This window comes from Streptomyces sp. CA-251247, assembly GCF_050952975.1.
Classification (GTDB): Bacteria; Actinomycetota; Actinomycetes; order Streptomycetales; family Streptomycetaceae; genus Streptomyces; species Streptomyces achmelvichensis.
This window is the reverse complement of the sequence record NZ_CP191861.1, coordinates 7612461-8071081: the sequence shown is the minus strand read 5'-3', so window position 1 is coordinate 8071081 and position 458621 is coordinate 7612461. Positions and strand designations below refer to the sequence as shown.

The 458621-nt window shown below is 69.2% G+C and carries 406 protein-coding genes, 1 tRNA gene and 25 pseudogenes (1 of these 432 only partly in view); 223 read left to right on the top strand and 209 right to left on the bottom strand.

Annotation, left to right across the window (positions count from 1 at the left end; translation table 11 throughout):
• On the bottom strand, positions 1-39 hold the start of the coding sequence (locus tag ACQPWZ_RS36090) for a VOC family protein (protein WP_433573656.1). The gene continues 345 nt to the left of window position 1, outside the view; the window shows 39 of its 384 coding nt (coding positions 1-39); the start codon lies at positions 37-39; its stop codon lies beyond the left edge, outside the window.
• A 206-nt stretch (positions 40-245) separates the two neighbouring features.
• Here ACQPWZ_RS36090 and ACQPWZ_RS36085 point away from each other — a divergent pair, with 206 nt between their 5' ends.
• The 3 genes from ACQPWZ_RS36085 (at position 246) to ACQPWZ_RS36075 (ending at position 4973) form a co-directional block, all read left to right on the top strand.
• Positions 246-2861 (top strand): Helicase associated domain protein, encoded by a 2616-nt coding sequence (locus ACQPWZ_RS36085; protein ID WP_433573655.1) that lies wholly within the window; start codon positions 246-248, stop codon positions 2859-2861.
• Positions 2862-3060: 199 nt separating this feature from the next.
• Positions 3061-3372, top strand: coding sequence for a hypothetical protein (locus ACQPWZ_RS36080; RefSeq protein WP_433573654.1), 312 nt, complete (start codon positions 3061-3063; stop codon positions 3370-3372).
• Between the two features lie 434 nt (positions 3373-3806).
• Positions 3807-4973, top strand: a complete 1167-nt coding sequence (locus ACQPWZ_RS36075; protein WP_433573653.1) for a DNA gyrase subunit B — start codon at positions 3807-3809, stop codon at positions 4971-4973.
• Between the two features lie 41 nt (positions 4974-5014).
• Here ACQPWZ_RS36075 and ACQPWZ_RS36070 read toward each other — a convergent pair.
• A pseudogene (locus tag ACQPWZ_RS36070) lies at positions 5015-5720 on the bottom strand (IS5 family transposase); the annotation flags it as partial.
• A gap of 658 nt (positions 5721-6378) precedes the next feature.
• Here ACQPWZ_RS36070 and ACQPWZ_RS36065 point away from each other — a divergent pair.
• The gene (locus ACQPWZ_RS36065; protein ID WP_433573652.1) at positions 6379-7206 is read left to right on the top strand and encodes a hypothetical protein; all 828 of its coding nucleotides are present in this window, start codon (positions 6379-6381) and stop codon (positions 7204-7206) included.
• A gap of 3206 nt (positions 7207-10412) precedes the next feature.
• Here the strand turns inward: ACQPWZ_RS36065 and ACQPWZ_RS36060 are convergent.
• The 7 genes from ACQPWZ_RS36060 to ACQPWZ_RS36030 form a co-directional block, all read right to left on the bottom strand.
• Entirely contained in the window at positions 10413-10976 is a 564-nt protein-coding gene (locus tag ACQPWZ_RS36060) for an SUKH-4 family immunity protein (RefSeq protein ID WP_433573651.1), read from the bottom strand.
• Positions 10977-10993: 17 nt separating this feature from the next.
• Entirely contained in the window at positions 10994-12520 is a 1527-nt protein-coding gene (locus ACQPWZ_RS36055) for a nucleic acid/nucleotide deaminase domain-containing protein (protein ID WP_433573650.1), read from the bottom strand.
• Between the two features lie 100 nt (positions 12521-12620).
• A complete protein-coding gene (locus ACQPWZ_RS36050) occupies positions 12621-14204 on the bottom strand; it encodes a hypothetical protein (protein WP_433573649.1) in 1584 nt (527 codons plus the stop codon).
• A gap of 92 nt (positions 14205-14296) precedes the next feature.
• Positions 14297-15187: a nucleic acid/nucleotide deaminase domain-containing protein gene (locus tag ACQPWZ_RS36045; protein ID WP_433573648.1), complete on the bottom strand. Its 891-nt coding sequence runs from the start codon at positions 15185-15187 to the stop codon at positions 14297-14299.
• Between the two features lie 208 nt (positions 15188-15395).
• A complete protein-coding gene (locus ACQPWZ_RS36040; protein WP_433573647.1) occupies positions 15396-15686 on the bottom strand; it encodes a winged helix-turn-helix domain-containing protein in 291 nt (96 codons plus the stop codon).
• Entirely contained in the window at positions 15683-16216 is a 534-nt protein-coding gene (locus tag ACQPWZ_RS36035) for a hypothetical protein (RefSeq protein WP_433573646.1), read from the bottom strand. Before ACQPWZ_RS36035 ends, ACQPWZ_RS36040 begins: the two co-directional genes overlap by 4 nt.
• A 128-nt stretch (positions 16217-16344) precedes the next feature.
• Positions 16345-17058, bottom strand: coding sequence for a hypothetical protein (locus tag ACQPWZ_RS36030; protein ID WP_433573645.1), 714 nt, complete (start codon positions 17056-17058; stop codon positions 16345-16347).
• A gap of 503 nt (positions 17059-17561) precedes the next feature.
• Here ACQPWZ_RS36030 and ACQPWZ_RS36025 point away from each other — a divergent pair.
• From ACQPWZ_RS36025 to ACQPWZ_RS36015, 3 genes and pseudogenes are all read left to right on the top strand, one after another.
• A pseudogene (locus ACQPWZ_RS36025) lies at positions 17562-17837 on the top strand (class I SAM-dependent methyltransferase); the annotation flags it as partial.
• Positions 17838-18271: 434 nt separating this feature from the next.
• Positions 18272-18688, top strand: a pseudogene (locus ACQPWZ_RS36020) (arsenate reductase ArsC).
• Positions 18689-19559: 871 nt separating this feature from the next.
• Positions 19560-19700, top strand: a complete 141-nt coding sequence (locus tag ACQPWZ_RS36015) for a sigma factor-like helix-turn-helix DNA-binding protein (RefSeq protein WP_433573644.1) — start codon at positions 19560-19562, stop codon at positions 19698-19700.
• A gap of 49 nt (positions 19701-19749) precedes the next feature.
• Here the strand turns inward: ACQPWZ_RS36015 and ACQPWZ_RS36010 are convergent, their stop codons facing one another.
• Positions 19750-20118 carry a DUF4440 domain-containing protein gene (locus ACQPWZ_RS36010; protein WP_433573643.1) on the bottom strand — a complete coding sequence of 123 codons (369 nt, stop codon included), beginning with the start codon at positions 20116-20118 and terminating at the stop codon, positions 19750-19752.
• A gap of 1483 nt (positions 20119-21601) precedes the next feature.
• Between ACQPWZ_RS36010 and ACQPWZ_RS36005 the strand changes: the two genes are divergently transcribed.
• The 6 genes from ACQPWZ_RS36005 to ACQPWZ_RS35980 are packed head-to-tail and all read left to right on the top strand — an operon-like array spanning position 21602 to position 30384.
• The gene (locus ACQPWZ_RS36005) at positions 21602-22801 is read left to right on the top strand and encodes an isochorismate synthase (RefSeq protein WP_433573642.1); all 1200 of its coding nucleotides are present in this window, start codon (positions 21602-21604) and stop codon (positions 22799-22801) included.
• Positions 22798-24423, top strand: a complete 1626-nt coding sequence (locus tag ACQPWZ_RS36000; protein ID WP_433573641.1) for a (2,3-dihydroxybenzoyl)adenylate synthase — start codon at positions 22798-22800, stop codon at positions 24421-24423. Before ACQPWZ_RS36005 ends, ACQPWZ_RS36000 begins: the two co-directional genes overlap by 4 nt.
• Positions 24424-24436: 13 nt before the next feature.
• Positions 24437-25072, top strand: a complete 636-nt coding sequence (locus tag ACQPWZ_RS35995; protein ID WP_433573640.1) for an isochorismatase family protein — start codon at positions 24437-24439, stop codon at positions 25070-25072.
• Positions 25073-25075: 3 nt separating this feature from the next.
• Positions 25076-25306: a phosphopantetheine-binding protein gene (locus tag ACQPWZ_RS35990; protein WP_433573639.1), complete on the top strand. Its 231-nt coding sequence runs from the start codon at positions 25076-25078 to the stop codon at positions 25304-25306.
• A gap of 50 nt (positions 25307-25356) precedes the next feature.
• Complete coding sequence (locus tag ACQPWZ_RS35985; RefSeq protein ID WP_433573935.1) at positions 25357-29253, top strand: amino acid adenylation domain-containing protein; 3897 nt, start codon at positions 25357-25359, stop codon at positions 29251-29253.
• A 60-nt stretch (positions 29254-29313) separates the two neighbouring features.
• Positions 29314-30384, top strand: coding sequence for a YncE family protein (locus ACQPWZ_RS35980; protein WP_433573638.1), 1071 nt, complete (start codon positions 29314-29316; stop codon positions 30382-30384).
• Between the two features lie 254 nt (positions 30385-30638).
• Here ACQPWZ_RS35980 and ACQPWZ_RS35975 read toward each other — a convergent pair whose 3' ends face one another.
• Together ACQPWZ_RS35975 and ACQPWZ_RS35970 are read right to left on the bottom strand one after the other, a co-directional pair.
• On the bottom strand, positions 30639-30920 hold the full coding sequence (locus ACQPWZ_RS35975; RefSeq protein ID WP_433573934.1) for a MerR family transcriptional regulator: 282 nt from the start codon (positions 30918-30920) through the stop codon (positions 30639-30641).
• A 185-nt stretch (positions 30921-31105) separates the two neighbouring features.
• Complete coding sequence (locus tag ACQPWZ_RS35970; protein ID WP_433573637.1) at positions 31106-32179, bottom strand: hypothetical protein; 1074 nt, start codon at positions 32177-32179, stop codon at positions 31106-31108.
• Between the two features lie 104 nt (positions 32180-32283).
• On the opposite strand from ACQPWZ_RS35970, the pseudogene ACQPWZ_RS35965 reads away from it, so the two are divergent.
• Positions 32284-32646: pseudogene (locus ACQPWZ_RS35965) on the top strand (sigma-70 family RNA polymerase sigma factor); the annotation flags it as partial.
• 131 nt (positions 32647-32777) lie between these two features.
• On the opposite strand, the gene ACQPWZ_RS35960 reads toward ACQPWZ_RS35965, so the two are convergent.
• The 4 genes from ACQPWZ_RS35960 to ACQPWZ_RS35945 form a co-directional block, all read right to left on the bottom strand.
• Complete coding sequence (locus ACQPWZ_RS35960; protein ID WP_433573636.1) at positions 32778-33245, bottom strand: DUF3662 domain-containing protein; 468 nt, start codon at positions 33243-33245, stop codon at positions 32778-32780.
• A 405-nt stretch (positions 33246-33650) separates the two neighbouring features.
• Positions 33651-34127, bottom strand: coding sequence for a lamin tail domain-containing protein (locus ACQPWZ_RS35955; RefSeq protein ID WP_433573635.1), 477 nt, complete (start codon positions 34125-34127; stop codon positions 33651-33653).
• Between the two features lie 627 nt (positions 34128-34754).
• Complete coding sequence (locus ACQPWZ_RS35950; protein WP_433573634.1) at positions 34755-36518, bottom strand: hypothetical protein; 1764 nt, start codon at positions 36516-36518, stop codon at positions 34755-34757.
• Between the two features lie 756 nt (positions 36519-37274).
• On the bottom strand, positions 37275-37505 hold the full coding sequence (locus tag ACQPWZ_RS35945) for a hypothetical protein (protein ID WP_433573633.1): 231 nt from the start codon (positions 37503-37505) through the stop codon (positions 37275-37277).
• Between the two features lie 178 nt (positions 37506-37683).
• Here ACQPWZ_RS35945 and ACQPWZ_RS35940 point away from each other — a divergent pair, with 178 nt between their 5' ends.
• The 13 genes from ACQPWZ_RS35940 (at position 37684) to ACQPWZ_RS35880 (ending at position 50986) form a co-directional block, all read left to right on the top strand.
• Complete coding sequence (locus ACQPWZ_RS35940; protein ID WP_433573632.1) at positions 37684-38754, top strand: lytic murein transglycosylase; 1071 nt, start codon at positions 37684-37686, stop codon at positions 38752-38754.
• 54 nt (positions 38755-38808) lie between these two features.
• On the top strand, positions 38809-39858 hold the full coding sequence (locus ACQPWZ_RS35935; RefSeq protein ID WP_433573631.1) for an RNA polymerase sigma factor: 1050 nt from the start codon (positions 38809-38811) through the stop codon (positions 39856-39858).
• 193 nt (positions 39859-40051) lie between these two features.
• Positions 40052-41011: an ABC transporter ATP-binding protein gene (locus ACQPWZ_RS35930; RefSeq protein WP_340471010.1), complete on the top strand. Its 960-nt coding sequence runs from the start codon at positions 40052-40054 to the stop codon at positions 41009-41011.
• Positions 41008-41778 (top strand): MlaE family ABC transporter permease, encoded by a 771-nt coding sequence (locus ACQPWZ_RS35925; RefSeq protein WP_159685103.1) that lies wholly within the window; start codon positions 41008-41010, stop codon positions 41776-41778. The genes ACQPWZ_RS35930 and ACQPWZ_RS35925 overlap by 4 nt, the downstream gene beginning before the upstream one ends.
• A gap of 3 nt (positions 41779-41781) precedes the next feature.
• Positions 41782-42600 (top strand): MlaE family ABC transporter permease, encoded by an 819-nt coding sequence (locus ACQPWZ_RS35920; RefSeq protein ID WP_340471011.1) that lies wholly within the window; start codon positions 41782-41784, stop codon positions 42598-42600.
• 6 nt (positions 42601-42606) lie between these two features.
• On the top strand, positions 42607-43875 hold the full coding sequence (locus ACQPWZ_RS35915; protein WP_433573630.1) for an MCE family protein: 1269 nt from the start codon (positions 42607-42609) through the stop codon (positions 43873-43875).
• Positions 43872-44909 (top strand): MCE family protein, encoded by a 1038-nt coding sequence (locus ACQPWZ_RS35910; RefSeq protein ID WP_433573629.1) that lies wholly within the window; start codon positions 43872-43874, stop codon positions 44907-44909. Before ACQPWZ_RS35915 ends, ACQPWZ_RS35910 begins: the two co-directional genes overlap by 4 nt.
• Positions 44906-45907 carry an MCE family protein gene (locus ACQPWZ_RS35905; RefSeq protein WP_433573628.1) on the top strand — a complete coding sequence of 334 codons (1002 nt, stop codon included), beginning with the start codon at positions 44906-44908 and terminating at the stop codon, positions 45905-45907. The genes ACQPWZ_RS35910 and ACQPWZ_RS35905 overlap by 4 nt, the downstream gene beginning before the upstream one ends.
• On the top strand, positions 45904-47061 hold the full coding sequence (locus ACQPWZ_RS35900; protein ID WP_433573627.1) for an MCE family protein: 1158 nt from the start codon (positions 45904-45906) through the stop codon (positions 47059-47061). Before ACQPWZ_RS35905 ends, ACQPWZ_RS35900 begins: the two co-directional genes overlap by 4 nt.
• Entirely contained in the window at positions 47058-48341 is a 1284-nt protein-coding gene (locus ACQPWZ_RS35895) for an MCE family protein (protein ID WP_433573626.1), read from the top strand. Before ACQPWZ_RS35900 ends, ACQPWZ_RS35895 begins: the two co-directional genes overlap by 4 nt.
• Positions 48338-49609, top strand: coding sequence for an MCE family protein (locus ACQPWZ_RS35890; protein ID WP_433573625.1), 1272 nt, complete (start codon positions 48338-48340; stop codon positions 49607-49609). The genes ACQPWZ_RS35895 and ACQPWZ_RS35890 overlap by 4 nt, the downstream gene beginning before the upstream one ends.
• The gene (locus ACQPWZ_RS35885) at positions 49606-50160 is read left to right on the top strand and encodes a hypothetical protein (protein WP_433573624.1); all 555 of its coding nucleotides are present in this window, start codon (positions 49606-49608) and stop codon (positions 50158-50160) included. The genes ACQPWZ_RS35890 and ACQPWZ_RS35885 overlap by 4 nt, the downstream gene beginning before the upstream one ends.
• Positions 50161-50218: 58 nt before the next feature.
• Positions 50219-50986: a hypothetical protein gene (locus tag ACQPWZ_RS35880; protein WP_433573623.1), complete on the top strand. Its 768-nt coding sequence runs from the start codon at positions 50219-50221 to the stop codon at positions 50984-50986.
• 352 nt (positions 50987-51338) lie between these two features.
• Here ACQPWZ_RS35880 and ACQPWZ_RS35875 read toward each other — a convergent pair.
• A pseudogene (locus ACQPWZ_RS35875) lies at positions 51339-51969 on the bottom strand (IS5 family transposase); the annotation flags it as partial.
• Positions 51970-52170: 201 nt separating this feature from the next.
• Entirely contained in the window at positions 52171-52716 is a 546-nt protein-coding gene (locus tag ACQPWZ_RS35870; RefSeq protein WP_433573622.1) for an SUKH-4 family immunity protein, read from the bottom strand.
• Positions 52717-53076: 360 nt separating this feature from the next.
• Between ACQPWZ_RS35870 and ACQPWZ_RS35865 the strand changes: the two genes are divergently transcribed.
• On the top strand, positions 53077-53418 hold the full coding sequence (locus ACQPWZ_RS35865) for a transposase (protein WP_433573621.1): 342 nt from the start codon (positions 53077-53079) through the stop codon (positions 53416-53418).
• Between the two features lie 85 nt (positions 53419-53503).
• A complete protein-coding gene (locus ACQPWZ_RS35860) occupies positions 53504-54064 on the top strand; it encodes a dihydrofolate reductase family protein (protein WP_433573620.1) in 561 nt (186 codons plus the stop codon).
• Positions 54065-54109: 45 nt separating this feature from the next.
• On the opposite strand, the gene ACQPWZ_RS35855 is transcribed toward ACQPWZ_RS35860, so the two are convergent.
• Complete coding sequence (locus ACQPWZ_RS35855; protein WP_433573619.1) at positions 54110-55018, bottom strand: hypothetical protein; 909 nt, start codon at positions 55016-55018, stop codon at positions 54110-54112.
• A 64-nt stretch (positions 55019-55082) separates the two neighbouring features.
• Positions 55083-55508 (bottom strand): hypothetical protein, encoded by a 426-nt coding sequence (locus ACQPWZ_RS35850; protein WP_266389832.1) that lies wholly within the window; start codon positions 55506-55508, stop codon positions 55083-55085.
• A 580-nt stretch (positions 55509-56088) separates the two neighbouring features.
• Between ACQPWZ_RS35850 and ACQPWZ_RS35845 the strand changes: the two genes are divergently transcribed.
• From ACQPWZ_RS35845 to ACQPWZ_RS35805, 9 genes and pseudogenes are all read left to right on the top strand, one after another.
• Positions 56089-60177 (top strand): BTAD domain-containing putative transcriptional regulator, encoded by a 4089-nt coding sequence (locus tag ACQPWZ_RS35845; RefSeq protein WP_433573618.1) that lies wholly within the window; start codon positions 56089-56091, stop codon positions 60175-60177.
• Between the two features lie 534 nt (positions 60178-60711).
• A pseudogene (locus ACQPWZ_RS35840) lies at positions 60712-60972 on the top strand (M23 family metallopeptidase); the annotation flags it as partial.
• Between the two features lie 141 nt (positions 60973-61113).
• Positions 61114-61581 (top strand): annotated as a pseudogene (locus tag ACQPWZ_RS35835) (peptidoglycan-binding domain-containing protein); the annotation flags it as partial.
• A gap of 261 nt (positions 61582-61842) precedes the next feature.
• Positions 61843-62016, top strand: a pseudogene (locus ACQPWZ_RS35830) (transposase family protein); the annotation flags it as partial.
• A 126-nt stretch (positions 62017-62142) separates the two neighbouring features.
• Positions 62143-62337, top strand: a pseudogene (locus tag ACQPWZ_RS35825) (NF041680 family putative transposase); the annotation flags it as partial.
• A 153-nt stretch (positions 62338-62490) separates the two neighbouring features.
• Complete coding sequence (locus tag ACQPWZ_RS35820) at positions 62491-63753, top strand: cation:proton antiporter (RefSeq protein WP_433573617.1); 1263 nt, start codon at positions 62491-62493, stop codon at positions 63751-63753.
• Positions 63754-63759: 6 nt separating this feature from the next.
• Positions 63760-63948 carry a DUF6192 family protein gene (locus ACQPWZ_RS35815; protein WP_433573933.1) on the top strand — a complete coding sequence of 63 codons (189 nt, stop codon included), beginning with the start codon at positions 63760-63762 and terminating at the stop codon, positions 63946-63948.
• Between the two features lie 11 nt (positions 63949-63959).
• Positions 63960-64145 (top strand): hypothetical protein, encoded by a 186-nt coding sequence (locus ACQPWZ_RS35810; protein WP_433573616.1) that lies wholly within the window; start codon positions 63960-63962, stop codon positions 64143-64145.
• 529 nt (positions 64146-64674) lie between these two features.
• Complete coding sequence (locus ACQPWZ_RS35805) at positions 64675-64926, top strand: hypothetical protein (RefSeq protein WP_433573615.1); 252 nt, start codon at positions 64675-64677, stop codon at positions 64924-64926.
• A gap of 143 nt (positions 64927-65069) precedes the next feature.
• Here ACQPWZ_RS35805 and ACQPWZ_RS35800 read toward each other — a convergent pair whose 3' ends face one another.
• The 5 genes from ACQPWZ_RS35800 to ACQPWZ_RS35780 all read right to left on the bottom strand — a co-directional run bounded on the left by ACQPWZ_RS35800 (position 65070) and on the right by ACQPWZ_RS35780 (position 69004).
• Positions 65070-65744: a DUF6766 family protein gene (locus ACQPWZ_RS35800; RefSeq protein ID WP_433573614.1), complete on the bottom strand. Its 675-nt coding sequence runs from the start codon at positions 65742-65744 to the stop codon at positions 65070-65072.
• 137 nt (positions 65745-65881) lie between these two features.
• A complete protein-coding gene (locus ACQPWZ_RS35795) occupies positions 65882-66334 on the bottom strand; it encodes a hypothetical protein (RefSeq protein WP_433573613.1) in 453 nt (150 codons plus the stop codon).
• A gap of 354 nt (positions 66335-66688) precedes the next feature.
• Positions 66689-67114 (bottom strand): ANTAR domain-containing protein, encoded by a 426-nt coding sequence (locus ACQPWZ_RS35790; protein WP_433573612.1) that lies wholly within the window; start codon positions 67112-67114, stop codon positions 66689-66691.
• Between the two features lie 204 nt (positions 67115-67318).
• Complete coding sequence (locus tag ACQPWZ_RS35785; RefSeq protein WP_433573611.1) at positions 67319-68206, bottom strand: SigB/SigF/SigG family RNA polymerase sigma factor; 888 nt, start codon at positions 68204-68206, stop codon at positions 67319-67321.
• 567 nt (positions 68207-68773) lie between these two features.
• Positions 68774-69004, bottom strand: a complete 231-nt coding sequence (locus tag ACQPWZ_RS35780; protein ID WP_328863055.1) for a DUF5133 domain-containing protein — start codon at positions 69002-69004, stop codon at positions 68774-68776.
• Between the two features lie 213 nt (positions 69005-69217).
• Here ACQPWZ_RS35780 and ACQPWZ_RS35775 point away from each other — a divergent pair, with 213 nt between their 5' ends.
• Positions 69218-69430, top strand: a complete 213-nt coding sequence (locus ACQPWZ_RS35775; protein WP_433573932.1) for a LexA family protein — start codon at positions 69218-69220, stop codon at positions 69428-69430.
• Between the two features lie 19 nt (positions 69431-69449).
• Positions 69450-69794 carry a DUF6233 domain-containing protein gene (locus tag ACQPWZ_RS35770; RefSeq protein ID WP_433573610.1) on the top strand — a complete coding sequence of 115 codons (345 nt, stop codon included), beginning with the start codon at positions 69450-69452 and terminating at the stop codon, positions 69792-69794.
• A gap of 24 nt (positions 69795-69818) precedes the next feature.
• Here ACQPWZ_RS35770 and ACQPWZ_RS35765 read toward each other — a convergent pair whose 3' ends face one another.
• Both ACQPWZ_RS35765 and ACQPWZ_RS35760 read right to left on the bottom strand, forming a co-directional pair.
• Positions 69819-70043 (bottom strand): hypothetical protein, encoded by a 225-nt coding sequence (locus ACQPWZ_RS35765; protein WP_433573609.1) that lies wholly within the window; start codon positions 70041-70043, stop codon positions 69819-69821.
• A 20-nt stretch (positions 70044-70063) separates the two neighbouring features.
• On the bottom strand, positions 70064-71005 hold the full coding sequence (locus ACQPWZ_RS35760) for a Ku protein (protein WP_433573608.1): 942 nt from the start codon (positions 71003-71005) through the stop codon (positions 70064-70066).
• A 614-nt stretch (positions 71006-71619) separates the two neighbouring features.
• On the opposite strand from ACQPWZ_RS35760, the gene ACQPWZ_RS35755 reads away from it, so the two are divergent.
• Positions 71620-71693: transfer RNA gene (locus ACQPWZ_RS35755), tRNA-Met, on the top strand.
• A 44-nt stretch (positions 71694-71737) separates the two neighbouring features.
• Here the strand turns inward: ACQPWZ_RS35755 and ACQPWZ_RS35750 are convergent.
• A complete protein-coding gene (locus ACQPWZ_RS35750) occupies positions 71738-71872 on the bottom strand; it encodes a hypothetical protein (RefSeq protein WP_433573607.1) in 135 nt (44 codons plus the stop codon).
• 95 nt (positions 71873-71967) lie between these two features.
• Between ACQPWZ_RS35750 and ACQPWZ_RS35745 the strand changes: the two genes are divergently transcribed.
• The 3 genes and pseudogenes from ACQPWZ_RS35745 to ACQPWZ_RS35735 all read left to right on the top strand — a co-directional run bounded on the left by ACQPWZ_RS35745 (position 71968) and on the right by ACQPWZ_RS35735 (position 73996).
• Positions 71968-72252 (top strand): hypothetical protein, encoded by a 285-nt coding sequence (locus ACQPWZ_RS35745; RefSeq protein ID WP_433573606.1) that lies wholly within the window; start codon positions 71968-71970, stop codon positions 72250-72252.
• 752 nt (positions 72253-73004) lie between these two features.
• Positions 73005-73603 (top strand): annotated as a pseudogene (gene aztA, locus ACQPWZ_RS35740) (zinc ABC transporter ATP-binding protein AztA).
• Positions 73604-73678: 75 nt separating this feature from the next.
• Positions 73679-73996, top strand: coding sequence for a dihydrofolate reductase family protein (locus ACQPWZ_RS35735; protein WP_433573605.1), 318 nt, complete (start codon positions 73679-73681; stop codon positions 73994-73996).
• Here the strand turns inward: ACQPWZ_RS35735 and ACQPWZ_RS35730 are convergent.
• On the bottom strand, positions 73993-74616 hold the full coding sequence (locus tag ACQPWZ_RS35730) for a LysE family translocator (protein WP_433573604.1): 624 nt from the start codon (positions 74614-74616) through the stop codon (positions 73993-73995). The genes ACQPWZ_RS35735 and ACQPWZ_RS35730 overlap by 4 nt on opposite strands.
• Positions 74617-74644: 28 nt before the next feature.
• Complete coding sequence (locus tag ACQPWZ_RS35725) at positions 74645-75385, bottom strand: metallophosphoesterase (protein WP_433573603.1); 741 nt, start codon at positions 75383-75385, stop codon at positions 74645-74647.
• A 169-nt stretch (positions 75386-75554) separates the two neighbouring features.
• On the opposite strand from ACQPWZ_RS35725, the gene ACQPWZ_RS35720 reads away from it, so the two are divergent.
• Complete coding sequence (locus ACQPWZ_RS35720) at positions 75555-76172, top strand: ABATE domain-containing protein (RefSeq protein WP_433573602.1); 618 nt, start codon at positions 75555-75557, stop codon at positions 76170-76172.
• Positions 76173-76464: 292 nt separating this feature from the next.
• Here the strand turns inward: ACQPWZ_RS35720 and ACQPWZ_RS35715 are convergent, their stop codons facing one another.
• The gene (locus ACQPWZ_RS35715) at positions 76465-77652 is read right to left on the bottom strand and encodes an MFS transporter (RefSeq protein WP_433573601.1); all 1188 of its coding nucleotides are present in this window, start codon (positions 77650-77652) and stop codon (positions 76465-76467) included.
• A gap of 55 nt (positions 77653-77707) precedes the next feature.
• On the opposite strand from ACQPWZ_RS35715, the gene ACQPWZ_RS35710 reads away from it, so the two are divergent.
• From ACQPWZ_RS35710 to ACQPWZ_RS35685, 6 genes and pseudogenes are all read left to right on the top strand, one after another.
• Complete coding sequence (locus ACQPWZ_RS35710) at positions 77708-78451, top strand: AraC family transcriptional regulator (RefSeq protein ID WP_433573931.1); 744 nt, start codon at positions 77708-77710, stop codon at positions 78449-78451.
• Between the two features lie 639 nt (positions 78452-79090).
• Positions 79091-79720, top strand: coding sequence for a hypothetical protein (locus ACQPWZ_RS35705; protein WP_433573600.1), 630 nt, complete (start codon positions 79091-79093; stop codon positions 79718-79720).
• 11 nt (positions 79721-79731) lie between these two features.
• Positions 79732-79989, top strand: coding sequence for a hypothetical protein (locus ACQPWZ_RS35700; protein ID WP_433573599.1), 258 nt, complete (start codon positions 79732-79734; stop codon positions 79987-79989).
• Positions 79990-80022: 33 nt separating this feature from the next.
• Positions 80023-80502 carry a hypothetical protein gene (locus tag ACQPWZ_RS35695; protein ID WP_433573598.1) on the top strand — a complete coding sequence of 160 codons (480 nt, stop codon included), beginning with the start codon at positions 80023-80025 and terminating at the stop codon, positions 80500-80502.
• Positions 80503-81214: 712 nt separating this feature from the next.
• Positions 81215-84946, top strand: coding sequence for a S8 family peptidase (locus ACQPWZ_RS35690; protein WP_433573597.1), 3732 nt, complete (start codon positions 81215-81217; stop codon positions 84944-84946).
• Between the two features lie 553 nt (positions 84947-85499).
• Positions 85500-85712: pseudogene (locus tag ACQPWZ_RS35685) on the top strand (PIG-L family deacetylase); the annotation flags it as partial.
• Positions 85713-86453: 741 nt separating this feature from the next.
• On the opposite strand, the gene ACQPWZ_RS35680 reads toward ACQPWZ_RS35685, so the two are convergent.
• Positions 86454-87098: a LysE family translocator gene (locus ACQPWZ_RS35680; RefSeq protein ID WP_433573596.1), complete on the bottom strand. Its 645-nt coding sequence runs from the start codon at positions 87096-87098 to the stop codon at positions 86454-86456.
• 549 nt (positions 87099-87647) lie between these two features.
• Here ACQPWZ_RS35680 and ACQPWZ_RS35675 point away from each other — a divergent pair.
• Complete coding sequence (locus ACQPWZ_RS35675; RefSeq protein ID WP_340477630.1) at positions 87648-88088, top strand: hypothetical protein; 441 nt, start codon at positions 87648-87650, stop codon at positions 88086-88088.
• Positions 88089-88519: 431 nt separating this feature from the next.
• Here the strand turns inward: ACQPWZ_RS35675 and ACQPWZ_RS35670 are convergent, their stop codons facing one another.
• The 4 genes from ACQPWZ_RS35670 to ACQPWZ_RS35655 all read right to left on the bottom strand — a co-directional run bounded on the left by ACQPWZ_RS35670 (position 88520) and on the right by ACQPWZ_RS35655 (position 92573).
• Positions 88520-89110, bottom strand: a complete 591-nt coding sequence (locus ACQPWZ_RS35670; RefSeq protein WP_433573595.1) for a hypothetical protein — start codon at positions 89108-89110, stop codon at positions 88520-88522.
• Positions 89111-89533: 423 nt separating this feature from the next.
• Positions 89534-90970: an MFS transporter gene (locus ACQPWZ_RS35665; protein ID WP_433573594.1), complete on the bottom strand. Its 1437-nt coding sequence runs from the start codon at positions 90968-90970 to the stop codon at positions 89534-89536.
• Positions 90967-91557, bottom strand: a complete 591-nt coding sequence (locus tag ACQPWZ_RS35660; RefSeq protein ID WP_433573593.1) for a TetR/AcrR family transcriptional regulator — start codon at positions 91555-91557, stop codon at positions 90967-90969. Before ACQPWZ_RS35660 ends, ACQPWZ_RS35665 begins: the two co-directional genes overlap by 4 nt.
• 311 nt (positions 91558-91868) lie before the next feature.
• Positions 91869-92573, bottom strand: coding sequence for a class I SAM-dependent methyltransferase (locus ACQPWZ_RS35655; protein ID WP_433573592.1), 705 nt, complete (start codon positions 92571-92573; stop codon positions 91869-91871).
• Positions 92574-92798: 225 nt separating this feature from the next.
• On the opposite strand from ACQPWZ_RS35655, the gene ACQPWZ_RS35650 reads away from it, so the two are divergent.
• Positions 92799-93275 carry a GNAT family N-acetyltransferase gene (locus ACQPWZ_RS35650; RefSeq protein WP_433573591.1) on the top strand — a complete coding sequence of 159 codons (477 nt, stop codon included), beginning with the start codon at positions 92799-92801 and terminating at the stop codon, positions 93273-93275.
• Between the two features lie 524 nt (positions 93276-93799).
• On the opposite strand, the gene ACQPWZ_RS35645 is transcribed toward ACQPWZ_RS35650, so the two are convergent.
• Positions 93800-95332, bottom strand: a complete 1533-nt coding sequence (locus tag ACQPWZ_RS35645; protein WP_433573590.1) for a monooxygenase — start codon at positions 95330-95332, stop codon at positions 93800-93802.
• A 61-nt stretch (positions 95333-95393) separates the two neighbouring features.
• Here ACQPWZ_RS35645 and ACQPWZ_RS35640 point away from each other — a divergent pair, with 61 nt between their 5' ends.
• The 3 genes from ACQPWZ_RS35640 to ACQPWZ_RS35630 all read left to right on the top strand — a co-directional run bounded on the left by ACQPWZ_RS35640 (position 95394) and on the right by ACQPWZ_RS35630 (position 97800).
• Complete coding sequence (locus ACQPWZ_RS35640; RefSeq protein ID WP_433573589.1) at positions 95394-96065, top strand: TetR/AcrR family transcriptional regulator; 672 nt, start codon at positions 95394-95396, stop codon at positions 96063-96065.
• Between the two features lie 371 nt (positions 96066-96436).
• The gene (locus ACQPWZ_RS35635) at positions 96437-97117 is read left to right on the top strand and encodes an adenosylcobinamide amidohydrolase (RefSeq protein WP_433573588.1); all 681 of its coding nucleotides are present in this window, start codon (positions 96437-96439) and stop codon (positions 97115-97117) included.
• 248 nt (positions 97118-97365) lie between these two features.
• Positions 97366-97800 carry a hypothetical protein gene (locus ACQPWZ_RS35630; protein ID WP_433573587.1) on the top strand — a complete coding sequence of 145 codons (435 nt, stop codon included), beginning with the start codon at positions 97366-97368 and terminating at the stop codon, positions 97798-97800.
• Positions 97801-98091: 291 nt separating this feature from the next.
• Here ACQPWZ_RS35630 and ACQPWZ_RS35625 read toward each other — a convergent pair whose 3' ends face one another.
• The gene (locus ACQPWZ_RS35625) at positions 98092-98694 is read right to left on the bottom strand and encodes a TetR/AcrR family transcriptional regulator (protein WP_433573586.1); all 603 of its coding nucleotides are present in this window, start codon (positions 98692-98694) and stop codon (positions 98092-98094) included.
• 88 nt (positions 98695-98782) lie between these two features.
• Between ACQPWZ_RS35625 and ACQPWZ_RS35620 the strand changes: the two genes are divergently transcribed.
• The 3 genes from ACQPWZ_RS35620 (at position 98783) to ACQPWZ_RS35610 (ending at position 101317) form a co-directional block, all read left to right on the top strand.
• Positions 98783-99415 carry an NAD(P)-dependent oxidoreductase gene (locus ACQPWZ_RS35620; protein WP_433573585.1) on the top strand — a complete coding sequence of 211 codons (633 nt, stop codon included), beginning with the start codon at positions 98783-98785 and terminating at the stop codon, positions 99413-99415.
• Positions 99416-100213: 798 nt separating this feature from the next.
• On the top strand, positions 100214-100681 hold the full coding sequence (locus tag ACQPWZ_RS35615) for a hypothetical protein (protein ID WP_405575456.1): 468 nt from the start codon (positions 100214-100216) through the stop codon (positions 100679-100681).
• Positions 100682-100972: 291 nt separating this feature from the next.
• The gene (locus tag ACQPWZ_RS35610) at positions 100973-101317 is read left to right on the top strand and encodes a hypothetical protein (protein WP_405575454.1); all 345 of its coding nucleotides are present in this window, start codon (positions 100973-100975) and stop codon (positions 101315-101317) included.
• 440 nt (positions 101318-101757) lie between these two features.
• On the opposite strand, the pseudogene ACQPWZ_RS35605 reads toward ACQPWZ_RS35610, so the two are convergent.
• The 5 genes and pseudogenes from ACQPWZ_RS35605 to ACQPWZ_RS35585 form a co-directional block, all read right to left on the bottom strand.
• Positions 101758-102282: pseudogene (locus ACQPWZ_RS35605) on the bottom strand (IS256 family transposase); the annotation flags it as partial.
• A 16-nt stretch (positions 102283-102298) separates the two neighbouring features.
• Positions 102299-103390, bottom strand: coding sequence for an IS110 family transposase (locus tag ACQPWZ_RS35600; protein WP_433573584.1), 1092 nt, complete (start codon positions 103388-103390; stop codon positions 102299-102301).
• Between the two features lie 224 nt (positions 103391-103614).
• Positions 103615-104382 (bottom strand): annotated as a pseudogene (locus ACQPWZ_RS35595) (IS256 family transposase); the annotation flags it as partial.
• 109 nt (positions 104383-104491) lie between these two features.
• Positions 104492-104818, bottom strand: coding sequence for a HalD/BesD family halogenase (locus ACQPWZ_RS35590; protein ID WP_433573583.1), 327 nt, complete (start codon positions 104816-104818; stop codon positions 104492-104494).
• 1090 nt (positions 104819-105908) lie between these two features.
• On the bottom strand, positions 105909-106562 hold the full coding sequence (locus ACQPWZ_RS35585; protein ID WP_433573582.1) for a hypothetical protein: 654 nt from the start codon (positions 106560-106562) through the stop codon (positions 105909-105911).
• A 1560-nt stretch (positions 106563-108122) separates the two neighbouring features.
• Between ACQPWZ_RS35585 and ACQPWZ_RS35580 the strand changes: the two genes are divergently transcribed.
• Positions 108123-108956, top strand: a complete 834-nt coding sequence (locus tag ACQPWZ_RS35580; RefSeq protein WP_405575448.1) for a PIG-L family deacetylase — start codon at positions 108123-108125, stop codon at positions 108954-108956.
• A gap of 304 nt (positions 108957-109260) precedes the next feature.
• Here the strand turns inward: ACQPWZ_RS35580 and ACQPWZ_RS35575 are convergent, their stop codons facing one another.
• From ACQPWZ_RS35575 to ACQPWZ_RS35540, 8 genes are all read right to left on the bottom strand, one after another.
• Positions 109261-110763, bottom strand: a complete 1503-nt coding sequence (locus ACQPWZ_RS35575) for an alpha/beta hydrolase (RefSeq protein ID WP_433573581.1) — start codon at positions 110761-110763, stop codon at positions 109261-109263.
• 599 nt (positions 110764-111362) lie between these two features.
• Complete coding sequence (locus ACQPWZ_RS35570; RefSeq protein ID WP_433573930.1) at positions 111363-111623, bottom strand: GNAT family N-acetyltransferase; 261 nt, start codon at positions 111621-111623, stop codon at positions 111363-111365.
• Positions 111624-111704: 81 nt separating this feature from the next.
• On the bottom strand, positions 111705-114173 hold the full coding sequence (gene uvrA / locus ACQPWZ_RS35565; protein WP_433573580.1) for an excinuclease ABC subunit UvrA: 2469 nt from the start codon (positions 114171-114173) through the stop codon (positions 111705-111707).
• 731 nt (positions 114174-114904) lie between these two features.
• On the bottom strand, positions 114905-115099 hold the full coding sequence (locus ACQPWZ_RS35560) for a hypothetical protein (protein ID WP_433573579.1): 195 nt from the start codon (positions 115097-115099) through the stop codon (positions 114905-114907).
• A 198-nt stretch (positions 115100-115297) separates the two neighbouring features.
• Positions 115298-116029, bottom strand: a complete 732-nt coding sequence (locus ACQPWZ_RS35555; RefSeq protein ID WP_433573578.1) for a hypothetical protein — start codon at positions 116027-116029, stop codon at positions 115298-115300.
• 1206 nt (positions 116030-117235) lie between these two features.
• A complete protein-coding gene (locus tag ACQPWZ_RS35550; protein WP_433573577.1) occupies positions 117236-118351 on the bottom strand; it encodes a hypothetical protein in 1116 nt (371 codons plus the stop codon).
• A gap of 536 nt (positions 118352-118887) precedes the next feature.
• Positions 118888-119634: a hypothetical protein gene (locus ACQPWZ_RS35545; RefSeq protein WP_433573576.1), complete on the bottom strand. Its 747-nt coding sequence runs from the start codon at positions 119632-119634 to the stop codon at positions 118888-118890.
• 38 nt (positions 119635-119672) lie between these two features.
• Positions 119673-120020: a hypothetical protein gene (locus ACQPWZ_RS35540; RefSeq protein ID WP_433573575.1), complete on the bottom strand. Its 348-nt coding sequence runs from the start codon at positions 120018-120020 to the stop codon at positions 119673-119675.
• Between the two features lie 343 nt (positions 120021-120363).
• Here ACQPWZ_RS35540 and ACQPWZ_RS35535 point away from each other — a divergent pair, with 343 nt between their 5' ends.
• Positions 120364-120630: a hypothetical protein gene (locus tag ACQPWZ_RS35535; protein ID WP_340477561.1), complete on the top strand. Its 267-nt coding sequence runs from the start codon at positions 120364-120366 to the stop codon at positions 120628-120630.
• A 373-nt stretch (positions 120631-121003) separates the two neighbouring features.
• Here ACQPWZ_RS35535 and ACQPWZ_RS35530 read toward each other — a convergent pair whose 3' ends face one another.
• The 4 genes and pseudogenes from ACQPWZ_RS35530 to ACQPWZ_RS35515 form a co-directional block, all read right to left on the bottom strand.
• Positions 121004-121432: a DUF2267 domain-containing protein gene (locus tag ACQPWZ_RS35530; RefSeq protein ID WP_433573574.1), complete on the bottom strand. Its 429-nt coding sequence runs from the start codon at positions 121430-121432 to the stop codon at positions 121004-121006.
• Positions 121433-121506: 74 nt separating this feature from the next.
• Positions 121507-121953: an Hsp20/alpha crystallin family protein gene (locus ACQPWZ_RS35525; protein WP_433573573.1), complete on the bottom strand. Its 447-nt coding sequence runs from the start codon at positions 121951-121953 to the stop codon at positions 121507-121509.
• 38 nt (positions 121954-121991) lie between these two features.
• The gene (locus tag ACQPWZ_RS35520) at positions 121992-123947 is read right to left on the bottom strand and encodes an MFS transporter (RefSeq protein ID WP_433573572.1); all 1956 of its coding nucleotides are present in this window, start codon (positions 123945-123947) and stop codon (positions 121992-121994) included.
• A 325-nt stretch (positions 123948-124272) separates the two neighbouring features.
• Positions 124273-124492: pseudogene (locus tag ACQPWZ_RS35515) on the bottom strand (cyclic nucleotide-binding protein); the annotation flags it as partial.
• A gap of 73 nt (positions 124493-124565) precedes the next feature.
• Between ACQPWZ_RS35515 and ACQPWZ_RS35510 the strand changes: the two are divergent.
• A pseudogene (locus ACQPWZ_RS35510) lies at positions 124566-124886 on the top strand (DUF2267 domain-containing protein); the annotation flags it as partial.
• Between the two features lie 111 nt (positions 124887-124997).
• On the opposite strand, the gene ACQPWZ_RS35505 reads toward ACQPWZ_RS35510, so the two are convergent.
• Genes ACQPWZ_RS35505 through ACQPWZ_RS35465 form a run of 9 tightly spaced genes read right to left on the bottom strand, consistent with a single transcriptional unit; the run spans position 124998 to position 134565 of the window.
• Complete coding sequence (locus tag ACQPWZ_RS35505; protein ID WP_433573571.1) at positions 124998-126764, bottom strand: FAD-dependent oxidoreductase; 1767 nt, start codon at positions 126762-126764, stop codon at positions 124998-125000.
• Positions 126764-127024, bottom strand: a complete 261-nt coding sequence (locus ACQPWZ_RS35500) for a UBP-type zinc finger domain-containing protein (RefSeq protein WP_340477555.1) — start codon at positions 127022-127024, stop codon at positions 126764-126766. Before ACQPWZ_RS35500 ends, ACQPWZ_RS35505 begins: the two co-directional genes overlap by 1 nt.
• Positions 127025-127080: 56 nt before the next feature.
• Positions 127081-127536, bottom strand: a complete 456-nt coding sequence (gene trxA, locus ACQPWZ_RS35495) for a thioredoxin (protein WP_433573929.1) — start codon at positions 127534-127536, stop codon at positions 127081-127083.
• A gap of 5 nt (positions 127537-127541) precedes the next feature.
• Complete coding sequence (gene clpB / locus ACQPWZ_RS35490) at positions 127542-130184, bottom strand: ATP-dependent chaperone ClpB (RefSeq protein WP_433573570.1); 2643 nt, start codon at positions 130182-130184, stop codon at positions 127542-127544.
• The gene (locus ACQPWZ_RS35485; RefSeq protein WP_433573569.1) at positions 130175-130582 is read right to left on the bottom strand and encodes a chaperone modulator CbpM; all 408 of its coding nucleotides are present in this window, start codon (positions 130580-130582) and stop codon (positions 130175-130177) included. Before ACQPWZ_RS35485 ends, clpB begins: the two co-directional genes overlap by 10 nt.
• A complete protein-coding gene (locus ACQPWZ_RS35480; RefSeq protein ID WP_433573568.1) occupies positions 130579-131532 on the bottom strand; it encodes a DnaJ C-terminal domain-containing protein in 954 nt (317 codons plus the stop codon). The genes ACQPWZ_RS35485 and ACQPWZ_RS35480 overlap by 4 nt, the downstream gene beginning before the upstream one ends.
• 6 nt (positions 131533-131538) lie before the next feature.
• The gene (locus ACQPWZ_RS35475) at positions 131539-132114 is read right to left on the bottom strand and encodes a nucleotide exchange factor GrpE (RefSeq protein WP_433573567.1); all 576 of its coding nucleotides are present in this window, start codon (positions 132112-132114) and stop codon (positions 131539-131541) included.
• A 9-nt stretch (positions 132115-132123) separates the two neighbouring features.
• Complete coding sequence (gene dnaK, locus ACQPWZ_RS35470) at positions 132124-134025, bottom strand: molecular chaperone DnaK (RefSeq protein ID WP_433573566.1); 1902 nt, start codon at positions 134023-134025, stop codon at positions 132124-132126.
• Between the two features lie 57 nt (positions 134026-134082).
• Positions 134083-134565, bottom strand: a complete 483-nt coding sequence (locus tag ACQPWZ_RS35465; protein ID WP_433573565.1) for a general stress protein — start codon at positions 134563-134565, stop codon at positions 134083-134085.
• Positions 134566-134794: 229 nt separating this feature from the next.
• Between ACQPWZ_RS35465 and ACQPWZ_RS35460 the strand changes: the two genes are divergently transcribed.
• The 4 genes from ACQPWZ_RS35460 to ACQPWZ_RS35445 all read left to right on the top strand — a co-directional run bounded on the left by ACQPWZ_RS35460 (position 134795) and on the right by ACQPWZ_RS35445 (position 139172).
• The gene (locus ACQPWZ_RS35460; RefSeq protein WP_433573564.1) at positions 134795-136498 is read left to right on the top strand and encodes a PucR family transcriptional regulator; all 1704 of its coding nucleotides are present in this window, start codon (positions 134795-134797) and stop codon (positions 136496-136498) included.
• Positions 136499-136560: 62 nt separating this feature from the next.
• Entirely contained in the window at positions 136561-137130 is a 570-nt protein-coding gene (locus ACQPWZ_RS35455; protein ID WP_433573563.1) for an MEDS domain-containing protein, read from the top strand.
• 54 nt (positions 137131-137184) lie between these two features.
• On the top strand, positions 137185-138336 hold the full coding sequence (locus ACQPWZ_RS35450; protein ID WP_433573562.1) for an acetate/propionate family kinase: 1152 nt from the start codon (positions 137185-137187) through the stop codon (positions 138334-138336).
• A gap of 386 nt (positions 138337-138722) precedes the next feature.
• On the top strand, positions 138723-139172 hold the full coding sequence (locus ACQPWZ_RS35445; protein WP_340477544.1) for a DUF1931 family protein: 450 nt from the start codon (positions 138723-138725) through the stop codon (positions 139170-139172).
• 354 nt (positions 139173-139526) lie between these two features.
• Here the strand turns inward: ACQPWZ_RS35445 and ACQPWZ_RS35440 are convergent.
• A pseudogene (locus ACQPWZ_RS35440) lies at positions 139527-139759 on the bottom strand (phosphotyrosine protein phosphatase); the annotation flags it as partial.
• A 304-nt stretch (positions 139760-140063) separates the two neighbouring features.
• On the opposite strand from ACQPWZ_RS35440, the gene ACQPWZ_RS35435 reads away from it, so the two are divergent.
• From ACQPWZ_RS35435 to ACQPWZ_RS35420, 4 genes are all read left to right on the top strand, one after another.
• Entirely contained in the window at positions 140064-140993 is a 930-nt protein-coding gene (locus tag ACQPWZ_RS35435; RefSeq protein WP_433573561.1) for an AraC family transcriptional regulator, read from the top strand.
• A gap of 509 nt (positions 140994-141502) precedes the next feature.
• Positions 141503-141841, top strand: coding sequence for a PucR family transcriptional regulator (locus tag ACQPWZ_RS35430; RefSeq protein ID WP_433573560.1), 339 nt, complete (start codon positions 141503-141505; stop codon positions 141839-141841).
• A gap of 118 nt (positions 141842-141959) precedes the next feature.
• Positions 141960-142412 carry a phosphate-starvation-inducible PsiE family protein gene (locus ACQPWZ_RS35425; RefSeq protein WP_433573559.1) on the top strand — a complete coding sequence of 151 codons (453 nt, stop codon included), beginning with the start codon at positions 141960-141962 and terminating at the stop codon, positions 142410-142412.
• A 255-nt stretch (positions 142413-142667) separates the two neighbouring features.
• Positions 142668-143093, top strand: coding sequence for a PPOX class F420-dependent oxidoreductase (locus ACQPWZ_RS35420; protein WP_433573558.1), 426 nt, complete (start codon positions 142668-142670; stop codon positions 143091-143093).
• Between the two features lie 913 nt (positions 143094-144006).
• On the opposite strand, the gene ACQPWZ_RS35415 is transcribed toward ACQPWZ_RS35420, so the two are convergent.
• From ACQPWZ_RS35415 to ACQPWZ_RS35405, 3 genes are all read right to left on the bottom strand, one after another.
• Positions 144007-145707 carry a SpoIIE family protein phosphatase gene (locus tag ACQPWZ_RS35415; protein ID WP_433573557.1) on the bottom strand — a complete coding sequence of 567 codons (1701 nt, stop codon included), beginning with the start codon at positions 145705-145707 and terminating at the stop codon, positions 144007-144009.
• Between the two features lie 455 nt (positions 145708-146162).
• Positions 146163-146501 (bottom strand): MerR family transcriptional regulator, encoded by a 339-nt coding sequence (locus ACQPWZ_RS35410; protein ID WP_433573556.1) that lies wholly within the window; start codon positions 146499-146501, stop codon positions 146163-146165.
• Between the two features lie 1002 nt (positions 146502-147503).
• The gene (locus ACQPWZ_RS35405; RefSeq protein ID WP_433573555.1) at positions 147504-148187 is read right to left on the bottom strand and encodes a TetR/AcrR family transcriptional regulator C-terminal domain-containing protein; all 684 of its coding nucleotides are present in this window, start codon (positions 148185-148187) and stop codon (positions 147504-147506) included.
• 114 nt (positions 148188-148301) lie between these two features.
• On the opposite strand from ACQPWZ_RS35405, the gene ACQPWZ_RS35400 reads away from it, so the two are divergent.
• Positions 148302-149006: a DUF4386 domain-containing protein gene (locus tag ACQPWZ_RS35400; protein WP_433573554.1), complete on the top strand. Its 705-nt coding sequence runs from the start codon at positions 148302-148304 to the stop codon at positions 149004-149006.
• Positions 148981-149499 carry an STAS domain-containing protein gene (locus ACQPWZ_RS35395; RefSeq protein WP_433573928.1) on the top strand — a complete coding sequence of 173 codons (519 nt, stop codon included), beginning with the start codon at positions 148981-148983 and terminating at the stop codon, positions 149497-149499. Before ACQPWZ_RS35400 ends, ACQPWZ_RS35395 begins: the two co-directional genes overlap by 26 nt.
• Positions 149500-149528: 29 nt before the next feature.
• Here the strand turns inward: ACQPWZ_RS35395 and ACQPWZ_RS35390 are convergent, their stop codons facing one another.
• On the bottom strand, positions 149529-150197 hold the full coding sequence (locus tag ACQPWZ_RS35390; protein ID WP_433573553.1) for a type III effector protein: 669 nt from the start codon (positions 150195-150197) through the stop codon (positions 149529-149531).
• A gap of 129 nt (positions 150198-150326) precedes the next feature.
• Here ACQPWZ_RS35390 and ACQPWZ_RS35385 point away from each other — a divergent pair, with 129 nt between their 5' ends.
• From ACQPWZ_RS35385 to ACQPWZ_RS35375, 3 genes are all read left to right on the top strand, one after another.
• The gene (locus tag ACQPWZ_RS35385; RefSeq protein WP_356703244.1) at positions 150327-150758 is read left to right on the top strand and encodes an Hsp20/alpha crystallin family protein; all 432 of its coding nucleotides are present in this window, start codon (positions 150327-150329) and stop codon (positions 150756-150758) included.
• Between the two features lie 111 nt (positions 150759-150869).
• Positions 150870-151259: a DUF2267 domain-containing protein gene (locus tag ACQPWZ_RS35380; RefSeq protein ID WP_328862946.1), complete on the top strand. Its 390-nt coding sequence runs from the start codon at positions 150870-150872 to the stop codon at positions 151257-151259.
• Between the two features lie 37 nt (positions 151260-151296).
• Positions 151297-151731 carry a DUF2267 domain-containing protein gene (locus tag ACQPWZ_RS35375; protein WP_433573552.1) on the top strand — a complete coding sequence of 145 codons (435 nt, stop codon included), beginning with the start codon at positions 151297-151299 and terminating at the stop codon, positions 151729-151731.
• 120 nt (positions 151732-151851) lie between these two features.
• Here the strand turns inward: ACQPWZ_RS35375 and ACQPWZ_RS35370 are convergent.
• From ACQPWZ_RS35370 to ACQPWZ_RS35355, 4 genes and pseudogenes are all read right to left on the bottom strand, one after another.
• Positions 151852-152082, bottom strand: a pseudogene (locus tag ACQPWZ_RS35370) (hypothetical protein); the annotation flags it as partial.
• A gap of 81 nt (positions 152083-152163) precedes the next feature.
• Positions 152164-152907, bottom strand: coding sequence for an SDR family oxidoreductase (locus ACQPWZ_RS35365; protein ID WP_433573551.1), 744 nt, complete (start codon positions 152905-152907; stop codon positions 152164-152166).
• Positions 152908-153256: 349 nt separating this feature from the next.
• Entirely contained in the window at positions 153257-153505 is a 249-nt protein-coding gene (locus ACQPWZ_RS35360; RefSeq protein ID WP_405575381.1) for a helix-turn-helix domain-containing protein, read from the bottom strand.
• The gene (locus ACQPWZ_RS35355; RefSeq protein ID WP_340477525.1) at positions 153505-153990 is read right to left on the bottom strand and encodes a DUF2975 domain-containing protein; all 486 of its coding nucleotides are present in this window, start codon (positions 153988-153990) and stop codon (positions 153505-153507) included. Before ACQPWZ_RS35355 ends, ACQPWZ_RS35360 begins: the two co-directional genes overlap by 1 nt.
• 604 nt (positions 153991-154594) lie before the next feature.
• Here ACQPWZ_RS35355 and ACQPWZ_RS35350 point away from each other — a divergent pair.
• Together ACQPWZ_RS35350 and ACQPWZ_RS35345 are read left to right on the top strand one after the other, a co-directional pair.
• On the top strand, positions 154595-155554 hold the full coding sequence (locus ACQPWZ_RS35350) for an amidohydrolase family protein (protein WP_433573550.1): 960 nt from the start codon (positions 154595-154597) through the stop codon (positions 155552-155554).
• A 561-nt stretch (positions 155555-156115) separates the two neighbouring features.
• Positions 156116-157738, top strand: a complete 1623-nt coding sequence (locus tag ACQPWZ_RS35345) for an MFS transporter (RefSeq protein ID WP_433573549.1) — start codon at positions 156116-156118, stop codon at positions 157736-157738.
• 317 nt (positions 157739-158055) lie between these two features.
• Here the strand turns inward: ACQPWZ_RS35345 and ACQPWZ_RS35340 are convergent, their stop codons facing one another.
• Both ACQPWZ_RS35340 and ACQPWZ_RS35335 read right to left on the bottom strand, forming a co-directional pair.
• Positions 158056-159291 carry an alpha/beta hydrolase family protein gene (locus ACQPWZ_RS35340; protein WP_433573548.1) on the bottom strand — a complete coding sequence of 412 codons (1236 nt, stop codon included), beginning with the start codon at positions 159289-159291 and terminating at the stop codon, positions 158056-158058.
• Between the two features lie 324 nt (positions 159292-159615).
• Positions 159616-160218, bottom strand: a complete 603-nt coding sequence (locus ACQPWZ_RS35335) for a 3'-5' exonuclease (RefSeq protein ID WP_433573547.1) — start codon at positions 160216-160218, stop codon at positions 159616-159618.
• Between the two features lie 558 nt (positions 160219-160776).
• On the opposite strand from ACQPWZ_RS35335, the gene ACQPWZ_RS35330 reads away from it, so the two are divergent.
• The 9 genes and pseudogenes from ACQPWZ_RS35330 to ACQPWZ_RS35290 all read left to right on the top strand — a co-directional run bounded on the left by ACQPWZ_RS35330 (position 160777) and on the right by ACQPWZ_RS35290 (position 169026).
• Positions 160777-161181, top strand: a complete 405-nt coding sequence (locus ACQPWZ_RS35330; RefSeq protein WP_433573546.1) for an FKBP-type peptidyl-prolyl cis-trans isomerase — start codon at positions 160777-160779, stop codon at positions 161179-161181.
• A gap of 745 nt (positions 161182-161926) precedes the next feature.
• Positions 161927-162673: an IPT/TIG domain-containing protein gene (locus ACQPWZ_RS35325; RefSeq protein ID WP_433573545.1), complete on the top strand. Its 747-nt coding sequence runs from the start codon at positions 161927-161929 to the stop codon at positions 162671-162673.
• 176 nt (positions 162674-162849) lie between these two features.
• Positions 162850-163557: an IPT/TIG domain-containing protein gene (locus ACQPWZ_RS35320; protein WP_433573544.1), complete on the top strand. Its 708-nt coding sequence runs from the start codon at positions 162850-162852 to the stop codon at positions 163555-163557.
• Entirely contained in the window at positions 163554-163865 is a 312-nt protein-coding gene (locus tag ACQPWZ_RS35315) for an IPT/TIG domain-containing protein (protein ID WP_433573543.1), read from the top strand. Before ACQPWZ_RS35320 ends, ACQPWZ_RS35315 begins: the two co-directional genes overlap by 4 nt.
• 217 nt (positions 163866-164082) lie before the next feature.
• Positions 164083-164565, top strand: coding sequence for an Ig-like domain-containing protein (locus tag ACQPWZ_RS35310; RefSeq protein ID WP_340477511.1), 483 nt, complete (start codon positions 164083-164085; stop codon positions 164563-164565).
• A 201-nt stretch (positions 164566-164766) separates the two neighbouring features.
• Positions 164767-164964 (top strand): annotated as a pseudogene (locus ACQPWZ_RS35305) (IS5/IS1182 family transposase); the annotation flags it as partial.
• A gap of 995 nt (positions 164965-165959) precedes the next feature.
• On the top strand, positions 165960-166502 hold the full coding sequence (locus tag ACQPWZ_RS35300; protein WP_340477510.1) for a hypothetical protein: 543 nt from the start codon (positions 165960-165962) through the stop codon (positions 166500-166502).
• Positions 166503-166982: 480 nt separating this feature from the next.
• Complete coding sequence (locus ACQPWZ_RS35295) at positions 166983-168026, top strand: PP2C family protein-serine/threonine phosphatase (RefSeq protein ID WP_433573542.1); 1044 nt, start codon at positions 166983-166985, stop codon at positions 168024-168026.
• A gap of 151 nt (positions 168027-168177) precedes the next feature.
• Positions 168178-169026, top strand: coding sequence for a hypothetical protein (locus ACQPWZ_RS35290; protein ID WP_433573541.1), 849 nt, complete (start codon positions 168178-168180; stop codon positions 169024-169026).
• A 128-nt stretch (positions 169027-169154) separates the two neighbouring features.
• Here ACQPWZ_RS35290 and ACQPWZ_RS35285 read toward each other — a convergent pair whose 3' ends face one another.
• From ACQPWZ_RS35285 to ACQPWZ_RS35270, 4 genes are read right to left on the bottom strand one after another with little or no spacing between them, the layout of a single operon-like run.
• Entirely contained in the window at positions 169155-171554 is a 2400-nt protein-coding gene (locus ACQPWZ_RS35285; protein WP_433573927.1) for a beta-glucosidase, read from the bottom strand.
• Positions 171555-171604: 50 nt separating this feature from the next.
• The gene (locus ACQPWZ_RS35280) at positions 171605-172423 is read right to left on the bottom strand and encodes a carbohydrate ABC transporter permease (protein WP_433573540.1); all 819 of its coding nucleotides are present in this window, start codon (positions 172421-172423) and stop codon (positions 171605-171607) included.
• Complete coding sequence (locus ACQPWZ_RS35275) at positions 172423-173412, bottom strand: carbohydrate ABC transporter permease (RefSeq protein ID WP_433573539.1); 990 nt, start codon at positions 173410-173412, stop codon at positions 172423-172425. Before ACQPWZ_RS35275 ends, ACQPWZ_RS35280 begins: the two co-directional genes overlap by 1 nt.
• 28 nt (positions 173413-173440) lie before the next feature.
• Positions 173441-174748: an ABC transporter substrate-binding protein gene (locus ACQPWZ_RS35270; protein WP_433573538.1), complete on the bottom strand. Its 1308-nt coding sequence runs from the start codon at positions 174746-174748 to the stop codon at positions 173441-173443.
• Positions 174749-174887: 139 nt separating this feature from the next.
• Between ACQPWZ_RS35270 and ACQPWZ_RS35265 the strand changes: the two genes are divergently transcribed.
• Positions 174888-175919 carry a LacI family DNA-binding transcriptional regulator gene (locus ACQPWZ_RS35265; protein WP_340477502.1) on the top strand — a complete coding sequence of 344 codons (1032 nt, stop codon included), beginning with the start codon at positions 174888-174890 and terminating at the stop codon, positions 175917-175919.
• Between the two features lie 481 nt (positions 175920-176400).
• On the opposite strand, the gene aceE is transcribed toward ACQPWZ_RS35265, so the two are convergent.
• Positions 176401-179091, bottom strand: coding sequence for a pyruvate dehydrogenase (acetyl-transferring), homodimeric type (aceE, locus tag ACQPWZ_RS35260; protein ID WP_433573537.1), 2691 nt, complete (start codon positions 179089-179091; stop codon positions 176401-176403).
• A gap of 480 nt (positions 179092-179571) precedes the next feature.
• On the opposite strand from aceE, the gene ACQPWZ_RS35255 reads away from it, so the two are divergent.
• Both ACQPWZ_RS35255 and ACQPWZ_RS35250 read left to right on the top strand, forming a co-directional pair.
• Positions 179572-180558, top strand: a complete 987-nt coding sequence (locus ACQPWZ_RS35255) for an aldo/keto reductase (RefSeq protein WP_433573536.1) — start codon at positions 179572-179574, stop codon at positions 180556-180558.
• Positions 180559-180839: 281 nt separating this feature from the next.
• On the top strand, positions 180840-181271 hold the full coding sequence (locus ACQPWZ_RS35250) for an OsmC family protein (RefSeq protein ID WP_340477497.1): 432 nt from the start codon (positions 180840-180842) through the stop codon (positions 181269-181271).
• Between the two features lie 22 nt (positions 181272-181293).
• Here ACQPWZ_RS35250 and ACQPWZ_RS35245 read toward each other — a convergent pair whose 3' ends face one another.
• Entirely contained in the window at positions 181294-181836 is a 543-nt protein-coding gene (locus ACQPWZ_RS35245; RefSeq protein WP_356703222.1) for a GNAT family N-acetyltransferase, read from the bottom strand.
• Positions 181837-182611: 775 nt separating this feature from the next.
• Between ACQPWZ_RS35245 and ACQPWZ_RS35240 the strand changes: the two genes are divergently transcribed.
• On the top strand, positions 182612-183256 hold the full coding sequence (locus ACQPWZ_RS35240; RefSeq protein ID WP_433573535.1) for a dihydrofolate reductase family protein: 645 nt from the start codon (positions 182612-182614) through the stop codon (positions 183254-183256).
• A gap of 414 nt (positions 183257-183670) precedes the next feature.
• Here the strand turns inward: ACQPWZ_RS35240 and ACQPWZ_RS35235 are convergent, their stop codons facing one another.
• A complete protein-coding gene (locus ACQPWZ_RS35235; RefSeq protein ID WP_433573534.1) occupies positions 183671-183829 on the bottom strand; it encodes a hypothetical protein in 159 nt (52 codons plus the stop codon).
• Between the two features lie 490 nt (positions 183830-184319).
• Between ACQPWZ_RS35235 and ACQPWZ_RS35230 the strand changes: the two genes are divergently transcribed.
• Both ACQPWZ_RS35230 and ACQPWZ_RS35225 read left to right on the top strand, forming a co-directional pair.
• Positions 184320-184808, top strand: coding sequence for a sortase (locus ACQPWZ_RS35230; protein WP_433573533.1), 489 nt, complete (start codon positions 184320-184322; stop codon positions 184806-184808).
• A 216-nt stretch (positions 184809-185024) separates the two neighbouring features.
• On the top strand, positions 185025-185585 hold the full coding sequence (locus ACQPWZ_RS35225; RefSeq protein WP_423247743.1) for a class F sortase: 561 nt from the start codon (positions 185025-185027) through the stop codon (positions 185583-185585).
• A gap of 385 nt (positions 185586-185970) precedes the next feature.
• Here ACQPWZ_RS35225 and ACQPWZ_RS35220 read toward each other — a convergent pair whose 3' ends face one another.
• Positions 185971-186633, bottom strand: a complete 663-nt coding sequence (locus tag ACQPWZ_RS35220) for a phosphotransferase (RefSeq protein ID WP_433573532.1) — start codon at positions 186631-186633, stop codon at positions 185971-185973.
• Positions 186634-186696: 63 nt separating this feature from the next.
• Positions 186697-187203, bottom strand: a complete 507-nt coding sequence (locus ACQPWZ_RS35215) for a DinB family protein (protein WP_340477483.1) — start codon at positions 187201-187203, stop codon at positions 186697-186699.
• A 357-nt stretch (positions 187204-187560) separates the two neighbouring features.
• Between ACQPWZ_RS35215 and ACQPWZ_RS35210 the strand changes: the two genes are divergently transcribed.
• Positions 187561-187845 carry a hypothetical protein gene (locus tag ACQPWZ_RS35210; protein ID WP_356703206.1) on the top strand — a complete coding sequence of 95 codons (285 nt, stop codon included), beginning with the start codon at positions 187561-187563 and terminating at the stop codon, positions 187843-187845.
• A gap of 291 nt (positions 187846-188136) precedes the next feature.
• On the opposite strand, the gene ACQPWZ_RS35205 is transcribed toward ACQPWZ_RS35210, so the two are convergent.
• Positions 188137-188838, bottom strand: a complete 702-nt coding sequence (locus tag ACQPWZ_RS35205) for a FadR/GntR family transcriptional regulator (RefSeq protein WP_340477479.1) — start codon at positions 188836-188838, stop codon at positions 188137-188139.
• Positions 188839-189064: 226 nt separating this feature from the next.
• Here ACQPWZ_RS35205 and ACQPWZ_RS35200 point away from each other — a divergent pair, with 226 nt between their 5' ends.
• From ACQPWZ_RS35200 to ACQPWZ_RS35185, 4 genes are read left to right on the top strand one after another with little or no spacing between them, the layout of a single operon-like run.
• On the top strand, positions 189065-190306 hold the full coding sequence (locus tag ACQPWZ_RS35200) for an aminotransferase class V-fold PLP-dependent enzyme (protein WP_433573531.1): 1242 nt from the start codon (positions 189065-189067) through the stop codon (positions 190304-190306).
• Positions 190307-190350: 44 nt separating this feature from the next.
• Complete coding sequence (locus tag ACQPWZ_RS35195) at positions 190351-191649, top strand: extracellular solute-binding protein (RefSeq protein WP_433573530.1); 1299 nt, start codon at positions 190351-190353, stop codon at positions 191647-191649.
• Positions 191646-192626: a carbohydrate ABC transporter permease gene (locus tag ACQPWZ_RS35190; RefSeq protein WP_433573529.1), complete on the top strand. Its 981-nt coding sequence runs from the start codon at positions 191646-191648 to the stop codon at positions 192624-192626. The genes ACQPWZ_RS35195 and ACQPWZ_RS35190 overlap by 4 nt, the downstream gene beginning before the upstream one ends.
• A complete protein-coding gene (locus ACQPWZ_RS35185; protein ID WP_340477476.1) occupies positions 192623-193459 on the top strand; it encodes a carbohydrate ABC transporter permease in 837 nt (278 codons plus the stop codon). Before ACQPWZ_RS35190 ends, ACQPWZ_RS35185 begins: the two co-directional genes overlap by 4 nt.
• A gap of 200 nt (positions 193460-193659) precedes the next feature.
• Here ACQPWZ_RS35185 and ACQPWZ_RS35180 read toward each other — a convergent pair whose 3' ends face one another.
• Positions 193660-194640: a winged helix-turn-helix domain-containing protein gene (locus tag ACQPWZ_RS35180; RefSeq protein WP_433573528.1), complete on the bottom strand. Its 981-nt coding sequence runs from the start codon at positions 194638-194640 to the stop codon at positions 193660-193662.
• 89 nt (positions 194641-194729) lie between these two features.
• On the opposite strand from ACQPWZ_RS35180, the gene ACQPWZ_RS35175 reads away from it, so the two are divergent.
• The gene (locus tag ACQPWZ_RS35175; RefSeq protein ID WP_433573527.1) at positions 194730-196046 is read left to right on the top strand and encodes an MFS transporter; all 1317 of its coding nucleotides are present in this window, start codon (positions 194730-194732) and stop codon (positions 196044-196046) included.
• Positions 196047-196241: 195 nt separating this feature from the next.
• Positions 196242-196826 (top strand): DinB family protein, encoded by a 585-nt coding sequence (locus ACQPWZ_RS35170; RefSeq protein ID WP_433573926.1) that lies wholly within the window; start codon positions 196242-196244, stop codon positions 196824-196826.
• A 430-nt stretch (positions 196827-197256) separates the two neighbouring features.
• Here the strand turns inward: ACQPWZ_RS35170 and ACQPWZ_RS35165 are convergent, their stop codons facing one another.
• Complete coding sequence (locus tag ACQPWZ_RS35165; RefSeq protein ID WP_340477471.1) at positions 197257-197871, bottom strand: ParA family protein; 615 nt, start codon at positions 197869-197871, stop codon at positions 197257-197259.
• Positions 197872-197937: 66 nt separating this feature from the next.
• On the opposite strand from ACQPWZ_RS35165, the gene ACQPWZ_RS35160 reads away from it, so the two are divergent.
• Both ACQPWZ_RS35160 and ACQPWZ_RS35155 read left to right on the top strand, forming a co-directional pair.
• The gene (locus ACQPWZ_RS35160; protein WP_433573526.1) at positions 197938-198288 is read left to right on the top strand and encodes a hypothetical protein; all 351 of its coding nucleotides are present in this window, start codon (positions 197938-197940) and stop codon (positions 198286-198288) included.
• A gap of 158 nt (positions 198289-198446) precedes the next feature.
• The gene (locus ACQPWZ_RS35155; protein ID WP_433573925.1) at positions 198447-198938 is read left to right on the top strand and encodes a nucleotidyltransferase domain-containing protein; all 492 of its coding nucleotides are present in this window, start codon (positions 198447-198449) and stop codon (positions 198936-198938) included.
• A 77-nt stretch (positions 198939-199015) separates the two neighbouring features.
• Here the strand turns inward: ACQPWZ_RS35155 and ACQPWZ_RS35150 are convergent, their stop codons facing one another.
• Positions 199016-199765 (bottom strand): crotonase/enoyl-CoA hydratase family protein, encoded by a 750-nt coding sequence (locus ACQPWZ_RS35150; RefSeq protein WP_433573525.1) that lies wholly within the window; start codon positions 199763-199765, stop codon positions 199016-199018.
• A gap of 72 nt (positions 199766-199837) precedes the next feature.
• On the bottom strand, positions 199838-201043 hold the full coding sequence (locus tag ACQPWZ_RS35145; protein WP_433573524.1) for a cytochrome P450 family protein: 1206 nt from the start codon (positions 201041-201043) through the stop codon (positions 199838-199840).
• A gap of 526 nt (positions 201044-201569) precedes the next feature.
• Between ACQPWZ_RS35145 and ACQPWZ_RS35140 the strand changes: the two genes are divergently transcribed.
• Positions 201570-202763, top strand: a complete 1194-nt coding sequence (locus ACQPWZ_RS35140; RefSeq protein ID WP_433573523.1) for a PP2C family protein-serine/threonine phosphatase — start codon at positions 201570-201572, stop codon at positions 202761-202763.
• A gap of 58 nt (positions 202764-202821) precedes the next feature.
• Here the strand turns inward: ACQPWZ_RS35140 and ACQPWZ_RS35135 are convergent, their stop codons facing one another.
• Positions 202822-203292 carry a GNAT family N-acetyltransferase gene (locus ACQPWZ_RS35135; RefSeq protein ID WP_433573522.1) on the bottom strand — a complete coding sequence of 157 codons (471 nt, stop codon included), beginning with the start codon at positions 203290-203292 and terminating at the stop codon, positions 202822-202824.
• 250 nt (positions 203293-203542) lie between these two features.
• Between ACQPWZ_RS35135 and ACQPWZ_RS35130 the strand changes: the two genes are divergently transcribed.
• The 5 genes from ACQPWZ_RS35130 to ACQPWZ_RS35110 all read left to right on the top strand — a co-directional run bounded on the left by ACQPWZ_RS35130 (position 203543) and on the right by ACQPWZ_RS35110 (position 208338).
• The gene (locus tag ACQPWZ_RS35130; RefSeq protein WP_433573521.1) at positions 203543-204094 is read left to right on the top strand and encodes an AAA family ATPase; all 552 of its coding nucleotides are present in this window, start codon (positions 203543-203545) and stop codon (positions 204092-204094) included.
• Between the two features lie 302 nt (positions 204095-204396).
• Positions 204397-205038, top strand: a complete 642-nt coding sequence (locus ACQPWZ_RS35125; RefSeq protein WP_433573520.1) for an RDD family protein — start codon at positions 204397-204399, stop codon at positions 205036-205038.
• Positions 205039-205591: 553 nt separating this feature from the next.
• Positions 205592-206497, top strand: coding sequence for a DMT family transporter (locus ACQPWZ_RS35120; protein ID WP_433573519.1), 906 nt, complete (start codon positions 205592-205594; stop codon positions 206495-206497).
• 439 nt (positions 206498-206936) lie between these two features.
• Positions 206937-207506 (top strand): PadR family transcriptional regulator, encoded by a 570-nt coding sequence (locus ACQPWZ_RS35115; RefSeq protein WP_433573518.1) that lies wholly within the window; start codon positions 206937-206939, stop codon positions 207504-207506.
• Positions 207493-208338, top strand: a complete 846-nt coding sequence (locus ACQPWZ_RS35110; protein ID WP_433573517.1) for an SGNH/GDSL hydrolase family protein — start codon at positions 207493-207495, stop codon at positions 208336-208338. The genes ACQPWZ_RS35115 and ACQPWZ_RS35110 overlap by 14 nt, the downstream gene beginning before the upstream one ends.
• Positions 208339-208543: 205 nt before the next feature.
• Here the strand turns inward: ACQPWZ_RS35110 and ACQPWZ_RS35105 are convergent, their stop codons facing one another.
• Positions 208544-209137, bottom strand: a complete 594-nt coding sequence (locus tag ACQPWZ_RS35105; protein ID WP_405575300.1) for an MBL fold metallo-hydrolase — start codon at positions 209135-209137, stop codon at positions 208544-208546.
• A 129-nt stretch (positions 209138-209266) separates the two neighbouring features.
• On the opposite strand from ACQPWZ_RS35105, the gene ACQPWZ_RS35100 reads away from it, so the two are divergent.
• Complete coding sequence (locus tag ACQPWZ_RS35100; RefSeq protein WP_433573924.1) at positions 209267-210175, top strand: GlxA family transcriptional regulator; 909 nt, start codon at positions 209267-209269, stop codon at positions 210173-210175.
• Between the two features lie 147 nt (positions 210176-210322).
• Positions 210323-210817 (top strand): hypothetical protein, encoded by a 495-nt coding sequence (locus tag ACQPWZ_RS35095; protein ID WP_433573516.1) that lies wholly within the window; start codon positions 210323-210325, stop codon positions 210815-210817.
• 194 nt (positions 210818-211011) lie between these two features.
• Here ACQPWZ_RS35095 and ACQPWZ_RS35090 read toward each other — a convergent pair whose 3' ends face one another.
• A complete protein-coding gene (locus tag ACQPWZ_RS35090; protein ID WP_433573515.1) occupies positions 211012-211908 on the bottom strand; it encodes a sucrase ferredoxin in 897 nt (298 codons plus the stop codon).
• A gap of 10 nt (positions 211909-211918) precedes the next feature.
• Positions 211919-213124, bottom strand: a complete 1206-nt coding sequence (locus ACQPWZ_RS35085; protein WP_405575294.1) for a cupin domain-containing protein — start codon at positions 213122-213124, stop codon at positions 211919-211921.
• Between the two features lie 900 nt (positions 213125-214024).
• Here ACQPWZ_RS35085 and ACQPWZ_RS35080 point away from each other — a divergent pair.
• Entirely contained in the window at positions 214025-214540 is a 516-nt protein-coding gene (locus ACQPWZ_RS35080) for a hypothetical protein (RefSeq protein ID WP_433573514.1), read from the top strand.
• Between the two features lie 102 nt (positions 214541-214642).
• Here ACQPWZ_RS35080 and ACQPWZ_RS35075 read toward each other — a convergent pair whose 3' ends face one another.
• The 8 genes from ACQPWZ_RS35075 to ACQPWZ_RS35040 form a co-directional block, all read right to left on the bottom strand.
• Positions 214643-215359 (bottom strand): GntR family transcriptional regulator, encoded by a 717-nt coding sequence (locus tag ACQPWZ_RS35075; protein WP_433573513.1) that lies wholly within the window; start codon positions 215357-215359, stop codon positions 214643-214645.
• 43 nt (positions 215360-215402) lie between these two features.
• Complete coding sequence (locus ACQPWZ_RS35070; RefSeq protein WP_433573512.1) at positions 215403-216461, bottom strand: proline racemase family protein; 1059 nt, start codon at positions 216459-216461, stop codon at positions 215403-215405.
• 46 nt (positions 216462-216507) lie between these two features.
• The gene (locus ACQPWZ_RS35065; protein WP_433573511.1) at positions 216508-217422 is read right to left on the bottom strand and encodes a dihydrodipicolinate synthase family protein; all 915 of its coding nucleotides are present in this window, start codon (positions 217420-217422) and stop codon (positions 216508-216510) included.
• Between the two features lie 71 nt (positions 217423-217493).
• Positions 217494-218978 carry an FAD-dependent oxidoreductase gene (locus ACQPWZ_RS35060; protein WP_433573510.1) on the bottom strand — a complete coding sequence of 495 codons (1485 nt, stop codon included), beginning with the start codon at positions 218976-218978 and terminating at the stop codon, positions 217494-217496.
• Positions 218959-219273, bottom strand: a complete 315-nt coding sequence (locus ACQPWZ_RS35055) for a (2Fe-2S)-binding protein (RefSeq protein ID WP_433573509.1) — start codon at positions 219271-219273, stop codon at positions 218959-218961. The genes ACQPWZ_RS35060 and ACQPWZ_RS35055 overlap by 20 nt, the downstream gene beginning before the upstream one ends.
• Positions 219270-220442, bottom strand: coding sequence for an NAD(P)/FAD-dependent oxidoreductase (locus ACQPWZ_RS35050; RefSeq protein ID WP_433573508.1), 1173 nt, complete (start codon positions 220440-220442; stop codon positions 219270-219272). Before ACQPWZ_RS35050 ends, ACQPWZ_RS35055 begins: the two co-directional genes overlap by 4 nt.
• An 82-nt stretch (positions 220443-220524) precedes the next feature.
• Positions 220525-222831, bottom strand: coding sequence for a collagenase (locus tag ACQPWZ_RS35045; protein WP_433573507.1), 2307 nt, complete (start codon positions 222829-222831; stop codon positions 220525-220527).
• A 437-nt stretch (positions 222832-223268) separates the two neighbouring features.
• Positions 223269-223679 carry a CU044_2847 family protein gene (locus ACQPWZ_RS35040; protein ID WP_433573506.1) on the bottom strand — a complete coding sequence of 137 codons (411 nt, stop codon included), beginning with the start codon at positions 223677-223679 and terminating at the stop codon, positions 223269-223271.
• 118 nt (positions 223680-223797) lie between these two features.
• On the opposite strand from ACQPWZ_RS35040, the gene ACQPWZ_RS35035 reads away from it, so the two are divergent.
• Complete coding sequence (locus ACQPWZ_RS35035) at positions 223798-225054, top strand: hypothetical protein (RefSeq protein ID WP_433573505.1); 1257 nt, start codon at positions 223798-223800, stop codon at positions 225052-225054.
• Here the strand turns inward: ACQPWZ_RS35035 and ACQPWZ_RS35030 are convergent.
• Both ACQPWZ_RS35030 and ACQPWZ_RS35025 read right to left on the bottom strand, forming a co-directional pair.
• Positions 225040-225630 carry an NUDIX domain-containing protein gene (locus tag ACQPWZ_RS35030; RefSeq protein ID WP_340477443.1) on the bottom strand — a complete coding sequence of 197 codons (591 nt, stop codon included), beginning with the start codon at positions 225628-225630 and terminating at the stop codon, positions 225040-225042. The two genes, ACQPWZ_RS35035 and ACQPWZ_RS35030, sit on opposite strands and share 15 nt — an antisense overlap.
• A gap of 17 nt (positions 225631-225647) precedes the next feature.
• Complete coding sequence (locus ACQPWZ_RS35025; RefSeq protein WP_433573504.1) at positions 225648-228668, bottom strand: trypsin-like peptidase domain-containing protein; 3021 nt, start codon at positions 228666-228668, stop codon at positions 225648-225650.
• A 349-nt stretch (positions 228669-229017) separates the two neighbouring features.
• Between ACQPWZ_RS35025 and ACQPWZ_RS35020 the strand changes: the two genes are divergently transcribed.
• The 3 genes and pseudogenes from ACQPWZ_RS35020 (at position 229018) to ACQPWZ_RS35010 (ending at position 231597) form a co-directional block, all read left to right on the top strand.
• A complete protein-coding gene (locus ACQPWZ_RS35020; RefSeq protein WP_433573503.1) occupies positions 229018-229551 on the top strand; it encodes a PadR family transcriptional regulator in 534 nt (177 codons plus the stop codon).
• Positions 229548-230242: pseudogene (locus ACQPWZ_RS35015) on the top strand (ABC transporter ATP-binding protein). The gene ACQPWZ_RS35020 and the pseudogene ACQPWZ_RS35015 overlap by 4 nt, the downstream one beginning before the upstream one ends.
• Positions 230239-231597: an ABC transporter permease gene (locus tag ACQPWZ_RS35010; protein WP_433573502.1), complete on the top strand. Its 1359-nt coding sequence runs from the start codon at positions 230239-230241 to the stop codon at positions 231595-231597. Before ACQPWZ_RS35015 ends, ACQPWZ_RS35010 begins: the two are co-directional and overlap by 4 nt.
• 150 nt (positions 231598-231747) lie before the next feature.
• Here the strand turns inward: ACQPWZ_RS35010 and ACQPWZ_RS35005 are convergent, their stop codons facing one another.
• From ACQPWZ_RS35005 to mscL, 3 genes are all read right to left on the bottom strand, one after another.
• Positions 231748-232350, bottom strand: coding sequence for a YcxB family protein (locus ACQPWZ_RS35005; protein WP_433573501.1), 603 nt, complete (start codon positions 232348-232350; stop codon positions 231748-231750).
• Between the two features lie 284 nt (positions 232351-232634).
• Positions 232635-234539, bottom strand: coding sequence for a LamG domain-containing protein (locus tag ACQPWZ_RS35000; protein ID WP_405575261.1), 1905 nt, complete (start codon positions 234537-234539; stop codon positions 232635-232637).
• 204 nt (positions 234540-234743) lie between these two features.
• Positions 234744-235187, bottom strand: coding sequence for a large conductance mechanosensitive channel protein MscL (mscL, locus tag ACQPWZ_RS34995; RefSeq protein WP_340477436.1), 444 nt, complete (start codon positions 235185-235187; stop codon positions 234744-234746).
• A 395-nt stretch (positions 235188-235582) separates the two neighbouring features.
• Between mscL and ACQPWZ_RS34990 the strand changes: the two genes are divergently transcribed.
• Complete coding sequence (locus ACQPWZ_RS34990) at positions 235583-238129, top strand: discoidin domain-containing protein (RefSeq protein WP_433573500.1); 2547 nt, start codon at positions 235583-235585, stop codon at positions 238127-238129.
• A 104-nt stretch (positions 238130-238233) separates the two neighbouring features.
• Here the strand turns inward: ACQPWZ_RS34990 and ACQPWZ_RS34985 are convergent, their stop codons facing one another.
• A complete protein-coding gene (locus ACQPWZ_RS34985; protein WP_433573499.1) occupies positions 238234-239541 on the bottom strand; it encodes an MFS transporter in 1308 nt (435 codons plus the stop codon).
• A 252-nt stretch (positions 239542-239793) separates the two neighbouring features.
• On the opposite strand from ACQPWZ_RS34985, the gene ACQPWZ_RS34980 reads away from it, so the two are divergent.
• A complete protein-coding gene (locus ACQPWZ_RS34980) occupies positions 239794-240192 on the top strand; it encodes a DUF6221 family protein (RefSeq protein ID WP_340477430.1) in 399 nt (132 codons plus the stop codon).
• 84 nt (positions 240193-240276) lie between these two features.
• Here ACQPWZ_RS34980 and ACQPWZ_RS34975 read toward each other — a convergent pair whose 3' ends face one another.
• The 4 genes from ACQPWZ_RS34975 to ACQPWZ_RS34960 form a co-directional block, all read right to left on the bottom strand.
• Positions 240277-240693, bottom strand: a complete 417-nt coding sequence (locus ACQPWZ_RS34975) for a VOC family protein (protein ID WP_340477429.1) — start codon at positions 240691-240693, stop codon at positions 240277-240279.
• A 149-nt stretch (positions 240694-240842) separates the two neighbouring features.
• Positions 240843-241592 (bottom strand): MBL fold metallo-hydrolase, encoded by a 750-nt coding sequence (locus tag ACQPWZ_RS34970; protein ID WP_433573498.1) that lies wholly within the window; start codon positions 241590-241592, stop codon positions 240843-240845.
• Positions 241593-241641: 49 nt separating this feature from the next.
• Positions 241642-242559, bottom strand: coding sequence for a hypothetical protein (locus tag ACQPWZ_RS34965; RefSeq protein WP_433573497.1), 918 nt, complete (start codon positions 242557-242559; stop codon positions 241642-241644).
• 9 nt (positions 242560-242568) lie between these two features.
• The gene (locus ACQPWZ_RS34960; protein ID WP_433573496.1) at positions 242569-243789 is read right to left on the bottom strand and encodes a serine hydrolase domain-containing protein; all 1221 of its coding nucleotides are present in this window, start codon (positions 243787-243789) and stop codon (positions 242569-242571) included.
• Between the two features lie 253 nt (positions 243790-244042).
• Here ACQPWZ_RS34960 and ACQPWZ_RS34955 point away from each other — a divergent pair, with 253 nt between their 5' ends.
• On the top strand, positions 244043-244840 hold the full coding sequence (locus ACQPWZ_RS34955) for a restriction endonuclease (RefSeq protein WP_433573495.1): 798 nt from the start codon (positions 244043-244045) through the stop codon (positions 244838-244840).
• Between the two features lie 97 nt (positions 244841-244937).
• Here the strand turns inward: ACQPWZ_RS34955 and ACQPWZ_RS34950 are convergent, their stop codons facing one another.
• Both ACQPWZ_RS34950 and ACQPWZ_RS34945 read right to left on the bottom strand, forming a co-directional pair.
• A complete protein-coding gene (locus ACQPWZ_RS34950) occupies positions 244938-246407 on the bottom strand; it encodes a HEAT repeat domain-containing protein (RefSeq protein ID WP_433573494.1) in 1470 nt (489 codons plus the stop codon).
• A gap of 85 nt (positions 246408-246492) precedes the next feature.
• Positions 246493-247002: a hypothetical protein gene (locus tag ACQPWZ_RS34945; RefSeq protein ID WP_433573493.1), complete on the bottom strand. Its 510-nt coding sequence runs from the start codon at positions 247000-247002 to the stop codon at positions 246493-246495.
• 199 nt (positions 247003-247201) lie between these two features.
• On the opposite strand from ACQPWZ_RS34945, the gene ACQPWZ_RS34940 reads away from it, so the two are divergent.
• Together ACQPWZ_RS34940 and ACQPWZ_RS34935 are read left to right on the top strand one after the other, a co-directional pair.
• Positions 247202-247987, top strand: a complete 786-nt coding sequence (locus tag ACQPWZ_RS34940; RefSeq protein ID WP_433573492.1) for a DUF72 domain-containing protein — start codon at positions 247202-247204, stop codon at positions 247985-247987.
• A 10-nt stretch (positions 247988-247997) separates the two neighbouring features.
• The gene (locus tag ACQPWZ_RS34935; protein WP_433573491.1) at positions 247998-248531 is read left to right on the top strand and encodes an STAS domain-containing protein; all 534 of its coding nucleotides are present in this window, start codon (positions 247998-248000) and stop codon (positions 248529-248531) included.
• A 67-nt stretch (positions 248532-248598) separates the two neighbouring features.
• Here ACQPWZ_RS34935 and ACQPWZ_RS34930 read toward each other — a convergent pair whose 3' ends face one another.
• The 5 genes from ACQPWZ_RS34930 to ACQPWZ_RS34910 all read right to left on the bottom strand — a co-directional run bounded on the left by ACQPWZ_RS34930 (position 248599) and on the right by ACQPWZ_RS34910 (position 252946).
• Entirely contained in the window at positions 248599-249246 is a 648-nt protein-coding gene (locus ACQPWZ_RS34930; protein ID WP_433573490.1) for a class I SAM-dependent methyltransferase, read from the bottom strand.
• Between the two features lie 144 nt (positions 249247-249390).
• On the bottom strand, positions 249391-250137 hold the full coding sequence (locus tag ACQPWZ_RS34925; protein ID WP_433573489.1) for an SDR family oxidoreductase: 747 nt from the start codon (positions 250135-250137) through the stop codon (positions 249391-249393).
• A 226-nt stretch (positions 250138-250363) separates the two neighbouring features.
• The gene (locus ACQPWZ_RS34920) at positions 250364-251527 is read right to left on the bottom strand and encodes an oxygenase MpaB family protein (protein WP_433573488.1); all 1164 of its coding nucleotides are present in this window, start codon (positions 251525-251527) and stop codon (positions 250364-250366) included.
• A 95-nt stretch (positions 251528-251622) separates the two neighbouring features.
• Positions 251623-252678 (bottom strand): polyprenyl synthetase family protein, encoded by a 1056-nt coding sequence (locus ACQPWZ_RS34915; RefSeq protein ID WP_433573487.1) that lies wholly within the window; start codon positions 252676-252678, stop codon positions 251623-251625.
• A complete protein-coding gene (locus ACQPWZ_RS34910; RefSeq protein WP_433573486.1) occupies positions 252668-252946 on the bottom strand; it encodes a polyprenyl synthetase in 279 nt (92 codons plus the stop codon). Before ACQPWZ_RS34910 ends, ACQPWZ_RS34915 begins: the two co-directional genes overlap by 11 nt.
• 311 nt (positions 252947-253257) lie before the next feature.
• Between ACQPWZ_RS34910 and ACQPWZ_RS34905 the strand changes: the two genes are divergently transcribed.
• On the top strand, positions 253258-253704 hold the full coding sequence (locus tag ACQPWZ_RS34905) for a hypothetical protein (RefSeq protein WP_340477416.1): 447 nt from the start codon (positions 253258-253260) through the stop codon (positions 253702-253704).
• Positions 253705-253794: 90 nt separating this feature from the next.
• On the opposite strand, the gene ACQPWZ_RS34900 is transcribed toward ACQPWZ_RS34905, so the two are convergent.
• Both ACQPWZ_RS34900 and ACQPWZ_RS34895 read right to left on the bottom strand, forming a co-directional pair.
• Positions 253795-254022 carry a hypothetical protein gene (locus ACQPWZ_RS34900; RefSeq protein WP_340477414.1) on the bottom strand — a complete coding sequence of 76 codons (228 nt, stop codon included), beginning with the start codon at positions 254020-254022 and terminating at the stop codon, positions 253795-253797.
• A 170-nt stretch (positions 254023-254192) separates the two neighbouring features.
• On the bottom strand, positions 254193-255167 hold the full coding sequence (locus tag ACQPWZ_RS34895) for a helix-turn-helix transcriptional regulator (protein WP_433573485.1): 975 nt from the start codon (positions 255165-255167) through the stop codon (positions 254193-254195).
• A 135-nt stretch (positions 255168-255302) separates the two neighbouring features.
• On the opposite strand from ACQPWZ_RS34895, the gene ACQPWZ_RS34890 reads away from it, so the two are divergent.
• Positions 255303-255698, top strand: coding sequence for a RidA family protein (locus tag ACQPWZ_RS34890; RefSeq protein WP_433573923.1), 396 nt, complete (start codon positions 255303-255305; stop codon positions 255696-255698).
• A 127-nt stretch (positions 255699-255825) separates the two neighbouring features.
• Here the strand turns inward: ACQPWZ_RS34890 and ACQPWZ_RS34885 are convergent, their stop codons facing one another.
• A complete protein-coding gene (locus ACQPWZ_RS34885; protein ID WP_433573484.1) occupies positions 255826-256350 on the bottom strand; it encodes a hypothetical protein in 525 nt (174 codons plus the stop codon).
• A gap of 318 nt (positions 256351-256668) precedes the next feature.
• On the opposite strand from ACQPWZ_RS34885, the gene ACQPWZ_RS34880 reads away from it, so the two are divergent.
• Together ACQPWZ_RS34880 and ACQPWZ_RS34875 are read left to right on the top strand one after the other, a co-directional pair.
• Positions 256669-257187 (top strand): hypothetical protein, encoded by a 519-nt coding sequence (locus ACQPWZ_RS34880; RefSeq protein ID WP_433573483.1) that lies wholly within the window; start codon positions 256669-256671, stop codon positions 257185-257187.
• Between the two features lie 303 nt (positions 257188-257490).
• Positions 257491-258489, top strand: coding sequence for a linear amide C-N hydrolase (locus ACQPWZ_RS34875; protein WP_433573482.1), 999 nt, complete (start codon positions 257491-257493; stop codon positions 258487-258489).
• Between the two features lie 123 nt (positions 258490-258612).
• Here ACQPWZ_RS34875 and ACQPWZ_RS34870 read toward each other — a convergent pair whose 3' ends face one another.
• Together ACQPWZ_RS34870 and ACQPWZ_RS34865 are read right to left on the bottom strand one after the other, a co-directional pair.
• The gene (locus ACQPWZ_RS34870) at positions 258613-259485 is read right to left on the bottom strand and encodes a universal stress protein (protein WP_433573481.1); all 873 of its coding nucleotides are present in this window, start codon (positions 259483-259485) and stop codon (positions 258613-258615) included.
• Positions 259486-259924: 439 nt separating this feature from the next.
• Positions 259925-261391, bottom strand: coding sequence for a dihydrolipoyl dehydrogenase family protein (locus ACQPWZ_RS34865; RefSeq protein WP_433573480.1), 1467 nt, complete (start codon positions 261389-261391; stop codon positions 259925-259927).
• A 314-nt stretch (positions 261392-261705) separates the two neighbouring features.
• Here ACQPWZ_RS34865 and ACQPWZ_RS34860 point away from each other — a divergent pair, with 314 nt between their 5' ends.
• Positions 261706-262074, top strand: coding sequence for a VOC family protein (locus ACQPWZ_RS34860; protein WP_340477406.1), 369 nt, complete (start codon positions 261706-261708; stop codon positions 262072-262074).
• 116 nt (positions 262075-262190) lie between these two features.
• On the opposite strand, the gene ACQPWZ_RS34855 is transcribed toward ACQPWZ_RS34860, so the two are convergent.
• Positions 262191-263222 (bottom strand): hypothetical protein, encoded by a 1032-nt coding sequence (locus ACQPWZ_RS34855; protein WP_433573479.1) that lies wholly within the window; start codon positions 263220-263222, stop codon positions 262191-262193.
• Between the two features lie 90 nt (positions 263223-263312).
• Complete coding sequence (locus tag ACQPWZ_RS34850) at positions 263313-263981, bottom strand: glyoxalase (protein WP_433573478.1); 669 nt, start codon at positions 263979-263981, stop codon at positions 263313-263315.
• A gap of 170 nt (positions 263982-264151) precedes the next feature.
• On the opposite strand from ACQPWZ_RS34850, the gene ACQPWZ_RS34845 reads away from it, so the two are divergent.
• Entirely contained in the window at positions 264152-264640 is a 489-nt protein-coding gene (locus ACQPWZ_RS34845; RefSeq protein WP_340477404.1) for a VOC family protein, read from the top strand.
• Positions 264641-264767: 127 nt separating this feature from the next.
• Here ACQPWZ_RS34845 and ACQPWZ_RS34840 read toward each other — a convergent pair.
• Both ACQPWZ_RS34840 and rph read right to left on the bottom strand, forming a co-directional pair.
• Positions 264768-265136: pseudogene (locus ACQPWZ_RS34840) on the bottom strand (VOC family protein); the annotation flags it as partial.
• A gap of 156 nt (positions 265137-265292) precedes the next feature.
• On the bottom strand, positions 265293-267911 hold the full coding sequence (rph, locus tag ACQPWZ_RS34835; RefSeq protein WP_433573922.1) for a rifamycin-inactivating phosphotransferase: 2619 nt from the start codon (positions 267909-267911) through the stop codon (positions 265293-265295).
• Positions 267912-268622: 711 nt separating this feature from the next.
• Between rph and ACQPWZ_RS34830 the strand changes: the two genes are divergently transcribed.
• The 4 genes from ACQPWZ_RS34830 (at position 268623) to ACQPWZ_RS34815 (ending at position 274577) form a co-directional block, all read left to right on the top strand.
• The gene (locus ACQPWZ_RS34830; RefSeq protein WP_433573477.1) at positions 268623-270377 is read left to right on the top strand and encodes an Imm49 family immunity protein; all 1755 of its coding nucleotides are present in this window, start codon (positions 268623-268625) and stop codon (positions 270375-270377) included.
• Between the two features lie 250 nt (positions 270378-270627).
• On the top strand, positions 270628-271092 hold the full coding sequence (locus ACQPWZ_RS34825) for a hypothetical protein (RefSeq protein ID WP_433573476.1): 465 nt from the start codon (positions 270628-270630) through the stop codon (positions 271090-271092).
• Between the two features lie 519 nt (positions 271093-271611).
• Positions 271612-272412, top strand: coding sequence for a class I SAM-dependent methyltransferase (locus tag ACQPWZ_RS34820; protein WP_383238583.1), 801 nt, complete (start codon positions 271612-271614; stop codon positions 272410-272412).
• A gap of 476 nt (positions 272413-272888) precedes the next feature.
• Positions 272889-274577, top strand: a complete 1689-nt coding sequence (locus ACQPWZ_RS34815; RefSeq protein ID WP_433573475.1) for a multicopper oxidase family protein — start codon at positions 272889-272891, stop codon at positions 274575-274577.
• 360 nt (positions 274578-274937) lie between these two features.
• Here the strand turns inward: ACQPWZ_RS34815 and ACQPWZ_RS34810 are convergent, their stop codons facing one another.
• Together ACQPWZ_RS34810 and ACQPWZ_RS34805 are read right to left on the bottom strand one after the other, a co-directional pair.
• Positions 274938-275156: a hypothetical protein gene (locus ACQPWZ_RS34810; RefSeq protein ID WP_340477399.1), complete on the bottom strand. Its 219-nt coding sequence runs from the start codon at positions 275154-275156 to the stop codon at positions 274938-274940.
• Between the two features lie 258 nt (positions 275157-275414).
• Positions 275415-277327 (bottom strand): annotated as a pseudogene (locus ACQPWZ_RS34805) (CASTOR/POLLUX-related putative ion channel).
• Positions 277328-277690: 363 nt separating this feature from the next.
• Between ACQPWZ_RS34805 and ACQPWZ_RS34800 the strand changes: the two are divergent.
• The 3 genes from ACQPWZ_RS34800 (at position 277691) to ACQPWZ_RS34790 (ending at position 279824) form a co-directional block, all read left to right on the top strand.
• Entirely contained in the window at positions 277691-278137 is a 447-nt protein-coding gene (locus ACQPWZ_RS34800; RefSeq protein ID WP_433573474.1) for a PaaI family thioesterase, read from the top strand.
• Between the two features lie 87 nt (positions 278138-278224).
• Positions 278225-278845 (top strand): helix-turn-helix domain-containing protein, encoded by a 621-nt coding sequence (locus ACQPWZ_RS34795; RefSeq protein ID WP_340477396.1) that lies wholly within the window; start codon positions 278225-278227, stop codon positions 278843-278845.
• A 103-nt stretch (positions 278846-278948) separates the two neighbouring features.
• Positions 278949-279824, top strand: coding sequence for a class I SAM-dependent methyltransferase (locus ACQPWZ_RS34790; protein ID WP_433573473.1), 876 nt, complete (start codon positions 278949-278951; stop codon positions 279822-279824).
• A 115-nt stretch (positions 279825-279939) separates the two neighbouring features.
• Here ACQPWZ_RS34790 and ACQPWZ_RS34785 read toward each other — a convergent pair whose 3' ends face one another.
• The 3 genes from ACQPWZ_RS34785 to ACQPWZ_RS34775 are packed head-to-tail and all read right to left on the bottom strand — an operon-like array spanning position 279940 to position 281425.
• Positions 279940-280335, bottom strand: a complete 396-nt coding sequence (locus ACQPWZ_RS34785; RefSeq protein WP_356703123.1) for a VOC family protein — start codon at positions 280333-280335, stop codon at positions 279940-279942.
• 44 nt (positions 280336-280379) lie between these two features.
• A complete protein-coding gene (locus ACQPWZ_RS34780) occupies positions 280380-280796 on the bottom strand; it encodes an SgcJ/EcaC family oxidoreductase (RefSeq protein WP_433573472.1) in 417 nt (138 codons plus the stop codon).
• A complete protein-coding gene (locus ACQPWZ_RS34775; RefSeq protein WP_433573471.1) occupies positions 280793-281425 on the bottom strand; it encodes a hypothetical protein in 633 nt (210 codons plus the stop codon). The genes ACQPWZ_RS34780 and ACQPWZ_RS34775 overlap by 4 nt, the downstream gene beginning before the upstream one ends.
• 457 nt (positions 281426-281882) lie before the next feature.
• Between ACQPWZ_RS34775 and ACQPWZ_RS34770 the strand changes: the two genes are divergently transcribed.
• Positions 281883-285254, top strand: a complete 3372-nt coding sequence (locus tag ACQPWZ_RS34770) for a CARDB domain-containing protein (RefSeq protein WP_433573470.1) — start codon at positions 281883-281885, stop codon at positions 285252-285254.
• A gap of 83 nt (positions 285255-285337) precedes the next feature.
• Here ACQPWZ_RS34770 and ACQPWZ_RS34765 read toward each other — a convergent pair whose 3' ends face one another.
• The gene (locus ACQPWZ_RS34765; protein WP_433573469.1) at positions 285338-285907 is read right to left on the bottom strand and encodes an RICIN domain-containing protein; all 570 of its coding nucleotides are present in this window, start codon (positions 285905-285907) and stop codon (positions 285338-285340) included.
• 200 nt (positions 285908-286107) lie between these two features.
• Between ACQPWZ_RS34765 and ACQPWZ_RS34760 the strand changes: the two genes are divergently transcribed.
• From ACQPWZ_RS34760 to ACQPWZ_RS34750, 3 genes are all read left to right on the top strand, one after another.
• Positions 286108-287199 carry a sensor histidine kinase gene (locus ACQPWZ_RS34760; RefSeq protein ID WP_433573468.1) on the top strand — a complete coding sequence of 364 codons (1092 nt, stop codon included), beginning with the start codon at positions 286108-286110 and terminating at the stop codon, positions 287197-287199.
• Positions 287187-287837 (top strand): response regulator, encoded by a 651-nt coding sequence (locus ACQPWZ_RS34755; protein ID WP_433573467.1) that lies wholly within the window; start codon positions 287187-287189, stop codon positions 287835-287837. Before ACQPWZ_RS34760 ends, ACQPWZ_RS34755 begins: the two co-directional genes overlap by 13 nt.
• A gap of 141 nt (positions 287838-287978) precedes the next feature.
• Entirely contained in the window at positions 287979-288170 is a 192-nt protein-coding gene (locus tag ACQPWZ_RS34750) for a hypothetical protein (RefSeq protein ID WP_340477389.1), read from the top strand.
• Positions 288171-288302: 132 nt separating this feature from the next.
• Here ACQPWZ_RS34750 and ACQPWZ_RS34745 read toward each other — a convergent pair whose 3' ends face one another.
• Entirely contained in the window at positions 288303-288476 is a 174-nt protein-coding gene (locus ACQPWZ_RS34745) for a hypothetical protein (protein WP_356703106.1), read from the bottom strand.
• A 266-nt stretch (positions 288477-288742) separates the two neighbouring features.
• On the opposite strand from ACQPWZ_RS34745, the gene ACQPWZ_RS34740 reads away from it, so the two are divergent.
• Positions 288743-289240 (top strand): pyridoxamine 5'-phosphate oxidase family protein, encoded by a 498-nt coding sequence (locus ACQPWZ_RS34740; RefSeq protein ID WP_433573466.1) that lies wholly within the window; start codon positions 288743-288745, stop codon positions 289238-289240.
• A 231-nt stretch (positions 289241-289471) separates the two neighbouring features.
• The gene (locus ACQPWZ_RS34735) at positions 289472-290920 is read left to right on the top strand and encodes an alpha/beta hydrolase family protein (RefSeq protein WP_433573465.1); all 1449 of its coding nucleotides are present in this window, start codon (positions 289472-289474) and stop codon (positions 290918-290920) included.
• An 80-nt stretch (positions 290921-291000) separates the two neighbouring features.
• Here ACQPWZ_RS34735 and ACQPWZ_RS34730 read toward each other — a convergent pair whose 3' ends face one another.
• Together ACQPWZ_RS34730 and ACQPWZ_RS34725 are read right to left on the bottom strand one after the other, a co-directional pair.
• On the bottom strand, positions 291001-291618 hold the full coding sequence (locus ACQPWZ_RS34730; protein WP_356703100.1) for a class F sortase: 618 nt from the start codon (positions 291616-291618) through the stop codon (positions 291001-291003).
• A gap of 55 nt (positions 291619-291673) precedes the next feature.
• Positions 291674-292381, bottom strand: a complete 708-nt coding sequence (locus ACQPWZ_RS34725) for a hypothetical protein (RefSeq protein WP_340477384.1) — start codon at positions 292379-292381, stop codon at positions 291674-291676.
• A gap of 482 nt (positions 292382-292863) precedes the next feature.
• Between ACQPWZ_RS34725 and map the strand changes: the two genes are divergently transcribed.
• Positions 292864-293631, top strand: a complete 768-nt coding sequence (map, locus tag ACQPWZ_RS34720) for a type I methionyl aminopeptidase (protein ID WP_433573464.1) — start codon at positions 292864-292866, stop codon at positions 293629-293631.
• Between the two features lie 149 nt (positions 293632-293780).
• Here map and ACQPWZ_RS34715 read toward each other — a convergent pair whose 3' ends face one another.
• Together ACQPWZ_RS34715 and ACQPWZ_RS34710 are read right to left on the bottom strand one after the other, a co-directional pair.
• Positions 293781-294146, bottom strand: coding sequence for an iron chaperone (locus tag ACQPWZ_RS34715; RefSeq protein WP_433573463.1), 366 nt, complete (start codon positions 294144-294146; stop codon positions 293781-293783).
• A 68-nt stretch (positions 294147-294214) separates the two neighbouring features.
• Entirely contained in the window at positions 294215-295120 is a 906-nt protein-coding gene (locus ACQPWZ_RS34710; protein ID WP_433573462.1) for an ADP-ribosylglycohydrolase family protein, read from the bottom strand.
• Between the two features lie 319 nt (positions 295121-295439).
• Between ACQPWZ_RS34710 and ACQPWZ_RS34705 the strand changes: the two genes are divergently transcribed.
• Positions 295440-296039: a hypothetical protein gene (locus ACQPWZ_RS34705; RefSeq protein WP_433573461.1), complete on the top strand. Its 600-nt coding sequence runs from the start codon at positions 295440-295442 to the stop codon at positions 296037-296039.
• 225 nt (positions 296040-296264) lie between these two features.
• Positions 296265-297290 carry a hypothetical protein gene (locus ACQPWZ_RS34700; RefSeq protein ID WP_433573460.1) on the top strand — a complete coding sequence of 342 codons (1026 nt, stop codon included), beginning with the start codon at positions 296265-296267 and terminating at the stop codon, positions 297288-297290.
• Positions 297291-297334: 44 nt separating this feature from the next.
• On the opposite strand, the pseudogene rpsR reads toward ACQPWZ_RS34700, so the two are convergent.
• A pseudogene (gene rpsR, locus ACQPWZ_RS34695) lies at positions 297335-297445 on the bottom strand (30S ribosomal protein S18); the annotation flags it as partial.
• 112 nt (positions 297446-297557) lie between these two features.
• Between rpsR and ACQPWZ_RS34690 the strand changes: the two are divergent.
• Positions 297558-298370 carry an integrase gene (locus ACQPWZ_RS34690; RefSeq protein ID WP_433573459.1) on the top strand — a complete coding sequence of 271 codons (813 nt, stop codon included), beginning with the start codon at positions 297558-297560 and terminating at the stop codon, positions 298368-298370.
• A 48-nt stretch (positions 298371-298418) separates the two neighbouring features.
• On the opposite strand, the gene ACQPWZ_RS34685 is transcribed toward ACQPWZ_RS34690, so the two are convergent.
• On the bottom strand, positions 298419-298652 hold the full coding sequence (locus ACQPWZ_RS34685; RefSeq protein WP_433573458.1) for a hypothetical protein: 234 nt from the start codon (positions 298650-298652) through the stop codon (positions 298419-298421).
• A 126-nt stretch (positions 298653-298778) separates the two neighbouring features.
• On the opposite strand from ACQPWZ_RS34685, the gene ACQPWZ_RS34680 reads away from it, so the two are divergent.
• From ACQPWZ_RS34680 to ACQPWZ_RS34665, 4 genes are all read left to right on the top strand, one after another.
• A complete protein-coding gene (locus ACQPWZ_RS34680; protein WP_433573457.1) occupies positions 298779-299156 on the top strand; it encodes a hypothetical protein in 378 nt (125 codons plus the stop codon).
• Positions 299157-299254: 98 nt separating this feature from the next.
• The gene (locus ACQPWZ_RS34675) at positions 299255-300481 is read left to right on the top strand and encodes an SUKH-4 family immunity protein (RefSeq protein ID WP_433573456.1); all 1227 of its coding nucleotides are present in this window, start codon (positions 299255-299257) and stop codon (positions 300479-300481) included.
• Between the two features lie 389 nt (positions 300482-300870).
• Complete coding sequence (locus tag ACQPWZ_RS34670) at positions 300871-301638, top strand: GNAT family N-acetyltransferase (protein ID WP_433573455.1); 768 nt, start codon at positions 300871-300873, stop codon at positions 301636-301638.
• A 291-nt stretch (positions 301639-301929) separates the two neighbouring features.
• Positions 301930-303327, top strand: a complete 1398-nt coding sequence (locus tag ACQPWZ_RS34665; RefSeq protein WP_433573454.1) for a DUF1996 domain-containing protein — start codon at positions 301930-301932, stop codon at positions 303325-303327.
• Positions 303328-303448: 121 nt separating this feature from the next.
• Here the strand turns inward: ACQPWZ_RS34665 and ACQPWZ_RS34660 are convergent, their stop codons facing one another.
• Positions 303449-304042 carry a helix-turn-helix domain-containing protein gene (locus ACQPWZ_RS34660; RefSeq protein WP_433573453.1) on the bottom strand — a complete coding sequence of 198 codons (594 nt, stop codon included), beginning with the start codon at positions 304040-304042 and terminating at the stop codon, positions 303449-303451.
• Positions 304043-304140: 98 nt separating this feature from the next.
• Between ACQPWZ_RS34660 and ACQPWZ_RS34655 the strand changes: the two genes are divergently transcribed.
• Both ACQPWZ_RS34655 and ACQPWZ_RS34650 read left to right on the top strand, forming a co-directional pair.
• The gene (locus tag ACQPWZ_RS34655) at positions 304141-304767 is read left to right on the top strand and encodes a class I SAM-dependent methyltransferase (RefSeq protein WP_433573452.1); all 627 of its coding nucleotides are present in this window, start codon (positions 304141-304143) and stop codon (positions 304765-304767) included.
• 36 nt (positions 304768-304803) lie between these two features.
• Positions 304804-305304: a DinB family protein gene (locus ACQPWZ_RS34650; protein ID WP_405575164.1), complete on the top strand. Its 501-nt coding sequence runs from the start codon at positions 304804-304806 to the stop codon at positions 305302-305304.
• 153 nt (positions 305305-305457) lie between these two features.
• On the opposite strand, the gene ACQPWZ_RS34645 is transcribed toward ACQPWZ_RS34650, so the two are convergent.
• Both ACQPWZ_RS34645 and ACQPWZ_RS34640 read right to left on the bottom strand, forming a co-directional pair.
• Positions 305458-306036, bottom strand: a complete 579-nt coding sequence (locus ACQPWZ_RS34645; protein ID WP_405575162.1) for a hypothetical protein — start codon at positions 306034-306036, stop codon at positions 305458-305460.
• A gap of 230 nt (positions 306037-306266) precedes the next feature.
• Complete coding sequence (locus tag ACQPWZ_RS34640) at positions 306267-306893, bottom strand: NADPH-dependent F420 reductase (protein ID WP_433573451.1); 627 nt, start codon at positions 306891-306893, stop codon at positions 306267-306269.
• A gap of 276 nt (positions 306894-307169) precedes the next feature.
• Here ACQPWZ_RS34640 and ACQPWZ_RS34635 point away from each other — a divergent pair, with 276 nt between their 5' ends.
• Positions 307170-308357 carry an NAD(P)/FAD-dependent oxidoreductase gene (locus ACQPWZ_RS34635; RefSeq protein ID WP_433573450.1) on the top strand — a complete coding sequence of 396 codons (1188 nt, stop codon included), beginning with the start codon at positions 307170-307172 and terminating at the stop codon, positions 308355-308357.
• A gap of 257 nt (positions 308358-308614) precedes the next feature.
• The gene (locus ACQPWZ_RS34630) at positions 308615-309511 is read left to right on the top strand and encodes an RNA polymerase sigma-70 factor (RefSeq protein ID WP_433573449.1); all 897 of its coding nucleotides are present in this window, start codon (positions 308615-308617) and stop codon (positions 309509-309511) included.
• A gap of 200 nt (positions 309512-309711) precedes the next feature.
• On the opposite strand, the gene ACQPWZ_RS34625 is transcribed toward ACQPWZ_RS34630, so the two are convergent.
• The gene (locus ACQPWZ_RS34625) at positions 309712-311343 is read right to left on the bottom strand and encodes an FAD-binding oxidoreductase (RefSeq protein WP_433573448.1); all 1632 of its coding nucleotides are present in this window, start codon (positions 311341-311343) and stop codon (positions 309712-309714) included.
• Between the two features lie 67 nt (positions 311344-311410).
• Between ACQPWZ_RS34625 and ACQPWZ_RS34620 the strand changes: the two genes are divergently transcribed.
• The 3 genes from ACQPWZ_RS34620 (at position 311411) to ACQPWZ_RS34610 (ending at position 313267) form a co-directional block, all read left to right on the top strand.
• Positions 311411-312052 (top strand): TetR/AcrR family transcriptional regulator, encoded by a 642-nt coding sequence (locus ACQPWZ_RS34620; protein WP_433573447.1) that lies wholly within the window; start codon positions 311411-311413, stop codon positions 312050-312052.
• Between the two features lie 81 nt (positions 312053-312133).
• Entirely contained in the window at positions 312134-312496 is a 363-nt protein-coding gene (locus ACQPWZ_RS34615; RefSeq protein WP_340477358.1) for a hypothetical protein, read from the top strand.
• Positions 312497-312613: 117 nt separating this feature from the next.
• Positions 312614-313267: a class I SAM-dependent methyltransferase gene (locus ACQPWZ_RS34610; RefSeq protein ID WP_433573446.1), complete on the top strand. Its 654-nt coding sequence runs from the start codon at positions 312614-312616 to the stop codon at positions 313265-313267.
• 70 nt (positions 313268-313337) lie between these two features.
• On the opposite strand, the gene ACQPWZ_RS34605 is transcribed toward ACQPWZ_RS34610, so the two are convergent.
• Both ACQPWZ_RS34605 and ACQPWZ_RS34600 read right to left on the bottom strand, forming a co-directional pair.
• Positions 313338-314135, bottom strand: coding sequence for a hypothetical protein (locus ACQPWZ_RS34605; protein WP_433573445.1), 798 nt, complete (start codon positions 314133-314135; stop codon positions 313338-313340).
• Positions 314136-314348: 213 nt separating this feature from the next.
• A complete protein-coding gene (locus ACQPWZ_RS34600; RefSeq protein WP_433573444.1) occupies positions 314349-317192 on the bottom strand; it encodes a Pls/PosA family non-ribosomal peptide synthetase in 2844 nt (947 codons plus the stop codon).
• Between the two features lie 638 nt (positions 317193-317830).
• Here ACQPWZ_RS34600 and ACQPWZ_RS34595 point away from each other — a divergent pair.
• From ACQPWZ_RS34595 to ACQPWZ_RS34565, 7 genes are all read left to right on the top strand, one after another.
• Complete coding sequence (locus ACQPWZ_RS34595) at positions 317831-318985, top strand: DUF418 domain-containing protein (protein ID WP_433573443.1); 1155 nt, start codon at positions 317831-317833, stop codon at positions 318983-318985.
• A gap of 233 nt (positions 318986-319218) precedes the next feature.
• Positions 319219-319884 carry a response regulator gene (locus ACQPWZ_RS34590; protein WP_433573442.1) on the top strand — a complete coding sequence of 222 codons (666 nt, stop codon included), beginning with the start codon at positions 319219-319221 and terminating at the stop codon, positions 319882-319884.
• Positions 319881-320984, top strand: a complete 1104-nt coding sequence (locus ACQPWZ_RS34585; RefSeq protein WP_433573441.1) for a sensor histidine kinase — start codon at positions 319881-319883, stop codon at positions 320982-320984. The genes ACQPWZ_RS34590 and ACQPWZ_RS34585 overlap by 4 nt, the downstream gene beginning before the upstream one ends.
• A gap of 165 nt (positions 320985-321149) precedes the next feature.
• Entirely contained in the window at positions 321150-321425 is a 276-nt protein-coding gene (locus ACQPWZ_RS34580; protein ID WP_433573440.1) for a hypothetical protein, read from the top strand.
• A 51-nt stretch (positions 321426-321476) separates the two neighbouring features.
• Positions 321477-322118 carry a histidine phosphatase family protein gene (locus ACQPWZ_RS34575; protein ID WP_433573439.1) on the top strand — a complete coding sequence of 214 codons (642 nt, stop codon included), beginning with the start codon at positions 321477-321479 and terminating at the stop codon, positions 322116-322118.
• A 188-nt stretch (positions 322119-322306) separates the two neighbouring features.
• Complete coding sequence (locus ACQPWZ_RS34570) at positions 322307-323209, top strand: aminoglycoside phosphotransferase family protein (RefSeq protein WP_433573438.1); 903 nt, start codon at positions 322307-322309, stop codon at positions 323207-323209.
• Between the two features lie 203 nt (positions 323210-323412).
• Positions 323413-324489 carry a mechanosensitive ion channel family protein gene (locus ACQPWZ_RS34565; protein WP_405575141.1) on the top strand — a complete coding sequence of 359 codons (1077 nt, stop codon included), beginning with the start codon at positions 323413-323415 and terminating at the stop codon, positions 324487-324489.
• 183 nt (positions 324490-324672) lie between these two features.
• Here the strand turns inward: ACQPWZ_RS34565 and ACQPWZ_RS34560 are convergent, their stop codons facing one another.
• The 3 genes from ACQPWZ_RS34560 to ACQPWZ_RS34550 form a co-directional block, all read right to left on the bottom strand.
• Positions 324673-326088: a phosphoesterase gene (locus ACQPWZ_RS34560; protein ID WP_433573437.1), complete on the bottom strand. Its 1416-nt coding sequence runs from the start codon at positions 326086-326088 to the stop codon at positions 324673-324675.
• A gap of 285 nt (positions 326089-326373) precedes the next feature.
• The gene (gene nadE, locus ACQPWZ_RS34555) at positions 326374-327153 is read right to left on the bottom strand and encodes an ammonia-dependent NAD(+) synthetase (RefSeq protein WP_433573921.1); all 780 of its coding nucleotides are present in this window, start codon (positions 327151-327153) and stop codon (positions 326374-326376) included.
• A gap of 209 nt (positions 327154-327362) precedes the next feature.
• Complete coding sequence (locus tag ACQPWZ_RS34550) at positions 327363-327914, bottom strand: DUF1707 SHOCT-like domain-containing protein (RefSeq protein ID WP_433573436.1); 552 nt, start codon at positions 327912-327914, stop codon at positions 327363-327365.
• 94 nt (positions 327915-328008) lie between these two features.
• On the opposite strand from ACQPWZ_RS34550, the gene ACQPWZ_RS34545 reads away from it, so the two are divergent.
• Entirely contained in the window at positions 328009-328839 is an 831-nt protein-coding gene (locus tag ACQPWZ_RS34545; RefSeq protein ID WP_433573435.1) for an alpha/beta fold hydrolase, read from the top strand.
• Positions 328840-328985: 146 nt separating this feature from the next.
• Here the strand turns inward: ACQPWZ_RS34545 and ACQPWZ_RS34540 are convergent, their stop codons facing one another.
• Entirely contained in the window at positions 328986-329981 is a 996-nt protein-coding gene (locus ACQPWZ_RS34540) for a GlxA family transcriptional regulator (protein WP_433573434.1), read from the bottom strand.
• A 146-nt stretch (positions 329982-330127) separates the two neighbouring features.
• Here ACQPWZ_RS34540 and ACQPWZ_RS34535 point away from each other — a divergent pair, with 146 nt between their 5' ends.
• The 8 genes from ACQPWZ_RS34535 to ACQPWZ_RS34500 all read left to right on the top strand — a co-directional run bounded on the left by ACQPWZ_RS34535 (position 330128) and on the right by ACQPWZ_RS34500 (position 341265).
• The gene (locus tag ACQPWZ_RS34535; RefSeq protein ID WP_433573433.1) at positions 330128-330718 is read left to right on the top strand and encodes an isochorismatase family protein; all 591 of its coding nucleotides are present in this window, start codon (positions 330128-330130) and stop codon (positions 330716-330718) included.
• 98 nt (positions 330719-330816) lie between these two features.
• Positions 330817-331497, top strand: coding sequence for a cysteine hydrolase family protein (locus ACQPWZ_RS34530; RefSeq protein ID WP_433573920.1), 681 nt, complete (start codon positions 330817-330819; stop codon positions 331495-331497).
• 140 nt (positions 331498-331637) lie between these two features.
• Complete coding sequence (locus ACQPWZ_RS34525) at positions 331638-332774, top strand: hypothetical protein (RefSeq protein ID WP_356703024.1); 1137 nt, start codon at positions 331638-331640, stop codon at positions 332772-332774.
• A 162-nt stretch (positions 332775-332936) separates the two neighbouring features.
• On the top strand, positions 332937-334238 hold the full coding sequence (locus tag ACQPWZ_RS34520) for a CynX/NimT family MFS transporter (RefSeq protein WP_433573432.1): 1302 nt from the start codon (positions 332937-332939) through the stop codon (positions 334236-334238).
• A 289-nt stretch (positions 334239-334527) separates the two neighbouring features.
• Complete coding sequence (locus ACQPWZ_RS34515; protein WP_433573431.1) at positions 334528-335106, top strand: snapalysin family zinc-dependent metalloprotease; 579 nt, start codon at positions 334528-334530, stop codon at positions 335104-335106.
• Between the two features lie 389 nt (positions 335107-335495).
• Positions 335496-338537, top strand: coding sequence for a family 16 glycoside hydrolase (locus ACQPWZ_RS34510; RefSeq protein ID WP_433573430.1), 3042 nt, complete (start codon positions 335496-335498; stop codon positions 338535-338537).
• Between the two features lie 168 nt (positions 338538-338705).
• Entirely contained in the window at positions 338706-339881 is a 1176-nt protein-coding gene (locus ACQPWZ_RS34505; RefSeq protein WP_433573429.1) for an epoxide hydrolase family protein, read from the top strand.
• Between the two features lie 142 nt (positions 339882-340023).
• Positions 340024-341265 (top strand): cation:proton antiporter, encoded by a 1242-nt coding sequence (locus ACQPWZ_RS34500; RefSeq protein ID WP_433573428.1) that lies wholly within the window; start codon positions 340024-340026, stop codon positions 341263-341265.
• A 25-nt stretch (positions 341266-341290) separates the two neighbouring features.
• On the opposite strand, the gene ACQPWZ_RS34495 is transcribed toward ACQPWZ_RS34500, so the two are convergent.
• Positions 341291-342253, bottom strand: a complete 963-nt coding sequence (locus ACQPWZ_RS34495) for a hypothetical protein (RefSeq protein WP_433573427.1) — start codon at positions 342251-342253, stop codon at positions 341291-341293.
• 283 nt (positions 342254-342536) lie between these two features.
• On the opposite strand from ACQPWZ_RS34495, the gene ACQPWZ_RS34490 reads away from it, so the two are divergent.
• Positions 342537-344822 carry a SpoIIE family protein phosphatase gene (locus tag ACQPWZ_RS34490; RefSeq protein ID WP_433573426.1) on the top strand — a complete coding sequence of 762 codons (2286 nt, stop codon included), beginning with the start codon at positions 342537-342539 and terminating at the stop codon, positions 344820-344822.
• Between the two features lie 81 nt (positions 344823-344903).
• Here ACQPWZ_RS34490 and ACQPWZ_RS34485 read toward each other — a convergent pair whose 3' ends face one another.
• Both ACQPWZ_RS34485 and ACQPWZ_RS34480 read right to left on the bottom strand, forming a co-directional pair.
• Positions 344904-345665, bottom strand: coding sequence for a TIGR03943 family putative permease subunit (locus tag ACQPWZ_RS34485; RefSeq protein WP_433573425.1), 762 nt, complete (start codon positions 345663-345665; stop codon positions 344904-344906).
• Positions 345662-346618 carry a permease gene (locus ACQPWZ_RS34480; RefSeq protein WP_433573919.1) on the bottom strand — a complete coding sequence of 319 codons (957 nt, stop codon included), beginning with the start codon at positions 346616-346618 and terminating at the stop codon, positions 345662-345664. The genes ACQPWZ_RS34485 and ACQPWZ_RS34480 overlap by 4 nt, the downstream gene beginning before the upstream one ends.
• Before the next feature lie 464 nt (positions 346619-347082).
• Here ACQPWZ_RS34480 and ACQPWZ_RS34475 point away from each other — a divergent pair, with 464 nt between their 5' ends.
• Positions 347083-348138: a PP2C family protein-serine/threonine phosphatase gene (locus ACQPWZ_RS34475; RefSeq protein WP_433573424.1), complete on the top strand. Its 1056-nt coding sequence runs from the start codon at positions 347083-347085 to the stop codon at positions 348136-348138.
• Positions 348139-348234: 96 nt separating this feature from the next.
• On the opposite strand, the gene ACQPWZ_RS34470 is transcribed toward ACQPWZ_RS34475, so the two are convergent.
• Positions 348235-348585, bottom strand: coding sequence for a hypothetical protein (locus ACQPWZ_RS34470; RefSeq protein WP_433573423.1), 351 nt, complete (start codon positions 348583-348585; stop codon positions 348235-348237).
• Here ACQPWZ_RS34470 and ACQPWZ_RS34465 point away from each other — a divergent pair.
• The 3 genes from ACQPWZ_RS34465 to ACQPWZ_RS34455 all read left to right on the top strand — a co-directional run bounded on the left by ACQPWZ_RS34465 (position 348580) and on the right by ACQPWZ_RS34455 (position 350086).
• Complete coding sequence (locus tag ACQPWZ_RS34465; protein ID WP_433573422.1) at positions 348580-348993, top strand: AraC family transcriptional regulator; 414 nt, start codon at positions 348580-348582, stop codon at positions 348991-348993. The two genes, ACQPWZ_RS34470 and ACQPWZ_RS34465, sit on opposite strands and share 6 nt — an antisense overlap.
• A 9-nt stretch (positions 348994-349002) precedes the next feature.
• Positions 349003-349551 (top strand): GNAT family N-acetyltransferase, encoded by a 549-nt coding sequence (locus ACQPWZ_RS34460; RefSeq protein ID WP_433573421.1) that lies wholly within the window; start codon positions 349003-349005, stop codon positions 349549-349551.
• A gap of 292 nt (positions 349552-349843) precedes the next feature.
• Positions 349844-350086, top strand: coding sequence for a hypothetical protein (locus ACQPWZ_RS34455; RefSeq protein ID WP_433573420.1), 243 nt, complete (start codon positions 349844-349846; stop codon positions 350084-350086).
• Here ACQPWZ_RS34455 and ACQPWZ_RS34450 read toward each other — a convergent pair.
• From ACQPWZ_RS34450 to ACQPWZ_RS34430, 5 genes are all read right to left on the bottom strand, one after another.
• Positions 350071-351522, bottom strand: coding sequence for a dihydrolipoyl dehydrogenase family protein (locus ACQPWZ_RS34450; RefSeq protein WP_433573419.1), 1452 nt, complete (start codon positions 351520-351522; stop codon positions 350071-350073). The genes ACQPWZ_RS34455 and ACQPWZ_RS34450 overlap by 16 nt on opposite strands.
• Before the next feature lie 257 nt (positions 351523-351779).
• Positions 351780-353519 carry an MOSC domain-containing protein gene (locus ACQPWZ_RS34445; RefSeq protein WP_433573418.1) on the bottom strand — a complete coding sequence of 580 codons (1740 nt, stop codon included), beginning with the start codon at positions 353517-353519 and terminating at the stop codon, positions 351780-351782.
• A gap of 52 nt (positions 353520-353571) precedes the next feature.
• Complete coding sequence (locus ACQPWZ_RS34440; RefSeq protein WP_433573417.1) at positions 353572-354441, bottom strand: DUF427 domain-containing protein; 870 nt, start codon at positions 354439-354441, stop codon at positions 353572-353574.
• A gap of 48 nt (positions 354442-354489) precedes the next feature.
• On the bottom strand, positions 354490-355215 hold the full coding sequence (locus ACQPWZ_RS34435) for an SDR family oxidoreductase (RefSeq protein ID WP_433573416.1): 726 nt from the start codon (positions 355213-355215) through the stop codon (positions 354490-354492).
• Positions 355212-356078, bottom strand: coding sequence for an alpha/beta fold hydrolase (locus tag ACQPWZ_RS34430; protein WP_433573415.1), 867 nt, complete (start codon positions 356076-356078; stop codon positions 355212-355214). Before ACQPWZ_RS34430 ends, ACQPWZ_RS34435 begins: the two co-directional genes overlap by 4 nt.
• A 120-nt stretch (positions 356079-356198) precedes the next feature.
• Here ACQPWZ_RS34430 and ACQPWZ_RS34425 point away from each other — a divergent pair, with 120 nt between their 5' ends.
• Positions 356199-358991 carry a helix-turn-helix transcriptional regulator gene (locus tag ACQPWZ_RS34425; RefSeq protein WP_433573414.1) on the top strand — a complete coding sequence of 931 codons (2793 nt, stop codon included), beginning with the start codon at positions 356199-356201 and terminating at the stop codon, positions 358989-358991.
• A gap of 60 nt (positions 358992-359051) precedes the next feature.
• Here the strand turns inward: ACQPWZ_RS34425 and ACQPWZ_RS34420 are convergent, their stop codons facing one another.
• A complete protein-coding gene (locus ACQPWZ_RS34420; RefSeq protein WP_433573413.1) occupies positions 359052-359933 on the bottom strand; it encodes a serine hydrolase in 882 nt (293 codons plus the stop codon).
• Positions 359934-360516: 583 nt separating this feature from the next.
• On the opposite strand from ACQPWZ_RS34420, the gene ACQPWZ_RS34415 reads away from it, so the two are divergent.
• A complete protein-coding gene (locus tag ACQPWZ_RS34415; protein WP_433573412.1) occupies positions 360517-360879 on the top strand; it encodes a hypothetical protein in 363 nt (120 codons plus the stop codon).
• A 63-nt stretch (positions 360880-360942) separates the two neighbouring features.
• Here ACQPWZ_RS34415 and ACQPWZ_RS34410 read toward each other — a convergent pair whose 3' ends face one another.
• Positions 360943-361167, bottom strand: a complete 225-nt coding sequence (locus tag ACQPWZ_RS34410) for a hypothetical protein (protein WP_340477318.1) — start codon at positions 361165-361167, stop codon at positions 360943-360945.
• A gap of 286 nt (positions 361168-361453) precedes the next feature.
• Here ACQPWZ_RS34410 and ACQPWZ_RS34405 point away from each other — a divergent pair, with 286 nt between their 5' ends.
• Positions 361454-361999, top strand: a complete 546-nt coding sequence (locus ACQPWZ_RS34405) for an EF-hand domain-containing protein (RefSeq protein ID WP_340477317.1) — start codon at positions 361454-361456, stop codon at positions 361997-361999.
• A gap of 222 nt (positions 362000-362221) precedes the next feature.
• Positions 362222-362587, top strand: a complete 366-nt coding sequence (locus tag ACQPWZ_RS34400; RefSeq protein ID WP_433573411.1) for a transglycosylase family protein — start codon at positions 362222-362224, stop codon at positions 362585-362587.
• A gap of 80 nt (positions 362588-362667) precedes the next feature.
• Here ACQPWZ_RS34400 and ACQPWZ_RS34395 read toward each other — a convergent pair whose 3' ends face one another.
• On the bottom strand, positions 362668-363315 hold the full coding sequence (locus tag ACQPWZ_RS34395) for a dihydrofolate reductase family protein (RefSeq protein ID WP_433573410.1): 648 nt from the start codon (positions 363313-363315) through the stop codon (positions 362668-362670).
• 129 nt (positions 363316-363444) lie between these two features.
• On the opposite strand from ACQPWZ_RS34395, the gene ACQPWZ_RS34390 reads away from it, so the two are divergent.
• On the top strand, positions 363445-364356 hold the full coding sequence (locus ACQPWZ_RS34390) for a LysR family transcriptional regulator (RefSeq protein WP_356702970.1): 912 nt from the start codon (positions 363445-363447) through the stop codon (positions 364354-364356).
• A gap of 203 nt (positions 364357-364559) precedes the next feature.
• On the opposite strand, the gene ACQPWZ_RS34385 is transcribed toward ACQPWZ_RS34390, so the two are convergent.
• Positions 364560-368417 (bottom strand): CHAT domain-containing protein, encoded by a 3858-nt coding sequence (locus tag ACQPWZ_RS34385; RefSeq protein WP_433573409.1) that lies wholly within the window; start codon positions 368415-368417, stop codon positions 364560-364562.
• Positions 368418-368452: 35 nt separating this feature from the next.
• On the opposite strand from ACQPWZ_RS34385, the gene ACQPWZ_RS34380 reads away from it, so the two are divergent.
• Both ACQPWZ_RS34380 and ACQPWZ_RS34375 read left to right on the top strand, forming a co-directional pair.
• Positions 368453-368848: a hypothetical protein gene (locus ACQPWZ_RS34380; protein WP_433573408.1), complete on the top strand. Its 396-nt coding sequence runs from the start codon at positions 368453-368455 to the stop codon at positions 368846-368848.
• A gap of 22 nt (positions 368849-368870) precedes the next feature.
• Complete coding sequence (locus ACQPWZ_RS34375) at positions 368871-369797, top strand: hypothetical protein (protein ID WP_433573407.1); 927 nt, start codon at positions 368871-368873, stop codon at positions 369795-369797.
• A 114-nt stretch (positions 369798-369911) separates the two neighbouring features.
• Here the strand turns inward: ACQPWZ_RS34375 and ACQPWZ_RS34370 are convergent, their stop codons facing one another.
• The 3 genes from ACQPWZ_RS34370 to ACQPWZ_RS34360 form a co-directional block, all read right to left on the bottom strand.
• Entirely contained in the window at positions 369912-372308 is a 2397-nt protein-coding gene (locus ACQPWZ_RS34370) for an excinuclease ABC subunit UvrA (protein ID WP_340477311.1), read from the bottom strand.
• A 441-nt stretch (positions 372309-372749) separates the two neighbouring features.
• Complete coding sequence (locus ACQPWZ_RS34365; RefSeq protein WP_433573406.1) at positions 372750-373160, bottom strand: VOC family protein; 411 nt, start codon at positions 373158-373160, stop codon at positions 372750-372752.
• A 10-nt stretch (positions 373161-373170) separates the two neighbouring features.
• A complete protein-coding gene (locus ACQPWZ_RS34360; protein WP_340477310.1) occupies positions 373171-373614 on the bottom strand; it encodes a helix-turn-helix transcriptional regulator in 444 nt (147 codons plus the stop codon).
• A gap of 257 nt (positions 373615-373871) precedes the next feature.
• Between ACQPWZ_RS34360 and ACQPWZ_RS34355 the strand changes: the two genes are divergently transcribed.
• From ACQPWZ_RS34355 to ACQPWZ_RS34340, 4 genes are all read left to right on the top strand, one after another.
• Entirely contained in the window at positions 373872-375755 is a 1884-nt protein-coding gene (locus ACQPWZ_RS34355; protein WP_433573405.1) for a hypothetical protein, read from the top strand.
• A 67-nt stretch (positions 375756-375822) separates the two neighbouring features.
• Positions 375823-376683 carry an ABC transporter ATP-binding protein gene (locus ACQPWZ_RS34350; protein ID WP_433573404.1) on the top strand — a complete coding sequence of 287 codons (861 nt, stop codon included), beginning with the start codon at positions 375823-375825 and terminating at the stop codon, positions 376681-376683.
• On the top strand, positions 376680-377660 hold the full coding sequence (locus ACQPWZ_RS34345) for an ABC transporter substrate-binding protein (RefSeq protein WP_433573403.1): 981 nt from the start codon (positions 376680-376682) through the stop codon (positions 377658-377660). The genes ACQPWZ_RS34350 and ACQPWZ_RS34345 overlap by 4 nt, the downstream gene beginning before the upstream one ends.
• Positions 377661-377664: 4 nt before the next feature.
• The gene (locus ACQPWZ_RS34340; RefSeq protein WP_433573402.1) at positions 377665-379731 is read left to right on the top strand and encodes an iron ABC transporter permease; all 2067 of its coding nucleotides are present in this window, start codon (positions 377665-377667) and stop codon (positions 379729-379731) included.
• 61 nt (positions 379732-379792) lie between these two features.
• Here ACQPWZ_RS34340 and ACQPWZ_RS34335 read toward each other — a convergent pair whose 3' ends face one another.
• Positions 379793-380431, bottom strand: a complete 639-nt coding sequence (locus tag ACQPWZ_RS34335) for a TMEM175 family protein (protein WP_433573401.1) — start codon at positions 380429-380431, stop codon at positions 379793-379795.
• A 245-nt stretch (positions 380432-380676) separates the two neighbouring features.
• Here ACQPWZ_RS34335 and ACQPWZ_RS34330 point away from each other — a divergent pair, with 245 nt between their 5' ends.
• Entirely contained in the window at positions 380677-381855 is a 1179-nt protein-coding gene (locus tag ACQPWZ_RS34330; RefSeq protein WP_433573400.1) for an aminotransferase class V-fold PLP-dependent enzyme, read from the top strand.
• 94 nt (positions 381856-381949) lie between these two features.
• Here ACQPWZ_RS34330 and ACQPWZ_RS34325 read toward each other — a convergent pair whose 3' ends face one another.
• Positions 381950-382906 carry an aldo/keto reductase gene (locus tag ACQPWZ_RS34325; protein ID WP_433573399.1) on the bottom strand — a complete coding sequence of 319 codons (957 nt, stop codon included), beginning with the start codon at positions 382904-382906 and terminating at the stop codon, positions 381950-381952.
• Between the two features lie 280 nt (positions 382907-383186).
• Between ACQPWZ_RS34325 and ACQPWZ_RS34320 the strand changes: the two genes are divergently transcribed.
• On the top strand, positions 383187-383444 hold the full coding sequence (locus ACQPWZ_RS34320) for a hypothetical protein (RefSeq protein ID WP_340477302.1): 258 nt from the start codon (positions 383187-383189) through the stop codon (positions 383442-383444).
• An 84-nt stretch (positions 383445-383528) separates the two neighbouring features.
• On the opposite strand, the gene ACQPWZ_RS34315 is transcribed toward ACQPWZ_RS34320, so the two are convergent.
• The 4 genes from ACQPWZ_RS34315 to ACQPWZ_RS34300 form a co-directional block, all read right to left on the bottom strand.
• A complete protein-coding gene (locus ACQPWZ_RS34315) occupies positions 383529-384452 on the bottom strand; it encodes an RNA polymerase sigma-70 factor (RefSeq protein WP_433573398.1) in 924 nt (307 codons plus the stop codon).
• Between the two features lie 35 nt (positions 384453-384487).
• Positions 384488-384961, bottom strand: coding sequence for a carboxymuconolactone decarboxylase family protein (locus tag ACQPWZ_RS34310; protein ID WP_433573397.1), 474 nt, complete (start codon positions 384959-384961; stop codon positions 384488-384490).
• Positions 384962-385078: 117 nt separating this feature from the next.
• The gene (locus tag ACQPWZ_RS34305) at positions 385079-385516 is read right to left on the bottom strand and encodes a hypothetical protein (protein ID WP_433573396.1); all 438 of its coding nucleotides are present in this window, start codon (positions 385514-385516) and stop codon (positions 385079-385081) included.
• A gap of 110 nt (positions 385517-385626) precedes the next feature.
• Positions 385627-387090, bottom strand: a complete 1464-nt coding sequence (locus ACQPWZ_RS34300; RefSeq protein ID WP_433573395.1) for an MFS transporter — start codon at positions 387088-387090, stop codon at positions 385627-385629.
• 288 nt (positions 387091-387378) lie between these two features.
• On the opposite strand from ACQPWZ_RS34300, the gene ACQPWZ_RS34295 reads away from it, so the two are divergent.
• The gene (locus ACQPWZ_RS34295) at positions 387379-388023 is read left to right on the top strand and encodes a maleylpyruvate isomerase N-terminal domain-containing protein (RefSeq protein ID WP_433573394.1); all 645 of its coding nucleotides are present in this window, start codon (positions 387379-387381) and stop codon (positions 388021-388023) included.
• Between the two features lie 18 nt (positions 388024-388041).
• On the opposite strand, the gene ACQPWZ_RS34290 is transcribed toward ACQPWZ_RS34295, so the two are convergent.
• From ACQPWZ_RS34290 to ACQPWZ_RS34280, 3 genes are all read right to left on the bottom strand, one after another.
• Positions 388042-388368 carry a GYD domain-containing protein gene (locus ACQPWZ_RS34290; protein WP_433573393.1) on the bottom strand — a complete coding sequence of 109 codons (327 nt, stop codon included), beginning with the start codon at positions 388366-388368 and terminating at the stop codon, positions 388042-388044.
• Between the two features lie 224 nt (positions 388369-388592).
• Positions 388593-388964 carry a VOC family protein gene (locus ACQPWZ_RS34285; protein ID WP_433573392.1) on the bottom strand — a complete coding sequence of 124 codons (372 nt, stop codon included), beginning with the start codon at positions 388962-388964 and terminating at the stop codon, positions 388593-388595.
• A gap of 111 nt (positions 388965-389075) precedes the next feature.
• Entirely contained in the window at positions 389076-389540 is a 465-nt protein-coding gene (locus tag ACQPWZ_RS34280; RefSeq protein ID WP_433573391.1) for a GNAT family N-acetyltransferase, read from the bottom strand.
• Between the two features lie 53 nt (positions 389541-389593).
• Between ACQPWZ_RS34280 and ACQPWZ_RS34275 the strand changes: the two are divergent.
• Positions 389594-390367 (top strand): annotated as a pseudogene (locus tag ACQPWZ_RS34275) (IS5 family transposase); the annotation flags it as partial.
• 41 nt (positions 390368-390408) lie between these two features.
• Here the strand turns inward: ACQPWZ_RS34275 and ACQPWZ_RS34270 are convergent.
• From ACQPWZ_RS34270 to ACQPWZ_RS34260, 3 genes are all read right to left on the bottom strand, one after another.
• Positions 390409-390747: a hypothetical protein gene (locus tag ACQPWZ_RS34270; protein ID WP_433573390.1), complete on the bottom strand. Its 339-nt coding sequence runs from the start codon at positions 390745-390747 to the stop codon at positions 390409-390411.
• A 98-nt stretch (positions 390748-390845) separates the two neighbouring features.
• Positions 390846-391724: a GNAT family N-acetyltransferase gene (locus tag ACQPWZ_RS34265; protein WP_433573389.1), complete on the bottom strand. Its 879-nt coding sequence runs from the start codon at positions 391722-391724 to the stop codon at positions 390846-390848.
• Between the two features lie 96 nt (positions 391725-391820).
• Positions 391821-392231, bottom strand: a complete 411-nt coding sequence (locus ACQPWZ_RS34260; RefSeq protein ID WP_433573388.1) for a Fur family transcriptional regulator — start codon at positions 392229-392231, stop codon at positions 391821-391823.
• 324 nt (positions 392232-392555) lie between these two features.
• On the opposite strand from ACQPWZ_RS34260, the gene ACQPWZ_RS34255 reads away from it, so the two are divergent.
• The 7 genes from ACQPWZ_RS34255 to ACQPWZ_RS34225 all read left to right on the top strand — a co-directional run bounded on the left by ACQPWZ_RS34255 (position 392556) and on the right by ACQPWZ_RS34225 (position 398556).
• Entirely contained in the window at positions 392556-392816 is a 261-nt protein-coding gene (locus tag ACQPWZ_RS34255) for a hypothetical protein (RefSeq protein WP_433573387.1), read from the top strand.
• 33 nt (positions 392817-392849) lie between these two features.
• Positions 392850-395066, top strand: coding sequence for a catalase/peroxidase HPI (gene katG / locus ACQPWZ_RS34250; protein WP_433573386.1), 2217 nt, complete (start codon positions 392850-392852; stop codon positions 395064-395066).
• A gap of 244 nt (positions 395067-395310) precedes the next feature.
• The gene (locus ACQPWZ_RS34245) at positions 395311-395808 is read left to right on the top strand and encodes a DUF2975 domain-containing protein (protein ID WP_340477290.1); all 498 of its coding nucleotides are present in this window, start codon (positions 395311-395313) and stop codon (positions 395806-395808) included.
• Entirely contained in the window at positions 395808-396029 is a 222-nt protein-coding gene (locus ACQPWZ_RS34240) for a helix-turn-helix domain-containing protein (RefSeq protein ID WP_313942292.1), read from the top strand. The genes ACQPWZ_RS34245 and ACQPWZ_RS34240 overlap by 1 nt, the downstream gene beginning before the upstream one ends.
• Before the next feature lie 100 nt (positions 396030-396129).
• The gene (locus ACQPWZ_RS34235; protein ID WP_340477289.1) at positions 396130-396588 is read left to right on the top strand and encodes an RrF2 family transcriptional regulator; all 459 of its coding nucleotides are present in this window, start codon (positions 396130-396132) and stop codon (positions 396586-396588) included.
• Positions 396589-396765: 177 nt separating this feature from the next.
• Positions 396766-398016, top strand: a complete 1251-nt coding sequence (locus ACQPWZ_RS34230) for an acyl-CoA dehydrogenase family protein (protein WP_433573385.1) — start codon at positions 396766-396768, stop codon at positions 398014-398016.
• Positions 398017-398118: 102 nt separating this feature from the next.
• Positions 398119-398556: a glutaredoxin domain-containing protein gene (locus ACQPWZ_RS34225; protein WP_433573384.1), complete on the top strand. Its 438-nt coding sequence runs from the start codon at positions 398119-398121 to the stop codon at positions 398554-398556.
• A gap of 49 nt (positions 398557-398605) precedes the next feature.
• Here ACQPWZ_RS34225 and ACQPWZ_RS34220 read toward each other — a convergent pair whose 3' ends face one another.
• The 3 genes from ACQPWZ_RS34220 to ACQPWZ_RS34210 all read right to left on the bottom strand — a co-directional run bounded on the left by ACQPWZ_RS34220 (position 398606) and on the right by ACQPWZ_RS34210 (position 400669).
• Positions 398606-399151 carry a winged helix-turn-helix transcriptional regulator gene (locus tag ACQPWZ_RS34220; RefSeq protein ID WP_433573918.1) on the bottom strand — a complete coding sequence of 182 codons (546 nt, stop codon included), beginning with the start codon at positions 399149-399151 and terminating at the stop codon, positions 398606-398608.
• A gap of 65 nt (positions 399152-399216) precedes the next feature.
• Complete coding sequence (locus ACQPWZ_RS34215; RefSeq protein ID WP_383245272.1) at positions 399217-399639, bottom strand: ester cyclase; 423 nt, start codon at positions 399637-399639, stop codon at positions 399217-399219.
• A gap of 190 nt (positions 399640-399829) precedes the next feature.
• Positions 399830-400669, bottom strand: a complete 840-nt coding sequence (locus ACQPWZ_RS34210) for an oxidoreductase (RefSeq protein ID WP_433573383.1) — start codon at positions 400667-400669, stop codon at positions 399830-399832.
• A gap of 101 nt (positions 400670-400770) precedes the next feature.
• Here ACQPWZ_RS34210 and ACQPWZ_RS34205 point away from each other — a divergent pair, with 101 nt between their 5' ends.
• From ACQPWZ_RS34205 to ACQPWZ_RS34170, 8 genes are all read left to right on the top strand, one after another.
• Positions 400771-401673 carry a LysR substrate-binding domain-containing protein gene (locus ACQPWZ_RS34205; RefSeq protein WP_433573382.1) on the top strand — a complete coding sequence of 301 codons (903 nt, stop codon included), beginning with the start codon at positions 400771-400773 and terminating at the stop codon, positions 401671-401673.
• Positions 401674-401818: 145 nt separating this feature from the next.
• Positions 401819-402205 (top strand): hypothetical protein, encoded by a 387-nt coding sequence (locus ACQPWZ_RS34200; protein ID WP_383234723.1) that lies wholly within the window; start codon positions 401819-401821, stop codon positions 402203-402205.
• A 317-nt stretch (positions 402206-402522) separates the two neighbouring features.
• On the top strand, positions 402523-403929 hold the full coding sequence (locus tag ACQPWZ_RS34195; protein WP_433573381.1) for an amidase: 1407 nt from the start codon (positions 402523-402525) through the stop codon (positions 403927-403929).
• 240 nt (positions 403930-404169) lie between these two features.
• On the top strand, positions 404170-405108 hold the full coding sequence (locus tag ACQPWZ_RS34190; protein ID WP_433573380.1) for an NADP-dependent oxidoreductase: 939 nt from the start codon (positions 404170-404172) through the stop codon (positions 405106-405108).
• A gap of 105 nt (positions 405109-405213) precedes the next feature.
• Positions 405214-406245, top strand: coding sequence for an aldo/keto reductase (locus tag ACQPWZ_RS34185; protein ID WP_433573379.1), 1032 nt, complete (start codon positions 405214-405216; stop codon positions 406243-406245).
• A gap of 67 nt (positions 406246-406312) precedes the next feature.
• Entirely contained in the window at positions 406313-407248 is a 936-nt protein-coding gene (locus ACQPWZ_RS34180; RefSeq protein WP_433573378.1) for a DUF5996 family protein, read from the top strand.
• Between the two features lie 156 nt (positions 407249-407404).
• A complete protein-coding gene (locus ACQPWZ_RS34175) occupies positions 407405-407743 on the top strand; it encodes a hypothetical protein (protein WP_433573377.1) in 339 nt (112 codons plus the stop codon).
• 51 nt (positions 407744-407794) lie between these two features.
• Positions 407795-408328 (top strand): GNAT family N-acetyltransferase, encoded by a 534-nt coding sequence (locus ACQPWZ_RS34170; RefSeq protein ID WP_340477277.1) that lies wholly within the window; start codon positions 407795-407797, stop codon positions 408326-408328.
• A gap of 64 nt (positions 408329-408392) precedes the next feature.
• On the opposite strand, the gene ACQPWZ_RS34165 is transcribed toward ACQPWZ_RS34170, so the two are convergent.
• Positions 408393-409001 carry a GOLPH3/VPS74 family protein gene (locus tag ACQPWZ_RS34165; protein ID WP_433573376.1) on the bottom strand — a complete coding sequence of 203 codons (609 nt, stop codon included), beginning with the start codon at positions 408999-409001 and terminating at the stop codon, positions 408393-408395.
• Positions 409002-409261: 260 nt separating this feature from the next.
• Between ACQPWZ_RS34165 and ACQPWZ_RS34160 the strand changes: the two genes are divergently transcribed.
• The 4 genes from ACQPWZ_RS34160 to ACQPWZ_RS34145 all read left to right on the top strand — a co-directional run bounded on the left by ACQPWZ_RS34160 (position 409262) and on the right by ACQPWZ_RS34145 (position 411891).
• A complete protein-coding gene (locus ACQPWZ_RS34160; protein ID WP_433573375.1) occupies positions 409262-410524 on the top strand; it encodes a serine hydrolase domain-containing protein in 1263 nt (420 codons plus the stop codon).
• 101 nt (positions 410525-410625) lie between these two features.
• Positions 410626-410922, top strand: coding sequence for a hypothetical protein (locus ACQPWZ_RS34155; protein ID WP_433573374.1), 297 nt, complete (start codon positions 410626-410628; stop codon positions 410920-410922).
• Complete coding sequence (locus tag ACQPWZ_RS34150) at positions 410919-411488, top strand: hypothetical protein (RefSeq protein ID WP_433573373.1); 570 nt, start codon at positions 410919-410921, stop codon at positions 411486-411488. The genes ACQPWZ_RS34155 and ACQPWZ_RS34150 overlap by 4 nt, the downstream gene beginning before the upstream one ends.
• Before the next feature lie 190 nt (positions 411489-411678).
• Complete coding sequence (locus ACQPWZ_RS34145) at positions 411679-411891, top strand: hypothetical protein (RefSeq protein WP_313942308.1); 213 nt, start codon at positions 411679-411681, stop codon at positions 411889-411891.
• A 177-nt stretch (positions 411892-412068) separates the two neighbouring features.
• Here the strand turns inward: ACQPWZ_RS34145 and lexA are convergent, their stop codons facing one another.
• The 4 genes from lexA to ACQPWZ_RS34125 form a co-directional block, all read right to left on the bottom strand.
• Positions 412069-412758: a transcriptional repressor LexA gene (lexA, locus tag ACQPWZ_RS34140; RefSeq protein ID WP_433573372.1), complete on the bottom strand. Its 690-nt coding sequence runs from the start codon at positions 412756-412758 to the stop codon at positions 412069-412071.
• A gap of 245 nt (positions 412759-413003) precedes the next feature.
• The gene (locus ACQPWZ_RS34135; RefSeq protein WP_433573371.1) at positions 413004-413690 is read right to left on the bottom strand and encodes a DNA alkylation repair protein; all 687 of its coding nucleotides are present in this window, start codon (positions 413688-413690) and stop codon (positions 413004-413006) included.
• Between the two features lie 113 nt (positions 413691-413803).
• On the bottom strand, positions 413804-414982 hold the full coding sequence (locus ACQPWZ_RS34130) for an MFS transporter (protein ID WP_433573370.1): 1179 nt from the start codon (positions 414980-414982) through the stop codon (positions 413804-413806).
• Positions 414983-415250: 268 nt separating this feature from the next.
• Positions 415251-416426, bottom strand: coding sequence for a Cmx/CmrA family chloramphenicol efflux MFS transporter (locus tag ACQPWZ_RS34125; protein WP_433573369.1), 1176 nt, complete (start codon positions 416424-416426; stop codon positions 415251-415253).
• A gap of 327 nt (positions 416427-416753) precedes the next feature.
• Here ACQPWZ_RS34125 and ACQPWZ_RS34120 point away from each other — a divergent pair, with 327 nt between their 5' ends.
• Together ACQPWZ_RS34120 and ACQPWZ_RS34115 are read left to right on the top strand one after the other, a co-directional pair.
• On the top strand, positions 416754-417272 hold the full coding sequence (locus tag ACQPWZ_RS34120; protein ID WP_340477268.1) for an SRPBCC family protein: 519 nt from the start codon (positions 416754-416756) through the stop codon (positions 417270-417272).
• A gap of 48 nt (positions 417273-417320) precedes the next feature.
• Positions 417321-419621, top strand: coding sequence for an FdhF/YdeP family oxidoreductase (locus ACQPWZ_RS34115; RefSeq protein ID WP_433573368.1), 2301 nt, complete (start codon positions 417321-417323; stop codon positions 419619-419621).
• A gap of 73 nt (positions 419622-419694) precedes the next feature.
• Here ACQPWZ_RS34115 and ACQPWZ_RS34110 read toward each other — a convergent pair whose 3' ends face one another.
• Together ACQPWZ_RS34110 and ACQPWZ_RS34105 are read right to left on the bottom strand one after the other, a co-directional pair.
• The gene (locus ACQPWZ_RS34110) at positions 419695-420330 is read right to left on the bottom strand and encodes a DUF1345 domain-containing protein (protein ID WP_340477266.1); all 636 of its coding nucleotides are present in this window, start codon (positions 420328-420330) and stop codon (positions 419695-419697) included.
• A gap of 100 nt (positions 420331-420430) precedes the next feature.
• A complete protein-coding gene (locus tag ACQPWZ_RS34105; protein WP_433573367.1) occupies positions 420431-420916 on the bottom strand; it encodes a pyridoxamine 5'-phosphate oxidase family protein in 486 nt (161 codons plus the stop codon).
• A gap of 214 nt (positions 420917-421130) precedes the next feature.
• Here ACQPWZ_RS34105 and ACQPWZ_RS34100 point away from each other — a divergent pair, with 214 nt between their 5' ends.
• Complete coding sequence (locus ACQPWZ_RS34100) at positions 421131-422498, top strand: pyridoxal phosphate-dependent decarboxylase family protein (RefSeq protein ID WP_433573366.1); 1368 nt, start codon at positions 421131-421133, stop codon at positions 422496-422498.
• 115 nt (positions 422499-422613) lie between these two features.
• Here the strand turns inward: ACQPWZ_RS34100 and ACQPWZ_RS34095 are convergent, their stop codons facing one another.
• From ACQPWZ_RS34095 to ACQPWZ_RS34080, 4 genes are all read right to left on the bottom strand, one after another.
• Positions 422614-423360 (bottom strand): DUF1775 domain-containing protein, encoded by a 747-nt coding sequence (locus ACQPWZ_RS34095; RefSeq protein ID WP_433573365.1) that lies wholly within the window; start codon positions 423358-423360, stop codon positions 422614-422616.
• 56 nt (positions 423361-423416) lie between these two features.
• On the bottom strand, positions 423417-424067 hold the full coding sequence (locus ACQPWZ_RS34090) for a hypothetical protein (protein WP_433573364.1): 651 nt from the start codon (positions 424065-424067) through the stop codon (positions 423417-423419).
• Between the two features lie 84 nt (positions 424068-424151).
• Complete coding sequence (locus ACQPWZ_RS34085) at positions 424152-424907, bottom strand: SDR family NAD(P)-dependent oxidoreductase (RefSeq protein WP_433573363.1); 756 nt, start codon at positions 424905-424907, stop codon at positions 424152-424154.
• 167 nt (positions 424908-425074) lie between these two features.
• Positions 425075-425977, bottom strand: coding sequence for an AraC family transcriptional regulator N-terminal domain-containing protein (locus tag ACQPWZ_RS34080; protein WP_433573362.1), 903 nt, complete (start codon positions 425975-425977; stop codon positions 425075-425077).
• Positions 425978-426169: 192 nt separating this feature from the next.
• On the opposite strand from ACQPWZ_RS34080, the gene ACQPWZ_RS34075 reads away from it, so the two are divergent.
• The 4 genes and pseudogenes from ACQPWZ_RS34075 (at position 426170) to ACQPWZ_RS34060 (ending at position 431287) form a co-directional block, all read left to right on the top strand.
• Positions 426170-426487 carry a putative quinol monooxygenase gene (locus ACQPWZ_RS34075; RefSeq protein ID WP_433573361.1) on the top strand — a complete coding sequence of 106 codons (318 nt, stop codon included), beginning with the start codon at positions 426170-426172 and terminating at the stop codon, positions 426485-426487.
• An 86-nt stretch (positions 426488-426573) separates the two neighbouring features.
• On the top strand, positions 426574-427536 hold the full coding sequence (locus tag ACQPWZ_RS34070) for an alpha/beta hydrolase (protein ID WP_433573360.1): 963 nt from the start codon (positions 426574-426576) through the stop codon (positions 427534-427536).
• 170 nt (positions 427537-427706) lie between these two features.
• Positions 427707-428318 (top strand): DUF402 domain-containing protein, encoded by a 612-nt coding sequence (locus ACQPWZ_RS34065; RefSeq protein ID WP_433573359.1) that lies wholly within the window; start codon positions 427707-427709, stop codon positions 428316-428318.
• Between the two features lie 342 nt (positions 428319-428660).
• A pseudogene (locus tag ACQPWZ_RS34060) lies at positions 428661-431287 on the top strand (SpoIIE family protein phosphatase).
• Between the two features lie 99 nt (positions 431288-431386).
• Here the strand turns inward: ACQPWZ_RS34060 and ACQPWZ_RS34055 are convergent.
• Both ACQPWZ_RS34055 and ACQPWZ_RS34050 read right to left on the bottom strand, forming a co-directional pair.
• Positions 431387-431581, bottom strand: a complete 195-nt coding sequence (locus ACQPWZ_RS34055) for a hypothetical protein (RefSeq protein WP_340477255.1) — start codon at positions 431579-431581, stop codon at positions 431387-431389.
• A gap of 165 nt (positions 431582-431746) precedes the next feature.
• The gene (locus ACQPWZ_RS34050) at positions 431747-432322 is read right to left on the bottom strand and encodes an AMIN-like domain-containing (lipo)protein (protein ID WP_433573358.1); all 576 of its coding nucleotides are present in this window, start codon (positions 432320-432322) and stop codon (positions 431747-431749) included.
• A 248-nt stretch (positions 432323-432570) separates the two neighbouring features.
• Here ACQPWZ_RS34050 and ACQPWZ_RS34045 point away from each other — a divergent pair, with 248 nt between their 5' ends.
• Entirely contained in the window at positions 432571-433677 is a 1107-nt protein-coding gene (locus ACQPWZ_RS34045) for an AI-2E family transporter (RefSeq protein ID WP_433573357.1), read from the top strand.
• A gap of 24 nt (positions 433678-433701) precedes the next feature.
• Here the strand turns inward: ACQPWZ_RS34045 and ACQPWZ_RS34040 are convergent, their stop codons facing one another.
• Complete coding sequence (locus ACQPWZ_RS34040; protein ID WP_433573356.1) at positions 433702-435711, bottom strand: BTAD domain-containing putative transcriptional regulator; 2010 nt, start codon at positions 435709-435711, stop codon at positions 433702-433704.
• Positions 435712-435824: 113 nt separating this feature from the next.
• Between ACQPWZ_RS34040 and ACQPWZ_RS34035 the strand changes: the two genes are divergently transcribed.
• Positions 435825-436703, top strand: a complete 879-nt coding sequence (locus ACQPWZ_RS34035; protein ID WP_405575022.1) for an alpha/beta fold hydrolase — start codon at positions 435825-435827, stop codon at positions 436701-436703.
• Between the two features lie 13 nt (positions 436704-436716).
• Here the strand turns inward: ACQPWZ_RS34035 and ACQPWZ_RS34030 are convergent, their stop codons facing one another.
• The 6 genes from ACQPWZ_RS34030 to ACQPWZ_RS34005 form a co-directional block, all read right to left on the bottom strand.
• A complete protein-coding gene (locus ACQPWZ_RS34030) occupies positions 436717-438231 on the bottom strand; it encodes a SpoIIE family protein phosphatase (RefSeq protein ID WP_433573355.1) in 1515 nt (504 codons plus the stop codon).
• A 242-nt stretch (positions 438232-438473) separates the two neighbouring features.
• Positions 438474-438758 carry a hypothetical protein gene (locus ACQPWZ_RS34025; RefSeq protein WP_340477250.1) on the bottom strand — a complete coding sequence of 95 codons (285 nt, stop codon included), beginning with the start codon at positions 438756-438758 and terminating at the stop codon, positions 438474-438476.
• Positions 438759-438805: 47 nt separating this feature from the next.
• A complete protein-coding gene (locus ACQPWZ_RS34020) occupies positions 438806-439123 on the bottom strand; it encodes a hypothetical protein (protein ID WP_340477249.1) in 318 nt (105 codons plus the stop codon).
• A gap of 66 nt (positions 439124-439189) precedes the next feature.
• Positions 439190-439927 carry a D-Ala-D-Ala carboxypeptidase family metallohydrolase gene (locus ACQPWZ_RS34015; RefSeq protein ID WP_433573354.1) on the bottom strand — a complete coding sequence of 246 codons (738 nt, stop codon included), beginning with the start codon at positions 439925-439927 and terminating at the stop codon, positions 439190-439192.
• A gap of 41 nt (positions 439928-439968) precedes the next feature.
• Positions 439969-440967, bottom strand: a complete 999-nt coding sequence (locus tag ACQPWZ_RS34010; RefSeq protein WP_433573353.1) for a penicillin-insensitive murein endopeptidase — start codon at positions 440965-440967, stop codon at positions 439969-439971.
• Positions 440968-441003: 36 nt separating this feature from the next.
• A complete protein-coding gene (locus tag ACQPWZ_RS34005) occupies positions 441004-442707 on the bottom strand; it encodes a glycoside hydrolase domain-containing protein (RefSeq protein ID WP_433573352.1) in 1704 nt (567 codons plus the stop codon).
• Between the two features lie 201 nt (positions 442708-442908).
• Between ACQPWZ_RS34005 and ACQPWZ_RS34000 the strand changes: the two genes are divergently transcribed.
• On the top strand, positions 442909-445911 hold the full coding sequence (locus ACQPWZ_RS34000; protein ID WP_433573351.1) for a BTAD domain-containing putative transcriptional regulator: 3003 nt from the start codon (positions 442909-442911) through the stop codon (positions 445909-445911).
• Positions 445912-445983: 72 nt separating this feature from the next.
• Here ACQPWZ_RS34000 and ACQPWZ_RS33995 read toward each other — a convergent pair whose 3' ends face one another.
• Positions 445984-446730 (bottom strand): DUF1838 family protein, encoded by a 747-nt coding sequence (locus ACQPWZ_RS33995; RefSeq protein WP_433573350.1) that lies wholly within the window; start codon positions 446728-446730, stop codon positions 445984-445986.
• Positions 446731-447115: 385 nt separating this feature from the next.
• Here ACQPWZ_RS33995 and ACQPWZ_RS33990 point away from each other — a divergent pair, with 385 nt between their 5' ends.
• Entirely contained in the window at positions 447116-447664 is a 549-nt protein-coding gene (locus tag ACQPWZ_RS33990; protein WP_433573349.1) for a DUF1062 domain-containing protein, read from the top strand.
• 109 nt (positions 447665-447773) lie between these two features.
• Here ACQPWZ_RS33990 and ACQPWZ_RS33985 read toward each other — a convergent pair.
• Positions 447774-448019, bottom strand: a pseudogene (locus ACQPWZ_RS33985) (VOC family protein); the annotation flags it as partial.
• Positions 448020-448242: 223 nt separating this feature from the next.
• On the opposite strand from ACQPWZ_RS33985, the gene ACQPWZ_RS33980 reads away from it, so the two are divergent.
• The 3 genes from ACQPWZ_RS33980 (at position 448243) to ACQPWZ_RS33970 (ending at position 450822) form a co-directional block, all read left to right on the top strand.
• Complete coding sequence (locus tag ACQPWZ_RS33980; RefSeq protein WP_433573348.1) at positions 448243-448947, top strand: VanZ family protein; 705 nt, start codon at positions 448243-448245, stop codon at positions 448945-448947.
• A gap of 98 nt (positions 448948-449045) precedes the next feature.
• Complete coding sequence (locus ACQPWZ_RS33975) at positions 449046-449750, top strand: response regulator transcription factor (RefSeq protein ID WP_433573347.1); 705 nt, start codon at positions 449046-449048, stop codon at positions 449748-449750.
• On the top strand, positions 449743-450822 hold the full coding sequence (locus tag ACQPWZ_RS33970; protein WP_433573346.1) for a sensor histidine kinase: 1080 nt from the start codon (positions 449743-449745) through the stop codon (positions 450820-450822). Before ACQPWZ_RS33975 ends, ACQPWZ_RS33970 begins: the two co-directional genes overlap by 8 nt.
• Before the next feature lie 96 nt (positions 450823-450918).
• Here ACQPWZ_RS33970 and ACQPWZ_RS33965 read toward each other — a convergent pair whose 3' ends face one another.
• The 5 genes from ACQPWZ_RS33965 to ACQPWZ_RS33945 form a co-directional block, all read right to left on the bottom strand.
• Entirely contained in the window at positions 450919-451521 is a 603-nt protein-coding gene (locus ACQPWZ_RS33965; RefSeq protein WP_433573345.1) for an HD domain-containing protein, read from the bottom strand.
• Positions 451522-451628: 107 nt separating this feature from the next.
• Positions 451629-452081: a VOC family protein gene (locus ACQPWZ_RS33960; protein ID WP_356699780.1), complete on the bottom strand. Its 453-nt coding sequence runs from the start codon at positions 452079-452081 to the stop codon at positions 451629-451631.
• 58 nt (positions 452082-452139) lie between these two features.
• Positions 452140-452757 (bottom strand): CE1759 family FMN reductase, encoded by a 618-nt coding sequence (locus ACQPWZ_RS33955; protein WP_433573344.1) that lies wholly within the window; start codon positions 452755-452757, stop codon positions 452140-452142.
• The gene (locus ACQPWZ_RS33950; protein WP_433573917.1) at positions 452754-453911 is read right to left on the bottom strand and encodes an LLM class flavin-dependent oxidoreductase; all 1158 of its coding nucleotides are present in this window, start codon (positions 453909-453911) and stop codon (positions 452754-452756) included. Before ACQPWZ_RS33950 ends, ACQPWZ_RS33955 begins: the two co-directional genes overlap by 4 nt.
• 189 nt (positions 453912-454100) lie before the next feature.
• Positions 454101-455837, bottom strand: a complete 1737-nt coding sequence (locus ACQPWZ_RS33945; RefSeq protein WP_383238833.1) for a D-glucuronyl C5-epimerase family protein — start codon at positions 455835-455837, stop codon at positions 454101-454103.
• 262 nt (positions 455838-456099) lie between these two features.
• Here ACQPWZ_RS33945 and ACQPWZ_RS33940 point away from each other — a divergent pair, with 262 nt between their 5' ends.
• Positions 456100-457275, top strand: coding sequence for a serine hydrolase domain-containing protein (locus tag ACQPWZ_RS33940; protein WP_433573343.1), 1176 nt, complete (start codon positions 456100-456102; stop codon positions 457273-457275).
• Between the two features lie 38 nt (positions 457276-457313).
• On the opposite strand, the gene ACQPWZ_RS33935 is transcribed toward ACQPWZ_RS33940, so the two are convergent.
• Positions 457314-458537 carry a PP2C family protein-serine/threonine phosphatase gene (locus ACQPWZ_RS33935; protein ID WP_405574997.1) on the bottom strand — a complete coding sequence of 408 codons (1224 nt, stop codon included), beginning with the start codon at positions 458535-458537 and terminating at the stop codon, positions 457314-457316.
• Between the last annotated feature and the right edge of the window lie 84 nt (positions 458538-458621).

The following is a 458621-nucleotide window of genomic DNA, read 5'->3' as shown; positions in this document are numbered from 1 at the left end:
GGGGCAGTCGATGACGGTGGTGCAGAGGTGGCCGATCATCTCGCCGATTATGCCGCGTGATGCCGAGGAGCGACCACGTCCGCCGTCCGTACAGCCGCCCCGCGCATCCACGTCCCGTACCCTTCGGTGATCATGAGCCGTTCGCGGCAGAGTGCTGTACTGACCTGCTGCTTTGTGTCCCTCTCGGGATCGTGTCCGCCCCTGTCGATAGCCTGGGAGTCTGATTCAGGGAGGAAGCCGGCGTCGTGATCGAGCTCCGTGAGCACCAGGTGGAAGCGAAGCGGCGGATTGTCCGAGCCTGCGTGGTGTCTGCGCGTACCGCGCCGGCTGGGCGCGGCGCTCGGGCGACCGTTGTGTCGGCGACGGGTTCCGGGAAGACGTACACCGCTGCCTCCGCCGCGCTGGACCTCTATCGGCATGGCCGGATCCTGGTGATGGTGCCGACGCTGGAACTGCTGGTACAGACGGCCGAGTCGTGGCGTCGGGTCGGGCACACGGCGTCGATTGTGGCGGTGTGCTCGATCGAGAAGGACGAGGTCCTTGACCGGCTTGGGGTACGGACGACGACGAACCCGATCCAGCTCGCTCTGTGGGCCGGGACCGGGCCGGTCGTCGTGCTTGCCACGTACGCCTCCCTCGTCGACCGGGAAGACCCGAGCGAGCCGTCGGGCCGGGTCCGTGGGCCGCTGGAGACGGCGCTCGCCGGCGGACCGGCGATGTACGGGCAACACCTCGCCCCGTTCGACCTCGTCGTCATCGATGAGGCTCACGGAACCGCGGGTGACCTGGGAAAGCCGTGGGCAGCCATCCACGACAACGCACGCATCCCGGCCGATTTCCGCCTCTATCTGACCGCCACACCGCGGATCCTGGCACCGGCCCGGCCGGCACGTGGGCGGGACGGCGAGGAGGTGGCGCTGGCCACGATGGCTTCGGATCCCGACGGCGTCTACGGCGAACGCATCTACGAGCTCGGCCTGTCGGAGGCAGTGGAGCGCGGCGTCCTCGCCCCCTTCGAGATCGACGTGCTGGAGATCGAAGACCCGGACTTCTCCGTCGGCCTGTCCGAGGAGGCCATGCGAGGGCGGCGTCTCGCGCTGCTCCAGGCAGCCCTCCTGGAGCATGCCGCACTGCTCAACCTGCGCACGGTGCTCACCTTCCACCAGCAGGTCGAGGAGGCGAAGGCGTTCGCCGCGAACCTGCCCGACACCGCATCCGACCTCCACGACACCCAGGTGTCCGAGCGGGCGCTGGCCGAAGCCGATGCCCGGCCCGCATCCTCGATCCGCGCCGAACCCGCCGGGCTGGAGGACCTGGAGGCGGGGCGGCATGTGCCGGCGGACCGGGTGTGGGCCGACTGGCTGTGCGGTGACCACCCCATCGCCCACCGCCGCGAGGTCCTGCGCCAGTTCGCGAACGGCATCGACGCCGCCGGCCATCGCGTGCACCGCGCATTCCTCGCCTCGGTGAAAGTGCTCGGCGAAGGGGTCGACATCGTCGGCGAGCGGGGCGTGGAGGCCGTGTGCATCGTCGGCGCCCGCGGGTCGATGGTGCAGATCGTGCAGAACATCGGCCGGGGCCTGCGCCCCAACCCGGACGGGACGGCCAAGACCTGCCGCATCATCGTGCCCGTCTTCCTCACCCCCGGCGAGGACCCCACGAACATGGTCGCCTCCGCCAGCTTCCAGCCCCTCGTCGACATCCTCCAAGGCCTGCGCTCGCACGACGAACGCATCGTCGAACAGCTCGCCTCTCGTGCCCTGACCAGCCGGCCCCGGGAGAAGAAGCACCACGTCACCAGCACCGGCGCATCCGGCGGCGAGGACGAGACCGCGGAGCCCGGACCGGTGAGCGTGATGATGAACTTCGCGTCCCCCCGCGACCCGTCCACCATCGCTGCGTTCGTGCGCACCCGCGTCATCCGGCCCGACGCCACCGTCTGGCTGGAAGGCTGGCAGGCTCTGCGCACCTGGCGCGCGGCACAGGGGATCACCGACCGCCATGCCGTGCCCTACGAGACGACCGTGACCGTCAACGGCAGTGCGTTCAATCTCGGGTCGTGGATCCACGAGCAGCGCCGCAGCTACAGGACCGGTCTCCTCGACGAGCACCGCCGCGAGCTGTTGGACGAGGCCGGCATGGTGTGGGAACCGGGTGATGAGGCCTGGGAAAAGAAGCTGTCCGCGCTGCGCTCCTTCCACCGGGCCCACGGACACCTCGCGCCCCGGCAGGACGCCGTATGGAAAGACACCGAGAGCGGCGAGAGTGAACTGGTGCCGGTCGGACAGCACATGGCCAACCTCCGCCGCACAGGCGGCCTCGGCAAATCCACCGACCGCGCCGAGCAGCGCGCGGCACAGCTCGCATCGATCGACCCCGAATGGAACTGTCCCTGGCCGCTGGACTGGCAGCGTCACTACAAAGTGCTTGCCGACCTCGTCGACGCCGATGGCATGCTGCCGGTCATCGAGCCCGGTGTCCTCTTCGAGGGCGACGATCTCGGCACGTGGATCGCCCGGCAGTCCCGCGACTGGGCCCTCCTCTCCGAAGAACAGCAGCGGCGCGTGGAACGGCTGGGCATCGAGCCGGCCCCGAAGCCCTCCCCCACGCCGGCTGCCAGGGCTGCAACGAAGCGGCCGGTGACGGCGGCCTTCCAGCGCGGTCTGTCCGCCCTCGCGCAGTACATCGCACGCGAGGGCACCACAACGGTTCGGCGGCCCCACCGCGAGACGATCGTCATCGACGGCCGGGAGCACGAACTCGCCCTGGGCATCTGGTTCGCCAACCAGAAGCAACGACGGGACAAGCTGACCGAACCGCAGCGGGACGCGCTTGCGGAGCTGGGTGTGGAATGGGCGTGATCCACCGTCCGGACGGCTGGTGAACGAGGGGGATACACGAGAGCGCCGGAGTTCACGCCACTCCGCAGCCGGCCGGCCGCTGTAACGCGGCATGGTGGCCCGGTGAGGAAGATGGGACACCGGAGGGCTCGGGGTGGATCTCCTGGCGGGGAAGGCGATGACGCCCGTGTTGTCGGGGCGGCACGCTACCCTCCGTCGGGTGACGAGCGTCGGCACACGTGATACCCAACTGAACCGGCTGTGGGGAGCGGTGTGCGCCTTCGCCGGGATCTTCTTCCTGCTGTGGGCACTGTCCTGGCTCCATGCGAGCGTGCTCCATGAGGACCTGCAGAATCACTGCGCCGATCTGCACACGGCCCGCTTCCCCTTCGAAAAGTCGTGCACGCATGAGGACGGCACCGTTGAGGGCGCGAACAGCGTGCTCTTCGACGTGATCTTCTTCGGCTCGATGACTGCCGGAGTCGTATGCCTGGGAGCCGCGTTCACGGTCGAGGCCGGCCGGAGGACGTAGTCCAGAGACCGCCCAGGGCACGACTGCTGTCGTGCGAGTCCGCTGGTCACCCATCAGAGCGGTGACGGCCGTACGCGCTGCCTGACCGCGCTACCAAGTGCCCGCAGCCGGCGCCGGCATGGCTGCGTACGTGGACAGTGATGTGGACGCTCGGGACGTCTCCACGTCATCACTGCGGTGACGGACCTGTCTGTCTCCGCAAGGCGTTGACACATACCGAAACCGAGGGCTCCAGGACTGCCGGGAAGGGGCTCTACGCGGCCTCGGCGTGCCGCCGGCCGTGGTGCGGCCGAGCTTTACGCTCCCTGGTCCGCCCGTCTCCTGGCAGACGCTCACCTGCCCGTCCACGCCCTCGCCGAAAGGCCTTTGACCTGGCATTTTCTTCCTATCCAACTAGGCTGACAGCGCTGCCGAGCTTCGCCGAAGGGGGCCTCATGAGTGACACCGCCGACAGGTACGACGCCACCCACATCCAGGTGCTGGAAGGGTTGGAAGCCATGCGGAAGCGCCCCGGGATGTACATCGGCTCGACCGGCGAACGCGGGCTGTATCAGATGGTGTTCGAGGTCGCGGACCGGGCCGTGAACGAGGCCCTGGCCGGCCGCGCCAACTCCGTTGAGATTACCCTCACACCCGACGGCCGCGTGTGTGTCGCCGACGACGGACCGGGCCTCCCCATGGAGCCCACCGCGGACGACGGCGACCTCATCCTCGAAGCCCTGCTGACCCAGATGCACGCCAGAGAGGAACCCGGGGGCCGCCACGTGGTGAACGTGACCCGCTTCGGCATCGGGCCCTGTGTCGCCAATGCCCTGTCGAGCCGCCTGACAGCCGAGGTACGGCGGGACGGAGTGCGGTGGATCCAGGAGTACGCTCACGGCGTCGCGATCGCCCCACCCGGCGCCACGGGACCGGCTACCGGAAGCCGAACCGCCATCTCCTTCCTTCCCGACCCAGCCATCTTCGGAACGGCGGAATGCTCGTTCACCGTGCTGGCGGCCCGGTTCAGGGAACTGGCTTTCCTGAACCGGGGCCTGGACATCTCGCTGACCGACGAACGCCCCCGTGAAGCATCCCGGTCCGAGCGGTTCCGGTTTCCGTCTGGGGCGCGGGACTTCGTCACCTTCCTCGACGCGCAGGCCGGCGATCCCGTTCATCAGGACGTCATCGGCTTCGAGCGGGAGGTCCCGCATATGGCGGGGACTGTAGAGATAGCCCTGCGGTGGTGCGACTCCCGCACGGAGCGGGTCCGGACCTTCGCCAACAGCCGTCCCACCCCCGAGGGCGGAACGCACGCGGTGGGCTTTCGCGACGGGCTGGCGGCCGCGGTCAACGCGTACGCACGGGAGCGGGGGCTCCTGACGGCGGCCGACCCTGACCTCGGCACCGACCGGATCGGCGAGGGCCTGACGGCGGTCGTATCGGTGAAGCTGGACCGTCCCGAGTTCCACGGTGCCACGCACGGGGCGCTGAGCGGCACCACGGTTCGCGCCTGCGTCGCGGAGGCCGTCCGGGAACACCTCGGCGGCTGGATGAAGGGGCACCCGGAGCAGGCCGCAGCCGTCGTCGGCCGGATAATACGGAGCACTCGCCAGGCCTGAGCAGCACTGAGCTTCCGGCGCTGAGCCGCGGAAGGCCAGTCTCATCGGATGAATCGGCGGAAGCAGATGAGGGCGCTGGCAATGCCGACGAAGGCTAGGAAGTGCTCAGCCTTGCGCTCACAGAGGCGGTGCATGCGACGAAGCCGTATCGTCCGCTCGACCACCCAGCGGTGCCGGCCGAGGCGGCCGGAGGCTTCGATGCCTCGGCGGGCGATGCGGCACGATCTGCCGACGCCGCAGCTATCCGCGTAGGTGGTGGAAGTCGTATCCCCTGTCCGCATGGAGCCTGGCCGGGCGGCGGCGCCGGGGCCCGAAGCGGGAGCGGATCGTCGGGATACCGCGCATCAGCGGGATCAGCGCCTGGCTGTCGTGGAGGTTGCACCCGAAATGCCCACCGAGATCGGCACAGGCCGTTGCGGTCACAGATGACGTGCACCTTCGACCCGAGCTTGCCGCGATCGGTCGGGTTCGGTCCGGTCAGGGCCCCCTTTTGATCGCCCGGCCGCTGACCGAGGCGATCGCGCAGCGCGACCAGTCCAAGCCGCCGTCGGCGCGGAGCCGGTCCAGCATCACCCGCTGCAGCTCGGCCCACACCCGGACCGCGGACCAGTCGGTGAGACGCCGGTGCACCATCTGCCAGGAGGCGCCAAAGACCGGCGGCAGCTGCCGCCAGGTGCAGCCCGAAGTGGCGACGAAGATGACCGCGGCTAACACCGCACAGTCATCACACCGCCTTGGGCTCGTACCGGCGGCTCCGGCACCAGGCTCTGAACTACGCCCATGCCAGGAGCAACGACCCAGCGCCAATCGAGACACCGTCCTATTCGAGCCTCCCGGACACAGGCGGTCGGTGATCGCCACGATGAAATCCTCCAACACATCCACGCGACGACCGGCACGCGCTCGAATCCTGAACGTCCGCATAGCGTGAATGCACTGCCTGAAGCCTGAACGACTGCACGGTGCCGATGTCCGCGTGCACTTCAGCCACGGCCAATCCGCCGTGCCGCGGCCACCGCCAGGGCGAAGTAGCTCTGTGGACCGCGACAGCTGGCCAGGGTGACGAACCAGTTGGCGACGATGCCCTGGCTGCTTCGCTCCCCGGCGCCAGGCTCTCGCCGACGGGAGTTTGCGCCTGTGGCTGCGGGTCACTCACAGGTAACGGCGCTGTGCCGTGGTACGGTCCGAGCGCCGGTCTGCGAAGGACTGGACCGTGTGGAAGAGCTGTCCCGGACGCTCTATGACACCGACAGAGGGTGTTGGGCACCCACTTCGCGCTCGAATGTCATCCCTGACACGCATCGCGTGGTGATCCAGTCGGCCGGGCGACGACGAAGGACTCACCGTGCCCTCCTCACCCCGCCGCCAGGCCGCACATCTCCGTGCCTCCTACACCCGGGAGACTGTGGCACTCGCCGCCCCCGGGATCGCTCGTCGTGACAGGAACAGCCTTGCGCGCCAAAGCGGTCTGGGCCTCGATGTCTGCACAGCGCCGCAGCGGCGACTGCGTGCACTGCTGGCCCTTGGCATGTTCAACCACGGCCCCACCAGTCGGTGGCCGCGCCCCGTCAGTCTCGCCGATGTGACCCGCTACACCGTTGTCATCTCCCCTCGCTACAACGATCTGGTGATCACCACCCGATCCCCCTACAACGTGACCTGCTGGCTGGTCGGCCGCGACACATTCCCTCAGATCGGGCTGCCGGGCCTGCGCGTGGAGAGCTGTTACGACGAAGGATGGCGCCTGCGTCACCTGTCTACCGGCGCCACCATGACCGTGACCAATGACCGCCAGGGCCGCTTGCAAGGCCCACCGGACAAAGAAAGCAACCACGCCCGCCTATGGACCACCGACACCCCCGTCAGCGACGAAGAGTTCGCCGTACTGAACGAACTCCCGCACCTCAGCCCCGACACCGAAACCCTGCTCGCCGCGCTGACCGTACGCCTCTGCTCCCACGCCCCGGACGGCAACTGGGACATCGGCATGTGGTTCTGCGACCTCACTGACCGGCCCGACCGCGGACACGCGCATCACCGCCGGCTGTCCGTCGAAGGCGACCGATGCACCCTCCACTGGGATTCCGACCCACACCCCGAAGACCTCCGCGCCGCCCTCACCGACCCAATCGTCGGACTAGCCGACGCCAGCACCTATCCGACACACGATGGATGTCTCCTCCACTACGGACGGGCTTGCCTCACCACTCATCCCGTGGCATTCATGTTCTGAAGGCGGCAGGGATCTCCAGTCTCCCCACATGCTGCTGCAACGATGCAGCCCGTGGCTCAGCTGCGCGGTCGCTTCGTCTGCTGCCTGATATCGACCACGAGGAAGCCGGGCTCACTGACGTGCACAACGTCGATGTCGTCCATGTCAACGAGCCCATGGGCAGATCGGTTTCGGCGGCATCAGTTGGGATGCGTTCGGTCCCGCCCCTTCCCGTCCTCAGCGGGCCGCCGCGGCACTGATCCGCCGACGTGATCAGTCGAGAATGGTGCAGGCGCTGCACTGGCCATGGCCGGTCGGGTCGGCTCGCCGCGGGGTTGGCCCGGTACACGAGCGGCAGGCCGGCCAGTCCAGGCACAGTGGGCACAGGCTGCTGCCGGCCACCGTGCCCGGACGACCACAGCTACCGCACTCCACCAACACGCGAGAGACAGTAGGAGACGCCGAGTCGCCAGCCGGCAGCGAGCCGGAACCGTTGGCCCGGCGCGGGGAGACGGACGATTCAGCCGGGGTGTCGCAGGCAGCGTCAGCGCATCCCGCGCCGGGGTAGGCGGCGTCGGGGCCGGGTGGTATGCCTAGGGCACGGACCCGGGCCGCGATCACGGCCGCCACGCTGGTCCGCACCGGTCGGGGCAACGGCCGTGCAGCGATGGCATGTTCCACCCGCTGCACGCTCCAGCCCTGCTGCAGCAGACCTTCCACCAAGGCCCCTATTGCATGAAGATCCGTCCCGGTCAGACGTAGCGGCGGGTTAGCGGCACCGATCCGCTCCAGCAGCTGCACCCCAGGCGACAATGCGGCGGGCGCTGGCTCGGCGGAGGACGGTGCGGTGTCGTGGAGGCGGGCCGTCGGCGCGGGGTTGCCGTGACCGGTCGCCCATTCTGGTCGAGCGGGGCCGGGGGGGAAGGGGGGCCTTCTTCTCTTCCTCGTTTTCGTCTTCTGGTCACTGATGTTCTTACCCCCCGTGCCGGCCAACGCTGGATCAGCCAACGTCGGATAATCCGACACAGGAGAATCCTGGACGGGCGCATCCAGCACAGGCCGACCCGGCAACTCCCCCGGCTGATCCGGCACGAGCAACTCGGACGACAGTGACAGCGCCGCAGGACGTAAAGACGCGGACGCCGCGGTCACAGCCGAAGACTCGAGCGAGAGCGCAGATGAAGCCTGAGGCGCGTCTGCGGGTGCAGGGTTGGGTTTGTGGTCGCCGGGCAGGGATGCAGACCACGGCTGGGGCAAGGCAGGAGGCGGTAGCGTCGGGGAAGCCGCGCTCCCGACACCGCCGGGTTGGTCCGTGATCACGTACACCACTGGCCCCAGCGTGCCATCCCTCCGTCGCACCCGCTCACGACGCAGATACCCGAAGTGCTCCAACTCCCCCAACCCGGCCCGCACCGCATCCCGGCCCTCGCTGCCGCAACCGGCCAACGCGGCAACCGAAACCCGCCACCCTGACCTGTGCGACGCGATCAACCCGAACAAGCCTTTCGCCTTGAAACTGATCCGCCCATCCCGGAACAACGCATTCGACACCTGCGTAAACGGAACCGACCCGAGTACCCCACGCTGCACCCCCACACTCGAACTCACCACACCACACCCCATACAAAGATCACGAACATCAACACCTCCCACCCCCGAACCCCAACCGGCACGCGAATAGGGGCAAAGAAGACTACCGAGGGACGCGCCAGTAGCAGAGTCGAGGACGTCGTCCTTCGCGAACTGCACTCTGTCCGCGGGACTATGACTCACCGGTAGCGCCCGGCACCATGGCAAACATGCACACCCGTCGCCCAGTGGATATGCACACATGCACAACCAACGCTTGCGGCCGACTGCAGGTACAGCAGGGAGCCTCCCGATTGAGAGGATGCTCGCAGCGTCTCCTTCATGGGTTGATCAGTTGACCGGAGGCAGCTAGTCAGTGATCACTAATGCGATGGGCGCTGGTTCAAGCCGTTGATGCCGCCTCAGCTGGCCCGTGGGCGACGGTCTGGAGCTCCAGGCGCGGACGCCGCCCGACGGCGACGTCGGCGCCAGGGCTTCCACTGCCACCGCGACACAGAGAGCCGGACACCTGCGCAGGAGCAGCAGGTCGACCACGCTGTTGCCGCCGGGGTCAAGTGTCGTCGGTCCGGGCATCAATCAGACGCCTCAGGCCCGTGGATATTGTCGCCGAAGACGACGTAGTGCGCAGTTCAGGAAAGCATCGAGTTAGGGTCTGGGTACCCGTCTGCTGAGAGTGCGGCCCGCATTGACGCCTCAGGCTTTGAAAGTGCGTAGCACTTCCCATTGTGTCAGCCTGGCTATGAACGTTCGTTTCCATCGGGCATGCAAGGAGCGCTATGAGCAGGAATGCCCCAATGCCGGACGAGTCGGGCCGGAGCCGTCAGGACAAGGCTCAGGACGCGGATGAAAGGCAAAAGCACCGGAGCGAGCCCAAGGGCAAGAAGCAGCCGTCCAAGCGGCCCCCGGACCCACGTCCGACGGCAGGCCTCGAACTCGACACGGGTGAAGACAACGATCGGGAAGGCATCCCCCAAGAGCGGGAAGTCTAGACAGCCACCTCGGTGCGGGTCACATCCGTGTGATCCTGAGCGCACCGGTCGAACTCTCAGGGGGGGCGTCCCCCCTGGGCCCCAACTGGGTTCGGCGGCGAGGACCTATTCGGCAGCGGCACGATCAGAGCCTCAGCGCACCACCGAGGAGGCGGCTATGGGGCAACACGGCGGACACGTGGTCATCTTTCCGAGCTGGGTTCCCCAAAAGACCATCATCGACATCATGTGGGACGATGGCAAACTCTCGACTCCCCGACCAAGAGACAGGTGGGATGGAGAACTCGCCTTGCTCGCAGGAACGTTCAGCACCAGGGGAGAATGGGAGTGGGACGCAGCAGGGCAGAAACTGGGCTTGTGGGTGCCCGTCCCAGGCGGCGATGGCCACCGGCGTTTGGTCGCAACACTCGACCAATTCACGTTCCCGCCCAGAGGGATGACGGGAACGGGCAACCTGATGCCTGGTCTTGCACCGGTTGCCGGCGACCTAGCTATGGCTTGGCAAGGTGACCCACCCTAGTAGAGGAATGTCGGCACACTCACGTGATCGCCGCGCGAGCGTTTGAGCCCGCCAACGCCGGCAGCGGCTGCGGAAAGAGTCAGAGGCTTCCCAAGCATGGGGACCATCAGCGGCGAATCAAGCGGACCTCACCACATCCCGTGTTCCAGTTCCTCCAGCGACAGATTCCATTGCGATTCCTCGTCAGCGAACGGAATGGGGTCGAAGGCGCCCACGACCTGCTTGAAGCGTGCCGCCAGTTCCTCGGGGTCAGCATCATTGTCGTGCTCGACTTCAAGCTTGCGGAATTCGATGAGCGCGTACACCAAGGACTCAACGTCCCGGTGGAGTTCGACATAGCCGGAGCTCCCTTCCGGGAAGGCATACACCTTTGCCGACTTCGGGTCCACAGCCACGAGAGAAGTGAACAGGTAGCCGAGCATCCACCAAGAACGGCTCTCCCGAGGACAGGTCATGCCGTAATGGTCGAAACGGCTCCCCAACGTGATCGCATCCAGATCTGTGGGGTAAGGGTCCGCAACGTCTTCTCGGGAGGTGAAAGCCTCCGAATGCGGAAGTCCCACAGTGCTCAGAAAGTTGGCCGAACGCTCATCGAAATCGACTACCGCACTCTGCGGAAAGTACACGATGTTCTGGAGTCCATAGGCCTGCATCAACTGTATGGGAGTCACAGAGAAGTTCACGCGGGTCATCCTACCTTACTGTGCCGCTACTTACCGTGAAGCGTCTTCAAGTGGTCGACATATTTGCCATGTTCAACGTTCGTCGTCTTACCGTCCGCCTTATAGTAGTCGGCGACGTGGGTCACCTTCACGTCGTCCCCGAAATAGTAGTCCAGCCAGCGTGCACACTCGGGAGACTTCCTGCAGGGCTCCCGCTCGGTGAAGACCTCGGTCAGCCCATCCTGTTTCCCATTGTGCAGGAGCGGCCGTCCGATCATGCGCTCCGAGTGCCCGTTCTTGTTGCTGTATCCGACGAGAATGGACTCTTCTCCGTCAGGGGCAACATAGCGGCCCGCAGCATAGTTGGTCCCCTTGTAGTCGTCCCGCGCGATCCTGGCCGACTGCGTCGCCCGGACGAGATCGTCGTTACTGTCGAAGTCGATCTTCGTCGAATCAGCCCTGCCCGGATGTTTCGCATCGGCGTAGAACTCACTCTTTTCTTTCGGAGTGCCGGGGATCCACGCCTTACCGTCGTTCAGCACAACACCGTTGAGCCGGGTCTTGTCAGCGTCGTCGAGTGTTTCCGTCCGCCCGTCTTCATACAGGCGTTGCACCGATCCGTCAGCATTGAGTAGGTAGGTGCGAACATCGCCGCCGTCGACGTCCTCGCAGCCGTCAATATCCTTCTTCTTTTGGCCGTCGGTACCCTTGTGGTCCTTCTTGCTCTTGTCGATCTTGCCGCCGTGGTCTTCGAGGGTCTTGACCATCTCGTCGGCCTTCTTGTCGACGGCGTCCTCGGCCTTGTCCATGACGGTGGACAACTTGTGGAACCGGCTGTCCTTCTTCACCGACGTCTTACGCCCGGCGCCGCCGGCCTTGAACTCGCCCTTCTTCTTGTCGAAGTTGGTGGCGGTCTCCTGGTAGCCGCCGGCCGCCTTCTCGAACTCGTCGAACTCGATGACGAGGTCCTGTGCCATGTCCGCGCTACCCGTGGGCATGACGTCATACGTGCTGCCGCCGCCGAGCTTGTCGGAGAACAACTTTTCGATCTCCGCAAGGACCTTGGCTTCGATCTTGTCGGTCACGATCGACGTGATCTGCTCGATGGCGTAGTCGATGGCTTCCTGAATGACGAGCCGCCCGGCGGCGATGGCGGCCGCAGAGAGCAGACCGCTGAGGCCCACGGTGAAGAACATGCCCACGACGCCGGCTGTGGCAGTGGCAGCCGTTGCAGTCAGCTTGCCGATGATCGCGACCTTGCAGGTGACGATGAGGCCTGCGCATTCGTCGAGGGCGCCGGCCAAGTCGTCGCAGCCCTTGGCGAAGGTCGCCAGATCTCTCGTGGTGAGCTTGCCCCAGCGTCGGTCGATAGCCTTGACCGTCTCGCCCTTGCTCTTGCCGGCGACGATGTGAGAGCAGGCGTTGTTGCCTTCCTTGACCGCGTCGCGGATGCCTTCGGCAAGGTGCCGGTAGTCCTTCGCCGAGGCTCTGACTTCGTCCTCGTCGATCTGTGGCCAGTCGATGCCGATGAGGTCCATCACCTCTACCAGGTCATCGGGCAGCGTCATCCCCATGCAGTACCCCCCGTTGGATCAACGCCTCTACTTTTACGGCCGATTGAGTGCCCGTCAACTTGTCGCAGGTGAGAGCGCTGTGAATCAGTCGGCCGCCCAGTCAGACCGTCGAGGGATCGCTGCCTGTGGACGCCTGCCGTGGGATGAGACAGGTCAAGGCCTCATCCATCCCTATGAAGACCCGACCGTCCCTGTCGAGGGCTACGGCCCGGACGGGGGGTCCAGGTCGGAGCGTTTGCTGCGTACCGGTCTCCCACTGGATCCACTGCACCACGCCGTCGTCCCAAGCCACCACGAGGGAAGGTCCGCTGGCCGTGAGCGCGGCATCGAGGCACACCACGGGGCAGGACCGCTGCACGACGGGAGCGGACATGGGGGCGTGGCCAGCGCCCCATGCCCGCACGACGCCGTCCGCACCCCCGCTGTACACGACAGGCATCGATGCTTCGCTGTCAGCGGGGACGCTGAGGACGGCCAGAGCGGTCACTGGCCCGCGGTGCAACGGCTCCGACCCGGCAACGTCTCCGATAGTTCGCACCGTGCCGGTGCTGTCGCCGACTGCCACGATCCCGAGGTCGGGTCCCGCCGCAGAAGCAAGCGCCGTGCCTGCGCACTCCTGCACGGCCGACAGCAGACGCTGCACATCCGTGGGACCGTCGTCGAGCAGCCTCGCGATACCTGACCCCGCCGGCCGGACGGCCCAACTGCTCTCGGCGTGGACGTGACCGGACTCGTCGAGCAGCAGCACTGTGCCGTCAGCCATGACCGTCATGTCCACCGGTTCACGGCGGCCGTGCGGCAAGCGTCCACAAGAGGAAGCGTCCGCCACGCTCAAGGCCTTCACGAGGCCGCCCGGACCCGTCATCAACAGGCGGCCTGCGAGGGGCCCCGCACCCCGGGCCAGGGAGGTGACAGCACCGGGCCACGGAGGGGCCATGTCCCCGCGGACGCGACTCCATTCCACGCTCCAATCCGCTTCCGCCGCGACCTGGGCCAGCGCCGGCGCAAGCCTCGGGTCGGCAGAATCGCCCAGCACGCACAGAAGGCTCACAGCGCGGGACGCGGATGACTGTTCCCTGCACAGGGACTGCCCTGCTCTCAACCAGGCAGCGCGAAGCCCTCCATGGTCAGAGTCGCTGTCGCCCTCGTACGCGGCGGTGACCTGCCACGGATCGGCTGCACAGACTGCCACCGGATCGGAAAGGTCCACCACCGGGTCCGCACCCCTTGGCACCGTGCTGCCTTCGGCTTCGGGCAGGGACGTCTGCCACTGCTCGAAGCGCGCCTGGTCCCTCCACACCTCCAGGTCCAAGTCCAACTCCGCGCACCCGCTGAGGGCCAGACGCCGATGTGCGAGGCTACCGGATCGGGATTCGACGATAATCCGGAGGTGCGGCAGGCGCGCCAGGTCGAGCACCAACTGGGCGCTTTCCCCCTCATGGAGGTCGGGCAGAACGATCACTGTGCGGCGCTGGTCACGACTCAGCATGGCCACGAGATCTTCCGGATCACGTGCCACGACGCCGAGCTGTTCGGCCAGCGACCAGACCGTGCCGCGCAGGCTCCGCCCCGCGCCGGGCGTGACGGCGTGGACGGCGCGTTCAGCCGCAGTCTCGCGCTGGCTGCCGTGGTGCACCAGCCAGGCGAGCAGCCCCGATTTCCCCGATCCCTCGGATCCGGACACGAGGCACAGGCGAGGGGCCTGTGGGTCGGCAAGCCAGCCCAGGAGAGCAGCAGCCGCCGGTTCACGGCCGGCAGCAGGACGTTCCCACCGCATCAGCCACGCCTCGCCCGCTCAGCGGCGTGCGTGATCAGCTCTTTGAGTCCATGTTCGCGGGACTCAGCTGTCGCCCCGTAGTCGAAGCTGTGCGTGAACTGCGCCTGCGGAAAAGTCTCGTGCAACCACACGGCACAGTAGTGGCCGGGCATGAGACATGGCTCGAGCTCACAGTAGATACGACGCACCTGGCCCGGCTGCACGCCCTCCCCGGAAAGACGGCGCCAGATCAGCTCTTCCGGATGCGGCCGACCCGACCCCGTCGCCTCGGTGACCACCTGCTTGGCACCGGCGGCATCGACATACTCGAACGCCGCAGAGAACGGGAAGTTCAAGGTGTGCCGGATGTCATCCAGAACACGAGGCCACCACGACTCCCTCTCCTCGAAAGCAGCCGCATCAATCCGCCGCAGCTCCCTGGACAGATCACGGAAAACGGCCGCAGCCTCCTCCAGCCTTGAGCCCGCTGCCGCAATGAGCGGCTGCGCGCGGTCCAGCGCGAGGAGTGAAGCACTCAGAGTCGAAGCATCCGTGTTGACGAACATGTCATCCGCGACCTCTTCGAGCAGGACTGCCTGAACCGCCCCGTCGGGCCGCACACACAGGTGAGCTAGACCGTCGGACCCAATGCGCGGCCAACTCTCCATCTCCGGATGCGGGCGCGGCCCCGACGAACGGGCAGCAACGGCGCCTAGAGCTACAGCGTCATCAGCCAGCGGAGCGTGGAAGTAGGGAGCAACAGCCACCGGTACGCCGCTGACTTCGAGGAAGACAGTCGCGGCCTCAGGCATGCGGGCACCCGACACGCTCGCCCGCCCAAATCGCCGCAGTCCCTCACGGCCGAAGTGCTGAACCAGCTCGTCGTGGCTCTCCGGAACGGGGGATGGCATTGGGGGGACCTCGCAATACGGGCAGGCGGCCGGTGGTCAGGCACGACTTTAGCCGGGGGCATGGACGGAGGTGTCCTGCGGCCTCGCGCCTCCAGCGACCTTCCTTTCACCCTCAGACGGCCCAGCCCACAGGCCGAGACGCCAGGTCCGGGGCAATGCACCCGGGCAGCCCGTATCGAGACCAACCAGAAGCCGACCCCGTAGTCGATCAACGGTCCAGGCCGTGTCGGATGTAGTCCGGCTGGGCCGGGGCGGTCTCGATACGGTTCGTGTGGACCAGCCCCTCTTCCTCGAGGACCCGCACCGCGGAGCGAGCCGTCATGTCGGCGACCTGGTGATAGTCACGTAGGAAGCGCATTGAGGGAATCTGCTCGCCCGGCTTGAACTGCCCGGAGCGGATCTGCTCGCGCAGGTCGTCCGCGATCAGCTGGTAGAGGCATCTCCGGCGGCCGCCCCTCGCGACCAGATGGGGCAGGGATCCCCCGGATGTGGGGGTCACGGCTGCTGCCCCCCTTCAACATCGGTGGTGGCGCGGATGGGTGGCCGCTTGATCCGATCGGCGACCTGAGTGATCTCCTTGTCACCGTAGGCGGTGCGCACGCTCGAGAACTTGTATCCCGAAGCCTGGGCCAACTCCTCAAGCTTGTAGCGGCGCGGAGGGTAGAACTCCCTCGCGTAGGCCAGGTATTGGCGGATCCGTGCATCCGCCTGCTGCTTCTTCCCCCGCTCCTCCCGCAGGGCCAGGATGAGCGGATCCTCCTCCATGCCGTGACTGGCGGCTTCGAGGTCTTCGGCGTACTCCCGGCGATCCCGCTCGATCTGGTCGCAGATCTCGACGAAGTGATCGTCATCGTCATCCGGGTGGGGGAGGACGCTCTCGTCCGGCTGGCACGAGTCGTGGATGTGCTGGTTGGCGTCTTCCGCGTCGCCTTCCGGGCCGCCCTGCTGGCGGGTCGCGACCGGACCGGTCACAGGAGCGGGCACGGGCAACGGGTGCGCAATGGCAGCGAGTTCACTCAGCTGATGCATATTGCGATGGTCGCAATGAATTGCGAAATTCGCAAGAGTTGGGTGCGGTCGAACTGCCCCCCAGCCCCCGGGGTTGATCCCGCAGCCGAGGGCCGAGGCGACGTCCGGGCCGGGCCGGACCGGTGGCTCTAGTTGAGGTCCTGGATGTCGCCGGCGGGCGGCGTCACGTCGACTGGCTGGTTGTGCGCGGAGATCTCGCTCCAGTTGGGTTTGTCGCTCCGGGTCATTTTGAGGATGTAGGGGGCGCCCTTCGCGGCGATGTACCAGGTGTTGGTCCAGTCCTTCTGCGGGACAGACAGCGTCACGACCTCTTGGCCGCCCAGCACCGTCGGCTGTCCGGTGAGGGCCAAGGGGCTGCTGGTCAAAGCGGCGAGGAGGGCGTTCATGTTGCAAAAGCCCTCCATGCCCGTGGCGCTGGGATCGTTCCTCTTGAGCTGGTTCCACCGACCGGCCATCCGGGCGACGATGGCATCGGCCTGCCCGGTAGGCCGGCCCTTGGCCCACGTACTCCGCACGAAGGCCGCGTCGGGCCTGAAGAACATGGTGTCGGTGGTCCGGATGAACGTGACAGTTTCGCCATCCAGGTCCATGGAACCCCGGCACTGCCCTCTCCGGTCCACAGAAATGTCGATCTCGACACCGTTCTCGACCTCGTGGACGCGCCACCGCAGCGAGCTGGTGGCGTGCATCGCGGCCAGCGCCTTGTCCTGCAACTCCGGACCGCCCAACTCCGACAGCGGGATCACTGGTGTCGTCCGCTGCGGCGGAGCCGTCGCCCCTGCGGCCTTCCCGTCCGCCGATTTGTCTCCTGTCGGCCCGCATGCCGCAAGGATGCTGCCCATCGCAAGGACGACAGCGGCCGAAGCCAAAGTAGTGGTACGTGTGGAACCCACGAAGCCCCCCCGGGCGTTGACGTGCAAGTCCGCTGAGACTAGCTGCCTGCTCGGACAGTGATCACCACGGATACCCGCCGCCGGGGAACACGCACCCCGTCCATTCGCTACGCCGGGCCCCCGGGGCTTCGTCACCGGGGGCTCCACACACGGGGGTATCCCGTTCAACGACGCCGCCCGCACGACGTCACGGCCCGACGGATATCCCTGTACGCCCTCGCCAAGGACCGCTGACCGGCGGCCGCCAGCCGAGGTCACCGCGGGGCCGCGCAACCCGGCGCGGCCCCGCCACTCCCCCCGTCACCAAGGAGCGCTATGCACAGGCCGGAGCCCGAAGCAGTCAACGCCCGAGCCTGGTCCACGTACGGGAATCACCATCTCCAAGGCGGCACCAAGGTCCCGGAAGTGGAGCGCATCTCCTGGGGTTCTGGCCGACTGGCCCCGGCGCCGACGTGCTCGGCGACCTGACCGGCCTGCGTGTCCTGGACCTGGCTTCCGGCCTGGGCAAGCACGCCGCCCACCTGGTGCGTGAGCACGGCGCCACGGTCGACGCGGTGGAGGCATCCGCCAGCCAGCACGCACGGGCCACCGCCCGGTACGACGACCTGCCGGGCCTCACCCTCATCCACGCCGACGCCGTCGAATATCTGCAGCGCGCGGAACCCTACGACGTCATCTACTCCATCCACGGCTTCGGCTACATCAACCCCCACCGCCTGCTACCCGCCGTCCGCCAGGGCCTCAAGGCCGGCGGACTCCTCGCCTTCTCCGTGCTGCACACCAACTCCCACGGCCGTGGCCCCTCATCGAGCGTAGCCCCGCACACGGAGATCCTCCCCCTCGCCGACGGAGAGGACCAGACCGTCGAGATGTGGCTGCTCACGCCGAAACTATGGGAAGACCTCTGCGTCGACAACGGCCTGCTCCTCGACGGGATCGACGAACTCGACGCGCCCGAAGACGACAACCCGGTCTCCGTCCGCCTCTACCGTGCACACAGTCGCACCTCCTCCAGCAGCCGGCCGCGCACCACACGCGCGCCGGAGCCCAACACGGCCCTCGGCGTCGGCCAATCGACGCCCACATCACCGAACTCCTCACCCAGCTCGCCCGCTGAGCCGCCACATCCCCACCGCAGTTGCCTCACCCCTAGGAAGAACTCATGTCCTCCGCTCCTGCCGCCTCAGTTCTCTTCGTCTGTGTCCACAACGCGGGCCGCTCCCAGATGGCGGCAGGGTTCCTGCGCCACCTCGCCGGCGACCGGTCGAGGTCCGATCCGCCGGCTCCCTGCCCGGGGACCAGGTCAACCCCGCTGCCGTCGCCGCCATGGCCGAACTGGGCATCGACATCTCCAACCATAAGCCGAAGGTGCTGACCACCGAGGCCGTCCAGGCATCCGACTACGTCATCACCATGGGCTGCGGCGACGCCTGCCCCTACTTCCGGCAAAAGGTACCTGGACTGGGTCCTGGAGGACCCGGCCGGCCAAGGCGTCGAAGCCGTCCGCCCCATCCCGGACGAGATCAAGGGACTCATCGAGAACCTCATCGCCGAAATCGACGCGCAGCCGGAAGAGTGACCCAGCGACCGACACGACCGCCGCCTCCGGCGACGACATCCGCAACGTCATCGTCAGAGAGGACCTTCGAGCGCTCTGTGTGGACGCGCCGTCTGGGAGCGGGATCTACATCGTCGATCCGGCACGGCGACAATCCGCGGTCTCGCCGACCTCCCGCAGACCGGGGCCGTCCTGGCAGGTCTGGGTGAGCAGCCGTGATGGCCGGCTCCTGAGGCATGAAGGTGTCTAGAGCCGATGGCGTGAGTGGGGGCGATGGGGAACGTACCCGTGCTGGGCTAGGTGGTTCGGGCCCAGAGTGACAAGTTGGTGCACTTCACTGGCAAAAGACGGAGCTCCCGAGCGGCGATGCCCGGCGTAATCCAGCGCCCGACAGCTTCATCAACGCCTATGTCTTCGGCCAGGGTTCGACCAGGACCGTGGCCACCGACCACGCCGCCAACCGCGCGGCCGCCCCGGCCAGTTACCTCGGCCGTCCTCGGCCCCCGTCATCGTGCTCCAGGGCGACATCGACCACATCATCTCGCTCAGCCAGTCACTGATCCTGCTCGACGCCCTCAGGGCAAAGCGGGTGGAGGGTACGCGCTACGTCGTCAAGGGCCCGACCACGGGGACCTGGCCTTCCTCGACGACCCCGAGTCCGGCAAGAAATGGACCACCCGCACGGTGATGCGCACGATCACAGGATTCCTGGACAAGAAGCTCCGCTGACGGACGCCCCCAGCGGCGCTCGTTCGGGCAAGCGCATGTTCGACCTCGCGAGCAGTCATGACCGGAGGAGGCGCCCTTCCCCACCCCGGTCTTCTTCCAAGGTGCACTGGAGCGACTCCTCGTCCCCGCTGTCCTGCACGGCCTTCCAGAAACACAACAGCAGATGCTCGCCCTCGCCTTCCTGCACGACCACGCCCACCAGCAGATCGCCACCCACACCGGCACGCCCTTGGACACCGTCAAAACCCACATTCGGCGCGGCATCACGACCCTCCGCACTCATATTTCCACCGAGAGCCCCTGACCATTTGGCTTTGGAGTGCTCCCCGACAGGGCCGATCGCGGCCCGGGCGTCAGGTGCCCTCGGAGAGGGTGCCCTGGTGGAAATAGCGGCGCCAGCCGGCCGGTGTGCGACGCCACAGCGAACTCCGGAGGGCACAACCGTCGTTGCTGCCGGACCGGTACGTCACATGGACAAGTCCCGGCGCGAGCAGAGCCGCAGCCATGTCCGACACGGTCAGCGTCTCATCAAGCGGGACGGCGCCGCGATATGCGGCGACAACCGACGCCTGGTCGCACCGCTTCCCCGACGTGTCGAACTCGACGAACTCGGCATCCAGCAGTTCGCCCACCGTCTCCGCCGACGCCCGCACCGGCACACCGAGCAGCCGCAGCTCGCCTTCAAGCACCGCCCGCACCGCCTGCTCGTCCACGTCGTACATACCGCCAGGATAGGCAGCAAGGCCCGTGCAACAAAGACCGCTTCGGACCGATCACCACATCAGCGTTCGGAGCAGCAGCGCCGCAGGCAACGGGCTCCCGCGGCGCGTTCGCTCCTACGACGCCTTCGGATCCCGTTCGTCCACGCCAGGCTGTCTGCGCCTGCTCGCACGCCCGGAGCCGATGTCGCCGGCCACTCCGGACGGGCCGTAGCAGGGGGCTGCGACTGAGGCCGCTGGAGAGGGTCACGGGGCGCGGCCGACGCTATGGACGCAAGCCAGCCACTGCCTCATGGGCCATCACGCTCCCGCCACGCGGATCCGGCGGAGGCTGGCCCAGATGGCTGCGCTGATCGGCGGGGTCGTCGCGGTGCGACCGAACTGGGGCGACAAGCACAAGGCTCCACTCCCTCGCGACGAAAGAGTACTGCTGTGATCGTCAGGAAGCTGCACGACTCCGGATCCCTTCCGAACACGCCTACGCGGCCGGATTCATCTCCATCGGCATGACCGTCGTCTCCTGGAGCGCGTCGGGGTGCTTAAGTTGGGCCGCGACCAGCTGCGCCAGCTACGTCTGAGCTGGGCGGGCAGAGACGGTCAGCAAGCCGGCGTGCCAGGTGGACTGCGTTGATGGCGACCGTGTGCGTCGTCTCCTTCACGCTTTCGGGACTCATGTCCAAATCCTGGTAGTCGGTGCCTTGCTGGGCCTCGCGGACCCGGCTGGTGACATAGGCAGTGCCGCGGAGCAACACGACGTGGTTCGTGTTCGTTCCGGTCAGCAGGCCCGCGTGTACCGTGCCCTTGAACGGGTCGACCACGGTGGTTGTGCCGGATCCCTCCTTCAACACCCACCCTGCCGCTCTATCCGCTGTTCGGCGGCTCTGAGCACCGGTACGTTCCCCACCCCCTCACCGAGGTCTGCGCCTTCGTAGGGGAGGACGACACCGGCTTCAACGAGGATGACATCCTCGCCGGCGGCTGCGCGCCCTACACCGGCCCCGGCGCGTACACCATCAGCGGCGAAGGCGGATTCGCGACCGTCACCGTGTACAACTTCGGCCAACGACCAGCGCATCGATGGCGTGTAGCGCCCCGGGAGACGCGTCCCTCGCCAAAGAAGCCTCCCCGCCATGAGGCCAACTCTACGACTTCGGACAGGCACCCTCGGCGGATGCTCCAAAGCTGCGCAACGCCACGCAGTTCTTGCGGGTTGACTGCTTTGCGTTCCCTTGACCTGCGCTTCAGGCCAGAACACCCCACGTCAGGGCCTGTCAACTAGCGGGCCACGGATACCTGGTCGCCACTAATGTGCGCAGTCGGGCGTCGCTCCATCACGCCCACAGAAGCCGATTCGGCCGGGCGGAGAGCAAAACTGCCACCAGAAACAGTAGGTGAGCCTTGCCTCACTTTCAAGACTTGACGCCCGCCCGATCGCGCATTCCCCCTCAACCCCCCACCGGGGCCGGAGAAACTGGGAGAACTCAAGGTGACCACGGTCCACGACTCGCTCCTCGCCGAGGAGTCCGGAGCCGACGTCGTCGGTACGGCGACGGCCCTGCTCGATGCCTATCGACCCGACACGGACCGCTTTTTCGCCTCGCCAACCCGAACGCTCCTCGCCCGCGGAGACGGTCTTCCCGTACCTCACGACGCGCGGCCGCTCACCGAGCGGGTCGAGGACGTCCTCGCACAGGCCTGTGCCGACGGACTGCCCGAGCCCGTGGTGATGGGAGCGATCCCCTTCGACCCCTCCGCGCCGGCCGCCCTCGCCGTCCTTGGCCAGGTACGACGAGGGCCGGCACTCGGCCGGGACCCCCTGATCGCGTTACCGGCCCCCGCGCCGGAGGACATCACCTGGGACATAAGGCCCGTGCCGGGGCCGGACGCGTACGCGACAGCGGTTGCCGCCGCCGTACGCCGTATGACGGCAGGCGAGTTCAGGAAGGTCGTCCTCGCCCGCGCGCTGGATCTGCACGGCGACAGTGCTCCCGACGTGCCGGGCATGCTGCAGCGGCTCGCCCGGCGCGACCCGCGCGGCTACACCTTCGCAGTACCGACGGGCGCAGGCCGCACCCTCCTGGGGGCCAGCCCCGAACTGCTCGTCTCCCGGCGTGGCCACAGCCTGCTCGCGAATCCGCTGGCCGGCTCGGCACCCCGGAGCAGCGACCTCGCCGAAGATGTGCGCAGGGCTGCCGCGCTGCTCGAGTCGCCCAAGGACCTGCTTGAGCACGCGGTCGTCGTCAGCGCCATCGGTGAGGCGCTCGCCCCCTACTGCGTGGATCTCGTCGTCCCCGACCGACCCACGCTGGTGAAGACGGCCGCCATGTGGCATCTGTCGACAACCATCACCGGCACGCTCGGCCCCGAGCCGGCCTCGGCACTCGAACTCGCCTGCGCGCTGCACCCCACACCCGCCGTCTGCGGCGACCCGACCGACCTGGCCCGCGACGTCATCAGCGAACTGGAGCCCTTCGACCGGGGCCTGTACTCGGGTGTCGTCGGCTGGGGCGATGCCGCGGGTGACGGCGAGTGGGTGGTGACCATCCGCTGTGCGGAGGCGGGCGCCGACAGTCTGCGCCTGTTCGCCGGCGCGGGCGTGGTGGCGTCGTCGGACCCGGTGGCCGAGACCGCCGAGACGACCGCCAAGTTCCGCACCTTCCTCGAAGCGGTCGGGGCCCGGCTGTGAGCGCCGACGCGCCGACCTGGCCGGCCGCCTTCGCCGAGCGCTACCGTGCCGCAGGCTACTGGCAGGGGGAGACCTTCGGGCAGATGCTGGCCGCCAGGGCACAGGAGTTCCCCGATCGTGTCGCCGTCGTCGACCCCGCCGGTGAAGGGCGACGGTGGACGTACGGCGAACTCGACCGCCGCGCCGACCGGCTCGCCGCCGGGTTCCTCGCCGCCGGGATCGGCCGCGGCGACCGGGTGGTGGTGCAGCTCCCGAACATCGCCGAGTTCTTCGAGGTCGTCTTCGCGTTGTTCCGGATCGGTGCGCTGCCCGTGTTCGCGCTGCCCGCCCACAGGGAGACGGAGATCCGGTACTTCTGCGAGTTCTCCGAGGCCGTGGCCTATGTGATCGCGGACCGGCACGAGGGCTTCGACCACCGTGAGCTCGCCGCGCGTGTCAAGGCGCAGGCCCGCGCGCTGCGTCATGTGTTCGTGGTGGGAGACCCGGGTGGACACACCGCACTCGCATCGGTTCCGCGGGAACCCGACCGGCCCTACTCCCACAGCGGCCCGCAGGCCTCGGACGTGGCCTTCCTCCAGTTGTCCGGCGGCAGCACCGGCGTGCCGAAGCTGATTCCCCGCACCCACGACGACTATCTGTACTCGGTGCGCGGATCGAACGAGATATGCGCGGTCGACGAGAACAGCGTCCATCTCGTCGTCCTGCCCGCTGCGCACAACTTCCCGCTCAGCTCCCCCGGTTCGCTAGGGGCTCTGTGTGCCGGCGCACGCGTCGTCCTGTGCCCCGCCCCCTCTCCCGACACCGCCTTCCAGCTCATCGAGCGCGAAGGTGTCACCATCACCGGGCTCGTCCCCCCGCTCGCCCTGCTGTGGATGGAGGCCGCTCCGCACACCAGCCATGACCTCGGCAGTCTCGAGGTTCTGCTGGTGGGAGGCGCCAAACTGAGCGAGGAGGCGGCCCGGCGAATACGGCCCGCGCTCGGCTGCGCCCTCCAGCAGGTCTTCGGGATGGCCGAAGGTCTCGTCAACTACACCCGGCTCGACGACGACGAGGAAACCGTTGTCACCACCCAGGGCCGGCCGATATCGCCCGACGACGAAGTCCGCATCGTCGACGAGGAGGACCGGGACGTTCCGCCCGGCGAGGCCGGCCATCTGCTCACTCGCGGCCCCTATACCATCCGCGGTTACTGGAGGGCGCCCGAGCACAACGCCCGCTCCTTCACACCGGACGGGTTCTACCGCACCGGCGACATCGCCCGGGCGACACCGAGCGGACACCTCGTCGTGGAGGGGCGCGCAAAGGACCAGATCAACCGCGGCGGGGAGAAGATCGCCGCGGAAGAGGTCGAGAACGTCATCCTCGGACATCCCGCCGTCCACGACGTATCCGTCGTCTCCGTCCCCGACGACTACCTCGGCGAGCGTTCCTGCGCCTACGTCATCCTCCGCCCCGGCGCCGAGCTGCGCCCCGCCGCCCTCCGGCGGTTCGTCAGAGACCGCGGGCTGGCTGCCTACAAGGTCCCCGACCGGGTGGAGTTCGTCGAAGCGTTCCCCTCCACCGCCATCGGCAAGGTCAGCAAGACGGACCTGCGCACCACTTCAGCCCGCCCTCCTCGCTGAAAGGCACTGTTCCATGGCGCTGCCCGTCATCGCCCCGTACCCCATGCCCGACGCCACCGCCCTGCCCGAGAACCGAGCCAACTGGGCGGTTGACCCAGCCCGGGCGGTTCTACTCGTCCACGACCTGCAGAACCACTTCTTATCGGCCTTCGGGAACCACACCTCGCCGGTGAGTGAACTCCTCGGCAACACCGCCCGGTTGACACACCACGCCAGGAACCGGGGCATCCCCGTTGTCTACTCCGCCCAGCCCGGCGGCCAGAGCCCTCAGGAGCGTGGACTCCAGCAGGACTTCTGGGGCCCCGGCCTGCCCGACGACCCACAAACCTCGGCCATTGCGGACGCCGTGGCGCCGGAGGCCGGCGACACGGTCCTCACCAAATGGAAGTACAGCGCCTTCGTGCGCTCATCCCTCGCAGCTCTCCTCGAACGCCACGACCGCGACCAACTGGTGATCACGGGCGTGTACGCCCACATCGGTGTGATCGCGACGGCGTGCGACGCCTGGATGCGCGACATCGAGGCATTCGTCGTCGCCGACGCCGTCGCCGACTTCGGCGAACGGGAGCACCACTCGGCGCTGCGCTGGGCCGCGGGCCGGTGCGCCGTCGTCACCACCACCGACTCGATCCTCACCCAGGGGAAATGAACCATGGCGCTCACCGTGCAGAAAATACGTCAGGACGTCGCGGACGTCCTCGGCGAGGACCCCGCCGACATCCCTGACGACGAGAACCTCGGCGACCACGGACTCGACTCGGTCCGGCTGATGAGTCTGGTCGAGCGGTGGCGGCGGGAACACGCGGCCGAAATCTCGTTCGTGGACCTCGCCGATCGCCCGGCCATCGAAGCGTGGGCCACCCTGCTGGGAGCTCACGAGTGACGGCCGCGCGCACCACCGAACCCTCCCCCGTGCACCCGGCACGGGCAGCCATGCCCGGTCTACCGCTCACGGCCGCGCAACAGGGCATGTGGTTCGCTCAGGCGATCGACCCCCGCAGCCCGGCACTCAACACGGCCGAGTACGTGGTCCTCGACGGGGATCTGCGACCCGAGCTCCTGGTGCAGGCACTGCGGCAGACCGCGGCCGAGGCGGAGACCCTCAGCGTGCGGATCGTGGAAACCCCCGACGGGCCACGGCAGTTCCCCATCGATCCGGCCGCATCCGGTACCGGATTCCCCCTGCACTCGGCCGATCTGCGCACGGAAGCCGACGCACAGGCAGCGGCCCGTGCCTGGATGGACCATGACGTTGCCCGGCCCTTCGACCTTGCCGCGGGCCCACCCTTCCGCCACGGCCTGCTCAGGGTCGGGGACCGTCAGTGGCTCTGGTACCAGTGTGTGCACCACATGGTGCTGGACGGCTTCGGCTACTCACTGCTCGCCCGCCGCGTTGCGGAGGTGTACGCGGCCTTGGCTGCCGGGACGGAGCCGGCGGAGCGCACCTTCGGCCGACTCACCGACCTGATCGAGGACGATGTCGCCTACCGCGCCTCCGACCGGTTCACCGCCGACCGGAAGCACTGGACCGAGACACTCGCGGACCGCCCGCAGGCGCCCGTGCTTGCCGGACGCAGCATGCTCGCCTCCCACACATTCCTGCGGCGCGGCACGACGGTGCCCTCGACCCTCACTGCCCGATTGCGCGAGCTCGCCGAGGACTTGCGGGCGACCTGGCCCGAGGTACTGATCGCGGTCAAAGCCCTGTACGTCTCCCGGGTCACCGGCACGCCGGATGTGGTGCTGGGGATGCCGATGATGGGGCGCCTCGGCTCGGTCGCCCTGCGGATCCCCGGCATGGTGATGAATGTGCTGCCGCTGCGGCTGACGGTCACCCCGGACACGACCCTGGCCGGGCTGACCCGCCAGGCCGTGCTCGCCGTCCGCAGCGCGCGCCGCCACCAGCGCTACCGCATCGAGGACATCAGACGTGACCACGGCCTGCTCGGCGAGGGACGCGCGCCGGTCGGCCCGCTGATCAACATCATGCCCTTCGACCATCCGCTGTCCTTCGGGGACGTCACCGCCACCTCGTACAACCTCTCCGCCGGCCCCGTCGACGACCTCACACTGAACGTCTACGACCGCGGCGACGGGCGGGGCCTGCGGATCGACCACGACGCCAACCCAGCCCTCTACACGACCGACGCGCTCGCGTCGCATCAGGAACGCTTCCTGGACCTCCTGGCCCGTGCCCTCGAAACCGACCCGGCGGCGCCCCTCGCGGCGCTGGGTATCGCGACAGCCGAGGAACGCCGGCGGGTGCTCGTCGACTTCAACGACACAGAGCGCCTCCTGCCCACCACGACCCTTGCCGCACCGATCGAGGAGCAGGCGCGCCGTACCCCGACGACACCGGCTCTCATCTTCGCCGAACGGACTCTGACCTACGCCCAACTCGACGCGCAGGCCGGCCAACTCGCCTCCCGGCTGGTCTCCAGGGGAGTCCGGCCCGGGGCACTGGTGGCGGTCGCCCTGCCGCGCTCCGCCGAACTCGTCGTCGCCCTCCTCGCGGTGCTCAAGGCCGGCGGTGCCTACCTGCCACTCGACCCGGGTCATCCCCCGGGGCGGATCGGCGCGATGCTCGAAGATGCGGCGCCCGTCTGTATCCTCACCGATGCGGCGACCCTCCCGCACCTGCCCGGCACCAATGCCGCGACCCTCGTCGTCGATCACACGGACGACCCGGCGCCCCCACCGTCGGACACACCCCCTGGGTTGACACCACGGCATCCCGCCTACGTCATCTACACCTCGGGCTCGACCGGCCGTCCTAAGGGCGTGGTGGTGTCCCACGCGGCCATCGACAACCGATTGCGATGGATGCAGCACACCTACCCGCTCGCCCCGGGCGACCGTGTTCTGCAGAAGACGCCGTCCGGTTTCGACGTCTCCGTCTGGGAGTTCTTCTGGGCGCTGCGCGAGGGTGCCACGCTCGTCGTCGCCGCACCCGACGGACACAGGGACCCGCTGTACCTGGCCCGCACAGTCCAGGAACGGGGAGTCACCGTCTGCCACTTCGTACCGTCCATGCTCCAGCTATTCCTCGCCGAACCGGAAGCCGCACGCTGCACGTCACTGCGGGACGTCTTCGCCAGCGGCGAAGCTCTGCCCCAGGACGTCGTGCGCGAGTTCCACCGCACGATGCCCACAGCGCGGCTGCACAACCTGTACGGCCCGACCGAAGCCGCGGTGGACGTCACCCACCACACCTGCGAGCTCGGGCGAAGCGGACCAATCCCCATCGGCCGGCCCGTGTGGAACACCCGGCTCTACGTCCTGGACGCCGCGCGACAGCTCTGCCCGCCCGGCGTCACCGGAGAGCTCCACCTTGCCGGCGCGCAGCTCGCCGACGGGTACCTCAACCGCCCGGAACTGACGGCAGAGCGCTTCGTCGACGACCCATACGGACCCGCCGGCTCCCGCATGTACCGCACGGGCGACCTGGCGCAATGGAGGACCGACGGGGAGGTTGTCTACCTCGGACGCACCGACCATCAGGTCAAACTGCGCGGGCAGCGCCTCGAACCCGGCGAGATCGAGGCGCACCTGGCGGCGGTGGACGGCGTGACGGGCGCGTGCGTCATCGTCCGCGAGGACCGGCCCGGTGATCAGCGTCTTGTCGCCTATGTCACCGGGAGGGCCGCGCCCGACCAGGAGAGCATTCGGGCACATCTGGGCACCGTCCTCCCCGACTACATGGTTCCCTCGGCCGTCGTCCCGCTCGACGCCTTCCCCCTCACCCCGAACGGCAAGCTCGACCGCAAGGCGCTGCCCGCGCCGGTCACCGACACCACCGTCGGCCGTGCTCCCCGCAATCCGACCGAGGAGACACTCACGCGCCTCTTCGCCGAAGTGCTCGGTGTCGAAAAGGTCGGCACGGACACCGCGTTCTTCGACCTCGGGGGCACCTCGCTGCTCGCCGCACGCCTCATGTCCCGCATCCGCGACACCCTCGGTCACCGGGCGCCGATCGGCACCCTCTTCCGTGCTCCGACACCGGCTGCACTGGCCGAACGACTCACCGGCAACGACGGCACCGACACCGCACTGGAAGTCCTGCTTCCCTTGCGGGCAAGCGGAGAGCGTGTCCCTCTGTTCGTGTTCCACCCCGCGGGTGGGCTCAGCTGGTGCTATTCGGGACTGCTGCCGCGCCTCGGCGCCGGGCAGCCCGTACACGGACTGCAGGCCCGCGGACTGAAGCACGACGAACCACTGCCCGCGACGATGGACGAGATGGCCGCCGACTACGCGGCGCAGATCCGCACCGTCCAGGCGCACGGACCCTACCGGCTGCTCGGCTGGTCCGTCGGAGGAGTCATTGCCCACACCGTGGCCTGCCATCTGCAGCGGGCCGGCGAACAGGTCGACCTCCTCGCCCTCATGGACGCCTACCCCTCCGACCAGTGGCGCGACCTCGCCGGCCCCACCGAGGCCGACGCACTCAACGCCCTGCTGCGCATGGCCGGCTACGAGGGCGTCGCAGGAACCCTCACCCGGGACGGAGTCCTGGCCACCCTCCGCAACGAGGGCAGCGCCCTGGCCGCGCTACCCGAACGGGTACTCACCGCCGTCCTCGGAGTGGTGACCAACAACGCCCGACTGATGCGCACCCATCGACACCAGATCTTCGACGGGGACCTGCTGTTCTTCACGGCGGCCGCACCCCGGGTCGAGGAGTGGCTCACCCCCCTCGCCTGGCTGCCCTATCTGACCGGGCGGCTGACCGAGCACCCGCTGAACTGTCTACACCCCGAGATGACACAGCCGCCGCAGCTGGACACAGTCGCAGACGTTCTCACATCCCGGCTCATCGCACTCGGGACCTGACGTGCCGGATGTACCCGGCCCCACCCCCCACCCTCAACACTCCTACAGGAGGCACCTGCCATGTCCCCCACCCGCTCTCTCATCCGGCGCCGCGTCCTGCTCGCCGCTGCCGTCTCCGCGACCTGCGCGCTCGGCCCGTTCAACACGGCAACGGCCGCACCTCTGGCCTCTGCCCACACCCGCCAGGCGCATCACATGGTGGACTCGGCAGAACTGGCCCAGGGGCTCTACCAGTCCGCCTACTCGACGCGGAACAACACTTTGTGGGTCACCAGTTCGGTGGGATTCCCGCCCGTGACCCAGTCACAGCTCCTCAAGGTGGATCCCAGCAGCCTGAACGTGACCGCAGCCTTCACCCCTCCCGTCACGGACGCGGCCACCGGTGCGCGCGAAGCCATTTACGGAGTGGCCGTGGACGACGAGCACAACACCGTGTGGACCACCAACACGGTGGACAACTCCCTCGCCGTCTACAGCCAGCGCACCGGCCGTCACCTCGCCACGCTACCGGGGGTGAAGCACCCGCGGGACGTCGTCGTCGACGCCCGTCGCAACCTGGCTTGGACAGCCGGGCTGGAGGACGGCAGCCTCGTCGGCTTCGACACTCGCACCTACCAGGAAAAGGAGCGCATCGCTGTCCCCGGTGCCACCCCCGCGGGCCTGGCCGTCGACACACGGACGGGCACCGTCGTCGCCGCCGACCTGACGAACAGCCGCCTGATCGTCGTCCGGCCCGCGTCGGGAACGCCCACGTTCATCACCGTCGGCCAGGGCGCCATAGACGTGGCGCTGTCCACCGACGGCGCCATCGCCTACACCGCCAACCAGGGTGCCGGATCGATGTCCGTGGTCGACCTGCGAGCGGGCGTCGTCCGAAAGGAGATCCCGACAGGCGCGGGGAGTCTCGCGGTCGCGACCGACGATCGGACCGGCCACGTGTACGTGGCCAACCGGGGATCCGGCACAACCACCGTGGTCGACCCGTGCAAGAGCACGGTACTCGCGGACCTGCCGACCGGAACGAACACCAACCACGTCGTGCTGCACCGCGGCACCGCCTACGTCGTGGACAAGGCCGCCGCCGGAGCGGCCGCTCTGGACAGCGTCCACCGCGTCCGCACGACCGGCTGACGAATCGGCCGCACCGCCAGGCGGACCTGGACCGAAGGGCCGAATAGGCGGCGGTGGGCGCAGACACGCCGAGTCCGAGCTGGAAAGTCAAAGAACAGGGCCGGTGAGTGCCTGCTGACCTCGCACAATGCAGACCCACGAAACGTGCATTACCGCGAGTCAGCGCAACGGCAGTCGCAACTATACGTAAGGGCAACCGCAACCCTTGCCTGACGGCCGCAAGGCTGCCGGGAGAGCCGCAAGTCCAAGCGGTCTCAGGCGGCGTTCGTCGGGTGCGCCGTTTCGGTGGTGCGGCGGTGTTCGGCGTTGATGCGTTGGGCTTCTTCGAGTTGGTCTTCGAGGATGATGATGCGGCAGGCGGCCTCGATGGGCGTGCCCTGGTCGACGAGTTCACCCACGCGGGAGGCGATGCGCAGCTGGTAGCGGTAGTAGCGGCGGTGGCCACCCTCGGAGCGCAGCGGGGTGATGAGGCGGGCTTCGCCGATCGCGCGGAGGAAGGACTGGGTTGTCCCGATCATCTCGGCGGCCCGGCCCATGGTGTAAGCGGGGTAGTCGTCGATCCCCTTCAGGCATGTCCGCGTCAACAAGGCGCAGCAAGAGTGCCACTACCCTGCCCAGGGCCCGCAAGAAGCCCGCCTCATCACAATTGAGGGGAGGTCAGCCGCGGCAGGTGGTGCGGCGGTCGGGAGCATGCGGATACGTCCACACACTCGTTCCTACGCTATCCGCGTTGCTGGTAGCGTCGCCACTCGCGTCCGGCGTCGCGAGAGATCCACAGACCCTCGCCCTTCACCAGGTCGTATGTCGCCGTCGTCGCATCCGCGATGCCGTAGATCGTGGTGCCGTCGACGGTGAGCGACGTGAATTTCGCCGGCGTCTTCAGCTCGTAGAAGCGGCTGTTGGTGCGGTCGTCGGCGACCCAGTACCGGCCGCCCTCCTCGCCGACGAGCAGCCGTCCGTCCGTAAACACCTGCATGACGAGCCATTCCGGGCCACGCTTCAGGGCGCTGAAGGGGATTCCACCGTCGAGAACTGTCTTCCAGTGCCCGCCGCCGTCCGTCGTCACCAACAGGCCGCGCGTGCTGTGGCCCTGAGTGAGGGACAACGCTGCAGTGCCACCCCGCGCAGTGAGGGCGCCTCCCCTGTACGGCTTCGGCACGACCGTGCGGCCGAGCGTACGACCACCGCGCTGCCATACGACGCTGAAGGGTTCTTCGGCGACGGGCTGGCCCAGGCTCCAGACCGTGCCCCGCTCGTCGGCGGCGAGCCGGATGGCGTTTTCCCAGACTCCGGCCGGTGGCGCCACGGTGCGCGTGGCGGGGCGGTAAATGAGGATCGGCTCCGGCGCGACGAGCAGGATGTCGCCGGGGCGGGTCCGCAACGCGGCTTCCGTGACGACGACCTTGCGCCGCTTGCCGTGTACGTCGAGGACTGATCCTTCACCCGCTCCCGCCCCGGGCGGCACCTGTAGGAAGCCACCGCGTATTCCCTTGAACGCGGCCTGCCCCGCCTCCGCGTCCGTGTGTTCCGCGTGCTCGGCGACCGTGCGGCCGTCGGAGTCCACGATGCGCCAGGCGGAGGCGGCCGGTCCTTCGTCGTCCTCGACGTTGCTGATGTAGTACGTCAGGAGCAGCGAGCCGTCGTCTGCGCGGACCACGCCACTGGGTGCGCCGGCCGCCTCAATGACGTCGGCCGGACCCGGGTGAGGGTCCTCGACGACGCGTTTATACTCCGCCTCGCGACTGCCGGAGCGCTCATCGTCGGAGCCGTTGCAGGCGGTCAGTGCAAGCGCCACACTTGCCGCCGCCACGAGCCTGACCGGCCGCCTCCCGCATTCCCTCAGCCACGTCATGATCACATCATCACATGGAGTGACTGCCGTACCTCAGCGCCGAGCTGCTCGACCTGAGCGAGGACGAGATCATCGAGGGCCTGATCGCCGCCAACGGCTACACCGCCGGCTCCCTCGACACCCCGAACGCCGACAGCGACGACGCGCCCACCGGCACCGGCGGCCGCGCCATCGCCCACACGCTCGGCGACATCGACCCCGCGATGGAACCGACGGAGAACCTGCACGCCCTCGCGCCGCTGCTCGCACAGCTCGACGACCGCGAGCGCCGCATCCTGCAGATGCGCTTCGGCCAGGAAATGACGCAGGCCGACATCGGCGAGGAGCTCGGCATCTCCCAGATGCACGTGTCCCGCCTCCTCAACCGCACCCTCGGCAAACTCCGGGCCGGCATGCTCACCGACCACTGACCCCGGACCAAACGGCAGTCGCAGTCTCAGAGCCCCCCTCACTGCACCGAAACGCTGCCGGCCCACGGAAGGTGCGGCGCCGAACGTTGCCGTTGGCATTCGGCAGCCGGTCGTCGCCGATCGTCTGCTGTTCACGTCCAAGTGGCCAGCCGGGGAGTCTGGGGTTCGGCGGGCGCGATGCGGCTATGAGTACGGAACCGAGGCGTCGCGCCTGCTGCAGGACGCAGGACTACGGTCACAGGGCCTGCGAACGTGTAGCCCTGTTCAGCGGCATGCCGGCGCACCTGGTTCACCAGATGCAGCTCGAGTGGACTTGCGCTGACCGCGAGTTGGCGGTGGATCTCGGGTAACAGTTCGACGATGTAGGCGTTGGGTGCCAGGATGCGCTGCCGCCCAAGGATCAATGCATTGTCGTCGCACTGCCGGTGAAGTATGGCCACGACCTCCAACTGCTGCCGTTTCGTCGGAAACTGCAGCCGCCACACGTTCGTCGTCCACCGCTCCAGGGCGCGTTCAGTGGTTCCAAAGAATCCCATCACCTGCACATGCCCCCCTCCCCACACGGCAGGCTCACCCTTACGAGTGTCGTAGCCGTCCACCGGCTGATTCGCGCACGCATCACTGGCGGTTCAAACGAGAAGCCTCCGGTCAGTACTTGCACAGTCGCGCGACACGCGGCCCACGGTCACCAGTCCAACTCCGGTCTGACCTCAGACTGGACCGTGTTAACTCCTAAGCGCTCCCACTTCGGAGTGGCTGGGCCAAGCCCTGGACGGCCGTCACATCTGTCCAGGGCTTCGTCTTTGCCTCAAGACCACTCGAAGATCCGAAGTCCGCCCCGCGGCACAGCTTGATCAGGGATTGTCAGGGCGCCCCCCACTGATCGCGACGGGCGTTCACACTGCGCAGGCCCGAGTGTCGGTCCCGGGCGGACACACAAATGGGGCGGCGTGCCGATGGCACGCCGCCCTGGAGTGGCCCGCGGTCAGGTGCGGGCTGCCGCGTCAGCGGCGGTGGTGGTGGCGGCCCCAGGACTCGGTGTCGACAGTACGGCCGCGGTCGTCACGCAGGGTGGCGGTGTCGGAGTGGTTGTCCCAGACGTAGTGGCGGCGGTCCTGGAAGAGGTCGGTGCGGGTGTCGCGGCCGACGCCGGTGTGGATGCGGACGCTTGAGCGGCCCCGGAGTCGGACGTCATCGAAGCGGTAGCGGTTGCCGTCGCGGTCGCGCAGCGTCCAGCCGTCCAGGTTCACCGCACGCCGGGTGTGGTTGGTGATCTCGACCCACTCGGCATTCAGCGACCGGTTGGAGCCGTTGTCACGGCCGGGGCTGTCGGCCTGCACGCGGCTGATCTCGACCCGCGGCTGACGATGACGGTCACGATCGCCGTCGTGGGCGGAGGCCGGCAAGGCAACAGCCGAGACGAGGGCGCCGGCGGTCAGAACGGTCGCGGCAACGCGGCGGGCGGTCGACGAAGCAGACATGATGTCCCCTCAAGAACACTGCCCCACCAGCAGACACAGCCGGTGGCGGCAGTTGCGGTCCCCGACCCCTATCGGCCGAGGACCCCACTCTGCAGCGCCGACACCACCTGCGGCGGCACGACCGGACCTCGTTTCCATTTGCGGACATACCGGTAACTGTCGCCTGCACGGGACACGGAAGCGCGTCTAGCGTGGCCCTGACATTCACTGACCGCTACAACCACCCCGTAGAACCCTCAACGAAAGGCCCTGCGAGCTCCGGCGCACCACCGGCCGCGCCACCCGGCACATCACCCGGCCGGCCGCGCCGACGGCGGTAACAGCCGTTCGCCACATTTCTTCGCACACCCGCGCGAACTCAGCCCAGTCATGCGGGAACCACCCGGACACGCGCGCCGTCACCTTCCAACAGCGATGCACTGATACAGATGACCGGGCGTCCCGAGCAATGACTGGCCGCATGGGCCAGCCTTAGGAAGAGCAGATGAACGAAGTCAGCCACAAAGGGTTCCGGCGACGAGCAGGGCCGAGGAAGCCCAGCCGGAGCACTCACCCGGGCCAGCCGGAAGGACGCCCGCCTGCCTGGTCGTCACTGACAGCGATGCCGCCGTGCGATGTCGTGGTCACTCAGTAGGTGCGTGCGGCTGCGAGGGTCAGGCCCGGACGGAGTTGCCCACAGGTCTCGTTGGGGTTCGTCTTGTACTGGCTCAGCAGCTTCGACACTTCTCGGGCAGCCCATGACCTGGTGGCGGCGAGCTTCTGTGGGTCAGATACAGCGTCTGCTCGCACCCAGTCGCCGCCGGTGCCCTCGGGATAGAGGCGGATGTAGCCCGCGGCCTTCAGCCGCGGAACCGTCAGGCCGGGAGTGGTGACCCAGACGCCGTGGGCGTGGATGAAGGTGGGCTGGAGGGTTTTGAGGACGTGGCGCCGCAGGGCGGGCATGTCTCGTTGGGCGTAGGCGTCTGCGATGGTGGGCTCGGTCAGACCCGCGAGGTCGCTGACGGCGAGGTTGCTCGTGAGGAGTGTGCCACCGAGGTCCGGGGCGAGGAGAGTGGCGTTGGTCAGTTTCAGGCGCTGCGCGTACTCGTTGAATACGGCGCCGTAGCGGTAGGCCACGTGGCATACGGGCAGGGTGGGGTGGGCTTGGAACGAGGCGGCGCGTTCCCGCTGGCCACCCCATGCCACGAGCATCGCTGTGCAGACGGTGATCCCGACCACGGTCTTGACGCGCAGCGATCCTCGTTCCACCTGGGCCGTCAGAGCGATGCCGATGGTGAGGGATGCCAGCGCCCACACCGGCGTCGCGAACCGGAACATGCGCATCCAGTCCGGGTTGAGCACACCGAAGGCAGCGAGCGTGAGGGCAAGGGGCACGAGGACACCTGGCAGTGCCGTCCGCACAGGTCCAGAGCGCCCCAGGGCCGCTCCCGTCACCAGAGCGCCGACCAGCACAGCCGTCCACCCCGCGAACGACAGGAGTGAGCCCGTCCCGGAGAACGACTCCCAGGTCGGCGTGTCCTGGGCCTTTGCCAGCGCGGTGTTCGGTACGAGGCGGGCGAAGACGGCATAGCGCAATCCGAGGAAAGCGGCATACGGAACGGCGAAGGCAGCGACGGCACAAGCCGCTGCTCGCGCGGATGCGCACAGCGTCACACGCTGTACCCGCAGCAGCGCCACCACAGGGTAGGCGGCTGCCAGGACCGCCCCGTCCGGACGGGTCACGGCCGCCATCAATGCCAGTAGACCCGTCACCACAGCGGGCCCTGTCGCGGTGAGCTGGTTTTCCAGCAGAGCACGTGCGAGAACGGCGGCGATCAGCGTGGCCAGCAGGGCGTACAGAGGATTCTCCAGACCGGAGAACATCCAGGCCACAAACGACATGTTGCCGGCCAGGATCACGCCGCAGAACAGCACCACGACCCAGGAGTTGGTGACCGACCGCCGCGCTACGCGGGAAATGGCGATCAGGATCCCCAGCGTGCACAGGACACCGAGGCCCTTCGGGTACAGGACCTGATCCGGCACACCGAAATAGGTACGGTGATCGAACAGACTCAAACGCCTGCCCAGAACAAGCAGAGCGAGCCAAGCCGGGTTGGAGTAGCCCTCGACCGGAGGCGACCCGGCCTGCTGCACTGGCCCGAGACCCTCGTCAATGCTGCGGGCGTACGCAAAAGTGATCGCGGCATCGTCGACCACCCAGCGGCCGAGCTGCGAGCCACGCATCGCGATCAGGGCCGTACCCAGCAGGGCGGCTGCCATATCGTAAAACGAGCGGTGCAGGAAGCCGGTGCCTCTCGCAGACCACGACCACGCGACCTTCTGCTCGGCAGGATGGACTGTGCGGACACTGAACTGAGGCACGGCACACCCATCGCTCAATCCGGGCATATGGGAGAACAACGGCCGACCGCGCCTGTCGGTTACGCCGGGCACCGCATTAGGGCGAGCCGAGCCAATGCGAGAACTCGGTCACCTCACCACAACACCAGAACCTGGGGCGCGTGCGGATGACGACGAACACCTACCGATCGAGACCGCCACAGCCGCCTATCGCCCACAAGCGGGAAACGCGCAGCGCACCACGTCACCCAGGGCGGCGACTGCGCGTACTGCATCGGCATCGACCGCTCAATGGCCGGCCTCAGCAAACGCCACCGCGGCTCGCGGTGGCTGGACGGCGCGTAGAGCGGGCGGCGCGGCGGTGTCGGGCTCTCGCTCATGCCATGAGTAGCGGCGGGTCGCGACCGAAGTTGCTGCGCGGCAGTGCGTCCGCGCCATGGCCTTCAGGCCGACGGCGTGCATCCGTCCTGACATTGAGGTCCGCACGAGCACGCCCTTCCACCTCGAGCTGAGCGAGCTCGTTCAACCGCGCCATCTTGGTGTCCATCGAATCCGGGCGAAATCGATCGGGTCGGTGAGGAATACGAACTGCTCCTTGGGCGGTGAGGCCGGCCGGACGGCCGAGGGAGCATGAGCCGGGCAGGGGGCCAGCCGGGCAAGCAGGCTGCATCGCGTCGTGAGCCCAGGTCCTGTTACCGGCCGGGGATGCGCGGGGCAGTGGCCGCCCGAGTGTCGAGGCGGGCAAGGAAACGGGCCAAATGAGGGGCGAGCGCCTGGTCCAGCGCCGTAGATCCCGGCCCTCCATCACGCTGCCCCGGAGAGACGCCCAGGGCGCGCCGTCTCCAGCGCCGCGCGCAGCAACGCGTCGACGGCGCCGAGCACCTGCTCCGCGCCGCCCTCCGCGGTGTTGCCGAACGGTCCGACGTCCACCGAGTCCGGATCCGCGCGCTGCACGACCCAGCGCGCCGCCACGGTGTGCGGTGGCGGCTCGTCCAGATCGAACGGCTCCGTCGTGAATTCCACGCTCCGTCGCACCGTGCCTCCGTGTCAGGGCCTGCCCGTTGGGCCTCGACCCGCTCCCCCTCCACCGGCGCTGGCCGAGAACACGCATCGCGGCGCGACGGACCGGCGGCGGTCCCGCGTAGAGCAGACGACGACAGCCACGCCGGCCCCGATTGCGTCCGGACCGGCGCCACAGGGAGGGGTCTGCATGATGACAGGACGCGTAGGCAGAGGTGTCAGGGCGACGGCGGCCGCCGCCACGGCGGTCGCGGCGCTCACCACCTCGCAAGGGCCCGGTACCGCCGTCCCGGCCGGGCAGCGGCAGCCGCTGCCTACGGGAGGGACCGTCTCCGGCGACAGCGCATACCGCACCGAGCTGCCGCCGCTGCGTACACCCGGGTCAGCGGACGTCCGGACGCCGGGGGTCCTTGCCGCCCCGGCGGCCGGGGCGCTCCCGGCGACGGTCTTCGCCGCCTACCGGGCCGCCGAGGCCTCGCTCGCGCGCAGCGCTCCGGGCTGCGGCCTGCGGCTGCAACTGCTCGCCGCGATCGGCCAGGTGGAGTCCGGGCAGGCGCGCGGCGGACGTGTCTTTCCCGACGGCACTGGGCTCTCGCCGATCCTCGGCCCGCGGCTGGACGGGAACGGCTTCGCGCTCATCAAGGACAGCGACGGCGGGGCGTACGACGGGGACTCGGTGTACGACCGTGCCGTTGGGCCCATGCAGTTCATCCCCTCCACCTGGGCGCACTGGGGCGTCGACGGCAACGGCGACGGCCGTGCCGACCCGGGGAACATCTTCGACGCGGCGCTCGCGGCCGGGCGGTACCTGTGTGCCGGAGGGCGGGACCTGTCGGAGCGGGCGGGCCTGGAGCGCGCCGTCCTCGGCTACAACCACTCCGTTGCGTACCTGCGGACGGTGCTGGCCTGGTACACGTACTACCTCGGCGGCCACCGGGTGGTGCCGGACGACCGCGGCCCGTCCGCCGGGCCCGCCCGGCCCGTCCCGGCCGCTCCGGAGCCGCGGCGCACCGGCGGGCCGCGCCCTGCGGCGGCCCCGTCGCCCACCAAGGCACCAGCCGCCACCCGCCCGACCGCCCCTTCCGCGCGCCCGCGCGCCACCGCACCGGCCGACGGTCATGAACCGGCGCAGCCGTTGCTGCCGCTCCCGGACGTGCTGCCGCCCGGCGACGGGCTGCTGCCGGGCGGGTCCAGCGGATTGGCCAGCAACGGAACAAACTCGATGGCCGCAGGCCCCTCCACAATTCCGGATACCGGGCGGTAATGTCGCCTCCCGCCGGGCCGGGACGCGACCGGCGGTGTGAGCGAAGGGGCCCTCATGGCTACAGACGTGCAGCCTGCCCAGCCCGACGGACCGGGCCGGGAGTCCGACGAACGCTGGCAGCGTGCCTGGAGCCACCGTGAGGACCTGCTCAAAGTTGCCCGCCGCCGGTCGATGAGCGCCGAGGACGCCGAGGACGCCGTGCACGAGGCGATGCTGCGTGCCGCGGAGCACCCGGACCTCGACGACGAACGGCTGGGCGCCTGGCTGACGACGGTGACCATGCGGCTGTGCGTGGACCGCCACCGCCAAATCCACCGAGAGGCGCAGGTACACAACAGCCCGAGGCTGCACGCCCCGGGCCCGGTCCCCGTCGAGGAAGCGGTCTGCGACCGGGCGGAGGCGAACTGGCTCGCGGTACGCAGCTCGGAACTGCCGGCCCGGCAGGCCGAGGCCCTGTGGCTGAAGGCGGAGGACCTGGACGTCGGGCAGGTCGCCACGAAGATGGGCCTGAGCTACCGCACCGTCGAGTCCCTGCTGGCACGCGCCCGCCGCACCCTGCGCCACTCCTTGGCGGCGACGCTCGGGCTGGTGCTGTGGTTGTGCGGCCGGGGCAGGCCCGCCAGTGGGGGCAACGCCCAGGCGGTGGCGCTCGCCTCGACGGCGGTGACGCTCGCGGTCGCCGCCCTGGTCCTGCCGTACGTCCATGACGGCGACGCCCCCCGGCCGAGCCCCGTGCGGCCGGCGGTGACGGAGGCGGCCGGGTCCGGGGCGCCGGAACCCGGCCGTACGGCTGCGCCGGGGAATGCCGCCTCGTCGGCCGCCCCGACCCAGGGGGCAACGGGCAGTGCCCGCCCGGCGGGCGAGCGGGGACTGCCGCTGCCGGAAGTGCCCGGCGTGCCGCTGCCGGCGCTGCCCCTGTCGTCGCCGGTGTCGGGGCTGCCGGTGCTGGAGTCGGCGGAGGATCTGGCGTCTTCGCTGCCACCGGTTCCTAGGGTGCCGGTGGTAGCGAAGACGCTGCCGGTTCCGACCGTGCCGATCCCCTCGGCGTCGGTCCCGACCGTGCCGTCCCCGCCGGCGGTGCCGCCTCTCCCGACGCATCCGTAACCACTGCGCGGGCGCCTCCCCTACCCGCCCCTCCGACACGGCGGCAGTGGGGGGACCCACTTGCCGAACCGGTTCCGCCACCGCCGAAACCCCCACGAAACTCCGCCGAAAAAACTTCGCCTCGCCGCGACGGACGCCCCTCCCCTCCCCGTAGAGCAGTTGTCGGACCGCTTACGGCTGAAGGGTGTACGGGATGGGTGTCGAGATCTGCGTGGAAGGGCTCACCAAGTCCTTCGGGCGCCAGGTCATCTGGCAGGACGTCTCCCTGACGCTGCCCGCCGGGGAGGTCTCCGTCATGCTGGGGCCCTCCGGGACCGGCAAGTCCGTGTTCCTGAAGACGCTCGTGGGACTGCTGCGGCCGGAGCGCGGGTCGATCCGAATCGCCGGGCAGGACATCACCACGCTGCGCGAGCACGAGCTCTACGAGGTCCGCAAGCTGTTCGGTGTGCTGTTCCAGGACGGCGCGCTGTTCGGTTCGATGAACCTCTACGACAACATCGCCTTCCCGCTGCGCGAGCACACCCGCAAGCCGGAGGGCGAGATCCGCCGGATCGTTCTCGAGAAGATGGACATGGTCGGTCTGATCGGCGCCGAGGACAAACTGCCCGGCGAGATATCCGGCGGCATGCGCAAGCGGGCGGGACTGGCACGGGCCCTGGTGCTCGACCCGGAGATCATCCTGTTCGACGAGCCAGACTCGGGCCTCGATCCGGTGCGCGTGGCATATCTCAACCAGCTGATCGTCGATCTCAACGCGCAGATCGACGCCACGTTCCTCATCGTCACCCACGACATCGCCTCCGCCCGCCAGGTCCCGGACAACATCGGGCTGCTGTTCCGCCGCGAGCTGGTGATGTTCGGCCCCCGGGAGCGGCTGCTGACCAGCGAGGAGCCCGTGGTACGGCAGTTCCTCAACGGGCGGATGCAGGGGCCGATCGGCATGGCGGAGGAGAAGGACGCCGCCCAGGTCGAGCAGGAACTCGCGCAGCTCGGTGAGGCCGCTGACGCCGCCGTGCCGGGCGTACTCGAGCTGACGCCGCGGCTGCTGCCGACCGAAGGCATCGAACGGCCGCCCCGCTGGACGGAGATCGCGGACCGTGAGGCACTGCGGCAGGTGCGGGCGTCGGTGCGCGGAGGGGTGGGTGACGCATGAGTCTGTCACCCGTCGGGGCGCTGCGGCAGTCGGGCAGCCTGTTCGCCATGGGGCTGGACGTGCTGCGCACGATCCCCAAGCGGCCGTTCCAGGTCAGGGAGTTCATCCAGCAGGCGTGGTTCGTCGCCAGTGTGACGATCCTGCCGACTGCGCTGGTGTCGATCCCGTTCGGAGCGGTGATCGCGTTGCAGATCGGCTCTCTGACGAGGCAACTGGGCGCGCAGTCGTTCTCCGGTGCGGCGTCGGTCCTCGCCGTGCTGCGAGAGGCGTCGCCGATCGTGACCGCGCTGCTGATCGCGGGCGCGGGCGGCACGGCGATCTGCGCGGATCTCGGCGCGCGGAAGATCCGCGAGGAGATCGATGCGATGCAGGTGCTGGGCATCGACCCCATCCACCGGCTGGTCGTGCCGCGGGTGCTGGCCACGATGCTGGTAGCAGTGCTGCTCAACGGCCTCGTCTCGGTGGTCGGGGTGGCCGGCGGCTACTTCTTCAACGTGGTGCTGCAGAACGGCACCCCGGGCGCCTATCTCGCCTCGTTCACCACGCTCGCCCAGCTCTCCGACCTGTGGGCGGCCGAACTCAAGGCCCTGGTGTTCGGGGCGATCGCGGCGATCGTCGCCTCGTACAAGGGGCTGACCGCGAAGGGAGGCCCGAAGGGGGTCGGCGACGCGGTGAACCAGTCGGTGGTCATCACCTTCATGTTGCTGTTCGTGACGAACTTCGTGATGACCGCCGTGTACTTCCAGATCGTTCCGCAGAGGGGCTGAGCGATGCCGCTGATGAATCGTCTGCTGCCGCCGCAGCTCGAGGAGCTGGGCAGGCAGTTGGTCTTCTACGGCCGTTCGCTGGCCTGGACCGGCCGGACGCTGCGCCGCTACAAGAAGGAGACCCTGCGGCTGCTCGCGGAGGTGAGCTTCGGGCGCGGCGCGCTCGCCGTCGTCGGCGGGACCGTCGGGGTGATCGCGTTCCTGTCGTTCTTCACCGGTACCGAGGTCGGCCTCCAGGGCTACGCGGCGCTCAACCAGCTCGGCACGTCGAACTTCGTGGCGTTCCTGTCCGCGTACTTCAACACCCGGGAGATCGCGCCGCTGGTGGCGGGTCTGGCGCTGTCCGCGACGGTCGGCGCCGGGTTCACCGCGCAGCTGGGCGCGATGCGGATCAGCGAGGAGACCGACGCGCTGGAGGTCATGGGCGTCCCGTCGCTGCCGTTCCTGGTGACGACACGGATGATCGCCGGCTTCGTCGCGGTGATCCCGCTGTACGTGGTGGGGCTGCTGTCCTCGTACTTCGCGGCCCGCACGATCACCACCGGCTACTACGGGCAGTCGGCCGGCACCTACGACCACTACTTCCAGCAGTACCTGCCGCCGGTCGACGTCCTGTGGTCGTTCGGCAAGGTGATCGTCTTCGCCGTCGTGATCATCCTGGTGCACTGCTACTACGGCTACTACGCGAGCGGCGGCCCGGCCGGCGTCGGGGTCGCCGTGGGCCGCGCGGTGCGCACCTCGATCGTGGCGATCAACATTCTCGACTTCTTCCTCAGCCTGGCGATCTGGGGCGCCAACACGACCGTACGGATAGCGGGGTAGGGGCCGATGAACACGAAGGGAAGCGCCGCGGCGAACACCAGCCGGCTGCGGCTGTACGGGCTGGTGTTCCTCGCCGTCATCGCGCTGCTGCTGTCGTTGTCGGTGACCGTGTACCAGCAGGTGTTCACCTCGGTCGTACGCGTCACGCTCGAGGCGGACACCCTGGGCAACCAACTCGACCCGCGGGCCGACGTCAAACTGCGCGGACTGCTCGTCGGCGAGGTGCGCGAGGTGCGGGCCGACGGGGAGAAGGCCACGCTCGACATCGCGCTGAAGCCGGAGCATGTGTCGCGCATCCCGGCCGATGTGCACGCCCGGCTGCTGCCGAAGACGCTGTTCGGCGAGAAGTTCGTCGACCTCGTGGTACCCGGCGGCTCCTCGGGCCGGCACATCCGGGCCGGGGACGTCATCACCCAGGACCGCACCCGGGCAGGCATCGAGGTGCAGCATCTGATGAACGACCTGCTGCCGCTGCTGCGCACGGTGCGGCCCGCCGATCTCAACGCCACGCTGCACGCGTTCTCCACCGCGCTGGAGGGCCGTGGCGACCGCATCGGCGGCAACCTCGTACGGCTGGAGCGCTATCTGCGTGAGCTCAACCCCCATATGCCCTCCCTTCAGGAGGACATCTCCCGCTTCGCCGATGTCGCAGAGGTCTACGGCGACGCGGCACCGGACCTGATGAACATCCTGCACGACTCGGTCACCACGAGCCGCACCATCGTGGAAAAGCGCGAGCAGCTGGCCGCTGGCCTGACGGGAACGGCGAAGGCCGCCGGCACGGCGGAGAGGTTCTTCGACGACAACGGCGAGCGGCTGATCACCCTGGGCCGTGTCTCCCGCCCGACCCTCGACCTGTTCACCCGCTACTCGCCCGAGTACCCGTGTCTGCTGGAAGGCCTCGAGCGCCAGAGCAGGGAGTCCGAGAAGGCGTTCGCGGGCGGCGAGATGCGCATCACCCTCGAATTCGTCCACCCGCGACCCGCGTACCGACCCGGTGAGGAACCGCGCTATGCCGAGCGCTCCGGCCCGAACTGCAGAGGCATCCCCGGCCCTTCCGTACCGGCGGGACACACCAAGCTCGACGACGGTACGAAGGACGTCGTTGCCGGCGGCCCGCCCGGAGCCGGCCCGGTCTCTGCGACGGCGGCCGAGCAGCGGGCCGTGGGGTCGCTGGTCGCGCCGGTCCTCGGGGTGCCCGCCGACCGGGTTCCCGCGGTGGCGACGCTGCTGTTCGGGCCCATGGCACGCGGGACGGCGGTGAGTGTGGCATGAAGGCATCAGGGGCCACCGCGACCGCGGCACCGCTGGTGAAGTTCCTTCTCTTCGCCGTGGTGACGATCCTGGCGACGACGCTGCTCGCGGCGACGATCGTCAACATCTCCTTCGCCCCGGAGCACACCTACCGAGCGGTGTTCAGCGATGTCACGAGCCTGGAGGAGGGTGACGACATCCGCGTCGCGGGAGTGCGCGTCGGCGAGGTCGAAGCCATCCGTATCAAGGACCGCACGCTGGCCGAGGTGACGTTCACCGTCACCCGCGACCGGCCGCTGCTGACCAGCACCGGAGCGGTCATCCGCTACCGGAGCCTGGTCGGCCAGCGCTACGTGGCGCTGACCGAGGGCGCGGGCGACGGGACGCGGCTGAAGCCCGGCGCCACGATCCCGCTGGCCCTGACCCAGCCGGCGCTCGACCTGAACGCCCTGCTCGGCGGCTTCAAGCCGCTGTTCGCCGCCCTCAGCCCGAAGGACGTCAACCAGCTCGCCACCGAGATCGTCAAGACGCTGCAGGGCGAGGGCGGAACGGTCAACAGCCTGCTCGCACACACCGCGTCCCTGACCACGACCCTCGCCGACCGGGACGAGCTGATCGGGTCGGTGATCGACAACCTCAACACCACGCTGCAGACCCTCGACAAGCGCGGCGCCCGGTTCTCCGGGCTGCTCAAACAGCTCCAGCGGCTGATCTCCGGCCTGTCGGCCGACCGCAAGCCGATCGGCTCCTCGCTGGAGAACATCGGCGCGCTGACCGAGGCGACTTCCGGTCTGCTCGAGGACGCCCGGCCGCCCCTGAAGGGCGACATCGCGGAGCTGAGGGACCTGACCAGGACTCTGAACGACAACGAGAAGACCGTGGAGGGCGTGCTGAAGCGGCTGCCGAACAAGCTCGACAAGCTGACGGGGACCGCCTCGTACGGTTCCTGGTTCAACTTCTATCTCTGTGACTTCGACGGCCGGATCGTGCTGCCGAAGACCCGAGAGGTGATCACTCCGGAGCTGCACGTGGCACGGGCGAGGTGCGGCGGATGAAGATGCGTCTCCTTCCCCGCACACCCTTCCGTGACCGCAACCCTGTGGTGATCGGCGCTGTCGGCATCACCACGCTCGCGCTGCTGACGACCGCCGCGTTCAACGCGGACAGCCTGCCGGTGATCGGCAACGGCGAGACCTACAGCGCGGCGTTCTCCGAGGCCGGCGGGCTCAAACCGGGCGACGAGGTGCGCATCGCAGGGGTCAAGGTCGGCAAGGTCGACGAGGTCGACCTCGACGGCGACCATGTGAAGGTCACCTTCAAGATCAAGGGCGAGCCGAAGTTCGGCACCAGGACCGGCGCGGCCATCCGGATCAAGACGATCCTGGGCGCGAAGTACCTGGCCCTGCAGCCGAAGGGGTCCGGACAGCTGCGGCCCGGCAGCGAGATCCCGCTGGAGCGCACCACCCCGGCGTACGACGTCGTCCAGGCCTTCAGCGATCTGACGACCACCAGCGAAAAGGTCGACACGGAGCAGTTGGCGAAGGCACTGGACACCCTCTCGGCGACCTTCGAGGACTCGCCGGAGGAGGTACGCGCCTCGATCAAGGGCCTGTCGAAGATCTCGAAGACGGTGGCCTCGCGTGACGAGGACCTTAGGGAGCTGCTGAAGCACGCCAACTCCGTCACCAGGATCCTCTCCGAGCGCTCCGGCGAGTTCACCACCCTGGTCAAGGACGGCGACGCGCTGTTCAAGGAGATCACGCGGCGCCGGGCGGCGATCCACGCGCTGCTCAAGAGCTCGGCCGCACTGGGCATCCAGCTCTCCGGCCTGGTCGAGGACAACGAGCAGGAGATCGGCCCGGCACTGAGAGGGCTGAACCAGGTGGTGCGAATGCTGGAGCGCAACCAGGCGAGCCTCGACCGCAGCGTCGCGCTGCTCGCCCCCTATGTGCGCGTCTTCACCAACACCCTCGGCAACGGCCGCTGGTTCGACAGCTACATCCAGAACCTGGTCGCCGCTCCGGTGGTCCCCCGAAAAGGAGACTCGCGATGAAAGGCCGCATCCGCTTCGATCCAAAGGGCCGTACGGCCCGGCTGACAGCCGCCGCCGTGGTCACGGCGCTGCTGGTCTGCGTCGCGGTCGTGCTGTGGCCGCGCGAGCAACCGGTCCGCGTCACCGCGTACTTCCCGCGCACCGTGGGCATCTACCCGGGCTCCGACGTGCGGGTGCTCGGCGTACGCGTCGGCGAGGTCACGGGGATCGTCCCGGAGGGCGGCCGGGTGCGTGTGGAGCTCGAGTACGAGCCCGGGCGCAAGATCCCCGCCGACGCCCAGGCCGCCATCATCAACTCCTCGGTGGTCAGCGACCGTTACGTACAGATGCTGCCGGTGTACCGGGGCGGGGCCGTGATGCGCGACGGTGCGGTGATCCCTCAAAGCCGCACGGCCGTGCCGGTGGAGCTGGACCGGGTCTTCGACAGTCTGCACACGACGGCCGAGGCGCTCGGTCCGAAGGGCGCCAACAAGGACGGCTCCCTCGCGCGGCTGCTGGGGGTGAGCGCCGCCAACCTCGACGGCCAGGGCGAACAGATGCACCGGACGGTGGAGGACCTGTCCCTCGCGGTCACCACGCTGTCCGACGGCCGGGACGACCTGTTCGGCACCGTGCGCAATCTTCAGGTGTTCAACGCGGCGCTCGCCGCCGACGACAAGAGCGTGCGGTCGTTCAACGACAGTCTCGCCGCGGTCGCCGGCCAACTCGCCGGGGAGCGCAAAGACCTCGCGGCGGCGCTCAAGCATCTGGGGGTGGCGCTCGGCGACGTCTCGAGGTTCGTGAAGAACAACAAGAAGGCGCTGACCGAGGACGTGGAGGGACTCAGCAAGGTCACCCAGGTGCTGGCCACCCAGCGAGCGGCGCTGGCGGAGCTGCTGGAGGTCGCACCCACTGGCCTCTCCAACCTCCAGAACGCCTACAACCCCTCGTCCGGCACCCTCGACACCCGCAACAACCCCGACCAACCGCAGGACCCGGCGGCACTGCTGTGCTCGCTGCTGAGGACCACCGGTGACGCGGGGGGCGAGAACCCCGACTGCACGGAGCTGGAGAAGCTTTTCGACTCGCTGCCCGAGGTCCCGCACGCCGGCGCGGTGCCGGGCACCGGCCAGGTCGACCGGACCCTCGGCGGAATACTGGAGGCACGCGCATGAGCGCACCCCGCAGGCACCGGGCCGTGGCCCTGGCCACCGCCATGGGCTCCGTGCTGCTCACCGGCTGCGACTTCAACGGCCTGTACGACATGGACCTGCCCGGCGGCGCGGCCCCCGACGGCAACGCCTACCACGTGACGGCCGACTTCAGGGACGTTCTCGACCTGGTCCCGCAGTCGGCGGTGAAGGTCAACAACGTCACCGTGGGCGCGGTCGAGAAGGTGGAGCTGGTCGGCTGGCACGCCCGGGTACGCCTGCGCATCGCGGACGACGTGAAGTTGCCCGGCAACGCCATGGCTGAGCTGCGGCAGACCAGCATGCTCGGTGAGAAGTATGTGGCCCTTTCCCCGCCGGTCGGCATCGGGGCCAGTGGGCGGCTCACCGACGGCGCGCGCATCCCGTTGTCGCGCACCGGACGCAACCCGGAGATCGAAGAGGTGCTCTCCGCCCTTTCCGCGCTGCTGAACGGCGGCGGTGTGGCGCAGCTCAAGACGATCACCGTGGAGCTGAACAAGGCGCTGGAGGGCCGGGAGAACCGGGTCAAGGACCTGCTGGGCGAGCTCGACACGTTCATCGGCGGGCTCGACAAGCAGCGCAAGGAGATCGTCCGGGCGCTCAAGGGCATCGACCGGCTGGCGAAGCGGCTGGCCGCGGAGAAGAAGACGATCGCGCAGGCCGTGGACACGGTGCCCGGCGCGCTGAAGGTCCTGGCCGACCAGCGCAGCGATCTGACGGCGATGCTGACCTCGCTCTCCGAGCTAGGGAAGACGGGCACCAAGGTGATCAACACCTCCCGCGCGGACACGGTGGCCAACCTCAAGAGCCTGCAGCCGATCCTGCAACAGCTGAACAAGGCCGGCAGCGATCTCCCCAACTCGCTGGAGATTCTGACGACCTATCCGTTCCCCCGGAACGTGACCGGCGCCATCAAGGGTGACTACGTCAACCTCAAGATCACCGCGGACCTGGACCTCGCGAGCGTCTACGGCAACCTCGCGGAGGAACCGCCCGGGCCTGGTCCTGAGAAGCCCGAGCTGCCGGAGGTTCCCCGCACGCCCGACCTGCCCGACCTGCCGAAGGTGCCTCTGCCGACCGCGCCCCCGGAGATTCCCGGCGCACCGACGCCGGGCGCTCCCCCGCCCCCCGGAAGCGACGGGTTGCTGTGTCCGCCGGTGTGCACCGGCAGCCAGGTGGCTCACAGGGACGGCGACGGACGCCGGCTGCCCGCGGGGATCGACCTGGCACTGGCCGAACTGATGCTGAAGGGGATGCAGCCGTGATCACTCGTACGGTCAGGGCCCAGTTGATCGCCTTCGCCGCCGTCACCGCGGTGGGGTGCTCGTACGTCGGCGCCCGCTACACCGGCCTGATGGACATCCTGCTGGACCGCGGATACACCGTGCGGGCCGACTTCGCCGACTCCGGCGGCATCTTCCAGGGCGCCGAGGTCACCTACCGGGGCGTTCCCGTGGGCCGGGTCGCGGAGCTGCGGCTCGCCGGCACGGACGGCGTCTCCGTCGCGCTGGACATCGAGGACGGGACCCGGATACCGGCGGACACGCTGGCCGTGGTGGCGAACCGTTCCGCGGTCGGCGAGCAGTACGTCGACCTCCAGCCGCGCCGCCCCGGCGGCCCGTTCCTGGACGAGGGCAGCGAGATCCCGCGCGCCGACACCAGGGTTCCACTGCCCACGACGGCGCTCGTCCTCAGCCTGGACCAGCTGGTCAACTCGGTCGCCAAGGACGATCTGCGGGTCACGGTCGACGAACTCGGCAAGGCGTTCGCCGGCACCGGGCCGCATCTGAGCAGGCTGGTGGACTCCGGAAACCTGCTGGTCGAGTCGGCCTCGAAGAACCTGCCGGAGACGACCTCGCTCATCGAGGACTCGCGGGTGGTGCTGAAGACCCAGAGCGACAAGGGGTCGGCGATCAAGTCCTTCTCCCGCGACCTGGCCGCGCTGACCGCAGAGCTGAAGGCACGCGACGGCGATCTGAGGCGGCTGGTCGGCAACACCGCCCCGGCGGCGCAGGAGGTCGACTCGCTGCTCAAGTCCAACGAGACCCATCTGCCGGTGCTGCTGTCCAACCTGATCAGCGGCGGCCAGGTCACCGTGGCGCGCCTGCCCGGTGTGGAACAGGCGCTGGTGACGTTCCCGGTGATCGTCGCCGGCAGCTACACCGTGATCCCCGGCGACGGCACCACCCACTTCGGCATGGTCGTGAACGCCGACGACCCGCCGCCGTGCCGCCAGGGCTACGGCACCCAGCGGCGCGACCCGGCGGACACCTCGCAGCGGCCCGCCAACCGTGAGGCGCGCTGCACCGAACCGCGTGGCAGCGGTACCTCCGTGCGCGGCGCCCAGAACGCGCTGGGCCCCTCGACGTCCGGCGGCGCGCGGCAGGCGGCACACGTCACCCCATACGACCCGGAGACCGGCACCCTCGCCGGGCCGGGAGGCACGCTCCTCGAGATCGGCTCGACGGGCGGAGAACAGAGCACGTTCGGAAAGGACTCGTGGCAATGGCTGCTCGTGGGACGAATGGCATGAGCGCGGGCGGTGTCCTCTCGCGGCGGGTGACTTCGCTGCGGCGGCTCGGCGGCAGGCTCGCCACCGCGGCGGGGCGCGGCAGGGCGACGGCGGTGACGCTGGCCGTGGCGACCATCGCCGTGACGGCGCTCGGCAGCTGGCTGTATCTCCAGGTGTACGACCAGCGGGCGGAGGTCCGCCGGCACCAGGACATCCTGGCCGCCGCCCGCCAGTCCGCACTGAACTTCACATCGCTGGACTACCGGCACTACGACCGGGACAGCGCCAACGTGATGAAGGGCGCGACCGGCGACTTCAAGGAACAGTTCGCCGCGCAGACCGGCGAGTTGACGAAGTTGGTCGCCGCCAACAGGTCCGTCTCGGAGGGCCAGGTGCTCGAGGCGGGGATAGCGCGGGCCGACAAGCGCTCGGCACGGGTGCTGGTCGTCGCCGACAGCAAGGTGACGAACAAGGCCGCGCCGGAAGGGCAGTCCCGTACCTACCGGCTGCAACTCGACCTCGTGCTGGAGAAGGGCCGCTGGCTGACGTCCGATGTCGAGTTCGTCGGCTGACCCGGCGGGCGGCACACCCGAGCGCACACCCGTACCAGCAACAGTGAGGAGCAAGACCGTGGCGAACCCGACCGCCCGGGGCCGTGGCTCCACCTCCCCCGGCCGTCGCGCCATCTCAGCGGCAGCGCGTGCGGCCGCCAAGCGATCGGACCGCGTCCGGCCGAGCACAGGCAGTACCACCGTGGTCGACACCCCGCGCACCCCGGTTCCCCTGCGGCTCGAGGCCCCCGACGACGCGTCGCAGGCCCGGCGGGACGAGACCCAGCATGTGGGGCCGGTCGTACTGGCGGAGGAGGCCGCGGCGCTCCGTCCGGCGCGCCGCCGCCGGCCGGTGCGGCTCTGCGCCCTGCTGTCCGTCCTGGTGGCCCTCGGACTGACCGCGGTGGGCGTGCTGGGGTGGGAGTACGCCGAGGGGCGGCGTACCAACGCGGCCCGGACCGAGGCGGTCGCGGCGGCGCGGGAGGCTGCGCCGGTGGTGCTGTCGTACGACCACCGCAGGCTGGAGGCGGACTTCGCCGCGGCGCGCGCCCATCTGACCGGCGCCTTCACGGAGGAGTACGGCAGGACCACGAGCAAGGTCGTGGGGCCCACGGCGCAAAAGTACCGCGGGGTCGTCAAGGCGAGCGTGGTCGCGCCCCCGGACGGCGGCGCGCCCGCCGCCTCCGTGGTGTCCGTGTCCCCCGACCGGGCCGTGGTGCTGCTGTTCGTCAACCAGGTCACCACCAGTACGCAGGTCACCGGTTCACGGGTCGATCTGAACCGGGTCCGGATGACGATGACCCATACGTCCGGCGGCTGGAAGGTGAGTGCCGTCGACGCGCTCTGAGGACCACCCCGACGCGGGGCGCCCCCGACCTCCTGCACGCCTCCCGAGCAGGGACAGAAGAAGGCCCCACCCGCCTATCGACGGCCCGCTCGGGAAGGGCTTCGCGGGGGTCGTGTTCACGGTCGTGATCGCTGCGGCGATCGTCCTGATGCACATAGCCCCGCCCGGGACGGCCTCACCGTGGACTCGGCGCAGTGCAGTGCTGTCCAGACGGCACTGGCCTCTGCTCCCTGCTGCTGCGCTTCGAGCCGCCGGACAGCTGGTGCAGCAGCGCACCACGCCTCCGACATCGAGGTCCGCGGCGTCACCGTCCCAGTGAGGGTTTGGTTCTTGCTTGTCCGTTTCATGCGGTTTAACTGTCACGCCAGTTCGGGGTGGACTCATGGGTGAGGCGGCGGGTCATGAGGTTGATGGCGGCGAGTTGGATCATTGCGGTTGAGCGGTGGGGGTGGGTTTCGTAGTCGCGGGCCAGGCGGCGGCGGTGCATGAGCCAGCCGAGGGTGCGTTCGATGACCCAGCGGCGGGGCTGGCCTTGGAAGCCGCGGGTTGTGGGGTCGCGCTGGACTATCTGGAGGTCGATGCCGCGCTGGGCCACGGTTTTGGTCTTGTAGCCGTTGTCGGCCCAGGCTTTGATGACGGTGGGGTGGTGCTCGGCGACTTTGGTGAGGAGTTGGGTGCCGGCGGCGGAGTCGTGGAAGCCGGCGACGGCGACGGCGACGGCGAGCATCGAGTGTGTCAGTGACGATGTGTCGTTTGCAGCCGATGAACTTCTTGGCTGGGTCGATGCCTTGGCTGGTCAGGGGGACGGCGGCGGAGGTTTCGGTGCTCTGGCTGTCGATCAGGCAGGCGCTTGGCTCGCTGGTGCGGCCTTCGGCCTGGCGGACTTTGCGGCGTAGGAGCCCGGTGAGTTGGCCGAAGATGCCGTCGGCTTCCCAGCGGGCGAAGTAGCTGTAGACGGTCTGGTGGGGCGGGAGGTCGTGAGGACGCGACCATCCTTCCTCTATGTCGACCGCACCGGTATCCCTGGCGCTACTTGCGGCTACGAGGGATTTCTCTGGCCAGGGCTTTTCGACCGCTGGCTCTACTGACCTCGGCCGGCAGATCCAGGGCCCTCGGCTCCCTCCGCACTTTCGGGCCCAAAGACGAAAGGGCAGACATACTCGCCGCTCTGGGCAGCAGCTGCGCTATCGCCACATGTTGAGTCGGATCCGGTCGAAGAGGGTTTCCCACTCGCCCTCATCGTCTACGAAGGGTGTCGTGTCAACGGTGGCGATTTCCTGCGTCATGCGGTCTACGATGTGTGCGCGCTGCTCGTCGTCCGGTCCCAGCTTCAAGTATTCCGTCCGCCCCCTGTTCACGACGATGAGCGCGTTCACGAAGCTCGAAATGTCCTTGTGCATGGCCTGGTAGTCGCTCTCCCCTTCGGGAAAAGCGTAGATCTGCCCGTCCCGCGGGTTGAGCGCGACGGTGGCGTAGACGAAGTCGCCGAGTTTCTCCCATGTCTCCGCTTCTGGCGGCAGTTCGGATCCCGCGCGCTCTAAGGACGCCTTCAAGCTCGAGCCGAATTGCAGTCTGCGGGCACTGTCGTCCTCCAGGTCCATCCGGTGGCCGAAAAGCTTGCTCTCCGGGAGTCCGACAGATGCCAGGAAGGTGGCCGTCGATCCATGCAGGCGCCCAAACGCTACCTGCGGAAAGTGTGATAGAGGCGAGACCGAATTCCTCGACCACAACTTCTGGAGTGATGTAGGTAAGAACTTTAGACCTGCCTTTATAGGTAACCCTCAACTCTGGTGATGCTTTGTCAAGTCCCTCAGGCAGTCCCTGTGTTCTCGCACTCGGTTAGAATCTGTTGATGAACCGTGCGGGGCGACTGCGGTTCGAACGGCATCCCGAGGATGGGTGATCGCGTCGGTGGCGGCGCATAGAGACAGGGCACTTTGGTAGCTCGGTAGCTGTCGAAGGCAAACCGAGGTGCAGGAGGCCCTGTTGCCGTTGTTGTACGCGGAACCGGCGGTGGAGTCCAACTCCTTTGCGCGCTCGTTTGACTGTCTCGCGCACCGTTCGGCAATGCCGCCGACCATCCGGTGCGGGTGCGCCGGTATCCGTCGGATCTGACGGACGCCGAGTGGGCGGTGGTGCGCACGGCTCTGCCGGTGCCGGCCTGTCTGGAAGGCCGCGGTGGCCGCCCGGAAGGGTACTGCCACCGGGAGATGCTGGATGCGGTGTTCTATCTGGTCGACAACGGCATCAAGTGGCGGGCGATGCCCGCAGATTTCCCGGCGTGGGACCAGGTGTATGCCTTCTTCCGCCGTTGGCGCGACGGCGCGTTGGTCACCGAGCTGCACCACCGGCTGCGCGGCCGGGTCCGCGAACGGGCCGGGCGGAACCGCCGGAGCCGCGGCAGTCCCAGACGCAGCCCTTCGCAGCGATGACCGTGCCGTTCGCCGGGCATTGTCACAGGCGCGAGCTAGTGTGCTGCGGGACACACACGTAGCCCCGACCTGGGATAAGGCTCGCATGGCCAAGTTGATCTACATGTTCAATGTGTCTCTGGACGGCTACATCGCCGACGCGGACGGCAATTTCGACTGGGCGGTACCGGACGAGAAGTACTACTCCTTCATCAACGACGTGCTGCGGCCGGTCGGGACCTACCTGTACGGGCGCCAGCTGTACGACATGATGGCTGTCTGGGAGACCGACCCGTCCGTCGCGGGCCAGTCGCCCGGGGCGCGGGAGTTCGCGGAGATCTGGCAGGCGGCCGAGAAGGTCGTGTACTCCAGGACGCTGGAGTCGGCCTGCACCACCCGGACCCGGATCGAACGGGACTTCGACCTCGAGGCGGTTCGGCGGCTGAAGGCATCTTCCGAACGTGACCTCACCGTCGGCGGGGCCGCCCTCGGCGCCCACGCGATCGCCGCAGGGCTGGTGGACGAGTACCACCTCTTCGTCGGCCCCGCCGTGCTGGGCGGCGGCAAGCCCTTCCTCCCCGAAGGGGCCCGGCTCCGCTTCGAGCTCCTGGACGAACGCCGGCTCACCAGCGGCGTGGTCTACCTCCGCTACCACACCCAGCCGTGAGACCCGGTGCCGCCGGGCCGGGGCAGATCGGGTGCGCCGGGGTGCTCAGCCGGTCTGCCCCTGGAGGACCTGGCGGGTGATTCTCAGCTGCCTGTCCCGCAGCGCGGTGCGGTCCTTGAGCACGTCGGGGTGATCGTCGAGCCAGCGCTGCTGCATCACGGCGAGTCTGGCGTAGGCGGTGCGCAGGTATCCGGTGTCCTGCTTGCAGTGGACGTCCGCCTTGGTTGCGGGGTGGGTGCGGATGTCCGCGTCGGGCGGCAAGGCTCTGATCAGGTCGAGGGGGTCTTTGGCCTGGACGCGGTTGGTGAGCATGCACTGCCGCCAGCTCTCGTTCGCCTTGCGGAAGAGGGAGTCGTGCTTGAGCCACTTGAACGCTGTCTGCTCCCCTTCGTTGAGCTGCATCCGCAGTTCCGTCCACCGCACCCGGCCGTCGCCCAGCATGTGCTTCTCCGCCTCGGCCTGGCAGCCGCTCGCCGGCATGGTCACCTTGAGCAGCTTGCCCTTGACGGAGATCTCGTTTCCGGGTTTGCCGTAGAGGGCGCGGTTGAAGGCCTCTTCTTGCGGCTGCTCCGTTGGCGCTTGCGTCTGGCTGTCCGCCCCGATTTCTTCGAGGCTCTCGAGACCGAACGGAGTCGGGCGGGACACCGCCGCGTCACCCGCCTTCGCCACGGGAGCGGGCTTGAGGGTGAATCCGCGCTCGGCCATGCAGGCGACGAGGACCTGTTGCTGGGCGGTCGCGATCTGTTCGCCGCTCTGGGTCCAGGCGTAGAGCTGGGTGTAGATCGGCGGACGCAAGCCTTGTTCGGCCAGTGCGGCCGGGGACAGCGGACGATGGGGCCGGGGTTCGGGGTTTTGTGCCCTCGCGTCGGCCAACGCCCAGATCGTTGCGCCCACAGTGGCGGTCAGGACGCAGGCGGCGATGTGCCGGCGAGTGCCGTGGAAGCTCAGTGCCATGTGAATCCTGTCGAGGTCCGGAACGTGCGGGCCCGGATTGCGCCGGGCCCGCGGTTCACCGAGGTCAGAAGCAGTCGGTCGACGTCCGGCCCGGGAGCGTCAGCCGGCTGGCCCGGTCCCGGAGGCCGGAGGGCAGCGGATCGCCGCTCTGCGTGCCCGCCTGGTCGACGGTGGAGGCGGAGTTGACGTAGTGACCGGGGTTCAGGCAGAACAGGAAGCCCGTTCCGTTGGTGTTGTCCCAGTAGTGGCTCTCGTAGTTCCCGGTGCTTGAATTGCTGGCCGAGTAGACGTTGTTGTTGACCGGGCTGTTGTAACCGGTCCCGCTCACGTTGTATTCGTCGAAGGTGTCGTTGGAGAAGTCCGGATCGGAGTTGAAGAAGGACTGCCGTGCGGAGCTGATGTCGGTGTAGAAGACGCAGTGGTAGCCGGAGGCGCAGTTGGGGCCGGCTGCCGAGGGGGACGCGCCGACCAGTCCGAGCGTGGCGGTCATGGCAGCCACTCCTGCGACTGCCGCGAGCCTTGTACGCATGTGCTGTCCTGCCTTCCCAGTGGTCCGCTGATGGGTGTTCTGATCGCTTCCCGAGCTGAACCCGAGCTTCACGCTGTGTCCTTTCGCGTTCTCTACGACTCCGACGTCATCTCCACGGCGGGGGGTGCCTGTTGGACTGGTCGGCGTCGTTCTGGATGGGCGCACCCGTTCCTTCCTTGATCGGAGGGCCCAGGAGCCGGTGGGCCCGGTACGGGAAGCGATCGTTGTGAGACGCGGTATAGGACCCGTATAAGTCCTGATGGGGATGCGTGCGGCAGGTGATCGGGCGTGGCTTCGGCCGGCTGCGCATCGCGGATCTTTGGGGTATGCGGCCAGGGGGTGCCGGTGCGGGAGGCCGCACCAGGCGGCAGTCCGCTGATCCACGTCAGTGCGGCGTCATGCGTGGGTCGGGCGGGCCAGCGCGGGTCTGCGTCGGAGGGCTGGTGTACCTTCGGGCCGCCAGCGTTGATCCGTGCAGCCTTGGGGGGGCGGCCGAGTGGAGTTGGGGATTCTGGGGGATCTGGCGGTCCGTCGCGGGGGCTTGCCGGTCGACATCGGATCGCCCAAGGTGCGTCTGCTGCTCGCGGTCCTGCTGAGCAGGCCCGACCGGCCCGTGCCTTCGGAGCTCCTGATGACCGCACTGTGGGGCGAGCGACCGCCGCGCTCGGCGCGTAAGAATCTGCAGCTGTACGTCCATCTACTGCGCAAGGCCCTGGGCCCGGAGCGCATCGAACGGCAGGGCGACGGCTATCGCGTGGTGGCGGGTGATGCGCTGGACGCCACGCGGTTCGAACGGCTGGCTCTCCAGGCGGAGGAGGCCCTGCGACAGGGTGAGACAGCGGGCGCGCAGGAGTTGCACGGTGAGGCGCTGCGGTGCTGGAACGGGCCTGCGTTCGCGGAGTTCCTGGATACCGAAGCCGTCGCGACCCGGGCGGCCCGACTGGAGGAGCTGCGTCTTGCCGTGCATGAGCGGTGGGCCGATTGCGGTCTGGCCCTCGGCAGGCATGCCGAGGTGGTCGTGGAGCTGACGGAGCTGCTGCCCCGGCATCCCTTTCGGGAGTCGCTCCGCGGCCAGCTCATGACGGCCCTGTATCGCTCGGGCAGGCAGGCCGAGGCGTTCGAGCTCTACCGGCGGACCCATGCGCTGTACGGGACCGAACTGGGCGTCGAGCCCGGCCCGGGTCTGCAGCGCCTGCACCAGGCGATGCTCCGCGGCGATGAGGGCCTCATGCCCTCTCCGGTCCCCGTCGCGGCACTGGTGCCGGTCGGGGCCAACCCCTACCGGGGCCTGCCGGCGTTCACCTCCTCGGATCACGACCGGTTCTTCGGCCGCGACCGGCTGTGCGGGCTGCTGTGGGAGCGCGTGGAACGCTTCCCCGTGGTCGTCGTGTTCGGCGCGTCGGGATCGGGGAAGACCTCGCTGCTGGCGGCGGGCCTACTGGGCCGGATCCGGCGGGATACGACCGCTCGGTGGCGGCCGGTCATGATGACGCCGACCGACCAGCCGGTGAAACAGCTCGCGGCCGCGCTCGCCGAGCACGACCGGCCCGCCGGTCAGGTGCTGCTGGTGGTCGATCAGTTCGAGGAATTGTTCACCCTGTGCTCCGATCCCACGCTACGGGAGGAATTCGTCGCCGGGCTGTTAGCGGCGTCCCATGCCGGAACGAAGATCGTGCTCAGTGTCCGTGCGGACTTCTTCGTCCAGATGACCGGGCTGAGCGAGCTGGCGCCGGCGCTGATGAGCGAGGCGCAGCTGCTGGTCGGTCCGCCGTCGGCCGCGGAACTGCGAGAGCTGATCGTCCGGCCGGCGGATCTTGAGGGCTGCTCGGTCGACGCCGATCTGCTGGCCACCGTGGTGGCGGAGGCCTCCGGCGCTGCCGCCGCACTCCCGTTGGTGTCCCACGCGCTGCGGGAGACCTGGCGCAACCGGGCCGGCCGCACCCTGACTCTCGCGGCGTACCAGGCAGGGGGCGGGATGCACGGTGCGATCGCCCAGACCGCCGAGCACGTCTACGCCGAGCTCGAACCCGCCGAGCAGGACCTGGTGCGCCGGCTCATGCAGCGGGTGATCAGCCTGGACGAGGACGGGGTGCGGGACAGTCGGCGGCGGGTCCCGCAAACCGAACTCGACGGGATGGGCCCGGTCGCGGCGGTCGCGGATGTGGTCGACGAGCTGGTGGCGGCACGCCTGGTGGTCGTGGACGAGGATCGGGTGGAGATCGCCCATGAGGCGCTCATCGTGGCGTGGCCCAGGCTGCGGGCCTGGCTGAGCGAGGACCGCCGGCGCCTGGTCGTACGGCAGCGGCTCACCGCCGCGGCCCGAGTCTGGCAGCAGTCGGGGCGGGACGCCGGAGGGCTCTATCGGGGCTCCGGGCTGGCCGAGGCGCGCCCGCACCGCTCGGAGCTGAACCTTCTGGAGCGTGAGTTCCTCGACGCCAGCGAGGAACTGGCCGAGTCCGAACTCGCTGCGGCGCGGCGCCGGGTCCGCCGGCTGAGGGTCCTGGCGATGGTGCTGGCGGTGCTGCTGGCGGCGACCGTGACCGGGGGCGGTGCCGCCTGGCAGCAGCGGCAGGTGGCACAGCGCGAGCACCTGACCGTCCTGGCCCATCAGGCCGCGCTCACGTCGCGCTCGCTGGTCGCCACCGACCCGGACGTCGCCCGGTCCCTCGCCCTGGCCGCCTATCGGCTGCATCCCGACGCCGACACCCTGGGCGCGGTGATCAGTACGTCGGCGTCCGCGCAGCCCAGCGTCGTACTCAACACGAACGGGCCCGCGTCGTTCGGCCTGGCCCTGTCCCCTCACGGCTCGTTGGTGGCCGCGGCCACCAGCGACGGCACCGTGGAGCTGTGGGATCCGAACCGACGCAGGAGGCTGGCCTCCTTCACCGAGCATGTCGTCAAGCCGCTCCCCCAGGGGTTCTTCGCGCTGAGGGTGGCCTTCAACGCTGACGGTACCCGGCTGGCGTCCCTGGCCCGGTTCAACAATCCGAAGCAGCCGACCGGAGGCTCGGTCGTCGTGCGGGAGGTCCGGTCGAGGAAGGTGCTGTTCAAGCAGGTCGTGTCCGGCGACCTCAGCAACGGTCTGGCCTTCAGCGCCGACGGCACGGTCGTGGCCTACGGCACGGGCGAGGGCACACGGGTGTCCACGCTGGGCATTGGCAAGGCCGTGTTCCTGCCCACCGGAATGCCCGCGGCACTCAGCCTGGCCGGCGATCAGCGCTCGCTCGCCGTCACCCGTACCGATGGGACGGTGGCTGTCTGGGACATCGAAACCGGTCGCCGTCGCTTCGAGCTGAACACAGAAGGCGCCCAGGTGGCCCGGTTCGGCTCCACATCCGATGTCCTGGCCACGGCCTCCGAAGAACATGGCATCAGGTTCTGGCGGCTGACCGGCCGCTCGGCCCGCCAGTTCGCCGACCTCCCGGTGCAGACGGCCTTCCCCTGGATGATCTCCGCGCCGGTCGGTGATCGGATCGCGATCGCCGACGAAGAGGGCATGATCTCGATCTGGGACTACCGGCGCCGCGAGCAGATCGCCCGCCACGCCGACCGCTACCGCTCGGAGACCATGGCTCTGGACCTGGCACCGGATGCGAGCACGGTGGTCTCGGGCGGCCTGGGACGCACCATCGTGGTGCGCCGGACGGCCCTTCCCTTCAGCGGTCACGGCGGCGCCGTGAACGACGTGGACGTCAGCCCCGACGGCCGGCTCGTCGCCTCCGCCGGCGACGACAGGTCCGTACGGATCTGGAATGCCTCCGGTGCTGCCGAACGGCTGCTGGGCGGACACTCCGACCATGTCAAGGCAGTCGCGTTCAACCCGGACGCCACGGTGCTGGCGGCCGTGACGCGCGACCACACCCTGACTCTGTGGAACCCGTCGACCGGGCGGCGCTACACCACCATCGCCTTCACCGGCATAGGCACCGGCACGGACGTCGCCTTCAGCCCGGACGGCAGCACGGTCACCGTGATGTCCCTGGGAGGAACGCTCCGCTGGAGGGTCAGCGACCCGGCACACCCCCGTCCACTGCCGGCGCCGGCCGGCCCGCGCACCTCGACCGCCATGGCCTACCCCGCTCGGGGCGGCCTCCTCGTCGCGAGCACACCGGCCGGCGGCATCGCCGTGTGGAGCACCGCCGACGACCGACTGGTGAAGGCCTTCCCGGCCACGCAGGGGTCCACGCAGGACATCGCGGCCACTCCGGCGGGCGATCTGATCGCCACCGCCGGCTCGGACCACACGGTGCGCCTGTGGTCGACCCAGACATGGAAAAGCCGGGGCACCCTGACCGGCCACACCGCAGCGGTCGGCACGCTCGCCTTCAGCAGGGACGGACGCCTCCTCGCCTCGGCAGGTGAGGATCACACCATCGTCGTCTGGGATGTACGAACCCACCGGCGCATCGCCACCCTCACCGGCCACTCGGCAGACGTGCAGGGCTTGGCGTTCACCCCAGACGGAACCCTGCTGTCCGCGGGAGCCGACCAGCGCATCATCCACTGGCCGCTGACCGCGACCGAAGCCATCCGGCGCATCTGCCGAGCCACCGCCCCAACGCCGAACGCGGCGCAACTCGACCGCCACCTCCCCGGCCAGGACACCGGCGCGCTCTGCCCGCAGCCCTGACCCGGGCACGCCACCGGCGCGGCGTGCTCCCCTGTAAGCGGTCCGTGCCTGGCACCACCGCCCAGGGCGGCCGGGTGACCTTCGGAAATACCCGGGCTATACCGACGCAGGGCACGCTCAGCGCACCGGTCGCTCCCCCGCCGGCGAGCTCACGACGAGGGCCGTACATGGCTGCCCCCACCTCGGCCCTCATCGCGACCGCCATGAGGGCGACACACCGCGACCGAACGCGGCCGTCCCGCAGCGCCCAGCCACATCGGAAGGGCACCTGCCGTCCCATCGCCGCCCGCACACCCCGCCCCAGACACGCATGAACTTGGCGCCAAAGAAGGAGACACGTTGCTATCCCTCATCCGCACGCTCAGCCCAGGGCTGCTCGGCAGACTACTCGTGGCTGTTGCCGCCCTCGTCGTCCTGCCCTGGCAGGCCGCGGCGCCGGCCGCCGCGGCGGCCCCGCCCATCGCCTTCCAACTGCCCTTCACCTGCGGCCAGCAGTGGCGACTCGACAGCTGGGCACACGCACCCGCGCTCGACATGGTCCGCGAGCCCAACCAGGTCGGCACCGAAGGAGCACCGCTGCTGGCTCCGGCCTCCGGCACGGTCCGGCAGTCCTTCTACCACTCCAACGCCGGCAACGTGATCCAGATCAACCACGGGCAGCGCTACTTCACCACATACCTGCACCTGCAGAGCCGCGATGTCAGCGTCGGCCAGACGGTGCAGCGCGGCCAGCTGATCGGCCGGGTCGGCAGGACGGGGCCTACCTCGAACAACCACCCGCACCTGCACTTCGAGCTCGCCTACGACGCCGACAACAACGGATCCGCCACCTGGGGCAACGCCACCTCCGAACGGATCCGCCCCTGGTTCAACGGCGTCGAGTACGGCCAGGCCAACGGCCAGACCTGGCGGAACGTCACCAGCAACAACTGCGGCGGCACACCAGCGCCCACCTGCAGCGGCGTCAACCTCGACTTCACTGCGTACCCACTCATCCAGCAGGGATCCACCGGCAGTCTGGTCAAGGCGGCGCAATGCCGGCTGATCGCTGCCGGACACAATCCGGGAGAACCGGACGGCGACTTCGGGCCCAACACCGAAACGGCGACGAAGGCCTTCCAGTCCGCCCGGGACCTCACGGCCGACGGTGAGATCGGCCCCAGGACCTGGACGGCCCTGCTGTCGCACGGCTCGACACCGGCGCTGCAGAACGGGTCGACCGGCGCGGACGTCAGCCGACTGCAGCAAGCACTGACCGCGGCACTCGGCCGCACCGTCGGCATCGACGGTGACTTCGGCCCCAACACCGAACAAGCCGTGCGCGACTACCAGACCACCCGCAGCCTCGGCGTCGACGGCGACGTCGGCCCGCAGACCTGGGCAGCCTTGCAGGCCGGACGATAACCACCCTCGTGGGCGGGGAAGCACGGCAACTCCGCCCACGACCGGCGTCGGATCGGCCGCGAGGACATCCGGTGCTTGAGAGAATCGAGGCCAGCGTCGCGGTGGTCCTGGAGGGGATCTTGCACGAGGCCATGCCGCAGAACCAAAGCCGGGGCGATCGTGCGGGCGCCGCGTCGCGCGGGGACGGTGGTCGGGACCTGCCGCATATCGGAGTGCGGTGGCAGGACCGGGCGCATCTCGCATGCCGTCATTCCATTCGGTGTCTCCGGCATGAAGATGAGAACGACGATGAAGGCCACCGTCGTCGCCGACGGGCAACGCCGCACGTTGTGGACCGATGCCCTGTGGCCCGGACAGATGCACGACACCACGGCCGCCCGCGACGAAGGCATCGCCATCTGCTTCCAGCACTTCCTCGACGTCGAGGTACTCCTAGCTTGACGTTTAACGTCGCAGGTCACTCGACCTGCTGATCTGCGGTTCTTCCCGGGACAGCGGAGACGGCCGTTCTCCACCCTTCGAGATGTTGAGTCACGAAGTACAAGAGAACGGCCGCTGCGTATGAGGCTGTCTGCCGATTCGCCCGCAGGCGAGGCGTTGGACGTGTTGTCCCGCTTTCGGGTTGAGTTCTATGAATGCCTCTACGCCCGCCAGGACGCGCTCTTCGAACGCACGGACGCGGTGTTGTGCGCGGACGGGCCGGTGAAGACCCTGGTCGAGCTGTCGCTGGCGGTCGAGCACCGGCGCGGGCACGGCGCGCGATGATGTCTTCGATGCGGTACTCATCAAGACGCCGACGCTGCCGCGCGCTTGTGGGTTCACGTGCTGACCAACGGACTGCGGGCCCTCGTCTGCTGCGAGCCGAGCTGAACGAAGGCAGTGACGCACGGATCTGCCAGGATCTTGCAGATGACGTTCTCTGACGCCGTGTACGCCGCTTTGGGCGCAGGTGCTCTGGCTGCGGCCATGCTGCCGCGGCTGGTCTTCCGCCGTCCTTTGTCGATGCCAATGGTGTTCCTGGCCGTCGGCGTGGCCGTAGCCCTCCTGCCACTGCCGCTTCCCGTGGTGGATCCGGTGCAAGACCGTCTGTGGGTGGAGCACGCGACGGAAGTCTGCGTGATTGTTTCGCTCATGGGCGCCGGCCTGGCACTCAACCGTCCTTTCGGCCTGCGCCGGTGGGCGGGGCCGTGGCGTCTGCTGGGCCTGGCGATGCCGCTCACGATCGCCACGACCGGGCTGCTCGCCGTCGTCTTCCTGGACTGGCCCCCGGCTGCCGCGCTGCTGGTTGCGGCCGTGCTCGCTCCCACCGACCCGGTCCTCGCCGCGGAGGTACGTGTCGGGGAACCCGCTGATTCCGAGCGCGACGACGATGAAGTGCGCTTCACCCTGACCGCAGAGGCGGGGCTCAACGACGGCCTGGCGTTCCCCTTCGTCCTGGCCGCCATCGCCCTCGCCGCTGCATCCGGCGGGGCCTGGTCCGCCGGATGGATCGGCCCGTGGGTCCTGGGCGACCTGCTCGCCAAGACCGCTATCGGCATCGGCACCGGCCTGGTGACCGGCCGTCTGCTGGGATTGATGTTCTTTCGCGCCAAGCCTTCCGCCGTCCGGCTCTCCGAACACCTGGAAGGATTCGTGGCACTGGGAGCAACCTTCCTCTCCTACGGGATCGCCGAAATCGCGCACGGGTACGGCTTCTTGGCAGTGTTCGTCACCGCCTGCACCGTACGGGCCGTCGAACGAAACCACGGCTACCACAAAGTCCTGCACGAGTTCACCGAGCAGATCGAGCGGCTGCTCACCGCCTTCTTCCTCTTCCTGCTGGGCGCCTACCTCGCCAAGACAGGCTTCGACACCCTCACGTGGCCCGCCGCCCTCCTCGGCCTTCTCCTGGTGGTGGCCGTCCGTCCGGTCACCGCATGGGTGTCACAGATCGGCATGTCGACCGGGCCGCGGGAGAAGATCGTCACCTCGGCGTTCGGCATCCGCGGCATCGGTTCGCTGTTCTACCTCGCCTACGCCCTGGGACACAACGACTTCAGCGGCCTCGCCAAACAGATGTGGTCGCTCATCGCCTTCACCGTCCTCGTGTCGGTCATCCTGCACGGAATCACAGCGACGCCTGTCATCACCCACCTTGACCGGCTGCGCCGCACGTCGAGAAGGGCACCTTGAGGTGGTCTGGCTAACACCCCGACCGCCTCAGCGGCTTCCTTCACCGCAGCCTTGCGAGACCGGCAACTGTCGGACGACAAGTGGGTGATCGTCCACGAGAACGCCGCCCGGGTTTGGGCCAGGTTCGACTGGATCGAGACCGCCGTCGTCCCCGGCAAGGTCGACATGGACGAGAAGCTCGCCCGCCTGCTGTAAGGCGAGGAGCCGTGACCCGCGCGTCACAGCGGCGGGGAGACGCCGTCCGGCGGCCCGCGCACACCATCCGCTTGCAGTTCGGAGCGCGTCCGGCTGGCCTGGAGTTCCACCAACTCCCCCGGGCCGGCGACCTGTCACCCAGCCAGGTCCGCTCGCGGCTCGCCGCGCTGAAGGACGAGGCGGCCTCCAGGGGCTGACCGCCGCTGATCTGGACCAGGGCGAACGGCTACCTGCTCGGCGCCGAACGGGCCGCGCTGGAGGCATACGAACGGGCTGTGGTCTTACAAGAAGCTGACCGAGCTCCGCCGGTTCATCAGCGGGCACCGTCGCCCCGCAAGCCGCCGCCCACTCGAGAAGTGGGCATGGCACATCGTCGGCCAGATCCGCGACGACCTCGCCGGACGAATCCGTCGCGCGATAGGCAAAGGCCCTCGGGCGCTCGCGACCATCGTCGACTCTGAGTCCGTGAACGGGGTTGAGGCTGCGCAAGCACGGCTCGGCGTGCGCAGCCTCAACGACGACAAGCAGGGAGTGGATACGGGGGCACGCACGGAACGTGAGCTTGCTGTTGAACTGCCAGCCTCATCCCAGGCTACGTAGTCGGGCATTTGCACAGAGATAGAAGAGTTCGGGATCGCCTTCGTCCAGTCCGTGGAGCAGGCCGACCGGGCTCCAGCCCTGCGCTGCAGCAGGTGCTGCATGGGCTGGTTGGACACATTGGTCGAGGTGAACAGCTTCGAGGTAGTGGACGCGGCCTGGGTGGCCTTGAGGAGATGTGTGCCCACGCCTCGTCGGCGGGCGGTGGGCGCGCAGTCTGCCGACAGTGCTGTCATCGATCTGCTGCTGGCGCTGCAGAAAGAAGCGACGCTGGTCGTCGCAGCGCCCTCCCGGCCACTGCAGAATCTTCTCGCCACAGCCCCCAGTCCGGTGCTCTCTTCCCTGTCCCTCGGTGAAGCGCTGGACCTCGTCGGCACCTGACGGCAACCGGTCAGGACGTGCGCAAGTTCAGCCTCCGACCCGTGCGTGCTGGCTCGTCGGGCACTATCCCTGCTCCGCTAGGAGGGACAGCCTGCGGACGCAGACCGGCTCCCCTCTCATGGAGCATCTGCCACGGCCCCGCTTCAGCCTTCAATCCCCGTGGAGTGGTGCGGGGCACCGACCGGCTTGGACTCGGGCGATCCCCGCTGGCGGAGGTAGACCGACAGGATCGCCATCGATGCGACAGCGAGCAGCTCGGACTGCCAGTTCTGCAGGCTGCGGCTCCAGAAATCCGCGGAGACCAGGTACTCGCTCCAGGAGACCGGCGCCTGTAGCTGCCGCAGACGCTGCCCGTTGTAGGCCGCTGTGCCAGCGATGGACTGCGCCAGCCACGACAGCAGGAATATCGAGGCCATCACCAGACCGAGGGACCGTGAGTACAAGGTGCGTCGCCAGCCCTCGGCCGCCGCCCAGCGGGGTGACTGTTCGGTGGCGTGCTCCCCCACCCGCTGTTCCTGATCGGACTCGATTCCGGCCTTGTCCAGCTCCTTCGACTCCGGCGACCCGCGCTGGAGCAGGTACACGGTGCCGAAGATGTAGAGGAAGAACTGCAGATACTCCGACTGCCAGTTCTCCGTGACGTCGACGGCGAAGTCGGACGTCGTCAGGTACGGGACGAAGCCGATCTGCTGCAAGCCATCGACGGCGAGCTGCTGGTTGAACTCGGCGCGTCCGGCGATCGCTTGACCGGCGAGTGTCAGAACAAACGCGAGGCCGAAGGCGAGGCCCAGGCTGTTGTCACGTAGCCAGCGGCGCACGGCCTACCTCCCTCCCCGCGGGCGGGCAGTCTTTTTGCCGAACCGGATCATCGCTGCATCAGCCCCACCGCAATGAAATAGGCCAGGCCGCCATAGACCACAGCGAGACAGAGCACGAACATGACGCGCAACGCCACTCACCCGCCCTTGACCGCGCACTGATACGGCTGTCCGGGCTCGGGCCGACAGCCGGCCGCAACGACCTTCCACCCGCCGGTGAACCGCGACAGGAACAACGTGTCCCCCGCCGCGACCACCCGGGCCTCCTGGCCGTAGACATCCATCCCGTCGACAGCACCAGCCGGCGGCAACCCCAAACCGGCGGCTGCCTCGGCGCACGGCTGATGCTCCGAATCCTCCAGCTCACTGCGCGTACCCGGCGCCAATGCCGCACAGAGCGAGGCACCATCTTTCGCGGCCACCGCGGCGTCGAACCGCTCCACTGCAGATCTGATCGCCGCCTCGCGCTCATCGACCGCGCCGCACCCCGTCAGCACCCCGAATAGGGCAACGGCGCACACCCCGCCACACAGACGGACCCGGCTCGGCCGTCCGGCCTTCCTCGCTTCAGGCCGCGGTGAATCGATCATGCAATTCTGCTGCCCGCTGCACGTCGACATCAAGCCCTCTGCCCTCGGGCGTGAGGCGAACGCAGCAGCCCGCGGGGGCGAGACCTGATGGGGCCGGGAGCCGCGCGGTCAGTCCTCGCCCAGCACGATCGTGGTGCTCTCAGAGTCTGTATCTGGTTGCTCCGGTACGGCAGGGACGTCCTCGGCCAGGAGCGCCGGCTCGCAGGTGCGGACGGGGTCCCCACTCAGTTGCTGACTGGATATCAGGCCGCTGTCTGTAGTTGACCCGTTCACGGTCCAACGCCTTCTTCCGTCATCTCACCGGCACTCCGAAGTACCGGCCCCACCCCTTGCGGGTACCCCGCACGGCTCACCTCAGCCAGCGCAGAGCGGACCCGGACGCCCCTCCCGGGCTTCCCTCCCCCGGACGGCTTCCTCCAAGGCGATACGGAGCCCGAGATGCAGCTCACCGCTCTCGGCCCAAGCCGTGAGGAGTTGAGCAACCAGGTGCAGCTTGCTGTTGGTGCGCTGCGTGACTTCGCGCAGCACGTTCCATGCCTCGTCCGCAGGCAGACGGCCCAGGGCCATCACGATGCCCATCGCCTGATCGATCACCGCCCCACGGGAGGCGAGCGCCTGCCGCAACTGGTCCACTTCCTCCCGCAGCGCCGCCGCCTCAGCAGCATCAACGGGGGAATCGCCTGCAGGGGGCGGGTCCTCGAGCCAGATCTCGGTATTGGCTGCGGGCCGTGGGGTGGCAGCTGCATGCCGGTTAGATCGCACGGTCAGCGGGTTGCCCATCGCACCGTTCCTCTCATGCACTGGGGTCGCCAGCGTTGACGCTGACCAACCCCCGACTCGCAACGCGATTACCCCCGCCCACGCCACCCACCCGTACAGGCTGGCTGGCGAGTAACTCCGGGCTGGGCAAGAAGCCGTCCCAGTCCCCCGCCGGTGGTGGCGGATGTCGGGCCGCAGTGTCCTCCCCTGGGCCCGAAGTGGCCACTAGCCGGGGAGAAGGCCGGTGCGGAGCTTTGTCAGGGCGCGTGCCAGAAGGCGGGAGACGTGCATCTGGGAGATGCCGAGTTCCTCGCCGATGCGGACCTGGGTCAGGTCCTGCCAGAAGCGCATTTCGATGATCTTCCGCTCGCGGTCGTCCAGCTCGTGCAGCAGGGGCGCCAGGGTGTGCACGTTCTCGAACAGCTCCATCGCGGGGTCCGGTTCACCGGCGGTGTCCGCGTGACTGCGCCCTGTCTCCCGGGGGCCCTCGTCGTCTCCAGGGGCGGGCATGTCGAGAGGGTCGGCGATATAGGCGTTGGCGGCGACCAGGCCCTCCTCGACTTCCTGTTCGGAAAGATTGAGGTGGGCGGCGAGCTCCCTGATGTTCGGGTCGCGATCCAGCTCGTTGGACAGGTGCTCCTTCGCTTTGGCCAGCTCGGTCCGCAGCTCCTGCAGGCGCCGGGGGACGTGGACAGCCCAGGTGGAGTCGCGGAAGTAGCGCTTGATCTCGCCCTCGATGCAGGGAATCGCATAGGAGGAGAAGACGACTCCGCGGGTCAGGTCGAACCGGTCGATGGCCTTGATCAGACCGATCATGCCGACCTGGGTGATGTCCTCCCTCTCGCCGTCGCCGCGGTTGCGGAACCGGCGGACTACGAAATCCACCAGCGACAGGTTCATCTCGATAAGGGTGCTGCGGACGTACTGATACTCGCCGGTGCCCTCCTCGAGGGCCTGGAGACGGTCGAAGAAGACCATGGACAGATCGCGTGCGTCGAGCGGCGCGATCTTGCCCGCGTCCTCCACGCGCGGCAGCGCTCCTCCTGCTTCCGTCGCACGCGCAGAATCCGCCGGGTCAGCAGAAGGAGATCCGGTCAGCTGCAGGGCGGTCATCGCGGTTCACCTCGCCGTCGGTGGACTTATGCCTACCAGGGCCCCTGCCCGGCTCCCGGCGCCGCACACCGATCGAAGCCGCCGCGGTGGGGCTTTCCAGCATGCGACGGCCCATGGCGTGGCGCATCATCGAAGTGTCTTCGGCAAACTCTCCCGAGGCCGCCGGAGCCGTGGGGTAGCGCCCGGGATGCGGCCGGTCACCGTGTCCTGGGCCTCGCCACGTCGGAGGGCACCGGAGGTCTGCACCAGGCAACGGCCCCTGGAATTCGCCCACACGGCAGGTTAGCGATCAACGCCTCTCCCGCTGCGGAGGCACGGCTGGGGCTCGCTCGGCTGCATCCACCCGCCTGGCGCGTAACGCGCAGGAGGAAGCCCGCGTTAGAGAGCACGCCGGAGCGGCCCACCTACCCGGGTACGCCGCTCCGGCTCCACACACTGCGCTGGGAGTCGTGCCGCCCAGCTTTTGGCCGCACGCGCTGCGCTGCCGTCGGGACGGTGCCAGGGCGTATGTCCGCCTCCGGAGCCGATGAACGTATGTCTACTTCCGAAGCGGACGGCTGCCAGTGGTCAGCCAGCGGCCACCAGGGAATCGTCCTCGGGACGTGCCCCGGGCAGCCGGTGACGGGCGGCGATCAGAGCCGCATCCACATCCCGAGTGCCGGTAGAGACGCACAGGGTGTACGCGACGTCTTCCATCCGCTGCCGCACCGCGGGACTGCCCTTTTCGGCGTGCAGCGCACGCAACGTCTCGTACTGCTCCACCAGATCCTTCAACACCGCAGGGTGAGCAAGAAGCACGATCTGCCTCCATCCGCGCGAGCCGATACCGCGAAGCGAATACCCCCAACAGCATCGCCCATTCACCCGCCCGCCGCTTCTTGCGCGGAGGGCCGAGAGCCTGCCGCGGCCAGCAGTTTTCACTTCTCGTCGCAGGGGCCACTCGCCTCAATATTCGAACAGGTGTTGTAATTGATCCAGTGAGCCCCGCAGGCGGAGAGGAGAGGCATCGTGATGGATCACCTGAGCGCCCGGCAGGAGCGGATCCTCGGCTGCATCCGCGAGCGGATCGCCGAGACCGGCGAAGGACCGAGCATCCGCCAGATCGGGCAGCTTGTCGGCCTGTCGTCCACGTCGTCCGTGGCCTACCAGCTCGGAAGGCTCGAAGAGGGCGGGCTGATCAGCCGCAGCACCAGCAGCTGGCGCTCGGTACGCCTCGGCACCTGACCCAACTCAGAAGGCCAGCGTGTCCGAACCACTTCCGCCCCCGCCGCCCTCGCCGCTGGAACTGCTCTACTTCCTGCGCCGCGTCCAGGTCCAGCAGCTCGCCACGACCGATCGGTGGATCAAAGAAGCCGAGAAGCGGCAGGCTGCCCTCGCCGCCCGCCGGCCTCCACCCCCGCCGCCGGACTGGGTGCTCAAACACAGCGGCAAGGACAAGACTCCGATGTACGTCCACGCCGGGCCGTGCAACACCCGTATGCGCACCCGCCAGGTCATCACCGCCCAGGAAGCCCGGCGTTTGATCACCGACGGCGTCCGCGCCTGCGTCCTGTGCCGCCCCGACACCGAACTCGGCATCATCGGCTAGCGGCCAGAATGCAGAGATGGTCGGTCAGGCTGCGTCCCAGTGATGTGCCCGGCCGCCCCGCCACTCCACCCAGCGCGGATCGTCCAGCACCTGCTCCGGATCCATGACACCAGCCGCTTCCAGGAAGACGACCAGGTCGTGATCGGAGTGGGCGAGACCGAGAATCTCATCCCGCCCGTGCCGGTGTACCGTCACCCGCCGGCCGCCACCCGCCGACAGCGGATGCACAACGATCGGCGCGCTGCTCATCCCTTCTATCCCCATGGTGCTCAGGCTCGCTTCCGGGGCCGGGCCGCCGTCTTCTTCGCCGACGCCTGCTTCTTTGCCGCGGTCTTCTTCGCTGCGGTCTTCTTGGCAGCCGCTGTCTTCTTCGCGGCACGCTTCTTCGGCATGTCATGCACGGTCGCGTGCTCACCGCCCTCGCTGGCCTCGCCGCGGGATTCCTTGGCGGCCTGCACCGAGGCGTTGAGCGCGGCCATGAGGTCGACGACTTCCCCGGCCGGCGGCGCCTTCTCACCGGCCGGTTGCGGCTGCTTGCCCGCAGCTTTCGCGGCAATGACTTCCTCGAGGGCCTCGCGGTAGTGATCGGTGTAGCCGGAGATGTCGTCCTGCCCCATGGACTCCATCAGCGTGATCGCACCCTCGACCTCGGAGTCGTCAATCTCGACGGGCTTCGGAACGAGACTCTCCGGTGAGCGGATCTCATCCGGCCACCGCATCGCATGCAGCACCAGCGCGTCGTCCTTCACCCGCAGCAGCCCGAGCCGCTCCCGGCCGTGCCACGCGAACTTCGCCACCGCCACCTTGCTGGAGCGCCCGAGCGCCTGGCGCAGCAGCTTGTAGGGCTTGGCGGACACCTGCCCGTCGGCGGACAGGTAGTAGCCGCTGGAGATCCGGATCGGGTCGATCGACTCGGACGGCACGAACGCGACGATCTCGATCGCCTTCGCCGTCGGCAACGGCATGTTCGCCAGGTCCTCGTCAGTGATCTCGATCAGCGTGTCCTTCGAGACCTCGTAGCCCTTGCCGATCTCGTCGTCCCGCAACTGCTTGCCGTCCAGCTCGCAGACCTTCCGGTAGCGGATCCGCCCCATGTCTTCGAGGTGGTACTGGTGGAAGCTGATGTTGTGGCTCTCGGTCGCCGCCAGCACCTTGATGGGGATGGTGACCAGGCCGAACGAGATCGCGCCGGACCAGACGGGGCGGGGCATGACGAACCTCCGTATACAGCCCCGAGACCGCCAGCGTACGACCGTCATTCCGTCGCGGCGCGCTGTCCTGCGCCAGATTCCCCAGGTCACGTACCGCGCGCCGCAGCCCGCAGCAACCCGCACCCACCGCGACACAGGTGCTGCGGGAGGCGCATGCTGGGAGGGAAGGGCTTGCCCTGGCCACTGGGCGGCAAGCCCGCCGGGTGTGGGCCAGTTCTGAGCGGTCCTGGCCCACACCCGGGACACATCCTTCAGTCACCAGCGTCGGTCATGTAGCACCGGGCGTTGCCCCCCTCGGTCACCCGTCAGTCAGCGCCCCGTGACCGATGCCCGCGCCGCTGATCAGTCACCGATCAGGCCGGGCTTGCCCAGGCTCCCCTTACGCTTGCCCCACCCAGCGCGGACGCGGCAACGAGCGCTCATGGGCGGCCTGACAGGAGATGCCGAGAGCAGCCCCGTTCTGGGCCCAGGTGTCACCAGCACTGCGGTACAACGGTGAGCGCCGCCCGAGGATGAAAGCCAGATCCTCGAGGGCCGTCAGGAGGTGCGCGAGGTGTTCTGTAGCGGGGCCAGCAGCGGCGGCCCGACAGTGCCGTAGGGGTGAGGTCTACCGACGCGGGGTGGAGCAGCTCGGTAGCTCGCTGGGCTCATAACCCAGAGGTCGCAGGTTCAAATCCTGTCCCCGCCACTGCCCAAAAGGGCCCGGATCCCTGGCGGATCCGGGCCCTTCTGTCATGCAGTCATGTTGTGGCGGAGTGCCGCCAGTCCCGAACCGTCGCCCCGCACGCCGCCGCCCGTGACGTCGACCTCGTGCGCGTACGCTTCCCGCGCGATCGCCTCGACCTGGTCGAGGGTGAGATCAGGCATACACATGACCCTACGCGCAGGTCGCCGGACGGCCCATTGTCGGCACCGAGTGGGAAACTCATTCCGGGAGTTACTCCCTCGAGGAGGTAGAACGCTTGGCCATCGAGTGGGACCGCATAGGTCAGCCGAAGTTCGACCGGATCATCGAGGCACTCATCCAGCGCCTCTACGACGCCACTGCCGAAGTGGTCCCGGTCAACGGCCGCGGCGGGGACCGCGGGAAAGACATCGAGGTCCGCCAGCGCGGTCGGCTGCGGATCTACCAGCTGAAGTACTACCCCGACGGGCTGACGGGCCGGGGCCGCAGAACATCAGTCAAGAAGTCATTCAATCGTGCCATGGCCCACGACCCGTACGAGTGGGTCCTGGTAGTGCCCTGACCGCTCCGGAGCTCGAATTCGTCCACAGACTCGCCGCGGGGCGCGACGTGAAAGTGCGCATCATGCACCGGGCTGACCTGGACGGCAGTTTCGCGGCACACCGGGACTTGGAGATCTCCTTCATCGACAGGGACGTGCTGGAGGACCGGGCGCGGGTCTTCCGGGCGGAGCAGGCCATTGTCATGGGCAGCCTCACGGACGTGACCGCCCGCGTCAGAGGGCTCGCGCAGACGATGGACGACCGCCTGGACCCTGACTGGACCATGGACTTCACCCGTCGGGGCAACACGGTGGTCCACACGCTGCGGGCCAAGCACCCCCGGGCGCACGAGATCAGTCCCATCACCATCAGGCTCACCGGCCGGGGCACTGCGATGAGCCCCGACCTCGCGGCCGCGGTCCGGCGCTCCATAGGGTTCGGCATCCGGGAAGAGGTCGTGCTGTCGCCTGAAATGGTGGAGCGGCTCACGGTGGACGGTCCGGCCTGGCTGGCACAGGACCTCACCGACGTCACTGTCAGCTGGCATCCCGTAGGTCCCGCGCTGCTCGGCGACGTCACCGCTGTCGAGGGCAGCGAGGGACAAAGCAGCCCTCCCCGTGCCCAGGTGCCAAGGGCTCGTATCGCAAGTGAGTGCCTCACGGCACCTGCCAGCGAACTAAGGAACGAGCGCGTCCGGTTCAGCCACCTGGACGCGGGTTACCCCGGCCGTCCGGTACTCCGCCAACTCAGCGCGCACATACCGGCCTTGGCCATGACGGCGCTCGTCGGACCGAATGGCAGCGGGAAGTCCACGCTGCTCGGCGTACTCGCCGGCGTGCTCGATGCCACATCCGGGCATCTCCAGTACGCAGAAGGCCGCCCACCGGCCTTCGTCCCGCAGCGCGGCGCCGTCGGGGACACACTCCCCCTCACAGCGCGGCAGACCGTGGAGTTGGGTCGCTGGGACGACGGGGGCTATGGCGGCGGCTGACCCGACAGGACCGGACCGTGGTCGACTCCGCCATGGAACGACTGGGCGTCGCCGGCCTCGGCGCCCGCCAGCTCGGCGAATTGTCCGGTGGGCAACGTCAGCGCGTCCTGATCGCCCAGGGCCTCGCCCAGGAGACCGACCTTCTGCTCCTGGACGAGCCGACCACCGGGCTCGACCCCGAAGCCAGGGAGCGAATCACGACCCTGCTGACGGATCTGGTCGCCGACGGCACGACCGTCGTCCAGGCGACGCACGACCCGGAGGCCGCCCGCTCGGCCGACGCCTGCCTGCTCCTCAGCGACGGACGGCTGGTCGGGCTGGGCACGCCCGAGCAGGCACTCAGTCCGACCGCCCTGTCCCGGATCTGGCAGCCGGCGTGAACGCCGGACCGACCGGTGTCGCCCGGCGCGCTTGCCCCACCACCGTGTGTGCCGTGGCACGTCGGCGGGATTCACGTGCCGCTGCTGGCGGTCGTAGGCGGCCCGTATCCATGCGGTGAGTTCACCCCGAAGAGGCGGGTGTTCCGCGCAATTAGTCGCTGGCGGACCGGGCGAACCAAGGCCGCGTGCGACCGCGACATCCGCATCGCCGGCGGCGCCGAGACGATCCAGGAGTACCTGGACAGAGTCCTGATCGACGAGTTCTCGATCACCCTCGCACCCATGCTGCTCGGCACCGGCATCCGCCTGTCCGACCGCGTGGACCCGGCCCGCCTCGGGCGCCTCGACCCCCTGTCGGCAAACGATCGTTTGACGACAGGCCGGAGGTGCTAGGTTGCGGCGCTCTGCATGCCGAGGGCGACGAGTACCACTGATGTGGTCCTGGCGGTCGTGCGCTTGAATCGGGGTTTCTGCAGGGTGCGTGAAGCGCGCCGGATGAGGAGGGTCCAGGCGGCGAGCCAGAGCGTGATCAGCAGCGCGTGGGCGGTGGCCAGTGTCAGGATCTGGCCACCGAAGGACTGGTGGGGTGCGATGAACTGGGGGACTAGGGTCAGGTAGATAGCGGCCGCTTTCGGGTTGAGGACGTTGGCGAGGAAGGCTTGGGTGTAGACGGAGTCAGCGCGCTTCGGTAGGCGTTGCCGGTGGAGGGTGGGTGTCGCGTTCGGTGTGGCGGAACGCCATGTCCATACGCCCAGGCCGATGAGGTAGACGGCACCGATGAGCTTGACGGCGGTGAAGGCCAGGCTGGAGCGCATGACCAGGGCTGACAGGCCCGCTATGGCGAGAGCGGCGTGGATGTACAGGCCGGTGATCGTGCCGAGGATGACGGGAAGGGCCTGACGGCGGCCGCTGTCGGTGACGTGTCGGACCAGCAGTGCCAGGCTGGCTCCGGGGGTGGCGATCAGAGGGAGGAGCGCCACCAGGAACCCGGCGACTGCGTAGGGATGGACCACGAGGCCTCCGGATCGTGCGAGCGGGGGATCAGAGCACGACGCGGTAGTGGGTGGTCAGGCGCCGGTCGTCGGACAGGACGTGGAACGCGAGCCCGGGTGGCTGGTCGCGGTCTGCGGCCTTGTCGCCCTCCCAGGGCATGCGCAGGGTCCAGGTGATGGCCGGTCCGACGATCAGTGGACGCGCGGCGAAGGTCGAGGCGGCCGCGGTGTGGGCGTGGCCCGTGAGGACGGCGGCGACCTGTGGGTGCGCGTCGAGCAAGTCGGCCAGTTGTCCGGGCTCTTCGAGCATGCCGGAGTCGGGCAGGGGGTGATGGAGTTCGACCGGCGGCTGGTGGAAGGCGATCAGTGCCGCGGTGTCCTGCGGCAGCGCGGCGAGGGTGGTGTCGATCCAGGCGAGCGTTTGGGCGTCGAGGCGTCCCTCGTCGCGGCCCGGGATGGTGGAGTCGCACATCAGGATGGTGGTGCCGGCGATGTGGTGGGCCTGATTGATGGGGCTGTGGTCGGGCGCCCTTCCGAGCAGGGCCTTGCGGTAGGCGGGTCGTACGTCGTGGTTGCCGGGGCAGGTGAGCACGGGGAAGGGGGCGGCCAGGATCCGAGCTGCTTCCTCGTACTCGGCCTCCTCGCCGTGATCGGCGATGTCCCCGGTGACCAAGAGCGCGTCAACCGGGTGGGGCAGGGCTCGCAAGTAGTCCATGACGCGGGTAGCTCGTCGGGTTGCCCTCTCGCTGCCGTCCAGGTGCAGGTCGCTGATCTGTGCAAGCAGCGTCATTTCGCAGTCTCCTTCGCCGGCGGGCCCAGCCGTCGTTCTATGCCAGGGCAGGTGTCCCCACCCACCCCACCTAACGGAAGATTTCGTTTTTCCGTTAGGATCATAAGGTGTGTGCAGGGATGTGATCAAGTGGTTGGCGACCGGGCACCGAGAGGGAAGGGCATGTCTTGTGGAGCGCTGGCTGGCATTGGAACTGGTGAGCACGATTCGTCACGACGGGGACGGCGGCGTCGCCGATGGCCTCGCTACGGTCCCGGGAACAGCGCACTGGATCCAAGAGCAGGGAGATCTGCTGGCCGGCCACATTCCGGTGGGGGAACTCGCCGTGGATGAAGACCTCAGGCTCGCGATCGTCGAGCTTCGGCAGGCAGTCCGCACCCTGTTCGCCCGAGTGGTCAGACCCGCTCCCCCGAGCCCGGCGGACGCTCATCGTCTGATGACTGTCGACCAGGCAACGGCCCACCTCAATGCGGCTGCCGCGCGGGAACTGGTCGCCCCTCAAATCGAATGGACCGTCGAAGGAGTTCCTACCGCCCGATTGCTGTCTGCGGAGAACGAGCCGTACGTTCGGCTGGTCGCGGCCCTGGCCCGAGCAGCCATCGACTTTCTCAGCGGCCCACAGCGCACGCAGTTGCGATCCTGTTCCGCGCCCCGCTGCGTGCGCTACTTCGTCAAGAGCCACGGACGGCAGGAGTGGTGCAAGCCGTCGTGCGGAAACCGTGCGCGCGCAGCACGCCACTACAGGCGTCAGCGCATGGCAACCGATGGCGGTTCCGCTCCGCCGTAACCGCCCCGAGGTCACCAGGGTGACCTCGGGGCTGTGCAGGCACCGGCCCGTCGGCACGGGGGGTGGTCATCGCCTCGCCGCTCGCTCCGGCTGCGCCCGGCACCAGGCGGCTCGGCCGAGGCCGGCGGCGCTCAGGGGCTCACCTCGGCGATACCCGTGGGAGGCTGCGGGTCGCGTCTGGGTTGATCCCGGACAAGCTCACCGAACCAGCCGGTGAAGGAAGCGATCTGGAGTTTGGGCACGCCCTCGTCCGCCGTGCGGGCCTTGTGCATGCACATTGGGCCGTGCAGCTCTACGCGTCCTGCCGTGCGGATGCGGGCGCAGGTGCGGCGGCCTGGGACTTGGGGGCGGCGGGTTCGGGCAGGGCGTGGAAGAGGAGCCAACTCAGGGCGGGCATGGCGATCAGTGGGGTGAGGGCTGTCGTCAGGGAGGTGGAATCGGCCAGGTGACCCAGCAGGGGGCTGACGAGGCCGCCGATGCTGACGGTGAGGCCGAGGGTGACGCCGCTGGCTGTGCCGATACGGGAAGGCAGGTAGTCCTGGCCGAGGGTGACCTGGAGGGAGAAGGGGACGTACAGGCCGGCGGAGGTGAGGGCCACGAAGAGGAACATGGCCGGTCCGGGTGCGTAGATCACTCCGGTGACGGCGGCGACGGAGAGCAGGTAGGACCAGCGGGAGACACGGACGCGGTCGTAGCGGTTGGCCAGGAACCCTCCCAGCACCGAGCCGACCGCGCCGCCCAGGAACAGCAGGAACAGGGCGATGGTGCCCGCGGTGGTGCTGTCTTGCATGCGCTGCTGGGCGTAGAGGGAAATGAAGGTGCTCAGGCCGGTGAAGACGATGGAGCGGAAGACGACCGCCAGGGACAGCTTCACGAACGAGGCCACGTCATCGGCGCCCCGCGGCGCCTCCGTCTTGGACGCGCCGCCCTCGGGCCGGGCGAGCATCCGGAGCACAGGCACACACAGGGCGGTGCCGGCGAGGGCGGGCAGGACCAGGACAGGCGTCCAGCGCAGGGAGCCGTGTCCGATCGCGGCCGACACCATGAGCGGGGCGAGCGCGAAGCCGATGTTGCCGCCCAGGGAGAACCAGCCCATCGCGCTATGACTGCCTTGGCTGGCGAGCCGGGCCACGCGGGCGGATTCCGGGTGGTAGGCGGCCACGCCGAGGCCGGAGACGGCGACGAAGAACAGGGTGAGTCCGTAGGAGCCGCTCAGACCGCTGAGCGCGATCCCCACCCCGCCCAGCAGGGTGCTGACAGGCAGCAGCCAAGGCATCGCCCACCGGTCGGTGAGTGCGCCGAACACCGGCTGGGCCACCGAGGACAGCATGGACGCGGCCAGCACAATGCCGGAGGCGATCGCGTAGGTGTAGTCCCGTTCGGCCACGAAGAACGGGATCAGCGCCGCGACGGCGCCCTGGTAGATGTCGACGCAGGCGTGTCCCACGGCCAGCAGGGAGATCGATGTATTCCTTCGCACCCCTCTCATGCTGGGAGAAGCACTCGGTGTCGCGCTTTCGCTAGATTGACAGATGATGCAGAAAATCCGCCACGAATCCGTTGCGCCGACCCGGACCCAGCGTCTGGAGTCCGGCGGCGAGATCGATGCGCACCGCCATGACGATCACCAGATCGTCTACGCCGGCCGGGGCACCATCGCGGTGACCACCGACGCCGGTTCCTGGATCGCCCCCGCCACCCGCGCGCTCTGGATCCCCGCAGGCACCGTTCACCAGCATCAGGCCCACGGCGAACTCGACCTCCACCTCGTCGGCCTGCCCACCACCGAGAACCCCCTCGGCCTCGACGAACCGGCCGTCCTTACCATCAGCCCCCTTCTGCGCGAACTCATCGTCGCCTACACCCACGCCCCCGACAACGACAGCCCACCCCACCTGCGCCTGCGCGCGGTCATGCTCGACCAGCTCGCCCTCTCCCCCGAACAGCCCCTGCACCTGCCGGTCCCCACCGACCCCCTGCTCCGCGAACTGCACGGCATCCTGCGCGCCGACGCGGCCGAAAACCGCTCCCTCGACGACCTCGGACGCCAGATCGGCGCCAGCGCCCGCACCCTCTCCCGCCGCCTCCGCGGCGACCTCGGCCTCACCTATCCCCAGTGGCGCACCCAGATCAGGCTCCACCACGCCCTGATCCTCCTGGCCGACGGCATCCCCGTCACCACGGTCGCCCACCGCTGCGGCTGGTCCTCCGCCAGCACCTTCATCGACGTCTTCCGCCGCACCTTCGGACACACCCCCGGCACCCGCCCCGTCACCTGACACACGCCCCGGCCTCCTAGTCCTGCACGCCTCCGTCATCGTCCTCGCCCAGCTCTGGCACGTCCGGGTCGCACAGCGGGCGCAGGGCGCCGGCGGCTGGGACGCTGGCGGTGAAGCTGTAGCGGCCGAGCAGGTTCAGGTTGCGGTGCTTGAGCGGAGAGAGCCGGGCACGAGCCGGTCTGGATCGCGTGCCGCCGCAGCCGACTTTTGGGCGGCACGCCGGGAACCGTCGGCGCGGGCGGTCCCGGCGGGCGGGGCGGTGAAGGCGGCGACTGACGCAGACCGCTGGGGAGGGAGGTGGCGTTCACCACCTCCTGGACGGCCAGTTCGATCCGCTCGCGGAACGCCGCGGCCAAAGTGATCAAAGTTCCGGTCGTCGGGGGTGTGGATGGTCCGGGTGACGGGCCGAGATCCGGTTTCGCCGGTGGTGGGGTCCGTGGCGGTGACGAGGTCGCCGTTCTTGACCTGCTCGATGGGACGGCTGATGCCGTCGGCCATGAGGACCTGAGTGCCGGCGGGAAGCTGGGCCCAGTGGCTCCGGTCAGGCAGGCGACGCCTCGGCCGCTTGACGAAGGAGATAGGGCCCCCGCTCCACCATCCCCCCCTTAGGGCTTCCCCGGCGTGGGCATGATTCAAGCTGTGGACATTGGCGACACACGGGGGCGGCTCATGTTCGACGGCGTCAGAATCAAGCGCAGACTGAGAGAAATCACCCAGGTCTGGTTCTGGGAAGACATGTTCGACGCGGTGTCCGACTACATACGGTCCCGCTCAGTGTGGGTGGTAGTGGGCAACGCGGCCACATTCCTCAGCGCCATCGCCGGGTTGGCGTACTACTGGTCGCGCCCGTTCTCGTTCACGGGCTATGCCGTCGTCCAACTCGCCTGCCTGGCCTGCCAGGCGGTCGCCCTGATCCCGGTCGTATGGCCGGGAGGGGCGGCGACGCATCGAGACGCCTGCGACTTTTCCGATCTCCACCAATCCCTGACGGTGGCTACCGTCTGCGGTTCGTGGGTCTTCGGCGCGTACCCGGCCGCGGCCCTGCTCGTCTTCTTCGACGTGGACGCGAACAGCCCGCCGTGGGCCGCCGTGTTCTTCTCAGCCACAGCCCTCACCATCGCCTGTGTAGCAAGCCTGATCACCGCGACGGCCGTCTCCGACAAGGTGAACCAACACCACGGCGAAGCATCCGGGCTGCCGAGCGTGTCCGACCGGGTGGACGAGGAAGACAGCGCCGTCACAGACACAGGCGGCTTCGACAGCGACTGAGACACCGCGCCGTGCGCCGCGGCAGGCTCGGCGCGGTCAGCGGGGCGCGCCGCGAGGCGACCGACGCCGTTGAGTCCCGAGGCTTCGGCGACTCCGACAGGGCCGGCCCTGTGATGGGCTCGCACGGGCAACTTCATCGAGGAATTCCCTGGCTTGCGGCCCCGCCGAATTACACCGCTGCCTCCGCCGCGCTGGACCTCTATCGGCATGGCCGGATCCTGGTGATGGTGCCGACGCTGGAGCTGCTGATGCAGACGGCCGAGTGGTGACGTCGGGGTCAGGCACACGGCGTCGATGTGGCGGTGTGCTCGATCGAGAGCGACGAGATCCTCGACGCTCTGGGGGTGCGGCCGACGAGGAACCCGATCCAGCTCGCCCTGTGGGCCGGGACCGGACCGGTCGTCGTGATTGCCACCTACGCCCTCCCTCGTCGGAGTCGCCCCAGCCTGACCGTCGCGTATCTTGACCGCGTGAACGAAGAGCCGGTGGTCATCAAACTGACGCACGATCAAGCGTTCGTGCTTTCTGACTGGCTCTACGAAGTGATGATGCAGTCCGACAAGCTCGATGCGATTATCCCGGATCGCGCCGTCTGGTCAGCGGTCTACGCGATCTCCGGCACCCTGGAGAAGTCGCTGGTTGAGATCTTCATGCCGGACTACGCCGGTCGCCTGGAGCAGGCGCGACAGCGTTTGCTCGACGCCATGGGCGACGAGGACGAGACAGCAGAGGCGAGCCGGGACGAGTCAAGCGTGCCGCCTGTCGATGACATCAGCGGCTGACACCAACGCGGCCAATCGTAGGCAAATCCCGTTGGACTCACGCGGCAGGTGGGCGCGGCAGGGGCCGCATTGACCATGGTGCGCGGCGCCCATGGACCGACGTGACACGGATGACGCCGACGACAGAACACGTGTCGTCCAGGCGCTCCAAGCCAGGGCCGGCACCCTTTCGACGCGCTACGGCTACTTTCGCTCCAGGCCGTAGGTAGTACGGGAGTCGGGGTCGCCGAAGAAGAAGTACAACATCAACTGCTTCTTGTCGTCGCGCTGCAACTCGAAGGTCCACCTGTAGGTCTCAGGTGCTGGCCCACGCTCTGACGACGGGTCGAGACGCTCAGCGGGATCCTGAGTGCGCGTGGCCGATGACATGCGCGAGGTGAGAGTCAGCTGGCCGCGGTCGACGACCGCGGACGTCAGAAGCTGCTCGGGGAAGGAACGGGGTGATGAGCTCGGCGGCGTCGGTGTGGATGGCGCGTCTGTGCCATGTCCAACTTGCGCCAAGATTCATGATGGCTGACGACGAGTCGAGGTAAGAGGATGCTCCGGTACCTGACTTTTCATAAAACGGAGAAGATTCAGATTGCCTTTTATATCCTCTCATAGAGCGAGGCTGGCGGCGCTCGGCGTCACAGTGCTCATGCTGCCCATCTCGGCCACGACATCTGCAGGTGCGCAGCCCACGCCGCCGGTCGGAAGCAAGGCGTCGACCAGTGTGTTCAGCCCGGCTGGCGAGGCAGCGGCGCAGTCCGGCCCCCGTACCGTCACCCTGATCACCGGTGACAAGGCTGTGGTCACCCCCGCCGCCGGAGGCGCCGGCACCGTGTCGGTGTCCGGCCCGCATGGTGAGCCGATCGCGGCGAAGACCGCCAGAGTCGGCGAAGACGTGTACGTGTATCCCGAGTCAGCCGCTCCGTATGTCTCCGCCGGGCTCCTCGACAAGGAGCTTTTCAACGTTACCCAGTTGGTGACCGACGGATACGACGACGCTCGGGTGGACCGGCTGCCGCTCATCGTCACCTACGCCAGCGCTGTTGCTGCCCGCAAGCAGGGCGCGCCGAAGGGATCGACGAGGATTCGCTCCCTTTCCAGCATCGACGGTGCCGCCATCGCCGAGGACCGCGACAAGGCGACCGAATTCTGGTCGGCGATCACCTCTGGCGTGAAGGTATCCGCGCTGCCCCCCGGTGGCAGCCGCCTCGTCTCCCCCGCACCCGAGCCCACCCTGGCCGGCGGTATCTCCAAGATCTGGCTGGACGGCAAGGTCGAGGCGACCCTCGCCGACTCGACCGCGCAGATCGGTGCACCCGAGGCATGGGCCGGCGGTAACACCGGCAAGGGCGTGGACGTCGCCGTGCTGGACAGCGGTATCGACGACGGTCACCCCGACCTGGTCGGCCAGGTCGCCGAGGCGACCAGCTTCGTACAGGACCCAGACCCCGGCGGCGGTGATGGTCCCCAGGGACAGGCGACCGCCGAAACGGATGCCGTGGATCGCCAAGGACACGGCACCCACGTGGCTTCCACCATTGCAAGTACCGGCGCGGCCTCCGGCGGCAAGGAGAAGGGTGTCGCCCCTGGCGTTCGGCTGCACGTGGGCAAGGTTCTCAACGACCAAGGCCAGGGATACCAATCGTGGATCCTGGCCGGCATGGAGTGGGCCGCCCGGGACGCGGGCGCCAAGGTCATCAGCATGAGTCTGGGTGGGGGCGCATCCGACGGGTCCGACCCGCTGAGCCAGGCCGTCAACCAGCTCAGCGCCGAGACCGGCGCGCTGTTCACCATCGCCGCGGGCAACTCGGGCCCGGAGGCGAAGACGGTCGCTACGCCCGGCGCCGCGGACGCGGCGCTGACCGTCGGTGCCGTGGACGGCGACGACAAGCTGGCCGGCTTCTCCAGCCGCGGCCCGCGCTGGGGTGACAGCGCGGTCAAGCCCGAGATCACCGCTCCCGGTGTCGGCATTCTCGCCGCCCTCTCGCGGCACGCCGGCGGAGGCGGTGACTATATGAAGATGAGCGGCACCTCGATGGCGACTCCGCATGTCGCTGGAGCTGCCGCGCTGCTGGCCGCCGAACACCCCGAGTGGACCGGGCAGCAGCTGAAGGACGCCCTGGTCAGCACCTCCAAGCCGACCCCGGACTACACCGTCTTCCAGGCAGGGGCCGGCCGGGTCGACGTCGCGGCGGCAACCAAGGCCGCGCTGTTCGCCACTGGCACAGTCTCTCTGGGCGAGCACGCCTGGCCCGCCGAGCCCGGCGCGAAAGTCAACAAGACGGTGACGTACACCAACACCGGCAATGCCCCGGTGGCATTGGACCTCGCGGTCTCGTCGTTGAAGGCCCCGGCCGGCCTGTTCACCCTGTCGCAGGACAAGGTCACCGTCCCGGCGCACGGCACCAGCACGGTGACCGTGACCGCGAACGTCGACAAGTCAGCCGCCGGAAAGGGTTACGACGCACGTATCGACGCCTCGGCGGCGGGCACCCGCCTCGCCCACACTGCCGTCGGCTTCGCCACCGCCAACCAGACCTTCAAGCTCACGGTCGTACCCAAGGACCGGGCGGGCGAGATCTACAAGAACGTCGGAACCCTGACCGGGGTCTCCGACCAGGAATCCCACCCCTACCTGAGCAATTGGAATATCGACTTCGAGGACTGGAACAACCCCGGCGTCTTCACCCTTGAACTGCCGTCCGGCACCTGGTCGCTGGCCTACTGGATGCAGGTCCAGGGCGCTCAGGGTCCGCAGTCCCGCGGACGCGCCCTGCTCACGGCGCCGCAGATCGAACTCGACCGTGACATGACCGTCGAGTTCGATGCCACCAAGGCTCGCCAGATCAAGCTGTTGACGCCCCGGGAGTCCGAGACGACCGCGCTCAGGGTCGACTACAAGCGGACCTTCTCCGGCGTGAGCGAACAGTACTGGTCCTTCCTCCCGTCGCGCACGGAGAACAGCATCTGGGCGGTGCCGACGCCGAAGGTGACCGATGGAACCTTCGAAGTCCGCACCCGTTGGCGCAATGAGCAGCCCGCGCTGAAGGTCTCCGCGGGTGGCGAGACCTACCGCGACCTGCTGGTGCGGCGCGGGACGAAGCCCCTGTCCAAGGGGTCGCACCGAATGGCAGCCGTGCACGTGGGACAGGGCGCCGAAGCGGACTATGAGGGGCGTGACGTCCGTGGCAAGGCCGTCGTGGTCGACCGCAACGACACGGTTCCGCTGTCCTCCCAGGCCGCGACCGCAGCTGCAGCCGGTGCCGGGCTGCTGCTCGTCGTCAACGACGGCCCCGGCCGCGTGGAGCCGCTGACCTTCGACAGTGTCGCGCCGCTGACCATCGCGACGCTGAACTACGAGGAAGGCCGCCGCCTGATCTCCCAGGTCGCCAAGGCCGGGAAGTCACTGCAGGTGTATTCCAACCCGACCACCGAGTACCTGTACGACGTGGTAGGGAAGTACCACAACAAGATCCCGACGGATCTCGCCTACCGCCCGCGTACCAGTGACCTCGCCCAGGTCGACATGTCCTTCCGCAACTACCGCCCAGCCCAGGCGACGGGCTTCCGCTACGACGTGTGGGCGGAAAACGACTGGTGGGCCGTCGGGTGGCCGGAGCTTCCGGGGCAGGGCCAAGGCAATCGCACCGACTACGTGTCCCCCGATGTGCAGTACCGGGAGAGCGCGACGGTCATCGGCGAGACCCGGGTCGTCGCCGCGGACAAGCACTACAGTGCGGGAAGCCGCACAGCGCAGAACTGGTTCTCCCCGGTCCAGCGGCCGCGCATCTCATACGGCAGCTCGATGCTCGGCCGCTTCAGCAACTTCATGACTGCGTGGGTCAGCGCCGGATGGGGCGACGCGGGCGCCGACCGCGAGGGATACACGAACCACCCGGGCGTCCGAGCGAGCACCTCGATCTACCAGGGCGACACCCTGCTCGAGCAGGCGCCCACCTATTGGGCCACTGCGGTGGGATTGAAGCCCCAGCGACTTCCGTACCGGATCGTCTCGGAACAGTCCCGGGGCGCCTGGGCAAGCCCCTACTCCACCAGCACCCGGACGGTCTGGGACTTCACCTCGGCGGCGGGTGCGCCGCACGACATGGAGCCCCTGCCGCTGGTCCAGCTGGACTACGACGTCGACACGGACCTCTCGGGCCAGGCGCACCGCGGTGCAAGGCTCACCGTCAAGCCTGCCATGCCGGGCCAGTGGCCGACCGCGTACACGGAGCTGTCCCCGGTCGCCTTCCAGAACGTGACCCTGCAGTTGTCCTACGACGACGGCGCCACTTGGCATCAAACGTCCTTGAAGCGGACCTCCGACGGCCGCGGCTGGCGGACGGAGCTGGACGCCCCAAAGGGCGCCAAGTTTGTCACCCTGAAGGCAGGCGCTCGTGACTCCGACGGCAATGCCGTGGAGCAAACCATCACCCGGGCCTTCGGCCTGAAGTAACGTCAGCGCACCTCCGCTGAGAGCGGAACGAAGTCGGGGTCGGGATCATGCCACGGTCCCGCCCCCGTTCGATGGGCCGGCACGACCGGCTGCCATGGTGTCGCTCCCGGGACTGGGCGACGATGATGGCGAGCGACCAGGTCACGGTGCCGACGCAGGACCGTGTCCGGCCGATGTCATAGACCTTTCATCCGCCAGTTTCGGGTCGCCGAGGGCACGTACCCCAGGTCGAACAGGTAGCCGACACCGCGTGATCCCAGCGGTTGTCGTCGGCATCGACGCCGGCCGTCGGGCGCTGAAGGGACGCGGAGTCAGGAGACGCGGCAGAGGCGGTGCCCCCCGAGCCGAGAACGACCGCGACCACCATGGAGGAGGCGACACCTGGTTCGCGTTGAACGCCGACGACTGGAAGGCCAAGCGGCCGCGGCGGGAACATCCGGTACGGCCGGCACGGTTACATCGATCGAGGGACGGTGCCGCACGGCCGGGGAACACGGAGACCGCGAGGTCGTCGGCCCCACCAGGTTCTGGCCCCAGGATCGCGGTCCGCCCGCCGCGGCACGATCCGGCGGCGGTCGCCTTGATGCGCCGTCGAGAACTCGAGATGAGCTGTGACGTCCTGAAGGTCAGCTATCTGGAGATGCTGGATTATGCCGACTCCGGGATGACAGGCTGGCCGAGCAACGACGCCCCCGGATCCTTCTGGCAGACCCCCGTGCAGGAAGGCGCGGCCCGACTCGCAAAACTCATGCAGCACTACCGACCTGCCAACCGCGTAGTAACACTCTCCGCATCCACCAACAGGCGTTTCACACGCGTCAGTCTCCCCTCGCGCAATGTTTGTCCACCGCTTTACCACCACTCGCCGTGAACGCGAGCCGACGCGAATCGGACCAGAGCAGTCACCCAAGTCCTTGGCGAAAATCGCTCAGCCTTCGGTCAGTCAGATCACTTGAACACGCCCCTGCCTTTCGTCACCCGCAGCGCCACATTTCGTCGGTTCCCCCAACGTGGGACCGTCCCCGCCCCTGAGGGGAGCAGACGGCATCGGTCTTCTTCTTCCGCTCGCTCAGAGACCGTCCCCGTGCGTGCGAGGACCAGACCACGATGGCGTACGTCTTCACGAAACTGCGGCGGAGCAACTCGGCCGCCCCACTGTCGACCGGCACGGGCTGACTGTCCCTTCGGGCCGTCGATCTGCCCGTGGTCGGCGGTACGGGCCTCGGGTCCGGGCTCACCCTTTCGTGGCGCTCGATGACAAGGAACGCGGGCTTCTTCCCGCCGATCGGCACATGAGCCGTGGGACAGCCTGGGAGCAGGCGGTCGTGCCGAGGTGTTCTCGTCGATGGCTGCGTGTGAGTACTGCCCCGTCGAACTCTCCACCGGCCGTACGCCGGGCCGTACCTGGACCGTGCGCCTGAGACGGGCATGCGAACCGACGGGTGCTGTCGACGTCCCCGTATCGGCGCTCACGGCCCGACTGGTGTGACGGGCACGCGGGTTCGGCTCAGGGGGAGACAGGAGTCGGGGACAGGGCGGTGCGCAGCGCGAAGGCGCCGAGCAGGCCGCCTGCCGTGAACCGCTGGGCGGTCATGGCGCGGGGCCGGGCGGTCAGAAACCCCGACACCCGTGCTGCGCCCAGCATGATCACAGCGTTCACGGAGATCCCCACGATGATCTGCACACCACCGAGTTGGAGCAGTTGTCCCCAGGCCGCGCCTGCCTGCGGGTCCAGGAACTGGGGCAGTAGGGCGGCATACATCAGAGCGATCTTGGGGTTGAGCAGGTTGGTCAGCAACCCCATCGAGAACAGGCGGGCGTCGGAGACCGGAGGGAAATCCTGGGCCGGGGCGAAGGGCGAGCGGCCGCCGGGCTTGAGCATGTCCCAGGCGAGGTAGGCCAGGTAGGCGGCGCCGGCGAGCTTGACCACCGTGAAGGCCAGCGGCACGGCGGCGAACAGCGCGGACAGGCCCGCGGCCGCGGCGAAGAGGTAGCACACGAATCCCACGGCGGTCCCGCTCAGGCTGACCAGGCCCGCCCTGCGGCCTTGGGTGATCGCGCGGGAGACGAGGTGGATCATGTTCGGTCCCGGGGTCAGGGCCATGCCCAGTTCGACCAGGGCCACTCCTACCACGGCGGTCAGAGTGATCACCGGTCAACCTCCTGGTCGTTCATCGGGCACCTGATACGGCATTGGGGTCGCCCAGTTGCGACGGACGGCTGCGACGCGCCAGCCGCGCCTGTCTCGCCGTGTGCAGAATACGGCCTTGCCGTTCGGTGTCTTCATGGGCCCTCGCCCGGTTCGTAGCCCGCTGACGACATCAACGACCGCCGACAACTCCGTCTCGTTTCAATCTACTTCAGCGACGTGCCGGAGAAGAGGTGCTGAGCCCGCGTCCGAAGCGACGCCGGGGTCTGGGTGCCGGCGACGCCGCCTGAGGCGGCCGAACAGAGCCGCAACGCCCAGGGCCAACTCCCGCCGGAGAGCGCGGCTGGCGAGCACCTGTGCTTTCCTGCGTGCCCGACGGAGCGGCCGGCCCGGATCGGGCACAACGGGGAGTCTCAGTGAGCGTCCCGAGAACGCGGAGGTCAGCGCCTGCCCTGCATCAGGCCGGGTACGCGTACGCGATCGTTCGAACCAGTGCTCCGGTACTCCGACGGCGCTTGACTCGGTCATTCAGGTCAGCCGTAAGGTCAGCACGTGCCATACGAGCGTGAAGACACGGGCTCTTCTGACTGGGCCTACAACTGGGCGGATGGCACAGGCCTGCTCGGGATGGACCAGCCGGAGGCAATAGACGCGGCTTTTGAGCGCCAGGAGGCTCTTGTCGGAGTGGCAGTGATCGGCCTTGCCCTCCATCACTCCGACCCCGGGGTCATCCTTCCCCGGATCGCCCGCGCCCTGCGCTCCGACTCGGAAGAGCTGCGCCGGCAGGGCACGATCGCGCTCGCGCACGTCGCACGTCTTCACCACACGGTCGATGCCGAGTGCCTGGCCCTTTTGCGGACCCGGCCCAGGGGGAACGAAGCCGACGACGACCTTTGGTCATTCGTCCCGCACCGGCGCTTGCCTCTCTGGCTCTGGTGCCATCACCTGCCGCAGCACGCGACATGGTTGCTCTGGCACCGCTGGCGGACGTGACAGACCCGTGATTGGCGGCCCCGCTGCACAGCAGCGGGGCCGCAACCGCAGTGACCGCAGTCGACCAACAACGCCTGTACAGAGCCGAACGGCCGGCGCTCAGCAGACCAACGCGACCGCCACGCCCATAGATTGCTTCGAGAGACGCCGTCGACGGGTGCCAGGTGACCAGCAGCGGCGCTCGAACGTAGGCACCCTCCAGCGGTGGGGCTCGTTGAGTCAGGCCGGAAGGAGTGGTGAGCGGCGTGGAGGACTGGGCGGAGATCCGCGGCTGCCTCGGGCCGAGGGGGATGCCAATGCGGGCGATCGCGAGGAAGCGGGGAATCGCGAGGAACCACCGTCCGCAGAGCGATCGCGGAATGAGGCCCCGCCGAAGTACCAGGGGGCTGCGACGGGTCGATCGTCGATGCGGTGGAGCCGCGGGACCGGTCTCACCACCCGCAGTCGATGTCGGCCGATCCGCCACGGACGACCGGATCGGTGCTCGTACCGCTGATCCGCAGATATCCGCTGCCCCGCCCCCAGTCCAACGCGTACGTGCCTGCCTCGACGGGTCGGTAGCCATCGTCCACCGTCCAGGACGCCGACTCGCCCAGGGCCAGGCCGATGCGCCCCACCGCGTACGCCTCGCCGTTGCCGATCACGAGAAAGGATGTCTCCCGCACCACGGCCGTGCAGCCCTCCGGCCCCGCAGGTCGCAGAACGTGGTACTCCGCGTTCGAGACCAGGTCGGCCATCGCACCCCATGCGATACCCAGCACCGCCGTGACGATCAGCAGCCTGCACGCCCGCCGTGCCGACGAGGCTCGCTTCCGCGGGAGGCTCGAAGCATCCGCCGGGCGGTCCACCCGGGTAAGGGCCCACCGCAGAGCGAGCGCCAAGACAAGGAGAACCGTGCTCACTCCCCAGCCGGGCACCACCCGCCCCTGCACGACCAGCAGGAGGCTGCTCCAGCTCGCCACTGCGGCCAGGGCCAGACTCCCGATCCCGGCTGCTGTGGAGACGGCGGGCGACAACATCACCCTGTGCTGCGTACGTGTTTCGATCACGGCGAGTACGACACTCTGAACACGCCGACCGTTGCCCTCAAAGGCCGAAACACTCCGAAAACCCCGGGCCCAATAGCGACCCGCAGATCCCAGGCTCTCGTAAGACCGGGGCAGGGCAGCCTCCCTCCTCCAGCACCTGGGCCTCGGCGGAGATCCTGGCGACCCGCGTTCTTACAGCTCGCAGCGCCGGCCGCGACCGTCTGAATGGCCGTCATGGGCACTGCTGGACCAACATCGCGTAGACAGATCAGCTCCCGGCCGCGGCACTCCCCCGCTGATGCACCGTCCGCCTCAGCACGTGAGACAGAGATCCACCACTGGCAGCAGAGTTCCGGCGGCATCCCGGCCTCCGATCGTGATCCGCTTCGCCGGACAACTGATGTGCCGGGCACGGCATCACGTACCGGCCCCGGCACGGGTGGCTCGCCGGCCGGACCGTGCGGGATGGCTGTCGCGGCCCGGAAGGCCGACAGCCACGAGGGCGCCGGCCAGCGCCAGGGCGGCAAGGGCCACGAGAGTGGGACCCATGGCCTCAACGAAGGTGACACCGGTCCGGCCGGCCCCGGCGGCCCCGGGCGTCGCGAGCCCCATCAGCATCGTCGTCGCCGCGACACCCAGCGCCGGACCGATGTTCATCGCGGTCTGCTGGAGCCCTCCGGACACCCCCGCCGTGTCCACGGACGCCTGATGCACGATCACGGCGGTCGCGGTGACCATCACCGGGGCGAATCCCGCGCCCATGACGAGAAAGCACAGACTGACCGGCGCGAAGCCGGAGGCTCCGTCGAGCCTGGACGCCAGCAGGATGCCGAGGGTGAGGAGCAGCATCCCCGCCGCGGTCGTCGTGCGGTGTCCCAACCGCCGCTGCAGTACGGCGGAGGCGGGGGCGCCCAGCACCATCATCACGGCCATGGGCAGCATGCGCAGGGCGCTCGCGAACGGGTCGAGACCGAGGACGTCCTGGAGCAGGTAGGTGCCGAGGAACAGGACCCCGAACAGTGATGCCGACGCCGACACCAGGACGGTCAGCGCCGAGGTGACGGGCACCGAGCGCAGCACGGCGGGCGGGATGAGCGGGCTCGCGGTGCGCCGCTCGTGCAGGACGAAGGCGCTGCCGGCCGTCACGGCGGCGGCGGCCACGAGACCCGACACCTGCGTCCAGCCGGTGTCCGGCAGTCCCACCAGGGCGTGGACCAGGCACCCGAGGGTCATGGCGAGAAGGCATGCGCCCGGCAGGTCGAGTCCCCGGCGCCCCTGGTCCGCACGCCGGGGCTCGGGTATCGGCATGCACAGGGCCAGTACACCCACGGCGATTGCAGGCACCACGCTGAGGAAGAAGACCGACCGCCAGCCCATGTGCGCGGCGAGCGCGCCACCGAGGACTGGGCCCGCCGCGACCGCGATACCGATGGCACTGGTGCGCAGCGCGATGGGCATCGCGAGCCGGCCGGGCGGGTAGGCGGCGCGCAGCATCCCGAGGGTGGCCGGCTGGAGCAGTGCTCCGAAGACTCCCTGGGCGATGCGCAGTCCGATCACCGTGCCGATGCTCTGCGCCAGGCCGATGGCCGCTGACGTGGTGGCGAACCCCAGTACGCCGGTGGCGAAGATCCGCTTGTGGCCGTAGCGGTCGCCCAGCCGTCCGGCGAACACGAGGAGGCTCGCCACCGCGATCAGATAGCCGGTGCTGGTCCATTGGACCTGGGTGATCGAGGCATGCAGTTCACGCTGCAGGACGGGCTGTACGACGGTGAGCACGGAGCCGTCCAGGGCGACGACCACGGCGCCGGTGATGCTGCCGGCGAGCGTGAGGCGCTGGCGGCGTACGGGGTTCATCGGGCCTGCGGGCCGAGGTGGGCGTCCATGACTGCGCGCAGCAGAGGTTCGACGTCGTCGACGCCCGCCGCGATCTGGAGGCTGCCCCACCCCCACAGTTGGGCAATGCCGTGCAGATTCGCCCACAACGCGGCCGCGACGACCGCGGGTTCTGCACCCGACCGGGACCGTGCCCGGGTGACCAGGTCGACCAGTGCGGCGAACAGCGGCAGACTCGTCTCGCGCAGGCCCAGCTCGTTGCTCTGCAACAGGTCATGACGGAACATCAGCTCGTACATGCCGCGGTCGGTACGCGCGAAGTCGAGGTAGACCCGCCCGAACACCATGAGCTGGGCCCGTGCGTCCGCGTCCGGCCGGCCGGCGGCGACGGCCTCTCTCGCCCGCGCCGCCAGATCCTCGAAGCCGTGGCGCGCGATCGCGGAGAGCAGGGCCAGATGCGTCGGAAAGTAACGGCGCGGCGCGCCGTGCGAGACACCCGCCCGACGGGCGATCTCCCGCAGGGACAGGGCCTGCAAGCCCTCCCTGGTCACGAGGCCGACGCCGACATCGACCAGGCGGGCACGCAGACTCACTTCCGGTTCACTCATAGACACTGTCTACACGACATGGGTAGACAGTGTCTACGCCGGGCGGCCTGTGCCGGGCGGCAGGTCCACGGCGGCACCGCTGAGCGTTCTTCCTGTCCGAGTGCGCGGACAGGAAGAACAGGCTCATCCACCCCGCTCTGCTGATCACTCGACAGGGGCGAGCGGTCGTCAGACTCGCGGAGGGTCAGCCCCTTTGAGGCCGAACCGGGTGCCCTCGATCGCGTGGATCCACGTCGTCCCGGAGAAGGGGACCGGCGCATGCCCGGCCCGGGTCCGGTCCGGCGGGGCGGATCGTCCCGGCTGCGCCATCGCTATCGCCGGGCGTACTGCCACAGCACTCCATCACTGCTCTGGAAGTGGAAGCCGTACCGCTCCAGCAGCTGGTCAGCCGTCTTCATGGGAAAGAGCCGGAACCGGAGGCGCTGATGAGCGAGCACCGTCTCCTGGCGGCTGATGTAGTAGTCCTTGGTGTACCGGCCCTCCGAGTCGACATCGACGTGCTGCGTGTAGACCAGGCCTCCCGGCAGGGGCCGTTCGTGAGGCCGGTGCGGCCCCTGGACACAGAGCAGCAGCGAGCCACCGGGACGGACGGCGGCGGCGAGGTTCGCCAGAGCGGCCGCGTTGTCCTCCTCCTCCATGAGGTGACTGCTCAGCCAGGACTCTTCCCCATCCTGGACGATGTACCAGACACCACCGACCGAGTACGCGACGTCGAAGGCCGACGGAAAGGACATGTCCAGCACGTCTTCGCGCAGCAGCCGCGCACGGCCGCCCAGCCTGCCGCGGGCCTGGACCAGCATGCTGTCCGTGTGATCAATGCCGGTGAGCCGCAGATCCGCCGGCCCCAGGGCCAGCAGCCGGTCACAGACCAGCCCGGTGCCCACGCCCAGCTCTAGCAGGCCCCTCCCCGTACCGATACGGTCCAACAACGCCTGCGCATAGGCGTCGTAGTCGTAATAGCCCGAGGTCATCACCAGGTCGTAGAAGCGCGACAGGTCAGCATAGGAGTCAGGCATCCGCCGGACGGTAGCGGCGCGCATCGCACAGCGACAAGAGCGCCGTTTCGGACCGCGCACCCGCCCGTCACCCTCACAAGCCCGTACGGCAACCGCCCGTGCGGCGCGCCGGCGCCTGCCCGCACTCCCCCTGCCCGGCCGGGATGCCGGTCAGCACCGCCTGTTGTCAGACCTGGGTGGGAGAGTCGGGCCACGGCTCAGAACCAGAAGGCCATGGAGGCTGTCATGAATGTATCGCTGCGAGAGGTGCAGGACGGCGACCTCAGCGCCTTCTACGCACACTCGAACGATCCGCACGGAATCCGGATGGCGGCGTTCACCCCTGACGACCCGTCGGACCGCGCACGCTTCGACGCCCACTGGGCCCGGATACGCCAGGACCCGGCCATCGTTGTCCGCACCATCACGGAGAGAAGCAGCGAAACAGTCGGACACGTGTCCGTGTTCGGCCCACCCGGGAAACGCGAAGTCACCTACTGGATCGGGCAGAAGCACTGGGGCCGAGGCGTGGCCACCGATGCGCTGCGGCAACTCCTCGAGGCCGTACCGGAGCGACCGCTCCATGCACGTGCCGCCACGGACAACCTCGCGTCGATCCGCGTACTGGAAAAGTGCGGATTCGTCGTGACCGGCCACGAACGCGGATACGCCAACGCACGCGGCAAGGAAATTGATGAAGTCGTCCTCACCCTCCCCCACTGACCCACACCGAGGCCGCCGACGCACGTGAACCCCGCTCGCTGCCAGCTCCGACAGCCGGCGCACGCCGGCGCAGACGGCGACCTGCTCACGCTCAGGACCGGGCTTTGCTTACGGGCCAGTGGCTTGCGGGGCAAAGGAGCGCGTTCCCGTGAGGCAGCAGCTCGCCTCGGACTCCTGCGGCGGTCGCGGACAACCAGGCGCCGCCCAGGCCGGCCGAACAGCGACTACAGGCGGCAGACCCGCACCGGCTCGGGCCGCCCGATACGAACCGCGTCGCCAACAGGCGCGGCACACCATCGCCATCGAGCAGCCCGGCGCAGAGCAGCGGGTGGCGTTCGTCGAGGAACCACAGGCACGGCGCAGGCCGCCCGCGCGCCGGCCACCAGCCACCAGCCACCAGCCACCAGCCACCAGGACGGTGAACTACCGACACACGGAATGGTCATCGACCATCACAAGGCCGAAAAACCCATCCCGCGCCACCCAGCCGAGCAGTTCACGGACGGGGGTTGAGGGGGTCACGCTCATGGCGCATCGCCTCCCGCAGGTGCGCCTGCCCAAGCCGCCAGGGCGGCGGTCCGCTCTGAGCTGCGGATGTCAGCATCGGTGGCACGGGTGCACCAGGCGATGTGCCCGTCGGGGCGAACGAGCACTTCGGTCACGCCGTGGAGGACCGCACGCTCGTCGTACTTCGTGACGGCATGAGCAGTGACCCGTGAGTGCCATCCGGGCGCGAGGGCCCGCGGCGGATGCGCATCCCCCGTAAGGTCGAGGAGGACGAAGCAGCCCCGCGGCAGCAGTTCGTAAAGGCGCATCGCCTCCGAACCCACGGCGGCCAGACCGATGTCGGGCATCCGCTGTCCCACCAGCGGGTCCGTGTCAGCGGTCGCAGGCGGGTAAGAGGTGCTCAGCGCGGAAATCCGTCCCGCGAGCAGACGGTTGACGTCCTTCAGCGACAGGAGTTCGTCGAGGAGCCTGCGCAGGGCGGCTGCGGGCAGCTGGTACTGCGGCAGGAGGGGCAACTCGGCGAGCAGGGTCTGGACTTCGGTGTTCTCGGTGACCGCCCGTCCCACGGGGCGGCGTTCGGCGTCGTACGTGTCGAGGAGCCCGGGAGGAGCCCAGCCGTTGACCGTCGCAGCGAGCTTCCAGCCCAGATTCATGGCGTCCTGCAGGCCTGTGTTCAGTCCCTGGCCGGCTGCGGGGAAGTGAATGTGAGCGGCGTCCCCGGCGAGCAGGATGCGGCCGGACCGATAGGAGGCGGCGAGGCGGGTGGCATTGCCGAAGCGCGAAAGCCAGCGCGGCTGCGCGACCCCGCAGTCGGAGCCACAGATCCGCGTCAGCGAGGTACGGAACTCCTCCAGAGTCACCGGCTGCCCCGACGGAACCCGCATCCGCTCCGGATCGATGCAGACGAACCGGGTGAGCCCACCCTCCAGCGGCACGGCCAGCACGCCGCGGGCCCGTAGAGCAGCAAGAACCGCAGGATCTGCGTCGACCTCCGCGAAGTCCCCGAGCATGCCGGTCAGTGTCTCGTCGGTGCCCGGGAAGGCGATGCCGGCAGCCTCCCGCACCAGACTGCGCCCGCCGTCGCAGCCGACCGCGTACTGCGCCCGTACGGTGTCGACGGCCCCGTCAGGCCCGCACACCTCCAGTTCGACGCCGGCGGCGTCCTGGCGCAGCCCGGTGGTCTCGTGTCCACGGCTGATGCGGACGCCCAGCTCTCCCGCCCGCTCCTCCAGCAACGCCTCGGTACGGGCCTGGGCCAGGAAGAGGGTGTAGCCGTGGCGGGAGTCGAGCGCGGCGAAGTCCAGCCGGGTGTCCAGAGCGGCGAAGTGCCAGCCCGGCACTGGGTTTCCGAGCGCGAGGAAGCGGGGCGCGAGGCCCCTCATGTCCATCAGTTCCACACTGCGCGGATGCAGGGTCAGCGCCCGTGAATCACGCTGCGGCGCGGTACGCCGCTCCACGATCCGGGTCCGTACACCCGCCAGCGCCAGCTCGCAGGCAAGCGCCAATCCGGTGGGGCCAGCGCCCACGACCAGCACGTCGGTGTCCGTCAATGTGACCTCCACTATTTAGTGAACATCGTTCACGTGAACGATGTTCACTATAGTGGCGACCATGAGCAACCCGTCAACCCGCACACGCGGGCGCCCCCCACGGCTGGACCAGGCGCGCACCGTCGAAACAGCCCTGGATCTGCTGGACGAAGCCGGGCTCGACGCGCTGACCATGCGCCGCCTGGCTGATGCCATGGGCGTCCAAGCCGGCGCGCTGTACCGCTACTTCGCCACCAAGCAGGAACTGCTGACCGCCATGGCGGAGCGGATACTGTCCGACGTCGGCGCATCCGCGATTCCGGCCGGCGAAGAGTGGAGCGAGCGGCTCAGCGGCCTGGCCAGAGCGTTGCGCACTGCGCTGCTCGCCCACCGCGACGGCGCCCGCGTCTTCGCCGGCACCCACTCGACCGGGACGCACACCCTGCACTTCGCCGACACCGTGATCGGCGTTCTGCGCGAGGCCGGCTTCGACGATGCCGACGCGGCGCGCGCCCTGATGGCGGTGGCCAACTTCACCGTCGGCCACACCCTGGAAGAGCAAGCCGCCGCTCGGGAACCGGGCACAGAAGCCCCCGCAGACCCGGGCCGCCTGGCTGACGCCGTAACAGCCGGGTCGTACCCCCACCTCACGGCCACCCTGCCCGTGCTCAGCAGCACAGACTTCACCGCCCACTTCGAGTTCGGCCTGCGCCTGCTCATCAACGGGCTGCGCACCCTGCCACCACAGCACTGACGAAGTCCCCCCTACTCGACGAGGAAGACGGCCATACGACTCTCCGTACCGGCAACAGGCCGAGACCGCGGCCGCCACGAAGCAGCAACTTCGGCGTACGTGGGAGCACGCGGGATGACGTTCTCAACCAGGCCGACCCTTCGGAACCACGATTGGCCGCGACGTGGCACCAGTGTCGGCCGGTCGGAGACGTGCGGCTTGCCGCCTGCGCCCATTTGAGTTGGACGGAACCCTCCAGCGCAGGCTGAGCAGGGCTCGGTTCCGCTGAACGGCAGGGCTCAACGGGTGTCAGCCCGCGCCACCGTGTGAGGAGAAGAGGTCGGAGGAAACGTACGATCAGCGGGATCCCGATCTGCGAGGAGTTTCGCCCGGTGACCGCCGTCGTTCCGCCCGCCCGTACAGTCGTCGCCCTGCTGCCCGTTCAGCGGCTGACTCGATTCGAGGACGGCCGGGAACTCCACGCCGTGCTGTGGCGAGCAGGTCAGGGGTGGCGGATGATCAGCAGCGCGGTCCTCGGCGGGGGCATCGGGGAGCGGAACTGGATCCTCAACGCCCAGGTCGCGCACGGCTATCAGCGGACAGATCCGGACCGACACCTCGCCGACCTTGCCCGTGCCGCAGGACTGCAGGGCACGGGTGTCGGGCTGATGACCGCCGCAGACGTCTCCCGTCCGGGCCTCGCACGGGACGGTGGCGTCGAGGCCGTTGCGACCTCCGGCATCTCGGTGCGGGGCTGGGCCGCCTCGCCGGACGACGGCGCGAGGACACCGGCGGGGCCGGGGACGATCAACATCGTCACCGTCCTACCCGTGGCGCTGTCCGACGCAGCGCTGGTCAATGCCGTGGCCACCGCAACCGAGGCAAAGGTGCAGGCGTTGCTCGACCTGGGCCACGACTGTTCCGGCACCCCGACGGACGCTGTGTGCGTCGCCGCCCGGGCCCCGCAGCCCGGCGACGAGGTCCACGCCTTCGCCGGGCCGCGTTCCCCGTGGGGAGCCCGCCTGGCCCGCGCCGTCCACACAGCCGTACGGGAAGCCACCCCCGCGCCTTGAAAGAGCTTCTCTGATCCGTAGCGCGAGCCGGGTTCGGTCAGGAACGTCGTACAGGCTGCTAAGAGGGTCCTGCGGGCCGGAGTTGACTCTGACGGTTGCCGGTGTTGCTGTACTGGCGAGTGACGGCGTGGATCGGTACGGCGAGGTCCAGGTACGGCAGCCGTCGCGTGAGTGTGGTGATGGCGGTCTGCACCGTTCCCGCGGGAATGCGATTGCCGACAGCCCCCGGGCTGCGCTGTAGTGCGAGCATGAGCAGAATCGCGCAGGTCATCGTGTTGGCTCCGTACGCGGACGAAGTGATGGACCCACTGACCCGACCGGATCCCTCACGCACCTGGCAGGGCCACTTCACGCCGCTCGACACATTCGTGGGGGGATGGATGATCGAATTCGACCGGATGCGCCCACGGGAAGGGCTGCTTCGGCACCTGGAGACCCTGGCCTGGCCGAACCCGGGAAGCGTGCAGGTGCTGATCCACGACGAGGAGGACGACTGCTTCGGACTGTGGATGATGCAGGCCGGCGTTCTGAGCGAGGTCCCGCTCCCCGGCCACAGACGCCTGCACCCTCCGGAACCTGCTACCCATGAATACCCGCCCGACCCGGGACTGTTGTGGCGCGCGGAGTCGACCATCCCAACCAACTACTCGGCCGAACGCACCGACCCCCGCCCCGCCTGGTAACACCCACACGAATGCCGCAGGCTGCACAGCAGCACTGCAACCCGCCGCCCGGACGGAGACAACCGCGGAACCATGACACGCCTACCCTGCGGCCGTCGGGACGGCGCCAGCAGCGCCGTCTACCAGGAGATCGGCCTCGCCAAGGAGGCGCCCGAGGCCATTAGCGGCGTCCACCTGGTGTCGGTCCTGCAGGGCAGCGGGGGCGCACAGCGCAACGAACCCTCCGCATCGCGCTGGAAGACGTCCGACGGCCACCAGGGGTCGCGCAGACCGGCCGCGAAGAGGACGAAGTCAGCCGGCCGGCTGCGGGCGCAGGCCCGCGAAGACCGTGCGGGCCACGGCCGTTGCGAACTCGTCGAGGGGACGGACCGGCTCGCTGCCCGGGAACGCCTTGAGAAACGCGCGCTGCAGACAGGCGCCCATCAGCAGCGCCGCAGCCGCGTCGGTGTCCGAGCCCGGCGCGATCCGGCCGGCCTCACGCTCCGCGCGCAGATAGCGGGAGAGCGCGTCGATCGGGTGGTGCGGACCACTGCCCAGCGCGTGTACGCCCTCGGCATGGCGGCGCAGCAGCGCGGGCTCGGCGAAGAGGGAGGCGCCGATCGCGAAGGTGGACTCGTAGAAGCTGGCGGCCTGCCGGACGACCGTGACGAGGTTCTCCTCGACGACGTGGCCGGCGGGTTCGTCGGTCAGCTCGACAAGCAGCGGACCGAGCTTCGGGAGGCGTTCCTGGAGGACGTGGAGGAACAGGTCCTCCTTGCTCGCGAAGTGCTTGTAGAGCGCGGCCTCGGAGCAGCCGGCTTCCCGGGCGATCTCCTTGGTTGTGGCACGGGCGAGCCCGATGGTGCGCATGAGCTGGTCTGCGGCGTCGAGGATGCGGGCCCGTGCAGGTTTCACGTGTGCGCTCCGGAAGGGCTTGACGAAGGGGTGGGTGAACACTCACCATAGCGGTAAGTGAATACTCACCCACCAAGGGGGCGTAGCAATGAAGCTGACCGTTTTCGGAGCGACCGGGGGCGTCGGGCACGAGATCGTCCGGCAAGCGCTGGCATCGGGCCATCAAGTGACCGCAGTGGTCCGCGACCCCGCTCGACTCACCGTCGACGACCCGGCCCTGCAGGTCGTCACCGCCGGGCTGAAGGACCCGGAGGCCCTGCGGCCGGCCGTGGCGGGCCGCGACGCGGTGCTCTCAGGCGTGGGCGCGCGCGCCATCAAACACGCAGGCGTCGCCACCACATGCACCCGGACGATCCTGCGGGCACTGGAGGCAGAGGGGGTGCGCCGCTTCCTGGCGGTGAGCGCGGCTCCCATCGGCCCGGTGCCGCCCGACGAAACGCTCCTGCTGCGCGCGGTGACCCCTCTGATCTCGCGCGTGTACCGCGACGTGTACGCGGACCTGACGGCGATGGAAGACGAAATCCGCCGCAGCACCACCGAGTGGACGGTCGTACGGCCGCCCAAGCTCACCAACAAGCCCATGACCGGCCGCTACCGGACCGCGCTCGGCGCCAACCTCCGCGGCGGCAACGCGATCGGCCGGGCGGACGTGGCCCACGCGATGCTGCGCATGACGGACGACGCCTCGACCCTCAAGCAGGCAGTGGGCGTCGCGTACTAGCCGCCGGGCTGGGGACGGCCCTCACCCTTGCCAACCTCCTCCAGGCAGTGGGCAAGGCCGGCACAGCACATTCACCGAGAAACGCGAACACTCACCAGCCGCCACGTGAAACAGGCGCCAAACGGCTGCCGTCTTCATCCTCGACAGCAGTCGATGTCCCCACGGCGACAAACGCTCACGTCACCTCTGACTGACGTATGAGGCGGCTCAGTCTGTTTCGATAAGTGCCCCGCCAACTAGACCAGCGGTAGGCACGAGATCAAGTCGCCCACGGCCCAGATCTGTTCCGCAGATCGTCCGTAGAGGCGAAGACCATGGTCGGGTTCACGCCGCGCAGTAGGCGCGGAATCGGATGGACACGGCTCGGTGCTACGCCGACCGCCCGAGGCGGTCTGACGCGCCGATCTCGGCCCCGTCCCCAACGACGAACTGTCGGTGTACGCAACGGGCGGACGTGGGAACTCAAGACACACGCCTCGTGCTGCGCCAGCTGCCGACCCTTCGCGGTCCCGACCGCTTCCTCCTCGCAGCGCTCGCGTCGGCACGGGGCCGGACCTACCGGCATGGGCGGTGGTCGTGGTCTCGGCCGCCGCCCCGGCGCCCTGAGCCAGTCTTCAGACACCACCGCAAGCGGGCTTGCCCGGGGCGGGCCTCGTGGGGTGTCCCTCGCAGCCGGCGCTGAACTCGAGGAGGCCGCCGTCCTGTGGGCCGGTGGTGCCTCGAGCAAGAGGACCAGGGCGAGGGATCAGAACGGGGATACTCCATCCCAACGAGAGCACCAGGTGACAGGCTCGCTCCATGGCAGATGACATCGTGGGGAGTCAGGTAGCTGACCTTCGGGCCGAGTGCGAAGAACAAGCCCGGAAGAACCGCTTCCGTCGGCAGTTCTGGCGGTCCACCCACGCCGCGCTTGGACTGCCGGCTGCCGTGTTGGCGGGTATCTCGGGCGCAGCTGGGCTCTCTTCAGCAGATGCCCGTATCCCTGCTGCCGTACTGGCGCTCGTCAGCGCAGGGCTTGGAGCTGCTATCGCCTTCCTGAAGCCGGAAGTGCATCAGCAAGCAGCTCACGCCCGCCGCAGGGCCTACCTGGCCTTGGAGGTCGATGCCCGCTTCGCGCTGACGCAGGCGGCATCCAGTGGCGAGCCCGTACCTCTGATCGCCTACAGGAATTTGCTGGAGCGCCGAAGGATGATCATCGCAGGTCAGCTAGACGAAGTGGTGCAGCGGATTGCTGTCGAGGGCACACCTACCGGGGCCGGCGAATGATCGGCGGGAGCGAGGCGGCAACCCTGAATCCGACGGGGAAACGCTTCGGGCACCGGTTTTCTGCGACTCCGAGCAGACTCCGTGGAGCGCGGCCCGCCGCGAAGCCTATGCGAACGACCAGTACAGCCCGGACACACTGATCGCGGGGTCACGGCTGCCTCCAATCGCTCCGATGGGTGTACGCAAGAACGATTCGTCTTACGGCACACGGGTCACATCCGGCACTCCTCACGCAACGAGCCGCGACAGTTGGACGAGCCCAACTCCGCACAACCTTCCGGGAGTCTTCTGATGCGTCTTCGTCACACGGCCGTGGCTGCCATCGGCGCCCTCGCGCTCACCCTCACGCTGTCCACCTCCGCATACGCGGCCGTCGGCGACTTCGTGTACTCCTACACGGGCCCGGACGGCAGCATCCAAACCTCCAGGCTGGTCGATCCGGCCAGCCAGGTCTGCCACACCCTGCCCGAAGCCGCCGACGAAGACACCTCGACCCCCGCTCACTCACCAAGCAACCTGACCGACGCCACCGTCACCGTCTTCACCGGAGCCGAGTGCGACGGCGAATCCTTCACCCTCCAGCCCGGAGCACAAGCATCCGAACGCCTGAAGCTCCGCTCAGCATTCTTCTCCTGACACTGCTAACACCCTGACACCAGGCCCCGGCGACCAGGCTCGAGAGCGGCGACGGCCAACCTCACCCCCGACCGACACACTGCCCTCACCGACCTCGGCAACGACGGCGCGTGACGATTCGTTCAGGGGATCGTTGGACCAGCCCGCCCCGGGTGCGCAGCTTCCCCGGCCGCTTGCCCTTCCTGCGGCCGGCTAGGCGGAGCCGAAAGGGACGTTGCGGGTGGGCTGCCCGACTGGTCCCAGGTGCCTCCCACATCGACGAGGTCTCACCCGCACCGAGACGCCCCCTCACCGGCTACCGGCACTACATCCCCGACGGCCCCTCCGGCCCCGTTTCCCCGTCATCCTGACCAGCACGTAGCACCCGGGCACCCGAATGGCGAGGCCATGGCCGCCCGCCCGGGTCTGTCAAATGAGCGGTGTAACTGGGTTAGTTGAGGTTACTGACGGGCTGCGGAGAGGCGGCCGTCGAAGGTGATGTCGAAGGCGTTCAGCGCGGTCTTCCAGCGCATGGTCCAGCGGGCCTGGCCCTTGCCGGTGGGATCGAGAGACATGATCGCCATGTAGACGCACTTCAGCGCGGCCTGCTCGTTCGGGAAGTGGCCGCGGGCCTTGACCGCTCGGCGGATGCGGGCGTTGACCGACTCGATCGCATTGGTCGTGCAGACGATGCGACGGATCTCGGTGTCGAACCGTAGGAACGGGGTGAACTCCTCCCAGGCGTTTTCCCACAGTTTCACGATCGCCGGATACTTCCTGCCCCAGGCGTCGGCGAACTCGGCGAACCGGTCCAGGGCGGCCTCCTCGGTCGGTGCGGTATAGACGGGCTTGAGGAGACGCGCGATCTTGTCCCAGTCCTGGCGGGCGGCATAGCGGAAGGAGTTCCGCAGCAGGTGCACCACACAGGTCTGCACGATCGTGCGGGGCCAGACCGTCTCGACCGCCTCGGGCAGGCCCTTGAGCCCGATGCCCCTATGGATGTCAAGCCGCGAGGCTGTCGGGAACAGGTAGGGGAGCGGAGGCGATAACTCGGTGGATCTCGCGGGCGATGTACCGCTTCAGGCAGCGGATGACCTCCCGCTTCGTCTTGCCCTCTGCAGTGCGCCGCAGGAGGTAGGCGCGGGAGCGTTCCTCCCAGCGCAGACGGGAGAGCGCGATGCGGTAGAGGGCGGCGTTGGCCTGACGGTTCCCGCCGCGGTTGAGCCGTCGGCGTTGGCTCTTGCCGGAGGAGCGTTCGACCGGGCTGACACCGCACAGAGCGGCGAAGGACGCCTCATCGCGGAGGCGGTCGTGGTTGTCGCCGGCGGCTATGAGCAGGATGGCCGCGCTGTCCGGGCCGACACCGGTGAGTTCGAGCAACTGCGGGTTGTGGGCCTGGATGATCGCCGCGATCCGACGGGTGAGCGAGGTGGCCTCGGCGGAGAGCTGCTTGATGCGGTGGGCCAGCAGGCTCAGGGCCTGGTTCACTGCGCTCGTCTGCGGGTCCAGGGCAGCGCACGCCTTGAACAGCGCCGGGTTCGAAAGCCCGGTGAGGGACTCGCGCAGCTGGGCCGGTGCGCTGACCAGGAGGGCTTTGAGCTGGTTTATGGCTTGGGTGCGGTTGCGGACTGCGGAGTCTTTGACGACCTTCAGGACGCGCAGTTCCTCCACCGGGCCGTCTTTGCTCTTCGGAGCCCCGGTGGCCCGTCCGCCCAGCACGGCCCGGGCGGCGGCCTCGGCATCGACCGCGTCGGTCTTGCCCGAGCGGCGCCGGGCCGCCCGGTCGGGCCGGTTGACCTCGGTGACTTCAATGCCTTCGGCGGCCAGGTGCCGGGCCAGTCCGGCGCCGTAGGAGCCGGTTCCTTCCACGCCAGCCTTCTCGACGACTCCCAACGAACGTGCCCATTCGACGAGTTGCTTGTATCCGGATGCCGTGGCGGGGAATGACTGGGTGCCTAGCAGGGCACCGAGAACGCTCACGACAGCGGCGACGTGCACGTCCTTGTGAGTGTCCACGCCGAGCACAGCGGTGGCGGAGTCGGCGGGCGGCTGCTGCGGCGTGTCGCTGTGGTGAGGCATGCTGAGGATGGTCATGTGCCTGTCTCGATTGGTTCGCGGGCGGATGGCCGCCACCGGACCGGTCGGGCGGTCAGGACTGTGAGGGTGCCTGTCGCGAGGCCCCTATCGGGACACGCCCACCGGGCCGGCGGCAGCAAGCCCCGCACGGGACCGGGCCGACAGATCGGCGCTCAGGACACCTTGGTCAGTCGCAGACCGAGTCAAGCCGCGACCCCGTGCGGAGCACGATCATCCTCACAGTCGCAGACCAACATCAGCACGTCGTTGACGCCACGGTTCTTGATCTCGGTGAGGATGTGCAGCCAGTGCTTGGCACCCTCACCGCCGTCCCCGGCCCACAGGCCCAGGATCTCCCGCCGGCCCTCGACAGTGACCGCCAGGGCCACGTAGATGGGCCGGTTGGCGACCGCACCGTCACGGATCTTCACGTGGATGGCGTCGATGAAGACCACCGGATAGACGACGTCGAGAGGGCGGTTCTGCCACTCAGCCATGCCCTCGAGGACCTTGTCGGTGATGGTGGAGATGGTCTGCCGGGACACCTCGGCCCCGTAGACCTCCGCCAGGTGGGCCTGGACTTCGCCTGTCGTCAGGCCCTTCGCGGACAGCGAGATGACCATCTCGTCGACGCCGGTCAGGCGCTTCTGCCGCTTCTTGACGATCTTCGGTTCGAAGGAGCCGTCCCGGTCACGAGGCACGGTTATCTCCACCGGTCCCACGTCGGTCAACACGGTCTTGGAACGTTTGCCGTTGCGGGAGTTGCCGCCGTCCTTGCCCGCCGGATCGTGCTTGTCATAGCCGAGGTGATCGGTGATTTCACCCTCAAGGGCGGACTCCAGCAACCGCTTCGTCAACTGCTGCAGCAGCCCGCCCTCACCCGTCAGCTGCAGGCCCTCGGCCTGGGCACGGCTCACCAACTCGTCGATCAACCGGTCGTCCACGGCCTTCGCCGACACAGCCGCAGCCGACTCGACAGCCTCGTGCTCGGTCACGTTCTCACTGGTCATCGATGCATCTTCCATGATCGGGAGTTACACCGAACGATTTACAGTCCCGCCCGCCCCAACTCCGGACCAGGTTCGCGGCATGCCAGGTGCCGGGATCACAACGGCGGCCTCAGTACAGCTCGGATGCCGAGGGTGTGGTGGGCTGCTGCCGGTCCGGTGTGGTGTAGGCGAGGTTGAGAACCGTGCGGCGTACCCCCGGGTGTTTCAGTGGGGATTCCTGGGCGATGACGTGGCCGCCCAGCGTGGTCATGTGACGGGGTGAATCGTCCATGCACTCCATGGCGAAGTCCCGCCGCACAGCGAGTTTCTCCAGCCTGCGGACTTCGCCATCGAGGACCTGCAACGCGTCGGGCGGCACCAGGCCGGGCAGCGGCAGGTAGCCGTCGACCGTAAAACGGTCGCGCAGGACAGGGGTGAAGTCGGGCAAGGAGAGCATGTGCAGGCCATACCCGACCGCTAGCAGGACCAAGCGACGCAAACGGGCGACCCCATATCCCCACCCGGAGCACCCCCGCCGGCCGCCGCGGTCACGAGAGCCGACGACAGGCCAGCCCTCCATCCAGGACGCATCTGGTACGAGGGCAGGGAAGATGCCCGGGAAACCGTCACCAGCCTTCCAACAAGGACTGCAAGCCTCACCCAGCACATGGCACGGGGGGCCGCAGCCGTGCGGCGACCGCACCGCGAGACGACCGTTGCAGACAGCGAAGAACACGAACTCGCCCTGAGTGTCTGGTCGACAACCAGAAGCAACGACTGGACAACCTCACCGAGCCGCAGCGTGGACGGCCTCTCGGAGCTGGGACTCGACTGGGCGTAACAATGCCCCCGGCGGATCGTTGAACAGAGCGGTCAACGAAGTGCACACAGGCCCCGGGCCCCACGGCCCGGGGTCTCGCGCTGTCTTCCCACGGCAGGTCGGCCTGAGACACTACCTGAGCCAACGGACTCGCCGCGGCGCAGACCTACACGAAGCCGATGCTCAGCTGCTCGCGGCATCGAGCGCGAAACTCGGCGCCAGCAATTCGTCCGTCCGTAGACCGGCACCCGGGTGACACAGGGAACCCAGGCAGGCAAGACGAAAGTGCGTCATCAACGCCGCAGTGCCCGCGCCCACCCGCCGCTGCCGCGCCCCCGCCAGCCACCCATCCACATCCCGAGGCCCCACACCGCGCACCTCGCAAACGCCAGCAACTCCCACAGCCATACGTCCTGCTGAGCCACCCACCGATCCGTCGCCCCCGCGCCGCCAACGCCAGCACAAACTCATCCACCCACGCCTCAGGCACCCACCCACACTGGCCCCGCTCCGTCAGCAATCCCGAATGAGTTCAAACAGGCTGAACACTTAATCACCCCGACTACCACGAGCCCACCACGCGCGAACAGCAACGACCCCACACCCACCGAATCTGACCTTTCAGTCAAGCCCGGGGACGCATGCGCTGACCTGCGGCCCCACTGCCCGCCTGCGCGCCTGACCTCAAAGATCGCAGCGCCTGCCGCCGGGCCATCCGGGCCACGGCTCAGTGGGTGAGGAGCATGTAGGTGTTCTCCAATTCGTCCTGCACGACGTGGGCATCTCCCGCAACAGTCCGCACGACAAGGTCGTCTTGGGGGGTATGAACCCGATACTGCCAGCCTTGCGGGAGTCGCAGCCGCTGGCCGAGCGTGGCCAGGGAGGCCATCGTCTGGCTGTCGTCCACGGTGTAGGAGTACGCCTGCAGGACATATGTGCGGTCGCCCGGGGCGAGCAGCGCGTGCACCGGTTTGCCGCTGGACAGGACGTACTCGGTGTCCCGTTTCACCGTGGAGTCGACGTAGAACTTCTTGGCCGTCGCCCCGGTGAGGTCGATCTCGGCGGGGATGTGGACTTCGGCCACCCAGCGGGCCTCCAGGCCGTCGAACATCGCGGTGTCCCCCCACTCGAATGCCGTGACCTCGTCGATCGTCCAGAAGCGGGGTCCGTTCAGGAACACCATCGGCACCTTGAACTGCTCGGCCAGCGCACGGGGATCGAGCGCGTTCCATCGTTCCGGCGGACAGTCGTTGAGACCGAAGGTGGTGTAGACGGCTGCCTTGAGACGACCGTCCTCGCTCGGCGAGATGAGAAGGACCTCGCCGTAGCGAGCGTTCCGCAGGCCGCTCAGGTGCCTTGCCGATTTCGTCGTGTCGGACATGGCTCCTCCTTGTCACAGCCCGCCTTCGCTCATGCGCGAGACCGCCTGTGGGGAAAGGCCCGCTAAGGGGCGGGCACAGGTAGTACCTCGGGTTGTCCACTCCATCAAGCGCATCACAAGCGTGGTGAAGCCGCACGTCGTCCCCGGTGGCGTCGAGCGGCAGGCCGAGCGGGGTTGCGTGCCGGGTCTCGGAGTCCCGCACCACAGCCGCCTCGCCCACGCCGGGACGGCCCGCGCCCGCCCGTCGCCGCCGGCACATGCACCTCCCCCGAGCCGCGGGCCGGGCCTCCGGCTAGGGCTTGACGTTTGCCGCTGTGGGTCGGACGTCGACGGGCGTCGCGTCCTCCTTCGCAGGACGCTGGGAACGTGGAGTTTCCCGTGCCGTGGCCCCTGCCCAGCTGCAGTCCGCCGCCGGCGCGGGTGCCAACGCGGCAGCTACGGCGGCCTCTGCCGCTGACGCTGGGCGCTGGGCCGACGAAGCCGGGTCCAAGAGCAGGAGGCGCAGGCAACTGCGGCGCGTGCCAAGCGGCTCGCCGATCAGGCCACGCGTGCGGCAGGGCGCGGCACAGACCAACGCTCACCAGGCCGCCACAGCCGCCCGGCGATCGCGCAATCACGCCAATGACGCCGCCGCCCTCGACAGCCGGGCCGCCGGCCTTTCCTGACCTCATGCTGCTGGGCATCCCACACACCCGAAGACGGTGCGCTCCAGGAGCAGCCGAAACGGCGGTGGGCAGGCGGCTGCGCTCAACCCCATGGGCACGCTCCCCCTTTCCCTGCCGGGCAGGACTGCGCCGGTCGCGGCGGGCGCCACCTGCAGAGCGGCCACGCCACTGGCCAGTCTCGCCCCGGCGACGCCCATGATCTCGTCGATACCCAAGGGTGATGGCCTCGCCTGCCGCCCAATGACTCCAGCACGTACGACTCCGAGGGCGCTTGGCTGTCTCTGGCCGCTGGCACTAGGGTCCCTCTTCACAGATCATCAGGTTGGTGGATCATGGTCGGGTGATACGCCGTCATGAACTCACCGACCTGGAGTGCGAGTTACCCGCTCCGCTCCTACCGCGTGCGGCAACGGGGCGACCGCGAGTGCTGGACCGACAGGTCATCAACGGGATGGTCTACAAGATCCGGACCGGAGTCTGGTGCCCCAACTTCCTAGGCGCCCGACGGGTGACGTCCATCCGAACGGACTACAGCCGAGGTGTTCCTCCTTCGGGGTAGGCCCCGGCGGAGTGGCCGGCGAAACTCACCTACTGCATCGCGAGCTCGGTCGACGTCGGGCGGTCTCAACCACGACCGTGGCTATGCCCCGCCACGTGATCTGCCGGTTCCTCTTCATGCCAGGTTCGCCGCTGCAGGGCATCACTGGAAGGCCAAGCGGCCACAGCGGGAACATCCGGTACGGCCGGCACGGTTGCATCGATCGAGGGACCGGCTCCGTACGGGCGGGGAACACGGAGACCACAAGGTCGTCCGCCCCCCAGGATCCGGGCCCAGGGTCGCGGTCCGCCCGCCGCGTACTCGGACCAAGTCGTACTTCTGCAGGAGGACCTTTTCATGACTGACCGGCCCTTGACGCTCATGGCAGTACACGCTCACCCCGACGACGAGGCCACTGGAACCGGAGGGGTCCTCGCTCGATACGCGGCGGAAGGCATCCGCACCGTTCTCGTGACCTGTACCGACGGCGGTTGTGGTGACGGACCGGGGGGCGTCAAGCCGGGCGATCCCGGGCACGATCCGGCGGCGGTCGCCTTGATGCGCCGTCAAGAACTCGAGATGAGCTGTGACGTCCTGAAGATCAGCGATCTGGAGATGCTGGATTATGCCGACTCCGGGATGACGGGCTGGCCGAGCAACGACGCCCCCGGATCCTTCTGGCAGACCCCCGTGCAGGAAGGTGCGGCCCGACTCGCAAAACTCATGCAGCACTACCGACCTGATGTGGTCGTCACCTACGACGAGAACGGCTTCTACGGACACCCCGACCACATCCAGGCCCACCGCATCACCATGGCGGCGCTGGAGATGACCGCGCTGACACCGAAGGTGTACTGGACCACCATGCCCCGTTCGATGATGCAGCGCTTCGGCGAGATCATGCGCGAGTTTCATGAGGACATGCCGGAGCCGGATCCCGCCGAAGCCGCCGCGATGGCCGAGATCGGCCTCCCCGACGATGAGATCACCACGTGGGTGGATGCCACCGCGTTCAGCGGTCAGAAGTTCGACGCGTTGGCCGCGCACGCCAGTCAGGGCGAGAACATCTTCTTCCTCAAGATGGGCAAGGAGAGGTTCGGCGAGTTGATGGGCATGGAGACCTTCGTACGTGTCCAGGACGCCACCGGCGCGGCCGTACCCGAGAACGATCTCTTCGCCGGACTGCGCTGACCCGCCCATCCGACCCGGCCGGGGGAAAAGCGTCGACCGCACGGCGGGATCGAGCGGGTCACACAGCCAGAGGCTTGTCCACGCGAATTCCGCTCCGGCAGAGAGACCTCACGCTGGGCCGCCCGCCTTAGATGTCGTCAACCCAACTGATGGCTTCCGACTCTAGGTGGGCCGCCTTCGACGCCGCTCCTGGCATCCTGCACATCCCGACGGACGCCAGAGCGAGTTCATGGCCACCAGCGGCCCTCGCGAAACGGCTGCTCAGGAATCGGCCCCGCCCCGTTCGGCCAGGCCGCGTGTCGCCCTACTGCGCAGCGATGGCCAACCCGCCCCCACCGGTGTCCACACTGCCGCGCGGCTTGGGCGCGGCGAAGGGAGGCGCGTCCTGGCGGCACATTGCTCCGGTCGGCGGAAGGGCGCCGTCGATGAGGTAGCGGCTTGCATAAGCGTTGACGCAGCTGCTGGGGTTGAACAGTGCCGTGTGCCCGACTGCATCGTGGGTCAGCAGGCGGGCGTTGGCCAGCTCCTTCGCCATGGCCTGCGCAGCCGACAGGGGCGTGGAGGGGTCGTAGGTGTTCCCGACCACCAGGATGGGGTTCGCCGTTGCCTTGTTCCACGGGCCGCGGTAGCGGTCCTCGGCGACCGCCGGCCACGAGGCACAGCCCGCGGAGGCCCAAATCCAGTAGCGTCCGGCGTCCCCCGCACGGGCGGCCGCGGCCTCAGCGAGGGTGCCGTACACACCAGGGTCCCGCGGGTTGGGGCTATCGCCGCAGAAGACCGCGGTGCTCTGTTCCTCGCCCAGGTACGGGTTCGGGTTGGGGACCGGTGGCGGGGGCGGGAGGGGGGACGGCTCCGGGACGCGGCCCTGCCACAGGTCCTGCAGCCTGCCGGCGAGTTCCGTCCCCCCGAGCTGGACGTCGTAGAGGCTGTGCACCACGTCAGCCACTGTGCCGGCGTAGGTCCACGGGCCCACGGGTTCCTTTCGGAGCCGCTGCAGCAGCTGGTCGTACTTGTCCTGGGTCGCCTTCGGGTTGCCGGCGGAGAACGCGCAGCGGGCGGTCGTCGTGGATCCGCACAACGCGAGGAACCGGTTCACGGTCTCCGCGGCGCTGCGGCCGGAGCCCAGGCGCTGGAACGACGTGGTCTGGGCGGCCTCGTCGGAGGCGTTGTTCGTCCAGGCCCGCGGGTCCCAGTTGGCGTCGAAGACCATGGCGCGGACCCTGCCGGGGAAGAGGTTCGCGTAGGTCGCGCCCAGGTACGTGCCGTAAGAGATCCCGTAGTAGGTGAGCTGCTGCTCACCCACCGCCTTGCGAAGCTGGTCGAGGTCGCGAGCGTTCTCAGCGGTCGACACATGGCGCAGGAGTTCGGGGTCACGCTGCTCACAGCGCCGGCCCAGTTCCGCGTACGCGGCGGCGAAGGCCGCCCGCTCCTTCTCTCCCACCGGAAAGCCTGCCGCTTTGCTCGCAGCCCAGTCTGCGGCTTCCTCGGGACTCGCGAAGCAGTTCACCGCGGTGCTGTTGCCGATGCCGCGGGGGTCCCAGCTGACGATGTCGAACCGCTCCCGCACCTCGCGCGGGAAGGACTCGTAGTTCTGTGGCATCTGGACTGTTCCGGGGCCGCCGGGGCCGCCGGGATTGAAGAACAAGGTGCCGATGCGCTGTCCGGAACCGGTGGCCTTCCGTTTGACGACGGCGAGTTCGATGGTGCGGCCACCTGCGTCGTCGTAGTCGAGCGGAACCTTCGCGGTCGCGCAGTCGAACGGACTGCCCTGGACGCAGGGTTTCCAGTCCAGCTGCGGGGCGGGCACGGAAGGGGACGGCGCGCCCCCGGCCGGAGCGTGAACCGGTCCGGTAAATGCCGTCGAGCAGATCACCACCGCGGCGAGGGCCGCGGCATGACACCGACGGCTCGCTATCGGTCGAGATATGTGCATGTCATGTCCTTCCCCGGTTGAGGGCCCGACGCCGTACATGCGCTGGACCTCGGCACGCATGCGGTCAACAACACCTCGGTCCGGCGAGGCGCGCGAGCGAACCGGGGCCGAATGGCGCAGCTACTGCCCACACCGTCGTGGCCGGTATTGCGCCGCGACGTACCTGGTCCGGGCTCGAAACTGCTGGCGCCGTGTCGCGTCGGGTGGCGTGAGCACGGGCTCCAGCGAGTAGGGCCGGCCGCCTTGCGGCGAGGAGGCCGGTGCGGAGCTTCGGCAGAACGGGGCACTCCCCCGCGACAGCCGAGGGGCCAATGGCTGCACCATTCCGCGGCACCGACAGATGCTCGTGCTCGCGATACAGGCCGTCCCGGCGGTATCCAGACCATCGGCTCCTGCGGCTGAGGCAGGTGCGAAGGTCAACTGCGCGGGGCGACGGTCGTTTGGGGAGAGATCCGCAGGCGCAGCAGAGGGGGTCAGTCCCAGACCAGGTTGAGGGAGCGTTCGAAGTTGACGTATCCGGCACGGTCGAAGGCTTTTGCCATGGGGACGTTGCCGAGGTCCGTGGATGCCCTGATCCGGTCGACGCCCTCGGCGGCCAGGATGCGGGTGCCCTCGGCAAGGATCTCGTCGATGTAGCCGTTGCCGCGGTGTGCGGGCAGGACGCCGATGTACGCGATGATCGGGTGGTAGCTGTGGGGGCGGACCGCCATGGCGATGCGTTCGACGACGTCCACCATGGCGGCCTCCCTTCTACCGACGCGCGCGACCCTGCGCCCCGAACCCGGCTGACCGGTGCTCAGCCCCTCGCGCCTTCGTCAGGAGCGCGCGAGCCGGGCCGCGAGATAGGGGGCGGTGGCGCTGCGGCGGGCCCTCGCCACCTTGGCCGGCGGGCCCACCGCGACAACCCGCCCGCCCGCGTCGCCACCGCCCGGCCCGAGGTCGATGACCCAGTCTGCGGTGGTGATCGTGTCCAGGTCGTGCTCGACGAGGACGACCGTGTTGCCGGCGTCGACGAGCCGGTGCAGCTGTCTCAGCAGCAGCGCGATGTCCGAGGGGTGCAGCCCCGCCGTCGGCTCGTCGAGCAGGTAGAGCGCGTGCCCGCGGCGGGCTCGCTGCAGTTCGGTGGCCAGTTTGATGCGTTGCGCCTCACCACCGCTGAGTTCCGTCGCGGGCTGGCCCAGCCGCAGGTACCCCAGTCCCACCTCGCGCAACGTCTCCAGACTGCGGGAGGCGGCCGGGACGGCGGACAGGAACTTGGCGGCGGCGTCGACGGACAGCGCCAGCACTTCCGCGATGTTCTTGCCGCGGTAGGTGACTTCCAGCGTCTCGGCGTTGTACCGGGCGCCCTGGCAGGTCGGGCACGGCGCGTAGGTGCCGGGAAGGAACAGCAGTTCCACCGCGACGAATCCTTCGCCCTGGCAGGTCTCGCACCGCCCTTCGGGCACGTTGAAGGAGAACCGCCCGGCCGAGTAGCCGCGCGCCCTGGCCTCGTCCGTCGCCGCGTACAGCTTGCGCACCGCATCGAACATCCCCGTGTACGTGGCCAGGTTGGACCGGGGAGTCCGGCCGATGGGCCGTTGGTCGACCCGGACCAGCCGGTCGAACGACTCGACCCCCGACGCGTCCTGGACGTCGACCTCCAGCTGCGCCTCGTCGGGATCCTCGGGTACGAGTCCGAGGTGGCCGCGGACGACCTCGGCGAGCACCTGCGTCACCAGCGTCGACTTTCCTGAACCGGAAACTCCCGTCACCGCCGTCAGTACGCAGAGCGGTACGTCGACGGACACGTCGTGCAGATTGTGGCGGGAGACGCCGCGCAGGTGCAGCCAGCCGTGCGGTGTGCGCGGGCGGTGATCGAGCGGCTGGGCGCGCCCGAACAGGTACTGGCTCGTGGCCGACTCCCCGACCCGCTCAAGACCGGAGACCGGGCCGCTGTACAGCACGCGTCCGCCGCCCTCGCCCGCGCCGGGGCCGATGTCGACCACCCAGTCCGCCCGCCGTACGACGTCCATGTCGTGCTCCACGACGAACAGCGAGTTGCCCGCCGCCTTGAGACGGTCCAGCACGTCCAGCAGCGGTTCCGCGTCAGCCGGGTGCAGGCCCGCAGAGGGTTCGTCGAGGACGTAGACGACGCCGAACAGCCCCGAGCGCAGCTGGGTGGCGATCCGCAGGCGCTGCGCCTCGCCCGGCGACAGGGTCGTCGAGCGGCGCCCGAGGCTGAGATATCCGAGGCCCAGGTCGAGCAGTACGTCGACCCGCGCGACCAGATCACCGCAGATCCGGACCGCGACCTCGGTCGTCTCCCCGGACCGGGCGGTCGACGTGGTGGCGTCGGCCTTGGACCGCCCCGCGACGGGCCGCAGCAGCGCCACGACCTCGGTGAGCGGCATCGCGTTGATCTCGGCGATGGAACGTCCGGCGAAGGTCACGGCGAGCGCCTCGGGCCGCAGTCCGCTGCCGTGACACTCGGGGCAGGGCACACTCCTGACGAACCGGAGCGCCCGTTCGCGCATCTTCTCGCTCTTGGAGTCGGCGAGGACGTGCCTGACGTGCTTGCGGGCGCTCCAGAACTTGCCCTGGTAGCCGTAGTCGACGCGGTCCTCCTCCGGCTCGATGTACACGGAGGGCTGCTCGTCCGTGTACAGCAGCCAGTCCCGGTCCTTCTTCCTGAGCCTGCGCCACGGTCGGTCGATGTCGATCCCCAGGCCGCTCACGACACTGCGCAGGTTGGCGCCCTGCCAGGCGCCCGGCCAGGCGGCGATCGCCCCCTCGCGGATGCTCAGCGAGGGGTCCGGGACGAGCAGGTCCTCGGCAACGTCGTGCACGACGCCCAGTCCGTGGCACTCCGGGCAGGCGCCGGCCGCGGTGTTGGGTGAGAACGACTCGGCTTCCAGCCGTGCTGCCCGGGGCGGATAGGTGCCGGCGCGGGAGTACAGGATGCGCAGCAGATTGGACAGCGTGGTGATGGTGCCGACCGTCGAGCGTGAGCTGGGCGACCCGCGTCGCTGCTGCAGGGCCACGGCGGGTGGCAGTCCGGTGATTTCCTGCACGTGCGGTGCGCCGACCTGTTGCAACAGCCTTCGGGCGTACGGTGCTACGGACTCGAAGTAGCGCCGCTGGGCCTCCGCGTAGAGCGTGCCGAACGCGAGCGAGGACTTGCCCGAACCGGAGACGCCGGTGAAGGCGACCATCGCGTCCCGCGGAACGTCGACATCGATGTTCCGCAGGTTGTTCTCACTGGCACCCCGGACATGCACGAAGGGGTCGCTCGCGTCCTTGTTCACCGTTCCTGATTACCTGATCGCGCGGGGACCCGCGCGACAGGCGCCATCCCCGGGCCCCGCTCACACGAGCATCCGAAGAGTCCCGGTATGAGCTGCTCCCAGGGAACATTCGAGGGTGCTTCACGGTTGATCCGTATGTGGGCGTGAAGGGAACTGTGTCCCCGGGCCTCACCCTTTGCCCATGAGGACGATCGTTCGGCTGAAGCCTTATGGAGCCCCCGCCGCGAGGCGACCGCCCTTGGCGCCCACTCTCGATCGGCCCCGGCTGGGGATCCCCCGAACCAGTCGGGGCCTTCGTCTGCCCCCTGCCGACGCCCTTCGGCCAACGCGGTGGTCAGCCTCCCGGTGGCGCACTCGCCCAGGCAGCTCAGCCCCAGGTCGCGAGCATGGGCCCCATGGCGGCCGACCGAGGGCTCGACCCGGTCGCAGACCCACGTGCCGCGCCGCTCGGAGGTGAGCAGCCCGTTGCTCAGAGATCGCACGGACAAGTCCTCACGCTTCATGGCAACGACCCCGACACGACTGGTGTCGGGGTCGCAGGGGCACAGGCATGAAAGGAGCGCCGCCAGGCACTCGCGCAGTGTTTTTGCAGCCGTCCGTGCAAGGAAGCGAGGCCCGTCCGTGTCGCAGGTAGATCGGGCGCACAAGTCCTAGCGCCACTGGACGATCTGTCACCAGGGACCGGGTAAGCAGGGACCGGGTAAGGGTGCACCCCACCCTTTTCGGCGCTGTCACCGGTTCCCGGCCTGCCTGCCGTCCAGCAGTCCGTGCAGGTGCGCGGTGGCGTTTTGGATGTCCGCGTATTTCTGCTGTCCGGCGCGTACCTCGGCAGCGAGCACACCGCAGCGGTGGACGCGCTCGAAGTCGCCGTAGGGGAACTTGTACCGGCCCTTGGTCTCCTCTCCCATCTCGTCGTCGATGCCCAAGTACCACCGGGCGTACTCGTTGAATCCGTGCTCCTCGAGGTAGGCATTCTCGTCCGCTGCCGAAGGCCGGTGCTCGCTCCACTCGTCCCGGTCGTCCAGGACGATCCGGCCCTCTTCGGTCAGCTTCTTTGCGTGGTCGAAACGCCATCGCGTTCAGTTTCACTGTCATGCCGTTTACCGCCGCCTCGACTGTCGTGTTCAGATGTCGGCTGCTGCCGCCCGGATGTCCTGCCGCGCCTGCCCCATCAGCTCGTCCAAGTCGCCGACCTCAGGGGTGAGTTCCTGCGCGCGCGGCGCGATCTGCTGCAGCCATGCCGCAGTGGCCATGGCCAGTTCGACGGCCTCCTCGGTTCGCTCCTCACCGAGCAGTTTCTCGACCTTGAAAGCAATGCTCGCGAGTGTGGCGTCATCGGTGGCAGGCACCAAGTAGGGCTTCAGGCCCGGCGGATACGGAGTCCGCTCCCGGTACTCACGCATCGCGGTCACGACCGCGGGCGCCGCACTGTACCAGTCGAGGAGGCCCATGAAGACGTACAGGCGTGCCACCAGCCGTGGCCGACCAGGGTGCCGATCCAACCAGGCCATCAGCTCACGCTGATCACCGAAGTGGTCCATGATCTGCGACATCGCTTCCGCGACCCGGGTGGGCCAGGTCCAGTGGAAGGGCAGCAGCCGCGCCACCTGATGGGCGAGCGCCGCCTCGGCCTCCGCGTCCAGCGTGCCGACCACGAATTCGGCGACCTGCCTGTGGTCCAGGCCGTAGTCGGCCGGCGCCGCCCGGTCCTGTGAGCTGTGTGACGAGTCGTGACGCAAACGCAACAGCTGTGTGCCGATCTTGCTCAGTGTTCGGTTCCGCATTGTTCCTCCCAGCTCGCGAGGTGTTCTTGGTCGTCCGGAACGGCCGAACGACCAGCTCCTGCTCAGATCCATGCGACCGCCCCACCGCCCGCAGTTCGCCGGACCGCAGCGAACGCGGCCGACGAAGAATCCATACGGTGCCGAGGCCGATGACGATCCGCCAGTGGAACCGGGACCACCGCAGCCGGTCGAGGCGGGCCGGGGACCTTCGTGGTGATGGCACGGAGTCCGGAGGTGGTGGTCATGCTGCCGTCCCTTCCGCCTCGGGACACGGCCGATCCGCCGTACGGGCGAGGGACCGGGCTCGCTTGCCGTATCCGGCGTAACGTCTCACCCTGTGCCGCGCTGCCGTCTTGTCGGACACCGGTTCCGCTTCCAGAGCGAGGGCGCCACCGTGCGCCGGCGCTGCGAGTGCGGTTGCGGTTGCGGTTGCGGTTGCGGTTGCGGGGCGCACGGCAAAAGCGGTATCCGAGCGCCGAGGACGCGGAGCGTTATGCGCGGGCGTTCGACCACGAGGACGCCGAGGACCTCGGGCGACGGGCACCGTTGGTGGGGCTCTTCCCTGTGCGCCTGTTGCGTGCCGTGCGGCTGGCACGAGCCAGGAGGGCAAGTGCGGCACCCGATGACAGTCCCTGTCACCTAGAGGCGTTGCCCTGTGCAACGGCATTCATGGCCTCATCTCGAGCTCTGGTCAAACGTGCACGGGGTGACGGCACATACCATTTTACGGCCTTTTTGTGCAGCTCAGTGGATATTCCGCCGCCTACATCTCCCTTCGTCCGTCCAGTACCAGAGGCGGAGTCGCCATTTGATCCGGCAGGCGGAAGCGCCCGGACGAAATGCTCGACATCGTGAACACACAACACAACACGCTTCCGCTGCTTCCGGCACGTCGTCGGCACGTGACGGCGAGCGGTGCGTGCCCTGACGCACGGACCAACCGCCGACGACCGAAGGAATGCGCACGGGACCCGAGCCGCGCCACGGCACTCGGCGCCTTTCTGGACAGTGGCGGTCGCGTCCACGGAGGTGGTGTACGCCTTCGACCTGACCCGGGGGGTTGACGGAGATCCGGTACTTCTGCGAGTTCTGCGAGGCCGTGGCCTGGTGAGACTGGCCTGTGGCGGATCAGGACCGACACGTACGGATCCCCACGCAGAGGGCTCCACCTGGGGGTGTCGGCGCAACCCGTCCAGCCGCTTCATCGTCCGTATGGCTGCAGAAGAACGCCCAACTGGCCACGGCGGGGCGCGAGGTGCAACGTCATGGCTCTGCGCTCTACGTCTCCCCCGGCTGCCCTTCCTGCACCTTCTTCTTCTCTCGCAGGTTCTGCCACCGCTGGCGCTGACGCTCGCCGTAGGCGGCGTTGCGGACAGTGCCGTCGTCTTCGAGTCCGGATCCGAACGCACCCCCGACCATGCCCATGGAGCTGACGAACCAGGCGAGCACGGCGTAGTCGTGCATTGTTGCGTCTTGCTCTACAACCTTGCCCAAGACCGCAAGGTTCAGGATGAGCATGGTGACACCGAAGAGGACGAGGAACAGGACCAGATACAGGGAGAGCACACCGAGGGTGATAGTCACGCAGGTGACTGTGTTGTAGAGGCGGGAGAAGGGACGGGAGAGTGAATCGTGAGGGCGTTCCCAGAGCTCGTGATCGATGATGATCCATGCCGTGAGGGCGAGGAACGACGCAACAGCGACCCCGATCAGGCGTCCCACGTCCATGCCCGAGGAGATGATCCAGGCCGAGGTGTTGACCAGGCCGAAGGCGGCGGTGGCGAAGACACCGGCCAGTGCCCGGGAGAGGGTGGCAAAGAGCCGCCAGGGCCGATTGGCCCGCACCATGCCGGTGACGAGACGCAGATGGCCGCGCAGGCCGGGCACGATGAAGCGTTCCAGGCCATCCTCGCTGGTCCCCGAAGCTTTGAGCCGGCCGGCTTCCTCCGGCGCCGGAGCGAGATCGGCCCGCTCCCGGGTGAGCCTGCCGACGGCATCCGCGACGACATGCCTGGCGCGCCGTCGCATCCGCCAGGAGCCGAGCGCGGGCAGGGACACCAGAGCGATCCGGTCCGCCGGGCTCACCTCGACGCTGACCGGGCTCAGGCCGGCTCGTCGAGGCAGATCGGTGAGGAAGACTACGGCGTCCCAGTCTCCCTCAGGGAGAAAGGGACGTACGACGTCGACCGCGGAGGAGACGTCCAGTTGCTCGTCCGCGACCAGGGGCGCCGTGCGCGCCGTCACCCGCCAATCGATGTCCGCGCGGACCCGCCGCCTCAGCAGCCGCGGCAGCTTATCGGCCAGTTCCTGGGCGACCTCCGCCGCCACTCCGGGGTCGGCGACCAGCACGATCCGCACCGCGTGCGCCGCAGTGGCAGGCAGGAGATCTGTCACGGTCTCAATCCGGTTGGGGTAGGCTTGAGGGCTTTTCGGCCCGAGGTTCCGTTGTAACGCCCTACCATGTGGCGGTCGAGCGCGACTGGCACATCGACGCCAGACGTCCCCCGTTCAGCCCGGCACCGGGTAAGCAGGTCGTCAGAGGGAGGAAAGCGGCGACGGTAGCTGTTGTTGACCGCGCTCAACAACCTGCGACGATCAGATGCTGACGGATGTCAGGGGCGGAGTGGAGGGCCGGCGTCGCCGTCTACGCGTTCAGCCCGGCCTCATGTCCGCCGACGTGCCCGACGAGCCACGACTGGTACGCGGCAGCCTCTCCGTGTCCTGCCACTGCGCAGGCGCCCTCACACCCCGTAGGACTGGTCTCACGGCGACAAGCCGCCTCTGGACCAAGAACCCGAGGATCCGGAACGCGGCCTGGTTCAGTGGGCGCGGGCTGGTCCAAAGGACCGCCGCGTGTCGCCCGGACTCCCGGCCTGCGGCCAGCGGCTATGCCAACGCACCGCGTCCGGGAACCAATTGCGCAAGTCGGTTCATTGCGAGGGTTCTTCGCTGTAGCCGTTTTGGAGCATGGTGCGACGTTCCTGTTCGCGCTTCGAGTAGGCCGCTGCCCGGATCGCTTCGTCGCTCTCCAAGCCAGATCCCAGCGCACCGCCCACTGTGGCAATCGAAGCGACGAACCATGACAGCGTCAGGTATTCCGTGGCGTGCAGCGGGGTTCGTGTCGTGGCAGCGAACACTTGGTCGTTCAGGATGAACAGTGCCCACAGCAAGTTGATGACGATCAAGCCCCCGTAGCAGACGAGCACTCCGATACCCACGGTCATGACCGTAGAGGCGTTGTAGAGCCTTGCCCTCTGCCTGGCCTCCCGCGAGAGCTCTGTTGATCGGTGCCACAGCTCCCCGTCTACGATCAGCCACCCGATCATGATCCCGAGTGACCCGACCATGGCGATCACGAGGCGCGGCGCGCTCAGGGCCCCGGCCAGACTCCAGACGGTGGAGTCCAGGGTGGCGATGGCCCCCGTGGCAAGTGCGGCCGCCAGGGCTTTCGACAGGCCTGGCACCAAACGCCACGGACGGTTGGCGCGGACCATGCCGAAGAGCACTCTCAGGTAACCGCGCAGCCCGCTGACGACATATCGCAGATCGGCGGTCTCCTCCTCACCGACCGGGCTCGGGTGGATTGGCGTGAGACGACCGGCAAAGGGTGCCAGAAGCGGCGGACTTGGCGCAGGTCCTTCAGCCTGTGTGGCCTGCGGACCTACCAAGCCCAGCACGGCTGCCTCCACGACCCGCCCAGCTCTCGTCTGCAACCTCAAGCCCCCAGCGGAGGCAGAGACAGCAGCGCCAGGCCGTGTTCGTGACTCAGGTCCACAACGAGCTTGCGCCCGTGTGAGAGCAGCGGAAGGTCGGTGAGGGCGATGACGATGTCCCAATTCTCTGCACGTCCGCGATCCATGATCCGGCGCATCAAGGTGGGCAGGTCCTCGGCCCCAGAGGTGAATGGCTCGCTGACCACCTCGACATCGAACCGTCGCCCCTGGCCCGACTTGTCGGCGAGCCGGGCAGGAAGTATCCGGGCAATGCGTTGCGCGATGTCCGTGGGCGCATCGGGATCCGCCAGGAGAGCTACGACCGTGACGCCCTGAGATGACACCCGCATGTTGGACCCTTCACTCCGGCCACCCCCACGATCGCAAGTGCCCACAGGATGCCCCGGAGGTAACGTCGGCGCGGCGTGACACGCTGGCCCCCGCCAGCAGGTGGGTAGGAGAACACCCAGCCCTCAGGGCGCTCGCCGCTCATCCTGCGCCAGGCACTGTCCCGTCGCCCGAAGCGTGTCGTGGCAGTCGCCCCTCTGGTCGCGCCGACCGGCATGCGAAACGGGGTGGGGTCGCACACTGGAGCAACCAAGCAAAGAATGGCTCTATACGGCCCCATCGGTCGCGAGCGGCGAACCCGGGCGTTCCCGCGGGGGCCTCAGGGCGCGGTCAGGAGGAGGTGTCATGCTCCGCTGCCAGATACTCGGGCATCGCTTCCGCTTCTACGGCGAGGGCGAGACGATGCGCTGGCGCTGCGTGCGGGGCTGCGGCGCGGAAGGCGCCAAGCGGTATCCGTCCGAGGCGGACGCCCAGCGCTACGCTCGCGCTTTCGACCGGGAGGACCTGGAAGACCTGGGCCGTCGTGCCCCGCTCGTCGGTCTGTTTCCGTTGCGCCTGCTGCGGGCCCTGCGACGGCGGGGACGGAAGTCGGCGGGGACCCGGACGACCTGAGTCGGGCGCCGGCGCACCGGCCTGGGACCTGCCCCTCACCAAGGGCCTGCAGGAGAGCAACCACCCCTTCCGGAAGATCGACCGTTCTCGAGAGGCTCGCCACTCACCCGCCTCTGGACCGCGAACCCGACGAGGAGACCGAGGCAGCATGTCCGGAGACATCGGTGGTCTCAACCTGGTCCTCACTCACACGTTCAAGATCGTCTGTCCCCACCCTCAAAAACTCGCAGAGTCACCACTGGGAGCAGGTCCGGTCCGTTTTCGATCTCCTGCTCGGAGTCAGGCCACCAGTGACCAGCGGCTGGCGAGGCCGCCCGCACCCACGCCGCGCCGTCGGACACCAGTCTCGGCCCGCTAGCGGCAAACAGAACTCCTACGGCAGGACTCCGGCCAGCGATCCGGGGAGGCTGGATTTGATGTCCTCCCACTCACCCGGGCTGATGTGGTTCTTGAGCGTGCCCAGGACCGTGTGCACCAGCCGGCCCGTGCCACCGTCAATGGCATAAGGGAAGTCACCCTGTACGCGCTCGAGGAACTCCTCGGTGCCCAGCTTCACGGGCGTCTTCGAAGGCTTCCAGCCGTCGTAGTAGACACCGCGTACCAGGGTAGGGAGCTGTGCACCGAACTGCACGGCCTCGTCGACCGGCAAGCGGTCCCGCAGGGCATGCAGGACGGCGCGCAAGGCGGCGTACGACTGGTTCCGGCGTTCCTTGGGCCATCCGAAGGCTTCCTCGATCTCCTTCAGAAGACGGTTGGCCTTGTCCACCATGGTGTTGAACGGGGTGAATCCTGTCTCAACCATCTCGCATTCCTTCCTCCGTCGGTGGCGGCCCCGGGCCTGGGGCCCGGGGCCGCCACCGACGGGCTGTGCAGGGCTCATTCGGTGCGCTCTGTGATCTCGACGTGACGGGGCTTCGCCACGTCTGCCTTGGGAACGGTGACCGTGAGGACGCCCTCCGACATGTCGGCCTTGACACCTTCGGTGTTCACTTCGGACGGAAGCACGACCCGGTACTCGAAGCGGCCCGTGCGGCGAGCGTTCCGGCGCAAGACGCCTTTGCGCTCGCGGTCCTTGATCTCGCCGGTGACGATCAGGTCCTGACCGCTGACCTCGACGTCGATGTCCTTGCTCTTGACCCCAGGGAGTTCGATTTCGACGTAGTACGCGTCGTCCGCCTCCGTCACGTCCGCGGACGGCGTCCATGGGGCCATGCCGGCCGCCTGCGGCGTTCCGACGGTGGACTCCAGCAACCCGCCCATCTGGCTGATCAGCTCGTCGAACTCGGCCAGGGGGTTGCGGGTCCAACCGAGCGGGCGCTCCATCGCTCCCGGGCTCCGGTGTCGTCGAACGGGAGTGGCCATCATCCATCACCTCTCTGGTGTCGGTCGTTGTCGGACTGCCTGCGCTCACTGCCCGGTTCGGCAGGCCGGTCGGGCGCAGCGAAGGCGTCGTCGGGCAGGCTCTTCGCGCGCGACTCACGTACCGCTTGCCGCAGAGCCCTGTCGAAGCGGCCGGGGCCCCACGTGCGCCCGCCGACGGCCCTTTCGAGTTCGTTGCGGCGGGTCGGGCCGCGCGTGGCCAGTGCTTGGGACATCTGCTCGATCTCGTCGTCGAGGGCGTGGTCGGCCGCAGCTGCGTACCTGCTCGCCGTGGACGCGGTGCCGACCATGCCGGGCGAGGGAAACGCACTGCCGGAGCCGGGGCCGGGCCGGTACCTGCGCGCTCCGGCGCGGTCGTGTTCCCTGCGCCGGGCACTGCGGTCGGCGATCCGCTGCTCCCGCTCCCGTACGGCTCGGCGGACTTCCGGTGACCGGGCGCGGTCGCGTATCGCTTGTGGCGAGGGCTCGTTGCGCCAGTCCGCCTCCGCCTCCTCCGCGGTGAGGGGCCTGGCGATGTTCTCGAGCGACTGCTGCTCGGCGCGGACACCGAAGGCGATCTCGGCGAGGCCGCCGAGAAGCATCGCGCCGGCCCCGATGAAGAACCCCAGGGCCACCAGGTCGGCGTTGCCGCTGTGGATGAACTGCCCGAACAGCATGGGCCCGGTGATTCCGCCCACGGCCGTGCCGACGGCGAAGAAGAGCGAGATGGACAGTGCGCGGGTCTCCATGGGGAAGACCTCGCTGACCGTGAGATAGGCCGAGCTCGCTCCCGCAGAGGCGATGAAGAACGTCACGGAAACCAGCAGGAAGAACCACCAGGCCGTGAGTGAGCCGCTCAGCAGCAGCCCGGCGAGGAGGGCGGCGACGATCGCCGAACCGACGTAGGTGGCCGTGATCATCGGTTTCCTGCCGACAGTGTCGAAGAGCCGGCCCAGAAGAAGTGGACCGAGGAAGTTCGCGGCGGCGAACACGGCCATGAAGTACGGGACCTCGCCCGATTCGATCCCGAAGAAGCCGTTCAGAAGCGTCCCGAGATCGAAGACGATCGCGTTGTACAGGAAAGCCTGGCCGACGAAGAGCGCCAGCCCGAGGACCGCCCGGCGCGGATAGCGATGCAGCGCCACCCTGGCGATCTCGGTGAAGGGGATATCGTCACGCTGCCGGATGGTGATGGCCTCGCCCGGTTCAGGCAGCTCTTGGCCCGTCTCCTCCCGGACTTCGGCCTCGATACGGTCGACGATGCGTTCCGCCTCCTCCTCGCGCCCGTGAATGAACAGCCAGCGTGGACTCTCCGGGACGGACCGGCGCACCAGCATGATCGCGAAACCGAGGACGCCGCCAATGGCGAACGCCAGCCGCCAGCCGAGATCGGCCTCGAAGAGCGTCGTGCTGAGGAAGGCCAGTGCGGCCAGGCTGCCGATCGCGGCGCCAACCCAGTAGCTACCGTTGATGGCAAGGTCCACCTGGCCGCGGTTTCGGGCGGGAATCAGTTCGTCGATGGCCGAGTTGATGGCCGCGTATTCGCCGCCGATGCCCATGCCTGTGATGAAGCGTGCGAGGAAGAAGTACCAGGCGTCCATGGAGAACGCCGTCGCGACGGTGGCGAGAATGTAAATGCCCAGGGTGACCATGAACAGCTTCTTGCGCCCGAACCGGTCCGTGAGACGCCCGAAGAGCAGAGCGCCGAGACAGGCCCCCGCCACGTAGATCGCAGCGCCGGTCCCGATGTCGGCGCTGGTGACGTCGATCCCACTGCCCGGCTCGGTCATCCTGGAGGCGACGGCCCCGACGATGGTCACTTCGAGGCCGTCCAGGACCCATACCGTCCCGAGGCCGATCACGATGCGCCAGTGGAAGCGGGACCACGGCAGCCGGTCGAGCCTGGCGGGCACGCGCGTGGTCACCGTACCCGGTTCGGAGCCTGCCACGGTTGTCATTGCGTTTCACCCCAGGTGGCTCGGGGGACGAAGTCCCGGCCGTGTCCGGACGTTCGGTGGCCGCACTCCGCTGCGATGGTGCTTCCACCCTGGCAAGAGGGCGGGCGACGCACCTGCTCCTGCGGGGACGAAAGCCCCTGCTGCCAGTGGCCCTCCGAGCGCAGTCGCGGGGTCGACGCCGAGCACATGCGTGCGGTACGGGGACCCGCATCTCATCTGGATTCCGCCCAGTCCTGCGATCATCGAGCCAGGGGTCCCCCGTCCCGGCCGCCCCGGAACCCTGCGTTCCCGTCACCCCGGGCGCTTCAAGTCCAGCCCTGGCCCCTCACCGCGTACCGGCAGTGGTCGTATGGCCGAGGTGTTCGTGGACGAGTTGGACGGCCATCGCCCCCTCCCCCACCGCTGAGGCCACGCGTTTCACCGAGCCGCTGCGGATGTCGCCCGCTGCGAAGACGCCCGGCAAGCTGGTCTCCAGGAGCAGGCAGTTTCCGGCCGCGGCTCTCCCAGACGGCGGGGGCTGTATCGGCCTGCGCCGAAGCACCCGTCGGACCGGTTCCTTCGAATACCGGCTGCGGCTGCCCGGAGAGATCCAACGAGTGGCCCAAGGAACGTCGGAAGCAGTCGTACGCCGCGCTGCGTGCCGTCCTGCACGGGCTTCGGGACCGGCTCCCCGTCGAGGGGACGGCACACTTCGGCGCGCAGCTTCCCATCCTGATCCGAGGCGTCTACTACGACGGATGGAAACCGTCCACGCCGGTGAAACTCAGCGTCGAGGAGTTTTTCCAAAGGGTGCGGGATGACTTTCCCTACGCGGTCGACGGCGGCATCGAACGCGTCGTGCACACCGTTCTGGAAGCTCTTGAAGGCCACATCAGCGAAGGCGAGTGGAACCACCTCAAGTCCGGACTGCCGAACTCGCTGGCCTCCGTACTGCCGTAACCAATGGGACTCGGAGGCCGCCGTGGCCCACGGGTCAGCGGTGGAGGCGATAATCGGCGTCCGCGGCGCCTTCAGTACCGTCGCTGTCGGGCCGTTGCTGTCGGGTGGATGTCATTGGCTTGACGGGCCCGCGCCCGGCTGCTGCCCGGGGACGAGCCGGTATTCGACGCCGGACACCGTGCGGACCAGGTTGCCCTCCTGGGCCTGGTGCTCGTGCACCAGTCTGACCGCGATCGCCCCTTCGCCGGCCGCCGACGCCACCCTCTTCACCGAGCCGCTGCGGACGTCACCCACCGCGAAGACTCCGGGCCGCGTCGTCTCGAGCAACATCGGCGCTCGGCCGAGCGGCGCCCACTCGCCTGCCTCGGCGCGGGCCTGGGCATCCGGGCCGGTGAGGACGAAGCCCTCGTCGTCGAGGGCGATCACGTCCTTGACCCAATCAGTGGGCGGCGCCGCCCCGATGAAGACGAACAGCGCGCGCCCTTGGATCTCGTGGACCTCGCCGGACACGTTGTTCCGCACCACCAGCGTCTCCAGGACTCCGTCGCCACGGGTCTCCATCACCTCGCTGTTCACCAGGACAGTGATCTTCGGATTGCGCTCCACCTGATCGACCAGGTAGCGCGACATGTCCTGATTGAGGTCCCCGCCGCGGACGATCAGGTGGGTGTGCGGCGCGTACCGGGAGAGGAACAGCACGCCCTGTCCGGCAGAATTGCCGCCGCCGACCACGGCGATCGGGTCCGTCCGGCACATGTGGGCCTCGTGCAGCGTGGCCGCGTAGTAGACGCTGGACCCTTCGAAGCGTTCGATGCCCGGGACGCGCAGCTGACGGAAGCGCGCACCCAACGCCAGCACGACCGTGCTGGTCTCGATCGTGGTGCCGTCGGCAAAGGCGACGACGTAGTGGCCGTCGCACGCCTCCAGGCCGGTAGCCTCGGCGGGGATCGTGAGCCGCGCGCCGAACTTGTGCGCCTGGAGGACCGAGCGTTCGATGAGCTCGGCGCCGGAGATGCCGGAGGGGAAGCCGAGATAGTTCTCAATGCGCGACGAGGTCCCGGCCTGGCCGCCGGCGGCGACGCCGTCCACGGTGACAGTCACCAGGCCGTCGGAGGCGCCGTAGACGGAGGTGGCCAGTCCGGCCGGTCCAGCGCCGATCACCAGCACGTCGCACTGGGTGACCTCGGGCGAGGGCGCGGGGAGGCCAATGACCCGTGCGAGTTCGGCGTTGCCGGGGTTGCGCAGCACCTCGCCCTTCCATATGACGACCGGAGTCTCCTCGGGGCGGACACCGAAGCGGCGCAGCAGTTCTTCGGCGTCCTTGTCCCGCTCCAAGTCGATCCACCGGTGCGGAAGCCGGTTCCGGGCGGCGAACTCGCGCAGTCGCCGAGTATCCGGCGAGTAGCAGGAGCCGAGGATCCGGAAGCCGGCGCCGAGGCCGATGAGCAGCGCGCGCCGGCCGAGGTAGGCACGAAGGATCAGGTCACCGACGACCGGATCACCCGCCACGATGGCGCGCAGCCGGTCCACGGGAACGGCGAGCACTTCGCCCGGCTCACGGACGATGGCCGAGTAGAACGCGGCCTGCCCCTCCAACAGGCCCAGTTCGCCGAGGAAACGTCCCGGTCCGTGCACGGCGACGGTACGTTCGTCGGGGCCCTCGTGGTCGTGGACGACCTCGACCAGTCCGGCGAGCACGACGAGGAACTCGCCGAAGGGCTCACCCTCCCGGAACAGCACCGCGCCCTCGCTCGTGGGCCGTTTCCTGCCGTGCGGTTTCAGAACCTCGATCTGCTCGGGCGTCAGCTTGGGATACGCCCCGAACTGATCGGGGGTCTCGGTCAGCAGCCCATCCCGGCTTTCTGCGGCGGCGTTCATCAGACCATCGCTTCGTCTACGTAGCACCAGCGCCAGTCCTCGCCCGGTTCGAATGACTGGACGATGGGGTGACCGTCAGATGCGGCGTGCTGGCGGGCGTGCTTGAGCGGCGAGGAGTCGCAGCACCCGACGTGCCCGCAGGTCAGGCACAGTCGGAGGTGCACCCAGGGGGAGCCGAGAGCTAGGCAGTCCTCACAGCCTCGTGGCGTGCGTGGGGTGACGGGGCGCACGAGTGCCAAGTGGGGATCGTTGGCCAACATGGCGGGTCCTCTTCCGTTGGGGTCTGCTTCGATCGATGGCGGTACGCCCCCGGCCGTCAGCGGCGGCCGGCGATGGTTTCCTCGACCCATGTGCGCAGGGTCGCGGCGGGCGCTGCGCCCGCTTGGCGGGCGATCACCTCTCCGTTGTCGAGCAGGAGCAGGGTCGGTACGGCTTGGACCTGGAACCGCTGGGCGATGCGGGGGGCCTGGTCGACGTCAACTTTGACGAGTTTGATCCGGCCGGCGAGTTCGTGGGCGATCTGCTCCAGAGCGGGGCTGACCATGCGGCAGGGGCCGCACCAGGTGGCCCACAGGTCCACGAGTACGAAGGGCGTGGCCTTCTCCGCGATGTCCGCGAAGTCGTCGTCGCCGGCGTCGGTGATCCACGGGAGCGGCGAGCGGCAGTTGCCGCAGCGGGGGTTTCCCTGCGCCGCTGCCGGCAGCCGGTTCTTGTGGCCGCATTCGGTGCAGTTGACCGTCACGGTCCTGGTCGCGGTCCCTTGGCCGGCCATCGGAGTCACGCGGCCTTCTGCACGTCGGCCGGGTCGGACGCGCCGTAGGTGACGATCAGTTCGCCGTTCTGGGCGTCGACCCGGATCACCGATCCGTCCTGCACGTCACCGCGGATCAGGGCCCGGCCGATGAGCGTCTCGACCTCGTGGGAGATGTACCGGCGCAGCGGCCGGGCTCCGTAGACGGGGTCGAAGCCCTGTTGGGCGATGAGTTCGCGGGCTGGCTCGGTCAGTTCGACGGTGATCTGCCGCTCGGCCAGGCGCCGGCGCAGATCCTCGAACTGGAGCTCCACGATGTGCTTGATCTGGTCCATGCCCAGGGGCTTGAACAGCACGACGTCGTCGATGCGGTTGAGGAACTCGGGGCGGAAGTGGCTCTGCAGTTCGCCCATCACCAGGGCGCGTGCTTCGGGTTTGATCTCGCCGTCGGCGCTCACCCCGTCCAGCAGATGGGTCGATCCGAGGTTGGACGTCATGATGACGACCGTGTTGCGGAAGTCGACGGTGCGGCCCTGGGCGTCGGTGATGCGGCCGTCGTCGAGTACCTGGAGCAGGGTGTTGAACACATCGGCGTGCGCCTTCTCCACCTCGTCGAACAGGACCACGGAGTACGGCTTGCGGCGCACCGCTTCGGTGAGCTGGCCGCCTTCCTCGTAGCCGACGTATCCGGGCGGCGCTCCGACCAGCCGGCTCACGGTGTGCCGTTCCTGGTACTCGCTCATGTCGAGGCGGATCAGGCTCTCCTCGCTGTCGAACAGGGCGGCGGCGAGTGTTTTGGCCAGCTCGGTCTTCCCGACGCCGGTGGGGCCGAGGAAGACGAACGAGCCGATGGGCCGCCGCGGGTCGCGGATGCCGGCGCGGGCCCGGATGATGGCGTCGGTGACGAGCTTGACCGCCTCGTCCTGGCCCACCACCCGCTCGCCGAGGATCTCGTCCAGTCGCAGCAGCTTCTCGCGCTCGCCCTCCTGGAGGCGGGTGACGGGGATACCGGTCCAGGCGGCGACGATCTCGGCGATCTCGTCCTCGGTGACGACCTCGCGCAGCAGCCGGCTCTCGCCCTGCTTGGCCGCGAGTGCCTCCTCCTCGGCCGCCAGCCGCCGTTCCAGTTCGGTGAGCTGGCCGTAGCGCAGCTCGGCCGCGCGGTTGAGGTCGTAGGTCCGTTCGGCCTCCTCGGCGTCCTGGCGGACCTGTTCCAGTTCCTGCCGCAGTTCCTGCACACGCCGGATGGCCTGGCGTTCGGCCTCCCACTGGGCGTGCATCGCGTCGGACTCGGAGCGCAGGTCGGACAGTTCACGGCGCAGTTCGTCCAGGCGCTTGGCGCTCGCGGCATCGCTCTCCTTCTCCAGCGCCGCCGCCTCGATCTCCAGCCGGGTCACCCGGCGGGTGATCCCGTCGAGTTCGGCCGGCATGGAGTCGATCTCGGTCCGCAGCCGGGCGCAGGCCTCGTCGACCAGGTCGATGGCCTTGTCCGGCAGGAAGCGGTCGGAGATGTAGCGGTGGCTGAGCATCGCCGCGGCGACCAGCGCGGTGTCCTGGATCTTCACGCCGTGGAAGACCTCCAGGCGTTCCCGCAGTCCGCGCAGGATGGAGACGGTGTCCTCGACGCTCGGCTCGTCCACCACAACCTGCTGGAAGCGGCGTTCGAGCGCCGCGTCGGACTCCACGTACTTGCGGTACTCCTCCAGGGTGGTGGCGCCGATCATGTGCAGCTCACCGCGGGCCAGCATGGGCTTGAGCATGTTGCCCGCGTCCATGGCACCCTCGGCGCCGCCTCCCGCACCGACGACGGTGTGGAGTTCGTCGATGAACAGCAGGATCCGCCCCTCGCCGCCCTTGACCTCGCCAAGCACCGCCTGGAGGCGTTCCTCGAACTCACCGCGATACTTCGCGCCGGCCACCAGCGAACTCATGTCGAGAGCGAAAATCGTCCTGTCACGCAGCCCGTCGGGCACATCACCACGGACGATCCGCTGCGCCAGGCCCTCGACGATCGCCGTCTTGCCCACCCCCGGATCACCGATCAGGACAGGGTTGTTCTTCGTCTTACGGCTGAGGATCTGGATCACACGCCGGATCTCCTCGTCACGGCCGATCACCGGATCCATCCGGCCCGTCCGCGCCTCCGCGACGAGATCACGACCGTACTTCTCCAACGCCTCGTAAGACCCCTCGGGCGTCGCCGACGTGACGCGCTGGTTACCGCGGATACGGGTCAGGGCGGACAGGAACCCGTCCTTCGTCACACCGTTCTCGGCGAGCAGACGTCCCGCAGCCGTCGCGGACCCCTCATCCCCCAGCGCCAGGACGAGGTGTTCGACCGACACATACTCATCCTTCAGCCGCTTCGCCTCCTCCCCGGCCGCGTCCAGCAGCTTCGCCAGCCGCTGGGTGATGAACACCTGCCCCGGCGTGGCGCCGGGGCCGGTCACCTTCGGCCGGCGCGCCAACTCCGCGGACAGGGCTGAGCGCAACGCCTCGGTATCCGCGCCCGCCTGGTCGAACAGTCGCGGAATCAGCCCGTCCGGCTGGTCGAGAAGGGCAAGCAGCAGATGCTCACCATCGACCTCGGTCTGATTCAACCGGCCGGCGATCGTCTGCGCCTCCTGCAAAGCCTCCTGCGACTTCTGCGTGAGCCGGTTCATATCCACGATTCATCCCTCCTCGAACTGGTGTTACTGCGCCGCAACGCGTCCTCCAGTTCGGTAATCCGGTCGAGCAGATCCAGAACCAGGCCGATGGACGCGTAGTTGAGGGGAAGCCCGGCCCGCAACCGCTGGATACGGGCCAGGGTCGCCGGAGCGGTCGGCGGGAACCGGAGCTCTCCGCGGTCGTCACGGGTCGCCTCGACGAGGCCGAGGCTGACGAACCGCCGTACGAGGTCGGGGTGGAGACCCGAGCGCCGGGCGACGGTGTCCAGGCTGAGCCGGCGCACCGGCACCATCGCGTAGCTGCGGACCCGCACATCGAGGTGCTGTCGCGGGGCTGCCTCCGTGCGGCTCGCTCCCCCGGGTCCCGGGGCGGCTGCGGATCGCGGATCGTTGCTCATCCTGGCTTCCTCGGGTCGAAGGTGGACACGGCCGCCAGCTTCTCGAAGAGCTCGCGCTCCTCGCCGTCGAGCTCAGGCGGCACCATGATGCGGATCTCCGCGTAGAGGTCTCCGTCGGGGCCGCGCGGATTGGGCATGCCCTCACCCCGCAGCCGCAGCCGCCGACCGCTGGAGGAACCGGCGGGCACCGCGACCCTGGCCGATCCGGTGGGGGTAGGGACCGGCACCGTCGCGCCCAGCGCCGCCTCCCAGGGGGTCACCGGTACCGCGACGTGGATGTCCCGGCCCTCCAGCCGGAACTGCGAGTCCGGCTTGATCCGGACCCGCAGGAGCAGGTCGCCCGCCGGTCCGTCCCCACTCCCCCGCCCGCCTTCCCCGGCCAGCCGGATGCGCTGACCGTCGACCACTCCGCGCGGGATGTTCACGTCATAGGTCCGCTGCCCGTCCGGACCGGCCAGGGTGATACTCCGGTGACCGCCCCGGTACGCCTCCACCACGCCGAGCTCGATCTCCGCCTCCTGATCCGCCCCCGGGACCGGCCCAAAGCCCCCACCGCCGGCACCGCGCCCGAACATCCCGCCGAACAGGTCCTCGAAGTTGATGCCCGCGTCGTCGAACCCCTGCCCGCCGCCGGTGCTGTAGCGGACCCGGCCGCCTCCACCCGGCCGGCCGTAGGGGCCGCCACGCGCGCCCGCGCCCGCCGCCACCCGCTCGTCGTAATCCTCCGGAATCTGCCGGAAGTTCTCACCGAAACGGTCGTAGCGCTGCCGCATCTTGGGATCGGAGAGCACGCTGTACGCCTCGTTGATCTCCTTGAAGCGCTCCTCGGACTGCGGGTCCTTGCTGATGTCGGGGTGATGCTTGCGCGCCAGTTTGCGGAACGCCTGCTGGATCTCCTCGGAGTCCGCGTCGCGCCGCACCCCGAGCACGTCGTAGAAGTCCCGTGCCATGGGGTGTCACTCCTGACGCTTGCTGACCACGACGGATGCCGGCCTGAGCTGCCTTTCGTCCTCTCCGTAGCCGGGGCGCACTACCTGCACGACGGTGTTCGGCTCTGCAGCGGGGTCCTCGACGACGCCGACGACCTCGTGCTCGGCCGGGTCGAACGGCACTCCGGTGTCCTCGTAGCGGGCGTATCCGAGGCTGCGGAGTACCTCCACGGCCTGATCGCGTACGGCTTTGACACCCTCCAGCACAGGGGTCGGGTCGGACACCGCGTGGGCGAGGGCCAGTTCCAGATTGTCGAGAACGGGCAGCCAGGCCGCCGCGGTGCGGGCGCGCTCGGTGCCGCGTTCGCGTTCCAGCTCCTTGGCGTGACGCTTCCGGAGATTGTCCAGATCGGCGAGGGCCCGGTGCCAGCGGTCCCGGACTTCCTCGAGCTCCGCAGCGTGCTCGTCCACAGTGCTCTGCTCCGGAGCCCCCTGGTCCTGCGGCGCCCCAGTCTGAGGCCCCTGGTCGTGAGGCCCCTCCTCCCGGGGCGAAGTCCCGGGAGGCTCTTCCTCGGTACTCACAGGATCCGGTTCGGTGGACATGGCCGTACCTCAGCCCTTGTCGAATTCGGCGTCGATGACGTCGTCGTCCCCTCCGCCGGTGCCGGCGGTGGCGCCTGCCGTCTCGGTTCCAGGGGCCGGTCCCTCCCCGGCCGCGCCCGCCGGCTGCGACGCCAGCGAGGCGTAGATCTGCTGGAGTTCGGAGGTCAGCGGCCTGACCTTGTCCACCGGCGCTGCCTGCTGCACGGCCTCGCGGGCCTCGGTGACGAGCATCTCGGCCCGTGCCTTCTCGTGGGCCGGTGCGGCGTCGCCCATCTCACCGAGGCGTCGTTCGACCTGGTACGCCACGGCGTCCAGCTCGTTGCGGGCGTCCACGGCCTCGCGCAGCGCCTGGTCCTCCCCGCGGTGCCGCTCGGCCTCCTGGATCATCCGCTCGACCTCGCTCTGGTCGAGGTTGGAGGCCTCGCTGATGGTGATGCTCTGTTCCCTGCCGGTGTCCTTGTCGCGCGCGGTGACGTTCAGGATGCCGTTGGCATCGACGTCGAAGATGACCTCGATCTGCGGCTCACCGCGCGGCGCGGGGCGGATGTCGGTGAGCTGGAAACGGCCCAGGACCCGGTTCTCCGAGGCGAGTTCGCGCTCGCCCTGCAGGACGACGATGTCGACCGCGGCCTGATTGTCCTCCGCGGTGGAAAAGGTCTCCGTGCGGCGGACGGGGATCGTGGTGTTCCGCTCGATGATCTTGGTCATGACGCCGCCGCGGGTCTCCACACCCAAAGACAGCGGGATGACGTCGAGCAGCAGGACGTCCTGGACCTCGCCCTTGAGCACACCGGCCTGGATCGCGGCACCGAGAGCCACGACCTCGTCCGGGTTGACGCTCATGTTCGGGTCCTTGCCGCCGGTGAGGCGGCGGACCAGCTTCTGCACCGCCGGGATACGCGTCGATCCGCCGACCAGGATGACCTCGTCGATGTCGTTCTCACCGATCTTGGCGTCGGCCATCGCCTGCTTGACGGGTTCCAGGGTCCGCTCGACCAGGTCCGCCGTGATCTGCTCGAACGTCGAGCGCATGACCGTCTCGGTGAGGTGCTTGGGGCCCTCGGCGTCCGCCGTGATGAACGGCAGGTTGACCTGGGTCTGGGTCACCGAGCTCAGTTCCGTCTTGGCCTTCTCCGCGGCCTCGAAGAGCCGCTGGAGCGCCTGCGGGTCCTTGCGCAGGTCGATGCCGTTCTCGTTCTGGAACTTGTCCGCGAGGTCGTCCACCAGACGCCGGTCGAAGTCGTCGCCGCCCAGGTGGCTGTCGCCCGCGGTGGAGCGCACTTCCACCACACCGTCACCGACATCCAGGATGCTCACGTCGAAGGTACCGCCGCCGAGGTCGAAGACCAGCACGGTCTCATGCCCCTTCTTGTCCATCCCGTAGGCGAGGGCGGCCGCGGTCGGCTCGTTGATGATCCTCAGCACTTCCAGGCCGGCGATCTTTCCAGCGTCCTTCGTAGCCTGCCGCTGCGCGTCGTTGAAGTAGGCGGGCACGGTGATGACGGCCTCCGTCACCCGCTCCCCCAACTGCTTGCCGGCGTCGTCGGCGAGTTTGCGCAGCACCAAGGCGCTGATCTCCTCCGGCGCGTACAACTTGTCGCGCACCTTGAAACGCGCGTTGCCGTGTTCATCGGGGACGACGTCGAAGCCGACTGCCTTGGCCTCGTCGGAGATCTCGTCGTGGCGGCGGCCGATGAACCGCTTGGCCGAGTAGATCGTGCCCTTGGGATTGAGAATCGCCTGACGGCGGGCCAGCTGGCCGACGAGTCGTTCACCGGTGTCGGTGAACGCGACGACCGAGGGGGTCGTGCGGCTGCCCTCGGAGTTGGGTATGACCGTCGCCTCTCCGCCCTCCCACGCGGCGATCACCGAGTTGGTGGTCCCGAGGTCGATTCCGACTGCCTTAGCCATGAGGTGTTACTCCTTGTAGAAGCTCGAGGAGGGGTGCGCGTCGCCTGCCCGGAGCCGTCACCCCTCGGTCGCGGTGCCGGCAGCCGGGCTTCCCAGCCGTTCCAGCAGCGCGGTAGCCCGCTGTGCCACGTCGGCGTCGGCCACCACCTCGTATCGGGTGGGCCGCATGCTCTGGACAGAGCTGAAGTCGCGGCGGCCGCGCTGCATGGCGTACATGATCAATCCGATGACCGCGCCGACCACGGCGCCGAACACGAGCCCGTAGAGGGCCAGGAGCAGGGCCGACAGCACCGGGTCGAGCCAGTTCAGAAGCCCGAAGAGCCAACCGATCAGAGCGCCCGGGAGCGCTCCCGAAGCAGCTCCGCTCAGCGCGGCCCTGCCGTAGGTGAGGCGGCCGACCACTTGCTCGACGAGTTGCAGGTCCTGCCCGATGATGGCCACCCGTTCGACAGGGAAACCCTGGTCCGACAGGTAGTCGACCGCGCGTTCCGCCTCGGAGTAGGTGCGGTACGAAGCGATGCTTCGACGGTGCTCGTCCATGGTCGCCCTCTCCGGACGGCACGCAGCACCGTCCGTTTCACGATGACGACTCCAGGGTCACGGCGCAGAGGAGCAGCAGCCTGCTCCTGAGGTGACCAAATCAGGATGGACTCTCGCCCTGGTAGTGCAAAAGATTCAAATCATTACCAATAGATCTTGCCGAATTGCTTGGATCACCCGTTTTGTGATGATGTAGAGGGGTCCTCGCCAGAGATGGGGCCCGTTTGCCATGACCGCGGCAGCAGACTGGACCCATCAGATCCGCCCCGAAGCCTGGAGCAGGGAGCACGTGGCGAATCTGTTCAGCCTGTTCGTTCTCTCCATGATCATGAACGACGGGCGGGACGAGGCCGACATCCTGCACCTGGCACTGACCTCCGTTGCGCCGCTCGGGCCCTGCCGTCCGGAGGCCGGCTACCTGCCCTCGAGCGACGGATTGGTCCGCACCCCGGCGCAGACCGCACCGGACACGCCTGGGCTCGGCGGCCGGCTCCCCTACCTGCGCGGCACCGAGGGACCGGTCCCGGTGCCCGACCGCGCATGGGGCTGGGCCTACCCACTCAACACCGGCGCCGGAGTCGGCTACCTCGTCGTGGGCGCACCGTCGCGGCCTGCCAGAGACGAGCATTTCCTTCTGCAGGTACTCGCCCAGGAGACCTCTGTCGCCCTCGCCAACGCGGCGGCTCGCCGCAGGGCTCGGGAGCACGCCGGAGAGCTGCGGCGACTCAACCAGGACCGGGAGGCCGCGAATGCCCGCCTGACAACGTCCGTCGCCGCACTCGAGCACCAGCGGACCGTTCATGAGGTGCTCAGCGAAGCCGTGGCCAGCGACGGCGGCGTTCCAGGCATCGCCAGGGCCGTCCACGGGCTCACGGGCTCCTCCGTCGCCGTCGAGGACCGATTCGGCAATCTGCTCGCCTGGACGGGGCCGGGACAGCCCGACCCGTACCCCAAGCCGGATGCGGCGCGACACGAGCAGTTCTTGCAGGACGTAGCCCGGCGGCTGAGTCCTGTGCACGCCGGTGGCCGCCTCGTCGCGCTGGCCCAGCACCGCGGCGAAGTCCTCGGTTCCATGGCCCTGATCGCCGGTGACGGGCACACCGCCGAGGAGGTGAATTTCGTCCTCGACCACGCATGCAGCGCCCTCGCCCTTGAGCTCGCCCATCTGAGGAACCTCGCTGAAGTCGAGCTGCGGCTCCGCCGTGAGCTGGTGGACGACCTGATCGACGGCACCGACGACGAGAGCGCATACGCCCGTGCGGCCGCCGTCGGACACGACCTGCACGGGCCTCATCGCATGGCCGTCGTGCAGTGGGAGGGCAGGGCGGACGACACCTTCATCCAGGCGGTCGGCCGAGCAGCCGCGGGCCTGCGGATACGGTCTCTGCTCGCCAGACGTTCGGGTATGGCCGTCCTCGTCCTGGAGGGCCAGCCGCGTTCCGATGCACTGCACCTGGCGGTGGCCCGCGAGCTCGGCTCGGGCATTGGATCCATCGGGCTCGGCGGTCGCTGCGACGCCCCCGCGAAGATCCCGAGGTCGTACAAGGAGGCGCTCCGGGCCCTGGAAGTCCGCCGGCTCTCCCGTGAACCGTACGGCGCTACCAGCTACGAGGAACTCGGGCTGTTCCGCATGCTCGGGGCGGGGGGCGACTACGAGGAGGTGGAGATATTCGTTCACGAATGGCTCGGTCCTCTCATCGACTACGACGCCGCCCACCGTTCAGATCTGGTCCAGACCCTGTTCCAGTATTTCGAGTGCGGTGGCAACTACGACGGCACGGCCGCTGCACTCTCCATCCACCGCAGCACACTGCGGTACCGCCTGCAGCGCATCCGTGAGGTCAGCGACAACGACCTCAAGGACGTCGACAGCCGGCTGAACCTGCACGTCGCCACCCGGGCCTGGAAGATCCTGGGCGGCCCACCCCGATGAACGGAAAGCCGATGTACGACCGGAGCGCGGAATCCCGCCCACCCGTCACCTCGGTGGGGGGCATGTCACTTGCCCCGGGCGATCACATCTGCGCCCTGTACCGGGGACAGGAAGAACGCGACCAGCTCATCACGCCGTTCTTCGCGGACGGTCTGCACGAGGGCCAGGCCTGCGTCTTCCTGGCGCCCGAAAGAGAGGGAATGGCCTTCCGCGACCGGCTCGCCATGTCGATGCCCGAAGCCCGTCTCGCGTGTGCGGAACTTCAGGTCAAGCCCCCGGAGGAGAGCTACCTGCAGAATGGCACTTTCGACGGCGACAGCATGCTGGATCTGTTGTACAGCTGGTCCCACGGCACATTCGCCGAGGGCAACAGCAACCTCGCCCGGCTGGCCGCCGACATGAGCTGGGCGCAGTCCCTGGTCCGTCCGGCCTTCACGGACGAGCTGATCCGGTACGAGGCGAGGGCGACGCGGTGGCTGCGGGCCTATCCACAGATCGGCATATGCATGTACGACCTGGACAAGTTCGGCGGCGACGTGATTATCCCGCTGGTCAAGGCACATCCCCGGGTCTGGCTCAACGGCATGGTGGTGGAGAACCCCTACTACATGGGGCCGGACGAGGTGGCCTGAGTACTCGGCCGGTGGGCCGCCCACATGCATCGCACGGCGGAGAAGGAGACCGCGATGAGCCCCGCCAGGGTCAACGATCCTTCCCGGCGGAGCGTCCTGGTTCTCGACGCAGGATCCTCCAGCCTGCACATCACACTCTTTTCGGCCGACGGCGCCCGGATCGCGGCCAGGCACTCGGCGCAACCGCCCGGTCCCGAGTCCGCCGCGGATCTGCGGGACTTCCTGACCACCGTCCCCCGGCCCACCGCCGTGGGACACCGCCTCGTTCACGGCGGGCCGCGCCTGACCCACCACATGGTGATCGACGGACGTGTCCGCAAACTGCTGGACGAGGTCAGGAACCTGGCCCCGCTGCACCTTCCGCCCGCTCTCGCCGTGGTGGACACGGCTGGGGAGCTGCTGCCGGACGTACCCCACGTGGGGTGTTTCGACACCGTCTTCCATCGTGATCTGCCGGCCGCCGCCCGTGAGTACGCCGTGCCTGAGCAGTGGCGTACCGAGCACGGGATGCGGCGCTACGGCTTCCACGGACTGTCCTACGCATGGTGCCTGGAACGGACCGCCGAAGTGCTGGAACGGCCTGCCGACGATCTCCAGGCCGTGCTCGTCCATCTGGGCGGCGGCTGCTCTGCGTGCGCAGTTCGCGATGGCCGCAGCGTGGACACGACGATGGGCCTTACCCCGCTGGAGGGACTCGTGATGAGCCGCCGCAGCGGCAGTATCGATCCCGGAGCCCTGTTGTGGTTGCAGCGCTGCCACGGCCTGACCACTCACGAGTTGGAGGAGGAACTCCACCGTCGGTCCGGTCTGCTCGGCCTCTCCGGCACCTCCGGGGACACCCGGGACCTGGTGCGCGCTCGCGATCGGGGAGACACCGCCGCCGAAACGGCGCTGGCCGTGTTCGTGCACAGCTGCCGACACGGCATCGCCGCCATGTCGGCCTCGCTCGATCGTCTCGACGCGCTCGTCTTCACCGGCGAGATCGGCGAGGACCAGCCCGAGGTACGCGAGGAGGTGTGCGCGGGGCTCCGAATCCTCGGCGTGCGGAACGGTCTGGCCGTTCCCCCGCTGGAGGAGCTGTACCAAGAGGGCGTACGCAGGATCGACGGGCCGGGCTCAAGGGTACCCGTGGCCGTCGTCGCAACCGGTGAGACGCAGCAGATCGCGGTCGAGACCCGGGGCGTCCTCATGGCGTCTGACGCTTAGTCAGACGGCACCGCACGGCTGGGCAGTTTGTGAGAGGCCCCGTCCTGAGGTGTCCGTCAAGGAGTAACCTGGCCAGGCGGACACGGCGTGCGTGCCGCCGGCTGACGCCCTCCCCACCGTCGCCTCGGTGTTCTTCCAGTTCTCCCAGGACGCCCGGTCTCTCTGGCTCGCTGTCCACCACTGGCGGCACCGGCGGGGAGCGGCGCATCGCCCCGTCCCGTATCCCTCCGCCGGCTACGGAGGGAAGATTTCCATGACTACCGGCAGTTCTGTCCTGGCAGGTCACATACCCCACACCTCATTCGTCCTGACATGCGCAGGCGGACCATGGCGCACTCTGCGAGTCTTGATCGCCTCACCACCCGTCGACGAGGAGGGCGAGAGGCATGACCGTCATCGGGGTGTCCACATTCGAACGATTCTTCCGCGCGGCCGCGAGCCTCGACGTGGACAAGGACGACCTGAAGCGTTACAGCGAATTCGTGGACGACAAGCTCTACGATCTCCTGACCGTCGCGCAGGCCGTGGCCAAGGCGAACGGCCGGGACACCGTCGAACCGTGGGACCTGCCGATCACCAAAGGGCTCCAGGAGAGCATCCACCGGTTCCGGCGGCTGGACCAGGAAGTCGAACTCAAGCCCATCCTCGAGCAGCTGGCCAAGCATCCGCCGCTCGACCGGCCCCCGACCGAGCAGACCGAGGAGCGGTACCCGGAAATCCTCGGCGGGTTGTCTGTGGCTTTGGCCGAGACGTTCAAGGTTGTCTTCCCGGAGCTCAAGAATCCTCAGACGAAGCACTGGGAGACCGTGACGAAGGTCTTCGATCTGCTGCTGTAGCCAGGCAATCCGTCCGGTGCGCGAAGGACATCGCCAACGCCGAGTTCTCCCCGCTCGGCGGTTTCGATCCGCACCAGTCCCGGACCCTCTCCCGACGTCGCCGACCGGCTCGTCACCTCCGGCGAGCAGCTGGCGTCGACCCGGCGCGTCAATACCAGTGGCAGCAGCACGACCCCGCCTTGCTCGCGGCCCGGTTCGGGCGGCATTGCCTGTGAACGCCGCCAACTGTGCACCCAGCAGGCGTACTGCCGGATCTGCGGCCGGCACGGTCCTCGCCGAACTCCCGCAGCAGCTGTCCGCGAATCGGCCCCGGACCAGGGAGTCCATCTTGTCACGGATGGGGCGTACAGCTTAGATTCGTCAACTCACGGGATCGTCGAGCTTCCTGCCAAGATGACGCTCGCCGGGGAAGACAGGGCAGATGTCACCGCAGCCCATGCTGATGCAGACGCCCGACTCGCCTACAGCGTCGACTGTGAGATCTTCAGCGTCTTGGCCGAGATGCCGATGCTGACCTCGGCCATGGCCTCGACGGCGGCCGGGTTCACAGCGGCGCCGGCGTCGGAGCCGGTCGAGCCGACTTCGACGCCGCCGCACCGACGCAGCCGCCGAGCTCAGGTCGGGCCTTCAGCGGGCCCACTGCGCGTACTACGCGTCATGGCTTGAGCGGAAAGCGCCTCTCTCAGCCGGGAAGACCGATGCGAAATACGTACATGCGTCCCGTTCCACCCCAATCCGCCTGTAGATCCATGCATATGGCCGCTACCACTGGCCCCGGTAGATGATGATGTACACCATGATCCATCGCACCGGTCCGCAGGAGCAGGAGGTTGCGGCATGCAGCAGTCGTCTCTCCGGAGTCAAGATCCACTGAAGTTCCGGACTACGGACGTGGACGAGGCCCGGCAGGTCATCGGAGAACGGTTCTACTCCAACTTCATCGACGTACTCGGTGCAAACACGGAGTTCACGGCCCAGTACGGTATCGCCGCATTCGGTCCGCTCACCTTGGGCCGGCTCGATTTCGGCGCGGATGTGCGTATACGGTTCGGCGAACTGGGCTCGTATCACGTGGACATCCCGCTGGGCGGCCACATGGCGTGGCGCCAGGGCCCGCACACCGAGTCCGTGGCGACGCCCGCACGTGCAGCCGTCTTTCAGCCCTCTGGCCATACGACTCTCGACCGCGTGAGCGGCGACTGTCCGCTGGTGGCTGTGAAAGTGGACTCCAAGGCTCTTCATGGCCAGTTGGAGCAGTTGCTCGGCCGAACTGTGCGCGCCCCCGTGGTCCTCGCACCCGAGTTGGACATCGCGCAGGGCACCGGCCTGAGCTGGGTACGAATGATCAGCACGGTGTCTGACGAGATGCAGGCCGGCGGGCTGCCCGCCCGGCCGATCGTGGCCCGCCCGCTCCAGGAGGCCCTGCTCACCGGCCTACTTCTCACGGCCGGACACCGCTACCGCGACGAACTCGACCGCCCCGTCCCCGCCCTGCGGCCAGGCCCCGTCAAACGAGCGCTCGAAGCCATGCACAGCATGCCGCAACACCCCTTCACCACTGCAGAGTTGGCGGTCGTCGCCAGGGTGAGCGTGCGGCGCCTGCAAGAGGCATTCCAGCAATACGTCGGCATGGCCCCGCTCGCCTATCTCACCGACGTCCGACTCACCTGCATCCACGACGAGTTGCGCCGCGGTGCGCCGGGCGAGGTGAGCGTGAGCGAGGCGGCACATCGCTGGGGGTTCACCCACCTGGGCCGGTTCTCGGCCCGATATCGGGCGCGCTTCGGCGAGCTGCCCTCGCAGACACTGCGTTCCGGGTGAGCTCAGCCCGCGCCACCGTCCCGCGCTGCGCGGACAATGCCCGCGCAAGATGGATCGTGCACCGCGGCCACCGCGTTCTAGTGTCCTGATGTTCGCGCGAGAGCCCGTCGACGCGCGAACACCGGCCGGCCCGGCACCACCCAGCCGGGCCGGTCACCGCCCGCAGGCGCCCAGTAGAACTCGCGGGCGGACAGCAGCACGTATGCGGTCTGGACACGGCCGTGATGTGCTGCTTTCGCGGGAGAGGGTCCGGGCCGGAGTCGGTGCCGGCCCGGACCTTGACCGCGCCGAAGACCGTCCGCCAGAGGGAGGGCACCCCGTGCCCGCTCACTACCAACTGACGGGCACCCAGGTGGGCTTCGGCATCACAGCGCACACTCGAACCGGCGCACGCTCGCCCGCGACGTGCATGCCGGACTCCTGCGCGAATTCCGGCCCTGCCCGGCGCCGGGACCTACTCCCTTCATCAGCAAACGATCGACATTGGCTACTTTTACGCCGCATGCCCTATGACCTTCTTCGACGACCTGGGCCTGTACCGGCTGCTCGGGCCGCGGAACGGCTCTGAGGAGGTCGAGGCGTTCGCCCGCGAATGGCTCGTGCCGCTCCGTGACTGCAACGCTCGGCACCGCACTGACCTGGTCGAAACCCTGTCCCGCTCCTTCGAGTGCGGCGGAAACTATGACACGACCCCCCGCGGTACTCGCCATCCACCGCAGCACACTCGCTACCGGCTCCAGCGGATCCGCAAGATCGGCGGCGTGGACCGCGCGGACGTGGACAGCAGGCTCAACCTGCATGTCGCGACACGAGCGTGGAAGGTCCTCAACGGCGCGATGGAGGCCTGAGAAGCCCGCCTTGCGCACGGCTGCCACCCGACCGGCCGATCATTGCGGCCCTCTCCCGGCGGCGCGGCCATAGATTGCTGTGTGAGCCGCCCCTTCTCGCAGATTCGAGGAACACGCTGTGCAGCGTCTCCTGCAGACGGTTGAGGACGCCATCCATCTCATCGTCGCGGTGCTCCTGGTCTTGCTCGCCGGACTGCTGACCATCGGGGTGGTCGATGATGTCGTGGACGCGATCCAGGGGCCGTACCACGAGGAGACGATCGTGCTGTCCGCGCTGGACAACAGCCTGGTGCTGTTCATCGTGGCCGAGCTTCTCCACACCGTCCGTCTCACCATCAGGAACCAAACACTTGACGCAGAGCCGTTCCTGGTAGTGGGGCTGATCGCTGGAATTCGCAAGGTACTCATTGTGACTGCCGAGGCGGACAAGTCCTTCCGGTGGAGCGTGCAGGGGATCGAGTTGCTCGTGTTGATGGGGCTGATCCTCGTGATGGCAACTTCCGTCTATGTGTGGCGGCGCTCGACACATCCAGACAACTTTCTCCCCGTGCAGAGCTCACGGACCGCCTGATCGAGGGCAATGGCGGGGACCCCAGTGGCCGAGGGACCGCGGACCTCCCAGCCAGCTGCGCCGGCATCCGCTCGCCCACTGAGCAGCCCGAGACAATTGCAGGGCGCGGGCATAGTGGGTGGGTTGCGTGCACCGGAGCGCTCACGAACACCGACGGCGAACAGATCTTCGGCACATGCGGCCTGGACGACCGAGGCGGCGCGATGGCGCCTCTTTGCGTGGCATGGCGACAGTTCGCCCCTTAGCGTGATCATCATGTCCGAGAAAATGAGTGAAGAGGCGTGGAGGGCTTTCATCCTGGAAGGCACCCGCACCGGAAAATTGGCCACCGTGGGGGAGGACGGCAGCCCGCACATCGCACCCATGTGGTTTCTTCTGGAGGGCGATGATCTGGTCTTCACGACAGAGAAGGAGACGGTGAAGGGGCACAACCTCCTGCGGGACGAACGGGCCGTGCTGTGTGTCGATGACGAGCGGCCGCCGTATTCCTTCGCGACGCTGCGGGGACGGGTCGAGATCTCGGAAGATCCGAGCCTATTGCTCCATTGGGCAACCAGGATCGCCGCGCGGTACATGGGCGAAGACCGCGCGCGGGAGTTCGGGGAGCGCAACAGCGTTCCGGGCATGTTGCTGGTGCGGATGCGAATCGAGCACGTCACAGCGCGTGCGGACATTGCTTGATTGCCCTAGGCAGTAGCGGCGCAATCGTGCCCCGCGTGGTGGAGGACCAGCGCCCCGCAACCAGCGTCAGCCGACCGGGGCGTGTGCGGATACCTTCTCGCACCCCATCCCGTGCGACGGCACAGACAGCCGCTGCGCACAGCATGCCGAACGACAGGCATCTGGGCTAGGACCTGATGCCCTTTCCCAAGCCCGAGTGCGGCCGTCATCGAGTGACCTCACGGCTCGTCGGGCGCCCTTACGCTGGCGCCACGGACTACAGCTCCAGCCGCGCGCGCCCGGCCTAGCCAACGCCTTTCACTTCGTTCCAGCCGGAAGGGACAGCCCCTGCCAGGGCTGTCCGGCTGAACAACCGTGACCCGGCCCAGGTGGGCTTCGTTGTTCGGGCGACGCGTGCTCATCCGCCCCTCGCGGAAGCGCGCTGAGGGCCCCTGCCCCGCCCGGCCAGGGGCCCTCATCCCATGAAAGGCGGGTGCGGAGCGTCAGGCGCAGGGGCGCCCGTCGGCGCAGACCAGCCGCTGCGCACCCCGTAGCGGATCTGATTCGCAAGGCTGCGGGCCTGCGCCAACGACCCAATGCCGGCAAGTGCGGGGCGACCAGGGTGCTCTCGGTGGCGCTTCCTGCAAGATCTTCATTGATGGCCAGCGCCTGATCCCTGCCGCTTGCCCTGCGCGACGAGATCAGCCCGCTGCTGACTCCGGCCGGGGCCGCAGTACCCGTGGTGGAACATGCGCCTGACCGTCACCTGGGGCACCCGCGAACCCCGCAGACGATCGAGATCCTGAAATGCGACGGCCTTCTTCGTGAAGGAGAACGACCGATGAGCGAGCTGCATGCTGGTCGGACTGCTACAGGCGCGCCGTCCGGCGGCGGCTCACCCCTTCGTCCGCGATACGTCCGCGGAGCACTCGCATCACTGCTCCCCTGTGGCAGGGGGCGTGCGCAGTGCGATCATGGCGACGTCGTCGTCATTGTCGCTGGGGCGGACCTGATTCAGCAGTGAGTCGCAGAAGGAGTCCAGAGGGCGGTGGGCCAGGGACGCCGCGTGTCGGCGCAGCCGGTCCAGCCCATGATCGATGGAGTGGTGCGGGGATTCGACCAGTCCGTCGGTGTAGAGCACAAGCGTGGCCCGAGGTGGAAGGACAGTGACGGCGTCGGGGCGAGGTCTGGTGACTCCCGTGCCGAGCAGCATGCCGTGAGCCTCGTCGAGGTAGCGGGCCTGACCGTCATGGGTGATGAGCAGGGGCGGCGGGTGGCCGGCGGTCGTCCAGCTGAGGCGCCACAGTGCGTCATCGCCGAGTGTGAGCATGGCGAGGATCATGGTCGCCATGGGTACCTCGGCTATGTGCATCACAGCCTCGTCGAGCCGTGTGACGACGGCGCTGGGCGCGGCGTCGGGGTGGGACCAGGCGAAGGCACGCAGCATGTTGCGGACCTGCGCCATGCCGGCTGCGGCGTCGAGATCATGCCCGACGACATCGCCGATGACGAGTGCGTGAGTATGGGCGGCCAGAGCGAATGCGTCGTACCAGTCACCGCCGACGGCGGAGGCGTCCGGAGAGGGTACGTACCGCGCGGTCATCTCCAGCCCGGGCAGGACGGGCAACTGAGGCAACAGGTGGCGTTGCATGGTCTCCGCGACCTTGCGCTGACGCTGGTACAGACGCGCATTGTCCAGCGCCAGGCCCGCCCGGCGGGTGAGGTCCTCCAGCAGCGGCAGGTCGGCGGGGGTGAAAGCGTCATGACGCTGTGCGCGGCCCAGGGTCAGGGCGCCGAGTACGTCGCGCAGACCGCGAATAGGGGCAATGACAGCGGAGTGCATGCCCGTCTCAGTGAACAAGCGCTGCTGCTCGACCGCGATGCCCGAATCCGGCGGGCCCTGGTAGGTGGCGGGACCGGCGAGAGAGGAGGCGGCACCGCGCAGAGCCCGCGACAGGGGCATCGGCGACTCCGTCGGCACGGGAGGCATCGGACCTTGGAGGTCTTCCCGTTCGACGAGATTGCCGTCTTTGTGTTCCATCACGAGAACGCGTCGTACTTCATCACGTTCAGTGAGCACGTCGAACACAGCCCAGTCCGCCAGCCGGGGCACGGTCAGGGCAGCCAGTCGGTGCAGTGCCTCGTCCACGTCCAGAGTGGACGTGAGTTGCGTGGTCGTCTCCGCGAGCAGGGCCAGGCGGTCCAGTTCCGTCAGCGGCGCGGAGGGCCCGGCGTCGCTGTGGTGCGAGTCCTCCTGCTTCGACTCGTACAGCAACACCAGCGCACCTATCCCGCCCGGGCCGGGTTTGCAGGGCGTGACCAGCCAGGACAACTGGACGAGAGTGCCGTCCCCACGGGCGAACCACTCGGCATCGCCATGCCGGGTGTCCCCCGTGAGAAGCGCCTTCCGCATCCGGCAGCGAGTGCGCGGCATCAAGTGCCCGTATCCGTCCCGGTGCAGCAAATCGTGGAAGTCCTGGCCAACGAGTTCCCAGGCGGCCCAGCCCAGCAAACTCAAGGCAGCGTTGTTGGCCGCGACGATGAGACCATCGTCATCGACCGCGATGGCAGCCGCCTGCAGGTTCCCCAGCTTGCCGTCGACCACGGCGCCAGACCGCGTCTGATGCCCGTACATGGGAACACCTTCCCTGCCAATAGCGCCGACGTCGTCCACGTCCCTCCTCCATTCAGACACGAAAGCGTCCGGTTACCCAGTCCCGGACCCTGCATGCAACAAGGCACACGTTCCGACTCAGCTCGCCGGGGACGGCGGCGTGCGGGGCCGTTGATGGTGCAGCCCAAACAGCTTCAGGCACTCGCCGGGCTGCTCAGCCTCGAGCGAACCACCGACGTGACGAAGACGACGTGAGCCGCCAACGCTGCGGACCCCCGCTCTCTGCCCTGTTTGCGCATCGGGGCAGGGCGACGTCAACGACGTCAGTCGTCAACCCTGGGTTGTCCTCAACAGTCCGTAGGGGGGCCGCCGGCGGAGATGCGGACCCGCCCGTACGCGGGCCGCTGAAGCCTTCCGGGCAACGTCCACGACGGCCGGCGACACGGCTGCCGGGAAACCCGCCGGGTCGAGCCGTGTCAGGCGGTGGCTGTTGGATTCGATGGTTCGGCGGCGCGGCGGTGTTCGGCGTTGATGCGTTGGGCTTCTTCGAGCTGGTCTTCGAGGATGATGATGCGGCAGGCGGCCTCGATGGGCGTGCCCTGGTCGACGAGTTCCCGGGCGCGGGCGGCGACGCGCAGCTGGTAGCGGGAGTAGCGGCGGTGGCCACCCGGGGAGCGCAGCGGGGTGATGAGGCGGGCGTCGCCGATGGCGCGGAGGAACGACTGGGTGGTACCGATCATCTCGGCGGCCCGGCCCATGGTGTAGGCGGGGTAGTCGTCGTCATCGAGACGGCCGTACGAGTCGTCTGCTGTCATTGCACCTCTCTGTGGAACGCGTGGAGGGGCCCTGGTGCCATTGGCACCAGGGCCCCGAAGGAACTGCTACACCATCTGCCGGCCCTGGTACTGCGCCGGCCCTGTGTGTCCGCACGTCCACCCGGGAGAGGGCGGCAAATGCGGGGATCGCGGTTGCTCGACCGGAGACCACCTCACTATCGATGTCCTGCGGTACCCGGACTCAACACTCTGCCCGGGCGATCCTGATGGCGCCTGGCTCCTCCGTTCTTCCCTCGGTGACCACTTACCTACTACGGGTACTGCTCTACTGCGTACTGCTGGTGATGCGAACTACTAGTGGCCTGCCATAGCGCCACCTTCGGCAGCCAGCCCCGTCGCCCGTCCTGCATCTGCTCTGGCTTAGAACCCCACTGCCGAACCTCCCGGTGCGCGCGCCCGCAGCCGACGCCTTCACCGAGGTACTGCTCACTGACTTCACTGCTGGGTACTGCGAACTGCACCTACAGGTACTGCCACTGCGCTACTGCTGACGGCGGCCCCTGATCACTGCGGGCCACCCGGTCCGGCCGTCAGTCCCGTCGCCACCTGCAACCGCTCCGGCTTCGGAACTCCACCACCGCACCGTCCTGCAACTACGTACCACTGCCCGGCAGTTCGTGTCTGCCGGGCCCTGCTGTCCTTCTGGCTACGAGAGAAACCATAACCACGCCACGGCCCAATGTCTACTCCAGCCGAAACAGATTTCCGCGTGTTCGGCGGTGAGGTAATCGAGCCCTGCCGGGTTAGGGAGTCGCAAGGCGGGGCACAACCGGCGGGTAGATCCGCTCCCCGACCACCGTCGCCGACGCGCGCGAGCCCACCCAGGCCTCCCTGGAAGCCCTCTGACAGAGGGCCGTCGACCTGAACCGGCCGACACCGCAGTCCTGGCCATGGTCAATCGCCTCAGCCGCGGCAGCAGCGGCGCAAGCGGCCGGGTTGCCTCCCCCTTCGGCGCTGGATCAGCCTCTCCCCCGGCACCCGCTACGCCTTCCGCGCGGACGTCCAGCCCTGGCGGCGGAGACCTTCGAAGCCGTCCAGGAGGAGGTCCAGGGCGAATTCGAACTCGAACTGGTCGTCGCAGCCGCCACCGACCGAGGAGCCCCCGTCATGTGCGGCTGTCGCAGCCATTTCCGCGATGTGTGGGTAGCGCGCCGTCAGCCCGGGGTCCGGCGGGCCGGAGGGGCCCGAGGTGTCGAACAGTTCCTGGCTGAAGCCGAGCAGGCGGCTGCCCGTCGCATGCATGACGTGGTGCGTGAGGTCAGCGGAGAGGCCGCCGTTCCGGAAGGCCCCGGCCATCGAGTCCAGGTACGCCAGCACGGCCGGGGTGGGGCCGGTCCGCGACTCGATGACCCGAGCCGCCCAGGGGTGGCGCAGCAGGGCCCGCCGGGCCGAGAGGATCCGCCCGCGGACCACGCGCTGCCAGTCGGGGCCCGCGGCAGGCGGGTCGATCTCGCCGACGACGGCGTCGACCATGCCGTCGAGCAGCTCCTCCTTGTTGGCCACGTGCTTGTAGAGGGCCATGGGTACGACGTCCAGTTCTTGCGCGAGCCTGCGCATGCTGAGTGCGTCGATGCCGATGGTGTCGGCGAGCGCGACGGCGGCGCGCAGGACGCGGTCCTTGTTCAGGGGGCTCCGTTGCGTGTGCGTCGCTTCCTGTGGGGTCATTCCGGCTCCGTCCCCTCTCTGCTCGACAGTCCTCCCTTGACGAGTGTACGCCGTACACCTATGGTCCGTTCAGGTGTACGACGTACACCACCATCGACCGAGGGGTACCAACAGATGAGTCCGGACCGGAGAACCGCGGTGGCAGCCGGGGCGCTGTTCCTGCTGACCGAGGCAGCCGCTATAGCCGGGGCGGTTCTGTACCGCCCCTTGCTGGGCACGGCGGACGGTCGGCTCGCGCAGGGCGCCGACACGCGGGCGCTGCTCGGAGTGCTCTGCGAAGTGGTGCTGGTGGCGGCGGTGGCCGGTACCGGGGCGACACTGTTCCCTGTCCTGCGGCGCCACGGCGAGGGGCTCGCGCTCGGTTACGCCTTCGGGCGGCTACTGGAGGCGGCCATCATCGCCCTCGGGATCGTCGCCGTCCTGGCGCTCATCACCCTGCGGCGGGACGCCGGCGCGGCGGACGGCGCCGACGTCGCGCTGGCGGCCTTCCACGACTGGGCGTTCCTGCTCGGGCCCAACATCGCCCTCGGCCTGAACACCGTCCTGCTTGCGTACCTGGCCTATCACGCACGGCTCGTGCCGCGCTTCATCGCCGTGCTCGGGCTGGTCGGCGGGCCGTTGATCTGCGCCTCGGCCGTCGCCGTGATGTTCGGGGCTTACGCACAGCTCTCCGTGCCTGGGTCGGCCGCCGCGCTCCCCGTGTTCGCCTGGGAGCTGGGACTGGCCGGGTGGCTGATCGTCAGGGGCTTGGGGCCCGGCTCAGGCGCCGCGCCCCGGGCAGACCGAGAAGTGGCTGATCCCGCCGACGTCCGCCCCTGAGGCCGCCCCGCGCCGACTGCGCGGACTGCGCGGACTGACGATCACCGCCCCAGACGCCGGCGCCGGTCCCGTAGGGGAAATCGCCGGCGACCTGGACTACGACACGGCCCCTCGCCTGCGTCAGGCCGTTGAAGGCCTCACCCTCGAAGCCGGCGCGTTGCTCGTGCTGGACCTGGTGCGGCTGGGGTTCTGCGACTCCAGTGGCATCACCGCCTTCATCGTGGCCCGCAATCGAGCGATTGCTGCCGAGACAGAAGTGGCCTGGCCGCGGTCCCGGCCCACACGGCGCGGATCCTGCGCATCGTCTGCCTCGACCAGATTCTCCCCCTGCACTCCGACGCAGATTCCGCCGCCCTGCCGTCTGCGGTTCAGCCCCACCTACTACAAACACCCGCTAGCGCTCAGGCCGTTCGGTGTGATGAGAACACCCTTGCCGGGGCACCACGCCCGGCTCACCTCAGCAAGGCCGGTTCAGTCAGCCCGAACCGCCTGAGGTCGCTGCCAGAGTGTTTCTCGAGCGTCTCAACTCCTCGGCCGTTCGGACGTCGTCGGTGCGTTGCGGAGTTCGTCGGTGTGGCGCGTGACGCTGTCGACGCGGCCGGCCAGGTCGGGGTGGCCGGCGGTCAGGTGGGTGTGGGTGTCGGCCAGGGGTGCGATGAGGTTGGCAGCGTCGTTGTCCGCGAGGGCGTCGGCGAGCCTGGCCAGGGGAGCGCCGGCCCGGGCCGGGAGATCCGTGAGGGCGGTGATCTGGCCGGCGAGCCGGCGCAGATCGGCAGCGTTGCCGCGGGCCCAGGCGGTGACGGTGCGGCCCGCGGCGCGGCGGTCGCGGGTGGCCTGTACACGCTCTTCGCCGGTGCTGCCGGGGGTCCCGGGGCGTACGCGCAGGTAGCGGCGTTCGGCGGCCTGGCGGCTGGCGACGCCGAGGGGGTGGGCGAGGTCGGCCCAGCTGGCACCGGCCGCGCGGGCGGCTTCGATCAGTCCGGGTTCCCATCCCGCGAGTTGGTCCCGCAGTTCGCGCAGCAGGAGCAGGGTGGCCAGCGCCTGTTCGGGGCCGGCGGCCGGTGCGGGTTCGGGGTGCTGTCCGGTCTGCGGGGCAGCCTGGGCGGTGCGTACGGCCTCGTCGATGGCGCTCAGCGCCGCAGCGGCGGCGGGCAGGGATGTGGGGTCTTTTGCCTGGCCAGCAGTGGTCATGGGGGCCCTTTCCGTCCGTGTCACCCTTCTGACGACATCGCGCTTGTCATCGTTTCGATGACATGTTACAACGGTGTCAGGTGAAGCGCATTGGCAGTTACTGCCTGAACCAACTGGAGGTGTTTCGCGATGTTGATGCGCACCGATCCGTTCCGCGAGCTCGACCGGCTCACCCAGCAGCTCCTGGGCACACCCGGCACTTGGTCCCGGCCCTCGACCGTGCCGATGGACGCCTACCGCGAAGGCGATGAGTATGTGATCGCCCTCGACCTCCCCGGTGTCAGGAAGGACGCGATCGACATCGACGTCGAGCGCAACATGCTGACCGTCAGGGCCGAGCGCCGGCCGGTCGCCAAGGCCGACGATGTGCAGATGGAGCTCTCCGAGCGGCCTCTCGGTGTCTTCTCCCGCCAGCTCGTGCTGGCCGACACCCTCGACACCGAGCGCATCACGGCCGACTACGACGCGGGCGTCCTGACGCTGCGGATCCCGATCGCCGAGCGCGCAAAGCCCCGCAAGATCACCATCGGCGAGGAATCGCCCCGGCAGATCAGCGGCTGAGCCGCCGTCCCACCCCACGAGCCGCGGAGGACGGGAACCCGATCTCCCCCTTCCCTCCCGTCCTCCGCGCGCCGTGAAGAACAACCGGCTCATGGCAGAGGGGGCAGTGTCATGCGATGGGAAGCATTCCTCGAAAAGGTTCAGGACCGAGGTGAATACGGTACTCGCGAGGAAGCCGAACGAGCGGCCCGCACAGTTCTCGCGCTGTTGGGGGCACACCTCGTCGGTGAGGTCCGGGCCGAGCTGGCCTCCCGGCTACCGGAGACCTTCGCCCTGATCCTGCTCAATCCACTGCAAGCCGCCGAACCGCTTCCACCGGACCGGTTCGTACGAGCCACCTCGGCCTGGATCGAGGGAGCCACCGAACAGACAGCGACCTGGGACGTCAGCGCGGTGCTGAGTGTGACCGCAGATGCCGCCGGCGAGGACCTCACGCGCCGCGTCCTGCTCCAGCTCCCCCCGGGATACGACCTGCTCTTCGGCCGCCCCGAGCCCACATAACCGCACCTCACTCAGGATCAGAAAGGCAGCAATTCCGATGTTCGTCCAGCCTGCACCGGCCTCCCGCTCCCTGGACATGACGTTCGACCAGATGCTCGAAAGGATCCGTTACGCAGGCGCGTACCCGACACGCGAGCGAGCCGCGGAAGCCGTACACGCCGTGATGACCGGCCTCGGCCGACAGCTCACCGGCGACGAACGGGTCGAACTCGCCGCCCGCCTCCCCATCGAGGCCGCGATCACCTTCACCGCCCAGATTCCCGACGCCGAACCCCTTACCGGCTTCGGCTTCGTCAAGGAGATCGCCGCCCGCACCGGCGGAACCCCCGCAACCGCACGCTGGGACACCGGCGCCGTCCTCGACACCGTCGCCGACCTGGCCGGCCCCGACCTCCTCGACCGCATCCTCGCCCAACTCGCCCCGGGCTACGCCCTCCTGTTCGGCCGCGCCGAACTCACCCAGGCCGCCTGACGGATGTGTCAGCCGGCGGAACACCGTGGCCCCGGCCGCCGGTGATCGACGGGCACGAACTGGACGGCGTGGTCATCCTGGCCGACGCACCCGAGCGCTGTCTCGACCCGATCATCGGCGGTCGAGCAGCTGCTGCTGGACGCCGGGCAGGGACAGCGACTCGGCGTCGCAGCCCTCACCGCTGGTGCCGCGGCCGAAGAGTGCGGCACGGTCACCGAGGGCCGCGATGACGATGTCGGCGCCCCGGGCGAGTTCGGCGGCCACCGCGAACCCGGTGGTGTCCGTACCATCCACGCTCGCGCCCGGAGCAACGACAATCTCGCTGTCGGGAAACTCCGCCGCCAACGCCTGGCTCGATGGTCTTGGGGCTGACGAACGCCTGCCGCCTGGGCGCCCCCTCTCGGTCACTGATCATGCGCGCCACCGTGGCATTCAGGGATGGGACGAGCCGCCGTCCACCGCGATGACCTGGCCGGTGATGTAGGACGATTGCGCCGAGCCGAGGAAGGCGACCACCGCGGCGATCTCCGCGGGTTGCGCGAGTCGGCGCAGCGGGATCTGTTCGAGCCAGCCGTTCACCACCTCTTCGGGCACGGCGGCGAGCATGGGTGTGTCCACGGGGCCGGGTGCGACGGCGTTCGCTCGGACGTCGTGACGGGCCTGTTCGAGGGCGATGGTGCGGGTGAGGCCGACCACGCCCGCCTTCGCCGCACTGTAGTTGGCCTGCCCGAACGAGCCGTGGCGTCCCTCGGAGGAGAGGTTCACGATCGCGCCGCCCGACTCGCGCAGGAGCGGCAGGGCCGCCTGACAGCCCAGCCACGTGCCGGTGAGATGCACGTCGATGACCTGGTGCCAGTCCGCGTCCGTGAGTTTCTCGACCGTCCGGTCCCGGGTGATGCCGGCGTTGTTGACGAGGAGGTCGAGCCGGGCCTCCCGGTCGCGGATGTCCTGGACGGCTCTGCCGCAGTCGTCGCGCCGAGACACGTCGAGCGCCAGTGGACGGGAGGCGGTCTCGGGGTCCCCCGCACTCGCGCTCGCGGCCTCGGCGGCGGTCACGTCCCGGTCGGCGAAGAGGACGGTCCACCCGTCCGACACGAGCCGTTGGGCGATGGCCAGGCCGATGCCCGATCCCGCGCCCGTCACGAGGGCCACTCGCCCCTGGGTCTGCGTCGTCATCGCGTTTCGACCTGCTGCGCATGTTCGGACCCGAGGGGCACCCGACTCCGCTGGGTGCGGTGTTCGCGGACCACACTAGCCACCCTGCGCTCCTACCGGCGCGCCACCGGCCACCTCGCACCCCGGCAGAACGCCCTCTGGGACGACCACGCAGTCGAAAGCGGCAGCGCGTCAGTTCCGGTCGGGCAACTCATGGCCAACCTCCGCCGAACAGGCGGCCTCGGCAAACAGCCACAGCAACGGCCCGGTTGGGACGGACGGGGTCGATCAAGGGCCGCGGAAGCGGTCCGGACGCGGGTGAGCCCGTCGCGGAGCCGACGGCCGGCGTCCGAGTCGTCGTTGGAACGTCTCACGACGGCGCCGGCTCTTGACGTAGGTCATCCGCCCGCGCGTCCTCGGCCACCCAGCGCAGCAGGTCGCCCGGCTGGCACTCGAGCACCTCGCAGAGCGCGGCGAGTGTCGCGAAGCGCACCGCCTTGGCGCGGCCGTTCTTGAGTACCGCCAGGTTGGCCGGCGTGATCCCGACGCGGTCCGCGAGCTCGCCCACGGACATCTTCCGCTTGGCCAGCATCACGTCGATGTCGACGGCGATCGGCATCAGATCACCTCGTCCAACTCTGCCTGCATCTGCGACGCTTCGACGTCGCGCGCGACGGCCTGCGCGAGGAGCATCCGCAGTACGAGCACGAAGAGCGCGACCCCCAGGATGGCCACGCCAATCCCGCCCATGATGGCGGTGACGCCCGGGTCGTCCCGCTGGCCCGGCGCGTTGAGGGCCGTGACCGCGAACCACACGAGGGCAGCCGCCACGATCGCGCCGATCACGATGTCCACGTACCGGAAGGCCGCGTGGGAGAACACCGTTCCGCGTCGGACCATCGTCACCAGCTGCCATACGCAGACCAGGGCGACCTGGGCCGACACCATGCCCAGGATGGTGATCACGCGCAGCGGGGTCAGCGGGAGCGACCCGTCTTCCGGGTCGTTGGCCAACGCCCACACCATCGATGCCTGCACGAACACGGTGCCGGCGAGCACCACCACGAGCACGGCGTGCAGCGCACTCACCATCAGCTTTCCCATGACCCAACCCTCCATCGACTCGCGATGGAAATCTATCGAATGTCGATGGATGCAGCAACAGCTGATGCGGAGGATGGGCGCCGGATTCGCACCCTGTCGGGACGCCGCCGCCCCTCCCATGCTCCCTCTCCGCGGACCGTCACCTCATGAGGGCTAGGCGGGCAGCCACAGTTTGCGGGTCGGCGAAGGGCATGAGGGGCGGCCAGGACCTGGGAGCCACGGCCATCCGAACGAACCGGGCCCGATGCCTTCCGCTCTGCGCATGATTTGGCAGACTGGCTCGACGCACACCCGGTCGCCCAGCGAGCGGCAGCTGCGGAATGGTCCCGTACGGCGGACGGACGTTCAACTGGGTACTCATGAGCCTCGCTGTGCGCCATGCCCCTGCCGTCGCGCGACGCCGGAGTCGCCGCCGCGGGCACCGTGACCGCCATCGCCCCACGACCTGTTCCGGGCGTCACCCGGGTCGCCGGAGTTGCCCGTGCTATCGGGGTTGCCGGAGTCGGTCCAGGCACGCTACTTGCTGTCGTAGTGCTTCCAGCCGTGGGGCCGCCCCGACTGCCGCCGACTGGCCCCGACCGTGCGGGAGGCGTCTCATCGAAGGGTGACCCCACCGCGTATCGATGTGCACGCTCACCTGTGGACTACCGGGTACCTGGACCGTCTCGAACGGCTGGGGAAGACCGATACCGGCACCCAGCGCGGGATCGGGGCCGACGCGACCGAGGCCGATCTGGACCGGCGTTTCGCACTGATGGACCGGGCAGGTATCGACCTTCAGGTGCTCTCCGTGGCACCGCAGTCCCCACACCTGATGCGGGAGCCCGACGCCGTGGCCCTGGCGCGCGCGGCGAACGAGTCGTACGCGGAGTTGGTGGCCCGATTCCCCGCTCGCTTCCGGGCCTTCGCAGCCCTGCCCCTCCCCCATGTCGACGCGGCCCTGCATGAGGTTGCCCACGCCCTGGACGACCTCGGTGCCGTCGGTGTCGGCGTAACCACGACCGTACTGGGCCGCACACTCGCCGATCCGCCTTTCGCCCCCCTCTACGAGGAACTCGATCGGCGCGGCACCGTCCTGTACATCCACCCGGCCGGCGAAGGGGCCGCCAGCCCACTGATCACGGAACATGACATGACGTGGATGGTCGGGGCGCCGGTCGAGGACACGGTGGCAATCATGCACCTGATCCTCGCGGGCATTCCCGCGCGCTATCCGCGGATGCGCATCCTGGCCTCACACCTGGGCGGGGCACTGCCATTGCTGCCGCGCCGACTCGACGACCACCTGGCCTTCGAGTCCCCACAGACGTCCGAGCTGCCTTCGGTGGCCGTCGGCCGCCTCTGGTACGACACGGTCAGCCACGTGCATGCGCCGGCACTGGTCGCCGCCGCGGCGTCATTCGGAGCGGACCGCCTCGTACTCGGCACCGACTTTCCCTACGAGGACGGAGAGGTCTTCCTGCGAGCCGTGGACTACATCGCCGACTCGGGCCTCCCCCCGGAGGACGTCACGATGATCCTCGACACCAATGCGGCAGACCTACTCGGCCTGTCCGGGCCATGACCCTCCACCCACCACATGGCGAGCGGTGATTCAGCCCGGTTACCGGCTTCACCTGTCGACGCGGGACCAACGCACCGCGTGGCCCGGCGCGCGGTCAGACGACCATACGGCGGTGGCAGACGAGGGCCGAGCCCAACCGGCCTGCGCCTACGGCGCCGCGGCGGACGTATGCGCTGGTGACAGTACGTGCGATGTCGAGCAATCCCGCCTGTGCGTACCTTTCCGCCCACCGGCTCAGGGCTTGCGCAGCGGCTCACCGAGTCTCCTCGTCGGGGCCTCCCGGCGACCTTGAGGACGGTGGGCGGCACGATGTCCTCTGTAGAAGGGCGCGCCACAGCGTCGCGCCGAGCCTCTGCGCCGCGGCTAGTTGCAGGTCCCCGGCTACGGGCATGGCCGTCATACGAAGCAACTGCTTGCGCACCTCCGGACCCGTAGCCTGCCCGCGGGGCAGAGCAGGAGGACCACGTCAGCAACGGCGGGCGTGTCATCCCAATGGGGCGATGTGCGGCACGGTGGATCAGGCAAGACTCTCGTGAAGCCCAACTTCGCCCCGGAGGTTCCATGTCGAAAAGCGGCGCGCCTCGCATCGACGTTCCGCGTGAGGCTCCGGCGCGGGCGTCGCTCGTTCTGGCGTCCCTGATCATCGTTGCCGCGGTGGCCAACTTGAACCTGTCGGTGGCCAACGTGGCGCTGCCCGCGATCGGGAAGGCCTACGACTCCTCCCAGACCGCGCTGAACCTGATCGCCGTGGGCTACTCCCTCGGCCTGGCCGCATCGGTGCTCTATCTGGGTGCGGTCGGGGACCGCCACGGGCGCAAGCTGCTGCTGCTCCTCGGCATCGCTCTGTCCATCCCCGCCTGCCTGCTCGCCGCGTACGCGCCGAACGACACCGTCCTCGTGCTGGCCCGGATCCTCGGCGGGCTCTCGGCCGGCATGGCCTACCCGACCACCCTGGCGCTGATCACCGCCCTGTGGGCGGGGCCGGGGCGGACGAAGGCGATCGCGTTGTGGTCGGCCCTGGGCGGCGGCATCTCCATGCTCGGGCCGGTGATCGCGGGCGCGCTGCTCGAACGCTTCTACTGGGGGTCGGTGTTCCTGGTCACCCTGCCCCTCGCCGTGGTCGCGCTGGTCATGGCCCTGCTGTTCGTCCCCGCGCACGCCAACGAGTCGGCCGAACCGGTGGACGACCTCGGCGGCATCCTGTCCGTCCTCCTGGTCGCAGGACTGGTGCTGGCGATCAATTTCGCCGCCGTCCCCGACCAGGGCGCACTGGTCGTCGGCCTCGTCGTGATCGCCCTGGCTGCCGGAGCGGCGTTCTTCTGGCGTCAGCGCCGGGCGCCCAACCCGTTGTACGACCTCCACATCGCCGGCCGGCGCACGTTCTGGGTCGCCGCATGCGCGGGCATCATCGTATGGGGCTCCATGATGGGGTCGGCGTTCATCAGCCAGCAGTACCTGCAGAACGTGCTCGAGTACAACCCCGTCGAAGCCGGCGCCGCCATCCTCCCCCTCGCCGTGATGATGGTGCTCGTGGCACCACGGTCCGCGAAGCTGGTCGAGACACGCGGCGCCCGTACGACCCTGCTGATCGGTTACGCGTTCCTCTTCCTCGCCTTCGCCTGGATGCTGCTGTTCTGGGGCGAGGACAGCAGCTACTGGCAGATCGGCCTGGCCTACGTGCTCATCGGTATCGGCGCCGGCTTGGCCGGGACGCCCTCATCCCACTCACTGACCGGATCGGTGCCCGTGCGACGGGCCGGCATGGCCTCAGGCACCGCCGACCTGCAACGGGACCTCGGCGGGGCCATCATGCAGTCCGTCATGGGCGTTCTCCTCACCGCCGGCTATGCCTCGGCCTTCAGCGCGGCGATCGCCGATTCCCCCGAGAGCAAGGACGTGTCGAGTCAGGTCCAGAGCGAGCTGACGAAGTCGTTCGCCTCCGCCGGGCAGGTCGCCCAGCAACACCCCCACTACGCCGACCAGATCGTCGCGGCAGCACGCCACTCGTTCCTTCACGGCGACGACTGGGCGTACACCGTCAGCCTGGCCGCGATCGCGCTGGGTGCGCTGCTGATCTTCTTCATGTTCCCGCACCGGGACGCCGAGCGGGAACTCCTACGGCGCTACTACACCGAGGACTCCGCCTCCACGGCCACCGAGGGACCGAACGGACCGGGAGCCTGAGAGGTCGGCCGGTCAGCCGGTCGCCAACCGTGTCGTGCGCGGCCTTGCTCCATGGCCGTCGAAAGCAGAACTGAGGACCGGATTGACGCGGGCGAGGATGCGGGAGTGGCCTGCTTGACCAGCCGCGCCGCCACATGCGCTCAACATCCCCGACAACACCACCAGCTCCTGCGCGGCCGTCGACTACGACGGCCGCCACACCGACCGGTTCACCGTCACCGAACGCGGCCCCCGGAACCTGTGGGACGAGATCAGCACCGCCCACGCCCACTGGGAGCAACTCGGCCGCCCACGGTTGTGAGGCGTCGCCTGCGTACTCAATCGATGAATCGCACCTCCGGGTGGGCGGAGGAAGAGCCGTTCAACAAGTCCTGGGGCCGGTCACGCAGGTGCTGTTCGAAGAACGCAGTAATGAAGGCGCGCTGGGCGGCGGTACTGCGCTCGGGGTCCACCGTGCCGATGTACTGCTCGCGAAGGTGCGCCGGGACGTCCAGGCGCTCGTCCAGGGCTGGCACAAACGACTGAGCATCGGTGTAACTGAAGTGACTGCCCTGTTCCAGACTCAGATCGCGCTTCCATCCCGTTGAGCGGTCCCAGAAGGACCGCCAGGACGAGCTGTTGAGGTGCGTCTGACTTGCCTTGCCCATGAGCATGAACGGACGGTCCAGGCCCTTTTGGGCCACGGGAAGGTATTCGCTGTCGTTGAACTGAAGCGTGCCGTCCATGTTGATACCCGCATCGATACGGCGGTCCACGCGCATGGTCTCAGCCGCAGTGGCGCCCCCACCTGAATGCCCGTACATCCCGACCCGCTCCAGGTCCAGTGCCTGCCCCAGCCCTTTCGGCAGTCGGCGCCCCTCTGCGTCCGGGTTCCGGCCGCGATGCAGCGCGGCGAGCTGATCGAGAACAAAGCGTGTGTCGCGCACCCGGGTGTCCACGGCCTTCTTCAATCCTTCGGTTCCGGACATCGGTTTCTGCAGCTCGACCCGGCCCCGGGGAAACTCCACCGCAGGGGCCTCATACGTGTGGTCCACGGTCACGACGACATAGCCATGGCTCGCCAGCTCCACCGCTGTCGAGGTGCCGAGCGTCCGCGAGACCTGCAAGCCCGGTGAGTACAGCACCACAGGCCGGACCTCACGGTCGTCGACCGGGGCGACCGCGGCCGCCTCCGTGCGGACGCCGGCCCAGTCCACCTGGCCGGGCCCGGCAAGATTGAAGGAGCCGGATTCGTCCACGGAACGCGCGACGCCGGCAGGCATGTACGGCTGACGCGGATACCCCTTCGCCCGACGGGCCGGGTACCAGATGCTGACCATCAACTCCCGGGCCCTGTCGGTAGCCCAAGGGTCTCGCCGAGCACTGTCGACGAGATGGAGCTCGGTGCTCCCGACCGGCTGCCGTCCCGTCGACACCGGCAACTCGAACCGCACACCCGCTTCAGCAAGGGGCGGAGACGGAGCAGCGGGCGCGGCAGAGGCGGCAGCCCCCGCCGCGATGACCAGGCAAAGGACGAGAGGCACGCTGGTGTTCACGACCGATTGAATTCTCATGGCGCCCAATCTGCGTTCGGGCAGGTGCTCAGGGCATCCGTCGCCCGACGGACGCGCCCCTGACATCTCCCGAGGAGACTTCTCATCAACTCGTCAGGGTCGGCCCTGCGTCGGGAATCGTGAGGCAACCACGATTCCCAGCGCCCGGTGGCCCGCATCGGCACCAGCCGGGCCCGGTCCTCAGGTCACCCACTTCTTCGCACAGCGATCACGCAAAGACACTTCCTGCGGCGTCGGTGCACTCAGGCAGAGTCCGAGATGTCGATCAGGAGCTCGCCGAACTTGGTGACGGCGAGCCGGAGATCGACGCTGCTTCTGTCGAGGTCACCACTGAGAGGGCTCCTGTTCCGGTTCGGGTGCTCCGGGCAGGCCAGGCGGGACGGCGGCAGCGACGAGGTGCTCCCAGGTCTCGTAGCGGTCGGCCATGGCAATGAGGAGCTGGGCGGTCGCGTAGGCGTCGAAAGTAGCGCGGTGGCGTTGTGCGGGGGCCTCACGCAGGTCCGGGGCTACGTGCTCGATCAGGGCGTCCAGGCTGTGCTTGGGCAGATCGGGATAGGTGGCCTTGGCCAGCCGGAGCGTGTCAATGACTCCGGCCGGCTGCCACTTGGGGAGGTGTGCGGACAGGACTCGGTAGTCCACGTGGGCGTTGTGGGCTGCGATCCACGCCGTGCCGAGCATGGTGTGGACCTCGTCCCGGATCTCCTCCCAGCCCGGTTTGCCTTCGAGGACTTGGTTGGTCAGGCCGTGCACCCGAGCGGCGAAGGGCGTGACGGGGCGGTTCGGCTTGGTCCGCCATGCGCCGGCCGTAGTCTTGTCGGCTTGTCCGTCGCGTACGGGGAACACCGCGACCTCGACCAGGTCGGGCGGGTTGTTGCCGTTGCCCTCGATATCGGCAACGAGCAGCGTGGGCCAGGAGGAGAAGTTCATGCGGCTGGTGTTCCGTCCTCCGCCAGGCAGCCGATGTCAGCTCGACCCTGCTGGCGGTAGTGCTGGGGGCTTTGCTCGGTCGTGGCACTGGTAGCCAAAGCCGTGCTGGAGGGAGTGGCGCAACGGTTCGTCCAGTCCCTTAACGACGATGCACGGTCATTGACCTCGATCGGGCCACTCGCGCCGAGTCCCAAGCCACCCGATACTCGGGGGTGACCCAGACCTGCTCAGTGGATCTCCCCACCAATCCGGCGCCTGACCTGCGGCTGGAGGCAGTCATCGGTGACTCATCGACGCAGGATCCTGGCGGCAACACCGCATATGACTTGCTCGCCCGGATGGCGGCGCAGGTAGGCGGTGACCGCGCCGTGGAAGCGTGGTTCGGGAAGGACCACGCCGCGCTTCGGTCCATCTCCCGGACGCGAGAGCCATGTTCCGTGGCACGTGGTGTACCACGGAGCATGAGCATTGCCGGTAGCGTGATCGCCTGCCGCATGGAATGTCCATGTGTCCGGCCGGCCCGTGCGAGGGATTCCGGTGGCGAGCGATGGGACCGTGATGAGCGAACCGACGAAGCCCAGAATCGAGGTTCCCGAGGGTGATGCGCCCACCGAACTGACGATCCGGGACCTCGTGGTCGGGGACGGACCCGAGGCGCGGCCGGGCAGGGTCGTCCAGGTTCACTATGTAGGGGTCACGTTCGCATCCGGAAGGGAGTTCGACTCCTCCTGGGAGCGGGACCGACCGTTCAAGTTCGCCGTGGGTGGTGGCAGGGTCATCAAGGGCTGGGACCGGGGAGTGAGGGGAATGAAGGTCGGCGGCCGGCGCCAGATCATCGTTCCGCCGCGTCTGGGTTACGGCAGGCAGTCACCCTCTCCATTGATCCCGCCGGACTCAACACTGATCTTCGTCGTGGACCTGCTCACAGTCGTAGGCGGCCTCCCGGAGCGAGCCCCGGCTTGACCGGCTCGGCCTGATGAGCGACCTGCAACCATCGGGACCCACATCGGCATCGGGCTATTGAGGGCAGGGCCAGAGAATGTCCGACTCGCAGCCAGCGCATGGGTCCCGATCTCTCGCCCACGGCAACTCCCGCCCACAGCCATTCCGCCGAGTGCGAGTCAAGGCGTGGAAATGGGGTGACAGCCGTGACCGCTCTCCCCATGTGCCCATTCTGCGAACAGGACTGGGGCCATTGGTACTGCTTCATGAGCACAGACCCAGGTTCTCACTGTGCACTGAGTGCGATTCTTTCTGGTGGCCGGATGCTCTCCTGGATCGTGCCCACTCTCTGTTCCTGGGTCATGCAGGAGCCGAGAGACTCGGGGAAGAGGGGAATCGCTTACGCGGAGCCGACTGGCTTGCCTTTTCGCCGGCCAGGCGGAGATCGACGCGTACGCCGGTGGTACACAGGCGCCCGCCGTAGCGCAGTCGACCATCCAAGCGCCTTGATTGACGCCTTGTCAGAGCGGGTTTCTCGTGGCGTACTTGAAACAGCGAACCGGTGGGCCGCCCATCCCATAGCCGGGGAAATTGGTTAAGGGCGGTATCCGCCGGTTCTTCCTTTGTGCATCTACGAGGGAACTCCGAAACCCGGTCGGTACGGTTCAGCCGTCTGCCCCCTGTGAGGGTCTTCCGCGAAGGTCGGCCCGGTGGTCCCCGGTTCCGCTGCGTCCTCTGTCCCTGTCCCGTCAGCGAGGAGTTCTCCATGCCTATCTCTCCGAACCAGGGATCGACCGGCGGTGGCACGTTGGTGACCATCACCGGTACGAACCTGTCCGGCACCACCGCCGTGAAGTTCGGCACCAAGCCGGCCACCAGCGTCACCAACGTCTCTCCGACCCAGGTCACGGCCGTGTCGCCCTCGGGCACCGGCAGCGTGGGGGTGACCGTGACCACCGGGGGTGGCACGAGCAACCCGATACCGTTCTTCTACGTAGGAGCCCCGTTCAAGTCCTCGCTCGATCCGACCTCCGGCCCCCTGGCGGGCGCCAACACGGTCACGATCAACGGTGTTGGGCTGGCAACTGCCACCACTGTGTCTTTCGGCGCCAACACCGCCACGCCCACGGTCGTCTCCGACACCCAGCTCACCGTCACCGTGCCTGCGGGCGCAGGGGCGGGCCCCGTCGGAGTGAGCGTGACCACGGCAGGCGGGACGAACAACGGTCTGTCCTACACCTACGTGGACGTCCCCACGGTGACCACCGTTACGCCGACCTCCGGGCCGACGTCCGGCGGTACCGGTGTGACCATCATCGGCACCAACCTCGGCACCACCGATTCGGTCACCTTCGACGGCAACCCGGCTCCGTTCTCCGTGGTGAACTCCACCACGGTCTCGGCGGTCACCCCGCCCGGCACCGCCGGCGCGGTTGACGTGGAGGTGACCAACCCGGCCGGCTCCGACACGGCCGTCGGCGCGTTCACCTACGTCACGCCTCCCGGCATCTGACCGTCTCAACCACGCTGCCGCCCGGTCTCCACCGGGCGGCAGCTTGCCTTGACTACCGCTTCCCGAGCGGTAGTTCTCGCCATACCCGCCGACGCCGCCGACACGGCGGTTCTCCCCTGCCCGGAGCGGCATCCACGTCACCCCGGGCCTCGCCCAGGCTGCCATAGGAGCACCTCATGCCGCCCACGATCAGTACCATCAATCCCTCGCAAGGGCCCACCACCGGGGGTACTACCGTCACCCTCACCGGCACCGGGATGACGGGATCCACCGCCGTACGGTTCGGCACCACCAACGCCACTTCCTTCACCGTAGTGTCGGCGACGCAGATATCAGCTGTGAGCCCGCCCCGCGCCGCTGGGGCGGCGGCGGTGATCGTCGTCCATCCGACCGGCAACAGCAACTCGGTGACGTTCACCTATGTCGTGGCGCAGGTGCCGGTGGTCACCGGTGTGGCGCCCAGCAACGGTCCGGCATCCGGCGGCACCAGTGTCACCCTCACGGGAACCGGGTTCACCGGGGCAACAACGGTCACCTTCGCCGGGGTGCCGGCGACGTCATTCACGGTGAACTCGGCCACCCAGATCACCGCCGTAACACCCGCCGGAAGTGCCGGGGCCGCCGTGGTGACCGTCACGACACCGGGGGGCGTCAGCACCCCGGACGCCTTCTTCTTCTACGCCGCGCCTCCCGTCCTCAACAGTGCCAGCCCCGTCCTTGGCCCGACGGCCGGAGGCGTGGTGGTCACGCTGACCGGGAGTAGCCTGCTCAACGCCAGTGCCGTACGGTTCGGCAGCACCAACGCCACCTCCTTCACCGTGGTGTCGGCGACGCAGATCACGGCCACCGCCCCCCGGGGACGGGCAGTTCACCGATCACGGTGATCACCCCGGGCGGCACGAGCAACCCCGTCGCCTTCACCTATGTCGCCGCACCCACCCTGACGGCGCTGGTGCCCAGTAGCGGTCCGACGTCCGCCGGCACCGTGGTCACTATCACCGGCACGAACCTGGCCACCGCCACGGCCGTTACCTTCGGGGGTACTGCTGTCTCGTTCACCGTCGTGTCGGACACACAGATCACGGCGGTAGCGGCCGCGGGCCCCGCAGGTCCGGTCACGGTGATTGTCACCACGGCGGGCGGCACCAGCCCGGGGCTGACTTACACCAGGGTTGCCGCGCCCGGAATCTGACCCACGGGCGTCGGGGAGAGGAGCCGCCGCACACACTTCCTACACAGCACCTTGTGCCGCTCCGCCACTTGACTGCCCGACGACCGGTGCAGGCTGATGATCCAACCAGGTTACTTTTGGGCGCCGCCTCCCTGGAAGGCAACTGAGATCGCCATAGCGTGAAGCTGCACGGCGCCCGCAATCAGCGGGCCCGGCGCCGGAACAAGGAGCCGAACTGGTGAGGATCACACCGCGCAGAGGGAGACTGGTCGTCGCGACAGCCCTGGCAGCCGTGCTGGGGTTGGCCTCGCCCGCCTGGGCCGTACCCTCCGACACAACGGTGGTGGCGGCTCCTCAGTCCGCCGAAGTGGGCACTCAGGTGCAACTGACAGCCACGGTCGACTGTCCCGCCACCGCCACTGGCGGGCTCGGCGTGACGTTCTTCGACGGCGACGTCCTCCTCGACACCGTGCCGGTGAATGCCAACGGCCAGGCCAGCCACACCGTCACGTTCACCACCGCCGGCTCGCACGAAATCACTGCCGCGTACAACGGCACCGCTGAGTGCGACGCCTCCAACGACACCACGATCGTCCAGGTCACGTCCGCCCCGACACCGCCCGGCCCGCCCCCCGGCTTCTGTCTCCTCGCCTGCGGCGGACTGATCAACTTCTCCGTCGGTGACATCAATAACACCGTCACCATCTCCAAGGACAAGTAGAGGACAGGGAATCCGCGGTACCTGCGCCAGGCAGGTTGTTCAGGAACCTTGTTGGCAGTTGCCGGCTTCTTCCCACAGGCGAGGACCTCCGGTGCGGTGGACGCCTAAGGCTTCACCACACCGGAGGTCTTCGTGTCCCATCGCAATGCCGACTGATCATCCGTGGCCGGCATCCGCTGGCCGATGGTGTGCATGGCGGTCGGCGGCACCTGCACCCGGCTCGCCGCTTCCCTCGGTATCGCCACGTCTTCCGCTACGTCCGCGAGGCTGTGAACCTGTTGGCCGCGCTGGCTCCCACCCTCCGGCCGGCCAGCCGTCGAGCGCGCGACGACCAAGGCGTTCGTCATCCTGGACGGCACCCTGCTGCCCATCGACCGGATTGCCGCCGACCGGCCCTTCCAACTCTCGCCCCCACCCGAAGATGCGGCGGTCCCGCGCGCGGAAATGGCACTGCGGTGTCCCGTCCGCCAGGTGAGCCTGCCATGAGCAACCGTCGCCCGCCCGGGGCATGGTTGCCGTGCGCGGTGTTCGTCGCGTCAGGCGCGACGAACGTCACTTCTCGGCATGCGGGTGAAGCGGTGCGTCATCGACGCCGACGTGGGGAGTCTCGGCATGTGTCCGCCGGAATCGAGCCGACCCGGCGGTGCTGAACTGGCATTCATCGGTCGTACGGCTCCTCGGAGTGAACGTGCCCCTGCCCAACCGCCCAGCCGATGCCTGGAAGATGGCACCGGCTGGGGGATCCACTCCCTCTCAGGAAGTGCCCATCGCGACATCAAGCTGGACGCTGGGCTGCCCCGCGCGCAAGACAGACAGCGGCCATACCGGAGGCCGCGCTCCCCCGGAGAGGGATGGGCTGCCCACCGGTTGGATACTTACAGTGACGCAGGTCGTGGAATATGCCGCAAGGGGATGCGATCTTTCGTCACCCGATCGGCGGGGCGCACGAGGGGGCGTATGCCTGGACGAGCCCGTGGGAAATGGCCGGAACGCTCGCATGCCCCCTGCTCGGCGGGGGTACGCCTGCCTCTCAGCCGCTCGCCTCGCGGCTCTCGGACCCAGCGAGAAGGCGATGCAACGATCAGGCCGCCGCTGTTCACCATGCGTGTTTCAGCCACAGTTGACTGGAGCGACGGCCCGGTCCGGCTGCGGTGCGCAGAAGGTTCCGTGGCGGAGATCTCGTAATTCACCTGGTTGGCGCGTTTGAATGGCCGCCACGACCGGCGCGGGCTTCCCTGTATCTGGACCGCAATAGCGTTCGAGTGGGAGGTGGCCGATGTACAACATGTGCGCCGAACACGTAGCGACAGAGACCGGCACCGGCCTGCTGTGGCATGCAGTCGACGGCCATGCCTCGTGCGCCCGAAGTACGCCGGGTGTAGGGGGCGACCCCCATGGTTGCTGACACCTCCCCCCAGTTGAACCGGCAGCGGCCGCGGCTGGTCGCCCGATGGCGCGAATCGGCAACTCAGCACCTCACCCCCACGAAGCGGTCGCTGATCGTGACGTGGATCGCGTTCGGCGTCACTTGGGGGACCGTGCGAACCATCACCCATGGCATCCGCGGCGGATGGCTTCCCTGGGGGAACATCTCCGCCGGCGGCCAGCACCTGCACCACTACAACATCGGCATCGGCACCCTGGCCGGCGTCGGCATCATCGCCGTACGCGGCGATGAACGCGCCGTCGGTCACCCCGCCGTCGCCGCCGCCTACGGCGCAGGAACCGCACTCATCGCCGACGAATTCGCCCTGCTCCTCGACCTGCAAGACGTCTACTGGACCCAGCAAGGACGCCTCAGCGTGGACGTCTCCCTCGGCATCCTGTCCGCACTCGGCGCATACCTGACGGCCCAACCGTTCTGGCACGAGTGCGCCCGAGTGACCAGCCACCACATAGCCTCCGCGACCAAGCGAAACCTGATACCCACCGGCTAACGCGTACGCGCTCCTGCGGCGCGGGACGAAGCCGGCGCCTCCCCTTCTCCACATCGCAGCAGGGCTGAACCACGCCACACACCAGCGCACAGCCGGCGTCGAGCAGACGGCACTCTTCGTTGCCTTCGACCTGCTGGAGCATCAGGGCGCCGGCACCAACCTCGACCGCCACCACGACGACATCGACTCCGGGCATCGCCCTTCCGCTGTGCCGAGCACAGAACGCCTTCGTCACGTGGCGTTGAGGGGCGCGGATGCGGCGGGGGTGATCCATGCCTGGCATGGACGAGGACTCGGACGGCTCCTGCCGACCGATTCGCCAGGAACCGCATCGCCGACGTCGAAGTCCAACCGCTCAGACCTCGGAGTACATAGAGGATCGCTCGCCCCGATATGATGCATTTTGTGATCACGCCCGGGCGGCTGCGGCGCCGTCGTCCTACCGACAGCGGCCGGTGGGAAGCTGCCCTGCTGTCACCGGTGATCCTTACCGTCCTCATCGTCGGCCTGGCGTTCTCCACACCGAGGGAGATCGCCTTCAGCCGCCTCCTGCCCGCCGCACCCGCCCTCGCCGCCGCGATGTGGCCAGTGCTCCCCACGCTCCTGCTGGGCGCGTTCTGCCTGCTGGTCATGATCGGACTCAGCTTCGTCTACACCGACCTCGGGACGCCGTACACGGTGGCTGCGATCGTCGCGGTCACCTTGGCGGCCGCGTACGCGAGCCATGTCCGACTCCAGCGGGAGGAGACCCTCTTCCACGTCCGACTCGTCGCCGACGCAGCCCAGAGGGTGCTGCTACGCCCCCTGCCGCGCCTTGTCGCGGACATGGAGATCGAATCGCTGTACCTGGCGGCCCAGGAGCAGGCCCGGATCGGCGGGGACTTTTACGAGGTGGCCGACACACCGTACGGGGTCCGGCTGCTCATCGGCGATGTACGGGGCAAGGGCCTGCCCGCGGTCGGAGCGGCCGCGGCGGTGGTCAGCAGCTTCAGGGAGGCCGCGTACGACGAGGCAGACCTGAGGGGCCTCATCCATCGCCTGGAGACCAGCATCACCCGCCACAGCGCCACGTTCCCCACCCAGGACCTGCCGGAGCGCTTTGCCACCGCCCTTCTCGTCGAGATCCCCCACGGCAGCGGCCACGTCAGAGTCCTCAACTGCGGACACCCCCCGCCGCTGCTCGTGCACAGCGGGGAGATCCGCGTCGTGGAGCCCACCGCCGCCTCACCGCCCCTCAACCTCGCGACGCTCATCGGAGACCGCTACTACGTCGACACCGTCGCCTTCGCCCCGGGCGACCAGCTCCTGCTCTACACCGATGGCGTCACGGAGACCCGGGACGGCACCGGCGAGTTCTTCCCCCTGCCGGACTGGATGCGGCGGCAGGGCCCGCTGCCGCCTCGTGAACTGCTCGACCGACTTCATCGGGACCTGCTCCACTACAGCGGCGGAAGGCTCGACGACGACATCGCGGCCCTCGCCGTGCGAAGCCCGGACACCGGGGCCCAGGAGCACCCCGCGTAGGTGGCCCATTTCCGGGCTGGTGGGGCACTTGTGGATCCCAGGCATCACCGCATGGCGTGGCGTACGGGGCAGGCGTAGCGTCGATGGGGGGGCGAGATGGGGGGCACGCAGGCTCCTGCGTGCACCGACCGACTTGCCGGGAGGTTGCGGCATGGTACGGGGTATCCGCAACACTGTTGGGCTGATCTTGGCAGTCATCGGCGCTGCCGCGGCGCTCTGGGCGCCATTTCGCAGTTGGTACAACGGCCGTCTCGGCCACGACTTCCGGGTCTGGGAACTCTTCACGGGAGCCGGCGTGACGAACTCGGGCGCGGGGCTGTTCGCGTCCATGTTCCTGCCCCTCCTCGTCGGCGCGATCGTCACTCTCCTCGGCGTGGTGTTTCGATCTCGACTGCTGGTCCTCGTCGCCGGAATCATCACCCTCGGGTTCGCCATCCTGTGGATGGTCCGCCAGGGGCAGGCACAGGGCAGTCTGACGGTCACGGGAGACAGCAACGGGCTTGGCAGCGGAGTGGCCCTCGCCCTGCTCGGCGGTCTCCTCATGCTGATCGGGTCGGCCATCATGGGTGGACGCGAGCGCCGGGCCGTGCGCGACGCCCGCCTCGAGCAGCAACAGCAGGAGCGGGACGCGGTCCACGCCGAGGACCAGGATCGCCTCGGCGCTGAGACCGGCCGTCCGTATGGCATGGCCGCCCGAGACCAGGACACAGGGGACGCGGCCGGCCGAAACAGCGCCGCGCAGGTGCGGCCCGCGGCAGGCACCGGTTCTGCCCGAGAAACCGCACCGGGAGGCGGCACGACGCAACGGTTTGCACGGCAGCCACAGCCGGCATCGCCACCGCGTGGCCAGCCGGTCCCTGCCAGGGAGACGGACAGCCCCGACCGCGGGCGCGGCGAAGCCGACCGTACGCAATACGAGCAGAACGACGAGGCCGGCGACTCCCACGCGTCGGACGAAGACCGCTCGGGCCGCGGCAGGCACCGCCGTGAGCGTCCCTGAGCAGTGCCGTCCAGGACGAAAGACCAGTGGCTCTCCGAAGAACTGACCGGAGTCACATTCCCTCTGCAGTCTCACTGGCGCCCCGCCCCAGGGTCAGGTTCGTCCGGTAACCCCTTCCGCAACGCGCTTCAGGCAGTCGGCTCCGTGCTGAACTCGGCGTGCAGGAGGCGAAGGTGATCCACTTCCCGTACAGGGCCGGTGAGCGTGACCCGTGAGGTGAGCCGTGGCTCCGTACTCGACGCGCCGAACCTCAGCTCCAGCTCCCCCGGTTCCACGATGCGGAGCCCGTCCCTTCCGCTGAAGGCGGCCAGGTCCGCAGGGACCGTCGCGTGAACGCGTACGCTCTGGCCCGGGGTGAGTTCCAGCCGGACGTAGCCGATGAGGCGCTGAACGGGCTGGACCACGGAGGCGACCGGGTCGTGCAGATACAGCTGCACCAGCTCGGTGCCCTCGCGCATGCCCGTGTTGCGGACGGTGAACGCCATCCCGAACGCGCCGTCCGTGGCTGCCTCGTCGCGCTCCACAGTCAGGTCCGTCCACGCGAAAGTGGTGTACGTCAGGCCGTGCCCGAAGCCGAAGGCCGGTGTCGGGTCGATGTTGGAGACCTCGCTGGAGTGGCCGAGGCGTGCCGCCAGATAGGTGGAGGGCTGGGCCCCCGGGTGACGCGGGACGCTGACCGGGAGCCGGCCGGCCGGAGCGGTCCGCCCGCCGATGACCGAGGCGATCGCTCGTGTGCCCTCCTCACCGGGGAAGAAGGACTGAACGACGGCGGCCGATTCGGTCGCCGCCCGGCCCAGCGCGTAAGGCCGGCCGGCCACCAGTGTCACCACGACCGGGGCCCCGGTGTCGAGAAGCGTGTCGAGCAGCTGCTGCTGGACGCCGGGCAGGGCCAGCGACTCGGCGTCGCAGCCCTCACCGCTGGTGCCGCGGCCGAAGAGTCCGGCACGGTCACCGAGGGCCGCGATGACGATGTCGGCGCCCCGGGCGAGTTCGGCGGCCACCGCGAACCCGGTGGTGTCGGTACCGTCCACGTTCGCGCCCGGAGCAACCACAATCTCGCTGTCGGGAAACTCCGCCGCCAACGCCTCGTGCAGCGTGGGCAGTTCAATGCCGACCGGGACCTCGGGGTACTGGACACCGACGTGGACCGGGAAGGCGTAGCAGCCCAGCACGGCCGTCGGCGCCTCTGCGTTGGGGCCGATGAGCGCGATCCTGGCCGGCGGTGCACTCCGCTCCGGTGCGTGGGCGGGGGACAACGGCAGGGTGCCGTCATTGCGGAGGAGTACGACGGCCTGTTCGGCGACCCGGCGGGCGAGGGCCCGGTTGTCGTCGGAGTCCAGGCGCACCGAGCCGCGTTCGGTCCCGGCGTCCGGGTCGGCACCGTTCATCGGGTCCGCTCCGGCGAGTGCCGGCGGCACAGCGCTCCAGTCCCGGTCGAGCAGACCGAGTTCGGCCTTCTGCACGAGGACGCGGCGCACGGCGCGGTCCACCAGCGTCTCGGGAACGCGTCCCTCGGCGACCGCTTCCAGCAGGGGTTCGCCGAACGTCTTGACCGTGGGCAGCTCCACGTCGACGCCCGCGGCGAGTGCAGCGCCGGCCGCCTCGCCGAAGGTCCCGGCGACTCCGTGCAGGGTCTTGAGGAACGCGATGCCGAAGTAGTCGGCCACGACGGTCCCGGTGAAGCCCCAGGTGTCCCGGAGCAACCCGGTCAGCAGCCGCTCGTCGGCGGCGGAGGGGATGCCGTCGGTGTCGGTGTAGGCGTGCATGACCGACCGCACGCCGCCCTCCCTCACAGCCATCTCGAACGGCGGCAGGATCACGTCGGCGCGCTCGCGGGCTCCCATGCCGACCGGAGCCAGATTGCGCCCGGCCCGGGAAGCGGAGTATCCGGCGAAGTGCTTGAGCGTGGCGACGATGCCGGCCGACTCCAGGCCCTGTACATAGGCGGTGGCGACGGTGCCCACGAGATAGGGGTCCTCGCCGATGGTCTCCTCGACCCGGCCCCAGCGTGCGTCGCGCACGACATCGAGGACCGGGGCGAGGCCTTGGTGGATGCCGACGGAGCGCATGTCGCGGCCGATGGCGACGGCCATCTCACGGATCAGCCCGGGGTTGAAAGTGGCGCCCCACGACAGTGGCACGGGGTAGGCGGTGGCGCCCCAGGTGGCAAAGCCCGCGAGGCACTCCTCATGAGCCAGCGCCGGGATGCCGAAGCGGTTCGCGCGGGCGATCCGCCGCTGGGTGCGGGCCAACGAGAGCGCGCCGGCCGCCGGGTCGACCGGTGCCGTGCCGAACGGCCGGGTCAGCTGGCCGAGACCGTACGGCAGCAGCTCGTCGAGGTCGACCGCCTCTTCCATGTCGTGCTGGTGGGGGGCGACTTCGCCGCCCTCGTCGGATGCCCCGACCCAGACCCCGTAGAGCTGGGCGATCTTCTCCTGGAGGGTCATCTCGGCGATCAGGGCGTCGGCGCGGCTGCCGGCGTCGAGGGAAGGATCGCTCCACAGGGGGGCGCTGGAGTCGGTCTTCACGGCCACGTTGTCCTCTACAGCCACGATGTTCTCTGCAGCCACGTTGTCGGTCACTTTCCTCCGACCCCCATCAGCCCTTGGACCAGGGCACGACGGGCGAACAGGTACACCAGCAGGATGGGAAGCATGGACAGGACCACGGCGGCGAGCAGGCCGGGGATGTCGACCCCGTGTTCCGTCTGGAAGTCGTACAGCCCCATGGTGATCACCTTGGTCTCGGCGGACTGGGTGAGCACCAGCGGGAAGAGGAAGCCGTTCCACGCCTGGAGGGCGGAGAAGACCACGATCGTCGACAGGCCGCTCCTGGAGAGGGGGACGACGAGTTGGAAGAAGGTCCGCCAGGGCGATGCGCCGTCCACGGTCATCGCCTCGTACAGCTCCGGGGTGATGTCACGCATCACCCCGGTGAGGATGAGCGCACACACCGGCATCGCGAAAGCCGCGGTCGGCAGGATGACGCCGATGAGGTTGTCATAGAGACCGGCCTTGCTGATGAGGTAGAACACCGGGACGATCACGGCCTGTGAGGGGATGGCGAGGCCGAGGAGGAAAAGCCTGAAGACTGCCCCGGTGGTCCGGCCCTGGCTGCGGACGATCGCGTACGCCAGCGGCGGTACGAGCAGCAGGACAATACCCACGACTGCCACGGTGACGATCACCGTGTTGAGGAAGTACTGCGCAAAGCCGTCGTTGAGATCGTTGATGTAGTTGTCGAGCGTGAAGTTGTCGGGGAAGGCGAGCGGGCCGTTCGCCGCGTAGTCCGCCCGGCTCTGGAACGTCGCGATCAGCATGACGTACAGCGGCAGACCGACCAGGAAGAGCCACACGAGCGAGCCGAACCCCGCGAGGTAGTTGGGACGGCCCTTCATCACACGCCCTCCTGGGTGCTGCGCATCTTGTCGTAGCCCGACAGGCGGACCATGATCAGCGAGATGACCGTGGCGACGACCACGAGGAGCAGCGCGATGGCTGCGCCCGTGCCGAAGTCGAAGCTCTTGAATGCCTTTTGGTACATGTAGTAGGCACTGATCGTGGTGTCGGTGCCGGGGCCGCCCTGGGTGAGGATCAGCACGGTGTCGAAGGTCGTGAGACCGCCGACGACCATGAGGATCACCGAGGTGATGATGCTGTTGCGCAACTGCGGCAGCGTGATGTGGATGAACTGCCGGACCCGGCCGGCCCCGTCGATCTGGGCGGCCTGATAGAGGACTTGAGGGACCGCGCGGGCGGCGCCCTGGTAGATGAGCGTGTGCAGGGGCGTGAACTGCCAGGTGGCGACGAAGACCAGGACGCCGATCGCGGTCGCCTGCTTGCCGAGCAGATTGCCGTCCCCGAAGAGCCACTCGGCCTGCGAGGGCACACCGAAGTTGGGGTCGAGCACGGCGCGCCACAGTACGGAGACGGCCGTGATGGAGAGCAGCAGCGGGACGAAGTAGATGGCGGCCAGGACCGCCCGGTTCCGCTGGCGGCCCGCGGCCCAGACACCCAGCAGGATGCTGACCGGAGTCTGGACGACGACGCCGAGGAGGGTGAGCAGGACGCTCAGCCAGAGACTCTCCAGCATGACGGGGTCGTCGAGGAGCTTCGACCAGTTGTCGAGACCGGCGAACTCCGGTTCGCCGAGGCCGTTCCAGCTCGCGAAGGACAGCACGACGAGCATGCCGAGCGGGACGATGGCGAAGAGCCCGAAGAACACGGCGGCAGGGGCTGCCCAGGCGAAGCCCGGGCGGCCCACTCCGGTGCCGGCCCGTCCGGGGGTCCGGCCGGCCCGTGCGGGGGTCCGGCCGGTCCGTGCGGGGGTCCGGCCGGTCCGTTCGGACTGCTCACTGTCCACGGCGGATGCGGTTGCGAAGGTCATGTCACCTGATCCGGATCAGAGGTGGGGGTCAGGCGGCCGGCAGGGACTGCATCTGCTTGATGAAGGCATCCGCATCGATCTGGCCGTTGAAGAACTGCTGGACAGCCGCGTGGATCGTGGTCGTCGCCGCGGGCGGGTACGCCTGGTCCCAGGAGAGCTGGAATGCCGGGGCCTTCGCCACCAGGTCGTACTGGAACTTCGAGTACTCCGGGCTCGCCGAGGTGTCGAGAAAGTCGGGCGTGTTCGTCGTGGTGGGCAGATTGCCGATGGACAGCTGCGCCTTCACGAACTCGTCCGAGTACATGAGCTTGAGGAAGTCGGCGACCGCTTCGGGGTGCTTGGTCTTCTTCAGCACCGAGTAGTAGTTGTTGGTGTTGCCCGCGAGATTGCTCGGGTCGCCCTTGCCGCCGGATATGGTCGGGAAGGTTCCGTAGCCGAGGTCGCTCTTGGCGAAGTCCGGGTGGGCGTCCTGCAGGGTCGAGTACTCCCAGGAGCCCATCAGTTCGAAGGCGGCCTTGCCCGTGGCGAGCAGGGCCGGGGAACCGCCGTCGGTGAACTTCACCGAGTCGAAGTTCGTGCCGAAGGCGCCCGCGTCGACCAGCTCCTTGATCATGGAGAGGGCCTTCTTGCTCTCGGCGCTTTCCCAGGCGCTCTTGTCGCCCGTCATGGCCTTCTGGAACAGCTCGGGCCCGGCGACGCGGTCGTACACGTACTGGTACCACATCTGCGTCGGCCACTTGTCGCCGCCGCCGAGCGCGATCGGGGTGACGCCCTTGCCCTTCAGGGTCTTGACCGCCGCGAGCAGCTCGTCCCAGGTCTTCGGCGGGGTGATACCGGCGTCGGCGAGGACCTTCTTGTTGTGGAACATCATGACGGGCTGGGTGCCGCGCATGGGCACGCCGTACGGCTTGCCGTCGACCACCGCGGTGTTGAACACCGAGGGCAGGAACTTGTCCTTGAGGCTCTGGTCCTTGGCGATGAAGTCGTCGAGCGGCATCAGCAGGCCGGCGTCGACGAAAGGCTTGATGGAGCCGCCGCCCCAGTTGAAGAAGACGTCCGGAGCCTGCTTGCCGCTGATGATCGTCTGCAGCTTGGCCTGGTAGTCGGCGCCCGGAATGGTGTCCAGGACGGCCTTCACCTCGGAGGTCTTGTTGAAGGTGTCGACCAGCTGCTTCTCGACCTTGTTGGCCGCATCACCGTAGACCAGGACGTGAATCTCGTTGGCCCCGCCCGCCGAGCCGTCGGAGTCCCCGCCGCAAGCGGACAGTGAGAGCGTCATGGCCAGCGCCACCCCGCCGATGACGGCGGCCCGGGAGAACCGTACGCGTTGCTTCATCGCCTCGCCTCTCGAAACTATTTCGGTACGACTACCGAAAGTTCACGAGAGGGGACGGTAGGCTTCCCCATCTGGAGGGTCAACCCTGGAACAATGCGTTACCAAAGCGTTATGCTGTTGCGGCGCCTGCACGTGCCTTATGCTCCCTGCCATGCGCGATGACGAGGAGATGGGCCGCATCACCCTGGCCCAGGTGGCCCAGAAGGCCGGCGTCTCCATTTCGACAGTTTCGAAAGTCCTCAACGGCCGACAGGACGTGGCCGCTCCCACGAGGACAAAAGTGGAACGCATCCTGGAGACCCACGCCTACCGGCGCACGACGAGGTCGTCCCAGGAGGCACCACTCATCGAGATCGTCTTCCACGAGCTGGACAGCATCTGGGCGCTCGAGCTGATCCGCGGCGTGGAGAACATCGCGAAAGCCAACCAAGCCAGCGTGGTGCTGACCGAGAGCGGCACCCGCCACTCACCGGATCCCGACTGGATCGAGGGGGTCCTGCAGCGCAGGCCCATCGGCGTCGTACTGGTCTTCTCCGCCCTCCCCCAAGCGGTAAAGCAGCAACTCAGAGCCCGTTCCATACCGTTCGTCATCATCGACCCGGCCGGCGACCCCGACCCCGACGTGCCGTCCGTGGGATCCGCCAACTGGGCCGGCGGACTCGCCGCCACACGGCATCTGATCGAGCTCGGACACCGGCGGATCGGCATCATCACCGGCCCCGAGGACATGCTCTGCTCCCTGGCCCGCCTCGACGGCTACCGTTCGGCAATGAGCATGGCCGGACTGGCAACCCCACCCGAACTCATCCAGTTCGGCGACTTCCACGTGGAAGGCGGTTACGACCGGGCGATGGAGATGCTGGGCCTGCCGGAGCGGCCGACCGCCGTCTTCGCCGGCAGCGACCTGCAGGCCCTCGGCGTCCTGGAGGCGGCACGCGTCAACGGGCTGCGCGTCCCGCACGACCTCTCCGTGGTCGGCTACGACGACGTCCAGGTCGCCCGCTGGTCCAGCCCGGCACTGACCACGGTCCACCAGCCCTTGCGCCAGATGGCCGAGGAAGCGGCCCAGATGCTGCTGCGGCTGCGCACGGAGGAACCGTCGTCGACGAGGCTGGAACTGGCGACGAGCCTGGTGGTGAGAAAAAGCACCGCGCCGCCGCAGACGGACTGACCCGGGCGATCGCTTGGCGGCTCGCGGCCCCGAGGCAGTCTGAGCTGCAGCGGCCGACCGGCCGGGTGGAGCGCGGCGATGGCCGTTGCCGAAGGCGGCGAGGCCGGCGCTGCGGCGCACGAAACGCTCCGCCTCCAGACAGCGCCGGTGGCGCTTGCCTCAGCGGTCATCTACGAACGACGGGAAGATCAACACGCCACGCCGTCAGACGCCTGCCCAGTTACGGCAGATCAGTCCGTCGCTTCGCGGACGTCCTTTCCCTGCTCGGCGAACGCCTTGAAGTCCTGCATGTGCTGGTGCGACTGCTTGCGGAAGGCGCCGGGCATCAGAAGTCCCACCAGCTTCATCAGAAAACCGCTGAACCGGTATTCGTTCTCGCACTCCCAGAGCCCTGGCCCGTCGGGCTACTCGTCGTCGACCGCGTCCTTCTCGCGCGGCGGCCGCAGGCCACCGGGCAACCAGAGGCCGGCGCGGGACCGGGTCACCCCCGCAAGCCGTAGCGCCGGCGCGCCTCGGCCGCCGTCTTGGGCGGGACCTCACCGCGACGAGCCAGTTGGTCGAGGGCGGCCACCACAATCGACTCGGCGTCGACCTGGTAGTAGCGGCGTACCGCGTCCCGGGTGTCCGACAGACCGAAGCCGTCCGTGCCCAGCGACGAGTAGTCCTGCTGGACCCACTGGCTGATCTGGTCGGGCACCTGCCGCATCCAGTCGCTGACCGCGAGGACCGGACCCTGCGCCTCCAACAGTGCGCTGGCCACATACGGCGTACGCTCCTCACCGCGCAGCCGCGCGGCGTCCGCCTCCAGCGCGTCGCGGCGCAACTCCGTCCAGGACGTCACCGACCAGACATCGGCGTGCACGTCCCAGTCCGAGGCGAGGAGTTCCTGGGCCTTCAGCGCCCAGTGGATGGCCGTGCCCGAGGACAGCAGTTGGAGACGCGGGCCGGTTACAGCCGAATCCCCCCGGCGGAACCGGTAGATGCCGCGGACAATACCGTCCTCCACCGACGGATCGGTCGGCATGGGCGGCTGCAGCTTGGGCTCGTTGTACACCGTCAGGTAGTAGAAGACGTTCTCCGGCTGCTCGCCGAACATGCGGCGCAGCCCTTCACGGACGATCACCGCGATCTCGTAGGCGAAGGCAGGGTCGTAGCTGATCGCCGCGGGATTCGTGGCGGCCAACAGGTGGGAGTGCCCGTCTGCGTGCTGCAGACCCTCACCGGTCATCGTGGTGCGCCCGGCCGTCGCCCCGACGGCGAACCCGCGGCCCATCTGGTCGGCGAGCGCCCAGAACTGGTCTCCGGTGCGCTGGAACCCGAACATGGCGTAGAAGATGTAGAACGGGATCATCGGCTCGCCGTGTGTGGCATACGCGGTCGCCGCGGCGGTGAACTCGGCCATGGAGCCGGCCTCGGTGATGCCCTCGTCGATCAACTGGCCGTCGCGTGCCTCCTTGTAGTACAGCAACTGGTCAGCGTCGACGGGGTCGTAGGTCTGGCCGTCGGGTGAGTAGATGCCGGCCGACGGGAACAGCGACTCCATACCGAAGGTGCGGGCCTCGTCGGGAATGATCGGCACCCACCGGGCGCCGGTCTCCTGGCCGCGCATCAGGTCCTTCACCAGGCGCACGAGAGCCATCGTGGTGGCCACCTCCTGGTTGCCGAAGCCCTTCTTCAAGGATTCGAAGGGCCGTTCCGCAGGCCGCGGCAGGGGTTTGGCCACCACCCGGCGCACCGGAGCGGGCCCGCCCAGAGCGGCACGCCGATCGCGCAGATAGCGCACCTCCGGCGAGTTCTCGCCGGGATGCCAGTAGGGCACCAGGTCGCCGCTGAGCGCGCTGTCGGGGATGGAAAGTTCCAGTCGGTCTCTCATCTGCCGGAACTGCTCCATCGTCAGCTTCTTCATCTGGTGGTTCGCGTTCCGCGCCTCGAACGCCGGGCCGAGTGTGTGTCCCTTGACCGTCTGCGCGAGAATCACCGTCGGCGCGCCCTTGTGCTCCACTGCGGCCCTGTAGGCGGCGTGGACCTTGAGCGGTTCGTGCCCGCCACGCGAGGTACCGAACATCTCCATCAGCTGCGCGTCGCCGAGTCCGGCAGCCACACCGGACAGAGCGTCCCCGGTGAAGAAGTTCTTACGGATGTACGCCGCGTCTCTCGTGGCGTAGGTCTGCATCTGCGCATCGGGTACCTCGCCCAGGCGGCGTACCAGGGCACCTGTGGCCTCCTGCTGGAGCACCGGGTCCCAGGTTTCGCCCCACAAGGACTTGATGACGTTCCAGCCCGCGCCGCGGAACCGGGCCTCCAGCTCCTGGACGATCTTGGAGTTGGAGCGGACCGGGCCGTCCAGCCGCTGGAGGTTGCAGTTGACGACGAAAGTGAGGTTGTCCAGCCGTTCGCGTGCGGCGAGAGCGAGCGCCGCCATCGACTCGGGCTCGTCCATCTCCCCGTCGCCGAGAAGGGCCCAGACCCGAGACCCGGAGGTGTCCTTGATACCCCTGGCCTGAAGGTAGCGGTTGAATCGCGCCTGGTAGACCGCGCCCAGCGGGCCCAGGCCCATGGACACCGTCGGAAACTCCCACAACCACGGCAGTCGCCGGGGGTGGGGGTAGGACGGCAACCCGTGGCCGTCCGCCTCGCGCCGAAAGGCGTCCAACTGCTTCTCGCTCAGGCGCCCTTCCAGAAACAGGCGGGCGTAGATACCCGGCGCGGCATGCCCCTGCAGAAACAGCTGGTCGCCGGAACCGTCGGTGTCCTTGCCCCTGAAGAAGTGGTTGAACCCGATCTCGTAGAGCCAGGCCGCCGAGGCATACGTCGAGATGTGGCCGCCCAGTCCCAGACGGGAGCCGCGGGAGACCATCGCGGCGGCGTTCCACCGGTTCACGGCGGTGATCCGGGACTCCATCGCAAGATCGCCGGGAAAGTCCGGCTGCGCCGCCACAGGGATGGTGTTGATGTAGTCCGACGACACCAGCCCCGGCAGAACAATCCCGGACCTGGTTGCGTGCTCGTACACCCGCCGCATCAGGTACGCGGCGCGCTCCGGCCCCGCGTTTCCCAGGACGGCGTCGAGGGAGGCCTGCCACTCGGCGGTCTCCTCGGAGTCGCGGTCGGGAAGCTGGTCAAGCTGACTGATGGCGGACGGGTCGGTGGGCTGGGGGGCCGGATCACTCATAACAGCCTTCTCACAGCATGGGGGCCGGTGCGGCACCGGGGCGGGTCGGCGGCCGCACTACCAACGGCCGATCTGTGATGGTGAGGCAGCGAAGACAACGCCGACTCACCACACGTAGGACAGGCCCCGTGCTGTGGTTGTGACACCGCGCGACGAGATGGGATCCACGTCACATACCGAGTGGCCGGACGGGCGGGTGTCCCGTCCGTGGGGCGGCACTCGGAGCGGAGACGCCCTTCCGAACCGGGCGTGTGACCGCCTGTTGGGCGGGGGTGCCGCAGGCGACGTGGGCTACGTCACCGATTATTCAGCGTTCAATAAATGGCACCATGTGTCTTCGGTTCCGCTGTGTACAGTGCACGTGCCGACCCGGCCGGGTCTTCAAGGCCCCAGGCCCTCGTCACACACTCCGCGGCATCAGGCAACCGAGGTCGAGCGTCAAGCAGCGCTGTGCGGCACAGGGCACGTGGGAGACAAGCGATGAAGACAGTTGAACTGGGCAGTCAGGGACTGACCGTGTCCGGTCAGGGATTCGGCGCCATGAGCATGAGCGGGGTGTACGGCGCCAGTCATGACGAAGCGCAATCCATCGCCACGCTCAATCACGCCGTGGACCTCGGAATCACCCTCTTCGACACAGCAGAGTCCTACGGCCCGTTCGAGAACGAACGACTCCTGCGCCGCGCACTCGGCCATCGCCGCGACGAAATCGTCCTGGCGACGAAGTTCGGCCTCGACTTCACCGACGAGGGTGAACCCGGACCGCTGGACGGCCGGCCCGAACACATCCGCCGCGCCGTGGAACGGTCGCTCCGCCACCTGGGCACCGACACGATCGACCTCTACTACATGCACCGGCTGGACCCCGACACCCCCGTCGAGGAGACCATGGGTGGCATGGCAGAACTCGTCGCGGCCGGCAAGGTGCGTTACATCGGCCTGTCGGAAGTGTCCGCCGCGACGATCCGGCGCGCCCACGCCGTGCACCCGCTGACTGCCGTGCAGTCGGAGATGTCACTCTTCAGCCGCGACCTGCTGGACAACGGGACCAAAGCCGTCCTGGACGAACTCGGCATCGGGACCGTCGCGTACTCGCCCATCGGCCGCGGATTCCTGTCCGGTTCCATCCGCAGCGTGGACGACCTGGCCCCCGACGACTCGCGCCGAGGACTCCCCCGCTTCTCGCCGGAGAACATCGCGGCCAACCTCGCGCTGGTCGACCACGTACGCGCCATCGCCGAGCGACGGGGTGCCACGTCGGCCCAGGTAGCGCTGGCCTGGGTGAGCGCACAGGGTGCGGTGGCGATCCCAGGAACCAAGCGCCGCAGCTTCCTCGAGGAGAACGCCGCTGCCCAGGACATCGAACTGAACGCCGAGGAACTGGCCTCCTTGAACGAAGCCGTCCGACCGGACACCGTCAGCGGCGCGCGGTACACCCCGCAGCAGCTCGCCTCCACCGACCGCTGACCTCCCGGACCGGGCCGTTCTCAGGCTGCTACCGACACGGGCACCGTGCGGTGAGGGCCCGCCTCGGTGCAGGGGCCGCCTCGGTGCAGGGCCCGCCTCGGTGCAGGGGCCGCCTTGGTGCAGGGGCCGGGAGGGACCAGCCCGGCGTCTTCGTCAGGGCCGCCACGTCAGACGACTCTGGTGGTGGGGATCGGCGTGCGCTTGCTGAACCACCAGCGCGCCGGCCCCCCGGACCAGCATGCCTCCAGATCAATCGCGGGTCAGCCCGTTAGTCTCCTGGCATGACCGACCCCTCCCTGCGTGCCGTCACCGTCGATCGGATCGGTTCCGGAAGCTTCCAGGCCACCAACGCCCGCGGTGGCACGATCGTCTTCGGCGGCAGCGCCCTCGAAGACGGCACCGAGTTCACACCGGTCGAGCTGCTGCTGGCTGCGCTCGGCGGCTGCACGGCCGTCGACGTCGACGTCGCCACCGCCCGGCACAGCGAGCCCACCGGATTCACCGTCACCGTGGCCGGCCACAAAGTCAGCGACGAACTGGGCAACCGGATGACCGATCTCGAGCTCGTCTTCGCTGTCACCTTCCCCGACGGCGAAGCCGGAGACCGGGCCCGCGCCATCCTCCCGCGAGCGGTCAAGGTCTCCCACGACAAGCTCTGCACCGTCAGCCGCACCGTGGAGATCGGCACCCCCGTTGCGGCGAAGGTCACGTAGAACCAACCGACAGCAATGCCTGTTAGGGGCGGCTCAATCCCCACGTCTGCAGGACAAAGGGCCGCCCCTTCTCCTCACCCGTGATGAGCGGCACGTCGAGCAGTCCGAAGCCCGCCTTGGTGGCCACAGCGACGCTGGCGGCATTCTCGGCCTCCAGCTCCAGGATCACCTGCTCCTCGCCCAGTTGCTCGAAGGCGTACGTGGCCATCAACCGCACCGCCCGCGCTGCGAGCCCCTGGCCGCGGTGCGCCGGGCCGACCGCATAGCCGAGCTCCGTGCCCTCGGGGACCCGCCGCAGCATCACTTCGCCGAGCGGTGCGCCGCCGTCGACAGTGATGGCAAGCAGGATGGTCGTGCCCTCTTCCCGCATCTTCCGGTCTCGGGCCAGCCGTGCACGGGCGGCCGCTTCGTCGAAGGGAGAGACGATCGGTGTCCAGTACGCGATGTCGGGGTGGTCAAACAGCTCCGGCATCGCGGACAGGTCCGCTTCCGACCAGTCGCGGAGAACAAGTCCCTCCCCCGAAAGCTCGATCCGCTCGGGCAAGGACGACGTAGTGCTACTCATGATGGGACCTCCCGGGCCTGTTCAAGACGAGGCAGAATAACCAGGTCAGGCGTAGGCCCACGCGTATTTTCCGGGGATTCATCGGAGCCCGGCCGGTTGGTATCTGCCAGAGCCTTCGGCGGATCCCCGCAAGTACCTGCAGCAGGATTGGCGCGATTGCTCCCTCGGGGCGCCGGGACCGGAGTATGGCGGCGCTTGCTGAAGCGCAGCGACTGAGCCGGGGCGACAGTTCGCTGCCCTTACTGATCGTGGACTCGCACATCCGACGTGATCGGTCGTATGGCGTCGGTGAGGGGGACTGGCCGAGTGACACACGCCGGTACACGAGTCAGCATCAGCGGTCCTGGGTGGCTGGCTGCGCACGTACAAGTCTCCGCAGTACGACCGGACCGAAGACTCGACCAACGGCGGGCGGCGGCTTGCGCCGTTGGCTGCGGCCGACGGCGGGGACATGTGTCGGCGTACCTGAACGCTCTTGGACGCCCTGTCTACGCCGATGGGCCGGCTGCGCGTGCGGGCGGCAGCCAGGTGGAGCCATCGACGGCCCTGCGTCCCTCTACTGCGCGCCGAGTCCCATCCGTTGCTCCGGCTTCTCGAGTGAGGTGAAGCCCGCCTTGGCGTAGATCGCATGTGTGTCCGCAGTGCCCAACAGGAGCCTGCTCACAGGTCAGGACACCAGGTAGCCCAAGCTCTGACCGGTCACGGACGCAGCGATGAGATTTCCCGGCCCGGGTAGTCTCACCCCCGATATCGCCCCATCACACAGGAGGAACGTGTGGCTCAATTACTGAGAGTCCAGAACTTCACCGTCTCAAGTGACGGAATCGCTGCCGGTGAGGACCAGACCCTCGAAAGGCCGTTCGGCCATGTCGAGCCCGAGAGGATGTTCGCCTGGGCCGGAGCCACTGCGAGCTGGCCCAACCGTACCGACCCCGGCGGCAGCCGGGGCCTGGACGACTACTTCACGCGGGACTTCGCGCACAACATCGGCGCCGAGATCATGGGCCGCAACAAGTTCGGGCCCCAGCGGGGGCCCTGGCAGGACCACGAGTGGCAGGGCTGGTGGGGTGACGAACCACCGTTCCGCACTCCGGTGTTCGTCATGACCCACCACAAGCGTCCTTCGTTCACGCTTTCCGACACCACATTCCACTTCGTCGACGGCGATCCGGCCGCTGTCCTTGAGCAGGCCCGGGAAGCGGCACAGGGCAAGGACGTCCGACTCGGCGGCGGGGTGACCACCATCCGGCAGTATCTCGACGCGGACCTCGTCGACACCATGCACGTGGCGGTCTCGCCGGTGAAACTCGGGTCCGGACTACGGCTCTGGGAGTCCCCCGATGAACTGCTCGACCGGTTCCACCTGGAGGTCGTTCCCAGCCCGAGCGGGGTGACGCACCACCTGTTCTGGCGGAAGTGACTGGTCCTCAGGGCAGCCCGGGCAGCTGTTTGCCTCCCGGGGCTGCCTCCCACGCGCCGACAACAGCCGCCGTGCCTCCCACCCTCAGCAACATCACCCGACCGCGGTTGTCAGCGCCTCTCAAACCCGTCGATTTTGCGCAGCCGCTCACCGGTCCCGGCCAAGCGCGAGCGCCCCCGCCCGGCACAGCGTCCCGAGCCCGCCCACGGCCGCCGCCGTCTCCCCCAGCGCCGGATGCTCGTGGACCCCTGCTGGTCGCCGCCTGCGGCGTGGCATTCACCGGCGTAAGCACGTACTACGCCACACAGGTAGCCGTCGACCAGCTGGAGCAGTCCCGAGAAGACACGGGGGCGCAGCAGCGTCGACAGGCGTCGATGGTCACCGCCCGGTCCGAGCGGCAGAAGAACGGCGGGTTCAGCGGCGTGCCGGCAAACCGGTCACCGCGAGCAAGGTCAGCAGTTCCGGCTCGTCGTTCAGCGCTCTCCACGCCATCAGCCGCTCACCTTCGACGTCCAGCACCACGCAGTGGTGACGCGTCTGACCGATCTCGGTCCCCGCCCGGATCCGGGCCATCTGTTCCTCCAGCCGGTCGGCATGCGCTGTTGCTCCGGACGACCTCGCAGCGTGGTCCTCCTCAGCGATGCAACCGCAGGGGCCCGCAGCTCCTCCTCAGCGGCCGGGTCGTCGTGAGACGCCGGCCGGCAAGGTGAGGGGAACCCTCGAGTGCAACCACCGAAAGCCCTACCCCGCCTCTCTGGATGTCCAAGACCTGACGACTGGCCTCGATCGAACCGATCAGCAACGGAGAGCCCACCGACACGTCCAACGCCTTTGCCTGGACCTCTTAGCCCGTTCGCTCACACCTTGCCGTCCCGCTCGACGCGATGTACCCACTGCGGCGACCTGCGGAAACGCCGAGAAGGGGCGCAGTTCTGAGTCTGACTGAGTGACAGATGCGTCGGCATGTCGCATTGCAGTGATCACGGACTGTCGGTTGGCTCGTGCACGCAGCACACCACAGGCGCCGCGCAGTCAGCCCGGACGCTGCTCACCTGGAGGAACCATGCGCATCGCACGTGTCGGTCTCAAGGCCGCTCTGGTCGTCGGCGCCCTCGCACTGTCCGTGCCGACCGCCGCAGCGGCCGGGGAAAGCGACGGGGACGTCCGTATCAGCCCGGAGAAGGCATCACCGGGCACCACGGTCACCGTCAGCACCACCGCCTGCGGCAAGGAGGTCTACGGCAAGGGCGAGTCGGAGGCGGGCGGGAAGTTCCACCTCCTCGAGGGCGACCGCAAGGGCGTCCTGGTGGGTGAGTTCCAGATTCCCGAGGACGCCGAATCCGGCACCGACACCGTCACGCTCAAGTGCCCGCCACGGACCAAGGCCACTGCCGACTACAGCATCGCCGGCCGCCCCAGCGGTGCGCTCGACGCCGGCTTCGGCGGCACCGACAAGGGTAGCCAGCTCGCCGTCGGTGGCCTGCTGCTCTCCGGGGCGGTCGCCGGAGCGGTGATCAGGGCGCGCCGCCACCCTTCCGGGGCCCGGACCTGACGCTACGTTCGTCCCACGGGCCCCGGCACCGCATTGGTGCGGGGGCCCGCAGGGATTCCCGCCCCATTGCTGCCCCCGCTCCGCTGCCCAGCAAAGGCCGTACCGATGGACAACTGCCCGAGGGCGAGCGGCGCCGACGCACCGTCGCCCGGCGTCCCCTCGTTCAAGCTGCTCGCCTGCGCCGCGATCATCGGGGCCTTGCTGGTGGGCAATGCGATGCGCGACGACCGCCCCCCGCAGCCTTCGTCCGCCCACGCCCGGCCCTCGTCCACACAGCCCGCACTTCGCCACGCGCCCGAGCGTTCTGCCGTACGGCCGCTGCCTCCGTCGGACCCTGTACGGCTCCTCATTCCCGACATCGGCGTGGACGCGCCCATGATGCCTCTGGAGTTGGACAGCGAAGGGACGCTGGAGACGCCGCCTGCCGACGACCCGGGCATGGCCGGCTGGTACGCCGACGGAACGGCCCCCGGCGCGGTGGGGACGGCCGTGACGGCCGGGCACGTGGACACGCCGCTCGGGCCCGGCGTCTTCTACCAGCTCGGTGCTCTTGAGCAGGGCGACACCATCGAGGTCGTACGGGAGGACCGGCGCACCGCCGTCTTCACCGTCGACGCGGTGGAGGTCCACGACAAGGCGGACTTCCCCGACGAGAAGGTCTACGGGAACTCCGGCCGCCCGGAACTGCGGGTCATCACCTGTGGTGGCGACTACTCCAAGGGCACCGGATATCAGGGCAACATCGTCGTCTACGCGACGCTCGACCCAGAGAACTGAACGCTCGGTCCGGAGAACCAGAGGCTCCCTCCCGGTGCATCCATGACGTTGGTGGGCTCGAGAAGCAGATCACGCAGAGGGTCGGCGGGAGCGTAGTGCGGCATGGAGCCCCCATCACCACCTGCATCGGCCTCTGCCGAGCCCGCCTCAGAGACTCGCTGCTCCTGTCAATTCGCCTGTCCGCGTACCCGTCTGATTCAGGATCGGAGTCACGGCCGGGCTATCACAGGCCACGGTCACCCGGCTGACCAAGCAGTGGGGCGACGACGACGCCTTCCAGGGGCGGAACCTGTCCCAGGCCGACTACGTGTACCTACGGGCCTGCAAGCCATCGCCACGGAGCGGGACACACCGACTTCGTTCATTGCCCGCGCCCGCGTTGGATTCAGCAACCGGCAGAGACAGCAGCACGGTTGCGCAACCATGCTGCCTCCGTGGCTGTCAGATGCGGGTCGGCCAGTTTGATGGTGAGCGCCTCCTGGAGCCGCGGCGTGGGATCAGTTCCGCAACCGCCCTGGACAGCCCGCAGAAGCAGGCCCCGCCCCAGACGTGCGACGACGCCGGGGACATCAGCGCTGCCGACAGTCACCATGGTCATAGCGACATCGGCAGCGGGATCACCAGCGCCCGCATTACTCCAGTCGATCACCACAGGGCCGTGCGCTGTCAGAACGACGTTGCCCGGATGCAGGTCCAAGTGCAGCACCCGGTCATTACCTGCGGTCCCGAACCGTTTGGGCAGCCATGCCGGTGCCGGCAACGCATGGAGCCGATCGTGGAGGCCGCCCAGGGCGCGGCCGAGGGAACGTACCTGCCACGGGCGTTGCGCCAATGCCTCCAGCATCGTCGGTCCGGTCAGCCGCTCAAGAACCATGTCGGTACCGGTGACCTCGTACACCTTCGGTACCGGATACCCATTCGCCGCCAGATGCGTCATCAAGCGCGACTCAAGGTAGGTCGACCGCTCCTCATGCCGGTACCGTCGCAGCACCCTGGACTCGTCCAGGGCGAACACATCAGCGTCCCGCCCCCGCGCGATCAACTCCATGGCCGGCATTCTCTCCGAGCGACACATCGCCTGCCAACAGGATGAACGCTGCCTGATGCGGCACTAGTCGCCGGTCGTGCCGTCGAGCATCTCGCGCAGGATGTCCAGGTGGCCGTTGTGGCGGGCTGTCTCCTCCGTGAGGTGAAGGAGGATCCAGCGCAGATCGACATGGAGGCCGTCGCGGACAGCTCGCTTGGTCTTGGTGTCCAGGCTGTTCCCGGCGACCAGCTCGCGGTACTGGGCGCTCTGTTCGGCGTATTCGTCGAGCAACTGCGGAAGCGGGAAGTCGACGGCGATACGCATCTCGCGGTCGGGGTCCTCCTCGGTCCAGGGACCCTGGTCCTCCTCGCCGAGGAAGACCACCTGGAACCAGTAGTACTCGACCCAGCGCAGGTGGTTGATCACTCCGCTCATGGTCATCAGCGGCGAGCCCGGCAGGAGCGTCTTGCGGGCGTTCTCCGCAGAGACGCCCTCGCACTTGGCGCGGGCGGTGTCACGTGCGTAGTCGAGAAACGTGGTGAGCTGCGTGCGCTCGTCCCACGCGGGCGGCGTGTCATCGATTCTGGTCATCGCGCGAAGCGTCCCCGATCACCGCGACCTGTGTCGAGGCATTTTTCGCTGGGCCCAACCTGCTCCGCCCCGCGCCTTGTCGCCGCCTCGCCCACTGTGAGCCGACGCTGACCGTGGTTCGCCGGCCTGGGTGGTGCGGAGGTGTGCGTGCATGAGCTGAGCCATGAGCTGAGCGCGCCATGAGGTGCAACCCTGGCAGACGTGCGCAGGGCTGTGTGACCGGTCCGGAAGACGCCGTTCGGATCACCTGACGCGGCCCTTCAGGTGATGGTCGAGGCCCTCATGAGCCGAACAGCCGATGCGGGGGTACGACGTCTCAGCAGAATTCAGACCCTGACGCCCAGGAGGAGCTCGGTGATGTACGCAGCAGTCCGGCGGTACGAAGGAGTGACTGATCCGGCTGAGGCGGGACGCCGCGTGAACGAGGGGTTCCTACCGCTCATGCGCCAGGTTTCAGGCTTCGTGGCCTACTACTGGGTCGATGCCGGGGACGGGGTAATGGTCTCGACCAGCGTCTTCCAGGACCGGGCCGGTGCCGCGGAATCGGTCTCGAAGGCGGCGGACTTCGTGCGAGACAACCTTGCATCACTGCTCCCCAACCCTCCCCAGGTCATGGCCGGGGAAGTCTTGGCTTCCTCGTGAAAGCGGTCGAAGCAGTCGAAGGAGAGGCCGCTGAGCACGCGTGAGGCGACCATGCCGAACAGCTGTGGAGCCGGGCTGCTCCTCCTGACCGTGGGTTCGACGGCCAGCACGGCCCAGACAGCACAAAGCCCCCGGGCCACTGCCCTGGGGCTTTCGCGTGGAGCGCCTGAGCGAGCTCAACTCGCGCTCCGAGCTTGGGAATCACCGCCCTCTGAGGCCACGGCTGCGGACTGGCCGGCGGGCATCAGGCGACACCGGTCCTCTTGCTCGGCGGGGACCCCGGGCGCGCCCTCAATCCGCCTCCGGATCCTCCTCCACCGGGGGCATGAACGCCCGTAGCCACCGTTCCGTCTGGGCAACGTGAGCCTGAGCCGCGCCCGCGGCGGCGACCGGGTCGTGGTCGGCGATGGCCGTTGCGAGGATCCGGTGGTCCTCGTCGCTCTTGCGGCGCAGTTCCGGCCCCTCGGGGAGGGTGAAGACTTGGTACTTGCGCGAGCGGGCACGGAAGACCGACAGCAGGGACGCGAGCGTCGGGTTGCCGCCGATCCGGGCGATCTCCGCGTGGAAGCGGTGGTCGAGCTCGGATGCCTCGGTGGGGTCGTCGGTGGCATCCATCGTCTCGATGAGCGCGAAGAGGGCGCGCACCGTCTCGGGTGTGGACCGTGCCGCGGCCTGGGCGGCGACATGGGCCTCCAGGACCCGCCGGATCTCGTAGACCTCCAAGAGCCCGGTCAGCGGCAGCAGTTCGAGGGTCAGGGAGAGGCTGCCGATGATGTCCTCCGGCCTGAGCTGGGAGACGTAGGTGCCGGAGCCGTGCCGGGCTTCGATGACACCCAGGGCGGCAAGCATCCGCACGGCTTCACGCAACGAGCCTCGCGAGACGCCCAGTTCCTCGCAGAGATCGCCCTCGGGCGGGAGGCGCTCACCCGCGCCGAGGCGCCCGGTGCCGATCATGTGCCGTAGGCCGTGAAAAGCCCTGTCTACTGCGGACATCGGTCTCCTCCCCCGCCGGGCCGGCTCCGTGGCCGTGCCCCCGGTGCACTGTACCGAGGCAAGACATCACATGACTTCTGCGCATGCGACGAACTCATCAGATGACTCTTCTTGCATCACCCCTTGAAGGCCTGATTCCGCCATGCCAGGATGCCGAGTCATCATACGTCTCTCGGACGGCGTCTGATGTCCCAGGCCCGTCCACGTCCGGCAAAAGTGGGGTCAAGTGAGCGAGACCGAGGTCACCACCGCGCCCAGCCCTCTCATGCTGGCCGACGGCCGACCCGCTGCCCAGGCGTGGTCGCTGGACCCCGCGCTGCGGCATCTGAACCACGGTTCGTTCGGAGCGGTCCCCCTGGTGGCGCAGGAGCGACAGCACCGGCTGCGTGCGGAGATGGAACGCTCGCCCGTGGTGTGGTTCCCGGCGCTCCCCCAGCGGCTCGCCACCTCGCGCGTCGACATCGCGGCCTTCCTCGGCACCGCCCCCGACCGCCTCGCCCTGGTGCCCAACGCGAGCGCCGGCGTGAGCGTCGTCTACGCCTCCCTGATGCACCGCCCCCGCGGCGAGATCGTCGTCACCGATCACGGGTACGGAGCCGTCACCATGGGAGCGCAACGGCTCGCGCGGCGCTGGGGCGGCCGGGTCCGTACCGCCCGGGTGCCACTGGACGCCGACGAGCAGCAGGCGCACCAGGCCGTTGCGGCAGAGTTGAGCGAGGACACCGCCCTGGTCGTGGTGGACCAGATCACCTCGCCAACGGCCCGCAGAATGCCGGTGGACCTGATCGGCGCTGAGGCGCACAGGCGCGGCATCCCGTTCCTCGTCGACGCCGCGCACGCACCTGGTCTGATCGCCGCCCCGCTCGCCGGCGTCCAGGCCGACTTCTGGGTCGGCAACCTCCACAAGTGGGGCTGCGCCCCCCGCGGCACCGCGGCACTGGTCGCCCAGGGCCCGTTGAGTGAGCATCTCCACCCTCTGATCGACTCCTGGGGCGCGGCCGATCCCTATCCCGACCGCTTCGACCAGCAGGGCACGGTGGACGCCACGGCCTATCTCGCGGCGCACACGGCACTCGACTTCATCGAGCGGACCTGGGGCTGGGGCACAGCACGCCGCTACATGGGCGACCTGGCGTCCTACGCCGAGCAGATCCTCACTGCCGCCTTTGCCGAGGTGACCGGATCGGACGAGCCCGTGGACGTCGGTATGCCCGTGCCGGGCATGCGGCTGGTGCGGCTGCCCGCCGCCCTGGGCGCGAGCCGCGTCGAGGCCGACTCGCTGCGCGACCGGGTCGCCGAAGAACTGGGCGTAGAGGCGGCCTTCACCAGTTTCGACGGCGTCGGCTACCTGCGCCTGTCCGCCCACGTCTACAACACCGCCGCCGACTACGAGTACTTCGCCGAGGCTTGTGTGCCCATTCTCGGCGAGTGGGCACGGGCAGCCCGCGAAACACACGCCGCGCCGTAGCGGCGCCCCCACGCCCCTTTCCCCTCCCCGAAAGAGGTCGCACGATGAGAAAGACGACGACAGTCCTCGCCTTCGGCACCGCCGCCGCGATGATCCTGACAGGCTGTTCCACGATGAGTCCCACGGCAGGCGGGACCGTCACACTCAACATGGTCGAGAGCCTGACCAACCCCGCCCGAACCGCCCTGCTCAAGGACCTCATAGCCGACTTCGAGCAGAAGAACCCCAAGATCAAGGTCAACCTGGTCTCGCCGCCCACCGAGCAGGCCGACCAGAAGATCCAGCAGATGCTCCAGTCCGGCAGCGGTGTGGACACCCTCGAGGTGCGCGACATCACCGTCGGACCCTGGTCGAACAACGGCTGGCTGTACGACATGAAGAAGGATCTGAACGGCTGGAAGGGCTGGCAGGCCATGACGGAGAACACCGTCAAGGCCTCCCAAGACGCCAAGGGCAGGACCTACTTCGTCCCCTACGGCTTCTACGGCCTGAGCCTCTTCTACCGCACCGACCTGGTCAAGAAGGCCGGCTTCGACAAGCCACCGGCCACCTGGGAGGACCTGCTGAAGCAGGCCTCCGCCCTCCACGACCCGTCCGAGCGCCGATACGGCTACGCCTTCCGGGGCGGCTCGAACGCCAATGGCAACGCCTCCGCGATCATCGAGGCGTACGTCGCCGACGACGTCGACCCCGCGAACGGCTACCGGCTGAAGAACGGCGACACGATCTTCTCCGCGCCCGGCGCACTCGACGCCATGGAGACCTACCTCGAGCTCTTCCGGAGCGCTTCGCCGAAGTCGTCCGTCTCCTGGGGCTACCCGGAGATGGTCCAGGGCTTCTCCAACGGCTCCACGGCATTCCTGCTCCAGGACCCCGAAGTGATCGCCACTGTCTCGGAGTCCAAGTCGATCTCGAAGGACCAGTGGAGCACCACGCCCCTGGTGGCAGGCCCGAGCGGTAAGACCGTCCAGCCGCTGGCCACCGCCGGATGGGGTATCGCCAAGGGCAGCAAGCACAAGGCCGAGGCGGTCAAACTGGTCGAATTCCTGTCCCAGAGCGAGGCGTCGACGAAGTTCACCAAGGCGAACAGCCTGGTGCCGATCCTGAAGTCGGCGACCGAGGACCCCTTCTACAAGACCGGCCCCTGGGCCAGCTACGTCACCATGACGGAGAATCCGGACAAGTACCTGGTGGTCACTCAGCCGCGCGGCGTGGCCTGGTGGACCGAGTGGCAGCAGAGGGCCGACACCGACATCCAGAAGATGGTCCTCGGCAAGCTGACACCCCAGAAGCTCCTGGCCGGCTGGGACACCTACTGGACCGAGAAGTGGAAGCAGCAGTGACCACCGCCTCCACGACGAAGACGAAGCCGGGGCGCTCCTCCCGCAAAGGTGGCGCCGTGCCCCCCGCGGCGCCCCGCCGCGGACGCAGAACGGAGTTCACCACCCGGCGCGGACTGCTCATCGCCGCGTTCATGGCCCCGGCCGCCATCTTCGTCGCCGTCTTCACCTACTACCCGGTGCTCGCGGGCGGCCAGATGGCCTTCCGCAACTGGAAGCTGACGGACCTCACCGACACCTCCTGGGTGGGCCTGAAGAACGTACGGGACGTCTTCGCCGACCCCGCCTGGGGCACCGTGCTCGGCAACACAGCTCTGTGGGTGGGCGGTTCGATCGTGCCCCAGCTGGTGATCGGCTTCGCGCTCGCCCTGTGGCTGCGCCGCCACTTCCGGTTCCGCGGCCTCTACCAGGCTCTGATCTTCTTTCCCTGGGCGATCTCCGGGTTCCTTATCGGCATCCTCTTCCGCTGGATGTTCAACAGCGAGTTCGGCGTCGTCAACGACCTGCTCCAGAAGACGGGGCTGATCGACGAACCGATCGCCTGGCTGTCCGATCCCGACACGGCGATGACCGCCGTACTCATCGCCAATGTCTGGTACGGCGTCACCTTCTTCGCGATCATGATCCTGGCCGCGTTGCAGTCGATCCCCGACGAGCTCTACGAAGCGGCGGCCCTGGACGGCGCCGGCAAGGCGCGCACCCTGTTCCAGATCACGATTCCCTACATCAGGACCACGCTGGCGCTCACCGTCCTGCTGCGGATCATCTGGATCTTCAACTTCCCGGACCTGATCTTCGGTATGACAGGCGGCGGCCCCAACGACGAGACGCACATCGTGACCACCTGGATGATCAAGATCACGCAGCAGGGCGACTACGGCAAGGCCTCCGCGCTGGGTCTGATCGTGGTGGCCGGGCTGCTGCTGTTCGCGACGTTCTACCTGCTGGCCACGCGTGAGAAGCGAGAGGTGAAGCCATGATCGGCAAGGAGACCCCGGCCGGCCGGGCCGTCAAGGTCGCCTTCCTGGGAGTGTGGCTGCTGTTCACCGTGTTCCCTCTGTACTGGATCACGGTCACCTCGCTCAAAGCACCGGGCGACATCTTCGCGTTTCCGATCGCCTACTGGCCCGAGCACTTCTCGCTGCAGAACTACAGCGAGCTGTTCGGCACGGCCGACTTCGGCACCTACCTCACCAACAGCCTCGTGGTCGCCACCGTCGCCGGCGTGGTGGCCACCGTGATCTCGATGCTGTCCGCGTACGTTCTGGCGCGCTTCGAGTTCCGCACGAAGACCGCCCTGCTGATGGCCGCGCTCGTCACCCAGATGATCCCCTCCTTCATCGCACTCGGGCCGCTGTACCTGCTCATGACGGACCTCAAGCTGGTGGACAACCGACTCGGGCTCGCCCTCGTGTACATCGCCGTATGCATCCCGTTCTGCACGGTGATGCTCCGGGGGTTCTTCGAGAACATCCCGGACGCGCTCGAGGAAGCCGCCATGATCGATGGACTGTCCCGGTTCGGGGCGCTGTTCCGGGTACTGCTGCCGGTGATGCGTCCGGGAATCGTCGCCGCGTTCATCTTCAACTTCGTCAACTGCTGGAACGAGTTGTTCCTGTCGGTGACTCTCATGAACAGCGATGCCAACAAAACCGTCCCGACCGCGCTGAACGGATTCATCTCCAGCTTCAACATCGACTGGGGATCGATGTCAGCGGCCGCCGTACTCACCATCCTGCCCACGATGGTCCTGTTCGCCTTCGCCAGCCGCCACATCGTCCAGGGGCTCACGTCCGGCGCCGTCAAAGGATGACCGGACGAAAGTAGACGAGCAGGCCGACCACCGCCGGCCCGCGCCAACCCGAACCCGGAACCGTGGGTGGTGCCGCTGCCGCCGACCGCTACGAGCCAGGAGCTGTCCGGGCGATCACCGACATCCACCAGGCCTTCCTCACCCACGGCTGCGCAGTCATCTGCTGGCGGCGCCTCAAAAGGCAGTGCTGATCTGAGCCCTCAGCCCGAACCGGCGACCAGTGCCTCGCCGAGCGGGGTGCGCCGGTAGAGCACCGACCGTCCGGACCGGGCGCGGACGAGCAGCCCCGCGCCTCGCAGGATGGCGAGGTGGTCTCCAACCGCGCCGGGTGCCATGGCGAGGCTTCGGGCGAGGTGGCTGGTACTGGCCGGGGCGTCCAGTGCCAACAGCAGCCGGGCTCGGGCCCGGCCGACCAGAGCGGTCAGCGTGTCCGGTTGGGGGACGGTCGCCTGTTCGCCCCACAGGGCGGCGGTGCCGCGGGCGGGATAGACCAAGGTCCTGGGCCAGGGGTCTTCCAGGTGGGCGGCGATATTCCCGACGAAGACCGAAGGGATCAGCAGTAGCCCGTCGCCGGCGAGGCGGACGTTTCCGACTGGGGGGAAGAAGCCGATCTCGATACCGCCGGCGCGCCAGTCGATGCTCGGGTGCAGGCTCTCGATGGTCGTGGCCCATCCGTGTTCGCCGATCACACCCACCCGGTGCACGACATCGCGCTCACAGATCGCGCGCAGTTGCGGCCAGTCCGTGGCGAGCAACTCGTGCCACGCCTGGTCCATCGCCTCGGCGATCCTGGAGACCGCGTCCGTGGAGTCCAGCACTGCGCGTACGCGGGGATCATGGGCGTACGGGCCGGTCGCGGTGGTGGCGAACTCGTGGCGGGCCGCTTCCAGCGGTGTGGCCCGGATCATGGCCAGGTCGTCTGCCCAGGTCTGGTTCAGGCCGCGTGGGGGCGGGGCGACGAAGTTCGGTCCGGATTGCGGGGTGTGCAGGGCGAGGGCGGCGTCCAGTTCGGTCTCGCGGCGAAGCCGTTCAAAGGCCGGCAGGAGCCGGGTGGCCCAGGCTCGCGGCAGCGGCCGGTTCTGGCCGGCGAGCGAGCGTAGTAGCAAGCAGAGGTCCATCGCGGGCGACAGTGCGAAGCGGCTGCGCAGCAGGTCCTCGACCAAGACTTCGAAGCGGAGCACCCTGTGATGCTACCGCCGGACGTCTGTTCCGATTCGTCCAGCGACGAATCATTGGTGAGGGGCGTGGGCACACGGCGAGGCTGGGCGTCATGATCCCAACCGCCGAACCCGCGCAGGGCAACCACCGTGCCACCTACCGGGAGGTGCTGGCCGAGCCGCGATTCCGGCTGCTCTTCTCGACCCGCGCCGTCGCGATCACTGCGGGCTCGCTGCGGATCACCACGTTCTCGGTGCTGGTCTTCGCGGCCACCGGCTCCGCGCTGTTGAGCGCACTGGCCTTCGGCATCGGCTTTCTCCCGCAGTTGTTCGGCTCGCTGCTGCTGGGCTCACTGGCCGACCAACTGCCGCCCCGCGCGCTCATCGCCGGTGGCTACGCCGTGGAGGCCGCCGCCGCCCTGCTGCTCGCCCTGGTGCGGATGCCGATCGCGGCAAGCCTCGGTGTCGTGGCGCTGGCCGCCCTCGCCACACCGGTGTTCGGCGGCGCGTCGAGTCGGCTCGTCGCGCAGTGGCTGAAGGGCGACGCCTATGTACTGGGCCGTTCACTGAACAACATCGCCTCCTCTGGCGCGCAATTGTTCGGTCTGGCGCTGGGAGGTGCGGTCGTCGCGGTACTCGGCCCGCACCGGGCGCTCGCGGTGAGCGCCGCCCTCTACCTCGGCTGCGCGGTCGCCATCCGCGTCCGGCTACCCCGGCTGGAGCTGGGAGAGTTCGGCGGCACACCCGGCAGCGCTCGGGGCGACGGCGGGGCCGTCCGGGCAAGCCTGCACGGTGCCGGCCTGCTGCTGCGCGGACACACGGTACGACGACTGATGCTGGCCCAGTGGCTGCCGCCCGCGTTCGTAGCGGGCGCGGAAGGTCTGATCGTCGCCTACGCGGGAGGACGCCACTTCGCGCCCGGCTGGTACGCGGTGCTGATGGGCTGTCTGCCGGTCGGCATGCTTGTCGGTGACCTGCTGGTGGGTCGGCTGCTTCGGCCACCCACCCGGGAGCGCCTGGTAGTCCCGTTGATTGCGCTGACGGGACTGCCGCTGGTCGGATTCGCTACCGAGCCCGGAGTGGGCGTCTCGTCCTGTCTGCTGCTGCTCTGCGGCTTCGGATTGGCCTACGGTCTCGGCCTGCAACGGCCGTTCCTGGACGCCCTGCCGCAGGATGGCCAGGGCCAGGCCTTCGGTCTGCTCGGCTCCGGCAGCATGACGCTGCAGGGCGTCGGGCCGGCCTGCTTCGGCTCGGTGGCCGCAGGCATCGGAACAGGCGGCGCAATCGCCCTGGCAGGCGGCGCGGCGGTGCTTACCGCCGGCTGGATTCTCACCTGGCACCCGCCCGCCTCCCCGGTCCCCGTCCCGAACCACTCGACGGGATCACAGAACGGCGCCGAACAGCATGCGTGTAGTTCTCCTGCTCAGTAACCGTCGCAGGTCGGGTCGGCCGCGAGCCGTCACGCACCCCACCCCCACCCCCACCCCCACCCCCACGTCACTCTGACAGACAGTCATTCCCGGTAGTTCATTGTGTGAGGAGTCCTCAGCCTCGGCTCTGCCGGCCGTTGCGGACTACGTACGGGATCTTGAGACCACGAACAACCCATGGAAGGTTCAGGCCACATGATCGACAAATTCGCGAAGGACAACCTGCACGGGAGACTGCGGCGGGACCGCAAGGCGCTCCTCTGGAAGCTCGACGGCTTGTCCGAATACGACGCCCGCCGACCTTTGACAGCGACCGGGACCAACCTCCTCGGCCTGGTCAAACACGTCGCCACCGTCGAGGCCAGGTACTTCGGCGAGGTCTTCGACCGCCCTTCCCCGGAACCGCTGCCCCGGTGGCAGGACCACGACGGCAGTGATCAGTGGGCGACCGAGGACGAGACCCGCGATCAGATCATCGGGTTCTACCGGCGCACATGGGAACACTCGGACGCGACGATCAACGAGCTTCCCCTCGACGCCCCCGGCCACGTGCCGTGGTGGGCGGAGCCTTATCCCAACACGAACCTGTTCGCCATCATGGTCCATGTCCTCGGCGAGTCCATCCGGCATGCCGGGCACGCCGACATCCTGCGCGAGGGCCTCGACGGCCGGACCGGGGTGCGCGCCGAAAACGAGATGCCGATCGACGAGGAAGCCCGTGCAGCCTACTGCGCGAAGATCGAGCAGGCCGCCAGGTCGGCACCATCAATCAAGGCTTAGTCGGACGTATCAGGGAGCCTGACATCAGCTCCCCTACCGGCGCTCCCGCCCCAGGCTCGCAACAACGCCCAGGCACGGGGCAGTCACATGATCGCCCGGACAGCTCCTATCGAACGAGGAGGTCACCACAGAAGCAGCCAGAGCTGGAGGCATCGCCGCAACGGGCGCCGTTGCTAAGAACGGCGGGCGCCTCCTGGGAAGAAGGGCACCCTGGGGGCAGCATCAGCAACGGCGCGCAGGACGCCCGTGCCGGTGAGCATCAGCACAGACAGCGGCTGACCCGCCCATCGCGTCAGACCCTTTTGCAGGTCCGGGTCGAGTTCGATCGTCACGCTGACATATCTCGTGCGCAGCATGGTGACCTTCGAGGGCCGAGCAGCGCTTTCCCTTCCGCGATCCAGTGCCGCACGGTACCTGTCCCTGCGCTCCTTCATACCGCTTCCTGACGCTTGATGAGTTCCTCGGCGAGGTCCATGTACGCCGAGCCCTTTGCTCGGACCGGGCTCCCGAACGACTGGGCGTACAGGTCGAGTCGTGCGATCTGGGTGTCCAGCACCACGAAGCCCCACTCGGTGAGCGCCTCGCGAGCATCGGCATCGGGGCCCGTACGCGTGGCATCGGCACGATTGGTGCGATTCAGCACGACCACGGCCCGGGCCGGCTCGGCGCGCAGGGACTGCACCTCGTCCATCTCGGAACGGATCGGTGCCATCCGGTCCAGCTCGATAGGCGCGGGGGTAACGGGGACAATCCACTCGTTCGCATACCTCATGATGCTGCGGGCGATGCGCGGATGGTCCTCCAACTGCGGCGCGTCGAGCACCACTGCCCGCCTGTCGCCCAGGAAGTCGTTCACACGGCGGTGCACGTCTCCGACCGGCAGGGCGATGACCGGAAATGGAAAACCCTCCGCCAGCTCACTCCAGCGCAGAGCGGAGGAGGCTGGATCGCCGTCGACCAGGAGCGGCGAGTAGCCCGACTCGTGAAGGGCATGTGCCAGCCACACAGCACTGGTCGTCTTGCCGACTCCGGGCTTAAGGTTCACAAAGGCGCAGCTCAACGACACACGAGGAACCTAACGGGCGTGATCTCCTGCTGGAGTTCTCCGCGGGTGCGACGCTCTGCGGTTCACCCGTACGCAGTCAGGAACGACAGGCTGGGGTGGCACGCTCCACCTTCGGCAGGTGGAAGGTCGGCAAGGACGCTGTCGACAGAGACTTCGGCGGCGCGAGAGCAATGGGAGTACGAACTCCTCGGAGAGAGCCTGCCGTGGAGGGTCGGCTGGTACGAGCACGACGAGGAGGAGATACGCGCCGAACTGGTCGCCTGGCTCCTCGGCCACGCCGCGGCGCGGCTCCGCGCGTCCGGCGCATCGGCGGATCTGCAGCACCGGATACGGCTGCTCGGACTCACCGGCGAGGACCGCTGGACGGATCCGCATTGGCCCGGCCACGGCTACTGACCGAGAAGCTCTGCCTTCTGAAGACGCCGAACGTGGAGCTGGAGCCGGATCTCCTGCACCGAGCCAGGCAGGCCACCGACTCGACAGGCACCTGCGCCATCTCGTCCACAGGAATCCACTCGCTGCGCGAGACCGCCGCTTCTAGTCTGCATCGGGTGATGACAGCCGATGACGTGTTGCTCGTCCTCGCCCTGTTGCGGCGAGCGGAGGTGGATGTCTGGATCGGTGGAGGATGGGGGATCGACGCTCTGCTCGGCGAGCAGACCCGGGACCATCGCGACCTGGACCTGATGCACCGGCAGGACCAGGAGGCCGCCGTGATGTCGGCCCTCTCGGCGGAAGGTTTCGAGGAGACCCTTGACTGGAGGCCCGTCCGATTCGTCGTGACGGCTCCGGACGGGCGAGAGATTGACCTTCATCCTCTGGTCTTCTCCGACGAGGGCTCAGCAGTACAGGCATCGCCCGATCCCCACAGTTCTTTCTTCTACCCCTCCGCCTGCTTCGTGACGGGCACCGTCCTGGGGACGCCCGTCCCGTGCTTGTCCGCCGATCAGCAGGTCTACTTTCACCAGGGATACGAACCGTCGGAGCGCGATCGGCACGACATGGCGCAGCTCCGCCGCGTCTTCGGGATCGCCACGCACTTTTGAGCGGCACGCGGGCCGTCCCCTGGTCGGATGGTGGAACGGTTGGGCGCGTCATCCGGTGGGCCTTGGCTGGAGCTCGGTCAGGGTGTCCAGGCCGGAGGTCGCTTTTCGCAGAAGGCGAGGGCGCCTTCTGCGGCCGAGTTCGTGTCGAAGACGGGTGCGGTGTACGGGTCCTGAGCGGTGAACGCCGCATGGTCGTCGAGGCCGCGGGTGGCGGCGACGACCTGGCGGGTGATCCGGACCGCGTGGGGGGAGTTGGCGCTGATCCGCCCGGCGAGGGCGATCGCGGCGTCCAGGGCTTTGCCCTCGCCGGTGAGCTGGTTGACGAGCCCGTGCCGGGCGGCGTCCGCGGCCGGGAGCGGGGAGGCGGTCAGGAGCATTTCCATGGCCAGGTGGTGAGGGATGCGGCCGGGGAGACGAATGGCTCCGCCTTCTGAGGCGATGAGGCCGCGGGCCACTTCGGGCAGCGCGAAGAAGGCGGTGTCGGCGGCGGTGACCAGGTCGCACGCGAGGACGAATTCGAAGCCGCCGGCGACCGCTGCCCCTTCGACGGCGGCGATGAGCGGCTTCGACCGGAGGGCGCGGGTCAGTCCGGCCAGTCCTCGGTCCGCGACCCTCGGTACTCCTTCGTCGGGGAAGGCCTTGAGGTCCATGCCGGAGCAGAAGTGGCCGCCCGCGCCGGTGAGGACGCCGACCTCGAGGTGCGGATCGTCTTCCAGGGCTGTCAGGGCGGTGTCGACAGCGTCGGCCAGCCCTTGGTTGATCGCATTACGGACGCGGGGCCGGTTCAGGGTGATGACCAGGACGCCGTCGCGGCGATCGGTCAGCACTACGGGTTGCGTGGGTTGCGTGTTCATCATGTCCTTCCAGATCAGGAGGCGGTGCGGTCGGCGAAGGAGGGGTCAGCGTCGGACGAGGGGCAGGGCGGCGAGTCCGCGCATGACACGGGCCGGGCGCCAGGGCAATTCGTCCGCCGGCTTGGCCAACTCCACGGCGGCGAGCCGCTTCAGCAGCAGGGGGAAGGCCACGGCGCCTTCCAGACGTGCCAGGGCCGCGCCGATGCAGAAATGGAGCCCGTACCCGAAGGCGAGGTGATCGTTGGGTGTGCGACCCAGGTCCAGGAGGTCGGCATCCCGGAAGCGCTCCTCGTCACGGTTGGCGGACCCGATCAAGAGACTCACGATGTCGCCCGTGCCAATGGTCCGGTCGTGCAGGCCGATCGGAGCAGCGGCGCACCGGAATGTCGCGTCCCGGACAGGCGAGTCGTAGCGCAGGAGCTCCTCGACCGCGGTGGTGACAAGACGGGAACCGGCATCCTGCGCGGCGAGGCGGGCGGCCTCGGCAGGGTGGCGCAGCAGGGCGAGCATTCCGTTGCCGAGCAGGTTCATGGTGGTGTCGTGGCCGACCAGCAGCAAGAGGTAGGCGGTGGAGCGCAGTTCCTCCTCGCTGATCGTCCCGCTCTCGTCCCCGGCTCGCACGAGGGCGCCGAGCAGGTCCATGCCGCCGGGCCCCTCGCCGGACCGCTTGTCGACGATCAGCGCGTCCAGCAGCCTTCGCAGCTCCCGTTCGGCGCGGGCCGGGTCGGCGGAGGCCTCGGGGGCGATGGTGGCCATGAGAGTGTCTCTGGTTTCCGCTGTGTCGAGGTGTTCGGGGACGCCGAGGATGGCGCAGATCATCCGGAACGTCAGCGGCGCCGCGAAGTCGGCGATCAGATCGACGTGTGTGTGGTGCTCGACCCGGTCGAGCAGCCGGTGCGCGACCGCGTTGATGAAAGGTTCCAGCATGGCGATGCGGCGGGGCACGAACGCGGTGTTGACCAGGGTCCGCAGCCGGGTGTGGTCCGGCGGGTCGGCGTGGACCAGGTGCCGGTTGAAGCCGGCCGGCCCCGGCACGTATCCCGGAACCCGGTCCGGGTCCTTGCTCAGACGGGAATCGGTGAGCAGAGCGCGTACGTCCTCGTAGCGGGAGACCTGCCACACCGCGGGCCGTCCCGGCCGCCGCTCGACATGCGCAGGCGCATGGCGGCGGAGCCACGCAAAGTACGGGTACGGATCCCGCACCCGCGCGGCCACAAGGTCGGCCGGCGGGTGGGCGGCTTGAGCAGGCACGGCTTCTCCAGCGCAGTGTTGATCAACAGACACCACACCAACGAAGCCCCTCACCAGGGGATACGGCAGCACGCAACCGTGCAGGCGCACCCATTCCCGCCGGGAGGAACATCAGCAAGCCCAGCGCACTCGATCACACGCCCTCTTCAAAGCCGCGCTACCCTCCCCGCGTTGCCACCACCCCAGACCGGCCATCCAGGTTCCGTCCAGGATCGGACGAACGGATCAGCCGCAGTCACCTCGCTGCGCACCACCGTTGAAGCACTGCCCTGTCCCCCGGTCCCCGGTTCAGTCCGCTCCTGACAGTGATGCATGCCCCGCATGCGGGCACATAGAGCTCCTCATGCGGGCACGTAGAGGGGCCGCCGGCGTCTTCATTCTTTCGCTGGAACACCTGTCTTCCTTCAGCCGGGAATGCCGGGGGGTGCGGTTGAATGTGCGAGGTGACAGCTTCCCCAAGTCGGTCGTGGTGAGAGACTCCGGCGGCGAACCGTGGCATCGCCGGCCACGGCGACACCATGTGCCGGTGCTGGTGGTCCTGTTGCTGTTCCCCCTGGTGCTGCTGGTGGTGGACCTGCTCACCCCGCCCGACATCCGGCTCGGCCCCGTGATGGTGGCGGCACCGGTCTTCTCTGCCGCCTTCCTCGGGCCGGCCGGTGTGCTGCTGGTGATCCTGGTGACGACCCCGTGCGTGGTACTGGCCGCCGCCGCCAACCTCCAGTTGGGCGCGACCAACTTTCCCTTCCAGTTCGGAGCGTTTGTGCTCCTGAGCCTGGCCGCTCTGGCCGCGAGCGACGTCCGCCGACGGCGGGAGCGCGAATTGGCGAACTCCCGCTGGGTTGCCCAGGTGACCCAACGCATCCTGCTCCGCCCGCTGCCGCGCCGAGCGGGCACCTTCACCCTGGCATCGCTCTACCGCGCGGCGGACGAGGAGGCCGCGATCGGCGGTGACCTGTACGCCTCTGTCGAGCGCGGCGGCAGCATCCGGGTCCTGCTGGGGGACGCTCAGGGCAAAGGCCTGGCCGCTCTGGAGATGGCCAACTCCGTCCTGAACTCCTTCCGGCGAGCGGCACGGCACCACAGCCGGCTGGACGTCCTCGTCGCCGAACTCGAGGTCGAATTCGGCGAGGACATGCGCGACTGCGCCGCCGCACGTGCCGAAGAGGGCGACATCCGCGGCAAGCATCTGGACGAGAGCTTCGTCACCGCCGTCATCCTCGACGCCGCCGACTCCGGCAGCAGGATCTCCCTGATCAACCTCGGACACCCGCCGCCGCTGCTGGTGAACCGCGGCACGGTCACCACTCTCGAGCCCACCGACCCCATGCCACCGATCGGCCTGGCCCACCTCAACGGGCAGGATCTCCAGGTGCAGACGCTCGATTTCCCCTCAGGTGCCACCATCTTTCTCTACACCGACGGTGTGATCGAGGCCCGCGATGCCGCCGGCGTCTTCTACCCGCTCGCTGATCGAATGCGCTCGTGGACACACCTGACACCCGACGATCTGCTGGCGGCCGTCCACGACGACCTTCGGCGATACGTGGGCACCCGGTTCGCCGACGACGTGGCGATGGTGGCCATCCGTCGCACAGACCCGCCGGTCGCGACACGGCACGGGGAGGTCGGCACGGCCCATCGTTCGGACGCGTCGCCGCACAGTGCGCACTGCGTCGACACGGTCACGAGGGACGACGGCGGCGCGCACTCGGCTTCCTGACGGAATGATCTTCACGGCGGTCGGATCCTCGCGTGCGTGTCGGCCTTACTCGCCCCAACTAGCTGGAGAGGGTGTAACGGAACATGTGCAGGGTCCAGGATGGCTCGGCGGTCGGCTTCGTCGCATACTGCACGGCCCCCATGGCTGCGTAGAACGGAGCGGCGTTCGGATCCGAACCAACGATGAACTCAGACCGCCCGAGCTCGCGTGCAGTCTGGATCGCATGCTGCCAGAGAAGCTTTCCGTAACCCTTGCCGATCTCATCGGCGTCGACGAAGAGCTTGTCCAGGAGCAGGTCACCGTCCTCCTCGGTGAAACCGTAGAAGCCAAGCCTCTTGCCGTCCTCCTCCAGGACGAAGACCGGGTTGTTCCGCACATAGACATCCGGAATCGCCCGAGCCTCACCCGCCCAGTCGAAGAAGCCCGGTGGGTACCCCCAGTGTGTCGACGATCGATCCTGGAGCCCTTCGAGCTCGCCGGCCTCGTCGGGTTCGGCGCGTCGGATCCGCCAGGCACCGTTGGTTGACACGACATGGACCGCCCTTCTCGATCGCTGCCTGTACCCGTCGATCCGACTAGATCACGGTTCCACGCCGACGAGCCACACCACCCGGAGAAGAGGACCAGAGCCAGGCTGTGTTCATTTCACTGCCGCGTCGCAGGGCGGGTAAACAACCGGCACCCCTGCCTCCTGCGAGACGACGACGCCACAAGCTCACCGGACTCCGGCCGTGAAAATGCGATTGCCGACCACCGGGCACCCTGACACCCTTGTCGGCGTGATCACAGCTGAGACACCGGACTGCCTGATCGTGTCGGGGATGCCGGGGGCTGGGAAATCGACGGTGACCAGACTCGTCGCCGAGCGGCTGGCGCGCTCTGCCCGGCTCGACGGCGATGAGCTCAACAGGATGATTGTCAGCGGTTTCGTCTGGGCCCTGGGCGAGCCCGCGGACGAAGCGGCGCGGCAAGTGGAGCTGTTGCACCGCAATCTGTGCGCGCTGGCGAACAACTTCGCAGACGCCGGCTTCACTCCGCTGATCGATGCGGTGATCCCCTCTCGCGAGAAGTTGGACTTCTTCCTCGATCTCCTCCCGGCCCGGCAGGTCTTGTTCGTCGTTCTCGCGCCCGGCATCGAGGTGTGTCAGTACCGCAACACCATCCGTGATCCGCGGGAGCGGTTCGACTTTGACGGCTATGAAGAACTCGATGCCGACATGAAGCGCGAGCTCGGCGATGTCGGCTGGTGGTTCGACACCGCGGCCCTTGCTCCCGAGGAGACCGCCGATCGCGTCGTCCGGGAAGCTCGCCGACGCGCCCTGGTGAATTGAACAAGACATCCCAAGACCCGGCGCGGTCGCGGCAACTCGATCGGTAGGGGGCAGTGCACCGGAACCTGTAGGTGCTGGTGCTGCACCAGCACGGCGACGGCCCCTCGTTCACGTCGGGATATCGGCAGGCTTGCGGCCCTGGGACGCGCTGCCGACTGATGATCAGATTGGACAAGCCGTCGGTTTATGAACACGATGAGCGCGCAAGATCGCGGCTTCACGGGGGGCACATGGCTTGTGCCGCGAAACAGCCCTCCGTGCAGGTCGCTTCGTCCCCATTTCAGGCATGGAGAGACTTCGCCATGAGCTTCGGCGACCCCAACAACCCCTACAACCAGCAGCCCCCGCAGGGCCAGCCCGGCTATCCGCAGCAGGGACCGCAGGACGTGCCCCCGCAGTACGGCTACCCGCAGCAGGCACCGCAGGGGGTTCCGCCGCAGTACGGCTATCCCCAGCAGGCGCCGCAGCCGTACGGGGCGTACCCGCCCCCCGGAATGCCCGGCATGCCGGGAGCGGGGATGCCGCCACTGGCCCACTGGGGGCACCGCGTCGGCGCGTACCTGCTCGACGCACTGATCATCGTGGGCCCGATGTACGCCCTGGGGTTCATCGACCTCGCCTCCAGCGACGACCCGGCGAACGCCGGCCCCGGGCCGTTCTTCGCCGTCGGCCTCGTCTACGCCATCGGCATGGGCTTCTTCCAGCTCTTCAAGGAGGGCAAGACCGGTCAGACGATCGGCAAGAAGGCCCTCGGCATCAGCCTGCTCCGGGAGGCCGACGGAAGCACGCTCGGCTTCGGCATGGCGTTCGTGCGCAAGCTCGCGCACTTCCTGGACAGCATTGCCTGCTACCTCGGCTGGCTGTGGCCGCTGTGGGACGCCAAGAAGCAGACCTTCGCCGACAAGGTGTGCAACACGGTGGTCGTCAAGGTCCCCAAGGGCTGAGCCACCGACCGATCCCGGTCGGGACGGCCGCACCAGGCCGTCCCCACCGGCCGGCCCGGCGACCGCGATCCCCACGGGCCGCCGCCCCCACCCCATAGCCAGCTGTCGCCGTAGGCGCATCGGCGCCTGCCCGCAGGACGCCCTCCGGGACGAGCACTGCACTCCGCCCGCATGGACACGCAGTCGGGCGCGTCCGCGCACGTGAGCGCCTGGACCGCCGACCTGACCGAGGGGCGCTGGTCGGCGTCCGGGTCCGTCACTCCCCGAGGTGACGGCCCACGTCGAGTTCGGACGTTGCCGACGGCTACGTTGCGGCTGCGTGCACCGTGCTGAGAGCGCAGGCAGCCCGCGCGGTGGATGGGAGCATGCCGGCGGTCCCGGCCCGTACACAGCCGCTGAGCACCCGGCCCCTCCGAACAGCGTCGGATAGAATCTTCACGACATAACCGTCATAACGGTCGCGCAACGTATCCCAGGCAAACGACAGGATCGTGGCCCTCCCGAGGCGTTGCCCCCGGAGGCAGTAGAAGATCCAGAAGCGGTGCGATGAGGGATGATTCCGGCAGTCCTGTTTGCCCTCTTGTCTGCGGTCAGCAATGCCTTGGGCACCGTGCTCCAGCGGCGCGCGGTGCTGAACGTGCCCGAATCCCCGGCGAAGCGGTTCGGCCTGGTCCGGAGCCTGCTGCACAATCCGGCCTGGTTCGGCGGAATCCTCGGTGTGGTGTTCGCTGCGCTCTTTCAGGCGCTTGCCCTGGCGGCGGGGTCCCTGGCCGCCATCCAGCCGATCTTCATCCTCGAACTGCCGCTTGCCCTCCTGATCGGCAGCGCTGTGTTCCGTGTCCGAATCTCACGGACGGCATGGCTGTGCGTGGTGTTCATCTTCGCGGGACTGGCGCTCAGCCTCTTCTCCACGGCGCCCTCCGGCGGGCGTTCCCAAGTGCCCGGAGTCCTGTGGGTACCCGCTCTCGCCGCCACCGGCGGGATGGCGGCAGTCCTCGTCGTGACGGGGCTGCGGCGCCCTCATGGCCTGGCTCGTGCGGCGTGCCTGGCCGCCGCGGCCGCCATCGGCAACGCCGTCACAGCTGCGCTGGTCAAGTCGGCTATGACCATCCTGTCCGAAGAGGGGGCCACCGGCTTCTTCCTGGCGTGGCAGACCTACAGTTTCGCGGTCGTGGGCTCGGCGTCCGTCTTCCTGCTCGGATATGCACTGCAGGCAGGCCCGCTCATCGCTTCGCAGCCGGCCCTCACCCTGGGTGATGCGGTGGTGAGCTTCTGCCTGGGCGTAACGCTCTACGCCGAGTCGCTGCGTCAGGGGCTCTGGCTCGTGCCCGCTCTGTTCGGCGCCGCCCTGCTGTCCTACGGCGTCTTCACCCTGTCACGCACCCGGTGCCTCGAAGAATGCGTCACCCCGGGCGCCGAGCACCGCCAGGAGCAGCACTCCGCTGCCGCACCCATGTGACGGGACGAGGCAACAGCCCGCGCCATGCACGGCCCGATCTGTCCCGCATGACCTGGCCGAAGACACACACCCCCCATCGCGGCGCAGGCAGCTGGACCGAACAGACCGCCACCGAGGGCTGCTACCGGGATGCCCGCTACCACGGTGCGATCCGGCTGCCCGTCGAGCCGCAGGGCGGTGCACGACCGGCAAGTGGGTCGGCTTCGGCGGGGAGTTCGACGTCGTCCTCAGAATGTCCGGGTGCCCCGCCCGGTCCCGCCAGGCTCGATGAGTCCTTCCATGGCTGGTCGCTGTAGGTCGCGTGGACGTGGACTGCGACGGATTCCACGAACCCACGGCTACTCAAGAATATGACTATTCTTATCCGTGAGTAGGATGGCCCGAACAAGACGCAGGAAGCGAGAGAGCGGATGAAAGAGAGCGCGGGGGGAGTGCTTCGATGGCTCTGAGACATGCCGTGCTGGCAGCCCTGGTGTACGGCGAGTTCAGCGGGTACGAGCTGGCCAAGTCGTTCGACCTGGGCGTCGCGAACTTCTGGCACGCCCTTCCCCAGCAGCTCTACGCCGAGCTGGCCAAGCTGGAGAAGGACGGTTTGGTCACAGGCCGGCAAGTGGTGCAGGAAACCCGGCCCAACAAGCGGCTGTTCACAGTCACCGATGCCGGGCTCGCCGAGCTGGAGCATTTCGCGGCAGCGGCGTCGAAGCCCTCGTTCATCCGGGACGACCTGCTCGTCAAGGTCCAGGCCGTCGACCGCGTCGACGCCGGACCGGTGATCGAACAGCTGGAGGCGCGCGCGGCGGCCGCCGAGTCCAAGATCGAGCTGCTCCAGAAGCTGCTGAGCCGCATGCGCGGCGACGCGGACGAGACGGAGTTCCTGCTCCACGGCGAGCCCGTCGGCCCGTATCTGACCTGCCGGCGCGGCCTGGTCTTCGAGGAAGAGCACCGGAACTGGTGCCTGAGCACCGCCGCGGCTCTGCGGGAGAGGCAGGTGCCCCGTGCCGGACACTGAGCACCGCACGCACCCCGGACACCGCATATACGAGCGCTATGTGGCCCTCGGCGACAGTCAGACCGAAGGGGTCGGTGACGGTGACGACACCACCGGGCTGCGCGGCTGGGCCGACCGGCTCGCGGAACTGCTGGCGGCCGCCGACCCGGCGCTCCGGTACGCGAATCTCGCCGTACGCGGCCGTGTCGCCCGCCAGGTCCGCGCCGAACAGCTGGAGCCCGCGCTAGCCCTGCGCCCCGATCTGGTCACCGTCGTGGCCGGGGTCAACGACATACTGCGGCCGCGGTACGACGCCGCGGCGGTGGCACGGGAACTGGAGGCGATGTTCGCCGCGCTGACGGCGTCCGGGGCCCACGTGGTCACGCTCGCCTTCCCCGACCTCTCGAAGATCGCGCCCATGGCCCGCCCGCTCGCGCCCCGGTTGACCGATCTGAATGCCCGGGTGCAGGCTGCGGCGTCCCGGCACGGGGTCACGGTCGTCGAGACCGGCGGGTACGCGGTCACCACCGACCCGCGGCTGTGGACGGTGGACCGGCTGCACGCCGGTCCCCTCGGCCACGAGCGGATCGCCGCGGCCGTCGCCCACACCCTCTGTCTGCCCGGCAGTGACGACACCTGGACGCACCCACTGCCGCCCCTGTCGGCCCCGGGCACGGTGCAGGCGCTGACGGCCGAACTGCGCTGGGCCGCCGGTTTCCTGGGTCCCTGGATCGGCCGCCGCCTGCGCGGACGGTCCAGCGGCGACGGCCGTTCTGCGAAGCGTCCGCAGCTGTTGCCCGTCGGTCTGACCGGGCCTCAGACACCAGGCCCGTCCGCTGCTTCCGGGAGGTGAACCCCGCGAGGGATGTCGCCTGCCCGGAGGTGCCGGTGCAGAGGGTCAGCGTGCCGGACGTGTCACAGGTCGTAGGCGGCCCCCGCAGCGCCGTAGGTGCCGGTGAGCCCGTGAGATCGATCGGGTGTCGACGTCCGTCATGCAGTCGTTCGCCCGGGCTTCGACGGATGCTGACACGTTGCCGGCCGGGTCAACGGCAGTGCGGCTAGCGTGGCGTGGTGTCGTCGGGCTTGAACGGGCCGCCGTGGCCGGGCACGATCACGTCCGCGGCAGTCATCACCCGCAGCCGGGAGGCGCGCAGCATCTCGCGGTCGGGGGCCACCGGGTCGTCCGCGGGACCCTCCGAGTGCCACCACAGGTCACCGGCGAACGCCACCACGCCTGTGTCCGTGCCGGCCAGCAGGGTGATGTCCTCAAGGCTGTGTCCCGGTGTGCGGATCAGCCGCAGCGACGGGGTCAGTTCGTAGCCCTCCGCATCACGGTTCTTCCACTGGTCGCCCTGGTACTCCACCTTGTGGTCGTGCACTCTGGCCCGTTCGAACAGGCCCGCGTTCATGGTGTTGTCCGGGTGATGGTGGCTGAGTACGACATCGGTGATGTCGTCGGGGCCGAGCCCCAACTCGGCGAGCGGGCCGAGGATGTGGTCGCGGCTTGCCACCATGCCCGGGTCGAAGATCACATGCCGGCCGGCGTCGGATATGTAGGAGACGGTGGCGGCGACACCGGGGCCGGTGGAGCCGACGTATCCGGTGGTCAGGATCGTGTACACGGCGCTGCGGCCGATCGGTGCGTCTGTCATGGCTTCAATCCTTCCGGCCCGGCCGATCGCTCACCAGTGGCACAACTGCCGCTGATCGCAGGATTGGTGCCACACTGACGTGTGCCTCCCTTCACGACCGTCACCGCGTACGCCCCGCCCGGAGTCGGCATGCTCGCCGTCGGTATCGTCGCCGAGGTTTTCGGCCGGCACGGCGAGACACTGCCCGGCTTCGACTTCGCCCTGTGCACCGACCGGCCCGGGCCGGTCCCCACCGACCTCGGCGTGCCGCTCACCATCACGCACGGCCTGGACCGGCTCGCCACAGCCGATCTGGTGATCGCCCTGCCGTGGACCGGATTTCGCACACCACCCGCTCCCCCTGTGCTCGATGCGCTGTCGGCCGCACACGAGCACGGCTCACTGGTCGCGGCCCACTGTGTCGGCGCTTTCGCGCTCGCCGCCGCCGGACTGCTGGACGGCCGGCGGGCCACCACCCACTGGCGGTTCGCCGAACTCCTCGCCCGCCGCCACCCCGAAGTCATCGTCGAACCCGACGCCCTCTACATCGACGAAGGACGCATCATCACGGGCGCGGGAGCCGCCGCCGGCTTCGATCTCTGTCTGCACCTGCTGAGGCGGGAGCACGGAGCCGCCATGGCCAACGCTGTCGCCCGCGACGTGGTGCTGCCCTCCCACCGCGACGGCGGGCAGGCACAGTACCTGGCCGCTCCCGTCCCCGAAGACTGCGACGACGAGCGTCTGGCCGACGTACTCGCCTGGGCCCGCGAGAACCTCCACGAGCCGCTCCCCGTCGCGGAACTGGCCCGGCGTGCCGTGATGAGCAAACGCTCCTTCGCCCGTCGCTTCACCGCCGCGACCGGCACCACCCCCCACGCCTGGCTGCGGAGCCTGCGTCTGAGCAGTGCCGAGGAACTCCTGGAGACCACCGACCTGCCGGTCGAGGAAATCGCCCACCGCGTCGGATACGGAAGCGCGGCCGTGATGCGCGAACAGTTCGTGCGCCGCCGGGGCGTACCGCCCCGCTCCTACCGCCGCACCTTCACGAACACGCCGTAACCATACGCCGTGATCAATGCGCCGTAACCAATACGTGCCGCCGCCCGGATGAACCAGGCACTCCATGTGAGTTTGAGAATTGACACTACATCACATCATGAGAATTCTTGATTACGCCAACAATTCCCGTTCATCAGGCGAGGAAAAATGCTCTCCATTTCGAAATGGGGCGTGGCGGCAGCAACGGCCCTCTCGCTCGCAGCTCTCGCGGGTTCCGCATCTGCGTCCAACGACCCGAACGCCCTGGACCGAGACTGGAGCGTCAAGCGCACGGAGGTCATCGACCTGACTTCGAAGGGCACAGCGCCCACCATGGTGGACAACGGGGCACCCGGAGTCGGGATCGGCGACCAGATCATCATCACCGCGAACCTCTTTCGCGGTGGCGCCAGTTATGGCACCGAAGGTGCGGTGTGCACCCGAGTGGCAGCACAAACCAATCTCTGCACCGGCACTTTCAGCCTTCCCCGGGGGCAAGTGGCCTGGCAGCACCTGCAGACCACCTCTCCCGGTGCCCCACCCAGCGACTTCGACCTCGCCATCACCGGCGGCACCGGCGCGTACGCCACTGCCCGTGGCCATGGTCACGTCGCCCGCGTCTCGCAGTCAGGCGGAGCCCTCACCCTCCATCTCGTGCACTGATCCCCTCCCGGCCGCCGCATATCCAGGACCTTCCCCGCGCATGCGGCGAGCAGAAGCCTTGCGCGGGGATGGTCCAGCAGGCCGTCACCGCTGCGAGAGGATGGAAGAGGGCTCCCTGTTGCACGGTCGGCGTCTCGGTGGAAGCGGCGACGGATGCGCAGGATCCAGCCCAACCGCTGTTCCACCGTGCGGGCTCAGTCGATGCGCATCGACGTGACTTCGTAGCCGATGGCCGAACTCATCTTCGGTCCGCGGCAGGTCAGTTGGTGCGGAGGTGTGCGATAGGCCCGCACCTCGACGTCGAGTGCCGTGGGGTGAGGCGGGCGGCCGGTGAGGCGAATCCGCCAGCCGCCGCGATCGCGAGAAGTGTCGGCGACCGCCCAGTCATGGCGGCCGGCCGGGCCGAAGCGTCTGAGCGCGGCTGCGACCGCTGCCTGCTGCGGCGGGAAAAGGTCTGTGTACCCGCGCAGATATCCGGCGTGAATACGGCCGGAAAGGTGTTCTTCGACCGCGGTGACAGACGACTTGGCATCGAGGTCGCCGTAGTAGACACCGTCGGGTGCGACGACGACGTTGGCGGCGAACCGGTCGCCGCCCACGTGCGTGCATTCCCACACCAGATCCGGCCAGCGTTCGCTCAGGGCGCGGCCGACGGGCCGTCCTCGTACGGCGCAACAGGTGTCGTGCCGCCCGTGGGTGCAGACGAGGAGCACGGGCGGAAAGCCGAGTTCCCCGGGGGCACCGAGGGCTCCGACGATCTCCGCCAAGTCCTCGTCACATCGCCACGTGCCCCATTGCTGGCGGTAGGCGCCGGACCTCTCGTAGCGCAGCACCGCCCAGCGACCGGGCCCCTCGCGCGCGGGGCGTGCGTGCCGCCTGACCAGAAGTATCCGTGCGCGTGCCGCCTGGGCGGCGGTGAACACCAGCTCTTTGACCGTGGGTGCGAGGTCGAGGCCGTCGAAGCCGTTGGCCGGCCACGCGCCTCGGTACTCGATAAGGACCCAGACCAGTCCGTGCGGCGCTGTACCCACGATCGAGTCGCCGCGTATCCGGGCGGCATCGGAGCAAAAGAAGCGTTCTGACGCAGTCACCGCGGCGGCGTCACTGTCGGGCGGGCACCAGTACGCCCGCGCGCAGCAGTCTCTCGACGAGTTCGACGCCGAGATCACCGGCGGTGCTCACCTCGCCGTCGAGCAGGCGGGTCACCGACGGCAGATCGGATTCCGGAAAGTCGAGCCAGCCCACGCGTGTGCTCAGGCGCGGGCCTTCGAGTCGCGCTTCCAGCGATGCGCGGAGCCGCACCGGCGACTCGGGGCCAAGGCCGTCGACCGCCTTGAGTTGAGCCAGTGGTCCCAGCGCCGCCGGGCGTCCCTGGCCTCGGCGCGTGCGGTGGAACAGCGGGGCGGAATCGGCCTCCGTGACGGCAGCGACGAGGCGTTTGCGGACGAAGTCGATGTCCTCGGCCGGGGTGTCGACGCCCAGCGGCAGGGTGCGGCGCATCTGAATATCGTCGCGCAGCATCGCGAGCGCGGTCTGGACGAGGTGTTCGGCCAGGGTGTAGCGCGTCCAGTTGTGGATTCCGAGCGTCAGGTGGATCGATACGTTGCCCTGTGCCTGGGCGGCGTGCAGCCAGCCCCGCGGCAGGTAGAGGGCATCGCCCGGCTCGAGCACCGTGTCGATGTGGGCCTCGCCCTTCGCGGCCTCCGCGACCGCCGAGCGGCGATCGGTCCAGGGCTGATCGCGCAGCGGGTCGCAGTGGACGGGCTCGTGGACGAGCCAGCGCTTGGTGCCCTCGATCTGGAGGACGAAGACATCGTGGACGTCGTAGTGGTCGTCGAATCCGCGGTTCTGCGGCGGAGTGACGTAGCCATTGGCCTGCACCGGATGTCCGAGCTCCGTGCTCAGCCGGGCGCTGAGGTCCGCGACCGGCCCCCACGTGCGCTGCAGAGCCTGCAGAACGAGGGTGGCGCCGTCGGCGAACGCGCGCCACAGGGCAGTGTCGTCGAGTTGGTCGGAGATGGTGGCACCGACCCCGGCGGACGAAGTGAAGGACTGCTCGGGCAGTGTGGCGCCGTCCTTGGCCACGCGGAGGAAGGGCGTACGCAGTCCGCGGCGCGAGATCAGTTCATCTACGGCTTCGGCGGAGAACAGGTCCGAGAAGTCGCTCGCGCGACGTGTGAGCAACGCTGTCCGCGCCCAGACGTCACGGGCGAACTCCTCCTGACTCAGTCCGGTCAGCCGTGTTTCCAGAACCCCGGCGCCTGGTGTGGCGCCGGTGCTCTGAAGTTCGGTTCGGAGGGAACTCAAGAGCGGCTGCCGGACTCGCCGGCGCCGCCGTCGGCACCGCCGTCGTGCACACCGGGTGCACCGGCCGCACCACCGTCCGCGGGACCTTCCGCACCGCCGTCGGCACCACCGTCATGTACACCGGGCGTACCGGCCGCACCACCATCCGCGGGCCCCTCCGCACCACCATCAGCACCACCGTCGGCGCCGCCGTCATGCACACCGGGTGCACCGGCCGCACCACCATCCGCGGGACCTTCGGCGCCACCGTCGGCACCACCGTCATGCACACCGGGCGTACCGGCCGCACCACCATCCGCGGGCCCCTCCGCACCACCATCAGCACCGCCATCGGCACCGCCGTCATGCACACCAGGTGCACCCGCCGCACCACCATCCGCGGGACCCTCTTGCCGGTTCGGGTCCTGTCCGGGGTTAGCCATCATTCCTCCTGCGAATCCAACGGCCGGGACCGGGCTCCCCAACTGGCATCTGATCGTCTTACGGGCGATCCCGGATGGGCACTGTCCACAATCACCGTATCGCTCCAGAACGAAAGCCTCGATTCGGACAGGACGGCTGATGAGTCACGCCGCACGGCGGGCGGATCGAGTCGGCCCGGACCGGGCCCGGCCGGCCCTGTCCACTCCGTGGGGCTGTGACTCAAGCCATGCGATCAGTAACGTTGAGTGATCGGGCTGCCATCGAGCGCGCGGTCTACGGGCCGGCACGGCACCGCGAGACACCCGGCCCGGCGGAAGCACGGACGTCCTGGCCTCCCCCGCCTCGACGGTCGCGCTACAGCGTGCGGCCGGGCCGGGGCCGAGCTGGCTGTGCGTATGTCCGCGCGAACATCCGTGCCAGAATGCTCCCTTGATCGCGCGGGCAGGGGGCCTGTGCGCGATGAAAATCGGGGGACCCGTGCGCAAAGCAAGGTGGGCGGCCGCTGCCGCCGGTGTGGTGCTTCTGACGGGGGGATGCAGCGGTGCTCGGGACGACACGTCCGGGACGTCGCAAGCCGGCCCGTCCGCCGCCCCGGCAAAAGCAAGCGGGAGCCTGGACGCCGCCGCCACCACCAAGGAGATCGTGGACGCGGCCACGGCGGCAGGCTTCACCCAGGAGCCCTCTGAGGGTCTCCCGGCTTCCCTCAAGAACTGCGCGGTCACTTGGCTGGCGGACGTCGAGAAGGCCGGCGACCCACAGAAGTCCTACGACAGAACACTGGCGGCCCTGAAGAAGGCCGGCTGGAAGCACGCGCGGGAACTCACGCAGCAGGGCTCGGCCGTCACATCCCTGAAGAAGAGCGGCTGGACTTTGCGTGCGGGCTACTACGGCCGGCCCGAGACGTACCTGGCGATCCACTTCCAGGCGTGGGACACCAGCGCCGAGTGCGAGAAGGCGGCAAACGAGGAGCTGGCGAAGAAGCAGTCGTCGTAGGGCAGGCTGGGCACGCACACCACGGGAACCACCAAAGGAAAGCGGCGCGTTTCACCTTCCGGCCCAAGGCGGATGACATGGCAGCCCACGGATCGGGCCGGGTCAGAGGCGGGCGCCGCCCAGAGTGAGCCGGGACCGTGGCTCGACCGGCTCGTCGCGGGCTGCTGCCCACAGGGAACGGACATGCCCGAGGTGCCTGGCCATGCATGCCTCCGCGGCTGCGGCGTCCCCGGAGAGCATCAGGTCGAGCAGTTCGATGTGCTCCTCGGCCGAGGAGATCAGCCGGCCCTGCTCATCGAGCCCCTTGAGGCCGTAGAGCCGGGATCGCTTGCGCAGGTCCCCCACCGTCTCGACGAGCCGGTCGTTGCCGGCGAGGGAGAGCAGGCCGAGGTGGAAACGACGGTCGGCGTCCAGGTAGCCGATGAGGTCGTGGCCGCGGGCCTGCGCCACGATCTCCTCGGCCACCGGGCGCAGTTCCTCCAGCTGCCCGGCTGTCGCGCTGCGGGTGACCCGGCCGATGGTGGGCACCTCGATCAGCGCCCGCAGATCGGTGTACTGGTCCAGATCACGCTCACTGACCTCGGTGATCCTGAACCCCTTGTTCCGTACCGGCTCGACCAGGCCCTCCCGGGCGAGGTCGAGCATCGCCTCGCGCACGGGGGTTGCGGAGATGCCGAAGTCGGCCGCGAGAACAGGCGCCGAGTAGACGCTGCCGGGCCGGAGTTCGCCCGCCACGAGCGCAGCGCGCAGTGCGTGGGCGACCCGGTCGCGCAGGCGTTCCTGGGCCGGGATCAGGTCGTCCTGCTTCAGTTGGCCCATGGCGCTTCCTCCGGGGGTCCGCGGGAAGCGCCAGCGTACAATGTCACGTTGCGCTGTCCGCGGGGAACCGGGCACACACGTGGGTCGCCGGGCCGCCGCGCTCAGAGCAGAAACCCCCGGGGAATGGGTCGGACGGGTCGAGGAAGTACTGCGCCGTGCCCGTGATCCAGGCGCGGCCCGTGACGGTGGGGACCACGGCGCTCAAGCCTCCGACCGTGGTCTCCCCGACGAGCCGGCCGGTGAACTCCGTGCCGATGAACGACTCGTTGACGAAGTCGCGCTCCAGCGGGAGCAGACCGCGCGCGTGCAACTGGGCCATGCGCGCGCTGGTTCCGGTGCCGCAGGGCGAGCGGTCGAACCAGCCGGGGTGGATGGCCATGGCGTGCCGCGAGCGTCGGGCGTCGGAGTCGGGGGCCGCGAGATAGACATGCTTGAGGCCGCTGATGGCCGGGTCCTCGGGATGGACAGGAGGATCGGCGGCGTTCACGGCGTCCATGACCGCCAGTCCGGCGGCGAGCAGGTCGTCCTTGCGGGCCCGGTCGAAGGGCAGGCCGAGGGCGTCGAGATGGACGAAGGCGTAGAAGTTGCCGCCGTACGCGATGTCGTAGGTGACCGTGCCGTGGCCGGGCACGTCGACCTTGCGGTCCAGGGCGAGGCAGAAGGCGGGGACGTTGGTGAGGGTGACGGATCGGGCCGCACCGTCCTCGACCTGTACATCGACACTCACCAGCCCCGCCGGGGTGTCGAGGCGGACAGTGGTGACGGGTTCGGTGACGGGCACCATGCCGGTCTCGACGAGCACGGTGGCCACGCCGATGGTGCCGTGGCCGCACATGGGCAGCAGCCCGGACACCTCGATGTACAGGACGCCGTAGTCGGCATCGGGTCTGGTCGGCGGCTGGAGGATTGCGCCGCTCATCGCCGAGTGGCCGCGCGGCTCGTACATCAGCAGCGTACGGATGTGGTCGAGATGTTCGATGAAGTGCAGACGGCGCTCGGCCATGGTGGCCCCGGGGATCACGCCGACGCCGCCGGTGACGACGCGGGTCGGCATGCCTTCGGTGTGGGAGTCGACGGCGTGGAAGACGTGACGGGTGCGCATGGTTTCCCTCCTGGCCGGGTTGTGTGCCTGTTCGGGCGTTCGTGGGTCACCGGTGGCCTTCGGCCAGCACCTTCTCGGTGGCCGCTCGCACCACGGCGTCCTGCTCGGCTGTCAGCGGCGTACGCGGCGGGCGGGTGGGACCGCCGGGGTGGCCCGCCAGGTCCATGGAGCGCTTGATGGCCTGGACGAACTCGGTCCGCGAGTCCCAGCGCAGGAGGGGATGCAGTGCCCGGTAGAGGGGCAGCGCGGTGGCCAGGTCGTGGCTGACGGCAGCGCGGTAGAGGGTGACGCAGGAGCTGGGCAGCGCGTTGGGGTAGCCGGCGATCCAGCCGACGGCGCCGGCCAGGGCGAGTTCCAGAAGGACGTCGTCCGCGCCGATCAACAGATCGAGGGACGGCGCGAGTTCGGCGATCTCGTAGGCCCGGCGCACATCACCGCTGAACTCCTTGACGGCGACGATGCTGCCCTCGTGATGGAGCCGGGCGAGGAGGGCGGGGGTCAGGTCGACCTTGGTGTCGTAGGGGTTGTTGTAGGCGACCACGGGCACGCCCGCCCGTGCGACCTCGGCGTAGTGCGCGGATACGGCGTCGTCGTCCGCCCGGTAGGCGTTGGGCGGCAGGAGGAGTACCGATCCGGCCCCTGCCTCGGCGGCATGCTCGGCCCAGCGCCTGGCCTCGGCACTGCCGTACGCGGAGACGCCGGGCATCACACGATCGCCGTCTCCGGCGGCCTCCACGGCGGTGTGTACGACGCGGGAGCGCTCGTCGTCGGTGAGGGTCTGGTACTCGCCGAGTGAGCCGTTGGGGACCACGCCGTCACAGCCGTCGGCGATCAGCCGGGCAACGTGTGCGCCGTAGGCGTCCAGGTCGACGGAAAGGTCCTCGCGGAGGGGAAGAGCGGTGGCGACCATGAGGCCGTGCCAGGGTCGGGTACGGAGGGCGGGTGCGGATGCGAGTGTCATGGGCGCTCCTTCGGTGAGGTGTGACGGGTGCGGGGGCGTGGCCCGGTCCTGCGAGGTCCCGGTCCCCGGGATCATCCGGCGGGGTCCCCCCTTCCGGACGCGTCCGTGCCCGGCAGCCGAGCCAGGTTGCCCAGGAGGACCGGGCAGGACAGCGGACGGCTCTCGGGGGGTGGTTCGCGGCCCGCGAGCGCGGCCACCGCGGGGGCGCACATGCGGCCCTGGCACCAGCCCATTCCGGCCCGGGTCAGCAACTTGACGGTCCGTGAGTCGTCGGCGCCCAGCGTTTCGACGGCTTCGCGGACCTCGGCGACCGGGACCTCCTCGCACCGGCACACCACGGTTTCCGGGGTGAGCCAGTCGACCCAGCCGGGCCCCGGCCGGTGCGCGGCGGCCATCGTGTCGGCGAAGGCCCGCCGACGGGCGCGGCGGCGGACAAGACCCCGCGTTCGCGGCGGGAGTTGCGTTCCGTGTAGCTCGTGCGCGACGTCGTGACCCGCCAACTGGCCTTCCAAGAGAGCCAGTTCCACTCCGCCGATACCGCCGGCCTCACCGGCGGACCAGATTCCCGGCACCGAGGTGCGCTGCCGCGCGTCGAGCGCCAGAGCGACAGTTCCGTCCGCCGTCCGCCGTACGGCGCAGCCGAGAGCGGTGGCGAGCTCCAGCTGCGGTACGAGTCCGTGGCCGACCGCAAGCGCGTCGCAGGGGATGTGCCGCCCAGTGCCCGGCACCGGTCGCCAGGCGCTGTCGAGCCGTTGGACGGTCACTCCCGTCACCCGGTCGCTGCCGTGCACGGCGGTGACGGCGTGCCGGGACAGGAGCCGCACGGCGCGGCGTGCCAGACCGGCGCCGAGACGGGCGCCTTCCAGCGCCTTGCCCGGGTTGACGGCGAGGGTCCCGAGCCGGTCCGCATACGCCGTGTAGGCGGCCGCCTCGACGACCGCCGGCACGGTGGCACCCGCCGCCGCGAGCGAGGCCGCGACGGCCAGCAGCAGAGGGCCGCTCCCGGCCACGAGCACGCGGCGGCCCGGAAGCACCAGGCCCGACTTGAGCATGGCCTGCGCCCCTCCCGCCCCGACCACACCGGGCACCGTCCATCCGGGGAAGGGGAGTTGACGCTCGTACGCCCCGGTGGCCAGCAGCAGGGAACGAGCGCGGACGGTCACCGCCCGCTCCTCCTCCCGCGCGACCGCGTGGAGCACCCAGCCGCCCTCCTCTGCCTCCGGCAGCACCGTCCAGACGTGGTGGGCGGGGAGGTACCGGATGCGGCCGGCCGAACGGTGGTGGCGCAGCCGATGCTCCCATCGGGTCCAGGCACGCCGCTTGAGGTGCGGCACGCCCGGTGTGCGCGCGCCGAGCTCCGGCGCCGGGTGCCGGTGGTACTGCCCTCCCGGACGGTCCCCCGCGTCCAGGAGGGTCACGGGGACCCCGAGGTCCGCGGCGGTGACCGCGGCGGTGAGCCCGGCGGGTCCCGCCCCGACCACCGCGAGACCGGCGGGCTGTTCGCCCGTCGCGCGCCCGTGTTCGGACCGCCCGTGTTCAGACGGCGAGTTCGGCATGTCCGGTGCCCTCCTGGGTGGTGACGGTGTCGCCGGGGCGTGCCCGCAGGAGACAGGCCCGCCGGTTGGGGCGGCCGTTGACCGTGGCAAGGCAGTCGTAGCAGGACCCGATACCGCAGAAGGCGCCGCGCGGTGCGCCGATCTTGCGGGTGGTGCGCCAGGCGAGGATGCCCGCGGCCCAGAGCGCCGCGGCGATGCTCTGCCCGGGCAGCGCCCGTACGGGGCGTCCGTCGAAGGTGATCTCGAAGGGCGGGCCGGGCTCGGCCCGTACCGGATCTGCGGGTGACCGGGTCAACGGTCCGCTCCTGTCGGTCGGTGGGCAGGGTCATCGAAGCGTTCGGGGGCGAACGGCGCCGGGTCCAGCGGTGGCCGTTCACCGCACAGCGCGGCGGTGACCAACAGCCCCGTCGCGGGCGCGAGGCCGATGCCCGCACCCTCATGCCCGCAGGCGTGGAAGAGGCCGGGCACGCGCGGATCGGGGCCGATGGCGGGCAGATGGTCCGGCAGGTAGGGCCGGAAGCCGTGGTAGGCGCGCATGACCCGGACGTGTGCGAGCAACGGGAAGAGCGCCACCGCCTGGGCCGCGAGGCGGCGCAGCGCTTCGCCGGACAGGGCGCGGTCGAAACCGACGCGTTCGCGGGTGGCACCGACCAGGACGGGCCCTGCCGGTGTGCCCTCGACGACGGCCGAGGACTGCAGGGCTGCCGAACCGCTGGCGACGTCGGCGATGTAGTCGGCCGCGTAGACCTTGTGGCGTACGACCCGCGGCAGCGGTTCGGTGACCAGGACGAAGCCGCGACGGGGCAGCACCGGCAACGTCGTGCCGGCCAGCTCGGCCACGTGACCACCCCAGGTTCCGGCGGCGTTGACGACCGCCGGGGCGCTCAGCTCGCGACGAGCGGTGCGCACGCCGCGGACCGTGCCGTCCGCGCCGGTGAGGATCGCGACGGCCTCCTCGTCCAGGTACCGGTCGCAGGCGGATGTGTGCAGCAGATGCGCCGCTGCGCGCGCGGGCTGGACCTGGGCGTCCTGCGGGTAGTGGAAGCCGCCCGCGAGCCACGGGGCGAGATGGGGTTCGAGCTCGCCCAGTTCATCGGCCGCCACTTCACGGGCGTCCACCCCTGCCCCTCGCTGGCCCTCGGCGAAGCGACGCAGAGCGTCCAGGGCGGCCTCGTCGGGCGCGACGACCACACCGCCCTTGGGCTCGTACTCGACGGACGCCGGCAGGACCGCGGCCAGTTCACGCCAGAGCCGCACGGACAGCAGGGCGAGCTCGAGCTCCGGCCCGGCCGCCTTGTCGGAGACGAGCAGGTTGCCCTCGCCGGCGCCCGTGGTGCCGCCCGCGACCGGACCGCGGTCGACGACGGCCACGCGGAGTCCGGCGCGGCTCGCGTAGTAGGCGCAGGCGGCTCCGACGACGCCGGCACCGATGACGACGACGTCGTGGGTCTCTGTGCTGGACACCACCGAAATGTGTCACTCCTCCGCTCGGGCGGTGGGGAATCCGCTCAGGGACCGGGTGCAACCCCGGCCCCTGAGCGGTTGGTCAGCTGCGCAGCGGGCCCTCGCAGTGATAGGTCGAGGTGCCGGCGCTGCCGTCGCTCCAGGTGTCCACCTCCCCGAAGGAGCAGTTCATGTCGGCGAGGTTGTTGGAGGCGGCGCCGGCCCGGTCGAGAATGAAGTGGTCGACCGTCTCGGACATGTCCTTGAAGACGTGGTCCGGTGACCCGGCGTCGCTGAGCCGGGCGGTGACGCGCCCGGTGCAGGAGAAGCGGCGCATGCCCGCTCCACCGGCGTCGACGCACGTGGGTCCGGCAGCTGTCGCGTTCTGGAAGAGCAGTGCGACGGCGGCTGTCGAGGCGTCCCGCAGCTGCGCGTTGGGCGTGTACTGCGTGTCGGGCACGAACAGGTCGTCGACCTCGGCGATCCGCGCGTCCAGGAACGCGTCGTAGCCCCGCTGGATCGTGGGGTCGCCGCCGAGCCGGTCGCGCCAGGCGTCGAAGGCAGCCGGGTCGTCGGCCCTCAGATGCCGGTACATCTCCCGCAGGAGCGAGGGCCGTTCGGTCCACAGGAACTCGAAGAACGTGCCCGCGTAGTCGTAGAAGCGGAAGCCGTCCCCGTCGTACGTGGCGTGCAGCAGCCGGTCGACGCTCATCCTGGGGCCGCCGCCCGCCGTGTCGTCGATGACGCCCTGTACCAGGGACTTGCGCACGGCGATGCCGTCGTCGCGGGTGGCACCGTCGAAGAACTCCGCCGTTCCCTCGTCCATCGCGGTTGTGCGGTCTCCGCTGTACCAGGGGCCCTCTCCGAAGTAACCGGGCACGGCCCAGCGGCCGTTGAGGTAGTGGGTGTACTCGTGGCGGAACAGTTCCTCGAGGGTCAGCGAGGAGTCCTGCGGTACGCGGCGCTGGTACGTGTAGAAGGTGGCGCCGCGCTCGATGTAGACGCCGCCGTTCTCGGTGCCCATGCCGGTGAGGATGGGGTGGTAGACCTCGTAGTCGCCGCGGGAGGCGTACAGCACCACGTTGAGTGTGGTGTTGGTGTCGCCGGTCAGCGGCTCCAGGGTGCCGAGCACCCGGTGGAACTGTGCCTTGACCTGCTTGGCGGCGTAGTAGAGCTGGTCCACGGTCGGGCGGTCCAGGCCGGTGCGGACCTTGATCGCCCCGCCGTCGTAGGTGTAGGTGTGCGGGAAGATCCGGCGTTCGATGTCCTCCTTGCACACGCTGTAGGGCTTGCACGCCTCGTAGAAGTTGAGCCAGGTCACCAGCGAGGCCCAGGGCGCGGCCCCACGCCCGAAGGTGGCTTCGGTGACGGGCAGCAGGGCTCCGAGGTCGGGGACGATCCCCGCGGTCAGGACGGTGACCTGGCCGAAGCGGCCGTACTCGCCGAGGGCGTCACGGGCGACCCACGCGTTGACCGTGCCCTTGAGATGACCGTGGCCGGAGAAGGCGCGGAACGCCGCCCGGTAGGAGGGGTTCTGTGTCACCACATTGTGGAACGCGGTGTCCCGGTTGCCCGGGTAGATGCCCAGGTAGTTCACCGAGAGTGCGGCCAGCGCGGCGCCACCCCACGAGGCGTCGTCGTACTGCCCCTTGTGGTAGCGGTCCATGGTGGCCAGGACCTTCTTGATGAGCGCGAGCTGGCTGTGGCGCAGACCGGGCGCACTGCCGGCGTAGAGCGACTCGCGAAGAGTCTCGGCGTTGGTCCGGGTGACGTCGAAGGTGCGGGCGGCCGTGCCGAAGGCATGGACGGCGCGCCGCATGGCCTCGGTGGTCGGGGCGTCGGTGACGTCGATCTCGGTGTGCGAGAAGTCGTGGTAGGCGACGGCGTGGAGATAGGTGAACATCTCCAGCAGGTGGGTGGAGTTGCGGCCGTCGTGCGCCCCCGCGAGGGACGAGGCGCGGCGGCTGACGGCCTGGACGTGGTCGTCCGACATGACACGCGGGAGGCGCGGGTCCCAGGTCCATATGAGGCCGCCGAGGCAGCCGTCGGCGGTGACGGCCGGATCGGCGAGGAAGTCGGCGAACCCCTCGGGTGCGAGCGCCGTGACCGCGTCGAGGGTGCAGGGCACCGCGGTGGGAGTGGCCGCGTGCTGCGGAGCGGGGGTGCTGCGCCGGCCTGGTGTGCGTGCCTGCGGCAGACCCCCGGGAGCGGGGGCGGCGGTGGGCGTGGAGCGGGGCGCACGGGCGAGGCGTTCCACCTCGTCGCCCGTGCGGTCGGAGGGCAGCGCCTGCGACGGGGCGACAGTGGGTGGCGGGGGTTCGACGGCACCGGCCTGCCCGAGCGGGGCGAGCAGTAACGCGGCGACGGCGCCCGCGAGGAAGGACGCGCGCATCGGTCTGAGCTGGGACACCTGGACTCCTGTGTGGGAGGTGGGGGTGGTGCAACAGCGGACGAAGCGTCCCGAAGTGCCCGGGTGAAGACGGGAGTTGAAGACGGGCACGACGGTACGCACCCGGTAACATAGTAGTGTGCAATTTTACTGGCAAGAGGTGTGCGGAACTTGTCCCGCTCCACCCGCCATCGACACCACGGGGAACGTTGTCTGACTGCTCATCACCATGAGCCCGGCGGGAGGCCGCACGTCTGCCGCCGACTCTCCCGCCGGCTTGGGCACCCGTGCCGGGGCAGGTGGTCGACCGTCGCTCGGGCAGCCGCGAGGCCGTCATTGACCTGCGGAGAGACCGCGCTCGGCCACGAAGTCGTTCTCATCGCACAGTCGGACCGGCCTGCGTGACGCTCTTCGGTGGCTCCAGGGGCGGACTTGTACGTCGTCGGCTTCTTCCCCCTTCAGACAGTCCCGCCCGCTCGGTCCGCGCCTGCCTCGCCGTCCTCGGGCTCGGGCTCGGGCTCGGACGCCTGGCCCGTAGGCGTCACGGTGGTCACCGTCGGCTGCCCCTTGCGCCACGTGACCGTCACCTTGAGAGTGGCCTTTCCGCCCGCTTCTGTCAGGACGCTCACCAACTTGCCGCTCTTCGCGGCCACTTCGATGCCGAACTCGAGCGCCACCTCATCAGGCGCGGCGTTGCGCAGGCCGGCACGGACGGTGCGGGTCACCGTGTCCAGGGTGCCGGAGAGGTCATCGAGGCGGCGGCTGACCGTGTCGCCGAAGCCGGTGTCCCGTGGGCCTTCCTCGTCGTCCGCGACCCGCACCCACATCGCCGTGCCATCGGGCATCATCGCCTGGACAAGATCGGACACCTGAGCTCCTCGTACGTCGCAACTCCCAACAGAACAACAAGGATGCCCTGTTCTGCGGACGAACACCGGAAGTTCTCCCTACACTCGGCCGGGTCCGCAGCCAAGGGGGAGGCAGCTCATGAGTGACGCACGAGCCGAATTATCGCTGGAGAAGGTCTTTCTCTCGGACGTCGAGATCCACCGGCAGTCCCCCTTCGCCAAGGCCGCGGACCTACGGGCCCGGGTACTCTTCCACGTCCTGCTCTCCGACGTGCTGCTCATCGGGGACTCCCAATGCCTCAACACACCGCTGTTCCGCGCCCTGGTGGATCCACGCGAGGCCGAGGCCGCAGCGCGGAATGAAGCCGTACGGGCCGACCTGGGGACGCTTCTGGACGGCGGCCGTATCCGCGTGGCCCGCCGCGACGGCCAGAGCCTGGGCGCCGTCCGCGCCTCGCAGAAGCTGCGTGACGTGGAACATGTCCCGAGCGCCGGGTACGCCGAGGACATGGACCGCCGGACCGCCGCGCACCCCGTCTCCTATCAGCTCGACACCGTTGCCGCCGCCTTCAAAGCAGGGGTGCTCGCCCTGGTGGAGCAGGAGTTGCGCGACGCGGGCGGTGAGACGCGCAGGACGTTGGAGGCGGCCCACGCGTTCATGTCCGGCGAGAAGCCACTGTTCTTCAAGGCCATCAGGGACTGGGAAGACGCGTTCCGGGACGCTTCGGGCGGCCGGACACCCGAGGTGATTCTCGCGCTGGGCGCCGTCGACCGGGCGGCCGGGGAGGCGTACCGGCAGGCGCTGCCCACCGTGCTCGGCGCCTGCACCGCCGCACCCCGCGGCGCGCAGGCGGCCATCGGATCCTCCACCGCACGCGTCGTGCAGGAGCAGAACGCGCTGCCGGCCGGCATGCTCGACGAGTTCCTCCTCGGCCGGCTGCCCGTCGAGGTGTTCCTGGAAGCGACCGAGCAGCCGTCCCGCAACGCCATGGTCCATGAACTCGCTCTCCTGCGGCGGGGCGACGGTCCGGACCCGGCGCGACTCGGCGAAGCGGTCACCGAGTTCAGCGCCTGGATGCAGGAAGCCTTCATCCGTACGTTCCGTGACACGGACGAGCGTGCGCGAGAGGTCCTCGCCGGGAAGCAGAACCTGATGCGTTTCGCCGTCTCCGAGGACGAGACGACGGGCGCTCTCGGCGCGGGACTCGATGTGTGGTCGACGGACGGAACGAGGGAGGACTACCTCGACGTACAGGTCCTGGACCGCAGCGTCCCCGACGCGAACGGTGTCGCCGGCACGGAGCCGATGGACGAGCGGGGCATGAGGCGTCGTCTCGTCCAGGGATCCGCCGTCGGCGGTGCCAGGCCGTCCGCCGTGGCGTCAGCCGCCGTCTGACAAGCTGCCGGCGGCCAGCGCGAGCGCGAGGGCCGCCAGCGTCACCCCGCAGGTGACGCTGCCCTTCTGCAGCCAGGTCAGCACCTCCTCGCGACTGGCCCAGACCGGGTCCGTGACCGACTCCATCGCCTCCGGACGAGCGGTGGACGCCTCCGCGTCATGGACCTCCGCGGTGAACACGTGGACCCCCGTCTCGATGAGACCGGTGTCGGCATGGACCGTCCCGATTCGGCGCAGCAAGGAGGCGTCACAGGCGTAACCGGTCTCTTCGCGGAGCTCCCGGGCCGCGGCCCGGGCGGGCGCCTCGTCCGCGTCGCACCCTCCCCGGGGGAATTCCAGGGACACATCACCGATCGGGTAGCGGTACGTCGGGACGAACAGGTACCCGGCCGGCCCCGTGGGGACGACGACCACTCCGCTGTGGGACCACCGCCAGCGCAGGTACTGGCCCTCGACACCGGTGGGCGCCACCACCTCGTCGTTGAACAGCGTGCCGAACCGGTTGCCGAAGACCTCCACGGCCCTGCGGCGCCTGATCGGCTCGGGGACGGCCGGTGCATCCACTGCGTCATCCATCGGCGCGAGCGCTCCTGTCAGTCGGTGAGGCCGTCGAGCACGGCCTCCATCTCCCGCCAGGATGTACGTTCATCTGCGAATTCGTCGAGTTCGGCCGTGAGTTGCACCAGCACGGACAGCGCGGTCCGCTGCTGCTTGCGCAAGTGGGGCGACGCCTGCAGAGGCAGCACGGCCCTGCGCCGGACCGCCTCTTGCAGGACATCGTGCGCCTCGTGGAAACGGCCCGCCCTGATGAGCCACAGACCGTGCAACTGCAGGGTGTGAGGCAGTCGCGCCACATACTGTGCCGGCCGCCTCCTGGCCAGCTCCCGCAGCAGCGCGACCGCCTCGGCCGCCGTCACGAGAGCCTCATCCGTCAGCCCTGTCTTCATACGGCACTCGGCCAGCGTCTCCAGGCACTGGAGAAGTACATCCTGCCGCCGGGCACCGTCCGCGGCACTCTCGCACCGCAGAACACCCTCGGCGGCGTCCTCGGCCGCGCCGTTGACCTGCCCGTCCGCCAAGCGCAGCAACGCGAGCGTGCTCAGCGCCCAGGCGGTGTCCAGCAGCAGGTGCGGCCGCTGCGGGGCTTCCTCGTCCGCCAGGTTCCGATAGAGCGACACCGCCTCGACGTTCAACTCCAGGGCAGAGGCGGTGTCACCCGCCCTGTGGCGCAGCAAGCTCAGATTGTGCAGCGCGGCCGCGTGCGGCCGCTGGTGTCGCCCGGAACGCCGGACCAGATCACGAGCAAGGACGACCGCCTCATCGGCCACCCGCAATGCTTCAGAACCTCGTGCCGTCTCCTGCAGGCGCAGGCTGCGACTCATCAGACGGCGCAGCCGGACCAGCCTGTCCTCGTCGGTCGTCGTACCGTCCGGCGTCGTACGGTCGGGCACGGCGAGCAGCCGTTCCAGCACGAGGGCGGACACGCCGGACAGCCCGCCGGCGTAGCCGGGAAGCCGCGTCTCGACCTGCAGCAGCAGTGGGGTGTCGCATTGCTCCAGGGCGGGCCGGATCAACTCGGCCAGCGGTTCCGCATGGGGTACGCGCGCTCCCGTGACCGTCAACGCCGGTACCAGCAGCCGGGGGTTGATGCCCACAGCCTCACTCAGCGCCTCGTCGAGGATCGCGTGAGCCGGGTGGTCCATGACCCGCCCCACCGCGGTACAGCCGCGGGCGCGGGCCAGCACGTCGAGCGTCTCCAGAACCGTCTCGGCACGGGCGTCGTCGACACCAGGCACGTCCGCGCCGAGCACGGCCGCGAGATAGTCGGCGGCTTCGCCGCAGCTCTCCGGCTCCAGGAGCACCCGGCGCGCCAGGATCTCCCCCACGCGGTCCGGTTCCAGAACGGCCACCTGACTGCCCTGCGCCGGGTACAGCGCGCGCAGACACCCGTGGACGGCAGCCATGGAGGGGCTGCGGTCCGCGTCGGGAAAGGCGGCTTCATGGACACGCCGGAGCAGCGCGGTCAGCTCCCTCCGCTCGCGGCGACGCGCGAGTGTGGGGACGAGCAACAGCCCTTCCGCCATCAGTCGCCCGGTACGTCCCGCGAGGGGCCCGTCCGTACCCAGCCGGTCCTCCAACAAGGCGTGCCAGCCCTTGATCTCGTGCCAGCAGATGCGGGCCAGGGGATCCTCGTTCTCCGCCCAGGCTTCCCCCTGGCGCAGCGTGAGCACGGCGTCCAGAGCGGTGGCCAGTACCCCCAGCAGGGAGTCCTGCCGTCCGGCCGTACGTCCCAGACCGTCCGGCGCAGCGACCCACGCACAGTCCAGCTGCCTGGCGAACTCGCCGAACGCCTCCACGGCCAGCGACTCTGGCTCCCTGCCCTCGATGCTGTTCGGCAGCCTGTGCGCGCTCGCCTCACGCAACGCCCACTCCTCGATGTGCCGGGCCGCGAGCTCCTCCTGCAGCAGTTGCCGCAGCGGCGTCTCGGACCGGGCGAGGAGCAGGACGCGCAAAGTGGCGTCCTGCGGCCGGTGGCGGTGGATGTGCGCAAGGAGCTCGCAGACGTCGCTCACACGCGCCTGGGCGTAGTCGAAGACGACGAGTGCGGGGAAACCGGCCGCAAGCGCCGAGGTCATGTTCTCCAACCACCGCTCCTGGGCGAGCGGGTTGGTGAACACCTCGGCGAACCCGGCGACCCAGCCCTCCTCCCGCAGAAGCCCGCACAGCTGCGCCGACAGCCGGGTCTTGCCCGAGCCTCCCGGCGCGTAGAGCACGCGCAGCAGGTGATCGGGCGACTCGTGACACCACGAGACCAACTCCCCCAGCTCCGGCCTCTCCACGAACGGCATGGCACCACGCGACAGCATCTGCGCGGGCGTCGTGCCGCCGCCCTCGCTGCCGGGATCGGGTCCGAAGAGCTCCCTCTGCCTGCGCAGGCGCTCACCGACCGTGTCGAACCACGGTGTGCCGGGTCTGTGTGAGAGGCGGTTTCGCTCCAACAGCCCGGGAGAACACTGCTCCAGAGCGTCGATCGGGATGAGCCAGCCGCCGGACATCCCCTTCTCGTGCCGCGACGCCTTGAGCACCCCGCAGACACGTCCCGTGCCGGTGTCGAGCACCGGGCCACCGCTGAAGCCCTGCACCACTTGGTCCCACTGCAACCGTACGTACTGTCCGCTGCGGCCCGCGACCTGTAGGCGCAGGGTGTCGGGCTGGACACCCTGCTCCAGCGTGTGGCCGCTGAAGCCGTGGACCGATACCGAGGCCGACTGCAGGGGCTCGCTGTCGTCGAGCCACACCCCGCCCAGGTCGTGCGCCGGCTCGGCCAGCCGCAGTTCGGCCAGGTCCGGGAAGCCGTAGATGCTGCCCTCTCCCCGGGACTCGGGAACCATCCGCACCACGTCGACGGCGACACTCCGCCCCTCGACGAGGGCGACGAGACCCGCCGGATCACGGCCGGCGACAACATGGGCGCAGGTGATCACCGTGTCGGGGGTCACGACGAACCCCGAACCGCAGAAGGCACCGCCGGCCGTGATGCCGACCGTGTGCCGCTCGGTCAGAACCCGCAGCCGCTCCCGCGTTTCGTCACTCAGTCGCTCCGGCACCGTCATGAACACTCCCGTTGCACACCACTAACCGACTGGCTGATCCTCCCCCACCAGGGGCTGGGAAACGCCGTTGTTCGGGGGCGAGTTGACGCCTTAACCATCCCTCGCCCGCAGGCCGTTCAGCCGGCGAGGGAGGAGCAGCCCGCCGGGAGAAGACCTGGAGCCGAACGGGCCTTCGGTGAGTCGAAGCTGATCCTCCGTCAGAGCCGGGCGCTTCTGAAGCGCCTCTGCACATCCGACTCCGTTCGCCGCGCACCCGATGTGCGTTCATCGCTGTCGGGCCTCCCCTCAATCCGCCTTCACCCTCGTCCACTATTCACTCAGTACATATACGTGGTGCATACTGATCTGCATGACCACCCGTCACATTCTGCTGGGGCTCCTCTCCTCGGGGCCCAGCCATGGATACCACTTGAAGCGACGTCACGACGAGCGCTTCCCCGAGGCCCGTCCTCTGGCATACGGGCAGGTCTATACGACCCTGCAACGCCTGGTCCGGGACGGCCTCGCGGCGGTCGACGGCACCGCGTCGGACGGCGGTCCGGAGCGGACCGCGTACCGCACGACGGACGAGGGCACGCGCGAACTGGCCCGCTGGGCAGGTGAGATCGCACCCCCCGCACCCTTCGTGACGAACGAGATCTTCGCCAAGGTCGTCGTGTCGATCCTCACCGGCGGCGACGCGGGCGCTTATCTGCTGGCCCAGCGCGCTGCCCATATGGGGCGGATGCGGGAGCTCACGGCGGTCAAGACAGCCCCGGGTACGGACATGACGACCGTCCTCTCGGCCGACTACGCCCTCAATCACCTTGACGCCGACCTCCGTTGGATGACCACCACGGCGGCCCGGCTCACAACCCTGACCGCGGAGGTCTGCACAGCATGACGAACGGGACCACGAGACAGCCGCTGCTTGCGGCCCGCGACTTGGCGAAGGCCCATGGCAGGACCGAGGCCCTGCGCGGTGCCTGTGTCGAGCTGCGGGCCGGTGAGATCCTCGCCGTTACCGGGGCCAGCGGCAGCGGGAAGTCGACGCTGCTGCACTGCTTGGCCGGAATAGTCCGGCCGGACGCGGGCTCGGTGACGTACGACGGCGAGCGGCTGGACATGCTGCCGGAGAAGCGGCTGAGCGAGCTGCGCCGCACCGAATTCGGGGTGATCTTCCAGTTCGGGCAGCTGATCCCGGAGCTGACGGCCCTGGACAACGTGGCATTGCCACTGATGCTGGCCGGCACCGGCCGCACCGAGGCGCGGGCGCGCGCGGAGGCGCTTCTGGAGCGGTTCGGGGTGCGCGGACAGGAGGAACTCGGCCGGGCGAGATGAGCGGCGGGCAGGCGCAGCGGGCGGCGCTGGCCCGTGCGCTGGTCACCCGGCCGAGGGTGGTGTTCGCGGACGAGCCGACCGGGGCGCTGGACTCGCTGGCGAGCGAGCAGGTGATGACGGCGTTGGCTCACACGGCCCGGGAGTCGGGCACGGCGGTGCTGCTGGTCACGCACGACGCCCAAGTGGCGGCGTACGCGGATCGCGAGGTCCAGCTGCGGGACGGTGCCGTGTCGAAGCTGGAGGTGACGGCATGAGCGCGACGGCTTCGGACCTCCGCCTGGCTTGGCAGCTCGTACGCGGGTCCGACCGGCGGGAGTGGTGGAGGATCACACTGACGGCGGCGGGCGCAGCGCTCGCTACCGGTTTCGCGACGGTGGCCGCCACGCTCGCGTCCCTGCAGGGCAGTTACACCCTCTCCGTCTTCCACGGCCTCCTGGACCAACCCGGCACCCGTGCCGGGGTGATCAGCGGCCTGCTGCTGTTGTTGGTGCCGGTGCTGGGATTCCTCGGTCAGTGCGCCCGGATCGGCGCCGTGCACCGCGATCGCCGACTGGCCGGGCTGCGGCTGGCCGGGGCGACACTCTGGCAGGTGCGCCGGATCGCCGCCCTGGAGACCGGGCTCGCGTGTCTGCTGGGCTCGGCGCTCACCACCGCCTTCTCGGTGGTTCTCCTGCTGCGCCTGTGGAGCGGTCCGACGCCGTTGACCTGGGCGGGCCTCGCATTGGTCGCCGTCGGGGTACCGGTGCTGGGCGCGGCAGCGGGAGCGCTGGCACTGCGCCGGGTGGTGGCCTCGCCGCTGGGCCGGGTCCGCCGGGTGCACCCGAAGGCGGGCCGGGGACCAGGACTGTTGTCCCTGGGTGGTGGTCTGGTGATGGTGGCCGGGCTGGCGTCGCTCGCCATGTACGGCGGCCACATCTCCGGCAACCGGTTCGACTGGCGGACGCCGTTGACCATCCTGGGCCTCGTCGTCGCCCTCGGCGCCGGCGCGGTGTGGCTGTCCGGCGTCACGGCGCGACACACCGGGCGTCTGCTCGCCGCACGGGCCCGGACCGCGGCGCCGCTGATCGCGGGGGAACGGCTGCGCGACGATCCGTGGGCCGCGGCCCGGTCCCACGCCGCAGTGCTGCTGGTGACGCTCGTCGGGACGGTCTTCCTCTGCGTTCAGCACGCGATGCGCACGGAGCTGTCCAGTCGGGATCGTCTTGCCGCCGACATGGCGTACTACACCACCGGTCTCGACCTGACCGGGGCCGCCATCCTGGTCGCCCTCGCGATCACTCTCTCCGGGCTCGCGGTGGGCACCGCGGAGTCACTGGCCTCCCGCCGCCGGGGCCTGGCGGCCCAGGTGGCGGCCGGCGTGCAGCGCCCGGTCCTGAACTGCGCCCTCCTCCTGGAGACAGCCCTCCCCCTCGCCCCCGGCTTGCTCCTGGCGGGCGCCGGAGGCATGGCGATCGGCGTCTCGTACTCCACGGCCACCGGTGTCGGATCAGTGCCGTGGACCGCCCTGCTGGTCGCGCCCGTTATGTACGCGTCGTGCCTGCTGGCGGCGGCGACGGCGTTGCCCCTTCTCGGACGCTGGGCGGGGCCGGGGGAGCTGCGGTACACATGACAGCGCACCATCAGAGCGGACGGTGACGACCACTTGCCGACCTGGGTGGGGGCATGCCCGCCCGCTTGCTGAACTGCCCGACCCGACCGTCGTCGATCCGGACTCCTGTCGCTTCTGATCACTCAAGCATGTGCGTTGTCCCGACCGAACTCAGGCATCGCGCACGACTTCCGCGTCATTGGGGCCCTCTTCGGGCTGGTTTCCAGCATTGTTCCGCACAGCCCGGACCGATCGCTGGTCGATCAGTCTGGCGGCGAGCAACTCCCTTACGCGTTCGGCGTCCTGAGGCGAGCTCAAGCCTCGCTTGGGCAGCATCAGCACTCCGGCTCCCCACACGTCCGGGGTGAGCAGCACGAAGACCCTACGGCCCTCGGCCCAGCGTCCGTAGAACTCCCAACCGGTGTGGTTCGTATGGCGCGCGGACACGGTGCTGATCCCCGATGGGTCGACCGTGACGCGATGTTCGCCCAGGTGCCTGGCGTATCCGAGCAGGCCCAGAGCCATCAGCCAGCGGCAGGCGATGGCGATGACGACGACGGTCACCATCAACTGCAGCACCCCCAGGGCCGGGGAGTCGGTGCCCTTGACTGCAACGTTGATCGCGATCACCAGGCCGAGGAAAATGCCCACGCCCCACAGAACGCGAAAAGCCCACCGGCCGGCCGGGCTGTGCCGCATCTGAAGTTTCAACCCGTCAGATATCTCCCGCAGTGTCACCGTGTACGTCAACTGAACGGATACGTCGGCGGTCATACGCCCTCCCCAGAGCTGGTGGAAACGGATCGTACTGGTAGGCGATCAACCGCTCATCCCACCTCAGCCGGATCGCCCCTCTCAGCCAGGTTGTGGCCCCACACACTCGGCGCCACCGGGAACGCACTACTGACAGGTCCTCATAGGACCACACCCACGTCGGCAGCCGGCCCCGGAGAGCGCAGGGCCTACGGTGCTGACTCACCGCAGGCCCTGCTTCGGGGTACCGCACTCAACGAGCCAGCCCGGCAAAGGTCAGCCGGCCGGCTCCATCATCGCGCCGGTCACGGGACTTGGTTGCCGACCCCGTTGGCTGTCAGGGCGCCGGCCCAGATGCGCAATCGGTCCAGGGTGCCGGAGAGATAGTCGCCGTCGGCTGCGCGGCCCACGGTCACGTTGCCCGTTCCCTGCGTCTGCGAGGTGTGTCCGGCTTGGGGAGATGTCGCCTGGGCAGAGGTTCCGATGTAGAGCTTCAGTTTGCCGGACGTGTCCGACGGGTCATCGGCGATCGCAGCGGCGTCGTAGGTGCCGGTGAGATCGATCAGCGTGTCGAAGTCGGTCATCACGTCGTTCGCTTGGGCCTCGATACGACCTGTCACGTTGCCGGCCGCGTCAACCGCGGTACGGACAAAGCTCCATAGGGAGACGTCTGTGTCGAGTTTGGTCAGTACGAGCGCCCAGGACGAGGTGCCTGCGAGGTTCTGGGCAGCCACAATTCCGCGGTAGCCGACCGGCTTGGACGCCCAGTCCGTACCGTTCACACTCACCCGAGCCGACACGGTGAATGAGCCCGTTTCGTCCACGACCGGTCCGGAGGCGTCGGCGTAGCCCCGTATTCCGTCGAGGACCAGTCGGCCTTGTCCCATGCTGTCCGGCAGGAGTTGTGCTCCCTCGGGCGACAGGTTGAGGGCGGTTCGGCTGTAGCGGCTGTAGTCCTTGATGGTGTTGCCGGTGGTGGCCGGGCCGGCGTTCCAGTCCGCGACGAGCGTGGTGGCCGGCTCGGATTCGTTCTCGAGGTCTGAGACCAGACGTAGGTCCCTCGGTCGGAGTGCCCTTTGCCAGACTGCTGCTTCGTCGATGTAGCCGTGGAAGTACCGCTGGTGGTGGCCGTTGGCCTTGGTCCTGCCTATCTGCAGTCCTCTTGCCGACGTCCAGGGCCGGTAGGCCGAGGTCGCTGTGGAGAGGGTTACCGGCTGCCCCTGGGGCCGGCCGTTGACGAACAGCTGGATGGTGTCGTTCGTCGTGTCTGTGTCGCGTTTGGTGTCGAAGACTCCGGCCAGATGGGTCCATACGCGAGCGGGCGGTTGCGCCGCGTCGCCGTAGGAGACGACATCCGACGTGTGACGGCGGTCCTGGGCACCTCGGCCGAAGGCCCACTTCTTGTGCTGGGCGGAGTAGGACAGCTCGAAGGCGGCGTCGTGGGTCCCGGGTGCGGAGAGTACGACTTGGTCGGACGTCGTGTCGGCGAGATAGGCCCAGGTCGAGACGGTGAACGATTCGCCGGTGTTGATGGGCGGCCCGGCTGTTGTTGCGTACGCCTTTGGCTTGCGCAGGCCGGTGCTGTTCAGGTCGAGTGAATAGTCGTCCTCGCCGCGTCGGGCCCGGTCCGACCAGGTGGCGCCGCCTTTGAGTGCCGCGTCATGGCGCTCCGTGCCCTCGGTGGCGGTGTCCTTCGTCGTGGTCCCTGTTCCGTTTGAGGGACGGTCCGCGAACTGCCACTGTCCGACCGCGCCGGGCGCCTGCTTCACCATGAAGAGGAAGGACGTCGAAGGGCCCCAGCGTTCGCCCCAGTCCCTGGCCTGTACTTCCAGGACCTGAAGGCCCGCAACGGATGGCACTGCGGTGTACGGCGGCGGTTCAGCCCCGTTGACGACGACGGCTCCCATCTGGTCGATCAGGCGCACCCGGTAGCCGGTGACGTCGGTGCTTCCTGTGTCCGCGTCGACATCGGCCTCGTTCGGCCGGAAGGTGAACAGCCCGGGCAGCCCGGGCTCGCCGCGCCCGACACAGTCGTTCGCGGTGCACTCCGTGTACGGACCCTGGCTGGTGATCCGGGGTGGTCCTGGTACTGGATCGTCGGCTGCATCGCCCGTTGCTCCGAAGGCCGGCGATGTCAACAGCCCTGCCAGCAGTGTGGCGCCTGCGATCGCGGCCCACGCGGGCGTGCTTCTCCGTCTGTGTCCGGGCACGTTTGTCTTTCCCCTCCCATGGGCCTCCCCAGGCCCCTCGTGAACGGGCGACTGTACGAGGCCCGTCGGCGCACCCTAGCCCGGGGATGGGATCCGATTCGATCTTTTATGCGCTCAGGCATGAGGTGGGCAGGTGCCTGCTGTTGGGCGGCCCTGAAAGAGGTCAACGAGCCGTCGGATGAGCGGCGTGGCGGTTGCCCGGAGTCAGCCGGCGCGCTGTGTGGTCGTCTCGGCCTGGACGGGGATCTCGGGCAGGGGGACGGTGCAGGACGCGCAGCGTCGGGCGTGGGCCGGGACGGGGCTGAGGCATTCGGGGCAGTCGCGCTTGGGGGCCTGAACGTCTTGGTGGGGGGCGAGGCGCTCGTGGAGTTTGTTGATGGGCAGGACGACGAGGAAGTACAGGGCTGCGGCAAGGAGCAGGAAGCTGATGGCGGCGTTGATGAAGGCGCCGTAGGGGAACTGGGTCGCGCCGAGCGTGAAGTGCTTGCGGCTCATGTCGCCGGTGGCTCCCGTGGCCAGTCCGACGAGTGGGGTCAGGAATGCGCCGACGAAACCGTTCACGACAGCGGTGAATGCGGCGCCGATGACGATGCCGACGGCCAGGTCGACCACGTTGCCGCGCAGGATGAAGCTGCGGAAGCCTTTCATCTTTTGGTTCTCCTCTCCGGGGCCCGCGGTGTCACAGGTGGGGGCGTGTGGGCGCGGGACGGGGTGTGCCTGCCCTGTCCGGCTGCCCCGGGAGGCGGGAGTGAATGTGTACGGTCTCGTTTCCGGCCGCGGTCCGCGCGTGGACACCGGCGATGCCCTGGGCCCGTGGCTGCAGCTCCGTGGCGCTCGGCTACCTGCGGCGCACCGTCGCGCGCTCTCGATCGCGGGCCGGAACGCGCCGAAATCTCATAACGTACACCGCTTGGCTCCCGTCAGGTCACAGTTGTCCGCAATAGCCGCAGAAGTCTTTACAAGCCTGTGGGCTGCTGCGAGGGTCAACTCCCGCATGGGCGTTGCCGTGGGACGCGACGCCCTTTCCGTGGGGGGACAACAACATGATCCGTCGCTTTGCTCTGTCCGTCTTCCGCCGTCCGGTCCGGCTCAGATCGCGGGGTCTGATTCTGCTGGCGCTGACGGCGACGCTGGTGGCTCTGCTGCCGCTGTTCACTTCAGGTGGCCGGGCGAGTGCCGGGCCGGGGGCATTGCCGATGGCAGATCCGACGGCGCCGCCGCCGGCGCCGCATCACCAGGCCGCGCCTGCTTCCGCCATGGAGCCGGCTGCGCCGACGTTGCCGCGCGACGGGTGGACGGCGACGGCGAGTGATCACGAGACGGTGCGGGGAGATCACCGTCCTCTTCGGGTACTGGACGGCGATCCGAACACGATGTGGCACAGCCGGTGGTCGCCGACCGCTGCCGCGTTGCCGCACAGCATCACCATGGACATCAAGGAGACGGCGGTCCTCTCCGCGCTCGTCTACCGGCCCCGGGCAACCGGGACCAACGGCCGGATCGGGGAGTACGCGATCCACCTGAGCGCTGACGGTGTGGCCTGGGGTGCCGCTGTGGCGACGGGCACGCTGGCCGACGACGCCACGGTCAAGACGCTGAGCTTTGCGCCGAAGGGCGCCCGCTTCATCCGGCTGACCGCGACGACTGAGGCAGGTGGCCGCGGCCCCTTCTCGAGTGCCGGCGAGATCAACCTGCTGGGCGATCCGGGTACCGCCGCTTCTGTCGTCGATCTGCCGCGCGAAGGCTGGACGGCATCGGCAACCAGCTTCGAGACGGCACGGGGGGCGCACGCTCCCGCCGCTGCGCTGGACGGTGATCCGGACACCCTCTGGCACAGCAGGTGGTCACCGACCACAGCGCCGTTCCCGCACAGCATCACGATCGACATGAAGACGGCGCGGCCGGTGTCCGCGCTCTCGTACGAGCCGCGGCGCATCGGTATCAACGGCCGGATCGGCGCCTACACGGTCACCACCAGCCTCAATGGCACCACGTTCAGTACGCCGGTGGCGAGCGGCAGTTGGAAGGACGACGACACGCTGAAGGGCGCCACCTTCACCCGCGCGGTCACCGCCCGCTATGTGCGGCTGACCGCGACGAGCGAGGCCGGCGGCCGTGGACCGTGGTCGTCGGCGGGCGAGATCCGTGTCAGCGGACCCGCCGCGCCCGCCGCGCACGGCGTGTGGGGCAAGGTGACGGGCTTCCCGCTGGTGCCGGTCGCCACAGCGGTGCTGCCGAACAACAAGATGCTGGCATGGTCGGCGTACGGCATCGACCGTTTCGGCGGGAGCAACGGCTACACCCAGACCGCGATCATGGATCTGGCGACCGGCCGGGTCACGCAGCGACGCGTGGACAACACCGGGCACGACATGTTCTGTCCCGGCATAGCGGTCCTCAAGGACGGCCGCGTGCTGGTCACCGGCGGCTCCAACGCCGAGCGGGCAAGCATCTACGACCCCGCCACCGACGCGTGGGCCTCCACGTCGGACATGAACATCGCCCGCGGCTACCAGGCGATGACCCTGCTCTCCACCGGCGATGCCTTCGTTCTCGGCGGATCATGGAGCGGCGGCGGCAGTGCAAAGGGCGGAGAGGTCTGGTCATCGGCGAACGGCACATGGCGCAAGCTCAGCGGTGTACCGGTCACCACGACCATGACCGCCGATCCACGCGGCGCCTACCGCGCCGACAACCATCAGTGGCTGCACGCCACCTCGAACGGTCGGGTGCTGCACCTCGGCCCGAGCAAGCAGATCAACTGGATCTCCACGAGCGGCAACGGCACCATCACCGCGGCCGGCCGTCGCGCGGACTCCCCGGACGCGATGAACGGCAACGCGGTCGCGTACGACATCGGGAAGCTGCTCACACTGGGCGGTGCGACGGCGTACGAGAATGTGAAGGCGACGCGGCGGGCGTACACCGTCGATCTCAACGGGGGCGGCACACCGATCAGTTCGCGTACCGGGGACATGGCCTATGCCCGCGCCTTCGGCAACAGTGTGGTGATGCCGGACGGCAAGGTGGCCGTGTTCGGCGGGCAGTCGTTCCCCGTGCCGTTCAGTGACGCGACCTCGGCGATGACGCCGGAGATCTGGGACCCGGCGACGGGCAAGTTCACGCGGATGGCGTCGATGGCGGTGCCGCGGAATTATCACAGTGTCGCCAACCTGCTGCCCGACGGCCGCATCTTCACCGGCGGCGGCGGACTGTGCGGTGCGTGTGCCACGAACCATCCCGACGGGGCGATCTTCACGCCGCCCTATCTCCTCAACGCGGACGGCAGTGAGAAGACCCGTCCGGTGATCACCGGCGGTGTCCCGGCCCGAGCGGCGAACGGGACACAGCTGGCCGTGACGACCGACGCCGACGTCTCCTCGTTCGCACTGGTGAGAGCGGGGGCTGCGACGCATTCCACGGACAACGACCAGCGCCGCGTGCCGCTGACGTTCCGTCAAACAGGTGCGGGGGCGTACGACGTCACGGTTCCGGCCGATCCGGGGGTGGCGCTGCCGGGCACGTACTTCCTGTTCGCCCTGAACGCCGAAGGGGTGCCCAGCAAGGCAAGGATGCTCACCGTCGGCTGACAGCCGGCGTCTGCGGGCGCCCGGTGCCACCCGGTCTGCGGGTGGTGCCGGGCGCTCGGTCGTCCCACGAAGGGGTGAACCGAGCGGCCGGCCGGGGGGACCGGTCAGGTGCGGTCGTGCGGGTCACCGTGCCCTGATACGGGCCTGGCCGGCCGCAGCGTCATGCCGGGCTCCGGCACGGGGGCGATGGGTGCCAGGCGGCGGGACGGGGCGCGTCGCAGCCGCCGGATGGGCGTGACCGCGATCAGTGCCGCCGCGCAGCCGGCGCTGATCACGGCGGCGGCGAGCAGCAGTTCGTGGACCCCGACCAGGGAGCTCGCCGGTCCGGCGATCATCTGCCCCAGCGGGACGGCGAGGATCGATCCGGCGATCTCGTACGCGGAGACCCGGTTGAGCCGGTCCTCGGGGATCTGGGTCTGCACGGTGGTGGCCCACTGCACGCCCCAGAAGGCCCAGCCGATCCCGCTGACCGCGTAGCCGAGCAGGAGCAGCGGCAGCGCCGGGACCAGGGCGGCCGTGAGCGGCATCAGAGGGAAGAGAAACATGGCTACGGCACCGCCGAGCAGCGGCCGGGCGGGGCGGATACGGATGGCGAGGAGACCGCCGACGGCGCAGCCGGCGCCGAACGCGGCCTCGGCGTAGCCGAAGGCGGCGGTACCGTGCGCGCCGGTGACGGACGCGGCACCGAGCGGGGTCAGCGGGCCCCAGACGAAGACGCCGAGGACCCACCAGATGAGGATGACCGCCCACAGCCAGGAGCGGGAACGGAATTCGTGCCAGCCGGTGCGCAGGTTCTCCCATGTGGAGGTCGTGCGGTCGGCGGTGAACGGCGGCAGCCGCAGGGCCAGCAGGGACAGTCCGCTGGCGGCGAAGGTGGCAGCGGTCGCGGCGAACGCCCAGGCGGGTGCGGCGGCCGCGACGAGCAGTCCGGCGCCCGCGGGACCGGCCATGGTGGAGATCCCCTGGCCGACGCGGAGGACGGCGTTGGCCTTCTGCGCGTCTGCGGCGACCTGCGGCACCATGCCGTTGACCCCCGGCTGGAACATCGCCGTGGCCAGACCGCCCAGCGCGGTCGCGGTCACGATGAACCACAGCGGGGGCAGGCCGACCGCGACGTACCAGGCGAGGGATGCGATGAGCAGGAACCGCACCGCGTCGGCGGCGATCATCACCGGCCGGGGGTGGAACCGGTCCGCGAGAACCCCGCCGAACACCACGAACACCGCGAAGGCAGCCATCCACGCACCGAGGGCGAACCCGACCGCGCTCACCCCGTAGCCGAGGGTGAGCATCGCCACCGAGAGGGCGACCGGCAGCATTGCATCGCCCAGCATCGACGCGATGCGGGCGGTGAAGTAGAGCGTGAAGTTCCGTGTCCACAACGGAGGTTGCGCGCCTACGGAGTCGCTCATGCTGCTGGTTCCTCCCCCGAGCCCCGCGCAGCCGGCCGGCCTGCCCGTCCGCGCAGCACAGAATCGTAAGCGCGGCCGCACCGGACGGGACAGCGGTTTTTTTGCGCGTACGCCCGCCGCCGCACCCGGATGCAGCCTCCGTGGTCGGGTGGCGGATGGGGTGGGGGGACCTGCCGGTTCGCAGGTGGGGCGGACTGTCCAGCACAATGGCTCCGCAGTCCACACGCCTTTGACGAGAGGAAGCGCCGTCGTATGGCCGGCAACGCAGAAATGGTGGCCTTCATCGAAGCACGGCTCGCCGAGGAGGAGCGGGTCGCGCTGGATGCCGGGGGCGCGAGCTGGCGGTGTCCGGCGGATGTCCCCGGGGAGGTCCACGACCGGACGTCCGGGATCGCCTTCACGATCAGGGACGCCGGCTACGACCGGCACATCGCACTCCAGGACCCCGCCCGCACGGTGGCCCGCATCGAGACCAACCGGGTCCTGCTCAGCGAGTACGTCGAGATCGCGGAACGGGACACCGACCGCCCGGAGGAGGACTTCACGTCCGGTCGCGCCGTCGGCCTCGGCTTCGCGGTCCGGCAGCTGGCCGCCGAGTACGCCTCGCATCCCGACTACACCGCGAAATGGCTTCCCCGCTTCATCCGCTAGCCCTCACTGGGGCCGGGCCGGGCCGGGGATGCGCCGAGGGCCCCGGCGCCGGGCGGCGTGGGGCCCTCGGGGTGCGGATCGCGGTCAGGCGCCGGGCTCGTTGATGTTGACCATCCACCCGATGCCGAACTTGTCCGTGCACATGCCGAACACGTCGCCCCACATCTGCTTCTCCAGCGGGACCGCGACGGTGCCGCCGTCGGAGAGCTTGTCCCAGTAGCCGCGCAGTTCGCCCGGGTCGTCGCCGCTGAGGCTGACCGCGAAGTTCGTGCCGGGCGTGTAGTCCATGCCGGGAGGGGTGTCGGCTCCCATGAGGGTGAAGCCGGCGGGGGTTTCCAGCTGGCCGTGCATGATCTTGTCGGCGAAGCCGGGCGGCGCCTCGCCACCGAAGTCGCCGAAGGTGTGGGCCGTCAGGGTGCCGCCGAAGACGGCCTTGTAGAACTCCAGGGCTTGCTTGGCGTCACCGGTGAAACTGATGTACGGGTTGAGTCGAGAGGCCACAGCATGATCCTTTCGTGACGGTTTGTCAGGAATGCAGCGTAGCCCCGGCCGGCCCCGCGGGCAGGGTTCTGCGCTCCTCTCGTGGAACCGCGTCCTGGTGTGTGCCGAGGGCGGCGCCGCGGACGCTGCCGGCGTAGGCCGCGGCCGGGTCAGGAGGCGAGATCGCGCGCCCGGCCGGCGGCCGCCGCGACGGATCCCCGGTGCAGGGGGCCGTGGCCGGGGAGGAGGGTGTCGCCCGCCACGCCCTCGATGGTCCGCAGGGAGGCCAGAGCGCGCTCGCGGTCGGTGTCGAACATGGCGGGAAGCAGCTGCGGGCCCTTCAGCGGTGAGGTGGGATGGCCGCTGACGAGGGCGTCTCCCGAGATGAGGATCCCTGCCTGCGGCAGTACGTAGCAGCAGTGCCCTGCCGTGTGTCCCGGGGTGTGGAGGGGGACGGGACCCCCGGGCAGGTCGAGCGGGCCCGGGGCGGGAAACGCTCGCGGCGCCGTGACCCGCGTGTCGGTGGTACCGCCCGAGCGCAGGGCATGTACCGCCCACGGCAGGACACCGGGGCGCCACGCGTTGCGCAGCACGGTGGTGATGCCGACCTGGTGCAGGAACTCCCGGCGTGCGTGCGGCACTTCCGCCTCGTGCAGGAGAACGGGCGTTCCGAAGGAGCGGCTGAGATGTTCGGCGGATCCGATGTGATCGTTGTGCGCGTGCGTGACGAGGACGGCCCTGACCGACTCAGGTGCGTGACCGACCTCGGCCAGCGACGCGAGCAGAAGGTCACGGTCGCCGGGATAGCCGCAGTCGACGAGTGTGGCCTCGTCGCCTTCGCTGAGGATGACCCAGTTCGTGTTGCTGCCGTGGACCAGGTGGACCCCGTCGGCGACCTGGACGAGGGAATGTGGGCGCATGACCGGCCTGCTCTCCGGGAGGGGGGATGGCGGTAGGGCGGGGCTCTGCTCAGGCGGGCCGGCCTGCGAGATAGAACGCGAGGACCGGCGGGAGGTGCGTGGACCACTCCCGCACGCGTGCCTGCCGCTTCGCGCTCACCCGGCATTCGTAGAACGCCCCGTTCGCGTGCACGACACCCACCGTGAGGCACGTACCGCGCACGGTGTGGTGGACGGTGCGGATCTCCGGCCAGGCAAATGCGGCATGCCGGCCCTCCTGGTCGAAGCAGATCCCCTGGGGATCCACGAGGACCGCGTTCTTCGTGTCGGCCGCCGCGAACTCGGGCCCTGCGGCGGGCGCGTGCGCCGCCATGGGCGCAGGCGCGGGTGCGGGCGGTACGGGCGCAAGGGGTACGGGCGCAAGGGGTACGGGCGCAGCCGCGGGGGCCGGTCCGGGCGGCGGCGTGGGCTCGTACGGGGCGCCGAAAACACCGGTGGGCGGAGGAACCGTGCCGGGCGCGCCGACCATCGGCGGTGCTGCCGTGGCGAGCGGCGGGACGGGGGACGCGGGTGCGGTCGTCGGTGCGGGCGCAGGCGTCGGTGCCGGTGCCGGTGCCGGTGCCGGTGCCGGTGCCGGTGCCGGTGCCGGTGCCGGTGCCGGTGCCGGTGCCGGGACTGTCTCCCGGGGCCGGTCCAGATCCGCCCCCGGCATCAGCTTCGCCATCGTTCGGCGCAGCTCCTCCTCGGTGCGCGCCTCGTACAGCGGCAGCATCATGGGGCTGGAGCCGAACTGCCACACCGCGCCGGTGCGTTTGACGACGATGTCCGGGCCGTTGCCGTAGGTCATCGCGGACGTGACGCCGTCGTGGTACGCGTCGGGCTGGGTGTCGACCGACCAGGCGAACCCGAGGTCCCGGATCCGCCGGTCGGCATGGCGCGGCCCGTACCGCGCGCTCACCCATGCAGCCAGGTGTCGAGAAGTCAGCACGCCCCGACCCTATGCCGTGTCCCCGGCGGCCCCGCCCGCGCCCTGGGTGAACGCGGCGACGACACGGTCGGTCATGTCCTCGCGGGGGCTCAGCGGAGTGGGGGCGTAGGAGAGCACGAAACGCCGCTGGTGGTCGCGGGTGGAGAACATGCGGGTGCGACAGCCGTACCACTCCCCCGTCTTGCCCCAGAACGTCACACCGTTCACCGTGGCCTTCTGCAGTCCCATGGAGTAGCGGGCAGCGCTGCCGTCCAGCATGCGCACACTCGCCGGCGGCAGTGTGAACAGCTTCTCCGTCATGAAGCGCGGCAGCAGCAGTCCGCGAAACAGTGCCTCCAGGAAGCGGGACAGGTCGTCGACGCTGGAGACGAGTTCGCCCTCACCCCAGCTCGAGGAGGGGTTGTAGACGGTGATGTCGCGCAGAGAGGTGTCGCTCATGCGCAGATATCCGTGCACGTGGCTGCCGTGCAGCCGCGGGTCGTCCCCGGGCAGCAGGGTTCTCGTGAGGCCCAGCGGGCGAAGGAGGGCACGTCGGATCTCCTCTCCGTAGGGCCGGCCGCTCAGGCGCTCGATGAGAAGGGCGAGCAGGACATAGTTGATGCCCCGGTACTCCTGCACGGTGCCCGGCGGGAACTTGAGCGGTCCGTGGGTCACGGTCGCCACCAGCTGGTGCGGCGTCCACCGGTCGTGCCGGTGGTGCAGCACATCTTCCGGTGTGCGCAGGTCCGGCAGTCCCCGGTGGTCGGGCAGGCCGCTGGTGTGGTGCAGCAGCTGGGCGACGGTGATCCGGGCCTGCTCCCGCGGGAGCAGGCCCGGCAGGTAGCGTCCGATCGGGGCGTCGAGTTGCACTTGGCTACGACCTGCCATCTGCAGGACCACGGTCGCCACGAACACCTTGGTGACGCTGCCGGCGCGGAACGCGTCATCCGGCCGTACGGCACGGCCCGTTGAAATGTCGGCCACTCCCGCCGAGCCGTACCAGCAGCCCTTCGTGCCGGTGACGCGCAGCTGCGCGGCGGTCGCCGGCGGGCGGGTGAGGTCACCGATGGCGGCGCGCAGCACGTCCGGGCGCAGCGGAGGGATGCGTGCGGCGCCGGCAGCTTCGGCGGCTTGGTGCTGCGCACCGGTCCGGGTATCTGCCCGGGCGTGGGTGCTTCCGGCCGCGCCGAGGAGGGCTGCGGCCGCGGCGCCGCCGACGAGGGAGCGGCGCGAAAGGGGCTGGGATGTCATGGAGTTCATGGTGTCGGCGCGATGCCGGCGGGCCATCAGGGATGTCCCGCACGCCTCCCCCGACCGGACCAGGACCCCTCCCCCAGGCACCTCCGCCGAGCCCTGTCTCCCGTACCGCGGCTGCCGCGATGTCGTGGCCCGGGAGGAAGCGGCCGTGCGGAGAACGGCTCGGCCAGGACGAACGCGCCGTTTAATCGCGCCAGTTGGGGCAGACGTCAAGCATTAACGATCTTGGAAATGTGGGGGCAGCAACATGACGGTACCTGCGCGTCGGTCACGGTTGGTGCGGCGCCGGCCGGCATTCAGCCTGCGTCAGACGGCACTCGGTTTCGGCCTGGTGGCGTCGCTGGTCTGCGGCGGCGGGCTGATGCTCAAGACGCTGGTGAAGTCATCGGGCGCCCATGGACTGCTGGGCATTGCGCTGGCGGCCGGTGCGGTTGTCGTGGCGCTCGCCGCGGTCCGGCGGATGCGACACCGGCGCCGGCACCCGGCCGGGGGTGTCCGGGCGACAGCCTGCGCCGACGGGGGCCTACCGCAGCGACCGGGACCGGCAGCGCATGTCCTCGCGCCGGGGACACAGGAGGTCTGCGGCGAGGGCGACTCGGGAACGGTGGACGGGGCGGAGCAGGAAGCCTCGCTGCTGGGCTTGTTGGACCCGGCCGCCTTCGAGCAGGCCGTGGCGGCCCTGTGCGAACGCGACGGCTGCCGTGACATCGAGGTCGTCGGGGGTGCGGGCGACCTCGGGGCAGACGTGGTGGCAACAGCGCCGGACGGACGGCATGTCGTCATCCAGTGCAAGCGCTACGGCCCCGTGAACAAGGTGGGGTCGCAGGACGTCCAGCGGTTCGGCGGTACGTGTTTCGCCGTGCACGAGGCCCAGGTCGCGGCGGTGGTGACCACGGGTGGGTTCACCCTGCCGGCGACCGAGTACGCCGAGCAGTGCGGGATCGTCTGCTTCGACGCCGACGCCCTTGCCGCCTGGGAGGACGGCACCGGGCCGGCGCCGTGGGATGCGGAGATGGCCGCTGATCCGGACGTGGCCGGCGGCTGAGCGCAGCACCGGGCCGTCCGGGCAGTCGGACCACCTATACGGCTGCCGGCCGGCCCGTGGCGCCCGGCAGCCGCGTCAGACGGCCGACCGCGCTGTCCTACGGATCCGCGTCCGGGGTTTCGAGAGCTCGCAGCACCCTGGCCGCCGCCCAGCGAACGCCGCCCGAGGCATCCGACGTCAGCGCGGTGAGCACGCTGATCGCCTCGTCGCCGCCCGGCGGGAGGGCGCCGTGTTCCTCGGCGTACCGGCCGAGTCCGATCGCGGCCTGGTAGCGCACGTCGTCGTCCGGGTCGCTCAGATACGTCAGGAAGAGACGCCCGTCGGCCTCGTCGGTGTCGTCCAGCAGGGAGAGCGCCGTCGCCCGGACATCGGGTGCGGCCTCTTCCAGCAACCCCCGTACCCGCGGCAGGACTTCGGGATAGCTGCGCAGAGCGCTGCCGGTGTGCCAGAGCACCTGCGGATCGCTCACCAGGCAGTGCATCAGCGCCTCGACCGCCCTGCGGCGCTCCGCCGGGGGCAGTCGGTGGTGACCGAGGCCGCCCAGGCCGGTGAGAGCCCCGGAGCGGACCTGCCTGTCCTCGTCGTTCAGGAGCGGGAGCAGCAGGTCGAGGGCTTTGCGGTCGCCGAGTTCGCCGAGGGCCTTGGCCGCTGCCGCCTGGATCGCGGGGTGGCAGGGCCACTGGGTGAGGACGGACCTGATCTGGCGGACGGCGGTCGGGGTGCCGATGTCGGCCAGGACGTCCACGGCGACCGGGCCCACGTCGGGATGGTCGAGCCACGGCAGCGCTGCTGCCAGCAGCCGGCGCTCGCCCAGCCGTCCGAGGGCCCGCAACAGCCGGCGTGCGACATCCGGGTGCCGTTCGTCCTGAAGGACCGTCAGCAACAGTGCGGCCGTTCCTCGTTTCTTGAGGTCGACCAGTTTGCCCACCACCGCCTCCCGTACCTCGGGGGCAGGGTTGTGGAGGCCTTCACGCAGGGAGTCGCGCAGCCGGTGCGTATCGCGGGCGGGCAGCATCTCCAGCGCCCGCGCACGGGCCGCGCCGGGGCCCTGACGGGCGGTGTGCAGCACTTCGGCCCGCAGATCGTCGTCCATCTGCGTCGCCACCAGGCCCCGGGCGTGCCCCCAGATCCGCCAGTCGGGGTCGCCCAGCAGGAGCACCAGGGCCTTACCGTCACCGATGGCCTTCAGCCGGGTCAGTCCGGTCAGGGCGTTGAGCCGGACGTATCGGTCGGGGTCTCGCAGCAGGCGTCCGAAGGCGTCGGTGACGGCCGGGCCGGTCAGCTCCAGCAGGCGGGCGGCGACCGAGGCGCGGCGCCGGACCTGGGCATCGGCATCCCGCATCAGAGCGATCAGGACCTCGTCCGCCCCGGGTGCGCCGAGACGGCCGAGGCCGAGCGCGGCGGCCGCGCGCACCGCGGGATCGGTATCGCGGCCCGCGTGGATGAGCGCCATCACCTGCTCGGTCCGCCCGATCCGCCCCAGCCCCTTGGCGGCGGCGGCCCGCCGCCACGGCTCGGGCGCCGCGAGCTCCCGCAGGAAGAAGGCGATCTGATGGTCAGCCCCCATGGTGTTTCCCCCTTTGGGAGAAGAGACGTTCAGGGGGCGTGGGGGTTGCGCGGCCTCGGGCACTTTCCACAGCAGGGGCACGCGGTCAGTCGTTGCGCTCACCCGGTGGCTGCCGGCTCAGGAGGTGTTCGGCCGCCTCCACCGCCTGTCCCGTGAGTACGTCCCGGCCGACGCCCCAACTCTCCTGCCAGTCCTCCAGGTCGAGCGCGCACGCGACGAGGGGCTGAAGCTCTTCGGGCCAGTCGAGGTCATCGGCGATGTCGGCCCAGATCAGATGAGTGCCGACGGCGGGGTCGAGGGTTCCGTCCGCGATCCGGCCGGCCATCCCATAGGCGATCGCCCAGTTCGCGGCGCGAGGGTCGGCCGGCAGGTCGACGAACAGCCCCAGTTCCTCCAGCACCCGGTCGAAGTGCTCCGATGCTTCCGGTTCCTCCCGGCGTCGGAGACCGGCCAACGTGACCAGTGAGGGACTCTCGACACCGGCGACGAGGCCGTCCAGCCCCGCCTGGATGAGACGGTCGGATCCGACCTGCCTGCCGAGCGCTCTCTCCAGCGCGAAGATGCGGAATTGCTGAAGAGCGTCGTCGGGAGTCATGGGGGTCCTCATCGTCCTTCCTGACCCGTATTTCCCGGCCGCTGGACGGGGGCTTCGGTGCATCGGCGGTCTGGGCACCTTTCCACAGCCGTCATCGCTGCCGCCATCGAGTTCCCGCGCACCCCTGAATCGAGGTCGGCAGTCGCGCCCGGCCCGGCACGGGCCGCCCCGGCGGCGCCTTACGTGCTTCGATGAAAGGGTGACGGTCTTCGTCGGCACCTCGGGCTGGCAGTACAAGGACTGGCGGGATGTCCTGTACCCCGAGGGCGTGCCCCAGCGACTGTGGCTGGAGGAGTACGCATCCGGGTTCGCGACCGTGGAGAGCAACAACGCCTTCTACCGGCTGCCGTCCCGGGAGACCTTCGCCCAGTGGCGCCGGCGCACCCCCGAGGGCTTCGTCATGGCCGTGAAGGCCAGCCGCTATCTGACCCACATCAAACGGCTGCGGGAGCCGGAGGAGCCGGTCGCGCGGCTGATGGAACACGCCGCCGGGCTCGGTGACCGGCTGGGGCCGGTGCTCCTGCAACTGCCGCCGACCCTGAAGGCCGATGCCACCCTGCTCGACGACTGCCTGCGCTGTTTCCCGGCCGGTACACGCGTCGCGGTCGAGCCGCGCCACGACTCCTGGTGGGTTCAGGAGGTCCGTGCGGTCCTCGAGGCACGGGGCGCCGCCCTGTGCTGGGCGGATCTGCGCTCCCGGCCCGCAGGACCGCTGTGGCGGACCTGCGACTGGGGCTATCTGCGGCTGCACGCGGGCCGGGCCCAGCCCTGGCCGCGCTACGGAAGGCAGGCACTGGCGACCTGGGTACGCCGGCTGACCGACGCCTGGCCCGGCGCGTGCGATGTGTACGTGTACTTCAACAACGATCCGGGAGGGGCCGCTGTCCGTGACGCCGTGGCGTTCGCCCGGCTCGCCGACGCAGCCGGGGCACACGTCACCCGCACCCCACACGGGCTGGCATCCGGTGCCGGGGAAGAGGGCTGACCGGCACAGGATGCCAATATCGACCCCCCGGGCAGCACTGGCCCGTCACCTCTGGACAAATCACTTCTGGCCCGGTTTGTATGGATGCCACGTCGGAATGTCGAGCGGTCGTCCGACACAGGCCACGGCCTTGGGCGACGGCTGTCACGCGCCACACCACGGCGCACATGCGGGAGGCAGTCACATGGACATCACGACGACTGCCGGGCCGGGCCCGGGGCACGCCGTAATGAAACTGACCGGAGAGCTGGACATCTCCACCGTCGGAGACATCCGCGCGGCACTCGCCGCAGCAGTCACCGCATACCGCCAGGTCGTCATCGACCTCACAGACCTCGCGTTCTGCGACTGCTCCGGCATCGGCGCACTCGTCGCCGCGAAAAACTCCGCCGCCCGCCGCGGCACCCACCTCACCGTGCGCAACATCCCCGACCACCTGACCCGGCTCCTCCACATCACCGGCACCCCACTGACCGCCACACCCGACACAGGGCCGGCCATCGGCGGCGCCGCCCGCCACTTCCCCCAAGGCACCGCCGCCTGACCCGGCCGAGAACCCACCAGTCGGGCACCCGGACCCCCGGTTCCGTGACCCAGGCGCACCGATGCGCTCAGAGCACCCGGTCGGAGACCTTCGTCATCGCGACGAGCCAGGCCCGGATGCCCGCCGGATCCAGAGTGAACTCGATCGTCGCCGGTTCGAGGGAGTCGATCCGCAGCGTGTCGGCAAAAGCGGCAGTGATGTCGTGCCGCGTCAGCCGGTGCGGCCCGTGTGCTCCGGGACTCCCGGGTTCCCGGTCGCTGAAACACAACAGGAAGTAGCGGCCGCCGGGGCGCAGCGCGGCGTGAAGGCCCCGGGCGAAGGCGGCTCGGTCGTCCGGATCGAGCATGTGGAACAGGCCCGAGTCGAGAACGGTGTCGAACTGCTCCCCCAGGTCGTCCAGTCTCCGCGCGTCGTGGTGGAGGAAGCGGACGGTGGCGCCGCGTCGACGCGCCTTGTCCTCCGCGACCCGTAGCGCAGCGGCCGCCAGGTCCACGCCGGTGGCGTCGAGGCCGAGGTCGTGGCACATGAGGACGTGCTCCCCGGTTCCGCAGCCGATGTCGAGCACTCGCCCCCGGATGGCGCCTGATTGCGCAAGCGCGAGAAACGCCTGCTGCGGTCGTCCGATCTCCCACGGTGGCCGGACGGCGTACAGGTCGTCCAGCCACTGCCAAGTGTTCGTGGCACCCGCGTCGTCGTGCGATGGCGATCCGGCCATACTCGCGACCTTCCGTCACTGCCGTCGCCCGGATCCGCCCGAGGCTTCGTCACGGCAACGTTCCTGTCGACCGACCCTAGTGTCATCGTGCGGACGCCCGCGGTTCCTGGCCCGACGAGGGCCACCCCCGTCAGAAACAGCGGCTCAGTGGGACAGGAGTTGCTGGCCACCATCGATGTCGTACGTCGCGCCCGTGAGCGCTTCGTTGCACATGATGTGTACGGCCAGAGCGGCAACGTCCTCCGGGCCGACGACCCGGCGGATGGGAAGGGTGGCACGCAGTTCCTCGCGTCGTGCTTCGAGCTGGTCGCCCAGCAGCGAGGCAGACAGGGGCGTGTCGACGAATCCGGCGGCGATGAGGTTCACACGAATCGGAGCGAGCTCGAGCGCCAGGTTGGCGGTGAGAGCGGGAAGCGCCGCGGTCATCGCGGATGTGATGGTCATGCCGACGGCGGGACGGCGGCCGCCTGTGCCACCGATGAACAGCAGGGTGCCCCCGGGCCGGACCTTGTCGCGGCTGTGCAGGGCGATCCCGATCGTCATGGCGAGGCGATCGCCGAAGTGGCGGCGGGCCTCCGCAAGGTCCATATCGGCCAGGGGCATGTATGCGGGACCGCCGGCCGTGGAGAGCACGTGGTCGACCGTGCCGGGCAGGTCCTGGAAGAACTGCTGGAGCCTGTCGGTGTCGGCGGCGTCGAATGCCGCGGTACTCAGCGGCTCGATGTCGAGCGCGGCCTGCTCCAGCCGCTCGGGATTGCGTCCCACCATGACGACCTGGCCACCGGCTCCGCGCACACGCCGGGCCGTTTCGAGTCCCATACCCGCACTGGCGCCGATGACCACGACGGTCTGGCCGGCGAGACTGTCGGCGATCGGATCGCTGCGCGTCATGGGCCACCTCCGGTAGCGACGGGCTGTCTCGCGATGTCCCTGCCACCCGTGCTGCGCCCCGGGAGCCGGCGACCGGGGTGTTCACCGAGGACACCTGCGAGCGGGCCGGCGCGGGGCCGGGCCCTGCCCCTTGTCGAACGTATAGCGCGGGGGATTGCGTCACCACCCGAGGCGCCGCCCGGCCGCGTATCCGAGGAGCGGAATACCTGCTGCTTCACCGCGCGGGTCACGGGGAGACGGTGGCGGCGGGCGGGGTCCACCGACGGGCAGGCGGCACAGTGCCGGCGACGCCGTAGTCCTTCTTGAGGTGTTCGGGGATGGCGTAGTGCATGACGCGTCCCCGAGTGAGGGAGGACAGCTCGAGGATCGTGGTGACGTGGCCGAGGCGGTCCAGCGCCCACGCTCCGAGGGGTGAGCGGTCCTCGATGGTCTCCAGTACGCCGAGGAGGTGTGGCACCGCCTTGACCACGGTGTCCCACGGCGTGCGGGGCACATCGAGCCAGTCCGCGCAGGTGTCGCCGACGAGGTGGCGGATGAGTGCGGAGACGATCGGGTCGAAGAAGGTCCCGGGCACGACCTCCTCGTAGAGGTCGATGAGCTGACGGGTCAGGTGAGCGCCCTCCGCCGAGGGCCCCATGTGCCGGATCATGTACAGGTCGAGGAAGTGGCGGGCCTCGTCCAGGTTCTTGGGGACGGCGTCCTGGTCGACGCCGAGCATGGCACCGACCACACGCCAGGCGTAGTAGTACGCCTCCGCGCCTTCCGGCGACATGTGGATGCCGAGGCGGTGCAGGCTGTCGAGGACGAGCATGGAGAAGAACATCTGCCCGCCGATCATGTCCTCTTGGCAGATCGGCGTCCCGAGTGCGGCGGTGTCCCAGCGCTCTTCACGTTTCAGGTGGTGGCGGATGGAGGCGTGCAGGAGGCGGACCTTCTGGGCTGCGGGGATGAAGCGGCGGCCTGCCTCGAAGGCGTCGGGCTGCATCAGGTAGACCGTGAACTGGCCGGTCTCCGCCATCCGTTTGGAGGGGTACTTCAGCCCGTGGGTGGCCGACAGCAGCTTTGCCACGTGGGGGACGACGTAGCAGGCGGGCATGGCGGCGAAGGAGAGGGCGGTGGAGATGTGCACGTTGTTGTCGATGAAGAACAGCCGGGCCTTCTCCATCTCTCCCCAGTCCACCCAGGCGGGCGGGACGCTGGTGGCCTGGAGGTACTCCCGTGCGACGTCGGGCAGCCCGTCCGGCAAGGGGGCACCGGCGGTGGAGACATAGCGCATGAGGGTGTTGAACGTGCCCACCTCCCCCCGTTCGAAGAGAGTCGCGACGGTGGCGTCGGCGAGTTCGTCACCGGCTTGCCGCAGGGCATCCATGGAAGCCTCGGTGTACGTCATGGCAGAACTCCTCGTCATTCACGGGTCATTCACGACAGGCCGGGCCGCGGCCGGGGACGGACAACACGGGGTTGTGCACTTCGGTCGTGCGGTGATCAGGACAAGCGGACCGCCGCCGAATGCGCCAGCGCTGTCAGGGCAGCGGCTGCGTGCGCGGGTGCGTCCACCTCGTGCAGAGCGTCGAGAGCCTCCTCGACCCGCGCGCTGATCATGGCTTCGATACGGTCGGGAGTCTTCAGCCGACGCATCACCTCGCGCACCGTGTCCAGCCCCTCCGCGTCCAGATCGTGTCTGCCCAGGACCGCGCGCAGTTGTTCCCGCTCGTCGTCACCGGCGAGGCGCCAGGTCTCCGCCAGCAGGGCCGTGGGCCGGTGACCGCGCACATCGTCGGCGTCGTCCTTGCCGGTGCGTTCCGGGTCTCCGAAGAGGCCGAGCAGATCGTCCCGCAGCTGGAACGCCTCGCCCAGCGGCAGCCCGTAGGCGGAATAGCCCCGGCGCAGTCTCTCGGCGGCGCCGGCCAGGGCGCCTCCGATCAACAAGGGCTGCTCGACGGTGTATTTGGCCGTCTTGTACCGGATCACCTTCAGCGACGACGCCATGTCCGGATCGGCCCCGGTACGCAGGATCTCCAGGCACTCGCCCGCGATCAGCTCCAGGGCCAGCAACGACCACAGCGGGCGGGCCCGTGCCAGGTACGCGGCGGGCAGACCGCTGGTGGCGAACAACTGTCCGGCCAGCGACATCAGCAGGTCCCCCACCAGCATCGCCAGTGACCTGGCGGCATCGACATCATCCGGACGTCGGCCTACGGCACCGCGCAGCGCGATGTGTGCGGTGGGCCGGCCGTGCCGTAACGGACTGTCGTCGATGAGATCGTCATGCACCACCGCTGCGGCATGCACCAGCTCCATCGAGGCCGCCGCCCGAACCAGCGCATCGCTGTCCGGCTGTCCCACCGCGCGCCAGCCCCAGTAGCAGAATGCCGCCCGCAGCCGTTTGCCGTCCCTGACCGCGGCCTCCAACTGCTCCGCCACCGGACCGAGGACCTCGTCAATCGCCCACAGTTGCTCGGCCTCCTGGGCGACGAAGTGGTGCAGCACCTCGTCGACACGGGCCTTGAACGCGGCCGGCTCCCACCGGTCAGACATCATCGGCGGCCCGCCGCGCCAGGGCTTGCCGGGCGAGAATCTCCAGGTGGGCCGGGGGGACAGCCGCATACCGGTCCACCACCAGGCGCCCTCGCGCCACCAGATCGTGCTCGGCCTCCGCCGCCAGCTCCGCGGCGTCCGAACGGCGCAACAGCCCCCGGACCGTCCCCAGCGCCGTACCCACGGTGCTCACCGCCAGATCGGCCAGCCCGGCCGCCAGCAGCAACGCCTTCTCCTCAGGTCCCCCACGCCGTCCCCCTCCATGCGTCATCCCATCCCCCACCCGCAGCACGACGGTGCGGCGCCGGTCGTGCGCCGTCCTTCCCAGCGTCCCGTCACGCCGGACCGATGCGTGGAACAACTCACGATCGAGTGATCACATCGCTTGTCCGTACGGACCGGCCACGGCCGTCGCGGTCCGAGGCTCCCCCGTGCACTGCGAGGACGAGGTCTACGCGGCGCGGGTGCGCCCCTGCTCCTGACTCCAGACGCTGCCGGGAGCCGATCTCGAAAGTGGGGCACAAGGGTGTTGTCGATCACCGCAACTGGACGTGCGGCGGGCTTCGGGACCAGGGTGGGGTGATGGACAACGACGACAACGCACCGGAGACGCCGGACGACGGGCTCGACCTGGCCTCGCTCTACCTGGAATCGGTGAAGGCCCGGATGGATCCGGAACAGTTCGCCACGCTGGAGGAGGCCGTGGACGAACTCGCGCACATGCTGTCCGACGGTCAGCCGGGCACCTTCGAGGCCGGCGGCCGGGACACCTTCACGCCCGATGTCCAGCGCGAGTTCCTCGCCGTCATGGCGATCCTGACGACCGGCCGTATGGACCACCACGTCGTGGAACTGCCCGGCCCCGACGGCAGTACGGGCTACGCGGTCGTCACCGCCGAGGTCGCGAACGATCCGGAGAAGCTCGCGGAGTTCCGCGCCGATCTCCACCGCCAGATCACCGAGCAGCAGGCGGTCGACGAGGAACTGGACGGCATCGCCCGCGCCAGCGGCCTGGACACCGGCGACTGACTCACCCAGCGGATGGGGCAGCCCTCCCCAGTGCGTGGACCATCTGCGTGACGTCGTGACCACGCGCGCCGAGGAACTACGGGCGGTCGTTCAGCGGTTCTCGTCAGCGAGCTTGGTGAGCTGCTTGGAGACGACATCGGGCGGGACGACGGCATGGCCGTCGCGCTCGATGTTCGTCGACTGGAAGGTCGCCACGGTCGCGCCCACCCGGACCATGGTGACGGTGACCGGTACTTTCCGTGGTTCCTCATCACCCACGGCGACCAGCTGAATCAGCCGGAAGGACACGGACTCGCTGCCCAGCCCGGGATCCGGCAACGCAGTGACTTCCTCGTAGGGGAAGCCGTATGCCGGGGTGAAAGCCTTGCACGAGCTCAGTGCGATCAGCTGCTCGCGCGGCGGCCCGGCACGGCGAGCTCGAGGGTGAGCTCCAGGCTCTCGTCGGGTGGTGGGCGTCGAGTGGGTGAGCCCGCAGAAGGCGGCACCCCTCAGGAAGACGCTTCGTAGCAGGTGGCCATCACGGCGGCACGGTTGCGCAGCGAGGTGCGCAACCACTGGGGTGCCAGGGCTTCCGCGTGGGTAGCGAGCTGCCACAGCGCCCATTCGGCGTGCCTCTCGTCCTGGAAGGTCACCTCCAGCCGCAGCCGGCCGTCCGGGTCTGCTTCTTCGGCCAGTACGGCCAGTGCGGTGCCCACCAGGTCCTCCCGCCGCGCCGGATCCACCCGTACCAGCACAGTGACTTGGTCGCCGCCGGTCCGGAACTGCACGCTGCGCTCCTGCCAGGCCCGGTCGAGGTCGACCCGGTCTGCTCGCTGTGCGGGTTCGGGAAGCTCCTCGGCGGCCGACACCCGGGAGAGCCGGTAGGTGCGGTCCGCGCCGGACCTCGTGGCCAGCAGGTAGCCCTGGTCTCGTACGGTGACCAAGCCTATCGGGTCCACCGTGCGCCACTGTGGCGTCTGACCCGTGGCCGCGTAGCGGATGCGCAGTCGGTGTCCGGCGAGCACCGCGCGCCGGACCTCGCCCACGATGGTGTCGGGCACCTCCTCAGTGACCAAGCGGCGCGAGAGGAGGTCGGCCTCCGGGTCGATGAGCAATCGCTCGGCCACGCCGGCCGCAGTGTCCCGGTGGCTTTCGGGCAGGGCGTCCACCACCTTGAGCATGGCGGAAGCGAGCGCCGAGCCGAGGCCGAACACCTGCGCGCCGCGTCGTGATCCGGCGACCAGCAGGGCGAGCGCCTCGTCGTGATTCAGTCCGGTGAGCTGTGTCTGGAAGCCGGGCAACAACGCGAACCCGCCGTACCGGCCGCGTTCGGCGTAGACCGGGACGCCGGCCGTGGACAGTGCCTCGATGTCGCGCAGCACGGTGCGGGTGGATACCTCGAGCTCCCGAGCGAGCGTGGCCGCGGACAGCCGACCGCGCTGGCGCAGCAGCAACACCAGCGAGACCAACCGGTTGGCGCGCATACAAAAACTCTAGCGGAATACGTGACATGCGATGTCGTGATTCGTTGGGAGGCTTTCAACACGACGTCAGGGATGGGCGGCTGTCGAGCCGATGGACGACGTACTTCTGACGAATCGAATGGAGCTGACGTGGCTATGGAACGAACGGCGGTCAACCCGGTGACGTGGTCGGCGGAGTTGGGATTCAACCAGGGCGAGGTCGTCGCCGGGCACACGCGGACCCTGTACATCTCGGGACAGACCGCGATGAGCGACGACGGCAAGCCCCAGCACGACGGTGACATGGCGGCGCAGTTGGCGCTGAGCCTCGACAACCTGGAGGCCGTGCTCGGCGAAGCCGGCATGTCGCTCGCGAACCTCGTGCGGCTCAATGTCTATGCGACCGATGTCGATCTGCTTTTCCAGCACTACGGCGATCTGGCGGGGCGGTTGGGCGCCGCCAAGGTGGCGCCGGCCACCACGATGCTCGGGGTGACGCGGCTGGCGATCCCCACGCTGTTGGTCGAGCTCGAAGGCACCGCCGTCGCGTGATGCGGCCTCGCCGCCTCCGCTGCTCGCGCCGGTTGAATCCGGCGCGAGCACGGAGGCAGGGTGAGGCCTGGGGAGCCTCTACCGGGGCGCGATGGTCCTGCCGCCGGAAGCCCGACGCCGACGGGCCTCAGTCCCCGGCCCTGACTTCGAACTGGGTGGGCAGGACCTGCGAGTGGATGCGGTTCCCCGTGCGGTAGGTGACCCGGCAGCCCTCGGCCTCACCCGAGACGGGAGAGGTGACGACCTCGGCCCGCATCAGGTAGTAGATCGGGCTCTCCTCCCCGGGGGCGATACGTACGGGTTCCTTCGAGTAGACCCGGGCCAGGTCCGGGTCTTCGACGAAAGACGCGTCGTAGGCCGCCAGCGTCGTCCCGTGCGTGTCCGAGCGTCTGGCCGCCCTGAACTCGCCCGTCCTCCAGTGCGCTGGTGCGCCCAGCAGCTCCGCCTTCAGCACCTCGACCGGCAGGTCGGAGGTGTTCCTGAGCGGGGGGCAGGAGAACCAGTACCCCTTGCCGACCGTGGCGTGGTGGAAACCGACCATGCCTCCCCAGTCGCCCTCCAGCGCGTGCCCCCGTGCCGTGGCCGCGGACGCGCTCACTCCCAGACCCATGACCACCACCGCGGCCCCCGCCGCGATCAGCCGTACTCTCATCCCGCCCCCCTGTAAACGTGCGTACAAGCCGGTGCCCGTGACCGGAGTGGATCACACCATGACCCCCTGGTCGAGCCTGCTTGAGCAGAATCAGAGGTTGCCGGGGCGCGTCCGGCAGAGCGGCCCTCACCTGCCCTGTTGCGGCGAGTGGGCGGACCGGACGCCGGGCGACCGGTGAAGCCGGGCCCTGGCGTCGTTGTGAGCCCGCCGGGGAACCGTTCCCCCCGATCCTGCGTGACCTCTTGTGGTGTTGTCGAGGCGACCTGAGGGGACCTGATGAAGGCGCGGGCAGTGGTGAGCGTGGCGGTATCGGCATGTGTGGCGCTGGTGGCGTGCGCGTGCGGTCCGGAGAGTTCGAAGGAGGACCCCGCCGCGAAGCCTTCGCAGCCATCCGCGTCCACGCCGGGAAAAACGCCGTCCGCCACGCCGTCCGCGTCCGGCCGGACCGAGAAGCCATCGGCCACGCCGACCGGCGACCAGCCCGCGCCCAGGACGAAGGAGTCCGCGATCCGGCGGTACGAGCAGTACCTCCACGCCCTCGGCCGCGAGGACATCGACACGGTCTGCGAAGTGGCGGGGCCTGCCGCGAAGAAGGCAGAGGACGAAGGGCTCGGCCCGTGCACGTCGACCTACGCCAGCGTGTTCCAGATGATCTCGCCGACGCAGAAGAAGGCCCTGCAAACCGCGACAGTCGATCCGCAGCGCGTCGACGTGCGCACGCCCGACAAGATCGAGATGCCGGTCGAATCGGTCAAGTCTTCGGCCACCTTCTCCGAGAGCGACCTCGGCAGCTACACCTTGGAGTACCTCAAGAGCGGCTGGTACATCACCGACTGACTGATCGTTTCAGAACGATCTTCGGAGCAGGCGGAGGGCGTTCCCGGAGACAATCCGGGGCCCGCATCCGCTCCCGACGCGGAAGCGATTCCCTGTTCCCGAGCAGAGCGTGCCGGTCGGGCCCCTGAATGAGAGCCGATCAGGTTCTTTCGGCCCGACCAGGTAGCGGGCTCCCCTCACTCGTGGCAGTCCTGGTGCGTAGATCCCGGTGGCACGTCGGCACGCTCGCCGTGAGGGCCGCACGGGGGTGCATGCCTCGGCCACGAGTTGATGCGCGCGGCTCACGCAGAGAGGGATTCAGACATGTGCACGCGGATTCTGTGGAACACCAACAGCCACGCCGTTCTCGCCGGCCGGACGATGGACTGGCCCGAATCGACGGAACCCGTGCTGACCGTCTTCCCCCGAGGACTCAAGCGCAACGGTGGCACGCTGGGGAGCAACACCGTCGTCGATGACAACCCCCTCTTGTGGACGAGCACGTACGGCAGCCTCGTGACGACCCTCTACGGCGCCGGAACGGCCGACGGCCTCAACGAAGCCGGCCTCGCAGCGCACATGCTGTACCTGGACAGCACCGACCTCGGCCCCCGCGACCCCAGAAGGCCAGGACTTCAGATCGCCCTGTGGATCCAGTACCTGTTGGACTGCGCCCGCACGGTGAAGGAGGCCCTGGACCTGCTCGGCACCTGCCAGTTGGTGCCGGTCGAGATGCACGGCTTCTCGGCCACGGTGCACGTGGCTGTGGAGGACGCGTCGGGAGACTCCGCGATCATCGAGTACATCGCGGGCCAACGGCAGGTGCACCACGACCGCAGCTACACGATCATGACGAACGCGCCCGCCTACGACGAACAACTCCGCCTGTTGCAGGAGCAGGTGCACACCGTGCAGGGACTCGGCCACGACAAGCCCAGCAGCGAGATCCCGCTGCCGGGGAACGTCAACCCGGTCGACCGCTTCCAGCGTGCCGCCTACTTCAGCGCCCTGCTGCCCGAGCCGGCGGACGACCGGCAGGCAGTCGCCGGCATCCTGGCCGTCACCCGCAACGCCTCCGTGCCCTTCGGGGCGCCGTATCGCGAAGGCAGGTTCCGGACCTATAACACCGAGTACCGCACCGTCTGTGACCTCACCAGCAAGCGCTACTTCTTCGAACTGGCCACCAGTCCGAACCTCCTGTGGGCCGAGATCGAACGCTTCGACCTCTCGCCCGGCGCTCCCGTCATGACGCTGCATCCCGAGGGGATCGATCTCGTCGGAGACGTCTCGGACGGATTCACGCAATCGCCGGCGCCGTTCTGAGGGCCGGGAGGCGGCGAGGCGAGGCCATCGGCGGTACGTCGCGACAACGGGAGAACTGCACGGAACCGTACGCCGAGCGCCGTCGCCGGTACGCAGAAGCCGAACCGCGTTCAGGGCGGTGCGTCAGTCGTACGGGACCACGGCCACAGGGCACGGGGCGTGGTGCATGGCGGCGTGGGTGACCGGGCCGGTGTGTCCGAAGCGGCTGTCGCGGCGGCGACGGCCGAGGACGAGGAGTTCCGCTTCCTTGGCCGCCCGCAGAAGGCGTGGGGCAGGCCGCCCCTGGGACGCGGTCGCCGTGACGGTCAGGTCCGGGTATCTGTCATGCAGCTGCCGAGCTGCGGCGACCAGAGTCTTTTCGCGTTCGGCCTGCAACTCGCGACCACTGCGCTGCCCGGTGCCCACCGCGTGGAGACTGGGGGCGCTGTAGGCATGGATGAGGTGCAGGTCGGCGCCTCGCAACCGTGCCTCCTCAAAAGCGAACGCAACGACCTCGTCGCAGGGTCGGTCGAAGTCGATACCGACCACGACCTCGCGAGGGGATGCGGAAGCTGCGGAGCCCTCGCCCTTCGTGTCCTGATGCCCGGCGCGTACGAGGACAACGGGGCACTCGGCCCGGGCGATGACGTGCAAGGCCACCGAGCCCACCAGGTACCCGGCGAATCCGCTGATCCCCCGAGTGCCGAGAACCAGGAGCGCCGACTGCTCCGATGCGTCATGGAGGGCCCTGACCGGAGGCAGCGAAACCTGCTGGTCGACGATGGAGAGATCCGGGTGGAGAGCACGTACGTGGTCCACCGCCTCACGCAGGATCTGATGGGCCCAGTCGCGCTGACCGGTCTCGATCGGCACCGCGACCGTCGGATGCGGTGCCCACTCCCAGGCGTGGACGATGTGGAGTGGCGCATTGCGGAGCAGGGCCTCCTTCGCCGCCCATGTTGCGGCGGAGAGGCTCTCGGGGGATCCGTCGACTCCAGCAGTGACCGGTCGGAGCATGGTGTGCACCTCCTGTGCTGAGACACAGCCCGAAGGAGGCCCGCAGGACCGCTCGGGCGGGCCATCGTCTCGCCGCGGGTACCTGTGTCGAGGGCACCCACAGAAGGCGGACTGCCGCGTGTGGAGGGGTGGTTGCTGCGTTCGGCGCTTCGGCACACGGAGCAGCAACGGAGCGTGCGACCGCGCAGGTTGTCGCGCGTGGCCGCAGCCTGCGCATCGTACGGTGCCACCTCCACGGGCCACGACCACGACATGGGTCCCGTGCGGTCTCACCACCTCTCCCGACCAGGTTCTCAAAGCTCAGGCCGGGCGGCATCCCGACTCACGGATCGAACGTCGGGCCGGCCTCGCCCGGCCCCGCGATGACGAGGTCGCAGGCGGCTCCGTCCGTGGCAGGCAGGTCACAGGGCAGTCTGCGCCGGGCGCGCCCTCGCGAGGGTCAGCCAGATGTTCCCTCGAAGCGGCGGACAACACCGGCGCGCCGTGTCTCCAGTAGACGCAGCCATACTTCGCTGATGGTCGGGAAAGCCGGCACGGCATGCCAGAGGCGCTCCACGGGGACCTCACTCGTGATCGCGACTGTTGCCGAGAACAGCAGTTCCGCGACTCCGGCGCCGACGAAAGTCGCTCCCAGGACGTTGCCGCGATCCAGGTCCACGAGGAGGCGCGCCTTCCCTCGGTAACCGTCGGCGTATTGAACGGCTCCCGCCACATGCCCGATGTCGTAGTCCACCATCTCGAATCGGCGCCCCGCGCGTTCTGCCTCGCGCACCGTCATGCCGACGCTGGCCACCTCCGGATCCGTGAAAACGACCTGTGGCACGGCCGCGCTGTCGGCGGTCGAGGCGTGGGCGCCCCACCTCGCGTCGTCCAGCCTGCGGCCCGCGGCGCGGACACCGATGATGGCGCCGGCGATTCGTGCCTGGTACTTGCTCTGGTGGGTCATCAGAGCGCGGTGGTTCACATCGCCGGCAGCGTAGAGCCACCCGTCGGCGACAGCAGGCACCTGGAAGGTGTCATCCACCGCCAACCAGTCACCCGGCTTCAGTCCCACGGTCTCCATGCCGATGTCGCCCGTGCGGGGCGCACGGCCGATGGCGACCAGGATCTCGTCCGCGGCGAGATTCCCTCCGTCCGCCAGTTCGATGTGCACCTCACGGCCGGTGCGCGTGACGCGAGAGGCCGAAGTGTCCAGCCGAATGTCGACGCCCGCCTCCCGCAATCCGTCCGCGACCATCTCCCCGGCGAACGGTTCCATACGGGGCAGGAGCCCGCTGGTGCCTCGTACCAGCATGGTCACCTGTGAGCCGAGCGCTTGCCACGCAGCCGCCATTTCGACCGCCACCACTCCCCCGCCGATCACGGCGAGACGTTCCGGAACCTCCCGGGAGCTGGTCGCATTACGGCTGGTCCAGGGACGGGCGTCACTGAGCCCCGGCAGGTCGGGCAGAGCGGCGTCGGTGCCGGTGCACACGGCCACGGCATGTCGGGCGGCGAGCCGGACGGTCTCTCCCTCAGCAGTCTGCACCGTCACCTGCCGCGGGCCGTCCAGCCGGCCGAATCCACGGACCAGGTCGACAGACACGGAGTTCAGCCAGTCCACCTGATCGTCGTCCTGCCAGTAGTTCGCCAACTTGTCGCGGTGGGCCAGGGCAACCGCGACGTCCAAGGGACCGCTCACGGCCTCGCTCAGCGCTGGAACACGGCGGGCCTCGGCGCGGGCCGTCATCGGCCGGAGCAGGGCCTTGCTGGGTTCGCACGCCCAGAACGAGCATTCACCACCGAGGAGTTCACTCTCCACCACCACCGTGGTGAGCCCAGCGTCACTGGTGCGTTCCGCCAGATTCTCGCCGCACGGACCAGCGCCGAGAACGATCACGTCATATGTGCGCGGAGCTTCGCTCATCATTACCCCCATGACTCATCTGGTTCCGCATACGGCCGTGTCGGGGGGCTCGTGAGTCATGGGAAGGCCGCTCTCGGGCCGGCCGCGGGTTCGGGAGGGGCAGGCATCAGATCCTCTGCGGATCCGGGTGGGCGATTCCGAGCATCAGGCCATGAGGTCAGAAGCTTCACACCCGAAGCCCCACTCCCCCACTGTCCACCTTTTCGCACATGACCGCATGTTGCTCTGGCGGTGATCACCAGCGTCAGTGCCGATGAGTTCACCGGCCTCGAACGGTCTACCCAGCGACACGACCGTTCTCGACAGGAGTGCCCATGTCCACCATCCAGCCAGTGATCATCACTGCCGACCAGGACGTCTTGCTCGGCTTCTATACGAAACTGTTCGGCGCCGAGGAGATCTTCCGGGTACCGGCGGAAGGCCCGGCCTTCTACCGCGGCTTGCGCCTCGGCGACACCGACCTCGGACTGGTGGCGAAGACGGACCCGGGGACCGGGTCGGCACCGCGGATCCTGCTCAGCATCGGTGTCGACGACGTCGACGAAACGCTCGGCCGGGTGACGGCGCTGGGCGGCTCGGTCCACGGCGGCCCCAACGACATGCCCTGGGGACAGCGCGTCGCCCACATCCAGGACCCCGACGGCAACCCGGTGAACCTCACCCAACCGATCCCGGCCCCATGACGCTGTGCCGGGCATGTGCTGATCGTGGGCAGAACGGCCGGCAGAAGCCCATCGGGCACAGCCCCCATTTCGGTGGGGACGCACCGTGCAGGGGCGACTCTCCAGGGTGACTCCGGCTACTGGATGCTCCAGCGGTGCGGATGGCCGGGATCCTCAGGGCACATGAAGACGTTGAGTTCGCCGAAACGGCCCACGGTGACCTCGGTCGGGGTGGCGTGACGATACGTGGGCCGGCCCATGTCCTCCAGCGGCCTCCAACTGCCGGTGCCGCCGTCCCACTCCGAGCTGTCGATGGTCAGGAGCAGGCGCATCGGTGCCGCGCAGGTCAGGCAGTCCATCGGGTGAGGATCAGTCGCGTGCCAGGAGGCGAAGCCGCCCACACGCCATCCGGGTGGGATGGACAGGTCGTACTGGTAGGCGACGGGATAGGCCACGTTGCCGCCCGACAGCAGCTCGGCCGTCTCCTCAAGAGTTTCCTCCCAGGCGTCGATCTGTGCGCACAGGCCCTCGGGCAGGAGCCCCGCGAACGGGTACGTGACGACTTGCTCCGGGTGCAGCACACAAGGCTCGGGCAGGAAGCTGTCGGAGCCGACGACCAAAGGCTCCGGCGGCGTGGCACGTACCTCACCGACCTCGCCCGACTGACGCCACCGCAGGTGCACTTCCAGGTCCCACCGCCCCGGCCCGTGTGCGTTGAAGGGACACCAGAACACCTGGAGCAGGTCGCAGCCGTCCGGCCCCGTCGGCAGGTCGGGGGTGTCCCGCCGGTACAGCTGCGCGAGGCCGATCATCGGCAACGGGTCCGTCTCGGACACCCCGGGAATCCGGTGCTCCTGGCGCAACTCCTCCAGGAGTTGCCGTTCCTCGTCGGTAGGGCGTCCGGTCTCCTCACGAGCCGATACGGCAGCCAGAACGTGCCGCCACCGGTGAACATCGGCTGGTCGTCGGCCACGCCCCCGACCATGCGCCTCGCTGCACACCGGCCACGGCTCGTCCGCAGGCCACAGCATCGGACCACCAACGGAGCTGGCGGACAGATCTGGAGCGCCCGGCCGTGGGTGCAGCCGTGTCGTCGTGCCTCTGTGGGCGGCCAGTTCCGGGAAGAGCGCTTCGACATCGAGCGGTCTCGGGGGCGTGGTCCTCGTCATGGACGTGACCCTAAGGCTGCCTGCTGCGGACGCTGGCCACCGTGGTCGCCTTCCCTGCGGACTCGGCGAGGGTCGCCCCTGCCTTGGCCGTCAGGACGTGGCAGACGGCGTGGAGGGCGCGGGAGCGAGCGACGTGGCCGCCTCCCAAACGAAGCCGTCCGGGTCGGTGAAGGAGCCGGCGGTGCCACCGAGGACGATGCGGTGCGAGCCGGTGCCGTCGACGGCGACGCCCAGGTCCTTGGCCAGGCCGCGGCGCTTGTACAGCGCCAGCTTGACCGGGCTGGACTCGTCCGAGGCGAACTCGGTGTACTTGCCGCCGAAGCTCTTTGCCACGGTCAGGCCCTGGCCGACGTAGAACTGCTTGCTGGCCTTCATGTCCTCGACGCCGAGCAGGAGGACGAACTCGTCGATTTCGCGGGTGGCCGGGCCGTTGTCCTTCTTCTCCGAGGTCGCGACCTTCCAGGTCGTGCCGTCCGGCGCCTGAACAACGCCGCCGTAGCCCCACAGCGATTTCGCGGCGGGCTTGAGCACCGTGGCGCCGGCGTCCAGGGCGGCGCCGAGGAAGCTGTCGACTGTGGCCGGTCCGGACACCGTGAGCGCCAGGGTGAAGCCGCGGAATCCGGTCGAGTGCGCCTCGGACGCCCGCAGGCGTACGTGCGCATCCACTCCGAAGGCGGTGTGGAAGCGGTGGGCGGCCTCGAGGTCGGCCACCTCGAGGGTGACGGATGCGATGGACGTGGTCGCTGCGTTGTTTTCCATGTCCCTCACGCTATGGGCTGCTCGGCGGCCAGGGCTTCTCGATTCCTGACCGGTCTCGTCACGTGCTCCTCCCAGTGCGTCGGCACTCCTCCACCGTGACCGCGGGCTCCGCGTCACCGCCCGCTGCGCGGCGGCGGGCAGCGGTCCATACGGTCCCCTACCGTGGCCGCATGGACCAGCGCATCACCCTCGTCACCCTCGGCGTCCGCGACCTCGCCCGTGCCCGGCGCTTCTACGAGGCACTGGGCTGGCGCGGACAGGAGGTGGAGCACACGGTCTTCTTCCAGGCCGGCGGCCTCGCCCTGGTCCTGTGGGACCGCGACCTCCTGGCTGCGGACTGCGGTCTGCCGTCCGGACCGTCGACGCCGGACGGCCCGAGTGCCGGAGGGTTCGGGGGCATCGCCCTTGCCCACAACGTCCGTTCACGTGCCGAGGTGGACGAGTTGCTCGTCGCCGTGGAAGCGGCCGGCGGAACCGTCACCAAGCCCGCCGCCGTCAACGCCATCGGCTTCTACTCAAGCGCCTTCACCGACCCGGACGGGCACGCCTGGGAGGTCGCCCACAACCCGGGCTTCCACCTCGCCGCGGACGGATCGCTGACGCTGCCCGATTTCGGCGCCCACCCGGGCGGCGGGCCCCAGGAAGGAAGCGGGCCATGAGGTTCGTCGCGAGCGCGACGATCTGTCGCTGCTTGGCCCGGGCCGGAACCGGGGCACTCCCGTGTGACGTGGTGCGTGAACACACAGGGCTCACGCGTAGGGGCGACATGACGGCTCCGCGTCAGGACGGGGCGAGGACGCAGAATTCGTGGCCCGTCCGGGTCTGTCAGGCACGTCCACGGGACGTCGCCCTGGCCCACATCGGCGGGTGTCGCACCGAGAGCCCTCAGGCGGGCGACCAACTCCGCCTTATGGGTCGCAGAGTTGGTGGCGAGGTCAAGGTGCACACGGTTCTTGGTCGTGGTCTTGGCTTCCGGGACGGGAACGACGTCGAGACCCAGGACGACCGGGTCCGCCAGACGAATTCAGCGTCGGGTCCGACGTAGGTGGTCACGCCGGGCCGCAAGACACTCCAGCCCAGCGCCTCCGCCCAGAACCGGCCGACCGCCAACCCGTCAAGAGCCTTGATGTTCACCTGAACAGGTCGCAGTGCCATGCGGGCGATCCTATGCACCCGCTCTGCATCGACATCCGTACCGTCGCCGGCCGGCACCAGCCAGAGCGAGCCGGAAAGTGCCTCTGCGCTCCGACGACAGGACGTGCTGAGGTTCCTGTACGTGGTAGCGGCAGAGGCACTACTCCGTCTGGTCGGTCACGGCAGGATCTCGATGTACCCGTCCGTTCCGTGCACGCGAATCCGCTGTCCGTCCGCGATCAGCCGGGTGGCCTGCTCCACACCCACGACCGCCGGCAGGCCGTACTCACGGGCGATCACTGCGCCATGGGTCATCAGGCCGCCAACCTCCGTCACCAAGCCCGCGATTCCGACGAACAGCGGCGACCAGCTGGGGTCCGTGAAGGTCGTGACCAGGATGTCGCCCGCTTCGAGATCGGCGTCCGCCATGTCGAGGATGACGCGGGCCCTCCCTTCGATGGTCCCGGCGGAAACGGGCAGGCCGACCAGAGCACCGGCCGGTACGTCGTCGCGCCGGTACGCCCCGGTGAGGGCCTCGCCGTCCGAGGTGAGCACTCGGGGCGGTGTGAGCGCGTGGTACGAACGGAACGCCTCCTTGCGCTGCTCGATGAGCTGGTCATCCACCTGGTTCGAGCGCGCGACGTCGTGGAGTTCCTGGAATGTGAGGGAGAAGATGTCCTCCTTCTCAGGAAGAACGTCGGCCTGCACAAGGCGCTCGGCCTCCGCCAACAGGGCCTGCTTGTAGACGAAGTAGCGGCTGATGATGCCGTACTTCGGGTACTCCCGGTACCCGATGAAGGTTCTGACCCGGTCGATCATCCGCTTGGTCTCGTCGGCCTTCGCGTCCCCGTCCGGGAGGGCGCGCAGCCGCGACAGCACGTCCTGCTCCTTCTTCTGCGCCTTCTGCCGCCCTTGCTCGAAGCGCCGCTCGGCGGCGCCCGGCTCGAAGTTCCTCACGTTGTCGAGAATCACGGGCACGAGCGTGGTGGGGCGCTCGCGCCAGCGTGGCCTCGTGATGTCGATCTCGCCGACGCAGCGCATGCCGTACCGGTCGAGGTAGGCCTCGATGGCGTCGCGCGCTTCGGTACCGCCCGCGACCTTCGCCAGCTCGTCCAGGAACGCGTGGTCCTCGACGTACTCGACTCCCTGGAGGAACGCCACCACCTCCGGTGACGGGCGGATCACGTCCGCGACGTCGAGCAGCGCGAGTCCCATCTCCGACGTGACGTTGTCGGGGGCGGACAGCGTCAGCGTGTCAGCCGCGTTCTTCTCGCCCAGCCACTCCTGCAGCTTGTCGTTGAGCCACCACGTGGCCTCCATCCCCGCCATGATCACCTGAAGGCTCAGCGGATCGCCGAGGACCCGCTTGTGCTCCTCGAAGGCCTCGAGCAGGAAGTCGAACAGCGCCGGTCCGGACTTCGTCCGGATGTCGCGCTCCAGGGCGGCGATCGACTCCTGACTGCGCTCGATCAGCTCGGTGACGATGGCCGGATCGGTCTCGATCGGTGCGGGCACACCGCCGGCGGGCGCACCACCGACGGGCGGCCCGCCGGGATCCGCGTCCGGGAGCGACGGGACGAAATCGTCGCGGTCGAGGACGGTCTCCAGCGCGTCCCTGACCAGCGGATCACCCTTCCCCAGGACGTCCAGAAGGCCGGCGCGGCTCGCGGGCGAGGCCAGACGCCGGGTGACGTCGACGAACAGCCTCCCGCCGGCCTCGTGCATCGGCACCATGGCAGTCAGCTGCCACATGGAGTACCCCAGAGGCTTCATGGGGTCGGTCATCATCTGCCCGTGGCCGACGGAGACGTAGACGTGGTTCTCCTGATCGCCGGTCTCCGGGATGGGGTACAGCGTCGTGATCGGCCGGCTCTGAACGATCTGGAAGCCGTCGTCGACCAGGCACCATTCGATGTCCTGCGGGCGGCCGAAGTGCGCTTCGATCCGTCGCCCGAGCTGCACGAGCCGCACGACCTGCGCATCCGTCAGCGCCGGTTGCTCCTGCTGCTGCGAGTCGATCGACACTTCCTGCGTTCCGCCGGCCGGCAGTGCCTGAAGGGCACGCTGTTTGGCGGCGATCGCCTTGGCGACGACGTCGCCGTCTCGCACTGTGAAGACATCGGGGTTCACCAGTCCGGATACCAGGGCCTCGCCGAGGCCGAAGCCGGCGTCCACGGTGGCGACCTTCCGGTTGCCTGTGACGGGATCGGCCGTGAACAGAATGCCGGACGCGTGCGGAAAGGCCATCTGCTGCACGACCACGGCCATATGGACCGTACGGTCGTCGATGCCGTTCCGCCGGCGGTAGGTCACGGCACGCTCGGTGAACAGCGAGGCCCAGCACCGGCTGATGTGCTGAAGGATCGCCGTCGGCCCCATGACGTTCAGGTACGTGTCCTGCTGGCCGGCGAAGGAAGCCGTCGGCAGGTCCTCTGCCGTCGCGCTGGACCGGACGGCGTACGCGGCCTGCTCGCCGAGGTGGGCGAGAGCACGGGTGATCGCCGCCACCACATCGCCCGGGACGGCGATCCCTTCGATGGTCCGACGAATCTCCGCGCTGAGCGTGCGGATCGCCTCCCGGTCGTCCCGGCTCACGCGCGCCAACTGATCGAGCAGACCGCCGATCGACGGTGCATCCGCCATGACCCGCCGGAAGGCGTCCGTCGTCACGCAGAAGCCGCCGGGCACGCGGATGCCTTCGATACGCGAGAGCCCGCCCAGGTGCGCGCCCTTGCCGCCGACGAGCGCAACCTGTGTTTCGTCGACCTCGCGAAGATCCACGACGTACTGCTCCATCACTGCGATACCTCCGAGGCAGCCGTGCTCCGTTGTGCTGCGGTGGCCGGTCGAATCACCGGCGCCTCCCACTCTGTCGACCCTCTTGTCGTGCATGTCCTCATCCCTGCTTGCTTTCCCTCCGACGAGTCGGCAGCCGCTCTGCCCATGCGGGCGGCGAGCACCCCCGCACCCCGCGCGGAGCACCCGCAACTGCACCGCCGGTCCCACCGCTCGTTGAACGCCACCCCGTCCCTCATACGTCGCCGACAACCACCGCACGTCGTGCCCTCGTTTCCGCATGTTGTGGCATCGGCCGATGATTCTGCGCCGTGACCCGGGCCTTGTGGCAAGCCCCCCATTGCGCTATAAGTTGAGAGTGGCAAGGAGAGAGCTCTCCTTGCCTTTGTTCTTTTGCCGCCCCAAGGAACTGCCCAGCTCTTTGCGAAGAGCGACGGCGCGCCGTGCACGGGTACGCGTCGTCGGCTCAGCCGGATGTCGCATCGGCCTACAGATGCAGCCGCGGCTCCTGCGTGGGCGCCCGGGCACTCAGCACGCGGATCGCTGCCCACCCCGCCTCGAACTGAGGGAAATCGTCCCGCTGCCCCCCAGGGGCAACCACGGACAACGGCTTCTTACCCGTTGCTGCTGCACCCGCCCCGTGCCCGGCAGCCCTGCGTGTCGGATCCCCTGTCTAGTCTGTCCGCACCGATTCGATCAAGGAGCAGGGCAGTGCGGATAGAACGTCACCAGGTGGGCAGGGCCGCCGTTTTGGCAGCGCGCGAGGACTTCGCGAACCGGATCGGGGGGCAGGTGCGGTCCATGTCGCGCGCCGGCCGGATGGCCACCTACGAGTGGCAGTCCATCGCCGACGAGTTTCTCGACTACCTGGGCGCTCTCTCCGTCGAGACACCTGACCTCGACACGCCGGAAGCCCGGGCCGCACTCAAGGACGCCTCCGAGGCCGCGGCCGGCGCCGTCGCCTACGCGGCGTACCACCCGCACTGCACCTTCCAGATCTTTCTGGACTACGTGAACTTCGGTATGGGCTACGACCCGGGTGAGGACGCTCCCGCCGAGAGTGTCACCCCCGGGGAGTGGATCGACGCGCTCTGTCTGGCGACCCTCAGGGACAAGGCCAAGTGGCACGGTGAGGCCTTCCACTTCGCCCGGCAGAAGTTCGCCGAGCGGGAACAGGGGACACCCGCCGGCGAACTCATCACAGGATTGACGGCCATGATCCTCGATGACACCGGCGACGACGAGGAGTACCCGCCGAGCGCGCAAGCCAAGCTCGGCGCCGTCGACGCCGCCCTGGACCGCATCCGCGCCCGCACCGAGGAGACCGGCGAGACCCTGCTCGACCGGCCGGACAGCACGGCGCTACGAGCGCTGCGTGCCCTGGCTGCCGAGGACCGTGAAGCCTTCGACTCCGCGCTGGCCGACCTCCTGTTCGCGCACGCCGCCCTTCACGGCTCGACCGCCTCGCCGAGCAGTCTCCTGCCGCTCGTGCCGCTCGGCCTGGCGGCGTTCGCGTACCGGACGCTGGGCTGGATGCCCGCTCTTCAGACGCACTACCTCCCGCACGCCCTGGTCACCGGTTTCGAATCCAGCGGACCGAGGGTCGGCGGGTTCGGCCGTGACCGGCGTCCGGACGCGGCTGCCGCGCTGGCCGCAGGCCCCCTGGTGGTCGACCGGCCTGCACGCGACGGGGAGGTGAACCCGGAGAGTGAGGCCTTGTTCCACCGGTACACGCAGGAAGCCCTCACCCCGGAAGACGGCGAAGCCCTCGCCGCGTCGAAGCTCGAGAATGCCATGCGCTACCAGGAGCTCCTCTTCACATGGCGTGCCGGCAACTCCGCTGATGTCACGGACGCCCAGCTCGCGAACCTGCGGCTGGCCTCCCAGCTCGGGGCCGCCCTGTTCCGCATCGCTCTCGCGGAGCCCGGCACCGAGGCCGAGGTGACCGTCGCCGGCCGGGCCCTGCGCTACCCGGCGTCGCGGCGCGAGGCGAGCGCGGGCAGCTGGGAGAATGCCACTGTTTTCGCCTTGATCACCGGCGTTCGCCAGGACCTGGCCCCCCTTGTCCTCACCGGCCCCGCGTTTGCCGGCAAGGACGGATCCGCCTACACCGCGTACCGGGAAGCCCTCCACGCCTACCTGACGGGCGTGGATTCCGAGCAGGCGGTGGAGCGGGCGTTGCGGGAGGCCGAGAAGGCGAAGGACTGGGGCTTCTTTCCGCGACCGGCCGTGCTGCTGTCGCAGTTGGTGGAGGGCGACGAGGAGAGTTTCAACCTGGCTCTTGCCGATGCCCTCGAAGCACACCGCGATCACTACCAGGTAGCCGACCGTGCCGGCGACGCGGACGCCACGGTCGACCTCGAAGTCCTCGCCCTGGCTTGCCATGCCCGCCGCCGGGGCTGGGAGATCCGGGTCGAGTCCCCCTATCTGCCCCAGCGTCTCCTCCGGGCTGCCCAACCCTTCTGAGGCACGTGGTGGATCGCCGGGTCGGAACGACAACCGAAAGTCGGCACTGCTCGGGTCGGTGCAACGTGGGGCCCGGCGGGCTCTACGAGTTCGACGAGTTCGACGAACAGAGCTGCCGGTGAATGTGGCGCTGCGTCGAGCACCCGTTCCCTGGCTCCGAGCGGTTGCGTCCGAACTCCACCACCGCAGCCCTCCATGACTGTCACAACAACCCAAATCCCTTACGGCGCAGCCGTGTTGGAATCGACTCATGGCCACCACCACCGATGGATCCATGCGGCCCGCCCCTGCCGATTCCTCGCGTCGACTGCGCGGCGAGATCGAACGGCTGCGCGGCGAAGCCGAACAGCAGAAGGCTCTCGCGCATCGCCGAGCGGAGTTCTGGACCAAAGTCGACATCGCGCTGGGGTTCCCCGCGGCCCTGCTCGCGGGCATCGCCGGAGCCGCAGGGCTCGCCGCTGCGGACGCACGCGTGCCCGCCGCGTTGCTCGCCCTCACCTCCGCCGGTTGCGCGGCGGGCGCGGGCTTCCTGCGTGGCGACCGCAGACGGCTCGCCAACAAGCGTGCCCGGCGGGCCTGGGCCGCCACAGAAGGGATGGCCTGCGTGAAGCTGACGCAGGAACGTCTGGGCCCTGACGACCTCAGCGACCTTCTGGCAAGCCGTCAGGTGGCGTTGGGGGCCTACGACTCGGAGGATTCGCAGCCAGGGCCCTGACGGGCGGCGCCGGGCACGCCCTGGACGGATCAAGGATGCGTGCGGCGGCGGCGTCACGCTGGACGACCTCTGCGGCGGGCGGCAGAGCGTGCTCCGGCGGTGGCGCGTTGGGCTTCTGGGCCGTCATGGAGGAGCCTGCCCACAGGAGCGCTGTCGGTTGGCGTCGTGCGGATGCCGTTCCGCCGTCTATTCGCGATGCTCTAGTCATCAATGGTTTGATTGCTTTGTCAGAGTTGATCGGATATCTGCATTTTCGCGCTGAATGGCATGCCCTTCCCGTGAAGGACGGGCGATCAGGCGATCGATCATGAGTTCGACCACGCTGGCGAAGGCGGCGGCGGGGCCCCTGGCACGGACGGCCCGGCTCCTTCCGATCTCGGATGTGCGCGCTCTCCGCGAAGGACCCGGAAGCCGTCGCGCCTCACGTGGCCGGTCTTCACAACGTCAGGACTCTCCATGGCACCGACAGGCAGCAGACGTACCGCAGACTCCGGCGCCGCGGCCGGGAGGCAGCAGGCCGTGACCACTCCCCCGGGCTCCGGCGGCGGCTACGGACAGGACCTGTTCGAACCGGAGCACCCCGAGGAAGCCGAACGCATCGACGCGGCCGCCCTGGTCTACGACCCCTTCACCACACGCCGCCTGCGCGCTCTGGGCGCGGGGCCGGACAGCCGCTGCCTGGATGTGGGGGCCGGGACCGGGACGCTGGTCCGCTGGCTGCTGGACGAGGCCGGCGCCGCGGAGGTGGTCGCCCTGGACCGGGACACCAGCGGCTTGGCCGCCTTGGCGGGCCCACGGGTACGGCTGGTCAATGCCGACCTCAGGGACGAGAGCCTGGACCTGGGCGGCTTCGACCTGATCCACTCACGCTTCGTCCTCATGCATCTGCCCGAGCGACGCCGTCTCGTCTCACGGCTTGCCGGGTGGCTGAACCCGGGCGGCTGGCTCGTACTCGGTGACGCCGTGGAGATGCCGAACCCACTGGACGCGTCCTCTGCCTACCGGCGGACCATGGACGCCATGTGGCAGGCGCTACGGTCGACCATCGGCACCGACACGTCCTGGGTCCCGGCATACCCGCACCTCCTGCGGGAGGAGGGCCTCGAGCACGTTGCGGCGGAACTCTTCTGCCCGCCGCTGGTCCCAGGAGGCCCGCTGGCGCGTTTCTGGTCCGAGACGTGGGACCGGATGCGGCTCGCACTGGAGGAGACCGGGCGGGTGGACTCCTCCGTGATCGACGACGCCCTCGCCTACCTGGCCTCACCCGAAGCCGCCGAACTCGGGCCCGGCATGGTGATGGCCTGGGGTCAGCGGCCCTGAGCCCCGGGGCGTGGCTGCCCTGCCGGACGGCGTCGCCAGCCGGCGGGGCTCACAGCGCACACGAAGCGCGGGATGCACCCGACATGAGGCGCTAGACCTACCGGCGACCGATGGCGCGTCCTCCCGGCATCCGATGAACCCCTCAGCTCCGCTTCCGGAGCGGCCCATCAGGTGCTCGGTGATGCCGGCCGGCACGGGGAACTGGCGTACGTCTCGGCGTAGTTGACCAGGGCTCACGACCTGACCCCTCTGGCCACCCCTCGCACACCTCCGCCCACCGGGCACCCCGCATCAGTTGCCGGCGCCGTACAGCCATCGGCCGAGATGCCAACCGGCACGACAGATACGACAGGCAGATAGGACTTACCGCATGTTTCCGGCATTGTGCTCCATGCTGGTCCTGCCGCATCTGGCCCCACCCGGGGCGCCGCCCCTTGCCCGGGCGGGATGCGTGCATGTACGACGACCGGAGGACCATGTACAGGCAGGATCACCCCCGTCCGACCTCTGCCACCCGGCGTGCCGTACTCGGCGCCGGGATCGCCGCAGCGGGATCCGCGCTGCTCACCGCTTGTTCAGGCAGCGGCGCGGACTCCACAGCCGGCGCCGGAAAGGGGGCCGCCGGTCCCCAGTCCTCCGTCACCTCGGACGGCAAGAAGGTCCGGCCCACATGGACGCCCAGCCCCGAAGGAAAGCTCCGCGGCCTCACCTTCACCGCCACACCGTCCACGGTCGAGATCGGCAACGGACGCACCGTCAGAACCTCGACCTACAACGGTGAACTGCCCGGCAAGGAGGTGCGGATCACCGCCGGCGACACCCTGCAGTTGACGCTCGCCAACCAGCTGCCCGAACCCACCACGGTCCACTGGCACGGCGTAGCCCTGCGCAACGAGATGGACGGCGTGCCCGACGTGACGCAGCCGCCCATCCAGCCGGGCAAAACGTTCACGTACCGCTTCCAAGCTCCGCACCCCGGCACCTACTGGTTCCACCCCCACCTGGGCCTGCAGGTCGACCGCGGAATGTATTCACCGCTGATCGTCGACGACCCCAACGAGCCCCTCTCCTACGACGTGGAATGGATCGTCCTGCTCGACGACTGGATCGACGGGGTCGGCGGCTCCAGCCCCGAGGACATCTTCGACCAGCTCCGCAAGGGCAAACCGGCGATGGGCCACGGGCAGCACGAGCCCGGCGCCCGGCCCTCCAAACCTTCCGGAGGCGTCGCGGCGGGATACGGCCCGCCCCGTGCCCACGCACCACAGCGCCACCACGCGCCGGCGCGCGACGACGCCCCGCCCTCACCGAGGCCGAGCAGAGGCCCCGGCCGACTGATGACCGCTGCCAGCAGCCCGCTGCTCGGCGGCCACGCCGGAGACGTCGCCTACCCGCACTACCTGATCAACGGACGCACACCCGACGACCCGACCCAGTTCCGGGCCAAAGCCGGCGACCGGATCCGGCTGCGCATCATCAACGCCGGCGCGGAGACCCCGTTCCGTGTGGCCCTCGGCGGACACCGGATGACAGTCACCCACAGCGACGGCTTCCCCGTGCGCCACCACCGGACCGACTCTCTACTCATCGGTATGGGCGAACGCTACGACGTACTCATCACCGCCAAGGACGGCGTCTTCCCGCTCACCGCACTCGCCGAAGGCAAGAACGGCGCCGCCATGGCCGTCCTGCGCACGGCAAGCGGTGCACTTCCCGGCCCCGGCACCCGGCCCGCCGAACTACGGCGCAGCGTCCTGCCGTCGGCACGCGAACTCAGGCCGCACGAATCCGTCGAACTCGACCGGCGCCGACCCGACCGGATCGTCAGAGTCACCCTCACCGGTGGTATGGAGAACTACGACTGGGGCATCGACCACCGCCCCTACTCACCCGACCGCGTCCACCGCGTCGAACGCGGCGAACGTGTACGGCTGGTCGTCGTCAACGCCACCGACATGTGGCACCCCGTCCATCTGCACGGCCACACCTATGCCCTCGCCGGCATCGACTCGCACGGCGCCCGCAAGGACACGGCCACCGTGCTGCCTCACAACAAACTCGTCCTCGACTTCGACGCCGACAACCCCGGCGACTGGATGCTCCACTGCCACAACATCTACCACTCGGAGTCCGGCATGATGACCACCGTCACGTACGACGCGTAGCCCAACACCTCAGCGGTGGAGATGAGTTGCATGACGAAGAACCCGGTCCCCGGCGGCAAGGACGATGGCTTCCTCGGAGAGATTCTCTGAGCCGCGGCCCGGCCGGGGACCACCCGTTCCCGGCCGGTGATCGCCCTGGCCACAACCGAGCCAGGTAGGTAGCTCTCCACCCGCTCCGGCGCACCGTGCGGCCCTCTCGGCCACGGATTCGCCGCATCACAGACGAACGCCCCTGTCGGAGCGGTGTGGCCGGTTGTCGCGTGCAGGGTCCGCCACCATCGCAGCGCCCACGTTCACGTCCGCCGGACTGCCGACCGTCCGATCAGGGGCCTCGACCCACGGCTACCTTGATCATGAGGCTCACAGCACGATGAAGATCACCGAGTTGTTGAAGTTCCTGTCGTACCGGTTGTCGTAGTAGTTGCAATTGTTCCCACGGTCGCCCCAGCCCCTCCCATCGGAGCATCCGTAGTTGCCGCCACTTGCGTCGCTCGAAGCGAACGCACCGGTTGCGGGTATGACTGCGAGCGCGAGGCCTGCAACTCCTGCGGAGACTGCGGCAATGATCTTTTGGCGCACCCTCATACACCTCCGACTATTATCGCTTATCGGGCGAAAGGGTATATTTCAGCCTCCTCTCCTATCGGTGCCATGTCAATGCCACTCCGATCCCACGGGGGACGATCCCACGGGGGCGTCTCCCTGACTCCCGCGCTCCAGCGGCACGATCAGTCGCTGACGGTGCGCTGGGTGTGCCGCATCTTCCACAGCTGTACGTAGCCTCCGCATCTCCCATCGGGACGGCGGCAACCGCCGGACGGAAGGGCGGCGACCGTCTCACTCGGTGTCGCGTTGCGCCGCGTCCAGCGCGGCGGCAGGGGCCGCCGGGGCGGGGGCGACGACGATCACCTCGTCGGCGTCATCCCAGCATCTGGCGTACGCCTTCGGCGGGTTGATGCGCACGCCGTGATGCGGGGGCTCCCCATCCCGTGCGGCCGAGCGGTACCCGATCGCGCACACGCCCCGTCGGGAAGCCGCCTCGGCCACGGTGGCGAACGAGGCCCGGTGGCCCGGCCGGACGAAGTCCCCGGCCGCAAGGAGGTGGATCGTGTTGCCGCCAGGTGCGAACAACTCCTCGAACACGGAGGCCAGTCGGGGGTTCTGCGAGATCTGTGTCATGAGCAGACCGATCAGCTTGCCGCTGACAACGAAGTCGGCGCCCGGAGCGACCGGGGCGATGAGCCGGTTGCGGTCATCGGTCAACTCCGTGACGACGGGCACCCGCACGCCGGTGTCGCGCTCCCGGGCCCGGAGATGGAGCAGGGTGACGAGGGTGCGGTCGTCGGGGTCGTCCTGCCCGGAGCGGCGGCGATCCGGTCCGAGGACGATCACTCCGTGGTAGTCGGCCAGGTCGAGTTCCTCAACGGTCTCTCGCAGGGTGGGGTCGCTCGGCCGGTGGACGACCGTGAGGGCGTCCCCGACCGCCCGGTCGGCAGCGCGCAGCCCTGCCACCGTCGCGGCCTTGCGCTCGGCCACGACGTCGAGGGACGAACCCGGCGGCGCGGACCGGGCGAGCTGGTCGACGATCCGGCGGGCCCTGCGGTTCCAGCCGAGGAGCAGCAGGCGCTCGGGTACCTGTACCCGCGGCGGGGGTTCGTCGGCGAGGACCGTCGGATCGTAGGGGGCGGCGACCGGTGCCAGGTGCGTGGATTCCCTGTCGCGTGCAATGACGACCAAGCCGTCGCCATCAGTCAGCGTGAGCGCGGCCGGCGGGTCGAGGCTGAGGCTGCCGTCCGCGTGGACGACGCCGACGGCGCTCGATACGGGGCAGGCCGCGGCCGCTTCCCTGAACGTCCGGCCGGTCAACGCCGGGCTCTGCACGGTGTGCAGCTCGTCGCCCGCGTAGTCCAGGAGTTCCTGGTGGACGAGGGAGAGGCCGGGGCGGCGGACGCACTGCACGAGCAGACGGGCGGAAACGTCGTCGATCTCCAGACGGTGGCTCCTGGTCCGCCGGCGAGGCGGGCCGCGGCGAGGTAGCGGTCGTCGCGTACGGCCGCAACGACCGGCAGGTCGCGCTCTTGGCCGACGACGGCACGCAGCGACAGAAGGGTCTTGACGATCTCGGCGTCCTCGGCGGGGTCGTCGCGCGGGAGGACCACCACGGCGTCGGCGGTCGCGGGACTGACCCGGGCCAGGGCGGCGGGGTCGGTGGGGCGTCCGCTGCGGATGACGAGCCGGGTACGGCCTGTGTCCCCGATGTCCGACCGGAGGATGTCCTCCATCTCGGCGGGGTCGCGGTCGGCGAGGACCACGACGATGCTTTGGCGGCGCCATGCGTTCGCGGCGACCAGTTCGGAGACGACCGTCTGCATCTGCTCCGACCAGCCGAGAACCACGGTGTGACCGCTCTCCAGCACCGTGGAGTGGCCGCGGCGCAGGGCGATCAGCCGGTCGGTCATGCCCGCGGTGATGAGGCTGACCAGGGTGGAGACGTAGAAGAGGGCGATGAGGGCCAGCAGCACCGACAGGGCGACCCGCAGCGGCGGCCCCACCTCGCCACCCAGCCGCATGGTCTGGCCCGTGCTGCGCCACACCGCGACGATCTTCGATCCCGTGGCCACCGGTGCGCGCTGGTCCGTCCAGACGAGGACCGCGCTGACGGGAACCACCACCGCCAGACAGGCGAGGGCGAGCCACCCGACGAGTGCGGAAGTGCCGCGGGCCAGCGTGGTGTCGAACCAGTAGCGGATGCGGGCCTCGACAGTGCCGACACGGTCGCCCGGTCCGCCGCGACGGGGGGCGGGGGGCCGTTGAGTGGGTCGCCGGTGACGTTCCGGCTCCGTGGTCCGCTGTCGGGGAACAGCCCTGTCTCCTTCTTTGTGCACATCGGCAGCGTGCCCGGCACCCGGAGGCGACGGGGTGCCCTCTGCACGTATTCATCCCTTCGTGATCGTCCCGGCCCGTCGTCGCTATCCGGGTGCACACCGCCCGGGCGTCGTCCGCGAGTACACAGCCGGGTCCGACCGGGTGAGCCGACGCGGGTGAGCGACAGGCGAAGGAACCCAGCGGGAAAGGACGGACGGCACCGGACAGCCGCAGCCCAGGGAGATGTGATGAGCGAACGATCCGGCCCGTTCTGGGATGGAGTGAACGGGCGCTCGCCGATGCCGCGTGCAGCGGCCACTCTGGGGTGGGAATTCATCGACGCGGACGTCGACAACGGCACGATTCGTCTGGCGTTCCACGCAACCGAGGACTTCACCAATCCAACTGGCAACGTCCTGGGGGCCTTTCTCGCGGCGATGCTCTACGACACGGTCGGCCCTGCTCTTCTCGCCACCCTCCAGCCCGACCAGTTCCAGTCAACTCTGGAGTTCAAGGGGTCCTTCCTCCGCCCGGTCCGCCCCGGACGGCTCTTCGGGAACGGCCGCGTGGTGCATCGCGTGGGCGACATCGCCCACCTCGAAGCTTCGCTCACCGACGCGGACGACATCGTGATCGCAACAGCCAGTGCCACGGCTCGCGTCGTCCCACTCAGCGGTGCGGAAACCGTGGCGTGAGACTGCTCAACGCGTGTACACGCCGGGCGGGGCGGCTTCGCTGATGCGGTCGGTGGACCTGACCCCGGTTTGCACCAAGAGCATACGATGTTGCCCATGACGCAAAGCGATGGTGAACTGGACAGCCTGGTACGCAAACGGATCCGGGCTCTGCGCGTGGCACAGGGCTGGTCCCTGGAGGAACTCGCCACCCGCGCGAGCGTCAGCCAGTCCACCCTCAGCCGTATCGAGAACGGTCAGCGCCGGCTCGCGCTCGATCAGCTGGTCATCCTCGCCCGCGCCCTGGACACCTCTCTGGACCAGCTGGTGGAGACCGCCTCCGACGATGTCGTCACCAACCCGATGATCGACAGTGCCCACCGGCTGATGCGCTGGCCCATCAAGGCGGAGCCCGGCATGAGCGTCATGCGTCAGCGTCTGACCGAGCCACCCCCCGACAACCCCTCGCGCATGCGCGCCCACCCCGGCCGCGAATGGCTCGTCGTCCTCTCCGGCACCGCGATTCTCATGCTGGGCCACCGCCGCTTCCGCATCGAGACCAACCAGGCCGCGGAGTTCCCCACGATGCTCCCCCACGCCATCGGCACCGAGGGCGGCCCGTGCGAGATCCTGGGCATCTTCGACCGTGACGCCCGACGCGGACACCAGCGCGACAGCGGCAGCAAGGGCACCGGCAGTGACTACGCATCGGACGGCTCCTGTACGTGACCTGCCCGCATGCCGTTGCGTGTGCGGCACGTCAGCCGACCATCCCCTTGCCAATACAGCAAGAGATCGTGCCATGCGCGCAATGGCGCTCTAGCGTGGAGGCATGAGCCACACAGAAGCACACACCCACCACCACGGTGCGCACCACGGCCATCAGCACGTCGCCGACTCCGGGGGGCAAGCAGAGATCCTCGACCTGGACGCGGAAGTCCTCGCCGAGCACATCGCCGCGATCACGGCATGGCTGCCCCTCGATGCCGCACCGCACGAGATCGTGGACCTGGGCTGTGGAACGGGAACCGGCACCTTCGCCCTGCTCGACCGCTTCCCCGAGGCACATATCACCGCCGTCGACTCCTCGGCCGACCACCTTCACCGCCTGAACGCGAGGGCGCGCACCGAGGGAGTGCAGGAACGCGTGCGCACCGTTCTGGCCGACCTCGACGCCACCGCCTGGCCCCGCCTCGGCACGCCCGATCTCGTGTGGGCCTCCGCCTCGATGCACCACATGGCCGACCCCGACAGCGCCCTGCGCCACGTCCATGACCTGCTGGCGCCCGGCGGTCTGTTCGCCGTCGTCGAACTGGCAGGCTTCCCCCGCTTCATGCCGGAAAGCGCACCCGAGGAGCGTCCCGGCCTGGAAGACCGCTGCCATGCCGCGACCGACCGCTTCCACGCCGAGCACGTACCCCACCGTGGTGCCGACTGGGGACCGATGCTGACCGAAGCCGGATTCACCGTCGCAGCCGAACGCACCATCGCGGTGAACATCGAGGACTCCCCCACCGAGGCGGTCGGCCGCTACGCCCTGGGCTCCCTGCAACGCATCCGCGGTGTCGCCGCTGAAGCGCTCGTGCCCGACGACCTCGCTGCTCTCGACCGACTCCTGGACACCGGCAGTCGCCACAGCATCCTGCGTCGCACCGACCTGGTGGTGCGCACCGAACGCACCGTCTGGGCCGCACGCCGCAAGAACTGAACCACGCGCACAGCGACGGCAAGGCGAGCAGTCCATCCACACAACCGCGCGCGAGGAGCCGCGGGTCACTGCCCGCGGCTCCTCGGACGCAAGGGTTTCGGCGGAGGCCGGAAAATCAGTCGTCGGGTGACGTCTCCTCGGGGGTCGCCGGACCGCCGAAACCGTGCGCGGACAGGTCGAACCAGTTGCCTTCCGGGTCCATGGCGCGGTACTCGGCGAACGGGCGGGTGGTGTGCCGTTCCGCGGGTTTGAGAGCACCTGCCGATTCCAGACGTTCCGACATCTCGGCCGTGTCCTCGACATGGAACCCGAAGTGGTTCATGCCCACAGGGGTATCGCCGTCAAGTTGATGACTGAGCAGTGCGAGCGAGAAGTAGCCATCGCTGAGGAAGCAACTGCCGTCCGGGTCCCGGTGGAAGACGGTCATGTCGAAAACGTCGGAGTAGAACGTGGCGAGCGCTTCGGGGTTGCGGACGACGATCGCCAGATGGCGTAGCGCGGGCTTGCCCATGAATGTGCCCTTCTTCGTGGGGGGTTGGTGGTGGGAGCGAGGACCTACGCCCTGGGTGTGTCGATGGTGGACAGTGGCACCATGTTGTGGAATGCCGTGATGCTCCACCGCTCTGCGCCGGCATCGAACTCCAGCACCGCAAGAGCGTGGGTCCTGGCCAGAACCGTCCCGTCGGGACCAGTGATTTCGGACTCGGCGTTCACGGCGGCGATGTCGTCGCGAAGGTAGCGGATGTCTCGGACGCGAGCGGTGAGAGTGGAGCCCCGGTAGACGGTGCGGAAGAGAGCTTCATGCCCTGCCGCTATACCGGCGCGACCTGATGGTTTGTCACCTCTGACCGTGGTGAAGTCGCAGTCCTGCGAGAAGTTGGCAGCGAATCGGACGGCATCACCCTGGGCCCAGTGCTCGGCCATGGCGACCCACAGCGTTCTGATGCGGTCGTCGTTCGTCGGAGCGGTCAAGCCGTTGCCTCCATCTCGCGAAACACGGTGCTTACCAGCAGGGGCAGTTCACGACAGCCGGACTCGGGTTGACCGAGCGGAGGCGGCGCCCAGGCGCCGAGCGCGTGGTACATCACCCCACCCCGGCGTTCGAGATAGCAGATGACGTTGAGTGGCCATGCCGTCGATGTGAAGACGTACTGATCCATCTCCGTGGGGTGCTCGCTGAGGACCACGGTGCGCTCGCGTGGGGGACCGATGCGGTGCCAGTCAGGATGCATGTGTATCGATCCCAACAGCTCCAGGCCGGCCGCTTCCGCTTCCTGTGAGGCGCGCAGAAGGTCGCGGGAGTCGACCCACCACCCCCGAGTCTCGTTCTCGTAGGCGGGCCCGTAGGTGGGCACGATCGACTCGGCGAACTCCCGACGTGCTGCCGGGTCACGAGTCCGCGCATTGGCGGCGAACACGACGTGCTGAGCATGTATCACGGACTCGTCCGCCGTGCCCACGAGGAGTGCGAAGCAGGGCAGGGGCGATTGGGGAGTGATGTGGTTGTACTGATCGACAGCGGCGATCAGGAACGCGGCGAGTGCCTGATCGTCGAACAGGACGGTGGGGGGCGCACATGCATGCTCGTCCGATAAGTGCATGACAAGGGATCTCCAGTGGGGGGTCGAACACGAGCGGGCAGGTGGTACTGCTGTCCGGCCTGCTCGTGAAGTTTCGGCATGCTATGCGAGAAGTTCTTGAGAGTTCAAGAGTTCGGCCCTGCGGGCACCGCTTCCTCGCCATCAGCGCCGTCCCGCCGACCTGCCGAAACTGCTGTTACCAACTCGCTTGCGTGTCAGCGCCGTTGACAAAGTGGCCACCTGGTAGAAACCTGTCACCCTGTCGCTGCAAAATTTTGACTGATTCACTCAAAAGTTCTAGAGAACCTCTCAACTGCCTCGCCTTCTGCATGTCAGGTACCTGGCGAGGCACGTGGTCGCCGTCCCCTCGGCGCACCGGTCCGTCATGCAAGTCGCCCTGCCCCAACGCCTCGAACGGCGCCACCTGCGGGCGCCGAGCCGCGCGCCCGGACACCGGATCACGAAACAAGAGGACACCATGAAACTGAGACACCAAGGCTGGCGAGTGATCGTCGGCATGGTGCTGGCGGGCCTGATAGCCGTCGGGCTGCTGCCCGCTCCCGCCTACGCCGCGGAAGGGCCCAATCTGGCCCTCGGCAAGTCCGCCCGTGCAGGCGGCAGTCACGGCAACTACCCGGCCGGCAACGTCACCGACGGAAGCCAGGCGTCGTACTGGGAAGGGCCCGCCGGCGCGCTGCCACAATGGGTGCAGGTCGACCTCGGCGCGAACGCGGAGATCACCCGGGTGGCGCTCAAGCTGCCGTCGACCTGGGAAGCCCGCAATCAGACCCTGAGCGTGTCGGGAAGCACCGACGGATCATCGTTCGCACCGCTGTCCGCTTCCGGCGCGCGTGCCTTCGATCCGGCCGGGGCGAACACCGTCAGCATCCCCGTCACGGCGACCACGGTCCGGTACGTGCGCGTGCAGGTGTCGGCCAACAGCGGCTGGAACGCCGCCCAGTTGTCCGAACTGGAGGTCTACGGCGAGGACGACGGGCCGGGCGAGCCGCCCGTCAACGGTTCCAACCTCGCCCGCAACAAGCCGATCGAGGCGTCGTCGTTCACCCAGACCTATGTCGCGTCCAATGCGAACGACGACAGCCCGGCGACCTACTGGGAGTCCTCCGGCTTCCCGTCGACCCTCACGGTGAAGCTCGGCGCCAACGCCGATGTCGAGGCGGTCGTCGTCAAACTCAACCCGGACCAGGCATGGGGCCCGCGGACCCAGGCCATCGAGGTGCTCGGGCGTGAACAGTCGGCTTCCGGCTTCACCTCACTGAAGGGGCGCGCCGACTACGCGTTCTCCCCGTCCTCCGGCGGCAACAGCGTCACCATCCCGGTGACCGGCCGCTACTCCGACGTACAGCTGAAAATCTTCTCCAACTCCAGTGGCTTCGGCGCACAGGTCGCCGAGTTCCAGGTGATCGGGGCCGCGGCTCCCAACCCGGACCTGACGATCACCGATCTGACCTGGGCCCCCGCCTCACCGTCCGAGACGGACGCCGTCGAGGTCAGCGCGACGGTCCGCAACGCCGGAAGCGCCGCGTCCCCCGCCACGTCGGTGAACGTGAGCCTCGAAGGCGCGGCAGCCGGTTCGGCGCAGGTGGGCACGCTCGCAGCGGGCGCCTCCGCGATCGTCAAGGTTCCCGTCGGCAAGCGCGCCATGGGCAGCTACACCGTGTCCGCCGTGGTCGACCCGGCGGGAACCGTCGTCGAGCAGGACGACACGAACAACAGCCGCACCGCGTCCTCGAAGCTGGTCGTCGGGCAGAGCCCCGGGCCGGACCTCACCGTCACCGCGATCACCCCCAACCCGGCCGCTCCGGCGGTGGGCGCGCAGGTCTCCTTCACCGTCACGGTGGACAACCGCGGCACAAGCGCTGTCGCGGCCGGGACCGTCACACGCCTCGCCGCCGGAAGCACCACCCTGAACGGAATGGCGGGAGCGATCGCCGCAGGGGCGAGCGTCACCGTACCGATCAACGGCACGTGGACCGCGGCGAGCGGTGGTGTCACCCTCATCGCGACGGCCGACGCGACGAACACCGTCGCGGAGACCAACGAGAACAACAACGTCCTCGCGCGCTCCCTTGTCGTCGGACGCGGTGCCGCGGTGCCCTACACCGAGTACGAAGCCGAAGCAGCCCGCTACCAGGGCACACTCCTCACCACCGACGCCAAGCGGACCTTCGGGCACACCAACTTCGCCACCGAGTCCTCCGGACGCCAGTCGGTGAGGCTCACCACCACGGGGCATTTCGTCGAGTTCACCTCGGCCAACGCCGCCAACTCGATTGTCGTGCGCAACTCGATCCCCGATGCGCCCTCGGGCGGCGGCGCGGAGGCGACGATCAGCCTCTACGTCAACGACACCTTCAGCCGCAAGCTCACCCTGTCCTCCAAGCACAGTTGGCTGTACGGAAGGACCGACGACCCTGAGGGCCTGACCAACACGCCTGGGACCGATGCCCGGCGCCTGTTCGACGAGTCCCACGCGCTGTTGTCGCAGAGCTATCCGGCCGGCACGACGTTCCGCCTCCAGCGCGACGCCGGTGACACGGCCTCGTTCTACATCATCGACCTGGTCGACCTCGAGCAGGTGGCGCCGCCGAGCGCCCAGCCGGCCGGCTGCACGTCGATCACGAACTACGGTGCCGTACCGAACGACGGCCTCGACGACACCGACGCCATCCAGCGCGCGGTGACCGCGGACCAGCAGGGTGACATCGGCTGCGTGTGGATCCCGGTGGGCCAGTGGCGCCAGGAGCAGAAGATCCTCACCGACGACCCGTTGAACCGGGGCACACACAACCAGGTGGGCATCCGGGACGTCACCATCCGCGGCGCGGGCATGTGGCACTCCCAGCTGTACACCCTGACCCCACCGCACCAGGCGGGCGGGATCAACCACCCGCACGAAGGCAACTTCGGCTTCGACATCGACCACAACACCAAGATCTCGGACATCGCCATCTTCGGTTCGGGCACCATCCGGGGCGGCGACGGCAACCACGAGGGCGGCGTCGGTCTCAACGGCCGGTTCGGCAAGGACACCAAGATCACCAACGTGTGGATCGAGCACGCCAACGTCGGTGTCTGGGCCGGCCGGGACTACTCCAACATCCCAGAACTGTGGGGGCCGGGCGACGGCGTCGAGTTCAGCGGTATGCGGATACGCAACACGTACGCCGACGGCATCAACTTCGCCAACGGCACCCGCAACTCGACCGTCTACAACTCGTCCTTCCGCAACAACGGTGACGACGCCCTCGCGGTGTGGGCCAGTAAATACGTCAAGGACACCTCGGTCGACATCGGACACGACAACCACTTCCGCAACAACACGATCCAGCTGCCCTGGCGCGCCAACGGCATCGCCGTCTACGGCGGATACGGCAACACCATCGAGAACAACATCATCGCCGACACCATGAACTACCCCGGCATCATGCTCGCCACCGACCACGACCCGCTGCCCTTCACCGGCCAGACCCTCATCGCCAACAACGCCCTGTACCGCACGGGCGGCGCGTTCTGGAACGAGGACCAGGAGTTCGGTGCGATCACCCTCTTCGCGCAGGGGCAGGGCATCCCAGGTGTCACCATCCGTGACACGGACATCCACGACTCCACCTACGACGGAATCCAGTTCAAGACGGGCGGCGGCGAGATGCCCAACGTCAAGATCACCAACGTGAGGATCGACAAGTCCAACAACGGCTCCGGCATCCTCGCGATGAGCGGTGCCCGGGGCAGTGCGACCCTGACGAACGTGACGATCACCAACTCGGCCGACGGCGACATTCTCGTCGAGCCCGGGTCGCAGTTCGTCATCAACAGAACGGGCTGACCGCACCGCCCCGCAGGGCATCGGAGCACGAAGGAGGGCCGCGCCGGACCATACCCGGCGCGGCCCTTCTTCGGCAGGAGCGCTCAGCCCCAGACGCTGGTGTAGTTGTACTGACCGTCGTATCGGGGTGTCCACAGACTCGGGTACGGCTCGGTGATGTTGCCGCACGCCCGGAGCTGGATCGCGCTGCGCCTACCGGTGTCGTGGAGGCACTTGCCACTGGCCGCCTCGACGATCTCCCAGTGGTCGCTGCCGCGGTCGACCCAGCGGAAGTGCTGGCCGGGCCCCTGACAGTGCCCCAGGACGATCGGTGTGTTGTCGGCGGTCGAGGCGTTCTGCGCGCCGATGCAGTACTTGCCGTACACCCCGATGAAGAAGAGGCCGGGAGTGCCCGACGGCATGAAGTAGAAACGCTGGTGCAGCCGGCCCTTGCAGTCGAAGCGCTGGATGACGGCGCCCGGGTTCTGCGACTCGCCCCGCACGTCCATGCACTGCCACGAGTACGAGGCCCGCATCTCGTAGATGGCGGCGTTGTTGATCCACGACGTGTAGCGGATCGGCGGATCGGCAGCACTCGCGCTGCCGGGGATCAGCAGAACAAGCAGTGATGCCAGGACCGCGAGTATCCCTCCGCGGTGCACACTTCGAGCCACTGTGACTCCTTCTTTGCCCGGATTGCGATGGGCGCCGCGACCCGACGTAGTGGTGTGATGGCTCGTCGTGTCCGGTGCCGGAACGCCCCGAAACCTAACGGTTCTCGTCGTCCGGCTGTACCGCCGGTTCAGGGGGGTTGCGTGCGCTGGGGAGGCATGCGGTGAGAGTGGGGTCGGGCCTCCAACGGGCCCAGACATTCATGGTTCTGGCCACCGGTCTGTACCGGGCCAGCCACTTGGCGGTCGGCGTACTCGCCGTCGTGCAGCATCACCGGGCGAGCCCCGTGGCATGGGCGGCGCTGACGCTTGCCCTCACCGTGAGCGTGCTGGTCTTCGCCACGGCCCGGTCCCGTGGCTGGTTCGGCACCTGGCCCCCGTTGGTCGACGTCCTCGTCGTGGGTTGCGTCCTGCCGTTCGTGGTGTACGCGGGCGGCACGCACCGCACGGAGGACGTCGCCTGGGTGATGCTGCTCGGCGGTTCGGCCAGCGCGATGGCGGCGGTTGCCTTTGTGCGCCCGGCCGCGGTGGCCGGCGCGGTCGGGGCGCTGGCGGTGACCCACGCCGCCGGGTACTGGGCGACCGGCGCGGACATCGCCGTGATCGCCGCACACCTCAACGCGATCGCCTCGTCGGCCGTCCTGGCCCGGGTCTTCTGGTGGTACCTGCGCCGACAGGGCCACGCCCTGGACGCGGCGACCGCCCAGGCCGTCGCCGCCGAGGCCGGCCGGGCGCGTTATGCCGAGCGGATCGCACACCACCGCGCCCTGCACGACACCGTGTTGGCGACGCTGACCGCGATCGCCCGCGGTCACGCCGACGCCGACGCACCGCCCGTACGGGAACGCTGCGCCCGGGAAGCCGCCTACCTCCGCCGGCTGATCCAGCAGCACGCCGAGGAGGAGAGAGCACCGAGTACGGCGGCGGCGATGGAACGGGCCGTACGGTCGTCGGAGAACCTGGGACTGCGGGTGAGCGCCCAGTACGACAACCTGCCCGAGATACCGGCGCACGCGGCCGAGGCTCTCGCGGACGCGACGACCGAGGCGTTGAACAACGTGCAGCGTCACGCGGGGACGGGGCAGGCCTGTGTCACCGTCGTCGGCGAGGGCGGTGGCGAACGGGTGGTGGTGACGGTCGTCGACCAAGGTGTCGGCTTCGAGCCGGACACCGTGGCCAGAGGGCTCGGACTGCGCTCCTCGGTGCACCTGCGGATGTCCGAGGCGGGCGGCGCAGCGGTCGTCGACAGCGCACCCGGCGAGGGCACCCGCATCGAACTGCGATGGCCCGCGTGATCACCGTCGCTGTGGTGGACGACGACCGGATGCTCCTCGACGGACTGCGGGTCTGGCTCGACGGAGTCGCGAACGTACGTCTGGCAGCGGCGGAGTGCACGGTCGACGGCCTCTTCGCCGGAACGCGGGCGGAGACGTTGCCCTACGACGTGGTGCTCCTGGACCTGGTGCTCGGCGACAACTCACAGCCTCCGGAGAACATCCGGCGGCTGCGGGCGGCGGACAGCCGTGTGCTGGTCATCAGCACCGTGGCGGACCGCCGGCGGATCATCGCCGCGATCGCCGCGGGCGCCGACGGCTATCTGACCAAGAACCACGATCTGCCGACGCTCGTCAAAGCGATCGAGCAGGTGGCGCGAGGCGAGACGGCGCACTCGGCGGAACTGGCCTTCGCCTGGGCGCACGACACCGGTCCCGACCGGCCCGGACTGTCGCCCAAGGAGCGCGAAGTGCTCCTCGGATACGCCTCGGGCCTCACGCTCAAGGCCACGGCCCGCCGCGCCGGTGTCAGCCCGCACACCGCCAAGTACTACCTGGACCGCGTGAAGGAAAAGTACCAGCAGGCCGGACGCCCCACCTACACCAAGATCGACCTCGCCGCGCGGGTGCGGGAGGACGGCTGGGCAGCGGAGGGATAGCGCTCCACTGGTCCGTCGGTGGCCGTGCACGCGCGCGGCACGGAGGAGTCCTGGACCGGCCCGGGCGCTCTGCTCGGCTGAACATGGACGAGCCGGCCCCGGGTACTCGGCGCCACATCACCCCCGAGCTGTGGAGATGTCATGACAGGAAGTACGGGCGACCGGCGTACCGAGCGATTCTGCAAGGCATGCGGCACACCCGCCGGGAACGGCACGCTGTGCGAGCACTGCGGGGCGACTCTCGACCTGCCCGACCCGGCCGGACTGGTCGAAGACGAAGGAGCCGCGGTACGACGCACCGTTGAGGGGCGGGACGACGGCCCGAAGCAGTAGCCCACCGACGGACGGGCATCCTTCATCGCGACAGCGGCGTGCCGGCGAGACGACCAGCGGCACGGGGCGAGGCCCCGGCTCTTGACCTCTGCCGGGGCCTCGCGACGTACCGGCTCTCCGGCCGGCGCGCACTCAGTGCTTGAAGGTGTCCTTCGACTTCTCCTTGGCCTCACGGGCCTTGCCGCGGGCCTCCAGCGCGCCGCCCTTGGCCGCGGTGGTCTCGTTGCCCAACGCGTGGGCCGCCTTCCGCACAGCCTTACCGACGCCCTGCTCAGCCTTGGCCTTGGCCTTTTCTCCGGCACTCATGTCGGTCCTTTCGTAGAGCCACTCAACGACCCGCCTGCCCCTCGCCCCGGACTTGAATCGGATTCGCTTCCCCGAACCTGCGGGACGCTCGTGGCGTTGTGCGCTTGCGGGCATGCGCTGAGTCACTCCGGTGGCCTCAGGCTGTTTCCAGAAGGGCTCTGAGAATTCGTGCGCCTCGGATGTCGAGAACGTCCGGCCGGTTCCGTCCCAGGGACACGAGCGGCCACCGACACGCGCTCGACAACCACGACGAAGGAACGATCACCATGCAGCCGACCGAGATCACCGAGATCCTGAACCGACCGATCAGCCAGGAGCTGCTGGCCCGCGACCTGACCCGCCTGGCCTACGTCGCCCAGGACGGCACACCGCGCAGTATCCCGATCGCGTTCACCTGGAACGGCTCGGAGGTCGTCCTGTGCACATCGAAGAACGCCCCGAAACTGCCCGCACTGCGCGAGAACCCGGCGGTTGCCCTGACCATCGACACCGAGGTCCACCCGCCGAAGATCCTTCTCATCCGCGGGCAGGCCGAGCTGGACGTCGTCGACGGCATCCCGGACGAGTATCTCCAGATGAACGGCAGCTACGAGATGACACCCGAGCAGCGCATCGAGTGGGAGGCCGAGGTCCGCTCGCTCTACGACGGCATGGTCCGGATCGTCGTCACCCCGACCTGGGCGAAGCTCATCGACTTCGAAACCACCTTGCCCACCGCGGTCGAAGAGCTGATCCGGCAGCGGGCCGAACGCCAGCGCGTTTGAGATCAATGCGGCCGGATTGGGCGCTACCGCGGACCGCACCACGTTTCTGAGGCTCCCGCCGGACCGGCCTCTTCGCACCGGCCGTGTCCGTGCCGGCGTCCGGGCTGCCGCCGACGTTCCCGTCCCGTCGCAGGATGAGGCCGTCCCCGTACCGCCGAAGAGGGGCCGTTCGGAGGACCGTCGGGAGTGGCGGGTGGGCCAGGGGTGGAGCCTGCTCCTACGTTCGGGCGCATGACGAACACACCCACAGACCGTGCGCAGGCACCCACCCGACGCGGCGCGCTCGCCGGGCTCGCCGCCGGGGCGGGGGCAGTCGTGCTGTCGGCGGCGTCGACCGCCTCGGCGAACTCGTCACCCGCGTCCGTCACGGGGCGTGGCGCCCACGCTTCCGCCCCGCCCCCGGGTCCTGACGCGTCACCGACGCCCGGTGCCATGCAGTTGTTCACGGACCCAGGGCTGAACTTCAACGCGCTGCTCGCGCTCGGCGGCGCCGGATTCGGTTCGTCCGAGGTCGGCGAGGTGCTCACCGCCGTCAACGCCATCAATGCCGCCGGGGCGAACGAGCAGACCTACACGGCCGAGTTCCGCCGCTGGGGCGAGCGGTTGACGGCTACCGCCTCGCGGCACCGGCAGACACGTCGTGCCCGCTCGCTGCGCGGCGCCCAGTACTTCGGCCAGGCGCTCTTCTTCGTACTCGGCTCGGACACCCCCGGTGACGAGAAGAAGCTCTACCTCGCGGGACGCCGGGCGTGGGACACCTTCGCCCGGCTGTGCACGCCCGCGGCGATCACCGACCACGTCCCGTACCGGGGCGGGGTCTCGATCCCCGTCTGGTTCTTCCGCCCCGACGACTCCGACAAGCCTCGGCCGACCGTCATCCTCACCAACGGCAGCGACGGTCCGAACGTCGACATGTGGACCTACGGGGTCTCCGCCGCGCTCGCCCGCGGCTGGAACGCCCTCGTCTACGACGGCCCGGGCCAGGGCCAGTTGCTCTTCATCGACCAGCAAGTCTTCAGCCCGCGCTGGGAGCAGGTGGTTTCGCCGCTCGTGGACTGGCTGGAGCGTCGCAAGGACGTCGACGCCCGCCGGATCGCGCTGACCGGCCTCTCCATGGGCGGCAACCTCGCGCCCCGCGCCGCGGCGTTCGAGCACCGGATCGCCGCACTGGCCGCATTGCCGGGCTGTCTCTCGCCGTGGCTGGGCTTCCCGGAGGAACTCCGGGCCATCGTGACTCCCGACAAGGAGGAGACCAACCGCATCTGGAACGAGGAGGTCGCTCCCCAACTGACGCCGTCCGAGCAGTTCGTGATCAAGAAGCGGATCGAGCCCTTCTCGATCCCCGCAATGCTCGCGGCCCGGCAGGGGCAGCTCTTCACCGACTTCTGGACCCCGGCGCAGCGGATCATGGCGCTCGACATCACCGGGGTCGTACGCCGTATCGAGTGCCCCACCCTGGTTCTCGACTACGAGGACGAGACCTTCTACCCGGGTCAGCCGCGCGCGTTCTTCGAGCTGCTGCGCTCCCGCAAGGAGTTCCGGCTGATGCGGGCGGCGACCGGCGCCCAGTTGCACTGCTCGCCGATGGCTCCCCAGCAGCACTGTGAGGTCGTCTTCGACTGGCTGGAGGACACCTTGGGCAGGAGTGACCGCCGGGAGTCGGTGGCCGCCGGGAGCTGACGTCAGGTCAGCCCATCGGCACCCCCGAAGGGGCTGGTTCCTCGGCAGCTTGCCGAGGAACCAGCCCCTTCCGCCGGGCGCTAGACCCCTAGCTTTTTCATTGAGGTCAGGTGCGCGAAGACGACGACGTTGGCCGAGTAGCCGCTCTTTGCATTGAAACGTCCACCGCACGTCATGAGTCTGAGTTCCGGACGAGCTGTGGACCCGTACACCTTGTCGTCCGGGAACTTGTCCTTCGTGTACGTCTTCACCTCGTCGACGGTGAAGACCGCGACGCGTCGGTCGGCCCGGTTGACCTTCACCTTGGCACCTTTGCGCAGCACGTTGAGGTTGAGGAAGATCGCCGGTCCCGTGCGGGTGTCGCGGTGCCCGACGAGCAGGGCAGTACCCGCGTCACCGGGCGAGGGACCGTTGCGGTACCAGCCCACCTGCATCGGCTTGTTCAGCGGCGGGGTGCCGAGCCGGCCCTTCTTGTCGAGGCCGAGACCGGTGATCGGGGCCTCGATGAAGATGGTGGGAATGGTGACTTTCACCGGCCGTGAGCCCACCAGAGGTTCCTGCGAGGGCTGTTGTGACGGTGGGGCACCGCCGCCCGCGGCATCATCGACGCGGACGGCGGTGACCGAGGAATCGTCAGACGAGTCCGAACACACCCATACGATGCCGGTCAGCAGCGCACAGGTCACGGACAGCGTCATCGTGAGACGGCATGCGCGACTCGGTCCCCGCCGTCGCGGCCGTCGGCTGTGGGCCCTATGCCTCGTTGCGGGCACGACGCCGTGCGGATCGGCGAACCATGACCAGCGCCGCGACTCCGGCCGCGCCGACGGTCAACGCGGCGGGCGTGGCGATGCTCGACTCGTTCTCGGTGCCGAGGTTCTCCATGTCCGGGACGCCACCGCCACCGGCAGGCACCGCTCCGGAGGGCTTGCGGTACTCCCCGCCCTTCTCACCGCTGTCCCCGTTCTCCCGGTTCTCCCCGCTCTCGCGGTTCGCACCGTTCGCGCCCGGGCCGATCTCCCCGGGGCGGTTGCCGTCGGCGCGCTGTGCGCAGTCGACCTTGAAGGTCCTCTGCTTCGGGCCCGACGGGACGGTCCACACCAGCTGGTACGTCCCCTCCGGGAGGAGGTATCTGTCGCTGCGCGCCGCGCCGTTCACGAGCGGCAGCGTGCTGGCCAGGGTGTCGCCCGGGGGAGTCGTCGGGGGCTGCGCGGTGATCGTCCACGGGACTGAGGGGTACGACTCGAAGTTGGTGCCGACGAGGTTGAACGCACAGACCTCGACTCCGTCTTCACCACGCGAATGCCAACCGGCAGAGGAGACACTGAGGTCACCACTGTCTCCGGGCGCAGCGTAGGCGGCGGGTGCGCCGATCAGAGTGACTCCAGCGGTGGCGACTGCGGCGGCCACCGTGGTGCCCGCACGAACGCCGCCGAGGCGGAGGGAAGCGGAAAGCTGCATGCTGAACTCCTTCGAGCCGGGATGATTGTCATACAGATCAGCCGTCGCCCATGAGATGCCATGAACCTTCGGAAGAAGGTGTCAAAACACCACAAAGCTCTTGCAATTACCCGACTGGCCGATAGCGGCACCGCAGTGGACGGGCGCCCGACCCGAGTGGGGCCGGCGCTGCCGCACCACATCAGGGACGTCGGCACCTCCGGCCGGTCGGGGCGTGTCCGGTCGCGCCGACACGGCGGCGACCAGGTCGGCTACCGCCAGGCGCAGGGCATGAACCACCACAGACGCCCCTGCCGAGAAGGCCGCGGGCCGAGGCGCGGCCGGTCCAGGCCCTGATGAGGTTTCGCCGGACACGCGGCGGTCGCCACGACCCGGCCCAGCAGGGGCCCGCAGCTCTCCGCGCCCATAGGACCCCTCGCCCATCCCGTGATACTAATACCGGTATAAGTATTGGGCAGCACGAACGGCAGGGAGCCACACCCATGGTGGAGATCAAGACCGACACGGCCCTGGAGGCGATGCGGGAAGCCGGGCGCGTCGTCGCGCACGCACTTGAGGCCGCCCGCGCGGCAGCAGCCGTAGGAGTTCGCCTGCGGGAACTCGACGAAGCCGCCCGCACCGTGCTCACCAAGGCCGGAGCGCATTCTCCGTTCCTGGGCTACCAGCCCTCCTTCGCCCCCGTCCCCTTCCCCGCCGTACTCTGCACGTCCGTCAACGACGCCGTCTCCCACGGCATCCCCGACGACTACCGCCTGCACGACGGCGACCTGGTCAGCCTCGACTGCGGAGCCGAACTCGACGGCTGGACCGGCGACGCCGCGATCAGCTTCACCGTGGGCACCCCTCGACCCGCCGACCGCGAACTCATCGCCGCCACCCAGCAGGCCCTGGACGCCGGCATCGCGGCCGCCACAGTCGGCCGGCGAATCGGGGACATCTCCCATGCCATCAGTACGGTCGCCCGCAAGGCCGACTGCGGCATGCCGTCCGACTTCGGCGGCCACGGCATCGGCCGCCAGATGCACGAAGACCCCCACGTCCCCAACCACGGACGACCCGGCCGCGGCTTCCCCCTGCGCCACGGCCTCACCCTCGCCATCGAACCCATGTTCATGGCCGGAGGACGCAATGAGTACTACACCGACCGCGACGGATGGACGCTGCGCACGATCGACGGCAGCCGAGCCGCCCACTTCGAACATTCCATCGCCATCACCGAGGACGGCCCTCGCATCCTCACCCTGCCCTGACCTCGGGTCTGTCCCTGTCCGGGGTCGGACGTCGCGGCCACGCCCGAGTACCGAACACCGAACACGGGGCGAACGGCGCCGCTTCGGCCAGCCGCTCGGGCCGGTTCAGCTGCGTACCCGTCAGGTCGGCGCGAGACCATCAACGGCAGTCAGCAGGCCTCGCCCGGCCCCTTCGCCATAGCCCTCAGCATGTCCCGCACGAGCTCGAAGTCGATCTTCTCCGGCTTGCGGAAACGCAGGCAGCCCTTGCCCATGTCATGGCCCGCCAGCCGGTCGGCAAAGGCCTCGCGGACATCGACTCGCAGCACATAGACAGAGATGTACTGCTTCTGGCTCGCAAAGGCGATCTCCGCTGTGCCGTCCCGCTCATAGGCAGGCATGCCGTATGCCATCACCTCAGTGAATCCCTGGAGCTCTCCACGACACAGCTCACGCAGCCGGGTCAAAGCTTCTGTGCGTTCCTCGGGAACCTCGGCGAGGTAGCCGTCCACGTCTTCAGCCTGGCTCTGCACCATGATCCGACCTTACTGGGCACGAGAGTGTGATCAACAGCCCGTACCGTCTCCCACGGCCCCCGGGTCTCTCAGCCGATCGGCAGTGCCTCGCGGCGTTGCAGCCACTCGGGCGGGACCTTGTCCACGCCCGTACGCGCCCCCACGATCCCGCCCGTGATCGCACAGGTCGTATCCACGTCGCCGAGGCCTTCGGCCGTGGACCACAGCGCCGCCGCCAGATCTTCCTGGTGGCGCGCGGCTGTCCAGACGGCGAAGGCGACCGTGTCGTCGGCGCGGATGCGCTGCCCGTTGCCGAGAAGGTCCGCCGCCTTCCACGGCGCGGTGGTGAAGGGGAGTCGGGCGGCTCGGAGGAGACCGTCACGGACCAGACCGGGCGGCGTGCGGTCGGCGACGGACCGGATGGTCAGTTCACCGCGGGTCGACAAGGCCGCGGCCGTGGCCACCGCCACCGCGCCGGCTACCCCTTCGGGATGCGCATGGGTCACCCGGGCCGACAACTCTGCCTGACGCGCGACCAGTTCGAGGTCGGTGGCGAACCAGGCGCCGAGCGGGGCAACGCGCATGGCGGCGCCGTTGCCGAGACTGCCGCCGTCGAAGAGTTCGGGCGCGTGCCGGCGCCAACTCGCCGGGTCATCCAGCAGTCTCGGCAGGAGGAGGTGCATGCCGTGGCCGTAGCCGCGGCCTTGATCCGCGTCGAAGGTGAGCGCGAAGCAGGCCGCAAGCCGGTCCTGGTCGACCTCGCCGAACCGGTCCAGCACTTGATGGACCGCGAGAGCCATCGCGGTGTCATCGGTCCAGTGCCAGTCGGGTTCATCGGGCGGGCGCCGGGCGCGGATCTCATCGACAGCCTGCTCCCGGTCACGGAAGAGAGGGAACCAGCGCTCCCCGAACGCGTCCCCGAGAGCGAGTCCTTCGAGGCTGCGGCGGGCGGCTTCGCGATCGGCTCGCGCAGGAGTGGCAGTCATGGTCACCATGCTGCCGGGCGGGCCGTGTCACGTACATCCGTTTTCGCGGGGAGGGGCTTTGACTTGCCCGGACGAACACCCTGCGCCCTCCTCTCATCGATCCGCACGGCGGTGTGAGCACTCCATCCGTCCGGCAGGGTCGAGGCGTCGAGGGACGCGCCCACGGGCCTGCGAGGTCGTGAACCGGGTGCGGCCGGCAACAGCCGCCGATGGGCCCGTCCCCATCGTCCGTTCGTCGTTCCACACAGGGACTTTCGGGGGACTCTGCGGCCGCGCCGGCACGGCGAGGATGGCGACGTCCCGGCAGACAGCGAACAGGAGCGAACTCGTGGACTTCTCGGACCTCCAGGCGCGGCAGCGTTTCCTCGTCCGGCAGCAACTGACCCTGTTGGGCAACCGGTACGTGGTCAAGGTGGCCGAACCGGACGGCTCGGAAGGTGAGGTCGTGGCCTTCGCCGAGCAGAAGAGGCTGGCGTTCAGGGAACGGGTCACGTTCTACACGGATGACTCCAGGCGGCAGGTCCTGTTCGCCTTCAAGGCACGTCAGGTCCTCGACGTGGGAGCCACCTACGACGTGACGGACGCGTCGGAGAACGTGATCGGCCTGTTCCGCAAGAACTTCGCCGCTTCCCTGCTGCGCTCGACCTGGCATCTGCAGCAGCCGGGCGCGGTCGAATCGGCCGGGAAGGAACGGAACATGTTCGTCGCCGTCCTGCGGCGGGTCTGGAACGTGATCCCTTTCACCGACTGGCTGCCCTTCGCCTGGCCGTACCATTTCGACTTCACGGCGGGCAACCGCGAAATCATGTCGGTGAACAAGAAGTTCGGGCTCCGGGACAGGTACGTGCTGGACATACTGTCTCCCGACGTCGACCGCAGACTCGCCATGGCCCAGGCTGTCGGCCTGGACGCCCTTCAGTCCCGCTGAGCCGCCAGACCTTGGTTCGTGCGGCACTGCCACGCCCTGTGCCCGGTGCCCCGCGGCCGTCACCGCCTGTCCGCCGCGCCGGCCCCCGAGCGTATTCCGTTGCTCCGGTGGCGCCGCGTCGTGCATACTCCGCTGGCCCCCCACGCATGGCTCCTCTCCGTCATACCGACTCGGTACCGGTGGAATGCGCCGCTCCAAGATCCATTCCAACGAACGGGACCGTGCGTGACTTCCGCCGACGTGTGTGTGGCCCTTGCCCTCGCAGGCACTGCTCTCAGCTTCGGGATGTTCCCTCTGCGCCCGCAGAGCCGTCTGCTCGCCGGGTCCGACCCCGCCCTCCTGCGAGCGATCGTGCTGGCCGGCGTCGGCATCTGGCGGCCCGCCGCGCGACTGATGGCGCAGACCGGGCAGGACTGGGAGCGCCGGGCTGTGTGCGCCGGCAGCCTGGGGCGTGCGGGAGGCCGGTGGTGGCCGGTGTGGATACGTGCATGGGAGCGGGCGCGGCCGGGTGACCCGGACGCGGCGCTGGTGCGGGCCCAGGCGCAGGTGCACCACGCGTGGCGGCTGCGTGGCGCGCGCTTCGCGAACGAAACTGCGGCGTCGCGGTTCCGGCGGTTCCACAGAGCCTTGTTCACGGCCCGCGAGAACCTCGACAACGCGGCACTGCTCAACCCGGACGACCCGACTCCGCACGCCATCGCGATCTGGCCGGCGCTCGGGCTCGGCTACACCGACGACATGATGCACGCGCTCTGGGACGACATCGTCAAGCGCGCACCGCACCATTTCGCAGCCCACTCCAGCGCACTCCAGTACTGGAGCAGCAAGTGGCGCGGATCGCACGAGAAGGCACGGGTGTTCGCGGAGCGAGCCGCGGCGGACGCCCCCGCGGGCACGTTGCTGGCCGCGCTGCCCCTGTTCGCCTGGTACGAGACGTACGTGGCCCGCGAGGAGCAGCACACCATCGTTTCCCCGCAGGTCCGGGCCATGGTCGACGCCGCGGTGGCCGACATGGAAGCAGCCGCCGGGCACCCCGCTCTGCCCCAGGTTCAGCACCTGGTCGCCTACTGCCTCACCAAGCAGGGACGCCACGGCGAGTCCCTGCGGCACTTCCGTGCCGTGGACGGCTGGGTCGAGGCGCTGCCCTGGCGCTACGAGAACCACCGGCGTCTCGTGTACCGCGGAGTCCGTACCGCTGCCGCCCGCGGGGCAGCGCTCGAAGCCGTTCGCCGTTGGCTGCGGCGCGGCTGACACCCGGCCCGCAGCTGGACGCAGCCCCGGGCTCCTCGGTCCTCCTACCGGCTGCCGTACGGCAGCAGTGCCATCTCGCGGGCGTTCTTGAGGGCGGCGTCGAGCTTTCGCTGCTGCTGTGCCGTGACCCGGGTGACGCGCCGGCCGCGGATCTTACGGGTTGCCTGACGGACCGCCCCCGGACCACACAGCCCGATCCGGTGACGACGACCGAGCCGGTCGGCAGAGGTAGGGTCGACGCTCTGTCCGACGGGAGGGCGGCGGCACATGCGCGTGACGATGGCGAGTGGTGCGGCGCGGGACGGCCGGGCGAACGAGGACTTCACCGGCGCCGTACCGACCGCCGCAGTACTGATCGACGGCGCCGGCATCCCCGGCAGCGAATCCATCTGCCGACACGGCGTGGCCTGGTACGCCGGCTGCCTCGGCGGCGGCCTGCTCGGCCTCCTGTCACTCAAGCGAGACCGTAGCCTTGCGGCCCTCCTCGCCGAGGCCATCGAGCAGGTGACGGACCATCACCGGGACTCCTGTGACGTCACCGACCCCATCAGCCCGTCGGCGGCCGTCGCCGTCCTGCGCCTGTCCGGCGGCATCGTCGAGCACCTCGTTCTCGGTGACGCGCTCCTCGTGCTCGACCGAGCACAGGGTGAGCCGCTCGTCGTGTCCGATCCCCGGGAGGTGCTCATCAGCCAGGAGTTCGAGCCCGCACTCGAGGCCGCCGCGGACAGCAACGAGTACCAGCGACTCCTGCGGGACCTTCGAGCCCATCGGAATCGGCCGGGCGGCTTCTGGGTGGCCAAGGACGACCCGCGCGCCGCCGACGAGGCGATCACCGGAAGCTGTCCGACCTCCGAGCTGACCGGGGCCGCCCTGCTCAGCAATGGGGCCGGCCGCATCGTGGACCGGTTCCGGCTCGCCGACTGGCCGGAGGTTCTGGCCCAGTTGGAGTCGTGCGGACCCGCCGACATCATCCGTCGTGTCCGGCAGCAGGAGGCGCGCCACTCGGTGGCCGCGGACGATGCGACGATCGCCTACTGCACGGAGCTCGGCGGGTCCGGTCGCCGGCCCGAAGACACCTGAGGCAGTCCCCGGGCCGCCGCAGCACCCCTCCCCCGCCCTGTCTGCCGGTCAGCGGCCGGTGCCGGGCGCGGTCAGTACCCACATGCGATGGTCCCGGCCGATGTCCGGGCAGCGGCGCACCGTCAGGCCCGCACGCCGTACACGTGCCGTGAGGTGGTCCTCGTCCCGTACGCCCGAGCCGAACGCGCACGTGAGCCGCGCGCGGTGGCCGAGTTCACCGAGCGCGAGAACCGGATGCGCGCTGGAATGGGCGGCCGGCCGATGTGCCCATGTCACCACCACCGACCGGGTGTTCTGACAAGCTCCAACCAGGTGCGCTGGACAGGACCGTGTCGTCCACTGCCTGTCCACCGCACCTGAGCCGACCTTCCCGCGCGGCACCCGCGCCAGCACCTCTCCGGAGCCATCGTGTACAGGTCACGAGAATGGATCCTCGACCGGATCCGCCAGGACCGCCGGAACAACCCCCAGTTACCCGTCCACGTACTCGCCGCGCGGAACCGGGTGTCGCAGGCCACCGTGGCCGCCGCCCTGTCGTTGCCCGAGCCGGCGCGCGTGAAGGAACGCCCCCGCAGCGTGCTGGATCCGGTGAAGGCACCGATCGACCTGATGCTGCTGGAAGAGCAGACCCGTCGTCCGGAACACCGGTACACCATCAAGGTGATTCTCGAACGGCTGAAGACGGAGCACGGATTCACCTGCGCCTCCTACTCCACCGTGCGCGACCATGTCCGCGCACGACGGATCCAACTCGCGCAGGGCAGAGCGCTCCAGACGAAGAACTGAGCTTCGTCGCGCCGGCAGCTCACCGCTGCCCGTTGTCAGTGGTGGTTCCTATCGTGGTGATCGTCGAGAAAATCGCACGTCACCACCACGGGGGATCCATGTCCACGAACGACTTCGTCGTGCCCGCGCACGCACTTCCTGCGTCCATCACGCACGAGGCGACCCGCCGCCGCCTCACCGGGACCGGACTGCCCGCGGAAGACAGGCTGATCCGCTTCGCACCGCTGGCCGAGTCCCGGGTGGTGTCCGTTCCCGCGCTGCTCGCCGAGGGGGCGGACACTGCCGAGCTCGATCCGTACATCGCGGACCTGCTGCTGATCGGACATCTTCGGAGCGAGGAGTACGACGCTCAGGAGGTCGTCCTCGACGGCGCCACCGGCCGGGTCTTCAGCATGGACCTCTTCGAGGACTCGCCCGGTCTGATCGACGTGATCCCTCTCGCCCCGTCCCTCGACGCCCTGGCACGGTTCCTCGAGCATGTGGACGACTTCCGGTCGATGCGGGGGAGGTTCGCCGCGCCGGCCGGCCGGACCGGACCCGAGGCGGTGGCAGAGGCATCACGTCTGCTGATGTCGGTCTTCACCGACGAGGACTGGGGCCAGGAAGGTTGGGGCACTGTGCACCCGCCGTCGGAATGGGACCATCCCCTTCCCGCCTTCTGGCGGATCGCTGCTGTCATCCGACCGCTGGCTCGGATCGCCGGACCGGGCCAGGGCCTTCGACTGGACCTGCCCTCGGGGTTGTTGGACGACGAGTTCGGCCCGGACGAGATGGTGCGCATCGAAGAGTCGGCCCTGCCGGCGGCGCTCGTCCACGAGCCCACCCGACGCTTCCTCACCGAGGTCGGCCTCCCCCGCGACGGGATCATGTTCGGCATGGACGGCGATGACACGCGCCTGCCGACTCTGCCGGAGGACCGTGCTTCCTCGCAGCGCAACCCTGCCCACCGGCATCTGTGGAACGGCACCGCCGAACTCCCGCCCGACGCGGAGCACATGGTCGTGCTCGGTGGGCTGATGCACGACTTCATCGTCCTGATCGACGGGCGCACGGGCGCGGTGCACTACGCGGAGTACGACGCCGACCGCGTGGTCCCGGTCAACGCCGACATATCGACGCTGGCGTTCACCGTGTGGATGCACAGCCGGGAGGGACACCTCGACGAGGAGCACCGCTTCACCCACGACTTCTACCACCAGCTCGCCGAGACGATGACCGAGGTCCTCTCGTCGGTGGACCCGATCGCCTGCCTGCCCGCGACAGACGAGGACGACTACCGCTACTGGCCGGAGGTGTTCCACGACGAGGCGGGAGGCGTGCTCTGAGCCCGGCGGCGCGCGCCTCGCTTCCGGTCGGCGGCATCACCGCCACCCGAGCTGTTGAAGGCCTCGTGTCCGACGCGATGGTTCAGGCGCTCGACCGCCCCGACCGGCTGCGGAAAATCACTTGCCCCTTCCGCACAGTCCTGGAACAGTGACCTGCGCTCTGCGACCTCGCAGACACACTCACGGTGAGGAACGAAGCCCATGGTTGCGGCGTCCACCAGCGGCCGCCGTCGGCGCTGAAGGTCTGCTCTTCAGCAGTCGCAGCCTGCCACGCCCACTCCGCGGCGGCCCCACGACGCGGTGCCCACGCACCGCCGCTCTCCCGTGCCCCTCGTACGCATCCGCGTACGCCGGGGCTTCACTTGAGACTCGTGAGGTCAACACCCACCATGGACAACCAGGTCCAGAGCTTTGCCGTAGCCAACCTCCGCCGTCGCCCCGTGGTCGTCGAGACCGGAGGTTTCGTTGCGGGTTTCAACCCCGACACCGACAGTCCCTACCTCAACTACGCGACCCCGCTGCCCGGAATCGAGCCGACCGGGCGTGACGTCGCGGCGCTGATCGGAGCCTTCCGGGAGCGCGGCCTGCTGCCCCGGCTGGAGTTCGCACCGCAGGCCGCGCCCCGCGTGGCCCCGGCCCTGCGGGCGGCGGGCTTCGACACCGAGGCGGTGCACGAGTACCTCCTCTGCAAACCGCGCACACTGACGATCCCGCCCTCCGCCGACTCTCCGCTTGTGGAGACCCCGACCACCGACGAGGAGTACAGCGAGCTCGATGCCGCGCTCGCCGAGGCCTTCGGAAACGTTTTCGCCCCCTCCTCGCAGGGTGCGGAACGACTGCGGCGTACTCAGCAGACCGGCGGTGCAGTCCGTTTCGTCCGCACACCGCAGGAGGGCTGCCTCGGCGGAGCATCCTGTTCCCCGCCGGCCGAGGACACGGCCGAGTTGGCCGGCGTCGGCACCCGGCCCGGATACCGCGGCCGTGGCATCGCCTCGGCCGTGACCGCCGCGCTGGCCGGGGTGATGTTCGCCCAGGGAGCCGGATCGGTCTGGCTGGAGTACTCCGGCGACGGCTCCCGCCGCGTCTACGAGCGCGTCGGCTTCCGGCCGCAAGGCACCCGCCTCTACCTCTCGCTGCCCGCGGAACAGCAGCCGTAGCGGCAGACGCACGCGTGAGGGCGGCCCTCGCCGCCCTCACGCTCCGTCAGCTGGTGGATCCGCTCCAGCCGGGAGGGCACGGCCCGCACGCTCCGCGGCATTCGGGTGGCCAACCCCCGCCGCGCATGTCCTTACCACTCTGTGACGTCAGATGGTCAGCGGTGTTGATGGGGCGTCTGCTCTGCCAGTGTGAGCCGCGGTCGGGAGCCCGTCACGACACAGGTCAGGGCGCCCTGGGGACGGCCGAGAACGCGCGGCGCTGCCTGCACCGCCCGAGAGGTGAGGACCACCATGCATCAGCGACACAAAGTGAAACGCAGCCGACGCAACGCCCTGTTGGCGGTTGCCGGACTGCTGCTGGGCGGCGGAGGACTGGTGGCGGTCAACGCCATCGCCAACGCCGGGACAGCCACCAGGCAGTCGGAAGCCGTCGCCTGCCCGTCCGTTGCCGAACGGCTGCCCCAGATACCCGGCCGGGCACGCGGCGAAGTGGACCGCGAACTCGCCCTGTTGAAGCAGCAGACGGAGCGCGCCAACGCGAAGATGTCCGGGACCCAGGGCGGCGACGGCGAGAGGATCCGTATCGTCCTCCAGCCCCTGGGAACGGAACGCGCGGCTGCCCTGGAGCGTATCGAGATCGCCATCGAGCGGGCGGGCGCCGAACGTCCCCAAGGGCTCCAGAGCCTGGCCCTCTGCACAGCCGGCGGTCAGGACGCGAACCGCGTCACGGCTGACGGAGGGTACACGGGCGGCAATGAGCAGGCGGGCCCGAACGCCGACGGCGATGCGCAGCCGGGCGACAACGGCCCCTCGGCCGAGGACTTCGTCGACATCGCGAGCGTCGCGCCCAACGTCCAGCGGATCGGCAAGGGCCGCAACGCCTCGACAGGAAGCTTCGTGTCGAGGTGCGGGGTGAACAAGAAGGGGCAGTTCAACTCGGACAACGTCATCGTGGCACCGGGCGTCGGCAACGGCGCTCACCACACGCATGACTACGTGGGCGCGCTCGGGGTCGACGCCTTCACGACGAACGAGTCCCTGGCTGCCGCCCGGACCACCTGCACCAACGGAGACCGGTCGACGTACTACTGGCCCGTCCTGCGGGACCGCGACGGCATCGAGCAGTCCGACGCCGACCGGCCCGGCGGTGGAGCCGAGGGCAACGTCGGAGAGATCCTGACACCGGCATCCGTCAGCCTCCAGTTCGTCGGAAGCCCCCGCACCAAAGTCACGGCCATGCCTCGGTTCCTGCGCATCATCACCGGAGACGCCAAGGCCAACGCCAACGGCGGAGCCAATGCCAATGCCCGCTGGAGCTGCACCGGATTCGAATCCCGGGTCGAGCTGAGGGACAAGTACCCGATCTGCCCGCAGGGCAGCAAGGTCGTACGGATCTCGAAGTTCCAGAGCTGCTGGGACGGTGCGAACACCGACAGCGCCAATCACCGGTCCCATGTCGCCTTCGCCGACGCCCGGGGCAACTGCCCCCAGGGCTTCCGCGCGATCCCCCAGCTCGTGCAGCGCGTCACCTACAACGGACTCGCCGGCAGCACCCGCTTCGCGGTCGACAGCTTCCCCGAGTCGTTCCACAAGCCGGTCACCGACCACGGCGACTTCATCAACGCCATGTCCGATCCGTTGATGAGGAAGGCCGTGGCCTGCATCAACACCGGCCGCCGCTGCGGCTGATCAGTCCGCCGGACATCCCGCGCGCCACGACCGCCGGCGGTCGTGGCGCGCGCTCCGCTCCGCCCGCACTGCACAGGCCGTTCTTCGGATCGAGTTGGCGCCGGCCGCCATCTCGCTGCGCTCACTTCCGGCTCCCGCCATGAGCCGACGGCTGGACGCCGGCGCGTACATGCGCTCGTACGCCTTGCAGGCCGAACAGGATGAGAAGCTCGACCACCCCGCCGTCCGCGCTGCCCAGCCAGTGCGGCATGGACGTGTCGAACTCGGCCGCCTCACCGGACGGCAACGTCAGGTCGCGCTCGCCGACCACCAGCCGCAGGCGGCCGTTGAGCACGTACAGCCACTCGAAGCCTTCGTGCGTCTGCAGGGTCGGTTCGAGGGGTTCCGACCGCGCAGGGATGATCATCTTGAACGCGTGCACTCCGCCCGGCCGCCGGGACAGCGGCACGAAGATCATCCCGAACCGTTCGATCGGCTTCAGATGGATCCGCGGATCGCCTGTGCGCGGCGCACCGACGAGGTCGTCCAACGGAACGTCGTAGGTACGGGCCAACGGCAGCAGCAACTCGAGAGTCGCCCGCCGCTGCCCGCTCTCCAGCCGGGACAGCGTGCTCTCCGACACCCCGGTCGTCGCAGCGAGGTCGGCGAGGGTGATGCCGCGGTCGCGACGCAGCGCACGCAGCCGCGGTCCCACGGCATCGAGTACGTCTTCCATTCCAGGGTCCACAAGACCATCTTGCCGGAACCGCAAGATTCCGTGCCGGATCACGGGGCACCGGCCAAGACTGAGGGCATCCGACACAAGGAGCCTCGATGAGTACCACCGATGCGGTCACGTTCTGGGAAGACGTCTACGCGGGCCGGCCGGCAGCCGCCGACCCGCGGCCGAACGCCCGTCTCACCGAGACGGTCACGGGCCTGCCGGCCGGCGACGCGCTGGACCTCGGATGCGGCGACGGGGGCGACGCACTGTGGCTCGCCCGCCAGGGGTGGCACGTCACCGCCGTCGACATCGCGGCCGTGGCGGTCGAGCGCCTCGCGGGTCTTGCCCGCTCACGCGGTCTGGGTGATCGGGTCGTCGTCGAGCGGCACGATCTCCAGGACTCGTTCCCCCAGGGTGCGTACGACCTGATCTGCGCGCACTACCTGCAAACCTCCTTCGCCCTGGACAGGGCGATCGTCCTGCGCACAGCCGCGCAGGCGCTGCGCCTGGGCGGGCACCTGCTGATCGTCGATCACGGCTCGACCGCGCCATGGTCGTGGAACCAGGATCCCGGCATCCGGTACCCGACCCCACAGGAGGTCGCCGCGGGTATGGACCTGGACCCGGCGACGTGGACGATCGAGCGAGCCGACACACCCCGTCGGATCGCCACCGGGCCGGGTGGGCAAACCGCCGAGGTCACCGACCACGTCCTGCTCATCCGCCGCATTGGCTGACCGCCGCACTCCCCCACCCGTACAAAGGTGACCGTCATGCCCACCGTCTCCCGCCGCAGCCGACGCGGCGACAGCCCTCCGCCTCGAACCGGCAGCAGCGAGTTCGAAACCCTGCGCGCCTTCCTCGACTACCTGCGGACCTCGATCGCCGCGAAGGTCGAGGGTGCGCCGGAGCCACAGGTCCGGACAGCCGGTGTGCCGTCGGGCACGAACCTGCTCGGCCTGCTCCATCACCTCACGTTCGTCGAACGCGCGACGTTTCTCGGGGACAGAGTCACCGACTGGCCGGGGACGTTCCAGGCCGAGCCCGCGGACAGCGTGGCCGATGTCGTCGCCCGCTACCGGGCGACGGTCGAGCGGGCGAACGACGTCCTCGACGGGTGCACCGACCTCGGCGCACCGGTCCCCCGCCCACGGCCGAACGGCCCCGCCCCCAGCGTCCGCTGGGCACTCACCCACATGATCGAGGAGACGGGTCGCCACGCCGGCCACGCGGACATCCTGCGTGAACTGATCGACGGAGCGACGGGCCGCTGACTCTGCCGCTTCGGGGCTCCTCGCGACCCGCCCGGGCACGGCGACCGCCGTGCCCGCGGTCGACCCCAGGGGCCGACGAGAGCGCCGGAATCCAGCGCATCGTCTTCCCCGCTTCGCGGGAGACCGGCGGGCCATGGCCGGCAGCTCTGGCATCTAATGCGTGAGGAGATACCGGGTCAGGCGGGAGCGAGCGGCTTGCGGGCTGATGCCGAGCGCGGTGGCGATCGTGTCGAAGGACAGCTCATCGGCCTGGACCGCGTGGGCGGCCTCCAGACCGACCGCGGCGGTAATGCGTTCCAGCGCGGCCGCTGCCCTCAGTGCGGCCACCGGTGCCTGTTCGGCGAGGGTGGTCAGCTGTTCGTCCAGCCGCTCGATCGCCTCGGCCACCTCGGCGGGCAGCGGTACCGTACGGCGGTCGACGGTGGCGATGTGCCCGCTCCAGTCACGGTACGGACCTGATGTATCCACGTCGTTCAGGCCGCCGTCCGGCAACTCGTCCCAGGCGATGGGGTAGTCGGGGCCGCGCCAGCCGCACGCGCATGCCGCTCGGACGGCTGCCGCCCTCGGCCGGTTCAGCTCCCCGTTGTAGGCCCACCACTCGCTGGTCTCGTGCACGGAACCGCTGCCACTGCCGAAGTCCAGGTAGACGGGCTTGGGTTCATGGCCGTCCGCGAGGACCGCCCCGGTAATGCCCTCGTGGGAATCCCCGAACTCCTCAGTGATCCACCCCATCACACTCTCCCTCTGTCCGGCCGGCGACCATCACCCGGCGGCCTGTTGCCCAGTTTCGCTCCGGCGACCCACCGTCGCACGCGAAACCGGGCAGGCCACTCCCCTGGACGGATGTACGGATGACGGTTCTGCTGACGGCCGCTCGGTCGTCCGGCCGCTTGCCGTCACGCAGCGGTTCGGACGACCGGTGGGCGACGTACCCGGCCCGGGCCGGACAGTTGATGACGCCTCTACGCACGAGGGCGGGTGACCACGTTGATGTTGAACGTGTGAGAACCCAGACCGCCCGCGATGCCCATGAAGAGCAGGGCGAAGTGCTCCTGTCCCCGTGCGGTGGCGATGCCGCCGATGTCCAGCTGGGACGAGAGAGGCCAACCGAGGTCGGTGAGCAGTCGGCCGGTGGTCCGTTTGGCTTCGGCGTCGTCACCGGAGAGGAAGACGGTGCTCGGGCCGTCCAGAGCGTCCGGGGCGGTCATGACGGTGGAGTCCATGGTGCACAGCGTCTTCACGACGGGCGTCAGCGGGAAGGCGTGCTGGATCTGTTCCGCCAGGCTGCTGTTGGGGTGCGAGAGCTCGGTGAAGTCGTCGGAGAGGCCGACCCCCACATCGATCAGCAGGCTGCCCGCCAGCGCCGGTGCCCCGATGGAGTGCAGCAGTTCCACGGAGACGGTTCCCGGGGTGGCATTGACGAGTACCTCCGCGTGGGCGGCTGTCTCGTTCAGGCCCGCTACGGGGAGCCCGAGGCCGGTCCGTTCCTCGGGCTGACGTGAACCGAGGAGCACGTCGTGCCCTGCGGCCTTCCAGCCGTGGGCCAGTGCTCGAGCGACGTTGCCGGTGCCAAGTAGTCCTAGACGCATGCTGGGACGCTAACGGTTGTCGGCGCGCGCCGAATCGGGCCTGAGGCCCAGGTGAACCGGCACCAAAGACTTAGGGCCATTTCGTTCGGATCCTGCCGGGCTTTCGGATCTTGCCGGGCACTGCTGTGTCCCGCTTTCCGGCCCGCCGCTCGCGGCCGAAGCCGAAACGGCAGCGCTTGCGCCGCGTCCTCTGTGCGCCACGTCTCATCCGAGGGTTGTCACACCGGTGGCGCGGCCGGTGTCTCCATGCCGAGTCCACAAGACAAGGGAGACACGATGAACGGGAACGTCGAGGTGGTCGTGGTCGGCGGCGGGTACGGAGGCGTGACAGCGGCCAACAGCCTGTCCCGGCACGATGGTGTGTCGGTGACGCTGGTCAATCCGCGTCCCGACTTCGTCGAGCGGATCCGCCTGCACCAGCGTGTGGCCGGCTCCGATGACGCGGTCGTGGGCTTCAGTGAGGTTCTGGGCGGGAACGTGCGTGTGGTGGTCGACGCCGCTACCCGGATCGACGCTGCCGAGCGCACGGTGTCGCTGGCGGGCGGCAGCGCGCTCACCTACGACTACCTCGTCTACGCGGTGGGCAGCGGCGCCTTCGATCCCGGCGTGCCCGGAGCAGCGGAGTTCGCCCATCGGGTGTCGGACCTCGAAGGGGCGGACCGGCTGCAGTCGGCCCTGGCCGCGACGCCCGCGTCGGATCCGGTGGTCGTGGTCGGGTCCGGCCCCACCGGCCTGGAGACCGCCGCCGAGCTGGCGGAAGTGGGCCGCAGGGTCACCCTGGTCTGCGGCAACGTGCTCGGCCCCTCCCTGCATGCCCGGGTCCGCCGCCCGGTCGCCCGTCGGCTCGCCAGGCTGGGTGTGACCGTCATCGAAGGTCCGCGCGCGCGGGTGAGGGAAGTGACCCGCGACGGCGTACAGCTCCACGACGGCCGCGAGCTGCCCAGCGCGGTGACGATCTGGACCGCGGGATTCCGCGTCCCGGACCTGGCTGCTCGCAGCGGGCTGCGCACCGACACCCAAGGCCGTCTGGTCACCGATGCGACGCTGACCAGCGTGGACGACGTGCGCATCGTCGCTACCGGGGATGCGGCGGGAATGACGGACCGGCCGTTCCGGATGAGCTGCCAGGCCGCCGTGCAGCTGGGCCCGGCAGCCGCCGCGACGATCCTGCGCCGGATCGCGGGGAGAACACCCGCTCCCGTGCGGATGTTCTTCGCGGGACAGTGCCTCAGTCTCGGCCGAAACGAGGGCGTCACCCAGTTCTCCTATCCGAACGACAGGGTGAACGCGCTCTACATCAGCGGGCGGCCCGGTGCCGGCGTCAAGGAGATCGCCTGCCGGTTCACCCTCAACAAGTTGGTCTCCGGGGCGCGCAGGGCCAGTTCCCGCGCATCCCAGGGTGCCGGAACCGACCGCCTGGATACGCCTCGGCCGGAACACCGCACGACGCCGTCCAACACCTGACGCGCGGCCCGGCCGCCACGTCTTCTTGGGCCGGACCGACCTCGGTCCGGCCCAAGAAGGACCGAGCCGGCGGGACAACACGCGACGCCGTGGCCTCGTACGGCCTGGCCGCGCCGAGTCGCCCCGCCCACCGGTGCCCCCACGTAGCCTGATCAGTGGGGAGAATCCTGCCGACGGCCCCGTCTTCAGGCCGGGCCGATTTTCCACCGCCTGCTTCCGGCACGTGGGCCCGACCCCCAGAGAGTGAAGCGCACGACATGAACGACCATGCCGCCGACCCCGCGACGGAGGCCTTCGTCGCCCACCGCGACCTGCTGTTCACCGTCGCCTACGAGATGCTCGGATCGGCGGCCGACGCCGAGGACGTCCTCCAGGAGGCCTGGCTGAGGTGGGTCAAGGTCGACCAGTCGCAGGTGCGGGACCAGCGCGCCTTCCTGGTACGCATCACGACCCGGCAAGCCCTCAACCGGCTGCGCACCCTCAAACGGCGCAGGGAGGCCTACGTCGGCCCCTGGCTGCCCGAGCCCCTGCTCACCGCGCCGGACGTGGCCGAGGACGTCGAACTGTCCGAGAACTTGTCGCTGGCGCTGATGTACATCCTCGAGACCCTCTCCCCGACCGAACGCGCCGTCTTCGTGCTGCGCGAGGTCTTCGATTTCGGCTACGAGGACATCGCGGCCGCGATCGACAAGAGCGCGGCCGCCGCACGCCAGATCGCCCACCGCGCCCGCCGGCACGTCGACGCGCGGCGGCCGCGGACACCGGCTTCCCCGGAAGAGGCCCGGGCGGCGTTGGAATCGTTCCGGTGCGCACTCGCGACCGGGGACCTGCAGGGACTGCTCGACGTCCTCGCCCCGGACGTTGTTTTCGTCAGCGACGGCGGCGGCCTCAGGCTGGCGGCCCTGCGGCCGGTCGTCGGCCCCGACAAGGTGCTGCGTTACATGGCCGGCAGTGTCGACAAGGCGGGCGGCGTGCTCACTGGTGAGTCCACCACGGTCAATGGCAACCCCGGGCTCGTCCTGCGCCTGGACGGCGTGATCGACGGCGTGCTGGCGTTCCGCGTGGAGAACGCTCGCGTCACGGGCCTGTACTACGTCCGCAACCCGGAGAAGCTCAGCCGCGTCGAGTCCGAAACCCCTCTCGCCTCCCGGTGAGCGTCCCCCGGCGCCCGGTGACGACCACGTGGTCTTCAGCGGGCGCACGGCGTAACGGAACAAGCCGACGGTCTCTCCGCACAGAAGCAGCGGGTCCGCCCTCTCGGCGAACGAGCACGGCTTCGGCGGGCACGGCTTCGCCGAACTCAAGAGCTCGCGCACCCGGGCACGCCCGCCCTCCGGCCAAGCCCTGCCTGCTGTCACACCGGCGGCAGGTCCTGCGGCCGGCGCAAAGGATCGATCACAGCGCCCGGGTTGAGAATGCCCGCCGGGTCGAGCGTCGCCTTGCCGGCCCGCAGAGCGGCGGCGAACAGGTCGGGACGTTGCCGGTCGTACCACGGCCGGTGGTCGCGGCCCACCGCGTGGTGATGCGTGATGGTGCCACCGGAGACGAGCAGTGCCTCGGAGACGGCCGCCTTGATCTCGTCCCACTGCTCCACGGTCCTGCCCCAGTCACCGGTGGCGTAGATCCCGAAGTACGGTGCGGGGCCGTCCGGGTAGACGTGCGTGAACCGGCACGTCACCACACCGGTGGCACCGACCTTGCGCATGGCGTCCTGGGCCGCGTCGTCGACGGCTGCGCGCAGGCTGTCGAACCGGTCCCATGTGCATGCGGTCTCGAAGGTCTCCACGATCATGCCCTGAGCCGCGAGCGCGTCCCGCTGGTAGGGCATCCGTACGAACGAGGACCGCCAGGTGTCGGCGGCTCCGCTGTGCGCGGACCGGTCGGCGGTGTCGCTGTAGCGCGCCGGCTCGGGCAGGGTGCCGCCGTGATCGCGGCAGAGTTGCACGGCGCGTTCCATCCAGGCGGTGACCGGGTGATCCGCGGATTCGAAGCCGAGCACCAGGACTGCCGTCGGGGAGCCTGCGTTGATGAACGCCTCCACGGGGTCCAGGAGGCGGCAGTTGGACGGGTGCAGGCCCGACTGGGACAGCGCGCGCACGGCGTTCACGCCCGCGTCGTAGTCCCTGAAGGCCACCGATGCGCCTGCCCGCCACCGGGGGCGGTCCTGGAGGCGGACCCATGCCTGGGTGATGACGCCGAGCGATCCCTCGGAACCGAGGAACATCCGGTCGGGGGAAGGGCCCGCACCCGAAGCAGGAAGCCGGCGGGATTCGACGACCCCTGCGGGGGTGACGACCCGGAGGGATTCGGTGAGGTCGTCGATGTGGGTGAGGACCGTCGCGAAATGGCCCCCGGCGCGGGTGGCCAGCCAGCCGCCGAGGGTGGAGAACTCGAAGGACTGGGGGAAGAACCGGAGCGTGTAGCCGTGGGGCCTCAGTTGGTCCTCGAGCTGCGGGCCGAGAGCCCCGGCCTGGACGAGCGCGGCCCGGCTGGTCCGGTCGACTTCGAGGACGCGGTTCATCGCGGTGAGGTCCAGGCTGACCGCCCCTGCGTAGTCGCCGCCGACGCGCGGCTCGACGCCGCCCACGACCGAGGAGCCGCCACCGAAGGGGACGACCGCGATGCCGGCGTCGCTGCACCAGTCGAGCACCTGGACGACCTCGGCCTCCGAGGTGGGGCGTACGACGAGGTCCGGCACGTGCGGCAGCTTCCCCAGCAATGCCCGGGCCACGTCGCGGAAGGCCTGACCGTGGCTGTGCGCCAGCCGGTCGCGTACGTCTTCGGAGACGATCGGCGCCAGAGCCTGCGGCGCCCGGACGCTGCTCGCGCCCACGCCGAACGACTCGATCGGCGGGGCCGTGTGTGCGGTCAGGTCCGCTCCCGGCAGCAGATCCGAGACCCTCCGGGTCAGCGCGTCACGCTCCGGGCCGACCACCGCGTCCTCGACATTGCCCCATCCCCACCACGAACGCGTTCTGCCTTGCACCGCCCGACACCACCGATCTTAATGATGGGTAAGTTACCGAGCGGTCAGATTGGCATAGGATGCCTCCATGAGCAAGCAGGACAAGACCACGCGCGGTGTGGGAACCAAAGGCATGCCCCGCAGGGACCGGGAACAACTGATCCTGGACGCGGCGGCGGAAGAGTTCGGCACCAAGGGCTACGTGCGCGGGTCGACTGCGGACATCGCGACGCGGGCAGGGATCACCAAGCCCATGATCTACGAGTACTTCGGGTCCAAGGACGGGCTCTACTCGGCCTGCCTGGACCGCGCCGGCTCCCGGCTCGCCGCGGCGATCGCATCGGCGCAGGACGGGTCACCGGACATCGCGCGAGCCGCGCGCACCATGGAGGCCGTCTTCCGGGCGCTCGAATCCCGCTTGTACGACTGGGAGCTCGTCTACGACACCACCGTGGCCGCCAACAGCGACCTCCATGCGAGGGCGACCGAGTACCGGCGCGCGTTCAACCGAATGGGAGCCGTCGGCGTGGCCGAGGTACTCAGTGCCTCACACGTGACCGAGCCGCTCGACGCCGACCTCGTCACGCACCTCTGGTACGGGACGGTGAGCTCTGCGGTCGGATGGTGGCGGCACCATCCCGAGCAGACCGCCGACGAGATGACCGCGCGATTCCAGCGGGTCCTGGCGGCCCTGTTCGCGCAGGACCGATCGAACCCCGAGCGATCGTGACGACACCACCGCTCCGGCAGGTCTTCGGCCACCTGTGCGCGATGCAGCGCGAGCCGCGCCGACTCACGACACAATGACCGCATGAAGCGTCTTCCCTCCCGGGCAGTCCGGGGTTCCACCCTCTCCTTGTGGTCGAAGGACTCCTTCCTGTCGATCGGCTCCGTGGGCTCCGTGCTGTCCATCGGTTCGGTGGGCAGCGCGCTCTCCATCGGGTCCATCGGCTCCTCGCTGTCCATCGGCTCGATCGGGTCCGGCATGTCGGTTCTGTCGTTCGGGTCCCTGCAGAGCGTCGGGAGCGCGCTGTCCGTCCAGACGCGATGGTCCCTGATGGCCGCCGGCTCGTACCGCCCGTTCGCCTCGCCCGGCACGCTCACCGCGGTCGGCGTGGGCGCCCTGGCCATGGCCGGCGCGCTCGCCCTGCGCACCCGCGGCGCCAGGCGCTGAAAAGGCCGGACCGAGCACGATCCGGAGGCCGGCGGTAGGCAGCCGCGCGCGCCGCTCACCCCCCACCGGACATCGGGCAGGACTCCTTTGTCAGTGCCAGATGAAAGGGTCGGTCCCATGACCAACTCTGCTGCCATCAGGTCCTATTGGGATGCCGCCGCCCCCGCCTTCGACGACGAGCCGGACCACGGCCTGCGCCAGGAGAAGACCCGCGAGGCGTGGTCGACGTGCCTTGCCTCCTGGCTGCCGACCGGCCCGGCGGACGTACTGGACGTGGGCTGCGGCACCGGGTCGCTGTCATTGCTGCTGGCCGAAGCCGGACACCGGGTCACCGGCGTCGACCTCGCACCGCGCATGGCCGAACAGGCCCGGGCCAAGCTCGTCGCCGCAGACCTGGAGGGCCGCTTCCTGGTGGGCGATGCCGCCGCTCCGCCCACCGGCGACGAGACTTTCGACGTCGTGCTCTCCCGACATCTGGTGTGGACCCTGCCCGACCCGCTGGTCGCGTTGCGCCATTGGGTCGCCCGGCTCCGGCCCGGCGGCACTCTCGTTCTGATCGAGGGACGTTGGCGAGAAGCCGGACAAAGCGGAGTTCCGTACGTGGCCGGCGCCGAAACCCTGCCGTGGCATCGCGGCATCAGCGCAGGCAAGCTCACTGCCGCCGTCAGTCCCTTCGTCACCCACCTGCGCGTCGAAGACCTCAGCCGCAAGGCCGACCTCTGGGGCGGCCCGGTGACCGACGAACGCTACGCCCTGATCGCCAGGAGCTGACGCTCCCGGGGGGGAGAGACACCCAAGCCCTGGACCGACCGTCGGTCGGTCCAGGGCTTGGGCGGTTACGTCAGCCGGCCCGACGCTCCTTGACCCCACTGGTCTCGAAGTCATAGATCGTCTGATTGATGCGGAGGCCGTCGACGGCCCCGATCCACAAGTTGTCGCGGCCCTTGCCCACCGCGGCCGTGTAGATGGTCGCTCCCTCGCCACCGTCGTTGAGCGAGGTCTTCAACTCCTCCAAGGTGCACTCGGCGGCAGCGTTGCAGGCCGTCTCGCTGCCCGTGAGGAACCAGTGGCCGGTCGAGGTGGCATCGAGGAAGGGACTCCAGCCGTTCGTCACGGGGGAGGCATCCGGCACCCACACGATCGTGGAGTAGTTGTCGGCCGGGAGCGCGGTCAGGTTCGGATCGATCTCGAACCGGATGTTCGGCAGGTTCTCGGTGCCGCCGTACGTGATGTTCTCCCCGGTCTGGAAGACGTGGAACCCGACCCTCCGAAGCCCTTGCACCGAGTCGCCGAAGAAGTCGACCTCGTTGCCGAAGTCGACCTTCTCGCTGGAGGGGCTCAGCGAGGTGGATGCGTCCGCCACCGCGATGCCGAGGCTGCCCCGGCCGTAGGGCGGCCTGGCGGCGGTGCCCGTCACGCCGAACGAGCCGTACGGGCCGTTCCTCAGATCGGCGACGGGAGAGCCGATCGTGTTGCGGGCGATCACGCCCCAGTGGTCCGCGCGTGCTTCGTTTCCGTCGTTTCCGTCGTTTCCGTCTGCGGCAGTCGACATCGATGCGGAGAGTGTCGAGGCGACGATCGCGGCAACTGCCGCGATGACGAGCGCCTTCCCCCGGGTCATGCCAAAGCGAGTGCTCACACTCAGTCCTTCCACGTAGCCGAAGGGCACCTTGCATGCGCGGGGTGCCCGACCGAAGCGACGCACCCGAATTCAAATGACTCACGGTGACGGCGCATTCACCATATGGGGGCACAAGCGGCCATCCCGCAACGGCTGATCCCGAGAGACCGCTACTCTCCGTGCTGAAACTGCAGCCTCCGCGCGGCGCTGGACGACGGTCTCGGAGCCGGGTCAGACAGACAGCCCCTGCCCCGCCGTTCGTGGCACCGATGCCCTTCCGCCCTCAGCCGGTCCGGTCATGACGGCGACTCCCTCCCGGGCCGGGTTGCCACCCCACCTCTCACGAGGAGGTACTTCCTCGCCCTTCATCAGGAAGGAGTCGGCCGCCAGGAACGCCCTGTCGCCCACGGTGGTGCCGTAGTGGACGAAAGCACCGACCCCGAGGGTCACACCGGCGCCGAGTGTCGCGTGGTCCGACTTGAAGGCCCCGTCCTCCTGGGAGTGGCACTGGATGACGGTTCCGGCGTTGAGGGTGCAACGGTCGCCGATGGTGACGAGGGCTCGTTCGATCAGTGAGCAGCCGTCGTCGAAGACCTGGCGGCCGATCCGGACGCCGAGCAGCCGCCAGACGACATTCTTGAACGGGGTGCCGTTGAAGAGCTGCATGTACCGGTGGGTCGTCAGTTTCCAGAAGCGTTCGTGGCGCCAGAAGGACAGGTCGTAGATCGAGCAGTACAGCGGCTTCAGCGGCCGCACGCGGGTGACGGTCCGTTCCACCAGCGCGTAGAAGAGGACGGTGAACACCAGGGTGACCAGGCTGGCCACGGCGATCGGTGTCACGCCGTGGACGTGGTACAGGTCGACGGCGGCCATCGCGATGAGGGCGACGACATAGAAGTGGAACCAGCGCATCAGCAGGTACAGGGTTGCGGTGAGCGCGTTGTGCCTGTTCTTGGCGGACAGGCCTCGGCGCAGTTCGTCGCCGGTCTCCAGATCGTTGAACCGGTTGTCGCGCATCACCGTGCGCGGAATCTCGAAGCTGGGGGAGCCCAGCAGCCCCACGCCCTCACGCACCGGACCGTCGATGGGCACCATGACCTTGGTCGCGAGCAGGCAGTTGTCGCCGACGCGGCCGCGTGAGGGATAGGCGATGTTGTTGCCGAGGAAGCTGCTCGCTCCGATCGAGGTCGGGGCGAAGCGGAAGGACGTGCTGGAGAAGTCGGCGTTGATGACCGACAGCCCGTCGGCGACCATCGTCCCGCTGCCGACCTGGCTCATGTACGGGCTGTCGTGCTTGACCAGGGAGCCGAAGTTCGAGCCGGTCTGCTCGACCCTGCACAGGTCGTAACCCAGACAGCGCAGGTAGTGGACGATGGCGGAGCTGTCCCCGAAGAGCAGGACGAAGAACCTGATGTTGGTCAGCCGCGTGAGGGCCCGCTGGAGACCGTGGTGGAAGCCGTACAGGGGGTAGATCTTGCCCGGCTTGATCACCGGGCGGAGCGTCCGCGGCACCGCGTTCACGGCTACGAGGCCCGCCAGCAGGCCACCGAAGAAGGCCACCAGGGAGGCAAGCAGGGCATCGATGTAGAACCCGGGGCTGGTGAAAGCCGGTTCGGGGTTCAGCAGCACATCCAGCTGCGGGAGTGCGGTGAGGACGAGGCTCAGACCGCCGAGCGTCAGCGGCAGATAGACGCCCAGCAGCAGCAGGAGTTGGGCAGCGGTGTAGAGGGTTTTGCGCAGTCCCCCGCACGGGATGGGCTCGACAGCCCGGAAGTCGGTGGTGGTGGGCTCGGCCGGGGAACCGTGCCACGCCTCCCCCGCGGGTACGCTCTGGCCGCTGTGGAGCGAGGAGACATGGCCCAGTTGAGCGTTGTCGCCCATCGCGGTGTCGATGTCGAGAACGGTCTGCTCGCTCACCGTCGCGTTCCGTCCGAGCGTGACGGGACCCGTCTCGATCACCCCGTCGTGCGCCCGGTAGCAGGAGAAGAACGCGTCCTTCCGGATGACGGTGCCGTCCTCGACCGTGAGCATGTCGGTGCACACCGGCACGTTGCGGGAGAAGATCGCGACATTGCGGCCGATCTTCGCGCCCAGCGCCCTGAGGTACAGCGCGTACAGGGGCGTTCCGACGAACAGGCGCATCGGGCTGGTGCGGATCAGTGTTTTCACACACCAGAAACGCAGATACCCAAGGCTCCACACCGGGATCCGGCGGGGCCGAAAGCGGCCGATGAGCAGCCACTTGACGAGTACCGAGAGGCAACAGGCGCCCACGAAGGCCGCGGTGACGAACAGCGTCGATCGCAGGTAGAGGTCGAGGGCTCCGGAACCGTCCTGGATCCACTCGTAACCCCGTACGGCGAAGAGCGCGGCGAGGAAGGACACGCCGAGGAAGAGGAGGAGTTGCAGCGTCCCGCAGAGGATGTACTGCCCGGTACGGACTCGCGAAGACACAACAGCGGCCGGCGCGTCGGTGCTTGCCGGGGAGGGCTCGACAGTCTTCACTCCCCCGGCTTGCGGAGCGACGTCGGGCGGGGCCGGTTCGCTCTCCGGCACCACCAGGCCGACGGCCAGACTCTTGACCGTGGGGGTGCGGTAGATGTCCTTCATCGAAACCGTCGGAAGGTCATCGCGCTTACGCACGCGCGCACAGAACTGCGCCATCACCAGCGAATCCGCCCCCAGATCGGCGAAGAAATCACCGTCCACCGGCACCCTTTCGGTATGCAGGACACCGGCGAGTATCTCGGCCAACTGGGCCTCCACGTCCTGTGACGGTGCATCAGTGACGGCATGGGAGTCCACTGCGGTCGGCTCGGTGGCAACGGCAGCGAATTCGGCGGCCAGCCCGTGGATCGTGGGCGTGCGGTAGATGTCCTTCATCGAAACCGTCGGAAGGTCATCGCGCTTCCGCACGCGGGCACAGAACTGCGCCATCACCAGCGAATCCGCACCCAGATCGGCGAAGAAATCACCGTCCACCGGCACCCTTTCGGTATGCAGGACACCGGCGAGTATCTCGGCCAACTGGGCCTCGGTGTCGGGCTGCCCATGGCGACTGGCAGAAGTGTCCACCAGGGCCGGGGAATCGGATGCAGCAGCATGTACCTCGGAGCTGTTGGCCTTCACAACTGTTCCTCCCGGGGCATACGCGAAGCCTCAGCCCGGGCAGCCTGCGTCCGGCGGATGCGAGCTCGGCCCAGAGCCGAGACAGACGATCCGCCTGCCACGAGGACATGATCTGTCGTCGATTCGTCGAACTGCGAGTACATGGTCGTTCACCTGCAGTCGGTGCGGTTCACGCCGAGCTGTCCCTCGGTCTCACGGGACCGCGCATAGAGGGGCTGGTAACAGATGTGGTAATCAAGGCAATTCCCCAGTGTAAACACTCCTCAACCCATCGGGTCCGGGCGGATGAGATATATCCGGCACAGGACTTCGGGACCCGAAAGGAATCCTGACAGGGCAGACGAATGCGGCTGCGAATCGCGGCCTCGCGCGAAGCGGACAACCCCGGTCGACAACGTGCGCAGTTCGGCCGGCGGACACGAGATACCCCCGCCGGTCGGCGGGGGTGCTCCGGTCACCTGCCGGATGGTTGAAGTCGTCAATTTCCCGGAGATTGGTGCCCAATGAGACGCGTCTCCGCTCCGGTCATGCCGTCCGCGACAGCCGCGGACGATGCACCCGGCCGCACCCCGTCAACGGGGAGGATGATCGGTCTCGATGTTGCGCGCGCCCTGGCGATCTTCGGGATGTTTGCCGCGCACATCGGCCCCGAGCCGTCGGTCGGCGGCCCGATGGGCTGGCTCATGGAGGTGGCGCGCGGCCGGTCGGCGGCCCTGTTCGCCCTCCTCGCCGGGTTCACGCTGATCCTGCTCATGGGCCGTCCGCAGCCGCGCACAGGGCGGAGTGGACGCCAGGCAGCGGGCCGTGTTCTGATCCGCGCCGCCGTTCTGATCGTCCTGGGCTACGCACTGGTCCTGCTCGACACCGATGTCGACGTCATCCTCGCCTTCTACGGACTGCTGTTCGTCCTCGCTCTCCCGCTGTACCGGCTGAAGGCGAGGACGCTGGCGATCATCGCGGCGTCGACCGCTCTCGTCCTGCCTCAGGTGCTGTACCTGCTGAGGGCGGCTGTCGACGGCGGAAGTTGGGCGGACACGCTGATCGACCTGGATCCGCTGGCCCGGATCACCGACTCCGACGGGGTTCTCGAACTGTTCGTGACCGGTGAGTATCCGGCGCTGACCTGGTTCTCCTTCATCGTCGCCGGCATGGCGCTGGCCAAGCTGGACCTCTCGCGCCGTGACACCCTCGTCAAGCTGGCCTGCACAGGCGCGTGCCTCGCCGTGATCGGCTACGGGGGATCGTGGCTCGCTCTGTATCTGGTCCCGGGAGCTCGGGCAGCCGTCAGCGCCGCGGCAGGCGGGGGACCTCCCGCTTCCGCGTGGTGGTCGGACGCCGTCGGTGAGGAGTTCGCCTCCGGGTATCCGGCCTGGCTGCTGGTGGCCGTCCCGCACAGCCAGACCACGTGGTCCATCGTGGGCAACACCGGTGTCGCGCTCGCCGTTCTGGCCGTCTGCTGCCTCACGGTTCAGCTCACCAAGGACCACCCTCGACTGCTGGCTCCGCTCGCCGCGGTGGGGTCGATCTCCTTGACCGCCTACGTCGCCCATATCGTGGTGATCCATTTCCTGGGCGCCGACAACCTGGAGGATCTGGACGGCTGGGCCCCACTGCCGGTGTTCCTCGCTTTCACTGTGGCGGCCATGCTGTTCGCCCTCCTCTGGACCCGCTACTTCCGGCGTGGACCGCTGGAGTACCTCCTCCGTGCCGCCACTGCTCCGGCACGCCGGATCAGGTGACGGACAGCGGAGGGTGCGTCCTGCCGGACGGAGCCTGTCGGTCGGAGAAGGCCGCCCGGTCAGCGGAGGGCCTGGATGGCGTCGGTGCGATGCACCACGACAGCGCACCGGAGGCACCCCCGCCGACCGGCCGGCGTCCCCCGCCACGTGGCCGCATTCGGCCTCCGCCACCCGCGCGGTGCCTCTCGGCATGGTACGAATCGGACAGTGGTCCGGTGGCGAATGGAGCACACGTGATCCGGGTAATGGTGGTCGACGACGAGGCCCTGATCCGTACGGGCTTCCAGCGCATCCTCGACGCGGCGGACGACATCACGGTCGTCGCCGCGGTTCCCGGCGGCCAGGCGGTCGAGGCGGTGAAGGAGCAACGCCCCGACGTCGTGCTGCTGGACATCCGTATGCCCGACGTGGACGGACTCACCGTCCTGGCCGCCCTCCGCCGACTGCCGGAGCCGCCCATCGTGGCCATGCTCACGACGTTCGACATGGATGAATACGTGGCGACCGCACTGCGCTCAGGCGCTGCCGGATTCCTGCTCAAGGACACCGACCCCGAGGAACTGCCGTTCCTGGTGCGCGACCTCGCGGGCGGCGACAAAGTCCTGTCCTCCAAGGTCACCCGGATGGTCGTCGACACCTATCTGGATGCCGGATCCCAGGAACTCGCCGCCCGCAGTGTGGCCCGGCTGACCGATCGCGAGCGCGACGTACTCGTCCTCGTCGCCGAGGGGCTGTCGAACACCGACATCGCCACACGGGTGCACCTGAGCACCGGCACGGTCAAAGACCATGTGAGTGCCATCCTCACCAAGCTCGAGGTGGCCAGCCGCGTGCAGGCCGCCCTCCTCGCCGAGAGGGCGGGCCTTCTCAGGCAGCCGCGGGACCAGGAGCAGGGATGACCGGCCGACGTCTCCCCGCAGGCCTCGTCGACGCCGCCCTCGTCGCAGTCGCGCTCCTCGATGTCTGGGTCCACCTCGACGCCGACGAGCCGCTGCGTCTGGCCTTTGCCGTGGGAGCCGCCTTCGCCCTTCTGTTGCGCCGTCGGCTGCCCCTGCTCACCTTCGTGCTCACCCTGCCGGCCATCCTGCTGTCCGCCGCGATCTTTGCCGGGGTGGTGGCGCTGTACTCGCTCGCCACACTGTCCCGGAACCGCGTCATGCTGGGCTTCTGCGTCCTGGCGTATGCGATCTGTGACATGTCGTCGTGGCCGTCACCGGAGATCGATCTGTCGGACACCTCGACCCTGATCACTCTGGGCTACACCACCGCGACGGCGGCGGCGGCCGTCTTCCTCGGCCAGCTCGTCCAGACCCGGCGGGACCTGTCGCTGCGGCTCGCCGAGATCTCCGAGGCACGTGACCACGAGCGGATGCTCACCGACCAGTCCGTGCTGGCCAAGGAGCGCGCGCAGCTCGCCCGGGAGATGCATGACGTGGTCTCCCACCAGGTCAGCCTGATCGCGGTGAGGGCCGGAGCACTCCAGGTCGGCAGCCCGGACGCCGAGGTCAAGGAAGCGGCGGCCACGATCCGGGGGCTGAGCGTGCAGACCCTCCAGGAACTGCGGCACATGGTCGACGTCCTGCGCGCCTCCGGGGGGCGCCCCACGGAGCTGACTCCGCAGCCGTCCCTGGCCGACCTCCGGCAACTCGTCGAGGGCAGCGGCATCGAAGCAGAGCTGCGGACGGACCTGCCCAACGGCCTCTCGCCGGCCGTCCAGCGCGCCATCTACCGCACCGTCCAGGAGGCGCTGACCAACGTACGCAAGCACGCGCCCGGCGCGGCCGCGACGGTGAGCATCCGCCACCAGGGCGGCACCGTGCGGGTCACCGTCACCAACAGCGCCCCGACGAGGCCCGCACTCCCGCTGCCCAGCGCGCGGTACGGTCTGGTCGGCCTGCATCAGCGTGCCGCGCTCCTCGGCGGGACCGTCACCTCGGGCCCGACGGCGGACGGCGGATACGAACTTCACCTGGAGCTGCCGGACGATGGCAGAGCGTGACCAGTCCGCTCGCCCAGCTCTCAAGACATCGTCGCCGGAAGGCGCTGCTCGGGCGCCGGACGCCGGTTTCGGCCGGGCGGTGCGGGTACGCCAGCCGATCGGCGGGGGCTGTTCCGGACATGTGCCGGATGGTTGCCCAGGGCCGTTTCACCAACGCTTGTGTCTATGACGCACATCGTGGCTTCGGTCGTAGCGTCCGCCCCGGCGGACGACTCACGATTTTGTGCGTCGTCGACAGGACGGCTGATCGGCCTCGACCTGGCATGCGGTCCGGCGATCCTCGGCATGTGCGCCGCCCACGTCGGTCCCGACCCGTCCGTGGGAGGCCGGCCGGGCCGGCTGCCGGAAACGGCGCGCGGCCGCTCGGCGACACTGTTCCGACGCGGCTCACTCGAATACCTGCTGCACACCGCCACCGAACCCGCCCGCCTGATCACCTGACTCGCGGGAACCGGCCCGTGTCATCTCGGCCGGAATAAGGAGGTCAATGCCATGACTGTCACACTGACATTCCTGTGTGCGACCGCTCCGGCCCCCCTCACTGACACCCGCCTCGGAGACGGTCCCCGAAGCGATCGCGCCGTGCGTGCGGCAGCTACGGCGATAGCAGCACTGCCTCGCCACTCACTGGCTGTGCGGGCGCCTTCGACCCGCTGCGCGCTGACCGCGTACAGCCTCGGGCTGAACACCACACCCGAACCGGGATTGCGCGACCTCGACTACGGCAGGTGGTACGGCAGTACGGTCGGCGATGTCGTGGCCGGTGACCCCTTCGGGCTCTCCGCCTGGCTCACAGACCCCGACGCCACACCCCACGGAGGCGAGTCGGTACGCGAGCTGTGTCGACGCACCGCGCAGTGGCTGAACAGCGTCCCGTCCGATGCCGGGCACGTACTGGCCGTCGCCGAACCGGCGGTCATCCGGGCCTCGCTCGTCCATGCCATGGCCGCACCGGCACGAGCGTTCTGGCACCTCGACGTGCCGTCGTCCGTGCTCTCCCTCACCTCGCGCGGCGGCCGCTGGAGCTGGAGCACCCGGCTCGGCTACATCGCTCCCGTACAGCGCTGGCCGTCGGACGTGGAGCGTTCGCCTGCCGGCGGAATCGACCGTGACGAGAGCCTCGTCCCTCTGTGATCGTGACGGTCGGCCCACGTGGGCTGGGGTGCGAGGCAGGCGTGGACGGCTGTCTGAGAGTGCGGCAAGGTGCCGGCCGACCGGCCTGCCGAAGGCCTCCGTCAAAATCGCTCGACGGGAGGGGTTCCTGCGTACTGTGATGGCCGCGACCGCCCGCCGTGCCGACGGGCCGAACGCAGGAGCCGCTCTTGACGGCCGAACGAACCTCGCACATCCGCCCGTTGGTCGATGCAGGCCTGGTCAGGCGCCTGGTCGACACGCAGTTCCCCCACTGGTCCGCACTGCCCCTGGAACTGCTCGACCCGGCCGGTTCGGACCACGTGATCTACCGGTTGGGCAAGGAACTGTCCGTCCGGCTCCCCCGCCATGCCGGAGCCATCGGGCAGGCCAGGAAGGAGTCCGAGTGGCTGCCTCGGCTCGCCCCGCATCTTTCTCTGGCCATCCCGGTGCCGCTGGCGGTGGGCCGGCCCGACTTCGGCTATCCGTGGCCGTGGGCGGTGTCCCACTGGCTGGACGGCGAGGTCGCGACGGTCGAGGCGCTGGCCGACTCCACCGTGGCCGCCGTGGAACTGGCGGAGTTTCTGGCCGGGCTTCAACGGTTCGAGGCCGGAGCCATCCCGGCCGAGGATGTCAGCGAGCACCTTTCCGGCGGGTCACTGGCCGACCGCGACCGGTCCACGCGGGCCGCCATCGCACAGGCCGACGGCGCGTTCGACGCCGTGGCGATGACCGCGCTGTGGGACGCGGCGCTCAGCGCACCCGAGTGGGACCGCCCGCCGGTCTGGTTCCACGGTGACTTCCACACCGGCAATCTGCTCATGGTCGACGGCAGCCTCAGCGCGGTCATCGATTTCGGCGGACTCGGCATCGGCGACCCGGCCTGCGATCTGATCATCGCCTTCACCCTGATGTCGGCAGGAAGCCGCGCCGCCTTCCGTGCCGCGCTCGATGTGGACGACGCCACCTGGACGCGGGGGCGCGGCTGGGCTCTTGCCACAGGTCTGAATGCCTACACGACGTACGCCGCTGTCGACCCCCGAGTGGCCGAGCAGACCACCCGCCAGATCACCCAGGCCCTCATCGGCCGGTGAGTTGCGCAACAAGACGGCGAACCCCCTCGACTGTGACGCGAAGAGCCCCGCGGATGCAGGAAGATGAGCGGACCGACGGACGACGACACGTCTCGTCACCGGCGGCTTTGCAGATTCCGGAACCGAGCAGCAGGCGGCAGCACGTTGACGACACATTGCATACCGGATGTACGACCCCTTCCTGATGCGGTGGGAGGCAGTCGGTGAACCGAGACCTCACGCCGCACGACTGGATCGTCGCGGGAATCTGGGTGGCCGTCGGGCTCGCGGCGGGCCTGCTGCTGCGTCTTCTCCTGCGCTGGCTGGGCAAGCACGCGACCCGTACGCGCTGGAGCGGCGACGACGTCCTCGTCAACGCACTGCGGGCGCTGGTGCCGGTCGCGGCGCTCACGGGCGGGGTCACGGCCGCCGCGGCGGCGCTGCCGCTGACCGACCGGGTCAACCACACCGTCAACCAGGTCCTTTCGGGGCTCCTCATCCTCGCCGCCACCATCACGGCGGCGCGCGTGATCACCGGCCTGGTGCAGGCTGTCACGCAGTCACGGTCCGGCGTGGCCGGATCGGCCACGATCTTCGTCAACATCACCCGCGTCGTCGTCCTGGCCATCGGATGCCTGGTCGTCCTCCAGACGCTGGGCATCTCCATAGCCCCGCTGCTCACCGCCCTCGGCGTCGGCGGCCTCGCGGTCGCGCTGGCTCTTCAGGACACCCTCGCCAACCTCTTCGCGGGCATCCACATCCTCGCCTCGAAGACGATCCAGCCCGGCGACTACATCCGCCTCACCAGCGGGGAGGAGGGGTACGTCGTCGACATCAACTGGCGCAACACCGTCGTACGCAACCTCTCCAACAACCTCGTCATCATCCCGAACGCCCAGCTGTCGAGCACGAACATGACCAACTACAGCCGCCCGGAACAGGAGATGACCCTGCTGGTGCAGGTCGGCGTCGCATACGACAGCGACCTGGACCACGTGGAGCGCGTCACCTCCGAGGTGGTCAGCGAGATCATGAAGGAGGTCGAGGGCGCGGTCCCCGACCACGAACCCGCCGTCCGCTTCCACACCTTCGGGGACTCGCGGATCGGTTTCACGGTGATCCTCGGCGTCGGGGAGTTCAGCGACCAGTACCGAATCAAGCACGAGTTCATCAAGCAGCTGCACAAGCGGTTCCGCCTGGAGGGCATCCGCATTCCCTCGCCGGCACGGGCCGTCACGCTCCAGCAGAACGGCGTGGCCATCCCTCCGCAGCGGGACGGGACGCTGCCGATGATTCCGTAGCCGTGTCCGCGGGTGCGTGAGCTTCACGGGATCCTGCGGGTCTTGGGTGAGTCGGCCCATGCAGTGAGCCGACGGCCGGCGTCCTTGTCAGGGGGCGCCGGCCGGGCGCGCCTCACTGCCGCGCGGCCTTCGCCTGACGGAGGGCCAGGCGAAGGTGCTCACTCCTGCGAGGCGCGGCTCCGGCTAACGGACCTCGACGAAGACCGGATTCGAGTAGAACCACAGATCGTCCCAGGGGCTCTCCAGCCCGTCCGCGAGGGGTTCGGCCTCGTCGGTGCAGGTGCCGCGGACCCGGGCATAGAGGTCTCCCTCCACATGGCGCAGGGTGTGCCGGATGACGTAGTCGTCACCCCGCTTGCGCCAGTCGCGCGGGCCGAAGCGCGCCACGACCTTGGTGGTCGGGTTGGTGTCGACGTCGAGTTGGGAACTCGGGCCGGTGATCTCACCGACGATCAGGTCCACGCGCCGGACCTCCGGGCGGTCACCGTTGGCGTTCTTGCCCTTCAAGGGCCGGAACGTGATCTCGATGTCGACGTCCGTGCGATTGCGGCTGCTCACGGTCAGGGTTTCACCCATGGCCGCTTCACGGTTGCGATTGCTCGCGGTGAGATCGAGGCTGGTGATCAGGTCACCCGTGCCGACCCAGATCCGACCGTTGCGGAGTCCGTCCATGATGTCGGCGTAGTCGTGGCGGGCAAGGACGTGGGTCTTGCTGTACTCGCCGGGCCAGAAGTCTGCGCCGCCGCGCGTCCAGTGCACATGTGAGTCCGAGGTCGCGGTGATCCACCAGCGACGCCCCTCGCCGAGCAGGGAGTCCCACAGTCCGCCGACACGGGCTGTCATCTGGTCGAAGCCGCCATGGGTCGGGTAGTTGCCGTACCCACCGCGCGGGCCACCGTTGAGCGGGCCCGCCTGGTGACCGGGAGCGCCCTCGAAGCCGACGTAGATGTCCGGCGCCGTGTTGTTGCCGTTGCGGAACTCCCGCGGGGTGTCCTGGCCGTACACGCCGAGGCCGGTGGCCGACCGGGACGCGTGATGCGCGATGACCAGTGGCTTGCGCGGCATGTCCTTGGCAGCCTTCAAGAACTCGATCATCTTGGCCTCGGTGTCGCGGCCGCTATCGGCGGGGAAGGCGTCGTGCTTGGCGAAGCGGCTTTCCAGCTCGAAGAGCTGCTGAGCCTCGTCACGGTGGTGGGGGATCATCAGGGTGTGGTGGTCCAGTGCCGGAGCGTCGAACTCCATGCCCCAGAACTGGAGGACTCCGGGGACGAGCACACGTGAGCGGAGCAGGTCGGGATAGGCCTGTTCGATGTTCACCTTGGAGTGCGTCGGTCCACCGTGGTCGGTGCACATCACCCAGCTGAGACCGAAGTGCTTGGCCATGATCGCGTTGGTGACGATGGGGTAGACGGCGTCGGCACCCTTGTGGAAGGTCGGCGGGTTCGTCGACGTGTCGAACTCACCGCTGTACTCCGAGTGCACGTGGTGGTCGCCGGCTCGCCACACCCGTCTGCGCGCGTCGCCGGGTCTGGAATCGTTTCGGTCCTCTTCGGCCGCCGACGCCGGTCCGGCGACGGCGAGCGGGCTCGCGGCCGCCAACGTCGCTCCGACCCCTGCGTACTTGACCAACCGACGGCGTGAGATCGCTGAAGCCTCAGGATCTTCGCTGTTCTTTGCCCTCACGGTGAAGCCTCTCGATCAGCAGCTGGGAGCGACTGGCCGAGTCTCGAAGAGGTAACCGAACAGAGGGTGAACGCGGAGCAGAAGGGTCACGAACAGCCGTACGCGCGGTATGCGACAGCAGTCCGCGCGCACCAAGTATCAGCTGCGGCAGAGGTGTTGCTGAACTGACAGATCTGCCGCGGCTCCGTCGTTCGCGAAGGACTACGGGCCGACGGGCAGCCGACGCTTGTGATCGGTGAGGCGGTAGCGGCTGACGATCGCCGCGAAGGTCCGCTCGTCCACCGGCTTGCCCTCCAGGAAGTCGTCGATGGCGTCGTACGAGACCCCGAGCGCGTCCTCGTCGGCCTTGCCCGGGTCGAGGGTCTCCAGGTCAGCGGTCGGGATCTTCCACACCAGTTCGGCGGGCGCGCCCAGCGCGTCGGCGACGGCACGCACCCGGCGCTTGGTCAGCCCGGTCAGCGGGACGAGGTCGGCGGCGCCGTCGCCGAACTTGGTGAAGAACCCGGAGACCGCCTCGGCGGCGTGGTCGGTGCCGACGACCAGGCCGTCGTGAGCGCCCGCCACCGCATACTGGGCGATCATGCGCTGCCGGGCCTTGATGTTGCCGTGCACGAAGTCCTGGTGGTGGTCGTCGCGGAAGCTCACGTCCGCGGCCAGCGAGGCCTGGAGCGCCGCATCACTCGCGGGCTTGATGTCCACGGTGAGCACCAGGTCGGCGCGGATGAAGGAGAGCGCGAGCTGGGCGTCGTGCTCGTCGGCCTGAACGCCGTAAGGCAGCCGCATCGCGTAGAACCGCGCTTCGTGCCCGGCTTCCCGGACCCGCTCGACGGCGAGCTGGCACAGCCTGCCGGTCGTGGTGGAGTCGACGCCACCGCTGATGCCGAGCACCAGGGAGCGCAGACCGGTGGTGGTCAGCTGCTCGGCGAGGAAGGCAACCCGGCGTTCGATCTCCCGCTCGGCCTCGAAGGTCTCGCCGACCATGAGTTCTCGGGCGATCTCCTGCTGGAGGGCGTTGGACGCCGGCTGGCTGCTCACTTCTGCTCCTTGTTGCGGTTCACGATGCGCTGTCGCCCGCCCACCCTACAGAGGGCCTTCCGGCAGGTCAGGGACGAGCCGGGCCTGCGCCACCGGCCCGGGCCGTGCGAGCAGATCCCCGCCGGGTCAGGAGCTCGTCCGCCATCCCCTGCCTCTCAGCGGTGGGCACGCCGCGCGTGGCGGATCTTCAACCGCCCGAACCCCATGGTCCCGGAGATCCGGATGGTCGGACCGCCAGGGCCGGAGCGCCGCGGGGGCTTGTAGAGCGCGTCCTTCCACACGGTGGTCAGACCCTCGACCTCGACGATCGCGTCGCGAGGCACCGTGATCCTGGCCCTGCCGGTGCCGAGTTGCAGCTCGATGTCGATCACCGGATCCTCGATGACCGCCCGGGACAGGTCCAGCTGCACCCTGCCGAACGCAGAGTGGACCTTGAGGATCCGAGGCACCCGCCAAGCCCCACGCCGCTTGATCCGTCCGCCTGCGGCACCGATGGTGGACGTGGTGGCCGGCTTCTGCGCCGGGAGTGAGCCCAGGGCTGTCACGAGCTCGCTGCCCGTCCTGGCCGTGAGCACCCGGCCGAGGCGCTCGTCCATCTCCTCGTGCGAGATGTGCCCTTCGGCGTACGCCTCTTGCAGGCGCTGCACGGCAGAGTCGCGGTCGTCGTCGACGATCAGTCGCGTCGGGTCTTCCGGTAGGGACGTCACCGTTCAAGCCTAAGGGCTGTCCCGTCATCCCCAGCGGGCGCAATCCGGCATGATCCCTACTGGGCCGGAGACACAACCGAGAGAGGCAACGCCCGTGAGTGAATGGCAGCTGACCGAGACATTCCGCAGCACCTCCGGCGACGTCCGCTGGGACCGCCTCGGACACCCCGGTCGGCCACCGGTGGTCCTCCTCCACGGCACACCCTTCTCCTCGTACGTATGGCGTGCCGTCGCCCGCTCCCTCGCACGCCGTCATCAGGTGTACGTCTGGGACATGCCCGGTTACGGGGCATCGGAGAAGTCCGCCGGCCAGGATGTCTCCCTGGCCGCCCAGGGCAGGGTCTTCACCGAACTCCTGGCGCACTGGGGACTGGAAGAACCGCTGGTGGTCGCCCACGACTTCGGCGGCGCGGTCTCCTTGCGGGCACATCTGCTGCACGGCGCCCGCTACCGCGCCCTCGCCCTGGTCGACCCGGTCGCACTGGGGCCGTGGGGCTCGCCGTTCTTCCGGCTCGTCGGCGAGCACTCCGAGGTCTTCGAGCAACTGCCGCCCGCTCTGCACCACGCCCTGGTGCGGGAGTACGTGACGTCGGCCAGCAGCCCCGGGCTGCACCCGGCAGTCCTCGACCGGCTCGTCGAGCCCTGGCTCGGCGAACTCGGCCAGCCGGCCTTCTACCGGCAGATCGCCCAGGCCGACCAGCTCTACACCGACGAAGTGCAGGACCGGTACGGCGAGATCGGCGTCCCGACGCTGGTGTGCTGGGGCCACGACGACACCTGGATTCCCGTGGCGAAGGGACAGGAGCTCGCCGCCCGCATCCCGGGCGCCCGGTTCGAGCCGATCGCCGGTGCGGGCCACCTCGTCCAGGAGGACGCGCCCGCCGAGCTCACCGCTGCTCTCCTCGACTTCCTCCCCCGGGGCTGACCGGTAGGTCTGCCCCGGGGCCCGGTGACCTGCGCGGTCACGGCACCCGTCCTACCTGATCACTGATCTTGCGGATCGAATGACCTGACGGCATTGCGAGGGAGCCCCACACCTCGGCCGAGCGCCGCCATCCATGGCCGGCACGCTCAAAGATGAGCCACGGTCTGGAAGCGACGGCGGTATTCGGTCGGGCTGGTGTCGAGCGTACGGCGAAACGCTCGGATCAGGGTGTCGATGGTGCCGAACCCGCACGCCGACGCGATGCGGTCCAGCGTGTCGTCCGTCGATTCGAGCTGGTGGCGGGCCAGTTCGACGCGGGCGGATTCGAGGTAGGCGGCGGGAGTCATCCCGAGCTCCGCCCGGAAGACGCGGGAGAGCTGCCGCTCCCCCAGATGCGCGGCCTCGGCGAGATCCGCCACACTGATCGGCTGTCGCAGGTTCTCGTTGATGTAGTGGCGGATCTCCTCGATCCGGCGGGTCGTGGAGACCGGTTCGAGGGGGACCGAGAACTGACTCTGCCCGCTGGGCCGCTTCAGGTACATCACCAGCTGCCGCGCGACACGCAGTGCGGTGCTCTCGCCGAAGTCCTCGGCCACCAGGGCGAGGGCGAGATCGAGGCAGGCGCTGATCCCGGCGCCGGTCCACACGTTCCCCTCGCGGATGAAGATGGGATCCGGGTCGACACGCACAGCAGGGTGATCGGCGGCGAGCTGCGGCGCGGTGGACCAGTGCGTGGTGGCGCGCTTGCCGTCCAGGAGTCCCGCAGCGGCCAGGAGGTGCGCCCCGACGCACACCGAGGTGATGCGACGGGACCGCGCGGCGAGGGCCTTCACCTGCGCGACCACGTCACGGTCGACGACGGCTCGGATGCGGCGGTTTCTGTCGATGGTGACGGACCCGGGCACCAGGACCGTGTCGATGGTCTGTGTGACGGCATCGCTGAACGTGATGTCGGGCATGATCCGTACGCCTGTGGAGGTGGTGACCGGATCGAGGGTCTCGGCGGCGAGCAGGACTCGATAGCCCGTCGCGTCGTCGGTTTCCCGCCGGACCAGGGCGAACACCTCTGGCGGGCCGGTGACGTCGAGAAGATCGACACCCTCGAAGAGAACGATCACGACGAGACGTTCGACAGTGCGCACGGTGTCCCCCTGGGCCGGCTTCGAGCATGTCCGATCCTGCAAGTTACATGACATTGCCGTCACTTGAGTGGGCGTCATAGCGTCAAGAGCGCAGCCTGCCGGACGGGGCGGGCTGCACTCCATCGCTCCATTGCAAGGGATAGCCCATGTCTGCAACCACGCTCCGGCAGCTCAACGGATTCGACGACACCCCCGCGAAGCTGGCCGACTCCACCCTGATCCTGGTGGACTACCAGAACACGTACACACAGGGCGTGATGGAGCTGGAGGGCTGGCAGACCGCCCTCGACGCCGCCGCCCTGCTCCTCGCCCGGGCCCGTGAAGCCGGAGCGACGGTCATCCACGTGGTCAACGACGGCGGCGAAGGCACCCCGTACGACATCCGAGCCGAGATCGGCAGGATCCACCCGTCCGTGGCGCCGGTCGGCGAGGAGCCGACCGTCGTCAAGACAACCCCCAACGCCTTCCACGAGACCGGCCTGGGCGAGCTGGTCGACGACGCCGGGAACAACGATCTCGTCATCGCCGGGTTCATGACGCACATGTGCGTGCAGTACACGGCGGCCGGGGCGTTCCTGCGCGGCAACCGCCCCACGGTCGTCGCCGACGCGTCGGCGACCCGCCCCCTCACCGCCGCGGGCAAGGGCGTCACCGCCGAACAGCTCCACAACGGAGCGCTGGCCACCATCGAGGACCTGTACGGCGTCGTCGTTCCCACTGCTGACGAACTGGGCTGATCACCATGACCGAGACCAGCACCCGGAACGCGAAGAAGCCCTCGGCAGCCCGCGTGGGCGTCGGACTTGTCGCTGCCGCAGCCGTCGGCGCCGCGGCCATGTTCGGCGGAGTCCAGCTCACGGAGGACGAGAAGGACACCGCACCTGCCGCGTCCGCCGAGGCGGCGGCGGGCACCGCCGTGGACCTGTCGGGGACGACGACGCTGCGCACGCTGAACAAGCTCCCGGCGAAGCCCGCCGCCCTCAAGGACTCGACCCTGATCCTGGTCGACTACCAGAACACGTACACCAAGGGGACGATGGAACTGGAGGGTTGGGAGCCCGCCCTCGACAAGGCCGCCGATCTGTTGAAGCGGACCCGCGCGGCCGGCGGGAAGGTCATCCACGTCCAGAACGACGGCGGAAAGGGCACTCCGTACGACGTCACCGCCGACATCGGCAAGATCCACCCCAAGGTCGCGCCGATCGACGGTGAGCCGGTCGTCACCAAGAAGGTCCCCAACGCCTTCGTCGGCACGAACCTCGGCGACCTGGTCGACAAGGCCGGGAACAAGAACGTCGTCATCGCCGGGTTCATGACCCACATGTGCGTCACCTTCACCGCCGAGGGCGCGTTCCTGCGAGGCAACGCCCCCACCGTCGTCTCCGACGCCTCGGCGACCCGGTCCCTGCCCACCCCCGGCGGCGGCGTGTCCGCCGCACAGGTCCACCAGGGCGCACTCGCGACCATCGGTGACCTCTTCGGGGTGGTCGTCGAGTCCGGCTCCGAACTGACCTGACCGCCCCCGACCAGCCACCGGCTCCGCCCTCCCCCCTTCTCCCCCCGCTGGGGCGGAGCCGGCATCTCCCCCCACAGCACGACCGTCTTCGTCCCCGCCCGGGGCCGAGGGCAAGCACATCCATAAGGGAGAAGAAGCACGTGGCTACGCGCAGAAGTTTCCTCGGTACGGCCTCGGCTGTCGGAGCGGCAACGCTCCTCACCCACGGCCAGGCTTTCGCCGCCGAGGACGCCACCGCTCTGGCAGCCGTCACCGAGCGGGAGGCGCGGGACTCGATTCTCGCGGTCAACGCGGGGATGCGTTCCCACTACGCGGCACTCAAAGCCGAGCTGATCAAGCAGCTCAGCCCGGTCATGGTCGTCCAGAACGACAACAAGGGTGGCAGGTTCACCCTGATCCACGGCGGCAAGCAAGAGGCCGTCCAGCCCGTCTCGGAGATATTCGAGATGGCCAAGTCCATAGCCCACGTTCCCCTGGGCATCTTCTCGGTCCTCGCCGCCTATCTGGGTGAGAAGGTGCCCAACGTCCCCAACGCTGCCCGGATCGATCCGCACGACCTGGCCATGGTGTCCATGAAGACCGGGACCGGATGGATCACCCCGCTGCTGGAGTACCAGAAGACCCTCGGGGTCGCGAAGGGCAACCTCAAGGACGCGGCCCTCCCGGCAGGGCTGACCAAGTCCTGCGACGAGCTGCTCAGCAAGGCGAACATCTTCATCGACGCGGCCGTCAAGACGAAGACGTTCGACATGAAGTCCTACCAGGACTTCGCGAAGGCCGCGTTCGCCAACGTGGGTATCAACATGGAACACGCCTCAGCCGCGCAGATCGCCGGAGTGCAGGCCCTGCTCAAGAAGTGGCGGGCGCAGATCGGCGAGGCCGCGTGGGCGGACCTGTACGTGGGCGTTCTCTCCCAGTGGACGACGTCCGTCCTGAACCAGAACACCATCATCATCAAGCCGCACATGAACGCCAAGAAGGTCGACACCCACCTGATCGACTTCCCGACCACGTCGCCGCCGGCCGACCCGGTGTTCACCGTCCTCGACAACATCGCCCGCATCGTCCAGGACAACATCGCCGCCGAGCTGGTGTTCGTCTCCGACACCGTGATCGCCGACGCCCTCAAGGGCAAGCAGGACCTGCTGTCCACGGAGATCCTCGAACAACTCGAGAAGCCGCTCTCCGCCGCGTCGGCGACGCCGGCCGCATTCGCCACGACCGGGGCGGCAGCGATGACCTGCCCGGTCACCGGGCGGACGGTCGCCCAGGTCTGATCCGCCGCCCTCTGCCACTCACCGCAGAGGATCAGCAGGGCTCCGGGGGGAGACCAACACGGCACCACCCGTGCCCACATACGACTTCGCCCGGCCCCCAACCCGATCGGTTGGGGGCCGGGCCGTTCTGCCGCACAGCACAACAACAGGGGGAACCACAGCATGTCCGCACACCAGCGAAGAATCCGAGCAGGCCGCCTCTGGATTCTCGCGGGGATCGTCCTTCTCTCCATCAACCTGCGTCCCGCGATCACCGGCACGGCCCCGGTCCTCGGCGAGCTGAGAGCCCGCTACGGACTGGACGACACCGGAGCCGCCGTCCTCACAACCCTGCCCGTCCTGTGCCTGGGAGTATTCGCGTCCCTCGCCCCGCCGCTCGCCCGCCGCGTCGGGACCGAACCCGCCATCGTCGCCGCCCTCAGCCTCATCACCGCCGGAATCGGTCTGCGCGGGCTGGCCTCGCCCGTCGCCCTCTACACGGGAACGGTCCTCGCCGGGACCGGCATCGCCATCGGCAACGTCCTCCTGCCGGCCATCATCAAGCACCGATTCCCCATCCGCACCGGCACACTGACCGGGATCGCCATGACGATCATGGCCGCCTCCGGTGCCGTGGCCGCCGGACTCGCCATCCCTCTCGACGAGACGATCGGGTGGCATCTCGCGTTCCTGGTCTGGGCACTGCCCTCCCTTGCAGCCGCGCTGCTGTGGGTACGCAACGCCCGCAAGGCACCGCGGTACCGACGCATCGCACCGGCCTCACGAGGGCGCCACGCCCGCCGCCCCGATCCGGTGCCCGCCGACGCAGAGCCCGCCGACGCAGAGCCCGCCGGACGACTGCTGCGCTCACGGCTGGCCTGGGCCGTCGCCGGGTTCCTCGGAGCTGTGTCGTGCACGTTCTACGTGCTGGTGTCCTGGCTCCCGATGATCCTCCAGGACTACGGCTACACAGGACCCGAGTCCGCGGCAATGCTGTCCGTGATGATGCTCGTCGGCATCCCCTTCGGCTTCGTCGTCCCTCTCACTGCCACGCGACTGACCGACCAGCGGCCCCTGCTCCTCGGAGTCCTGGCCGTCATGGCCGCGGGACTCGGCGGCCTGGTCCTCGCCCCCGGCCAGGCCTGGACGTGGGTCCTGGTCACCGGCGTCGCCACCGGCAGCGCCTTCCCTCTCGCGATCATCCTCCTCGCCCTCCGCTCACCCTCACCCCCGACCACGGCACGCCTGTCCGGCATGGCACAGACCGTCGGCTATCTCCTCGCCGCCCTCGGACCCCTCACGATGGGCCTTCTCCGCAGCGCCACCGGCAGCTGGCAGACACCGCTGCTCGTCCTTCTCGCGCTGCTCGTACCCAAGACCGTCCTCGGCCTCTACGCGGCCCGCCCGGGCCTCGTCCACTCCCGGCTCATCGCCACCGGAACCAGTCCTGACGCCGATAGCGCCCTTGCCCTCAGCAGCAGATGAAGGAGCGGCCCGCTCCGGTGTGTTGGTGGGCAGGTGTTGCCACGGCAGTGGTGGCGCCTGCCCACCGGCTGCGGTGCGAGCGCCCGCTTGGGCGAGGTCGACGTCGCCAACTCGCACACCCAGAGGCGTACTTGACAGGAGCATGGCCAGTACGCGGTGATGAGCACGTTCCGAATCCCCCGGGAGAGTTCGGCAACTGCCCACCCGGCTCCGTCCGTCAGCTGTCGCCGCCCCCTCCCGCACTCTCGGTTCCGCGTGGAGCCGAGCCCCCACGAGTGAAGGGACAGCAATGCCGCACTCCCTATGGTTGAAGGCCGCCGGCGCCGCCGCAGCGGTCACCCTGATCACCGCACCAACGGCGAACGCCACGTCCGCGCATGAGGCTGCCGAGTCGAAGAACTCGGCAGCGACAGTGACACTCCGCTACGACGACAGCCGTGCCGCCGGCTGGGAGGCGGCTATCGCCGCCGGAGTCGCCGCGTGGAACTCGAACGTCGACAACGTGAAGCTGGTCGAGGCCGCGCCGGGAACCCGGGCCGAGATCCAGATCGTGGCCACCAGCGGCTGGCCGCAGGCGACCCTCGGACCGGTCCGTCCGGGCGGTCAGGCCCGTGTCGAACTCGGCAGCCAGGCAGTCACCCAAGGCCACGACAAAATCCGGATCGCAGCCCACGAGATCGGCCACAACCTGGGCCTGCCCGACACCAAGCCCGGCCCGTGCTCCCAGTTGATGTCGGGTTCAAGCGCGGGCACCAGTTGCAGGAACGCGGTTCCGAACGCCGCTGAGCAGGCCCGCGTGGAATCCGCGTACGCCAACGGCGTCGTGCGCACCCCGACCGACGGACGCATCCTGGTGGACGCGCCGTAGTCGGCAGGACAACCACAAGGCGAGGTGCCTGACCCGGGTTGCGGGTCAGGCACCTCGTTCGCTTCTCAGGCAGACGACGTGCGCACCGGACGCAGGTACACCCCAGAGGGCGACCGGCCCGGACCGCGGCTCATCGCGTGGTCTCGCCGACCACGGGGACCTCACACGCACGAGAAGCCGCCGTGGTCAACACCCGGCAAGTTTCCACTCGTTGAGGACAAAGTATGGACGGTTCGAGGTGACCTTCGTACGCTGGGCGTCGATTTCGCACGGACGTCCGCGTGCCTCACGGCGGAACGCGCCGCAGCACCCGTACGTGGACGAACACCACTCCGCGTCCGAGGCCGGCCCTCGGACGTGCCGCCTCGCAGCGCCCAGCAGGAGGAAGAGTGACGCCACGCAAGGCCCCAACCCTCCGCACCATTCGCCGTAGACCACGCAGTATCACCGGACTGCTCCTCGCGGCCCTTCTGACCGGCGGCCTCGCGGCCCCCGTCGCCGACGCCGACGAGAAGCCCTCTCCGGGCGACAAGCCCTTCGCGGACTTACCGCCCCAGGAACCCGGTGTCACTCTCCGCGTCTTCGACGTCCAGTCCCCGCTGAGCAAGCTCTGCGATCTCAAACCGGCCCAGACCCCCAACGTCGACAAGCTGATCCCCACCGCCGACTGGTCCTCCACCGAGGGTTTCGGCTTCACCGACAACTTCGTGTCGCAGATCCTCGGCAACATCAACGTCCCCGCAGCCGGCACGTACGCCTTCCGCCTGATCAGCGACGACGGCTCCCGCCTGTTCATCGGCGACAAGAAGGTCATCGACCACGACGGGCTGCACGGTGCCGAGCCCAAGGACGGCGAGTCGGTTCTGACCCCCGGCTACCACGCCCTGCGTATCGACCACTTCGACCGCGGTGGCGACCAGCAGGTCACGCTGCAGTGGAAGCCGCCGGGCGCCGACGACTTCACCCTCGTCCCCAGCTCCGTACTCAGCACCGACGCCGACGTCGTCCGCGTCACCGCTCCCGGTCGCAAGGAGTGCGAGGGCACCTACGACACCCCCGGCGACGGCCTCCCGTTGACCTCGGTCAACCCCGGCTACACCCTCACCGATCTGCGCCCCAAGGGCTTCGAACCGCAGGTCTCGGCGATGGACTGGCTGCCGGACGGGCGGCTCGCCGTGACGACGTGGGGCGGCAGCACCAAGACGGAGGGAGAGGTGTACGTCCTCGACCAGGTCACGGGTGACACCGGCCCGGAGAAGGTCACCTTCCAGAAGATCGCCGGCGGCCTCAAGGAGCCGATGGGGATCAAGTACGTCGACGGGAAGCTGTACGTCTCGGAGAAGCACCAGCTCACCGAACTCTCCGACATCGAGGGCGACAACGCCGCGGACGAGATCCGCAAGGTCGCCGAGTGGCCGTACGGAGGGAACTTCCACGAGTTCGCCTTCGGCCTGCTCTACGAGAAGGGCGACTTCTATCTGAATCTCTCCGTCGCCATCAACTACGGCGGCGCGACCACCGATCCGCAGCCTGCCGCGAACCGCGGCACCACCATCAAGGTGAACAAGAAGACCGGCAAGGTGAGCTACCTGGCCGGCGGCCTCCGTACGCCGAACGGGATCGGACGGGGCCCGCAGGGCGAGCTGTTCGTCACCGACAACCAGGGCGGCTGGCTGCCCGCCTCCAAGCTGGTCCACGTCAAGCAGGACCGCTTCTTCAACCACTACACCAACCCGGACGGCCCGTTCGACGACCGGACGGTCAGCAAGCCGGTGCTCTGGCTGCCGCAGAACGAGATCGCCAACTCCCCCAGCACACCGATGCTGTTGAAGAAGGGGCCGTTCGCCGGGCAGATGCTCTTCGGCGACGTCACCTACGGCGGACTCCAGCGCGCCGACCTGGAGAAGGTGGACGGCGAGTACCAGGGCGCCGTGTTCCGGCACACCCAGGGCCTGGAGGCCGGCATCACCCGCATCAGCACCGGACCCGACGGTGCCATCTACGCCGGCGGCCTCGGCGCCGACGGGAACTGGGGCCAGGAAGGCAAACTCCGCTTCGGCCTGCAGAAGCTCACGCCGAACGGCAAGACCGCGTTCGACATCAAGACCATGCGCGCCACCCGCGACGGGTTCGATGTCACCTACACCAAGCCCCTGTCGGAGGAAACGGCCGCCAAGGTGACGAAGGGCGCCTACTCCGTCGAGCAGTGGCGGTACGTCCCCACGCCGGCGTACGGAGGCCCCAAGGTCGATGAAGAGGTCCTCCCCGTCGCAGCCGCCCGGCTCTCCGCCGACCGTCGAACCGTCCGGCTCACCATCCCCGGCCTCAAGACCGACCGAGTGGTGCACGTGCGCTCGCCGCGCCCCTTCGCCTCGGACACCGGTGAGCAACTCTGGTCCACCGAGGCCTGGTACACGCTGAACGCACGCCCCGGCGCCGAGCAGCCCACCACCTCGTACGACGCGGAATCGGCACGTCTGTCCGGCGGAGCCGACATCGACACCGAGCACGCCGGCTACACCGGCGGTGGCTTCGTCGACGGCTTCAGCACGCAGGGCGCCACCGCCACCTTCGAGGTCGAGGCACCCGCGAAGGGCAGCTACGACGTGGGACTGCGGTACGCCAACGGCCCGCACCCCTTCACCGGCACCAAGACCCTCGGTGTCAGCGTCAACGGCGGCCAGGCACAGCAGACCGCCCTGCCCTTCACGGGCGCCTGGAACCGCTGGTCGGCCAAGACCGAGCGGCTCGCTCTGCGCAAGGGCCGCAACACCATCACCTACACCTATCGGGCCGAGGACACCGGTCACGTCAACCTCGACATGATCGAGGTGCGCAGACCCGGCAGTCGTATCGACCTGTTCTCCGGCGGCAGCGTCGCGACCGCCTGGCAGCACACCGACGGCCGCAGCCCCGACTGGCCGCACACCACCGACAACTCCATCGAGGTCTGCTGCGGCGACATCCGCACCAAGCAGGCTTTCGGCGACTTCAGAATGCACGCCGAATTCCGGGTGCCGAAGCTGCCGGACGACGTCACCGGGCAGGACCGCGGCAACAGCGGCATCTACCTCCAGGAGCGGTACGAGATCCAGATCCTGGACTCGTTCGGCGTGGAGAAACTCGCCACGAACGAGGCCGCGTCCATCTACAACAAGAAGGCGGCCGACCTCAACGCCTCCACCGCACCCGAGACCTGGCAGACGTACGACATCGTCTTCCGCGCGGCCCGTTTCGACGCCGCGGGCAAGAAGACCGATGACGCCAGGATCACGGTGGTGTGGAACGGCAAGAAGGTGCACGACAACGTGGCAGTCGACGGCCCGACCGGTGCCGGCGACGCGGAATCGGCCGCGGCAGGCGCGATCAGGCTCCAGGACCACGGCAACAAGGTCCGCTTCAGGAACGTCTGGATCGAGCCGCTGGACTGACAGCCCTGGATCGTTCCCGGGCCGGCGAAGCCACCGTGCGTACGTACGGCTTCGTCGGCCCGGGACGTATCGGCTGCCAGGACGCCGGCAGCGCGTGCCCGTTCCTCGTCGCGGCGCGCAGGTGCGAGCGCGGCGGAAACGCCGGCTGACGCCGTTAGCATGCGTCGCATGCCGGACGCCCTGCCCCACCCCGAGCCGTTCACCCCGCAGGCCGACCCCGCGGTGCTCGAAGACCTTCGGGCGCGGCTGCGCGCGACACGCTGGCCGGACAGACCCGAGGACGCCGGGTGGTCCCTCGGGACCGACGTGGCCTACCTCCGTGAGCTCGTCGCCTACTGGGCGGACGGCTTCGACTGGCCGGCACAGGAGGCGGCGCTCGCCCGGCTCCCCCGTTTCCACGTGCCGCTCGGTGGTCTCGGGATCCACTTCGTCCACGCCCGGGCTGTCGCGTCGTCAGGTCCGGTGCTGCCGTTGGTCCTCAGTCACGGATGGCCGGATTCGTTCTGGCGGTACACAAAGGTCATCCCCCTGCTGACCGACCCCGGAGCGCACGGCGCCGATCCTGCGGACGCGTTCGATGTGGTCGTGCCCGACCTGCCGGGCTACGGGTACTCCGACGCTCCCACGGGTCCCCCTCTCGACTCCGTCGCCGTCGCCGGTCTGTGGGCCGAACTCATGGGCCTCCTCGGCTACCCGCGGTTCGGTGCATCCGGAGGGGACATCGGCAGTCATGTGAGCCGCTACCTCGCGCTCGATCACCCGGACCGGGTGGTGGCCGTCCACCGAACAGACGCCGGCGTTCCCGTGTTCACCGGCGACCGGTCGGACCTCGAACCCGAGGAACGCGCCTGGCTCGAGGACGTAGCGGCCTGGGGCGGTAGTGAGGGCGCCTACGCCGCCATGCACCGTACGAAGCCTCAGACCGCTGCCGTCGGTCTCCACGACTCGCCGGCCGGACTCGCCTCATGGATCGTCGAGAAGCTCCGAGCGTGGAGCGACTGCGACGGGGACATCGAGCGGAGCTTCACGAAGGACGAGATCCTCACCAATCTCACGCTCTACTGGCTCACCGGGACGATCGGCTCGTCGATGCGCATGTACCGCGCGAACGCGGCGATCCCGCCCGCGCAGCACGCCCGCCGGGTCGAGGTGCCGTCCGGATTCTCGCTCTTCCCCGGTGACGTCGTGCGGCCGCCGCGGGCGTGGCTCGAGCGCACGACGAACCTCGTGCGCGTGACCGAGCCCGCGCGCGGCGGGCACTTCGCGCCGTTCGAGGAGCCCGAGCTCTACGCCGAGGAACTACGCGAGTTCTTCCGCCCGTACCGCACAGCGGCAAAGGGCTGAACCGCTGCCGCGCCTTCATCCGGACGACCGCGCTTCCACCGAAGTCGAGGCATTCCCCGGCAGCGTCGTCAACGGCTGCGTGCCCCGCCCCGCCTAAGCTTTTGCGAGTCCCGGGGGACGCGCAGAGAAGGAAGCGGGTGGCATGCTTGCCGTCGCGGTCATTGCCGGAATTCTGTTCGTGTGGGCGCTTCTCGCCCACCGGCTGTCGCGATGGAGCATCACCGCACCCATCGCGATGATGTGCGCGGGAATCGCTCTGACCGGAGGCACGGATCCCCCGCTGCGGTTCGACCTCGACACCAATGTGTTCGAGCACGCGGTGGAAGTCGTTCTGGCCCTGCTGCTCTTCGTGGACGCCATCGAGGTTCCCGGGGGAATTCTCGGGCGGGAGAAGGGCCTCGTCCTCCGTCTGCTCGGCGGTGCACTGCCGCTCACCCTGGGCGGCGCGTTTCTGGCCGGGTATCTGATCTTCCCCGATCAGTCGGGCTGGCTGCTGGCGGTCCTCGCGACCATTGTCGTCCCGCTCGATCTGGCCCCCACGGCGGCCATCGTCCGGGACACCCGCATCCCGGCCCGGCTGCGCGAGGTGCTCAACGTCGAAGGAGGCCTCAACGACGGCATCACCTCGCCGATCTTTCTGCTCTGCGTCGCCGTTGCCGCCGAATCCCACGGCTCACATGCCGACTACGCGGACGCGCTGCTGCAAGCGGTCGAGGCGGCGGGCTGGGCGCTGGCCGCGGGCCTGGTCGTCGGCGGTGCGGCCGGGTGGCTGCTGCGTACGTCCTGGGCGCACCGGTGGACTCATCCGTCGGCGACGAGGTTGGGTGTGCTCGCCGTCCCGGTGGCTGCGTACAGCCTCTCCGCCGCCCTGGGAGGGAACGGCTTCGTCGCCTCCTTCGTGGCCGGTGTGTTCTTCGCCCCGGCGATGCGGCGGCTCCCGGAGAGTGCGGCGGCCATGACCGACGACCTCGTCGCGCTCATGACCCTCGCGCTCTGGTTCCTGTTCGGACAGATCGTCAACAACGCTTTCTGGGACGGCTTCCACGCCTCGGTGATCCTCTACGCGCTCCTCGTCATCACCCTCGTCCGCATGCTCCCCGTACTGCTCGTGCTCACCGGGAGCGGGCTGAAGCGGTCGGACAAACTGTTCCTCGGCTGGATGGGTCCGAGAGGCGTGACATCGATCGTGTTCGGGTCGCTCGCGGTCATCGATCTGCCCGGCGAACAGGCGGACTTCATCGTCCGCGTCATGGTGGTGACCGTGATGCTCAGCATCGTGCTGCACGGACTGAGCACCGAGCCGCTCGGCCGCTTCTACGCCCGGCGCTCCGGCGGAGCCCGGTCCGAGCAGCATGCGGAAGCACGGCCCGATCGCGGGCCGTGACCGGCGCGGGCAGACGGGCCGGTGGTCAGGTCCGGCGGTCCGGAAGAAGGCTGCGCACCGTCGCCGCGGCGATCGCGAGCACGATGACGGTGGCGAGGCACACGATCGCCCAGGCGAGCTGACGCCGGCCGTCGAAGGTCGCCTCGTCGAGCCAGTGCAGACCGTAGTTGGCCGAAGCCGAGACGGGAAAGGTGAAGTTCCAGAAATTCAGATTGAAGGGCAGATTGATGTATGCCCTGAACAGGGCGATCTGGATGAGCACCATCATGATGAAGACGCCGAAGAAGGCCAGCTGGAGGGGGCCGATCGGTCCGGGGTACGCGAAGAAGGTGGCGATCCCTCCGGTGGCCGGCGGGGCCAGTAGCACCGAGAGCGAGGGAATGACCGGCACGGGCAGAGGGCCGGCCGTGATGAGCCGAGCGGTGATGACGCCGCCGATGATGACCCAGAAGAAGATGCCGACCCCCAGAGCCGTCCTCGCGGCCGGAACGGCGTGAACGCTGGAAAGGCCGATACTGGCGATGAACGGCCCGGCCACCAGCGGGAGGAAATATCCGGGATGCAGTTGTTTGAAGGTCAGCTGCCCGGTCAGCCAGTGAGCGAACAGCTGAGCGGCCACGATCGCCAGTGCGGCGACGAGGATCCAGCAGACAGTTCTCGCTGCTTGCAGAGGCATGTACTGACCGAAGTGCGCAAGCAGCAGAATCCCGACCACGGGCAGGAATGCGGCCCCGGCTCCGGAGACCGCGCTTTCCCTGTCGTCCCGGAACTCTCGGGTGTTCCGCAGCCTCTCGCCGATGTAGACCGTGGAGAACAGCAGCCACAGGACAGCGCCGATCGCATAGAAGATGCCGTCGATCCACTCGGGCGCGCCCAGCGTCACTGCCGCTACCGTCCATGCACCGCCAAGACCCGCAAATCCCAGCGGAATCGCAAAGTGCGGGAGACTGACCAGTCTTTTCGCGGAGGACTGCGCGGTCGAACTCATGGCACCTGGCCCTGCATTGACGGTGTGGATGCGGTGATGTGGATGCTGTCCGACACAGTGGACCAGAAGCGCACCCGGGCACGATTGCAGACCGACAACGTTACTCGGATGCGCATGGCCCCGCGCGGTGGGCCGAACCATCGGGCAGATGGCGGTGGGCGAGCAGCCGGCGGCCGGTTGCCGACACGGCGCTCCCCCGTCAAGCTGGAGAAGGTGCCGCACAGCCGGATCGCTGCCGCGTAGCGGGAGGCAGCAGACAGGGCTGTGCGAGGAGGTGCCGCCGATGGCACACGAGAGTTCGTTCACGCTGGACGACAGCGGACATGTCTCCAGCTGGCGTGACCCCACGGGCCGCTACCCTGCCCTCTCCGCCGACCCGGTGGGACAGCCCGCCGGCCGCCTTCTCTCCGACCTCCTGGACCACCTCGCAGCGGAGGTTGACGCTCCTGCGCCGGCCGCCCTGCTGCTCACCGTCGGCCGCGACGGCACCGAGACTGTTGTCGACATCCGCGGCACCGCTCGAAGCCTCCGGGCGGCGCACGTAGAGGCGGCCTTCGAGTACTCGGCTTTCGAGCAGTCCACCGCCGGGCTGGAGGTGTACGACACCGAGCTTCGTGTCCTGCGCAGCAACTCCGCGGCCCTGGCCATGCGCGGCCGCCCGGCCGGCGACGTACTGCAGCAGCGCGTGGCGGACCTCGGCTCGCGCCTCCCCCTTGCCGCGGTTCTCGGGCAGGTGCTGGACGGCAGCGAACCGGCCGTCCAGGACAAGGTCGACGGGCACGACGGTCATGATCACCCCCGTGTCTTCGCCGTCACCGCGTTTCCGCTCCAGGACGAGCAGCAGACCATCGGCGTCGGAGCCGTGATCCACGATGTCACCGAGCAGGACCGCGACCGGACGGCAGCGCACCTTCTCGCCCAGGCGCACGCGGAGATCGGCACCACACTCGATGCGATGCGGACAGCGCAGGAACTCGCCGGCGTCGCCACACGGGAATTCGCCGACGCCGTCTCGGTCGACCTCATCGACGCGGTCCTGCAGGGAGCCGAGGCGCCGGCGCCGCCGGTCGGCACCGATGTGCCCGTGCGCCGGGCCGCCTTCGAGGCGCCGGGCGAACTGCAACCCGTCTACGCCGTCGGCGAGATGAGTTACTTCGTGTCCCCGACCCCTTACACGCAGGTGATGGCCGACCTCACACCCCGCCTTCTGGACCCGCACACATCGCCGTCCGACTGGCTCATGCACGACGCAGCTCGGGCAGGCGCCCTGAGGGACGCAGGGATCCATTCGATGATCGTGCTGCCCCTCTCGTCCCGCGGGCGTCTCCTGGGGCTGGCCAGCTTCTATCGAGGACCGCGCCACCCCATCCCCTTCGACACCCTCGATGTGGGCCTCGCCGAGCAGGTGAGCGCCAAGGCATGCATTCACATCGAGAACGCGCGGTGCTACACCAGGGAGCACACCACCGCCGTCGCGCTCCAGCGGAGCCTGCTCCCGCGAACGTTCCCGGAGCTCTCGGGGGTGACGACGGCCCACTTCTACACACCCGGATCCCGGCAGACGGTCTGGTTCGATGTCATCGCGCTGTCCGGAGCCCGCGTCGGTGTGGCCATCGGACAGGTTCCGCAGCAGGGAGTCGACGCATCGGTGACCATGGGCCGATTCCGTACGGCCCTGGACACACTCGCCGGGCTCGACCTGCCGCCCCACGAGCTGCTGGCCCATCTCGACGATGCCACCGGTAACATCCTCCCCGCCGGCGCCCTTCCGCAGCCGGGGGTACTGCCCGCCACCGCGGATTCTCCCCGTTGTCTGTACGCCGTCTACGACCCCGTGACCGGGGAACTCGCGGTCGCCTCGGCCGGCTGGCCGGCCCCGCTGGTGACATCCGCCGACGGTGACGTGACGACCATGGACGTGCCGGTCGGGCCCCCACTCGGACAGGGTGCGAGCTACGACGTGAGCCGCAGGACCCTCGCTCCGGAGAGCATGCTGACCCTCTACTCACAGTCGCTCCTGGAGCCCAGCGCCCGCGCGGAGGAGCGCATGGCCCAGCTGCGTCAGGCCGCTCACCATGCGGCCCACGACCCCAGAGCGACCTGCGACAGCATTGTTCACAGCCTGCTGGGGCAACACCCGGGCGACGGGGCTGCCGTTCTGGCGGTCCTCACCCACCGCCTTCCCGCCGACTCCGTCGCCACCTGGACGGGCAGCCGGGAGCCCGCCGCAGTGGCCGAGTCCAGGGAGAAGGCCGGTCACCAGCTGGAGGACTGGGGGCTCGAAGCCCATGCGTTCACGACAGAGATGATCGTCAGTGAACTGGTGACCAATGTGATCCGCCACGCAAGCGGCAACCCGACGGTACGTCTCATACGCGACCGCTCGCTGACGATCGAAGTCTCGGACGAGGCCGCCACATCACCGCACCTGCGTCATGCCCGGGCCCAGGACGAGAACGGGCGGGGCCTGCTGATCATCGCAGCGCTCGCTCGACGATGGGGAACCCGCTACACACCCAACGGAAAGATCATCTGGGTCGAGGAGGCGCTCGACGAGGACGATGCGTAGCAGCCGTGTCGCGTCATGCGCGGGTCGGTCCGGGCTCCGGCGCCCCCGACAGGACCGCCGCGTCCATCGAGCCGACCACCACTATCCCGGCCCCGGCACCGGCGCGCGGTCGAGATACGGAGCCGACGGTGGGGAGACCCGTTCCAGCGAGGTCACGTCGAGTGCGAGTGCGGCGGTACGGGTGCCCAGCTCGCCCACCGGGTGCCAGGTGCCGGACACCTCGACCCAGGTGTCGGCGGGCGGCGCCTGCACTCCGTGCATTGTTACGGTCAACGACTGGGAGTCGGCCGCGCAGCAGGCGACCTGCAACCGGGTCAGATCCCACGCACCGTCCTTGCGGGGCGTGACGAAACCCGACAACAGGACGGTGCGCCCCTGGAGGCTCAGTCTGTCGTCCTGTTGGGCCCGGGCGATGAACTCGGTCAACGACAGCGGGGCTGCTCCCAGGGCGGGCAGCCGTTCGAACCGTTCGTAGTTCTCCACCACCTTCGGGCTGTTCCGGGCAGCGGTGTAGGAACCGAGCGCGGCAGGTGCGAAGAACAGCAGGGCGAGCGCCGGCGGGAGCAACAGCCAGGACGTGAGCGGGCCCCTCGCGTGATCGTGCCCGTCGGTCGGCGCGTCATCGCTCTGCTGCCCGGTCCCTGCGCGTTGCCGTGCGACGTACGGCAGTACGTCCCGCAGCACACCGAGCAGCCCGACGAGAACCAGGACGAAGCCGGTGATCACGAGATAGGGCCGCAGTTCTTCCTTCACGTAGCGCAGACACAGGTCGCTGAACAGGGAAGCCCGCAGGACCGCTGCGCCGGTGATGAGCAGCAGCAGGGACTGGGCTTTGCGGTTCACAGCAGCCACCAACCCGTCAGGGCGCTGAAGACGACTGCCGCCACCGCGGTCACCGCGGAGAACCGCAGCGCGAAGGCCCGGCCGAATGTGCCCGCCTGCAACGCGATCAGCTTGAGGTCGACCATGGGGCCGACCACCATGAACGCGAGCCGGGCCGTCGGGGAGAAGCCGGTCAGCGAGGCGGCCACGAAGGCATCGGCCTCGGAGCAGACCGCGAGGACGATCGCCAGCACGGCAAGGAAGAGGACGGACAGCCAGGGCGATTCGGCGAAGGTGTCCAGCACGGACCGCGGCACGGTGACGTTGAAGGCCGCGGCAGCCATGGCGCCGAGAACGAGGAACCCGCCGGCGTGCAGGAAGTCGTGCTGGAATCCCAGGCGGAACTCTTCCCATCTGCCGTGCCCCGGCTGGTGGCCGCTGTGCCGGGAGGGCATCCGCAGCCACTGCGCGCGGCCGAACCTCAGCCACAGCCAGCCCATCGCCGCCGACGTGGCCAGCGAAGCGATCAGACGGGCGGCGACCATGTCCGGGGCGCCCGGGAAGGCGACGGCGGTGGAGACCAGCACGATGGGGTTGACCGCCGGGGCCGACAGAAGAAAGGCGAAGGCGGCTGCCGGTGTGACCCCACGCCGGATGAGACTTCCCGCGACCGGTACGGAGGCGCATTCGCAGCCTGGCAGCATCGTCCCCGCCACGCTCGCCACGGGCACCGCGAGGGCGGGATTGCGCGGCAGCACGCGGCTGAACACGCTCGCCGGCACAAAGGCGTTGACGGCCCCGGAGATCAGCGTGCCGAGCAGGAGGAACGGCAAGGCCTGCACGGTGATCGCCACGAAGATGGTCGACCAGGCCTGGAAGCCCGGATGCGTCAGCCACTGCGTACCGCCCAGCGCCCATCCGAGTGCCATGAGCAAGGACATCGACAGTACGCCGACGGCGACCGAGACGACGATGTCGTACGCACGGTGCTCGGCGGCATCATCCGGGTCTGTTCGCGGCTGCTGGGACAGCTCCGTCTGTGGCACCTGCGCTCCGGTCTCCAGGACAAGGAGGTCAGGATAGCCAGCGGGTCGGGACCGTCTTCGGGGGCCTCCGCGCGCGTCCCGGGGGTGGTGACCGCCCCGGCCGGAGCCCGCCTTCGACGCACGCCGTGTCGGGCATCCGAGTGACGCCGACGTTCCCTCACGTACAACCGCCAGGCCATGGGATACGGATGTCCCTGCGCCCTCGGTGCCCTGCTGCTCCGGCGCGACGTCTCGGCTCCGGACCGGTCCCCCGGCCGTGTGGGCAGGACCGTGGGCGCTGTCACGACGTCGGCCGGAGGGCAGGAGCAACGGTGCACGCCTCGAACGATCCTGATGCACCGGATGCGGTGAGGAGCCGCGGCTCGCGCGCAGGCTCGCTCCCCTGGCGAATCGTGTGGTTCTGGCTGGTCGGGTTCACGCTCGTCCTGGCGTTGACGGGCCTTCTCCTCGGCAGGGAGACCAGGCTCGCTCCCTTCCTCATCGTTCTGCCGGCGTTGTTCGCCGGCAGGGGCACTGTCCGCCAGACTGTGGTCGCGGCCGTCTGGGTCAACCTCGTCGTCATCGCCTCACTCATCGACACGCCGCTCGACACGCTGGCGGCGGACGTGGGAGTGGTCGTCTTCGCGCTCGTGTTCACCGGCCTGAGTGTTGCCGGAGCGGCCCAGCGCGTCCGCAGGGAGGGAGAGATCGCCCGGCTGCGTTCAGCGGCGGCCGCTCTGCAGCGCCAGATCCTGCGCCCGTTTCCCCTGTTGACCGACGACTTGCTCGTCCAGGGCCTGTACGAGCCGGTGGAGGAGGACAGCCGGGTCGGGGGCGACATCTACGAGGTCGTGGACTCGCCGTACGGAAGCCGTGTGTTCATCGGCGACGTCCAGGGCAAGGGCCTGTCCGCGATCAGCGCGGCCTTCGCCGTGCTGACGGCCTTCCGGGAGGCCGCGGTGTCGGAGCCCACACTCACGGCAGTGGTGGACGCCCTGGAGAACTCGGTGCTGCGGCACAACTCTTTCGCCGCTCAGGCGGGAGAACGGGAACGCTTCGTCACGGCCCTCGTCCTCGGCATCGGTTCCGGGCCGGAAGCCCAGGCGATCAACTGCGGCCACGTCGAGCCCTACATTCTGCACGGCGATCAGGCAGGACCGGCACTGCGCCACGAGCCGTCGGTTCCGCTGGGTCTGGCGTCGCTGACTCCGGAGCCACGGACCGTGGAATGGTTCGACTTCCCGCCCGGCTCCACTCTGCTGCTCTGTACGGACGGTGTCACCGAAGCCCGCAACGCCGAGGGCGCGTTCTATCCGCTGGAGGAGCGGGTGACCCGCTGGGGCGAGGTGGCTCCCCGCGATATCGCGAGGACCGTGCACCGTGAGCTGCAACAGCACACCGGTGGCAGACCGACGGACGACACGGCCGTCCTGGTTCTCAGGAGACGAGCCGACACCGGTTCGGACTGATTCCTCGCAGGACCACGTGTAGAGCCCGTGGCTGCCGCGGCGAGGCGGCGGCCCGCACCGGTGCGGCGGCCGCCGCGGCCGACCTCAGGGTGGTGGTCACCCCTTGATCAGCTTCTCGCTCAGCTCCCAGAGCCGGCGCGCGGACTGCGGGTCGATGGCGTACGGCACGACGTCGGCAGGGGGCGCTTTCTCGGCGCCGGTGAGGGGTTGCGGGTCCGTGTCCAGTTCCGAGATGTCGTTGTCCTCGAGGTAGACGCCGCCGATCCCCTCCAGCAGAGGACTGGTGGCGGCGAATGCGGTGGTGCCCGCGCCCTGTTGGACGGTCTTGATTCCGCGCTCGAGGTCGACGACGGGCTGCCCGTGCTCGTCCATCAGGCCGGTGGCCTTCAACTGCTCCTCCCCCACGGAGCTGTTCAGGTTCGTGCCGGCGACGATGCCCGGATGCACGGCGTAACCGCGGATCCCGTCCTCGGCCCAGCGCCGGTCCAGAACCGCCTGATACAACTGTTCGACGAGGAGGCCGGGCGTATCGGCTCATCGTTCGCCATCCGTCAGCACGGCCAACTCCTCCTGCTGGACATGCTGCGCGCCTCCATCCACCAGGCGGAGATCCCCCCGGGCTGGCTGCGGGTGCTGGCCGACGAGCGGCTCCATCCTGCGGTGGTCCGCATGCACGAGGACCTGGGCAAGCCGTGGCGACTCGAGACCCTGGCACATGCGGCCACGATGTCGAGGACCTCCTTCGCGACGCTGTTCCGGGCGGCGGCCGGTATGCCGCCGCTCGCCTATCGCAGCCGTGTCCGCGGCCAGGCGGTCGCCGCGGGGGCCGATGAGCCGTTGTGGCACAGGCCGTAACGTTGGTCCATGCTCACGATGCCGTCACGGATTGAACTACGCCCGCTCGCCCTCTCCGACCAGGAGGAGTTCTGCACGCTCGTGCGGGCCAGCTCCGAGCTGCACCAGCCATGGATGCAACTGCCCTCGACCGCGGAGGACTTCCAGGTCTGGATGCGCCGCTTCGAGGACGGCACCAACCTGGGCTTTCTGATCCGTGTCCGGGAGACCGGAGCGGCCGCGGGCATGGTCAACATCAATTCGATCATCCGGGGCCGCTACCAGGGCGCGTCCCTCGGCTATGCGGCCTTCGCCCCGTCCGCAGGGCACGGGTACATGACCGAAGGGCTCACCGCCACTCTGCAGTACGCCTTCACCGACCTGCGGCTCCACCGGCTGGAGGCCAACATCCAGCCGGCGAACACAGCATCCCTCGCCGTGGTGCGGCGGCTGGGCTTCCGCTACGAAGGTCTTTCGCCCGACTACCTCTACATCGACGGGGGCTGGCGGGACCACGAGCGCTGGGCCATCACCGCACCGAGCCCCTGGACACCCGATCCCTCCCTTCCCGAGGTCTGACGTCCCGAGGTCCGAGTCGCACGGCGCCGCTGATGAAACACCTTCCAGGGCAGGGGAATTCGTTCGAGACATGGTTCGTGATCGTGACACCATGCACAGCATGACGACGAACCGAAAGGCCCATGCCGCGTAGCCGGCCGGCACACCTCCGGACCCTCAGGACCGGTGTGTCCCGCTCCGGGACACCGGCTGCACGGACGGTCATCGACGGCCTGTCCTCGCGTGCAGTGTCCGAGATCGCCTGTCTCGAGCGCACCCGCAACTATCTTCAGCCAGGAACGTCAGCGCGGCCGTGCGCTTGTGGAAGGACTACGTCCATCGGCCCGAGCGCGAGTTGTGGCACGACTACGAGTGGGGCAACGTGCACTGGTACTGCTGCCCCAATCCTCTCGAGGCCCGCGCGCTCCTCGACACCGTGATGCAGGCCCTGACACCTCGCAGCGCCCGCGAACTCCGCCGGATCATCGATCGGTTGGACGCCGTCTGGGAACTCGCAGGTACCGGCGTGTCCGGTGCCGCTCACTCGCGCCGGTAGGCGGCGAGGAGGAAGAGCCAGATCTCGCTGACCGTCGGGAAGCAGGCGATGGCGTGCCTCAGGCGCTTGAGCGGGACCTGGCCGGCGACCGCGACGGTGGCCGAGTGGAGGAGTTCACTCACTCCGGGGCCTGCGAACGTCACTCCGAGCAGAATCTCGCGGTCGAGGTCGACCACCATCCGGGCGCGTCCCTGGTAGTCGTCGGCGTAGAGGTTGGCGCCCTGGGCGGCGTTGAAGTCGACGTCGACGACCTTGATGCGGAAGCCGGCGCCGGCCGCCTGTTCGGCGGTCAGTCCCACGGCGGCTGCCTCGGGGTCGGTGAAGAAGACCTGGGGTACGGCGTGTTGGTCGGCGGTCGTGGCGTGGTCGCCCCACGCAGCGTCGTCCACCGGGTTGCCGGCCGCGCGGGCGCCGATGGCGTCGCCCGCGGTCCGGGCCTGGTACTTGCCCTGGTGGGTGAGGAGGGCGCGGTGGTTGACGTCGCCGAGGGCGTACAGCCAGCCGCCGGCGAGGCCGTTGACCAGACAGGTGGTGTCCACGTCCAGCCAGGAGCCGGGGGTGAGGCCGACTGTGTCGAGGCCGATGTCATGGGTGTTGGGGGCCCGACCGGTGGCGAACATGACCTCATCGGCCTCCACTTGGCTGCCGTCGTCCAGGGTGAGGGTGACCGGACCTGCGGGGTCCGGTCGGGTCAGTGAGGTCACCTGTCGGCCGATCCGCACGTCCGCGCCCGACCGGCTGAGGCTCTCGGCGAGCAGTTCGCCCACAAAGGGCTCCAGACGGGGCAGGAGGCTGCGGCGGGCAAGCAGGGTGACGTGCGAGCCGAGGCCCTGCCACAGGGTGGCCATCTCGGCGCCGACCCCTCCGCCGCCGACGATGGCGAGTCGGCCGGGCACGGTGCTGGAATCGGTGCCGTGGCGGTTGGTCCAGGGGTGGGCCTCCTGGATTCCCGGGATGTCGGGCAGCTGGGGTCGACTGCCGGTGGCAACGGCCACCGCGTGGCGGGCGGTGAGGGTACGGCGTGCGCCCTGGTCGCTGGTGACGATGACGCGGCGGGGGCCGTCGATCCGGCCGTGGCCACGGAACAGGTCGGCGCCGATGGACTTGACCCACTGGGCTTGTCCGCTGTCGTCCCAGTCGGTGACGTAGTGATCGCGGCGGGCGAAGACCCGCGCGGTGTCGAGCGCTCCGGTGACGGCCTGCCGGGCGCCGTCCACGCGGCGGGCGTCGGCCACCGCGATCACGGGCCGCAGGAGCGCCTTGCTCGGGACGCAGGCCCAGTAGGAGCATTCGCCGCCGACGAGTTCGCGCTCCACGACCGCTACCGTCAGGCCCGCCGTGCGGGCGCGGTCGGCCACGTTCTGCCCGACCGGACCGGCGCCCAGCACGACCACGTCGTAGGTGGAGCCGGCCTGGTCTTCATGTGTCTCGTTCATGGTTCCCTCGCATCACGATGGGGACTGAATCATCAGCAGTCATGGATGTGTCGGCCGACGGGTCGCGGGCGCGCTCGCCGTGCCGCGCCTGTGCCGGCGCCTGCGCTGCGCATGCGTCTGCGTCTGATCCGGTGTCGGGCCGACGGCCGGAGTGACGGCGACCGGATCGGCTGCGCGCGGGGCGGCAGGTGCGCCGGCCGTCCGCCAGCCGTCGCCCGCTTGCGCCGAGGAGCGTGTGTGCATGACGAAGGCCGTCCTCACATGTCCAGGACGATGTCGCTGTCGGGCTGGGCGCAGCAGATGAGCACCTCGCCGTCGGGTGGGAGCTCCAGCGGTTCCGGGGAGTAGGTGACGCCACCGGACAGGACACTGGTGGTGCACGTGTGGCAGACACCGGTGCGGCAGCTCCAGCGGGTGGGGACGTCACAGGCGTCGGCGAGTTCGAGGATGCTGCGCTTGCCGTCCGGGAACGGCGCGGAGATGCCGCTGCGGACGAAGGTGACCAGCGGGCCGGTGCCGGGAGGTCCCGGCGGCTGGTGGGGTGGCCGGGGGGCCTGCCCGGTGATGCCGGGGTTGATGGACGCCAGGGTCCCGAACAACTCGGTGTGGATGCGGGCCGGGGCGATACCGGCCTCGGTGAGTGCCTCCTGCATGTCCGCGGTGAAGGAGGTGGGGCCGCAGATGTAGGCGGTCGCGTCGGACGGAAGGGACAGCGCGACCAGTCTGTCCCTGGTCAAGCGACCGTCGACAGCGTGGACGTGGCCCCGTTCCTCGGGTGTTGCCGCGCTGTAGAACACGTGCTCGTGAGCGTGCGGCAGTGAGACGACCAGGGCATGTGCCTCCGCGGCCAGTGGATGTTCCTGCGGACCGCGGGCACCGTGGATCCACCAGACCTCGCGGCCGCTGTCGCGGTCGGCGAGTTCGTGCAGCATCGACAGCACCGGCGTGAGGCCGATCCCGGCGGAGACGAGGACGACCGGGCCGGTCCCCTCGGCGAGGACGAACTCGCCGCGGGGTGCCGCGACTTCGAGGACCGCACCCGGCCGCAGCCTCGTGGTCAGATAGCCGCTCGCGGTGCCGTGCGGCTCATGTTTGACGCTGAACCGGTAGTGACCGGTATCGGTGCTCGATGACAGTGAGTAGCTGCGGACGAGGGCCGGTTGGCCGGCGCCGGGGATCCGCAGCGTCAGGTACTGGCCCGCGCGGGCGGGCGGCAGCGGGGTCCCGTCCGGGGCGGCCAGGTGGATCGAGGAGACCGTCGTGTTCTCGGGGACCACCTCGGCCACTCGCAGCTCGCGGAAGCCGTCCCAGGCAGGTCCGGCGGAGGCGGGCGCGGCGGCGGTGTCGGGACGCTCTGCGGCATCGAGCAGTTCGCGGAACGAGCCCTGCCAGCCGGGGCTCAGGGCAGGGATCCGCAGCGCCAGGCGCAGCTCGGCCGGGTCCCGGCCGGGGAGGTAGAGCAGCGCGTCGGTGTCGGCCACGCTCAGCTTGCCGGGCCCGGTCGCGGTCTTCTCGATCCGGTCGCCGGCCTGGATGTGTCCCTCGCGGAGGACCCGCATGTAGAAGCCTGGGCGGTGGTGGCCGACCAGCAGCGCGGGCAGCTCGGGCCGGCCGAGGCGCAGGCCGACGCGGTAACAGGTGACGCGGGGCTGGGTGACTTGGAACTCGGCCTCGCCGATGCGGTACCGGTCGCCGATGCAGACCTCGTCGTCGGGCAGGCCGTCGACGGTGAGGTTCTCCCCGAACTGGCCGTACTCGAAGTCGTCGCGTCCGAAGTGCCGCTGCCAGTGGCGGTAGGAGTCGATCTGGTAGACCAGCACGGCCCGCTGCTCGCCGCCATGGCCGGCCGTGTCCCCCTGGCCGTCACCGTCGATGTTGAGCCGGCGGACCATGGCGGGGCCGTGGACCGGGTACTTCCACACACCGGTGTAGACGGTCCTGCCCTGCCAGGGCACGTCTTTCGGCATGCCGACGTTCACTGACAGCAGTGTGGGCATCGGTTGCTCCTTCCCCGGGCACCGTCGGCTCCTGCGGCTACGACGGCGCAGATCACGGCTGTCCGGCGGCCGTCGTTTCGTCGAGCGTGAGGTTGCGGTCGACGCCGTGCGAGACCACGTTCTGGCCCGGTTCCAGGCTCTGTCGTACGCCGTCGAGGTGCACCTCGACGATGTCCGGCTCGAAGGACACCTGGCCGGAGATACGCCGTACCTCGGCATAGGCGTCGTCGTACGACCACGCCGCGCGACGGGCGCCGGCGATGTCGTAGTAGCCGGCCAGACCCTTGTACGGGCAGAACGTCCGGCCTTCGACCGGGGTCAGCGCGGATGCGCCCACGTCCTCGCGCGGGACGTACCAGCGGGGCGCGAACCCGGACTCGTACAGGACGAGCGGGCGGGTGGTGTCGGCGACCACCCGGTCTCCGCTGCGGACGACCAGATGGCGGCTGGTCCGGCGGATGTCGATGCGGTGGTAGCTGTCGGCGGCGTGGCCGACGATCCGCTCGTCCTCCTCGTAGAAGGCGTCCATCGCGCGCCAGGCGAAAGCGACCCGTTCCTTCAGGTCGCCGGCGTGGCCGGGCAGGCCGGTGTGCTGCCAGGCCGCGCGCTGCTTGCTCTGCGTCCCCGCGCGGACGGTGTACCAGGACGTCGGCCCCAGGTCCCGGTGCCGGGTGGTGTGCTCGCTGTTCTCCAGGACTCCGGTGGTGATGTCGCCGAGTGGGAAGTACGCCACCGGGTAGCGGCTGGGCTCGTGCAGCAGGACGACGTCTTCGCTGTCGGCGATCCAGGTGTCGCCGAACCGGACGCGCATGCGTCGGCGCAGTGGTTCGGCGAACAGCATTCTGTCGGGCAGGGGCTCGGGAACGAGGAAACGGCCGACCGCGCCGGGGGCGAGCGGTCCTTGCTGCCAGGAGAGGCCCATTGTTCCGTTCCTTGTCGGTTCGGCCGGGCCGTGGCGGCCCGGGGGTGGTCAGGTGAGGGGCTCGCCGCCGTCGATGTGCAGCGTCGCGCCGGTCAGGAAGGTGCTGGTCATGGCGAACAGGACGGCATGGGCGATGTCGTCGGCGGTGCCGATGCGCCGTGCGGGGTTGCGGGCGCTGATGTCGGCGAAGTAGTCCGCCTTGCCCTGCTTCCCCAGGGCGTCCCATGCGCCGGTGTCGATCACGCCTGGGGAGATGGCGTTGACCCGGACCGGGGCCAGTTCCAGGGCGAGTGAGCGGGCCAGGATGTCGGCGGCGCCGTTGGTGATGGCCACGGCCAGGGTGCCGACCGCGATCTTCGCCGCGGCGACGCCGGAGAAGAGGGTGAAGGATCCGGTCTCGCTGATGCGGGGGGCGAGGTGTTTGGCCAGCAGGAGCGGGCCGATCACCTTGGTGTCGAACGACAGCCTGACCGCGTCCGCGTCCGGGTCCAGGTCGGCGAGTCGGCCACGCGCACGTGCGGAGGCCGTGGACACCGCGTGGTCGACGCTGCCGAGTCGTTTACCGAGGGCGGCGATGGCGGCCTCGTCGGTGAGGTCGACCGCCTCGGTGGTGATGCCGGGCTCTGCGGCGTAGACGTCGGCGAGCGCCTGCTGGTCGCGGCCCGCCGCGACGACGCGGGCACCGGCGTCCCGCGCGGCGATGACGATGGCGCGGGCGATCCCGCCGCCCCGCCCGATGACCAGCACGGTCTCGTCCCTCAGCGGCCCGGTCATGACAGCACCCTTTCGAGGAAGCCCCGGATGCAGCCCGCGGCGGCGTCGAGGTGGCTTTCGAGCAGGAAATGGCCACCGTCGAGCAGATAGATCTCGGCGCCCGGCGCGTCGTCGGCGAAGGCCAGCGCGCCTTCGGGGCGGAAGATCTCGTCGTTGCGGCCCCAGACGGCCAGCAGCGGGACGCGGCTGTCACGCAGATAGGCGTGCAACTTCGGATACAGCGGGAGGTTGCCGGCGTAGTCGGCGAACAGCCGCAGCTGCACCAGATCGTTCCCGGGCCGGGACAGCAGGGCGAAGTCGTGATACCAGGTGTCCGGGCTGACCAGGCTCTCGTCCGCCACGCCGTGCAGGTACTGCCACCGGGTGACCTCCAGAGTGAGCGCCTGGCGCAGCGCCGTCTCGGTCTGCGGGTTCCGGTCCTGCCAGTACGCGCGAACGGGCTCCCAGAACGCCTCCGCGAACCCCGCCTCGTAGGCGTTGCCGTTCTGGCTGATGATCGCCGTGACCGCGGCCGGATCCGCCAGGGCGAGCCGCCACCCCACGGGCGCCCCGTAGTCCTGGACGTACAGGGCGTACCGCGTGACGTCGAGTTGTACCAGCAGGTCCGCGGTCAGGTCGGCCAGCGCGTCGAAGGAGTACGCGAACTCGTCCACGGGCGGCGCGTCGGACAGGCCGAAGCCCAGGTGGTCCGGGGCGATCACGTGGTACCGGTCCGCCAGCAGGGGAATCAGATTGCGGAACATGAACGAACTGGTGGGAAAGCCGTGCAGCAGCACCACGGTGGGTGCCCCGGACGGTCCCGCTTCCCGGTAGAACAGCCGCTGTCCGCGGACGGTGGCGTAGCGGTGATGGATTGTCGTCATGGCTCGTCCCTTCACGACCGGACCCATGGCTTCAGCGTGCCGCCGGCCGGACAGCGGTCGCATCCGCCACTGGCCTGCCGTCGCCGCCAGTGCACCGGCCGAGGGCGATAGCGTGGTGCTGTGCATGCATCCGCGGATCTGCCGGGGTGGAGACGCGCTGCGGAGCTGACGGGCCGCCGCGCCGAGTGCGGAGCGCTCGACCGGCTCATCGGGGCCGTCCGCGCCGGGGAGAGCCGGGCCCTGGTGGTGCACGGCGAAGCGGGCGTGGGCAAGACCGCGCTGCTGGAGTACCTGGCGGTGCAGGCGCTGGGCTGCCGTGTGGCGCGCGCCGCCGGGGTCCAGTCGGAGATGGAGCTCGCGTATGCCGGGCTGCATCAGCTGTGCGCGCCGCTGCTCGACCGACTCGGGCATCTCCCGGCTCCGCAGCGCGATGCGCTGCGGACCGCGTTCGGTATGAGCACCGGACCGACGCCGGACCGGTTCCTGGTCGGTCTCGCCGTGCTCAGCCTGCTCTCCGAGGTTGCCGAGCAGCGACCGCTGATGTGCCTCATCGACGACCAGCAGTGGCTCGACCACGCCTCGGCGCAGGTCCTGGCGTTCGTCGCGCGCCGGCTGGGAGCGGAATCGGTCGGAGTGGTCTTCGCCGCCCGTGGCGTCGGCGGTGACCTGGCAGGCGTACCGGAACTGGCGGTCGAAGGGCTGCGCGAGGCCGATGCACGGGCGCTGCTGGACGCCGTGCTCCCCGGTCCGATCGATGCGCGCGTCCGGGACCAGATCGTCTTCGAGACACGGGGCAACCCGCTGGCCCTGTTGGAGCTGACACGGGGAGCGGCACCGTCGGAGCTGGCCGGCGGATTCGGACTCCCCGGCCTGGGGGCTCTCTCGGGCAGCATCGAAGAGAAGCTGCTGCGAGCGATCGCGGCCCTTCCGGAGCAGACCCGGTTGCTGTTGCAGGTCGCGGCAGCCGACCCGTCCGGCGACCCGGCCCTGGTGTGGCGGGCAGCCGCCCGGCTCGGGATCGGCGCCGACGCGGCGGCACCCGCGGCCGACGCCGACCTGGCCGAGTTCGGCACCCGGGTGCGGTTCCGGCATCCCCTGGCCCGCTCGGCGGCCTACCGGTCGGCGTCGGCCCGGGTCACACAGCAGGTGCACCGGGCCCTTGCCGAGGTGACCGATCAGGAACTCGACCCCGACCGGCGCGCCTGGCACCGGGCGCAGGCCGCGGTGATGCCGGACGAGGACGTCGCCGGCGAGCTCGAGGACTCGGCCGCCCGGGCGCAGGCGCGCGGCGGGCTGGCCGCGGCGGCCGCGTTCCTGGAGCGCGCGGCAACCCTCACGCTCGACCCGGCAGAGCGGGCGGGACGGGCCCTGGCCGCCGCACAGGCCAAGATCCAGGCGGGCGCCTTCGACGCGGCGCGGGACCTGCTGGCAATGGCCGCATCCGGGCCCCTCAGCGACTCCCAGCAGGCACAGGTCGATGTGATGCGGGCGCAGCTCGCCTTCATCACCAGCCGGGGCGGCGAGGCGCCGAAGCTGCTGCTGAAGGCGGCCCGGCGGCTCGAACCCATCGACGCGGACCTCTCGCGTGCGACCTACCTGGACGCGCTGGTTGCCGCGATCTTCGCCGGCCGTCTGGCCGCTCCCGGTGGCAACGTCCTGGAGGTGGCGCGCGCGGCCGCCGCGGCGCCTCCGCCGCGCCACGCGCCGAGCGCCCCCGTACTCCTCCTCGACGGGACGGCCGCAGGCCTCCATGAGGGATACGCGGCAGGGGTCCCGGCCCTGCGTACAGCGCTGAGCAACTTCGGCGACGGCATGTCCGCCGAGGAGGAGCTGCGCCGGATGTATCTGGCGTGCATCACGGCCATGCGCCTCTGGGACGACGATCACTGGGAACTGCTCTCCGCCCGGTACCTCCGGCTCGCCCGCGAGACCGGCGCGCTCAGCGAGCTGCCGCTGGCCCTCACCGCCCGCGCCCACATGCTGCTGTTCGCCGGTGACCTGACCGCCGCGGCCTCACTGACCGAGGAACTACAGGCGGTCACCCATGCGACCGGGGGCGTCCTCGCGCCTTACGGCGCCCTGGGTCTGGCAGCGTTGCGCGGCGACGAGGCCGGGGCGTCCGCCCTGGTCGACGCCACCCTGGAGGACGTGACCAGGCGCGGCGAGGGAGTCGGGATCACCTTCGCCGAGTGGGCGAACGCCACGCTCAACAACGGCCTCGGCCGCTACGACAAGGCCATGGCCGCGGGCCGGCGTGCCACCGCGTACGACGAGGACCTCGCCTCGATGTGCTGGTCCCTGGTCGAACTGATCGAAGCCGCCGCACGCTGCGGGAAGCCCGAGACCGCGACCTGGGCCCACGACCGGCTCGCCGAGATGGCCGGTGCCACCGGCACCGACTGGGCGCTGGGGGCCCAGGCACGGTCCCAGGCGCTGCTGAGCGAGGGAGACACGGCGGAGCGCCTGTACCTCGAGGCGATCGCCCACTTCGGAAAGACGCGGCTCCGCGTCGATCTGGCCCGCGCGCATCTGCTGTACGGGGAATGGCTGCGCCGGGAACGCCGCCGCACCGACGCACGCGAGCAACTGCGCACCGCCCACAGCATGCTGGACGTGATGGGCGTGGCCGGGTTCGCCGAGCGGGCCGCCCGCGAACTGCGGGCCACCGGCGGAACCGTCCACCAGCGGACCACCCCGGCCAGACACGAGGGCCTCACCGCCCAGGAGGCCCAGATCGCCCGCATGGCCCGCGACGGCCTGTCGAACCCGGAGATCGGCACTCGTCTGTTCATCAGCGCACGCACCGTCCAGTACCACCTGCGCAAGGTCTTCACCAAGCTCGGCATCACCTCGCGCAGCCAGCTGGACCGGGCCTTGCCCGGCGCGGGGGGCGCCCGGGAGGGCGTTCGGTGAGCGTCCGGACCACCGGGGTCGGTGCCGGGATCGAGGCCCGCGCCGGTGCCGAGGCCGGGCTCAGGGAAGATCGCGGTTGATGGCGCGGGCGGCGCCCTGGATGCCCGCGATCCCGTCCTTCATCGTGCGGTTGCCGTCGGAGAGCACCACGATCCCGTAATCGTGATCATGGCCGGTGAACACGCCGACGCTGTGCACCCGCCACCCCTTGGTCTCGCGCTCCAGCCACCCGTTCTTGAGATGGACGGTCGCCGAGCCGGAGGCCCCGGCCGGTACGCCCCACCGCTGGGCGGGGACGACGCGGTTCATCAGGCCGAGTGCGTAGCCACGGGCGTCCTGATCGAGGACGGTGTTGCCCGAGGTGAGCAGGCGGAGCAGCTTGAGCTGGTCACCGGCGGTGATCTGGGTGCGGCCCCAGTAGCCCTTCGGCCCCGGGACGGTCTCCCGCATCCCCGCCAGATCCAGGAAGCGCTGCACGCTCCTGGGCCCGAGCTGGCGCCACAGAGCTGACGTCGAGTCGTTGTCCGACTTGGTGATCATGGCCTTGGTCAGCGTCACCTCGCGCGGCGTGAGGTGACGGCCCTCCTCCATGACCTTGCGCAGAAGAGCCCCGAGGACGGTGACCTTGACCACGCTCGCCGAGTCGAACCGCGCGCCGGCCCGGAAGGTGCACGAGGTGTCCGTGGTGCGGTCGTAGACCGCGAGAGCGGAGGCGGACTGGCGGCCGCGCAGCGCGCCGGCGATGTCCTGGGACAGACGGCTCGCGAGCCCGGGCCGGTGAGATGTGCAGGTCACCTGTGAACCGCCGACCTTCGCGCTCGCCCGCGAACCGGTGCCGGCTGCGGACGCGCCGGTGGTCCCGAGCCCGGCCACCACGGTTCCGGTGGCCAGGACCGTGACGAGGCACCGTACTGCGCGGCGCGGTAGGTGCGTTCGGAGCATGGGGGTTCCGTCCTGCTGTGCTTCAGCGGTCGCTTCGGATCCGAGGGCTTCGGTCCGCGCTCGCGGTCGGACGCCGGGGGCCGGCGCTTTTGGGGCTGTGGGCCGGGGCGCCGAGCCTTGGAGGTGCTCGTCGCCCGACGGTCCTGCGAGCGATACGACCCCGGACGACGGCGACGCTAACAGGGCAGGGGTGGCGGAAGCGTGGCCGTTATGCCCGATATAAAGCTATTGATGGCGTTTCTTGGGTGTGTGACATTCGTCAACCCATTCGTCGACCTGTGCAGATGGTTGGCCCGGCCGGTCGTCGGGTCGGCCGGCGGTCGGGTCGGCAGGTTGTCGGCTCAGCCGGTCAGGCCGACCGGCCAGGCGAGGAGTCACCATGAGCGGAACGACACCAGGAGTTCTCCACCGACGTCAGCGACTTTCCGAGTGAGCCAGGGTGTGGCGGAGATGGGGCGTCGAGCGCCGTCTGATTCCTGATCTGTGAGGCATGGCCCTGAAGCGCACTGCGGAACTCAACGCAGTGGGCAGCCAGTTCGTGGCCGGACTGTTCTCAGCGCGATCCGCGGTCCACCATCATCGTGTGAACGGACAGGACCCGGCTCGGCGGGCAGCAATCGACCGGATCATCGACCCGCTGAAGACGAACATGGCCCAGGCCGGCGACTACAGCTTCGAGGCGATCCGCCAACTGGGAAATCCGGTCCCGCTGTTGGTGCAGAACGACGGCAAGGAGCAGTTACAGCTGTGGCTCGAGCCGTGCGGCCAGGACTACTGGCTGAATCCTGGCGAGGCTGTGCACGTCACGTCGTACGGGACGTGGAACGACCACCCGTTCGAGACGATCCACGAGGCCGACTGCCTCACCGTATGGGCCACGTCATGGTTCGCCACGGTCTCCGACCGCGACGGAAAGGAGTTCCCTCCGGGTCGCAGGACGGCCTGACCCGCCAGGCGGATCCGTGCGTCGCCCTGGGCGCGGCCCGCTGCCTGCGCGGAACGCCGCCGTCTACGGCTGGTAGACCGACCCGCTCACCTTGAGCCAGGCCCCCGGCCCGTACGCCTCGAGAACCGCGTCGGCCGCGCCCCTCTTGATGCTCCACACGATCAGAGCCCCACTGGCATGGATCTCGTACTCGTAGTGGTCCTCCTCGCCGTCGCGGCGCAAGACCTCGGTACCCACGGTCTCGGACATGCTCCCGCCCGGCCCGGGCAGCAACAGAGAAACAGTCATGCGCAGACGCTACGTGATCGGCGGGGCGGGGTGGTGGAGACACGTTGCGCAGGTGCCGGCCGCAGGTGCCGGTTGCCGGGCAGTAGCCCTCCGGTCACCGTGAGCGGCCACGAGATCGTGCCTCGATGGGTGAACCTCCGACGGCCCGGGCACGTCTCACACGCCGACGTCGGTTCCTCAGAGAGAGCCGGCCGCCAAAAAGGCAGCCACCGACCGTGGCCAGGACACCCACGACACCGATTCACTGTGCAGGCACTGTCAATGAGCTCCCCGGAGGACCTGGACCATGGCGACAGCCGATCCCCTCACCCGCCGACTCCGGCGGCTCTTCGCCGCGCTGGACACCGACGAAGAGCGGTACGTCACCTGGGAGAACTACCAGCGGATCGTGAACCGGTACGTCAACGGCTACGAGTTGGCGGAGAGTGACACCAAGATCAAGGCGCTGGAGCGGGCCTACTGGGCTCAGTGGCTGGGGCTCCTCGCGCAGGCGACACCGGGACGGGACCGGCTGTCCCAGGACGAGTTCGTCGCGGCTCACCGCGCCGCCGGCTACGGCGCGCAGGCATCCCAGGTGCTGGAGGACATCGCCCAGGCCATCTTCACCGTCCTGGACGTCGACGGTGACAAGCGGATCAACCGTGACGAGTTCGCCAGATACCTGGCCTTCTGCGAGATCTCCGACGGTGATGCGGCGGCGATCTTTCAGCGGCTCGATCTGGACCGCGATGCCTTCATCTCCCAGCGGGAGGTTGCCAGGTCGCTGCGCGCGTTCCACCTGTACAACGACGATCTCAACACGCCGGGCGGCATCTTCCTCGGGGTCTCCTGACCCGAGCCGTCGAGGACGCGCCGGCGCCTTGGCCTTCGTTCGTGAGGCGACGCGGGGACGAACCGACGCCGGACGCCGCCTCACCGATCCGCTGAACGGGCTGCTCCTGACGACCGTGTGCCGCTGATGGACGCTCCCCGTGTGCCGCGACGACCCGGCCCGCTTACGTTCGGTACTGCTCCGCCGCACTCGCGGCCGGGCTTCCGAGCGAGAGGGTTGCTGATGCGTCGTCACCAGAAGAACCACCGGTACGGACTGCCTGTCAGGTCGCTGGCGGTAGCTCTGACCTGCGCCCCGGTCCTGCTCTTCGGTGCTGGGGCCGCTCAGGCGTCCGCGCCTCGGGCCGCAGTCAAGGCCGGTGTCGACTGGGACGCCATCGCGGAGTGCGAGTCCTCCGGGAACTGGAAGGCCAACACGGGGAACGGCCACTACGGAGGTCTGCAGTTCACCCGGTCGAGCTGGGCGGCGGCCGGCGGCCTCAAGTACGCGCCACGCGCCGATCTGGCCACGAAGCGCGAGCAGATCGCCACGGCCAGGAGGCTCGCCGCCATGCAGGGCATGGGCGCCTGGTCCTGCGCACGGCACTGACGAGCCACGCGCGGGCGGCCCAGACCTGCCCGTCGCCCGAGACGATGCCCGAACCGCCCCCGCCTGCCGACGGGGGCGGTTCACAGACCCGCGCGGGTGAACGTCACATGGGTGACCCCGCTGGGCGTGGAGACACTCTCGACCTCGTAGTCCTTCTCGAGGCCCTCCAGCCCGTCCCAGAGCCGTACGCCTCGGCCGAGCAGGATCGGGACCACCACGATGTGCAGGTGGTCGATGAGCCCGGCAGCCAGGAAGTCGCGGACCATGGTGGGGCCACCGCCGATGCGTACGTCCTGGCCGCCCGCAGCCTCGCGGGCCGTCGCGAGCGCCTCGGCGGGCGAGGCGTCGATGAAGTGGTACGTCGTGCCGCCCTTCATCTCGATCGACGGGCGCGGGTGATGGGTGAGGACGAAGACCGGTGTGTGGAACGGCGGGTTGGAACCCCACGGGCCCTTCCAGTCCGGGTTCTCGTGCCAGCCGGGGTAGCCGAACTTCCCGGCGCCCATGATCTCGGCGCCGATCCCGGCGGGGAACAGCCGCAGAATGGCGTCGTCGACGCCGCCCGAGCCACCGGGCCGGCGAAGCATCGCGCGGCCCCACCGGGTGGCGAACATCCACTCGTGCAGCCGTTCGCCGGCGTGGCCGAACGGCGCTTCGAGGCTCTGGCCTTCGCCGGTCGCGAACCCGTCGAGCGAGACGGAAATGTGCTGGACGCGGGCAAGTGACATGGCTCGTCTTCCTTTCCTCCGGTTGGTCGAGCTTCGTCGGATCAGCCCGGCCACAAGGCGAAGGTAGCCCTCCCGATGGCATGACGTCCTATGCCAAATCCGCGCCGGTCCCATCAATAGACTTGATGAATGCTGAACCTGACCCACCTCACGGTGCTGGCGGCGGTCGCCCGGCACGGATCGGTGACCGAGGCCGCGAAGCAGCTGCACTACTCGCAGCCGTCGGTCAGCCACCACCTGGGGCGGCTGGAGGCCGCCACCGGAGCGAAGCTCGTCCAACGAGTGGGCCGCGGCATCCGGCTCACGCCCGAAGGAGAACTACTGGCACAGCGGGCGACCGAGATCCTGGGGCGACTGGATGCCGCGTCCGTCGAACTGGCCGCGCGCGTCGGACTTCGTGCCGGACGGGTACGGCTCGCCGGGTTCCAGACGGTCCTCAGCACCCTCGTACCGAGGGCAGCCGTCGAGCTGTCCCGGACGCACCCGGGAGTCGAGTTGAACCTCGTCGATGCCCACCCGGACGACGGGCTGAGGTTGCTGCGCGCCGGGCACGTCGACATCGCCCTGATTTTCCGGCACGCCGACACTCCGCTGGAGGAGGAAGGAATCCGGCTCACGCATCTGCTGGACGACCCGCTCTACCTCGTCAGTGACCAACCCCATCAGCGTCTCGAGGACCATCGCGACTCCGCCTGGGTCGGCGGCTGCGAACGCTGTCGAGCGGCCACGATCACCGCGTGCGAGCGGGCCGGCTTCTCACCGCGTATCGCCTACTCCTGTGACGACACGGTCGTCTCACAGTCGCTGGTGGCCGCCGGGATGGGTGTCGCGATCCTCAACGGGCTCGCGTTGCGTGCCCATCGGGCGCCGGGCGTCCACACCACACAGCTCACGGACAACGCCCGCCAGGTATACGCCGCCACGTACGGCGACCCGCCGGACCCACCGGCCACCGCGGCGCTGATCGAGATCCTGACATCCCTGCCACGAGACCCCGAGCACGCCCCTGGCCAGGCGGATCCTGCGTCCGGCAGGGCTTAGGGAGTGTCCGCGAAGTATCGTCGTCCGCCCGCAGGGCGGGGTTCGCGGTGTCCGGTGCGTGCGATCGCAAGGCGCCGGTGCGCCCTCGTAGCGGAGCTACTTGGGCGTATCGGCAACGCGGCGTGGGGGCACCTCCCGTGCCCGAAGGGCTACGGGGGAGCGTGCAGGGCGTCGCGAACCAGACGAGACTTTGCGGACACGACCTAGGGCCCCGCGTGCACCTGGCAGGCCCACAGGCTCGGCGTCCGTGGGTATGTGTCACGCAACGCGCGCACAGTGCCGTGCACCGCCTCCGCCGTCCGGTCGACGTCCAGCGTGCCGTCGTCTCTGATCAGGGCCTCGTACACACCCTGCGCGACACCGGCCCCGATCGTGTCGTCGACGTGCCACAGCGAGCCGACGACATGAGGGAAGCCCGCGATCTGGAGGGCGCTCACGATGTGGACGGCCTCGTCGGCGAGTTCGGGGCTGGTTCGCAGGGTGTCGCACGCGGAGAGGTAGGCGAGCCGGACCGACGGCAGCCGGAGCCGGGCGAGGTCACGGACCGTCAGCGGGCGGTCGCTGTGATCGTGCAGGGCGAGTCGGCCGGCGGACGGGCGCTCGAGATCTCCCACGGCGTGGCAGGCGAAGTGCGCGTACGCGTGCCGGGGCAGCGCGGAGACCACCGCGGAGTGGGTGGCAGCCTCGTCCGTGAGCAGGTGGGCCCCGGGCAGCAGCCCGGCGAGGTGTTCGGCCTCGCTGCGGGCGGCGGGCAAGGGTGAGAGGCCGGGGGCCTCGCCGACGCCGACGACGAGCGCGCCGGTGCCCGCCGGGCGGGCCGCGCGTTGCCTGGCGTGGTGCAGTGCCCGGAGCGTCGGCGTGTACGACGAGACAACCCGGTCCAGCGCTCCGGGCGCACCCTTGGGGGCCGCCGCGTGCAGCGGCAGGGTGCCCAGGACGCCACCGGGCGACCACCACACACGGGGCAACGGTCCTGCGGGCATCGCCGACATGCCCGTCTGGTCGAGGACCGGTCCGGTGACCGTCCGCCACAGCCAGTCGAGGGTGTCGCCGACGACGTGTTGCGAGCGCAGGGGGTCGGCGCCGGACGCTCCGGGCGTCTCGATACGCAGCAGCGCGTCCTGGAGGGCCTGCCGGCGGGCAGTTGTCGTCCGTGGGTCCAGTCCGGGGAGGGGTACGGCGTCGATGGCGCGTTCGGTGACGACCAGCGCGTCGCTGCCGTGCGGGGAGACGTTGACGAGGACCACGGGGCCCGCGGCGGCCGTGGCGCACAGTTCCCGTTCGTCCCACTCCCGTACCGGCCGCAGCAGGCCGAGTTCCGGATGTTCGGTGCGGATCCGCGCGGTCAACTCCCGCCATTCGGCGGCCAGTCGCTGCCGCTGGTCGGCCCGAGCGTCGGCTGCGCGTCCCTGGCCAGGGGGTCCTTCGTCGAGGAACCCCTGATCGCGGCTGTCGGTGGCCGTGTCGAGGGCGTCCCGGAGTTCTTCGAAGCGGTCGGCGAGGTCCGGGGCTGTTTCCCTGAGCCGGGTGAGATCGCTGTCCGCGTCGAAGGCGTGGGTGAGCAGCACACCTCTGGCCTGTTCGAGCAGTCCGACCGCCAGACCGGGCCGGCCGCAGCGCACCGCGCACGCGGCTGCCGCGGCGCCGAGCCCCACGGTCCGGCTCAGCAGGAACTCCTGGTCGTCGCGGACGAGATGGCGCGGCGCGACGGAGTGCAGCAGGTCGACCGCCGTCACATAGCCGTCCAGGGCGCCGGCCCAGTCACCGAGCTCCGCCCGGGCCTCGCCCCAAGCCTGTGCGGCGTCCAGGCGCTGGGAGGCGGCGCACTGCATCTCCAGCGCTGCCGCGCGGAACGCCTCGGCCGCTTCGACCAGATCGGCCCGACGGCGACGGCGCAGCGGCCCCCGGTCCCGCAGGATGGTGCCGAGGTTCGTCAGTCGCAGCGTCCGCCGAGGGTGGCCGGGCGGTGTGACTTCGACCGCCCTGCGGAGCAGTGCCACCGCCTCGCCCCGGGCTGCCGACGACCACAGGTTTCGCGGGCTCAGGAGCCGCGAGTTCGCGGCCACCGCCAGGGCGCCCGGCAGGGCGGGAGAGTCCGCGGGCAGCGACGCGATCACCGCGTCGGCCAGCTCACGCGCTTCGCGGGCGTCGCCGAGCCGCAGCGTGTGGGCGCAGCGGGCCACCAGGGCGACGGCGAGGTTGTGGCGTCGCCGGGCCGTCAGCGGGTCGCCCTCCGGGGTGAGGGCGAGCGCCTGTCTCAAGAGCCCTACTGCTTCGTCGAGTTGGGCGGCCAGGTCGGGAGCGCGCTGGAAGCCCGTCATCCGGCTGATCCCCGCCGAACCCAGCAGCGTCGCCTGATGCGCGCGGCCCGGACCGGGGAGTGCCGCGGCCCGGCGCGAGCACTCCTGGGCTTCCCGCAGGTCCTCGCCGTCCTCGGTCAGAAGGTGTCGCAGACCCAGCGTCGAGCCCAGGTTGAGCAGCCTCACTCCGAGCATTTCGTGTCCCTCGGGGGTGAGCGCCACTGCCTCCCGCTGTGCCTGCACCGCCTCGTTCAGCTCCTGCGCGTTGCCTGTGCGCTCGTAGCTGCTCTTCAGCACCTCGCCGAGATCGTTGAGCGCCACGGGCCGCTCCGGGTGGCTCGGCGGCATGAGTGCCACGGCCGGCCGCAGCAGCCGCAGAGCCTCGGCCAGGTCCGCCGCGTTCCGTTCCGTATCGCGCTCAAAGCGCGCGAACAGAGCCATGGCGGGGGCGAGTAGCTGCGGCGCGGTGCGAGGAGTTGTCTCTCCGGCTGCGGCGACCGTGTCGGAGAGGTGGGTGATGGCCGCGTCCAGATCGGCCGGATCACCGATCAGCGTGAAGAGGGCGCGGTGCGCGTTGCCCAGAACCCGGCGTATCGAGGCGCTCCGCTCCGGGTCCTGGGCCGCTTGGAGTGCTTCGGTCAGCACCCGGACCGCTTCGTGCAGGTCGTCCACCCGGCCGGTACGCTGGGCCCTCAGGATCAACGCCAGTCCCCGGTTGAGGCCCGCGACCGCCGGTCCCTTCGGATCGCCCGGCGCAGCCCTGCGGAACAGGTCCACCACCTCGTCGCACTCCTCCGGCGTACTGCCCTCCCGCTGCCGGAGCAGCAGAAGCGCGCTCGCCAGGGTGCTGAGGCAGTGGGGCAGATGCGGGCTCTCCGGCGGCAGTTGGGCCATTACGTCACGCGCGATGCCGACCGCCTCGTCCAGGTCTTCGGCGTCGTGCGACCGCCGGTAGCGTTCCAGGAACGCGATGCCCAGATCGCTCAGGGCGAGGAGCCGGTGTGGCGCATCGGCCGGGATGCCCTTGAGGGCACGGTGGGCCGCCCGCACGGGGTCGGCGCCCGGGTTCCCGAACGGGCCGGCCGTCCCGGCGAGGGCGACCGCGTGGGTCAGACCGTCGAGCCGGGCGGCATACGCGGGGTCGTCCTCCGGCGTCGCGAGCACGGCGAGGCTGCCGCATCCGATCGCGACGGCGAGCTGCATGTCACGCGACGGTGTCATGGCTCCGAAGCGCACGGCCAACTCGTAGAGCCGGCGGACGTCTTCGGCGGCGTCGGGCGGCGGATTGTGCTGCTGTCCCTCCGCGGCGATCATGCCTGCGGCGCACTCGCCCGCCCATTCGGCGGGACCGTCGGCATGCGCCGGGTCGGGCCGCACGGCGGGGTCGGTTCGCGCATACCCCTCCGCCAACTCCGGTGGTACGAGGCCCGGATCGACCACCCACACCGGGAAGAGCAGCGTTCCGGCCATGCACCCGTGGACGCGGCCGTGATCCCCCGGGTCGGCCGCCGAACGAGCGGCCAGGAGCCAGCCGGCCACGTGCCGGGCCTCCATGTCGGTCCTCGTGTCCACGGTCCGCAGCAGTGCCCGCAGTTCGGTGTCCGCCTCGTCGCCGAAGACGGAGTCCCTGTCCACACGCCGGTCCACGGTCGCCGACCGCATGACGCGATCACGGACGGCCCGCACGAGCCGGTCCCGATCGTCCCGCACGTTGCCGAACTCCCCCATGCCGACTCCACCCGCCGTCACCACAGCAATCATCCTCAACCGGGCTCATTCTGCGGCACACTTGGCGGATGACCGTACCGCCCGATCACGCCGAACTCGCCCAGAGGGCAGCGGCGTTGTGTGCTCTGCTCGGCTCGTCGGACCATGCGCGGCCGCCCGAGGTCCGGACGGCGGCCGAGCGCGTCCTGACCCTGCTGCGGTCGGGGGACGCGGACGACGCCGCGGTGGCGGGCGGCTACAACGACCTGGACCACGTGCTGCGCAGAGCCGGGTACGCGGGCGGGCTGCTGGGCGAGTCGCGGAGTTCCCGGGCACCCGGCGTGCTGGCCCACATCAAGGTGGCCGTCTGCCCGGGGCCGGCTCGCTGCTCCCGGCTCGAACGGGCCCGCGACCTGCTGCCCGCCCCGCACTGCGCCATCAACGACACGCGCATGCTCAAGTCTCGGCTGAGCCCGGCCCGGTGAGCACCCCCGGGCCCTCGGCCTCATGAATCCTCTCCTCGCCACCCTCGGCAGCAAGCTCACCGAACGCTGGCTCAATCTACTGGTGCTGCCCGGCGCTTTGTTCCTCGCCGTCGCGGCCGTCGGCACGACCCTGGGGCATCGTCACTGGCACGACCTCGACCGGCTGCGCGGCACCCTGGACGACCTCGCCACCCGCCCCGCCCTGGACCGGACCGGCACCGCCGCGCTCCTCGTGGCCGTCGTCCTGCTCACCGCGGCCGCGGCCTCGCTCGCGGCGCAGTTCCTCGGCGGTGCGATCGAGCAGTACTGGTTGCGACTCGGCCGGGACCCGCTCTCGCGGGCCCTCACCGCACGGCGTACACGTCGGTGGAAGGAAGGGGATACGAAGGTCGAGGACACCGTCGTGCACGCCGGCCCGGCCGGTGCGGGAACGGACGGTGTGGTGACGATCCCGAGAGACACCTGGGAGCGGATCCAGGCCCTCACCGCGGCCCGTGACCGCATCGCGCTGCGTGAACCGACCCGGCCCACCTGGTACGGCGACCGCATGCAGGCGACGGCGGACCGCGTCGAGGCCGCGTACGGCGTGGACCTCGCCGTCCTGTGGCCGCGTCTGTGGCTGATCCTCCCCGAACCCGCCGTGCAGCAGATCCGGGCGGGCCGGGACTCCTTCAGCGCGGCTGCCCGGCTGGCCTCCTGGGCGGTGGGCTATGCCCTGCTCGCCTGCTGGTGGTGGCCGGCCGCGCTGGTCGCCGTCGGCTGCGGGGCGGTCGCGCGTTCCCGCGCCCGGACCGCGCTGGACGCGTTCGCGAACCTGATCGAGGCGGCCGTCGACGTGCACGGCCGCGAACTCGCCACGCGGGTCGGGCTGATCGCGCCGGACGCGACGGGACTGCTGGCCCAGGAGACGGGCGACGGGATGTCGGAGGTGTTCAGGAAGGCGGACTGAGACAACCGCCTCATGGTCTCCTCGAACACCGAGCCTCCCGTCCCGACGCAGACCCTCAGGTTCTACGCCGGGACGGGCGGAGCAGCTCGCGACGTCAGCCTCCAGGCTCGTTGCTCAGCTTCCGACGTATGCCGCGAGGTGCTCCCCGGTGAGGGTGGAACCGTCGGCGACGAGGTCGGTCGGCGTGCCCTCGAAGACGATCTTGCCGCCGTCGTGGCCGGCGCCGGGGCCGAGGTCGATGATCCAGTCGGCGTGCGCCATGACCGCCTGGTGGTGCTCGATGACGATGACCGACTTGCCGGCGTCGACCAACCGGTCGAGCAGCCCGAGCAGTTGCTCGACATCGGCGAGGTGGAGGCCGGTGGTCGGTTCGTCCAGGACGTATACGCCGCCCTTGTCTCCCATGTGCGTGGCCAGCTTGAGGCGCTGCCGCTCGCCGCCGGACAGCGTGGTGAGCGGCTGGCCGATGGTCAGGTAGCCGAGCCCCACATCGCTGAGCCGCTGGAGGATCCGGTGCGCGGCCGGCGTGTGTGCCTCCCCCGCGCCGAAGAACTCCTCGGCCTCGGTCACCGGCATCGCGAGCACCTCGCTGATGTCACGCCCGCCGAGCCGGTACTCCAGCACCGAGGAGTCGAACCGCTTCCCGCCGCAGTCCTCACAGGTGGTGGCGACACCGGCCATGATCCCCAGGTCGCTGTAGATGACACCGGCGCCGTTGCACGTGGGGCAGGCACCCTCGGAGTTGGCGCTGAACAGCGCCGGCTTCACGTCGTTGGCCTTCGCGAACGCCTTGCGGATCGGGTCGAGCAGTCCGGTGTACGTCGCCGGGTTGCTGCGCCGCGAGCCACGGATCGGGCTCTGGTCGATCGACACCACACCTTCATCGGTAGGGATCGACCCGTGCACGAGCGAGCTCTTGCCGGAGCCGGCGACGCCGGTGATGACGGTGAGCACCCCGAGCGGGATGTCGACATCGACGCCCTGAAGGTTGTTTGCCGTCGCGCCCCTGATCTCCAGCGCACCGGTGGGCTTGCGCACCTCCTCCTTGAGGGAGGCCCGGTCGTCCAGGTGCCGGCCGGTGATGGTGTCGCTGCTCTGAAGCCCCTCGACGGTGCCCTCGAAGCAGACGGTGCCGCCCTCCGTACCGGCGCCGGGGCCGAGGTCGACGACGTGGTCGGCGATCGCGATGACCTCCGGCTTGTGCTCCACGACGAGCACCGTGTTGCCCTTGTCCCGCAGCTGGAGCAGAAGACGGTTCATCCGCTGGATGTCGTGCGGGTGCAGGCCCGCCGTGGGCTCGTCGAACACGTAGGTGACATCGGTGAGCGAAGAGCCGAGGTGGCGGATCATCTTGACGCGCTGCGCCTCTCCGCCGGACAGCGTCCCCGACGCGCGGTCGAGCGAGAGATAGCCGAGACCGATCTCCACGAAGGAGTCGAGGGTCTGCTGGAGCGCGGTGAGCAGCGGCGCCACCGAGGGCTCCTCGAGGCCGCGGACCCACTCGGCCAGGTCCCTGATCTCCATCACGCAGGCGTCGGCGATGCTCTTCCGGTTGATCTTCGACGACCGGGCACCCTCGGCCAGCCTGGTGCCGTCGCACTCGGGGCAGGTGGTGAAGGTGACCGCCCGCTCCACGAACGCCCGGATGTGCGGCTGCATCGCCTCCTTGTCCTTGGACAGGAACGACTTCTGGATCTTGGGGATCAGGCCTTCGTAGGTGAGGTTGACGCCATTGACCTTCACTTTGGTCGGCTCGCGGTAGAGGAAGTCCTGCATCTCCTTCTTGGTGAACCTGCGGATCGGCTTGTTGGGGTCGAGGAAGCCGGACTCGGCGTAGATCCCCACGGTCCACACGTTGTCCGACTTCCAGCCGGGGATGGTGAACGCGCCCTCGGCGATCGACTTGGAGTCGTCGTAGAGCTGGGTGAGGTCGATGTCGGAGACCTTGCCCCGGCCCTCGCAGCGCGTGCACATGCCCCCGGTGCGCTCGAAGGTCGCCTTCACGGTCTTGGTCTTGGCGGCACCGCGGTCCACGGTGATCCCACCGCTCGCCCGGACCGAGGCGGTGTTGAAGGAGTACGCGCTGGGCGGGCCGATGTGGGGCTTGCCGAGCCGGCTGAAGAGGATGCGCAGCATCGCGTTGGCGTCGGTGGCGGTGCCGACCGTGGAGCGGGGGTCGCCGCCCATCCGCTGCTGGTCGACGGTGATCGCGGTCGTCAGCCCGTCGAGGACGTCGACCTCGGGCCGCGCCGTCGACGGCATGAAGCCCTGGAGGAACGCACTGTAGGTCTCGTTGATCAGCCGCTTCGACTCCGCGGCGATCGTGTCGAACACCAAGGAGCTCTTGCCCGAGCCGGAGACGCCGGTGAACACCGTCAGCCGGCGCTTCGGGATCTCGATGCTGACGTCCTTGAGGTTGTTCTCACGAGCGCCGTGCACGCGGATCATGTCGTGGCTGTCGGCATCGTGCAGCGCAGGCGACTGCGTGTCCGTCCGCGTGGCCTTGCTCATCGTGTCTCCATCTGTCGGGCGGGGACCGCGTCGGCGGTCTCCGTCGGCGTCGCCTGGCTGGATCTGCCCAGCTTCGAGCAGTATGCAGGGTTCTACGGTGTCCGAGGGGTGGTGGCAATGGTCCGCCGGCGCACGTGATCGGCGGTGGTGACGCGAAGCCCGCCCGGCCGGCGCCGGACGGGCTCGCACCACTCGACGCGATGATGACGCCATCCACGCCGTTTCGGTTGCCACCTCCCGGGACCGGCTGCGGGGCACAGCGCGGCCGGTGTGCCTGCGGGCGGCCGGGCGGCGGGGCCGGCAGCGTCCCGCCGTACCGGTCGAGGACGGACAGCACCGAGTATTACCAACCGGCTCGTACCGGCCCCCGGCCCGGACGGCCCTGTCTTTCGCCGCTGCCCGCCCCTTCACACCGCGGGCCGGAAAGCCCCGCGGCTCAGCTCAGCTCCGCTCCTGAATACGGAGCAGGTTGCCCGCCGGGTCACGGAAGGCGCAGTCGCGAACGCCGTACGGCTGCTTGGCCGGCTCCTGGACGACCTCCGCGTCGGTGGCCTGGAGCCGTGCGAAGGTGCCGTCGAGGTCGGGGGTCGACAGGACGATGCTCCCGAAGGTGCCCTTGGCCATCATCTCGGTGATGGTGCGGCGCTCGTCGTCGGTGATCCCGGGGTCCGCGGCCGGCGGATGCAGGACGATGGAGGTGCTGGGCTGGCCGACGGGGCCGACCGTGATCCAGCGCATCCCGTCGAATCCGACGTCGCCACGGACCTCGAAGCCGAGGGCGTCGCGGTAGAAGGCCAGAGCGGCGTCCGGGTCGTCCTGCGGAAGGAAGCTCGCGTGAATGGTGATGTCCATGGCCGTCACGCTAGTCCCGGCCCTCAGACCGCGCTTCTCGATTCCTGACCGGTCTGGTCACCTGTTTCGACACGCACGACGGCATTCCCGCCGTCGCGCTCGCCGCCTGCTCCCGGTAGGTGCTGGGCGGCATGCCGACGAGTTCGGTGAAACGCGTCGAGAAGGTGCCCAGCGACGAGCAGCCGACCTCGAAACAGACCTCGGTGACGCTGAGGTCGCCGCGCCGCAGCAGCGCCATCGCCCGTTCGATGCGCCGCGTCATGAGGTAGCTGTACGGCGACTCGCCGTAGGCCTGCCGGAACTGCCGGCTGAGGTGCCCGGCGGACATGTGCACGCCTCGGGCGAGTGCCTCGACGTCCAGCGGCTGCGCGTACTCCCGGTCCATCCGGTCACGGACGCGGCGCAGCCGCGCGAGATCGCGCAGGTTCGGCGCCGGGTCGGGTCTGCTGGTCACACAGAAGATCGTACGTCGTACCCGGGGCCGACATCTGTCGACTCGTACGGGCAGAACGACGTGAAGGGGAACACTCCGGGTAACTCGATCCCGGCCTCCGCGCGGACGGTGCGGGCCGCCGACCGTCCTGGCGCGGCCGGGCCCAACTTCGTCCCCTTGCCCGGCGGTTGAAGCGCATGACACTGTGCTGCACCGCGGGCAGCGACATCGCGACCGTGACCGCTCGACGCATCCGGACCGGAGAGGGCCCTGCACGCGTGACGTCGCCCCACGGACCGCCCGCCCACTGGACCGCGGACGAGCAGCGCATGTGGCAGCAGTACCGTCGCGGCGAGTGGTGCGATGTCGGCGAGGTCGGGGCGGACGCCGTCCGATCGCTGCTCCTCACCGCTCCTGAGCCGGAGAGCGGTCAGTCGCCGAGACTCCATCTGCGCGGGGCCCGGATCACGGGGGCGCTGGACCTGGCCGATGCCGACATCGGTGTGCCCGTGCGTATGCACCGATGCACCTTCGCGAGTCCCCTCCTCATGCGCGGCGCCCGTGTCAACGCTCTGGTACTCGTCGGCTGCGAGGTGCCGGGCATCGTGGCCACCGGCGCGGCGACCGCCCGCGAGGTGAAGATCGTCGACTGTGTCGTGGACGGCACGCTCGACCTGCGCTCCTTCAGGGTCGGCGCCTGGCTGAGCCTCGACGACTCCCGGATCGAGGGCCCGCCCGGGCGTCCGGCTCTGGACGCGCAATCGCTCAGTGTCGCGATGGGCATGTCCGCCGCCGGCCTGGTCTGCAGCGGCGCCGTGCTCCTCCACAGTGCGAACGTCCAGGAGTATCTCGGCTTCCGCGGTGCCCAGTTACTCGGCCCCGAAGCCCGTTTCCGCGCCCCCGAGCTCGTCGTCGGCGGGAGCCTCCACCTCGACCGGGGCTTCGTCAACGAGGGGCCGACCAACCTCTACCGGGCCTCCATCGGCGGCTCCCTCCACCTCGAGGAGGCGACGCTGACCGGACGCGGCATGGACCGCGGCCAGGCGGCACTGGGTCTGGTGTGCGCCACCGTCGAGGGCAACGTCCAGGCAGGCGACGGCCTGCGTGTGAGCGGCTGCACGGACCTGCGCGACACCCAGATCCGGGGCACGGTCAATCTGGACGGCGCCCGGGTGGAGAACCCCCTGGGCCCGGCGGTCAAGGCCTTCCGCGTCCAGGTCGGCGGGGACGTGCACGCCCGCGGCGGCTTCGTGGCGTTGGGGGCCCTGGAGCTGTCCGGGGCGAGGATCGGCGGTTCGCTGCAACTGGACGGCGCCGAGCTCACCGGCCATGAAGGCATCGCGATGCGGGCACGCAACCTCGTGGTCGGGTCCCGCATCGACTGCTCGGGCGGATTCACCGCACACGGCACCGTCTGGCTGAGCAGCGCTTCCGTCGGGAGCCGGATCTCCTTCGCGGGCGCGGCGATTTCCACGCCCGAGGGCGAGGACGCGCTGATCCTCCGGCGCGTCGGCACCCCCGAACTGTCGCTGGGACTGCGGGAAGCGCCGGCCGGCCGCATCGACCTGAGCTTCGCCGCACTCGGCGTCCTGCGTGACGATCCGGCCACCTGGCCGGCGGCCCTCGTGCTCGACGGACTCCACTACGACGCGCTGCCGGGCCCCGCCCGCGCCGCCGAGCGGCTGTCCTGGCTCATGCGGGACCCGGCGGGGTTCGTCCCCCAGCCGTACGAGCAACTCGCCACCCACTACCAACGCATCGGTCGCGACACCGACGCCCGATCGGTGCTGCTCGCCAAGCACCGGCGGCTGCGTTCCACGCTGCCGCTCCCCCAGCGGCTGTGGGGACTGCTCCAGGATCTGGTGATCGGCTACGGCTATCTGCCCAGCCGGGCCGTCTGGCTGCTCGTCCTGCTCCTGACGCTCGGGGCGACCGTGTTCTCCGTGCACCGTCCGAGCCCGGTCGGCGACGAGCCGTACCCCGCGTTCAACGCACCGCTCTACACCCTCGATCTGCTGATCCCGCTCACCGATCTCGGCCAGGACCGCTTCTACGCGGCGGACGGGCCTCTCCAGTGGATAGCGGTTCTGCTGATCTGCGCGGGCTGGCTCCTGGCGACGGTCGCAGCGACCTCCGCGAACCGCGTTCTGCGTCGCACCTGACACCTCCCTGGTCACGGCTGTGACCGCGGATGCATGGCACCACTTAGGCTAGGCTAACCTTCGTCTCGTGAAAGTTGATGAGGAAACTTCAGCGGCCACGAGGGTCTCCCTCCATGCCCTGTCGGCCACACGTGTGACCGTCGCTTACGACGGCGACGACGTCGTGCACGACGCGTCCGTGACCCTGCGGGCCGGCGAAGTGGCCGCCCTGGTGGGACCCAACGGCAGCGGGAAGTCGACCCTCCTGCGCACGCTGGCCCGCCTTCAGAAGCCGCGGACCGCCACGCTCACCATCGACGGCGACACCGACGGCTTCGCGCTGAACCCACGTGAGTTCTCGCGCCGCGTAGCCCTTCTGACCCAGGGCCGCCCCACTCCCAGCGGGCTCACCGTGCGCGACCTCGTCGAGTTCGGCCGCTACCCGCATCGCGGACGCTGGGGCGGTGCGGACCCCGGCGGACGTGCCGCCGTGGACCGGGCACTCGCCATGACCGGCGTCACCGAACTCGCCGACCGCGGCGCCGAGAACCTCTCCGGCGGGCAGTTGCAGCGGGTGTGGCTCGCCGGCTGCCTCGCGCAGGAGACGGGCGTGCTGCTCCTCGACGAGCCGACGACCTACCTCGACCTTCGCTACCAGGTCGAACTCCTCGACCTCATACGCGACCTCACGGACATTCACGGCATCGCCGTCGGCGTCGTCCTGCACGACCTCGACCAGGCCGCTGCCGTCGCCGACCGGATCATGCTCCTCGAAGCGGGCCGGATCATCGCCGACGGAAGCCCTGAAGACGTCCTGACCGCGGAGCGCCTGACGGACACGTACGGCATCCGCATCGAGATCTCCCACGACCCCCTGACGGGCCGGCTGCGCACCCGCGCGATCGGCCGACACCACACACGAAGTGAAAGGCCCGGCACCACCTCATGAGACGCATCCTCATCACTGCGGCAGCCGCCACCGCAGCGGCCCTCGCCCTGTCCGCCTGCGGAACGACCGAGCCCGCCGCGGACGCCGTGAAGAAGACCGCCGCCCCCATCACCCTCACCGACGCCTCCGGCGCCAAGGTGCAGCTCGACGGCCCCGCCAAGAAGGTCGTCGGCACCGAGTGGAACGTCGTCGAGCACCTGATATCCCTCGGGGTCGACCCCGTCGGCGTCGCGGACGTCAAGGGCTACAAGGCCTGGGACACCGTCGTTCCGCTGAAGAACGAGCCCAAGGACATCGGCCTGCGCGGCGAGCCGAGCATGGACTCCGTCGCCTCCCTGTCGCCCGACCTCATCGTCGCCACGCACGACCTGCCGGCGGCCGCCGTCAAGCAGCTGCGCAAGGTCGCGCCCGTGCTTCAGGTGCGTTCCGCCGAGGCGGCCGACCCGATCGGCCGGATGACGGCGAACCTCGACGTCATCGCGAAGGCCACCGGCACCACGGCGCGGGCCGAGAAGCTCAAGCAGGAGTTCGAGGCCAAGCTCACCGAGAGCAAGCAGGCGCTCGACAAGGCCGGCCTCGTCGGCACCCGGTTCGCCTTCGCGGACGGCTACGTCGCCTCCAACCAGGTCTCCATCCGGCCCTACACCAGCGGCTCGCTCCTCGGTGCCGTCAACGAGAAGGTCGGCCTGAAGAACGCCTGGAGCATCAAGGGCGACGAGAGCTACGGTCTGGCCACCACCGACGTCGAGGGACTCACCAAGCTCGGCGCCGTCCAGTTCGCCTACATCGCCAACAAGGACGACAAGTCCAGCACTCCGTTCACCGGCGCCCTGGCCAAGAACTCCGTGTGGACGTCGCTGCCGTTCGTGAAGTCCGGTGACGTGCACCGGCTGCCCGACGGCATCTGGATGTTCGGCGGCACCGAGTCGATGGAGGCTTACATCGACGCGGTCGTCCAGGCGCTCACGAAGAAGTAGCACCATGGCCGTCACCGCTACGAAATCCGCGGCTCGTTCGTCGCCGGCCCCGTCCCGGACGGGCCCGGCAGCGGTGACCGCCGCACTTCTCCTGACGGTCGCGGTTCTCGCGGCCATCGACATCACGCAGGGAACCGCCGCGACGGACGCCGACGCGGTGTTCAAGGCTCTCACCGGCCGGGCGGACGCGGGTGACGCATCCGTCGTCATCGCCTCCCGGCTGCCGAGGATGGTCGCCGGACTGCTCGTCGGAGCCGTGCTCGGAATCGCGGGCGCAGCCCTCCAGGCGGTCAGCCGCAACGTCCTCGCCTCACCCGACACGCTGGCCGTGAACGCGGGTTCCTACCTCGCGCTGAGCCTGCTGGCGGTCACCGGAATCAGCCTTCCCCTGTACGCCTCCACCGGCGTCGCGTTCGTCGGCGCCCTGGCGGCGGCGGGCATCGTCCTCGGGTTGTCCGGCCTCGGCGCGGGCACCGTCCGGCTCGTTCTCGCCGGCACCGCCCTCGCCCTCGGCCTCACCGCCATCACCGAGGGGCTCCTCCTGCTGTTCCCCCAGCAGACAGAGGGGCTCTACCAGTGGAACCAGGGCAGCATCAGCCAGAACGGGTTCGACGGCGTGCTGCAGATGGCACCCGTCGCCGCTGTCGGCCTCATCGGACTGCTGCTGATCGCCCGTCGGGTCGAGGCCCTGGCACTCGGCGACGACGCCGCACGCGGCCTCGGCGTCAGGGTCCAGTCGACACGCGTCACCGTGGTGGTGCTCGCATCGCTCCTCTCCGCGTCCGCGGTCACGCTCGCCGGGCCGATCGGCTTCGTCGGTCTGTGCGCGCCCGCATTCGTGCGTCCCCTGGCACGACGCTTCCGCGCGTTCGCCCGGGGCCGTGCGAGCATGCCGCTCGCGGGCCTGGCCGGGGCCGCGCTGGTGCTCGGATCGGATGTGCTGCTGCGGGCACTTGTGCCCGCGGACACGGCGGTCGCCGTCCCGACGGGCGTCATCACCAGCCTCGTCGGTGCCCTGTTCCTGGTCGTGATGGCGACACGGCTCCGGGACACCACCGCGGCGGCCGCACCCGACCGGCTGCGCATCAAGAGTCGGGCGACCTTCCTGACCACCACGGCCGTGCTGACGACGGTGCTCGTCGGTGTGACGATCGCCGCCGTGCTGCTCGGCGACAGCAAGCTGCTGCTGGGCGACGTCGTCAACTGGGTGCAGGGCAGAGCCGGTCAGAGCATCTCCTTCGTCCTCGACACCCGGACTCCCCGGGTCTACGCGGCACTTCTGGCGGGCGCGGCACTGGCCCTGTCGGGAACCCTGGTGCAGGCCGTGACCCGCAATCCGCTCGCGGAGCCCGGTGTCCTCGGCGTCTCGGGCGGGGCCGCCCTCGGCGCCGTGGCTCTGGTGACCACCGTGCCCATGGCCGGGTCGTGGAGCATCGCGGGGGCCGCGCTCGCCGGCGCGGCGATCACCGCCGCCGTCGTCTTCGGCCTCGCGGCACGCGGCGGTTTCCAGCAGAACCGTCTCGTCCTCGTGGGCATCGGCATGGCCACCGCGTCCGCCGCCGTGATCAGCCTGCTCATCGTTCTCACCGACCCGTTCAACGCGACGAAGGCCCTCACCTGGCTCTCGGGGTCCACCTACGGGCGGTCGGTGCCGGATGTGCTGCCTCTCGCGGCGGTACTCACCGTGGGCCTGGCGATCGCGGTCGTACGCCGCACGGAACTCGACCTCGTCTCGCTCGACGACCACACGCCGCGACTCCTCGGCATCGGTCTGCCCCGGGAGCGGCTGGGCTTCCTCGTCCTGAGTGTCCTCCTCAGCGCGACCGCGGTCTCCGCCGCGGGATGGATCGGATTCGTGGGGCTGGTGGCCCCGCACGCGGCCCGTGCCCTGGTGGGCAGGCGCCATGTCCGCGTGATCCCGGTCGCGGTGATCCTCGGCGCCACCCTGGTCTGCGTCGCGGACCTTCTGGGCCGCACGGTGATCGCCCCGTCCCAGCTGGGTGCCGGACTCATGACGGCGATGGTCGGTACGCCGTACTTCCTCCACCTGCTCGTGCGCAGCCGCCGATAGCGGTCGATGCCCGAGTCGAACCGCCGGGGGCGGCCTGCCGCGGCAGGCCGCCCCCGGCGGTTCACGGCGTCCGGGCGCCTGCCCGGGCGCGCCGGCCCATCACGACCTTGACCGGCAGCAGCACGGCCCAACTCCACATCGCCGCGCGCGGGGAGGCGAAGGCAATGCCCACCGACGCCCCGAAGACGACGATCGAGGTGATGAGGTCGGCGGCCATGGCACGGCCCACATGGTCGCTGATGGGCTCGTGCTGAAGCTGCGAACGCCTCCACACGATGACGAACAGTGCGAGATGCAGCAGGTCGGTGACGGCGATGGTGCCTGCGTACAGCGCCACGGAGACCGTACGGGCCGGATACTCCGCCAGCAGGGCCGTGGGAAAGGGCAGCAGCGCGATCGCCCCGAGACCGCACAGCGACACCCGCAGAACCGCGTCATCGACATGGCGCACCCACAGAAAGATCCTCCGGTGGTCCAGCCAGAAGGCCGCCAGGATGGTGAAGCTCAAGGCGTACGCCGCCACCTTGGGCCACAGATCGCGCAACGATTCCTGGAACTCGCGTACCTCGAGATCGTCCGGCACGGCCACATCGAGCACCAACAACGTCATCGCGATGGCGAAGATGCCGTCGGACAGGGCCAGCAGCCGGCCCGGGTCCCCCGCCAGGCCCGCTGTCTCAGGTTCGTCGATCCGCGCCACGCGGCCACGCTACGGACGTGGTGCCGTCGTTCGCGGTCACCGCTCCGGGCCCTCCCCCGATCGCTCTACACACCGGGTGGGATCCGCCGAACGGCCGGGCATCGTCCCCGGTACCCCGGACTCGGGGCGCCGTGCGCCGCGGACCTCGACGCGCGTCCCGGCGCACTCGCTCGTGGCGGGTGCCCGAGATGTGGTGCCACGACCGGGTAGAGGTCACAGCATCCGACCGACGAGGGAGCGTTCACGTGGACATCGAGGCACTGCGCCAGGACACCCCCGGATGCCTCAACCGAGTGCACCTCAACAACGCCGGAGCCGGGCTGCTGTCCCGGCGGACGCTGCACACGATGACGGCGCACCTGGAGCTGGAGGCCTCTATCGGTGGCTACGAGGCGGCGAAACAGGAACGGAGCCGGATCGACGCCACGTACGGGCACATCGCCGAGCTGATCGGCGGGCGGGCCGACGAGGTGGCCCTCTTCGACAACTCCACCCACGCCTGGAACGCCGCGTTCTACTCGCTCACCTTCCAGCCTGGCGACCGTATCCTCACCGGCCGCGCCGAGTACGGGAGCAATGTCCTGGCCTACCTCCAGACTGCCCAGCGCACCGGCGCAGAGATCGTCGTGGTCCCGGACGACGCGTCAGGACAGACCGACACCGCGGCCCTGGCAGACCTGATCGACGAGCGCACCCGGCTGATCGGCATCAGCCATGTCCCCACCAGCGGCGGCCTGGTCAACCCGGCCGAGGAGATCGGACGGATCGCCCGTGCGGCCGGGGTGCCGTTCCTCCTCGATGCGACGCAGTCCATCGGGCAGTTCCCCGTCGACGTCGAGGCTCTCGGCTGCGACATGGTCACCGCGACCGGCCGGAAATTCCTGCGGGGGCCGCGTGGCACCGGGTTCCTCTGGGTCAGGACGGAGATGCTCGAGCACCTCGACCCGTTCGTCAACGACATCGAAGCCGCCACCTGGGACGGCGCCAACGGCTTCATCTGGCACCAGGGCGCGCGGCGGTTCGCCTCCTGGGAGATGAGCTACGCCAATGTCCTGGGCCTGGACGCCGCCGTGGTCCAGGCCCTCGAACTGGGCATGGACCGGATCGGCCGCCGGAGCATCGCGCTCGGCACGCATTTGCGCGACCGACTCGACGCCCTGCCCGGCGTCACGACGTACGACCTCGGCCGTGACCGCTGCGCCATCGTGACCGCCAAGGTCGAAGGACTGGACACCCATGACCTCGCCGCCGTCCTCGCGCGCCACGACATCAACGTCTCGACCACGGTCGCCGAGCACACCCAGTTCGACACGCTGCACCGGGGAGTTCACCCGCTGGTGCGTCTGTCCCCGCACTACTACAACACCGAGGCCGAACTCGACCGGACCGTCGGGGTCGTCGCAGAAGCAGCACGCACGGCATGACCGGGCCGCACACGGCAGGACTCGGACCGCGGCTTGTCCCGGGCCGGGTGTAGCAGGACTCGGACCGCGGCTTGTCCGGGGCCGCCCCGACGGTCTACGGCAGCGCCGCTCCGCGGGCCGTGATCCACAGGTCGTACCACTCCTCGTGGCTGAGCCGCGGCTCCCCCGTCGCGGCATCCCGGCAGGCGTGGATGCGTTCGGGGCGGGCGGTGCCGATGACCGGTGCGATGCCGGCGGGGTGTCGTTGCAGCCACCACAGCAGGATCGTTTCGGGGCTCGTGTCCTTCTCCTTGGCCAACGCCTCGACGAGCCGCGCGGTCGCCTGCTCGTCGGGTGTCTCCTGACGGCCGGTGTAACGCCCTTGGGCGAGGGCGCCCCACGCCTGGACCTGCACTCCGTTGGCGCGGCAGTACTCGAGCGTGCCCAGGGGGAAACCGACAGCCGACGCCTGCGGTGTGTTCACCACGACGCCCGCCTCGACCCAGTCCCGCTGCTGAAGGCTCATCTCCAGTTGGTTGGCGACCAGCGGCAGCTCCAGGGCCGCCTGAAGATGCGCGATCTGCGCCGCGCTCATGTTGGAGACGCCGAAACGCCGCACGAGTCCCTGCCGGTGCAGTGACGTCAGCGCCTCGGCGACATCGTCGGGATCCGCCAGCGGGTCCGGCCGGTGCAGGAGCAGGACATCGAGGACGTCGGTGTGCAGCCGGGCGAGGCTCTCCTCCACGCGCTCCACGATGGTGGTGCCGCGCAGGTCGTAGATCCCCGGGTGGTCCCCGTCCGCGAGGCGGATGCCGCACTTGGTCTGCACGACGATACGGTCCCGCAGTTCCGGTGCTCGGCCGAGGATCTCGCCGAACACCGCTTCGGCCTTGCCGTTCCGGTAGATATCGGCGTGGTCGAAGGTGTTGATGCCACTGTCGAGGGCCGCCTCCACGGCAGCTTCCGCGACCGCGATGTCCTTCGAGGTGTAGGGCTCGTGGTCCCAACTGCCGCCGAGACCCATGCATCCATAGAGGAGCCGGCCGGGCTGTGTCTGTTCCGCCGTCGTCATCACGGCGCCACCCTACGACCGGACCCCGGTGAGGGACCACGCCGAATTCACGCGTTGCGCGTCCTGACCTGGGGACGGCCGGGGCCCGGCGCCGGGTGTGGCACGGCAGACCGGCTGGGGCACCTCGCCCCGTGACCGGCAGAAGCAACCCTTCAGGATGTGCGGCGGTCTTACCGGGCGTCGTGATGAGCGGCGTGCGCAGGGGTGCACCTGGGGCACCTCCGCCGACTCGTACGGGTGGGCCGCTCATAGGGGTGGCCCGACCGAAAGGACGTGGTCCATGGAGCTCGATCCCGGCCTGTGCCTGGACGTTCCGGAAGGTTTCGACGATTCGGATGCCGACAGCCAGGTGCATCCGATGGCCAGGAAGCTCTTTCCGGCCTCAACTGCCGCGGGAGCCTTCGGGAAGGCCCAGCAGTGGGTGGCGGAGCAGAAGGTCTTCCTGGTCGATGTGGCGTGGGACTACGCGTACGACGAGGACGAGCCCTACACGCTGAGCATCTATTTCACGTTCGAGCTCGATCCCGAAGACGACTGACCACGGCTGGGACCGCACGCACTCGACGACCCGTCAGGCGGGTGCCGACGCCCGACGGCAGAGACTGACCGCGGCATGCCACGGTCAGTTCATCTGCCGACGAACCTGCCGCACCTCGCGGTCGATGGCCCAGACGTCGGCGACCGGCCCGATGTGGCCGAGCTTGTCGGGATTGATCACCCCGCGGATGGTCTGAATCCGCCCGTCGAGCACGTCCAGGGCCAGGATGTGAAGCACCTTGCCGTCCCGGTCCCGGAAGACCGCTCCGGGCCGGCCGTTGATCTGATGCGGCTCGAACGACACATCGAGCCGGACCAGCCGGAGGATGAACGAGGCGAGCAACCGGGCCACCTTCTCCGCGCCCGTGACGGCCCTGGCCAGCTGCGGGGCCTTGCCTCCGCCGTCCCCGACCAGTTGCACATCGGCGGCCAGCAGATCCTGCAGTCCCTCCACATCGCCGTCCTTCAGCGCCTCGAAGAACCGCGTCGCCAGTTCTCGCTGTTCCTGCCCGTCCGCCGCGAACCGCGGCCGCCCGGCCTCCATGTGCCGCCGCGCCCGCACCACCAACTGCCGGCACGCCGCTTCCGAGCGCCCCACCGCCGCGGCGACATCGCCGAACCCGAAGGCGAACACCTCGCGCAGCACGAACACCGCCCGCTCCAGTGGGCTGAGCCGCTCCAGCAGCAGCAACGCGGCCATCGACACCGAGTCGGCCAGCTCCACCGCCCGCGCCGGATCCTCGTACGGATCGCTGAGCAACGGCTCGGGGAACCACGGGCCCACGTACTCCTCCCGCCGCACCCGCGCGGAGCGCAGCACGTCGATGGCGATCCGCGTCACCGCTGCCGACAGAAAGGCCTTGGTCGACGTGGGCCGGGTCGACGAGCCGTCGAACCTCAGCCATGTCTCCTGCACCGCGTCCTCGGCCTCACTCACACTGCCCAGAATCCGGTAGGCGATCGAGAACAGCAGCGGCCGCAGCTCCTCGAACTCCTCGACCTTGCTCACGCCGGCCCCTCCCTCACGTCAGGTGCTGATGTCGTTCAGTGGAACTGTCCGGGCTCGTAGCTGCCGGCCGGCTGCTGTGTGACGAGGTTCAGCCTGTTCACCATGTTCATGAAGGAAACCAGGATCACCAGGGCCGTGAGCTGCTCCTCGTCGTAGTGCTTGGCGGCGTACGCCCACACCTCGTCGCTGACCCCACCGGCGCCGTCGGCAACCCGGGTCCCCTGCTCGGCCAGCGCCAGCGCGGCCCGCTCGGCCTCGGTGAAGACGGTGGCCTCCCGCCACGCCGCGACCAGGTTCAGCCGCACCGCGGTCTCACCGGCCGCGGCGGCGTCCTTGGTGTGCATGTCGATGCAGACGGCACAGCCGTTGATCTGGCTCACGCGCAGGGCCACCAGCTCCTGCGTCGCGGCCGGAACCGGCCCTTCCTTGAGCGTCTTGCCCGCCGACATGACGTACCTGATGACCTTGCCGGCGGTCGGGCTGGCGAAGTAGTTCAGTCGCGCGTCCATGGTGGGCTCCTCTGCGGTCGTCAGTGGCTACACACCTGAGACGAGGTAGCGCGACGCCGTGTGACATGGCCGAATGTGACCTGCGTCTCCCGTACTCCCGGGCCTGTCGCCGCATCGTCAGCGACCGTAGACGTGGCCCCGTACCAGGGGGTCGTTCTCCAGGACGAAGTCGGAGACCTTCCAGAACTCGCTCAGCCGGGAGTGCTGCAAGGCAGCCGCGCGGTCGAGCTTGAGCCCGAAGAGCGGCCCATCGGGATGAGCCAGACCGGCGGTCACCAGCGTGGAGGCAGGCGAGCTCTGGCCCGCTACGGGACCGACACGGCAGGCGAAGGACACGTGATCGCTCCACTGCTCGGGTCCCTCGCCCCACGTTCCGAAGATGACGTCTATCCAGGCGTCGTGGTCCCGATCGGTGTGGTGGTAGCAGTTCGCGTAGTACACGGCATGGGGAGCACCGTCGGCATGGACGAAGTTCCAGGCACGCTCGATGGGGGCCTCGCAGCAGTCGCAGGTGAACTCGCGTGTCTGGCGGTCGGGACCGAGGGTGAGCAGCATGCCCGACATCATGCGGGACGTGACGATCGATGGATTCGGCGGGGTCGGCGTCTACTCAACGGTCCGTCAAGTCCGTTGCCGGCTTGCCCGGACAGCTCGCCGGCGCGCAGTCAGCAGCGACGGGTCTGGTACGGCACAGGAGTGAGTCCCTGCCCGGGCGGTGTCGGGCACCGGCGCAGGGTGACGAGGAAGGTCAGCACGATGCCGCCCGCGGCGGCGAAGAGCGCGGTTCTGATTCCCTCGGCGGTGGCGACGTGGAGCTCTTCACCGGAGAGGCCGTCCAGGCCCGCGGTCGCGACCAGCACCAGGATGGCGAGGCCGACAGCCGCGCCCGCTCCCGAGCCGGTGGATGCGATCCCGGAGGCGATGCCTTGTTGCCGGTCGGGGATTCCGGTGGCGGCGGCGATGAACATGCCGGTGAAGACCACTCCGTCGCCGATGCTGAGCGCCACGAGGCCGGGGATGAGGTCGACGTAGCCACCGTCCGGCGAGATCGCCAGGCCGAGGCCGACCGCGCCGAGCGCGCCGATGATGTGAGCCGCCGCCAGGGTGCGCCGGAGGCCGAACCGCGTCACGAGATGGCCGGCGAATGTCGAACCGGCCACGACCACAGCCGTGGGGATGAGGAAGCCGGCACCTGTCTGCAACGGGTCGTAGCCCAGGATCTCCTGGAAGTAGATGGACAGGAAGTAGAGCACGGAGCCAAAGGTCGCCATGAACATGAAGGCGATGAACACACCGGTGATGAGGTTGCGGTTGGACAGCAACTCGGTCGGCATCAGAGGGTCGTTGCTGCGCCGCTCGATGACGAAGAACGCTCCGAGCAGCAGAATGCCCGCCACGGCACTCAGCAGAATGCCCGGCGACAGCCACCCCAGTCCGGGGCCCTGAACGAGGGCGAAAACAATGAGCGTGACCCCGAAGGTGACGCTGAGCGCGCCCGGCAGGTCGAACTTGCGCCCCCTTTCGCGTTCTCCGTCCCGGGGAATGACGACGAAGGCGAGCACCAGCGCGGGCCCTGCCAGGGCGACGTTGACGAAGAAGACCGCCTCCCAGCCGAACGCCTGCGTCAGAATCCCGCCGAGCAGCACACCGATGACGAGCCCTGCCGCGCCCGACCCTCCCCAGATCCCCAACGCGCGGTTGCGGGCCCGGCCTTCGGCGAAGGTGGTGTTGATGAGCGCCAGGGTGGTGGGAAAGACCAGCGCCCCGCCGAGACCCTGAATGGCGCGGGCGGCGAGGAGCATCCCGGGCCCGGTGGCGAGTCCTCCCACGAGGGCGGCCCCGGCATAGAGCGCAAGGCCGGTGGCAAGGACTCGCCGCCGCCCGAGCAAGTCGGCGGCACGTCCGCCGAACAGAAGGAACCCGGCCGAGGCGACCGCGTAAGCGCTGATGACCGACTGGAGTGTCTGCGCGGAGTAGCCGAGGTCGCGGGCGATGTCGGGGAGTGCCACGACCACGATGTACTGGTCGAGCGAGACGATGAGCATGGCGAAGGACAGCAGCGCGAGCATCGCGGTCTCACGGCTACGGCCAAGACCGCCGGGCCCAGATGACGTCTCTCTGGATGGCATGGCAGCACTCCTGATGATCGACGTCGTGTCTGCGCTCACGGCCTGCCGCGGAGTCCCGTCGCATGCGGGGCGGGGCGGCCTTGCCGAGGAGGACGGTTGCCACGACCCTATACAGCGCGCCCTCAGCAACCCGGTCAACGACCCACGCGCGTCACACGGCGCTCAGGTTGCCCTCCCCCACCGGCCTCGGGTGCGCCACGGAAGCCTCGTCCCTCCTCCGCCTCGGCGCGATCCGACGGCCCCGACGCATGCTTGTCCGCCGCCGCGGCACCGCACTACCGTGCCGATGTGGATCTCTTCTCACGCTCGTGGACGGCATTGCGCGCGGCGGTCGCCGAACTCGCCGACGAGGACTTCGAGCAGCCGTCCGGCTGTGCAGGCTGGCTGGTGCGGGACCTGGTGTGCCATCTGGTCATCGATGCTCAGGACGTCCTGATCACCCTCGCGACCCCCGCCGACACGGAACCGACCCGCGACGCTTTGACCTATTGGGAGGTCACCGATACGCCGCCGACCGGCGACGATCCGCTCGACGCGCTGACGGTCCGGCTGGCCGCCGCGTACGGAGAACCGCGGCTGCTCCGATTCCACCTCGACGACGTCGGCTCCGCCGCCGGCCGCGCCGCCGAACTCGCCGACCCCGCACGTCGGGTCCGTACCCGCGACGAGGTCCTCACCGCGGGCGACTACCTCACCGCGTACGTCATGGAGTGGACGCTGCACCACCTCGACCTGGTGGCGCACCTGCCGAACGCGGCGGAACCACCTGCGGAAGGGCTCGCCCAGTCCCGCGCGATGCTGGAGAAGATCGCGGGGACTCCGTTCCCCGTCTCGTTCTCCGACAAGGACGCGCTGCTCGTCGGCACCGGACGGCGCGCCCCGACCGACGCGGAGAAGGCCGAACTGGGCGGACTCCCGCTCGTCCTCGGCTGATCCGCCGGCTGATCGAGACTATGCGCCAGGCCGTCGGTACTGAACCTCCTCGGCCTTGCGCAGGGCGTCGATCGTTTCGTCGACGGTCAGGAGAACTGTCGTTTCGAACGACCCGAGCGCGCCCCCTCCGGTGATCGCCAGTGCGACCGCGGCCATGGACACATTGTCGGGGGCCTCCCAGAGGGTGTAGCCGTCGTGCTCGCCGAAGGCGTACCAGAATCCGTGGAGCTTCCCGCCGACCGACTCGACGTACGCCTGAGCGGCTCTTCGACGGTCCGCCGGGTTGCCGATCATCCTGGCCCAGGTTTCCGGTGTGTAGCTGAACTTCGACAGATAGAGCGGCATGCGCGCTTCTCCCTCTTATGTGCCGATTTCGTACGGGTCGCCATCAAGGGTCGCACTCTCATCGGCAGAATCCTGAGGAAGACCGGAGCACCTGCGTGTTCAGCATCGCGACCGAGGCGCGGACCGGTGCGCGCGGAGTCCCTGGGCCGCACCCTCAGCCCCGCCGTACATACGCCCGGCTCAGCCGCGCACCCACCCAGTCGTGCGGACCGCTACCGCTACCGCTACCCGATGAGGGTCTCCTTCGGGCGGACCACACAGAATTCGTTCCCCTCCGGATCGGCCAGCACCGTCCACGACTCACTGCCGCTCTGCCCTACATCGGCCCGGCGGGCACCGAGTGCGAGGATGCGTTCGATCTCGGTCTCCCGGTCCTCCGCGGCGGACCCCAGGTCGAGGTGCAGGCGGTTCTTGACGACCTTTCGGTCCGTCACCGGCATGAAGCAGATCCCCACAGGTGCGGTCTCGTCCGGCCCGATGACCACCTCCCGCTCCCGCTCGGACAGGATCCGCCAGCGCAGCACCTCGGCCCAGAACCGGGCGAGGGCGGGCAGGTCGTGAGCGTCGATGACGATGTGATGCAGCGAGACAGGCATGTCGCCCAGTCTGCCCGGCGATCACCCGGACAGTGCCTCAAGGGCAGGGCCGGGGCCACCGGCCCTGCCCTTGAGGCAATGGCACAAGCGCTGTCCAACGGGGTCGAGTCCCTAGCGCACGTCCAGCTCACCGACTGTTTGACCCCCGCTGGTCTCACCCGTCAGCCGGAATCCGAGCCCGAGGTAGAAGCCCTCGGGGCCGCCCGCGCCCGGATGCCAGGTGGTGGTCAGGCGGGTTCCGCCGCGACGACGGATCTCAGCGGCGACCGACTCGACCGCGAAGCGGCCGCATCCCCGTCCCTGTTCACCGGCTGCGATGTTGAGCCGCCAGAGGCCGGAACGGATGTCCGTGCCGTCGCCGCTCCAGTCCAGGTCGAGGAAGGCCATGAGGAATCCGACGGGAACATCACCCTCAACGATCAGGCGGGGCCACGCAGTCGGCCCGTAGACATACGCCTCGGCCAGAGACTTCACGACCGGCGCGACCAAGTGCTCCTGATCCGGGCGGACCCGCAGACCGATCGCGGCATCGAAGTTGGCCGGGGTGATCTCCCGCAGGCCGAGCGTGGTCGTCATGCGGGAACCCTAAGACGTCGTTTCTTATGGCGTGATCGTTCGTTGAACCGTGCATGACGGATCTGGTTGAGCGCTTGGTGCCGGACGAGTTGTGGGTGTTGTTCCGGCGGGTGGTGCCGCCGACAGAGGTGATACGTCCGCAGGGTGGGGGCCGGCGTCGGGCGGGTGACCGCGAGGCTTTGGCCGCGATCGTCTTCGTGGCGACCTCGGGTTGCACGTGGAGGCAGCTTCCGCCGGTGTTCGGCCCGAGCTGGCAGACGGTCTACCGGCGCTTTGCCCAGTGGAGCCGGGCCCGGGTCTGGGCCCGGCTCCACCGTGTCATCCTCGACGAACTCGGTGCCCGCGGGGATCTGGACTGGTCGCGGTGTGCGATCGACTCGGTCAGCCTGCGGGCGGCAAAGGGGGCCACTGACGGGACCGAATCCGACCGACCGCGGCAAGTTGGGATCGAAGATTCACCTGATCACCGACCGGAACGGACTGCCTCTCTCGCTGGGCATCTCGGGCGCCAAATGCACGACAGCCTCGGCCTTGAGCCGCTCGTGCGCGGTATCCCGCCCATCCGATCCCGCCGAGGCCCCCGCCGACGACGACCGGCGAAACTGCACGCAGACAAGGGCTACGACTACGACCACCTGCGCCGATGGCTCCGCTCGCGAGGCATCCGACCCCGCATCGCCCGCAAGGGCATTGAATCCTCGCAGCGACTTGGACGTCACCGCTGGATGGTTGAAAGGACCGTGTCCTGGCTGGCCGGCTGCCGACGCCTGCACCGCCGCTACGAACGCAAGGCAGAACACTTCCTCGCCTTCATCGGTATATCCGCAGTCCTTATCTGCCACCGCCGCCTCAGCAAGACGGCAGTGCCTCAGCCACCGAGGTAGGGCACAAAGCTGTCCGGCTCCAGCACGGGGTCGGCCCAGGCCGCGTGTGCGAACACTGGACGCTGCGACATCCGGCCACCTGCGTCATCGACCAGCGTCGTCCGCACTCTAGGAGTGAGACGAATCCGATATCGCAGACCCTCTACCTCGACGACGCCGCAGTCACCAGCATCGGCGTCCAGCGCCGCGCCCGGAGTAACACTCACCGTCCACCCGGCCTTGGTGGCCAGATACATCCAGACCTCGAGAGCGCGCTCGCGATCTGCGAAGTTACCCACTCGGGCGATGATCTGCGCCGGATCAGCCCTGTCGTCAATGGCCATGTCGCCCCCCACCTCAGGGCGATCATGCCAGACCAGCCGCCAAGTCCCCCGCCGGGTTCCCGAGCTCGTCCGCTTCCATCCACCAAAGGAAACGACGTCTAAGTGGTGGCAAACGCGTCCCGGTAGCGGTCCCGCACCTCGAGCCGTTGCTGGAAGCCGGCCCTCTTGTACGTGGCGACGGCGGCGGCATTGGAGCTCGGGGTGCAGACGAGCGCGCTCGACGAACCCAGCTCCTGGAGTGCGGCCGCCGCAGCGAGGGTGATCGCATGGCCGTAGCCCTGGCGGCGGTGTGCCCGGTGCACGCCCATCGGTTCGAGCAATCCGGGTCTGCCCGGGCCGGCCGACCACACCGTCACCGTCGCCACCGCGTTGCGCCGCTCGTCGTAGGCGACCAGACACCGGGCATCGGCATACGGCAGTCCGGCAGCCATCGCGTGCCGGCGCTCCTCGGTGAACGTCGAACCGTCGAAGGCTCCCCGAACCACGGCGGCAAATTCGTGCGCCTGCTCCGGCCCGACCAGCTCGATCCGCACGTCAGGGTCCTTCACGGGCTCCGTGAGGTCGCGGCGCAAGGGCGTCCATGGCTCGTCGGCCTTCCAGCCACGCTCACACAGCAGATCCTGGACCAGCGCACCCACCGGCGCCTCGACGTTCACCCTCCCCGCAGGTAGTACACCGCGCTCCGACTCGGCCATGTCCTCGACCAACCGTTGCGCCAGTTCCTCGTCCCGCAGCACGTCCGGCGCCATCGTCAGCCGCAACAGCTCAGGACCGTCCAGCAGCCCGACAGCGAGGATCCGTCCGTCCCTGGTCCACGTCCTGACCGCCGCCGCGGTCGCTTCCGCGCCCAACCGCCAGAACCAGCCCAGGTCCCCCGGATGCAACTGCATCGGAGCCCCCTCGTACTGCCACTCCCGCAGCACGCCCACGACCTCGCCCAGCCCGTCGGCACCCGGCTTGCCCAACCTCATCACCATGCCCCCGAGCACACACCACTACACCGACCGACCGCACCTGGTTTCCGAGCGGCGCGATGCGGTTCAGGGGCTCGGGAAGACACCCGATGGCAGACCCTAGGAGCAGGTCGGGCACAGTCCGCGGTAGGTGACCTCGACCTGGGACACGGTGAAGCCGAACCGTTCTTCCGCCGGGAGGTCGGCGAGCAGATTGCCCGTCGGGTGGACGTCGCGGACGGTGCCGCACTGCGAGCACACCAAGTGCTGGTGCGGGTGATGCGCGTTCGGGTCGTAGCGCTTGGCGCGGCCGTCCGTGGAGACCTCTATGACCTCACCGAGCAGGACCAGTTCCCCCAGCGCGTTGTAGACGGTCGCCCGGGAGATCTCGGGCAGCCGTTGAACGGCGAGAGCGTGCACCTCGTCTGCCGTGAGATGCACGTGGTCACCGGCGAGGACCTCCGCAACGACACGCCGCTGGGAGGTCATGCGCCAGCCGCGCCCTCGTAGTCGCTCCAGCAGGTCACTCATATCGGTTCACCTATTCAGATGCGGCGGGATACCCGAAGGCTACCCGGCGGACGCCAGGGTTCCGATTGAATACGAGCTTGGCACACTTGTTGACCTGGACTCTGTCCATCGTAGGATCGGTTCCGGCAATAGCCAAGGGACAGGACTGTTCCCGACTGTTCCCGCAGGACAGGAGAGAAGACGTGACGCGACCACCGCCGAGCGGCTGTGCCGGGCCGGCGCGCAGGTGACGGCCGCCCGCGTGGCGCTCCCCGAGACCGGCGGAACGGCGACCGTCCTCCCACCGGGACGACTCCCTCCGGTCCCTCCGGGACGAGGGATCGCGTGAGCCGCATCGCGCCCCCGGCCCCGCGCTACGCCCTCCTCGTGCCTGTCGCGGCGGGACGCACCCGGGCCGGCCGGGTGCGCCGAACCGCCCCGCGGGGCCGGTTCGCGACCGCGCCTCGTGTCGTCGCCGGCAACGGCCGAGCGGCCCGCAGGACGGCCGGCCCGACCCCCGGCGACGACCACGGCCTCTCGGCTCACGAGGCCCGCGTGACCAACCGGGGCCTGCACCCCGACCGATCCACCGACTGCAGTTTCTGAGCACAGCGATCCGCCCCCTCCGGAAGGATTTCCATGTCCGAGAACCACGACGCAATCGTCACCGACGCGAAAACGGAGGGCACCGGCGGCGGCTGCCCGGTCGCACACGACCGCGCCGCGCACCCCACCCAGGGCGGTGGAAACCGCCAGTGGTGGCCGGAGCGGCTCAACCTGAAGATCCTTGCCAAGGACCCGGTCGTCGCCAACCCGCTGGGTGCGGAATTCGACTACGCCGAGGCGTTCCAGGCCCTCGACCTGACGGCCGTGAAGCGTGACATCGCCGAGGTGCTCACCACCTCGCAGGACTGGTGGCCCGCCGACTTCGGCAACTACGGCCCGCTGATGGTCCGTATGGCCTGGCACAGCGCCGGCACCTACCGCATCAGCGACGGCCGCGGTGGTGGCGGCCGTGGCCAGCAGCGCTTCGCCCCCCTCAACAGCTGGCCGGACAACGGCAACCTGGACAAGGCCCGCCGTCTGCTGTGGCCGGTCAAGAAGAAGTACGGCCAGTCCATCTCCTGGGCCGACCTCATGATCCTCACGGGCAATGTCGCGCTGGAGACGATGGGCTTCGAGACCTTCGGCTTCGCCGGCGGCCGTGCCGACGTCTGGGAGGCCGACGAGGACGTGTACTGGGGTCCCGAGACCACCTGGCTCGACGACCGGCGCTACACCGGCGACCGTGAGCTGGAGAACCCGCTCGGCGCCGTCCAGATGGGCCTCATCTACGTCAACCCCGAGGGCCCGAACGGCAACCCGGACCCGATCGCCGCGGCCCGCGACATCCGTGAGACGTTCCGCCGCATGGCGATGAACGACGAGGAGACCGTCGCCCTCATCGCCGGTGGTCACACCTTCGGCAAGACCCACGGCGCCGGCCCGGCCGACGCGGTCGGCAACGACCCCGAGGCCGCCTCCATGGAGGAGCAGGGCCTGGGCTGGAAGTCCACCCACGGCACCGGCAAGGCCGGCGACGCGATCACCTCCGGTCTCGAGGTCACCTGGACCACCAAGCCGACCCAGTGGAGCAACGACTTCTTCGACATCCTCTTCGGCTACGAGTGGGAGCTGACCCAGTCCCCGGCCGGCGCCAACCAGTGGGTGGCCAAGGACTCCGAGGAGATCATCCCCGACGCGCACGACGCGTCGAAGAAGCGTCGGCCCACGATGCTCACCACCGACCTCTCGCTGCGCTTCGACCCGATCTACGAGCCGATCTCGCGCCGCTTCCACGAGAACCCGGCCGAGTTCGCGGACGCTTTCGCCCGCGCCTGGTACAAGCTGACCCACCGCGACCTGGGCCCGAAGTCCCTGTACCTCGGCCCGGAGGTCCCGGCGGAGACGATGCTGTGGCAGGACCCGCTGCCGCAGGCCGAGGGCGCGGCCATCGACGCCGCGGACGCCGCGGCGCTCAAGGCCAAGCTCCTGCAGTCGGACCTGACCGTCTCGCAGCTGGTCTCCACCGCGTGGGCGTCGGCCTCGACGTTCCGCGGCAGCGACAAGCGCGGCGGTGCCAACGGCGCCCGTATCCGTCTGCAGCCGCAGAACGGCTGGGAGGTCAACAACCCCGACCAGCTCGCGCAGGTCCTGCGCGTCCTGGAGGGCGTCCGGTCGGAGTTCAACTCCGGTGCCAAGAAGGTCTCCCTGGCCGACCTGATCGTCCTCGGCGGTGCCGCCGCGGTCGAGAAGGCCGCCAAGGACGCCGGCTTCGACGTGGAGGTCCCCTTCAGCCCGGGTCGTGTGGACGCGACCGAGGAGCACACGGACAGCGAGTCGTTCGCCGCGCTGGAGCCGTCCTCCGACGGGTTCCGCAACTACGTGGGCAAGGGCAACCGCCTGCCTGCCGAGTACCTGCTGCTCGACCGGGCCAACCTGCTCACCCTGAGCGCGCCGCAGATGACCGCCCTCGTCGGTGGTCTGCGCGTCCTGGGTGCCAACCAGGGGCAGTCCTCGCACGGCGTGTTCACGGACACCCCGGGCGTGCTGACCAACGACTTCTTCGTCAACCTGCTCGACCTGGGCACGACGTGGAAGTCGACCTCCGGCGACCAGACGACCTTCGAGGGCCGTGACGCCTCGGGCGCCGTCAAGTGGACCGGCAGCCGTGCCGACCTCGTCTTCGGCTCGAACTCCGAGCTGCGCGCGCTCGCGGAGGTCTACGCGAGCGACGACGCGAAGGAGAAGTTCGTGAACGACTTCGTCGCGGCATGGGCCAAGGTCATGGACCTGGACCGGTTCGACCTCGCCTGACCGAAGGCGTCCGGGTCGGCTCGCGCTCGTACGAGAGCGGGCCGGCCCAGGACGACGGGAGGGGCTCACAGCCGGCCTGGCTGTGAGCCCCTCCCGTCGTTCACGCGAGCGCACCCTGTCCGAGCTGCGCTCAGGCCGCCGGTGACGGCCGGCGACCCCACCACCTCTCGTTCGGCGATCCACCACTTGCCACACCTATCGTTTCTCGATAGATTTCCATCGCTGCTCGATTGAAGGAGACGTGATGGGAAAGCTGACAGTCCTTGCACTGCGGGCTGTGCTCGTGGGCCTGCTCGCCGGTTCGGTGTTCGTCCAGGCCGTGATGGTGCCGCTGTTGGCCATCGACATGGAGAGTCTCGACGCGGACGTCGCGTACCTGCGTACCCCGTTCCTCGTGATCACGGTCCTCGGCATCGTGACGGTCCAGGTCGTCCTGGTCTGTGTGTGGCGGCTCGTGACGATGGTCCGACGCGGCACCGTCTTCTCCGAGGCCGCCTTCCGGTACGTCCACATCGTGATCGGCGCGATCGTGGCGGCAGCCCTCCTGCTGCTCGCGCTCGGTGTCGTCCTGGCACCGGGAGAAGCGGTCCCACCGGGCATCGTCCTCCTGATGGGCGGGGGCGTCATGGCGGCCCTGGGGGTCGCGCTCATCGTGCTGGTGCTGCGGATGCTGCTTGCGCGGGCCGTCGCGCGTGACGTCGAGGCGGCGCAGATGCGGGCCGAGCTGGCAGAGGTGATCTGATGCCGATCGCCGTCGACATCGACGTCATGCTGGCCAGGCGGAAGATGTCCGTGGGCGAGCTCGCGGACCGCGTCGGGATCACGCCGGCCAACCTGGCGGTACTCAAGAACGGCCGCGCCAAGGCGGTGCGCTTCGCGACACTCGCCGCGCTCTGCGAGGTGCTCGAGTGCCAGCCGGGCGACCTGCTGCGCTGGGAGTGCAAGGACACCGCGGACGTCTGACGCCCGGCATCAGCGGTCGGCGCGGCCGGCCGCCGATGACTGCGCCCTCGGAGCGACGATGCCCGGTACCGGCCCGGCCGGGGCGGGATAATCTGGCCGCATGCGGATCTCAGCCAGGGCGGACTACGCGGTACGCGCCGCGCTGCAACTCGCCGCGTACCGGGACTCCGGACCGCTGAAGGCGGAGGCCATCGCCGACGCCCAGAGCATTCCGCACAAGTTCCTCGAGGGCATCCTCAACGACATGCGCCGGGGCGGGCTCGTGGCCAGCCGGCGCGGCGGCGGTGGCGGTTACCGTCTGGCGCTGCCCGCGGAGTCGATCAGCATCGCCGACGTGATCCGCGCCGTGGACGGACCGCTCGTCTCGGTACGCGGCGTGCGGCCCCCGGAACTGTCCTACACCGGTCCCGCGGAGTCGCTGCTGCCGCTGTGGATCGCGCTCCGGGCGAACGTCCGCGAGATCCTCGAAGGCGTGACGCTGGCCGATGTCGCATCGGCCGAGCTGCCCACCAGGGTGTCCGCGCTCACCGAGGACGCCGCCGCCTGGACGAACCCCTGACGGCCCGACCGCCGCACCAACCGCTCGCCACACGCATCGACTTGTCCACCATCTGAACGTCCTCTTGGGCCCGGGCACGACCTCTGCGAGTATCCCTACTAATCCAGTAGGAATACTAGGAATCAGGGGACCGCGGGAGAACGCCGATCCTGTTGCCCGGCCGGGGAAGGACGCGTAGTGCCGAAGAAGTCCGCTGACGGGCAGTCGCTCCCACCGACACCGGTGGAGGAGACACCATGGCCGCGCATCGTCCGGGAACTCGCGGACGACCTCGCCACCGACGCGATCGCACGCGAACGCGCGGGCAAGTCCCCCACCGACGAGGTCTCGCGACTGCGCGAAGCCGGTCTCCTGGCTCTGCTGACCCCCACCCGCCCGGCAGGACGGGGCTCCGACTGGCGCACCGCCTGCGCCGTGGTCCGCGAGACCGCGGCGGCAGACAGCTCCATGGGCGAACTCCTGGCCCGCCACTACGCCCTGGCGTGGAGCACGCGCTTCTTCGGTTCCGCCGGCACCGCAGAACGTCATGAGGCGAGGTTCGCCGAGGAGCACTGGCTGCTGGGCGGCAGCATCGACGTCCCGGCCGGCTCACCGACCGATCTCACGCTCGCGCCGACCGGCACGGGGTACCTGCTGGGCGGCCGCAGGAGCTTCACCGCGGGGGTCACCGTCGCCGACCGGCTGATCCTGGGCGCTACCTGTACCAAGACGGGCGACTTACTGCTGGTGCTCGTGGACCCGGCGGATCCCGGCGTCCTGGTCGAGGCGGCGAACGAGCGCATCGGGCAGCGACTGGCGGGCGCGGGCAGCGTCGACTTCGACAACGTGCCGGTGAGCAGGGCGGATCATCTGCTCTGCGCCCTTCCCCGCGACGAGCACACCACGTCCCCCTTCACCGCCTTGGCGCCGCTCGCCCTGCGGCTCCTGCTCGCTCATGTCGCGCTCGGGCTCACCGAGGGGGCTCTCACGGAGGCGCGGGACATCAGCCGTACGGCACCGCCCGTCCCGACGGCCACCACGATGGGCGGTGCGTACGCGGAGCGGCCGAGCGACGATCCGTACCTCCTCCTTGCCTACGGAGAGCTGGCGATCGGATCCCACACCGCGGCCACGGTCGTCGAGCATGCGACCCAGGCACTGGCCGATGCGGTGGCGCTGGGACCGGAGCTGAGCGTCGACCATCACGCGGACGTCGCCGTGCTCGTCTCCGCCGCCGAGGCCGTCACCGGCGGAACCGCCGTGCACACCACGACGCGCCTGCTGGAACTCACCGCCGACGCGGACGACTTGGACGGCCGTACGGGGCTCGACAGGTTCTGGCGCAACGCGCGGGTACTGACGGCGCACACGCCCTCCTCCCACCGTCTGCGCGACATCGGCGACCACTTCCTCAACGGCGCTCGCACTCCCTTCACGACGCGCGCCTGACGAACGGCGATCGCCTCGTCGGTTCCGCCCCACCGGTCAGGCAGAACAACCCCTGGGACCGGGCCACTCCCGACGCGGCGCGCGGGCCTAGTGTGTGGTGTCATGACGCGCGCTTGGATTTCGCCGCTGCTGTTCGTGCTCTGCGGATCGGTCGTGGCGACCGGGCTGATCCTCGGAGGGAGCCCCGGCACGGCCGTAGCACTCCTCCTGCTGTTCGTGCTGATCGCAGCGGCGAACTCACCGCTGATCTTCCCGAGGTCCATCGGTGCGCTGGAGGCTCGACGCCTCAGCGCGGTCGACGGCCGGCCGATCGTCTTCTGGCGGCCGGGCTGCCCGTACTGCCTCCGCATGCGCATCCGGCTGGGCCGGCGCGCACGCCAGGTGCACTGGGTCGACATCTGGCGTGATCCGGCCGGCGCGGCAGAGGTGCGGGCGGTCAACGACGGCAATGAGACCGTGCCGACGGTCTTCGTGGCCGGCCGGCCGCACGTCAACCCCGACCCTGCCTGGGTGCGCGAACAGCTCGACGCTTCCGCGTGATGGGGAGCGGGGCAGCCCGCCGCGCCGATGTCCTCCCCGTCCCGCAGGTTCAGCGCTGTCCCGGCCGTGATTCGTCAACCGGGTGCGATCCGCCGCTCGCCCGCGACCGGATTCCGCGAGCCACTTCTGCCGGCACCAGGCGTACGTCGTCGATGTCGAGGACGCGCCCGTTCTCGTCCAGCATCGCCACCTGGACGTCGCCACCGCCGCGTTCCTGGATGTACGTGGCCGGGAGGCCAGGAGCGGGACGGTTCTCCTCGCCCCACTGCTGCAAGGCGGCGAGTACGACCTTGAGCTCCTGGCCTCGACGGGTCAGCCGGTACGCGTGCCGGATGCGCGATCCGGCCTCCTGGTAGGACTCGCGCTCGAAGATTCCCGCGTCCACCAGGGTGGAGAGGCGCGCGCTCAGCACGTCCGTCGGGATGCCCAGCTCCTTGCGGAAGTCGGAGAACCGGGTGGTGCCGCGCAGCGCGTTGCGGACGATCAGGAAGGCCCACTTCTGGCCCAGGATGTCCAGGCTGCGCTGGATGGAACACACCTCGCCGCGCGCGTCCGGCTCTTGCGCGTCCGCTGCCGTCGTCCTGTCCACGTGCATCGCCACGTATCCGAATCCCGTCTGTGCGCCCGGCGCGAGCGCGCCGTGTGCGAGCTGCGGCGAGACTACGCCGCGCCGTTCGTGAGCTGCTGGTAGACCTCGAACGCGTTGCGCTCGACGCGGTTCCACAGCAGCTTTCCGTCCTCGCGCACCGCCCACACCGCCGTGCCGGTCATCTCGATCGGCGCCCCGTCGGGGGTGGTTCGCAGGGCCCCGTTGTTGTTGCCGGTCAGGCGCCACATGGAGGCCACGCGTGAACCGTCGTGGTTCGCGAACGACTCGACGACCTCGAACTCCAGATTGTCGATGACCGTACCGAAGCCCCGTGCCCACTCCTTGAAGGCGGCCCGGGACTCGACGCGACTGCCGCCGGTGATGAGGACGAAGTCCTCGACCACAAGATCGTCGATGGCGTCGTAGTCCTGCGGGGACTGCCAGACATGCGCCCAGAAGTTGTGCACGGCGTCCACGGCGGAGAGCTTCGTCATGCTGGTCGATCCTTTCGCGATCGCGGGCCGGGGCCGGGAGCAGCCACCGCCCCGGGAGCCCGTCGCCGGCCACGCCTTACGGCGCAGGGCCTGCGCGTCCGTCGGCTGGGTTGGGAAAACAAAGGTAACACCTCTGGATTGGAAATCTGGACTCTGACCCGTCGCGACCGCTCCCGTGCCGCTCAGGGGGTCAGGACACCGCTGTCGAGCGACTGAGGGCCTCCCATGTGGTGACATCGGCCAGCAGCGACTCGTCGTGCTCACGCAGCGCGTCGACCGCGTCCCCGCCGAGCAGGAGGCGAAGCGGCGGGTTCTCGGCGTCCAGGACCTCGAGGATGGCCGCGGCGCCCTTGACCGGATCATTGGCTTCGGCGCCGACAATGCCCGTGACCAGCTGTCGAAGCCCGCCCGAGGTCGCCTCGTAGCCCGGGATCTCGGGGGTGAACTGCAGACTGCTGCTCATCCGGGTGCGGAACATGCCCGGCTCCACCAGCAGTACCCGGATGCCCAGGGGAGCCAGCTCGGTCGAGAGCGACGAGCTGAGCCCTTCGAGCGCGTGCTTCGTCGCGTGGTAGCCGCCCATGCCCGGGAAGGTGATCCGGCCGCCGAGGGAGCTCATCTGCACGATCGTCCCGGAGCCCTGCTCCCGCATCAGGGGAACGACCGCCTTCGTGAGTGCCGCGGCACCGAAGAAGTTGACCTCCATCATCGCCCGTAGCTGCTCCATCGAGGTTTCCTCCACCGCCCCGATCACGCTGTATCCGGCGTTGTTCACCAGGACGTCGATGCGGCCGAAGACAGCGAGCGCCGCATCCACCGCAGCCTGGACCGAGGCCGGATCCGTGACGTCCAGCGCTGCCGTGCTGATCCGGTCGCCCCCGGTCTCCGCCAGATCGGCGAGGGTCTCCGGTCGGCGTGCCGTGGTCATGACCCGGTCTCCGGCGGCCAGCGCGGCGAGTGCGATCTCCCGGCCGAACCCGACCGAGCAGCCCGTGATCAACCAGACGCGGTCCTGCGTGTTCATCGCCATCAGCCATGCCCTTCAACGTGGTGCTTGTCGAGGTCAATGGTTGTTCCGATGCTCCAGGAGCGTCCAACACCGGCTGCCTGTCGTCGCTGTAGGCTCTGCCTGTGACCCCTGATCTTCGGCAGCTGAGGTACTTCGTCGCCGTCGCCGAGGAGTCCAGCTACACACGCGCCGCCGAGCGGCTCATGATCAGCCAGCAGTCGCTGTCCCAGCAGATCAGCCTCTTGGAACGCATGCTGGCGGTGAGACTCTTCGACCGCGACAGCCGGGGCACCAGCCTGACCGCCGTCGGTGCGTTGTTCCTCCCGGAGGCCCGCGCGGTACTCGACCGGGCCGACAAGGCGATGGACGTCGTGGCACGAGCGGCACGCGGCGAGCTCGGCAGCCTCCGACTGGCCTTCCTCGCCACCACGACCAACTATCTGCTTCCCCCGGTGGTCCGGGCCGTGAGACAACGACTGCCGGGACTCGACGTGGCGACGGAGGAGACGACGATCGCCCCTCTGGTCGAGGGTCTGCGCAAAGGGCGCTACGACGTCGCGTTCACGCGGCCCCCGCTGGTGGACGGCCTGGAGACCAGAACGCTGGTCAGCGAACCGGTGTGCGCCGTCCTTCCCGAGGGCCACCCGCTAGCCGAGCGCGCGGAGCTGACCCTCGGTGAGCTGGCGGGCGAGCAGTGGGTGTTGACCCCGCGCAGCTCGTGGGAACCCTGGCACCGGGCATTCGACGACTCCTTCCGCGCGGCCGGCTTCACTCCTGACGTGGTGCGGCGCGACGCGAGCGTGCAGAGCCTGCTCGGCCTGGTCGCGGCCGGCGTCGGGGTGACGCGGCTGGCACAGTCGGCGAGCAATCTGCGCCGGACCGGTGTGGTGTTCGTGCCCCTGACCGGGGAGTCCGTCCCCACCGAGATGGTGTGGCTGTCCGGCAACGCCTCCCCCGCGTTGCACAGACTGCTCGATGTGGTCACCGAGATGGCCGCGGCCACGGACTTCACCCGGTCCGGCTGACAGCGGGTCCCCGCCCTCGCGCATCGGCGCAAGCAGAGCAACAGTCCCATCGCCGGCGGCCAACACCCGGCGCACCGACCGCTCTTACCCGCCGGGTACGGTGAAGTGGATCAGTTCAGGCATGAACACTTCACAAGGAGTTTCGGTGAGGAAGATTTACGGGGCCCGTGCCGCCGTCGCCGCGGTCGGTGCGATCACGCTTGTCGCCGCGGCGTCGGGCACAGCCGCCGCGGCCGACACCACACTGCGGTTGTCCCGCGGCGGTCACACCATCGGTACGATGACCCACCTCGACCCCGACCCGGACACGTTCCGTGTCTGCGACACGCGCGCCGACGGACACGGGGTCACCGGCAAGCTGTACGTCTACCTGGCGGGCTGGCAACTCAAAGAGACGAAGCAGGACGGCGGCGACTCCGCCTGCGGCTACTTCGACTACAACGTCATTCCCTACGGCGCGAAGTACCTGCTGAAGCTGTGCTGGAACGGACCCGGCGAGGTCTGTTCGCAGAAGGAGTTCACCGAGGACTGACCTGGCGACTGCCCGCCGCGCCCTGTACTCCCCCGGGCCGGAGCGGTCGGTCCGGTTCGTCGCCGGAACCGGCTCCGCTCGCAGGTCATGGGCCGGCGAGCAGGTCTCCGGACCGGTGCTTGGTCAGACCGGTGCTTCGTCAGACAGGTACTTCGTCGCGGTTCGGTGCATTCACCGTGTTCACCGGACCGCGACAGCCGCACACAACGGCTCGTGTCCGGGGTGACCGCCCGGCTCGGCTGCCGAGAGGCAGCGCAGTTTTCCCTCTTCCCCGTTCTCCCTTCTCCCCCACCCCCGAACGGATGTAGTTTCCCGCCATGACTGACGATCTTGCCTATGCGGGTGTCGCCGGACAGGCGGAGGCCGTCCGCGCCGGAGACGTGTCGGCTCGTGAACTCACCGAGCTGCTCCTCGCCCGTATCGAGCGGCACAACGGCAGCCTCACGGCGTTCACCGTGGTGATGGCCGAGGAGGCCCTCGCCGAGGCCGCCCGCCGGGACGAGACCCCCCAGGCCGACCGTGGCCCGCTGCACGGGGTGCCGGTCGCGATCAAGGAGGAGAACGACGTCGAGGGCAGGGTGACGACGTTCGGAACGGCGGCCAACAGCCGGCCGGCCGCAGCCGACAGCGAGGTGGTGCGCAGGCTGCGCGCAGCCGGGGCCGTCGTCATCGGCAAGACGAACATGCCCGAGTTCGGCCTCTTCCCGTTCACCGAGTCGTCGGCGCACGGCGCCACGATCAACCCCTGGGCACCCGGGCATTCGCCCGGCGGTTCCAGCGGCGGCTCGGCCGCGGCCGTCGCGGCCGGCCTGGTCCCGGCCGCCATCGGTGGCGACGGCGGCGGCTCGATCCGGATTCCCTCCGCCAGCTGCGGCCTGTTCGGGCTGAAGCCGTCACGCGGGCGTGTCAGCACCTCACCGCATCCCCATCTCTGGTGGGGACTGGGCGTGCTCGGCCCCCTGACGCGTTCCGTGCTGGACTCCGCACTCGTCCACGACGCGATCCGGGGCTCGCTGCCCGGCGACATGTTCCGCGCCACCGACCCGGCCACCTCATTCGCCGTCGCGGCCGTCACTGAACCCCGGCAGCTGCGAATCGGCTGGTCGACCAAGTCGGCCTCCGTCGGTGTACGACCGGCGGCGGACGTCGTCCGGGCCGTCGAGGAAACGGCCACGCTGCTGGCGGAGTTGGGCCATCACGTCGAGGAGGTCGACCCGCGCTGCCCCGACCCGACGGCCGCGTTCGTGCCGCAGTGGTTCGCCGGTCTGCGGACCGAGGCCTTCGCGATGGACGACTACAGCCGTCTCGAGCGGCGGACCCGTGAGACGGTCCGCCTCGGCAGCTGGGTCCGGCCCCGTGTCACTCGATGGGCTCTCGCACAGGGTGAGCGGACCGCCACCAAGGCGAACAGAGTCTTCGAGCGGATCGATGTGCTGCTCACCCCGACGATGGCGGGCCTCCCGCCCGCGACCGGGCGACTCAGCGGCACGGGCACGGTGCGGGCCGCGCTGCGGGCGATGCCGATGATCGCGTACTGCGCGCTGTGGAACGTCACCGGCAACCCCGCGGCCTCGGTACCGGCCGGGTTCTCCGCCGACGGCCTGCCTCTCGCGGTGCAACTGGTCGGCCGTCGGGACGACGAGCCGACGCTGCTGTCGCTCTCCGCGCAACTGGAGACAGCTCGCCCCTGGGCCGGACGGACACCGCCCGGTTTCCCCGCCTGAGGGCTGTCCCGGTCCTCCTCCGGTGCTCCCGTCCCAACGAGCGTCGTCGACACTCACGGCAGTGGAGCCCCCGGTGGCCAGGAGTGGATGGACAACGCCCGTTCGGCCCCTGACACGGTCACGCTCCTCGCTTGAGCCCGGACGGCCGCGTAGAAGAGACAAGGGCCCTCACACCGGGTGCCCCGGAGCCGCCGCGTGCGCCGCGAGGTCGCTCCTCACGCCACGTCAGGGAGCAACCCGATGCAAGCCCTCGTCGCGCCCGACTACGTTCCGCCGGCCCATGTCGCTGTCACCGAGTACCCCACTCCCACGCCCGGACCGGACCAGGTCCTGGTGAAGGTCGAGGCCGCGGCGCTCAATCCGCTCGACCTGATGCTGATCACCGGCGCGGCGAAGGAGAACTTCCCGGCTGCCCATCCGCTGGTGGTCGGCATGGACGCCGCGGGGACCGTCGTCGAGGCCGGCGAGAACGTCACTCTCTACGCGGCGGGCGATCCGGTCCTCGTCTTCACCGGAGGCACCGCGGGCGCCGTCGCCGAGTACACGATGGCGTCGCCCGGGCCGTTGCTCGCCCGGCGTCCCGGAGGTCTCGACAGTCCGCACGCGGCGGCGATCCCCGAATCCGGTCTGACCGCGGCGAATCTGCTGCGGGCCGTCCGGCCGACGGCCGACGAGAGTGTGCTGGTGATCGGGGCGACCGGCGGCATCGGCATGTTCGCCGTGCAGCTCGTCCACGCGATCGGCGCCCGGGTGATCGCCACGTCGACGGCGGAGGACGTGGAGTATCTGCGTGGCCTCGGTGCCGACGACACCGTCGACTACCGGCGGACGGATGTGGTGGAGGAGGTGCTGCGTCTGGTGCCCGGCGGTGTCGACGTCGTCATCGACCTGGTGAACTCGGGTGACGGGCTGGCGAGTACGGCACGCGCTGCCCGCCCGGGCGGGCGGCTGGTGTCGCCGCTGTACGGGCCCGCCGACCTCGGGCGTGACGTCGAGTCCGTCTACATCGGCTCGTTCCAGGCGCAGCCCGGGGAGCTCGACGATCTCGCTGCACGCGCGGCGGACGGACGGCTCCAGGTGGAGATCGGCGCCCGCTACCCCTTCGCGAACGCCGCGCAGGCAGTCAACGACTTCGCCACCCAGCACATTCGGGGCAAGGTCGTCGTCACCTTCCCCTGACCCGCTCCCCCTCCACCCGGAGCGCCTGCATCCGGCTGCCACGGGCACAGCACGACATCCGCCATCGCGGTGGCACCCCCGCATTCGAGACAAGGAACAGCTCTGATGAAGCGCAGGATCCTCGGCGGCACAGGCATCTCGGTGAGCGAATACGCCCTCGGCGCCATGATGTTCGGCGCCTGGGGCAACCGGGACCACGACGAATCGGTGCGGATCATCCACCGCGCCCTGGACGCCGGGATCAACTTCGTCGACACCGCCGATGTCTACAGCCAGGGCGAGTCGGAGGAGATCGTGGGCAAGGCGCTCAAGGGGCGCCGGGACGCCGTCGTGCTGGCCACCAAGGGCCACAGCGCGATGGGCGAGGACCCCAACAGCAGGGGGAACTCGCGGCGTTGGCTCACCCGGGCCGTCGAGAACAGCCTGCGGCGGCTGAACACCGACTGGATCGACCTCTATCAGGTCCATCGGCCCGACCCGCACACGGACATCGACGAGACCCTGTCCGTCCTGTCCGATCTCGTCCGGGCGGGCAAGGTCCGCGCCGTCGGCCATTCGACCTTTCCGGCGGAACAGATCGTCGAGGCCCAGTGGACGGCCGAACGGCGGGGTCATGTGCGCTTTCGGACCGAGCAGCCGCCGTACTCGATTCTCGCCCGGGGCGCCGAAGGATCGGTGCTGCCGACGGCCCAGCGCTACGGGATGGGCGTGCTGACCTGGGGTCCGCTGAGCGCGGGCTGGCTCTCCGGAAAATACGGCAAGCCGTCGGACGTCGACCTCTCGGCGGGAAGCGGCCGCGCGGCGATGGAGCAGAACAAGTTCGACCCGTCGCGCCCGGGAAACGCGGCCAAACTGCAGGCCGTGGCCGAACTGACGGAGGTGGCCGACCAGTCGGGCCTTCAGCTGCGGCACATGGCCATCGCGTTCGTCCGCTCACACCCGGCCGTCACCTCCGTCATCATCGGCCCGCGGACGCCCGCGCACCTGGAGGACCTGCTGGACGGTGCCGACGTGGAGATCGGCGCGGACGTACTGGACCGGATCGACGAGATCGTGCCTCCGGGAACGGACCTGAACCGGGACGACTCGTACTACACACCGCCGGCGCTCTCCGACAGGGCGCTGCGGCGCCGCTGACGTACAGCACATCCATCGACCGACCGAGCCGTGCAGCGGCACAGTACAACGAACGTAGGGGCACACCGTGGACCTGTTTCCCGCACTTCCACTGTCGGAGTGGAAAGACTCCAAAGAGACACTGCACCGGTTCACCCAGATCGTCGGCAAGATCCGCTTGGCCGGCAGCGTACGGCGCAACCACTGGTGGAATGTTCCGTTCCATCTGACGGGACGGGGCATCACGACCCGCCCGATGGGCGGGGCCTACGGCACGTCGATCTTCACGATCGACTTCGACTTCGTCGACCACCGGTTGACGGCGCACTCGCTCGACGGCCTGACCGCTTCGTTCCCGCTCGCCAGGCAGTCCGTGGCGTCGTTCTACCGCGAGACGCTCGACGCTCTGCGCGCGGTGGGTGCGTCGGCGACCATCGCACACCCCTACCCCTTCGACCTGCCCGACGCCCACCGAGCGTTCGCCGACGACACGGAGCACGCCGCGTACGACCCGTATTGGGTCAACCGCTACTGGCAGGTGCTCAGCCAGGTCAACCTGGTGCTGGAGGAGTTCTCCTCCGGGTTCTCCGGGAAGGTCAGCCCGGTGCACCACTTCTGGCACACCTTCGACATCGCGGTCACCCGGTTCTCCGACCGTGTCATCGACCAGCCGGCGAGTGTCGACCCGGTGACCCGTGAGGCGTACTCGCGTGAAGTCATCAGCTCGGGCTTCTGGTTCGGCGACGACACGTTCCCCCGGCCGGCCTTCTACTCCTACGCGGCACCCGAGCCCGGCGGGCTCGGCGAGCGCCCTCTGCGTCCAAAGGCCGCGCAGTGGAGGGAACGAGGTGGCAGTCATCTGGCCACGCTGGACTACGAGGACGTCCGCAACAGCCCGAACCCGCGGGACACCGTTCTCGACTTCTTCGACTGCGTCTACCGCTCCGCCGCCGACCTCGCCGACTGGGACATCGACCGCCGTGCCTGCCCCGGAGGTGTCACCGATCCCGTGATGCACTCCTAGTGCCTGGTTCGGATCGTGCCCGGCTCGTGTGCCCTGACCGACCGTTGGCGGTGCTCCGAGGCCGCATCGTGATCGTGGCGATACCGCGCCGGGCTGGTTCCACGGACCCGCCGGTGTGATCGTTGCCGGCACTCTCCACCGATTTCGAGGTGCGCCATGTCCGGTCTGCCCTTCGTCGCCCCCGTGATGGTGCTGGTCTCCACGCTGTGGGCGATGCTGCCGCTCCTCTGTCCCCGGCGGCGACGGGCGGGCATCGTCATCGCCGTCTCGCATCTCATCGCCACACCGGCGATCACACGACCCTGGACGGAAGACTGGTACTGGCACGACGGGGCATGGCTGATCCTCGTCTTCGGGCAGGGCGCTCTCATTGCGCTGGGACGACTGGCCTTCGAACTCAGCCCGTTCGGCCTCCGTCGCCCCCGCGCGACGCGGCCCCCGGGCGACGACGAGCACGCGTTCCTGGAGGCGATGGAGCAGCGATCAACGCCGTGACGACCGCTTATCGGCTTGCCGTCGCCGATCCCGGTCGGATAGGAAACGTGCATGCTGAGCGGTAGCAAGGTCGGGCTCAGGGCCCGGCACGAGGACGACATCCCGGTCCTGCGGGCCGAGCTCTACGACGACGTGGTCAACGCCTCCCGGGCCGAGAGCAGGCCATGGCGGCCGATCACGCCCGACGCGAAGGACTCGCGGCTCGTCGTGGACGACAAGGAGGAGGGACACGTCCCGTTCTCGGTGGTGGAGTTGGACGGCGGCGCCCTGGTCGGCACCGCGACGCTGTGGGGCATCGACAACCACAACCGGACGGCGCACATCGGGTTGGGGCTGCTGCCGTCCTCCCGCGGCAAGGGCTACGGCACGGACGTTGTCGCGGTGCTGTGCCACTACGGGTTCGTCGTGCGCGGCCTGCACCGACTGCAGATCGAGACGCTGTCGGACAACGCCGCGATGCTGCGCTCCGCCGAGCGCAACGGCTTCGTCCGCGAGGGTGTGCTGCGCTCCTCGGCCTGGGTGATGGGCACGTTCCTGGACGAGGTGCTGCTCGGGCTCCTCGCGCAGGACTGGAAGCCGGAATGACGGGCTGATTCGCGGCCTGACGGCCAAGCACGGGCCGGCGAAGCCGGCGTGGCTCCGGACGGCGTCACTCCAGGCCGCGCCAGACGTTGTCGAAGGCTGCCTCTTCGATGTTCCTCCGTTGCCGTACGGCCTGGAGTTCCACCAGTGCGTCGTTGACCCCGGCGAGCACTGTCGCCACGGAGTCGTCCGCGACCTCTGGAGAATCGCTGCGCTGCTCGCCACGCACGCCGATGGATTCCGCGAGGGTGGTGAGGACGGGTTCACGGGATCCCCAGCGTGCCAGCGCCTCGGTGCGGGCGGGGGATTCGACCACGACCGGCGGCCCGCCCCGGAAGGGATGACTGCGGCTGCGTGGCCGGGTCACCAGTCCGTCTTCCTCGAGGGCGGCCGTATAGGCCACGGCGAGGCCCTTGCCCCTGCGCCACAACCAGTCGCCGACCGACTCATACGGCTCGTCCCGGACGAGCGAGTCGGCAGCCTCGGCCAGGAGACGATCGCCCGGTGCCGGCTCGGTGCCGGGAACGATCCGATCGTCGTCCAGCCCGATGGCCTGGGCATCCAGAAGGTCGATCAGCTCGGCTCCGGCGAGCGCCAGGGACAGGTCGCCCGCTTCCACAGGTCCGCTGGTGGCGCTGTCCATGGCGACGATCAGCAGGGTTCGCGGTGTGGTCATGGAGGGCCTCACGTCCAGTGCGTCGCCGGTGATGCCTCCTCTGAGCTTACGGAGCACGCCCGGCACCCGCATCCGTGCTGGGCGGGGCACACCGGCACCCCCATCCGTGCTGGGCCGGACGTACCGAGTTCACCCCACCGATCACCGCGGACGCTCTACCCCATCCGCGTTCGGCCCGCAAGTCGGCGCCGCCGCGCGGGACTCCAGGGACGGCCCTAGCCTGAACGTGACTGTCGCCATCGGATGGCAGGAGGCTCGCCGTGGTGAATTCACCCAAGTGTTGGCGCAAGGCGTGCGTAGCGGTGGCCGTGGGGGCGGCGCTGGTCATACCGGTAACGGCCGGAGGCGCGTACGGAGCGCCCACCCCGGACCCGTCCGGCTCGGTATCGCCCTCCCCGAGTTCCACCTCCCCGAGCTCCACCTTCCCGACCCTCGACGCGTCCATCTCCGCCCGCCTGGACACCGCCATACAGCAGGTGATGCGCGAAGCGGCGATACCTGGTGTGACGGTGGCCGTGTCGGCGCCCGACAAGGGGACCTACCTGCGGACCTTCGGTGTCGCGGACAAGAGCACCGGCGCCCCCATGAACGCCGACATGAACATGCGCATCGGCAGCGAGACCAAGACATTCACGGTGACCGCCCTGCTGCAACTGGTCGACCAGGGCAAGGTCGGGCTCGACGACACCATCGACAAGTACATCGACGGGGTCCCCAACGGCAACCGGATCACCCTGCGTCAACTGGCAGGCATGCGCAGCGGGTTGTTCAGCTACACGATGGACGACGGCTTCCTCAAAGCCTTCCTGACCAACCCCCGCCAGCCCTTCACCCCGCAGCAGTTGCTGGACTACGCCTTCAAGCACCCCGTGAACTTCCAGCCGGGCGCTCAGTTCGAGTACTGCAACACCAACCTGATCCTGCTGGGTCTCGTCGTGGAGAAGAAGGGCGGAATGCCGCTTCAGGACTTCATCTCGAAGAACATCACGCGGCCCACCAAGCTGCGCAACACGTTCCTCGCGACCGACGCCACGTTCCCGAACCCGCACGCCCAGGGCTACACGAACCAGACTCTCAGCGGCAAGGTCGAGAACTCCACCGACTGGGACCCCTCGTGGGGCTGGGCCGCGGGAGCGGCGATCTCCAACCTCCAGGACCTGCGCTCGTGGGCGCGGATCCTCGCCACCGGCAGCCTGCTCACGCCCGCGACCCAGGCCCAACGCCTCGACACGGCCCCGACGAACATCCCCGGCGCCTCCTACGGCCTCGGCATCTTCAACGTGCAGAGCTGGATCGGCCACAACGGCTCCCTGCCCGGGTACGAGTCCCTGACCATGTATCTGCCCGAGGCCGAAGCCACGCTGGTGGTGCTGCTCAACACGGACATCCTGCACAACGAGCAGGAGCCGAGCACCCTGCTCGGCCAGGCGATCACCCGCATCGTGACCCCGGACCACGTGTACAACCTCCCGGTGGTGCCGACCCGGCCGACGCCGACCGCGACGCCCTCCCCCTCACCATGACGACGTGATGGGCGGGCTGGTTCACGGAGATCGCGAGGGGATCAGCTCGCGCGTCAAGGAAATCTTGACAATCGTGATCACGTCAAGAGATCGTTGACATCATGAACCCGACGTCACGCTCCTCTCCTGCGGCTCTCCTGGCCGTCAACGGCCTCCTCGCCGCGGTAACCGTGCTGATTGCCCTGGTCATCGCCCTCGAAGACGATCTGGGTACCCCGGCCTTCCTCATCCTGATCACCGCTGATCTCCTGGCCGTCCTCGGCATGGGAGTCCTCATCGGAAAAGTGTCGAGGGACGCGGCTACGAGCGGCGAGGCCGCAGAGCTCCGACACGACCTGCGCACGCTCGATGCCCTGGAGCCGCTGCGGACCGAGGCGAACGACAGCAAGCAGCGATGAACGAGGCCGGATTGCTCACCCCGGAAGAGATCGTCCGCATCCGGGAAGGGATCGCCGCGGCGGTCCTCGGCGGCCCGGACGGGCTGACCGAATCACTGGAGCACGACCCCGACGGCTATCTCCGACTCGTCGCTGCCGCCCGCATCGGCGCGGAGGAGACGAGCCGGCTGCTCCGCGAATCGGTCCAGGGCGCGAGAGCCGCCGGGCAGAGCTGGGACACGGTGGGCAACGTTCTGGGCGTGAGCCGGCAGGCCGCGCAGCAGCGATTCGCCAGCAAGGGCCCCGGCCCTGATGTCTCCGGTACCGGGGAGCGCCGGGTCCTCACCCCGCTGACCGCGTTCAACGAGATGCAGGCGCTCGCGGAAGCAGGCCGGGACGGCTGGCACGTCGTCGACTACGGCCCGCTCTTCCATGTCGTGGAGAAGTCGGAACACCCCTGGGAACACCGGCGGGTGCCCTTCGCGGTCGGTGCCCGGCACCGTCGCATGGAACGCGATGGATGGACGCAGATCGGATCGGGGTCCTTCCCCTGGCGCTACTACAAACGCCCCGTCGCCGAGGGTTAGAGGCCGGTCGCGTCAGCCCGTACACGGAACTCGGGCGGGGCTCCGCGGTGCGCGGGCCCGTGTCCCTGGCGGATCCGGCCCGCTGCTCAGCGGCGGCATTCGGCGACAAAGTCGGCTACGACGACTGCGTGACACTCACATATCCGCATATGCTTGCCACTTGGCCTGCCCGTCCTGCTCAGGAGGTGTCGTGCCACGCAACACGAAGTTCTGCTACACCTGCGACTCCGACGAACCGCATCGTCCTCTGACCGGCCCGGAGAAGCTCTGGCTCAAGGAGCGCACGAGCCTGAGGAACGTCGGAGGGTTCTTCATGTGCACGGCACCGAACTGCCGGAACGTGCGCGCCGGCTTCAACAAGCGCCCCTTCGACCCCGTCATCCGCATTCCGCTGCCCGACTGACGGACTCACGCCGGTGCATGTTCCGCTGCGACGCACCCTCGTCACTCTCGTCGACGAACGGCGGCCTACGCGCCCGATCGTGCTCGGGGGCCCGTGAGCGCTGGCCGCCTCGGCCGGGTCGGGGGGCCCGTGAGCGCCCCGCCCCGTTCGCAAGTCGGCAACGACCCTTCAGCTACCTCAGAAGCGCCGCAGGAGCGCCACAACCTTGCCGAGGATCCGTGCCTGGTCGCCGCGCAGAGGCTGGTAGGCCGGGTTCGCGGGCATCAGCCAGACTTCGCCTGCTTCGCGGTGGAGGCGCTTCACGGTTGCTTCGCCGTCGAGGAGCGCCGCCACCGTGTCACCGTGGTCCGCTGTCTGCTGGCGGCGGACCGTGACGATGTCGCCGTCGCGGATCGCCGCGTCGATCATGCTGTCGCCGACCACGGTCAGTGCGAACAGCTCGCCCTCGCCGACCAGTTGCCTCGGCAGGGTCAGGACGTCCTCGACGGATTCGTCGGCGAGGATCGGAGGGCCGGCCGCGATGCGTCCCAGCAGCGGCACATCGGCCGTGTGCCCCTGCGTACGGGGCGGTGTGGACGCGAGGCCGGAGTCGGAGGTGAGGCGTCTGCGGACCCGGTAGGCGCGGGGGCGGTGCGGGTCGCGCTCGACGAAGCCCTTGCGTTCCAGCGTCATCAGCTGATGCGCGACCGACGAGGTCGACTTGAGGTCCACCGCTTCGCCGATCTCACGCATCGACGGCGGGTATCCCTTGCGGGCCACGGTCTGCTCGATGAAGTTCACGACGGCGGCCTGCCTGCTCGTCAAACCGTCCCCGTCCGTCTGCCCGCCCGGCGGGCGCCCCCGGCGCGCTGGTTCGTCCGCATGCATGTGTCCCACCCCTGCCCTTGATCTTTACGCAGGGACAGTATCCCGCCAAGTGACGCAAAGGGAACAGGAGGGGCCGTCGCCGGACGGTGAGCGCGTTCGAAGGGGGCGCGGTCCGGCCGACCGCGGTGGTCAACGGATGGCTGGATCATCCACCCGCGCCGCAGATCTCGAGCAAGCCCGCAGAGCGGCCTGAGGCCCCTCATGGCCGCTGATGTCCGGCGCGGCAGAGCGTGACCGTGAGCCACCTACTCGGCGTTCTGCCGGCGCACCATCTCGGTGATCCAGATCGGCGCGAACGGAGACGTGCAGCCCGGCGACGTCGGATAGTCCTTGAGCACCTCCAGGCGCTCACCGATGGCGAGAGCCCGGGTGCGGTACTCCGCGTGCTCGATGCCGATCTGCGCCAGGCAGTGGTTCATCGCCCACTGGAGACGATCCGGGGCGTCCTTCATCTCCGCCTCGATGACATCGAGGAGTCCCACGAGGTCGAGGCCCTCGGGCTTCTTCGCGACGCGTTCGGTGGTCAGCGCCCAGCCGGCGCTCGCGACCACGGGGTCCGGATCGGCTGACCACGCCTGACGCAGCTCTTCGGAGTGCGGGTTCTTCTTGACCACGTAGTTCACGAGCCAGTCGTGCACCTTGGGCGTGCGCGCCTCTCGCAGCATCGCGTCCAATGCGTCACGTCCGAACGCCTTCGGGCGGCAGATCAGGAGCGCCAGCAGTCTCGCCGCGGTGTCACCCGTCTCCCAGAGCCGGCACGCGAGTTCCTGCTGTGTCTTCAGCCGCTTCGCGACCGCGCGCAGCTTGCTGAGGTTCACGCCGTGATCGTCACCGTGCCGCTCGTTCACCGCGCGTGCTTTCGGGTCGTCGAGGGCGGCCAGCTCGGCCATCACCTCGGCCACCATCGTCTCGGTCGGCGTCGTCACGGCCATGTCAGCCTCCAGTCCCATCACGTGCGAGGTGCAGCCTACGACGGAGGCGGGCCTCCTGTCGTACATGCCCGTGCGGCGGCCGCCATCGACGCGAAGTCCGCCCCCGGTTCGCGTCAGTGCGGGCCGGAGGCGCTGTCCGGGTGCGGGATGCGGGGCGCGGAGCGGCGGCTTTCGGCCAGGGCGCTGACCGCGGTGATGAGGAGGGTGACAGTGACACCGCCGAGAATCGCGACCGAAGCGTTGCCCAGGTCCAGCACCGCAGCGGAGAGGGACGCGGCAAGGCTGTACCCCACGCCCCCGACCGCGTACATGACGGAGTACGCGGCAGCGTGAGCGGGCTGAGGGAGGCGTTCCCGGAGGCTGAGCGTGCGCGCGATCATGACCCCGGCCTGGAAGACGCCCGTCAGCAGCAGGCCGACGGCGATGCCCGTCACACCGGGCAGAACGGTGACCAGACCGAGGCACCCTGAGGTGACGACGAGGAACACCAGACTCTGGGTCCGTACCGAGCCCGGCCAGGTCCGCAGGCCGTAGCAGAACGCGCCCGCCGCGCCGGCCAGTGCGAAACCGGCGAGCAGCGGCCCCGCCCACCCCACCGCGATGCGCCGCTCCTCGAGGAGGGCCGGCAGCACCAGTTCCGCGGTGGCCAGCATCGACATGGAGGCCGCGCTCGTGAGGTAGACGGGCCAGCCGGTGAGCAGGGTCGCCGCCAGCCCGCTCGGCGGTCCGGCTGATGCGGGCTCCTGGGGTTCCGGGAGCCGGAGCAGCAGGACCGACGCGGTGGCGGCGAGCAGTGCGACCACCATCAGCGGGGCTCCGGGGTGGACCTGGAGAGCCAGCAGGACCACCAGGCCGGGCGCCGCGGCCCAGACGATCTGCGTCAGCATGGCCTCGGCACTGAGTGCGCGGGGCACCGCGTTGTCTGCCACCAGACGGGTCAGCATCGCTCGGATGCCTCCGGGGCAGGCTGCCGGAGCCACGCCGGCCACGAAGGCGAGACCGATCAGTACGGAGGGCGGGGCGGAGACCGCGAGCGGCAGCGCACCGAAGGCAACCGCACCCGCCATCAGCCCCAACGACAGTTGCCGCCGCATACGGCCCCGGCCCAGCCGAGTCCCGAGCAGAGGTGCCCCGGCCACCTCCCCCAGGACGTACACGGAGGCCAGGATCGCGCCGAAGGTGTAGCCGTACGGGCTCTCCCGGGACAGAAACACCAGGGCGAGCGGCGCCATGGCCACGGGGGTCTTGCTCGCCAGTGCGACCACGCCCCACAGCAGTGGCTCACGAGACATCAGGTCCCGGTAGCGGGTTTCGGATGCGGACAACTCCACCGACCTTTCGCACATCCGGCATGGGCTCGCCGTGACGCTTCACCAGCCCGCTCCCGCGAGGCAACTCACCACGCATTCGGACCTGTTGACGCATCCGGCGGACAACTCCTCACCGATTGTGAGCGGCAGCACCCGCGTTGGGGAAGCGGAACCACCGCGGCTCGCCACCGACCGACGCATCCTCGGCCGCGATCCAGATGACGGCCGAGGAGTGTGACGAGGCGATCCGTCACGTCGTGTCCGGCTGTCGACGAGCCGCGATCACCGCACGCACGGGCACCGCGACGAGAAGGGCGAGCGCGACGAGCAGTCCGCTTGCCCACAGCGGCCCCAGGTCCCCGACCGCGGTGCCGAGGGTGGCCGCGGCGATGAGTGGTCCGAGCGCGGCGCCGACGTTGAGCGCCGCCGTCGCGTAGGAGCCGGCCATGGTCGGGGCTCCTGCCGCCTCGTAGAGGACCCTTGTGATCAGCGTGCTGCCCAGCGCGAACGACAGGGCGCCCTGCACGAAGACCAGGACGAGCAGGGCGACCGGCTCGTCGGCCAGTACGGCCAGGGCGGGCCAGCCGATGAGCAGCAGCGGGCCACCGGCTGCGACGACCAGGCCGGGACGCTCGTCGGACAGCCGGCCGGCGGCGGTGACACCGACCAGGGATCCGACGCCGAAGAGCATCAGGACGACCGGGATCCACAGCTCGCCCAGTCCGGCGGTGTCGGTGACGACGGGCGCGAGAAAGGTGAAGCCTCCGAAGGTTGCCGCGTTCACCAGCGCACCGAGCCCCATGACCAGGATCAGTCGCGGACGCCTGAGCTGCGCGAGTTCCGATCGCAGGGCCGGACCGACTGGCTCGTCATGCTGCGCGGGACGGGCCGGGATTCCCTTGAGGATGCCGATGGCCGCGGGCAGACAGAGAAGAGCGACGGCCCAGAACGTGGCCCGCCATCCGAGCAGCGTGCCGAGTACGGATCCCCCGGGAACGCCGGCGATGGTGGCCAGCGTCGTGCCCGACAGCAGCACCGCGAGGGCCCGGCCCTTCTTGTCGGGAGGGACCAGCGAGCCGGCCGTCGTCAGCGCGACCGCGAGGAATCCGGCGTTGGCGAGCGCTGCGACCACCCGGGTGGCGACCAGTACGGCAAAGCTGGATGTGGAAGCGCCCACGACGTGGGCTGCCAGGAAGGCGAGGACGAACCCGAGAAGGCTGGACCGGACGGGCCAGGTGCGGGCGAGCGCGGCCATGAGCGGGGCACCGATGATCATTCCGACCGCGAAGGCCGAGGTGAGCAGGGCCGCTGTTCCGACGGTCACGTCGAGGTCCGAGGCGATGTCCGGCAGGAGACCGGCGAGCATGAATTCTGAGGTGCCCATGGCGAACACAGCCATGGCAAGGAGATACAGCGGGAGAGGCATCGAGTGGCTCCGAGGTGAGGAGAAGCACGAGAAGGGACGTCTCGTCACCGCGGTCAGCACCCAGGGGTGCACTCACACACCGCACAAGGGGCGGGTGGGGACCTGTGAACTCAGTGGTTCAGGGGGCTGACGGCGTGACCGAAAGCCCCCACCGTGGATGCCTCAGGGCTCGACATGGCCCGCACGCTACCCAACCCGTGCCGGACGCCGCACCCGGTTTTCTCGCCGCGCTCCGCCGGGAGCCGACCGTCACGCTCCGCAACTCGGATGGCGGCCTGGTGCTCAGCCGGTGACACTGAGTGCATCAGTGCCTGAGACAGGTGAGCCATGACTACCGTTGAAGAGACGATCGACGTCGGCGTACCGGTTCGTACCGCCTACAACCAGTGGACCCAGTTCAAGAGCTTCCCGCGGTTCATGTCCACGGTGAAGAGCGTCGAACAGGTCCGGCCCACCCTCACCCGCTGGGTCGTCGGGCTCGGTCCGGTGCGGCACGAGTTCGACGCGGAGATCGTGGAGCAACTGCCGGACTCCCACGTGGCGTGGCAGAGCCTCGGTCGGGGCTTCAGCCATCAGGGGGAGGTGTCGTTCCGCGCCACGGCACCGGGCCGCACCACGGTTGTCGTACGCATCCATGCGGAGCCGGAGAAGGCCGCTCGCCTCCATGCCCGCGCCTCCGGGTTCACCAGGCGTGTACTGCGATCCGAACTCGGTCACTTCAAGGAGTTCATCGAGGGCCTGGGCCAGGAGGGCGGGGCCTGGCGGGGAATCATCCGTAACGGACGCGTCGAACCCATGGAACCGGAGCCGCCCCGAAGCCGGGTTCCGCACTGGCCCGTCGGCTGATCCGTCTGCCGGCTGATCCCTCCGCTGGAGAGCGAGAGAGCGAGCTCCATGAAGAAGCCCCCCGGTGAAGAGCCGGACAAGCGACTGACCGTCACCCCTCCGAAGACATGGGCGGCGGGAGTGCCCGCCGTGACCCACGCCCTGGAGTACTCGCTCGACGAGACGTCGGTCAGACGTACCGGAGTGACGCTGCTGACCATGAATCAGGTGGACGGCATCGACTGCCCCGGCTGTGCCTGGGCGGATCCCACCCCCGGACACCGGCATCTCAACGAGTACTGCGAGAACGGCGCCAAGCACATCAACGACGAGGCGACGACACGGCGCATCACCGCCGACTTCTTCCGCAGGCACTCGGTCTCCGCACTGGGCCGGCGGTCCGACCTGTGGCTCAACCAGCAGGGCAGGCTCACCGAACCGATGGTGAAGCGGCCCGATTCGGACTACTACGAGCCGATCAGCTGGCACGACGCGCTCGGGCTGCTCGCCGATGAACTGAAGGCACTCGACTCGCCCGACGAGGCGGTCTTCTACACGTCCGGCCGGGTCAGCAACGAGGCCGCCTTCATCCTTCAGCTCTTCGCCAGGGTCTTCGGCACCAACAATCTGCCCGACTGCAGCAACATGTGCCACGAGTCCAGCGGCTTCGCCCTGCACGAGACCCTGGGCACCGGCAAGGGGACGGTGAGCCTGGAAGACCTCCATCACGCCGACCTGATCTTCCTGGTGGGGCAGAACCCCGGGACGAACCATCCACGGCAGCTCTCCGCGCTGGAGCAGGCCAAGGACAACGGCGCCCGCGTCATCGCGGTGAACACCCTTCCCGAAGCCGGACTGCTGGCGTTCAAGAACCCGCAGAAGGCCCGCGGTGTGATCGGGCGCGGTGTCCAGATCGCCGATCAGTTCCTGCACATCCGCAGCGGAGGCGACCTCGCACTGTTCCAGGGCCTGAACCGGCTCCTGCTGGAGGCGGAGGACGCACGGCCGGGGACGGTGCTCGACCAGGACTTCATCCGCTCCAGTACCAGCGGCTTCGAGGACTTCTCCCGCCACGCCAGAACCATCGCCTGGGACGACATCCTCACGGCGACCGGACTGACCCGGGAAGAGATCGACGACGTCCGGGACGCGGTCCTGAAGAGCGAACGCGTCATCGTCTGCTGGGCCATGGGGGTCACGCAGCAGACCCACGCCGTCCCCACCATCAGGGAGATCGTGAACTTCCTGATGCTGCGCGGCAACCTCGGCAAGGCCGGGGCGGGCGCCTGTCCCGTACGCGGACACAGCAACGTCCAGGGCGATCGCACGATGGGCATCTGGGAGCAGATGCCCGACTCCTTCCTCGACGCGCTGGAGCGGGAGTTCGGTTTCGAACCGCCGCGCGCCCACGGGCTGGACTCGGTGAACTCGATCAGAGCCATGCGCGAAGGCCGTATCAAGGTCTTCCTCGGCGTCGCGGGGAACTTCGTCCGGGCGGCTCCGGACAGTGACGTCACCGAGGACGCCATGCGGCAGTGCCGCCTGACCGCCCACATCTCCACGAAGCTCAACAGGTCGCATACGGTCTGCGGCGGGACCGCCCTCATCCTGCCGACCCTCGGCCGCACCGAGCAGGACATCCAGGCCACCGGCCATCAGTTCGTGACGGTGGAGAACTCGATGAGCGAGGTCCACACCTCGAAGGGGCGCCTGGAGCCGGCATCCCCGATCCTTCTCAGCGAAGTCGCCATCCTCTGCCGGCTGGCCATGCGGACCCTGGACGGCAAGGCCGGTGTTCCGTGGAACCAGTTCGAGGCCGACTACGGAACGATTCGCGACCGGATCTCCGCCGTCGTGCCGGGACTGCACGCCTTCAACCGCAGGGTCGCCCGCCCCGGAGGCATCAGGCTGCCGAATCCGGTCAACGAGGGTGTCTTCCCCACGACCGTCGGCAAGGCCCTGTTCACCTGCAACGACTGGGAGATGTCACAGGCACCCGAGGGGCATCTGCTGCTCCAGACCCTGCGCTCCCACGACCAGTGGAACACCATCCCCTACACCAACAACGATCGCTACCGGGGCATCCACGGAAGCCGCCGCGTGGTCCTGGTGAGCCCGCAGGACGTGTCCCAGCTCGGTCTGGCGCAGGGGCAGCACGTCGATCTGGTGAGCGTGTGGTCGGACAACGCGGAGCGGCGCGCGGAGGACTTCGTGGTCGTCCCCTACCCGACGACACCTGGCTGCGCCGCCGCGTACTACCCCGAGACCAATGTCCTGTTGCCGCTGGACAGCGTGGCCCGGACCAGCAACCAGCCGACCGCCAAGGGCATCGTGGTCCGTCTGGAGCCCACCGCGGTCCGAGTGGAGTGAGTGTCACCTGCTGGAAGCCGGGGCCGGTACGTGGTGTGTGCGGCCGTGACGGCACGCATCACGGCCGCCGGAATCAGCCGGTGACGATACCGGTCACGAGGTTGATGGTCGTCGCCAGGATGCTGGTTCCGAAAACGTACGACAGCAGTGAATGCCGCAGCACGACGGAACGGATCTTCGAACCCGATACGTCGGTGTCGGAGACCTGATACGTCATGCCGAGGTTGTAGCTGAAATACAGGAAGTCCCGGTATGCCGGTGGGCGTTCGGAGTTGAAGTCGATCCCGCCTGCGGGCCGCAGATAGTAGTGGCACGCATAGCGGGTGGCGTACATCAGATGGAGCGCCGCCCAGGCCATGAAAACGCCGGCGAGCGCGGTCGCGGCCGCGGCGTGGCCAGTGTCGGACTTACCCAGGAGGAGCAGCAGCACGATGGCGACCAGCCCGCACAGGGCGACCCCGACGACGACGATTTCATCGAGCGCAGGCTGAAAGTCCTCGCGTTGGGCGTTGGTCTGTGTGGCCGTGGCATTCATCGGCCACAGCACGATCCAGCCCGTCACCACGAAGACCGTCTCCGTGGCGGCGATTCCGGAAAGAATTCCCAGCAATGGTCCGGTCGAGAATCCAACGACCAGACCGGTCACCGCTCCGACAACCACCGCGCACGCAAGTCGTGGAACCGCGGAAAGCGGCAACCAGTTTCTCATGGGGCACCACGTTAGCCGTGCCGTGATCACTCGGCCTGACAACGCCCCTCGAATGCGCGCGTGAAGAATCCTGACCGAACAGGGAAGCCGCCCGTTCCGTCTAGAGCATGACGGGACGGCGGGTGTCGACACCCGTGCCGTGGACCGGGTCCCGCCCGGGGATGTGCACCTCGTGGCTCGTTGCACGGGCGTGGTAGAGGCGCAGGTCGGCGTCCCCGCTCAGTTCGTGCGGCCCGAAGGCCGTCGCACCCTTGCCGCCGCCTCGGCTGAACGCCTCGGCGCAGCGCCGGGGCAGTTCGGCGTCGTCGACCACCGAGGCGTGTGCGTCGATGTAGACAGCGCGTCCCTGGCCGACGGGTGCCGTCGAGTCGAAGATGACGAGTGCGACCGCCGGCCGTTCGGCGATGTTCGCGGAGTGGTGTGCCGTTGGCGATGACACCCAGTAGATGTCCCGGTAATCGGCGTGGGTGAAATAGACGGGCGATACCCGAGGACGTCCGTCGGGCTCGGCTGTCCCGAGGGTGAGATACCGGTGGGAGTCCATGACGTGGCGGGCCATCTCGATCAGATCGTCGCTTGGTGTCATGGGCCGCATGGTTGCACGGCACCGGCTCGCGGTGGTGCGGATCCGGTGGTCCGGGAGGTGCGAACACACCGTCCGAGGTGATCGGGCAACCAACCTGATCGCCGCGCGGGCCATCGGTGGTCGCGGACACCTCCGTCGACCGCGTGTCGACTCGTTCGGTGTCCGCTCGCGACTGCGCTTGCGTGGCCCCGGCACCTGTCCCATAGTCCGAGGTATGGACCCGCGCGAGACGGCGCTCCAACAGGCGTACGACCATGCTGTCCGCTGGTTGGCGAGCCTGTCCGACCGCCGGGTTCCCGCCCGTGCTTCGGTGGACGAGATCGTGAGCGCGCTCGGTGCCGAGCTGCCCGACGCTCCCGGTACGCCCGCCGACGTCGTCGACCTGCTGGCCACGGCCTGCGAACCGGGGCTCACCGCGTTTCCCAGCGGCCGCTTCTACGGCTTCGTGGTCGGTGGCAGCGAACCGGCGGCGCTGGCCGCGGACTGGCTGGTCAGCGCATGGGACCAGAACGCCGTGATGTCCGCCGTCTCCCCCGCGTACACGGCCGTCGAGGACATCGCGAGCGCCTGGTTGCTCGATCTGCTCGGCCTGCCCGGCGAGAGCGCCGTCGGCTTCACCACGGGCGCCACGATGGCGAACTTCACGTGCCTGGCCGCCGGGCGCGACGCGGTGTTGCGGCGCGCCGGCTGGGACGTTGCCCGGGACGGACTCGCGGGCGGGCCGGCCGTACGCGTCGTCGCCGGAGCGAACCGCCACATGGCCATCGACCTGGCGCTGCGGTACCTGGGCCTCGGACAGCCCGGACTGGTGGCGGCGGACGATCAGGGGCGTATCGAACCCGCGGCCCTGCGGAGCACCCTGGCGACCGGCGCGACACCTCCCACGATCGTGATCCTCCAGGCCGGAGACATCCACTCCGGCGCCTTCGATCCGTTCATCGATTCGATCCGTGCGGCACGCGAGGTGGGTGCATGGGTGCACATCGACGGCGCGTTCGGACTGTGGGCGGCCGTCTCCCCCGCGTACGCACATCTGACGACGGGCTGCGCGGAAGCGGATTCCTGGGCAACGGATGCCCACAAGACCCTGAACGTCCCCTACGACTGCGGGCTCGCCATCGTGCGCGACGCGTTCGCGCTCCGGGCGGCGATGGGCCTGCACGGCGACTACCTCATCCTGCACGAGCGCGGCGACCCCAGCGACAAGGTCCCCGAGCTCTCCCGGCGCGGCAGAGCCTTCACCGTGTGGGCTGCACTCAGGTCCCTCGGCCGGTCAGGGGTGGCCGACCTGGTCGAGCGGCTGTGCCGTCACGCCTCGGCGTTCGCCGCCGGTATCGCCGCGATGGACGGCGCAACGGTGCTCAACGACGTGGTGTTCACCCAGGTCTGCGCGGAGTTCGGCAGTGACGAACGTACGGACCGGGTGCTCGCCCGGCTGCTCGACGACGGCACGGCGTGGATCAGCGGCTCCACCTGGCGCGGCCGACGCGTCGTGCGTATCTCGGTGAGCAACTGGTCGACGACCGACGACGACGTGAGGCGCGCACTCGCCGCGATCCGGCGGGCAGTTGTCGACATCTGAGGCCCTCGCCTGGCCTGCTTGCGGCGGGTCGCCGGGGAGGGGTGCGTGAGCGGCGAAATCCGCCCTCGCTCCCTCGCCGACGACCCGGTGCGCGCCGTTCGACGCTGCCTCCTCGTCAGGCGCCGCCCGCCGTGCCCCGGCGCTTGAACCACCAGACACCGCCGGCCAGGGCAGCGATCACGACGACGCCGATGATGATGGGGAGAGCGGGCGACGAGCCGCTGTCCGACGTCTCCGCGGTCTCCTCGGCCGCCTTGCCGTCCTCCCTGGCCGGCGTGGACGGCGCGGCCGTGGTCGGAGCGGCAGTGGTGGGCTCGGTCGTGGGTGTGGGGCTCACCGGCTTGGCGCCCGGGGCCGCTGCCTTCAGTTCCAGGACGGGGGCCGGACTGCCGTGTCCGTGGCCGTGCCCGTCGCTGCTGGGCTTCTCCAGCTCGATCCAGCGGTGCACCTGGCCGTCGCTGTAGGTCTGAAGGGTCTTGAACGCCACGGACTTGGCGTCGGGGAGCTGCCGCACGACGACGGAGTACTCGACGTCCCCGCCGACGGCGGCCTTCGGACCCGACACCGCATAGCCGCGGGCCGTGGGGGTCAGCTTCCAGCCCGCCGGGCCCTTCTTGAAGGCGATGTCGGACGGCACGATTCCCTCGGGCAGGATCACTTCCAGCTTGGTGATCCCGGCCTTGTCGGACTCCGACTCGGCCGAGAAGTTCAGCGTGACGTTCTGCGCCAGGGCGGCAGCGCCTTCCGACTCGACTTCGACATGGGCCGAGGCGGGGGCGGCGAAGGCGATTGAGGCGGCGAGGGCGACGCCGGCCACGACGGAGAAGCGGCGCGCGGTGCGTGCGCGGGTGGTGCGGGACACGGGTGACTCCCATGGTGGGTTGAGGCTGGCGGGCGCGCAGGAAACACGCCCCGAGGTCAGACGGCGAGAGCGAACGCCGCCGGGGGGCCTCGGCGCACAACGGCGTGCGCCAGCACCAGGGATGTACGCGGCTGCGACGGTGCCCGCGTCCGTGCCGGCGGCACAGCGCGCGTTACGACGGGGAGGCCGGTGGCCGGTACCAGCCTCAGGACGATGCCGCCGAGCGCCTCGATCAGGAGTCGTCCCACGAGGCGGCTCGCGGTGTCCGCGCGGTGCAGGCACCAGGCCACCGACAGGGCGGCCACGACATGCGCGGTCGTCATCGCAGGATCGTGGTGAGTGGCCTGCCATGCCGCGCCGGGACCGTCGTGCGAGGCCATCGCATGTGCCCCGTGGCCCGGTTCGTGCCCGACGAAGCGGAGGAACCAGAAGTGCAGGACCAGCTGGGCTGCCCCGGTGGCCAGGAGCGCGGTCGGGAGCGAGCGCGCGGACCGTACCAGCGGCAGGGCCAGGACGAAGAGGAGCGCGCCGGCGAGCAGCACGGCCCGCCACGGCACCGGATGTCCCGAGACCAGATGATGTCCCGTGACCGCCAGAACCGTACCGATGCCGGCGAACACCCCCGCCCGGACGGCACACACCGGCGCGCCGCTGATCGGTTCCTGACCGATGCGGCGCGCGGCGCGAGTACGGCTGGTCCACGGCATGGCTGACCCATCATGGATCATCACCGCAGTTCCTGGCCCCGGGGTTCGGGAATCGCGTCCGGTAACGCATCCCACCCCGGGCGGTCAGAGGTTGAAGCCGCCCGACACGTCGATGTTCTGCGCGGTGATCCAACGGCTCTCGTCGGAGAGCAGGCCGGCGATCACCATGCCGACGTCGTCGGGCTCTCCCAGGCGGCCGAGCGCGGTCTTCGCGGCGAGTGCCGGAATCACCTCGGGGAATTTCTCGAAGGCGTTGCCGGAGATGCGGGTGCGGGTGGAGCCCGGCGACACGGCGTTGACGCGGATGCCCCGTGTGCTGAACTCCTTTGCCATGTAGCGGGTCAGCACGTTCAGCCCGCCCTTCATCGTCGCGTAGGCCGAGTAGCCGGGTTCCGCGACCGAGGTCGCCGAGTTGCTGGACGTGTTGACGATGGCACCCGCGTCGGCCATCAGCGGCAGCAGCGTCTGGGTCAGAAAGTACGGCCCCTTGAGCAGGACGCGCGTGAACCGGTCGAACAGTTCCTCGGTGGTGTCCTCGAACATCGCCATCTGCCCGAAGCCGGCGTTGTTGACGAGGTGGTCGAATGTGTCGCGCTGCCAGGTGTCGCGCAGCGCGTCGACCACGCAGGCGCGGAAGGCGGGGAAGCCGCCGGTGTCGCCGACGTCCAGCGGGAGCGCGACAGCGGTGCCGCCCTCCTTCTCGATCGCCGCCACGGTGTCGAGGGCTCCTTGCTGGTTGCCGCTGTAGGTGAGGATCACTCCGACGCCCCGCTCGGCGATCTGTATTGCCGCGCTCTGACCGATTCCGGAGCTTCCGCCGGTGACAATGGCGACCTTCATGGTGTGCCTCCTGGTGATGAATGGATTCGTTTTCCTCGGTGCGGGAATCCGACTCATTCATGGAAGCACTCGGAAAGGGATGGAGAGAATATTGATTCTCTCGCTTCGCTGCACAATCCTCTCGTGGTGAGGACTGAGCGTCCATCGTGGCCCGTCCCACGGGAGATTCAGGGCACGATGGCGGCGGGGCTCACGGAGCGGCGCAGGCGGGCGGCGTCCTGGCTGGGGGGTGCGCCGAACTGACGGCGGTATTCACGGCTGAACTGCGAGGGGTTGTCGTAGCCGACGCTCTGACCGACGCCGGTGATGTCGTGGGCGCGGGTGGCCAGCAGCAGTCGGGCTTCCTGCAAGCGGATCTGCTTCTGGAACTGGATGGGGCTCATCGCGGTCACCGCCTGGAAGTTGCGATAGAAGGCGGAGACGCTCATGCCGGCCAGCTGCGCGACGTCCTCGACCCGGAACGGCTGTGCGTAGTGTTCGCGGATCCACCGCACCGCCCGCGCGATGTAGCTGAGACTGCTGTCGGCCAGGCCGAGTTGGCGCACGATGCCTCCCTGTTCGCCGGTGATCAGCCGCCACAGGATCTCGCGCTTGACGAGCGGTGCGAGCACCGCTCGGTCGCGGGGCTCGTCGAGCAGGCGCAGAAGCCGGATCACCGCGTCGAGAAGCGCATCCGGAGCGTCGCTGACGGCGATGCCCGGCGACGCGCCGCCGCCGGCGCGGGGGATGTCTCCGGGTCCGGCCTGCAACAGCAGTTCAGCGACGGCGGAGGGCTCCAGAGTGAGCCCGAAGCCCAGTGCCGGGTGCTCCGGGGAGGCATCCACGAAGTGCCCGGTGACGGGCAGGTCGACCGAGGTGACGAGGTACTGACCGGCACGGTATTCGTACACCCGCTCCCCCAGCGCGAGGCGTTTGGCGCCCTGGGCGATGACCGCAAGCACCGTGCCGGACATCGACAGGGACGGCGGGTCCGACCGTTCGACTCGCGAGATGAGGACGCCGTCGATCGCGGTGGTCCAGTCGGGCCGCGCGTGCCGGACCAGCAAGCTGCGGAGCTCGTCGAGGTACATGTCTCCATTGCAGCACACAGCCGGTCGGGTGTTCCTGATCGGAGGAGGATTGTGCAAGGGAGCGCGAGGATCGATGTGTCGATTTTCCGGCCCCCACGGCTTGAATGGAACCAGTGAATTCCACGGAGCAGACGACCGGCTCCGTGTCCTGGACGAAAAGGCCACCTCTCTCTCGTGAAAAGGAAAGTCGCCGTGACAGCCGCCTATGGATTTCATGCCACCTTGACCGCCAGGCCCGGAATGAGCGACCAGCTGGTCGACCTGTTGCTGACGGGCCTGCATGAGGGCAGCCCCGGCGCGAGCGAGTACTGCGTCGTCTATCTGGTCTGCCGTTCGGCGTCCGAGCCCGACGTCGTCCACATCACCGAGGGCTGGACCAGCGAGGAGGACCACCACCGGCTCTTCGCCGGTGAGGCCGCTCAGAGCGTCGTGTCGCAGATCGAAGGGCTGTTGCTCAAGGAGCCCGAGTACACCGACCAGGTGCCGGTCCACGGCAAGGCCGCGTTCTGAGCGCGCTGATCGTCACATCGTTCGCCATCGACCTGCCGCCCCCGCCCCGCCCCCGCCTCGCACCAGTCCCGCTGAAAGGACCCGCCGTGACCCAGGCACGCCCCGACATCGACCCCGAACTCCGAGCGCTGCTGGCCGACATGGCACTCCCCTCCGAGCTCGGCCCGGAGGTGCTCGCGCAACTGCGGGACCTCCCTTCCACGCCGGTCGACACACTCCTCGAAGGCCGCGCGGTCGCGCGACGTGAGGCCACCGTTCCCAGCGGCGACGGCGCGCAGATCCCCCTGTCGATCTTCAGCCCCGCAGGGGCCCGTCGCCCGACGAAAGCTCCGTGCGTCTACTGGATGCACGGCGGCGGAATGGTCATGGGGGACCGCTTCTCGCAGATCGACATCCCGCTGGAGTGGCTCGCCGCGTTCGGCGCCGTCATCATCTCCGTGGACTACCGGCTGGCGCCGGAGGCCACCGGCACGACCTTGGTCGACGACTGCCACCAGGGCCTGCTCTGGATCTTCGAGCACGCCGAGGATCTGGGCGTGGATCCCACTCGTGTCGTGATCGCCGGTGCCAGCGCGGGCGGAGGCCTCGCCGCCGGAACGGCGCTGATGGCCCGCGACCTCGGCACTGTGCCGATCGCCGCCCAGATGCTGATCTGCCCCATGCTCGACCACCGCAACATCACCACCTCCAGCCGGCAGTACTCCGGCGGGCCCGGCGTCTGGACGCGCGAGATGAACGAGTTCGGATGGCGATCCGTACGCGGCGGCCTCCCGGAGGAAGATGTGCCCGCCTACGTCTCCCCCGCGCTCGCGGACGATCTCTCGGGCCTGCCGACCACCTACATCGACGCGGGCTCGGCCGAGGTGTTCCGCGACGAGGACGTCGACTACGCCACGAGGATCTGGGCGGCCGGCGGCCAGGCGGAACTGCATGTCTGGGCGGGAGGCTTCCATGGCTTCGACGCGCTGTATCCGCAGGTGAGGGTGTCGGCGGCGGCGCGCAGGACGCGCAGGGACTGGCTCGCCAGGGTGCTGACCACCCACGCGTGACGGGCGTCGCCGAGGAGAGCGCCCCGGTTCCCGCTGGTGAGGCCCCCGGGCCGTCACATCCGAGGGCCTCGTCTCCATCCTCCTACTCGGCCGCAGTGGGACGGAGCCGTACGCGAGAGGTGGTGGGGGCCGGGGCATACGCCGTGCCCTCCGACGTTAGGGTGAAACGCATGGAACCCCGCTTTTCCGCAGGTCAGGTCGTCGTCCGGCGCGAGATGCTGGATGATCGCGAATGGCTGGTCTACCCCGTACGCGTGGTTGCCGACGACGGCCGCACTCTTGCCGTGTACCTCGCCCAGGGGACGCCGCTGACCTTCGGCCGCGGCGATTTCTCCTGGGGGCTGCACCCGTGGGTGGACTTCGACCACTCCTGGCAGTCCAGCGGGGTTCTCCAGTTGCAGCGTGCGGGCGACGGATACGCGGTCTGGGCGCGCTGGGAGGGGGCCGCGCTCAAGGACTGGTACGTCAACTTCCAACGGCCCGTGCGACGTACCGAGCGCGGTTTCGACACCCTCGACCAGGAGCTCGACCTGGTGATCCCGGCGGACGGCTCCCCCTTCGTGTGGAAGGACGTCGACCACTTCGAGGAGCGGGTGCGCGCGGGCGGCTTCGGCCCCGGTGAGGCGGAGGCGGTACGCGCCGCCGCTGACAAGGTCGTGCGGCTGATCGAGACCAGTGACTGCTGGTGGGAGCAGTGGCGCGACTGGCAGCCTCCGACCGCGGTCGAGGTGCCCGGGCCGCTGGCCCTGGAGAATGTCACGGTGACGGACCCCGGCATCTGACTCGGTCCACAGGAGCCCTGCGCTCCCGCGCGGCCGGGTACACCCGCGCGCCGGGACCGGCCGCACCCGTGTGCCAGGGAAAGAGAGGCCTCCGCCCCTCCTCGTCAGGGCGATATGTGAGCAGCTCAGTGCTACAAAAAGGGCATGACGGGAAATTCTCCCCTTCGCTCGGCGCTTTCCTCGCTCCGCTCGTCGGTCGCTCGGTTCTGGGGCAGGCGCACCGTGCGCCGCTCAGCACAGCACGCGCGGAGCGCCTCTTCGGCCAACTCGTCCTCGGCGCCCGGGAGATCACGGCGGCGCGGGCTGCGTGCCTTCCTCGGTGAGCGCAGCGCCGCCGGACAGGTGCTCATCCTTCAGATCGTCGTCGCCGCCGTGTTGATCGCGGGCGCAGTGGCCGCGCTCTCCTTCGAAGCGCAGCACGACGGCCAGCAGAACGCCGAGAACCGCTCGCTCGCGGCCGCAGAGTCGTTCGCGGACGCTCCGGGCACCGAGGCGGCACTGAGATCCGGGGCACCGGCCGACGCTCTGCAGCCTCATGTCGAAGAGGCACGGCACGGCTCGGGCGTGGACTTCGTCTCGGTCATGAACCCGTCGGGCATCCGCCTCGCCGACTCCGATCGCACACTGATCGGTCTGCGGGCCGAAGGGATCGACCGGGCCGCGTCCGGGGAAGCCTTCACCGAGATCTTCCGAGGAGACCCGAGCAAAGCGGCGCGCGCGGTCGTCCCCGTGACCGATGCCGACGGCACCGTCGTCGGTCTTGTGGCCGCCGGTGTCCGGATCGAGCACATCGGCGCCTATGTGAACCGTCAGATGCCCGTCCTCTTCGGCTCCGCCGCCGCCGCACTCGCGCTGGCGACGATCAGCGCCGTGCTGGTGAGCAGGCGACTGCGCCGCCAGACCCACGGCCTCGGCCCCACCGAGATGACCCGCATGTACGAGCATCACGACGCCGTGCTGCACGCGGTTCGCGAGGGCGTGCTCATCATCGGGAGCGACGGCCGGCTGGTGCTGGCCAACGATGAGGCGCGCAAGCTCCTGGAGATTCCCGTGGGTGCGGAACGGCGCCGCATCGTCGATCTCGGCCTCGACGGCGACATCGCCGAACTGCTCGCTTCCGGCCGAGAGGTGACGGACGAGGTACATCGCGCGGGAGACCGTCTGCTGGCCGTCAACACACGGCCGACTGCACCTCGTGCGGGCGTGCCCGGCACGGTGGCCACGCTGCGTGACACCACCGAGCTGAGCGCCCTGACCGGCACGGCGAGGGTGGCTCGTGAGCGGCTCGGCATGCTCTACGAAGCGGGGGTCCGGATCGGCACCACACTGGATGTGCGGCAGACCGCCGAGGAACTGGCTCAGGTGTCCGTCCCCCGGTTCGCGGATTTCGCGACGGTGGAGCTGCTGGACAGCGTCGTACGCGGCGAGGAGCCAGGGCGTGTGGACACGGATCTGCGGCGTGCGGCATTGAGCGGTCGCCGCGCCGACAGCCCGTTCCAGCCGGTGGGCGACGTCATCGGGTTCGACATCCCCACGACCCCCATGGCCGCGGCTCTGGCGAGCGGTCACGGTGTGCGGGAGGCCGACCTGACCGTGGCGCACGGCTGGCGTGCCCAGGATCCCCCGGGGCGGAAGCGGCCCTCGCCTACGGAATCCGTTCGCTCGTGACGGTGCCGTTGCGAGCCGGGGGTGTCGTCCTGGGGGTCACCAATTTCTGGCGTACCAAGGACGCCGCGCCGTTCGAGCCGGAGGATCTGTCCTTCGCCGAGGAACTTGCCGCGCGTGCCGCCGTGGCCATCGACAACGCCCGGCGTTACACGCGCGAACACGCCCTCGCCGTGGCGCTTCAGCGCAGCCTGCTGCCCGGCGTGCTGCCCGAACAGGACTCCGTGGAGGTGGCCCACCGCTATCTGCCCGCGCACGCCGGGGTGGGGGGCGACTGGTTCGACGTCATCCCGCTTCCCGGTGCTCGGGTCGCGCTGGTCGTCGGTGACGTCGTCGGACACGGCATGCATGCCGCGGCCACCATGGGCCGTCTGCGCACGGCGGTCCACAACTTCACCACGCTCGACATGCCGCCCGACGAGATCCTGGGACACCTGGACGAGCTGGTCACCCGTATCGAGGAGGAGGAAGGCGGCGACGGCATCACGGGAGCCACATGCCTGTACGCGATCTACGACTCGGTCACGGGCCGGTGCTGTCTCGCACGGGCCGGGCACCCCGCTCCGGCGCTGGTCCGTCCCGACGGCACGGTGGAGCTCCTCCCGGACGCGCCCGTGTCTCCGCCGCTCGGAGTCGGCGTCCTGCCGGTCGAGACCGTCGAACTTCAGCTGCCCGAGGGCAGCGGGCTGGTCCTGTTCACCGACGGCCTCGTCGAGCACCGGGACCGCGACATCGACGCCGGCCTCCATCTCCTGCGCAGCACGCTGACCGAAGGCGGGGACCGGACGCCCGAGGAGATGTGCGAGGCCGTCGTCCGGGCCATGGTGGTGCCGGACCGTACGGACGACATCGCCCTGCTGGTGGCCCGGACCCGCCTGCTCGAACCCTGGCGGATCGCGGAATGGGATCTGCCACTGGATCCTTCAGCGGTCTCTCCCGTGCGCGCCGCGTGCGGCCGGCAACTGGAGGAGTGGGGGCTGGCGGACATCGCCTTCACCACCGAGCTGATTCTGAGCGAGCTCATCACCAACGCGGTCCGCTACGGGGCGGGGTCCGTCCATGTGCGCCTCCTGTACGAGCGAAGCCTCATCTGCGAGGTGTCCGACGGCAGCAGCACCGCCCCGCATCTGCGCCATGCGGCGACGACGGACGAAGGCGGGCGCGGGCTGTTCCTCGTCTCCCAGTTCGCCCGGCGGTGGGGCATCCGGTACACGCCGGCCGGGAAGGTCATCTGGACCGAACAGCCGCTGTTCGACGCGCCGCAGCCTGCTGTGGACCAACTCCTGGACGCCATCTCGTGGTGAGCGGCATCGCGTCGAGGCGGCTTCCGCACCGAAGGAGCGCCGGGGCGGGGGGACATCCCTTGCCGGCGCTCCTGCGGACACGATCCAGGTGCGGTCAGCTCACCGCACACGCTCAGGTGGTTCGATGACGTGCTGGAAGGCGGTCATGCACGGAAAGCAGTGCCGTTCTGTCGAGTACTCCTCCTGGTCCTCGGACCGTCGAAGGCCACAGAGCGTCTTGGTCTTGTCCGGCGCCAGCACGTGCCAGGCGGGATCCTCACCTGCGGCAGTGGCTCCGGCCCACATCTCGTACATGCCTCGGCTCCTCTGGCTAGGCAGCACTCTTCACCTACATGCCACCATGTCCGCCACCCACGGGCGCCTTTTGTTACTCCACTCCGGTGATGCGGGCGCGCGGGAGGTTTGCCCCGCTCCGCGGCGCACGGGGGGCATCACGCCTCCGGTTCGCAGCAGCGCGGGTCACCACTTGTGTGCCACGTCCACGATCAGCTTGTCCCCGGACTGCAGCACCCGGAACGGGAGCCTCGCCCGGACACCGAGCCCGATCTGTGTGCGTCCTTCGAAGCTCGCGCCGAACCGGGTGTCCTTGAACGTCTTGTACCCGGTCACGTCGACGCCCGGCAGAGGCTTCGCGGCCCGTCCGCCATAGGTCTGACGGAGCGTCACCGGGTCGTAGCTCGGGGCGGATACATAGATCTCCAGAATGGCGCCCCCGCCGACCGGTATCGGATCGCCGGAGCCGTCCTGGTGGAACGCGTCGACGTAGCCGACGTAGTAGCCGAGCTTGCCCGTGGCTCCCTTGACGTCGAAAACCATGCGGTCGTAGCACTCGCCCCGGGACGTCGTCACGTTTCGCAGCGGCTTCGAGTCCGTGTCGAGGGCCTGCTTGACGGTACTGCCCCACACCGTCGAGCACGCGGTCGGCGACGCGGCGCCCGATGCCGGCTGTGTCGCGGCTCCCGCCGGTCCCACCGCTGCCACAAGTCCCGCACCCGCCAGCGCAAGTGCCACGCCTGTTGCCCAGTAACTCCGCATGATCTGCTCCCCCACATCGATGAGTTGCCCGTACGCCCTGTGAGACGTATGAACGGCGCGTACGTTGCGCAACTCGCAGCTTTCAGCCACAAAGAGGCCCAAAGCTGTCCTCTCGCCCCTCTCCGGGAGGGATGAGGACGAGCGGCAACTCCGTTCGCAGGGACCGCTCTGCGACGAGCCGACCCAGGGCTGTTTCGGAAGGGGCAGCGGATACTGAAGTGCGAGGCGAGTACCCATAGGGTGACCCCATGTCTGCCAGGTTGAGCTCCCGAAAAACCGCCGCCGCGCTCCGGACGTCGGCGCGTGTGTCCGCCGAGTTGCTGTTGGTCCTCGTCATGGCCGCGGTGGCCCTGTGGGTGCTCGGCCGTATGTGGTCGGTCGTCTGGCCCCTCATAGTGGGCCTGTTCCTCACCACGCTGACGTGGCCCCTGACGCGGTTCCTGCGCCGGCACGGGTGGCGACCCGCTCTGGCGGCGTCGGTGGTCACCGTGCTGTTCCTCCTCGTCGCCGTGGGAGTTGCGGCGCTCATCGCGGTGCCGGTGGCGTCCCAGTCCGGCGAGCTGACCGACGGTGTGGTCGATGGCATCGCGAAGCTGCGCGAGTGGGCCGCCGGGCCGCCGCTGAACATCGGCGACGACCAGATCACCAAGGCCCTCGACTCCGGGGTGGCACGCCTTCAGGGCAGCATCGGCAGCATCACCTCCACGGTCGTCACAGGAGTGAGCACCGTGTTCAACGGTGTGGTCACTGCCGTGCTGGCGCTCTTCCTGATGTTCTTCTTCCTCAAGGACGGTCCGCGGTTCCTGCCGTGGCTCACCCGTCAGCTGCCCGGCCGGCTCGCCACCGACATCCCGACCGTGGCCGCGCGCAGTTGGGACACCCTGAGCGCATTCGTGCGTTCCCAGGCGCTCGTCGGTCTGCTGGACGCCGTCTTCATCGGCCTCGGCCTGTGGATCGTGGGAGTTCCGCTGGTGCTTCCGCTCGCGGTGCTGACCTTCGTCTCGGCGTTCGTCCCCATCGTGGGTGCCCTGTTCGCGGGGCTGGTCGCGGTGCTCATCGCGCTGGTGTCGAACGGCCTGACGGACGCGCTGATCGTGCTGGCGATCATCATCGTGGTGCAGCAGCTCGAAGGGAACGTGTTCCAGCCCATCATCCAGAGCCGTGGGCTCGGCCTGCACGCCGCGATGGTGCTGGTGGCCGTGGCGCTCGGCGGCAACCTGGCCGGAGTCGTGGGCAGTCTGCTCGCGGTACCGGCGGCCGCGCTGATCGCGGTGGTCTGGAACTACGTGCGCGAGCAGCTCAGCGATCCGCCGCCGGCTCCGACGGCCGACGACCCCGCCGCCGTCCCGTCGTAGCGGCTGCGGCACGCGGGCGGCGTGTCAGCGCGCGTGCCCGAGGGCGGCGGCGAGAGCGTCGAGATACCGCGTGACCGGGCCGAGGGTGAGCATGCCGCTGCCGGCCCCGGCCAGTTCCCCGGCGGCGGGCAGGAGTTGCGCATACGCGCGTTCCATCGTCGTCCGGTCCCCGAGTGCGAGCGCGGCGCGCGCCGCCAGGCACCACAGTGCCTCGCACAGCAGATCGCGGGGCGGGTCGGGAAGTCTGCTCAGCGCCGCGGCGGCCTCGTCGCGGCGGTCCTGGGCGAGCAGGACCTGGGGACGCGCCCACGGTTCGTAGGGCCCCCAGTCCGTCCGGTCCTCGGCCGGAGGCAAGGGAGTGGCGGACAGGTCGTCGGCCGGCGCGAGCCGGGACGCACGCAGCCGCAGGCACAGCAGAGTGAGGGGCAACAGGCCCTGTTCCAGACCGGGCATGCCGGCGCCGTCGAGTCGCGCGGCGGCGGCGCGATAGGCGGCTTCCACCTCCTCCGGCCGCGCCCGGCCCGTCGCGTCGAGCCGTAGCGCCCGGTACCACTGAGTGAAGACGCCCACCAGGGGCAGTTCGTGACGCTCCGCCAGGCGGTCGGCGGCGGCCGCATGCCGGTCAGCGGCCTCGAAGTCCCCGAGGGCGCCGCGTGCTTGGATGCCGATGAGGTGTCCGAGTACCTCGTAGGTGGCCAGACCGTGCCGGGCGGACAGGGCGACCAGTTCGTCTCCGGTCTCCGCCCGGCGCCCGGCCAGACCTGTGCGGTCGAAGGACTGCATGAACACGGCGTTGAGGGCGAAAGCGAGCAGCGCGGGGTCGTCGAGCCGCCGGGCGATCTTCTCCGCCTGCCGGGCAGCGTCGGGGCGGCGCCCCGGACCCGTGCCGCGCGTCTCCAGAGCGATCGTGGCCAACAGGCGGGCGCGCGAGGCGGGGTGAGCGTCTTCCGGCAGGGCCGCGAGCGTCCGTTCGGCTGCCGCGACGACCTGTGCGGCCTGCTGCGGGTCGTCGACGCGGGGCCAGATCGCGGGCACGTCATAGGCACCGATCACACGGGCGGTCAGTTCCGCGTCCCCGGACTCCTCAGCCGCCGCGATGGCGGCCACGCGATGCCGGCGGGCTGCTTGCAACCCGCCTCCGGACGTGACGGCGAGATTCCGCAGGAGGCTCACGGTCGACTCGAGTCGGGCGCGGGCGCCGGGGCCCACCGTGCGGTCGTAGTCGGCGGCCACCTCGGCCCATACCCGGCCGGCCGGACCGCCCGACCCGGCCGCCGGGTCCAGATGAGGAGCCTGGGCGAGGATGTCCGCCTCCAGACGGCGCAGCCGCGGGGCCGGGTCCACCCCCAGCTGCTCGACGAGGAGGGTGCGGGCCCGGCGCAGCACGGCGAGTGCGTCGCCCTGGCGGCCGGTGCGGTAGAGCGCGAGAGCAAGCAGTCTCCACGCGTCCTCGCGCCAGGGGTGCTCGCTGACGTGCGCATCCAGGTCGGACACGGCACGCGCGGCAGCGCCCAGAGCCAGCAGCGTCTCGGCGCGGCTCTCGGCGGCCTGGAGCCGCAGCTCCGCCAGCCGGGAGCGCTCGGTGCGGGCCCACGGTTCGTCGGGGAACTCGGCGTAGGCCGGACCGCGCCACCACGTCAATGCCTCGTCCAGCCGGGCGAGAGCCTGCTGGGGCGGCAGGGTCGCGGCAGTGCTGACGGCCCGGTCGAAGCGCCAGGCGTCCACGGCGTCCTGCTCCGCGCGCAGCGCGTACCCGGGGCCCTCGGTGACCAGCAGCCTCGCCGGGGTGCGGGGAGGGCGCTGCGGTTCCAGTCCGCGCCGCAGAGCGGACACGAAGGTGCGTACCGCTCCCACGGCTCCCGGCGGCGGTTCGGCCCACAGGTCCTCGACGAGGCGGGCGACCGGGACGACACGGCGGCGGGCGACGATCAGCCGGGCCAGTACGGCGCGGTGCCGCGGCCCCTTGAGCTCAACCGCGTCTGCGGCGCCGTCCCACGCCACCACCGGCCCCAGCACCCCGAACGTGACCTGCACGCATGACCGCCCTTCCGGGGCATCGCCCCAGGTCACGGTAGCGCGCTCATCGGATGCTCATCCGCCGCGGGGAGGCTCGGAGCACCTGGTTCGCCGACCGAAAGAGCACCCCCATGGCGCCTGTCATTCCCGGATTCACCTACGACCGCGTACCCGTCTGCGCCGGTGTGTCCCTCAGCGTCGCCGTCGGCGGCTCGGGACGTCCGCTCGTCCTGCTGCACGGCTTCCCGCAGACCCACCTGATGTGGCGGCATGTCGCCGCGGACCTCGCGGCCGACCACACCGTCATCTGCCCCGATCTGCGCGGCTACGGAGCCAGCGACAAGCCGGTGGAGACCGATGGCACCGTCTACGCCAAGCGCACCATGGCCGCCGACATCGTGGCCCTGGCCCGTGCCCTGGGGCACGAGCGGTTCGCTCTGGCCGGGCACGACCGCGGAGCGCTCGTCGCTTTCCGCGCAGGGCTCGACCATCCCGAGACGATCACTCATCTGGCATGTCTCGACGTGCTGCCCACGCTGGACATGTGGGAGGTGATGCGCGGTGTCGACGCCGCGGTCGGCTTCCACCTCTATCTGATGGCGCAGCCGGAGGGCCTGCCCGAGCGCATGATCGCCGCCGCCCCGGACGCCTTCTTCGGCTATTTCCTCGACACCTGGGCCGGCGACGCCGGGGCCGTCCCCGCCGACGTGCGCGCCGCCTATCTGGACGCCTGCCGCGCCGCCGTGCCCTCGATCGTGGCCGACTACCGCGCCTCCGCACGCATCGACATCGAGCACGACCGGGCCGACCGGGACAGCGGCAGCCGGCTGACGATGCCGGTCGGCGTCCTCCAGCAGGACTGGGGCGCCGCACTCGGCTTCGACGCCGCAGCGCTGTGGGGTGACTGGGCACCGCGGCTACGGCACACCTCCGTCGCGTACGGCCATTTCATGGCGGAGGAGGCGCCGGCGGAGGTTGCCCGGGAACTTCGCGCGCTCATGACCGGCTGAGACGGGCCACGGATCAGCTGTCGCCCCTGTGCAGGGAGGGAAGGACCCGGGAGATGAGCAGCGCGACGTCGTCGTGGTCGCCGGCGTGACGCAGCGTGCTCAGGAGCAGCTCGCAGGTTTCGTCCAGCGAGCGGTGGGGGTCGTCCAGCAGTCCCAGCAGCTTGGCCAGGCACTCGTCGATGGACGTGTCGCGCCTCTCGACCAGCCCGTCGGTGTACAGGACGAGCTGGTCACCCGGGCCGAGGTCGATCGTGGTGCTGTGGAAGTGGTTCCCACCGACGCCGAGCGGAGTGCCGGTGGGCAGGTCCAGGAGCTCGCGCCGTCCGTCGATGCGCAGGACGGCCGGTGGCAGATGGCCTGCGAGGGAGATGCGGCACTGCGCGGTGTGCGGGTCGTAGACGGCGTAGACGCAGGTGGCGATGGTGTCCTGCTCGAGTTCGTCGGTGATGTGGTCGAGATGCCGGAGGACCTCGGCAGGGTCGAGGTCGAGGCCTGCGAGGGTGCGGGTCGCGGTGCGGAGCTGGCCCATGTTGGCCGCGGCATTGACGCCGCTGCCCATGACATCTCCGACGACGAGGGCGGTCTTGTCACCGGCGAGCGGGATGACGTCGAACCAGTCGCCGCCGATCTCGCTGGCCTTCTGGGCGGGCTGGTAGCGGGCGGCGATGGCCAGGCCGGGCCGTTTCGGCGGCGGGTGAGGCAGCAGGCTGCGCTGGAGCGTGAGAACGGTACGGCGCTGTTCCTCCACGGCACGGTGCCGCTCGGTGACGTCCACGCTGGAGGTCACCACCCCCAGCACCTCCCCGTTGGGTGCTTCGAGCCGGTGGAAGGAGATCGACCAGGCGTGCTCGTGGTCCGGATCGGCATGCGTGCGGCCGCTGGTGTACTGGTCGAGGACGGGGACACCGGTGACCAGGACCTTGCGCATGGTCCCTTCGAAGGAGTCGTCCAGGAACGGCAGGACCTCATGGACGTGCCGGCCGACGTGGTCGGCGGCGGGTACGCCGTTCATCCGCTCCTCCGCCGGGTTGACCGACACATACCGGAGGTCCGTGTCCAGGACACCCAGACCGATCGGCGACTGGGACACCAGCCGGTTGGAGAGCGCCAGATCCCGTTCGACCTGGCGCAGCGTTGTCTGGTCGGCCGCCAGCCCCAGGGCGTAGTAGTCGCCCTGGTCGTCCAGCAGCCGCATGTTGCGGAACTCCACCAGCCGGGTGCTGCCGTCCTTGTGCCGGACCGGAAAGACCCCGGCCCAGCTCTCGCCGGCCTCCATGACGTGGGCGAACATCCCCACCGCCGTCTCCCGCTGCTCCTCGTGGACCAGCAGACGGCCCGCGTATCTGCCGAGGGCCTCGTCCGCGGTGTAGCCGAAGAGAAGCTCGGCCTGCGGGCTCCAGAGGTCGATCCTGCCCTCGTCGTCGAGGAGGACCGCCGCCACGTTCAGGACATCGAGGAGGCCACCCGTTGCGTCGCTGGGGGCTATCCCCGTGTAGGGACCGGCCCGGAAAGACTCGGCTGCACCCATTCCAGGCCCTCCTCTCCGCATGCACCGCCACCGGCAGGGCGCCGGTCCGGGCCGGGGCCCGGTTTGCCCGTCTTTGCCACCTCTATCGTCCCCCTCAATGGGCAGCTTCGGCACTGGCGGCCGTCGCGAGCCCCCGGAACGTGGGTGGAGCGGCCCCGGAGACCGGGGCCGCTCCCTGTCGATCATCACCGTCGGTGACCGGGATCAGCAGGCTGCACGCCGGTGGCCCATGCGGACACCGGTCAGCAGAACCATCCGTTCTGGACCCAGCCCCGCCGGTTGATGTCCCCGTAGGCGAAGCCGTAGACCCAGTCCCCGTTCACTTTCTCGACGAGGAAGGTCTGGCCCCGGTAGAGCGTGCCCATCCACGCTCCGTGCGGTGCGGTCACACGGACGAAGAGATCGGTGGCGCAGACAGTCTCGCGTTCGCCGACGGTCCCGTTCGCGGCCTGGGCGGGCGTGACGGTCAGGGCGGCGGCGAGCGCGAGGCCGAGGACGGCGGCCGCGCGCAGGGGGGTGCGTTTCATCAGTGACTCCTTCGAGGGTGCCGGGGGCTGCTCGAACGCCGGGGGGACTACCAGGAGCCGAAGCCGCCGAGGCATTCCTGACGGACGTAGCCCCAGTCGTTGGGGCCGAAGTCGAAGGTGGCCGCCCAGCCGTTGTAGACCGGGTGCGCTCCACGGGTGTGCCCGACCTTGTTGCCGCGCAGCAGGGTGCGCTTCAGGCCGGTCGGGCCGTGCGCGCTGTCGTAGTTGTCGTAGAAACTGGCGCTGTCGCACACGATGACGGCGTGGTCCGGCGTGGTGGGGTCGGCGTGCGCCGTGGCCGAGGTGGCGACGAGTGATCCCGCTACCAGTGCGCAGGCCACGGCGGCCTGTCCGATGGTCTTCATGCACGAGCTCCCTGAGCAGTGGGTGGGGTGCTTCGAGGAGACGGACGGGTGTCCGGGTCGGCGCGGTCAGATGCCGCAGGAGGACGCGGACCAGAAGCGGGACGGCCGGTGGTCGACGTGTGCGTGGTCGTTGTGGGCGGGGTAGCCCGGGCCGAGGATGCCGTTGAATCCATGGCTCCTGGCCTGCTGGGCGAGCTTGCACAGCGTGTGCGGGCCGGCGCCGAGGTCCGCCGCGTCGCCGTAGAGGTGCCTGCTGCCGGCCGCGCCGCCGACGGCGTCGTTGCAGGCGGTGGAACGGAATCCGCTGGTGACCCGGAGGGGCTGGTCACCCAGTGCGTGGCGCATGGCCTCCAGCTTCCACATCGTGCGCAGGGCGTTGGACTTGGCGGTGCCGGCGGAGACCGCGCCACCGGCCCAGGTGGTGTTGCAGGTGTTCAGTTCGGCGAAGGAGAAGTGCACCGGCGTGCAGTCGTTGTCCTGCAAGGCGTAGATCCGCTCGAAGGTGGCGGGGCCGGCGATCCCGTCGGCGGGCAGGCCGTAGGCCTGCTGGAACCGGGTCACGGCCGCCTTGGTGGCGGGGCCGAAATCACCGTCGATGCCGAGTACGCCTCCGTAGCCGGGATATCCGGCGACGCGGATCTGCAACTCGGTGACATCGGCGCCGGATGCGCCCTGCGAGAGGGTGCGGTTCCAGGTGTAACAGCCGTCCGCGTGGGCCGATCCCGCGGTGACGAGCGAGCCGGCGAGCAGACCGGCCGCGAGCAGGACCAGGGCCAGGACGGATCTGACGATGCGGTGGGGCATGGGACCTCCAGGTCCGAAGTACGTGCGGGGGGGGACGGGATTCAGCAGACGTAGAGGCTGTTGGGGTGGACCTTTTCGCAGTACCGGACGTGCAGATGGTTGTCGTGTCCGGCGTACTGCGTGGTCAGGCCCTCGGAGATGAGCTGTGGGTCGTTGAAGAAGACGAGCGCGACGTGGCCGGGGGCGGCGGCGCGCACGGCTTGGACGAGACCGCGGGTGGCGGCCCGGTCGTAGGTGGCGGACTGCCAGGTGATGCGCGAGCCGGTGCACTGGGCCGAGTCCGTCCGCACCGGCCAGAGGTCGATGTCGAGGCCGACGCGGTGGCTGGCATGTCCGTTGATGGCTCCGCCGTGTTCGAAGCCGGCGTCGCCCACGGGGATCCTGCCGTTGCCGGTGGCGGCGAAGGACGCCGCTGCGGCTTCGAGTTGGGCGACGGCGGCGGCCGTGGCCCAGTTGGCGGTGGTGTTGCCGTCCGGGTCGACGTCGCAGAGCCCGCTGCCGGAGCCGAAGGCGGCGTTCTCGTAGTGCCACAGGAGGTTCTTCCAGGTGTCCGGCCCGACGATGCCGTCGGCAGTGAGTCCTCCGTGGGTCTGGAACGCCTTGACGGCAGCGGTGGTTGCGGCGGTGAAGCTCCCGTCGACGGTCAGCCCGGCGCTGCGTTTGGCGTTGAGCAGCGACTGGACGCCCTTGACCGCGGGTCCGGTGTCGCCGCCCCGTACGGTGACGAACAGCCTGGCCCAGGTGGCGGGTCCGACGATCCCGTCGACGCCCAGGCCCTCGGCGCTCTGGAAGGCCCGGACGGAGCCGGTGGTCCCGGAGCCGAAGATCCCGTCGGCGGTCTGGCTCCGGCCGTGCGCGGTCAGCAGGTGCTGAAGGGCGACGACGTCGGCTCCTCGGTTGCCGACGCTCTGTGTCGGTGTGAAGGCCTGGGGGAATGCGTGGGCGGGGGCGCCGACACCGGTCAGAAGGAGGACCGCGGCGGCGATGAACAGCCAAGCCCGCCAAGGGAGTCGGCCGCGATCAGGGAGCCTGTGCTTCATGGCGCGAGCCGTGCATAGGGGCTGCATGGGGTGTCCCTACTTCCCTGACTGGAGGGCCGACCAGGTGGCCGGGCCGGCGATACCGTCCGAGGAGAGTCCGCGGGAGGACTGGTAGTCGCGCACGGCCGACTCCGTGCCGGTGCCGAAGGCGCCGTCGATGCCGACCGTGCGGCCGAGCGCGGCGGTGAGGGCGCGCTGGATCCGCGTCACGGCTTCTCCGGTCGATCCGGTGCGGATGACCGGGCTGGAGCCCCGGGAGAGCAGGGCCGTCCAGGTCTTCGGCCCGGTGATGCCGTCGCCGGGGAGCCCGCGAGCGGTCTGGAAGGAGCGGACGGCGGCCGCCGTACCCGCGTCGTAGGTGCCGGTGGGTGTGCCGGCGCCCGGGTCGTGTCCGGCGCTCTTGAGCAGGCACTGCGCGGCGCTGACCCGGCTGCCCGTGGAGCCGGACGTCAGCGTCGGATACGCGGTGAAGCTGAGGTTCGTGGTCGTACAGCCCGTGGGTGACGTCGTCGCGGTACGGACGTCGAGATAGTTGCGGTCGATGCTGACGGTGACGCCGCCCCAGGTCTCGGAGACGTCACCCGCGTACTGGTGGATGCGCTGGTGGTCGGCCCAGTAACCGGCGGGGACGTACGTGCCGGTGTTGGTGTCGGCGGCGTTGTTCCACCAGGCGTACCAGATGTGGTCGACACGGCTGTAGGCGCCGTTGTCGTACTCGGTGGCCGCGTCCCGGATGCCCGACGAGGCACTGGAGTAGAGGCCGGAGAGATAGCCCCGGACATGCAGCGCATCCGTCCAGCCGGACAGGTAGGACAGCACGGATGCCTTGCACGAGGCGGTGGACGGATAGCCCTCGATGTCGCTGTAGAGGGCGCTGCCCGCGGGAATGCCGAGCGACTGTGCGGCGGCCACGGAGGCGTCGGCCGCGGCGGACCCCTGGGACCGGGCGGTGGCCGGCGTGGTGGACATCTTGTTGGAGAAGGTGGAGCACGGGGCCTGTTTGCCGACGTCGATGGGTATGAGCCGCCATCCCTTGGCGGTCTGGTCCGTCACCCAGTTCGCCGTGAGGTTCGGCTGTCCGCAGGCCCGGGTCGCTCCGCTGATGTAGACGCCGACGGCGCGGTAGGGAGAGCTCGCGTACCAGGCGTTCATGGTGGCGGCGGAGGGCGCGGCGCAGGCGTCGAAGCCCTTGCCTGCGAAGGTGCCGGGCTGGGGTCCGGCGGCGGCCAGGGGTGTGGCATCGGCACGGTTCGGCACCGGGGTTCGCTCCGCTCCGGCGGCCAGCGTCGCGGAGTCGAGGACGCGGCGTACGGCCGGCTCGGTCTCGGGTGTGTGGGCCGCGGTGACGAGCACTCCGGCGTCCTCGACGGCGACCCTGATCTCGGCATTGCGGGACACGGCCGCCGGGGCCACGGCCGTACCGCCGACCGCGCGGGCCGTGGTGCCGGTGATCCGCTGCGCGGACGAGGCGTCGAGCGGTTCGACGAGCAGGCCGGCGGTTCGCCCGACGAGGTGCGCCGGGCAGCTGCTGCGTGCACCGGGGCGGCCGAGGTAGACCGTGGGGCGGTCGAAGCGGATGCACGCGTCGGGCTGCTCGGTGAGGTCGACGACCTGCCAGCTGTCCGGTACCTCGATCTCGTATCCGTGGTAACCGACCGTATGCGTACCCCTGTTCACCGGATCGGCCCCGGCCGGCGCCACAGCCACCCCGCCCACCAGGGCCAGGAGCGTCACTGCCACCGACCACAGACGTCGGCACCTGACTGAACGCGGTTCCATCAGCGGTCTCCTGCCGGTTCACGGAAGTAGAGACCTGTGTCTACCGGGCGGTAGTAGCACGGTGGTTGCGCGACGGTTGCGCGGCTTGGCATGCTCACATCGGCCACTGGCGGGCAGTCCCGGGCCACGGCCGCACGATCCGAGCACGACCTGGGCGGTGTGATGCGTTACCGAATCCTCGGGCGGCTGGAAGTCTTCGACGGCACGCGGTGGACGTCCGTGAACGCGGCGAAACAGCGTGCGGTTCTGGGACTCCTGCTCATCGACGCCAACCACTTCGTCTCCGCCGACTCCCTGATCCACGAGCTGTGGGGCGATCAGGTCCCGAGCTCGGCGGCGAAGTCCCTCCAGGTGTACGTGCACCGGCTCCGGAAGCTGCTCGGAACGGCGCAGGGCAGACTGCTCACCCGGTCCGGCGGCTATGAACTCTCCCTGCGCGCGGGCGAGTCGGACGCGGAGCGGTTCGCCACCCTCACATCCGCCGGGCGCGCCGCACTGGCCGGCGGGCAGCCGGAGGAGGCCGTGCGCCTCCTGTCCGAGGCCCTGGGGCTGTGGCGTGGCCGGGCCCTCGGCGACGTCCTGCCCACCACGTCGGTGCTGGCCGAGTCCGCACGGCTGGAGGAGTGCCGGCTGACCGCACGCCAGGCTCTCGCCGAAGCCAAACTCGCCGCGGGCATGCACGGCGAGGTGGCGGCCGAACTGGGTGCCCTGCTCGCCGAACAGCCCTTGCACGAGTCCCTGTGGGCCACGTTGATGATCGCCCTGCATCGCTCGGGGCGCCGATCGGACGCCCTCCACGCGTTCGCCTCGGCACGGCGCCTCCTCCACGAGGAACTGGGCGTCGCCCCGGGTGCCGTGCTCCAGGAGGCGCTGCGGGCCGTACTCGACGACACCGAGCCCCGGACCACCAGGACGGTCTGTCAACTGCCGCCCGCCGTGCCGGACTTCGTCGGCAGGCAAGCCCACCTCGACCAGGCGCTCGGCCTGCTCGGCGGCCCGGCCGCGGGGGCGCCGCGCATCGTCGTCGTCACGGGTGTCGCCGGGGCCGGCAAGAGCGCGTTCGCGGTGCACGCGGCGCATCTGCTGCGCGACGCGTTCCCCGACGGCCAGCTCTACGCCGATCTGCGCACCTCCGCACAGCATCCGGCCGAGCCCGGCGACATCCTCTTCTCGCTGCTGCGCACCCTCGGGGTGAGCGGCGGCGCCATCCCCGACGGGCTCGCGGAACGGTCGCGGCGCTACCGGGCCGAACTCGCCGACCGCCGCGTCCTCGTCGTCCTCGACAACGCCCACAGCGAACGACAGGTGCGCCCGCTGCTGCCCGGCACCGACGACAGTGCCGTCCTCGCCACCAGCCGCAGCGCACTGGCGGGCCTGGAAGGCGCACGCCGGCTCGACCTCGGGCTGCTCCCCGACGACGAGGCACACACCCTCCTGGCCCGCGCGGTCGGCGACGACCGCACCCGGCGCTCCCCCGGAGCCGCCGCGCGCATCGTCAGCCAGTGCGGAAACCTGCCCCTCGCGCTGCGTATCGTCGGCGCACGGCTGGCCACCCGCTCCCACCTCTCCGCCGGCCGCATCGCGGATGCCCTCTCGGACGAACGGCGGCGCCTGGACGAGCTGATCGCCGGAGACCTGGCGGTACGGGCCAGCGTCTCGCTGAGCTACGCGGCCCTCGAACCGAGCGCGGAACGCGCCTTCCGCTTACTCGGCCTGCTCTCCGCCGCCACCGTTCCCGGCTGGGTCGTCGGCGCGCTCCTCGACTGCGGGCCCGCGGAGGCGGAACGCGCCCTGGACCGCCTCGTCGACAACCGGCTGCTGGAGGTCGCCGGGCCCGACGCCACCGGCGAACCCCGCTTCCGTATGCACAACCTCGTACAGCTGTGCGCGCAGGAGCAGGCCGCCGCGCACGAGCAGCCGCACGAGCAACGGGCCGCGCTGGCCCGGGTCTGCACCGCCTATCTGCACCTTGCGCAACGGGCCGACCGGGCCCTCGCCTCCGGCTTCGCAGGCCCCGTGCCGACACTGCCGGCCACCTGGCACCCGCCCGCAGCCGACCGGCTGCCGGCCGGGCCGCTCGCCTGGCTGAGCGCGGAACGGGCCACGGTCTGTGCGCTGGTACGCCAGGCCGAGCCCGGTACGGCGTGGCGGCTCGCCGCCGCACTCGCCGACTCCTTCGAGTCGGCAGCCCGCTTCGACGACTGGCGCGACACCCACGAGACGGCGCTGGCGGCCGCACGCGCGGCGGGCGACCGGCTCGGCGAGGCCGTCATGCACCGAGGGCTCGGCGAACTCAACACCGCTCAGGACCGCTACAGCGAGGCCATCACCAGCTTCCAGCGGTCCCTGGACGCCTATGCCCTGCGCGGCCGACCGGACCCGGGCGAGGCGGCAGCGGCTGTCGGCCTCGGCGTCCTGCTGCGGTTGCGCGGCCGGTACCGGGAGGCGGCCTGCCGGCTGGAACAGGGCATATCGGCCGCGCGGGAGACGGGCAACGCGCGCGCCGAGGCCTACGCGCTGTGCGCGCTCGGCACCGTACATCTGGAACGCGGGGAGACCGCCGCGGCCCGTATCGCCTTCGGCCGCTCACTCATGCTCTCGCGCACCGCGGGCTATCGCCGGGGCGAGTTCTCCGCACAGCGCTGCCTCGGCCTCGTCGAACTCGCCGTCGGCCGGCTCGCCGGCGCCCGGGAACGACTGGAGACGGCCCACCGGATCGCCACCGGCCAGGGAAACCATGTCGGCGAAGTGCACGTCCTCCAGTGGCTGGGCCACCTCACCGACGTGCACGGCGACACGGAACGCGCCGAGGGCATCCTCGACGGATGCCTGGCCGCGTACCGCCGTTTCGGCGAACGCTTCGGGGAGGCCATCACCCTGCGGGCGCTGGCCGATCTGCACCTGCATGCGGGGCGCCGGCCCGCGGCCATGGAGAGCGCCCGGCAGTCGCTGGCGATCTGGCGGCGGCTCGATTCGCCGTACTGGACCGCCCGTACGCTCGACGTCCTCGCCGACATCCACGAGGAGGACGGCGCCGGCGAGCGGGCCCGCCACGAGGCGACGGCCCTGCGCGCCTCCCTCGGCCTCTCCCCCGACCTGCGCCCGGCGCTCACTCCCTCCCGGCGCCGGCTGGGCGGGCACCTGGCACCGGCGGCCGCGCCATGAGGGGCTCGCGGCGCTCACGCGGGCGACGGCGCGGACTCGCCGGACAGGACGAGCCGTGGGGCAACCTGCCGCCTACGCCGGTGGGTTGAGCTTGCGGAAGTACGTCCAGCTCGTCTCGTTCGGCTCGCTCCACTTATCCGGGGCCGCGGCGAACTCCGGGTGACGGTCGGCGATGTAGGCACGGGTGCGCTCGGGGACCTCCGTGTACGAGCCGAGCTTGCGGCCCCGGCAGTGGAACGTGAGGCCGCCGGGCCGCTGTCCGCGGGCCATCCAGGGGAGCCACGGGGACATACGGCTCCACGACATGGTGGCCGGAACGCTGGGCGCGGGGCCGGCCAGGTCGGCGCGGTCGGCGAAGAACTGGAAGAGCTCCAGGGCCTTGTACGTGTCGCCGGCCGAGTGGAGGGGGTACTGGGCCACCGGCAGCGGTGAGGGGTAGGCGAGCGGGATCTCCAGGCTGTAACACACCTGCCCGCCGAGCTCGGTCGTCGGAATCGGGAAGGGACGCCACCGCTGGTTGGCCGGATCGTTCCAGACGTGCACGACCGGCTGGCCCTCCCAGGTCTCCAGGATCTCGCGGGTCGCGGGGTCCAGGTAGAAGGCGGCCTCGCGGGTGAGCAATTGCCAGGCGTCCGGTCCGGCGTCGGGGTCCTCGACCAGGCGGGCGACGTTGAGCCCTTCGAAGCCGAAGACACGCCGGTAGGGCTCGTCGGGAGCCCAGGAGTACACGTCGCCGGACCACCAGAAGGTCACCTCCGTGCCATCGAGCGAAGCACGGGTGCGGGCGAAGGAGCGGAACAGCTCTGCGGGTGTGGTCATACGGACTACCCTGCGCCGCCGCCACCGCGAGGAAACACGCGGGTCGGCCGGCGGATCATCCAGGTCGGCCCCGGCGGCCCCCGCCCTCAGGAGAGCCGACGCGATCGCGCCAGGGTCGCGCACGCTGCGGGACTCGTTCCTGGTCACCAGGGTGGTCGGGGGCGGCTGGGGATGATGAGATCGCCCGAGTGCGAACTCTCGGGCCCGAAAACCGGTGGAGCAGTACCGCTGCGCACCACTAGCGTGCTGCCGAACCAAGTCGTCTGGGCAAGGACGTGCCGTTGTACACCCTGTGAGACCTCCCGAGCGCTGAATCGTCGCGCGTCGCGCATGTGCGCCGCGCTCCTTTTTGCTGCGGACTTCTCACTGAAACCGGTGTACTTCTGTGCTCAACAACTGGGTGGTCATGCCCACCTGCCTGCCTCTTGTCCTCCGCCGATGCCACGCGTGCGCGTCAGAGCGCTTCCGGGCAAGCGGAAAATTCCGCGTCAACGCGAACCACAAGGTGATCGACGCCTGGCTCCTCGTGCTCTGTACCGCTTGCGGGGACACGGCGAAGCTCACGGTCCTGGAGCGGGTCAATGTGCGCTCCGTACGGCCTGAGCTGCTGGACCGGCTGCATGACAACGACCCTGGTCTGACAGCTGAGCTGCTCCAGGATCCGCTCGTGCAGCACCGTAGTCGCATCGCTCTCGACTGGGACGACGCCTGGCGCCTCGACACCGGCGGATCGGATCACCTGGACCGCGAGGTGATCGACATCTCGGTCCGCTTTGCGGCCCGGATCCCCGTCCGGCCGGTGCGACTGATCGCTGAAGGCTGCGGTCTTTCGCGGGCCGAGGTGGAAAGGCTGATCACGGAGGGGAAGCTCGTGTCGGCTGTCCGGCTGGGCGGCAAGCTCTCCGGCGACTTCACCTTCACACTGAAGCGCTGAGCCCGTCGCGGGACCAGGGCCTGTCCGGCGGATATGCCGGACAGGCCCTGGGCTCGGAGTGGGATCGACGCCAACTGATCAGAAACGAACGCGGAGTTGAGACAGCGGCTCACAGACGCCGCCGGCCGAGGACACAGAACTCGTTGCCTTCGGGGTCCGCCAGGACGCCCCAGGACCGCTCATCCTGACCGATGTCGACATGCTGTGCGCCATGGGCCACAGGACGAGCCACCTCGGCAGCCTGGTCATCCGGCCTGAAATCGAGATGCAGTCGGCTCTTCGCCGTCTTGTTCTCGTCGACCCGGACAAAGTCCGACCCCGGCAGGCGATCCGGCGCCGGGCGGATCTCGAACTCGGTCATCCACCGAGCTCAGACCCGTGCCGTACCTCTCGGCAGGGCGGCCAACTCGTCGGGCTTGGGGCCCAGAAGACCCCATCCGGGCTGTTCGGCGGCCGGTTGCAAGCGACCACGAGACAACGGCTCGGCCAGGGCGTCGCTCCGACGACCAGCCTCCCTGTCGCGGGCCTATCGAAAACCGCATACGCCACCGCAACGGCCCTCCGTCTCCCATGGGGGTATGAACCACAACGCATCCCTGTCCGCACCGGCCCGCCGCGCACGCGGGATCGTGCTCATCGGCCTGGCGGTCCTCGGCGTGGCGAGCGCCCTGTTCGTCCTGTGGCGGCCGCTCATGATGTCCGCTCCGATGTGCATGGCCGGGCGGTGGCACGGCTGCTTCGACACGTTCAACGGTGTGGTGCTCATGACCCTGGTCGCACTGCCGTTGGCCGCACTGGTGGTGTGGGCTCTGGCGAGCCGTCGGCGTGCCGCGGGCATCCCATCGGCGTGGCGGATGTCGCTCGCCGAGGTGGGCATGGTCCACGGGACGGTGCCGTTCCTCTGGCTGACCATGATGCCGGGCGGCGGGGCCGGCCTCGTCCCCGCCCGGGTGAGCCTTGTGCCGCTGCGCGATCTGGTCACGATGGGGTCTCTGGGGATCGCCGGCAACCTGCTGGTCTTCGCGTCGCTGGGGTTCTTCGCCCCCATGCGGTTCGCGGCGTTGGCGTCCGTGCCGCGGATCCTGGCGCTCGGGGTGGGCTGCTCGGTCCTCGTCGAAACGGCACAGTACGTCCTGCGGCTGGACCGGGTGTCCTCCGTGGACGACGTCCTGGTCAACGCCTGCGGCGCCGTGCTGGCCGCGCTGGCGTCGCGCCGCTGGTGGCGCACTGCGGCGGAAGCGCCGTCGGACCCGCCTCGGCCCGCCATGGCACCGGTGGGCTGAGGCGTCGGTCCGGTCGGTCCGATCGGTCCGGTCTGCACACGTTCTTGCACACGCCTTCGCATACACCGGCGATACGGTCCCCTGCTTAGGCTTCGGACATGCGCGTACTGATCGTGGAGGACGAGCCCTACCTGGCGGAAGCCGTCCGTGACGGTCTCCGGCTGGAGGCGATCGCCGCCGACATCGCCGGCGACGGCGACTCCGCCCTGGCACTGCTCGGCGTCAACGCCTACGACCTCGCGGTTCTCGACCGCGACATCCCCGGCCCCTCCGGCGACGAGGTCGCCCGGCGCATCGTCGCCTCCGGCAGCGGCATCCCGATCCTCATGCTCACCGCTGCCGACCGGATCGACGACAAGGCATCCGGGTTCGGGCTCGGCGCCGACGACTACCTCACCAAACCGTTCGAGCTGCGGGAGCTCGTCCTGCGGCTGAGGGCGCTCGACCGCAGACGCGCGTACGCCCGGCCCCCGGTCCGCGAGATCGCGGGGCTGCGGCTCGACCCCTTCCGCCGGGAGGTCTTCCGCGACGGACGTTACGTCGCGCTCACCCGCAAACAGTTCGCCGTGCTGGAGGTCCTCGTCTCCGCCGAGGGCGGGGTCGTCAGCGCCGAAGAGCTGCTGGAACGGGCCTGGGACGAGAACGCCGACCCCCTCACCAACGCTGTGCGCATCACCGTCTCCGCGCTGCGCAAACGGCTCGGCGAGCCATGGGTCATCGCCACGGTGCCCGGCGTCGGCTACCGGATCGACACCGGTACGGGCCCCGGTACGGACACCGGCCCCGGCTCGACGCATGGATAGACGCCCAGGGCTCAGCGTCCGATGGAAACTCACCCTCAGCTACGCCGGGTTCCTCGCCGTCGCCGGCGCTCTCCTGCTGGCCGTCGTGTGGGTGTTCCTGCTGCGCTACGTACCCGACAACTCCCAGGGCCTTCTCGGGATCGCGCCCAACCGCTATCTCCTGGCGCGCATGTTCGCCCCCGCCGCTGCCGTGGCGATGGTCCTCCTGCTCGTGTTCGGCCTTCTGGGGGGATGGATCCTCGCCGGCCGGATGCTCGCACCCCTCACACAGATCACGGCTGCGGCACGGATGGCCGAGAAAGGATCACTGTCCCACCGGATCCGCATGAAGGGCCGCCAGGACGAATTCCGTGAGCTCTCCGATGCGTTCGACTCGATGCTTCGGCAACTCGAGTCCCACGTCGCGGAGCAGCAGAGGTTCGCCGCGAACGCCTCCCACGAACTGCGCACCCCGCTGGCGATCTCACGGACGCTCCTCGACGTCGCCCGCAAGGACCCCACGCGGGACCGGGGCGAACTCATCGAACGCCTGCACGCTGTCAATACGCGGGCGATCGACCTCACCGAGGCACTCCTGCTGCTCAGCCGCGGCGACCGGGGAAACGTCACCCGCGAGAGCGTCGACCTCTCCCTCATCGCCGAAGAAGCCGCCGAAACGCTGCTTCCCCTCGCCGAACAGCGCCGGATCACGCTCGACGTCACCGGCGGGGCGGCCCGGACCAGCGGCTCCGCGGAGCTCCTGCTGCGGATGGTGACGAACCTCGTCCAGAACGCCATCGTCCACAACCTCCCTGCCTGCGGAACCGTGACGGTCCACACCGAGGCGGACGGCGACATGAGCGTGCTGCGGGTCGAGAACACGGGCCACCGGCTCCCACCGGAACTGGTGCCGACCCTGACCGAACCCTTCCAGCGCGGCGCGGAACGCGTACGCACCGATGAGCACGCGGGCGTCGGCCTGGGTCTGGCCATCGTGGACAGCGTCGTGCGCGCCCACGACGGAACGCTCGACCTCGTCCCCCGCCCCGCCGGCGGTCTGCTCGTCACGGTGCGTCTTCCCGGTACGCGGTAGGCATCGTCCCCGAGGGCGCTGGATCATTGAGCAGCCGAACAAGCCTGACCCGTCGGGCCCGCTCCACGACGCCCCCGTGCCGCCGAGCGGCCCGCGTCACGGGTGGACCGGAAACTCCGACTGGAAGGCCAGGCGACGGCCGGCGTCTGCGCCGAGCCCCGACAGCAGGTCGTCGAGCGCGAGGTACTCCTCCCAGGGCTCCCGCCCCGTCGCCCCGGCCAGCGCCCGGACCAGCCTGTCCTCGAGGTCGGGGACGCGCTTGTCCTTCCACACCTTGTCGGCCGTGCTGACCAGGAGGTCCTCGATCGTCACGGCGGGGTCGTCCCAGCTCGCGTGCGTGGCGGCGAACCGGGCCAGGGCCGGCTCGAAGCCGCGGTCCAGAAGCAGGTCACGGCCTGCCGCCTCGTGCGCTGAGCCGGGCCCGGCGAGCTCCTCGGGGTGCAGGGTCTTGCCGATGTCATGGGTCGCCGCGCCGAAGAGAACGGCGTCACGGTCGACGGCAAGGTCCGGGTAGCGGTCCCGCACCCCATCGGACAATTCGACGGCAACATCGTGGACGGCGCGCAGGTGCGCCGCGAGACGGGGCGGGACCTCCAGCGAACGCAGGAGTTCCGTCACCACGGGCGGCAGCGGCCGCAGAGGCGGCTCGCCCGGGGCGTCGAGGGCACGGAGCAAGGAGTCGCAAGGCGTCGCGGTCATCCCGCAGACACTACTGGTGCCGCTCAGCCCGGGAGGGGGAGCGCTGATGAAGGAGGCAGCATCGTACGCGTAGCGCCGGCCGGACCGTCACGTGCGGATCCGGTTCGTCAGTCCTCACCGGCCGGTGGGTCGGCAAGAATCCCCTTCAGCAGCCCCGTGGACTGCCCGACCTCGATGAGATAGCCGTCCGGGTCGCGGACGTAGCACCGGATCTCCGCCTTCCGGTCGATCGGTGGAGTGAGGAACTCGGCACCCTTGGCGCTCCATTCGCGATAGACGTTCTCGATGTCTGCCACACGTATGTTGAGGAAGCTTGTGGCCGTCGTCGGATCGGTCGGCGGATGCAGCGTGACGTCGGGTTTGTCGGGGGTCGGCCCGCCGCCGGGGTTCATGAGGAGCCAGCTGTTCGCGAGTTTGACGATGCACGGGTTCTCCTCGAGGACGACCTCGCCACCGAGGACGTCGGTATAGAACGCACGCGATCGTGGGACGTCCGCCACGGTGAGGAAGTGTGTGAGGACCAACCCCGTGTCGGGGGCCGGAAGATCTTCGCTGCGCATGGATCAGCCCTTCACCTTGTGGACGGCCGCCGTGTGGTCGACACGGGCCCGGCTCGGTCTACGAGCCGGCGACCGCACCGCCCAGCAGCTGTTGCATGGACGCGAGGTCTTCGTCGGCCACCTCCCGTCGAGCCCGCGGACCACAGGCGCGCAGGAGACGGGCGAAGTCGGCCGCGGCGGCGGTGATGCGTTCTCCGAGGGCGGCGCCCGTCTGGGAACCGAAATCACTGGTGGCCGCGTAGACCGCGCGGGGGGACACGATCGCGTGCAGATAGGAGAACATCGGCCGCAGAGCGTGTTCGAGAACCAGGGAGTGCCTCTCGGTACCGCCGGTTGCACCGATGAGAACGGGCATGTCGGCGAGGGTGTCTTCCGGCAGTACGTCGAAGAAGGACTTGAACAGCCCGCCGAAGGAGGCGTTGAACGCTGGGGTGACAGCGATGACGCCATCGGCTTCCGCGACCCTGGCGAAGGCCGACTCCAGGGACTCCCCCGCGAATCCGGTCAGCATCGCGTCCATGATGGGGTGGCCCAGCCGGCGGAGTTCTACGAACGACGCCTCGACACGGTCGCCGGACTTTTCGACTTCACCGGTCACAGCTGTGACCAGCCGGTCGGCGAGGAGTCGAGTCGATGACGGCTCACGCAGGCCGCCGGAGATGATGGTCAGTTTCATCGCGTATCCGGATCGTCTTCGTTCTCGGGTTCGTTCTCGGACTTGTTCGCCGGCTCGTCCTCGGGCAGGTGGCTGTCCTCGTGCCGACGCGCGCGCACCAGGGACTCGTGTGTCGGTGCTGCCGGGACATCCGCCGGCCGGCCGACCGCGAACTCCTTGCGGAGGACCGGCACCACCTCCTCCCCGAGGAGATCGAGCTGTTCGAGCACGGTCTTGAGCGGGAGGCCGGCGTGGTCGACGAGGAAGAGCTGTCGCTGGTAGTCGCCGACGTACTCACGAAAGCCCAGCGTCTTCTCGATCACCTCAGCCGGTGATCCGACCGTCAACGGCGTCATCGAGGTGAAGTCCTCCAGCGACGGGCCGTGCCCGTAGACCGGTGCGTTGTCGAAGTAGGGCCGGAATTCGTCGACCGCGTCCTGGCTGTTGCGCCGCATGAAGACCTGCCCGCCCAGGCCCACGATGGCCTGCTCCGGCCGTCCGTGGCCGTAGTGTGCGAACCGTCGGCGATACAGCTCCACCATCGTCCGCGTGTGGGAGGCGGGCCAGAAGATGTGGTTGGCGAAGAATCCGTCACCGAAGTAGGCCGCCAGCTCAGCCACTTCCTGCGTGCGGATCGAGGCGTGCCACACGAACGGCGGGACGCCGTCGAGGGGTTGGGGCGCAAGGGTGAAGCCCTGAAGCGAACTTCGCAGCTCTCCCTCCCAGTCCACGACCTCCTCGCGCCAGAGGCGGCGCAGCAGACCGTAGTGCTCCACGGTCAGTGGGATGGCCTTGCGGATGTCCTGCCCGAACCACGGGTAGACCGGGCCGGTGTTCCCTCGTCCCAGCATGAGGTCGGTACGGCCGCCGGACAGGTGCTGGAGCACACTGAAGTCCTCGGCGATCTTGACCGGGTCGTTGGTCGTGATCAAGGTCGTCGAGGTCGACAGGATGATGCGTTCGGTCTGCCCGGCGATGTAGCCGAGCAGCGTCGTCGGTGAGGACGGCACGAACGGCGGGTTGTGGTGCTCTCCCGTGGCGAAGACGTCGAGTCCGACCTCGTCGGCCTTGCGCGCGATGGCGACGGTGGCCTGGATACGCTCCGACTCGGCAGGGGTGAGCCCCGTCGTGGGGTCGGCCGTGACATCACCGACGGTGAAGATGCCGAACTGCATCCCAGACGCTTCGGAAGATTCCATTCCGAGCTCCCTCTGGCTTTACTGCCCGGGCTCTCCCCCATTTTGTCACGCACGATCCTGTCCCGCAGAACCCGTGCACACCGCTGCCGCGCCGGTTGGTCGTGGGCCCGCGACGGCCGCCGGTGGTGGCGCACCCCGAGGGGCGCGCCACCATCAAGGCGAGGGTCAGTGCCCGTCCGTCGTGATCTGGTTCGCCGCGACCCAGTAGCCGGTCAGCGTGCCCGCGGTGATCTGGCACATCGGCCGGCCGTTGACGATCGCCCTGCGGTCGAAGGGCGCGTTGGACGGGTTGGCGAACGCGACCGTCTTGATGCTCGCCGCCGTTCCGTCCTCGGTGAAGCGGTAGACCTCCACCGGCTGGTTGCCGCCGGGGAAGGTGAGCGTGCGCTGGGGGCGGAAGACCGTGGTGAGGTACTCACCGCGCAGGAACGAGCTCGGCCACACCTCGCCCACCCACCAGTCGGCGTACGCGCCCGCGCCGATCCGGTAGTAGATGCCGCGGTCCTCGATACGGCGTCTCATCGCCGCGGGCGCCTGGGTCGCCCGGGCGAAGGTGACCTTCTTCGTCTCGAGCTGCGCGTCGCCCTTGGCAGCGACCCAGGTGCCATCGGCGGCCGTGTCCAGGCGGTAGAGCGTGTGGGTGCCCGCGGCGAACGCGATGGTGGAGCCGTCGCGCAGGTACGGCGACGGGAAGTCGTCCGTCAGCACGTCCTGGTGGTGCGCGAAGTCCGGGCTGCCCGTCTGCCAGTGCAGCTGGCGGAACAGGTTGATGTGGTGCTGGTGGTACGTGGGTGCGGGAATGCGGTGGGTCTGGCAGTAGTACGAGTGCCAGCGGACGTTGCGCAGCAGCGGGAAGTACCGGGCCATGGTGGTGGCGGAGCCGTCGTACAGCTGGGCGGCCAGCTGGTTGCCGGTGGCCACGAAGTAGTCCCACAGGCCGAACATGGCGAAGATCATGCCGTTGTAGGTGTAGTCACCGGTGCCCGGCTGCGCGCCCGGGTACTCCTGGATCCACAGGTAGCCCGAGTCGTTCTTGTTGATCACCCACGGCTGCGCGTCGTCGGCGCGGAGCAGCGAGGAGAACGCGCCGTCGGCCGCCGCGCGGTAGAGCGTCCGCTCCTCCGCGGTGAGTCCGTCCAGCTCGGACAGCTGGATGAAGAGGCTGATGGCCTCGCCCTGCGCCATGCCGGAATACCACGGCGCACGGTAGGAGACGCCGCTGTGCGCCGCGTGTGTGAAGTCGAAGGGGTACGGGAAGTACCAGGCGCCACGCTTCTCGACGCGCTTCTCGATCAGCCGGTTGGCCTGCGCCTTGGCACGCGTCAGGAAGAGTGCCTTGCGGGCGGGGTCCTGCTCGGTGCGGTAGCTGGTGATGCAGCCGAGGCCGAACTGGATCTGGGTGACGGGCTGGTCGTAGCCGGGCTCGTTCCAGCCCGGCCGGTACTGCACGACGCCCTGGGAATCCAGATAGACGTGCTCCGAGTTGGGGGTGACATTCGCCCAGGTGGTGGGGCGGTCGCGCCACGGCCGCAGGTAGTCGGGCAGATCGGTGGCGATCGTGTACCCGGTCCGGTTGAAGGCGAACGGCAGCTCTGTCGGAACGTCGTCGGTGACCGTCCGGGGGTCGGGCGCACCCGGGGCGTACGGGATGCTCCGGCTCGGCCTGGCGATCCGGCCTTCGGAGATCGGGTCGGGCAGCGGCGGCAGGGGTGCGCTTCCGTCGACTCCTCGCGGGACGCTCAGGGCGAGGGAGCGCGGGATCCCGGGGAACGGCGTGGGGACGGGAGCGGCCGTCGCGACGGACGCGGGTCCGGCGAAGGTCCCCCCTGCCGCGACGGCGGCACCCGCGGCAGCGAGGCGTAGCAGGCGTCTGCGGTCAAGGGTCGGCGGTATTTCGGACATGGCTGAGGCCCCCCCAGGGCTTGGATGAAGCGTGAGTGCGAGATGAATGCGGCGTGAAGATCATATCTCCCGCTGATCACATGACGGCATCCAATTCCGGCCGGTCTTAGGGGCCATCCCTGACAACTCCCCTCCGCAGCAACGCAGTTACCCCGGGGCTCCGTCAGGGTCGGTGCCGTACTTCTCGCCGATTTCCCCTCCCGCCGGTGCTCGACAGGATGAACCCCGTACGGACAAGCCCGTTGACACCACGGAGCATCTCTTGCGCATTCCCCGACGTACCGCTCTGACCGCCGCCCTCGTCCTGGGCCTCGGCGCGAGCGCGCTCGCACCGCCCGCCCTGGCCGTGACGCCGGATGTCCGGGTGACGGACAGTCAGGCGACCGGACCCGACGCAGCGGCCCTCGAAAAGGCTTTGCTCGGGCTTCCCGACCAGCACGCCACTGCGGCTCTCGTACGCGTCGGTGGCCGGGGAAGCTGGCGGGGAAGCGCGGGGGTGCACGATCTGCGGAGCAATCGCAAAGCTCTGGAAGGGGCACTGTTCCGGGCCGGGTCCACCACGAAGGTGGTCACCTCGGCCATCGTGCTGCAACTCGCCGCGGAGGGGAGTATCGATCTCGACGGCACCGTGCAGAGATATCTGCCGGGCCTGCTGACGGACGCCTTCGACCCCATCACCGTACGGCAGTTGCTGACTTTCACCAGTGGGCTCCAGCCCGGTGCCTCTCTCGGTCCGGAGAACGCGGAAGGGTACGAGAACCGGTTCAAGACCCTCACCCCCGAAGAGGTGGTGGCCGCTTCCGTCGCCAAGGGGCCCTACCGGGGACCGGACGAAGGGCCGGGCCGGAAGCAGCGGTACGCCAACATCGACTACACGGTCCTCGGCATGCTCATCGAGAAGGTCACGCGCGACTCCTACCGCCACCAGGCCCAGGTGCGCATCTTCCGGCCGGCCGATATGCGGCACACGTCCTTCCCGAGCGGTCCCGACCCGCGCATCCACGGGCCGCACAACCGGGGTTACCAGAAGCTGACGGACGGCACGGTCGTCGACGCGACGCTGTGGAACATGTCGGACCGGTGGGCGGCGGGCGACATGATCTCCACCACCGCGGACCTGGAGAAGCTTCTCTTCGCGTTGTTCGGCGGGAAGCTGGTCCCACAACCGCTGCTGGACAAGGAGATGTTCACGGTGGCGGACGTGAAGGGCGCCGTGATGAGCGCGGGGCTCCAGCGCTACGACGCGGGGGGCGGACTGATCCTGTGGCTCAAGACCGGCTCCCGGCCGGGTTACAGCACCATCGTCGCGGCGACCAGGAACCTGTCCCGGACGCTCGTGTACTCGGTCAATGCGCTCGACGCGAAGGCCGAGGGTATGAATCCGGTCGGCGAACGCATCGTCCGCGCCGCGTTCCTTCCGCCGACCGCCGAGGACTGATCCACGGGCCGGTCCCACAGCGCCCGCCCCCCGAGCGGTCACAGCCGGACGATGACCAGCGCGATGTCGTCGGCCGCGCCGCCGCTGACGTCGAGTTCACGCAGCACGGCATCGGCCAGGCGCTCCGCGCCGAGTTGCCGGTGGTGGGCCAGGGCGCCCGCGAGCCGGTCCAGTCCGACGTCGATGTCCTCGCCCCGTCGCTCCACCAGTCCGTCCGTGTAGAGGACGAGCATGGCGCCGGGGGTGTAGGGGCGACTCGTCTGGGGCCGGGGGACATGGGAGGGGCGGGCGCCCAGTGGGGGGTCGGTCGCCTGGTCGAGCGCTTCCCAGCTGCCGTCCGGGCGCATCAGGATGGGTGGCGGATGACCGGCGCAGCTGTACGTCATGAGGCACCGGCTGGTGTCGACGGTCACCACGGCGGCGGTGGTGGCCACGGCTCCCTCGACGGAGCGGGCGTAGAGGCCGAGGACTTCGAGGGCCTTGGCCGGACCGTCGACGGCGCGCGTCGCCGCGCTCAGGGCGCTGCGCAGCATGCCCATCACGGTCGCCGCCTGCAAACCGTGCCCCACCACGTCTCCCACCGCGAGGGCGAAGATGCCGTGCGCGAGGTCGACGACGTCGTACCAGTCGCCGCACACATTGAGCGATCCGACGGCGGGCAGATAGCGCACGGCGATGTCCTGGTGCTTGTCGAGGTCGGGCACGTGGAGCATCGCCTCCTGCAGAGCCACCGCGACCTGGCGCTCGCGCGCGTGCGCCTGCCGCAGTTCCTCGTTGACACGCTGCAACTCGCGGGAACGTCCGTAGAGTTCGGCCTCCATTCCCGCTTCCCGCAGTCTGTCGGGACCGCTCCGCCGAATGTCCTGGAGGAAAGCGGTGACATCCTCGACCCGGTGAAGGATCCAGGCGACTTCGCCGGTCGGACTGAAGACGGGCGTGTTGGTGGTGGACCACCACCGCTCCTCGAACCGACCGGGGCTGTCCACCAGCGGTATGTCATAGCGCTGCGGCGCCAGCGAATCCGGCTTGCTGGTCTCCAGGACCCGGCGGAACGAGGACGCGAGGCTCGGCACGCCCTCCGCATCGGGGTCCCCCGGATTGTCGGGGAAGGCGTCGAAGACGAAGCGGTCGACCAGGTCCTCCCTGGTGCGGACCGTCGCCCGGAGATACGCGCGGTTCGCATCGACGATGATGAGGTCCGGGTCCAGCACGAGACAGGGACTGGGCGTCGCGAAGAACAACGCTGCGTAGTCGAGTCTCATGGCATCACGTGCTCACATGTCCGCTGCCTCGCCGCTCACCACTCACCACTCACCACTGATCAATTTACGAGCCTTTCGCCCCTT

Excerpts from the sequence above, each read along its gene's own strand:
- ACQPWZ_RS36075 (WP_433573653.1), top strand. The coding sequence starts at position 3,807 with ATGAGTGACACCGCCGACAGGTACGACGCCACCCACATCCAGGTGCTG.
- ACQPWZ_RS36060 (WP_433573651.1), bottom strand. The coding sequence starts at position 10,976 with ATGACCCGCGTGAACTTCTCTGTGACTCCCATACAGTTGATGCAGGCC.
- ACQPWZ_RS36055 (WP_433573650.1), bottom strand. The coding sequence starts at position 12,520 with ATGGGGATGACGCTGCCCGATGACCTGGTAGAGGTGATGGACCTCATC.
- ACQPWZ_RS36045 (WP_433573648.1), bottom strand. The coding sequence starts at position 15,187 with ATGCCATCCCCCGTTCCGGAGAGCCACGACGAGCTGGTTCAGCACTTC.
- ACQPWZ_RS36035 (WP_433573646.1), bottom strand. The coding sequence starts at position 16,216 with ATGCATCAGCTGAGTGAACTCGCTGCCATTGCGCACCCGTTGCCCGTG.
- ACQPWZ_RS36030 (WP_433573645.1), bottom strand. The coding sequence starts at position 17,058 with ATGGGCAGCATCCTTGCGGCATGCGGGCCGACAGGAGACAAATCGGCG.
- ACQPWZ_RS36015 (WP_433573644.1), top strand. The coding sequence starts at position 19,560 with ATGCTCGCCCTCGCCTTCCTGCACGACCACGCCCACCAGCAGATCGCC.
- ACQPWZ_RS36010 (WP_433573643.1), bottom strand. The coding sequence starts at position 20,118 with ATGTACGACGTGGACGAGCAGGCGGTGCGGGCGGTGCTTGAAGGCGAG.
- ACQPWZ_RS35995 (WP_433573640.1), top strand. The coding sequence starts at position 24,437 with ATGGCGCTGCCCGTCATCGCCCCGTACCCCATGCCCGACGCCACCGCC.
- ACQPWZ_RS35990 (WP_433573639.1), top strand. The coding sequence starts at position 25,076 with ATGGCGCTCACCGTGCAGAAAATACGTCAGGACGTCGCGGACGTCCTC.
- ACQPWZ_RS35985 (WP_433573935.1), top strand. The coding sequence starts at position 25,357 with ATGCCCGGTCTACCGCTCACGGCCGCGCAACAGGGCATGTGGTTCGCT.
- ACQPWZ_RS35980 (WP_433573638.1), top strand. The coding sequence starts at position 29,314 with ATGTCCCCCACCCGCTCTCTCATCCGGCGCCGCGTCCTGCTCGCCGCT.
- ACQPWZ_RS35975 (WP_433573934.1), bottom strand. The coding sequence starts at position 30,920 with ATGGGCCGGGCCGCCGAGATGATCGGGACAACCCAGTCCTTCCTCCGC.
- ACQPWZ_RS35955 (WP_433573635.1), bottom strand. The coding sequence starts at position 34,127 with ATGTCTGCTTCGTCGACCGCCCGCCGCGTTGCCGCGACCGTTCTGACC.
- ACQPWZ_RS35950 (WP_433573634.1), bottom strand. The coding sequence starts at position 36,518 with ATGCCCGGATTGAGCGATGGGTGTGCCGTGCCTCAGTTCAGTGTCCGC.
- ACQPWZ_RS35940 (WP_433573632.1), top strand. The coding sequence starts at position 37,684 with ATGACAGGACGCGTAGGCAGAGGTGTCAGGGCGACGGCGGCCGCCGCC.
- ACQPWZ_RS35935 (WP_433573631.1), top strand. The coding sequence starts at position 38,809 with ATGGCTACAGACGTGCAGCCTGCCCAGCCCGACGGACCGGGCCGGGAG.
- ACQPWZ_RS35930 (WP_340471010.1), top strand. The coding sequence starts at position 40,052 with ATGGGTGTCGAGATCTGCGTGGAAGGGCTCACCAAGTCCTTCGGGCGC.
- ACQPWZ_RS35925 (WP_159685103.1), top strand. The coding sequence starts at position 41,008 with ATGAGTCTGTCACCCGTCGGGGCGCTGCGGCAGTCGGGCAGCCTGTTC.
- ACQPWZ_RS35920 (WP_340471011.1), top strand. The coding sequence starts at position 41,782 with ATGCCGCTGATGAATCGTCTGCTGCCGCCGCAGCTCGAGGAGCTGGGC.
- ACQPWZ_RS35915 (WP_433573630.1), top strand. The coding sequence starts at position 42,607 with ATGAACACGAAGGGAAGCGCCGCGGCGAACACCAGCCGGCTGCGGCTG.
- ACQPWZ_RS35910 (WP_433573629.1), top strand. The coding sequence starts at position 43,872 with ATGAAGGCATCAGGGGCCACCGCGACCGCGGCACCGCTGGTGAAGTTC.
- ACQPWZ_RS35905 (WP_433573628.1), top strand. The coding sequence starts at position 44,906 with ATGAAGATGCGTCTCCTTCCCCGCACACCCTTCCGTGACCGCAACCCT.
- ACQPWZ_RS35900 (WP_433573627.1), top strand. The coding sequence starts at position 45,904 with ATGAAAGGCCGCATCCGCTTCGATCCAAAGGGCCGTACGGCCCGGCTG.
- ACQPWZ_RS35895 (WP_433573626.1), top strand. The coding sequence starts at position 47,058 with ATGAGCGCACCCCGCAGGCACCGGGCCGTGGCCCTGGCCACCGCCATG.
- ACQPWZ_RS35885 (WP_433573624.1), top strand. The coding sequence starts at position 49,606 with ATGAGCGCGGGCGGTGTCCTCTCGCGGCGGGTGACTTCGCTGCGGCGG.
- ACQPWZ_RS35860 (WP_433573620.1), top strand. The coding sequence starts at position 53,504 with ATGGCCAAGTTGATCTACATGTTCAATGTGTCTCTGGACGGCTACATC.
- ACQPWZ_RS35855 (WP_433573619.1), bottom strand. The coding sequence starts at position 55,018 with ATGGCACTGAGCTTCCACGGCACTCGCCGGCACATCGCCGCCTGCGTC.
- ACQPWZ_RS35850 (WP_266389832.1), bottom strand. The coding sequence starts at position 55,508 with ATGACCGCCACGCTCGGACTGGTCGGCGCGTCCCCCTCGGCAGCCGGC.
- ACQPWZ_RS35820 (WP_433573617.1), top strand. The coding sequence starts at position 62,491 with ATGACGTTCTCTGACGCCGTGTACGCCGCTTTGGGCGCAGGTGCTCTG.
- ACQPWZ_RS35795 (WP_433573613.1), bottom strand. The coding sequence starts at position 66,334 with ATGATCGATTCACCGCGGCCTGAAGCGAGGAAGGCCGGACGGCCGAGC.
- ACQPWZ_RS35790 (WP_433573612.1), bottom strand. The coding sequence starts at position 67,114 with ATGGGCAACCCGCTGACCGTGCGATCTAACCGGCATGCAGCTGCCACC.
- ACQPWZ_RS35785 (WP_433573611.1), bottom strand. The coding sequence starts at position 68,206 with ATGACCGCCCTGCAGCTGACCGGATCTCCTTCTGCTGACCCGGCGGAT.
- ACQPWZ_RS35775 (WP_433573932.1), top strand. The coding sequence starts at position 69,218 with ATGGATCACCTGAGCGCCCGGCAGGAGCGGATCCTCGGCTGCATCCGC.
- ACQPWZ_RS35765 (WP_433573609.1), bottom strand. The coding sequence starts at position 70,043 with ATGAGCAGCGCGCCGATCGTTGTGCATCCGCTGTCGGCGGGTGGCGGC.
- ACQPWZ_RS35760 (WP_433573608.1), bottom strand. The coding sequence starts at position 71,005 with ATGCCCCGCCCCGTCTGGTCCGGCGCGATCTCGTTCGGCCTGGTCACC.
- ACQPWZ_RS35750 (WP_433573607.1), bottom strand. The coding sequence starts at position 71,872 with ATGCCTGATCTCACCCTCGACCAGGTCGAGGCGATCGCGCGGGAAGCG.
- ACQPWZ_RS35725 (WP_433573603.1), bottom strand. The coding sequence starts at position 75,385 with ATGACGCTGCTTGCACAGATCAGCGACCTGCACCTGGACGGCAGCGAG.
- ACQPWZ_RS35710 (WP_433573931.1), top strand. The coding sequence starts at position 77,708 with ATGCAGAAAATCCGCCACGAATCCGTTGCGCCGACCCGGACCCAGCGT.
- ACQPWZ_RS35665 (WP_433573594.1), bottom strand. The coding sequence starts at position 90,970 with ATGAACCCCGTACGCCGCCAGCGCCTCACGCTCGCCGGCAGCATCACC.
- ACQPWZ_RS35660 (WP_433573593.1), bottom strand. The coding sequence starts at position 91,557 with ATGAGTGAACCGGAAGTGAGTCTGCGTGCCCGCCTGGTCGATGTCGGC.
- ACQPWZ_RS35655 (WP_433573592.1), bottom strand. The coding sequence starts at position 92,573 with ATGCCTGACTCCTATGCTGACCTGTCGCGCTTCTACGACCTGGTGATG.
- ACQPWZ_RS35650 (WP_433573591.1), top strand. The coding sequence starts at position 92,799 with ATGAATGTATCGCTGCGAGAGGTGCAGGACGGCGACCTCAGCGCCTTC.
- ACQPWZ_RS35640 (WP_433573589.1), top strand. The coding sequence starts at position 95,394 with ATGAGCAACCCGTCAACCCGCACACGCGGGCGCCCCCCACGGCTGGAC.
- ACQPWZ_RS35630 (WP_433573587.1), top strand. The coding sequence starts at position 97,366 with ATGAGCAGAATCGCGCAGGTCATCGTGTTGGCTCCGTACGCGGACGAA.
- ACQPWZ_RS35620 (WP_433573585.1), top strand. The coding sequence starts at position 98,783 with ATGAAGCTGACCGTTTTCGGAGCGACCGGGGGCGTCGGGCACGAGATC.
- ACQPWZ_RS35615 (WP_405575456.1), top strand. The coding sequence starts at position 100,214 with ATGGCAGATGACATCGTGGGGAGTCAGGTAGCTGACCTTCGGGCCGAG.
- ACQPWZ_RS35610 (WP_405575454.1), top strand. The coding sequence starts at position 100,973 with ATGCGTCTTCGTCACACGGCCGTGGCTGCCATCGGCGCCCTCGCGCTC.
- ACQPWZ_RS35600 (WP_433573584.1), bottom strand. The coding sequence starts at position 103,390 with ATGACCATCCTCAGCATGCCTCACCACAGCGACACGCCGCAGCAGCCG.
- ACQPWZ_RS35590 (WP_433573583.1), bottom strand. The coding sequence starts at position 104,818 with ATGCTCTCCTTGCCCGACTTCACCCCTGTCCTGCGCGACCGTTTTACG.
- ACQPWZ_RS35585 (WP_433573582.1), bottom strand. The coding sequence starts at position 106,562 with ATGTCCGACACGACGAAATCGGCAAGGCACCTGAGCGGCCTGCGGAAC.
- ACQPWZ_RS35580 (WP_405575448.1), top strand. The coding sequence starts at position 108,123 with ATGACTGACCGGCCCTTGACGCTCATGGCAGTACACGCTCACCCCGAC.
- ACQPWZ_RS35555 (WP_433573578.1), bottom strand. The coding sequence starts at position 116,029 with ATGGATCTGAGCAGGAGCTGGTCGTTCGGCCGTTCCGGACGACCAAGA.
- ACQPWZ_RS35540 (WP_433573575.1), bottom strand. The coding sequence starts at position 120,020 with ATGCGGGTGTCATCTCAGGGCGTCACGGTCGTAGCTCTCCTGGCGGAT.
- ACQPWZ_RS35535 (WP_340477561.1), top strand. The coding sequence starts at position 120,364 with ATGCTCCGCTGCCAGATACTCGGGCATCGCTTCCGCTTCTACGGCGAG.
- ACQPWZ_RS35530 (WP_433573574.1), bottom strand. The coding sequence starts at position 121,432 with ATGGTTGAGACAGGATTCACCCCGTTCAACACCATGGTGGACAAGGCC.
- ACQPWZ_RS35525 (WP_433573573.1), bottom strand. The coding sequence starts at position 121,953 with ATGGAGCGCCCGCTCGGTTGGACCCGCAACCCCCTGGCCGAGTTCGAC.
- ACQPWZ_RS35520 (WP_433573572.1), bottom strand. The coding sequence starts at position 123,947 with ATGACAACCGTGGCAGGCTCCGAACCGGGTACGGTGACCACGCGCGTG.
- ACQPWZ_RS35505 (WP_433573571.1), bottom strand. The coding sequence starts at position 126,764 with ATGAACGCCGCCGCAGAAAGCCGGGATGGGCTGCTGACCGAGACCCCC.
- ACQPWZ_RS35500 (WP_340477555.1), bottom strand. The coding sequence starts at position 127,024 with ATGTTGGCCAACGATCCCCACTTGGCACTCGTGCGCCCCGTCACCCCA.
- trxA (WP_433573929.1), bottom strand. The coding sequence starts at position 127,536 with ATGGCCGGCCAAGGGACCGCGACCAGGACCGTGACGGTCAACTGCACC.
- ACQPWZ_RS35485 (WP_433573569.1), bottom strand. The coding sequence starts at position 130,582 with ATGAGCAACGATCCGCGATCCGCAGCCGCCCCGGGACCCGGGGGAGCG.
- ACQPWZ_RS35480 (WP_433573568.1), bottom strand. The coding sequence starts at position 131,532 with ATGGCACGGGACTTCTACGACGTGCTCGGGGTGCGGCGCGACGCGGAC.
- ACQPWZ_RS35475 (WP_433573567.1), bottom strand. The coding sequence starts at position 132,114 with ATGTCCACCGAACCGGATCCTGTGAGTACCGAGGAAGAGCCTCCCGGG.
- dnaK (WP_433573566.1), bottom strand. The coding sequence starts at position 134,025 with ATGGCTAAGGCAGTCGGAATCGACCTCGGGACCACCAACTCGGTGATC.
- ACQPWZ_RS35465 (WP_433573565.1), bottom strand. The coding sequence starts at position 134,565 with ATGGACGAGCACCGTCGAAGCATCGCTTCGTACCGCACCTACTCCGAG.
- ACQPWZ_RS35460 (WP_433573564.1), top strand. The coding sequence starts at position 134,795 with ATGACCGCGGCAGCAGACTGGACCCATCAGATCCGCCCCGAAGCCTGG.
- ACQPWZ_RS35455 (WP_433573563.1), top strand. The coding sequence starts at position 136,561 with ATGTCACTTGCCCCGGGCGATCACATCTGCGCCCTGTACCGGGGACAG.
- ACQPWZ_RS35450 (WP_433573562.1), top strand. The coding sequence starts at position 137,185 with ATGAGCCCCGCCAGGGTCAACGATCCTTCCCGGCGGAGCGTCCTGGTT.
- ACQPWZ_RS35445 (WP_340477544.1), top strand. The coding sequence starts at position 138,723 with ATGACCGTCATCGGGGTGTCCACATTCGAACGATTCTTCCGCGCGGCC.
- ACQPWZ_RS35430 (WP_433573560.1), top strand. The coding sequence starts at position 141,503 with ATGACCTTCTTCGACGACCTGGGCCTGTACCGGCTGCTCGGGCCGCGG.
- ACQPWZ_RS35420 (WP_433573558.1), top strand. The coding sequence starts at position 142,668 with ATGTCCGAGAAAATGAGTGAAGAGGCGTGGAGGGCTTTCATCCTGGAA.
- ACQPWZ_RS35415 (WP_433573557.1), bottom strand. The coding sequence starts at position 145,707 with ATGTACGGGCATCAGACGCGGTCTGGCGCCGTGGTCGACGGCAAGCTG.
- ACQPWZ_RS35410 (WP_433573556.1), bottom strand. The coding sequence starts at position 146,501 with ATGACAGCAGACGACTCGTACGGCCGTCTCGATGACGACGACTACCCC.
- ACQPWZ_RS35405 (WP_433573555.1), bottom strand. The coding sequence starts at position 148,187 with ATGACCCCACAGGAAGCGACGCACACGCAACGGAGCCCCCTGAACAAG.
- ACQPWZ_RS35400 (WP_433573554.1), top strand. The coding sequence starts at position 148,302 with ATGAGTCCGGACCGGAGAACCGCGGTGGCAGCCGGGGCGCTGTTCCTG.
- ACQPWZ_RS35390 (WP_433573553.1), bottom strand. The coding sequence starts at position 150,197 with ATGACCACTGCTGGCCAGGCAAAAGACCCCACATCCCTGCCCGCCGCC.
- ACQPWZ_RS35385 (WP_356703244.1), top strand. The coding sequence starts at position 150,327 with ATGTTGATGCGCACCGATCCGTTCCGCGAGCTCGACCGGCTCACCCAG.
- ACQPWZ_RS35380 (WP_328862946.1), top strand. The coding sequence starts at position 150,870 with ATGCGATGGGAAGCATTCCTCGAAAAGGTTCAGGACCGAGGTGAATAC.
- ACQPWZ_RS35375 (WP_433573552.1), top strand. The coding sequence starts at position 151,297 with ATGTTCGTCCAGCCTGCACCGGCCTCCCGCTCCCTGGACATGACGTTC.
- ACQPWZ_RS35365 (WP_433573551.1), bottom strand. The coding sequence starts at position 152,907 with ATGACGACGCAGACCCAGGGGCGAGTGGCCCTCGTGACGGGCGCGGGA.
- ACQPWZ_RS35360 (WP_405575381.1), bottom strand. The coding sequence starts at position 153,505 with ATGCCGATCGCCGTCGACATCGACGTGATGCTGGCCAAGCGGAAGATG.
- ACQPWZ_RS35355 (WP_340477525.1), bottom strand. The coding sequence starts at position 153,990 with ATGGGAAAGCTGATGGTGAGTGCGCTGCACGCCGTGCTCGTGGTGGTG.
- ACQPWZ_RS35345 (WP_433573549.1), top strand. The coding sequence starts at position 156,116 with ATGTCGAAAAGCGGCGCGCCTCGCATCGACGTTCCGCGTGAGGCTCCG.
- ACQPWZ_RS35340 (WP_433573548.1), bottom strand. The coding sequence starts at position 159,291 with ATGAGAATTCAATCGGTCGTGAACACCAGCGTGCCTCTCGTCCTTTGC.
- ACQPWZ_RS35335 (WP_433573547.1), bottom strand. The coding sequence starts at position 160,218 with ATGAACTTCTCCTCCTGGCCCACGCTGCTCGTTGCCGATATCGAGGGC.
- ACQPWZ_RS35330 (WP_433573546.1), top strand. The coding sequence starts at position 160,777 with ATGAGCGAACCGACGAAGCCCAGAATCGAGGTTCCCGAGGGTGATGCG.
- ACQPWZ_RS35325 (WP_433573545.1), top strand. The coding sequence starts at position 161,927 with ATGCCTATCTCTCCGAACCAGGGATCGACCGGCGGTGGCACGTTGGTG.
- ACQPWZ_RS35320 (WP_433573544.1), top strand. The coding sequence starts at position 162,850 with ATGCCGCCCACGATCAGTACCATCAATCCCTCGCAAGGGCCCACCACC.
- ACQPWZ_RS35300 (WP_340477510.1), top strand. The coding sequence starts at position 165,960 with ATGGTTGCTGACACCTCCCCCCAGTTGAACCGGCAGCGGCCGCGGCTG.
- ACQPWZ_RS35290 (WP_433573541.1), top strand. The coding sequence starts at position 168,178 with ATGGTACGGGGTATCCGCAACACTGTTGGGCTGATCTTGGCAGTCATC.
- ACQPWZ_RS35280 (WP_433573540.1), bottom strand. The coding sequence starts at position 172,423 with ATGAAGGGCCGTCCCAACTACCTCGCGGGGTTCGGCTCGCTCGTGTGG.
- ACQPWZ_RS35275 (WP_433573539.1), bottom strand. The coding sequence starts at position 173,412 with ATGACCTTCGCAACCGCATCCGCCGTGGACAGTGAGCAGTCCGAACGG.
- ACQPWZ_RS35270 (WP_433573538.1), bottom strand. The coding sequence starts at position 174,748 with ATGAAGCAACGCGTACGGTTCTCCCGGGCCGCCGTCATCGGCGGGGTG.
- ACQPWZ_RS35265 (WP_340477502.1), top strand. The coding sequence starts at position 174,888 with ATGCTCCCTGCCATGCGCGATGACGAGGAGATGGGCCGCATCACCCTG.
- aceE (WP_433573537.1), bottom strand. The coding sequence starts at position 179,091 with ATGAGTGATCCGGCCCCCCAGCCCACCGACCCGTCCGCCATCAGTCAG.
- ACQPWZ_RS35255 (WP_433573536.1), top strand. The coding sequence starts at position 179,572 with ATGAAGACAGTTGAACTGGGCAGTCAGGGACTGACCGTGTCCGGTCAG.
- ACQPWZ_RS35250 (WP_340477497.1), top strand. The coding sequence starts at position 180,840 with ATGACCGACCCCTCCCTGCGTGCCGTCACCGTCGATCGGATCGGTTCC.
- ACQPWZ_RS35245 (WP_356703222.1), bottom strand. The coding sequence starts at position 181,836 with ATGAGTAGCACTACGTCGTCCTTGCCCGAGCGGATCGAGCTTTCGGGG.
- ACQPWZ_RS35235 (WP_433573534.1), bottom strand. The coding sequence starts at position 183,829 with ATGGCCCGGATCCGGGCGGGGACCGAGATCGGTCAGACGCGTCACCAC.
- ACQPWZ_RS35230 (WP_433573533.1), top strand. The coding sequence starts at position 184,320 with ATGCGCATCGCACGTGTCGGTCTCAAGGCCGCTCTGGTCGTCGGCGCC.
- ACQPWZ_RS35225 (WP_423247743.1), top strand. The coding sequence starts at position 185,025 with ATGCGCGACGACCGCCCCCCGCAGCCTTCGTCCGCCCACGCCCGGCCC.
- ACQPWZ_RS35220 (WP_433573532.1), bottom strand. The coding sequence starts at position 186,633 with ATGGAGTTGATCGCGCGGGGGCGGGACGCTGATGTGTTCGCCCTGGAC.
- ACQPWZ_RS35215 (WP_340477483.1), bottom strand. The coding sequence starts at position 187,203 with ATGACCAGAATCGATGACACGCCGCCCGCGTGGGACGAGCGCACGCAG.
- ACQPWZ_RS35210 (WP_356703206.1), top strand. The coding sequence starts at position 187,561 with ATGTACGCAGCAGTCCGGCGGTACGAAGGAGTGACTGATCCGGCTGAG.
- ACQPWZ_RS35205 (WP_340477479.1), bottom strand. The coding sequence starts at position 188,838 with ATGTCCGCAGTAGACAGGGCTTTTCACGGCCTACGGCACATGATCGGC.
- ACQPWZ_RS35195 (WP_433573530.1), top strand. The coding sequence starts at position 190,351 with ATGAGAAAGACGACGACAGTCCTCGCCTTCGGCACCGCCGCCGCGATG.
- ACQPWZ_RS35185 (WP_340477476.1), top strand. The coding sequence starts at position 192,623 with ATGATCGGCAAGGAGACCCCGGCCGGCCGGGCCGTCAAGGTCGCCTTC.
- ACQPWZ_RS35175 (WP_433573527.1), top strand. The coding sequence starts at position 194,730 with ATGATCCCAACCGCCGAACCCGCGCAGGGCAACCACCGTGCCACCTAC.
- ACQPWZ_RS35170 (WP_433573926.1), top strand. The coding sequence starts at position 196,242 with ATGATCGACAAATTCGCGAAGGACAACCTGCACGGGAGACTGCGGCGG.
- ACQPWZ_RS35155 (WP_433573925.1), top strand. The coding sequence starts at position 198,447 with ATGACAGCCGATGACGTGTTGCTCGTCCTCGCCCTGTTGCGGCGAGCG.
- ACQPWZ_RS35125 (WP_433573520.1), top strand. The coding sequence starts at position 204,397 with ATGAGCTTCGGCGACCCCAACAACCCCTACAACCAGCAGCCCCCGCAG.
- ACQPWZ_RS35120 (WP_433573519.1), top strand. The coding sequence starts at position 205,592 with ATGATTCCGGCAGTCCTGTTTGCCCTCTTGTCTGCGGTCAGCAATGCC.
- ACQPWZ_RS35115 (WP_433573518.1), top strand. The coding sequence starts at position 206,937 with ATGGCTCTGAGACATGCCGTGCTGGCAGCCCTGGTGTACGGCGAGTTC.
- ACQPWZ_RS35105 (WP_405575300.1), bottom strand. The coding sequence starts at position 209,137 with ATGACAGACGCACCGATCGGCCGCAGCGCCGTGTACACGATCCTGACC.
- ACQPWZ_RS35100 (WP_433573924.1), top strand. The coding sequence starts at position 209,267 with ATGCTCGCCGTCGGTATCGTCGCCGAGGTTTTCGGCCGGCACGGCGAG.
- ACQPWZ_RS35095 (WP_433573516.1), top strand. The coding sequence starts at position 210,323 with ATGCTCTCCATTTCGAAATGGGGCGTGGCGGCAGCAACGGCCCTCTCG.
- ACQPWZ_RS35075 (WP_433573513.1), bottom strand. The coding sequence starts at position 215,359 with ATGGGCCAACTGAAGCAGGACGACCTGATCCCGGCCCAGGAACGCCTG.
- ACQPWZ_RS35070 (WP_433573512.1), bottom strand. The coding sequence starts at position 216,461 with ATGCGCACCCGTCACGTCTTCCACGCCGTCGACTCCCACACCGAAGGC.
- ACQPWZ_RS35065 (WP_433573511.1), bottom strand. The coding sequence starts at position 217,422 with ATGACACTCGCATCCGCACCCGCCCTCCGTACCCGACCCTGGCACGGC.
- ACQPWZ_RS35060 (WP_433573510.1), bottom strand. The coding sequence starts at position 218,978 with ATGCCGAACTCGCCGTCTGAACACGGGCGGTCCGAACACGGGCGCGCG.
- ACQPWZ_RS35035 (WP_433573505.1), top strand. The coding sequence starts at position 223,798 with ATGAGTGACGCACGAGCCGAATTATCGCTGGAGAAGGTCTTTCTCTCG.
- ACQPWZ_RS35030 (WP_340477443.1), bottom strand. The coding sequence starts at position 225,630 with ATGGATGACGCAGTGGATGCACCGGCCGTCCCCGAGCCGATCAGGCGC.
- ACQPWZ_RS35025 (WP_433573504.1), bottom strand. The coding sequence starts at position 228,668 with ATGACGGTGCCGGAGCGACTGAGTGACGAAACGCGGGAGCGGCTGCGG.
- ACQPWZ_RS35020 (WP_433573503.1), top strand. The coding sequence starts at position 229,018 with ATGACCACCCGTCACATTCTGCTGGGGCTCCTCTCCTCGGGGCCCAGC.
- ACQPWZ_RS35010 (WP_433573502.1), top strand. The coding sequence starts at position 230,239 with ATGAGCGCGACGGCTTCGGACCTCCGCCTGGCTTGGCAGCTCGTACGC.
- ACQPWZ_RS35005 (WP_433573501.1), bottom strand. The coding sequence starts at position 232,350 with ATGACCGCCGACGTATCCGTTCAGTTGACGTACACGGTGACACTGCGG.
- mscL (WP_340477436.1), bottom strand. The coding sequence starts at position 235,187 with ATGAAAGGCTTCCGCAGCTTCATCCTGCGCGGCAACGTGGTCGACCTG.
- ACQPWZ_RS34990 (WP_433573500.1), top strand. The coding sequence starts at position 235,583 with ATGATCCGTCGCTTTGCTCTGTCCGTCTTCCGCCGTCCGGTCCGGCTC.
- ACQPWZ_RS34985 (WP_433573499.1), bottom strand. The coding sequence starts at position 239,541 with ATGAGCGACTCCGTAGGCGCGCAACCTCCGTTGTGGACACGGAACTTC.
- ACQPWZ_RS34980 (WP_340477430.1), top strand. The coding sequence starts at position 239,794 with ATGGCCGGCAACGCAGAAATGGTGGCCTTCATCGAAGCACGGCTCGCC.
- ACQPWZ_RS34970 (WP_433573498.1), bottom strand. The coding sequence starts at position 241,592 with ATGCGCCCACATTCCCTCGTCCAGGTCGCCGACGGGGTCCACCTGGTC.
- ACQPWZ_RS34960 (WP_433573496.1), bottom strand. The coding sequence starts at position 243,789 with ATGACATCCCAGCCCCTTTCGCGCCGCTCCCTCGTCGGCGGCGCCGCG.
- ACQPWZ_RS34955 (WP_433573495.1), top strand. The coding sequence starts at position 244,043 with ATGACGGTACCTGCGCGTCGGTCACGGTTGGTGCGGCGCCGGCCGGCA.
- ACQPWZ_RS34950 (WP_433573494.1), bottom strand. The coding sequence starts at position 246,407 with ATGGGGGCTGACCATCAGATCGCCTTCTTCCTGCGGGAGCTCGCGGCG.
- ACQPWZ_RS34945 (WP_433573493.1), bottom strand. The coding sequence starts at position 247,002 with ATGACTCCCGACGACGCTCTTCAGCAATTCCGCATCTTCGCGCTGGAG.
- ACQPWZ_RS34935 (WP_433573491.1), top strand. The coding sequence starts at position 247,998 with ATGCCAATATCGACCCCCCGGGCAGCACTGGCCCGTCACCTCTGGACA.
- ACQPWZ_RS34930 (WP_433573490.1), bottom strand. The coding sequence starts at position 249,246 with ATGGCCGGATCGCCATCGCACGACGACGCGGGTGCCACGAACACTTGG.
- ACQPWZ_RS34925 (WP_433573489.1), bottom strand. The coding sequence starts at position 250,137 with ATGACGCGCAGCGATCCGATCGCCGACAGTCTCGCCGGCCAGACCGTC.
- ACQPWZ_RS34920 (WP_433573488.1), bottom strand. The coding sequence starts at position 251,527 with ATGACGTACACCGAGGCTTCCATGGATGCCCTGCGGCAAGCCGGTGAC.
- ACQPWZ_RS34915 (WP_433573487.1), bottom strand. The coding sequence starts at position 252,678 with ATGATGTCTGACCGGTGGGAGCCGGCCGCGTTCAAGGCCCGTGTCGAC.
- ACQPWZ_RS34910 (WP_433573486.1), bottom strand. The coding sequence starts at position 252,946 with ATGACGCATGGAGGGGGACGGCGTGGGGGACCTGAGGAGAAGGCGTTG.
- ACQPWZ_RS34905 (WP_340477416.1), top strand. The coding sequence starts at position 253,258 with ATGGACAACGACGACAACGCACCGGAGACGCCGGACGACGGGCTCGAC.
- ACQPWZ_RS34895 (WP_433573485.1), bottom strand. The coding sequence starts at position 255,167 with ATGCGCGCCAACCGGTTGGTCTCGCTGGTGTTGCTGCTGCGCCAGCGC.
- ACQPWZ_RS34890 (WP_433573923.1), top strand. The coding sequence starts at position 255,303 with ATGGAACGAACGGCGGTCAACCCGGTGACGTGGTCGGCGGAGTTGGGA.
- ACQPWZ_RS34885 (WP_433573484.1), bottom strand. The coding sequence starts at position 256,350 with ATGAGAGTACGGCTGATCGCGGCGGGGGCCGCGGTGGTGGTCATGGGT.
- ACQPWZ_RS34875 (WP_433573482.1), top strand. The coding sequence starts at position 257,491 with ATGTGCACGCGGATTCTGTGGAACACCAACAGCCACGCCGTTCTCGCC.
- ACQPWZ_RS34870 (WP_433573481.1), bottom strand. The coding sequence starts at position 259,485 with ATGCTCCGACCGGTCACTGCTGGAGTCGACGGATCCCCCGAGAGCCTC.
- ACQPWZ_RS34865 (WP_433573480.1), bottom strand. The coding sequence starts at position 261,391 with ATGAGCGAAGCTCCGCGCACATATGACGTGATCGTTCTCGGCGCTGGT.
- ACQPWZ_RS34860 (WP_340477406.1), top strand. The coding sequence starts at position 261,706 with ATGTCCACCATCCAGCCAGTGATCATCACTGCCGACCAGGACGTCTTG.
- ACQPWZ_RS34855 (WP_433573479.1), bottom strand. The coding sequence starts at position 263,222 with ATGACGAGGACCACGCCCCCGAGACCGCTCGATGTCGAAGCGCTCTTC.
- ACQPWZ_RS34850 (WP_433573478.1), bottom strand. The coding sequence starts at position 263,981 with ATGGAAAACAACGCAGCGACCACGTCCATCGCATCCGTCACCCTCGAG.
- ACQPWZ_RS34845 (WP_340477404.1), top strand. The coding sequence starts at position 264,152 with ATGGACCAGCGCATCACCCTCGTCACCCTCGGCGTCCGCGACCTCGCC.
- rph (WP_433573922.1), bottom strand. The coding sequence starts at position 267,911 with ATGGAGCAGTACGTCGTGGATCTTCGCGAGGTCGACGAAACACAGGTT.
- ACQPWZ_RS34825 (WP_433573476.1), top strand. The coding sequence starts at position 270,628 with ATGGCCACCACCACCGATGGATCCATGCGGCCCGCCCCTGCCGATTCC.
- ACQPWZ_RS34815 (WP_433573475.1), top strand. The coding sequence starts at position 272,889 with ATGTACAGGCAGGATCACCCCCGTCCGACCTCTGCCACCCGGCGTGCC.
- ACQPWZ_RS34800 (WP_433573474.1), top strand. The coding sequence starts at position 277,691 with ATGAGCGAACGATCCGGCCCGTTCTGGGATGGAGTGAACGGGCGCTCG.
- ACQPWZ_RS34795 (WP_340477396.1), top strand. The coding sequence starts at position 278,225 with ATGTTGCCCATGACGCAAAGCGATGGTGAACTGGACAGCCTGGTACGC.
- ACQPWZ_RS34790 (WP_433573473.1), top strand. The coding sequence starts at position 278,949 with ATGAGCCACACAGAAGCACACACCCACCACCACGGTGCGCACCACGGC.
- ACQPWZ_RS34785 (WP_356703123.1), bottom strand. The coding sequence starts at position 280,335 with ATGGGCAAGCCCGCGCTACGCCATCTGGCGATCGTCGTCCGCAACCCC.
- ACQPWZ_RS34775 (WP_433573471.1), bottom strand. The coding sequence starts at position 281,425 with ATGCACTTATCGGACGAGCATGCATGTGCGCCCCCCACCGTCCTGTTC.
- ACQPWZ_RS34770 (WP_433573470.1), top strand. The coding sequence starts at position 281,883 with ATGAAACTGAGACACCAAGGCTGGCGAGTGATCGTCGGCATGGTGCTG.
- ACQPWZ_RS34760 (WP_433573468.1), top strand. The coding sequence starts at position 286,108 with ATGGTTCTGGCCACCGGTCTGTACCGGGCCAGCCACTTGGCGGTCGGC.
- ACQPWZ_RS34755 (WP_433573467.1), top strand. The coding sequence starts at position 287,187 with ATGGCCCGCGTGATCACCGTCGCTGTGGTGGACGACGACCGGATGCTC.
- ACQPWZ_RS34750 (WP_340477389.1), top strand. The coding sequence starts at position 287,979 with ATGACAGGAAGTACGGGCGACCGGCGTACCGAGCGATTCTGCAAGGCA.
- ACQPWZ_RS34745 (WP_356703106.1), bottom strand. The coding sequence starts at position 288,476 with ATGAGTGCCGGAGAAAAGGCCAAGGCCAAGGCTGAGCAGGGCGTCGGT.
- ACQPWZ_RS34740 (WP_433573466.1), top strand. The coding sequence starts at position 288,743 with ATGCAGCCGACCGAGATCACCGAGATCCTGAACCGACCGATCAGCCAG.
- ACQPWZ_RS34735 (WP_433573465.1), top strand. The coding sequence starts at position 289,472 with ATGACGAACACACCCACAGACCGTGCGCAGGCACCCACCCGACGCGGC.
- ACQPWZ_RS34730 (WP_356703100.1), bottom strand. The coding sequence starts at position 291,618 with ATGACGCTGTCCGTGACCTGTGCGCTGCTGACCGGCATCGTATGGGTG.
- ACQPWZ_RS34725 (WP_340477384.1), bottom strand. The coding sequence starts at position 292,381 with ATGCAGCTTTCCGCTTCCCTCCGCCTCGGCGGCGTTCGTGCGGGCACC.
- map (WP_433573464.1), top strand. The coding sequence starts at position 292,864 with ATGGTGGAGATCAAGACCGACACGGCCCTGGAGGCGATGCGGGAAGCC.
- ACQPWZ_RS34715 (WP_433573463.1), bottom strand. The coding sequence starts at position 294,146 with ATGGTGCAGAGCCAGGCTGAAGACGTGGACGGCTACCTCGCCGAGGTT.
- ACQPWZ_RS34710 (WP_433573462.1), bottom strand. The coding sequence starts at position 295,120 with ATGGTGACCATGACTGCCACTCCTGCGCGAGCCGATCGCGAAGCCGCC.
- ACQPWZ_RS34690 (WP_433573459.1), top strand. The coding sequence starts at position 297,558 with ATGCGCGTGACGATGGCGAGTGGTGCGGCGCGGGACGGCCGGGCGAAC.
- ACQPWZ_RS34675 (WP_433573456.1), top strand. The coding sequence starts at position 299,255 with ATGTCCACGAACGACTTCGTCGTGCCCGCGCACGCACTTCCTGCGTCC.
- ACQPWZ_RS34670 (WP_433573455.1), top strand. The coding sequence starts at position 300,871 with ATGGACAACCAGGTCCAGAGCTTTGCCGTAGCCAACCTCCGCCGTCGC.
- ACQPWZ_RS34665 (WP_433573454.1), top strand. The coding sequence starts at position 301,930 with ATGCATCAGCGACACAAAGTGAAACGCAGCCGACGCAACGCCCTGTTG.
- ACQPWZ_RS34660 (WP_433573453.1), bottom strand. The coding sequence starts at position 304,042 with ATGGAAGACGTACTCGATGCCGTGGGACCGCGGCTGCGTGCGCTGCGT.
- ACQPWZ_RS34655 (WP_433573452.1), top strand. The coding sequence starts at position 304,141 with ATGAGTACCACCGATGCGGTCACGTTCTGGGAAGACGTCTACGCGGGC.
- ACQPWZ_RS34650 (WP_405575164.1), top strand. The coding sequence starts at position 304,804 with ATGCCCACCGTCTCCCGCCGCAGCCGACGCGGCGACAGCCCTCCGCCT.
- ACQPWZ_RS34645 (WP_405575162.1), bottom strand. The coding sequence starts at position 306,036 with ATGGGGTGGATCACTGAGGAGTTCGGGGATTCCCACGAGGGCATTACC.
- ACQPWZ_RS34640 (WP_433573451.1), bottom strand. The coding sequence starts at position 306,893 with ATGCGTCTAGGACTACTTGGCACCGGCAACGTCGCTCGAGCACTGGCC.
- ACQPWZ_RS34635 (WP_433573450.1), top strand. The coding sequence starts at position 307,170 with ATGAACGGGAACGTCGAGGTGGTCGTGGTCGGCGGCGGGTACGGAGGC.
- ACQPWZ_RS34630 (WP_433573449.1), top strand. The coding sequence starts at position 308,615 with ATGAACGACCATGCCGCCGACCCCGCGACGGAGGCCTTCGTCGCCCAC.
- ACQPWZ_RS34620 (WP_433573447.1), top strand. The coding sequence starts at position 311,411 with ATGAGCAAGCAGGACAAGACCACGCGCGGTGTGGGAACCAAAGGCATG.
- ACQPWZ_RS34615 (WP_340477358.1), top strand. The coding sequence starts at position 312,134 with ATGAAGCGTCTTCCCTCCCGGGCAGTCCGGGGTTCCACCCTCTCCTTG.
- ACQPWZ_RS34610 (WP_433573446.1), top strand. The coding sequence starts at position 312,614 with ATGACCAACTCTGCTGCCATCAGGTCCTATTGGGATGCCGCCGCCCCC.
- ACQPWZ_RS34595 (WP_433573443.1), top strand. The coding sequence starts at position 317,831 with ATGATCGGTCTCGATGTTGCGCGCGCCCTGGCGATCTTCGGGATGTTT.
- ACQPWZ_RS34585 (WP_433573441.1), top strand. The coding sequence starts at position 319,881 with ATGACCGGCCGACGTCTCCCCGCAGGCCTCGTCGACGCCGCCCTCGTC.
- ACQPWZ_RS34580 (WP_433573440.1), top strand. The coding sequence starts at position 321,150 with ATGACGCACATCGTGGCTTCGGTCGTAGCGTCCGCCCCGGCGGACGAC.
- ACQPWZ_RS34575 (WP_433573439.1), top strand. The coding sequence starts at position 321,477 with ATGACTGTCACACTGACATTCCTGTGTGCGACCGCTCCGGCCCCCCTC.
- nadE (WP_433573921.1), bottom strand. The coding sequence starts at position 327,153 with ATGGTCGGCGAGACCTTCGAGGCCGAGCGGGAGATCGAACGCCGGGTT.
- ACQPWZ_RS34535 (WP_433573433.1), top strand. The coding sequence starts at position 330,128 with ATGTCTGCAACCACGCTCCGGCAGCTCAACGGATTCGACGACACCCCC.
- ACQPWZ_RS34530 (WP_433573920.1), top strand. The coding sequence starts at position 330,817 with ATGTTCGGCGGAGTCCAGCTCACGGAGGACGAGAAGGACACCGCACCT.
- ACQPWZ_RS34520 (WP_433573432.1), top strand. The coding sequence starts at position 332,937 with ATGTCCGCACACCAGCGAAGAATCCGAGCAGGCCGCCTCTGGATTCTC.
- ACQPWZ_RS34515 (WP_433573431.1), top strand. The coding sequence starts at position 334,528 with ATGCCGCACTCCCTATGGTTGAAGGCCGCCGGCGCCGCCGCAGCGGTC.
- ACQPWZ_RS34505 (WP_433573429.1), top strand. The coding sequence starts at position 338,706 with ATGCCGGACGCCCTGCCCCACCCCGAGCCGTTCACCCCGCAGGCCGAC.
- ACQPWZ_RS34500 (WP_433573428.1), top strand. The coding sequence starts at position 340,024 with ATGCTTGCCGTCGCGGTCATTGCCGGAATTCTGTTCGTGTGGGCGCTT.
- ACQPWZ_RS34495 (WP_433573427.1), bottom strand. The coding sequence starts at position 342,253 with ATGAGTTCGACCGCGCAGTCCTCCGCGAAAAGACTGGTCAGTCTCCCG.
- ACQPWZ_RS34490 (WP_433573426.1), top strand. The coding sequence starts at position 342,537 with ATGGCACACGAGAGTTCGTTCACGCTGGACGACAGCGGACATGTCTCC.
- ACQPWZ_RS34465 (WP_433573422.1), top strand. The coding sequence starts at position 348,580 with ATGCACGGCGTAACCGCGGATCCCGTCCTCGGCCCAGCGCCGGTCCAG.
- ACQPWZ_RS34460 (WP_433573421.1), top strand. The coding sequence starts at position 349,003 with ATGCTCACGATGCCGTCACGGATTGAACTACGCCCGCTCGCCCTCTCC.
- ACQPWZ_RS34450 (WP_433573419.1), bottom strand. The coding sequence starts at position 351,522 with ATGAACGAGACACATGAAGACCAGGCCGGCTCCACCTACGACGTGGTC.
- ACQPWZ_RS34445 (WP_433573418.1), bottom strand. The coding sequence starts at position 353,519 with ATGCCCACACTGCTGTCAGTGAACGTCGGCATGCCGAAAGACGTGCCC.
- ACQPWZ_RS34440 (WP_433573417.1), bottom strand. The coding sequence starts at position 354,441 with ATGGGCCTCTCCTGGCAGCAAGGACCGCTCGCCCCCGGCGCGGTCGGC.
- ACQPWZ_RS34435 (WP_433573416.1), bottom strand. The coding sequence starts at position 355,215 with ATGACCGGGCCGCTGAGGGACGAGACCGTGCTGGTCATCGGGCGGGGC.
- ACQPWZ_RS34430 (WP_433573415.1), bottom strand. The coding sequence starts at position 356,078 with ATGACGACAATCCATCACCGCTACGCCACCGTCCGCGGACAGCGGCTG.
- ACQPWZ_RS34420 (WP_433573413.1), bottom strand. The coding sequence starts at position 359,933 with ATGCTCCGAACGCACCTACCGCGCCGCGCAGTACGGTGCCTCGTCACG.
- ACQPWZ_RS34410 (WP_340477318.1), bottom strand. The coding sequence starts at position 361,167 with ATGACTGTTTCTCTGTTGCTGCCCGGGCCGGGCGGGAGCATGTCCGAG.
- ACQPWZ_RS34405 (WP_340477317.1), top strand. The coding sequence starts at position 361,454 with ATGGCGACAGCCGATCCCCTCACCCGCCGACTCCGGCGGCTCTTCGCC.
- ACQPWZ_RS34400 (WP_433573411.1), top strand. The coding sequence starts at position 362,222 with ATGCGTCGTCACCAGAAGAACCACCGGTACGGACTGCCTGTCAGGTCG.
- ACQPWZ_RS34395 (WP_433573410.1), bottom strand. The coding sequence starts at position 363,315 with ATGTCACTTGCCCGCGTCCAGCACATTTCCGTCTCGCTCGACGGGTTC.
- ACQPWZ_RS34390 (WP_356702970.1), top strand. The coding sequence starts at position 363,445 with ATGCTGAACCTGACCCACCTCACGGTGCTGGCGGCGGTCGCCCGGCAC.
- ACQPWZ_RS34385 (WP_433573409.1), bottom strand. The coding sequence starts at position 368,417 with ATGATTGCTGTGGTGACGGCGGGTGGAGTCGGCATGGGGGAGTTCGGC.
- ACQPWZ_RS34380 (WP_433573408.1), top strand. The coding sequence starts at position 368,453 with ATGACCGTACCGCCCGATCACGCCGAACTCGCCCAGAGGGCAGCGGCG.
- ACQPWZ_RS34375 (WP_433573407.1), top strand. The coding sequence starts at position 368,871 with ATGAATCCTCTCCTCGCCACCCTCGGCAGCAAGCTCACCGAACGCTGG.
- ACQPWZ_RS34370 (WP_340477311.1), bottom strand. The coding sequence starts at position 372,308 with ATGAGCAAGGCCACGCGGACGGACACGCAGTCGCCTGCGCTGCACGAT.
- ACQPWZ_RS34365 (WP_433573406.1), bottom strand. The coding sequence starts at position 373,160 with ATGGACATCACCATTCACGCGAGCTTCCTTCCGCAGGACGACCCGGAC.
- ACQPWZ_RS34345 (WP_433573403.1), top strand. The coding sequence starts at position 376,680 with ATGAGACGCATCCTCATCACTGCGGCAGCCGCCACCGCAGCGGCCCTC.
- ACQPWZ_RS34340 (WP_433573402.1), top strand. The coding sequence starts at position 377,665 with ATGGCCGTCACCGCTACGAAATCCGCGGCTCGTTCGTCGCCGGCCCCG.
- ACQPWZ_RS34325 (WP_433573399.1), bottom strand. The coding sequence starts at position 382,906 with ATGACGACGGCGGAACAGACACAGCCCGGCCGGCTCCTCTATGGATGC.
- ACQPWZ_RS34320 (WP_340477302.1), top strand. The coding sequence starts at position 383,187 with ATGGAGCTCGATCCCGGCCTGTGCCTGGACGTTCCGGAAGGTTTCGAC.
- ACQPWZ_RS34310 (WP_433573397.1), bottom strand. The coding sequence starts at position 384,961 with ATGGACGCGCGACTGAACTACTTCGCCAGCCCGACCGCCGGCAAGGTC.
- ACQPWZ_RS34305 (WP_433573396.1), bottom strand. The coding sequence starts at position 385,516 with ATGCTGCTCACCCTCGGTCCCGACCGCCAGACACGCGAGTTCACCTGC.
- ACQPWZ_RS34300 (WP_433573395.1), bottom strand. The coding sequence starts at position 387,090 with ATGCCATCCAGAGAGACGTCATCTGGGCCCGGCGGTCTTGGCCGTAGC.
- ACQPWZ_RS34290 (WP_433573393.1), bottom strand. The coding sequence starts at position 388,368 with ATGCCGCTCTATCTGTCGAAGTTCAGCTACACACCGGAAACCTGGGCC.
- ACQPWZ_RS34285 (WP_433573392.1), bottom strand. The coding sequence starts at position 388,964 with ATGCCTGTCTCGCTGCATCACATCGTCATCGACGCTCACGACCTGCCC.
- ACQPWZ_RS34280 (WP_433573391.1), bottom strand. The coding sequence starts at position 389,540 with ATGACGACCACGCTCGGCCTGCGGGAGATCACCCCGGCCAACTTCGAT.
- ACQPWZ_RS34270 (WP_433573390.1), bottom strand. The coding sequence starts at position 390,747 with ATGGCCATTGACGACAGGGCTGATCCGGCGCAGATCATCGCCCGAGTG.
- ACQPWZ_RS34265 (WP_433573389.1), bottom strand. The coding sequence starts at position 391,724 with ATGGTGATGAGGTTGGGCAAGCCGGGTGCCGACGGGCTGGGCGAGGTC.
- ACQPWZ_RS34260 (WP_433573388.1), bottom strand. The coding sequence starts at position 392,231 with ATGAGTGACCTGCTGGAGCGACTACGAGGGCGCGGCTGGCGCATGACC.
- katG (WP_433573386.1), top strand. The coding sequence starts at position 392,850 with ATGTCCGAGAACCACGACGCAATCGTCACCGACGCGAAAACGGAGGGC.
- ACQPWZ_RS34245 (WP_340477290.1), top strand. The coding sequence starts at position 395,311 with ATGGGAAAGCTGACAGTCCTTGCACTGCGGGCTGTGCTCGTGGGCCTG.
- ACQPWZ_RS34240 (WP_313942292.1), top strand. The coding sequence starts at position 395,808 with ATGCCGATCGCCGTCGACATCGACGTCATGCTGGCCAGGCGGAAGATG.
- ACQPWZ_RS34235 (WP_340477289.1), top strand. The coding sequence starts at position 396,130 with ATGCGGATCTCAGCCAGGGCGGACTACGCGGTACGCGCCGCGCTGCAA.
- ACQPWZ_RS34225 (WP_433573384.1), top strand. The coding sequence starts at position 398,119 with ATGACGCGCGCTTGGATTTCGCCGCTGCTGTTCGTGCTCTGCGGATCG.
- ACQPWZ_RS34220 (WP_433573918.1), bottom strand. The coding sequence starts at position 399,151 with ATGCACGTGGACAGGACGACGGCAGCGGACGCGCAAGAGCCGGACGCG.
- ACQPWZ_RS34215 (WP_383245272.1), bottom strand. The coding sequence starts at position 399,639 with ATGACGAAGCTCTCCGCCGTGGACGCCGTGCACAACTTCTGGGCGCAT.
- ACQPWZ_RS34210 (WP_433573383.1), bottom strand. The coding sequence starts at position 400,669 with ATGGCGATGAACACGCAGGACCGCGTCTGGTTGATCACGGGCTGCTCG.
- ACQPWZ_RS34195 (WP_433573381.1), top strand. The coding sequence starts at position 402,523 with ATGACTGACGATCTTGCCTATGCGGGTGTCGCCGGACAGGCGGAGGCC.
- ACQPWZ_RS34190 (WP_433573380.1), top strand. The coding sequence starts at position 404,170 with ATGCAAGCCCTCGTCGCGCCCGACTACGTTCCGCCGGCCCATGTCGCT.
- ACQPWZ_RS34185 (WP_433573379.1), top strand. The coding sequence starts at position 405,214 with ATGAAGCGCAGGATCCTCGGCGGCACAGGCATCTCGGTGAGCGAATAC.
- ACQPWZ_RS34175 (WP_433573377.1), top strand. The coding sequence starts at position 407,405 with ATGTCCGGTCTGCCCTTCGTCGCCCCCGTGATGGTGCTGGTCTCCACG.
- ACQPWZ_RS34170 (WP_340477277.1), top strand. The coding sequence starts at position 407,795 with ATGCTGAGCGGTAGCAAGGTCGGGCTCAGGGCCCGGCACGAGGACGAC.
- ACQPWZ_RS34165 (WP_433573376.1), bottom strand. The coding sequence starts at position 409,001 with ATGACCACACCGCGAACCCTGCTGATCGTCGCCATGGACAGCGCCACC.
- ACQPWZ_RS34155 (WP_433573374.1), top strand. The coding sequence starts at position 410,626 with ATGAACCCGACGTCACGCTCCTCTCCTGCGGCTCTCCTGGCCGTCAAC.
- ACQPWZ_RS34150 (WP_433573373.1), top strand. The coding sequence starts at position 410,919 with ATGAACGAGGCCGGATTGCTCACCCCGGAAGAGATCGTCCGCATCCGG.
- lexA (WP_433573372.1), bottom strand. The coding sequence starts at position 412,758 with ATGCATGCGGACGAACCAGCGCGCCGGGGGCGCCCGCCGGGCGGGCAG.
- ACQPWZ_RS34135 (WP_433573371.1), bottom strand. The coding sequence starts at position 413,690 with ATGGCCGTGACGACGCCGACCGAGACGATGGTGGCCGAGGTGATGGCC.
- ACQPWZ_RS34130 (WP_433573370.1), bottom strand. The coding sequence starts at position 414,982 with ATGTCTCGTGAGCCACTGCTGTGGGGCGTGGTCGCACTGGCGAGCAAG.
- ACQPWZ_RS34125 (WP_433573369.1), bottom strand. The coding sequence starts at position 416,426 with ATGCCTCTCCCGCTGTATCTCCTTGCCATGGCTGTGTTCGCCATGGGC.
- ACQPWZ_RS34120 (WP_340477268.1), top strand. The coding sequence starts at position 416,754 with ATGACTACCGTTGAAGAGACGATCGACGTCGGCGTACCGGTTCGTACC.
- ACQPWZ_RS34115 (WP_433573368.1), top strand. The coding sequence starts at position 417,321 with ATGAAGAAGCCCCCCGGTGAAGAGCCGGACAAGCGACTGACCGTCACC.
- ACQPWZ_RS34110 (WP_340477266.1), bottom strand. The coding sequence starts at position 420,330 with ATGAGAAACTGGTTGCCGCTTTCCGCGGTTCCACGACTTGCGTGCGCG.
- ACQPWZ_RS34105 (WP_433573367.1), bottom strand. The coding sequence starts at position 420,916 with ATGACACCAAGCGACGATCTGATCGAGATGGCCCGCCACGTCATGGAC.
- ACQPWZ_RS34100 (WP_433573366.1), top strand. The coding sequence starts at position 421,131 with ATGGACCCGCGCGAGACGGCGCTCCAACAGGCGTACGACCATGCTGTC.
- ACQPWZ_RS34090 (WP_433573364.1), bottom strand. The coding sequence starts at position 424,067 with ATGCCGTGGACCAGCCGTACTCGCGCCGCGCGCCGCATCGGTCAGGAA.
- ACQPWZ_RS34085 (WP_433573363.1), bottom strand. The coding sequence starts at position 424,907 with ATGAAGGTCGCCATTGTCACCGGCGGAAGCTCCGGAATCGGTCAGAGC.
- ACQPWZ_RS34080 (WP_433573362.1), bottom strand. The coding sequence starts at position 425,977 with ATGTACCTCGACGAGCTCCGCAGCTTGCTGGTCCGGCACGCGCGGCCC.
- ACQPWZ_RS34065 (WP_433573359.1), top strand. The coding sequence starts at position 427,707 with ATGGAACCCCGCTTTTCCGCAGGTCAGGTCGTCGTCCGGCGCGAGATG.
- ACQPWZ_RS34055 (WP_340477255.1), bottom strand. The coding sequence starts at position 431,581 with ATGTACGAGATGTGGGCCGGAGCCACTGCCGCAGGTGAGGATCCCGCC.
- ACQPWZ_RS34050 (WP_433573358.1), bottom strand. The coding sequence starts at position 432,322 with ATGCGGAGTTACTGGGCAACAGGCGTGGCACTTGCGCTGGCGGGTGCG.
- ACQPWZ_RS34045 (WP_433573357.1), top strand. The coding sequence starts at position 432,571 with ATGTCTGCCAGGTTGAGCTCCCGAAAAACCGCCGCCGCGCTCCGGACG.
- ACQPWZ_RS34035 (WP_405575022.1), top strand. The coding sequence starts at position 435,825 with ATGGCGCCTGTCATTCCCGGATTCACCTACGACCGCGTACCCGTCTGC.
- ACQPWZ_RS34030 (WP_433573355.1), bottom strand. The coding sequence starts at position 438,231 with ATGGGTGCAGCCGAGTCTTTCCGGGCCGGTCCCTACACGGGGATAGCC.
- ACQPWZ_RS34025 (WP_340477250.1), bottom strand. The coding sequence starts at position 438,758 with ATGAAACGCACCCCCCTGCGCGCGGCCGCCGTCCTCGGCCTCGCGCTC.
- ACQPWZ_RS34020 (WP_340477249.1), bottom strand. The coding sequence starts at position 439,123 with ATGAAGACCATCGGACAGGCCGCCGTGGCCTGCGCACTGGTAGCGGGA.
- ACQPWZ_RS34015 (WP_433573354.1), bottom strand. The coding sequence starts at position 439,927 with ATGCCCCACCGCATCGTCAGATCCGTCCTGGCCCTGGTCCTGCTCGCG.
- ACQPWZ_RS34010 (WP_433573353.1), bottom strand. The coding sequence starts at position 440,967 with ATGAAGCACAGGCTCCCTGATCGCGGCCGACTCCCTTGGCGGGCTTGG.
- ACQPWZ_RS34000 (WP_433573351.1), top strand. The coding sequence starts at position 442,909 with ATGCGTTACCGAATCCTCGGGCGGCTGGAAGTCTTCGACGGCACGCGG.
- ACQPWZ_RS33995 (WP_433573350.1), bottom strand. The coding sequence starts at position 446,730 with ATGACCACACCCGCAGAGCTGTTCCGCTCCTTCGCCCGCACCCGTGCT.
- ACQPWZ_RS33980 (WP_433573348.1), top strand. The coding sequence starts at position 448,243 with ATGAACCACAACGCATCCCTGTCCGCACCGGCCCGCCGCGCACGCGGG.
- ACQPWZ_RS33975 (WP_433573347.1), top strand. The coding sequence starts at position 449,046 with ATGCGCGTACTGATCGTGGAGGACGAGCCCTACCTGGCGGAAGCCGTC.
- ACQPWZ_RS33970 (WP_433573346.1), top strand. The coding sequence starts at position 449,743 with ATGGATAGACGCCCAGGGCTCAGCGTCCGATGGAAACTCACCCTCAGC.
- ACQPWZ_RS33965 (WP_433573345.1), bottom strand. The coding sequence starts at position 451,521 with ATGACCGCGACGCCTTGCGACTCCTTGCTCCGTGCCCTCGACGCCCCG.
- ACQPWZ_RS33960 (WP_356699780.1), bottom strand. The coding sequence starts at position 452,081 with ATGCGCAGCGAAGATCTTCCGGCCCCCGACACGGGGTTGGTCCTCACA.
- ACQPWZ_RS33955 (WP_433573344.1), bottom strand. The coding sequence starts at position 452,757 with ATGAAACTGACCATCATCTCCGGCGGCCTGCGTGAGCCGTCATCGACT.
- ACQPWZ_RS33950 (WP_433573917.1), bottom strand. The coding sequence starts at position 453,911 with ATGCAGTTCGGCATCTTCACCGTCGGTGATGTCACGGCCGACCCCACG.
- ACQPWZ_RS33945 (WP_383238833.1), bottom strand. The coding sequence starts at position 455,837 with ATGTCCGAAATACCGCCGACCCTTGACCGCAGACGCCTGCTACGCCTC.
- ACQPWZ_RS33935 (WP_405574997.1), bottom strand. The coding sequence starts at position 458,537 with ATGAGACTCGACTACGCAGCGTTGTTCTTCGCGACGCCCAGTCCCTGT.